365 protein-coding genes, 3 tRNA genes, 2 pseudogenes and 1 riboswitch are annotated in these 391,973 nt (G+C 71.9%); of the genes and pseudogenes, 217 read left to right on the top strand and 153 right to left on the bottom strand.

Annotation, left to right across the window (positions count from 1 at the left end):
• Nucleotides 1–100: 100 nt before the first annotated feature.
• The 3 genes from D9C15_RS19490 to D9C15_RS19480 all read right to left on the bottom strand — a co-directional run bounded on the left by D9C15_RS19490 (nt 101) and on the right by D9C15_RS19480 (nt 3,527).
• Nucleotides 101–991, bottom strand: a complete 891-nt coding sequence (locus tag D9C15_RS19490; RefSeq protein WP_128000116.1) for an EpsD family peptidyl-prolyl cis-trans isomerase — start codon at nt 989–991, stop codon at nt 101–103.
• 318 nt (nt 992–1,309) lie between these two features.
• Nucleotides 1,310–2,056 (bottom strand): lantibiotic dehydratase family protein, encoded by a 747-nt coding sequence (locus tag D9C15_RS19485; RefSeq protein WP_240668470.1) that lies wholly within the window; start codon nt 2,054–2,056, stop codon nt 1,310–1,312.
• Nucleotides 2,057–2,087: 31 nt separating this feature from the next.
• Nucleotides 2,088–3,527 (bottom strand): aminotransferase-like domain-containing protein, encoded by a 1,440-nt coding sequence (locus D9C15_RS19480; protein ID WP_128000140.1) that lies wholly within the window; start codon nt 3,525–3,527, stop codon nt 2,088–2,090.
• Between the two features lie 103 nt (nt 3,528–3,630).
• Here D9C15_RS19480 and D9C15_RS19475 point away from each other — a divergent pair, with 103 nt between their 5' ends.
• The 10 genes from D9C15_RS19475 to D9C15_RS19430 all read left to right on the top strand — a co-directional run bounded on the left by D9C15_RS19475 (nt 3,631) and on the right by D9C15_RS19430 (nt 14,062).
• Entirely contained in the window at nt 3,631–4,551 is a 921-nt protein-coding gene (locus D9C15_RS19475) for a DMT family transporter (RefSeq protein ID WP_128000115.1), read from the top strand.
• Nucleotides 4,548–5,714 (top strand): aminotransferase-like domain-containing protein, encoded by a 1,167-nt coding sequence (locus D9C15_RS19470; RefSeq protein WP_128000114.1) that lies wholly within the window; start codon nt 4,548–4,550, stop codon nt 5,712–5,714. The genes D9C15_RS19475 and D9C15_RS19470 overlap by 4 nt, the downstream gene beginning before the upstream one ends.
• The gene (locus D9C15_RS19465; RefSeq protein ID WP_128000113.1) at nt 5,711–6,547 is read left to right on the top strand and encodes a PhzF family protein; all 837 of its coding nucleotides are present in this window, start codon (nt 5,711–5,713) and stop codon (nt 6,545–6,547) included. Before D9C15_RS19470 ends, D9C15_RS19465 begins: the two co-directional genes overlap by 4 nt.
• Complete coding sequence (locus D9C15_RS19460; protein ID WP_128000112.1) at nt 6,547–7,194, top strand: VOC family protein; 648 nt, start codon at nt 6,547–6,549, stop codon at nt 7,192–7,194. The genes D9C15_RS19465 and D9C15_RS19460 overlap by 1 nt, the downstream gene beginning before the upstream one ends.
• Before the next feature lie 2 nt (nt 7,195–7,196).
• A complete protein-coding gene (locus tag D9C15_RS19455; RefSeq protein WP_205854844.1) occupies nt 7,197–8,150 on the top strand; it encodes a threonine dehydratase in 954 nt (317 codons plus the stop codon).
• 145 nt (nt 8,151–8,295) lie between these two features.
• The gene (locus tag D9C15_RS19450; RefSeq protein WP_128000110.1) at nt 8,296–8,805 is read left to right on the top strand and encodes a GNAT family N-acetyltransferase; all 510 of its coding nucleotides are present in this window, start codon (nt 8,296–8,298) and stop codon (nt 8,803–8,805) included.
• A gap of 13 nt (nt 8,806–8,818) precedes the next feature.
• A complete protein-coding gene (locus D9C15_RS19445; protein WP_128000109.1) occupies nt 8,819–9,625 on the top strand; it encodes an HpcH/HpaI aldolase family protein in 807 nt (268 codons plus the stop codon).
• On the top strand, nt 9,625–10,485 hold the full coding sequence (locus D9C15_RS19440; protein WP_128000108.1) for an aldose 1-epimerase: 861 nt from the start codon (nt 9,625–9,627) through the stop codon (nt 10,483–10,485). Before D9C15_RS19445 ends, D9C15_RS19440 begins: the two co-directional genes overlap by 1 nt.
• 2 nt (nt 10,486–10,487) lie before the next feature.
• Nucleotides 10,488–11,396 (top strand): SMP-30/gluconolactonase/LRE family protein, encoded by a 909-nt coding sequence (locus D9C15_RS19435; RefSeq protein ID WP_128000107.1) that lies wholly within the window; start codon nt 10,488–10,490, stop codon nt 11,394–11,396.
• A gap of 119 nt (nt 11,397–11,515) precedes the next feature.
• Nucleotides 11,516–14,062 carry a beta strand repeat-containing protein gene (locus D9C15_RS19430; RefSeq protein WP_128000106.1) on the top strand — a complete coding sequence of 849 codons (2,547 nt, stop codon included), beginning with the start codon at nt 11,516–11,518 and terminating at the stop codon, nt 14,060–14,062.
• Nucleotides 14,063–14,080: 18 nt separating this feature from the next.
• Here the strand turns inward: D9C15_RS19430 and D9C15_RS19425 are convergent, their stop codons facing one another.
• The gene (locus D9C15_RS19425; RefSeq protein ID WP_205854843.1) at nt 14,081–14,686 is read right to left on the bottom strand and encodes a redoxin domain-containing protein; all 606 of its coding nucleotides are present in this window, start codon (nt 14,684–14,686) and stop codon (nt 14,081–14,083) included.
• A gap of 33 nt (nt 14,687–14,719) precedes the next feature.
• The gene (locus tag D9C15_RS19420; protein WP_128000104.1) at nt 14,720–16,822 is read right to left on the bottom strand and encodes a protein-disulfide reductase DsbD family protein; all 2,103 of its coding nucleotides are present in this window, start codon (nt 16,820–16,822) and stop codon (nt 14,720–14,722) included.
• 184 nt (nt 16,823–17,006) lie between these two features.
• Between D9C15_RS19420 and D9C15_RS19415 the strand changes: the two genes are divergently transcribed.
• Genes D9C15_RS19415 through D9C15_RS19375 form a run of 9 tightly spaced genes read left to right on the top strand, consistent with a single transcriptional unit; the run spans nt 17,007 to nt 24,084 of the window.
• Nucleotides 17,007–17,498: an ATP synthase subunit I gene (locus D9C15_RS19415; RefSeq protein ID WP_128000103.1), complete on the top strand. Its 492-nt coding sequence runs from the start codon at nt 17,007–17,009 to the stop codon at nt 17,496–17,498.
• A gap of 24 nt (nt 17,499–17,522) precedes the next feature.
• Nucleotides 17,523–18,374, top strand: coding sequence for a F0F1 ATP synthase subunit A (gene atpB / locus D9C15_RS19410; RefSeq protein WP_128000102.1), 852 nt, complete (start codon nt 17,523–17,525; stop codon nt 18,372–18,374).
• 54 nt (nt 18,375–18,428) lie between these two features.
• A complete protein-coding gene (atpE, locus tag D9C15_RS19405) occupies nt 18,429–18,692 on the top strand; it encodes a F0F1 ATP synthase subunit C (RefSeq protein ID WP_112189215.1) in 264 nt (87 codons plus the stop codon).
• A 44-nt stretch (nt 18,693–18,736) separates the two neighbouring features.
• Nucleotides 18,737–19,207: a F0F1 ATP synthase subunit B gene (locus tag D9C15_RS19400; RefSeq protein WP_128000101.1), complete on the top strand. Its 471-nt coding sequence runs from the start codon at nt 18,737–18,739 to the stop codon at nt 19,205–19,207.
• A 2-nt stretch (nt 19,208–19,209) separates the two neighbouring features.
• Nucleotides 19,210–19,743: a F0F1 ATP synthase subunit delta gene (locus tag D9C15_RS19395; protein ID WP_128000100.1), complete on the top strand. Its 534-nt coding sequence runs from the start codon at nt 19,210–19,212 to the stop codon at nt 19,741–19,743.
• A gap of 27 nt (nt 19,744–19,770) precedes the next feature.
• Complete coding sequence (gene atpA, locus D9C15_RS19390; protein ID WP_128000099.1) at nt 19,771–21,324, top strand: F0F1 ATP synthase subunit alpha; 1,554 nt, start codon at nt 19,771–19,773, stop codon at nt 21,322–21,324.
• 12 nt (nt 21,325–21,336) lie between these two features.
• The gene (gene atpG / locus D9C15_RS19385) at nt 21,337–22,215 is read left to right on the top strand and encodes a F0F1 ATP synthase subunit gamma (RefSeq protein WP_128000098.1); all 879 of its coding nucleotides are present in this window, start codon (nt 21,337–21,339) and stop codon (nt 22,213–22,215) included.
• A 27-nt stretch (nt 22,216–22,242) separates the two neighbouring features.
• The gene (gene atpD / locus D9C15_RS19380; protein WP_128000097.1) at nt 22,243–23,658 is read left to right on the top strand and encodes a F0F1 ATP synthase subunit beta; all 1,416 of its coding nucleotides are present in this window, start codon (nt 22,243–22,245) and stop codon (nt 23,656–23,658) included.
• 9 nt (nt 23,659–23,667) lie between these two features.
• Nucleotides 23,668–24,084 (top strand): F0F1 ATP synthase subunit epsilon, encoded by a 417-nt coding sequence (locus tag D9C15_RS19375; protein WP_112189221.1) that lies wholly within the window; start codon nt 23,668–23,670, stop codon nt 24,082–24,084.
• A 15-nt stretch (nt 24,085–24,099) separates the two neighbouring features.
• On the opposite strand, the gene D9C15_RS19370 is transcribed toward D9C15_RS19375, so the two are convergent.
• Together D9C15_RS19370 and D9C15_RS19365 are read right to left on the bottom strand one after the other, a co-directional pair.
• Nucleotides 24,100–25,092: an AEC family transporter gene (locus D9C15_RS19370; protein WP_128000096.1), complete on the bottom strand. Its 993-nt coding sequence runs from the start codon at nt 25,090–25,092 to the stop codon at nt 24,100–24,102.
• Between the two features lie 43 nt (nt 25,093–25,135).
• Nucleotides 25,136–25,462 (bottom strand): hypothetical protein, encoded by a 327-nt coding sequence (locus D9C15_RS19365; protein WP_205854842.1) that lies wholly within the window; start codon nt 25,460–25,462, stop codon nt 25,136–25,138.
• A gap of 244 nt (nt 25,463–25,706) precedes the next feature.
• Here D9C15_RS19365 and D9C15_RS19360 point away from each other — a divergent pair, with 244 nt between their 5' ends.
• Entirely contained in the window at nt 25,707–27,752 is a 2,046-nt protein-coding gene (locus D9C15_RS19360; RefSeq protein ID WP_128000094.1) for an ATP-dependent helicase, read from the top strand.
• Here D9C15_RS19360 and D9C15_RS19355 read toward each other — a convergent pair.
• The 13 genes from D9C15_RS19355 to D9C15_RS19295 all read right to left on the bottom strand — a co-directional run bounded on the left by D9C15_RS19355 (nt 27,739) and on the right by D9C15_RS19295 (nt 42,681).
• Nucleotides 27,739–28,542, bottom strand: a complete 804-nt coding sequence (locus tag D9C15_RS19355; protein WP_128000093.1) for a LytR/AlgR family response regulator transcription factor — start codon at nt 28,540–28,542, stop codon at nt 27,739–27,741. The two genes, D9C15_RS19360 and D9C15_RS19355, sit on opposite strands and share 14 nt — an antisense overlap.
• Nucleotides 28,539–29,882, bottom strand: a complete 1,344-nt coding sequence (locus D9C15_RS19350; RefSeq protein ID WP_128000092.1) for a sensor histidine kinase — start codon at nt 29,880–29,882, stop codon at nt 28,539–28,541. The genes D9C15_RS19355 and D9C15_RS19350 overlap by 4 nt, the downstream gene beginning before the upstream one ends.
• 98 nt (nt 29,883–29,980) lie before the next feature.
• Nucleotides 29,981–31,429 (bottom strand): DUF1501 domain-containing protein, encoded by a 1,449-nt coding sequence (locus tag D9C15_RS19345; RefSeq protein ID WP_240668469.1) that lies wholly within the window; start codon nt 31,427–31,429, stop codon nt 29,981–29,983.
• A complete protein-coding gene (locus D9C15_RS19340) occupies nt 31,426–33,012 on the bottom strand; it encodes a DUF1800 domain-containing protein (protein ID WP_240668468.1) in 1,587 nt (528 codons plus the stop codon). The genes D9C15_RS19345 and D9C15_RS19340 overlap by 4 nt, the downstream gene beginning before the upstream one ends.
• Nucleotides 33,013–33,479: 467 nt before the next feature.
• Nucleotides 33,480–34,970 carry a VWA domain-containing protein gene (locus D9C15_RS19335; protein WP_128000091.1) on the bottom strand — a complete coding sequence of 497 codons (1,491 nt, stop codon included), beginning with the start codon at nt 34,968–34,970 and terminating at the stop codon, nt 33,480–33,482.
• Nucleotides 34,967–36,343, bottom strand: coding sequence for an AAA family ATPase (locus D9C15_RS19330; RefSeq protein ID WP_128000090.1), 1,377 nt, complete (start codon nt 36,341–36,343; stop codon nt 34,967–34,969). Before D9C15_RS19330 ends, D9C15_RS19335 begins: the two co-directional genes overlap by 4 nt.
• Before the next feature lie 34 nt (nt 36,344–36,377).
• The gene (locus D9C15_RS19325) at nt 36,378–38,378 is read right to left on the bottom strand and encodes a TRAP transporter large permease (protein WP_128000089.1); all 2,001 of its coding nucleotides are present in this window, start codon (nt 38,376–38,378) and stop codon (nt 36,378–36,380) included.
• Nucleotides 38,375–38,998, bottom strand: coding sequence for a TRAP transporter small permease subunit (locus tag D9C15_RS19320; RefSeq protein ID WP_128000088.1), 624 nt, complete (start codon nt 38,996–38,998; stop codon nt 38,375–38,377). Before D9C15_RS19320 ends, D9C15_RS19325 begins: the two co-directional genes overlap by 4 nt.
• A 79-nt stretch (nt 38,999–39,077) precedes the next feature.
• Nucleotides 39,078–40,184, bottom strand: coding sequence for a TRAP transporter substrate-binding protein (locus tag D9C15_RS19315; RefSeq protein ID WP_128000087.1), 1,107 nt, complete (start codon nt 40,182–40,184; stop codon nt 39,078–39,080).
• A 178-nt stretch (nt 40,185–40,362) separates the two neighbouring features.
• Nucleotides 40,363–40,926 carry a YceI family protein gene (locus tag D9C15_RS19310; RefSeq protein ID WP_128000086.1) on the bottom strand — a complete coding sequence of 188 codons (564 nt, stop codon included), beginning with the start codon at nt 40,924–40,926 and terminating at the stop codon, nt 40,363–40,365.
• 22 nt (nt 40,927–40,948) lie between these two features.
• Complete coding sequence (locus D9C15_RS19305) at nt 40,949–41,518, bottom strand: YceI family protein (protein WP_128000085.1); 570 nt, start codon at nt 41,516–41,518, stop codon at nt 40,949–40,951.
• 52 nt (nt 41,519–41,570) lie between these two features.
• Nucleotides 41,571–42,131, bottom strand: coding sequence for a YceI family protein (locus D9C15_RS19300; protein WP_128000084.1), 561 nt, complete (start codon nt 42,129–42,131; stop codon nt 41,571–41,573).
• Nucleotides 42,132–42,144: 13 nt separating this feature from the next.
• Nucleotides 42,145–42,681 (bottom strand): cytochrome b, encoded by a 537-nt coding sequence (locus D9C15_RS19295; RefSeq protein WP_128000083.1) that lies wholly within the window; start codon nt 42,679–42,681, stop codon nt 42,145–42,147.
• Nucleotides 42,682–42,882: 201 nt separating this feature from the next.
• On the opposite strand from D9C15_RS19295, the gene D9C15_RS19290 reads away from it, so the two are divergent.
• Nucleotides 42,883–43,839 (top strand): hypothetical protein, encoded by a 957-nt coding sequence (locus D9C15_RS19290; protein ID WP_128000082.1) that lies wholly within the window; start codon nt 42,883–42,885, stop codon nt 43,837–43,839.
• A gap of 15 nt (nt 43,840–43,854) precedes the next feature.
• Here the strand turns inward: D9C15_RS19290 and D9C15_RS19285 are convergent, their stop codons facing one another.
• Nucleotides 43,855–47,418, bottom strand: coding sequence for an indolepyruvate ferredoxin oxidoreductase family protein (locus D9C15_RS19285; RefSeq protein ID WP_128000081.1), 3,564 nt, complete (start codon nt 47,416–47,418; stop codon nt 43,855–43,857).
• 141 nt (nt 47,419–47,559) lie between these two features.
• On the opposite strand from D9C15_RS19285, the gene D9C15_RS19280 reads away from it, so the two are divergent.
• Nucleotides 47,560–48,099, top strand: a complete 540-nt coding sequence (locus D9C15_RS19280) for an Lrp/AsnC family transcriptional regulator (protein ID WP_128000080.1) — start codon at nt 47,560–47,562, stop codon at nt 48,097–48,099.
• Nucleotides 48,100–48,102: 3 nt separating this feature from the next.
• Here D9C15_RS19280 and D9C15_RS19275 read toward each other — a convergent pair whose 3' ends face one another.
• Together D9C15_RS19275 and mltA are read right to left on the bottom strand one after the other, a co-directional pair.
• Nucleotides 48,103–48,735, bottom strand: coding sequence for a DUF6515 family protein (locus tag D9C15_RS19275; protein ID WP_128000079.1), 633 nt, complete (start codon nt 48,733–48,735; stop codon nt 48,103–48,105).
• A gap of 75 nt (nt 48,736–48,810) precedes the next feature.
• Nucleotides 48,811–49,953 (bottom strand): murein transglycosylase A, encoded by a 1,143-nt coding sequence (gene mltA, locus D9C15_RS19270; protein WP_240668467.1) that lies wholly within the window; start codon nt 49,951–49,953, stop codon nt 48,811–48,813.
• Here mltA and D9C15_RS34370 point away from each other — a divergent pair.
• Complete coding sequence (locus tag D9C15_RS34370; RefSeq protein WP_259372609.1) at nt 49,952–50,077, top strand: hypothetical protein; 126 nt, start codon at nt 49,952–49,954, stop codon at nt 50,075–50,077. The two genes, mltA and D9C15_RS34370, sit on opposite strands and share 2 nt — an antisense overlap.
• On the opposite strand, the gene tlpB is transcribed toward D9C15_RS34370, so the two are convergent.
• Nucleotides 50,066–52,063 carry a transporter-like protein TlpB gene (gene tlpB / locus D9C15_RS19265; protein ID WP_128000077.1) on the bottom strand — a complete coding sequence of 666 codons (1,998 nt, stop codon included), beginning with the start codon at nt 52,061–52,063 and terminating at the stop codon, nt 50,066–50,068. The two genes, D9C15_RS34370 and tlpB, sit on opposite strands and share 12 nt — an antisense overlap.
• A 7-nt stretch (nt 52,064–52,070) precedes the next feature.
• The gene (gene apaG, locus D9C15_RS19260) at nt 52,071–52,445 is read right to left on the bottom strand and encodes a Co2+/Mg2+ efflux facilitator ApaG/CorD (RefSeq protein ID WP_128000076.1); all 375 of its coding nucleotides are present in this window, start codon (nt 52,443–52,445) and stop codon (nt 52,071–52,073) included.
• A gap of 26 nt (nt 52,446–52,471) precedes the next feature.
• Between apaG and rpe the strand changes: the two genes are divergently transcribed.
• Nucleotides 52,472–53,152 carry a ribulose-phosphate 3-epimerase gene (gene rpe / locus D9C15_RS19255; RefSeq protein ID WP_128000075.1) on the top strand — a complete coding sequence of 227 codons (681 nt, stop codon included), beginning with the start codon at nt 52,472–52,474 and terminating at the stop codon, nt 53,150–53,152.
• Here the strand turns inward: rpe and D9C15_RS19250 are convergent.
• Together D9C15_RS19250 and D9C15_RS19245 are read right to left on the bottom strand one after the other, a co-directional pair.
• A complete protein-coding gene (locus D9C15_RS19250) occupies nt 53,149–54,021 on the bottom strand; it encodes a DnaJ C-terminal domain-containing protein (protein WP_128000074.1) in 873 nt (290 codons plus the stop codon). The two genes, rpe and D9C15_RS19250, sit on opposite strands and share 4 nt — an antisense overlap.
• A 52-nt stretch (nt 54,022–54,073) precedes the next feature.
• Nucleotides 54,074–56,344: a tetratricopeptide repeat protein gene (locus D9C15_RS19245; RefSeq protein ID WP_128000073.1), complete on the bottom strand. Its 2,271-nt coding sequence runs from the start codon at nt 56,342–56,344 to the stop codon at nt 54,074–54,076.
• Between the two features lie 129 nt (nt 56,345–56,473).
• Here D9C15_RS19245 and D9C15_RS19240 point away from each other — a divergent pair, with 129 nt between their 5' ends.
• The 3 genes from D9C15_RS19240 (at nt 56,474) to D9C15_RS19230 (ending at nt 59,381) form a co-directional block, all read left to right on the top strand.
• Nucleotides 56,474–58,003 carry a hypothetical protein gene (locus D9C15_RS19240; protein WP_128000072.1) on the top strand — a complete coding sequence of 510 codons (1,530 nt, stop codon included), beginning with the start codon at nt 56,474–56,476 and terminating at the stop codon, nt 58,001–58,003.
• A gap of 175 nt (nt 58,004–58,178) precedes the next feature.
• Nucleotides 58,179–58,808 (top strand): hypothetical protein, encoded by a 630-nt coding sequence (locus tag D9C15_RS19235; RefSeq protein WP_128000071.1) that lies wholly within the window; start codon nt 58,179–58,181, stop codon nt 58,806–58,808.
• A 45-nt stretch (nt 58,809–58,853) separates the two neighbouring features.
• Nucleotides 58,854–59,381 (top strand): hypothetical protein, encoded by a 528-nt coding sequence (locus tag D9C15_RS19230; protein WP_128000070.1) that lies wholly within the window; start codon nt 58,854–58,856, stop codon nt 59,379–59,381.
• A 9-nt stretch (nt 59,382–59,390) separates the two neighbouring features.
• Here D9C15_RS19230 and D9C15_RS19225 read toward each other — a convergent pair whose 3' ends face one another.
• A complete protein-coding gene (locus tag D9C15_RS19225) occupies nt 59,391–60,875 on the bottom strand; it encodes an aminotransferase-like domain-containing protein (RefSeq protein ID WP_164886783.1) in 1,485 nt (494 codons plus the stop codon).
• A 175-nt stretch (nt 60,876–61,050) separates the two neighbouring features.
• On the opposite strand from D9C15_RS19225, the pseudogene D9C15_RS34590 reads away from it, so the two are divergent.
• Nucleotides 61,051–61,239: pseudogene (locus D9C15_RS34590) on the top strand (DUF2917 domain-containing protein); the annotation flags it as partial.
• Between the two features lie 51 nt (nt 61,240–61,290).
• Here D9C15_RS34590 and D9C15_RS19215 read toward each other — a convergent pair.
• Nucleotides 61,291–62,136: a lipase family protein gene (locus tag D9C15_RS19215; protein ID WP_128000067.1), complete on the bottom strand. Its 846-nt coding sequence runs from the start codon at nt 62,134–62,136 to the stop codon at nt 61,291–61,293.
• 123 nt (nt 62,137–62,259) lie between these two features.
• Between D9C15_RS19215 and D9C15_RS19210 the strand changes: the two genes are divergently transcribed.
• The 6 genes from D9C15_RS19210 to D9C15_RS19185 all read left to right on the top strand — a co-directional run bounded on the left by D9C15_RS19210 (nt 62,260) and on the right by D9C15_RS19185 (nt 69,611).
• Nucleotides 62,260–63,750, top strand: coding sequence for a metallophosphoesterase (locus D9C15_RS19210; protein WP_128000066.1), 1,491 nt, complete (start codon nt 62,260–62,262; stop codon nt 63,748–63,750).
• The gene (locus D9C15_RS19205) at nt 63,743–65,731 is read left to right on the top strand and encodes a CHAT domain-containing protein (RefSeq protein ID WP_205854841.1); all 1,989 of its coding nucleotides are present in this window, start codon (nt 63,743–63,745) and stop codon (nt 65,729–65,731) included. The genes D9C15_RS19210 and D9C15_RS19205 overlap by 8 nt, the downstream gene beginning before the upstream one ends.
• Nucleotides 65,732–65,797: 66 nt before the next feature.
• The gene (locus D9C15_RS19200) at nt 65,798–67,678 is read left to right on the top strand and encodes a type IV pili methyl-accepting chemotaxis transducer N-terminal domain-containing protein (protein ID WP_128000065.1); all 1,881 of its coding nucleotides are present in this window, start codon (nt 65,798–65,800) and stop codon (nt 67,676–67,678) included.
• Complete coding sequence (locus D9C15_RS19195; protein WP_375138808.1) at nt 67,675–68,316, top strand: response regulator; 642 nt, start codon at nt 67,675–67,677, stop codon at nt 68,314–68,316. The genes D9C15_RS19200 and D9C15_RS19195 overlap by 4 nt, the downstream gene beginning before the upstream one ends.
• 70 nt (nt 68,317–68,386) lie before the next feature.
• The gene (locus D9C15_RS19190; RefSeq protein WP_128000064.1) at nt 68,387–69,190 is read left to right on the top strand and encodes a hypothetical protein; all 804 of its coding nucleotides are present in this window, start codon (nt 68,387–68,389) and stop codon (nt 69,188–69,190) included.
• Nucleotides 69,183–69,611 (top strand): response regulator, encoded by a 429-nt coding sequence (locus tag D9C15_RS19185; RefSeq protein ID WP_128000063.1) that lies wholly within the window; start codon nt 69,183–69,185, stop codon nt 69,609–69,611. Before D9C15_RS19190 ends, D9C15_RS19185 begins: the two co-directional genes overlap by 8 nt.
• Before the next feature lie 14 nt (nt 69,612–69,625).
• Here D9C15_RS19185 and D9C15_RS19180 read toward each other — a convergent pair whose 3' ends face one another.
• Entirely contained in the window at nt 69,626–72,031 is a 2,406-nt protein-coding gene (locus D9C15_RS19180; protein ID WP_128000062.1) for a methyl-accepting chemotaxis protein, read from the bottom strand.
• 260 nt (nt 72,032–72,291) lie between these two features.
• Between D9C15_RS19180 and D9C15_RS34365 the strand changes: the two genes are divergently transcribed.
• The 8 genes from D9C15_RS34365 to D9C15_RS19140 are packed head-to-tail and all read left to right on the top strand — an operon-like array spanning nt 72,292 to nt 83,316.
• On the top strand, nt 72,292–73,542 hold the full coding sequence (locus D9C15_RS34365; RefSeq protein ID WP_128000061.1) for an MFS transporter: 1,251 nt from the start codon (nt 72,292–72,294) through the stop codon (nt 73,540–73,542).
• Between the two features lie 19 nt (nt 73,543–73,561).
• On the top strand, nt 73,562–75,214 hold the full coding sequence (locus D9C15_RS19170) for an MFS transporter (RefSeq protein WP_128000060.1): 1,653 nt from the start codon (nt 73,562–73,564) through the stop codon (nt 75,212–75,214).
• A 10-nt stretch (nt 75,215–75,224) separates the two neighbouring features.
• Entirely contained in the window at nt 75,225–78,995 is a 3,771-nt protein-coding gene (locus D9C15_RS19165) for a nitrate reductase subunit alpha (protein WP_128000059.1), read from the top strand.
• Entirely contained in the window at nt 78,992–80,515 is a 1,524-nt protein-coding gene (gene narH / locus D9C15_RS19160; RefSeq protein WP_128000058.1) for a nitrate reductase subunit beta, read from the top strand. Before D9C15_RS19165 ends, narH begins: the two co-directional genes overlap by 4 nt.
• A gap of 2 nt (nt 80,516–80,517) precedes the next feature.
• Nucleotides 80,518–81,219: a nitrate reductase molybdenum cofactor assembly chaperone gene (narJ, locus tag D9C15_RS19155; RefSeq protein WP_128000057.1), complete on the top strand. Its 702-nt coding sequence runs from the start codon at nt 80,518–80,520 to the stop codon at nt 81,217–81,219.
• Nucleotides 81,216–81,923, top strand: a complete 708-nt coding sequence (gene narI, locus D9C15_RS19150; RefSeq protein ID WP_128000056.1) for a respiratory nitrate reductase subunit gamma — start codon at nt 81,216–81,218, stop codon at nt 81,921–81,923. The genes narJ and narI overlap by 4 nt, the downstream gene beginning before the upstream one ends.
• Nucleotide 81,924: 1 nt before the next feature.
• Nucleotides 81,925–82,602 (top strand): peptidylprolyl isomerase, encoded by a 678-nt coding sequence (locus D9C15_RS19145; RefSeq protein WP_128000055.1) that lies wholly within the window; start codon nt 81,925–81,927, stop codon nt 82,600–82,602.
• 9 nt (nt 82,603–82,611) lie between these two features.
• Complete coding sequence (locus D9C15_RS19140; RefSeq protein WP_128000054.1) at nt 82,612–83,316, top strand: carbonic anhydrase; 705 nt, start codon at nt 82,612–82,614, stop codon at nt 83,314–83,316.
• On the opposite strand, the gene D9C15_RS19135 is transcribed toward D9C15_RS19140, so the two are convergent.
• Entirely contained in the window at nt 83,304–83,744 is a 441-nt protein-coding gene (locus D9C15_RS19135) for an Lrp/AsnC family transcriptional regulator (protein ID WP_128000053.1), read from the bottom strand. The genes D9C15_RS19140 and D9C15_RS19135 overlap by 13 nt on opposite strands.
• Nucleotides 83,745–83,848: 104 nt before the next feature.
• Here D9C15_RS19135 and D9C15_RS19130 point away from each other — a divergent pair, with 104 nt between their 5' ends.
• Nucleotides 83,849–84,460, top strand: coding sequence for a LysE family translocator (locus tag D9C15_RS19130; protein ID WP_128000052.1), 612 nt, complete (start codon nt 83,849–83,851; stop codon nt 84,458–84,460).
• Here D9C15_RS19130 and D9C15_RS19125 read toward each other — a convergent pair whose 3' ends face one another.
• Entirely contained in the window at nt 84,461–85,147 is a 687-nt protein-coding gene (locus D9C15_RS19125) for a hypothetical protein (protein WP_128000051.1), read from the bottom strand.
• A gap of 122 nt (nt 85,148–85,269) precedes the next feature.
• Here D9C15_RS19125 and D9C15_RS19120 point away from each other — a divergent pair, with 122 nt between their 5' ends.
• Both D9C15_RS19120 and D9C15_RS19115 read left to right on the top strand, forming a co-directional pair.
• On the top strand, nt 85,270–86,508 hold the full coding sequence (locus tag D9C15_RS19120) for an NAD(P)H-dependent flavin oxidoreductase (RefSeq protein WP_128000050.1): 1,239 nt from the start codon (nt 85,270–85,272) through the stop codon (nt 86,506–86,508).
• 26 nt (nt 86,509–86,534) lie between these two features.
• Nucleotides 86,535–87,527, top strand: coding sequence for a zinc-dependent alcohol dehydrogenase family protein (locus D9C15_RS19115; RefSeq protein ID WP_240668476.1), 993 nt, complete (start codon nt 86,535–86,537; stop codon nt 87,525–87,527).
• Here D9C15_RS19115 and D9C15_RS19110 read toward each other — a convergent pair.
• Nucleotides 87,484–88,587, bottom strand: coding sequence for a DUF8744 domain-containing protein (locus tag D9C15_RS19110; protein ID WP_128000048.1), 1,104 nt, complete (start codon nt 88,585–88,587; stop codon nt 87,484–87,486). The genes D9C15_RS19115 and D9C15_RS19110 overlap by 44 nt on opposite strands.
• Nucleotides 88,574–88,900 (bottom strand): metal-sulfur cluster assembly factor, encoded by a 327-nt coding sequence (locus D9C15_RS19105; RefSeq protein ID WP_164886781.1) that lies wholly within the window; start codon nt 88,898–88,900, stop codon nt 88,574–88,576. Before D9C15_RS19105 ends, D9C15_RS19110 begins: the two co-directional genes overlap by 14 nt.
• 83 nt (nt 88,901–88,983) lie before the next feature.
• Between D9C15_RS19105 and D9C15_RS19100 the strand changes: the two genes are divergently transcribed.
• The gene (locus D9C15_RS19100) at nt 88,984–90,297 is read left to right on the top strand and encodes an NnrS family protein (protein WP_128000046.1); all 1,314 of its coding nucleotides are present in this window, start codon (nt 88,984–88,986) and stop codon (nt 90,295–90,297) included.
• A gap of 187 nt (nt 90,298–90,484) precedes the next feature.
• Nucleotides 90,485–92,059 carry a methyl-accepting chemotaxis protein gene (locus tag D9C15_RS34505; protein WP_128000045.1) on the top strand — a complete coding sequence of 525 codons (1,575 nt, stop codon included), beginning with the start codon at nt 90,485–90,487 and terminating at the stop codon, nt 92,057–92,059.
• Between the two features lie 19 nt (nt 92,060–92,078).
• Here D9C15_RS34505 and D9C15_RS19090 read toward each other — a convergent pair whose 3' ends face one another.
• From D9C15_RS19090 to D9C15_RS19060, 7 genes are all read right to left on the bottom strand, one after another.
• A complete protein-coding gene (locus tag D9C15_RS19090) occupies nt 92,079–93,908 on the bottom strand; it encodes a bifunctional metallophosphatase/5'-nucleotidase (protein ID WP_128000044.1) in 1,830 nt (609 codons plus the stop codon).
• Nucleotides 93,909–93,943: 35 nt separating this feature from the next.
• Entirely contained in the window at nt 93,944–94,747 is an 804-nt protein-coding gene (locus tag D9C15_RS19085) for a GNAT family N-acetyltransferase (RefSeq protein ID WP_240668466.1), read from the bottom strand.
• A gap of 88 nt (nt 94,748–94,835) precedes the next feature.
• Nucleotides 94,836–95,144, bottom strand: coding sequence for a hypothetical protein (locus tag D9C15_RS19080; RefSeq protein WP_128000042.1), 309 nt, complete (start codon nt 95,142–95,144; stop codon nt 94,836–94,838).
• Between the two features lie 61 nt (nt 95,145–95,205).
• Complete coding sequence (locus D9C15_RS19075) at nt 95,206–95,595, bottom strand: ArsR/SmtB family transcription factor (protein ID WP_128000041.1); 390 nt, start codon at nt 95,593–95,595, stop codon at nt 95,206–95,208.
• Nucleotides 95,592–95,936 (bottom strand): hypothetical protein, encoded by a 345-nt coding sequence (locus tag D9C15_RS19070; protein ID WP_128000040.1) that lies wholly within the window; start codon nt 95,934–95,936, stop codon nt 95,592–95,594. Before D9C15_RS19070 ends, D9C15_RS19075 begins: the two co-directional genes overlap by 4 nt.
• The gene (locus D9C15_RS19065) at nt 95,933–96,415 is read right to left on the bottom strand and encodes a TlpA disulfide reductase family protein (RefSeq protein WP_128000039.1); all 483 of its coding nucleotides are present in this window, start codon (nt 96,413–96,415) and stop codon (nt 95,933–95,935) included. Before D9C15_RS19065 ends, D9C15_RS19070 begins: the two co-directional genes overlap by 4 nt.
• Nucleotides 96,415–97,245 carry an MBL fold metallo-hydrolase gene (locus D9C15_RS19060; RefSeq protein ID WP_240668475.1) on the bottom strand — a complete coding sequence of 277 codons (831 nt, stop codon included), beginning with the start codon at nt 97,243–97,245 and terminating at the stop codon, nt 96,415–96,417. Before D9C15_RS19060 ends, D9C15_RS19065 begins: the two co-directional genes overlap by 1 nt.
• Before the next feature lie 260 nt (nt 97,246–97,505).
• Between D9C15_RS19060 and D9C15_RS19055 the strand changes: the two genes are divergently transcribed.
• Nucleotides 97,506–97,817, top strand: a complete 312-nt coding sequence (locus tag D9C15_RS19055; protein ID WP_128000037.1) for a c-type cytochrome — start codon at nt 97,506–97,508, stop codon at nt 97,815–97,817.
• An 11-nt stretch (nt 97,818–97,828) separates the two neighbouring features.
• Nucleotides 97,829–99,112 (top strand): NAD(P)/FAD-dependent oxidoreductase, encoded by a 1,284-nt coding sequence (locus D9C15_RS19050; RefSeq protein ID WP_128000036.1) that lies wholly within the window; start codon nt 97,829–97,831, stop codon nt 99,110–99,112.
• 4 nt (nt 99,113–99,116) lie between these two features.
• Here D9C15_RS19050 and D9C15_RS19045 read toward each other — a convergent pair whose 3' ends face one another.
• The 10 genes from D9C15_RS19045 to soxC all read right to left on the bottom strand — a co-directional run bounded on the left by D9C15_RS19045 (nt 99,117) and on the right by soxC (nt 107,834).
• The gene (locus tag D9C15_RS19045; protein WP_240668465.1) at nt 99,117–99,719 is read right to left on the bottom strand and encodes a c-type cytochrome; all 603 of its coding nucleotides are present in this window, start codon (nt 99,717–99,719) and stop codon (nt 99,117–99,119) included.
• A gap of 11 nt (nt 99,720–99,730) precedes the next feature.
• On the bottom strand, nt 99,731–100,843 hold the full coding sequence (locus D9C15_RS19040; protein ID WP_128000034.1) for a YeeE/YedE family protein: 1,113 nt from the start codon (nt 100,841–100,843) through the stop codon (nt 99,731–99,733).
• A gap of 7 nt (nt 100,844–100,850) precedes the next feature.
• Complete coding sequence (locus D9C15_RS19035) at nt 100,851–101,261, bottom strand: DsrE family protein (protein WP_128000033.1); 411 nt, start codon at nt 101,259–101,261, stop codon at nt 100,851–100,853.
• A gap of 17 nt (nt 101,262–101,278) precedes the next feature.
• Nucleotides 101,279–103,006: a thiosulfohydrolase SoxB gene (gene soxB / locus D9C15_RS19030; RefSeq protein ID WP_128000032.1), complete on the bottom strand. Its 1,728-nt coding sequence runs from the start codon at nt 103,004–103,006 to the stop codon at nt 101,279–101,281.
• Nucleotides 103,007–103,063: 57 nt separating this feature from the next.
• The gene (soxX, locus tag D9C15_RS19025; protein WP_128000031.1) at nt 103,064–103,693 is read right to left on the bottom strand and encodes a sulfur oxidation c-type cytochrome SoxX; all 630 of its coding nucleotides are present in this window, start codon (nt 103,691–103,693) and stop codon (nt 103,064–103,066) included.
• Between the two features lie 16 nt (nt 103,694–103,709).
• Nucleotides 103,710–104,504, bottom strand: coding sequence for a sulfur oxidation c-type cytochrome SoxA (soxA, locus tag D9C15_RS19020; RefSeq protein WP_128000030.1), 795 nt, complete (start codon nt 104,502–104,504; stop codon nt 103,710–103,712).
• Nucleotides 104,505–104,508: 4 nt separating this feature from the next.
• Complete coding sequence (gene soxZ / locus D9C15_RS19015) at nt 104,509–104,820, bottom strand: thiosulfate oxidation carrier complex protein SoxZ (protein ID WP_128000029.1); 312 nt, start codon at nt 104,818–104,820, stop codon at nt 104,509–104,511.
• 34 nt (nt 104,821–104,854) lie between these two features.
• The gene (soxY, locus tag D9C15_RS19010) at nt 104,855–105,313 is read right to left on the bottom strand and encodes a thiosulfate oxidation carrier protein SoxY (RefSeq protein ID WP_128000028.1); all 459 of its coding nucleotides are present in this window, start codon (nt 105,311–105,313) and stop codon (nt 104,855–104,857) included.
• A 114-nt stretch (nt 105,314–105,427) separates the two neighbouring features.
• Nucleotides 105,428–106,474, bottom strand: coding sequence for a c-type cytochrome (locus D9C15_RS19005; RefSeq protein WP_128000027.1), 1,047 nt, complete (start codon nt 106,472–106,474; stop codon nt 105,428–105,430).
• Nucleotides 106,458–107,834 carry a sulfite dehydrogenase gene (gene soxC / locus D9C15_RS19000; RefSeq protein WP_128000026.1) on the bottom strand — a complete coding sequence of 459 codons (1,377 nt, stop codon included), beginning with the start codon at nt 107,832–107,834 and terminating at the stop codon, nt 106,458–106,460. The genes D9C15_RS19005 and soxC overlap by 17 nt, the downstream gene beginning before the upstream one ends.
• A gap of 224 nt (nt 107,835–108,058) precedes the next feature.
• Between soxC and yajC the strand changes: the two genes are divergently transcribed.
• The 4 genes from yajC (at nt 108,059) to D9C15_RS18980 (ending at nt 113,778) form a co-directional block, all read left to right on the top strand.
• Entirely contained in the window at nt 108,059–108,391 is a 333-nt protein-coding gene (gene yajC / locus D9C15_RS18995) for a preprotein translocase subunit YajC (protein ID WP_128000025.1), read from the top strand.
• An 88-nt stretch (nt 108,392–108,479) separates the two neighbouring features.
• Nucleotides 108,480–110,357 carry a protein translocase subunit SecD gene (gene secD, locus D9C15_RS18990; RefSeq protein WP_128000024.1) on the top strand — a complete coding sequence of 626 codons (1,878 nt, stop codon included), beginning with the start codon at nt 108,480–108,482 and terminating at the stop codon, nt 110,355–110,357.
• Between the two features lie 13 nt (nt 110,358–110,370).
• Nucleotides 110,371–111,402: a protein translocase subunit SecF gene (secF, locus tag D9C15_RS18985; RefSeq protein WP_128000023.1), complete on the top strand. Its 1,032-nt coding sequence runs from the start codon at nt 110,371–110,373 to the stop codon at nt 111,400–111,402.
• Between the two features lie 45 nt (nt 111,403–111,447).
• Nucleotides 111,448–113,778, top strand: a complete 2,331-nt coding sequence (locus D9C15_RS18980) for a DUF1631 family protein (RefSeq protein WP_128000022.1) — start codon at nt 111,448–111,450, stop codon at nt 113,776–113,778.
• 12 nt (nt 113,779–113,790) lie between these two features.
• Here D9C15_RS18980 and D9C15_RS18975 read toward each other — a convergent pair whose 3' ends face one another.
• Genes D9C15_RS18975 through D9C15_RS18965 form a run of 3 tightly spaced genes read right to left on the bottom strand, consistent with a single transcriptional unit; the run spans nt 113,791 to nt 116,576 of the window.
• Complete coding sequence (locus tag D9C15_RS18975; RefSeq protein ID WP_128000021.1) at nt 113,791–114,243, bottom strand: Smg family protein; 453 nt, start codon at nt 114,241–114,243, stop codon at nt 113,791–113,793.
• 46 nt (nt 114,244–114,289) lie between these two features.
• Complete coding sequence (dprA, locus tag D9C15_RS18970) at nt 114,290–115,405, bottom strand: DNA-processing protein DprA (RefSeq protein ID WP_128000020.1); 1,116 nt, start codon at nt 115,403–115,405, stop codon at nt 114,290–114,292.
• Between the two features lie 13 nt (nt 115,406–115,418).
• The gene (locus D9C15_RS18965; protein WP_128000019.1) at nt 115,419–116,576 is read right to left on the bottom strand and encodes a LysM peptidoglycan-binding domain-containing protein; all 1,158 of its coding nucleotides are present in this window, start codon (nt 116,574–116,576) and stop codon (nt 115,419–115,421) included.
• Nucleotides 116,577–116,814: 238 nt separating this feature from the next.
• On the opposite strand from D9C15_RS18965, the gene def reads away from it, so the two are divergent.
• From def to ppsA, 10 genes are all read left to right on the top strand, one after another.
• Nucleotides 116,815–117,330 (top strand): peptide deformylase, encoded by a 516-nt coding sequence (def, locus tag D9C15_RS18960; RefSeq protein WP_128000018.1) that lies wholly within the window; start codon nt 116,815–116,817, stop codon nt 117,328–117,330.
• Between the two features lie 5 nt (nt 117,331–117,335).
• On the top strand, nt 117,336–118,295 hold the full coding sequence (gene fmt / locus D9C15_RS18955; RefSeq protein ID WP_128000017.1) for a methionyl-tRNA formyltransferase: 960 nt from the start codon (nt 117,336–117,338) through the stop codon (nt 118,293–118,295).
• A gap of 55 nt (nt 118,296–118,350) precedes the next feature.
• On the top strand, nt 118,351–119,193 hold the full coding sequence (htpX, locus tag D9C15_RS18950) for a zinc metalloprotease HtpX (protein WP_128000016.1): 843 nt from the start codon (nt 118,351–118,353) through the stop codon (nt 119,191–119,193).
• 60 nt (nt 119,194–119,253) lie between these two features.
• The gene (locus D9C15_RS18945) at nt 119,254–119,640 is read left to right on the top strand and encodes a hypothetical protein (protein ID WP_240668464.1); all 387 of its coding nucleotides are present in this window, start codon (nt 119,254–119,256) and stop codon (nt 119,638–119,640) included.
• Nucleotides 119,641–119,676: 36 nt separating this feature from the next.
• A complete protein-coding gene (locus tag D9C15_RS18940; RefSeq protein ID WP_128000015.1) occupies nt 119,677–120,405 on the top strand; it encodes an AzlC family ABC transporter permease in 729 nt (242 codons plus the stop codon).
• Nucleotides 120,402–120,734: a branched-chain amino acid transport AzlD family protein gene (locus tag D9C15_RS18935; protein WP_128000014.1), complete on the top strand. Its 333-nt coding sequence runs from the start codon at nt 120,402–120,404 to the stop codon at nt 120,732–120,734. The genes D9C15_RS18940 and D9C15_RS18935 overlap by 4 nt, the downstream gene beginning before the upstream one ends.
• A 68-nt stretch (nt 120,735–120,802) precedes the next feature.
• On the top strand, nt 120,803–121,996 hold the full coding sequence (locus D9C15_RS18930; RefSeq protein WP_128000013.1) for a phosphoglycerate kinase: 1,194 nt from the start codon (nt 120,803–120,805) through the stop codon (nt 121,994–121,996).
• A gap of 58 nt (nt 121,997–122,054) precedes the next feature.
• Nucleotides 122,055–123,485 carry a pyruvate kinase gene (pyk, locus tag D9C15_RS18925; protein WP_128000012.1) on the top strand — a complete coding sequence of 477 codons (1,431 nt, stop codon included), beginning with the start codon at nt 122,055–122,057 and terminating at the stop codon, nt 123,483–123,485.
• Entirely contained in the window at nt 123,485–124,696 is a 1,212-nt protein-coding gene (locus tag D9C15_RS18920) for a threonine ammonia-lyase (protein ID WP_128000011.1), read from the top strand. Before pyk ends, D9C15_RS18920 begins: the two co-directional genes overlap by 1 nt.
• Nucleotides 124,697–124,760: 64 nt before the next feature.
• Complete coding sequence (gene ppsA / locus D9C15_RS18915) at nt 124,761–127,151, top strand: phosphoenolpyruvate synthase (protein WP_128000010.1); 2,391 nt, start codon at nt 124,761–124,763, stop codon at nt 127,149–127,151.
• Nucleotides 127,152–127,159: 8 nt separating this feature from the next.
• On the opposite strand, the gene D9C15_RS18910 is transcribed toward ppsA, so the two are convergent.
• Nucleotides 127,160–128,188, bottom strand: coding sequence for an STAS-like domain-containing protein (locus D9C15_RS18910; protein ID WP_128000009.1), 1,029 nt, complete (start codon nt 128,186–128,188; stop codon nt 127,160–127,162).
• A 175-nt stretch (nt 128,189–128,363) separates the two neighbouring features.
• Between D9C15_RS18910 and fba the strand changes: the two genes are divergently transcribed.
• The 7 genes from fba to D9C15_RS18875 all read left to right on the top strand — a co-directional run bounded on the left by fba (nt 128,364) and on the right by D9C15_RS18875 (nt 135,260).
• On the top strand, nt 128,364–129,428 hold the full coding sequence (fba, locus tag D9C15_RS18905) for a class II fructose-bisphosphate aldolase (RefSeq protein WP_128000008.1): 1,065 nt from the start codon (nt 128,364–128,366) through the stop codon (nt 129,426–129,428).
• A 117-nt stretch (nt 129,429–129,545) separates the two neighbouring features.
• Nucleotides 129,546–130,448, top strand: coding sequence for a phosphoribosylaminoimidazolesuccinocarboxamide synthase (locus tag D9C15_RS18900; RefSeq protein WP_128000007.1), 903 nt, complete (start codon nt 129,546–129,548; stop codon nt 130,446–130,448).
• The gene (locus tag D9C15_RS18895; RefSeq protein ID WP_128000006.1) at nt 130,439–131,545 is read left to right on the top strand and encodes a tetratricopeptide repeat protein; all 1,107 of its coding nucleotides are present in this window, start codon (nt 130,439–130,441) and stop codon (nt 131,543–131,545) included. Before D9C15_RS18900 ends, D9C15_RS18895 begins: the two co-directional genes overlap by 10 nt.
• A gap of 62 nt (nt 131,546–131,607) precedes the next feature.
• Nucleotides 131,608–132,090, top strand: coding sequence for a 5-(carboxyamino)imidazole ribonucleotide mutase (gene purE, locus D9C15_RS18890; RefSeq protein ID WP_128000135.1), 483 nt, complete (start codon nt 131,608–131,610; stop codon nt 132,088–132,090).
• Nucleotides 132,087–133,259, top strand: a complete 1,173-nt coding sequence (locus D9C15_RS18885) for a 5-(carboxyamino)imidazole ribonucleotide synthase (RefSeq protein WP_128000005.1) — start codon at nt 132,087–132,089, stop codon at nt 133,257–133,259. The genes purE and D9C15_RS18885 overlap by 4 nt, the downstream gene beginning before the upstream one ends.
• An 11-nt stretch (nt 133,260–133,270) precedes the next feature.
• Complete coding sequence (locus D9C15_RS18880; RefSeq protein ID WP_128000004.1) at nt 133,271–134,254, top strand: L-threonylcarbamoyladenylate synthase; 984 nt, start codon at nt 133,271–133,273, stop codon at nt 134,252–134,254.
• 49 nt (nt 134,255–134,303) lie between these two features.
• On the top strand, nt 134,304–135,260 hold the full coding sequence (locus D9C15_RS18875) for an SGNH/GDSL hydrolase family protein (RefSeq protein ID WP_205854840.1): 957 nt from the start codon (nt 134,304–134,306) through the stop codon (nt 135,258–135,260).
• 10 nt (nt 135,261–135,270) lie between these two features.
• On the opposite strand, the gene dacB is transcribed toward D9C15_RS18875, so the two are convergent.
• Nucleotides 135,271–136,707 (bottom strand): D-alanyl-D-alanine carboxypeptidase/D-alanyl-D-alanine endopeptidase, encoded by a 1,437-nt coding sequence (dacB, locus tag D9C15_RS18870; RefSeq protein WP_128000002.1) that lies wholly within the window; start codon nt 136,705–136,707, stop codon nt 135,271–135,273.
• A 42-nt stretch (nt 136,708–136,749) separates the two neighbouring features.
• Between dacB and tsaB the strand changes: the two genes are divergently transcribed.
• Genes tsaB through D9C15_RS18850 form a run of 4 tightly spaced genes read left to right on the top strand, consistent with a single transcriptional unit; the run spans nt 136,750 to nt 141,185 of the window.
• On the top strand, nt 136,750–137,439 hold the full coding sequence (gene tsaB, locus D9C15_RS18865; RefSeq protein ID WP_128000001.1) for a tRNA (adenosine(37)-N6)-threonylcarbamoyltransferase complex dimerization subunit type 1 TsaB: 690 nt from the start codon (nt 136,750–136,752) through the stop codon (nt 137,437–137,439).
• Between the two features lie 35 nt (nt 137,440–137,474).
• Entirely contained in the window at nt 137,475–137,933 is a 459-nt protein-coding gene (rimI, locus tag D9C15_RS18860) for a ribosomal protein S18-alanine N-acetyltransferase (RefSeq protein WP_128000134.1), read from the top strand.
• On the top strand, nt 137,920–138,753 hold the full coding sequence (locus D9C15_RS18855; protein WP_128000000.1) for a uracil-DNA glycosylase: 834 nt from the start codon (nt 137,920–137,922) through the stop codon (nt 138,751–138,753). Before rimI ends, D9C15_RS18855 begins: the two co-directional genes overlap by 14 nt.
• Nucleotides 138,750–141,185, top strand: coding sequence for a sensor domain-containing protein (locus D9C15_RS18850; protein ID WP_240668463.1), 2,436 nt, complete (start codon nt 138,750–138,752; stop codon nt 141,183–141,185). The genes D9C15_RS18855 and D9C15_RS18850 overlap by 4 nt, the downstream gene beginning before the upstream one ends.
• Nucleotides 141,186–141,205: 20 nt before the next feature.
• Here the strand turns inward: D9C15_RS18850 and glmU are convergent, their stop codons facing one another.
• Nucleotides 141,206–142,600 carry a bifunctional UDP-N-acetylglucosamine diphosphorylase/glucosamine-1-phosphate N-acetyltransferase GlmU gene (gene glmU, locus D9C15_RS18845; protein ID WP_127999999.1) on the bottom strand — a complete coding sequence of 465 codons (1,395 nt, stop codon included), beginning with the start codon at nt 142,598–142,600 and terminating at the stop codon, nt 141,206–141,208.
• Between the two features lie 31 nt (nt 142,601–142,631).
• On the opposite strand from glmU, the gene D9C15_RS18840 reads away from it, so the two are divergent.
• The gene (locus D9C15_RS18840; RefSeq protein ID WP_127999998.1) at nt 142,632–143,489 is read left to right on the top strand and encodes a DUF6279 family lipoprotein; all 858 of its coding nucleotides are present in this window, start codon (nt 142,632–142,634) and stop codon (nt 143,487–143,489) included.
• Between the two features lie 17 nt (nt 143,490–143,506).
• Here D9C15_RS18840 and D9C15_RS18835 read toward each other — a convergent pair whose 3' ends face one another.
• From D9C15_RS18835 to D9C15_RS18820, 4 genes are read right to left on the bottom strand one after another with little or no spacing between them, the layout of a single operon-like run.
• Nucleotides 143,507–144,133 carry a DUF4136 domain-containing protein gene (locus tag D9C15_RS18835; RefSeq protein ID WP_127999997.1) on the bottom strand — a complete coding sequence of 209 codons (627 nt, stop codon included), beginning with the start codon at nt 144,131–144,133 and terminating at the stop codon, nt 143,507–143,509.
• A gap of 31 nt (nt 144,134–144,164) precedes the next feature.
• Complete coding sequence (gene ttcA, locus D9C15_RS18830; RefSeq protein WP_127999996.1) at nt 144,165–145,058, bottom strand: tRNA 2-thiocytidine(32) synthetase TtcA; 894 nt, start codon at nt 145,056–145,058, stop codon at nt 144,165–144,167.
• The gene (locus D9C15_RS18825) at nt 145,055–145,450 is read right to left on the bottom strand and encodes a dihydroneopterin aldolase (protein ID WP_127999995.1); all 396 of its coding nucleotides are present in this window, start codon (nt 145,448–145,450) and stop codon (nt 145,055–145,057) included. The genes ttcA and D9C15_RS18825 overlap by 4 nt, the downstream gene beginning before the upstream one ends.
• Nucleotides 145,447–146,223 carry an SDR family oxidoreductase gene (locus D9C15_RS18820; protein ID WP_127999994.1) on the bottom strand — a complete coding sequence of 259 codons (777 nt, stop codon included), beginning with the start codon at nt 146,221–146,223 and terminating at the stop codon, nt 145,447–145,449. Before D9C15_RS18820 ends, D9C15_RS18825 begins: the two co-directional genes overlap by 4 nt.
• A gap of 18 nt (nt 146,224–146,241) precedes the next feature.
• Here D9C15_RS18820 and D9C15_RS18815 point away from each other — a divergent pair, with 18 nt between their 5' ends.
• The gene (locus tag D9C15_RS18815; RefSeq protein ID WP_127999993.1) at nt 146,242–147,342 is read left to right on the top strand and encodes a class I SAM-dependent methyltransferase; all 1,101 of its coding nucleotides are present in this window, start codon (nt 146,242–146,244) and stop codon (nt 147,340–147,342) included.
• 11 nt (nt 147,343–147,353) lie between these two features.
• Nucleotides 147,354–147,545: a DUF2905 family protein gene (locus D9C15_RS18810; protein ID WP_127999992.1), complete on the top strand. Its 192-nt coding sequence runs from the start codon at nt 147,354–147,356 to the stop codon at nt 147,543–147,545.
• A gap of 6 nt (nt 147,546–147,551) precedes the next feature.
• Here the strand turns inward: D9C15_RS18810 and D9C15_RS18805 are convergent, their stop codons facing one another.
• The 4 genes from D9C15_RS18805 to D9C15_RS18790 all read right to left on the bottom strand — a co-directional run bounded on the left by D9C15_RS18805 (nt 147,552) and on the right by D9C15_RS18790 (nt 152,548).
• A complete protein-coding gene (locus D9C15_RS18805; RefSeq protein WP_127999991.1) occupies nt 147,552–148,778 on the bottom strand; it encodes a multifunctional CCA addition/repair protein in 1,227 nt (408 codons plus the stop codon).
• Between the two features lie 32 nt (nt 148,779–148,810).
• Complete coding sequence (locus D9C15_RS18800) at nt 148,811–149,491, bottom strand: glutathione S-transferase family protein (RefSeq protein WP_127999990.1); 681 nt, start codon at nt 149,489–149,491, stop codon at nt 148,811–148,813.
• Between the two features lie 109 nt (nt 149,492–149,600).
• Nucleotides 149,601–150,557 carry a complex I NDUFA9 subunit family protein gene (locus tag D9C15_RS18795; RefSeq protein ID WP_128000132.1) on the bottom strand — a complete coding sequence of 319 codons (957 nt, stop codon included), beginning with the start codon at nt 150,555–150,557 and terminating at the stop codon, nt 149,601–149,603.
• On the bottom strand, nt 150,557–152,548 hold the full coding sequence (locus D9C15_RS18790) for a lytic transglycosylase domain-containing protein (protein ID WP_127999989.1): 1,992 nt from the start codon (nt 152,546–152,548) through the stop codon (nt 150,557–150,559). The genes D9C15_RS18795 and D9C15_RS18790 overlap by 1 nt, the downstream gene beginning before the upstream one ends.
• Before the next feature lie 70 nt (nt 152,549–152,618).
• Here D9C15_RS18790 and D9C15_RS18785 point away from each other — a divergent pair, with 70 nt between their 5' ends.
• The gene (locus tag D9C15_RS18785; protein WP_164886779.1) at nt 152,619–153,197 is read left to right on the top strand and encodes a 5-formyltetrahydrofolate cyclo-ligase; all 579 of its coding nucleotides are present in this window, start codon (nt 152,619–152,621) and stop codon (nt 153,195–153,197) included.
• 6 nt (nt 153,198–153,203) lie between these two features.
• Here the strand turns inward: D9C15_RS18785 and D9C15_RS18780 are convergent, their stop codons facing one another.
• Nucleotides 153,204–154,193 carry a LysR substrate-binding domain-containing protein gene (locus D9C15_RS18780; protein ID WP_127999987.1) on the bottom strand — a complete coding sequence of 330 codons (990 nt, stop codon included), beginning with the start codon at nt 154,191–154,193 and terminating at the stop codon, nt 153,204–153,206.
• Here D9C15_RS18780 and D9C15_RS34585 point away from each other — a divergent pair.
• Nucleotides 154,075–154,473: pseudogene (locus tag D9C15_RS34585) on the top strand (DUF2917 domain-containing protein); the annotation flags it as partial. The gene D9C15_RS18780 and the pseudogene D9C15_RS34585 sit on opposite strands and share 119 nt — an antisense overlap.
• Before the next feature lie 47 nt (nt 154,474–154,520).
• Here D9C15_RS34585 and D9C15_RS18770 read toward each other — a convergent pair.
• Nucleotides 154,521–154,907, bottom strand: a complete 387-nt coding sequence (locus D9C15_RS18770; RefSeq protein WP_127999985.1) for a TfoX/Sxy family protein — start codon at nt 154,905–154,907, stop codon at nt 154,521–154,523.
• Between the two features lie 25 nt (nt 154,908–154,932).
• On the opposite strand from D9C15_RS18770, the gene D9C15_RS18765 reads away from it, so the two are divergent.
• Complete coding sequence (locus D9C15_RS18765; protein ID WP_127999984.1) at nt 154,933–155,508, top strand: 5-formyltetrahydrofolate cyclo-ligase; 576 nt, start codon at nt 154,933–154,935, stop codon at nt 155,506–155,508.
• Here the strand turns inward: D9C15_RS18765 and D9C15_RS18760 are convergent, their stop codons facing one another.
• From D9C15_RS18760 to ahcY, 4 genes are all read right to left on the bottom strand, one after another.
• Nucleotides 155,509–156,126 carry an OmpW/AlkL family protein gene (locus D9C15_RS18760; protein WP_128000131.1) on the bottom strand — a complete coding sequence of 206 codons (618 nt, stop codon included), beginning with the start codon at nt 156,124–156,126 and terminating at the stop codon, nt 155,509–155,511.
• Nucleotides 156,127–156,275: 149 nt separating this feature from the next.
• Nucleotides 156,276–157,127, bottom strand: coding sequence for a methylenetetrahydrofolate reductase [NAD(P)H] (metF, locus tag D9C15_RS18755; RefSeq protein WP_127999983.1), 852 nt, complete (start codon nt 157,125–157,127; stop codon nt 156,276–156,278).
• Nucleotides 157,124–157,879 (bottom strand): TlyA family RNA methyltransferase, encoded by a 756-nt coding sequence (locus D9C15_RS18750; RefSeq protein WP_127999982.1) that lies wholly within the window; start codon nt 157,877–157,879, stop codon nt 157,124–157,126. The genes metF and D9C15_RS18750 overlap by 4 nt, the downstream gene beginning before the upstream one ends.
• Before the next feature lie 13 nt (nt 157,880–157,892).
• Entirely contained in the window at nt 157,893–159,326 is a 1,434-nt protein-coding gene (gene ahcY / locus D9C15_RS18745) for an adenosylhomocysteinase (protein ID WP_127999981.1), read from the bottom strand.
• Nucleotides 159,327–159,401: 75 nt separating this feature from the next.
• Nucleotides 159,402–159,475, bottom strand: a riboswitch (S-adenosyl-L-homocysteine riboswitch).
• A gap of 52 nt (nt 159,476–159,527) precedes the next feature.
• Here ahcY and D9C15_RS18740 point away from each other — a divergent pair.
• Nucleotides 159,528–160,298 carry a glucose 1-dehydrogenase gene (locus D9C15_RS18740; RefSeq protein ID WP_127999980.1) on the top strand — a complete coding sequence of 257 codons (771 nt, stop codon included), beginning with the start codon at nt 159,528–159,530 and terminating at the stop codon, nt 160,296–160,298.
• 58 nt (nt 160,299–160,356) lie between these two features.
• Nucleotides 160,357–161,241, top strand: a complete 885-nt coding sequence (locus tag D9C15_RS18735; RefSeq protein WP_127999979.1) for a DMT family transporter — start codon at nt 160,357–160,359, stop codon at nt 161,239–161,241.
• A gap of 13 nt (nt 161,242–161,254) precedes the next feature.
• Here the strand turns inward: D9C15_RS18735 and D9C15_RS18730 are convergent, their stop codons facing one another.
• The 12 genes from D9C15_RS18730 to D9C15_RS18675 form a co-directional block, all read right to left on the bottom strand.
• Nucleotides 161,255–163,291, bottom strand: coding sequence for a WD40/YVTN/BNR-like repeat-containing protein (locus D9C15_RS18730; protein ID WP_127999978.1), 2,037 nt, complete (start codon nt 163,289–163,291; stop codon nt 161,255–161,257).
• Nucleotides 163,292–163,387: 96 nt separating this feature from the next.
• Nucleotides 163,388–164,314 (bottom strand): SMP-30/gluconolactonase/LRE family protein, encoded by a 927-nt coding sequence (locus D9C15_RS18725; protein WP_127999977.1) that lies wholly within the window; start codon nt 164,312–164,314, stop codon nt 163,388–163,390.
• Nucleotides 164,315–164,335: 21 nt separating this feature from the next.
• Entirely contained in the window at nt 164,336–165,313 is a 978-nt protein-coding gene (locus tag D9C15_RS18720; protein WP_127999976.1) for an ABC transporter permease, read from the bottom strand.
• A complete protein-coding gene (locus D9C15_RS18715; protein WP_127999975.1) occupies nt 165,310–166,299 on the bottom strand; it encodes an ABC transporter permease in 990 nt (329 codons plus the stop codon). The genes D9C15_RS18720 and D9C15_RS18715 overlap by 4 nt, the downstream gene beginning before the upstream one ends.
• Nucleotides 166,299–167,831 (bottom strand): sugar ABC transporter ATP-binding protein, encoded by a 1,533-nt coding sequence (locus tag D9C15_RS18710; protein ID WP_127999974.1) that lies wholly within the window; start codon nt 167,829–167,831, stop codon nt 166,299–166,301. The genes D9C15_RS18715 and D9C15_RS18710 overlap by 1 nt, the downstream gene beginning before the upstream one ends.
• 140 nt (nt 167,832–167,971) lie before the next feature.
• On the bottom strand, nt 167,972–169,093 hold the full coding sequence (locus tag D9C15_RS18705) for a sugar ABC transporter substrate-binding protein (protein WP_127999973.1): 1,122 nt from the start codon (nt 169,091–169,093) through the stop codon (nt 167,972–167,974).
• Nucleotides 169,094–169,164: 71 nt separating this feature from the next.
• Nucleotides 169,165–170,898 carry an IlvD/Edd family dehydratase gene (locus D9C15_RS18700; protein WP_127999972.1) on the bottom strand — a complete coding sequence of 578 codons (1,734 nt, stop codon included), beginning with the start codon at nt 170,896–170,898 and terminating at the stop codon, nt 169,165–169,167.
• A complete protein-coding gene (locus D9C15_RS18695; RefSeq protein WP_127999971.1) occupies nt 170,895–171,821 on the bottom strand; it encodes an NAD(P)-dependent oxidoreductase in 927 nt (308 codons plus the stop codon). Before D9C15_RS18695 ends, D9C15_RS18700 begins: the two co-directional genes overlap by 4 nt.
• A gap of 4 nt (nt 171,822–171,825) precedes the next feature.
• Entirely contained in the window at nt 171,826–172,668 is an 843-nt protein-coding gene (locus D9C15_RS18690) for a carbohydrate ABC transporter permease (RefSeq protein ID WP_128000130.1), read from the bottom strand.
• A 26-nt stretch (nt 172,669–172,694) separates the two neighbouring features.
• Nucleotides 172,695–173,600: a carbohydrate ABC transporter permease gene (locus D9C15_RS18685; protein WP_127999970.1), complete on the bottom strand. Its 906-nt coding sequence runs from the start codon at nt 173,598–173,600 to the stop codon at nt 172,695–172,697.
• Between the two features lie 3 nt (nt 173,601–173,603).
• The gene (locus D9C15_RS18680; RefSeq protein ID WP_127999969.1) at nt 173,604–174,923 is read right to left on the bottom strand and encodes an ABC transporter substrate-binding protein; all 1,320 of its coding nucleotides are present in this window, start codon (nt 174,921–174,923) and stop codon (nt 173,604–173,606) included.
• A gap of 31 nt (nt 174,924–174,954) precedes the next feature.
• Nucleotides 174,955–176,040, bottom strand: a complete 1,086-nt coding sequence (locus D9C15_RS18675) for an ABC transporter ATP-binding protein (protein ID WP_127999968.1) — start codon at nt 176,038–176,040, stop codon at nt 174,955–174,957.
• Between the two features lie 49 nt (nt 176,041–176,089).
• On the opposite strand from D9C15_RS18675, the gene D9C15_RS18670 reads away from it, so the two are divergent.
• The 4 genes from D9C15_RS18670 to D9C15_RS18655 are packed head-to-tail and all read left to right on the top strand — an operon-like array spanning nt 176,090 to nt 179,401.
• Nucleotides 176,090–176,866: a FadR/GntR family transcriptional regulator gene (locus D9C15_RS18670; protein WP_240668461.1), complete on the top strand. Its 777-nt coding sequence runs from the start codon at nt 176,090–176,092 to the stop codon at nt 176,864–176,866.
• A complete protein-coding gene (otnI, locus tag D9C15_RS18665; protein ID WP_127999967.1) occupies nt 176,866–177,654 on the top strand; it encodes a 2-oxo-tetronate isomerase in 789 nt (262 codons plus the stop codon). The genes D9C15_RS18670 and otnI overlap by 1 nt, the downstream gene beginning before the upstream one ends.
• On the top strand, nt 177,651–178,652 hold the full coding sequence (denD, locus tag D9C15_RS18660) for a D-erythronate dehydrogenase (RefSeq protein WP_127999966.1): 1,002 nt from the start codon (nt 177,651–177,653) through the stop codon (nt 178,650–178,652). The genes otnI and denD overlap by 4 nt, the downstream gene beginning before the upstream one ends.
• Nucleotides 178,649–179,401, top strand: coding sequence for an SDR family NAD(P)-dependent oxidoreductase (locus D9C15_RS18655; protein WP_127999965.1), 753 nt, complete (start codon nt 178,649–178,651; stop codon nt 179,399–179,401). Before denD ends, D9C15_RS18655 begins: the two co-directional genes overlap by 4 nt.
• Nucleotides 179,402–179,444: 43 nt before the next feature.
• On the opposite strand, the gene D9C15_RS18650 is transcribed toward D9C15_RS18655, so the two are convergent.
• The 10 genes from D9C15_RS18650 to D9C15_RS18605 all read right to left on the bottom strand — a co-directional run bounded on the left by D9C15_RS18650 (nt 179,445) and on the right by D9C15_RS18605 (nt 190,562).
• The gene (locus D9C15_RS18650; RefSeq protein ID WP_127999964.1) at nt 179,445–179,963 is read right to left on the bottom strand and encodes a chemotaxis protein CheD; all 519 of its coding nucleotides are present in this window, start codon (nt 179,961–179,963) and stop codon (nt 179,445–179,447) included.
• Nucleotides 179,963–180,772 carry a CheR family methyltransferase gene (locus tag D9C15_RS18645; protein WP_127999963.1) on the bottom strand — a complete coding sequence of 270 codons (810 nt, stop codon included), beginning with the start codon at nt 180,770–180,772 and terminating at the stop codon, nt 179,963–179,965. Before D9C15_RS18645 ends, D9C15_RS18650 begins: the two co-directional genes overlap by 1 nt.
• An 8-nt stretch (nt 180,773–180,780) precedes the next feature.
• A complete protein-coding gene (locus tag D9C15_RS18640) occupies nt 180,781–181,272 on the bottom strand; it encodes a chemotaxis protein CheW (protein WP_127999962.1) in 492 nt (163 codons plus the stop codon).
• 12 nt (nt 181,273–181,284) lie between these two features.
• Nucleotides 181,285–183,294: a methyl-accepting chemotaxis protein gene (locus tag D9C15_RS18635; protein WP_127999961.1), complete on the bottom strand. Its 2,010-nt coding sequence runs from the start codon at nt 183,292–183,294 to the stop codon at nt 181,285–181,287.
• Complete coding sequence (locus D9C15_RS18630; RefSeq protein ID WP_205854839.1) at nt 183,291–185,285, bottom strand: chemotaxis protein CheA; 1,995 nt, start codon at nt 185,283–185,285, stop codon at nt 183,291–183,293. The genes D9C15_RS18635 and D9C15_RS18630 overlap by 4 nt, the downstream gene beginning before the upstream one ends.
• On the bottom strand, nt 185,282–185,575 hold the full coding sequence (locus D9C15_RS18625; protein WP_127999960.1) for an STAS domain-containing protein: 294 nt from the start codon (nt 185,573–185,575) through the stop codon (nt 185,282–185,284). Before D9C15_RS18625 ends, D9C15_RS18630 begins: the two co-directional genes overlap by 4 nt.
• Before the next feature lie 9 nt (nt 185,576–185,584).
• On the bottom strand, nt 185,585–185,956 hold the full coding sequence (locus D9C15_RS18620; protein WP_127999959.1) for a response regulator: 372 nt from the start codon (nt 185,954–185,956) through the stop codon (nt 185,585–185,587).
• A gap of 12 nt (nt 185,957–185,968) precedes the next feature.
• Complete coding sequence (locus tag D9C15_RS18615) at nt 185,969–187,009, bottom strand: methyl-accepting chemotaxis protein (protein WP_164886777.1); 1,041 nt, start codon at nt 187,007–187,009, stop codon at nt 185,969–185,971.
• Between the two features lie 143 nt (nt 187,010–187,152).
• A complete protein-coding gene (locus tag D9C15_RS18610; protein WP_127999957.1) occupies nt 187,153–189,960 on the bottom strand; it encodes a beta strand repeat-containing protein in 2,808 nt (935 codons plus the stop codon).
• A gap of 98 nt (nt 189,961–190,058) precedes the next feature.
• Nucleotides 190,059–190,562: an acyl-CoA thioesterase gene (locus tag D9C15_RS18605; RefSeq protein WP_127999956.1), complete on the bottom strand. Its 504-nt coding sequence runs from the start codon at nt 190,560–190,562 to the stop codon at nt 190,059–190,061.
• Nucleotides 190,563–190,612: 50 nt separating this feature from the next.
• Here D9C15_RS18605 and D9C15_RS18600 point away from each other — a divergent pair, with 50 nt between their 5' ends.
• The 3 genes from D9C15_RS18600 to D9C15_RS18590 all read left to right on the top strand — a co-directional run bounded on the left by D9C15_RS18600 (nt 190,613) and on the right by D9C15_RS18590 (nt 195,494).
• Nucleotides 190,613–191,410 carry an HAD-IIB family hydrolase gene (locus D9C15_RS18600; RefSeq protein ID WP_127999955.1) on the top strand — a complete coding sequence of 266 codons (798 nt, stop codon included), beginning with the start codon at nt 190,613–190,615 and terminating at the stop codon, nt 191,408–191,410.
• Nucleotides 191,407–192,585 (top strand): YbfB/YjiJ family MFS transporter, encoded by a 1,179-nt coding sequence (locus D9C15_RS18595; protein WP_127999954.1) that lies wholly within the window; start codon nt 191,407–191,409, stop codon nt 192,583–192,585. Before D9C15_RS18600 ends, D9C15_RS18595 begins: the two co-directional genes overlap by 4 nt.
• Nucleotides 192,586–192,680: 95 nt before the next feature.
• A complete protein-coding gene (locus tag D9C15_RS18590) occupies nt 192,681–195,494 on the top strand; it encodes a DUF3857 domain-containing protein (protein ID WP_127999953.1) in 2,814 nt (937 codons plus the stop codon).
• Nucleotides 195,495–195,515: 21 nt separating this feature from the next.
• Here D9C15_RS18590 and D9C15_RS18585 read toward each other — a convergent pair whose 3' ends face one another.
• From D9C15_RS18585 to D9C15_RS18575, 3 genes are read right to left on the bottom strand one after another with little or no spacing between them, the layout of a single operon-like run.
• Complete coding sequence (locus tag D9C15_RS18585) at nt 195,516–196,589, bottom strand: DNA glycosylase AlkZ-like family protein (RefSeq protein ID WP_127999952.1); 1,074 nt, start codon at nt 196,587–196,589, stop codon at nt 195,516–195,518.
• Nucleotides 196,589–197,413, bottom strand: a complete 825-nt coding sequence (locus D9C15_RS18580; protein WP_127999951.1) for a phosphate/phosphite/phosphonate ABC transporter substrate-binding protein — start codon at nt 197,411–197,413, stop codon at nt 196,589–196,591. Before D9C15_RS18580 ends, D9C15_RS18585 begins: the two co-directional genes overlap by 1 nt.
• Nucleotides 197,414–197,419: 6 nt before the next feature.
• On the bottom strand, nt 197,420–199,687 hold the full coding sequence (locus tag D9C15_RS18575; RefSeq protein ID WP_127999950.1) for an ATP-binding protein: 2,268 nt from the start codon (nt 199,685–199,687) through the stop codon (nt 197,420–197,422).
• A 167-nt stretch (nt 199,688–199,854) separates the two neighbouring features.
• Between D9C15_RS18575 and D9C15_RS18570 the strand changes: the two genes are divergently transcribed.
• Both D9C15_RS18570 and D9C15_RS33455 read left to right on the top strand, forming a co-directional pair.
• Nucleotides 199,855–203,145: an ATP-binding protein gene (locus D9C15_RS18570; protein WP_164886776.1), complete on the top strand. Its 3,291-nt coding sequence runs from the start codon at nt 199,855–199,857 to the stop codon at nt 203,143–203,145.
• 64 nt (nt 203,146–203,209) lie between these two features.
• Nucleotides 203,210–203,350: a hypothetical protein gene (locus D9C15_RS33455; protein WP_164886775.1), complete on the top strand. Its 141-nt coding sequence runs from the start codon at nt 203,210–203,212 to the stop codon at nt 203,348–203,350.
• 10 nt (nt 203,351–203,360) lie between these two features.
• Here D9C15_RS33455 and D9C15_RS18565 read toward each other — a convergent pair whose 3' ends face one another.
• Entirely contained in the window at nt 203,361–204,047 is a 687-nt protein-coding gene (locus D9C15_RS18565; RefSeq protein WP_127999948.1) for an OmpA family protein, read from the bottom strand.
• 173 nt (nt 204,048–204,220) lie between these two features.
• Nucleotides 204,221–205,402: a methionine adenosyltransferase gene (metK, locus tag D9C15_RS18560; RefSeq protein WP_127999947.1), complete on the bottom strand. Its 1,182-nt coding sequence runs from the start codon at nt 205,400–205,402 to the stop codon at nt 204,221–204,223.
• A 132-nt stretch (nt 205,403–205,534) separates the two neighbouring features.
• Between metK and D9C15_RS18555 the strand changes: the two genes are divergently transcribed.
• Genes D9C15_RS18555 through D9C15_RS18530 form a run of 6 tightly spaced genes read left to right on the top strand, consistent with a single transcriptional unit; the run spans nt 205,535 to nt 210,948 of the window.
• A complete protein-coding gene (locus tag D9C15_RS18555) occupies nt 205,535–206,395 on the top strand; it encodes a lysophospholipid acyltransferase family protein (protein WP_127999946.1) in 861 nt (286 codons plus the stop codon).
• Between the two features lie 59 nt (nt 206,396–206,454).
• Nucleotides 206,455–207,288 carry a lysophospholipid acyltransferase family protein gene (locus D9C15_RS18550; RefSeq protein ID WP_128000127.1) on the top strand — a complete coding sequence of 278 codons (834 nt, stop codon included), beginning with the start codon at nt 206,455–206,457 and terminating at the stop codon, nt 207,286–207,288.
• A 7-nt stretch (nt 207,289–207,295) separates the two neighbouring features.
• Nucleotides 207,296–208,150, top strand: coding sequence for a diaminopimelate epimerase (gene dapF, locus D9C15_RS18545; RefSeq protein ID WP_127999945.1), 855 nt, complete (start codon nt 207,296–207,298; stop codon nt 208,148–208,150).
• Nucleotides 208,147–208,830 (top strand): DUF484 family protein, encoded by a 684-nt coding sequence (locus tag D9C15_RS18540; RefSeq protein WP_127999944.1) that lies wholly within the window; start codon nt 208,147–208,149, stop codon nt 208,828–208,830. The genes dapF and D9C15_RS18540 overlap by 4 nt, the downstream gene beginning before the upstream one ends.
• An 8-nt stretch (nt 208,831–208,838) precedes the next feature.
• The gene (locus D9C15_RS18535) at nt 208,839–209,753 is read left to right on the top strand and encodes a tyrosine recombinase XerC (protein ID WP_240668460.1); all 915 of its coding nucleotides are present in this window, start codon (nt 208,839–208,841) and stop codon (nt 209,751–209,753) included.
• Between the two features lie 7 nt (nt 209,754–209,760).
• On the top strand, nt 209,761–210,948 hold the full coding sequence (locus tag D9C15_RS18530; RefSeq protein ID WP_127999943.1) for a class I SAM-dependent rRNA methyltransferase: 1,188 nt from the start codon (nt 209,761–209,763) through the stop codon (nt 210,946–210,948).
• Here D9C15_RS18530 and D9C15_RS18525 read toward each other — a convergent pair.
• Nucleotides 210,914–211,417 carry an Lrp/AsnC family transcriptional regulator gene (locus D9C15_RS18525; protein ID WP_127999942.1) on the bottom strand — a complete coding sequence of 168 codons (504 nt, stop codon included), beginning with the start codon at nt 211,415–211,417 and terminating at the stop codon, nt 210,914–210,916. The genes D9C15_RS18530 and D9C15_RS18525 overlap by 35 nt on opposite strands.
• Before the next feature lie 131 nt (nt 211,418–211,548).
• Here D9C15_RS18525 and glmS point away from each other — a divergent pair, with 131 nt between their 5' ends.
• Complete coding sequence (gene glmS / locus D9C15_RS18520; protein ID WP_127999941.1) at nt 211,549–213,417, top strand: glutamine--fructose-6-phosphate transaminase (isomerizing); 1,869 nt, start codon at nt 211,549–211,551, stop codon at nt 213,415–213,417.
• A gap of 270 nt (nt 213,418–213,687) precedes the next feature.
• Here the strand turns inward: glmS and D9C15_RS18515 are convergent, their stop codons facing one another.
• Nucleotides 213,688–213,918, bottom strand: coding sequence for a hypothetical protein (locus D9C15_RS18515; protein ID WP_127999940.1), 231 nt, complete (start codon nt 213,916–213,918; stop codon nt 213,688–213,690).
• Nucleotides 213,919–214,118: 200 nt separating this feature from the next.
• On the bottom strand, nt 214,119–215,399 hold the full coding sequence (locus tag D9C15_RS18510; protein ID WP_127999939.1) for a hypothetical protein: 1,281 nt from the start codon (nt 215,397–215,399) through the stop codon (nt 214,119–214,121).
• A gap of 171 nt (nt 215,400–215,570) precedes the next feature.
• On the opposite strand from D9C15_RS18510, the gene D9C15_RS18505 reads away from it, so the two are divergent.
• Nucleotides 215,571–216,341 carry a hypothetical protein gene (locus D9C15_RS18505; protein WP_240668459.1) on the top strand — a complete coding sequence of 257 codons (771 nt, stop codon included), beginning with the start codon at nt 215,571–215,573 and terminating at the stop codon, nt 216,339–216,341.
• 24 nt (nt 216,342–216,365) lie between these two features.
• Nucleotides 216,366–217,472, top strand: a complete 1,107-nt coding sequence (locus D9C15_RS18500) for a glycosyltransferase (protein WP_127999938.1) — start codon at nt 216,366–216,368, stop codon at nt 217,470–217,472.
• 78 nt (nt 217,473–217,550) lie between these two features.
• Here the strand turns inward: D9C15_RS18500 and D9C15_RS18495 are convergent, their stop codons facing one another.
• Nucleotides 217,551–219,254: an AMP-binding protein gene (locus D9C15_RS18495; RefSeq protein ID WP_127999937.1), complete on the bottom strand. Its 1,704-nt coding sequence runs from the start codon at nt 219,252–219,254 to the stop codon at nt 217,551–217,553.
• Nucleotides 219,255–219,599: 345 nt separating this feature from the next.
• Between D9C15_RS18495 and D9C15_RS18490 the strand changes: the two genes are divergently transcribed.
• Entirely contained in the window at nt 219,600–219,953 is a 354-nt protein-coding gene (locus D9C15_RS18490; protein WP_127999936.1) for a cytochrome-c oxidase, read from the top strand.
• Nucleotides 219,954–220,025: 72 nt separating this feature from the next.
• Here D9C15_RS18490 and D9C15_RS18485 read toward each other — a convergent pair whose 3' ends face one another.
• Nucleotides 220,026–220,982 carry a LysR family transcriptional regulator gene (locus D9C15_RS18485; RefSeq protein WP_127999935.1) on the bottom strand — a complete coding sequence of 319 codons (957 nt, stop codon included), beginning with the start codon at nt 220,980–220,982 and terminating at the stop codon, nt 220,026–220,028.
• A gap of 101 nt (nt 220,983–221,083) precedes the next feature.
• Here D9C15_RS18485 and D9C15_RS18480 point away from each other — a divergent pair, with 101 nt between their 5' ends.
• A complete protein-coding gene (locus tag D9C15_RS18480; RefSeq protein WP_127999934.1) occupies nt 221,084–221,644 on the top strand; it encodes a nuclear transport factor 2 family protein in 561 nt (186 codons plus the stop codon).
• 88 nt (nt 221,645–221,732) lie between these two features.
• On the top strand, nt 221,733–222,605 hold the full coding sequence (locus D9C15_RS18475) for a helix-turn-helix domain-containing protein (RefSeq protein ID WP_164886773.1): 873 nt from the start codon (nt 221,733–221,735) through the stop codon (nt 222,603–222,605).
• A gap of 178 nt (nt 222,606–222,783) precedes the next feature.
• Here the strand turns inward: D9C15_RS18475 and D9C15_RS18470 are convergent, their stop codons facing one another.
• Entirely contained in the window at nt 222,784–223,263 is a 480-nt protein-coding gene (locus D9C15_RS18470; RefSeq protein WP_127999932.1) for a DUF3574 domain-containing protein, read from the bottom strand.
• Nucleotides 223,260–223,562, bottom strand: a complete 303-nt coding sequence (locus tag D9C15_RS18465; RefSeq protein ID WP_127999931.1) for a hypothetical protein — start codon at nt 223,560–223,562, stop codon at nt 223,260–223,262. The genes D9C15_RS18470 and D9C15_RS18465 overlap by 4 nt, the downstream gene beginning before the upstream one ends.
• 218 nt (nt 223,563–223,780) lie before the next feature.
• On the opposite strand from D9C15_RS18465, the gene D9C15_RS18460 reads away from it, so the two are divergent.
• The 4 genes from D9C15_RS18460 (at nt 223,781) to D9C15_RS18445 (ending at nt 227,218) form a co-directional block, all read left to right on the top strand.
• A complete protein-coding gene (locus D9C15_RS18460) occupies nt 223,781–224,314 on the top strand; it encodes a hypothetical protein (RefSeq protein WP_127999930.1) in 534 nt (177 codons plus the stop codon).
• Between the two features lie 194 nt (nt 224,315–224,508).
• Nucleotides 224,509–225,060 (top strand): GNAT family N-acetyltransferase, encoded by a 552-nt coding sequence (locus D9C15_RS18455; protein ID WP_128000125.1) that lies wholly within the window; start codon nt 224,509–224,511, stop codon nt 225,058–225,060.
• Between the two features lie 9 nt (nt 225,061–225,069).
• On the top strand, nt 225,070–226,191 hold the full coding sequence (locus D9C15_RS18450) for a GNAT family N-acetyltransferase (protein WP_127999929.1): 1,122 nt from the start codon (nt 225,070–225,072) through the stop codon (nt 226,189–226,191).
• A 133-nt stretch (nt 226,192–226,324) separates the two neighbouring features.
• A complete protein-coding gene (locus D9C15_RS18445; protein ID WP_164886772.1) occupies nt 226,325–227,218 on the top strand; it encodes a helix-turn-helix domain-containing protein in 894 nt (297 codons plus the stop codon).
• Here D9C15_RS18445 and D9C15_RS34095 read toward each other — a convergent pair.
• Nucleotides 227,209–227,430 (bottom strand): response regulator transcription factor, encoded by a 222-nt coding sequence (locus tag D9C15_RS34095; RefSeq protein ID WP_240668474.1) that lies wholly within the window; start codon nt 227,428–227,430, stop codon nt 227,209–227,211. The two genes, D9C15_RS18445 and D9C15_RS34095, sit on opposite strands and share 10 nt — an antisense overlap.
• Between D9C15_RS34095 and D9C15_RS34580 the strand changes: the two genes are divergently transcribed.
• Nucleotides 227,362–227,793 (top strand): endonuclease/exonuclease/phosphatase family protein, encoded by a 432-nt coding sequence (locus D9C15_RS34580; protein ID WP_375138807.1) that lies wholly within the window; start codon nt 227,362–227,364, stop codon nt 227,791–227,793. The two genes, D9C15_RS34095 and D9C15_RS34580, sit on opposite strands and share 69 nt — an antisense overlap.
• Nucleotides 227,794–228,057: 264 nt before the next feature.
• Here D9C15_RS34580 and D9C15_RS18435 read toward each other — a convergent pair whose 3' ends face one another.
• The 3 genes from D9C15_RS18435 to D9C15_RS18425 form a co-directional block, all read right to left on the bottom strand.
• Nucleotides 228,058–228,312 carry a hypothetical protein gene (locus D9C15_RS18435; protein ID WP_205854838.1) on the bottom strand — a complete coding sequence of 85 codons (255 nt, stop codon included), beginning with the start codon at nt 228,310–228,312 and terminating at the stop codon, nt 228,058–228,060.
• A gap of 901 nt (nt 228,313–229,213) precedes the next feature.
• Entirely contained in the window at nt 229,214–230,260 is a 1,047-nt protein-coding gene (locus D9C15_RS18430; RefSeq protein WP_164886771.1) for a universal stress protein, read from the bottom strand.
• Nucleotides 230,261–230,404: 144 nt separating this feature from the next.
• A complete protein-coding gene (locus tag D9C15_RS18425) occupies nt 230,405–230,827 on the bottom strand; it encodes a GreA/GreB family elongation factor (RefSeq protein ID WP_127999925.1) in 423 nt (140 codons plus the stop codon).
• 669 nt (nt 230,828–231,496) lie between these two features.
• Between D9C15_RS18425 and D9C15_RS18420 the strand changes: the two genes are divergently transcribed.
• Together D9C15_RS18420 and D9C15_RS18415 are read left to right on the top strand one after the other, a co-directional pair.
• On the top strand, nt 231,497–232,513 hold the full coding sequence (locus D9C15_RS18420) for a CPBP family intramembrane glutamic endopeptidase (RefSeq protein WP_127999924.1): 1,017 nt from the start codon (nt 231,497–231,499) through the stop codon (nt 232,511–232,513).
• Between the two features lie 17 nt (nt 232,514–232,530).
• A complete protein-coding gene (locus tag D9C15_RS18415) occupies nt 232,531–233,676 on the top strand; it encodes an acyltransferase family protein (protein WP_127999923.1) in 1,146 nt (381 codons plus the stop codon).
• A 119-nt stretch (nt 233,677–233,795) separates the two neighbouring features.
• On the opposite strand, the gene D9C15_RS18410 is transcribed toward D9C15_RS18415, so the two are convergent.
• A complete protein-coding gene (locus D9C15_RS18410; protein ID WP_127999922.1) occupies nt 233,796–234,722 on the bottom strand; it encodes a LysR family transcriptional regulator in 927 nt (308 codons plus the stop codon).
• A 266-nt stretch (nt 234,723–234,988) separates the two neighbouring features.
• On the opposite strand from D9C15_RS18410, the gene D9C15_RS18405 reads away from it, so the two are divergent.
• The 16 genes from D9C15_RS18405 (at nt 234,989) to D9C15_RS18330 (ending at nt 253,169) form a co-directional block, all read left to right on the top strand.
• A complete protein-coding gene (locus tag D9C15_RS18405) occupies nt 234,989–236,110 on the top strand; it encodes an FAD-dependent oxidoreductase (RefSeq protein ID WP_127999921.1) in 1,122 nt (373 codons plus the stop codon).
• A 35-nt stretch (nt 236,111–236,145) separates the two neighbouring features.
• Nucleotides 236,146–237,867, top strand: coding sequence for a DUF1302 domain-containing protein (locus tag D9C15_RS18400; protein WP_164886769.1), 1,722 nt, complete (start codon nt 236,146–236,148; stop codon nt 237,865–237,867).
• 15 nt (nt 237,868–237,882) lie between these two features.
• A complete protein-coding gene (locus D9C15_RS18395; RefSeq protein ID WP_127999919.1) occupies nt 237,883–239,235 on the top strand; it encodes a DUF1329 domain-containing protein in 1,353 nt (450 codons plus the stop codon).
• A 17-nt stretch (nt 239,236–239,252) separates the two neighbouring features.
• Complete coding sequence (locus tag D9C15_RS18390; RefSeq protein ID WP_127999918.1) at nt 239,253–240,317, top strand: YCF48-related protein; 1,065 nt, start codon at nt 239,253–239,255, stop codon at nt 240,315–240,317.
• Nucleotides 240,317–242,734, top strand: coding sequence for an efflux RND transporter permease subunit (locus D9C15_RS18385; RefSeq protein WP_127999917.1), 2,418 nt, complete (start codon nt 240,317–240,319; stop codon nt 242,732–242,734). The genes D9C15_RS18390 and D9C15_RS18385 overlap by 1 nt, the downstream gene beginning before the upstream one ends.
• Nucleotides 242,735–242,749: 15 nt before the next feature.
• Nucleotides 242,750–243,784: a Rieske 2Fe-2S domain-containing protein gene (locus tag D9C15_RS18380; protein ID WP_127999916.1), complete on the top strand. Its 1,035-nt coding sequence runs from the start codon at nt 242,750–242,752 to the stop codon at nt 243,782–243,784.
• Nucleotides 243,785–243,818: 34 nt separating this feature from the next.
• On the top strand, nt 243,819–244,985 hold the full coding sequence (locus D9C15_RS18375) for an alpha/beta hydrolase family protein (RefSeq protein WP_127999915.1): 1,167 nt from the start codon (nt 243,819–243,821) through the stop codon (nt 244,983–244,985).
• On the top strand, nt 244,982–245,908 hold the full coding sequence (locus tag D9C15_RS18370; RefSeq protein ID WP_127999914.1) for a VOC family protein: 927 nt from the start codon (nt 244,982–244,984) through the stop codon (nt 245,906–245,908). Before D9C15_RS18375 ends, D9C15_RS18370 begins: the two co-directional genes overlap by 4 nt.
• A gap of 15 nt (nt 245,909–245,923) precedes the next feature.
• Entirely contained in the window at nt 245,924–246,274 is a 351-nt protein-coding gene (locus D9C15_RS18365) for a Rieske (2Fe-2S) protein (RefSeq protein ID WP_127999913.1), read from the top strand.
• A complete protein-coding gene (locus tag D9C15_RS18360; RefSeq protein ID WP_127999912.1) occupies nt 246,271–247,398 on the top strand; it encodes an FAD-dependent oxidoreductase in 1,128 nt (375 codons plus the stop codon). Before D9C15_RS18365 ends, D9C15_RS18360 begins: the two co-directional genes overlap by 4 nt.
• 24 nt (nt 247,399–247,422) lie before the next feature.
• Nucleotides 247,423–248,589: an MFS transporter gene (locus tag D9C15_RS18355; RefSeq protein WP_127999911.1), complete on the top strand. Its 1,167-nt coding sequence runs from the start codon at nt 247,423–247,425 to the stop codon at nt 248,587–248,589.
• Nucleotides 248,586–249,380: a cyclase family protein gene (locus D9C15_RS18350; RefSeq protein WP_127999910.1), complete on the top strand. Its 795-nt coding sequence runs from the start codon at nt 248,586–248,588 to the stop codon at nt 249,378–249,380. Before D9C15_RS18355 ends, D9C15_RS18350 begins: the two co-directional genes overlap by 4 nt.
• 2 nt (nt 249,381–249,382) lie before the next feature.
• Entirely contained in the window at nt 249,383–250,579 is a 1,197-nt protein-coding gene (locus tag D9C15_RS18345) for an ABC transporter substrate-binding protein (RefSeq protein ID WP_164886768.1), read from the top strand.
• A 63-nt stretch (nt 250,580–250,642) separates the two neighbouring features.
• Nucleotides 250,643–251,224 (top strand): cupin domain-containing protein, encoded by a 582-nt coding sequence (locus D9C15_RS18340; RefSeq protein ID WP_127999908.1) that lies wholly within the window; start codon nt 250,643–250,645, stop codon nt 251,222–251,224.
• Between the two features lie 10 nt (nt 251,225–251,234).
• On the top strand, nt 251,235–252,215 hold the full coding sequence (locus D9C15_RS18335; RefSeq protein ID WP_127999907.1) for a fumarylacetoacetate hydrolase family protein: 981 nt from the start codon (nt 251,235–251,237) through the stop codon (nt 252,213–252,215).
• 12 nt (nt 252,216–252,227) lie between these two features.
• Nucleotides 252,228–253,169: an NAD-dependent epimerase/dehydratase family protein gene (locus tag D9C15_RS18330; RefSeq protein ID WP_127999905.1), complete on the top strand. Its 942-nt coding sequence runs from the start codon at nt 252,228–252,230 to the stop codon at nt 253,167–253,169.
• Between the two features lie 66 nt (nt 253,170–253,235).
• Here the strand turns inward: D9C15_RS18330 and D9C15_RS18325 are convergent, their stop codons facing one another.
• From D9C15_RS18325 to D9C15_RS18265, 13 genes are all read right to left on the bottom strand, one after another.
• On the bottom strand, nt 253,236–254,006 hold the full coding sequence (locus D9C15_RS18325) for a sulfite exporter TauE/SafE family protein (RefSeq protein ID WP_127999903.1): 771 nt from the start codon (nt 254,004–254,006) through the stop codon (nt 253,236–253,238).
• A complete protein-coding gene (gene glpK / locus D9C15_RS18320) occupies nt 254,006–255,499 on the bottom strand; it encodes a glycerol kinase GlpK (protein ID WP_127999901.1) in 1,494 nt (497 codons plus the stop codon). Before glpK ends, D9C15_RS18325 begins: the two co-directional genes overlap by 1 nt.
• A 117-nt stretch (nt 255,500–255,616) precedes the next feature.
• On the bottom strand, nt 255,617–257,095 hold the full coding sequence (locus D9C15_RS18315) for an NAD-dependent succinate-semialdehyde dehydrogenase (RefSeq protein ID WP_127999899.1): 1,479 nt from the start codon (nt 257,093–257,095) through the stop codon (nt 255,617–255,619).
• A 22-nt stretch (nt 257,096–257,117) separates the two neighbouring features.
• Nucleotides 257,118–258,746 carry a glycerol-3-phosphate dehydrogenase/oxidase gene (locus tag D9C15_RS18310; protein ID WP_127999897.1) on the bottom strand — a complete coding sequence of 543 codons (1,629 nt, stop codon included), beginning with the start codon at nt 258,744–258,746 and terminating at the stop codon, nt 257,118–257,120.
• Nucleotides 258,747–258,763: 17 nt separating this feature from the next.
• The gene (locus D9C15_RS18305) at nt 258,764–259,549 is read right to left on the bottom strand and encodes an SDR family NAD(P)-dependent oxidoreductase (RefSeq protein WP_127999895.1); all 786 of its coding nucleotides are present in this window, start codon (nt 259,547–259,549) and stop codon (nt 258,764–258,766) included.
• Nucleotides 259,546–260,433, bottom strand: coding sequence for an SMP-30/gluconolactonase/LRE family protein (locus D9C15_RS18300; protein WP_127999894.1), 888 nt, complete (start codon nt 260,431–260,433; stop codon nt 259,546–259,548). The genes D9C15_RS18305 and D9C15_RS18300 overlap by 4 nt, the downstream gene beginning before the upstream one ends.
• Before the next feature lie 17 nt (nt 260,434–260,450).
• On the bottom strand, nt 260,451–261,569 hold the full coding sequence (locus D9C15_RS18295; RefSeq protein ID WP_127999892.1) for a Gfo/Idh/MocA family protein: 1,119 nt from the start codon (nt 261,567–261,569) through the stop codon (nt 260,451–260,453).
• Between the two features lie 28 nt (nt 261,570–261,597).
• Nucleotides 261,598–262,428, bottom strand: a complete 831-nt coding sequence (locus D9C15_RS18290; RefSeq protein ID WP_127999890.1) for a carbohydrate ABC transporter permease — start codon at nt 262,426–262,428, stop codon at nt 261,598–261,600.
• Nucleotides 262,425–263,315, bottom strand: a complete 891-nt coding sequence (locus D9C15_RS18285; RefSeq protein ID WP_127999888.1) for a carbohydrate ABC transporter permease — start codon at nt 263,313–263,315, stop codon at nt 262,425–262,427. The genes D9C15_RS18290 and D9C15_RS18285 overlap by 4 nt, the downstream gene beginning before the upstream one ends.
• A gap of 13 nt (nt 263,316–263,328) precedes the next feature.
• Nucleotides 263,329–264,594, bottom strand: coding sequence for an ABC transporter substrate-binding protein (locus D9C15_RS18280; RefSeq protein ID WP_127999887.1), 1,266 nt, complete (start codon nt 264,592–264,594; stop codon nt 263,329–263,331).
• A 34-nt stretch (nt 264,595–264,628) separates the two neighbouring features.
• Nucleotides 264,629–265,693 carry an ABC transporter ATP-binding protein gene (locus D9C15_RS18275; RefSeq protein WP_127999885.1) on the bottom strand — a complete coding sequence of 355 codons (1,065 nt, stop codon included), beginning with the start codon at nt 265,691–265,693 and terminating at the stop codon, nt 264,629–264,631.
• On the bottom strand, nt 265,693–266,490 hold the full coding sequence (locus D9C15_RS18270) for an HpcH/HpaI aldolase family protein (protein ID WP_127999883.1): 798 nt from the start codon (nt 266,488–266,490) through the stop codon (nt 265,693–265,695). The genes D9C15_RS18275 and D9C15_RS18270 overlap by 1 nt, the downstream gene beginning before the upstream one ends.
• 9 nt (nt 266,491–266,499) lie before the next feature.
• Nucleotides 266,500–268,236: an IlvD/Edd family dehydratase gene (locus D9C15_RS18265; RefSeq protein ID WP_127999881.1), complete on the bottom strand. Its 1,737-nt coding sequence runs from the start codon at nt 268,234–268,236 to the stop codon at nt 266,500–266,502.
• A 729-nt stretch (nt 268,237–268,965) separates the two neighbouring features.
• Here D9C15_RS18265 and D9C15_RS18260 point away from each other — a divergent pair.
• The 14 genes from D9C15_RS18260 (at nt 268,966) to D9C15_RS18195 (ending at nt 285,964) form a co-directional block, all read left to right on the top strand.
• Nucleotides 268,966–269,679: a helix-turn-helix transcriptional regulator gene (locus D9C15_RS18260; RefSeq protein ID WP_127999880.1), complete on the top strand. Its 714-nt coding sequence runs from the start codon at nt 268,966–268,968 to the stop codon at nt 269,677–269,679.
• Between the two features lie 29 nt (nt 269,680–269,708).
• The gene (locus D9C15_RS18255; RefSeq protein ID WP_127999878.1) at nt 269,709–270,674 is read left to right on the top strand and encodes a DMT family transporter; all 966 of its coding nucleotides are present in this window, start codon (nt 269,709–269,711) and stop codon (nt 270,672–270,674) included.
• A gap of 32 nt (nt 270,675–270,706) precedes the next feature.
• Nucleotides 270,707–271,126: an ester cyclase gene (locus tag D9C15_RS18250; RefSeq protein ID WP_127999876.1), complete on the top strand. Its 420-nt coding sequence runs from the start codon at nt 270,707–270,709 to the stop codon at nt 271,124–271,126.
• Between the two features lie 17 nt (nt 271,127–271,143).
• Nucleotides 271,144–273,105, top strand: coding sequence for a winged helix-turn-helix domain-containing protein (locus D9C15_RS18245; protein WP_127999874.1), 1,962 nt, complete (start codon nt 271,144–271,146; stop codon nt 273,103–273,105).
• Nucleotides 273,106–273,259: 154 nt separating this feature from the next.
• Entirely contained in the window at nt 273,260–274,093 is an 834-nt protein-coding gene (locus D9C15_RS18240) for an alpha/beta fold hydrolase (protein ID WP_127999872.1), read from the top strand.
• 53 nt (nt 274,094–274,146) lie between these two features.
• Entirely contained in the window at nt 274,147–275,487 is a 1,341-nt protein-coding gene (locus tag D9C15_RS18235; protein ID WP_127999870.1) for a vanadium-dependent haloperoxidase, read from the top strand.
• Nucleotides 275,488–275,636: 149 nt separating this feature from the next.
• Nucleotides 275,637–276,467: a class I SAM-dependent methyltransferase gene (locus tag D9C15_RS18230; protein WP_127999868.1), complete on the top strand. Its 831-nt coding sequence runs from the start codon at nt 275,637–275,639 to the stop codon at nt 276,465–276,467.
• A gap of 277 nt (nt 276,468–276,744) precedes the next feature.
• The gene (locus D9C15_RS18225) at nt 276,745–277,413 is read left to right on the top strand and encodes a response regulator (RefSeq protein WP_127999866.1); all 669 of its coding nucleotides are present in this window, start codon (nt 276,745–276,747) and stop codon (nt 277,411–277,413) included.
• Nucleotides 277,414–277,475: 62 nt separating this feature from the next.
• Complete coding sequence (locus tag D9C15_RS18220) at nt 277,476–278,813, top strand: sensor histidine kinase (RefSeq protein ID WP_128000124.1); 1,338 nt, start codon at nt 277,476–277,478, stop codon at nt 278,811–278,813.
• A gap of 131 nt (nt 278,814–278,944) precedes the next feature.
• Nucleotides 278,945–279,928 (top strand): tripartite tricarboxylate transporter substrate binding protein, encoded by a 984-nt coding sequence (locus tag D9C15_RS18215; protein ID WP_127999864.1) that lies wholly within the window; start codon nt 278,945–278,947, stop codon nt 279,926–279,928.
• A 49-nt stretch (nt 279,929–279,977) separates the two neighbouring features.
• The gene (locus tag D9C15_RS18210; RefSeq protein ID WP_127999862.1) at nt 279,978–280,427 is read left to right on the top strand and encodes a tripartite tricarboxylate transporter TctB family protein; all 450 of its coding nucleotides are present in this window, start codon (nt 279,978–279,980) and stop codon (nt 280,425–280,427) included.
• Nucleotides 280,424–281,938, top strand: a complete 1,515-nt coding sequence (locus tag D9C15_RS18205) for a tripartite tricarboxylate transporter permease (RefSeq protein WP_205854847.1) — start codon at nt 280,424–280,426, stop codon at nt 281,936–281,938. The genes D9C15_RS18210 and D9C15_RS18205 overlap by 4 nt, the downstream gene beginning before the upstream one ends.
• 19 nt (nt 281,939–281,957) lie before the next feature.
• Nucleotides 281,958–283,241: an ATP citrate lyase citrate-binding domain-containing protein gene (locus D9C15_RS18200; protein WP_127999857.1), complete on the top strand. Its 1,284-nt coding sequence runs from the start codon at nt 281,958–281,960 to the stop codon at nt 283,239–283,241.
• A gap of 11 nt (nt 283,242–283,252) precedes the next feature.
• A complete protein-coding gene (locus tag D9C15_RS18195; RefSeq protein ID WP_127999855.1) occupies nt 283,253–285,964 on the top strand; it encodes a CoA-binding protein in 2,712 nt (903 codons plus the stop codon).
• 356 nt (nt 285,965–286,320) lie between these two features.
• On the opposite strand, the gene D9C15_RS18190 is transcribed toward D9C15_RS18195, so the two are convergent.
• Nucleotides 286,321–288,954 carry an ATP-binding protein gene (locus D9C15_RS18190; RefSeq protein WP_127999853.1) on the bottom strand — a complete coding sequence of 878 codons (2,634 nt, stop codon included), beginning with the start codon at nt 288,952–288,954 and terminating at the stop codon, nt 286,321–286,323.
• Between the two features lie 156 nt (nt 288,955–289,110).
• On the opposite strand from D9C15_RS18190, the gene D9C15_RS18185 reads away from it, so the two are divergent.
• The 8 genes from D9C15_RS18185 (at nt 289,111) to D9C15_RS18150 (ending at nt 297,427) form a co-directional block, all read left to right on the top strand.
• Nucleotides 289,111–291,105, top strand: coding sequence for a hypothetical protein (locus D9C15_RS18185; protein ID WP_127999851.1), 1,995 nt, complete (start codon nt 289,111–289,113; stop codon nt 291,103–291,105).
• Nucleotides 291,105–291,752: a LysE/ArgO family amino acid transporter gene (locus tag D9C15_RS18180; protein ID WP_127999849.1), complete on the top strand. Its 648-nt coding sequence runs from the start codon at nt 291,105–291,107 to the stop codon at nt 291,750–291,752. The genes D9C15_RS18185 and D9C15_RS18180 overlap by 1 nt, the downstream gene beginning before the upstream one ends.
• Before the next feature lie 101 nt (nt 291,753–291,853).
• Nucleotides 291,854–292,432: a ferritin-like domain-containing protein gene (locus tag D9C15_RS18175; RefSeq protein WP_127999847.1), complete on the top strand. Its 579-nt coding sequence runs from the start codon at nt 291,854–291,856 to the stop codon at nt 292,430–292,432.
• 1 nt (nt 292,433) lies between these two features.
• Entirely contained in the window at nt 292,434–292,805 is a 372-nt protein-coding gene (locus D9C15_RS18170; protein WP_127999845.1) for a c-type cytochrome, read from the top strand.
• Between the two features lie 63 nt (nt 292,806–292,868).
• The gene (nikR, locus tag D9C15_RS18165; protein WP_127999843.1) at nt 292,869–293,363 is read left to right on the top strand and encodes a nickel-responsive transcriptional regulator NikR; all 495 of its coding nucleotides are present in this window, start codon (nt 292,869–292,871) and stop codon (nt 293,361–293,363) included.
• A gap of 175 nt (nt 293,364–293,538) precedes the next feature.
• Nucleotides 293,539–294,372 (top strand): HoxN/HupN/NixA family nickel/cobalt transporter, encoded by an 834-nt coding sequence (locus tag D9C15_RS18160; protein ID WP_127999841.1) that lies wholly within the window; start codon nt 293,539–293,541, stop codon nt 294,370–294,372.
• A 142-nt stretch (nt 294,373–294,514) separates the two neighbouring features.
• Nucleotides 294,515–296,572 (top strand): TonB-dependent receptor, encoded by a 2,058-nt coding sequence (locus D9C15_RS18155; RefSeq protein ID WP_310734486.1) that lies wholly within the window; start codon nt 294,515–294,517, stop codon nt 296,570–296,572.
• 60 nt (nt 296,573–296,632) lie between these two features.
• Nucleotides 296,633–297,427 (top strand): YihY family inner membrane protein, encoded by a 795-nt coding sequence (locus D9C15_RS18150; RefSeq protein ID WP_127999837.1) that lies wholly within the window; start codon nt 296,633–296,635, stop codon nt 297,425–297,427.
• Nucleotides 297,428–297,493: 66 nt separating this feature from the next.
• On the opposite strand, the gene D9C15_RS18145 is transcribed toward D9C15_RS18150, so the two are convergent.
• From D9C15_RS18145 to D9C15_RS18120, 6 genes are all read right to left on the bottom strand, one after another.
• On the bottom strand, nt 297,494–297,703 hold the full coding sequence (locus D9C15_RS18145; protein ID WP_127999835.1) for a cold-shock protein: 210 nt from the start codon (nt 297,701–297,703) through the stop codon (nt 297,494–297,496).
• A 107-nt stretch (nt 297,704–297,810) separates the two neighbouring features.
• Nucleotides 297,811–298,071 (bottom strand): translation initiation factor IF-1, encoded by a 261-nt coding sequence (gene infA, locus D9C15_RS18140; protein ID WP_127999833.1) that lies wholly within the window; start codon nt 298,069–298,071, stop codon nt 297,811–297,813.
• Between the two features lie 315 nt (nt 298,072–298,386).
• On the bottom strand, nt 298,387–298,695 hold the full coding sequence (locus tag D9C15_RS18135; protein ID WP_127999831.1) for an ATPase with chaperone activity: 309 nt from the start codon (nt 298,693–298,695) through the stop codon (nt 298,387–298,389).
• Between the two features lie 38 nt (nt 298,696–298,733).
• Nucleotides 298,734–299,525: an ADP-ribosylglycohydrolase family protein gene (locus D9C15_RS18130; RefSeq protein WP_127999829.1), complete on the bottom strand. Its 792-nt coding sequence runs from the start codon at nt 299,523–299,525 to the stop codon at nt 298,734–298,736.
• An 8-nt stretch (nt 299,526–299,533) separates the two neighbouring features.
• Nucleotides 299,534–301,000, bottom strand: coding sequence for a protein adenylyltransferase SelO (locus D9C15_RS18125; RefSeq protein WP_127999827.1), 1,467 nt, complete (start codon nt 300,998–301,000; stop codon nt 299,534–299,536).
• Between the two features lie 46 nt (nt 301,001–301,046).
• Nucleotides 301,047–301,487: an ACT domain-containing protein gene (locus D9C15_RS18120; RefSeq protein WP_127999825.1), complete on the bottom strand. Its 441-nt coding sequence runs from the start codon at nt 301,485–301,487 to the stop codon at nt 301,047–301,049.
• Between the two features lie 169 nt (nt 301,488–301,656).
• On the opposite strand from D9C15_RS18120, the gene D9C15_RS18115 reads away from it, so the two are divergent.
• Both D9C15_RS18115 and D9C15_RS18110 read left to right on the top strand, forming a co-directional pair.
• Nucleotides 301,657–302,601 (top strand): fatty acid desaturase family protein, encoded by a 945-nt coding sequence (locus D9C15_RS18115; protein ID WP_164886767.1) that lies wholly within the window; start codon nt 301,657–301,659, stop codon nt 302,599–302,601.
• A complete protein-coding gene (locus D9C15_RS18110; RefSeq protein WP_127999821.1) occupies nt 302,598–303,905 on the top strand; it encodes an SLC5/6 family protein in 1,308 nt (435 codons plus the stop codon). The genes D9C15_RS18115 and D9C15_RS18110 overlap by 4 nt, the downstream gene beginning before the upstream one ends.
• Here D9C15_RS18110 and D9C15_RS18105 read toward each other — a convergent pair.
• Entirely contained in the window at nt 303,844–304,749 is a 906-nt protein-coding gene (locus D9C15_RS18105; protein WP_127999819.1) for an HTH-type transcriptional regulator ArgP, read from the bottom strand. The two genes, D9C15_RS18110 and D9C15_RS18105, sit on opposite strands and share 62 nt — an antisense overlap.
• Before the next feature lie 145 nt (nt 304,750–304,894).
• On the opposite strand from D9C15_RS18105, the gene D9C15_RS18100 reads away from it, so the two are divergent.
• Nucleotides 304,895–305,647 carry a response regulator gene (locus tag D9C15_RS18100; protein ID WP_127999817.1) on the top strand — a complete coding sequence of 251 codons (753 nt, stop codon included), beginning with the start codon at nt 304,895–304,897 and terminating at the stop codon, nt 305,645–305,647.
• Nucleotides 305,634–306,326, top strand: a complete 693-nt coding sequence (locus D9C15_RS18095; RefSeq protein ID WP_127999815.1) for a sensor histidine kinase — start codon at nt 305,634–305,636, stop codon at nt 306,324–306,326. Before D9C15_RS18100 ends, D9C15_RS18095 begins: the two co-directional genes overlap by 14 nt.
• On the opposite strand, the gene D9C15_RS18090 is transcribed toward D9C15_RS18095, so the two are convergent.
• From D9C15_RS18090 to D9C15_RS18080, 3 genes are read right to left on the bottom strand one after another with little or no spacing between them, the layout of a single operon-like run.
• Nucleotides 306,302–307,393, bottom strand: a complete 1,092-nt coding sequence (locus D9C15_RS18090) for an alpha/beta hydrolase family protein (RefSeq protein WP_127999813.1) — start codon at nt 307,391–307,393, stop codon at nt 306,302–306,304. The two genes, D9C15_RS18095 and D9C15_RS18090, sit on opposite strands and share 25 nt — an antisense overlap.
• A 10-nt stretch (nt 307,394–307,403) precedes the next feature.
• Complete coding sequence (cysE, locus tag D9C15_RS18085; RefSeq protein ID WP_205854837.1) at nt 307,404–308,207, bottom strand: serine O-acetyltransferase; 804 nt, start codon at nt 308,205–308,207, stop codon at nt 307,404–307,406.
• A gap of 14 nt (nt 308,208–308,221) precedes the next feature.
• A complete protein-coding gene (locus tag D9C15_RS18080) occupies nt 308,222–308,647 on the bottom strand; it encodes a DsrE family protein (protein WP_205854836.1) in 426 nt (141 codons plus the stop codon).
• Between the two features lie 249 nt (nt 308,648–308,896).
• Here D9C15_RS18080 and D9C15_RS18075 point away from each other — a divergent pair, with 249 nt between their 5' ends.
• From D9C15_RS18075 to D9C15_RS17955, 25 genes are all read left to right on the top strand, one after another.
• Nucleotides 308,897–309,706 carry a c-type cytochrome gene (locus tag D9C15_RS18075; protein WP_127999809.1) on the top strand — a complete coding sequence of 270 codons (810 nt, stop codon included), beginning with the start codon at nt 308,897–308,899 and terminating at the stop codon, nt 309,704–309,706.
• Nucleotides 309,703–311,040, top strand: coding sequence for a SulP family inorganic anion transporter (locus D9C15_RS18070; RefSeq protein ID WP_127999807.1), 1,338 nt, complete (start codon nt 309,703–309,705; stop codon nt 311,038–311,040). The genes D9C15_RS18075 and D9C15_RS18070 overlap by 4 nt, the downstream gene beginning before the upstream one ends.
• Nucleotides 311,041–311,178: 138 nt before the next feature.
• Nucleotides 311,179–311,883 carry an ABC transporter ATP-binding protein gene (locus tag D9C15_RS18065; protein WP_127999805.1) on the top strand — a complete coding sequence of 235 codons (705 nt, stop codon included), beginning with the start codon at nt 311,179–311,181 and terminating at the stop codon, nt 311,881–311,883.
• Nucleotides 311,880–313,271 (top strand): ABC transporter permease, encoded by a 1,392-nt coding sequence (locus D9C15_RS18060; RefSeq protein ID WP_127999804.1) that lies wholly within the window; start codon nt 311,880–311,882, stop codon nt 313,269–313,271. The genes D9C15_RS18065 and D9C15_RS18060 overlap by 4 nt, the downstream gene beginning before the upstream one ends.
• On the top strand, nt 313,264–314,067 hold the full coding sequence (locus D9C15_RS18055; RefSeq protein WP_127999802.1) for an outer membrane lipoprotein-sorting protein: 804 nt from the start codon (nt 313,264–313,266) through the stop codon (nt 314,065–314,067). Before D9C15_RS18060 ends, D9C15_RS18055 begins: the two co-directional genes overlap by 8 nt.
• Nucleotides 314,057–315,424, top strand: a complete 1,368-nt coding sequence (locus tag D9C15_RS18050) for a hypothetical protein (protein ID WP_127999800.1) — start codon at nt 314,057–314,059, stop codon at nt 315,422–315,424. Before D9C15_RS18055 ends, D9C15_RS18050 begins: the two co-directional genes overlap by 11 nt.
• Nucleotides 315,425–315,453: 29 nt before the next feature.
• Entirely contained in the window at nt 315,454–316,191 is a 738-nt protein-coding gene (fabG, locus tag D9C15_RS18045; RefSeq protein ID WP_127999798.1) for a 3-oxoacyl-ACP reductase FabG, read from the top strand.
• A complete protein-coding gene (locus tag D9C15_RS18040) occupies nt 316,175–317,155 on the top strand; it encodes an ApeI family dehydratase (RefSeq protein ID WP_127999796.1) in 981 nt (326 codons plus the stop codon). Before fabG ends, D9C15_RS18040 begins: the two co-directional genes overlap by 17 nt.
• Nucleotides 317,145–317,396, top strand: coding sequence for an acyl carrier protein (locus D9C15_RS18035; protein WP_127999794.1), 252 nt, complete (start codon nt 317,145–317,147; stop codon nt 317,394–317,396). The genes D9C15_RS18040 and D9C15_RS18035 overlap by 11 nt, the downstream gene beginning before the upstream one ends.
• A gap of 1 nt (nt 317,397) precedes the next feature.
• Nucleotides 317,398–318,639, top strand: a complete 1,242-nt coding sequence (locus tag D9C15_RS18030) for a beta-ketoacyl-[acyl-carrier-protein] synthase family protein (protein ID WP_127999792.1) — start codon at nt 317,398–317,400, stop codon at nt 318,637–318,639.
• Nucleotides 318,636–319,802, top strand: coding sequence for a beta-ketoacyl synthase N-terminal-like domain-containing protein (locus D9C15_RS18025; protein ID WP_127999790.1), 1,167 nt, complete (start codon nt 318,636–318,638; stop codon nt 319,800–319,802). The genes D9C15_RS18030 and D9C15_RS18025 overlap by 4 nt, the downstream gene beginning before the upstream one ends.
• A 1-nt stretch (nt 319,803) precedes the next feature.
• Nucleotides 319,804–320,721, top strand: a complete 918-nt coding sequence (locus tag D9C15_RS18020) for an alpha/beta fold hydrolase (RefSeq protein ID WP_127999788.1) — start codon at nt 319,804–319,806, stop codon at nt 320,719–320,721.
• Complete coding sequence (locus D9C15_RS18015; RefSeq protein WP_127999787.1) at nt 320,718–321,392, top strand: DsbA family protein; 675 nt, start codon at nt 320,718–320,720, stop codon at nt 321,390–321,392. The genes D9C15_RS18020 and D9C15_RS18015 overlap by 4 nt, the downstream gene beginning before the upstream one ends.
• Nucleotides 321,389–322,312: a 3-oxoacyl-[acyl-carrier-protein] synthase III C-terminal domain-containing protein gene (locus D9C15_RS18010; RefSeq protein WP_164886766.1), complete on the top strand. Its 924-nt coding sequence runs from the start codon at nt 321,389–321,391 to the stop codon at nt 322,310–322,312. The genes D9C15_RS18015 and D9C15_RS18010 overlap by 4 nt, the downstream gene beginning before the upstream one ends.
• Nucleotides 322,309–322,959, top strand: coding sequence for a GNAT family N-acetyltransferase (locus tag D9C15_RS18005; RefSeq protein ID WP_127999783.1), 651 nt, complete (start codon nt 322,309–322,311; stop codon nt 322,957–322,959). The genes D9C15_RS18010 and D9C15_RS18005 overlap by 4 nt, the downstream gene beginning before the upstream one ends.
• Nucleotides 322,956–323,915, top strand: coding sequence for a beta-ketoacyl-[acyl-carrier-protein] synthase family protein (locus tag D9C15_RS18000; protein ID WP_127999781.1), 960 nt, complete (start codon nt 322,956–322,958; stop codon nt 323,913–323,915). Before D9C15_RS18005 ends, D9C15_RS18000 begins: the two co-directional genes overlap by 4 nt.
• Nucleotides 323,912–324,961, top strand: coding sequence for a hypothetical protein (locus D9C15_RS17995; protein WP_127999779.1), 1,050 nt, complete (start codon nt 323,912–323,914; stop codon nt 324,959–324,961). Before D9C15_RS18000 ends, D9C15_RS17995 begins: the two co-directional genes overlap by 4 nt.
• Complete coding sequence (locus D9C15_RS17990) at nt 324,958–326,178, top strand: ATP-grasp domain-containing protein (protein WP_127999777.1); 1,221 nt, start codon at nt 324,958–324,960, stop codon at nt 326,176–326,178. The genes D9C15_RS17995 and D9C15_RS17990 overlap by 4 nt, the downstream gene beginning before the upstream one ends.
• A gap of 24 nt (nt 326,179–326,202) precedes the next feature.
• Nucleotides 326,203–326,493: a phosphopantetheine-binding protein gene (locus tag D9C15_RS17985; protein ID WP_127999775.1), complete on the top strand. Its 291-nt coding sequence runs from the start codon at nt 326,203–326,205 to the stop codon at nt 326,491–326,493.
• On the top strand, nt 326,480–327,496 hold the full coding sequence (locus D9C15_RS33445; RefSeq protein WP_164886765.1) for a hypothetical protein: 1,017 nt from the start codon (nt 326,480–326,482) through the stop codon (nt 327,494–327,496). Before D9C15_RS17985 ends, D9C15_RS33445 begins: the two co-directional genes overlap by 14 nt.
• The gene (locus D9C15_RS17975; RefSeq protein WP_127999773.1) at nt 327,493–328,911 is read left to right on the top strand and encodes an MATE family efflux transporter; all 1,419 of its coding nucleotides are present in this window, start codon (nt 327,493–327,495) and stop codon (nt 328,909–328,911) included. The genes D9C15_RS33445 and D9C15_RS17975 overlap by 4 nt, the downstream gene beginning before the upstream one ends.
• The gene (locus tag D9C15_RS17970; protein WP_127999771.1) at nt 328,908–329,195 is read left to right on the top strand and encodes a pentapeptide repeat-containing protein; all 288 of its coding nucleotides are present in this window, start codon (nt 328,908–328,910) and stop codon (nt 329,193–329,195) included. The genes D9C15_RS17975 and D9C15_RS17970 overlap by 4 nt, the downstream gene beginning before the upstream one ends.
• A gap of 9 nt (nt 329,196–329,204) precedes the next feature.
• Nucleotides 329,205–330,401, top strand: coding sequence for an acyl-CoA dehydrogenase family protein (locus D9C15_RS17965; protein WP_127999769.1), 1,197 nt, complete (start codon nt 329,205–329,207; stop codon nt 330,399–330,401).
• 16 nt (nt 330,402–330,417) lie between these two features.
• Nucleotides 330,418–331,365, top strand: a complete 948-nt coding sequence (locus D9C15_RS17960; RefSeq protein ID WP_127999767.1) for an acyl-CoA dehydrogenase family protein — start codon at nt 330,418–330,420, stop codon at nt 331,363–331,365.
• 2 nt (nt 331,366–331,367) lie between these two features.
• Nucleotides 331,368–332,954, top strand: coding sequence for an acyl-CoA ligase (AMP-forming), exosortase A system-associated (locus D9C15_RS17955; protein WP_127999764.1), 1,587 nt, complete (start codon nt 331,368–331,370; stop codon nt 332,952–332,954).
• Nucleotides 332,955–332,969: 15 nt separating this feature from the next.
• Here the strand turns inward: D9C15_RS17955 and pap are convergent, their stop codons facing one another.
• Nucleotides 332,970–334,469 carry a polyphosphate:AMP phosphotransferase gene (gene pap / locus D9C15_RS17950; protein ID WP_127999762.1) on the bottom strand — a complete coding sequence of 500 codons (1,500 nt, stop codon included), beginning with the start codon at nt 334,467–334,469 and terminating at the stop codon, nt 332,970–332,972.
• An 84-nt stretch (nt 334,470–334,553) separates the two neighbouring features.
• On the opposite strand from pap, the gene D9C15_RS17945 reads away from it, so the two are divergent.
• The 3 genes from D9C15_RS17945 to D9C15_RS17935 all read left to right on the top strand — a co-directional run bounded on the left by D9C15_RS17945 (nt 334,554) and on the right by D9C15_RS17935 (nt 336,718).
• The gene (locus D9C15_RS17945) at nt 334,554–335,438 is read left to right on the top strand and encodes an adenylate/guanylate cyclase domain-containing protein (RefSeq protein ID WP_127999760.1); all 885 of its coding nucleotides are present in this window, start codon (nt 334,554–334,556) and stop codon (nt 335,436–335,438) included.
• Between the two features lie 41 nt (nt 335,439–335,479).
• Nucleotides 335,480–336,235, top strand: a complete 756-nt coding sequence (locus D9C15_RS17940) for a glucose 1-dehydrogenase (protein WP_127999758.1) — start codon at nt 335,480–335,482, stop codon at nt 336,233–336,235.
• A gap of 87 nt (nt 336,236–336,322) precedes the next feature.
• A complete protein-coding gene (locus D9C15_RS17935) occupies nt 336,323–336,718 on the top strand; it encodes a hypothetical protein (protein WP_127999756.1) in 396 nt (131 codons plus the stop codon).
• On the opposite strand, the gene D9C15_RS17930 is transcribed toward D9C15_RS17935, so the two are convergent.
• Nucleotides 336,719–337,435: a GntR family transcriptional regulator gene (locus D9C15_RS17930; RefSeq protein ID WP_128000122.1), complete on the bottom strand. Its 717-nt coding sequence runs from the start codon at nt 337,433–337,435 to the stop codon at nt 336,719–336,721. It lies immediately after the preceding gene.
• Between the two features lie 140 nt (nt 337,436–337,575).
• The gene (locus D9C15_RS17925; protein ID WP_127999754.1) at nt 337,576–338,304 is read right to left on the bottom strand and encodes a maleate cis-trans isomerase family protein; all 729 of its coding nucleotides are present in this window, start codon (nt 338,302–338,304) and stop codon (nt 337,576–337,578) included.
• Nucleotides 338,305–338,472: 168 nt separating this feature from the next.
• On the opposite strand from D9C15_RS17925, the gene hydA reads away from it, so the two are divergent.
• The 8 genes from hydA to D9C15_RS17885 all read left to right on the top strand — a co-directional run bounded on the left by hydA (nt 338,473) and on the right by D9C15_RS17885 (nt 349,308).
• The gene (hydA, locus tag D9C15_RS17920) at nt 338,473–339,891 is read left to right on the top strand and encodes a dihydropyrimidinase (RefSeq protein ID WP_127999752.1); all 1,419 of its coding nucleotides are present in this window, start codon (nt 338,473–338,475) and stop codon (nt 339,889–339,891) included.
• Nucleotides 339,892–339,895: 4 nt separating this feature from the next.
• Nucleotides 339,896–341,353 (top strand): amidase, encoded by a 1,458-nt coding sequence (locus D9C15_RS17915; RefSeq protein ID WP_127999750.1) that lies wholly within the window; start codon nt 339,896–339,898, stop codon nt 341,351–341,353.
• Entirely contained in the window at nt 341,350–342,675 is a 1,326-nt protein-coding gene (locus D9C15_RS17910; protein ID WP_127999748.1) for an MFS transporter, read from the top strand. The genes D9C15_RS17915 and D9C15_RS17910 overlap by 4 nt, the downstream gene beginning before the upstream one ends.
• Nucleotide 342,676: 1 nt before the next feature.
• On the top strand, nt 342,677–343,426 hold the full coding sequence (locus D9C15_RS17905; RefSeq protein WP_127999746.1) for an aspartate/glutamate racemase family protein: 750 nt from the start codon (nt 342,677–342,679) through the stop codon (nt 343,424–343,426).
• Between the two features lie 41 nt (nt 343,427–343,467).
• Nucleotides 343,468–344,781 carry an MFS transporter gene (locus tag D9C15_RS17900; protein WP_127999744.1) on the top strand — a complete coding sequence of 438 codons (1,314 nt, stop codon included), beginning with the start codon at nt 343,468–343,470 and terminating at the stop codon, nt 344,779–344,781.
• Nucleotides 344,782–344,809: 28 nt separating this feature from the next.
• Entirely contained in the window at nt 344,810–345,559 is a 750-nt protein-coding gene (locus D9C15_RS17895) for a fumarylacetoacetate hydrolase family protein (protein ID WP_127999742.1), read from the top strand.
• A 166-nt stretch (nt 345,560–345,725) separates the two neighbouring features.
• Nucleotides 345,726–348,617, top strand: coding sequence for an adenosylcobalamin-dependent ribonucleoside-diphosphate reductase (locus D9C15_RS17890; protein ID WP_127999740.1), 2,892 nt, complete (start codon nt 345,726–345,728; stop codon nt 348,615–348,617).
• Nucleotides 348,618–348,759: 142 nt separating this feature from the next.
• The gene (locus D9C15_RS17885; RefSeq protein WP_127999738.1) at nt 348,760–349,308 is read left to right on the top strand and encodes an FxDxF family PEP-CTERM protein; all 549 of its coding nucleotides are present in this window, start codon (nt 348,760–348,762) and stop codon (nt 349,306–349,308) included.
• A gap of 50 nt (nt 349,309–349,358) precedes the next feature.
• On the opposite strand, the gene D9C15_RS17880 is transcribed toward D9C15_RS17885, so the two are convergent.
• Nucleotides 349,359–352,022: a beta strand repeat-containing protein gene (locus D9C15_RS17880; RefSeq protein ID WP_164886764.1), complete on the bottom strand. Its 2,664-nt coding sequence runs from the start codon at nt 352,020–352,022 to the stop codon at nt 349,359–349,361.
• 121 nt (nt 352,023–352,143) lie between these two features.
• Here D9C15_RS17880 and D9C15_RS17875 point away from each other — a divergent pair, with 121 nt between their 5' ends.
• From D9C15_RS17875 to D9C15_RS17860, 4 genes are all read left to right on the top strand, one after another.
• Nucleotides 352,144–352,704, top strand: a complete 561-nt coding sequence (locus D9C15_RS17875) for a hemerythrin domain-containing protein (RefSeq protein ID WP_127999735.1) — start codon at nt 352,144–352,146, stop codon at nt 352,702–352,704.
• Between the two features lie 15 nt (nt 352,705–352,719).
• Complete coding sequence (locus D9C15_RS17870; protein ID WP_127999733.1) at nt 352,720–353,109, top strand: YbaN family protein; 390 nt, start codon at nt 352,720–352,722, stop codon at nt 353,107–353,109.
• Nucleotides 353,106–354,104, top strand: coding sequence for a cation diffusion facilitator family transporter (locus tag D9C15_RS17865; protein WP_127999731.1), 999 nt, complete (start codon nt 353,106–353,108; stop codon nt 354,102–354,104). Before D9C15_RS17870 ends, D9C15_RS17865 begins: the two co-directional genes overlap by 4 nt.
• A 74-nt stretch (nt 354,105–354,178) precedes the next feature.
• Nucleotides 354,179–354,403, top strand: a complete 225-nt coding sequence (locus D9C15_RS17860) for a hypothetical protein (RefSeq protein WP_127999729.1) — start codon at nt 354,179–354,181, stop codon at nt 354,401–354,403.
• A 7-nt stretch (nt 354,404–354,410) separates the two neighbouring features.
• Here the strand turns inward: D9C15_RS17860 and mdeB are convergent, their stop codons facing one another.
• Nucleotides 354,411–357,059, bottom strand: a complete 2,649-nt coding sequence (gene mdeB, locus D9C15_RS17855; protein ID WP_127999727.1) for an alpha-ketoglutarate dehydrogenase — start codon at nt 357,057–357,059, stop codon at nt 354,411–354,413.
• Between the two features lie 119 nt (nt 357,060–357,178).
• Here mdeB and D9C15_RS17850 point away from each other — a divergent pair, with 119 nt between their 5' ends.
• Complete coding sequence (locus D9C15_RS17850; protein ID WP_128000121.1) at nt 357,179–357,679, top strand: Lrp/AsnC family transcriptional regulator; 501 nt, start codon at nt 357,179–357,181, stop codon at nt 357,677–357,679.
• Here the strand turns inward: D9C15_RS17850 and D9C15_RS17845 are convergent.
• The 6 genes from D9C15_RS17845 to D9C15_RS17820 all read right to left on the bottom strand — a co-directional run bounded on the left by D9C15_RS17845 (nt 357,613) and on the right by D9C15_RS17820 (nt 363,553).
• Entirely contained in the window at nt 357,613–357,933 is a 321-nt protein-coding gene (locus tag D9C15_RS17845) for a cupin domain-containing protein (protein ID WP_127999725.1), read from the bottom strand. The two genes, D9C15_RS17850 and D9C15_RS17845, sit on opposite strands and share 67 nt — an antisense overlap.
• Nucleotides 357,930–359,621: an N-acyl-D-amino-acid deacylase family protein gene (locus tag D9C15_RS17840; RefSeq protein WP_127999723.1), complete on the bottom strand. Its 1,692-nt coding sequence runs from the start codon at nt 359,619–359,621 to the stop codon at nt 357,930–357,932. The genes D9C15_RS17845 and D9C15_RS17840 overlap by 4 nt, the downstream gene beginning before the upstream one ends.
• A gap of 16 nt (nt 359,622–359,637) precedes the next feature.
• The gene (locus D9C15_RS17835; RefSeq protein ID WP_127999721.1) at nt 359,638–360,993 is read right to left on the bottom strand and encodes an NAD(P)H-dependent oxidoreductase; all 1,356 of its coding nucleotides are present in this window, start codon (nt 360,991–360,993) and stop codon (nt 359,638–359,640) included.
• Nucleotides 360,990–361,871, bottom strand: a complete 882-nt coding sequence (locus D9C15_RS17830) for a phytanoyl-CoA dioxygenase family protein (protein WP_127999719.1) — start codon at nt 361,869–361,871, stop codon at nt 360,990–360,992. The genes D9C15_RS17835 and D9C15_RS17830 overlap by 4 nt, the downstream gene beginning before the upstream one ends.
• A complete protein-coding gene (locus tag D9C15_RS17825; protein WP_127999717.1) occupies nt 361,868–362,548 on the bottom strand; it encodes a GntR family transcriptional regulator in 681 nt (226 codons plus the stop codon). Before D9C15_RS17825 ends, D9C15_RS17830 begins: the two co-directional genes overlap by 4 nt.
• A gap of 69 nt (nt 362,549–362,617) precedes the next feature.
• On the bottom strand, nt 362,618–363,553 hold the full coding sequence (locus tag D9C15_RS17820; protein ID WP_127999715.1) for a LysR family transcriptional regulator: 936 nt from the start codon (nt 363,551–363,553) through the stop codon (nt 362,618–362,620).
• Between the two features lie 107 nt (nt 363,554–363,660).
• On the opposite strand from D9C15_RS17820, the gene D9C15_RS17815 reads away from it, so the two are divergent.
• Together D9C15_RS17815 and D9C15_RS17810 are read left to right on the top strand one after the other, a co-directional pair.
• Nucleotides 363,661–364,746: a tartrate dehydrogenase gene (locus D9C15_RS17815; protein WP_127999713.1), complete on the top strand. Its 1,086-nt coding sequence runs from the start codon at nt 363,661–363,663 to the stop codon at nt 364,744–364,746.
• Between the two features lie 2 nt (nt 364,747–364,748).
• Complete coding sequence (locus tag D9C15_RS17810; RefSeq protein ID WP_127999711.1) at nt 364,749–365,714, top strand: Bug family tripartite tricarboxylate transporter substrate binding protein; 966 nt, start codon at nt 364,749–364,751, stop codon at nt 365,712–365,714.
• Nucleotides 365,715–365,734: 20 nt separating this feature from the next.
• Here D9C15_RS17810 and D9C15_RS17805 read toward each other — a convergent pair whose 3' ends face one another.
• From D9C15_RS17805 to D9C15_RS17790, 4 genes are read right to left on the bottom strand one after another with little or no spacing between them, the layout of a single operon-like run.
• Nucleotides 365,735–366,886, bottom strand: coding sequence for a phytanoyl-CoA dioxygenase family protein (locus tag D9C15_RS17805; protein WP_127999710.1), 1,152 nt, complete (start codon nt 366,884–366,886; stop codon nt 365,735–365,737).
• Nucleotides 366,887–366,888: 2 nt separating this feature from the next.
• Complete coding sequence (locus D9C15_RS17800; RefSeq protein ID WP_127999708.1) at nt 366,889–367,899, bottom strand: Gfo/Idh/MocA family oxidoreductase; 1,011 nt, start codon at nt 367,897–367,899, stop codon at nt 366,889–366,891.
• Nucleotides 367,896–368,891 carry an inositol 2-dehydrogenase gene (gene iolG / locus D9C15_RS17795; RefSeq protein WP_127999706.1) on the bottom strand — a complete coding sequence of 332 codons (996 nt, stop codon included), beginning with the start codon at nt 368,889–368,891 and terminating at the stop codon, nt 367,896–367,898. Before iolG ends, D9C15_RS17800 begins: the two co-directional genes overlap by 4 nt.
• Nucleotides 368,888–369,769: a MurR/RpiR family transcriptional regulator gene (locus tag D9C15_RS17790; protein ID WP_127999704.1), complete on the bottom strand. Its 882-nt coding sequence runs from the start codon at nt 369,767–369,769 to the stop codon at nt 368,888–368,890. Before D9C15_RS17790 ends, iolG begins: the two co-directional genes overlap by 4 nt.
• Before the next feature lie 127 nt (nt 369,770–369,896).
• Between D9C15_RS17790 and D9C15_RS17785 the strand changes: the two genes are divergently transcribed.
• From D9C15_RS17785 to D9C15_RS17750, 8 genes are all read left to right on the top strand, one after another.
• Nucleotides 369,897–370,928 carry a sugar ABC transporter substrate-binding protein gene (locus tag D9C15_RS17785; RefSeq protein WP_127999702.1) on the top strand — a complete coding sequence of 344 codons (1,032 nt, stop codon included), beginning with the start codon at nt 369,897–369,899 and terminating at the stop codon, nt 370,926–370,928.
• Nucleotides 370,929–371,000: 72 nt separating this feature from the next.
• Nucleotides 371,001–372,152, top strand: a complete 1,152-nt coding sequence (locus D9C15_RS17780) for an ABC transporter permease (protein ID WP_127999700.1) — start codon at nt 371,001–371,003, stop codon at nt 372,150–372,152.
• Nucleotides 372,153–372,163: 11 nt separating this feature from the next.
• Complete coding sequence (locus D9C15_RS17775) at nt 372,164–372,955, top strand: ATP-binding cassette domain-containing protein (RefSeq protein ID WP_127999698.1); 792 nt, start codon at nt 372,164–372,166, stop codon at nt 372,953–372,955.
• On the top strand, nt 372,955–374,904 hold the full coding sequence (locus tag D9C15_RS17770; RefSeq protein ID WP_127999696.1) for a bifunctional 5-dehydro-2-deoxygluconokinase/5-dehydro-2-deoxyphosphogluconate aldolase: 1,950 nt from the start codon (nt 372,955–372,957) through the stop codon (nt 374,902–374,904). Before D9C15_RS17775 ends, D9C15_RS17770 begins: the two co-directional genes overlap by 1 nt.
• On the top strand, nt 374,901–376,751 hold the full coding sequence (gene iolD, locus D9C15_RS17765) for a 3D-(3,5/4)-trihydroxycyclohexane-1,2-dione acylhydrolase (decyclizing) (protein ID WP_127999694.1): 1,851 nt from the start codon (nt 374,901–374,903) through the stop codon (nt 376,749–376,751). The genes D9C15_RS17770 and iolD overlap by 4 nt, the downstream gene beginning before the upstream one ends.
• 6 nt (nt 376,752–376,757) lie before the next feature.
• The gene (gene iolE / locus D9C15_RS17760; RefSeq protein ID WP_127999692.1) at nt 376,758–377,660 is read left to right on the top strand and encodes a myo-inosose-2 dehydratase; all 903 of its coding nucleotides are present in this window, start codon (nt 376,758–376,760) and stop codon (nt 377,658–377,660) included.
• A complete protein-coding gene (gene iolB, locus D9C15_RS17755) occupies nt 377,657–378,490 on the top strand; it encodes a 5-deoxy-glucuronate isomerase (protein ID WP_127999690.1) in 834 nt (277 codons plus the stop codon). The genes iolE and iolB overlap by 4 nt, the downstream gene beginning before the upstream one ends.
• Before the next feature lie 5 nt (nt 378,491–378,495).
• On the top strand, nt 378,496–380,016 hold the full coding sequence (locus tag D9C15_RS17750; RefSeq protein WP_127999688.1) for a CoA-acylating methylmalonate-semialdehyde dehydrogenase: 1,521 nt from the start codon (nt 378,496–378,498) through the stop codon (nt 380,014–380,016).
• A gap of 1 nt (nt 380,017) precedes the next feature.
• Here D9C15_RS17750 and D9C15_RS17745 read toward each other — a convergent pair whose 3' ends face one another.
• Entirely contained in the window at nt 380,018–380,644 is a 627-nt protein-coding gene (locus D9C15_RS17745) for a cysteine hydrolase family protein (RefSeq protein ID WP_127999685.1), read from the bottom strand.
• 89 nt (nt 380,645–380,733) lie between these two features.
• Between D9C15_RS17745 and D9C15_RS17740 the strand changes: the two genes are divergently transcribed.
• Nucleotides 380,734–381,720 carry a GlxA family transcriptional regulator gene (locus D9C15_RS17740; protein WP_127999683.1) on the top strand — a complete coding sequence of 329 codons (987 nt, stop codon included), beginning with the start codon at nt 380,734–380,736 and terminating at the stop codon, nt 381,718–381,720.
• 7 nt (nt 381,721–381,727) lie between these two features.
• Nucleotides 381,728–382,078 carry a hypothetical protein gene (locus D9C15_RS17735; protein WP_127999681.1) on the top strand — a complete coding sequence of 117 codons (351 nt, stop codon included), beginning with the start codon at nt 381,728–381,730 and terminating at the stop codon, nt 382,076–382,078.
• 10 nt (nt 382,079–382,088) lie between these two features.
• Here D9C15_RS17735 and D9C15_RS17730 read toward each other — a convergent pair whose 3' ends face one another.
• Nucleotides 382,089–382,433: a hypothetical protein gene (locus tag D9C15_RS17730; protein ID WP_205854834.1), complete on the bottom strand. Its 345-nt coding sequence runs from the start codon at nt 382,431–382,433 to the stop codon at nt 382,089–382,091.
• Between the two features lie 20 nt (nt 382,434–382,453).
• Here D9C15_RS17730 and D9C15_RS17725 point away from each other — a divergent pair, with 20 nt between their 5' ends.
• Nucleotides 382,454–383,395 (top strand): aldo/keto reductase, encoded by a 942-nt coding sequence (locus tag D9C15_RS17725; RefSeq protein ID WP_240668454.1) that lies wholly within the window; start codon nt 382,454–382,456, stop codon nt 383,393–383,395.
• Nucleotides 383,396–383,409: 14 nt separating this feature from the next.
• Nucleotides 383,410–384,057, top strand: coding sequence for a DUF6064 family protein (locus D9C15_RS17720; protein WP_127999679.1), 648 nt, complete (start codon nt 383,410–383,412; stop codon nt 384,055–384,057).
• On the opposite strand, the gene D9C15_RS17715 is transcribed toward D9C15_RS17720, so the two are convergent.
• Complete coding sequence (locus D9C15_RS17715; RefSeq protein ID WP_240668453.1) at nt 384,029–384,646, bottom strand: chalcone isomerase family protein; 618 nt, start codon at nt 384,644–384,646, stop codon at nt 384,029–384,031. The genes D9C15_RS17720 and D9C15_RS17715 overlap by 29 nt on opposite strands.
• Nucleotides 384,647–385,031: 385 nt before the next feature.
• On the opposite strand from D9C15_RS17715, the gene trpE reads away from it, so the two are divergent.
• The 4 genes from trpE to ltaE are packed head-to-tail and all read left to right on the top strand — an operon-like array spanning nt 385,032 to nt 388,500.
• Nucleotides 385,032–386,516 carry an anthranilate synthase component I gene (gene trpE / locus D9C15_RS17710; RefSeq protein WP_127999677.1) on the top strand — a complete coding sequence of 495 codons (1,485 nt, stop codon included), beginning with the start codon at nt 385,032–385,034 and terminating at the stop codon, nt 386,514–386,516.
• A gap of 1 nt (nt 386,517) precedes the next feature.
• Nucleotides 386,518–386,898 carry a cupin domain-containing protein gene (locus D9C15_RS17705; RefSeq protein WP_127999675.1) on the top strand — a complete coding sequence of 127 codons (381 nt, stop codon included), beginning with the start codon at nt 386,518–386,520 and terminating at the stop codon, nt 386,896–386,898.
• Nucleotides 386,899–386,908: 10 nt separating this feature from the next.
• The gene (locus D9C15_RS17700; RefSeq protein ID WP_127999673.1) at nt 386,909–387,493 is read left to right on the top strand and encodes an anthranilate synthase component II; all 585 of its coding nucleotides are present in this window, start codon (nt 386,909–386,911) and stop codon (nt 387,491–387,493) included.
• The gene (gene ltaE / locus D9C15_RS17695) at nt 387,490–388,500 is read left to right on the top strand and encodes a low-specificity L-threonine aldolase (protein ID WP_259372608.1); all 1,011 of its coding nucleotides are present in this window, start codon (nt 387,490–387,492) and stop codon (nt 388,498–388,500) included. Before D9C15_RS17700 ends, ltaE begins: the two co-directional genes overlap by 4 nt.
• 5 nt (nt 388,501–388,505) lie before the next feature.
• Here the strand turns inward: ltaE and D9C15_RS17690 are convergent, their stop codons facing one another.
• Nucleotides 388,506–388,769, bottom strand: a complete 264-nt coding sequence (locus D9C15_RS17690; RefSeq protein WP_127999671.1) for a hypothetical protein — start codon at nt 388,767–388,769, stop codon at nt 388,506–388,508.
• A 161-nt stretch (nt 388,770–388,930) separates the two neighbouring features.
• On the opposite strand from D9C15_RS17690, the gene trpD reads away from it, so the two are divergent.
• From trpD to D9C15_RS17660, 6 genes are all read left to right on the top strand, one after another.
• Entirely contained in the window at nt 388,931–389,965 is a 1,035-nt protein-coding gene (trpD, locus tag D9C15_RS17685) for an anthranilate phosphoribosyltransferase (protein ID WP_127999669.1), read from the top strand.
• Between the two features lie 76 nt (nt 389,966–390,041).
• A complete protein-coding gene (gene trpC / locus D9C15_RS17680; RefSeq protein WP_127999667.1) occupies nt 390,042–390,830 on the top strand; it encodes an indole-3-glycerol phosphate synthase TrpC in 789 nt (262 codons plus the stop codon).
• On the top strand, nt 390,827–391,492 hold the full coding sequence (locus tag D9C15_RS17675) for a uracil-DNA glycosylase (RefSeq protein WP_127999665.1): 666 nt from the start codon (nt 390,827–390,829) through the stop codon (nt 391,490–391,492). Before trpC ends, D9C15_RS17675 begins: the two co-directional genes overlap by 4 nt.
• Nucleotides 391,493–391,529: 37 nt before the next feature.
• Nucleotides 391,530–391,615, top strand: a tRNA-Tyr gene (locus D9C15_RS17670).
• A gap of 51 nt (nt 391,616–391,666) precedes the next feature.
• Nucleotides 391,667–391,740: transfer RNA gene (locus D9C15_RS17665), tRNA-Gly, on the top strand.
• 61 nt (nt 391,741–391,801) lie between these two features.
• Nucleotides 391,802–391,876, top strand: a tRNA-Thr gene (locus tag D9C15_RS17660).
• The last annotated feature ends 97 nt before the right edge of the window (nt 391,877–391,973 follow it).

Raw genomic sequence — 391,973 nt, 5'->3', positions numbered from 1 at the left:
GCCGCGGCCGGCTCGGCCGGCGCGGCGGCGCGGGCGGCCGCGCCAGCGCCGAGCAGCAGCACGAGCGCGGCGCGGCGCGACGGGCGGCGCGCGGACAGGCTCATTTGGCGGCGCCGCCGACGGCCGGCGTGGCCTCGGCGAAGCTGCCGACGTAGTCGATGCGCGCGCCGTCGCGCAGGGCCTTGACCTCCTGCTCGGCGATGCGGCGGCGCCGGTCGTTGACGAGGTACTGCTCGATCGCCGGGCGCGCGGCCTCCTCGCTGAGCGGGTCGGTGCGCACGCCGGTGACCATCAGCACGCGCAGCCCGCCGGGCTGCGGCAGCAGCAGCGACTGGCCCTCGCGCAGTTCGGCCAGGCGCGGCAGCAGCTCCATCGGCAGCGCGCCGGCGCCCTGGGTCGACTGGCGTGCCGTGTAGGGCAGCGTGCTGGCCTGCAGGGCCGTGGCCAGCTCCTGCGGGCTGCGGGCGGCGGCCAGCCGGTCGCGCCAGGGCTCGATGGCGGCCGGCGGGGCTTCGAGCGCCACGTCGTGCAGCGTGAAGACGCGGCGCTGCGCGAACAGCGCCGGGTGCTCGCGGTAGTAGGCCTGCACCTCCTGCGGCGAAGGCCGGGCCGCGGCGTCGCCGACCTTCTGCAGGTAGGCCTGCACGATGATGTCGCGCCGCGCCGCCTCGAGCGCCTGCTGCACCACCGGATCGCGCTCGACCTTCAGCTCGCGCGCCTTCTGCAGCGCGAGCTCCTGGTCGATCAGCTGCTCGAGGATCGCGCGGCCCATGCCGGGCGCGTTGTCCGCCGTCACGCCGGGCCGGCGCTGCAGCAGGAAGTTGACCTGGTGGACCGAGATCTCCTCGCGGTTGACCTTGGCGGCGGTCTGCGTGGCGCGCTCGTCGCCGCCGCTGCAGGCCACGGCCAGCGGCAGGACCAGCAGCGTCAGCCAGGCGCGGGCACCGGGCGCGGCGGCGCGGGCGGGCGAGATGTCGGAGGGCAGGACCATCGGCAACGGCCTCGTGGCGGGACGGGACGCGGCCTGCGCCGCACCGACCCGTGGATCGACAACACCGGTGCCTCCTCCATGCCCTCCTGGCGTCACGCCTTCACCGGAACCAGCGCTGCGTCGACGGACCGTGGGGTGTTGTCTGCGACCCTTCTGCCGTGCGACGAGCGAGGTCGAGACTACAGGCGCGGCGTGAACGATTCACGCTACGACGGCGCACAAGGTGTTGTGTTGCGTAAGGGGAGGCAAGCGCGAACAAATCGTGGCGCGGTCCGGGCCGTGCACCGCGATGGCGCGCGTGGTCCGCTCAGGCGGCGCTCAGAACCAGGTGTCGCGCACCGCGTCCGGGTGCGAGCGGCTGACGATCAGGCCCGACTGCAGGTACAACGCATTGAGCAGCCGGGTGGCGCGTTCGCGGTCCAGGCCGGGCCAGTCGGCCAGGTCGCGCAGGGTGGCCGGCTGGCGCGCCAGGCGGGTGATGGCGGCCTGCAGCGCGCCGCTGATGGGGATGGAGCGCAGGTCCAGCCCCGGCGCGACGCGGTAGACCGCCGGGCCGGCGATCTCCGGCAGCAGCTCGCGGCGCAGCCCGCGCATCGCCAGCTCCCACAGCAGCGGCCCGAGCGGGTGGTGCATGTGCTCGGCGCCGACCAGCGCCTGGTCCGGGTCACCCGGCGGGCGCAGCAGTGCCGGCTCGACGTGCATCACGCGCAATTCGAGCAGGTGCTTGCCGGCCAGTTCGTCCATCGCCAGCGGGCAGTGCACCAGGCGCTCCTGCGCGAACACGGTCAGCGGCACGACACGCGCGCCGCACTGCAGGTGGATGGTGACGCGCTTGCCGTGGCGCACGCAGGCGGCCAGCACCTCGACCACCTCGGACTCGTCGCCGTCCTGGCCGAAGCGCAGCAGGTCGGCCTGCAGCGAAGGGCTCAACTGCGAGATGCGCGTGCTGATGCGGTTGCCCGCCGTGTCGGCCTTCATCTGATCGAGGTAGCGCTGGTACGCGCTCACCCGCATCAGTTCGGGCTCGCCGAACGGGATGGTGGGCTCGAACATCTCGCTGTGCATGGCGGGATGGATTTTGCGCTGTTACGGCTGGTCACGAAAGACCGGACATCGTAGCCCGGGCCCGGACCAGCGCGCGCCAGAAGCGCGCCTCCTGCGTGGTGGCGAAGTTGATGCGCATGAGCGTGGTCGGCCGGTGCGTGGCATGGAACAGCGCGCCGGGCGCGATCAGCCAGCCGTCGTCCAGCAGCAGCTGCGACAGCCGTTCGGTGTCGACGCCGACGTCGACCCAGCCGAACAGCCCGCGCGGCTCGGCGGCGAGGCGGCAGTCGTGCGCCTGCACCAGGCGCACCGCGCGGTTGCGTGCGTCGTCGAGCTGGCGCTGCACGCGCTCGGCATGGCGGCGCAGCAGGCCCTGCTCGAGGCAGTGCGCCAGCGCCAGCTCGGTCATCGACGGCGTGGTCAGCGTCGACAGCAGCTTGGCGTCGACCAGCCGGTCCACCAGCGCGGGCGGCGCGGCCAGGTAGCCGACACGCCAGCTCGGCGTGAGGATCTTCGAGAAGCCACCCACGTAGACGGTGCGCTCGAGCGCGTCCAGCGCCGCCAGGCGCGGCAGGTGCGGCGGCGCGAAATGCGCGTAGGTGTCGTCCTCGACGATCACCAGGTCGTGCGCCTGCGCCAGCTGCAGCACCCGGTGCGCCGACTGCAGCGAGAGCGACGCGCCGGTCGGGTTGTGCAGCACCGAGACGGTGACGTACAGGCGCGGCCGTGCCCCCGGCGGCTGGGCCTCGATCAGGCGCTGCATCACCGCCAGGTCGGGCCCCTCGGGCCCGCGCGGCACCGGCAGCACGCGCAGGCCGAGCGCGGCCAGGCGCGCGTACTCGACCGACCAGCCCGGCTCGTCGACCAGCACGCTGTCGCCCGGCTTGGCCAGCGTGCGCGTGACGATGTCCAGCGCATGGGTCGCGCCCACGCTGGTGACGATCTGCTCCGGCGCGGCGCGCACGCCCAGGTCGGCCAGCCGGGTGGCGAGCGCGCGGCGCAGGCGCGCCTCGCCGGCCGGCTCGCCGTACTGCAGCGCGCCACGCCCGAGCGCGGCGCTGACCTTGCGCAGCGCGCTGCCGATCAGGCCGGCGTCCAGCCAGTCCACCGGCAGCGTGCCCAGGCCCGGCATCGGCTGCGCGCCGGGCGGCTGGAACATGCCGCGGATCAGCATGGTCGCGCTGACCGGCAGCGGCGTGCGGTGCAGCGGTGCCGGGGCCGGCCCGGCCGCCGCGCCGCGCGGCTCGCCACCGTCCTCGCCTCTGGGCCCGCGCACGAAGAAGCCGCGCTGCCGGCGCGCCTCCACCAGCCCCTGCGCGAGCAGCTGGTCGTACGCCGCCACCACCGTGGTCGGGCTCACCGCATGGCGGCGCGCACATTCGCGCACGGAGGGCAGGCGCGCGCCGGGCGCCAGCAGGCGCTGGCGGATGCGCTCGGCGAAGCGGGTCGCGAGTTGGTCGGTCAGGCTGCGGTCGGCGCCGCGCGAGAGCAGGGGCTCGGTCATCTGTGCTGATGCGAAAGGCAGTACAGTTTGGCGAATCTGTACCGGCAGTGTACTGGTTCTGTGCTGGTGGCGCGCCTAGACTGCCCCGACCATGCCGCACCACCCCCGTTCCGTCGACGAGACCCGTGGCCTCTGGCTCGGGCTGCTGGGCGTCGCGATCTTCGCGCTGACGCTGCCGATGACGCGCCTGGCCGTCGGCCCGGCCGACGACCCGCAGCTGCCGCCGCTGTTCGTCACCGCCGGCCGCGCCGCGGTGGCCGGGCTGCTGGCGCTGCTGTACCTGCTCGCCACTCGCGCGCCGCGGCCGCGCGCCGGGCAGCTGCCGACCTTCTTCGCCTCGGCGCTCGGCACGGTGGTCGGCTTCCCGCTCTTCATCGGCCTGGCGCTGCGCCACGTGGATGCGATGCATGCCGCCGTGGTCACCGGGCTGATGCCGCTGGCCACCGCGGTGGCGGCGGCGCTGCACTTCCGCCAGCGCCCGTCGGCCGGTTTCTGGGCCTGCGCCGGCGCGGGCTGCGCGCTGGTGGTGGCCTTCGCGCTGCTGCAAAGCGGCGGTGCGCTGACCGCGGCCGATGCGCTGCTGCTCGGCGCGGTGGCCTGCACCGCGCTCGGTTATGTCTCGGGCGCGCGCCTGGCCACGCAGATGCCGGCCGAGCAGGTGATCTGCTGGGTGCTGGTGCTGAGCCTGCCGCTCACGCTGCCGGTGGCGCTGCACGCCTGGCCGGACGCGCCGGTGCGCGCCTCGGCCTGGGCCGGCTTCGCCTACGTGGCACTGTTCTCGATGTGGCTGGGCTTCTTCGCCTGGTACCGCGGCCTGGCGCTGGGCGGCGCGGTGCGCGTCAGCCAGGTGCAGTTGGTGCAGCCCTTTCTCTCGCTGCTGGCGGCGGTGCCGCTGCTGGGCGAGACGCTCGACCCGCTGACCGTCACCTTCGCGCTGGCCGTGGTGGCGACGGTGCTGGTGGGCAAGAAGATGCCGGTGGCGGTGCGGCCGGCGACAAGGACCATGCCATGAGCTTCACCCTCGCGCGCCGTGCGGCGCGCATGAACCCCTCGGTGATCCGCGAGATCCTCAAGGTCACCGAGCGCCCCGGCATCCTCTCGCTGGCCGGCGGCCTGCCGGCGCCGGAGAGCTTCCCGGTCGAGGCGATGCGCGCGGCCAGCGAGCGCGTGCTGCGCGACACGCCACGCGAGGCGCTGCAGTACGCCGCCAGCGAAGGCTATGCGCCGCTGCGCGAGTGGGTCGCGGCGCAGCTGAACGAACAGGGCCTGGCGGCCGCGCCCGGGCAGGTGCTGATCACCACCGGCTCGCAGCAGGGCCTGGACCTGGTGGCCAAGCTGCTGCTCGATGCGGGAAGCGGCGTGGCCGTCGAGGCGCCCACCTACCTCGGCGCACTGCAGGCCTTCGCGCCCTACGAGCCCGAGACGATCAGCCTGCCGTGCGACGACGACGGCCCGCGCGTCGACGCGCTGGCGCAGGCGCGCGGCGCGCGTTTCCTCTACCTGCTGCCGAACTTCCAGAACCCGAGCGGGCGCTGCATGAGCGCGGCGCGCCGCGTGGCGGTGGCCGACGCGGCCGCGGCGATGGGCCTGCCGATCGTCGAGGACAACCCCTACGGCGACCTGTGGTTCGACAGCCCGCCGCCCGCGCCGCTGGCGGCCCGGCATCCGCTCAACACGATCTACCTCGGCTCGTTCTCCAAGGTGCTGGCGCCGGGGCTGCGCCTGGGCTACGTGGTGGCGCCCACGGAGGTCTTCCCCAAGCTGCTGCAGGCCAAGCAGGCCGCCGACCTGCACACCCCCGGCTTCAACCAGCGCGTGGTGCACGAGGTGATCCGCGACGGCTTCCTGCGCGAGCATGTGCCGACCATCCGCGCGCGCTACCGCGCGCGGCGCGACGCGATGGCCGCGGCGCTGGCGCGCCACCTCCCGCCCGGCTGCCGCTGGCAGGCGCCGCGCGGCGGCATGTTCTTCTGGGTCGAGCTGCCCGAGGGCATCGACGCGGCGGCGCTGCTGCCGCACGCGGTCGAACGCGGCATGGCCTTCGTGCCGGGCGCGCCCTTCTTTGCCGAACGACCGCAGGCGAATACGCTGCGGCTGAGCTTCGTCACCGTGGCGCCGGAGCAGATCGAGCGCGGCGTCGAGCTGCTGGCGCAGGCGCTGAAGGAAACCACATGAGCCTTCATCGGTACCACGAAATCGACGTCTTCACCGCGACGCCGCTGAAGGGCAACCCGCTCGCGGTGGTGCACGAGGCCGACGGCCTGGACGACGCGACGCTGCAGGCCTTCGCGCGCTGGACCAACTTCAGCGAGACCACCTTCCTGCTGCCGCCCACCGAGCCGCAGGCCGACTACCGGGTGCGCATCTTCACGCCCGACCGCGAGCTGCCGTTCGCCGGCCACCCCACGCTCGGCAGCTGCCACGCCTGGCTGGCCGCGGGCGGCCGCCCGAAGTCGGCCGACGCGGTGGTGCAGCAATGCGGCGTGGGCCTGGTGCGGGTGCGGCGCGACGGCACGCGGCTCGCGTTCGCTGCGCCGAAGCTGCTGCGCGGCGGCGCCGTCGATGCGGCCACGCTGGCCTCGATCGCGCGCAGCCTGCGCATTCCGGCCGATGCGATCCGCGCCGCCCAGTGGGTCGACAACGGCCCGGGCTGGGTGGCGGTGCTGCTCGGCTCGCGCGACGAACTGCTCGCGCTGAAGCCGGACTTCGCGGCGCTCGAGCCGGCCGACATCGGCGTGGTCGCGCCCTGTCCGCCGGGGCACGACGCGCAGTTCGAGGTGCGCGCCTTTATCCGCGGCGTCGGGCCGACCGAGGACCCGGTCACCGGCAGCCTGAACGCGAGCCTGGGCCAGTGGCTGATCGGCGCCGGCCTGGCGCCCGAGCGCTACTTGGCCGCGCAGGGCACCGCGCTGGGCCGCGCCGGGCGGGTGCACGTCGAGCGCGTCGACGGTCAGGTCTGGGTTGGTGGCGACTGCGTCGAGGTCGTGGCCGGGCAGGTTGCCCTGTGATGCTAGGCCTCGACCACCTGGTGGTCGGTGCGGCCTCGCTCGCACAGGGCGTGGCGTGGTGCGAGGCGACGCTCGGCGTCACGCCCGCACCCGGCGGCGCGCACCCGCTGATGGGCACGCACAACCGCCTGCTGCGCATCGACGGGCACGGCTTCCCGCGCGCCTACCTCGAGATCATCGCCATCGACGCGGCCGCGCCACCACCCGGCCGGGTGCGCTGGTTCGACCTCGACGATGCCGCGCTGCAGGCGCGTCTGGCGCGCGGCCCGGCGCTGATCCACTGGGTGGCGCGGGTGGACGACCTCGACGCGGCCTGCGCCGCCTGGCGCGCCGGCGGCATCGACCGCGGCGAGATGCTGGCCGCCAGCCGCGGCACGCTGCGCTGGCGCATCGCGGTGCGGCCCGACGGCGCGCGCCTCGCGCAGGGCCAGTGGCCGACGCTGATCGAATGGGGCGACGCCCATCCCTGCGACAGCCTGCCGGCCAGCCCGGTGGTGCTGCGCGAGCTCACCGTCCGCGCGCTGCCGGCGCCGCTGCGCGAGGCGCTGCCCGACGGCATCGCCGTGGCGCCGGAGCCCGGCGCGCCGCTCGAGGCCGTGCTCGCCACGCCGCTCGGCGAATGCCGCCTGACCCTGCCCGGAGACTGACCATGTTCACCCGCGACGACCTCGAGGCCGCCCGCGCGCTGGTGCGCCCGCATGTGCCGCCGACGCCGCAGCACCGCTGGCCGCAGCTGGAGGCGCGCCTGGGTGCCCCCGTGTGGCTCAAGCACGAGAACCACGGCCCGGTCGGTGCCTTCAAGCTGCGTGGCGGCCTGGTCTACTTCGATGCGCTGCTGCGGCGCGAACCGGGGCTGCGCGAGGTGCTCAGCGCGACACGCGGCAATCACGGACAGTCGGTCGCCTTCGCCGCCGCGCGCCACGGCCTGCGCGCCACCATCGTCGTGCCGCACGGCAACTCGCTGGAGAAGAACGCGGCGATGCGCGCGCTCGGCGCCGAACTCGTCGAACACGGCGAGGACTTCCAGGCCGCGCGCGAACACGCGCAGGCGCTGGCCGCACAGCGCGGCGCGCACATGGTGCCCTCGTTCCACCCCGACCTCGTGCGCGGGGTCGCGACCTACTGGATGGAGTTCTTCGAGGCCGCGCAGCCCGAGGTGGTGTACGTGCCGATCGGCCTGGGCTCGGGCATCTGCGCCTGCGCCGCGGCGCGCGCGGCCACCGGCGCGGGCAGCCGCATCGTCGGCGTGGTGTCGGCGCATGCGCCGGCCTACCTGCATTCCTTCGAGGCCGGGCGGCCGGTGGAGGCGCCGGTGAGCACGGTGCTGGCCGACGGCATGGCCTGCCGCGTGCCCGAGCCGGCCGCGCTCGCGATCATCCGGCGCGAGGTCGACCAGATCGTCGCCGTGACCGACGACGAGGTGGCCGCGGCGATGCGGCTGCTGTTCGCCGCGACGCACAACGTCGCCGAGGGCGCCGGTGCCGCGGCGCTGGCCGCCGCGCTGCAGCAGCGCACGCGCCGCGCGGCGCGCAGCATCGGCCTGGCGCTGACCGGGGGCAACGTCGACAGCGAGGTGTTCGCGCGCGTGCTGGCGGGGGGCTGAGCCCGGACGCATGGGTGTCCCTGCGGACACCCGTGCGCCTGGCGAAGGACCGCGCGCATGCCGGCGCGCGGGCTGGGGCGAGCCCGGTTGGGGCCGGCTCGGGTTATCGTCGGGTTCCCGCCACCGCTCCCGACAAGCCGAGCGCATGATCGGCCCCGACATCCGCCTGGTGCGCCCCGAACAGCCCGCCGAACTCGACGCGGCGCGCGAGATCTTCCGCGAGTACGCTGCCTCGCTGGGCGTGGACCTGTGCTTCCAGAACTTCGAGGACGAGTTGCGCAGCCTGCCCGGCGACTATGCCGAGCCGCAGGGCTGCCTGCTGCTGGCGCTGGTGGACGGCGCGCTGGCCGGCTGCGGTGCGTTCCGCCCGCTGCCCGACGTGGACCATGCCAACGCCTGCGAGATGAAGCGCCTGTACGTGCGCCCGGCGTTCCGCCGCTTCGGCCTGGGCCGCCTGCTCGCGCAGACGCTGATGGACGAGGCGCGGCGCTGCGGCTACTCGGTGATCCTGCTCGACACGCTGGACGACATGGAGGCCGCGCGCGAACTCTACGCCTCGCTCGGCTTCGAGGAAACGGCGCCCTACTACTACAACCCGATCCCGGGCGCGCACTACCTGCTGGCCCGGCTGGACGACACGCCGAGCCGCTACTGATGGAGACACGACGATGAACCCGTTCAAGCAGATGCTCAAGGCCGCCGGCGCACACCCGCCGGTGGGGACCTGGATCTCCTCGGCCAGCCCGGTCGTCGCCGAGGCGGTGGGCCACGCCGGCTTCGACTGGGCCGTGGTCGACATGGAACATTCGCCCACCGACACGATGGAGGTGCTGCACATGCTGCAGGCGCTGTGCGCCACCAAGATGGTGCCGGCGGTGCGTGTGCCCTGGAACGACCCGGTGGTGGTCAAGCGCATCCTCGACGCCGGGGCGACGACGCTGATGGTCCCCTTCGTGCAGAACGCCGACGAGGCGGCCCGCGCGGTGGCCGCCACGCGGTACCCGCCCGAGGGCATCCGCGGCCTGGCCGGCGCGAGCCGCGCCTCGCGTTACGGCACGCAGGCCAACTACTTCGCGCAGGCCAACAAGCAGGTCGGCGTGATCGTGCAGCTCGAGACGGTCGCCGCGGTCGAGCGGCTGGAGCAGATCGCCGCCGTGCCCGGCGTCGATGCGCTGTTCGTCGGGCCGGCCGACCTGTCGGCCTCGCTCGGCGTGATCGGCCAGTTCACGCACCCGAAGGTGATGGAGCTGCTCGGCAGCGCGGCCGAGCGCGCCAAGGCCGCGGGCACGCCGATCGGCACCATCGGCGACAGCCCGGAGGTGGCGGCGCAGTACCGCGCCGCGGGCTTCGACTTCATCGCCATCGGCTCCGACGTGAGCCTGCTGATGCGCGCCGCACGTTCGGTGATCGGCGCGCTGCGCACGCCCGGCAGCGAACACGTGCACTCCATCTCCTCCGGCACCCAGGGCTATTGATGAGCGCCAGCACCCGCGACAGCTTCGAACTCCATGCCGGCGCGCTGCGACTGGCCCTGCGCCCGGGCCTGGGCGGCAGCATCGCCGGCCTGTGGCACCACGGCATGCCGGTGCTGCGCAGCGCGGAGCCGGCGGCGCTCGCCTCGCCGCGCGAGGGCGGCAGCTTCCCGCTGGTGCCCTACTCCAACCGGCTCGGCTACCGGCGTTTCCGCTGGAAGGGCAGGGACTACACCACCGAGCCCAACTTCGAGGGCAGCCCGCATTCGCTGCATGGCGTGGGCTGGCTGCGGCCGTGGGAGATCGTCTCCTCCAGCGCGCTCGAGGTGGTGCTCGCCCTGCGCCACGCGCCGGATGCCGACTGGCCCTTCGCCTTCGAGGCGCGCCAGTACCTGACGCTCGCGCCGCAGTCGCTGCATGTCGAGATGGTGGTGACGAACCTGGCCGAGGTCGTGGCGCCGGTCGGGCTGGGCTGGCACCCGTACTTCCCCAAGCGGGCGCGCAGCCGGCTGCACATCGAGGTCGACGGACGCTGGGACAAGGACGACGCGATGCTGCCGGTGCGCAAGGTGGCACAGCCGGGCATCGACGGCGACGTCGCCCACCTCGACTTCGACCACGCCTTCGACGGCTGGCGCGGCGCCGCGCGCATCCGCGACGAGCGCTTCTCGCTGCAGCTCACCTCCTCGCTCGACCGGCTGGTGGTCTACACGCCGCAGGACAAGGACTACTTCTGCGTCGAGCCGGTCAGCCATGTCAACAACGCCATCCACATGGCCGACCCGCTGGCGCATGGCCTGCGCGCGCTGGCGCCGGGCGAGAGCACGAGCGCCTGGATGCAGCTCGACGTGACGGTGATCTGACGATGCGAGACGCGGACCCGGACCTGTTCGTCGCCGTCGCGCACGCCTGCCTGCTGGGCGAATCGCCGTTCTGGCACCCGCGCGAGCGCGCGCTGTACTGGTGCGACATCCCGGGCCACCGGCTGCAGCGCTTCGAACCGGCCGGCGGCGCGCTGGCGCACTGGGACTTCGACACCGACGTGGCGAGCTGCGCACCGCAGCTCGACGGCCGGCTGCTGCTGGCGATGCGCGACGGGTTGTGGCGCTTCGATCCCGCCAGCGGCGAGCGCCGGCTGGCCGCGAAGCCGCCGTACGACCCGGCGAAGGAGCGCTTCAACGACGGCAAGTGCGACCCGCAGGGCCGCTTCTGGGTCGGCACGATCTACGAGCCGCGCGACGCGGCCGCCGCGACGCTGCACTGCCTGACGCGCGAGGGCCTGAAGCGCAAGGCCGGCGGCGTGACGGTGGCCAACGGCCTGGCCTGGAGCCCGGACGGCGCGACGATGTACTGGACCGACACCAAGGCCCACACCATCTACGCCTTCGACTTCGAGCCGCATGCCGGCGAGCTGAGCCGGCAGCGAGTGTTCGCGCAGTTTGCGCCGCGGGCCGAGGGCCAGCCGCTGGACGACTACGGCGGCCGGCCCGACGGCGCGGCGGTCGACACCGAGGGCTGCTACTGGGTCGCGATGTTCGAGGGCCAGCGCGTGTTGCGCCTGTCGCCGGCCGGCGAGGTGCTGCGCGAGGTGCTGCTGCCGGTGCGCTGCGCGACCATGCCCTGCTTCGGCGGCGACGACCTGAAGACGCTCTACATCACCACCGCGCGCGAGAAGCGCCCGGCCGCGGAGCTGGCCGCGCAGGCGCTGGCCGGCTGCGTGCTCGGCCTGCGCGTGGACGTGCCGGGGCTGCCGGTGAACGTCGTCCACGTCTAGCCCCTGCTCGCAGGGTGGGTGATGTGCCGAGCCGGCACCCGCGGCCGGGCCAGTAGAGTTCCGCCGCTTCCCACAACGATCGGCATGCCGGCCACGGCGGCCGGCACAAGAGGACCTGCATGCGCCGAAACCTGCTCGCCGCCAACGGCACCCCGGCGGCCGACTCGCTGCTGGGCAGTGCCGGCAACGACACCCTGAACGGCCTGGCCGGCGACGACACCTTGTCGGGTGGCTCCGGCGACGACTCGCTGGTCGGCGGCGCCGGCAACGATTCGCTGGTGGGCGGGAGCGGGGTGGACACCCTGGTCGGCGGCAGCGGCAACGATGTGTACGTGGTGCATTCGGCGGCCGACCTGATCGTCGAGACCAGCACCCTGACTACCGAGTTCGATTCGGTGATCAGCTTTGCGAGCCTCACGCTCGGTGCCAACCTCGAGCGGCTGGTGCTCGGCGGCAGCCAGGCGCTCGCCGGCACGGGCAATGCCCTGGCCAACCGGATCGACGGCAATGGCGCGGCCAACCTGCTGTCCGGCGCGGCGGGCAACGACACGCTGGCCGGCGGCGCCGGCAACGACACGCTGGTGGGTGGCTCCGGGGCCGATTCGATGGCGGGCGGCGCGGGCGATGACGTCTACGTCGTCACCGCCGCTGCCGACCTGGTGGTCGAGACCAGCAGCCTCGCCACCGAGATCGACCGCGTCGAGAGCCTCGTCAACCATGTGCTGGGATCCAACGTCGAGCAGCTCGTGCTGCTCGGCAATGCAGCGCTGCGCGGCACCGGCAACACGCTGGCCAACCTGATCACCGGCAACGCGGGTCCGAATCGCCTGGCCGGCGGGGCCGGCAACGACACCCTGCTGGGCGGTGCCGACAACGACGTCCTGAACGGCGGCAGCGGCAGCGACTCGCTGGTCGGTGGCGCCGGCTTCGACCTCTACCAGGTGAGCAGCCTCACGGACGTGATCGTCGAGACCGATGCCGATCCGCTGCAGATCGACACGATCGAGGCCTCCGTGAGCTGGGCCCTGGGCGCCAACCAGGAATGGCTGTTCCTGGTCGGGACGGCCGGCCTGTCCGGCACCGGCAACACGCTGGCCAACCAGATCCTGGGCAATACCGGGGCCAACCGCCTCGTGGGCGGCGCCGGCAACGACACGCTGGACGGCCATGTCGGCGCCGACACCCTGATCGGCGGCGCCGGCGACGACCGCTACGTGATCGACTCGACGCTCGACGTGGTGAGCGAGTCCGGCGGCTCGGGAGTCGACACGGTCGTGGTGGCCGGCGACGTGCGCAACTACCAGCTCGGCGCCGGCATCGAGAACCAGGAGTTCCGCATCACCGGGCTGGGCTTTCGGTTCAACGTCACCGGCAATGCGCTGGACAACCGGCTCCAGGGCGGCTGGCAGGGCGGCACGATCGATGGCGGGGCCGGCAGCGACACGTTGCTCGGAAGTGCGTACGACGACGTCTTCATCGTCGACGCCGCCGGCGACGTGGTGACCGATTCGAGCGCGGCCGACCGCGACCAGGTGCTGGCCTCGGTGTCCTGGACGCTGGCGGACAAGCTGGAGCGGCTGTCGCTGGGCGGTGCCGCGTCGCTGCAGGCCCTCGACGGCACCGGCAACGCGCAGGACAACCAGCTGATCGGCACCGGCGCGGCCAACCGGCTCTCGGGCCTCGACGGCAACGACTACCTGCAAGGCTGGGGCGGCGATGACAGCCTGCTCGGCGGCGCGGGCAATGACTCGCTGCAAGGCGACGCCGGCAGCGACACCCTGGTCGGCGGCGCAGGGGACGACTACTACGTGCTCGCGTCCCCCGGCGACCTGGTGGTCGAACTCGTCGGCGGGGGCGTCGACCAGATCCGCGTGGTCGAGAGCTACACCCTGCCGGACAACGTCGAGCAGGGGGTGCTGGGGGTCGAAGAGACGGATGCGTCGCTCACCGGCAACGCCCTCGACAACTGGCTGATCGGCGATCTCGGCGGCAACCTGCTGCTCGTGGGCCTGCTGGGCAACGACACGATCGAAGGTGGCTTCGGTAGCGACACCCTCGATGGTGGCGCGGGTGCCGACATGCTGGCCGGCGGCGACGGCAGCGACCGCCTCGCCGGCGGAAACGGCCACGACAGCCTGCGCGGCAGCTACGGCAACGACACGCTGGACGGCGGCGCCGGCGACGACTCGCTGCGGGGTGAAGAAGGCAGCAACACGCTGACCGGCGGTGCGGGCGCGGACCGGTTCCTGATCGGGCTGGGCGCAGCCAGCGTGACCGACTACCTGGCCGGCACCGATCGCCTGCTCGTGCAGGCGGCCTGGCCGGGATTGCAGATCGGCAACGACGACCTGCAGGTCGACGGAGCGGTCGACTGCGCCGGCTCCGGCGGCTGGACACAGGCGCACGAGATCGTCGTCTTCACCACCGACCTGGCGGCGCTGACCGCCGCCGCCGCCGCCGCGCTGGCCGGATCGCAGGCCGGCGGCGCTGCGATCCTGTCGAGCGGCCAGCTGTTCGCCTTCGACGACGGCAGCAGCACCGCCGTGTACGTGTTCCGTACCAACTTCGACGAACTGGTCGAAGCGAGCGAGCTGACGCTGGTCGCGACCCTGAACGGCGTCGCGTCGACCCAGGCCGCGATCGACTACGCCTTCGGCCTCGGTTGACGCCGGCCGCTCGGGATCTCAGTCGGCGTACTTGATCGAGCAGCCGTAGGCCTGCGAAGCGGGCTTGCTGACCGGCTTGCCCGCGGCGAGCTCGGTCAGCGTCTGAGTGACGTAGTTGGTCGCGGTCTTGATGTCGGCCGGGTTGGCGCTCGGCTTGCTGTCGATCGCGCCGGCGTAGACCAGCGTGCCCTTCGGGTCGATCACGTACAGGTGCGGCGTGGTGCGGGCGCCGTAGGCCCGCCCGAGCGTGCCCTCGGTGTCCATCAGCGTCGCGGTGGCGGCGGCACCCTTGTCCTTCATCCAGCCGCCCATCGCGGCCGGGGCGAGGTAGTCGCTCGCCCCGGCGTGGGTCGAGTTGACCGCCAGCCAGACCACGCCCTGTGCCGCAGCGGCCTTCTGCGTGGCCTGCATGTTGGCGCTGTCGTAGTGCTTGCGCACGTACGGACAGCCGGGGTTGACCCACTCGAGCACGACGGTCTTGCCCTTGAAGTCGCCCAGCGCGACGGTCTTGCCGGCGGTGTCGGTGGCACTGAAGCTTGGCGCGGGCTGACCGAGGGTGGCGGCCGCCGAGGCGGCGGCACTGAAGGCGATCAGGGCAGCGGAGGCGAGGGCACGGGGCAGCATGGACAACTCCTGCGTCGTGGGGGGGAGACGGTGTCAGAGGCCGGCGAGCGCGTCGCGCACCTCGCGCACGCTCAGGATCTCCGAGAGCAGCCGCGGCGCGCCGCCGCCGGGGGCATACAGGGCGTAGACCGGCACGCCGTTGCGACCGAAGCCGGCCAGCGCGGCGGTGATGGCGGCGTCGCGCCGGGTCCAGTCGGCGCGCAGCAGCAGCACTTCGCGCGCCTCGAAATCCTGCATCACCGCCGCGTCGGCCAGCGTGGTGCGCTTGTTGTACTGGCAGGTCACGCACCAGGCGGCGGTGAAGTCGACGAACACCGGCCGGCCGGCCGCTAGCGCCTGCACGACACGTTCCTCGCTCCAGGGCTGCCACGCACCCTGCGCGCTGCCGGCCTTGGGCGAGGCGCCGGCCTCGAAGCTCGGCAGCATCCAGCCCAGCGCGCCGGCCAGCGCGAGCGCACCCAGCGCGCCGAAGCCGGCACGCGCCACGCGGCCGATGCCCGGCGTGCCCAGCGCCCAGGCGATGAAGGCCAGGGCCAGCAGCACGGCGAGCAACGCCGCGGCGCCGTCGATGCCGGTCTGCTGGCCGATCACCCAGACCAGCCAGATCACCGTGGCGAACATCGGGAAGGCCATCAGCACCTTGAAGCGCGCCATCCACGCACCCGGCCGCGGCAGCAGCCGGGCCAGCCCCGGGAACAGGCTGGCCGCCAGGTAGGGCAGCGCCATGCCCAGGCCGAGTGCCGCGAACACCGCGAGCGCCTGGCCGGCTGGCAGGGTGACCGCCAGGCCGAGCGACGCGCCCATGAACGGCGCGGTGCAGGGCGAGGCCACCGCCACCGCGAGCACGCCGGTCAGCAGCGCGTCGACCAGCGGGTGGCGCAGCTGCAGCGCCGCCACCCGGCTCGGCAGCACGCTGCCGAACTCGAACACGCCGGCCAGGTTCAGGCCGATCAGCGTGAACAGCGCCGCCAGCAGCGCCACCACCGCGGGCGACTGCAGCTGGAAGCCCCAGCCGAGCTGCTCGCCGCCGGCGCGCAGCGCGAGCAGCGCGCCGGCCAGCGCCAGGAAGGACAGCACCACGCCGGCCGTGTAGGCCAGTCCGCCGAGCGCCAGCAGGCGCCGGTCCTGCGCATGCGTGGTGAAGCCCAGCACCTTGAGCGAGAGCACCGGGAACACGCAGGGCATCAGGTTCAGCAGCGCGCCGCCGACGAGCGCGAACAGCAGCGCGGCGGCCTGGCCGAGCGGCGCCGCCGCGGGCGCAGGCGGTGCGGTCGCCGCGGCGGGCACCTCGCCGGGCAGCGGCGCGAGCGCCGGCCAGGGGCCGGCCACCGCGAACTCGATGCGCCCGCCCGCCGCCAGGTCCGGCGGCACGAGCACGGCGGCCATGCGCGCCGGGCTCTCGCTGCGTTGCGCCGACAGCGGCACCTGCACGCTCCAGCGGCCGTCCTTCCAGGCGGCGGCGGGTCGGGCGGCGTTGTCGACCACGCCCGCGGTCTCGGGGAAGAACACCAGCGGCTGGCCCTGCCAGCCGGCCGGCAGGCCGGCCACCTCGATCTGCAGCGCGCCATCCTTCACCGCGGCCTGTGCCTGCACCGCGGGCAGGGCCTGCGGGCGCGCCTTGAACGCGGCCTCGAAGCGCGCCGCGTGGCCGGCGGTGGCCGAGTGGGCCGGCAGCTCGAGCGAGAACTCGCCCGATTCGGGAATGCAGACGTCCTTGCACACCAGCCAGTCGGCGCGCAGCTGCACCTTCAGCGCGTCGGCCTGGAAGTTGGCCGGCAGCGTCAGCGGTACCGGCAGCAGCAGCCGGCCGTCGTAGCCGTAGTTGACCAGCGGGCCGATCGGCAGGCGCTGCGGCGTCGGCCAGTCGATCTCGCCGGCCTCGACATTGGGCGGCAGCGTCCACTGCAAGGTGGTGGGCAGGCCGGAATCGCCCGGGTTCTTCCAGTAGGTGTGCCAGTGCGGGGCGTGGTCGATCGCGAGGCCGAGCCACATCGGCTTGCCCGGTGCGAGGCCCTCGGGCGCGTGCGCCACCAGCTCGGCGCGGACCTGCTCGGTGCTGACGACGGCGCCGGCGGCGTGTGCCGACGCACTCGTGACGACGAGGAGCGCGGCGGTCAGGGCGCGGAAGAGGCTCATGCGGGGAGGGCGTGCGGGCTGCTGTGGTCGGCCGACGCAGCAGCATACAGAGTCGCGCCACGCCGCGTTGGTTCCACGTCAGGGTCGCAGGCCAAACTCCGTCACGGCCTGGGGGGTCGACGGAACAGCACGGGTTTCCTCGTATACTTCCGCGGCTTTGCTCCTGCCGGATTTGTGACGCGTCATGACCGACACCCTCGACCATGGCGACGTACGCGGCGCACGGCGTGACCACGCGCCGTGGGGCAACGATGAGGAGGAGGGCTTCCGGCGACTGACGCACGACGAGGCGCAGCGCCTGAGGGCCGGCATCCCGCAGGTCTCGCCCTGGCGGGTCGTCGCGGCGCAAGCCGTGGCGGGGCTGGTGTGTTGGGCCGTCATCTGGCTTGTCACTCGGTCCGGCGGGGCGGCGTGGTCGGCGTTGTACGGCGCGGCCGCGGTGGTGCTGCCGAGCGCCTTGCTGGCGCGCGGCATGACGCGAGGGACGCGTTCCCCGGTGGCGGCAGCCGCGGGGTTCATGTTCTGGGAGATGCTGAAGATCGGAGTGGCCGTCGCCATGCTGGTGATCGCTGCGAGAGTGGTGCCGGGTTTGAGCTGGCCCGCCTTGCTGATCACGATGGTGGTGTGCATGAAGGTGAACTGGGTGGCGCTCGCGTGGCGCGCCCGCGGACGTTAGAACTGAGACGAGAAGAGCAAGCACATGGCAGCAGAAGGCACCGCACACGCCCCGACCGCCGGCGAATACATCGTCCACCACCTGCATCACCTGCAGTCCGGCCACCAGAAGGCGGTGGTCGACTTCTCGGTCATCAACCTCGATTCGCTGTTCTTCTCGGTGCTGCTGGGCGTGCTGGGCTGCTGGCTGCTGTGGTCGGCGGCGCGCAAGGCCACCTCGGGCGTGCCGGGCCGCTTCCAGGCCGCCGTCGAGGTGCTGGTCGAGATGGTCGAGTCGCAGGCCAAGGGCATCGTGCACAACGCGCAAAGCCGCAAGCTGGTGGCGCCGCTCGCGCTGACGGTGTTCGTCTGGATCTTCCTGATGAACGCGATGGACCTGCTGCCGGTCGACCTGCTGCCCTGGCTGTGGCAGACCGCGCAGGGCGACCACAACGCCTACCTGCGCGTGGTGCCCACCGCCGACCTCTCGATCACGATGGCGCTGTCGCTCGGCGTGCTGATCACCTGCCTGGTCTACAACGTCAAGATCAAGGGCGCGGGCGGCTGGGTGCACGAGCTGTTCACCGCCCCGTTCGGCAGCCACCCGCTGCTGTACCCGGTCAACTTCCTGATGCAGATCATCGAGTTCGTCGCCAAGACGGTCTCGCACGGCATGCGTCTGTTCGGCAACATGTACGCGGGAGAGCTGATCTTCATGCTGATCGCGCTGATGGGCGGCGCCTGGGCGCTTTCGGCCACCGGCATCTTCCTGTTCCTCGGCCACATCATCGCCGGCACGGTGTGGGCCATCTTCCACATCCTGATCATCACGCTGCAGGCCTTCGTGTTCATGATGCTGGCGCTGGTCTACATCGGCCAGGCGCACGACGCCCACTGATCCCGCTTTCCGTTCCCTTCCTTTTTCCCCTGACTGACACAACTAGGAGCCACCATGGAAGTCATTAGCTTTGTTGCCCTCGCCGCCGGCCTGATCATCGGTCTGGGTGCGATCGGTGCCTGCATCGGCATCGGCATCATGGGCAGCAAGTACCTCGAGTCGGCCGCCCGCCAGCCCGAGCTGATGAACGAGCTGCAGACCAAGATGTTCCTGCTGGCCGGCCTGATCGACGCCGCATTCATCATCGGCACCGGTATCGCCCTGTGGTTCGCCACCGCCAACCCGTTCCTGGGCCAGATCGCCAACCTGCCGAAGTAATCGGGCGCCCGCCGCCCTCCCACTGACGACTCAGGGGCAAGCACGTGAGCATCAACGCTACGCTGATTGCGCAGTTGATCGTCTTCCTGATCCTGGTCTGGTTCACGATGAAGTTCGTGTGGCCGCCGATCACGAAGGCGCTCGACGAGCGCGCTCAGAAGATCGCCGACGGCCTGTCGGCCGCCGACAAGGCGAAGGCAGACCTCGCCCAGGCCAACAAGCGCGTCGAGGAACAGCTCGCCGCCGCGCGCAACGACGCCGCGCAGCGCCTGGCCGATGCCGAGCGCCTGGCGCAGCAGATGGTCGAGGAGGCCAAGTCCCGCGCGAGCGAGGAAGGCGCCAAGATCATCGCCGCCGCCAAGGCCGAGGCCGAGCAGGAGTCCGTCAAGGCCCGCGAGGCGCTGCGCGAGCAGGTGGCCGCGCTGGCCGTCAAGGGCGCCGAACAGATCCTGCGCAAGGAAGTGAACGCGTCCGTTCACGCCGAGCTGCTGGGTCGCCTGAAGGCGGAACTCTGACCATGGCCGAGCTGGCAACCATCGCACGGCCCTACGCCGAAGCGCTGTTCAAGGCCATCGCGCCGGCCGATGCGGCCGCCGTGTCCGAGCAGGTGGCGGCGATCGCCGAGGTCGCGGGCCACGAGCAGGTGCGGCAGTTCGCCGACAACCCGAAGGTCGCGCCCGAGCAGGTGTTCGACCTGATCGCCTCGGTGATCAAGGGCTTCCTCGGCGACGGCGCGAAGAACCTGCTGCGCACCGTGATCGACAACGGCCGCCTCGCGGCGCTGCCGGAGATCGCGCGCCAGTTCCATGCGCTGGTCAATGCCCGCTCGGGTGTCTCGGACGCCACGATCGAAAGCGCCTTCCCGATCGACGCAGCGCAGCTCCCCGAGGTGGTGGCCTCGCTGGAGAAGCGCTTCGGCCGCAAGCTCAATCCGAGCGTGGTGGTCGATGCGTCGCTGATCGGCGGCATCCGCGTGGTCGTCGGCGACGAGGTGCTCGACACCTCGGTCAAGGCCCGTCTCGAACAGATGAAAGTGGCGTTGACCGCCTGAGGCGGCCCCGTCGTCACGGAGATAGCAATGAACCTGAATCCCGCAGAGATCTCGGAACTGATCAAGAGCCGCATCGAAGGCCTGGGCGCCTCGGCGGACATCAAGAACCAGGGCACCGTCGTGTCGGTGACCGACGGCATCTGCCGCGTGCACGGCCTGTCGGACGTGATGGCCGGCGAAATGCTCGAGTTCCCCGCGACCAAGGACGGCCAGCCGACCTTCGGCCTGGCGTTGAACCTCGAGCGCGACTCGGTCGGCGCGGTGATTCTGGGCGAGTACGAGCACATCTCCGAAGGCGACACGGTCAAGTGCACCGGTCGCATCCTGGAAGTGCCGGTCGGCCCCGAGCTGATCGGTCGCGTCGTCAACGCGCTCGGCCAGCCGATCGACGGCAAGGGCCCGATCAACGCCAAGATGACCGACGTGATCGAGAAGGTCGCCCCGGGCGTGATCGCGCGCCAGTCGGTGTCGCAGCCGGTGCAGACCGGCCTGAAGTCGATCGACACGATGGTGCCGATCGGACGCGGCCAGCGCGAGCTGATCATCGGCGACCGCCAGACCGGCAAGACCGCGGTGGCGATCGACACGATCATCAACCAGAAGGGTCAGAACATGACCTGCGTCTACGTCGCGATCGGGCAGAAGGCCAGCTCGATCAAGAACGTGGTGCGCGCGCTCGAGCAGCACGGCGCGATGGACTACACCATCGTGGTCGCCGCCTCGGCCTCCGAATCGGCCGCGATGCAGTACGTGTCGGCCTACTCCGGCTGCACGATGGGCGAGTACTTCCGCGACCGCGGCCAGGACGCCCTGATCATCTACGACGACCTGTCCAAGCAGGCGGTCGCCTATCGCCAGGTGTCGCTGCTGCTGCGCCGCCCGCCGGGCCGCGAAGCCTTCCCCGGCGACGTGTTCTATCTCCACAGCCGCCTGCTCGAGCGCGCCGCGCGCGTGAACGCCGACTACGTCGAGGCCTTCACGAAGGGCGAGGTGAAGGGCAAGACCGGTTCGCTGACCGCGCTGCCGGTCATCGAGACGCAGGCCGGTGACGTGTCCGCGTTCGTGCCGACCAACGTGATCTCGATCACCGACGGCCAGATCTTCCTCGAGACCTCGCTGTTCAACTCGGGCATCCGTCCCGCCATCAACGCCGGCATCTCGGTGTCGCGTGTCGGCGGCGCCGCGCAGACCAAGCTGATCAAGGGCCTGTCGGGCGGTATCCGTACCGACCTCGCGCAGTACCGCGAACTGGCGGCCTTCGCCCAGTTCGCCTCCGACCTGGACGCGGCGACCCGCAAGCAGCTCGACCGCGGTGCGCGCGTCACGGAACTGCTGAAGCAGGCGCAGTACTCGCCGCTGCCGATCTCGCTGATGGCCGCCTCGGTGTACGCCGTCAACAAGGGCTACATGGACGACATCGACGTCAAGAAGGTGCTGGCGTTCGAACACGGCCTGCACCAGCACCTGAAGTCCAGCCATGCCGGCCTGCTGGGCAAGCTCGAGAACGACAAGGCGATGGACAAGGACGCCGAGGCCGAGCTGAACAACGCCATTGCCGCGTTCAAGAAGTCCTTCGCCTAAGGAGTCCTGACCATGGCGGTCGGCAAGGAAATTCGCGGCAAGATCAAATCGGTGGAGAACACCAAGAAGATCACCAAGGCCATGGAAATGGTCGCCGCCTCCAAGATGCGCAAGGCGCAGGAGCGCATGCGCGCGGCGCGCCCGTACAGCGACAAGATCCGCAACATCACCGCGCACCTGTCGCAGGCGAACCCGGAGTACCGCTCGCCGTACATGCGCACCGGCGGCACGGCGAAGAAGGTCGGCTTCATCGTCGTCACGACCGACAAGGGTCTGTGCGGCGGCCTGAACACCAACGTGCTGCGCGCCGTCACGAACAAGTTCCGCGAGCTGCAGGGCGCGGGCGTGGCGATCGAGACGGTGGCCATCGGCAACAAGGGCTTCGGCTTCCTGAACCGCATCGGCGCCAAGGTGGTGTCGCACGCGGTCCAGCTCGGCGATGCGCCGCAGCTCGAGAAGCTGATCGGCCCGGTCAAGGTGATGCTCGACGCCTTTGTCGGCGGCCAGCTCGACTCGGTCTACCTCTGCTACACGCAGTTCATCAACACGATGAAGCAGGAGCCCCAGGTGCAGCAACTGCTGCCGCTGTCGGCCGGCGACCTGCAGCAGACCGAGGAAGAGAAGCGCCAGTACGGCTGGGACTACCTGTACGAGCCGGATGCCGCGACCGTGATCGACGAGCTGCTGACGCGCTACGTCGAGGCCCTGGTCTACCAGGCGGTGGCCGAGAACATGGCCTCCGAGCAGTCGGCCCGCATGGTGGCGATGAAGGCCGCGACGGACAACGCCGGCAACCTGATCGCCGAACTCAAGCTCGTCTACAACAAGACGCGCCAGGCCGCGATCACGAAGGAACTTTCCGAGATCGTCGGCGGTGCCGCAGCCGTCTGACCAAGAGATTCACAGAGGATTCCGAACATGCAAGCGAATCAACAAGCCCAGGGCAAGATCGTCCAGTGCATCGGCGCGGTCATCGACGTGGAGTTCCCGCGCGACCGGATGCCCAAGGTCTACGACGCGCTGAAGCTCGAAGGCTCGGCCCTGACGCTGGAAGTGCAGCAGCAGCTCGGTGACGGCGTCGTGCGCACCATCGCGCTGGGTTCCACCGACGGCCTGCGCCGTGGCCTGATGGTCACCAACACCGGTGACGGCATCAAGGTGCCGGTGGGCAAGGCGACGCTCGGCCGCATCATGGACGTGCTGGGCAACCCGATCGACGAGCGCGGCCCGGTCAACGCCGAGCTGTACAGCACCATCCACCGCCGTGCGCCGGCCTACGACGAGCTGTCTCCGTCGCAGGAGCTGCTCGAGACGGGCATCAAGGTGATCGACCTGATCTGCCCGTTCGCCAAGGGTGGCAAGGTCGGCCTGTTCGGCGGCGCCGGCGTCGGCAAGACCGTCAACATGATGGAGCTGATCAACAACATCGCCAAGGCGCACTCGGGCCTGTCGGTGTTCGCCGGCGTGGGCGAGCGCACCCGCGAGGGCAACGACTTCTATCACGAGATGAGCGACTCCAAGGTCGTCGTGCAGGAGAACCTGTCCGAGTCCAAGGTGTCGATGGTGTACGGCCAGATGAACGAGCCGCCGGGCAACCGCCTGCGTGTCGCGCTGACCGGCCTGACGATCGCCGAGTCGTTCCGCGACGAGGGCCGCGACGTGCTGTTCTTCGTCGACAACATCTACCGCTACACCCTGGCCGGCACGGAAGTGTCCGCGCTGCTGGGCCGCATGCCGTCGGCGGTGGGCTACCAGCCGACGCTCGCGGAAGAAATGGGCCGCCTGCAGGAGCGCATCACGTCGACCAAGGTCGGCTCGATCACCTCGATCCAGGCCGTGTACGTGCCGGCGGACGACCTGACCGACCCGTCGCCCGCGACCACCTTCGCCCACCTGGACTCGACCGTCGTGCTCTCGCGCGACATTGCCGCGCTCGGTATCTACCCCGCCGTGGACCCGCTGGATTCGACCAGCCGCCAGATCGACCCGAACGTCGTCGGCGAGGAGCACTACACGACGACCCGCGCCGTGCAGGCCACCCTGCAGCGCTACAAGGAACTGCGCGACATCATCGCGATCCTGGGCATGGACGAGCTGTCACCGGAAGACAAGCTGGCCGTGGCGCGCGCGCGCAAGATCCAGCGTTTCCTGTCCCAGCCCTTCCACGTTGCCGAGGTGTTCACCGGCACGGCAGGCAAGTACGTGCCGCTGAAGGAAACCATCCGCGGCTTCAAGATGATCGTCAACGGCGAGTGCGACGCGCTGCCCGAGCAGGCCTTCTACATGGTCGGCACGATCGACGAGGCCTTCGAGAAGGCCAAGAAGCTCCAGTAAGGACGCACCATGGCCACCATCCACGTCGATGTCGTCTCCGCCGAGGAGAGCATCTTCTCGGGCGAGGCGAAGTTCGTCGCGCTGCCGGGTGAATCCGGCGAGCTCGGCATCCTGCCGCGCCACACGCCGCTGATCACCCGCATCAAGCCGGGTGCGGTGCGCATCGAGCGGGCCGACAACGGCGAGGAGGAATTCGTCTTCGTCGCCGGCGGCATCCTCGAGGTGCAGCCCAACGTCGTGACCGTGCTGGCGGACACCGCCATCCGCGGCCACGACCTGGACGAGGCCAAGGCCGCCGAGGCCAAGAAGCTCGCCGAGGAGGCGATGCGCAACGCCAAGAGCGACATCGACCTGGCCAAGGCCCAGAGCGAGTTCGCCGCGATGGCGGCCCAGCTGGCGGCGATCGCCAAGCTGCGCAAGAAGTGACCAGCGCGGAGGCACTCAGCCTCTGCGCACCCCGAAGGCCCAGGCGATCGCCGAGAAGGTGACGAACGCCAGGGCGGTCGAGGCCATGATGATGCGCGTGATGCGGCCGTTGTCGGCCCCGTAGCGCTCGGCCAGGATGGCCACGTTGCTCGCACTGGGCAGCGCCGCGTTGAGCACCAGCACCAGCAGCGCGAAGGACGACACCTCCGCGCCCGCCGCGTTGGCGAGCACGCCACCGGCCAGCATCAGCAGCGGGTGGATCAGCAGCTTGACCAGCGCCACCGGCAGGTAGTCGCGCAGCGGCGTGCGGCTGTGGGCGTGCTGCTGGGCGCGCCACAGCACGGCGCCGATCGTGAACAGCGCCACCGGCGTGGCCGCATCGCCGAGCATGCGCACGATGTCCTTCACGGCCTGCGGCTGCGGCAGCCCGGTCGCGGCCACCAGCGCGCCCAGTGCGATGGCCCAGGGCAGCGGGTTGGAGAACGCACCGCGCATCGCCCGTGCGATGCTCGGCAGCAGCGCCTCGCGCGTGGCGGTCTCGCTGGCCGGCCGCAGCTGGGCCAGCGCCAGGCACAGCGAACTGGTGACCACCAGGTCGATCAGGATGCAGCCGATCAACGGGCCGGCCACGCGCTCGCCGAGCAGCCCGATCAGCAGCGGGAAGCCCATGAAGCCCGAGTTCGGGAAGGCCGCGACGAGCGCGCCGAAGGCGGCGTCCTTCATCGTCACGCCGGGGCCGTCGGGCCGCTGACGCAAGGTCAGCGCGATCGTGAACAGCACCATCAGGAGCGCGCCGCCGAGGTAGATCGCGATCAGCACCGGGTCCAGCAGCTGCGCCAGCGGCATGCTCGAACCGAAGCGGAACAGCATGCACGGCAGCGCGAAGAACAGGACGAATCCGTTCAGCCCGGGAATGGCCGATTCGGGGAGCATCCCGCGCTGAACGGCGACGTATCCCAGCAGGACCAGCGCGAAGAACGGAAAGGTGACAGCCAGGATCGCCTGCATGCCACCAGTATCGCAGCGCCCGGCACGCGGCGCGGCGCGGGCCTCAGCCTACCAGGGCCTCGTCCAGCCGGCGCAGGCGCTCGCGTGCGGTGCGTTCGCCGAGCTGGTGGGCGATCGCATCGAACAGCTGCGCGCGCAGGTGCTGGATGTCGCGCCGGTCGCGCGCATGCAGCAGGGTCACGCCGATCACGTGGCGCTGCGCGGCCGGCAGGTCGGCCACCAGTTCATGGCACAGGGAGCGCAGCCGTTCGAGATCGTCGACGCCGGCGGAACTCTGGAAATCGAGGCCCGGGCGGGCGAGCCGCAGGGCCTGGTCGAGGGTGCGCTTCCAGCGCGGGACAGACGGCGTGGGCATGGAGCGATGGATCATCAACATGTCGTGTGCCTCTCGTCGCATGTGTCGTGCACATGCTCGGGCTTGTGGGTCCGGACGACAGTGTGCGACGTGGGCTGCGCGCGCCAAAGCGCTTGGGCCAACGGAATCGGCACCAGGACCAAACATGACACTGTGATGGCCGTGCGTGTCGGCGCGGGCGCCACGCCCGCGTGAAATCTGCACAGCGCCCCGCCGCTATCATGGCCCGCCCCGCAGCCCGCCCCGACGCCCGCGCCCCGTGTCCGACAGCCCCGCATCGCTCAACCCGGCCCAGCTCGAGGCGGTGCACCACCTGAAGGGGCCCTGCCTGGTGCTGGCCGGCGCCGGCTCGGGCAAGACGCGCGTCATCACGCACAAGATCGCGCGGCTGCTGCAGGCCGGCCACGAGCCGGCGCGCATCGCGGCCATCACCTTCACCAACAAGGCCGCGGCCGAGATGCGCGAACGGGCCCGCGCGCTGGTCGGCCCGCGCGCGAGCAAGCCGCTGGTGATCAGCACCTTCCACTCGCTGGGCGTGCGCCTGCTGCGCGAGGAGGGCGCGCGGCTCGGCCTGAAGGAGCAGTTCAGCATCCTCGACAGCGACGACGTGCTCGCCACGCTGAAGGATGCCGGCGGCAGCAACGACAACACGCTCGCGCGCCGCTGGCAATGGACCATCAGCCTGTGGAAGAACGCCGGGCTCGCGAGCGGCCAGGTCGAGCCCGCGAACGACGACGAACGCGTCGCGCAGCGCGTGATGCAGCGCTACGAGGAGCGCCTGGCGGCCTACCAGGCGGTCGACTTCGACGACCTGATCCTGCTGCCGAAGAAGCTGCTCGAGCGCGACGCCGAGGCGCGCGCCAAGTGGCAGGACCGGCTGCGCTACCTGCTGGTCGACGAGTACCAGGACACCAACGCGATCCAGTACGAGCTGCTCAAGCTGCTGGCCGGAGAGGCGGCGAACTTCACCGCGGTGGGCGACGACGACCAGAGCATCTACGGCTGGCGCGGCGCGACGATCGACAACCTGCGCCGCCTGCCGAGCGACTACCCGGCGCTGAAGGTCATCCCGCTGGAGCAGAACTACCGCTCCACCGGCAGCATCCTGCGCGCCGCCAACGCGGTGATCGCGCACAACCCGAAGCTGTTCGAGAAGAAGCTCTGGAGCGCCTACGGCGACGGCGAGCCGGTGCGCGTGCTCGAGTGCGACGGCGAGGAGCACGAGGCCGAGCGCGCCGTGGCGATGATCCAGTCGCGCCGTGGCCAGGGCGGCAACGTGGCGTTCAGGGACTTCGCGGTGCTCTACCGCGCCAACCACCAGGCCAGGGTGTTCGAGAAGGCGCTGCGCAAGGCGAACATCCCCTACAAGGTGTCGGGCGGCCAGAGTTTCTTCGATCGCGCCGAGATCAAGGACCTGTGCGCCTGGCTGCGCCTGCTGGTCAACCACGACGACGATCCCGCCTTCCTGCGCGCCGTCACCACGCCCAAGCGCGGCATCGGCCACCAGACGCTGGCGAGCCTGGGCGAGTTCGCGTCGAAGTGGAAGACGAGCCTGTACGAGGCGCTGTTCGCCGAGAGCCTGGGCACCGCGATCAACAACCGCGCGATCGGCTCGCTGCACGAGTTCGGCCGCTTCGTGAACGACCTCGAGTACCGCGCCCGCCACACCGAGGGCGCCGAGGACGCCAAGGCGCTGCTGCTGGGCTGGCTCAAGGACATCGGCTACGAGCAGCACCTGCTCGAGGGCGAGGACAGCGAGAAGCTCGCCGCCGCGCGCTGGGGCAACGTGCTCGACTTCGTCGACTGGATCGCCAGGCGCTGCGGCGGCGAGATCGAGAACGACGGCGGCCTGACGGTCGAGAGCGAGAAGAAGAGCGTGCTCGAGGTGGCCCAGACCATTTCGGTGATCATCAGCCTGGCCGAGCGCGGCGACGAGCAGGACGTGGTCACGCTCTCGACCTTGCACGCCGCCAAGGGCCTGGAGTGGCCGCACGTGCTGCTGTCAGGCGTCAACGAGGGCCTGCTGCCCTTCCGCAGCGAGGACGAGGAGATGACGCCGCAGCGCCTGGAGGAGGAGCGGCGCCTGATGTACGTGGGCATCACGCGTGCGCGCGAGACGCTCTGCGTCAGCACGCTGCGGCGCCGCAAGCGCGGGCGCGACACGGTGCAAGGCGTCCCCAGCCGCTTCATCGCCGAGATGAAGCTGCACGAGGTGCAGCAGAAGGAAGACCCGCGCGCCAAGCTGAAGGCACTGCGCGAGGCGGCAGCCGCCCGCGCGGCGCAGGCCGCGCCTACATCCCCTTGAACAATCCCGCGAAGCTGCGCGAGACCTCGAGCTTCTGCGGGTGACCCTTCACGCTGACGATCTGCCGGCCGCGCAGGTCGCGCGTGACGCCGCCGATCGCCTTCACGTTGACCAGCGTCGAGCGGTGGATCTGCCAGAACAGTTCGGCGTCGAGCTCCTCCACCAGCTCCTTGATCGGCTTGCGGATCAGCGCCTCCACCGTCGCAGTCTGCACACGCGTGTACTTCTCGTCGGAGATGAAGAACAGCACCTCCTCGACCGGGATCATCTGGATCGCCGGGCCGACGCTGGCCTGGATCCACTTCAGCCGCGCCGGCGCCGCGGCGGGGCCCTGCGCGGCCAGCTGCTGCAGCAGCCGCTGCAAGTTCGGCGCCGGCGGCGCTTCCGGGCCGGCGTGCGCGGCAAGGCGGCGCTTCAGCCGCGCCACCGTCTGCGCCAGGCGCTCGCGTTCGGCCGGCTTGAGCACGTAGTCGGCCGCGCCCTGCTCGAAGGCCTGCACCGCGTACTCGTCGTAGGCGGTGATGAAGACGATCTCGCAGCCCGGCCAGCCCTGTGCCTCGTCGTCCACCGGCAGCTGCAGGATGTCGCGCGCGGCTTCGAGCCCCGTGCGACCGGGCATGCGGATGTCGAGGAACACGACGTCCGGTCGGTGCTGCTCGACCAGCTGCAGCGCCTCCAGGCCGTTCTTCGCCTCGGCCACGATCTCGAGTTCCGGCCAGGTCTCGGCCAGGCGCGCGCGCAGCTGCTCGCGCATCAGGCGTTCGTCGTCGGCGATCACGGCAGTGGTCATGAGGGAGGGACCTCGTTGGTGTGCGCCACATAGGGTACCGTGATCGTCACGCGCGTGCCGCAGGGCTGGTTCGCCGTCACCGTCAGCGCGGCCTTGCCACCGTACAGCAGCGCGAGGCGCTCGCGGATGTTGGTCAGCCCGATGCCGGTGCCGGCAGTCGCCGCCTGGCCGAAGCCGACGCCGGTGTCGGCCACCGTGACGGCCAGCTTGCCGTGCACGATCTCGGCCTTCACCGCCAGCGTGCCACCCTCGGGCTTGGGCTCGAGGCCGTGCTTGATCGCGTTCTCGACCAGGCTCTGGATCATCATCGGCGGGAACTCGGCCGAGCGCAGGCCCTCGGGCACGTCGATCGAGGTGGCGAGCCGGTCCTCCATGCGCACCTTCAGGATCTCCAGGTAGGGTGCGATCACCGCCATCTCGCGGCCGAGCTCGCGCACGCCGTTGCTCGCCGTCTCGCGCATGCTCGGCATGCTGGCGCGCAGCAGCGCGATCAGGTTCTTCTGCATCGCCGAGGCGCGCGGCGGGTCGGTCTCGATCAGGTGGTCGATCGAGGCCAGGGTGTTGAACAGGAAATGCGGCTCGACCTGCGCCTGCATCGCGGCCATGCGGGCCTCGACCACCTGGCGCTTGAGCTGCTCGGCCTCGGCCGTCTCGGTGGCCTGGGCGGCCTTCACCTCGGCCTGCATCCGGCCCTTGTAGGTGACCTTCAGGACCGCCGACATGAGGATCCACAGGAAGGCGAGTTCGGGCAGCGACTCGCCGAAGGTCGGGCGTGGCGGCGCGCGGCGCGGCGTGATCACGGTGGTGTCGCCCTCCTCGCGCATCTCGATGGCCGTCTCGCGCGCGTCCTCGATGGCGGCCTTGATGTCCTCGCGCGCCGCCTCGATGGCCTCGCGCACCTCCTGGGTGTCCGCGCCGGGCGGCACCTTGATCTGGATGCCGTCCGGGCCGATCTCCAGGCCGGCCGACGAAGCCGCGGCACCCGGTGCGGCGGGCTGGATGCGCACCCCGCTCTTGTCGATCGAGATCTCCACGCCGCCGTGCGCCGCGCTCGCGCTGCGCTGCGGGCGCGTCGCGCCGGCGGCCGGGGGAGCGGGCGGCGGCGGCACCACGACGACCGGCTCGGCGCGCATCCAGCCCGGCACCGGCCAGCTGAAGGGCGGGAAGTTCTGGGCGATCCCGCTGCCGACCAGCAGCAGCAGCGCCAGCAGCACGAACTGCCACCAGCTGATGCCCACCAGCCAGCTGCCGTAGGCGTGGAAGGCGCGCAGCCAGGTGGGCTGTCGGCCCGCCGGGGGCGCAGCGGGGGGCAGTGGCGGGGCAGGCGGGACGCTGGACATGGGCGCGACTGTACGGGCCCCACCGTGCCGCGGCGAGCAGGCTGCGACGCGCTGACCGGCGCGCCGGACAGGCTGCGCCGGCGCGCGACGAAGCGGCGCTACACGAAGCCGAGCGTGCGCGCGCTGCCGAAGTTGCGCAGGTTCGGCAGCACGCTGTCGAGCTGCGCGTCGCTGGCGCCGAACCAGGCGAGCAGGGTCGCCGCGTACTGGTCCACCGCCGTGGTCGGAATCCAGCGGCCCTGGCGCTCCCAGCTCTCGACGCCCACGTCGTCCGGCCCGCCGAGCGCGAGCGCCGGGTAGGTGCCGTAGGTCTGGCCGCCGCGCACCGCGCCGCCGAGCACCAGGTGGTGGTTGCCCCAGGCGTGGTCGGTGCCGTTGCTGTTGTTGGGTGCGAAGGTGCGGCCGAAGTCGCTCTGGGTGAACAGGGTCACCGCGTCGGACAGGCCGAGCGCCTTCATCGCGTTGTGGAAGGCCGCCAGCGAGTCGCCCACCGACTTCAGCAGCGCGGCATGCGTGCCTTCCAGCACGCTGGCGCCGATCTGGTTGCCGTGGGTGTCGAAGCCGCCGAGCTGGGCGAAGAAGATCTGCCGGTTGCCCTGCACCGTGGCATTGCCGTGGATCAGCTTGGCCACCTGGTAGAGCTGGCGCGCCAGGCCGGGCACGACGTTGCCGTTGGAGATCAGCGCGGCGAACGCCGTGTCGATCGCCGCCACCGAGCCGGCCTGGCCGGGCAGCACCTTGACCAGGGCGCCGAGCCGCTCGGAGACGGCGAAGGCGTCGCGCTGCATCGTGGCGTAGGCCTCGGCGATGTCGTTGTCCTGCGCCTGCTGGTAGATCGCGCGCAGCGCGGTGGCGCGCGCGACGATCGGGGCGTAGTTCAGCCGCCAGGCGTCGGTGCCGAGTTCGTAGGCGCCGAAGGTCGAGCCCGGGCCCGGCAGCACCAGCGGCGCGCTGCGCGTGGACAGGCCGAAGCGCCCGTTGCCGCCCACCGAGATCACCGGGTTGACGGTGGCCAGCGCCTCGGCCGCGCGCCCGCCCCAGCCGGTGCGCGTCAGTGCGTCGGTGCTGCCGGTCTCCCACAGGATCTGCTGGTCGCTGTGCGAGAACAGGCTGTCGGGGATGTCTTCCGAGCTCTGCGCGGCGTTGCGGTACTGGTCCTTCGTGAGCGGGCGGAACAGCGGGCCGACGTTGAACACCGGTGCCAGGCGGCCCTCGGCCCAGGCCGGTGCCAGCGCGGCGAGCGAGGGGTGCAGGCCGTAGCCGCTCGTGCCCAGGCCGACCAGGCTGCCCTGCGGCAGCGCGAGCGCGCCGCGCACCGCGGCGTACTCGCCCCAGCGCGTGGTGTCGGTCGGCACGATGGTGTTCAGGCCGTCGTTGCCGCCGTACAGGAACACGCACACCAGGGCCTTGTAGTCGGCCGCGCGCGCCGGGCGCGACGGGGCGAGCAGGTTGGCGAGCGTGCCGGCACCGAGCGTGGCACCGGCCAGGCCGGCGAGCTTGAGCCAATGGCGTCGTTGCATGGCGTTGCCCTCGATCGTGGGTTTCATCGCTGCACCTGGAAGGCAGGGGTGGCGAACACCAGGTAGACCGCCTGGCGCACGCGCTCGGTGCGCCAGGTGGCGCCGTTGTTGGCCTGCGTGAAGGCCTGCACCGCGGTGACGATCGCGTTGCGCGTGCCGGCCGGCAGCGCGGCGCCGGTGGCCAGCACCGAGAGCCGGTCGACCAGCTTGCCGGGGTCGTCGGCGTCGGCCTCGAAGGGCTGGGTGTTGATCGAGGTGCCGAAGGCGCCGGGCACGCCCGCCGTGGCCGTCGAGCCGCCCCACCACAGCAGGTAGGTCAGGAAGTTCAGCCGCTCGAGCGCCGAGTTGGCGTTGTGGATGCCGAAGCTCGGGCCCACCAGCGTGCTGCCCGGGATCGGGTAGTCGGGCGGGTAGAAGTTGAACACCGAGGGCGGCCGGAACACATGCTGGCGCAGCGTTTCGCCCCACCACCAGGCGAGCGCCTCGCCGTCGCTGCGGCCGTTCAGCGCGCGCAGCACGGCGGTGAAGGTCAGCACCGGCTCGCGCAGCTTGCCGGCGCGGCGTGCCGGCGTGTCGCCGCGTGCCTCGGCGTCCAGCAGCACCGCGGCCACGGTGGCGGCCAGGTCGCCGCGCTGGCCGCTGCCGAAGAGCTGGCCGCCGCTCGTGTAGCGGCCGGCGTTGAACACCGCCGCCACGCGCTGCACGTAGGCCGGGCTCGGGTTGCTCGACACCAGGTGCTGGATCAGCTGCTTGCCGACGAACGGGCCGATGTTGGGGTGCTGCATCAGGCTGTCGAGCACCTTCTCGAGCGCCTGCGGCGCCGTGTTGTTGGCCGGCACCGAGACGCCCGCCAGCAGCGTGCGCGCGGCGCTGTCGTGGTAGGCCGCCGCGGGCACCATGTCGCCGCCGTAGTACTGGCAGTTGGTGCCGCTGGGCCAGCAGCCCCAGGAGGTGGCGCCGCCGGCCGGATAGGTCCAGCCGGTCAGCGCATAGGCATAGGCGCGCACCGTGTCGTTGTTGTAGGTCGGCGCGCAGCGGCCGCCCTGCAGGCTGCCGTCGGCATTGAGCAGGCAGGTGCCGAGCGAGAACAGCTGCAGCAGCTCGCGCGCGAAGTTCTCGTTCGGCGCCGCCTTGTCGTTGTTGGCGTTGTTCAGGAAGTCGCCCATCACCGGCGACAGCGCCACCTTCTTCAGCACCTGGCGGTAGTTGCCGAACGCGTTGTCGAGGAAGGCGTTGTGGTAGTTGCGCAGGCCGTAGGTGCCCTCGACCTCGAGGTTGTTGACGACCAGGATCTGCTGCAGCGCGAAGGCCACGCGCTGGCGCAGCTGGTCGGCGTTCTGCGTGGCGTTGCGGTAGAAGTCCCACACCAGCGGCTGGCTCGAGTACCAGTCGCGCCAGCAGTTCGCGCCGGCGTAGGCCGGCAGGTCGCAGAAGCCGGTGGCCTGGGTGTTCTTGTGGATCGCATCGCCGTTGCCCAGCGTGTAGCGCGAGGCGGACAGGTTCATCTGACCGGCGATCCAGGGCGCGGCCCCCTGGGCGCGGATCTCGGCGATCAGCGGCTCGGTGGCCCCGAAGCTGGCCTGGTCCGCGAGGCGGTAGGCGTCGCGCACGCTCAGCGGGCCGGGCGCGGGGGCCGGCGCAGGAGCCGGGGCAGGTGCGGGCGCAGGTGCGGGCGCAGGAGCCGGTGCAGGCGCCGGCGCAGGCGCAGGCGCAGGCGCAGGCGCAGGCGCAGGCGCAGGTGCGGGTGCGGGTGCGGGTGCGGGTGCGGGTGCGGGTGCGGGTGCGGGTGCGGGTGCGGGTGCGGGTGCCGGCGCGGGTGCGGGCGCAGGTGCCGGGGGCCCGCCGGTGGGTGGCGAGGACGACTCTCCGCCGCCGCAGGCGGCGAGCAAGGTCGCCGAGCCGGCGGCCGCAAACAGCATCCGCAACGACATCGGGACGGGGTGGTTCTTCTGCCGCATGACTGCCTCCCTGTGCGGCGCCGTGCGCCGCAGCGGCACGAACGATGCCCGAGCGGCGTCACCCCGCGTGTCGAACTGTGTCGCCGCCGGCTGCGCGGCCCGGGCCGCGCAGCATCTGGTCACGGCTTGCCGGGGCGCCGGGCCGCGGTGGCGGCGGCGTGCGGGCGCAGCGCGTTCGGGAAGTACAGTGCCGTCAGGCTCGCGGTGTGCACCGGCACGAAGGCCTCGCGCTGCGGCACCGCATCGCCGTAGCGGCGCCAGTCGCGCAGCCAGAACACCTCGTCGCAGCTGTCGAGCAGGCCGAGCGTCTCGCGGTCGCCGACCAGGATGCCCTGCACGCGCAGGCCGAGCGTGCGGCGCGCGTCGTCCAGCGCGGCCAGCGTGGCCGGGGTGCAGCCGAACTCGCCGTCGCTGACGATCAGCAGGTCGGCGCTGCGCCAGCGTGCCTCGTGCACCCGCGCGACGGCACGCTCGATCGGCGCCTGCACGTCGGTGCCGCCGTCGAACGACTGCCCGAGCAGTTCGAACAGCGCGTCGAGCCCGGCCGCCGGGTCGCGCTCGTCGCGCAGCTCGCGCTCGACCAGCTCGCCCGGTCCGCCGAAGGCGATCAGCAGGCAGCCGCGCCGCTCGCGCTGCGCCACGCGCAAGGCCTGCAGCACCGCCGCCTTGGCGATGTTCTCCGGCGCGCCGCGCATCGAGCCCGAGGTGTCGACCGCCAGGATCATCGGGCCGCGCTGCAGCGGCTGCGCCTCGTCGCGCGCGGCGGCCGGCGTGCGCCCCGACGGGTCCGGCACCCGCTCCACCAGCAGCGCCTCGCTCTCGTAGGTGAGCAGCCGGCTCTCGGCCAGGCGCGCGCGCCACAGCTTGTGCAGCACCGGGTGACGGATCTGCATCGCCTCGCTGCCGAGCATGCGCTCGAGCCGGCCCGAGTGGCGGATGCCGCGCAGCTCGCCCGGCGCGTCGGGCAGCCGGGTCACGCGTTCGGCCAGCGGCACGCGCGGCGCCGCCGGGCTGGCGTGCGGCGCCTCGGCCGGCGGGGCGTCGGGCGCGTGTTCGCTGCGCCCGAGCCGCTCGATCAGCGCGGCCAGCGGCTGCAGGTGCTCGAGCAGCGCCGCCAGCCGGCGCGCCTCCTGCCACTCGCGGGCGGCGAGCCGGCCGCGCAGCTCGTCCCAGCGCAGCGTGGCCAGGTCGCCCAGGTCGCGCAGCAGCGCGAGCTGCTCCTCCCAGCCGCTGGTCTGCACCTGCCACTCGGCGTGGAACTCGCCGGCCGCGCGCGCGATGGCCTCGGCGCGCGAGAGCGCCGGCTGGTGGTCGACGATGCGGTCGAGGTGCCACAGCAGCGTGCGCAGCACCTGCTCGGCCAGTGCCGGCACACCGCGCGCCAGCGCGGGCAGGCCGAGCGCGCCGATGCATGCGCGCAGCGGCGCGAGCGCCTCGGGGTCGGCGAAGTCGAGCGCCGCCGCGGGCAGCTCGCCGCGCTCGAGCGCCTCGGCCCAGGGGCGCAGCTGCGCCAGCCGGGCCTCGCTGCGGCCTGCCGAGCAGACCAGCGCCGGCAGCCACAGCGTGCGCGGCAGCGCCTCGAGCCGGTCGTACGGCGCGTCGAGGTTCATGCCCCCAGCGCGACCGGCTCGGGCACCGTGGCCGGCAGCTGCTCATCCTGCGGCAGCGCCGCGAAGCCGGCGCGCACCGCGGCCAGGCGATCGAGCAGCGCCTCGAGCGTGGCCAGCGTGGCCTGTCGGTTGGCGCGCAGCTGCTGTGCCAGCTCGGGCGGCAGCCACAGGCGCTTCGCCAGCGCGGCCTCGAGCGCGGCGAGCGCTGCGCGCAGCCCGGGCAGCGGCGCGCCGGCACGCCCGATGAGTTCGTCGAGCTGCGCGAGCCGGGCCGCGATATGCACCGGGCTCCAGCGCCGCCGCAGCTGCTGCTCCAGCGTGGCCGAGACGATGCGCAGCAGCCCGCCCTCGGCGCTGCCGCCGACGGCGCGCGCCAGCGCGAGCTTGCCGGCCGCATCGTCGCCGTCGTCGGCCGGGAGCGTGGCCTCCAGCTCGAGCTGCTTCTCGAAGGCCTCGACGGCGCGCGTGAGCCAGGGCGCGTCCTGCGGCTCGGCCTGCGCCGGTTCGCGCACGAACCAGTCCTGCAGCGCAGGCACCTGCGCCGGCTGCGCCGCGATCACGTAGGGCACCAGCCACAGGTCCAGCGGCTCGACCTGCGTGCGGCCCTCCAGGAAGGCGGCGCTGCGCAGCAGCCCGACCAGCTGGCGCCAGCGCCGGTCCGACACGACGATGCCCTGGGCGGCCGCGGCCCGGCGCAGCGCGTGCAGCGCCTCGATGCTGTCCGGGCCCAGCACCACCGCCTCGCGCGCGGCCAGCCAGCCGCGCAGCTCCTGCGGCGAGACCGGCTCGACGGCCGGCGGTGCGGCCGGCGCGAGCGTCAGCAGCGCGCCGAAGCTCGCCTCGCCGACCCCCGAGACCGGCACACGCACCAGGAAGCGGTCGAAGAAGGCGAGCAGCGCCTCCTCGCCCGGCACCTCGTTGCTCGCGCCGACCACGCTGACCAGCGGGGTGCGCTCGCGTGTCGGGCCGTTGTCGAACTCGCGTTCGTTGAGCAGCGTCAGCAGGGCATTGAGGATCGCCGAGTTGGCCTTGAACACCTCGTCGAGGAAGGCGATGCCGGCGCGCGGCAGGTAGCCGTCGACCAGGCGCTCGTAGCGGTCGTCCTCCAGCGCCTTCAGCGACAGCGGGCCGAACAGTTCCTCGGGCGTGGTGAAGCGCGTGAGCAGCCGCTCGAAGAACGGGCTGCCCGCGAAGCAGCGGTGCAGGCGCCGCGCCAGCTCGCTCTTGGCGGTGCCCGGCGGGCCGATCAGCAGCACATGCTCGCCGGCCAGCGCCGCCAGCAGCACCAGCCGCGCCGCGGCGCTGCGTTCCAGCAGGCCGGCTTCGAGGCCGGCGATCAGCGCCGCGACCCGGGCGCGCGAGGGAGCGTTCATGGGCCCATTCTCGCGCGCCGTCCTTCTCAGCCGCTTACTTGTAGAGCACCTGCGGCAGCCACATCCCGATCTCCGGGAAGATGTAGAGCAGGAAGATCGCCAGCACCTGGATGCCCATGAAGGGCAGCATGCCGGCGAAGATCTGGTTCAGCGTCACGTGCGGCGGGCTCACGCCCTTGAGGTAGAACGCCGCCATCGCCACCGGCGGGCTGAGGAAGGCGGTCTGCAGGTTCAGCGCGACGAGCAGGCCGAAGAACAGCGGGTCGACGCCGAAGTTGTCCAGCAGCGGGATGAAGATCGGCATGAAGATGACGATGATCTCCGTCCACTCCAGCGGCCAGCCGAGGATGAAGATGATCACCTGGCTGAGCACGAGGAACTGGGTCTTCGTGAGGTTCATCGACATGACCCAGCGCTCGACCAGCTCCTGCCCGCCCAGCAGCGCGAAGGCGGCCGAGAAGATCGCACTGCCGACGAACAGCCAGCACACCATCGCGCTGGTCTTGGCGGTGAGGAACACCGATTCCTTGACCATCTGCAGGTTCAGCTGCCGGTAGGCCGCGGCGAGCACGAAGCCGCCGAACGCACCGACCGCCGCCGCCTCGGTCGGCGTGGCCAGGCCGAAGACGATCGAGCCGAGCACCGCCAGGATCAGGATGACGAGCGGGAAGAAGCTCGCCAGCAGCATCTTGAACACCTCGAGGCGCTGGAAGCTGAGCAGCGCGTACAGGCCGACCAGCGCAGCCAGGCCGACGCCGAAGCCGATCCAGAAGCCGCGGCTGGCCGGCTTGCGCTCGGCCGCCGGGGCCGCCTCGCTGGCGCCGGCCGCACCGGGCTCCTTCAGCCCGCCGGCGCCCGGTGGCTCCTGCACCGCGCCGGTGGCACCCGGCGGCTCGCTCAGCCCGCTGGACGCGCCTGGCGGCTCCTTCAGCCCGCCGGCCCCGGGCGGCTCCTGCACCCCACCCGCGCCCGGCGGCTCCTGCAGGCCGCCGGCCCCGGGCGGCTCCTGCAGGCCGCCGGTGCTCGGCGGCTCCTGGACCCCGCCGCCGGGCTCGGCCAGCGCGCCGCTCTGCCTGGCGGCCACCGCCTCGCTCGGGCTGGTCGCGGCGACATAGGACAGCGCCGCCACCGCCGCGAACACCAGCGCCGGCAGCAGCGCGATGCCGAGCTGGCGCAGGATGTAGCCGGCCGGCACGCCGGCGTTGCGCGAGCCCTTCAGTGCCAGCAGCAAGGCCGGCAGCGCGCGGTTGGACACCGTCTCCGAGATGCGCTGCGTCAGCGGCGGCAGCGGCACGAAGCGCGCCTCCTCCGACAGCGGCGGCGCCAGCGACGGCTTCAGCTTGGCCAGGATGATCACGTACAACACGTACAGGCCGGCCAGCATGATGCCGGGGAAGAACGCGCCGGCGTACAGCTGCACCACCGAGACGCCGGCGGTCGCGCCGTAGACGATCAGCAGCACCGAGGGCGGGATCAGGATGCCCAGGCAGCCACCGGCGGTGATCGCGCCGGCCGACAGCCGCACGTCGTAGCCGCCCTTGAGCATCTGCGGCAGCGCGAGCAGGCCCATCAGCGTGACCACCGCGCCGACGATGCCGGTGGCGGTGGCGAACACCGCGCAGGTGAAGAGCGTGGCCACCGCCAGCGAGCCCGGCACGCGCGCCAGCATCAGGTGCAGCGAGCGGAACAGCTTCTCGATCAGGTTCGCGCGCTCGACAAGGTAGCCCATGAACACGAACAGCGGGATCGAGATGAGCACGTCGTTGCTCATCACCTTGAAGGCCGACTGCACCATCAGGTCGAGCGTCTTGGTGGTGTCCTCCTCGTAGGCGATCCAGGTGAAGAGCATGCCCATGCCCATCAGCGTGAACGCGGTCGGGAAGCCCAGCATGATGGCCACCACCACCAGGGCCAGCATCATCAGGCCGATGTGGCCGTTGGTGATCTTGTCGGCCGACAGCAGCATCACCGCCGTGCCGGCGATGATCAGCCCCATGATGATGAAGCCGAACCAGAGTTCCTTGCGGATCTTCACGGCTTGCTCCCCGCTTCGTGGGTGACGTACTTGTCCAGCGCGGCGATGTCCTCGTCCTTGACGTGCACCATCTCCTTGAGCTTGTCGACGTCGACCTCCTCCACGTCCTGTTCGCGCGAGGGCCAGTCGCCGTCACGCAGGCAGGTCGCGCAGCGCACGATCTCGACGATGCCCTGCAGCAGCAGCATCGCGCCGGCGAACGGGATCACGAACTTGAACGGGTACAGCGGCAGCGGCGTGGCGGAGAAGGTCTTCTCGCGGATCGCGAGCGCCTCGTTCGCGTAGGTCCAGCCCGCGTAGGTGAGCGCGACGATGCCCGGCAGGAAGAACACGATGTACAGCAGCAGGTCGATCGTGGCCTGCGTGCGCGGCCGGAAGAAGCCGTACAGCACGTCGCCGCGCACATGGCCGTTCTTCGAGAGCGTGTAGGCGCCGGCCATCATGAACAGCGTGCCGTACAGCATGATCTGGACGTTCAGGTTCCAGTCGTGCGGCTCGTTGAGCACGTAGCGCGAGAACACCTCGTAGGTGATCAGGAAGGTGAGCGCCACGATCAGCCAGGCGAAGGCCTGGCCGATCCAGGTGGACAGGCGGTCGACCGCCAGCAGGAGTTTCTGCATACGCTTTCCCCGGGCCGTTCAAACGAAGAGGCCACCGGCCGCATTGTCGACCGGTGGCCCCGTGTTGGAGCGACGCCTCCTACTTCTTGCCGAAGTAGTGGTTGTAGGCCATCTTGAAGTCGACCATGTAGTCGTTCTGCCACGAGCCGGCGCGCTGCGCGAAGGCGCGCTGGCTGTCCAGCACCTTCTTGAACAGCGCGTTCTCGCCGCCCTTCTTCTCCATGATCTTGTCCCAGGCGGCGAGCTGGGCGCGCAGCACGGCGTCGGGCGTCTTGTAGAAGTTGACACCGGCCTTCTTCAGCTCGATGTAGTCCTGCGAGTTGCGCTGGATCGCCTTCCAGCTCATGTCGGCGCTGGCGGCCTGCACGGCGTAGTCGATCATCGCCTTGAGCTCGGCGGGCAGCGCGTCGTACTTGCCCTTGTTGAACAGGATCTCGAACTGCTCGCCGCTCTGGTGGAAGCTCTGCAGCATGCAGTTCTTCACCACGTCGGGGAAGCCGAGCAGGCGGTCGCTGGAGGCGTTGTTGAACTCGGCGCCGTCGATCAGGCCGCGGTCCAGCGCCGGCACGATCTCGCCGCCGGGCAGCGGGTTCACCGCCGCGCCCATGTCGGTGTACATGTCCACCGCCAGGCCGACGGTGCGGAACTTGGTGCCCTTCACGTCCTCGACGCGGGCGATCGGCTTCTTGAACCAGCCGAAGGGCTGGGTCGGCATCGGGCCGTACAGGAAGGACACCACGTCGACGTTGATCGACTTGTAGATCTCGTCCAGCAGCGCCTTGCCGCCGCCGTAGTAGTGCCACGCCAGCAGCATGTTCGGGTCCATGCCGAAGGCGGGGCCGGAACCCCACAGCGCCAGCGCCGAGTTCTTGCCGTAGTGGTAGGCCACCACGCCGTGGCCGCCGTCCAGCGTGCCCTTGGCCACGCCCTCGAGCAGCTGGAACGCCGGCACCACCGCGCCGGCGGGCAGCACCTCGATCTTCAGCCGGCCGCCGGCCATGTCGTTGACCTTCTTCGCGAAGTCGAGCGCGTACTCGTGGAAGATGTCCTTGGTCGGCCAGGTGCTCTGGAAGCGCAACGAAGTGGTCTGCGCCTGCGAGACCATCGGCGCGGCCAGCGCACCGCCGACGGCGGCGGTCTTGAGGAAGCGGCGGCGCGGGGCGGGCGTCGGGGTCTTCTTGCTCATGAGGCGTGTCTCCTGATGTCGGTGGATGGGGCCCGGCGGTGAGGCGCCAAGCCGAGCGCGAAAGACTATCGAATCAGGAACGCCGATTCACAAGTGGAGCTTTCCCCGGGGAACTTGTCGGACGATGCGACAAGTTGTCGGACCGCGGGTTTCCCCGCGGGCCGATGTGCACGGCGGATCAGGGTTCGCGCAGCGCCTCGACCTGCACCTGCAGGCGAACGCGGTCGGCCACCAGCGGCAGGCCGAAGGTCATGCCGAAGTCGCTGCGGCGCAGCTCGGCCTCGAAGTCGCCGCCGCAGCGCTCGCGGCCGGCCTCGGGGTCGGCGCGGCAGCCGAAGCGCAGCGCACGCAGCGCCACCACGCGCGCCTGCCCGCGCAGCGTGAGTTCGCCGCGCACCTCGCGCAGCGTGCCGCCGTCGAACACGAAGCGTTCGGCGACGAAATAGGCCTCCGGGTATGCGGCCGCGTCGAACAGGTCCGCCTCGCGCAGCCGCCGGTCGAGCGGCGGCCAGCCGGTCGACAGGCTGGCCAGCGGGATCGCCAGGCCGACCCGTCCGCGGCCGGCCGCGGCGTCCAGCGTCGCGCTGCCGACCAGCGGGCCCAGGCGACCGCGCAGCGACGAGGTGCCGAAGTGCAGCACCTCGAACTGGACGAAGCTGTGCGACGGGTCGAGCCGGTAGTCGGCCGCGACGGCGGCCGTCGCGGCGCAGGCCAGCAGGCCCAGCGCGGCGGCGCGGATCATGGCCGGTCGCCGCCCGTGCCGCTCACTGCTTGATCGCCTCGATCTGGATCAGCAGGCGGATGTTGTCGGGGATGCCCGGCAGGCCGTAGCTCATGCCCCACTGGCTGCGCGCGATGGTGGTCTCGAAGTCGCCGCCGCAGACCTCGCGCTTGAACATCGGGTTGTTGTAGCAGTTGAAGTTGTTGGCCTTCAGCGTGACCGGCGCGCTCTTGCCCAGCATCGTGAGGGTGCCGCCGATCTCGCTGACCTTGTCGCCATTGAAGGCGAACTTGTCGGCCACGAACTTCGCGCTGCCGTGTTCGGCGGCGTTGAAGAAGTCCTTGCTCTTCAGGTGGGTGTCCAGCGGCGCCACGCCGGTGCTGATGGAGCCGATGTCGATGGTGATCTCGGCCTTGCCGTTCTTGGCGGCACGGTCGAACGTGACCGAACCTTCCTTGCGGTCGAAGCGGCCGCGGATGGTCGAGGTGCCGAAGTGCAGCGCCTCGAAGGTCACGAAGGTGTGCGAGGGATCCACGCTGTAGGTGGCGCTCTCGGCACGGGCGAGGCCGGCGGCGGCGAACAGGGCCAGGGCGATCAGGGAAGGCTTCGTCATGGTGCGGTCGGTGGGTTGGGGAAGGGTTAAGGCGGGGTGGGTCGGGAAGCGGTCAGAGCGCGGCGACGCCGGTCAGCGCGAGCTTGAAGCGCACCTGCACGTCGTTGGCGACCATCGAGGTGTCCTTCCAGTCGCCGTCGCCGATGCGGTAGTCGAGCCGCTTGATCGTGAAGGCGCCGGTGGCGGTGGTGGCGGCGCCGGACTGGGCCAGCGCGACGGGCACCACCACGTTCTGGCTCGCGCCCTTGATGGTCAGCGTGCCGGCCACCTCGAACTTGCCCGGGCCGGCGGGCTTGACCGCGGTGCTCTGGAAGCGGGCCTGAGGAAACTTCTTGGTGTCGAACCAGTCCGGCTTGACCACCTCGGCCTCGACCTCGGCCGAGCCGAGCGTCACGCTGGCCAGGTCGATCGTGAAGGCGATGCGCGCCGCCTCGGGCTTCTTGGGGTCGAACGCCACCTGGGCGTCGAACTTGCGGAACTGGCCGTCCACCGGCACACCCATCTGCTTGCTGGTGAAGGCGATCTCGCTGCCCGCCGGCTGCACCTGCTGCGCTGCGGCGCTGCCGCTCCAGGCGGCGACGGCGAGGGTCGAAACGATGACGATGTTCTTCATGGGGATGGTTTCCTCAGGCGCGCCGCGGGCGCATGCGCTCGAGCAGGCCGTCGCGGTCGACGAACTGGTGTTTCAGGGCGGCGGCGATGTGCACGAGCACGAGTGCGCCGAGCGAGAAGGCCAGCACCTTGTGCGCCAGCTTGAAGACCTCGGACAGCGGCTTGTCCACCGGCACGAAGTCCGGCAGCGGCAGCACGCCGAACAGCACCACGGGGAAGCCGGCCGAGGAGGTGTAGGCCCAGCCCGCCAGCGGCACGGCGAAGAACAGCAGGTAGAGCAGGCGGTGCGTCCAGTGGGCGGCGGCGGCCTGCCAGGCCGGCATCGGCGGGTCGGCCGGCGGGCGGTGGGTCAGGCGCCACAGCAGGCGCAGCGCCGACAACGCCAGGATCGTGACCCCGGCCCACTTGTGCCAGTTGTAAAGCTTGAGCCGCTGGGGCGACATCGGGAGGTCGGCCATGTAGACGCCGACGCAGAAGCTGCCGAGGATCGCCAGGCCCAGCAGCCAGTGCAGCAGGATGGCGGTGGTGGTGTAGCGCGGGGTGCTGGCCATGTTCGAGGACGTTCTTGGAACCGATGCCCGACGTACGGGCCGCCGCGGCGGACGGACGCACTGTAGGCGGCTGTCAACCGCAGCCGCTTCACCGCCGTTGATGCGTGCGTTCAAAAATCTTGCCAGCACGCGATTGCGTCGCCGCAACGCGAGGCAACATGTCGGCGTTAGAGTGCGCTGGCTCACTCCGAGGAGATGTCCATGATCCGTCCGCCGCTGTCCAAGTTCCGTACCGCCGGTGCTGCCGTGCTCGCCGTGCTGCTCGCCGCCTGCGGTGGCGGCGGCGACGGGCCGCTGCCGGCCCCGGAGATCACCGTCAACATCAACCTGCAGAACCAGCAGCAGGTGGCGCGGGCCAGCTTCGGGAGTTCGGTGTCGGGTGCCGTCGGCGGCTTCACCGGGGCGGGCTCGGGCGGCGCCGTCTCGCCGCTGGTGGTCAAGCGCGCGCAGTCGGCGGCGCTGGCCACGCGCAAGCGCATCGCCGAGGACGTGTCGGCCGAACTCTGCCCGGGCGGCGGCGCGGCCGACGCGACGGCCACCGACACCGCGCCCCCCGGCGAGAGCGTCGGCGACTCGGCCCAGGTCACCTTCATCAACTGCGACGACGGTGCCGGCACCGTGGCCAGCGGCGTGCTGCGGCTGACGATCAGCTCGCTCGGTTCGTCGAGCATCGGCTTCGCCATCTCGACCTCGAACTTCTCGGTGCGCGACACGGCCACCGGCTACACCGCGTCGCTGGACGGCAGCTTCGGCCTGTCGCTGCAGGTCAGCCCGGGCGTGATCACGTCGCGCCTGAGCGTTGCCAACGAACTGGTGCTGGATGCCAGCGTCGGCGCGATCAGCGACACCGTCTCGCTGCTGCGCGGCTACGCGACCGAGGCCACCTACACCGTGTCCGACGCGACGACCCGCGCCGTCGCCGCCGGCCCGGTGGACTCGGTGGCCTCCGGCGGCACCTTCGACCTGTCGACCCCGCAGGCGCTGGTTCAGACCGACAACGAGGCCTACCCGCACGCCGGCCAGATCCTGGCCGTGGGCAAGACCGGCAAGCTGCGCGCCACCGTGCTGTCCAACACCCAGGTGCGACTCGAGGTCGACGAGGACGGCAACGGCACCTACGAGCGCAACACCGTCGTCAACTGGACCGACCTGCTCTGATCCGGCGGGGCCCGATCAGGCCGCCTGCCGCGCGCCGGCGCCCTCGCGCCAGCGCGCCTGCAGCGCGGCCCACTTCGGCCGCGCTGCGGCGAGGTGGCGCGCCTTCACGTGGCCATAGCCGCGGACCTCTTCCGGGATGCGCGCGATCTCCACGGCCAGCGGCAGGTTCTCGGCGTTCAGCCCGGCCAGCAGTTCCTCGATGGTGCTGCGGTACTCGCCGATCAGTGCGCGCTCGGTGCGGCGCTCGTCGGTGCGGCCGAAGAGGTCCAGCGCGCCTCCGCGCAGGCCCTTGAACCTGGCGAGCACGCCGAAGGCCTTGAGCATCCACGGGCCGTAGGGCTGCTTGACCAGTTCGCCGCGCTCGTTGATCTTCGCGATCAGCGGCGGAGCCAGGTGGTAGTGCAGCTTGTAGTCGCCCTCGAACTGCGCGGCGACCTTGTCGAGGAAGTGCCGGTCGGTGTGCAGGCGGGCGACCTCGTACTCGTCCTTGTAGGCCATCAGCTTGAACAGGTAGCGCGCCACCGCCTCGCTGAGCCGGGTGCTCGACAGGGGCGCCTCGGCCGCGCGCACCTTCTCGACGAAGGCGCGGTACTGCGCCGCGTAGGCGCTGTCCTGGTAGCCGGTCAGGAACTCGACGCGCGTGGCGATCATGTCCTCCAGCGAGGGCCGCTTGACGAACTCGATCACCTGCGCCGGTTTGAGCAGCAACTGCACCGCCGCCAGGTCATGCGCCGCACGCCGGCCCCATTCGAAGGCTGCCTTGTTGTTCTCCACCTGCACGCCGTTCAGCTCGATGGCGCGCAGCAGCGCGGCCTTGGACAGCGGCACGCGCCCCTTCTGCCAGGCGTAACCCAGCATCAGCGGGTTGGTGTAGATCGAGTCGCCCAGCAGGCCGGTGGCCAGCGCGTCGGCGTCGAACGCGCCGAGCCCGTCCGGGCCGACCGCGGCCGCCACCGCCGCCTCGCAGTTGCCGCCCGGGAACTGCCAGTTCGGGTTGTGCACGAACGAGGCCGTCGGCGTGCCGTGGGTGTTCATGGCCACGAAGGTGCGGCCGGCGCGCATCACGGCCAGCGTGGCCTTGTTGGCGGCGACGATCGCATCGCAGCCGATCACGAGGTGCGCCTCGGCGGTGCCGACCTTGGTGGTGTGGATCGCCTCGGCCCGGTTGGCGATCTGGATGTGGCTCCAGGTCGAGCCGCCCTTCTGCGCCAGGCCCGCGGCGTCCTGCGTGACGATGCCCTTGCCCTCGAGGTGCGCGGCCATGCCGAGCAGCTGGCCGATGGTGATCACGCCGGTGCCGCCGACGCCGGCGACGACGATGCCCCAGGCCGTCTCGGCCAGCGGCAGCGCGGGCTCGGGCAGTTCGGGCAGCGCGAACGGGTCGGGCCGCGCCGCCTTGTCCTTCTTCGCCGACTTCAGCTGCCCGCCCTGCACCGTGACGAAGCTCGGGCAGAAGCCCTTCACGCAGGAGAAGTCCTTGTTGCAGGTGTTCTGGTTGATGCGGCGCTTGCGGCCGAACTCGGTCTCGATGGGTTCGACCGACAGGCAGTTGGACTGCACCGAGCAGTCGCCGCAGCCCTCGCACACCAGCTCGTTGATGACCACGCGCTGGTCGGGTTCCGCCATCGTGCCGCGCTTGCGGCGGCGGCGCTTCTCGGTGGCGCAGGTCTGGTCGTAGATGATGACCGTGCAGCCTTCGACTTCGCGCAGCTCGCGCTGGATGCGGTCGAGCTCGTCGCGGTGGTGCACGGTGACGCCCGGGGCGAGCCGCACCGGCGTGCCGCTGTACTTCTGCGGCTCGTCGGTGACGACGACGATCTTCTTCGCGCCCTCGGCCTCGAGCTCGCGCGTCATCTGCGCCACGTCGAGTTGGCCGTCCACCGGCTGGCCACCGGTCATCGCCACCGCGCCGTTGAACAGGATCTTGTAGGTGATGTTCACGCCCGCGGCGATGCTCTGGCGCACCGCCAGCAGGCCGGAGTGGTAGTAGGTGCCGTCGCCGAGGTTGGAGAAGACATGCCGGTCGGTGGTGAACGGCGCCTGGCCGACCCACGACACGCCCTCGCCGCCCATCTGGCTGAAGGTGACGGTGCTGCGGTCCATCCACACCGCCATGTAGTGGCAGCCGATGCCGGCCACCGCACGCGAGCCCTCGGGCACCTTGGTGCTGGTGTTGTGAGGGCAGCCGCTGCAGAACCAGGGCGTGCGATCCGCGCCCCCCGTCTTGATCTCGGCGAGCGCGCGCTCCTTGGCCTCGATCAGCGCGACGCGCGCGTCCATGCGCGCCGCGGTGTCCGCATCGACGCCGAGCTTCTTCAGCCGCCTGGCGATGGCCTTGGCGATCAGCGCGGGCGTCAGGTCGGCCTGGGCGCGCAGCAGCCAGTTCTCGCTCGGGTTCGGGCGCGACCATTCGCCGCCGGAGGTGTCGCCCTCGGGCTCGTCGAACTTGCCCAGCACGTTGGGCCGCACGTCGGGCCGCCAGTTGTACAGCTCCTCCTTGAGCTGGTACTCGATGACCTGGCGCTTCTCCTCGACGACCAGGATCTCCTGCAGCCCGAGCGCGAAGCTGCGCGTGATCGTCGCCTCCAGCGGCCACACCACGTTGACCTTGTGCAGCCGGATGCCGAGCTGCCGGCAGGCCGCCTCGTCGAGGCCGAGGTCGAAGAGCGCCTGGCGGGTGTCGTTGTAGGCCTTGCCGCTGGCGATGAGGCCGAAGCGGTCGTTCGGGCCGCTGATCACGTCGTGGTTGAGCTTGTTGGCGCGCACGTAGGCGAGCGCCGCATACCACTTGTGGTCGAACAGGCGCGCCTCCTGCTCGAGCGGTGCATCGGGCCAGCGGATGTGCAGGCCGCCGGGGGGCACGGGGAAGTCCTCGGGCAGCAGGATGTTCACGCGGTCCGGGTCCACTGCGATGCTGGCCGAGGATTCGACGATCTCCTGGATCGTCTTCATCGAACTCCACACGCCGGCGAAGCGGCTCATCGCGAAGGCGTGCAGGCCCATGTCGAGGATGTCCTGCACGCTGGAGGGGAAGAACACCGGCAGGCCGCAGGCCTTGAAGATGTGGTCGCTCTGGTGCGCGGCGGTGCTGCTCTTGGCGATGTGGTCGTCGCCGGCGATCGCGATCACGCCGCCGTGCTTCGCGGTGCCGGCCATGTTGGCGTGCTTGAAGACGTCGGAGCAGCGGTCCACGCCCGGGCCCTTGCCGTACCAGAGGCCGAACACGCCGTCGAACTTCTTGCTCTGCGGGTACAGGTCGAGCTGCTGCGTGCCCCACACCGCAGTGGCCGCGAGCTCCTCGTTGACCCCGGGCTGGAACACGATGTTCTGCGCCGCGAGGTGCTTCTTGGCCTGCCAGAGCGCCTGGTCGTAGCCGCCCAGCGGCGAGCCGCGGTAGCCGCTGACGAAGCCGGCGGTGTTGAGCCCGGCCATCGCATCGCGCTGGCGCTGCAGCATCGGCAGCCGCACCAGCGCCTGCACGCCGCTCATGAAGGCGCGGCCGCTGCCCAGGCTGTACTTGTCGTCGAGGGTGACGCTCTCCAGGGCCTTGCGGATGGCCTCGGGAAGGGGTGCGTTCATGCGGTGGTCTCCAGCGGCGCGTGCGTGGCGGCAGTGTAGGCAAGGCCTTCGGGCAGGTGCTTTCCTTTGTTGCCTGAATCTGCAGTGCTCGAGCAACGATCTTGCTGAAGGTAGCCAGGATCGAACAGAATCACGCTCAACATGGCCATTCCCGGGAAAACCCCAGAGCCCGCGACGGAAGCCGCCGAGGCCCATGGCGCCGGGCTGGACCGCTACGACATCGCGATCCTGCGCGAGCTCCAGCAGGATGCGCGCCTGAGCAACGCGGAGCTGGCCTCGCGCATCGGCCTGTCGGCCGCGCCGACCTGGCGCCGCGTGCGCTGGCTCGAGGAGCAGGGCTACATCACCGGCTACAGGGCCGAGATCGACCGGCGCAAGATCGGCCTCGGCGTGCTGGCCTTCGTGCGCATCGACGCCGACCGCAACACCGTCGAGGCGACCCGCCTGCTCGAGGACGCCATCCGGCGCCTGCCCGAGGTGATCTCCTGCCACTACATCTCGGGCTCGGGCACCTTCGAGCTGCAGGTGATGGCCACCGACCTGGATGCGTTCTCGCGCTTCGCACTCGACGCGCTGATGGCGCTGCCGCACGTGAAGGACGTGCACACCAGCTTCTCGCTCGGCGAGGTCAAGTCCGGCGGCGCGCTGCCGCTGGCGCACCTGCGCGCGGCGGCGCGCTGAGGCTCAGCGCGACGAGTAGCCGCGCCCGTCCATGCAGGCGGCCAGCGCGCGCTCGAAGATGCTCGGGTCGCTCACCGCCCCCGGCTGCTGCGTGGCCCAGCGGTTGCACTCGCGCCGGTCGGTCTCCAGCTGCGCGGCGCTCTGGCCGCTGCGCGGGTAGTAGATCGGCTCGGGCAGCGGCCGCGGCGGCGGGGCCGGCGGCACCGGCGTCGCGCCGTCGGCGCCCGGCGGCGGCGCGACCACCGCATAACCGGCCGGCGCCGGCGCGTAGTACACGCCGTTGGCGTAGTAGTACGGCACACCGCCGATCCACAGCGTGACGTAGGACGGCGGCAGCAACGGCACCACGATGCCCAGCGGCGGCAGCACGACGCGGAAGCGCGTGCCGTAGGGCCGGTACCAGACCCCGCCGTGGAAGAAGAACTGCCCGTCGCCGAAGGTGACGCCGATGCTGCTGCCCGGCAGCACCGGAGCGACCCAGCCGGGCGCGGGGTAGTAGTGGTCGTGCCGGTGGCGACCGTCGAACACCGCCGGCGGCGGCGGAACGCGGCGGCTGGGCGGCGGACGGTGCCGCTCGTCGGCGGCCAGCGGCGCAGCCAGCAGGGCGGCGAGGGCGAGGGCGGCAATGCGCTTCATGGCGGCCTCCTTGGGGACGCGCCCATGCTCCGCGTTCGTCGCCGCGCCGCGATTGCGCCGACGCAAGCAAGCGTGTCAGCCCGACGGCCACTTCGGCCACAGCACCCACAGCCGCAGCGGCTGCTTCATGCGCCCGGCCTGCGCCTCGGCCTCCTCGCCCCAGCCCCAGAAGTAGTCGGCCCGCACCGCGCCGGTGATCGCACTGCCGGTGTCCTGCGCCATTACCAGCCGGCGCAGCGGCGTGCTCGACAAGGGCTCGGTGGCGTCCAGCCACACCGGCGTGCCGTAGGGAATGGACTGCGGGTCGACCGCGATCGAGCGGCCCGGCGTCAGCGGCACGGCCTGCGCGCCGCGCGGCCCGAGCGCCGGGTCGGGCAGCGGCTCCTCGCGGAAGAACACGTAGCGCGGGTTGCTCCACAGCAGCTCGTTGACCCGCTTCGGGTTGGCGCGTGCCCAGGCGCGGATCCCCGGCCAGGAGGCCTGCTCGGGCTTGAGCTCGCCCTGCTCGATCAGCCAGCGGCCGACCGACTTGTAGGGCTGGTCGTTGTGGCCCGCGTAGGCCAGCCGCACCAGGCGCCGCGTGCCGTTCGGCTCGGCCAGCAGCAGCCGGCCCGAGCCCTGCACCTGCAGCAGCAGCGCGTCCAGCGGGTCGGCCACCCAGGCCAGCTCGCGGCCGCGCAAGGCGGCCTGCGCGGCGGGCAGCGAGTCGATCTGCTGGCGCGTCCACCAGGGCTTGCGCGCGCCGAGGTCGTCCGGCGGCGCATGCAGCGGCACGCGGAAGCCGGCGCGCGGCAGGCGCTGCGCCTCGACCAGCGGCTCGAAGTAGCCGGTGATCAGGCCGTCGGCCGCGCCCTCGGGCGATTCGACGCGGTAGGGCTGCAGCCGCGCCTGCAGCCACTCGCGCGCCTGCGCATCGCTGGCCGGCACGAACCCGCGCGCGGCGGTGCACATGCCCTGCCAGCCCGGCGCCGGCCTGTCGCAGCCGCGCTGCAGCGCGGGCCAGAGCTCGCGTGTCGCATCCTGCTGCCAGCCCGGCAGCTCGGCCCAGTCCACCGGCACCCAGCGCGAACGTGCGCGCACGATGGCCGGCCCGGCCGGCGCGCTGGCCGAGGGGGCCGGGGCCGGGGGTGGGCCGTCGTCGACCAGGCTGCCGCAGCCGGCCAGGCTGCCTAGAATCGCGGCGCCCGTCACGAGCGCACGCCAGGAAACTTCGATCATGTGGCTGATTCTGCTGGAAGCCCTGCTGGCCCTCGCGATCCTGCTGGGCATCGTCTGGTGGACCATGTTCTCGGGTCGGCGGCGCGGCGAGCGCCACGACGCCGACGGCGACTCAGGCCGCTGACTCGCGCGGCGGCCACACGAACGACAGCGGCCGCGTCAGCAGCCGGCGCCGCCAGGCGCGGTAGATGCGGCTGCGGTCGGCCAGGCGGATGCCGCGCGAACGCAGCGCCACCTTGAAGGCGAGCACGAAGCTGACGGTCAGGTTCAGCACCCCGGTCAGCGCGATGCCGGCCGCGCACCACCAGAACGCACCCTCGCGCAGCAGCTCGGGGCCCAGCGCGCCCAGCGCCGCGGCGAGCTGGCCGGTGGACAGCGTCACGTGGCGCACCTCGACCGGCAGCGCGAAGAAACCCGCCACCGCCGGCACCAGGCCGAGCATCAGCCCGAGCGAGACGTTGGCCGTGAGCCCGGAGATGTTGGCGCGCCACCAGCGCGCCCAGCGCTTGGCCCGGGCATCGCCCAGCAGCGCGATGCTGCGCGGGTTCCAGGCGATCGCGCTGTCGAGCTTGTGCCAGACGAACCAGTTCTCGGCCCAGCCGGCGATCAGCGAGCTGGCGAACAGCAGCACGCCGGTGAAGGCCGCGTAAAGCGGCGTCGGCCCGAGCAGCGTCAGCGAGTGCAGCACGTACCCGGCCGTGGCCTCGCCCACCAGCGGCGCGCCGAACAGCGCCTGCCAGGCGAGCTGGCCGAGCAGCACCAGCGGGCCGGCCAGCATCAGGTTGCCGAAGATGCCGGCCGCCTGCGAGCGGATCAGGTGCGCCGCCTCGTCGACGAAGGCCTCGACCTTGGCGTCGTCGGAGACATCGGCCAGCTTGTCGGCCATCGCTGGCGCCGTCATCGCCGGCTGCTTGGTCGCCACCGTCCAGTGGCACAGGTGGATGAGCACGAAGCTCGCCGCGTAGTTGACGCCGGCCCAGAAGCCGGCCCAGAACGCCGCCAGCCCGAGCGCGCCGATCGCGAACTTGACGAAGGTGGTGCCCGCGATCACTGCGCCGCCGCCGCAGGCCGCGCGCAGCATGGCGCGGTACTCGGCGCGGTCGCGGGTGATGTAGTGCTCGCCGGTCTCGGCGTTGCGCTCGGCCACCTTGCGCGCCAGCAGCGAGTAGTGGCGCGCGAACAGCGCACGCAGGCCGCGGCGCTGCTCGGCCGCGCGCGCCAGCGTGGCGAGCAGGCGTACCAGCTCGTGCGCCGGGCGCTCGGCGAGCAGGCAGTCGAGCAGCGCCTCGATGCGGTCGCAGCGTCCGCGCAGCTGGTCGACCTCGAACACGATGCCCACCGAGACGCCGTGCTCCTCCAGGTGCTCGTGCACGCTGGCGGCGGCGCGCCGGCAGGCGGCCAGCAGCGCGCGCAGGTACTGCACCTGCTGCAGCAGCCGGCGGCTGTCGCCCGCCTGGGCCAGCTCGGCGGTGTGCTCGGCCACCGCGGCGAGCTGGCGGAACGGCCGGTCCACCAGCAGTTCGGGGCTCATGCGCTGGCGCAACGCGCCCGACAGCCCGGAGGCGCGCACCGCCGCGGCGAGGAACACGATGCCGTCCAGCAGCGGCGTGCGCCAGTCCTCGCCCTGCGCCAGCGCGGGGGCGAGCAGCGCGGCCAGGCGCGCCAGCGTCTCGTCGTCGATGGCTTCCAGCCAGGCGGCGTCGGCCTCGCGCGGGAACAGCAGCGCGAACAGCTCGCCGAGGTCGGTGGTCTCGGGCGTGTGCGGCAGCAGCCGCGTGTGCAGCCGCTGGCCCAGTTCGGCGAGGAAGTGCGTGCGCGGCGCGAAGCCGAAGTCGGCGAACAAGGCGGCGATGTCCACCTCGCGCCAGAACAGCGCGAGCAGCTCGCCGACGCGCGCGCGGTGCTCGGGGTGGCGCTCCAGCACGTTGAGCAGGTGCTTCAGGCGCAGCACCGGCGTGGGCCGCTGGCGCTCGCCCTCCAGCGGCGCGCTGCGCAGCCACTGCATCAGGCGAACCAGCCACAGGTGGCGTTCGGCCAGCGTCGCCCTCGGGTCGGCGGCGTTCAGCAGCGCGGTGAGATCCCAGGTCGAACGGCCGGACCGGGTCGCCATGCGCGGGTCAGTGCAGCGCCGAGGTCGTCGTCAGCCCGAACTCATGCACCGGCGAGTCGAACGGCCGGGCATCCTCGGTCATGCAGAAGAAGGTGCCGCGCATGGTGCCGTGCGGCGTGGCGATGCGCGTCCAGCTGGTGTACTCGAAGCGCTCGCCCGGCTTGAGCAGCGGCTGGTGGCCCACCACCGCGAGGCCGCGCACCTCCTCGACATGCCCCCCGGCATCGGTGATGACCCAGTGGCGCGCGATCAGCTGCGCCGTCACGTCGCCGGTGTTGTGGATCGTGATCGTGTAGGCGAAGGCATGCTGTCCGCTGTCCGGATCGGACTGCTCCGGCAGCGCGCGCACGACGACGGTGTTGGTGAACTCGGGCTTGGCCATGGGGGCGGATTCTAGAATCGCGGCCCATGCCGACCCCGCTGATCGCTCCATCCATCCTCTCGGCCGACTTCGCCCGCCTGGGCGAGGAGGTGCGCGACGTCATCGCCGCCGGCGCCGACTGGATCCACTTCGACGTGATGGACAACCATTACGTGCCCAACCTGACCATCGGCCCGATGGTGTGCGAGGCGATCCGGAAACACGCCGCGAAGCCCGACGGCACCAAGGTGCCGATCGACGTGCACCTGATGGTGCAGCCGGTCGATGCGCTCGCCACGGCGTTTGCCAAGGCGGGCGCGGACCTGATCAGCTTCCACCCGGATGCCAGCACGCATGTGGACCGCACGCTGCAGCTGATCAAGGCCGAGGGCTGCCGCGCCGGCCTGGTGTTCAACCCGGCCGCGCCGCTGGACGTGCTGGAGTGGGTGATCGACAAGGTCGACCTGGTGCTGATCATGAGCGTCAACCCCGGCTTCGGCGGGCAGGGCTTCATCCCCTCGGCGCTGCAGAAGATCGAGCGGGCGCGCAAGCTGATCGAGGCGAGCGGCCGCGACATCCGGCTCGAGGTCGACGGCGGCATCAAGGTCGACAACATCCGCGCAGTGGCCGACGCCGGCGCGGACACCTTCGTCGCCGGCAGCGCGATCTTCGGCCAGAAGGACTACCGCGCGGTGATCGCGGCGATGCGCGAGCGGCTGGCCGCCTAGGTTCTTCGCCGCTCCCAGGCGCGCAGCCGGCGCTGCCAGTCGGCGAGCGGCGCCGTCCCGGCTGCCGACAGGCGCTCGAGCAGCGCCTCCTGCTCCGCGCTCAGGCTGTCGGGGAACCGCGGCTCGATGGTCACCACACAATCGCCGCGCACGCCGCCGCGGTCCGGGAAGCCCTGGCCGCGCAGCCGGTAGCTGCGGTGCGCGCGGCGCAGGCGCATCTGCTGCAGCCCGGCGAGCGTCGGCACCTCGACCCAGCGCTCGGCCATCCAGGCGAAGCCGTCCACCGGCATCTCGCAGCGCAGCGTGCCGTCCGCGTCGAGCGTGAACAGCGGGTGCGGCGCGATCTCGACCTGCAGCTCCAGCGTGGCGCCGGCGGCGTGGGCCTGCAGCCGGTCGCCCGCCCGCGCGCCGGGCGGGATGCGTACCGTGTGCCGGTAGCCGCGGGCCAGCCGGCCGCGGCCGGCGCAGGCGCTGCACGGCGCCGTCGATGCCATCCAGCCGTACCAGCCGGGCCGGCGCAGCTCGCCCGCGCCATCGCAGCTCGTGCAGGCCTCGCTGCGCTGGCCGCGCACAGGCTTGACGCAGCCGGCGGCAGCCTCCTCCAGGCTGAGGCGAACGCGCCGGCGCAGCGGTCGGACGGCCGCCGCGGGGTCGGGGGCCGGCGCCGGCGATCCGGCGTCGTCCGGCCCGAGCCGGATCGTCTCGTAGGCCGTGTTGATGCGCTGCATGCGCGCCAGCGCACCGGGCGCGGCGTTGCGGTCCGGATGCCACTGCGCCACCAGGCGGCGCCAGGCCGCCTTCACCTGCGCCTCGCTCGCGCCGGGCGCCAAGCCCAGTTCGGCATAGGCGTGTTCGATCACCACGTGCATGTCCTCCTGCCGGCCATGCTAGCCGAGCAGGGCGACGCGGCACCTCGCCGCGTCACTCCGGCAGCGCGTAGCGGGTCATCGGTCCGCGCCCGCTCTGGCACAGCAGCCCGCGCTGGGCGAGCGCGGCGAGGTGCTTGGAGGCCGTGCCCGGACTCACGCCGCACAGCCGCGCATAGCTGCTCTTGCTGAGCGGGCCGGACTCGAGCAGGTGCTGCAGCACGGCGGCGATCAGTCCGGCATCGACCACGCCGACGGCCTCGCGGCCCCAGTCGTCGCGCAGCCGCCGGGCCCGGCTCAGGCCGCGGTCGAACTCGAGGCGAAGCTGCTGCACGCGCGTGTCGAACTCGGCCTGCAGCCCATGCGCCTCGATCAGCCCGAGCGCCGCGTCGCGCTCCTTCACCGCGACGGCGACGTAGGCGGCCGCGATCGCCAGGTGCGCATCGATGCGGGTGCCCGCACTCTGCGGCACCGCGAGGCGTTCGCGCAGCTGGCGCACCTCGTTCATCTCCTCGTAGTGCGCGGCCGTCTCGGCGGGCTGCAGGCGGTCGTAGACGCCGGCCTCGCGCTGGCCCAGCACCTCCTCCTTGAGGCGCCGGGTGGCGTCGGCGGCGGCCGGGTCGGCATCGGGCGGCAAGGCGTTCAGCGCAGCCGCGGTGTGCAGGTCGCCCAGGTGCTCGTCGGCCCGCCGGCCGTCCTGCAGGAAGCGCAGGTAGTAGGCCTCCGCCAGGTTGTAGTGCGCCCGCTCGGCCACCACGCGCAGCCGCGCGCCGCGGGCATGCTCGAGCGCGCGCAGGTAGTGCTCGATGCCTTCGTCGATCTTCTTCTGCCACACCAGCGCGAGGCCGAGGTTGACGTGCGTGGAGGCGACCGTCTCGGGGTCGACGGGCGACACCTCGGCCAGCTCGATGACGCGGCGCGAGTAGGCCATCGAGCGCTCCACTTGGCCCAGATGACCGTACAGCAGCGCCAGGTTGCCGTGGCAGCGCAGCACCTTGGCCTGGTTGCCGGTGCGCTCGTAGATCTGCAAGGCGCGTTGCATGGCCTCGAGCGCGCGGGTGAAGTCACCCGCGCGCCGCCAGTACTCGCCCCAGGCCTGCTCGAGCGTCGCGTGCGCGTCGTCGGGCGCGGCCTGCGCATCGTGCAGTTCGGCGGCGCGCTCGAGCACCGGCCGCGCGCGCGGGTCGTTGCGCAGGGTGTAGAGCCAGGCCAGCTGCACCAGGGTGGCCAGGTAGTGGGGGCGGGCCTCGAGCGCATCGTCGGCGCTGGCGCAGGCCCGCTCGAGGAACTCGGCGCTCTGCTGGAAACACGCAAACGCACGGTCCGCGTCGCGCGACTCGTGGAACTTGCCGAGCGCCGCGCAGGCGATGCCGGTCATCAGCCGGTCGTCGTCGGCCGAGGCCAGGCGCAGCGCCTGTTCGCACAGCCGCAGCTCCTGGTCGCCCGCACCACGCAGGCGCGCGAGGCCGGCGCGGGCGAGCAGCAGGCGCACGAAGGCACGCCCTTCGAGCGCGCCGGGCGGCAGCAGCTGCAGCAGGCGGTCCGTCAATGCATCCTGTGCCAGCGCGGGGCCGAAGCGCTGCAGCAGCTGGGCCAGCCCGGCGACATCGGCCACCTGCAGTCGGTGCCACAGCGCGGTGCGCGCCTGCCCGCGTTGCGCCGCCGAGTCGGCCAGGCGCGTGTGCCAGACCGCACGCGCCACCTCGTCGTGCAGGCCGAGCCGTTCGCAGGCCGCGGCCTGGGCTGCGCGGGCCAGCGCGATCAGCCGTTCCGAGGGCATCGGCTGGTCGAGCAACAGGTCGGCCAGCTGGCGGCGGCCCTTCTCGAGGTGGCGGTAGAAGCTGCTCGGGGCGATGTCCCACAGGCCGCACAGCCGGCTCGAGGCCGGCTCGTCCGCGCGCTCGTGGTAACGGTCGCGGAACGAGGCCATCGGCAGCATCTCGTAGTGGCAGGCGAGCGCGAGGAAGGGTCGCCAGGCCGGCGCGTCGAGCCAGGCCGTGCGCTCGATCGGCGCGCCGAAGCTCGCGCCGTCCGGGCGCAGCTGGCCCATCGCCCAGCGCAGCAGGAACTGCAGCGCGGCCAGCGGCGGCTCGTCGTCGCCGAACGCGTCGCCGGTGGCCCACAGCACCGGCGCGAGGAAACGCCGGACGCACCAGCGCGTGACCCGCGGCCGCCGCGCCAGGAGCTGCGGCAAGGCCTGCTGGCGCCATGCGCCCAGCAGCTGGTCGAGCACCAGCTCGCCGACGGCCACCGCCTGGCGCGGGCCCGGCAGGCCCGGGCGGCTCTCCTTCGAGCTAGGGGGCAGCGCGTCCGCGAGCGTCGACATGCGCGATCGATCGTCCGATCATTGTCTCGGCCGGGTGCCCGAGACGGTGCCCGGGCCCGGGTGGCGTTGGGAACGTCGGGCATGCAGGGTAGCGGTCCTCGAGCGACTGTCAATCACCAGGAGGGTTCGATGCCCAACCAGCCCGTGCCGCGGCCCTTCAGCGGGCCGTATACGTTCGTCGTGTACGCGCCCTTCGCCAGCGACGAAAACCTGAGCAACTACCACCACGGCGACGGAACGCTCGCCAAGCACCCGCTGTTCATGGCGTTGACGGCGGTGGCCCAGCAGGGCACCAACGTCTGCGCCTACATCGACCTGGTCGACGGCCCGACCTGGTACGTGCAGGGCGCCGCCCGGGCCCCGGGCTTGCTCGTGATGCCGGCAGGCAAGCAGGACATGGAGCGGCCGCAGTGCCTCGCCGACCTGCTGCAGCGCGCGCGCAGCGCCTTTCCGGGCACGCCGCTGGTGCTGTCGCTGGAAGGCCACGGCGCCGGCTGGCTGCCGCACCTGGACCGCAGCAAGGTCACGCTGGAGGCGGCGATGGACGGCGGCCCGCTCGGACCGCTGCGCTGGCGCGTGACGCCGGACGGCGGCTCGGCCGTGGGACGGGCCGACGGACGCCCCATCCTGGGCAAGGGTTCGCCCCTGCTGCCGGCCGGCTCGCCCTTCGTGGCCACCAACCACCGGCCGCTGTCGACGATGGGCCTGCGCCTGGCGCTGCAGATGGGGCTGGGTAACGTCCGCCTGGCGGTGCTGCACCTGAACAACTGCTTCAACCTGTCGTTCGAGCTGCTGGCCACCATCCAGCCCTTCGCCCAGTTCGCCACCAGCTACGCCAACTCCAACTTCTTCACCGCCGGCATGCGTTATCCGGACGTGCTGCGCCCGCTGCCGTCCCAGCCGAGCCCGCTGCAGCTGGCGCGCCGCTTCGCGGAACAGAACCGTGCCGTGCTGCCGGCGTCCGACCACCCGACCACCGGCGCGGCGATCGTGCTGTCCCGGCTGCCGGCCACCCAGCAGGCCTTCACCGGCCTGGCAAAGGCGCTGGTCGCCGCGCTGGATGCCGTCGCGACCCAGCCCGCAGCACGCAAGCTGCTGGTCGAGGCCATCCGCAAGGCCCTGGCCGGTGCGCGCCACTACGACACCTGGAACGACACCCGGCTGGACCGCCACGACGAACTGGTCGACCTGCCGAGCCTGTCCCGGGTGCTGCACACCTTCACGGCCGACGGGGGCGCGGTGGCGCGCGCGGCCAAGGTGCTGACGGCGACCTTCAAGCCGCTGACGGCGCTGCGCTACGGCGTCAAGGGCTGGCCGTGGCAGGTGCCGCACGAGGGCGTGACCCCGCCCGACCCGGCCCAGCCCACGGTGCTGTGGAACTTCGAGGGCGAGCCGTATTCGCTCAACCTGTTCTGCCCCGATCCGGACCTGGAAGGGCTGTGGGACTGGCGCTCCGCGTTCTACCTCCAGACGGACCCCTGCGCCGCGCAGCCGCTGCTGTGCCCGTTCATCACGACGACGGGCTGGCGCGACTTCATCGAGAAGTACCACACCCCGCCGGAGGTGGCGGTGCAGGAGTTCGTGTTCCGTCCCGCGCGGATCCCGGACTACCCGATCTGCAAGCGACCGCTGACGCAGAGCAACCCCGGCCAGCCCTGATCCACCGCTGACCCGCACGCGCCCCGCGCGGCCCGCCGGCCCCGCGGGGCGCGGCGCTTTCGCCGCGTCGTGCAGCGATCGTGCGATGCCGGCGTCGGTACACGGCGCCGCAGCGGGATGCACTGGGAAGCGCACGCGCATCGAATGCCTCCTCGCCAACGACGAGGAGCCTTCGATGAGCCGCCTGCACATCCTCTGCACCTGCGCCTTCGCGATCGCGGCCGCCGGCTGCGGCGGCGGCAGCAGCAGCGAAGAGGCGACGCCGCCCGCGCCCCGGGCCGTCGCCGCACCGGTCGCCGCACCGGTCGCCGTGCTGGCTGCGGCGCCCGCGCCACCGGTCACCCCCCCGCGCGACGCCGAAGCGCCGTCCGACCTGCGCCGCGAGCTCGCCCTGCTGCGCGCCGAGGTGGCCGAACTGCGCCGCCGCGTCGATGCCGGCACCTTCCCCGCCGCGCGGCCGGCCGAGCCGGAGCCGCCGCCCGTGGCGGAGGACGACCGCCTGCGCCTGGCCCGTGCCGAGGCCGGCTTCCAGCACGAGGTGCCGGATGCGCACTGGAGCCGCGCGGCCAGCCAGGACCTGCGCAGCGCCCTGGCGCAGGCCGGCGACGGAGTCGCCGCGGCCGTGCAGCAGATCGACTGCCGTGCGCGCACCTGCCGCATCGGCCTCGCGCCCGGTGCCGCCGCGTCGCTCGACGACCTGCTGCCGGTGCTGCTCGGCGCCACCGGCGGCGGCTTCACCAGCGCCGAAAGCATGCCGCGCGACCCCGGGGACAGCACGCCCGGCCTGCTCTACCTGACCCGCTGACCCCGTCGTCATCGCCCCTCTCGACCCTCTGCCTGGAGAACCACCATGAACCGACCCCTTCACCGCCTGCTGGCCGCGACCTCCCTGCTGCTGGGCTTCTTCGGCAGCGCCCAGGCCGGCCCCTGGACCACCACCGGCTCGACCTGCCTGCCCGACGACGACAGCCTCGGCACCGCGGTGCAGTCGCTGCAGTCGGTCTCGGTTGGCGGCGCGGTCTTTCCCAGGACCATCCGCGTGCGCTGCAACGTCACCGACACCTTCGACCGCAGGGGCATCGCCGGCCCGGTGGGCCTCGGGGTGCGCTTCGTCGACAGCGGTGCCGGTGCGCAGGTGTTCGTGCGCCTGTACGAGCACAACTTCGTCACCGGCGCGGTGGCGCTGCGCATGTCGCTCAACAGCGATGCCTCGCCGGCCTCGCCCGCGGCGCAGAGCGTCTGGAACTACGCCGGCTGCGGCGTCTCGCTGAACTTCAACCGCAGTGCGTACTGGATCGAGGCCACCGTCACGCGCGCCAACACGCAGGCGCAGGCGGCGCTGCACCAGGTGCGCATCGTCGACGACGTGCTCTGCTGAGCGCCGCGCTCAGGCCGGCGCCGGCGCACGGTTCGGCGCGCGCTCCGGCGCCGCCGGGCCGGCCTGCGCCAGCCGGGCCACGATCTGCCCGAGCTTCTTCAGCGCCGCCTCGGTGCGCGCGGTGAAGGGCTCGCCGTACTGCAGGCGGATGAAGTGGTCGAAGCGCCGCGTGGTGGAGAAGGCCGCACCGGGCGCGACGCCGATGTGCTCGAGCCGCGCCATCGCGAACACCTCGCGCGAATCGACGTGCTTCGGCAGCTCGATCCACAGCATCATGCCGCCCTGCGGCAGCGAGAGCCGGCAGCCCATCGGGAAGTGGCGCGCCACCGCGTCGGCCATCTGCAGCATCTGCGTCTTCAGCGCGGCGCGCAGGCGGCGCAGGTGGTGGTCGTAGCCGCCGTCGCGGATGAACTGCGCCAGCACCTCCTGCGTCACCATCGGGCAGGCCACCGAGGTGCGGAACTTGAGCGCCTGGGTCTTGAGGAAATGCCGCCCGGGCGCGACCCAGCCGATGCGGTAGCCCGGCGCGACGGTCTTGGTGAAGGCCGAGCACAGAATGATGTCGCCGTCCGGGTCGAAGTGCTTGAGCACCGGCGGGCGCTGCTCGCCGAAGTGGATCTCGCCGTAGATGTCGCTCTCGATGATCGTGATGCCGCGCTCGCCCATCATCTGCACCAGCGCGCGCTTGCGCTCCGGCGGCATCAGGCTGCCCATCGGGTTGGGGAAGTTCGGCAGCAGCACGCAGGCGCGCACCGCGCCGGGCTGCTGCGTCGCGAAGTCGAGCGCCTCGAGCGAGATGCCGTCCCTCGGATGCGTGGGGATCTCGAGCGCGCGCATGCCCAGGCTCTCGATCACCTGCAGCAGGTGGAAGTAGGTCGGCGACTCCAGCACGATGGTGTCGCCGGCCTGCGCCACCGAGCGCAGCGCGAGGTAGACCGCCTCCATCCCGCCGTTGGTGATGACGATCTCCTCGGGCCGCAGCTGCACGCCCGAGCTGACCGCACGGCGCGCGATCTCCTGGCGCAGCGCCGGGCTGCCTTCCATCTGGCAGCGCGACGCGTACTCCGGGTGGCGCCGGTTCACGCCGGCCATCAGGTGCTGCAGCTTGGCCTCGGGCAGCAGGGTGCGCGCCGGCTGGGCGTGGAACGAGGGCACCGCGAGCGGATCGTTGACGATCCACAGGAACTCCTGCAGCACCTGGTCCATGTTGACCAGCGAGGGCGGGGCCATGCGCAGGTCGAGCATCGGCTCGGGCAGCGTGGGCACGCGCGGGGCGACGAAGTAGCCCGACTTGGGGCGCGCCTGCACCAGGCCGCGGTTCTCCAGGCTGCGGTAGACCTGCAGCGCGGTGCTCATGCTCACGCCGTGCTGCTGGCTGAGCTGGCGCACCGAGGGCAGCCGCGTGCCGGCGCGCAGCGCACCGCTGGCGATGGCCGCCTCGAGCTGCCCGGCGATGCGCTGGTACAGGGGGCCGGGGGCGGATGCGGCGTCCATGCCGGGCATTGTGGACTGCGCGGCGGAGCCCGTACCAGTACAGAGGTGACCATAGGGCACCGGTACAGAGCGGCGCTGGCACCCTTCTGTGCTGGCGCAGTTCGGGCAGCGCTGGCGCTGTTGCGCCGGCGCGCCCGGCGGAACACTGGCGACCCAGCCACTCGAGGATGTCGCCATGCTCCGCTTCGAACCCCCCGTCGAGCTTCAGCTCGCCCCCGGACGCCTGCTGCGCTGGCAGCAGCACGAACCGGTGCGCCTGCGCGTGGCCGCCGGCCGCGTCTGGATCACCCGTTGCGGCGATCCCGACGACCACTTCCTCGATGCCGGCGAGCACATGCTGCTCGCGCCGCGGGCGCAGGTGCTGATCGGGGCCGAGCGCGCCGGCGCCCGCATCCTGATCGAGGCCGGCGCGGTGTCAGAAGAAGGCGCGCAGGTAGTTGACCGGCGCGTGGTCGGCGAAGCTGCGCAGCCCCACGTGGCCCGGCCACCAGGCCTGCTGCAGCAGGTACGCCAGCTTGGCGCGGCGGCCGTCGGCCTCCATCGCCGCCTCGGAGGGATCCTCGCGCAGGCGGCCCGCTGAATCGATGTAGCTCGGCGCGCGCACGTGCACGTAGTCGAGCGCCGGCGGCGGCACGCGGGTGACGATGTCGGTGCAGTTGACGTAGCGCGCACCCGGCACGCCATCCAGCGCCGCGGCGAAGCCGGCATTGCCGACCCGCGGCGAGCCGAGCGTGACGAGCAGCGAGGGCCGCAGCAGCGTTGCCGAAAGCGTGGCGATCGCCGCGCCCAGGCTGTGCCCGGTCAGCACCAGCGCCCCACTGCCGCTGCCGGCGCCACCCAGCCAGGCCTCGACCTCGGCGCGCAGGCCGCGGCAGGCGCGCGCAAACCCGGCGTGCACGCGGCCGCCGGTCTCGGGCCACTCGACGGGCGGGAAGTTCAGGTCGGTCAGCAGGTCGTCCAGGTCGTCGGGCTGCGTGCCGCGGAACGCGACCAGGCGCGTGCCGTCGCTGCTGCGCCGCGTGCCGTAGGCATAGCTGCCGCTGTCCGCGTGCACGAACAGCGTGACCGGGCCGAAGCCGACACGCCCCAGCGCCTCGTCGAGCCGCGCCCGCTCGGCCGGCAGGGTCTCGGCGCGCACGTAGGCGAGCCGGGCCGCCTCCATCGCGATCTGCGGCAGCGGCAGCACCGCACCGGCCACGAACAGCGTGGCGCGCCGTTCACTGCGGTATAGCGCCTCGCGGGTGGCGTCGTAGGGAAGCATGGGCGTCGATCATGCGCGTGCCGGCGCGTCCCGCGCAATGGGGATCGCGGATGAGCTGCGGCATTGACACGGCCGAGCGCCGGTGCCGATGATCCGCCACCGCCGCGAACCCGGAGCCGTGTGATGAGCCTCGTCGAACTGCCGCAACACGCCGCGATCCACGTGATCTCGGACATCCACATGGGCGGCCAGCCCGGCTTCCAGATCCTGCGCGAGGCCGGACGGCTGGCCAACTACGTGCGGCGGCTGGCCGCCGAGCGCCCCGGCGAGTCGGTCGCGCTGGTGCTCAACGGCGACGTGTTCGACACCCTGGCCGAAGACCTGGGCGGGGCCTACGTCGCCATCGAGCAGTCGCAGCAGGTGGTCGGCCGCATCATGGGCGACGAGTCGTTCGGGCCGATCTGGGACGCGCTGGCGCAGTTCGCGCGCACCCCCGGGCGTTGCCTGGTGTTCGTGATCGGCAACCACGACATCGAGGTCGCCTTCCCGGCGGTGCAGCGGCTGATCCTGGCGCGCCTGGCCGGCGACGACCTGGCCGCGCGTGCGCGCGTCGAGTTCTCCACCACCGGCGCCGGCTACACCTGCCGCGTCGGCGAGGCGCGCGTCTACTGCACGCACGGCAACGAGGTCGATGCGTGGAACTACAACCGCTACGAGGACCTGGCGCGTGTCGGGCGGCGGCTCAACGCCGACCAGCCGTTCGACGGCGCGCAGTGGCGCCCCAACGCCGGCACCAAGATGGTCAAGGAGGTCATGAACGCGGTGAAGCGGCGCTACGCGTGGATCGACCTGCTGAAGCCGGAGAACTCGGCGGCGGTCGGCACGCTGATGGTGATCGATCCGGGCCAGATGCAGAAGCTCGGCGAGCTGGTGGGCATCGTCGGCGAGCAGGTGCGCGGCCAGGGCCAGCTCGACCAGCGGCTGCCGGCCGACGGCTTCGCCGAACCGGCGGCCGCCGCCAGCGCCACGCCGGCCGCGCTCGAGCAGCTGCTCGGGCCGAACCTGCGCGCGGCGCAGCAGCCGCATCGCGCCGCCGACGACATGCTGCTGGCGGCGGAGGGCCAGCTGGCCGGTGCCCCGGCGGCGCCGCCGGGCGACGCCACGCTGGGCACCGGGCAGCTGATCTGGGACCGCCTGACCGGCTGGATCCGCGGCATCGACAAGCCGGAGGCCTTGCGCCGCGCGCTGCTCGACTGGCTCAAGGGCGACAAGACCTTCGACCCGGCCGACCCGGACGCGACCTGCGCCGACGTGATGAAGACCGTCGGCCCGGGCGTCGACATCGTGGTCACCGGCCACACCCACCTGGCCCGCGCGCTGCGCCTGGACGACGGCCGGCTCTACTTCAACAGCGGCACCTGGATCCGGCTGATGCGCTTCACCGAGGCGATGCTGCGCGACACGGCCGCGTTCAAGCCGGTCTACGACACGCTGATCGACGGCCGCATGGCGACGCTCGATGCCGCGCAGGTCGGCGGCCAGCCGCTGGTGCTGGACTGGACCACCGAGATCGAGATCGCGGCCGACGGCGCCGGCGTGCGCGGGCGGCTCAACCGCATCGAGGGCGACGGCAAGGCGGCGCCGACCGTGCTCGGCGAACTGCGCCGTGGCTGAGCGCAGCGTCATGCCGGACATCCGCTCCACCAAGATCGAGCTGCTGCGCGGCGGCCCGGCACACAACCAGCTGCTCTCGCCGCTGACGCCCTACATCGCGCTGGGCGGCGCGTCGGCGCCGCAGACGGTGTTCCTGCCCTGGGAGCACCGCCAGCTGCTGGCCCGGCTGGCGCGCCTGCGCTACGTGCAGGGCGGCGTGCCCGTGCCGCCGGCGCAGCGCGAGGCCGAACTGCGCGAGCTCGGCGAGGCGGTCGGCCGCGTGCTCGGACAGGTGCCGGGGCTGCAGAGCGCGCTGCACGGCCTCGGTCGCGACGGCAGCGCGCTGGCGCACCTGCGGCTGTCGATCTCCGCGCTGGAGCTCTCGATGGTGCCCTTCGAGGCTGCCATCGCGCCGGACCATTTCCCCGGCTCGGGCGCGCCGCTGCTGCTGCACACGCCGACCGTGATCACGCGCGAGATCCGCCGCAACGAGCCGGTCGAGGTGCCCTGGGACCGCAAGCCGCGCATCCTGTTCGCATTCGCCACGCCGCGCGGCCTGGCACCGGTGCCGGCGCAGGAGCACGTGAACGCGTTGCGGCGCGCGATCGAGCCCTACGTGGAGATCGGCGACGCCCCCGCCGACCGCCTGCCGAGCGTGCGCGGCCTGCTCACGGTGCTGCCCGAGGCGAGCCTGAAGGACATCGCCGACGAGTGCCGCCGCAACGACTACACCCATGTCCACCTGCTGGCCCATGGCGCCGAGACCAAGGAATCGGAGCAGGGCGTCTACGGCATCGCGCTGCGCGCCGGCGCCGGCTCCGACGAGCCGCAGGTGGTGGACGGCAAGACGCTCGCGATCGCGCTGTGCGGCGCCGGCGTCGACGGCGCGCGCAAGGGCCGGCCGGTGCTGGTGTCGCTGGCGACCTGCGATTCCGGCGCGGTCGACTCGGTGATCGTGCCCGGCGGCAGCATCGCGCACGCGCTGCACGAGGCCGGCATCCCGTGGGTCGTGGCCTCGCAGTTCCCGCTCTACATGAGCGGCTCGAACGTCGCGGTCGACACGCTGTACGGCCGGCTGCTCGCCGGCGAGGACCCGCGCCGCGTGCTGCACCTGCTGCGCCAGCGCCTGAGCACCGAGGTCACCCATGCACACGACTGGGCGAGCATCGTCGCCTATGCGGTGTCGCCGTGGGACTTCGAGGCCCGCGTCGAGGCCTTCCGCGACCGCCAGGTGCGCGCGCGCCTGGACGTGCGCTTCAAGCGCATGGATGCCCTGGCCGCACGCGACGCGCTCGGCGCGGCCCAGGCGGCGGAGTTCGACCAGCTGGCCGAGGCGATCCGCGCCGAGCACGAGAGCTGGATCGAGCGCAGCGCGCGACGTCTGGAGACGGCCGCGAAGGCCGAGCGGCTGCAGCAGGCGCGCGCCCATGCCGAGGCGCTGGGCATGCGCGGCGCGAGCGAGAAGCGCATCGCGATCGCCTGGGCCGGGCGGGCCCGCGGCGGCGCCGACCCGCAGGCCGCCGAATGCGCGCTGCAGGCCTACCGCGCCTCGCGCGACGCCTACCGGCAGGCGCTGGAGACCGACCCGACCAACCACTGGGCGGCCACGCAGTTCCTCTCGGTCTGCAGCACGCCCGCGCTGCTGCCCGAGGGCGGCGAGGCGGCGCTGCGCGAGCGCTACGGCGACTGGTGGCGGGCGGCGCGGCAGGTCGCCGAATGGCAGCTGCGCGGCAGCGCCGGGGAGGCGCGCGCCTGGGCGCTCGGCACGCTGGCCGAGCTCGACCTGCTGGGCAGCGTCTACCAGGGCCGCGGCTACAAGGCCGGCGAGGCGGCGCAGCGCGTGGCCGAGAGCTGCCGCCAGATCGTCGAGAGCGTCGGCCCGCAGGCCTTCGCGGTGTCCTCGACCCGGCGGCAGTTCCAGCGCTACCTGAAGAACTGGCCGCATGCCCGCTGGCAGCGGCTGGCCGAGGCGGCCGTGCAGGCCCTGACGCCCGAGCCTTGAGCGCTGGCCTGATCGCGATTGACCGAAGTCAAGGTTTCGGGCCCTCTGCCGCCTAGACTGCCTGCCATGCGCTCCGGCCGTTCGTGGACCCTCGGCACCAAGCTCGGCCTGGTGGCACTGCCCTTCCTGCTGCTGGCGCTGGCGACCATCGGCGCCACGCTGTGGGTCTCGTGGCAGCTCGACGGCGGGGCCGCGGCGGTCAACGAGGCTGGCCGGATGCGCATGCAGGCCTACCGCCTGGCGCTGTCGGCCGGCACCGGCGACCGCGCCGCCGTGCCCGCGCTGATCGGGGAGTTCGACCGCAGCGTCGCGCTGCTGCGCCACGGCGACCCCGAGCGTCCGCTGTTCCTGCCCTGGGACGAGGAGAGCAGCGCCCGCTTCGCGCAGGTCGAGGCCGACTGGCAGCGCTTCCGCGCACGCTGGGGCGCGGGCCCGGTCGACGACCCGCCCGCCTTGCGTGCCGAGGCGGCCGCGTTCACCGGCCACATCGACGCGCTGGTGCGGGCCATCGAGGGCCACCTGTCGCGCTGGACCGCGCTGATGCACCTGCTGCAGACCGCGATGATGGCGCTGGCGGTGGTCGGCGCGGCGGTGCTCGTGTACAGCGGCTACCGCTTCGTGCTCGAGCCGGTGGGCGAGCTCAAGCGCGCCATCGAGGGCATCCAGGCCGGCGACTTCGGTGCGCGCGTGGACCGGACCACGCGCGACGAGTTCGGCACCCTGGCCGACGGCTTCAACCAGATGGCCGAGCACCTGCAGCAGATGTACCGCCACCTCGAGGCCAAGGTGGCCGAGAAGACCGCCCAGCTGGAAGAGAAGCGCGAGCGGCTCGAGGCGCTGTACGACGTCACTGCGCTGGTGGCCGGCGCCACCGCGCTGGAGCCGCTGGCGCGCGGCTTCGCGCAGCGCATCCGCCGCGTGGCGCGGGCCGACGCGGCGGTGCTGCGCTGGGCCGACGAGGCGCGCGAGCGCTTCCTGCTGCTGGCCAGCGACGGGCTGCCGGCCACGATCGCCGACGGGGAGCATTGCGTGCGCGCCGGCCAGTGCCACTGCGGCAGCGCCGGCGACGCGGTGCGCGTGATCCCGATCCGCAGCGGCGCACCCGGCCTGGCGCACTGTGCCCAGGCCGGCTACCAGACCGTGGTGTCGGTGCCGATCCGCCACCACGAGCGCCTGATGGGCGAGGTCGACCTGCTGTTCGATGCCCAGGTCACGGTCGGCGAAGCCGAGCGCTCGCTGCTCGAGGCGCTGGCCGCGCACCTGGCCGGCGCGATGGAGAACCTGCGGCTGGTGGCGCTCGAGAAGGAAGCCGCCGTGGCGCAGGAGCGCAGCTTCATCGCGCGCGAGCTGCACGACTCGATCGCGCAGTCGCTCGCCTTCCTGAAGATCCAGGTGCAGCTGCTGCGCGACGCACTGGCCGCCGGCGACCAGGCGCGCCTCGCGCAGGTGGCCGGCGAGATCGACGCCGGCGTGCGCGAGAGCTACGGCGACGTGCGCGAGCTGCTGATGCACTTCCGCACCCGCACCAACGCCGAGGACATCGAGCCGGCGCTGCAGACCACGCTGCGCAAGTTCGAGCACCAGAGCGGCCTGGCGGCGCAGTACACGAGCCACGGCCAGGGCCTGCCGCTGCCGCCCGACCTGCAGGTGCAGGTGCTGCACATCGTGCAGGAGGCGCTGTCGAACGTGCGCAAGCACGCCCGGGCCAGCCGGGTCTGGCTCGACGTGCAGCAGCAGCCGCGCTGGCGCTTCGAGGTGCGCGACGACGGCGTCGGCTTCGACGCCGAGCACGGCGCGCCGGACGAGACGCATGTGGGCCTGCGCATCATGGCCGAACGCGCCGCGCGCCTGGGCGCGACGCTCGAGCTGTTCTCCACGCCCGGGCGCGGCAGCTCGGTGGTGCTGACGCTGCCGGCCGTGGCCGGCGCGCTGGCGGAGGCGGCGTGATCCGGATCCTGGTGGTCGACGACCACACGCTGTTCCGCCGCGGGCTGATGGCGCTGCTGGCGCGCGAGGCGGACTTCGAGATCGTCGGCGACGCGGGCGATGCCGGCGAGGCGCAGCGCCGCGCGCAGGCGCTGCAACCCGACCTGATCCTGCTCGACAACCACCTGCCCGGCGTGAACGGTGTCGACGCGCTGCCTGCGCTGCGCGACGCCGCGCCGGCCGCGCGCGTGCTGATGCTCACCGTCAGCGAGGACGAGCAGGACCTGGCCGCCGCGCTGCGCGCCGGCGCCTGCGGCTACCTGCTCAAGACCATGGACGGCGATGCGCTGGCCAACGCGATCCGGCGCGCGATGCGCGGCGAGAGCGTGATCGCCGACGAGATGTCGGGCAAGCTGCTGGCCGCCTTCCGGGCGCCGGCCGCGCCGGCCGCCCCGGCCTCGCCGCTGGCCAGCCTGTCGCCGCGCGAGCTCGACATCCTGCGCGGCATCGCGCGCGGCGAGAGCAACAAGCAGATCGCCCGCGCGCTCGGCATCGCCGAGACCACCGTGAAGATCCACGTGCAGCACGTGCTGCGCAAGCTCGACGTGGCCTCGCGCGTGCAGGCCGCCGTGCTGGCCAGCGGGCACGGGCTGGCCTGAGCCGCTTTCCCGCGCTGCCGGCAAGGACTAGCCGCGTGCCGGCCCGATCGCACCGGCAACATCGCAGCCGATGAGTGCCGCCACCGACCTGCCTGCCGAACTGAGCCCCGCCACCTGGGAGCGCCAGGCCGGCGTGCTCGCGAAGGCGAAGCCGGCCGGCGTGGCCGAGGCGCTGCGCGGGCTGCAGAAGGCGCACGAGGCGGTGCCCTGGGGGTTGCTCGCGCTCGACGGCCTGGCGGACGCGGCCGCCGCCGAGCTGCGCGTGGCCCAGCTGCGCAGCGAGGGCGAGCGGCGCCTGCGCCCGCTGCAGCAGCAGGCGCAGGCCGCGGCGCAGGCGGCCTCGAAATGGCTCGCCGCCGCGCGCAAGGAAGGCGCGGCGCCCAAACCCGCGCAGCAGGCGGCCGAGGCGATCGGCCGCGCCGCCGCGCCCTGGAGCGGCGCACTCGAGCGCGCCTGGCAGGCGGCGCTCGACGCCGCGCAGCGCCGCTTCGAGGAGCTGCAGGCGCAGGCGCAGCAGCAGGCCGCGGCCGAGCCCGAGGACACGCCCGAGCGGCGCCGCGTGCGCAACCGCGTGATCGAGCAGTTCCGCCTCGTCAAGAACCGGCCCGACGTCAAGGTGCAGTACCTGCTCTGCCTGGGCCACCGCCGCTGCGCGCCCTACCTCGGCCCGTCGGCCGGCGACACCTTCAAGCCGCTGCTGGCCAAGGTGCTCAAGGGCGACACCGGCCTGAAGTACTTCCACGGCGAGTGCATCTGGGAGGACGGCGGCTACACCTTCGTCGGCCCGCGCATGACCAGCACGATCGCGCGCCGCATCGAGCGCGGCCTGCTGGACCTGACCGGCACGCGCTGGCGCGTGCGCGCCCATGAATGAGCCTGTCCCGCTCGACGGCGACGCGCCCGAGGGCGTGCGCGGCACCGTGCTCGCGATCGAGGACGACCCGATCAGCCAGGCCCTGCTGGCCGGCCTGCTGGAGGGCCTGCCCGGCGTGCGGCTGCTGCAGGCTGGCGGCGCGGACGAGGGCATCCGGATGGCGCGCGAGCAGTCGCCCGACCTGGTGCTGCTGGACATGAAGCTCGGCCCGGCCAGCGGCCTGGACGTGGTGCGCGCGCTCAGCGAGCCGATCGCTTCCGGCCGCTTCGACGTCGTGCTGCTGACCGGCGACACGCTGTCGATGGAGGTGCTCAAGGCGATGAGCCTGGGCGCGCGCGAGTACTGGCCCAAGCCGGTGCGGCTGCCGCGCCTGCTCGCCGCGCTGGTGCGCGCGGCGGCGCGCCGCGACGCCCGGCCCTGAGCCGGCGCCGAGGCTCAGGCGGCGGCCGGGCGCAGGCGCTGCTCGGCGCGGGCCGGTGGCACGCGCAGCACCGGCGCCTGCACCGCCTGGTCGCGCGACTTGTACACGCCGCAGCCGATCACCAGGTCCGGCGTGACCGGCTCGACATACGAGGTCTTCAGGTCCACCGCGCCGGTGGCCGGGTTGCTGAAGTCGTAGTCGACCCAGCCGCCGCCGTGCGCTGCCCGGTCGAAGGCGTCGCGCACCAGCCGGTCGCCGTCCACGCCCGGCACGTCGCGCACCGAGCTCCCCACCTTCGCCGGGTTGCCGCCGAAGGCACGGTAGATGCCGCTGCGGTCGAAGGCAAAAACGTACATGTCGCGGTCCACCCAGCCGGCCGGCGCGTGGGTGATCTCCTGCAGCGCCGCCTCGCCGTGCCCTTGGTACAGCGTCACCGCCTTGCGCACCAGCGCCAGCGCCTCGTCGGCGCTGCCCTGGCGCAGCCGGAACGAGGCCACCGCGCGCGCCAGCCGCTCGGCGCGTTCGCTCAGCTGCGCCGAGCTGTGCATCGCCTGCTCGACCATCTGCGCGTTCTGCTGCGTCAGCTGGTCGATGTGCTGCACCGCCTGCGACACCTGCGCCAGGCCGGCGCTCTGCTCGCCGGCGCTGGCGCTGATGCCGCGCAGCTTGTCCGCCACCTCGCGCACGCCGCCGGCGATCTCGGCGAAGGTCTGGCTGGAGCGCCCGATCTCCTGCACGCCGGTGTCGACGTGCGCGACCGAGTCGCCGATCAGCGCCTTGATCTCCTTGGCCGAGGCGGCGCTGCGCTGCGCCAGCGTGCGCACCTCGGCGGCCACGACCGCGAAGCCGCGCCCCTGCTCGCCCGCGCGCGCCGCCTCGACGGCGGCGTTCAGCGCCAGGATGTTGGTCTGGAAGGCCAGGCCCTCGATCACGCCGATGATCTCCTGCACGCGGCGTGAGCTGGCCTGGATGTCGTTCATCGAGTCCACCGCGGCGCGTATCGCCTCGCCGCCGGCACCGGCGACGCCACTCAGGTGCCCGGCCAGCCGGTCGGCGTCCTGCGCGGCACGCGCCGTCTCCTCCACCGCGGTGGTCAGCTGGTGCACGCTGGCGGCGGTCTGCTCCAGGCTCGAGGCCTGCGCCTCGGTGCGCTCGGACAGTGCCCGGCTGTCCTCCGACAGCTTCAGGCCGGCCTGCGCCACCATCGACGAATTGCTGCGGATGTCCGACACCATCTGCGAGATGCGACCGGTCATGCCGTCCAGCGTGGTGCCGACCACCGCCAGCTCGTCGGTGCCGCGCAGCCGGATGCGCGCCGCGAAGTCGCCCGCCGCCAGCTGCGCCACCGAGGACTGCAGCACGCGCACCGCGCCGAACGAGGTGCGGAAGAACGCCACGCTCAGGTAGATCACGCCCAGCAGCGTGCCCAGGCCGGCGGCCAGCGCCAGCACGAACTCCTGCTGCAGGCGCGCCTCGCGCTGCGCCAGCAGCTCGGTGAGCCGCGTGATGGCGGCCTGGCCGGTGGCCACCACCTGCTCGATCGCCGCGCTGCCGGCATCGAAGAACGGTCCCGGCTCGGCCGTGGCGCCGGGCGCGAAGCTGGCCTCCAGCCGCTCGGCGAAGGCGCGCGAGTGCTGCACGGCGGCGTCGAAGCCGGCGGGCCGCGCCTCGCCGCGGCTGGCCAGCGCCTCGACCGACAGCGTTGCCGAGGCGATCTGATGGGTCAGCAGGTGCTGGTGCGAGAACACGCTGTGCAGCTCGGCCGGCTCGCGCACGCCCTGGCGCAGCAGCGCCGCCCCCTCGCCCCGCATGCGGCCCAGTGCCTCGCTCCAGGGCACCACCTGCTCGATCGCCAGGTGCATCAGGTGGAACGGCGTGGCGTCGGGTTCGAGCAGCAGCTGGCTGCGGTCCGCGCACTGCAGCAGCAGGCGCCGCTGCGCCTCGACCAGCTCGCTGTGCAGCTGGAAGCTGGCCCGCATGTCGCGCGGGTGCTCGCCGGCGACGAGGCGGCGCAGCTCGCGCGCCAGCGGGGCCCAGGCCGGCTCCAGGGCGAGCGCCGGCAGGGCCTGCAGGCGCTGCTGCGTGGCGTCGATCGCCGCGCCGAGGCGGTGGCGCGTCTGTCCGAGTGCGGCGTCGACCGAGGCATCGCCGGCCAGCGCGCGGTTCAGCAGGCCGCGGTGCTTCTGGGTCAGCACGATCAGGTCCAGCAGCGGCGCGGCCAGGCCGGCACCTTGTACCTCGCTGCGCGTGTCCTGCAGGCGCTGGTGGTGGTCACGCAGCGACTGCACCGTGAGCCAGCCCAGCGGCACCGTCAGCACCAGGCCCATCAAGACCATCTTGGCCGGGAAGTGCAGCCGGCGCATGAGGTTCATGCCGGGCTTCAGGATCAGGGTCAGGAGCGTGTCTCGGGCTGCGGCCATGGGGATGCGCCGGCGCGAAAGACGCGTCCGGCGGTCCGCTGCATTTCGGCAATCGGGCGCCCGCCTGTAGTGGGGAGATCTCGATTCCGCCTTGCGCCGTGTCAAGCCGCGGCGATCCAGGGGGCGGGGTCGTTCTTTGGAACGATGCGCCGGCGCGTCGCCCTCGTTCTTCCGCGCCGCGCCCGGGCGTACGCCCGACGGATGCCGCCCGCGACCCCGTATTCCTAGAGTGCCGGCATGGGAACGAGACGGGGAACCTCATGAGCAAGCAGGGCCAGGCGCTCTCGGTGCTGATCGTCAGCACCCTGGCGTTCACCGTGTGCTTCATGGTCTGGATGATGTTCGGCGTGATCGGCATCCCGATCAAGAAGGCGCTGAACCTGAACGCCACCGAGTTCGGTCTGCTGACCGCCACCCCGGTGCTGACCGGCTCGCTGATCCGCGTGCCGCTGGGCATCTGGACCGACAAGTACGGCGGCCGCATCGTGATGGCCGTGCTGATGGCCGCCACGGTGCCGGCGATCTTCCTGATGTCGTACGCCACCGCGTACTGGCATTTCCTCGTGATCGGCCTGTTCGTCGGCCTGGCCGGCGGTTCGTTCTCGGTGGGCACGCCCTACGTGGCGCGCTGGTTCCCGAAAAAGCGCCAGGGCTTCGCGATGGGCGTGTACGGCGCCGGCAACTCGGGCGCGGCGGTCAACAAGTTCGTGGCCCCGGCGCTCGTGGTCGCCTTCGGCTGGACCATGGTGCCGACCGTCTACGCCGCGATCATGCTCGGCACGGTGATCGTGTTCTGGCTCTTCAGCCACAGCGACCCGGCGCACCGGGTGCCCGCGCACACCAAGTTCACCGACCAGCTCAAGGCGCTGAAGGACCCCAAGGTCCTGAAGTACTGCCAGTACTACTCGATCGTGTTCGGCGGCTATGTCGCGCTGAGCCTGTGGATGGTGCAGTACTACGTGGGCGAGTACGGCCTGGACATCCGTGCCGCGGCGCTGCTGGCGGCGTGTTTCTCGCTGCCCGGCGGCGTGCTGCGCGCCATCGGCGGCTGGCTGTCCGACAAGTACGGTGCGCACAGCGTCACCTGGTGGGTGATGTGGGTGAGCTGGATCTGCCTGTTCCTGCTCTCCTACCCGCAGACCGACTTCACGATCCTCACCGTCAACGGCGCGAAGACCTTCCACATCGGGCTGAACGTCTACGCCTTCACCGCGCTGATGTTCGTGCTGGGCATCTGCTGGGCCTTCGGCAAGGCGAGTGTCTTCAAGTACATCAGCGACGACTACCCGGGGAACATCGGCGCGATCAGCGGCATCGTCGGCCTGGCCGGCGGCCTGGGCGGCTTCGTGCTGCCGATCATGTTCGGCGCGCTGATGGACCTGACCGGCATCCGCTCCAGCGCCTTCATGCTGATGTACGGCGTGGTCTGGGTCTCGCTGATCTGGATGTACTGGACCGAGGTGCGCAAGACCGAGGTCATCGGTCCGCGTTCCCAGGCGTTCGCACGCTGAGCTTCTTCGAGGAACCATCATGAACACCACCACCGTCACTGGCGCGTCCGCACGCGCGCCCAGTGGCCCCGACATCGCGGATTGGCGCCCGGAGGATGACGCCTTCTGGGAGAGCACAGGCAAGAAGATCGCCTACCGCAACCTCTGGATCTCGGTGCCCGCGCTGCTGTGCGGCTTCGCGGTCTGGGGCATGTGGGGAATCATCAGCGTGCAGATGCTCAACCTCGGCTTCCCGTTCACGCAGGCCGAGCTGTTCACGCTGACCGCGATCGCCGGCATCGCCGGCGCGACCATGCGCATCCCGGCCTCCTTCCTGGTGCGCCTGGCGGGCGGGCGCAACACCATCTTCCTGACCACCGCGATGCTGCTCGCGCCGGCCATCGGCACCGGCATCGCGCTGCAGCACAAGGACTGGCCGCTGTGGGTGTTCCAGCTGATGGCGCTGTGGTCGGGCGTGGGCGGCGGCAACTTCGCCAGCTCGATGTCCAACATCAGCACCTTCTTCCCGAAGCGGCTGCAGGGCACGGCGCTCGGGCTGAACGCCGGGCTGGGCAACTTCGGCGTCACGACGATGCAGGTCGTCATCCCTCTCGTCATGACGGTCGGCCTGTTCGGCGCCGTCGGCGGCGAACCGATGACGCTGCTGAAGGACAGCGGCTGGATCCTCGGCAAGATCGCCGCCGGCACGCCGACCTGGATCCAGAACGCCGGCTTCGCCTGGGTGCTCTCGCTGGTGCCGCTGGCGGTGCTGTGCTGGTTCGGCATGAACAACCTGAAGACGGTCTCGCCCGACACCGGCGCGCCCGTCGTCGCGTTCGCCAAGATCACCTGGCTCTACACGCTGGCCTTCATCCCCTCGATCCTCGGCCTGTACCTCTACCTGCCCAAGCCCACCGGGCTCGGCCTGATCAGCATGTGGGTGGCGATCCCGCTGGACATCGTCGCGGCGCTGCTGATCATGAAGCTCGCCGCCTTCGGCCCGATGAAGGAGAACATCGCGAAGCAGTTCGCGATCTTCCGCGACAAGCACACCTGGTCGATGACGGCGCTGTACATCGTCACCTTCGGCTCCTTCATCGGCTTCTCGATGGCGCTGCCGCTGTCCATCGCGGTGATCTTCGGCATCAGCCACGTGCCCGATGCGAACGGCGTGCTGCAGCACGCGCTGAAGAACCCGAACGCACCCTCGGCCTTCACCTACGCCTGGATCGGCCCCTTCGTCGGCGCCGCGGTGCGCCCGATCGGCGGCTGGATCAGCGACAAGCTCGGCGGCTCGATCGTCACGCAGGTGATCTCGGCGGTGATGGTGGTGGCCTCGGCCGCGGTGGGCTACGTGATGATGCAGGCCTACCAGTCGGCCACGCCGGAGCAGTATTTCCCGGCCTTCCTCGGCCTGTTCATCCTGCTGTTCGCCGCCAGCGGCATCGGCAACGGCTCGACCTTCCGCACCATCGGCGTGATCTTCGACCGCGCCCAGGCCGGCCCGGTGCTGGGCTGGACTTCGGCGGTGGCCGCCTACGGCGCCTTCGTCGCGCCGATCGTGATCGGCAACCAGATCAAGGCCGGCACGCCGCAGGCCGCGATGTACGGCTTCGCCGTGTTCTACGCCGTCTGCCTGGTGCTGAACTGGTGGTTCTACCTGCGCCGCAACGCCTACGTGAAGAACCCCTGAAGGAATTTCCATGAGCCACTTCCTCGATCGACTGACCTACTTCAAGCAGCCCAGGGAGGCCTTCTCCGGCGGCCACGGCGTCGCCACCGGCGAAGACCGCACCTGGGAGGACGCCTACCGCGACCGCTGGGCGCACGACAAGGTGGTGCGCTCCACCCACGGCGTGAACTGCACCGGTTCGTGCTCGTGGAAGATCCACGTCAAGGGCGGCATCGTCACCTGGGAGACGCAGCAGACCGACTACCCGCGCACGCGCTGGGACATGCCCAACCACGAGCCGCGCGGCTGCGCACGCGGCGCGAGCTACAGCTGGTACCTCTACAGCGCCAACCGCGTGAAGTACCCGCTGGTGCGCGGCCGGCTGCTGAAGGCCTGGCGCGAGGCGCGCCTGCAGCACGACCCGGTGACCGCCTGGGCCAGCCTGGTGGGCGACGAGGCGAAGCGGCGCGACTGGCAGCGCGTGCGCGGCCTGGGCGGCTTCGTGCGCTCGAGCTGGGACGAGGTCAACGAGATCATCGCCGCGGCCAACGTGCACACCATCAAGAAGCACGGGCCGGACCGCATCATCGGCTTCTCGCCGATCCCGGCGATGTCGATGGTCAGCTACGCCGCGGGCTCGCGCTACCTGTCGCTGATCGGCGGCGTGTGCATGAGCTTCTACGACTGGTACTGCGACCTGCCGCCCTCGAGCCCGCAGATCTGGGGCGAGCAGACCGACGTGCCCGAGTCGGCCGACTGGTACAACAGCACCTACCTGATCGCCTGGGGCAGCAACGTGCCGCAGACGCGCACGCCCGATGCGCACTTCTTCACCGAGGTGCGCTACAAGGGCGCGAAGACGGTCGCGGTGACCCCCGACTACGCCGAGATCAGCAAGCTCTGCGACCTCTGGCTGCACCCCAAGCAGGGCACCGATGCCGCGCTCGCGATGGCGATGGGCCACGTGATCCTGAAGGAGTTTTACGTCGACAGGCGGTCGGCCTACTTCGACGACTACGCGCGCCGCTACACCGACCTGCCGATGCTGGTGCTGCTGAAGGAGCAGCAGCTGCCCGACGGGCGCACGGCGCTGGTGCCCGACCGCTACGTGCGCGCGAGCGACTTCAACGGCAAGCTCGGCCAGGCCAACCACCCGGAATGGAAGACGGTGGCCTTCGACGCGGTCGGCAAGGTCGTGCTGCCGAACGGCGCGATCGGCTTCCGCTGGGGCCCGGACGGGCGCGCCGACGCCGGCCAGTGGAACCTCGAGGCCCGGGAGGCGCGCCACGGCCGGGACGTGACGCTCAAGCTCTCGGTGCTCGAGGGCGATCACCCGAGCGCGCAGACCGCGCAGGTGGCCTTCCCGTACTTCGCCGGCAGCGCGACCGAGCACTTCACCGCCAGCCCGCAGCGCGACGGCGAGGTGCTGGTGCGCACGGTGCCGGTGCAGCGCATCACGCTCGGCAAGGCCGGCGAGAAGCGCGAGGCCATCGTCGCCACGGTGTTCGACCTGCAGCTCGCCAACTACGGCGTCGCGCGCGGCCTGGACGGCGAGACCGCGGCCACCGGCTACGACGACGACACGCCCTACACGCCGGCCTGGCAGGAGCGCATCACCGGCGTGCCGCGGGCGCAGGTGATCAGCGTGGCGCGCGAGTTCGCCGACAACGCCGACAAGACACGCGGCAAGTCGATGGTGATCATCGGCGCCGCGATGAACCACTGGTACCACTGCGACATGAACTACCGCGGCATCATCAACATGCTGATGATGTGCGGCTGCATCGGCCAGAGCGGCGGCGGCTGGGCGCACTACGTGGGCCAGGAGAAGCTGCGCCCGCAGACCGGCTGGACCGCGCTCGCGTTCGCGCTGGACTGGATCCGCCCGCCGCGCCAGCAGAACAGCACCAGCTTCTTCTACGCCCACACCGACCAGTGGCGCTACGAGAAGCTCGGCGTCGAGGAGGTGCTCTCGCCCCTGGCCGACAAGGCGGCCTTCGGCGGCAGCATGATCGACTACAACGTGCGCGCCGAGCGCATGGGCTGGCTGCCCTCGGCGCCGCAGCTTCAGACCAACCCCATCCAGGTGGTGAAGGACGCCGCCGCGGCGGGCCAGGACGCCAAGGCCTACGCGAGCGCCGCGCTGAAGAGCGGCGCGCTGCGCATGAGCTGCGAGGACCCGGACGCGCCGGCCAACTGGCCGCGCAACATGTTCGTCTGGCGCTCCAACCTGCTCGGCTCCTCGGGCAAGGGCCACGAGTACTTCCTCAAGCACCTGCTGGGCACCACGCACGGCGTGCAGGGCAAGGACCTGGGCCCGGACGACGCCAAGCCCGAGGAGGTGGTCTGGCACGACCAGGCGCCCGAGGGCAAGCTCGACCTGCTGGTGACGCTCGACTTCCGCATGAGCACCACCTGCCTGTACTCGGACATCGTGCTGCCCACCGCGACCTGGTACGAGAAGAACGACCTCAACACCAGCGACATGCACCCGTTCATCCACCCGCTGTCGACGGCGGTGGACCCGGCCTGGCAGTCGCGCAGCGACTGGGACATCTACAAGGGCTTCGCGAAGAAGTTCAGCGAGGTCTGCGTCGGGCACCTGGGCGTGGAGAAGGAGCTGGTGCTGACCCCGCTGATGCACGACAGCCCGGCCGAGCTGGCCCAGCCCTTCGACGTGAAGGAGTGGAAGAAGGGCGAGTGCGAGCTCATTCCCGGCCTCACCGCGCCGCAGATGACGGTGGTCGAGCGCGACTACCCGAACGTCTACAAGCGCTTCACCGCGCTCGGGCCGCTGATGACCAAGGTGGGCAACGGCGGCAAGGGCATCGCCTGGAACACGCAGGACGAGGTGAAGCAGCTCGCCGAGCTCAACGGCGTGGTCACCGAGCCCGGCGCCACCTGCGGCATGCCGAGGATCGACAGCGACATCGATGCCTGCGAGGTGGTGCTGCAGCTCGCGCCCGAGACCAACGGCCACGTGGCGGTCAAGGCCTGGGAGGCCCTGTCCAAGGCCACCGGCCGCGAGCACGTGCACCTGGCACTGCACCGCGAGGACGAGAAGATCCGCTTCCGCGACATCCAGGCGCAGCCGCGCAAGATCATCAGCTCGCCCACCTGGAGCGGGCTGGAGAGCGAGAAGGTCTCGTACAACGCCGGCTACACCAACGTGCACGAGCTGATCCCCTGGCGCACGCTCACCGGGCGCCAGCAGTTCTACCAGGACCACCCCTGGATGCGCGCCTTCGGCGAGGGCTTCGTCAGCTACCGCCCGCCGGTGGACCTGAAGACGACCGCGGGCATCCACGGCATCAAGGGCAACGGCAACACCGAGATCCTGCTGAACTTCATCACGCCGCACCAGAAGTGGGGCATCCACAGCACCTACAGCGACAACCTGATGATGCTGACGCTGAACCGCGGCGGGCCGGTGATCTGGCTGTCGGAGGACGACGCGAAGCGCGCCGGCATCGCCGACAACGACTGGGTGGAGCTGTTCAACATCAACGGCGCGATCGCGGCACGCGCGGTGGTCAGCCAGCGCGTCAACCCGGGCATGGTGCTGATGTACCACGCGCAGGAAAAGATCATCAACACGCCGGGCTCGGAGATCACCGGCACGCGCGGCGGCATCCACAACTCGGTGACGCGCATCGTGCTCAAGCCCACGCACATGATCGGCGGCTACGCGCAGCTGAGCTACGGCTTCAACTACTACGGGACCATCGGCACCAACCGCGACGAGTTCGTCGTGGTGCGCAAGATGAACAAGGTCGACTGGCTTGACGGAGAAGTGGCATGAAGGTCCGCGCACAAATCGGCATGGTGCTGAACCTGGACAAGTGCATCGGCTGCCATACCTGTTCGGTCACCTGCAAGAACGTCTGGACCAGCCGCAAGGGCATGGAGTACGCCTGGTTCAACAACGTCGAGACCAAACCCGGCATCGGCTACCCGAAGGAGTGGGAGAACCAGGACAAGTGGAACGGCGGCTGGGTGCGCAACGCCGACGGCTCGATCGAGCCGCGCCAGGGCGCGAAGTGGAAGCTGCTGATGCGCATCTTCGCCAACCCGAACCTGCCGCAGATCGACGACTACTACGAGCCCTTCACCTTCGACTACGAGCACCTGCAGTCGGCGCCCGAGATGAAGGCCGCGCCGACCGCGCGCCCGCGTTCGCTCATCACCGGGCAGCGCATGGAGAAGATCGAGTGGGGCCCGAACTGGGAGGAGATCCTGGGCGGAGAGTTCTCCAAGCGCTCGAAGGACAAGAACTTCGACGAGGTGCAGAAGGACATCTACGGGCAGTTCGAGAACACCTTCATGATGTACCTGCCCCGGCTGTGCGAGCACTGCCTGAACCCGGCCTGCGTGGCGAGCTGCCCGAGCGGCAGCATCTACAAGCGCGAGGAGGATGGCATCGTCCTGATCGACCAGGACAAGTGCCGCGGCTGGCGCATGTGCGTGTCGGGCTGCCCGTACAAGAAGATCTACTACAACTGGAACACCGGCAAGGCCGAGAAGTGCATCTTCTGCTACCCGCGCATCGAGGCGGGCCAGCCGACGGTGTGTTCCGAGACCTGCGTGGGCCGCATCCGCTACCTCGGCGTGCTGCTGTACGACGCCGACCGCATCGAGCAGGCGGCGAGCGTCGCGCACGACCGCGAGCTCTACGAGGCGCAGCTAGGCATCTTCCTCGACCCGAACGACCCGGCCGTGATCGAGCAGGCGCGTGCCGACGGCATTCCCGACGCCTGGATGGAGGCGGCGCGCAGGAGCCCGGTCTACAAGATGGCGGTGGAGTGGAAGGTCGCGTTGCCGCTGCACCCGGAGTACCGCACGCTGCCGATGGTCTGGTACGTGCCGCCGCTGTCGCCCATCACCGCCGCGGCCAACGCCGGCCACGTGGGCGTGAACGGCCAGATCCCGGACGTGCAGCAGCTGCGCATCCCGATCAAGTACCTCGCCAACCTGCTGACCGCGGGCGACACCGTGCCGGTGGTGCGTGCGCTCGAGCGCATGCTGGCGATGCGCGCCTACCAGCGCGGCAAGCATGTCGACGGCACGCCGGACCTGGCGGCGCTGCAGCAGGTCGGGCTGACGGAGGCCGAGGTCGAGGCGATGTACCGCACGATGGCGATCGCCAACTACGAGGACCGCTTCGTCATCCCCAGCACGCACCGCGAGTACGCCGAGAACGCCTTCGACGTGCGCGGCGGCTGCGGCTTCTCGTTCGGCAACGGCTGCTCGGAAGGTTCGAGCGACGTCAGCCTGTTCGGCGGCGGCAAGCGCCGCACCATCCCGATCAAGGCGGAGGTCTGAGCATGGACTTCTTCGCTCCCCCCGACGCGCGGCTGAGCTTGCGCGTGCTTGCCAGGCTGCTCGCCTACCCGGATGCCGAGCTGCGTGCCCACCTGCCCGAGCTGCGCGAGGCGCTGCGCTCCGAGCGGGCGCTGGGCTTGTCGCGCCGCGCCGAACTCGAGACGCTGATGGACGGCCTGGCCGCCAGCGACCCGCTCGCGGCCGAGGCCGTCTACGTCGAGCTGTTCGACCGCGGCCGCAGCACCTCGCTGCACCTGTTCGAGCATGTGCACGGCGACTCGCGTGATCGCGGGCCGGCGATGATCGACCTGATCCGCACCTACGAGCAGGCGGGCCTGCTGTTCGGCCCCGACGAGCTGCCCGACCACCTGTGCGTGCTGCTCGAGTTCGCCTCCACGCTCGCGCCGCGCGCCGCGCGCGAGTTCCTGGCCGAGACGGCGCACCTGCTCGCCAAGGTGTTCAGCGCGCTGCTCGAGCGCGGCAGCCCGTACGCCAGCGTGCTCGGCGCGGTGATCGAGCTGGCCGGCGAGAAGGCGCAGGCCGTGCCGGTGGCGAGCGAGCCGGCGCTCGACGAGGCCTGGGAGGAGCCGGCCGCCTTCGACGGCTGCTCGACCCAGGGCCAGGCCCGCCCCGGCACGCCGCAGCCGGTGCAGATCGTCCGCAAGCCCCCCCAGACTCATCCGACCCAAGGAGCCCACGCATGAAGGCCTGGCTCGACACGCTGCTGTTCGGCGTCTACCCCTACCTCTGCCTCGCGGTGTTCCTGCTCGGCAGCCTGCTGCGCTTCGACCGCGACCAGTACACCTGGAAGAGCGACTCGTCGCAGCTGCTGCGCGCCGGCCAGCTCAAGTGGGGCAGCAACCTGTTCCACCTCGGCATCCTGTTCCTGCTGTTCGGCCACACGTTCGGCATGCTGACGCCGCACTTCGTCTACGAGCCCTTCCTCTCGGCCGGCGCCAAGCAGCTGCTGGCGATGGTCTCGGGCGGCATCTTCGGCGTGCTCGGCATCGTCGGGCTCACGCTGCTGCTGCACCGGCGCCTGGCCGACGCACGCATCCGCGCCACCAGCAGGACCAGCGACATCGTGCTGCTGGTGCTGCTGTGGCTGCAGTTCGCGCTCGGGCTGGCGACGGTGCCGCTGTCGGCCCAGCACCTGGACGGCAGCATGATGCTGGTGCTGGCCGAATGGGCGCAGCGCATCGCCACCTTCCGCGGCGGCGCGGCCGAACTGATGGCCGGCGTCGGCCCGGTGTTCCGCGCCCACATGGTGCTCGGCATGACGATCTTCCTGATCTTCCCGTTCACCCGCCTGGTGCACGTGTGGAGCGGCTTCGGCACGCTGGCCTACCTGGTGCGGCCCTACCAGGTGGTGCGGGCGCGGCGACTGAACCTGCCGACGGGGCGCTGACATGGACAAGCACGATTCGATCGACCACTGCACCGAGCTGTTGCGCCAGGAGGCGATCCGCGCCGGCCTGCTCGACGCGGCCGACCCGCCCGCCGCGGACGGCGTGATCAGCGCCGCGGCCACCCGGGCCATCGAGACCCTGATCGACCGCGCGGTGCAGGTGCCCGCGCCGAGCGAAGAGGCCTGCCGGCGCCACCATGCGGCGCACGCGGCGCGCTACAGCCGCGGCGAGCGGGTGCAGTTGCGCCACGTGCTGTTCGCGGTGACGCCGGGCGTGGACGTGGCCGCGCTGCGGCGCCGTGCCGAGGCCTGCCTGCTCGAGCTGCGCTGCCACGATGGGCAACCCGGCGAGGCCTTCGCGGCCGCGGCGCGCGAGCTGTCCAACTGCCCGAGCGGCGCGCAGGGCGGCGAGCTCGGCTGGCTCGTGGCCGACGACTGCGCGCCCGAGTTCGCGCGCGAGGTCTTCGGCCACGCCGAGGTCGGCGTGCTGCCGCGCCTGGTGCACAGCCGCTTCGGCCTGCATGTGGTCGAGGTGCTGCAGCGCGAGCCGGGCGAGGCGCTGCCTTTCGAGGCGGTGCGCGGCGCGGTCGAGGCGGCGCTGCGCCAGCAGGCCTTCGCCACCGCGCTGCACCAGTACCTGCAGGTGCTGGGCGGTGCCCAGACGCCGCTCGTCCAGTAGCCCCCGTCCATGCCCGACGAGTTGCTGCAGCGGCTGCGCCGCTTCACCGACCAGACCTTCCCCGGGGCGCGGCAGCAGTTCGAGGACCTGGTGCGCGAGGGCCAGCACCCGACCATCCTGTTCATCGGCTGCAGCGATTCGCGCCTGGTGCCCTACCTGCTGACGGGCACCGGGCCCGGCGACCTCTTCATCGTGCGCAACGTCGGGGCCTTCGTGCCGCCCCACGATGGCTCAGCGGGTTACCACGGCACCGCCGCCGCGATCGAGTTCGCGGTGCTGAACCTGAACGTCGCGCACATCGTGGTCTGCGGCCACAGCCATTGCGGCGGCATCCGCGCGCTGTACGAGGGCGTGCCGGCGCAGGCCACCAACCTGGCCGCTTGGCTCGAGCTCGGGCGCGAGGCGGTGCTGCCGGTGCAGGTGTCGCCCGAGGCGCTGCGCCGCACCGAGCAGCGCGCCGTCGTGCTGCAGCTCGAGCGCCTGATGGCCTACCCGATGGTGCGCGCCCAGGTCGACGCCGGCCGGCTCGCGCTGCATGGCTGGCACTACGTGATCGAGGACGGCGAGGTGCATGTGTTCGACGTGCGCCAGGGCGGCTTCGTGCCCGCCTCGCGTGCCGAGCACAGCGGCACCGGGCCGTACGCGGCGCCGGAGCCGGAGGCCCTGTTCAACGAGATCGACGCGAGCTTCGCGCCGGCGCCTCACGGCGCCTGAAGACCGCGCCGCGCGATCGGCGTCGACATCACGATCGCCGTGCGCGTCTCGCCCCAGCGGTTGATGTCGCCGAGGAAGGCCTCGAGCGCCGCCATGTCGGGCACCGCCACGGTCATCACGTAGGAGTCGGCGCCGGTCACGTGGTGGCACTCCAGCACCTCGGGCCGGGCGCGCAGGGCCTTCAGCAGCGCCTGCTTGTGCGGCTGCGCGGTGGTGATGCCGACGATGGCCTGCACCGGCCGGCCGGCGCGCGCCGGGTCCACGTCGGCGTGCATGCCGCGCACCACGCCGGCCTCCTGCAGGCGCTTGAGCCGCTCGGCGGTGGCGGCGATCGACAGGCCGGCCGCGGCGGCCAGCGACTTCAGCGGGGCCCGGCCGTCGGCCTGCAGCGCGGCGAGCAGTTTCCAGGCCTTGGCGTCGAGCTGCATGTTCCGGTGCGAGAGGGGTGGTGCCGGAAATTCTCCGGCCGTTCGCGATCATCGCCGCAATCGCGCACTGTGGCGCCGGCCGCAGCTCCCCTACAGTCCTTTTCATGGACCTGCTCGCCGTGTTCGCCTCCGCGCTGCTGATCGGCCTGTCGATCGCCGCGCCGGTCGGCCCGATCGGGCTGCTGACCATCCAGCGCAGCCTCGAGCATGGCCCGCGCGCCGGGCTGGCCACCGGGCTCGGCGCGGCCGCGGCCGATGCGGTGTACGGCGCCGTCGGCGCCTACGGCGTGAGCTGGCTGATCGGTGCGCTGGTCGCCGCGCGCGTGCCGCTGGCGCTGTTCGGCGCCGCGTTCCTGCTCTGGATGGCCTGGGGCCTGGTGCGTGCGCCGGCGGCCGAACGCGCCGCGCAGGCCGCGCCGGCGCGCAACGGCTGGCAGTACTTCGCCACCACCTTCGTGCTGACGCTCTCCAACCCGGCGACGATCTTCTCCTTCATCGCCGTGTTCGGCACGCTGGCCGGGCGCAGCACGGTCAGCGCGCCGGGCACGATGGTGCTCGGCGTGCTGCTCGGCTCGGCGCTGTGGTGGCTGTTCCTCTCCACCGCGGTGGGGCACCTGCGCGAGCGCTTCGACGCGCGCTGGCGCCGGCGTGTCAACCTCGCCAGCGCGACGGTGCTGGCCGGCTTCGCGCTGTGGCAGCTCGGCTCGCTGACCTGATCAGGGTGCGGCTTCCGGCCGCAGGCGGAAGCGTGTGCGCCACCAGCCCCAGGCAAGCGCCCCGAAGAAGGCCGTGAACAGCGCGCCGCCCCACCACTCGGTGACGTTCTCCAGCACGTCCTTGGCCGCCGGGTCGTGCCAGACCAGCGGCAGCAGCACATGCGCGAGACCGAGCAGCGGCAGCCCGGCGCAGGGCAGCAGCAGGGCGAGCGCGACGCCGTGCACCTGGGCCTGCCGCACCGCCTGCGCGAGCAGCAGCATGCCGATGCAGGTGAGCCCGAAGTACAGCGCGGTGCCGTAGCGGCGCATGAAGCGGTAGCCCTCGCCCTCGGTGCCGAGGAAGCTGCCGTACAGCACCAGGCAGATGCCCGCCGCCAGGCCGAGCCAGGGCAGCACGCGCGCCGTGCGCGTGGCACCGCGGCCCAGGGTGTGCAGCCAGGGCGTGCACAGCATCCAGCACAGCGCCTGCAGCACCGCGGCGGGCAGCAGCAGGGCGCGGAACAGGATGTTCGGCAGGCCGTGGCGCCCGGCGCGACTGATCGACACGCAGCCGTCGAGGAAGGGGTTGCAGTCCGGGATCAGGCCGAGCCGCACCGAGAGCACGAAGGCCAGCGCCGTGCCGGCCAGCGGCAGCAGCGCCGCCAGCAGCGCCAGCGGCCAGAGCGGCAGGGGAGCGGGGGGCTTCATGCTGCCGCGCATTGTGGTGTTCGTTTCGTCACGCGGCCGGTGAGCCCAAGCGGCTGCGGGTTGCGCGAGGTCAAGCGGCCGGCCGCCGCGGAGCCCGACAGTCGCAGGCTGGAGGATTGTCCATGCCACCCTTGCTGCCCGGCGTCGTCGACGCCATCGAACCGCGCCTGGCGGCGCTGCTGGAGCGCAGCGGTCTCGCGCCGCTGGTGCTGCGCGGGCGCCGCCTGCTGCCCATCGTGCAGGGCGGCATGGGCGTGGGCGTGTCGGCGCACAAGCTGGCCGGCAGCGTGGCCGCGCTCGGCGGCGTGGGCACGATCTCCTCGGTCGACCTGCGCCGCCACCACCCGGACCTGATGGAACGCACCCAGGGCCTGGCCACCGTGCCCGGCGGCGACGCGGTGGCCAAGGCGGCCATCGACGCGGCCAACCTCGAGGCCATCGGGCGCGAGATCGCGCTGGCGCGCGAGCGCTCGCAGGGCCGCGGCCTGCTGGCCATCAACGTGATGCGCGCGGTGGCCGAGTACGCCGCCTCGGTGAAGAAGGCGCTGGAGTGCGGCATCGACGCGGTGGTGGTCGGCGCCGGCCTGCCGCTGGACCTGCCGGACCTCGCGGCCGAGCACCCGCAGGCCATGCTGGTGCCCATCCTGTCGGACGCGCGCGGCGTGCAGCTGATCGTCAAGAAATGGGAGCGCAAGAAGCGCCTGCCCGACGCGATCGTGATCGAGCATCCGCGCCTGGCCGGCGGGCACCTGGGCGCGGCGAAGATCGCCGACCTGGGCGACCCGCGTTTCGACTTCGAGAACGTGATCCCGGCCTCGCGCGAGTTCCTCCGGAGCGCCGGCATCGAACGCGAGATCCCGCTGATCGCCGCCGGCGGCATCCGCACGCATGCGGACATCGCGCGGCTGCAGTCGCTCGGCGCGGCCGCGGTGCAGCTCGGCACGCCGTTCGCCGTCACCGAAGAAGGCGACGCGAGCGAGGCCTTCAAGCAGGTGCTGGCCGCGGCGAAGGACGAGGACATGGTCGAGTTCACCAGCGTCGCCGGCCTGCCGGCGCGTGCGGTGGCCACGCCCTGGCTGCGCGCCTACCTGAAGATCGAGGACAAGCTGCAGGCCGTGGTGCATGCCAAGTCGCGCTGCACCAAGGCCTTCGACTGCCTGGCGCAATGCGGCCTGCGCGACGGCCTCAAGGGCTGGGGCCAGTTCTGCATCGACAACCAGCTCGCCGCCGCGCTGCGCGGCGACGTGAAGAAGGGCCTGTTCTTCCGCGGCGCCGGGGCGCTGCCCTTCGGCGACCAGATCCGCAGCGTGCGCGAGCTGATGGAGCGGCTGCTGACGGTGAACGCGGCGGTGCCGGCCTGACGGGTTGTCGTGCCATGTGGGCATCGATGCAGCTCGATGCGCCGGGCCGGCCGCTGCAGCAGGTGCTGCACGAGCGGCTGCCCGAGCCGGCGCCGGGCCAGGTGCGCATCGCGGTGAGCTGCTGCGGCGTGTGCCGCACCGACCTGCACATCGTCGACGGCGAGCTCGCGTTTCCCGGCCACCCGGTGGTGCCGGGGCACGAGATCGTCGGCCGCGTCGCGGCGCTGGGCGAGGGCGTGACCGGCCTGGCGATCGGCGAGCGCGTCGGCGTGCCCTGGCTGGGCTGGACCTGCGGCGAGTGCGCGCCGTGCCGCGCCGGGCGCGAGAACCTGTGCGAGAACGCGCGCTTCACCGGCTGGCAGATCCGCGGCGGCTACGCGCAGCAGGTGGTGGCCGATGCCCGCTACGTGTTCCGCCTGCCCGAGCGCTACAGCGACGCCGAGGCCGCGCCGCTGCTGTGCGCCGGGCTGATCGGCTGGCGCGCCCATGCGATGGCGGGCGAGGCGCCGCGGCTGGGCCTGTACGGCTTCGGCGCGGCGGCGCACCTGATCGCGCAGGTGGCCGTGGCGCAGGGCCGCGAGCTGGCCGCCTTCACGCGCCCCGGCGACCATGCCGCGCAGCAGCTCGCGCGCGCGCTCGGCGTGGCCTGGGCCGGCGGCTCGGACGAGGCGGCGCCCTTCGTGCTCGATGCCGCACTGATCTTCGCGCCGGTCGGAGCGCTGGTGCCCCTGGCGCTGCGTGCCGTGCGGCCGGGTGGCACGGTGGTGTGCGCCGGCATCCACATGAGCGACATCCCGTCGTTCCCGTATTCGATCCTCTGGGGCGAGCGGCGCCTGGTCTCGGTGGCCAACCTGACACGCGCCGACGGCGAGGCCTTCCTGCGCGTCGCGGGCGAGATCCCGCTGCGGGTGCACGCGGTGCCGTACCCGCTGGCCGACGCGAACCGCGCACTCGCCGACCTGCGCGCCGGGCAGCTCAGCGGGGCGGCGGTGCTGGCGTGCGACGCTCCACCCGGCTGAGCATCAGCGCCGCGAAGGCCACGATCGCCAGCGCCTGCAGCGCCCCCGCCACGCTGCGCAGCGTGGCCTGCTGCAGCAGCTCGGCCAGGGCGCGCAGCGCCACCGCCGCACTCATCAGCAGCACCGGCGCGAACGGCCGGAAGCCCGGCGCCGCCAGGCGCAGGCGCAGCAGCGCCGGCAGCACGATCGGCGCATGGCCGAACACCATCGCGAACACGAAGCCGAGCAGCAGCATGTGCAGCGGCCCGCTGGCGCCGAAGGCCGCACCCCGCGCCAGGCCGGCCAGGCCCCAGAGCGCCGCCAGCACCAGCCAGGCGTAGCCCAGGCGCAGGCAGCGCGCGGTGTGCAGCGTCCAGCCGGTGCGCACGAGGCCGGGGCGCACCGCGAGGTCGAAGCGCCACAGCCAGGCCGCCAGCGCGAGCTGCGCCAGCCACCACAGCGCGCCGGCGCCCGGCACGCCCGCGGCGAGGCCCAGCAGCCCCAGGCCGTGCAGCGCCATCGCGGCCCCGTAGGCACGCCGTGCGAAGGCCGACAGCGGCACGAAGCGCGCCAGCTCGCGGCGCTCGCCGGCGATGGTCAGCACGAGGAAGGAGCACCACCAGGCCACCACGGTCTCGAACGGCCGGTCGGCCAGCCACAGCAGCGTGCCGCCGGCCCAGGCGAACGCGCCGGCGCCCTCGACGGCGGTGTGCAGCGCGCGTTCGCGCCACCAGACGCCGACGTAGGCCGCGCCCAGCACCAGCGCGGCAAGCAGCCACAGCACGGCCGCCAGCCCGGGCTGCAGCACCAGCGCGGCCAGGCTGCCGGCCGCGGCCAGCGCCGGGGCGGCCCAGACGATGCCGCGCCGCAGCGCCACCGCACGCTCGAGCGAGATCACCAGGCCGAAGAAGCCGCACACCAGCAGCGCGCCATGCAGCGCGAGCGGCGCGCTGGCCCGCTCGGGCAGCAGGTCCAGACCGAGCCGAGCCAGGCCGCCGGCCAGGCCGCTGACCAGCGTCAGTGCGGCCAGCAGGGCCGGCAGCAGCGCGGCGGCCGACGGCCCGCGTTCAGCCTTGGTCATCGTCCCAGCCCAGGCGCCGGCGCGCCGCGGCGCTGAGCCGTTCGGGGGTCCACATCACCTCGTCGGCCTCGTCGATGTCGATCTGGCGCCCCGGCAGCGCCTGGGCGAGCGCGCGCTGGGCGTCCTCGGCGATGGCGCCGCCCAGCGGGCAGGTGGGGCTGGTCAGCACCAGGCGCAGCACGATGCGCTGCGGATCGACGAGCAGGCGCTCGACCAGCCCGAGCTCGACGATGTTCTCGCCGATCTCCGGGTCGAGCACCGCGCTCAGGGCCTGCAGGGCGAGCGCGTGGTCGTCGGTACGGGGCGTGTCCATGTGCACATGGTCGCGGCCTGCGGGCGACAGGGGCTTGATGACTCTCAAAACCATGACCGCCGCGGGTGCCGAGCATGCCGCCCATGAAGACGATTGCGATCCGCCCGCTGCCGGCCCCGGCCCGGCCCACCCCTTCCGCCGCCGCGGCCGACGGTGAGCGCTGGCGCTGGCAACGCCTGTTCGACGCCCCGCACCGCCTCGGCTTCTTCGCCGGCGCGCTGATGCTGGCGCTGTCCGCGCTGTGGTGGGCCGCGGTGATGCTGGCCACGCACCTGCTGCACTGGCCCGTGCCCTGGGCGGTGTCGCGCGGGCTCGCGCATGCGCTGTGGTTCGCCTTCGGTTTCATGCCGCTGTTCTTCACCGGCTTCCTGTTCACGGCCGGGCCGAAGTGGCTCGGCCTGCCGCCGGTCGATGCGCGTGTGCTCGCGCCGGCGCTGCTCGCCTCGCTGGCCGGCTGGGGCGTGTTCCTGCTCGGCGTGCATGGCGCGGCGGCCCTGGCTGCCATCGGGCTGGCCGCGGTGGCCTGGGGCTGGGCCTCGTTCACGTGGCGCTTCGCGGGCCTAGTGCGCCGCAGCGTCGTGCCCGACCGGCTGCACGCGCTGGTCATCGCCGCGGCCTGCGTGGCCGGCGTGGCCGCGCTGGCCATCGCCGCGCTCGGCCTGCTGCTGCAGCGCGAGGACCTCGCGCGCGCCGCACTGCAGCTCGGGCTGTGGGGCTTCGTCGGCGTGGTCTACGTAACGGTGGCGCACCGCATGATCCCGTTCTTCACCGCCAGCGCGCTGCCCCTCGTCGCGGCCTGGCGGCCGACGCTGCTGCTCGGGCTGTTCGTGGTGCTGTTCGTGCTGCAGGTGCCGCTGGCCTGGGCCGACCTGTGGTGGTGGCCGATGCCCTCGGCGCCGGCCTGGGCGCGTGTCGTGCTCGAAGCCGCGGCGGCCCTCGGCCTGGCGGCACTCGCGCTGCGCTGGGGCCTGGTGCAGAGCCTGGCGATCCGGCTGCTGGCGATGCTGCACCTGGGCTTCGTCTGGCTCGCGGTGTCGTTCGCGCTGGCCGCCGCCTCGCACGCGCTGCTGCTGGCCAGCCACGGGCAGCTCGGCCTCGGCCTGGCGGCGCAGCATGCGCTGACGATGGGCTTCTTCGGCTCGCTGCTGCTGGCGATGGCCACCCGCGTGGCCTGCGGCCACGGCGGCCGCACGCTGGCGGCCGACGACCTGGCCTGGGCGCTGTTCTGGGCCCTGCAGGCGGCCACGCTGCTGCGCGTGGCGGCCGCGCTCTGGCCGGCCGCCGAGCCGGCGCTGCTGGCGGGCGCCGGCCTCGTCTGGGCGCTGGCCGTGGTGGCTTGGGCCCTGCGTTACGGCCGCTGGTTCGGCCGCCCGCGGGCCGACGGCAAGCCGGGTTGAACAGGGCCGGCGACCGGGATCCGGTGCCGCTTGCGGACAATTCCCCAAAATGGGGCGTGTCAGGCCATCAGTTTGATCAATCGAGAATAAATCTCTTCAGCGATTCTTTGTTGGGCCGATAAGGGCGTCGGTAGACGGCCGTCAGTGTCCGTCGGTTCTTGTCTCCTACCAACAAAGGGTCTTCGTGATGAGGTTCGACCGATTCAGTGTTCGTGCGCGCCTGCTGGGGGGCTTCGGCTTCCTGGCCGGCATCGTGCTGCTGCTGTCCGCCGCGGCCATCCAGGCGCTGTCGGGGGCACACGCCAACTATGCCGGCTACGTGAACGACGTGGCCGTCCGGCTCACCGTGGCCAACGACGTGCTCGACGCCACCAACGCACGCGCCATCGGCGCGCGCAACCTGGTGCTGGTGCACAGCCCGGCCGACCGGGAGCGCGAGAAGGCCGCCATCGAGGCGGCCCACCAGAAGGTCGGGCGCAGCATCGCCGAACTCAGGCGCCTGCTGGCCGAGACGCCGGGCGTGGGTGAACGCGAGCGCAGTCTGCTGGCGGAGGTGGAACGGGTGGAGGCCAGGTACGGCGCGGTCGCGCTGCGCATCGTCGGCCTGGCGACGAGCGGGAAGCACGAGGAGGCGATCACCGCGATGAACGCGGAATGCCGGCCGCTGCTGACCGCGCTGCTGAAGGCGACCGACGAGTACATCGCCGAGGGCACCGCCCAGGGGCGCGCGGAGGTGGCGCGCGCCGAGGCGGACTACACGCGCCAGCGCAACGGGCTGATCGCCGCCTGCGTGCTGGCGGTGCTGTTCGCGACGGCCCTGGCGCTGCTGATCACGCGCGGCATCACCCGCGCGCTCGGCGCCGAGCCGGCCGCGCTGGCCGCGGTGGCGCAGCGCGTGGCGCGGGGCGACCTGGCGCCGGTCGAGGGGGCCGGGCGCGCCCCGGGGAACAGCGTGCTGGCCTCGCTCGGCCAGATGCAGCAGGGGCTGTCGGCGGTGGTCACGCAGGTGCGCTCGGCGTCGGATTCGATCGCCACCGGCTCGACGCAGATCGCCACCGGCAACGCCGACCTGTCGCAGCGCACCGAGGAGCAGGCCAGCAACCTGCAGCAGACCGCGGCCTCGATGGAGCAGCTCAACTCGACGGTGAAGAACAACGCCGACACGGCGCGCCAGGCCAATCAGCTGGCCGGCAGCGCCAGCCAGGCGGCCGAGAAGGGCGGCGCGGCGATGTCGCAGGTGGTCGCCACGATGCGCGACATCAGCGAGAGCTCGAAGCGCATTGCCGACATCATCGGCGTGATCGACGGCATCGCGTTCCAGACCAACATCCTCGCGCTCAACGCGGCCGTCGAGGCGGCCCGCGCGGGCGAGCAGGGGCGCGGCTTTGCCGTGGTGGCCGGCGAGGTGCGCTCGCTGGCGCAACGCAGCGCCGAGGCGGCCAAGGAGATCAAGGCCCTGATCAGCGCCAGCGGCGACCGGGTGGACGCGGGTTCGCGCCTGGTGGGCGAAGCCGGCGCAACCATGTCCGACGTGGTCGGTCAGGTCCGGCGCGTGGCCGACCTGATCGGCGAGATCAGCGCGGCGACCACGCAGCAGGCCGGCGGCATCGGCCAGGTGAACGACGCGGTCACGCAGCTCGACCAGGTGACGCAGCAGAACGCCGCGCTGGTGGAGGAGGGCGCCGCCGCGGCCGAGAGCCTGCGCCACCAAGCCCAGAGCCTGGCCGATGCGGTGCGCGTCTTCAAGCTGGAAGCGGCCTGACCGCCGGCGCCGGGCGCGCTCAGGGATTGGTGTCGGCGCCGGTCGGGCAGGCCGTGCCGCCGCCGGCGCGCCGGATGCGCGGCCCGGCCGGGTTCTGCGCCCGCGGGTCGTAGGGCGGCTGCGGCGGCTGGAAACGTGCCAGGTGCTCGGCCAGCGCGTCGATGTCCTGCGCGCCGCCGAGCGCGTCGCGGCCCTCGGTGAGCACGCCGAAGCCGTCGCCGCCGCCGGCCAGGAAGCTGTTCACGGTCAGCCGCACGCGCCGCTGCGGATCGGTCACGCGGCCGTCGGCCACCAGCGGCTCGCCGCGCAGCCGCAGTTCGCGGATGCGCTCGCCGCAGGGGCGGGCGCCGTCCCAGGTGTAGTGCAGGCCGGCCGAGGGGATCAGCAGCCGCGTCGCGCCGGGCTGCTGGCCGCGGCAGCCGGCGAACTGCTGCTCGAGCAGCTCGCGCAGCTGGGCGGCGCTGAAGGTCTGCGTCACCAGGCTGTTGCCGAAGGGCTGCACGGTGAACAGCTCGCCCCAGGTGACACGACCGTCGCCCTCGCCCGCGGGGCTGCCGGCGTGCACGAAGCCCGGCTGGCGCACCCCGCCGCGGTTCATCAGCGCCGCCTCGGCACCGCCGAGCGACGGCGCCGCGGTGGCGGCGAGTTGCGCATCGGCGATCAGCTCGCCGGCGGGCATGTTGCACGCGGCATCGACCGCCTGCGCCGGCACGTCGGCGGCGATGCTGCCGACCACGCGCTGTGCCAGCGGCGCGGCGAGCGCCGCATAGGCCTCGACCAGCGTGCGCACCGGCGCGGCCGCCTGCAGGCCGTCGGCCGGGCGCTCGACCAGCTGGTTCTCCGCCTGCACCGCGCGCACGTCGCGCGTCAGCGGGTCGAGCTGCAGGTCGATGCGCGTCAGCACCCGGCCGAAGGCGCTCGCGCTGGTCACCGGCACGGGCCGGCCGGCCGCGTTCGGCAGCCGGCAGTTGTAGGCGGCGTGGGTGTGGCCGCTGATCACGAGGTCGACCGCGTCGTCGAGCCGGGCCACGATGCGCGCCAGCGGCGAGCCGGCCAGCAGGCCCTCGCAGGCATTGAGCGCAGCGCGCGCGCCGCTCTGCACGCCGCCCTCGTGCAGCAGCACGACGATCGCCTCGATGCCGCGCGCGCGCAGTGCCGGTACCAGCGCCGCCACGGTGTCGGCCTCGTCGCGGAACTCGAGCCCCGCCACGCCGCGCGGCGTGACGATGCTCGGCGTGGCCTGCAGCGTCATGCCGATGAAGGCCACCGGGACGCCGTCGAACGCCTTCACGCCGAAGGGCGGCAGCAGCGTCGCGCCGTCGGCGCGCTGCACCACGTTGGCGGCGAGCCACTGGAAGCGTGCGCCCTCGAAAGGCACCGGCGTGCCGGCGCTGGCGCCGCGGCAGCTGCTCGCGTCGCGCCCGTCGCCGAGCCGGCGGCAGCCGCCACGCTGCAGGCGCAGCAGCTCGGCGGCGCCGCGGTCGAACTCGTGGTTGCCCACCGCGCTGAACTCCAGCCCGATGCGGTTCAGCGCCTCGACGGCCGGCTCGTCGTGGAACAGCGCCGAGACCAGCGGCGAGGCACCGACCAGGTCGCCCGCTGCCACCACCGCGGTGTTCGACTGGCCCTGCTTGAGCTGCGCCACCTTGGCGGCCACTGCGTCCGCGCCGCCGACCAGCGGGCGCTGCTCGGCCGGCACCAGGTTGTCCACCCCGAAGCGGCCGGGCGGCTGCAGGTGGCCGTGGAAGTCGTTCAGCGCGATGAGGCGCACCGGCACCGGCCCCGGCGGCGCGGTGACATGGCTGCAGCCGGCCGCCAGCAGCGTGGCGGCGAGGAGGAGGAAGCGCATGCGGGCAGTGTACGGAGCACCGCCGGCGCGACGGATCAGGGGCCGAGGAAGCGGCGCCGGTAGGCCGGCGGCAGGTCGGCCAGGTCGAGCAGCAGCGGCAGGTCGGCGGTGCCGAAGTCCGGATCCCAGGCGGGGGCACCGAGCACCCGGGCGCCGCAGGCGAGGTAACCCTTGATCAGCGGTGGCGGCTCCACCGCGAGGTCGCCGCGCAGTTCGTCCACCGGCAGCGGCAGGCGCGGGTGCACGCGCTGCGCGAGCGGTGCGAGATGCTCGCGCTGCAGGCGCTGCCACAGGCTGGCTGCAGTGTGGCCGCCGTCGGCGATCGAGACGCTGGCGCAGCCGATCATGTGGCGCAGGCCGTTGCGCTGCATGAAGGCCGCCAGGCTGGACCACAACAGCAGGATCACCGCGCCGCTGCGCCAGGCCGGGTCCACGCAGGAGCGGCCCAGCTCGGCCAGCGAGCCGCGCAGCGCGCGCAGCCGGGTCAGGTCGAACTCGGTGTCGCTGTACAGGCCGCCGACCCGGCGCGCCGCATCGGGTGTCAGCACCCGGTAGGTGCCGACCACACGCGCCGGTTCGGTGTCGGTGGCGGCGCAGCGCACCAGCAGGTGCTCGCAGAAGGGGTCGAACAGGTCGGCGTCGTGGCCGACGGGCGTGCCGGGCGGCGGCCGCAGCCGCGCCCCCATCTCCTCGGCGAACACCTGCCAGCGCAGGCGCTGCGCGGCGCGCAGTTCGTCGACGTCATGCGCCCAGACGGCCTCCAGCCGTGCGGCGGCCGGTTCCCGCCGGGCGGCAGGCGGGGGCAGGGCGCCTGGGCGCCGGAGCTCGAGGATCTGCATGCCCGCATGCTGGCCGCGGCGCATGACGCCGGCGTGTCGTGCCGGCGACGGCAGCGTGACGAGGCGCTGCCGGGCGGCCTGCCAGGCACTACCAGGCAGATTGGCAGGCCGCCAGCCGCTCGCGCGGCGGCATCGAGAGCAGCCGGTTGACCTCGGCGTTGTAGGCGCCGCGGTAGGCCTCGCTGCGGCGGATCGCCGCCAGGTCGAGCCGGCGCTGCTCGACGGCGCGCTGCAGCAGGTCCTGACCCGGCTTGACGCTCTTGGCGTCGATCGGCTGGCACACGAAGATCACGCCGTCGATGCCGCCGACCACCTGCTCGGCCGGCGCGGCATGCGCGGCCAGGCCGGCGGCAGCGAGGCCGGCGGCGGCAAGGAGGTGGGCGGGGCGCAGGGGCATGGCCGGATCGGACGCAGCGCCGCGCATTCTGCCCGCCGCCGCGCCCCCGGGCTCCCCGCGATCAGGCGTTGGCGGGGCCGCGCCGGGCCGGCAGCAGGCGCTCGTCGTCGGGCAGGTCGGCCGCGCCGGCCATCTCCATCGCCATCTGCGTGCAGACGGCGCGGCACAGCGTGACGGCCTTCTGGTTGGCGATGCGGTAGTAGATCTGCGTGCCCTCGCGGCGCCGCGCCAGGATCTGGGCGCGGTACAGCGTGGCCAGGTGCTGCGACAGGTTGGGCTGCGTGGTGTCGATCTGCGCCAGCAGCTCGGAGACGTTGCGCTCGCCGTGGCACAGCGCCGAGAGCAGCTTCAGGCGGATCGGCGTCGACAACAGGCCGAACAGCTCGGCGGCGGACTCGAACACCTCGTCGGCCTCGTCGCGCGCGCCGCCGTTGGTCGGAAGGCCGCTCATCGTTTCGCCCCCCCGCCGGGCCGGCGCTCGAAGTGGTAGTGGTCGCGGTCGAGTGCCGCGGCGACCGCGTCGACGTCTTCCGGGAACAGCCCGAGGTTGAGCTCGGTGCTGCAGTAGTCGACCATGCCGCGCAGGCGCGCGGCGCTGTTGATGCGCCCGGCCGGGCGGTAGATGGCCGAGCCGTCGCCGCCGACGCGGCGTGCATGGCACTCGGCACAGCGGTGTTCCTTCAGCAGCCGCTCGCCGAGCGCGAGGTCGGCGCCGTCGAACAGGCGCTGCGGCGCCTGCGCCAGCGCCGCGCCGGCGAACAGCATGCCGGCCGCCAGCAGCAGCCGCTTCATGCGGCGCGCTCCATCAGTTCCATCACGTCCTCCTCGAACATCTCGCCGGGGATGGATTGCTTGAGCCGACCGCGCGCATCGACCACCACGGTCAGCGGCACCACGCGGCGCGCGCCGAGCGCCGCACCCAGGGCATCGCTGTCCAGCGTCACCGGGAAGGTCCAGCCGCGCTGCGCCATGTGGCGCCGCACCGCGGCCGCGTCGCGCTCGCGCACCACGCCCAGCACGCCCGGGCCGGGCTGGCTGTGCGCGGCGCGGTGCAGCTTCTCGACGTGCACGTTGTGGCGCTGGCAGAACGGGCAGGTGAGCGACCAGAACACCAGCACCAGCGGCTGGCCGGGCGTGGCCTGCCAGGGCGTGCCGTCGAGCAGCGTCACCGCCGGCCAGCGCACCGGCTCGCCGGGCGCCACCGGCGCGGCCCACGGCACGGCCGGCGCGGCCAGCGCGCCGGCGGCGATCAGCACCTGGCGGCGGCGCATCACTTCGACTCCTGTTCCATCAGCAGGTAGGTGTTGTACGCGTTGATCCGGTTCGCGGCCTTGAAGAGCGGCAGGCCCTCGAAGCGCGACCAGTCGGTGCGCGCATACGCCTCCTCGAAGGGCTCCATGTTACGCGCCGCCTCACCCATCGTGCGGCGCAGGTGCATCAGGTAGTCGCGTGTCAGTTCGAGGTCGGCACGCGCGCTGGTCGAGGCCGGCCCGTGGCCGGGCACCACCACGTCGACCGCGAAGCCGAGCAGGGTCTCGAGCGAGGCGATCCACTGACGGCTGTCGGCCAGGCCGACGAAGGGCACCCGGCCGCGGAACACCAGGTCGCCGGCGAACAGCACGCGCCGCGCCGGCACGTGCACCACCAGGTCCTCCGGCGTGTGCGCCGGGCCGACCGGCTGCAGCACGAACGCCACGCCGCCCAGCGTCAGCCGGGTCGGACCGTCGATCCAGCGGTCGGCTTCGACCAGGCGGGTCGTCTCGTCGACCCAGGGGAACAGCTCGTCGCGGCTGGCCACCAGGCGCCGCGCCGCGGTGTCGGAGTGCAGGTACTCGAGGGCGGCGCGGTGCGCGATCACCTGTGCACCGGCGGCCTTGAAGGCCTGCAGGCCGTAGATGTGGTCGGCGTGGTAGTGGGTCACGATCACGTGCGTCACCGGCTTGGGCGAGAGCGTGCGCAGCGCGGCCAGCAGCTCCTCGGCCAGGGTCGGCGAGCCGAGCGCGTCGATCACCACCAGCCCGTCGCTCGTCTCCACCACGCCGGCGTTGGAGATGAAGTTGCGGTTGGCGGCCGAGCCCAGCGCCGACTGGCCCTGCACCATCCACGCGCCGCCGGCCACCGGCACCGGCACGGGCCGCTCCTGCGCGTGGGCGCGGGTGGACAGTGCCGCCGCCAGCAGCCCGGCCGCGAGCGCTCGCCCCAGGGTTTGCACGCTGCTATCGGTTCGCATAAGAACACTACATTCGAATGTAGTGATATTTGAAGGCCGACTTTGCTTCCAACGCAAGCGCATCAACCCGCACACGCCGGCGGTCGCGCCTGAACCACAATCCGGCCCGGACCCAGACGAGGAGACCCCCCATGCCCCTTCGTTCCCTCGCGGCCGCGGCCGCACTCATGTGCGTCGCGCCCTGGAGCGCGGCCCAGGACGCGAACCTGGCGCGCAACCTCGCCGCCACCTGCGCCAACTGCCACGGCACCAACGGCAACGCGCGCGGCAATGACGTGAAGCCGCTGGCCGGCGTCGCGGCCGAGAAGATCCTGGCGCAGATCGCCGACTTCAAGAGCGGCGCCCAGCCCGCGACGATCATGCATCAGATCGCCAAGGGCTACACCGACGAGCAGCTCAAGCTGATCGCGGCCTATTACGCGGCCCAGAAGCCGGCGCAGTGAGGGAGCCCACCATGAACCACGCATCGTTCTCGCGCCGCCGCCTGCTCGGTGCCGGCGCCTCGCTGGCCGCAGTGTCGCTGGCCGGCTGCGCCACCACCTCGGGCGGCCCGTCGATCGGCCGCGTCGTCGTCGTCGGCGGCGGCTTCGGCGGCGCCACCGCCGCGCGTTACCTGAAGCTGTGGGGCGGCAACGTCGACGTCACGCTGGTCGAGCGCAACCCGAGCTTCGTCTCCTGCCCGATCAGCAACCTGGTGCTCGGCGGCTACAAACAGATCGCCGACGTCACGCGCGGCTACGACGGCCTGAAGGCCGCCGGCGTCAAGGTGGTGCAGGGCGAGGTGACGGCGATCGACGCCGCCGCCAGGAGCGTGCGCCTGGCCGACGGCAGCGCGCTGGCCTACGACCGGCTGGTGGTCTCGCCCGGCATCGACTTCATCGCCGAGGGCATCGGCGGCCTGGCCACGCCGGCCGCGCAGGAGAAGGTGCTGCACAGCTGGAAGGCCGGCCCGCAGACCGTGGCGCTGCGCCGCCAGATCGAGGCCATGAAGGACGGCGGCGTGTTCGTGCTGGCGATCCCGAAGGTGCCGTACCGCTGCCCGCCCGGGCCCTACGAGCGGGCCTGCGTGGTGGCCTCGTACCTGAAGGAGGCCAAGCCGAAGTCCAAGCTGCTGGTGATGGACGGGAACCCGGAGATCCAGTCGAAGAAGGCGCTGTTCGAGAAGGCCTTCAAGGACCGCTACGCCGGCCTGCTGGAGTACCGGCCGAACGCCGAGCTGAAGGAGGTCGACGCCGCGGGCGGCGTGGCCAAGTTCGAGTTCGAGGACATCCGGGCCGACGTGATCAACGCGATCCCGCCGCAGCGCGCCGCCGACATCGCGGTGAAGGCGGGGCTGGTGAACGTCAACAACCGCTGGGCCGGGGTGAACTGGCTGACGATGGAATCGACCGCCCTGCCCGGCGTGCACGTGCTCGGCGACGCGATCTTCCCGGCGCCGACCATGCCCAAGTCGGGCCACATGGCCAACCAGCATGCCAAGGTGGCGGCCGCGGCGATCATCCAGCTGCTCAAGGGCGAGCCGGTGAACCAGACCCCGGTGGTGATGAACACCTGCTACAGCTTCGTCAGCGCGCGCGAGGTGATCCACGTCGCCTCGGTGCACCAGTACAACGCCGAGCAGAAGGTGGTGCTGCCGGTGCAGGGCGCGGGTGGCGTCTCGGTCGCGGCCAACCAGGTCGAGGCACGCTACGCGCTGTCCTGGGCCGAGAACATCTGGACCGATTCGCTGGCGCTCTGAACGATCACTGCAGCCCGCTGACGTAGGCCGCCACCGCCTTCAGCTCCAGCTCCGTGAGCTTGGAGGCGATGGTGTGCATCACGGCGTTGTCGTTGGTGCGCTCGCGCTGCGAGAACTTCTTCAGCTGCGTCTCGACGTACTGCGCATGCTGCCCGCCCAGGCGCGGCAGCTTGTCGGTGCCGTGGCCGGCGGCGCCATGGCAGTCGGCGCAGGCGGCCACGCCGGAGTACGGGTTGCCGCGGTTGTAGACGAAGCGCCCCACCTGCGCGAGCTCGGGGTCGGCCACCGGGTGGGCGCGCGTGGGCTTGGACTCGAAGTACATGCCCAGCAGGCGGAAGTCCTCCGCGTTCAGGTCGCTGACCATGGACTGCATCGTGTCGTTCTTGCGCCGGCCGCTCTGGTAGTCGGCCAGCTGGCGCGCCACGTAGCTGGCATGCTGGCCGGCCAGGCGCGGAAACACCGGACTCGAGCTTTCGCCCTCGGCGCCGTGGCAGATGAAGCACTTGCCTTCGACGATCTCGACGGCGCGTGTCAGGTCGGCCGCCGGTGCGGGTGCGGCCAGCAGCAGTGCGGCCAGGGCGGCGAGCGGGCGCAGCGGCAGGAACACGGCAACACTCCTCAACGGTAGGCGCGACTGGCCGGCACCGGCTGGTCGCCCAGGTTCGCTCGCGCGGCCTCGAGGCCGCGCTGGTCGATCAGACGGTCGGTCAGCGCGGCGCCGAGCCACATCGCGCCGAGGGCGACCCACGAGGTGACGGTGAACACCGCCGCGCCGGACAGCCCGGCGCCGACGGCGCAGCCGCCGGCCGTCATGCCGCCGAAGCCCATCAGCACCGCGCCCACCAGGTAGCGCCGCATGCTGGCACCGCCCTCGAAACCTTCGAGCTTCAGCTCGCCGAACAGCGCGGCGGCGACGAAGGATCCGAGGAACACGCCGGGTACCAGTCCCATGTCGAAGCCGGGCGCCCGGTCGGGGGCGAACAGCACGCGCACCAGCAGCTCGGCCGAGGGGCCGGTGAAGGTCAGGCTCTGGATCGGCGCCGCGGCGGCCTCCATCGAGGTGGCGGCCACCGTGCCGGTGAACCACCAGGCCGCGGTGACGGCCAGGCCGACCATCACGGCGCCGGCCCAGCCCCAGGCCGGCACCTTCTGCCGGCGTGCCCAGACGATGGCCGCCACCAGCCAGATGGCGCCGAACAGCAGCGCGCCGCCGCGGCCCAGGCCGGTGATCACGGTCAGGTCGCGCGCGCTGCCGCCCTCGACCGTCCACCAGGTGCTGATGTGCTCGCGCCAGGGGGCGAGCGCGCCCTGCCAGGCGGCCTGCGCGCTGACGGCGAACACCAGGCCCGACAGCACTGCGCGCAGGTTGCCCTGCGCGGCCAGCACCAGCAGGCGGCTGGCACAGCCGCGCGCCAGCACCATGCCGATACCGAACAGCGCGCCGCCGACGGCCGCGCCCGACAGGCTGCCGCGCGCGGCCAGCTGCCGCGCGCTGCCGACGTCGAGCCACCCGAGCGCGATCAGCCCCTGCGTGGCCACCAGCGCGGTGGCGAAGGCGAACAGCCAGACCGTCAGCTTGCCGCCGAGCAGCCCGCGCGCGAACTCGATCACCGCCGCGCGCAGGCAGAAGCGCGAACGCTGCGCAAAGAAGCCGAACAGCATGCCGATGGCCAGCCCGCCGGCGGCCAGCACCGGGGCCTGGCCGAAGCGGTCGAGCGCGGCGTCGAGCATGCGGACCTCAGGGCTTGATGTAGGCGTAACCCTGGTGCTGAAGCTTGCTCAGGCGCACCACGCCCGAGGGCGTGAACTCCGCCTCCTGGAGGAACTGCTCCTTCTTGAGGCCGCGGTTCTTCAGCGTGATCTCGCAGACCTCGAACTTCACGCCGCGCGCGACGAGCGCCGCCACCGGCCCGGCGTACGGGCTGCCGTTGCGGTCCTTCGCGCCTTCCATCAGGAAGTCGACGCCGTTGGCATGCGTCACCACGAGGATCTGCGCCGAGGGGTCGGTGTCGAGGTGGTTCTTCACGTTGCGCAGGCCCTTGAGGGCCTGCTGCTCGGCGTCGTCCATGTGGTAGACGACCCTGTCCTGTGCCCAGGCGCCGAGCGTGGCCGTGGCCAGCAGCGCGGCGAGCAGCGTGCGTCGGATCATGCGCGTCTCCTTCGGTGTCAGGCGATGCCCGGATTGCCCTGCACGCCGATCAGGCGTGGCGTGTTCAGCGGCCGCGGCGCGACCTTGCCCTTGGCCTTGAGCCAGGGTTCGACCACCTCCCACACCGGCTTGTTGCCGGCGCTCCTGGCCTCCTCGGCCACCGGCGCCCAGCCGGCCACCTTGTAGCTCTTGCCCGCGTCGATCGGCTTGCCGTCCAGGCGCATGTCGTGGATGCGCGAGCCCATCTTCGCGCCCGGCTCGATGGCGTACGTGAGGCCGCCCACACGCACCATGTCGCCGCCTTGCTGGTAGTACGGGTCGGGGTTGAACAGGTTGTCGGCCACGTCCTCCAGCACCGTCTTGATGGTCTCGCCGGTCATCGGCGTCACCGTGGCGTAGGAGTAGGTCGTCGCCAGCTGGTCCATCAGCAGCTCGCGCGTGATCACCTCGCCGGGCAGCAGGCTGGTGCCCCAGCGGAAGCCGGGCGAGAAGGCGATCTGCGCCTGCTGCGCGTCGATCAGCGCGTCGCAGATCAGCTGGTCCCAGCTGCCGTTGAAGTTGCCGCGGCGGTACAGCAGCGCGTCGCTGACGGCCAGCTTCTCGGCCAGCTTCGCCTCGTAGGGCGCGCGCACACGCTGGATCAGCGCGGCCATCTCCGGGTCGGGCCGCAGCTGGTTGGAGAACACCGGCAGCAGCGTGTAGCGCAGGTCGGCCAGCTTGCCGTCCTTCACGTCGAGGTCGAGCACGCCGAGGAACTTGCCGTTGCTGCCGGCGTTGGTGACCAGCGTCGAGCCGCCCGCGTTCTTCACCCGCACCGGCACGGGCATGCCGTCGTGCGTGTGGCCGCCGAGGATGGCGTCGACGCCGCGCACGCGCGAGGCCATCTTCAGGTCCACGTCCATGCCGTTGTGCGACAGCACCACGACGATCTGCGCGCCCTTGCCGCGCGCCTCGTCCACCACCTTCTGCAGGTTGTCGTCCTGGATGCCGAAGCTCCAGTCGGCCACCATGTAGCGCGGGTTGGCGATCGGCGTGTACGGGAAGGCCTGGCCGACGATGGCGACCTGGACGCCGTTGATCGCCTTGATCACGTAGGGCGCGAAGACCGGGTCGCCGAAGTCGGTGGTCTTGACGTTCTGGGCGACGAAATCGATGCGGCCCTTGAGGTCCTTCTCGACGATCTCCTTCACCCGCTCCATGCCGTAGGTGAACTCCCAGTGCCCGGTCATCACGTCCACGCCGAGCAGCTTGCAGGCGTCGACCATGTCCTGCGCGTTGGTCCACAGCGAGGTGGCCGAACCCTGCCAGGTGTCGCCGCCGTCCAGCAGCAGCGCGCCCGGCCGGCTCGCCTTCAGGCGCTTGACCAGGGTGGCCAGCTCGGCGAAGCCGCCCACCTTGCCGTAGCGCTTCGAGGCGGTCTCGAAGTCGATGTAGGTGTAGGCATGGGCCTGCGGCGTGCCCGGCCGCAGGCCGGCCTTCTTCAGCAGCGCCTCGCCCACCAGGTGCGGCAGCTCGCCGGCCATCGCGCCGATGCCGAGGTTGACGTTCGGCTCGCGGAAGCGGATCGGCAGCAGCTGCGCATGGCAGTCGGTCATGTGCAGCAGGCAGACGTTGCCGAAGCGCGGCAGCTCGTACAGCGCGGCCTCGGCCTGCGCCGCATCGGCCTCGGCGTGGCGGGCCAGCGCGAGGCCCGCCACCGAGGCGCTGGCCAGCACCTGCAGGAACTCGCGTTTGCTCAGACTCATAAGTATTGACTGATGTTCAGGGCCCGCAAAAGCCCGCCGAAGCGGGCCGGAGGTGGCTCACTGGTTGACCGGTGACTTCGGATCCAGCAGCAGCGCCATCAGGTGGCGGATCTGCGTTTCGTTGAGCAGGCCGGCATGGCCGAAGCGCGGCATGTTGGAGCAGGCGGCGTAGGCCTTGCTGTTCCAGAGCTTGGTCCAGGTGTACTGCACGATCGCGGCCGTCGCGGGGTCGGCCGGGTCCTTCACGCCACGGATCTTGCCGTAGTTGTAGAGGCTCGGGCCGATGGTGCCGTACGAGATCTCCTGCTTGCTGATCTGGTGGCAGTTGTAGCAGTTGCCGCCGTTGGCGCCGGGCTCGGCGCTGGTGTCGGTCCAGGTCATGCCGCGGCCGTTCTGCGCCAGCTTCTCGCCCTCGCGCCAGTCGCCCAGGTACTGGCCGCCGGCGGGCCATTTCACCGAGGCGAGCGCCTCGGCCTCGATGCGCTTGGCCACGTCGTCCGCGGGCGGCGTGGGCGAGGAGCAGGCGGCCTGGCCGAGGTCCTGCTTCAGGCGGTCGACCTTGGCGATGCCCTGGTCGCGGAACGAGGTCTGGATGGTGGTGAGCGCGAGCCGGTCGAGTTCCTGCGGCGAGGGAGCGGTGGCGCAGCCGGCCACGAGGGTGACGGCGAGGAGGAGGGTGATTCGCATCGGATCGGGTTCCCGTTCAGCGCTTGATCGACGGCGCGATCGATTCCGCGCCCTTGGCGTTGACGCCCATGTAGACGCCCAGCGCAATCGTCACGTCCGAGGCATACCCCGGGTACGGGAAGCGCTGCTGGCGGAAGCAGTCGTTCAGCCGCCGCTGCATGCCCCAGAGCTCGCCGCTGGAGACGCGGTAGGCCGGCCAGGCGGCGAAGCCGATGCCATTGCCCGGGTTCTTGGTCAGGTCGGGCAGGTCCTGCAGGCGGATGCGCTTGCCGTCCTCGCCGTGGCACGAGGCGCAGGAGAAGTCGTGCGGCCCGCCGCGGAAGAAGAAGGCACGCTTGCCGACCTCGTACATGGTGCGTTCGGCGGCATGGCCCTGCGGCAGGTTCATCTTCATGCCGCGCGACTCGGCCGAGATCCAGGCCACCAGGCCTTCCATGTTCGCCTGCTCGCCGCGGCCGAACGGGGTCTTGGCGATCTCGGCCGGGTCCAGGCCCTGCAGCGTCTGCATGCAGGTCAGCAGGCGCGACTCCAGGTCCTGCACGCGCTGCGTGTCGGCGAAGTACCTCGGCAGCTCGACGAACGCGCCCTTCACAACGCCCGGGCCCTTGCCCAGGTCGCACTGCTCCAGCGAGGCGTTCTTCGGGCCGCGCTTCTTCTTCCACAGGTCCTCGCCCTTGGCCTCGAACAGCTCGGCCGGGTTGCCGTCGGCGAGCATCGCGCGGTATTCGGCGATGCCGTCGGCGGCGGACTTGGTCTGGGCCAGCGCCGGCCCGGCGGCCAGCGCGACGAGGGTGACGAGCAGCGTCCTCATCGGTTCAGCTCACGGTGGCTTCGTCGGTGCGGGTGTCGCCGCGGTTGTCCTTCCAGCTGATCGAGATCTTGTCGCCGGCCTTGGCGCCCTTGACGTTGAACTGGAGGAACGGGTTCTTCGCCACCGACGGGCCCCACTGGGCCGTCATCACCGTCTTGCCGTTGTGGGCCGCGGTGACTTCCTGGATGAACCAGGCGGGGATCGTCTTGCCGGCCGAATCCTTGCGCTGGCCGGTTTCCATCTCGTGGCTCATCAGCACGCGCACGGTGGCCTTGTCGCCGCTGGCCTGCGCGCGGATGCGCATCGGGTCTGCCATGTCTGTTCTCCTTGGGTTCGTGAGGGGTCCAGGCTCAGCCGCCGCAGCCGCCGAGCGTGACCTTGATCTCCTTCTGCGCGAAGAAGACCTTGTTGTCGGCCGTGATCGCCACCGCGATGACGTTGGACGACTGGCCCATCTTCACGCGCGTCGAGAGGTTGGGCTCGACGGCATCGCTCAGGTCGAAGGCCGCGGCCAGCATGGACGGGTTCTTCTCGACCAGCAGCAGCAGGCGCTTGGCGTTGGGCAGCGTGGTCGCGGCGCCGACCGGCACCACGGCGCCGTTCTCGGCGATGTCCGGGCCGGTGATGGTCACGTCCTTGCTCTCGGCCGGCATGGCCACGCCCAGGGCCTTGGTCAGGTCGGCCATGGTCTTGGCATCGAAGGCGGCCTGCGACCAGTCGGCCCGGGCGGCAGTGGGCAGCAGGCCCAGGCCGGCCAGTGCGGCGGCGACGGATGCGCTGCGCGCGAGCATTTCACGGCGGGTTGTCATTCGAACTCCTTTGTCACTCTCGATCGTAGTCAGGCCGCATGGGGCGGGCAGCGGTGCGAACCCTGCAAGGCACGGTGCGCGTATGTAGCACAGCGCGCTGGAACGTGCGCCGCGTCATCTCTTGGCTCCCTCGGCGAGCCAGCGGGCGATCGCCTGCGCGTCCGCCTCGGGCAGGGTCTGCGGCGGCATCGGGATCTCGCCCCACACGCCGGCACCGCCGCCGCGGATCTTGCCGGTGAGGTACTCGACCGCATCCGCGCGGCCGGCATGCCTGCGGGCGATGTCGCGCAGCGCCGGGCCGACCAGCTTGCTGTCCTGCGCGTGGCAGGCGCTGCAGCCGTTCTTGCCCAGAAGCCCGAGGGCGGCTGGCGCGGCAGCGGCGGTTGCCGGGGTGGCGGCGGGCGCGGGCGGCGTGCCGGCGGGCCGGGTCGTGTCCGCGCCATGCTGCGCACCGACCATCCGGTTCTGCTCGGCCAGGTTGCCGTGTGCGTTGCGGGCGAAGTCGGGCAGGAACGACGCGAGCTGCGGCTCGGCGGCGCAGTTGCTCATGCAGGCGCTGCCCTGGACATCCGGCTTGCGGCCCTTGGTGCCGGGCCACATCGCATGGTCGGTGGTCGTGCCGTTGCGGTTGGGCAGCAGGCCCTGTGCCTGCGCCATCGTGCGGTCGCTGAGCACGAAGTCGTCGGGCACGATGCCGCCCAGGTTGAGCATGAACGCGGTGACCGCGTACACCTCGTCGTGCGAGAGCGACTTGGGCGCGTTCCACGGCATCGCACGGTGTATGTAGTCCCACAGCGTCGAGACGGTGGACACCTTCATCAGCGTGGTGCGTCCGGGGAAGGCCGGGTCGGTCAGGCGCGCGACGCGGCCGGTCTTCACGTCGTCCTTGGTGGTGCCGCCCACCAGCGGCGAGAACACCGAGTTCGACTCGCCGAAGATGCCGTGGCACGAGGCGCACCTGGCCTCCCAGAGGTCCTGGCCCTGCGCGACGCTGCCCTGGCCCTTCGGCAGGCCCTTGAAGTCGGGCCGCACGTCGATGTCCCAGGCCGCGACCTCCTTCGGCGTGGCCGCGCGGCCGATGCCCGGGTAGCCCGCCTGTGCCATGGCCGCGCCGGCCAGACCCAGCAGCGCCGCGCCGATCAGCCTACGACAGCTGAACATTCTTCACCTCGCCGCTTTCCTGCACCAGCCAGGACTGGATCGCGTTGTTGTGGTAGATCGAGCGTGTGCCGCGCACCGCGCGCAGCTGGCGGTAGGTGGGCTGCACATGGCCGGTCTCGTCGGTGGCGCGGCTCTGCACGACGGCCGGCTTGCCGTCCCACACCCAGTCGAGGTTGAAGCGCGTCAGGCACTTGGGCAGCACCGGCCCCTCGAGCCGGGCCTGCCGCCAGTTGCGCCCGCCGTCGACCGACACGTCGACTCGCTTGATGCGGCCGCGGCCCGACCAGGCCAGGCCGGAGATGTTGTAGAAGCCCTTGTCCAGCAGCACCTGGCCGCCCGAGGGCGTGGTGACCACGCTCTTGACCTCCTGGATGCTGGTGTACTGGCGGTGCCGGCCGTCGGGCATCAGGTCGACGTAGTGGATCACCTCGTCCTTGGCGCCCCAGGGCTGGTCGCCCACCTCGAGGCGGCGCAGGTACTTGACCCAGCTGACGCCCTGCACGCCGGGCACCACCAGGCGCAGCGGGTAGCCGTTCTCGGGCCGCAGCATCTCGCCGTTCTGGCCGTAGGCCACCAGCACCTCGCCGGACTCGACCATCTCCATCGGGATCGTGCGTGTCATCGACGAGCCGTCGGCGCCCTCGGCGAGCACGTAGCGGGCACGCTTGTAGTCCACGCCGGCCAGGTCGAACAGCACGCGCAGCGGCACACCGGTGAACTCGCTGCACGACAGCATGCCGTGGGTGTACTGCACGGTCGGCACCGCGACGTTGCCCCATTCCATGCCGGTGTTCGCGCCGCACTCGATGAAGTGGAAGCGCGAGACCGAGGGCAGCCGCATGATCTCGTCCATCGCGAAGACCATCGGGCGCTTCAGCAGCGACGGGTCGGAGCCGTTGATCATCAGGCGGTGCTTGGACGGGTCGACGTCCCACCAGCCCTGGTGGTGGCGCTCGAAGTGCAGCCCGGCCGGCGTGACGATGCCGAACAGCGACTGCAGCGGCGCGAACGACACCGAGGCCTGCGCCGTCTGCGTCAGCCCCGGGCTCGGGCGGCGCTGCACGTTGACCTCGTACTTCGACGGCTTGCCGTAGCCCTCGGTGGCCACCGGCAGGCCCAGGCCCTTGCTGTGCTCGGGCAGCTGCAGGATGTTCGGGTCGCCGCCTTCGGCGGGCAGCGGATTGGCCTGGCCCAGCGCCGCGGGTGCGGCGGCACCGGCCGCGGCGGCGGCGAAGGCCGAGCGGATGAAGTCGCGCCGGCCCTGCCGGGCCTCCTGGAACACCGTGCGCACGCCGCCACGGTCGATGAAGCCTTCGGGGGCGCGCCGCAGGCGGCCGGCGGGGGAGTCGGAGGGGTTCACGCGGGCTCCGGGGTGGGCAGACGGATCTGTATATAAGCAGATTCGAATGTACAGATGTTCTGGGTCGAGCGTATCCGGGGAAACGCGGGGTCGGTGGTCGTCGAGGGGCCGCCGCGGGCGGCACGCGCCCGGGCCGGGGCGGGCGCCGAGGGGGAATGCCGCCCCCCCTACAATCCAGCGGTTTTGCCGGCGGTACGCTCCGCCCCTATCTGAGGACCCAGCCCGTGTTCATCTCCACTGCCTACGCGCAGGCGCCCGCCCCGGCCGCCACGTCCGATTCCTTCATGGGCAGCCTCGGCAGCATGCTGCCGCTGCTGCTGATGTTCGTCGTGCTCTACTTCGTGATGATCCGCCCGCAGATGAAGCGGCAGAAGGAGCACAAGGCGATGATCGACGCGCTGGCCAAGGGCGACGAGGTCATCACCGGCGGCGGGCTGCTCGGCCGCATCTCCAAGCTCGGCGACAGCTACCTGCACGTCGAGGTGGCCAACGGCGTCGAGATCCAGGTGCAGCGCACCGCCATCGTCCAGGTGCTGCCCAAGGGCACCCTCAAGTAGGTCCCGGGCCGATGCCCCGCCAAGCGCGGCCCGCCCCGGGCGGGCCGCTCGTTTTCGGCAGCCGGCGCCGCCCGGCAAGGATGTCCCGATGAACCGCTACCCGCTGTGGAAGTACACGATCCTCGCGATCGCGCTGCTGGTCGGCCTGGTCTACACGCTGCCGAACTTCTTCGGCGAGGCACCGGCGGTGCAGGTCAGCGCCGGCAAGGCCACGGTCAAGGTCGACGCCGCGCTGGTGCCGCGGGTCGAGCAGGCGCTGGCGGCTGCCGGCGTGAAGGCGGACTTCGTGCAGCTCGACGGCAACTCGGTGCGGGCGCGCTTCGCCGACACCGACACGCAGCTCAAGGCCAAGGACGCGATCGCCAAGGCGCTGATCCCCGACCCCTCCGACCCGGGCTACATCGTCGCGCTGAACCTGCTGTCGCGTTCGCCGCAGTGGCTGACCTCGCTGCACGCGCTGCCGATGTACCTGGGCCTGGACCTGCGCGGCGGCGTGCACTTCCTGATGCAGGTGGACATGAAGGCCGCGCTGACGAAGAAGGCCGAGGCGCTGACGGGTGACATCCGTACGCTGCTGCGCGACAAGAACCTGCGCCACGCCGGCATCTCGCGCGACGGCAACACGATCGACGTGCGCTTCCGCGACCGCGACACGCTGGCCGCCGCGCGCACGCTGCTGACCGACCAGCTGCCCGACCTGCAATGGGCCGAATTCCCGGACGGCAGCGACTTCCGCCTGTCCGGTGCGCTCAAGCCCGAGGCGGCGCGCAAGGTGCAGGAGACTGCGGTCAAGCAGAACATCACCACGCTGCACAACCGCGTCAACGAGCTCGGCGTGGCCGAGCCGGTGATCCAGCAGCAGGGCCAGGACCGCGTCGTCGTGCAACTGCCAGGCGTGCAGGACACGGCCAAGGCCAAGGACATCATCGGCCGCACCGCCACGCTCGAGGTGCGCCTGGTGGACGACAGCGCCGAGGCGGCGGCCGCGGCGGCCGGCACCGGGCCGGTGCCCTTCGGCACCGAACGCTACGTCGAGCGCGGCGGCGCGCCGCTGATCCTCAAGCGAACCGTGATCCTGACGGGCGAGAACCTGACCGACGCGCAGGCCGGCTTCGACAGCCAGACGCAGGAGCCGGCGGTGCACCTGACGCTGGACGCCAAGGGCGCGCGCATCTTCCGCGACATCACGCGCGACAACGTCGGCAAGCGCATGGCCATCCTGCTGTTCGAGAAGGGCAAGGGCGAGGTGGTGACCGCGCCGGTGATCCGCAGCGAGATCGGCGGCGGGCGCGTGCAGATCAGCGGCCGCATGACGACGGTGGAAGCCAACGACACCGCGCTGCTGCTGCGCTCGGGTTCGCTGGCCGCGCCGATGGAGATCATCGAGGAGCGCACCATCGGCCCGAGCCTGGGCGCCGAGAACATCGAGAAGGGCTTCAAGAGCGTGGTGTACGGCTTCGCGGCCATCGCGGCGTTCATGTGTGCGTACTACCTGCTGTTCGGCGTGTTCTCGACGCTCGCGCTGGCCTTCAACCTGCTGCTGCTGGTGGCGCTGCTGTCGATGCTGCAGGCCACGCTGACGCTGCCGGGCATCGCCGCCATCGCGCTGGCGCTGGGCATGGCGATCGACGCCAACGTGCTGATCAACGAACGGGTGCGCGAGGAACTGCGCGGCGGGGCCTCGCCGCAGATGGCCATCAGCGCCGGCTACGAACGTGCCTGGGCCACCATCCTCGACTCGAACGTGACCACGCTGATCGCCGGCGTCGCGCTGCTGGCCTTCGGCTCCGGCCCGGTGCGCGGCTTCGCGATCGTGCACTGCCTGGGCATCCTGACCTCGATGTTCTCGGCGGTGATGTTCTCGCGCGGCCTGGTCAACCTCTGGTACGGCCGGCAGAAGAAGCTCAAGAGCGTGTCGATCGGCCAGGTGTGGAAGCCCGATGCCGACGCCGCGGTGAAGGCCTGAAGGAGCACGAACCATGGAATTCTTCAGGATCCGCCGCGACATCCCGTTCATGCGCCACGCGCTGGTGCTGAACGTGGTCTCGGCCATCACCTTCCTCGCCGCGGTGTTCTTCATCGTCACCCGCGGGCTGCACCTGTCGATCGAATTCACCGGTGGCACGCTGGTCGAGGTGGCCTACCCGCAGGCCGCGCCGCTGGAGAAGGTGCGCGGCGCGGTCGAGTCGCTCGGGCTCGGCGAGGTGCAGGTGCAGAACTTCGGCACCTCGCGCGACGTGCTGATCCGCGTGCCGGTGCGCGGCGATGTCAAGCAGGGCGAGGTGGTCGGTCGGGTGTTCGACGCGCTGTGCCAGGCCGAGGGTGCCAAGGTCGCCTCGCGCCAGGTCACCACGGAGAAGGGCGAGTCGGTCAGCAAGGTCGTCTGCGGCGAGGACGGCGCCGAGCCGGTGCAGCTCAATCGCAGCGAATTCGTCGGGCCCTCGGTCGGCTCGGAACTGGCACGCGACGGTGCCTACGCGCTGCTGGCCACGGTGGCCGGCATCATGCTCTACCTCGCCTTCCGCTTCGAGTGGAAGTTCTCGGTGGCCGGCATCGTCGCCAACCTGCACGACGTGGTGATCATCGTCGGCTTCTTCGCGTTCTTCCAGTGGGAGTTCTCGCTCGCCGTGCTGGCGGCGGTGCTGGCGGTGCTGGGCTACTCGGTCAACGAGTCGGTGGTCATTTTCGACCGGGTGCGCGAGGCGTTCCGCAAGTTCCGCAAGCTCAACTCGCGCGAGGTGATCGACCACGCCATCACCAGCACCATCAGCCGCACCATCATCACCCACGGCAGCACGCTGATGATGGTGGTGTCGATGTACCTGTTCGGCGGGCCGACGCTGCACTACTTCGCGCTGGCGCTGATGATCGGCATCGTGTTCGGCATCTACTCGTCGGTGTTCGTCGCCGCGGCCATCGCGATGTGGCTGGGCGTCAAGCGTGAGGATCTGGTGCGCCAGGGCCCGGAGAAGGGCGACCCGAACGACCCGAACGCCGGGGCCGTGGTGTAGAGTCGATCACATCTGACGCCAGGACGCCAAGCCAAAGCCTCACCCATGGCGACCACGCCCGCGAACCAGACCGCGCTAGCCCAGCAGGCGCGGCGTGCCTACGTGGAGGGCGTGCTGCGCGGTCTGCCCGGCCTGGTGTCGGCGGTGGAGCGCGGCGCCAAGCTGCTGGCCACGCAGGTGGCCGAGCCGCCGGTGGCGGTCAAGCGCCGCGATGCGGCGACCGACTTCTCCAAGGCCGCGCCGTTCTGGCAGCAGGGCATGATCTCCATGGTGCGCGGGGCGCTGGGCGGCGGCATGGTGTCGGCCTCCTACCCTGGCGACCTGCCGCAGCCCGGCACGCGCGAGAAGAGCCTGAGCCTGGTCGACGACGACACGATCGAGACCGAGATCGTCAGCTCGCGGCTCGCGCTGGCGATGATGGACCGGGCCTCCTGGGAGTTCACCGACCTGCGCTCGCGCATCAACTCGCTCGAGAAGCGCGAGGAGCTCGACCCGAACGACGCCTTCCGGCCGCATGTGCTGGCGCGCGTGGCCACGGCCTCCTGGCGCAGCGCCGGCCTCGACATGGAGGTCTGGCGCGTGCTGCAGACCGTGCTGCACGAGGAGTTCGCGCAGTTCGTCGAGGAGGGCTACCACGAGATCAACAAGTGGCTGGTGCAGCGCCGCGTGCTGCCCGAGGTCGACCTGCGCCCCTACATCAGGCGCTCGGCCAATTCGGCCTGGGCGGCTTCGCTGGGCGGCGGGGGCGGCGCCGCGGGCACGTCGACGGGGCAGCCAGGCCCCGGCTTCGCCGCCTCCGGCGTGACCTCGGGCCACGGGCGCGCCGGCGTCGGCGACGAGACGCGCCTGATGACCCGCGCCGGCCCGCTGGCGCGCGGCATCGACCACGCCGAGGCGGTGCTCGGCCGGCTCAACAAACTGATCGCACGCCAGCTGCCCGAGTTCGTCGCGACGCGCCAGACCGCCGCGCCGCCGCCGCCGGCGTCGCCGGCGCTGCGCAGCGCCATCGCCGATGCGCAGCAGGGTATCGCGCGGCGCCTCGCACCTGGTGCGGGTGTGCAGACCGTGGCCGGTGCCGTCAGCACGCCGGCCATGCTGGAGGAACTGCACCAGCGCAAGCAGCAGCTCAAGCAGGCCGCGTCCACACCGGTGGAGCGCGCGACGATCGAGATCGTCGCCCTGCTGTTCCAGAGCATCCTGACCGAGGAGCGCATACCGGCCTCGGTGCGTGTCTGGTTCGCCCGGCTGCAGATGCCGGTGCTGCGCGTGGCGGTCAGCGAGCCCGACTTCTTCGCCACCGTCGACCACCCGGCGCGCAGGCTGATCGACCGCATGGGCGCCTGCGTGATGGGCTTCGACGCCACCGGGCGGGCCGTGGCCGAGCTGCTCGAGAAGGAGATCAAGCGGGTGGTGCAGGTGGTCGAGGCCTACCCGGACACCGGCCGGCGCGTCTTCCAGACCGTGCTGACCGAGTTCGAGAAGTTCCTCGAGCACTACTTCAAGAACGCCAACGAGGCTTCGCGCAAGGGCGTGTCGCTGGCGCAGCAGGTCGAGCAGCGCGAGACGCTGGCGATCCAGTACACCATCGAGCTGCGCAAGATGCTCAACGAGGTGCCGGTGCAGGAAGGCGTGCGCGAATTCCTGTTCCAGGTCTGGGCCGACGTGCTGGCGATGACGGCCGTGAAGGCCGGCGTGCAGAGCGAGCAGACCAAGGCGATGAAGCGCGCCGCCGCCGACCTGATCTGGTCGGCCAGCGCCAAGGTCTCGCGCGAGGAGCGCGCCGAGGTGATCCGGCGCCTGCCGCCGCTGCTGAAGACGCTGCGCGACGGCATGGAGCACGCCGGCCTGCCGCCGGCCAAGCAGGACGAGCACATCCAGAAGCTGAACAACTCGCTGGCCGCCGCGTTCACCGCCAAGGCGGCCGTGATCCCGCACGAGCGGCTCGAGGAGCTGATGGGCCGGCTCGAGACGCTCGAGGAACTGCTGCCCGACGCGGCCGACGTCGAGATCGACGAATCGATGGTGCTCGACCTGTCCGGCCACGAGAGCTCGGAGCTGGAGGTCGTCAGCGAGGGCGGCTCGATGCCGACGCCGGCGATGATCGCCTGGGCGCGCGAGCTGCAGGTGGGCAGCTGGTTCATGCTCGACTACCGCGGCCGCAACGAGCAGGTGCAGCTCGCCTGGCAGGGCCTGCGCAAGCAGCTCGCGCTGTTCGTCTCGCCTCAGGGCCGCGGCATCCTGTTCCAGCAGCATCGGCTGGCGGCCTTCCTGCAGGCCGGCCTGCTCGTGCCGGCGCAGGACGAGTCCCTCACCGTGCGCGCCACCCGCAGCGCGCTGGCCAAGCTGGACGTCGACCCCAGCCGGCTGCTGAACTGAGGCCCCGCCGGGTCAGTGGATCAGCCGGTCTTCCGGCGCGACGAACAGCTCGTCGAGGATCAGCGCGTCGGGCTCCTCGCCCAGGCTCCAGAACACCATCAGCACGATGATCTTCAGGTCCTCGAGGTCGACGGGGCCGCCAGGAGCGGCACTGGCGCGGTCGATGACCATCTCGCGCATCGGCGGCGGCAGCACGCCGGCGGATTCGAGGAAGGTGATGAAGGCGATGGAGTTTTCGCCCAGGTGCTCCTGCTCCTGCGGCGAGTAGACGCGCAGGCTGCCGGCCGACTGTTCACCGACGTAGGACTGGGAAGCGGTCGCCAGGCCGTCGAGCCAGGTCAGCGCTTCCTGGATCTCTTCGTTTTCGAAGCCGACCGAGGACAACTTGCGTGTGAGCTGCTCGTGGTCCGGACAGGCATCCGGCCGCCAGTAGTTCTCATACAGGTAGACCAGGACCTCGAACATGAATCCACTATACCCCAGGGCCCCGGCCGGCGGGGTGTGAACGTCTTCAGGCCCGGCCGAGGCGCTGGAAAAGTTGGCCCGGCAGGCGCGCCACCCGTCCGGACAGTTCCAGGTCGAGCAGCCGGGCATTCAGTTCGGCCGCCGGCAGGCCGGTGCGCAGCACCAGCTCGTCGAGGCCGACCGGGTCGAACCCGAGGGCCTGCACCACGGGGTCCTCCGCTGCCGCGGCCGGTGGCGGCGGTTCCGCCGGTGTCGGGGCAACGAAGGCCAGCTCGCTGAAGATGTCCTGTGCGGTCTCCACCAGCACGGCGCCCTGCCGGATCAGCGCGTGGCAGCCCCGGGCCTGCGGCGAATGGAGCGAGCCGGGCAGGGCGAAGACTTCGCGCCCGGCTTCGGCGGCCAGCCGGGCGGTGATCAGCGAGCCCGATTGCAGCGCGGCTTCGACCACCAGCGTGCCTCGGCTCAGACCGGCAATCAGCCGGTTGCGGACCGGAAAGTTCTCGCGCAGGGGCGGCGCCCCAAGCAAGTACTCGCTGACAACGAGGCCCTGCTGCGCAATGCGGTGTTGCAGGCCGGCATGGCGGCGTGGGTAGATCTGGTCGAGCCCGGTGCCGACCACCGCGACGGTGCTGCCGGCGCCCGCCAGTGCCCCCTCGTGCGCGGCGCCGTCGACCCCGAGCGCGAGCCCCGACACGATCGTCCAGCCTGCATTGCTCAGCTCGCGTCCGAAAGCAAGTGCATGCTCACGACCCTGCGGCGTCGGGTTGCGACTGCCGACGATGGCGATGGAGGGGGCCGTGGCCAGCTCGGCGCGGCCAGCCAGGTGCAGCAGCAAGGGGGGATCGGCGGTCTGCAGCAGCAGGGGCGGATAGCCGGGGTCACCCAGCGTGACGATGGCGTGCGGCTCGTCGCCATCGGCCAGCCAGGCCTCGGTGCGCCGGAGCAGGTCGTCGAAGCCTTCGGGCGGCGTGGCCAGCTGTTCGGCCAGCGCCGCGCCGGCGACGGCCCGCCGGTCGGCCACGGTGCAGCCGAGCACCGCCTCGGGCGAGCCGAAGGCACTCAACAGCTTGCGCGCCGATGCCCGGCCGAGCCCCGGGGTGGCGATCAGCCGCAGCCAGGCGGCCAGTTCCTCGCGGGTCCTGCGCGGCGCGGCGCCGGACATCGGGGCGCGCGAATCAGGGCTGCGTGAAGCGGTCGCCGGCCTGCACAGGCTCCTTGACCGACAGGATCAGCGCGTAGGAGACGCGGTCGAACACGCGGAACACGAACAGCATGCCGTGGCGCTCGTCGGGCAGCTTGATCGTCGGCCGCGACGTGTCGGTGCGGTCGATCACCTTGGCGCCGGAGCGCCACAGCGCGAGCACGTGGCCGCGCTCGACGCCATCGCGCGCGCCCTTGTTCAGGGCGACGATCTGGTTCTGGCCGGCGGTGATCGCATCGCCATACACCGAGACGATGTAACCATCCAGCGCGCCCTGCGGCGCGTGCGGCGCGTAATTGGTGTACTCGCGCGCCGGTGCCGGGGCGAGCCGGTCGCCGATGTTGGCTTCCTGCTTGACGCTGGTGACGCTGAAGGTTGCCGGGATGATCTCCGGCTTGCCGTCCGCTCCGTTGCGCGTCTCGCCCTGGCGAGCGTACTCGGCGGCGCCGACGTACTGGCCCTCGTAGCCGAGGATCTCGCCGGAGATCGGGTCCTTCAGCGGCTTGGCCTCGCGGAAGATGCGGAAGTCCTTCTGCATCGGGATCTCGCCGCGCACGTAGGCGCTGTCGCCGCGGCCGAGCAGCACGCGTCCCTCCTGGGTGGCGACGATTCGCGGCGCGGTGGCCAGCTCGTTGGCCTGGAACACCACCGCCTCGTTGAGGAAGGGCTCGATCAGGTGGAACGGGATCGAGGGGATCGAACCGTCGTCCGTCGACGACGCGCGCACGCGCGGCGACAGCTTGATCGTGCCATCGGCCAGTTGCTGGCCCACGCGCAGCCGCGCGCGGCCGCCGGACTTGTCGAGGTACAGCACCTGGCCCGGGTAGATCAGGTGCGGGTTGCGGACCTGGTCGAGGTTCATGCCCCACAGCTCGGGCCAGCGCCACGGGCTCTTCAGGAACATGCGGGAGATGTCCCACAGCGTGTCGCCGCGCTTGACGGTGTGGCTGTCCGGCGCGTTGGGCGCAAGCTCGGACAGCGGCACGCCGGCCTGGGCCACCTGCTGCGCCGTGCCGCGCTGCTGCGGCGTGACCGGATAGTTGACGGCCGACGCCGGGCCGGCGAGGCTGGCGGCAGCGAGCACAGCGGCACCCGCGATGACGGCGGTGGACAGGGGCGGGCGACGCTTCATGGGATCGGGTCTCCGGGGCGCACGGGCGGGGCGGTCGCGCGGTGGGGTTACTGAGCCAAGCCGTTCCGGAAGCCGGCACGGTTCGGCGAAAATCCTCATTCAGTTTCGTAGATTCTGCCGGTAAACCCTTGTCGTCGCAACGAAACTGGGCTCGCGCGGCCCATCGTGTGAGGCCTGTCACACACTGGCTCGTTGCGAACGCTCCACAAGCGGTTCGGGCAGAATCGAATGGATACACATGGCCCATCTGCCCATCCTCCGCTACCCCGATCCGCGCCTGCACACCGTCGCCAAGCCGGTGGCAGAGGTCGACGACCGGATCCGCCGCCTCGTCGACGACATGCTCGAGACGATGTATGCCGCCGACGGCGTCGGCCTGGCCGCGACCCAGGTCGACGTGCACGAGCGCGTGATCGTCATCGACACCTCGGAAGACCGCAACCAGCCGCGCGTGCTGATCAATCCCGAGCTGATCGCCCGCAGCGAGGAGATGAGCGTGGCCGACGAGGGCTGCCTCTCGGTGCCGCAGATCTACGACAAGGTGCAGCGCCACGCCCGCGTCACCGTGCGCGCGCTCGGGCGCGACGGCCGGCCGCACGAGTTCGAGGCCGAGGGGCTGCTCGCGGTGTGCGTGCAGCACGAGATGGACCATCTCATGGGAAAGGTGTTCGTCGAGTACCTCAGCCCGCTCAAGCGTGACCGCATCAAGACCAAGATGCTGAAGAAGACGCGCGAAGAAGCGGCGCGCGCCTGACCCGGATGCGCGTCGTCTTCGCCGGCACGCCCGAGTTCGCGCGGGTCGCACTGCAGCGCCTGCACGAGGCCGGCTTCACGGTCCCGCTGGTGCTGACCCAGCCCGACCGCCCGGCCGGCCGCGGCCTGAAGCTGCAGCCTTCACCGGTGAAGCAGTACGCCGTTGCGCACGGCATCCCCGTCGCCCAGCCGCGCAGCCTGCGCCTGGAGGGCAAGTTCCCGGAGGATGCCGCGGCCGCCCGCGCCGCCCTTCTGGAGGCCCGGCCCGAGGTGATGGTGGTGGCCGCCTACGGCCTGATCCTGCCGCCCTGGGTGCTCGAGCTGCCGCCGCGCGGCTGCCTGAACATCCACGGCTCGCTGCTGCCGCGCTGGCGCGGCGCGGCGCCGATCCAGCGCGCCATCGAGGCGGGCGACGAGCGCACCGGCATCACCATCATGCAGATGGACTCCGGGCTGGACACCGGCGACATGCTGCTCGTCGAACCGGTGGCGATCGCCCCCGAAGACAGCAGCGCGACCTTGCACGACAAGCTCGCCGCGCTCGGCGGCCGGCTGATCGTCGAGGCGCTGGAACTCGCCGCCTGCGGCGGCCTGGTGCGGACGCCCCAGCCGGCCGAAGGCGTGACCTACGCGCACAAGATCGACAAGGCGGAAGCCGCGATCGACTGGCGCGCCGACGCGGCGGTGATCGAGCGCCGCCTGCGTGCGTTCGACCCCTTCCCGGGCGCGGCCACCACGCTCGACGGCGAGCCGCTCAAGTGCTGGCGCGGCGCGGTCGCCACCGGGCAGGGCGCGCCGGGCGAGATCCTCGCGGCCGATGCGGCCGGCATCGAGGTGGCCTGCGGGCGCGGCTCGCTGCGGCTCACCGAACTGCAGCGTCCCGGCGGCAAGCGCCTGCCGGCGCGGTCCTTCCTGCAGGGGCTGCCGCTGGTGCCCGGCCGGGTCCTCGGCGACCGGGCCGATTGAACTCGCCGGCCCCGCCCGCATCTACGCCGGGTCTGACAACGGAGGTTCACGCCCCATGTTCAATCTGATGAAGACCGCCATCCTGATGGCGGCCATCACCGCCCTGTTCATGGCCATCGGCGCGATGCTCGGTGGGCGCGCCGGGATGATGCTCGCGCTCGTCGTCGCGCTCGGCATGAACTTCTTCAGCTACTGGTTCTCCGACAAGCTGGTGCTGCGCATGTACAACGCGCGCGAGGTCGACGCCTCCAGCGCGCCGCAGTTCCATGCGATGGTGCAGGAGCTGGCCCAGCGCGCCGGGCTGCCGATGCCGAAGGTCTACATCATCGACGAGCAGGCCCCGAACGCCTTCGCCACCGGCCGCAACCCGCAGCACGCCGCGGTGGCCGCCACCACCGGCATCATGCGCGTGCTCAGCGAGCGCGAACTGCGCGGCGTGATGGCCCACGAGCTGGCGCACGTGAAGCACCGCGACATCCTGATCAGCACCGTCAGCGCCACGATGGCCGGCGCGATCTCGATGCTGGCCAACTTCGCGATGTTCTTCGGCGGCCGCGACAGCGAGGGGCGCCCGGCCAACCCGATCGTCGGCCTGCTGGTCGCGCTGCTGGCGCCGATCGCCGCGAGCCTGATCCAGATGGCGATCAGCCGCGCACGGGAGTTCGAGGCCGACCGCGGCGGCGCCGAGATCTCCGGCGACCCGCGTGCGCTGGCCTCGGCGCTGGAGAAGATCCATGCCTATGCGCGTGGCATCCCGCTGCCGGCGGCCGAGCGCCACCCGGAGACGGCGCAGATGATGATCATGAACCCGCTGCGCGGCGGGGGCTTGAGCGGCCTGTTCTCGACCCACCCGTCCACCGAGGAGCGGGTCGCGCGCCTGCGGGCGATGGTCGCCTGAGGGCTGCAGGCGCCGGGCCGGGCTCAAGTCCGGCCCGCCCGGGCCGATAAGCCCGGGACCATGCGTCGATTCCTCTTCGTTCCCCTCGTGCTGGCCGCCCTGGCCGGCTGCGATGTGCTGGGCATCGACTCGCCGGAGAAGGTGGCCGCCGTGCGCGAGGCCGACGGCAAGGCGATCGGCGGCGCCTGCCGCCACGCCGGCCGCGCCATCGAGGACTGCTACGCGCTGAATAAGAAGGCCGACCGAGCCGCGGTGTTCGCCGGCTGGCGCGAGATGAACGACTACATGCGCGAGAACAAGATCGACGAGGTGCGCCCGCAGATCGCCGGGCAGGCCGCGTCGGCGCCGACCACCTCGGCCGCGGCGACCGAGGACGGCGATCCGCCGGAGAAGCCCAAGGGCCGGGCGGCTGACGCCAAGGCCAAGGCGAAGCACAAGGACGCCTGAGCACGGGATGCCGCGGGCAGCCGCCACAATCGGCGCATGCCCCGGCTGCGCGACCTGATCCACGACCCCCACGCCCGCCGCGGCGCGCGTGACCTGCTCGAGTTCGCCCCCGGCATCGCCGCCTGGGGCGTGGTGACCGGCGTGGCGATGGTCAAGAGCGGCCTGTCGGTGCCGCTGGCCATTCTGATGTCGCTGACGGTGTTTGCCGGCAGCGCCCAGCTCGCCTCGCTGCCGCTGCTGGCCGCCGGCGCGCCGATGTGGGTGATCTGGGCGGCGGCCACCTGCGTCAACCTGCGCTTCGTGATCTTCAGCGCCCAGTGGCGCCCGTTCCTCGGACACCTGCCGCGCGGCCGGCGCGTCGCCCTGGCCTACCTGCTGGCAGACCTGAACCTGATCGTGTTCCAGCGTGCCTGGCCGGGCGGCCGGCGCGAGCCGGGCCAGTTGCGCTACATCCTCGGTGGTGCGCTGCCGCTGTGGGCGGTGTGGCAGGGCGCCTCGATCGCCGGCATCCTGCTCTCGGGCGTGATCCCGACGGCCTGGGGCCTGGGTTTCGCCGGCACGCTGGCGATGCTGGGCCTGACCTACGGTCTGTTGACCGACCGCAGCACCTGGACGGCGGCGCTGGTGGCCTCCGCGGCGGCGGTCGCGGCCTACGCGCTGCCCTTGAAGCTGAACATCGTGGTGGCGATCGCGGCCGCCGTCGCCGCCGGAACGCTGATGGACCAGGCCGCGCGTGCCCACCGCCACCTCACCGGGCAGTCATGAGCCACGACCTGCACACTGCGCTCGCCATCCTTGGCCTGGCCGCGGTCAGCGTCATCACGCATGGCTTCTTTCTTTTTCCCGAGCGGGAGGTCAAGATCCCGGGCTGGCTACAGCGAGGCCTCAAGGTGGCGCCGCTGGCGGCACTGGCCGCCGTCGTGGCGCCCGAGATCGTGTTGACCCAAGGTCGGCTCATCGACACCTGGCAGGACGCCCGGCTTCCCGCCGTCGCCGCCGCGACCCTCTGGTACGCGTGGCGGCCCGGGGTGCTGGGCCCGCTGCTCGCCGGGCTGGCCGTCTTCCTGCCGCTGCGCCTCGCGCTCGGCTGGTGACGCGTCGCGCCGCCGGTTGATCCGACTATGTAACCAAGTTACCTTATCATCCACTACAGAGTTACGCCATGAACGTTCTCCGTTTCTCCGATCTCGTCGCCGCCGGCAAGGCGGCGGGCCAGCGGGTCTTCATCCGCGCCGACCTCAACGTGCCCCAGGACGACGCTGGCCGCATCACCGAGGACACGCGCATCCGCGCCTCGGTGCCCTGCGTCGAGATGGCGCTGAAGGCCGGCGCCGCCGTGATGGTCACCTCCCACCTCGGGCGCCCGACCGAGGGCGAGTTCAAGCCCGAGGATTCGCTCGCACCCGTCGCCGCCCGCATGGGCGAGCTGCTCGGCCGCGAGGTAAAGCTGGTCTCCAACTGGGTCGACGGCGTGCAGGTCGCGCCCGGCCAGGTGGTGATGCTCGAGAACTGCCGCCTCAACAAGGGCGAGAAGAAGAACAACGAGGAGCTTTCGAAGAAGATGGCCGCGCTGTGCGACATCTTCGTGCACGACGCCTTCGGCACCGCGCACCGCGCCGAGGCCTCGACCTACGGCATCGCGCAGTTCGCCAAGGTCGCCTGCGCCGGCCCGCTGCTGGCCGCGGAAATCGACGCCATCTCCAAGGCGCTGGCCAACCCGAAGCGCCCGCTGGTGGCCATCGTCGCCGGCTCGAAGGTCTCGACCAAGCTGACCATCCTGCAGAGCCTGGCGAAGAACGTCGACCAGCTGATCGTCGGCGGCGGCATCGCCAACACCTTCATGCTCGCGGCAGGGCTGCCGATCGGCAAGAGCCTGGCCGAGAAGGATCTGCTCGAGGACGCGAAGGCCGTGATCGCCGCGATGAAGGCGCGCGGCGCGGCGGTGCCGATCCCGGTGGACGTGGTGGTCGCCAAGGAGTTCAAGGCCGACGCGACGCCGACGGTGAAGGCCGCCACCGAGGTCGCCGACGACGACCTGATCCTCGACATCGGCCCGAAAACCGCCGCGCAGCTGGCCGACATGCTGAAGGCCGCCGGCACCATCGTCTGGAACGGCCCGGTCGGCGTGTTCGAGTTCGACAGCTTCGCCAAGGGCACCGAGGCGATCGCCCGCGCGATCGCCGCGAGCAGCGCCTTCAGCATCGCCGGCGGCGGCGACACGCTGGCAGCCATCGCCAAGTACGGCATCGAGAAGCAGGTGGGCTACATCTCCACCGGCGGCGGTGCCTTCCTCGAGGTGCTGGAGGGCAAGACGCTGCCGGCCTTCGAGATCCTGGCCCGGCGCGCACAGGCATAACTGTCATGCCGATGGCGCGGGCCGGACGAACCCACAATCCACGAACGAAGGAGACTCCATGACCCGCGCCACCAAGATCGTCGCCACCCTCGGCCCGGCCTCGAGCGCGCCCGACGTGCTCGAGCGCATGATGCGCGCCGGGGTCGACGTCGTGCGGCTGAACTTCTCGCACGGCAAGGCGCAGGACCACATCGACCGCGCCACCCTCGTGCGCGAGGTGGCGGCGCGGGCCGGCAAGGAGGTCGCCATCATGGCCGACCTGCAGGGCCCGAAGATCCGCGTCGGCAAGTTCGAGGGCGGCTCGACGATGCTGCAGGTCGGCCAGCATTTCATCCTCGATGCCGCGTACTCCGAGCTCGGCAACAACGAGCGTGTCGGCCTGGACTACAAGGACCTGCCGCGCGACGTGAAGCCGGGTGACACGCTGCTGCTAAACGACGGCCTGCTCAAGCTGACCGTGGAATCGGTGCGCGGCGAGGAGGTGCACACCAGCGTGGCGCTGGGCGGCGAGCTGTCCAACAACAAGGGCATCAACAAGGCCGGTGGCGGCCTGACGGCGCCGGCGCTGACCGCCAAGGACATGGAGGACATCCGCACCGCGATGAGCTTCCAGTGCGAGTACCTCGCGGTCAGCTTCCCGAAGAATGCCACCGACATGGAGATGGCACGCCAGCTGGCCAACGTGGCCGGCGAGCCGTGGCGCCACAAGCCGGCGATGATCGCCAAGATCGAGCGCAGCGAGGCGATCCCCGTGCTCGACCAGATCCTGAAGGCGAGCGACGGCATCATGGTCGCGCGAGGCGACCTGGCGGTGGAGGTCGGCAACGCCGCGGTGCCGGCGCTGCAGAAGAAGATGATCCGCATGGCGCGCGAGATGGACAAGGTCGTCATCACCGCCACGCAGATGATGGAGTCGATGATCGTCAACCCGGTGCCCACGCGCGCCGAGGTCAGCGACGTGGCCAACGCGGTGCTCGACGGCACCGACGCGGTGATGCTCAGCGCCGAGACCGCCGCCGGCAAGTTCCCGGTCGAGACGATCACGCAGATGGCCGCGATCGCACTCGAGGCCGAGGCCGCCGAGGACGTGTCGATCGAGACCGACTTCACCAACAAGCGCTTCGGCCGCATCGACCAGTCGATCGCGATGGGGGCGCTGTTCACCGCGCACCACCTGGGCTGCAAGGCGATCGTCGCGCTGACGGAGTCGGGCTCGACCGCGCTGTGGATGAGCCGCCACAACATCAAGGTGCCGATCTACGCGCTGACCACGCAGCTGGTCTCGCAGCGCAAGATGACGCTGTACCGCAACGTGCGCCCGCTGCTGATGCCCAGCCACAGCGACCGCGACACCGCGCTGGTGGCCGCCGAGAAGCTGCTGGTCGAGCGCGGCGTGCTGCGCCCGGGCGACACCTACGCGATCACCTGCGGCGAGCCGATGGGCTACCCGGGCGGCACCAACATGCTGAAGGTCTGCCGCGTCGGCTGATGACCGGCACCCTGACGCTCGAGGACGTTCGCGCCGCCGCGCAGCGGCTGCGCGGCGAGGTGGTCGACACGCCCTGCCTGCACTCGCGCACGCTGTCCGCGCTGGCCGGCTGCGAGGTCTACCTCAAGTTCGAGAACCACCAGTTCACGGCCTCGTTCAAGGAACGCGGCGCGCTGAACAAGATGGCACAGCTCAGCGCCGCGGAGCGCGCCGCCGGCGTGCTGGCCGTCTCGGCCGGCAACCATGCGCAGGGTGTCGCCTATCACGCGCAGCGCATGGGCGTCCCGGCCACCATCGTGATGCCGCGCTTCGCGCCGGCGGTGAAGGTGGAGAACACGCGCCGCTTCGGCGCCACCGTGGTGCTCGAGGGCGACACCTTCGACGACGCCCGCGCCCACGGCCTGGCACTCGCGAAGGAGCGCGGCTTCACCGTCGTGCACCCGTACGACGACCTCGCCGTCGCGGCCGGGCAGGGCACGATCGCGCTGGAGATGCTGGCGCAGCAGCCGCAGCTCGACACCCTGGTCGTGGCGGTCGGCGGCGGCGGACTGATTGCCGGCATGGCCACCGCGGCGCGTGCGATCAAGCCCGACCTGCAGGTGTTCGGCGTGCAGACCGAGCGCTTCCCGGCCGCCTGGGCCGCAGTGCACGGCGTGGTGCGCGAGAGCGCCCAGGCCACCATCGCCGACGGCATCGCGGTGCGTGTGCCCGGCACGCTGACGCTGCCGATCATCCGCGAGCGCGTGCACGACATGCTGCTGGTCGCCGAGGAGGACATCGAGCAATCGATCCTGCTGCTGCTGGAGATCGAGAAGACGGTGGTCGAGGGCGCCGGCGCGGTGGGCCTGGCGGCGCTGATGAAGCACCGCGAGCGCTTCGCCGGCCGGCGCGTCGGCCTGGTGCTGTGCGGCGGCAACATCGAGCCGCTGGTGCTGGCCGAGATCATCGAGCGCGGCATGGTGCGATCCGGCCGCCTGGCCCGGCTGCGCCTGGACATCCGCGACGTGCCCGGCGCGCTGGCCGAGGTGGCCACCGCGCTCGGCAGGCTCGGCGCCAACATCGACGAGGTGCAGCACCAGCGGGCCTTCACCTCGCTGTCGGTCGAGCGGGCGCAGATCGAGGTGGTGGTGCAGACGCGCGGCGTGGCCCACATCGAGCAGATCCTTGCGTCCCTGCGCGAGCAGGGCTACCGGCCCGAACGCATCGGTTGACGCGGCTCAAGCGCCGCGGGTGCGCGGCGCCGGACCATGGCGGCTTCCGCCACAGGAGGCCGACATGAGCGCACCGACGAGCTGCATCCGCTGGTTCAATGAACTGACGCTGGCCGACCTGCCGCTGGTGGGCGGCAAGAACGCCTCGCTGGGCGAGATGCACAAGCACCTCGCGCCGCTGGGCGTGCGCATCCCGGGCGGCTTCGCCGTCACCGCCGAGGCGTATCGCGAGGCGCTGGACGAATCCGACCTGTGGGTCGAACTGCACCGTGCGCTCGACGGGCTGGACAAGCGCGACGTCGCCGCGCTGGCGCGTGCCGGGCGGCGCTGCCGCGAGATCGTCTACGGCGCGCGCATGCCGCGCCATGTCGAGACCACGATCCGCGAGGCCTGGCGCGAGATGAAGGGCCGGCTCGGCGAGGACCTGAGCGTCGCGGTGCGCAGCTCGGCCACCGCCGAGGACCTGCCGACCGCCAGCTTCGCCGGCCAGCACGACACCTACCTCAACATCCACGGCGAGGAGCAGCTGCTCGACGCGGTGAAGCGCTGCCAGGCGTCCCTCTTCACCGACCGCGCGATCTCGTACCGCATCGACAACGGCTTCGACCACTTCAAGGTGTTCCTGTCCGTCGCGGTGATGCAGATGGTGCGCAGCGACCTGGCGTCGAGCGGGGTGATGTTCAGCATCGACACCGAGTCGGGCCACCCGGACGTGGTGTTCATCACCGGCGCCTGGGGCCTGGGCGAGAACGTGGTGCAGGGCGCCGTGGACCCCGACGAGTTCTATGTGCACAAGCCGACCTACCTGAAGGGCTTCCGCAGCGTGCTGCGCCGCACCCTGGGCGACAAGCAGGTGCAGATGGTGTATGCGAGCGGCCGCACGCGCGAGCCGGTGATCAACCGGCCCACGCCCAAGGCCGACCGGGCGCGCTTCTGCCTGAGCGACGCCGACGTGCTGGAGCTGGCCGGCGCGGCGATCCAGATCGAGCAGCACTACGGCCGGCCGATGGACATCGAGTGGGCCAAGGACGGCCCGAACGGCGCGCTCTACATCGTGCAGGCGCGGCCCGAGACCAGCGTCTCGCAGCGCAATGCCGCGCAGATCGAGGAGTTCGTGCTCGACGGCCAGGGCACGCCGACGGTGCGTGGCCGGGCGGTCGGCGCACGCATCGCGGTCGGACCGGTGCGGCGCGTGGCCGATGCACGCCAGCTCGCCGCCTTCAAGCCCGGCGAGGTGCTGGTGGCCGACACCACCACGCCCGACTGGGAGCCGGTGATGAAGACCGCCGCGGCCATCGTCACCAACCGGGGCGGGCGCACCTGCCATGCGGCGATCGTCGCGCGCGAGCTGGGCATCCCGGCGGTGGTGGGCGCCGAGCATGCCACCGAGCTGCTGGCCGACGGTGCGGCCGTCACCGTGTCTTGCGCCGAAGGTGCGGTCGGCAAGGTCTACCCGGGCGAGCTGCCGTTCCACAAGGAGGTGAGCGATCTCTCCGGGCTGAAGAAGCCGCGCACCGAGATCATGGTCAACCTCGGCAACCCCGAGCTGGCGTTCCAGACCAGCCTGCTGCCCTGTGACGGCGTGGGCCTGGCGCGCATGGAGTTCATCGTCAACGAACACATCAAGGTGCACCCGATGGCGGTGCTGCACCCCGAGCGCATCGCCGACGCCGCCGAGCGCGCGGCGGTGGAGAAGCTCTGGGCCGGCCACCCCGACGGCGCGAGCTACTTCGTCGAGCGCCTGGCCGAGGGCGTGGGAACGATTGCCGCGGCCTTCTACCCGCGCCCGGTGATCGTGCGGCTGTCGGACTTCAAGAGCAATGAGTACGCCGCGCTGATGGGCGGCCGCGCCTTCGAGCCGCACGAGGAGAACCCGATGATCGGCTTCCGGGGCGCGGCGCGCTACGTGCACCCGGCCTATGCGGAAGGTTTCGCGCTCGAATGTCGCGCGCTCAAGCGGGTGCGCGACGAGATGGGCCTCGTGAACCTGAAGCTGATGGTGCCGTTCTGCCGCCGGCTCGACGAGGCGCGTCGCGTGCTGGCGGCAATGGCGTCGCAGGGCCTGGAGCGCGGACGCAACGGGCTCGAGGTCTACGTGATGTGCGAGATTCCGAACAACGTGCTGCTGATCGACGAGTTCTCCGAGCTGTTCGACGGCTTCTCGATCGGCTCCAACGACCTGACCCAGCTCACGCTCGGGGTGGACCGCGACAGCGCCATCGTCGCCGAATCCTTCGACGAGCGCGACCCGGGCATGCTGAAGATGCTCAAGCTGGCCGTCGAGGGCGCCCGGCGCAACGGCCGCCACAGCGGCATCTGCGGCCAGGCGCCGAGCGACCACCCGGAGATCGCGAAGTACCTGGTCGGCCTGGGCATCGACAGCATCAGCCTGACGCCGGACACGGTGCTGCGCACGATGCGCATGCTGTCCGACATCGAGGCCGCGCGCGGCTGAGCAGGCGCTCAGGCGGCGTCGCGCCGCACCGCGTCGATCATGGCCTCGACACGCGGCGCGGCACGCACCGGCACGAGCGTGGTGTCGGGGTGGGCCCGGGCGAACACGCGAAACAGCTCGTCGGCAAAGCCGTGGCCGACCGCGTCGATCCCGTCGAAATCGAGTTCGGCCCGCGCGAAGCGTGCCAGGCGCTCGGCCGCGAGGCGCGCCTGGGCGCGTGACTCGAGTCCGGTCTGCGTGCCGATCAGCAGCTGCAGCGGCACACGCGTGCATTCGAAGGCATAGCCGTCACCCCGCAGGCTGTGGCTGCGAAGAACCTCGTCGACGCGCCGCGGCGTGTCCAGCGCGATGCCGACGAACACCGAGGTGCCGCGATCGGCGGCGGCACGTGTGGCGTGCCAGCGCCCGCCGTCCCAGGTGCGGCGCTGGAAGGCATGGCGGTTGGCATGCAGGTCCAGCACGTCGGCCAGGCGGGCCACGAAGTACAGGCCGCGGCCGCTGTGGCGCTCGGGCTGGCTGCTCAGCTTGCCCTTGGCCAGCTCGAGCGTCGCGCGCGTCGGGTCTTCGATGCCGAAGCACTGCCCGATGCGCACGTACAGGCCGCAACCGTCGTCCGAGACGAGCAGCTGAAGATGGCTCGCCGTCTGGCGCATCGACACGACGACTTGCGTGCCGCCGCTGTGGTCGATCGCGTTGTTGACCAGCTCGGTGAAGGCATGCTGCGCGATGCGCGCCAGCTCGGGTGGCAGCGCGACGCAGGGCGCGAAGTCGCGCGCCCAGGCGGTGTGTTCGTCCACCCCGGCCAGCGGGTAGCGGCGCACGACCTCGCGCAGCAGCCCAGGCGCGTGGCGCGGCCGGCGCGGCGTGCCGGTGGACACCAGCCACTGGGCGTCGACCAGTTCGTCCAGCCGGCGCCGGGCCGTGCGGCGGCCGACCTGCAGACGTTCGGCCAGGCGCTCGGCGAGCGTCTCCGGGTGGCGCAAGGCCTCCTCGGTGATCCAGGGCGTGACGGCGGACAAGGTCGGTCGGCGGGGCATGGCGGACAGTTCTCCCGCGCCGAGTGTTGCGCCGGCGTCGTGCCGGCCAACGCTCGAACAGGCGGGCTTTGGCACCTCATTCGCCGCGACCCGCTGGCTAGAATGAACCCAATGCGCCGGGGCGGACCACCCGGTCACCGCCGGCCAGCACGCCCATTCACTCCCGGAGACTCGTATGCCTCTCGTCTCGATGCGCCAACTGCTGGACCATGCCGCGGAAAACGGTTACGGTATCCCGGCTTTCAACGTCAACAACCTCGAGCAGGTTCAGGCGGTGATGACCGCAGCCGCCGAGGTGGGCGCGCCGGTGATCCTGCAGGCCAGCGCCGGCGCCCGCAAGTACGCTGGCGAGCCCTTCATCAAGCACCTGATCCTGGCCGCGACCGAGCAGTGGCCGAACGTGCCGCTGGTGATGCACCAGGACCATGGCCAGAGCCCGGACGTCTGCAAGGGCGCCATCGGCCTGGGGTTCAGCTCGGTGATGATGGACGGTTCGCTGCAGGCCGACGGCAAGACCATCGCGAGCTACGACTACAACGTCGACGTCACCAAGAAGGTGGTCGACATGGCGCATGCACTGGGCGTCACGGTCGAGGGCGAACTCGGCTGCCTGGGCTCGCTCGAGACCATGCGCGGCGACAAGGAGGACGGCCACGGCACCGACGCGACGATGACGCGCGAGCAGTTGCTGACCGACCCCGAGCAGGCGGCCGACTTCGTCAAGCGCACCCAGCTCGACGCGCTGGCCATCGCGATCGGCACCAGCCACGGCGCCTACAAGTTCACCCGCAAGCCCACCGGCGACATCTTGGCGATCGACCGCATCAAGGAGATCCACCGCCGCATCCCGAACACGCACCTGGTGATGCACGGGTCCTCCTCGGTGCCGCAGGACCTGCTGGCCGAGATCCGCCAGTACGGCGGCAACATGAAGGAGACCTACGGCGTGCCGGTGGAGGAGATCCAGGAGGCCATCAAGCACGGCGTGCGCAAGATCAACATCGACACCGACATCCGCCTGGCGATGACCGGCGCGGTGCGCAAGTTCCTGCACGAGCACCCGGAGAAGTTCGACGCCCGCGAGTGGCTCAAGCCGGCGCGCGAGGCAGCCTACAAGGTGTGCAAGCAGCGCTACCTGGAGTTCGGCTGCGAGGGCCAGGCCGGCAAGATCAGGCCGCAGACGCTGGCCGACGTGGCGCGGCGCTACGCGAGCGGCGAACTGGCGCAGATGGTGGTCTGAGCCGAGCCGGCACCTGCCCGGGACCCGGCCGCGGCCGGGTCTTTTCATTGCGGGTCCGTAGAATCCTGAGCCCGCTCCGACGTCCCTCCGTCCGTGTCCGAGCGTGCAGGAGTCCCCATGACCGACGCTCTCTACGACATCCACCTCACGTCGCTGCCGCTGCTCTCCAAGGGCAAGGTGCGCAACAACTACGCGGTCGGCGAGGACCGGATCCTGATGGTGGCCAGCGACCGCATCAGTGCCTTCGACGTGATCATGAACGAGCCGATCCCGGGCAAGGGCAAGTTGCTGACGCAGATGGCGCTGTTCTGGTTCGACAAGCTCAAGCACGTCGTTCCGAATCACCTGACCGGCGAGGACCCGGAGAGTGTGGTCGCTCCGGAGGAACGTGAGCAGGTGCGCGGTCGCTCGATGCTTGTCAAGCGGCTCAAGCCGTTGCCGATCGAGGCGGTGGTGCGCGGATACCTGGCGGGCAGCGGCTGGAAGGAGTATCAGCAAAGCGGTTCGGTCTGCGGCGTGAGACTGCCCCCCGGGCTCACGCTGGGCAGCAAGCTGCCCGAGCCGATCTTCACCCCCGCCACCAAGGCGGAGATGGGGCAACACGACGAGAACATCGACTTCCAGCGGGCCTGCGCCATCGTCGGTACGGACCTGGCCGAGAAGGTGCGCGAGATTTCGATCCGCCTGTACAGGGAAGCAGCCGCCTACGCTCTGGGCAAGGGAATCATCATCGCCGACACGAAGTTCGAGTTCGGGCTGGATGCCGCCGGCACCCTGACGCTGATGGACGAGGTACTGACCCCGGATTCATCGAGGTTCTGGCGGGTAAGTGAGTATATGGAAGGGGTCGCCCCGGTGGGGCTTGATAAGCAGGTACTGAGGGATTGGCTGGAGTCAGCGCATGTCGATGGACGCGTTTGGAACAAGTCAACCCCCCCTCCGAAGCTCATCGAAGAAGTGACGAAAGCTACAGCTGCATCGTACAGTGAAGTTGGTGCGGCACTTGGAGCGTGGAAGTGACCTCTCGAATACTGAGCGACCTCGAGAGAAGTATCCGAGCATCAAGTGACGAGCGAGAGATCGCATTGCTTCGAGCTGAGCGGGCTCTGCATCTTGCCCGCCGTGGTGGCGAGTCACAAAGCAATGCTAGGCAAGAAATAGATGTGCTCCGGAAGAAAAATCTCTCCTGGGGCAGTCCTGAACTGAGTGCCTGGTGTCACCTTGCGGAAGGCATGCTGCAGTTGACCGTTGGAAACTATGCGCGTGCTGCGGATAGCATAGAACGTGCTCGGGCCGTCGCGGCGTCGGTATCTGATCGAAGAAGTCAATCTTGGGCGGTCACATTGCAGGCATTCCTCTCGTATGTTCGTGGCGATATTGACGACGTAAACGAGAAGGTGAGGTGCGTGTTCGATTGGATAGTCGATGCTGACCCCTTGGCTGTTGCGCGAGCCAAAATGCTAGTTGGTCAGATACTTCACTATGCCGGAAGGTATGAGTCAGCTCGCCAATGGTATGCGGAGTCCCGAAGTCTTGCCATGTCGAGAGGGGATGATGGATTCGCAAGTGCCCTGCTTTTCAACGTCGCGTCGCATCATGTCTGTTCGCTCCGTCATCAGTACTTTCGCGGGGCGAATATACATGAGTTCGCGAGACTGGTGTCGCTTGCAGTAGATTCGGTAAAGAACTATGACGACCATGCTCGAATCTCTAGCCAAAGTGCGTTCTCATCAACTCTGCAAGCTTCCATTTATATCTTCATGCAAAAGTTTGAGGAGGCGGAGGTGCTCCTGCGTAGCTCTGAAGATAAAGCTGATGAAGGGGGGCTATCAAAAATGAGATCGATATATCTTGTCGATCTCGCATACTGTCGCCTCAAGATGGGAATGATTGAGGATGCCGTCGCCGTGGCAACTCCCGCAGAAAATGCCATTTCGGACGTCGAGCATCCAGAGAATGCTGCATATACAAGGGATAGATTGGCGGAGTTCTACTTAGATTTAGGTTATAATGAGCGGTCGATTGCGCTGCATGATGTCGCAACGTCAGATTGGCGACGATATGAGCATGAGCAAGGTCTCGCTGTAGATAGTCTGAGAAGGTGGAGAATAATTTAGATGAACTCCTTTCTTCCGGTTCAGTCTTCAAACGGGGAGTTTCTGCCTTGATTGCAGTTGTAATGGGGTCTTCGTCCGATTGGGACGTTATGCGACATGCTGCGTTTATCGTGGGCAAGTTCGCAGTTGAGTGCGAGAGACTGGTCCTCTCCGCCCACCGCATGCCCGACGACATGTTCGCCTTCGCAGAACAGGCGGCATCCCGTGGCGTGAAGGCCATCATTGCGGGCGCGGGCGGGGCGGCGCATCTGCCCGGCATGCTGGCGGCCAAGACGACGGTGCCGGTGCTGGGGGTGCCGATACCCAGCAAGCATCTGCAGGGCGTGGATTCGCTCTACTCCATCGTGCAAATGCCCAAGGGGATTCCGGTGGCCACCTTTGCCATCGGGGCTGCCGGGGCGGCGAATGCGGCTCTGTTTGCGATCGCGATGCTCGCCAACGAGGATCCAGCGCTGCGCGCCAAGCTCGAGGCCTATCGGGCGGAGCAGACCGCCCTGGCGCGTGCCATGACGGCCGAGTTGCAGAAGGACCTGCCCAGCCCATGAGCGCCTCGGCCCCTTTCATCGGTCCCGGTGCCACGCTCGGCGTGATGGGCGGCGGGCAGCTCGGTCGCATGTTCGTGCACGCCGCACAGCGCCTCGGCTACCTGACCGCGGTGCTCGACGAGGACCCGGCCAGCCCCGCCGGCCGGGTGGCGCACTACCACGTGCAGGCCGGCTACCTCGACGAAGCCGGCCTGGCCCAGCTGATGCAGCGCAGCGCCGCCATCACCACCGAGTTCGAGAACGTGCCGGCCGCCGCCTTGCGCACGCTGGCCGCGCACCGCCCGGTGGCCCCGGGCCCGGAGGCGGTGGCGGTGTGCCAGGATCGGGCTGCCGAGAAGGCGCATTTCGTCCGCAGCGGCGTCGCCTGCGCGCCGCATGCGCTGATCGAGACGCCCGAGCAGCTCGCCGCGGTCGACGCCCGCCTGTTGCCCGGCATCCTCAAGACGTCCAGCCTCGGCTACGACGGGAAGGGCCAGGTCCGGGTCGACGACCGGGTGGCGCTGGCCGCCGCCTGGGACGCGCTCAAGCGTGTGCCCTGCGTGCTCGAGCAGCGCCTCGACCTGGCCTTCGAGATCAGCGTGATCGTCGCGCGTGCCGCCTCCGGGGCGCTGGTGCACTTTCCTCCGCAGCACAACCTGCACCGCGACGGCATCCTCGCGGTCACCACGGTGCCGGCGCCCGGGCTGGACGTCGCGCTGGCCGAGCGGGCCGTCGGCGCGGCGGGGCGCATTGCCGCCGAACTCGGTTACGCGGGCGTGCTGTGTGTCGAGTTCTTCGTGCTGCGTGATGGAACGCTGCTGGCCAACGAGATGGCGCCGCGGCCGCACAACTCCGGCCACTACAGCATCGATGCCTGCGACCTGTCGCAGTTCGACCTGCAGGTGCGCGCGCTGACCGGCGCGCCGCTGGTCGCGCCGCGCCTGCACTCGAGCGCGGTGATGCTCAACCTGCTCGGCGAGCTCTGGTTCCGCGACGGCTCGGCCGAGCCGCGCGAGCCCGACTGGGCTGCCGTGCTGGCCCTGCCGGGCGTCCATCTGCACCTGTACGGCAAGCTGCAGGCCCGCGCGGGCCGCAAGATGGGGCACCTGACCTGCACCGCGGCCACCCCCGAGCAGGCCCGCGCCACGGCGCTCGAGGCCGCGGCCGTGCTCGGCATCGCGCCGTTCTGACCCGCACCGCGATGCTGCTGGCCGGGGAGGACCCCATCGCGGTCGAACGCGCCGCGCAGGTGCTGGCCGAGGGCGGCTTGGTCGGCCTGCCGACCGAAACCGTCTACGGGCTCGGCGCGCGTGCCGACCGCGACGAGGCCGTGGCGGCCATCTTCACCCTCAAGGGGCGGCCGAGCGATCACCCACTGATCGTGCATCTGGCCGAGCCGGGGGATGCGGCAGGCTTCGCGGCCGACTGGCCGCCGGTTGCGCAGCGCCTGGCGGAGGCGTTCTGGCCCGGGCCGCTGACGCTGATCGTGCCGCGCCGCCCCGAGCGGGCCGCGGCGGCGGCGGCCGGGCAGGGCTCGATCGGCCTGCGCTGCCCGGCGCACCCGGTGGCCCGGGCGCTGCTGCGCGCCGCGCGCGAGCGCGGCGTGCCGGGCGTCGCGGCGCCCAGCGCGAACCGTTTCGGCCGCATCAGCCCGACCCGTGCCGAGCATGTGGTCGAGGAGTTCGGTGACACCTTGCTGGTGCTCGACGGCGGGGCCTGCCCGGTCGGCATCGAATCCGCGATCGTCGATTGCACGCGCGGCCACCCGGTGCTGCTGCGGCCCGGGCAGCTCGGCCGCGAGCGCCTCGAGGCCGCCGCCGGCGAGGCGCTGCGCGAGCCCGACGACGAGGCACCGCGTGCCTCGGGCACGCTCGAGGCGCACTACGCGCCGCGCGCCCGGCTGCGCCTGATGCCCGCGCCGATGCTGAACACGGCGTTGCAGGTGCTCGGGCCGGGCGAGGTGAAGCTGGCGCTATATTCCCGCACGGTCCGCCTGCCGCCCGGCTCGCGGTTGCGGCACAAGCCGATGCCCCTGCAGGCGGACGCGGCGGCGCACGATCTGTTCGCCGACCTGCGCGAGATCGACGCGCTGGGCGTCGACCTGATCTGGGTCGAGGAGCCGCCACCCGACCCGGCCTGGGATGGCGTGCGCGACCGCCTGCGGCGAGCTGCCGCCGCCTCCTGACCCCCGTCGCCCCGCACCACTGACCATCAGCCTCACCATGAATCTCCCGATGCGATTGCTGCGCCGCGGCGCAGGCGCGCTGTCCCTGGCGGCCACGTTGCTGCTGGCGTCCTGCGGCGGCGGCGACCCGGTGGTCGCCTTCAACCCCCAGCGGCTGATCGCCTTCGGCGACGAGGACAGCCTGATCACCGACGAGGGCCGCAAGTACACCGTCAACGCGCTGGCCTCCAACGGCACGAACGGTGAGCTCGACTGCGCGGTCAACCTGGTCTGGGTGCAGCGCCTCGGCGCGGACTTCGGGCTGGTGTTCCCGCAGTGCAACCCGAACAACCTCGAGAACCTCGGCAGCCTGATGTACGCCACGCCCGGCGCCAAGGTGGCCGACCTGGCCGAGCAGGTCACCCAGCACCTCGCGCTGGACACCTTCGTGCCGCGCGACCTGGTCACGCTGATGGCCGGCCGCAACGACGTGCTCGACCTGTACCGCCAGTACCCCGCCTCCGGCGCGGCCGAGCTGCTGCAGGCTGCCGGCGACGCGGGCCGCCTGCTGGCGGCGCAGGTCAGCCGCGTCGCGCGGGCCGGCGGCAAGGTGCTGGTGTCCACCGTGCCCGACCTCGGCTACTCGCCGTTTGCGATCAAGGAGAACAACGACACCGGCGATGCCACCCGCGCGGCGTTCATCTCTCAGCTGGTGGCCGCCTTCAACGAGGGCTTGCGCCTGGGCATCCAGGACGAGACCGGCGACCGCGTGGCGCTGATGCTGACCGACGAGCTGGTGCAGAGCATGGCCAAGTTCCCGGCCAGCTACGGCAACATGCGCGACGTGACGACGGCCGTCTGCGATCCCGCCAAGGCGCCGACCGTCTCGCTGTGCACCACCGACACGCTGGTGACCGACGGGAACGCGTTCCTCTGGATGTGGGCCGACGACACGCACCTGAGCCCGAACGGCCACGCCTACATCGGCGCGCTGGCCAGCTCCCGGGTGCGCACCAACCCGTTCTGACCCGTTCCGCTCAGTTCTGGCTGTCCAGCGGCGCGCCCGAGGCGAGCGGTTCGGTGATGGCCCATTGCACCAGCGCGTCGAGCGCCGGCCGGGCCGCGCCGGCGTTGGCGTGGTTGACCACCGCCACCAGCACGTAGCGCCGCCCCGAGGCGGAGAGCACGAAGCCGGCCACGCCGGCCACGTCGCGCAGCGAACCGGTCTTCAGGTGGGCACGGCCGGCCGGTGCGCGCGAGCGCAGCAGCGTGCCGTCGGTGCCCGAGACCGGCAGCGAGGCGAGCAGCTCGGGCATCACCGGGCTGGCCCAGGCCGACTGCAGCAGCCGGGCGAGCTGCTGCGCCGACAGCCGCGTCTCGCGTGACAGCCCGGAGCCGTTGTCCAGCACCGCTCCCTCGGCCGCGCGGGCACCCAGGCGCTCGGCCAGCCAGCGCCGCAGCACCTCGCGCGAAGCCTCGGGCGTGCCGCCAGCACCGCGCACCAGGCCGAGCGTGAGGAACAGCTGCTGCGCCATCACGTTGTTGCTGAACTTGTTGATCTCGCGCACCACCTCGGCCAGCGGCGGCGAGACCAGCGTGAAGCTCGGGGCCGTCGCGGGCGCGGGGCCGTCGCGCACCGTGCCGGCGAGGCGTCCACCCAGCTCGCGCCACAGGCCGGTCAGCAGCCGTTCGTCGTAGCGCCGCGGGTCGGCATAGGCGAGCGGCCACTGCTTCTCGCCGCAGGCGAGCGGGAAGCTGCCGCCCAGGCGCACCCGCTGCGCGTCGCCGAAGTCGGCCCTCAGGTCGCCGCGCCAATCCGCGCACGGGCCACCGGACAGCGGCACGCTCGCCGGGGCGGCCACGCCAGCGAGCGTCGGCTCCACGCCCACCAGCGCCAGGCCGCGTGCCGCGTCGGGCGTGAAGCTCAGGATCACCGAACGGTAGGCGAGCAGCAACGCGTCGGCGCGCACGTTGTACGGCCGCAGCGGCTCGCCGTCGAAGTCGCCCGGCGCCTGCTCCGGCACGCCGAAGGCGCTGCGGTCGAGCACGATGTCGCCCTGGATCTCGCGCACGCCCAGCGCCTGCACGCGGCGCAGCAGCAGCCAGAGCCGCTCGGGCACCAGCTTCGGGTCGCCCTGGCCCTTGATCACCAGGTCGCCGCGCAGCACGCCGTCGGCCACGCTGCCGTGCAGCCAGACCGGGGTGCTCCAGGTCCAGCCCGGGCCGAGCAGGTCGAGCGCGGCGTAGGTGGTCCACAGCTTGGTCAGCGAGGCCGGGTTCTGCGCCTGCTCGGCCTGCCAGGCCAGCCGCGTGCGGCTGCTGCCGGCCTCCTGCACCACCACCGAGAGCGCCTCGGGCGGCACCCGGGCCCGCTCCAGCGCGGCCAGCACCTCGGGCGGCAGGCGGGCCACCGCCACGGTGCAGAACGCGGCACCGAACACGGCCAGCACGCGACGGATCCAGGGCAGTCCCATGCGTGGATGATCGCATGGCCCCCGTGACCTACACTCGCCCGCATGACCCGGTTGCTCGCCTTCGACACCTCGACCGAGGTCATGAGCATCGCGCTCGTGCACGAGGGCGGCACGCTGCAGGTCGAGGCGGCCGGCGGCGCTCAGGCCTCGTCGCGGCTGATCCCGGAGATCCTCGCGCTGCTGGCGCGCGCCGGCTGCCGCCTGGCGGCGCTCGACGCCATCGCCTTCGGCGCCGGCCCGGGGGCCTTCACCGGGCTGCGCACCGCCTGCTCGGTGGCGCAGGGCCTGGCGCTGGGGGCGGGCAAGCCGGTGCTGCCGATCGATTCGCTGCGCATCGTCGCGCAGGACGCCGCCGGCACGGCCGGCTTCGACGGCTGGGTGGCGATGGACGCACGCATGGACGAGGTCTATGCCGCCCGCTACCGGCGCGACGAGAGCGGCTGGCAGGTGCTCGACGCGCCCGCGCTGTGGACCTTGCCGGCGTTGAACGCCCGCTGGGCGGCCGAGCCGCCGCGCCGCGTCGCCGGCAGCGCACTCGCTGCCTTCGGCGCGCGCCTGGCCACGGGTGACGCGGTCTGCCACCCGCAGACGTCCTCGCGGGCCGGCGCACTGGCCGTGCTGGCGCGCGAGGCCTGGCAGGCCGGCGCCGCGCTGGACGCGGCGCGTGCCCTGCCGGTGTACCTGCGCGACAAGGTCGCGCTCACCACCGCCGAACGCGAGGCGGCCCGTTGAGCGCGGTGCCCGACGATGGCCGCCTGCTGCTGCCGATGGGCATCGGTCAGCTCGACGCGGTCATGACCGTCGAGACCGCGGCCTACGAGTTCCCGTGGTCGCGCGGCAACTTCATCGATTCGATCGCCGCCGGCTACGCGGCGCAGGTCCTGTACGGCGCGGGCGGCGAGCTGCTGGGCTACTTCGTGGCGATGGGCGGCGTCGACGAGATGCACCTGCTCAACATCACCACGGCACCGCCTCACCAGCACTGCGGCCATGCCCGTTTCATGCTGGACGCGCTGGTGGCGCTGTGCCGCCGCCGCGGTGCGCGGCGCCTGTGGCTCGAGGTGCGGCGCAGCAACCTGCGCGCCCAGTCGATCTATCGGCGGCGCGGCTTCGCCGAGGTCGGCGCGCGGCGCGGCTACTACCCCGCGCCGCAAGGCCAGCGCGAGGACGCGCTGGTGATGAGCCTGGACATCGGTGCCGGCGGAGAACGCGATGCGCTGGACTGAACGCCAGCGCGCACTGCTCGAGGCCATGGGCCTGCGCCTGTGGCTGCCGGCCGCTGCGCCGCAGCCCGAGCCGGTGCTCGAGTCGGTTCACGAGTCGGTTCACGAGTCGGCCACGGCGCCGGACGCACGGGCCTTCAACACACCGGCGTTCGACGCGCCGCCCGCGGCCCCCGTACCGATCGCCCCGGCGCCGACTGCCCCGGCCGCGGCCCGCCGCCCCGCCGGCGTGGCCACGATGGACTGGGCCGCGCTGCGCGAGGCGGTGGCGGGCTGCACCGCCTGCAAGCTGTGCCAGGGCCGGCGCCAGACCGTCTTCGGCGTCGGCAACGAACAGGCCCGGTGGATGATCGTCGGCGAGGCGCCCGGCGAGCAGGAAGACCGCCAGGGCGAACCCTTCGTCGGCAAGAGCGGCCAGCTGCTCGACAACATGCTGCGCGCGATCGGCCTGACCCGCAGCCCCGACGAGCCCTCGCGCCAAGTCTACATCGCCAACACGCTGAAGTGCCGTCCGCCCGGCAACCGCAACCCGGAGCCCGAGGAGCTGGCGCAGTGCGAGCCCTTCCTGATCCGCCAGATCGAGCTGATCCGCCCGCGCATCATCCTCGCGATGGGCCGCTTCGCGGTGCAGAGCCTGCTGCGCAGCCACGAGCCGATCGGCCGACTGCGCGGGCGCGTGCACCGCTACCAGGGCGTGCCGCTGATCGTCACCTACCACCCCGCCTACCTGCTGCGCAACCTGGAGGACAAGGCACGCGCGTGGGACGACCTGTGCCTGGCGCGCGAGACCTTCGCCGCCCTGCCGGCCGAGGGCCACGCGTGAAGACCGGCGCCGGCGAGCCGGCCCTGGTCGACGAAGCCGCCTGGGACGCCCTGCCGGGCATGCTGCTGATGCTCGATCGCACCGGCGCGCTGCTGCATGCCAACGCCGACGCGGTGCGCTTCGCCGGCCGGCCGCTGGCGGCGCTGCAGGGCCGGCACTGGCAGGACCTGCTCGCGCCGCCGGCGCTGCAGCAGCTGCTGGCCGCGCTGCACGGCACGGGCGATTTCGAACTCGAGCTGCCGATGCAGCCGGCCGGCGCGGCCGCCGACACGCCGGCCTGGGTGCGCTGGGCCGGACGCTGGCAGGCGGCCGGGCAGCACTGGCTGTGCCTGCTGCACGACGCCGCCGCGGCGCGCCGCTCCGAGGCCGAGGCGCGGGCCCAGGCGGCGCTGTTCCGCCTGCTGGCCGACAACGTGCCGGTGCTGATCGCCTACTACCGGGCGAGCGACTTCCAGTGCCGCTTCGCCAACAAGGCCTACGCCCACACCTTCGGCACCGACGAACGCGCCATCGTCGGCCGCACCTTCGCCGAGGTGATCGGTGCGGAGGCCGCGGCGCAGATCCAGCCCAGCGTCGACATGGTGCTGCGGCGCCAGCAGGCCGCCTCGTACGAACGCGAGCTGGTGCGCGCCGACGGCAGTCCGCGCTGGATCGACGTCAACCTGCTGCCGCATGTCGCGGAGGACGGCGAGACGACCGGCTGCTTTGTGCTGATCTCCGACATCACGCGCCACCGCCTGGCCGAGCGCGCGGTGCGGGCCTCGGAGGAGCGCCTGGCCAAGTTCATGCAGGCCAGCGCCGAGGGCATCGTGTTCCACCACGACGGCGTGATCACCGACGCCAACCCGGCCCTGTGCGCGCTGATCGGCTACCGGCTCGACGAGCTCCTGGGCCGGCGCACGCTGGACTTCGTCGCCCCCGACCAGCACGTCACCGTGATGGCGATGGTCTCCAGCGCCGCCGAGACGCCCTACGAGAGCGTGCTGCTCGACAAGTCCGGCCAGCGCATCGCGGTGGAGTTCATCGGCCGCACGCTGCAGCACCAGGGCCAGGCGATGCGCATGTCGATCGTGCGCGACATCCGCGACCGCCAGGCCGCGCAGGCGCGCATCCACCACCTGGCGCACCACGATGCGCTGACCGGCCTGCCCAACCGCATGGCCTTCATGGAGCAGCTGCAGCTCGGGATGGCCGCGGCCGATGCGAACGGCAGCCGACTCGCGCTGCTGTTCGTCGACCTGGACCACTTCAAGCGCGTCAACGACTCGCTCGGCCACCTGGCCGGCGACGCGCTGCTGCGCATCGTGGCCGAGCGCATCCTCGGCTGCCTGCGCGCCACCGACCGCGTGGCGCGCTTCGGCGGCGACGAGTTCATGGTGCTGCTGCAGGGCATCGGCTCGCCTGAGCAGCAGCGCGACGACGTCGACCAGGTGGCGCGCAAGCTGCTGGCGGTGATCGCCGCGCCGCTGATCGCCGAGGGCGGGCCGATCTCGGTGGCGCCGTCCATCGGCGTGGCCTTCTACCCGGGCGACGCGCGCAGCGCCGACGAACTGGTGCAGCACGCCGACAACGCGATGTACCAGGCCAAGGCGCGCGGCCGCGCCCAGCACTGCTTCTTCGACCCCGGCATGGCCGACACTGCCTACGCCGCGCTGGTGCTCGAGGGCCAGCTCGCACACGCGCTCGAGCGCGGCGAGTTCGAGCTGTACTTCCAGCCGCAGCAGCGCGCGCGCGATGGCGCGCTGGCCGGCGCCGAGGCGCTGCTGCGCTGGAACCACCCCGAGCGCGGACTGCTGACGCCGGACCAGTTCATCCCGGTGGCCGAACGCCAGCGCCTGATGCTGCCGATCGGCCAGTGGGCGCTGCGCGAGGCGGCGCGCTGGGCCGCCGCCTGGCATGCGCAGGGACTGGCCGTCGCGCCGGTGGCGGTCAACCTGTCGACGGTGCAGTTCCAGTCGGTCGGCTTCGTCGAGGCGGTCGCGCAGGTGCTCAAGGAGGAGGGCAGCCCGGCGCTGGTGGCCGGCCTGCTCGAGCTCGAGCTGACCGAGCGCATGCTGATGGACGACCTCGGCGAGGTGAAGCACCGCCTGCAGCGCCTGAAGGCGATGGGGCTGGGCATCGCGGTGGACGACTTCGGCACCGGCTACTCGTCGCTCAGCCACCTGAAGGAGCTGCCGATCGACAAGGTCAAGATCGACCGCTCGTTCGTGCACGACCTGCCCGGCAACCTCGACTCCGCGGCGATCACGCGCGCCATCATCGAGATGGCGCGCAGCCTCGGGATCACCTCGATCGCCGAGGGTGTCGAGACCGAGGCGCAGCGCGACTTCCTGGTGGCCCGCGGCTGCGACGAACTGCAGGGCGAGCTGATCGGCCGCCCGATGCCGGCCGCTGCCCTGCAGCAATGGGTGCAGGCGCGCTGGCCGGCCTGACCGGGCGCGGCTGAGCGCGGTCAGCCCGCCTTCGGCGCCTTCACCGGCCGCGTCCAGCCCGGCAGCGACACCGGCTTGGCGCGCGCCACGGTCAGCTGCCCGGCCGGTGCGTCCTTCGAGAGCGTCGAACCGGCTCCGATGGTGGCGCCGGGCCCGATCGTCAGCGGCGCCACCAGCACGCAGTTGCTCCCCACGTGCACGTTCGCGCCGATCACCGTGCGGTGCTTGTACGCGCCGTCGTAGTTGGCGGTGATGCTGCCGGCGCCGTAGTTGACCTTCTCGCCGACCGTCGCGTCGCCCAGGTAGGCGAGGTGGTTGGCCTTGGCGCCGCGGGCCAGCGACGAGTTCTTCACCTCGACGAAGTTGCCGATGTGCACGTCCTCGCCCAGGTCCGCACCCGGGCGCAGGCGGGCGAAGGGCCCGACCAGAGCCCGCGGCCCGATGCGCACGCCGGACGCCTCGCCGTCCATGTGGGTGAAGGGATGGATCACGGCGCCGGCCTCGATGCGGGCATTGCGGATCACGCAGTGGGACGAGATGCGCACGCCGTCGCCCAGCTCGACCCGGCCCTCGAACACGCAGTTGACGTCGATCTCGACGTCCTGCCCGCAGAGCAGCTCGCCGCGGACGTCCAGGCGCGCCGGGTCGGCCAGGCGCACGCCGGCCTCCATCAGGCGCTCGGCCAGGCGGCGCTGGTAGCGGCGCTCCAGGTCGGCCAGCTGCAGCGGGCTGTTGACCCCCAGCACCTCGGCCTCGTCGTGGGCGTGCGTGGCCACCACGCCGACATGCTCGCGCACCGCCATCGCCACCACGTCGGTCAGGTAGTACTCGCCGGCCGCGTTGTCGTTCGTCAGCGCCGCCAGCCAGCGCTTCAGCGCGGCCGTCGGCGCGGCCATCACGCCGGTGTAGACCTCCTTGATGCGGCGCTGCGCCGGCGTGGCGTCCTTGTGCTCGACGATGCCCTCGATCGTGCCGCCCACCGGGTCGCCGCTGCGCACCACGCGGCCGTAGCCGGTCGGGTCGGGCAGCACGATGGTCAGCAGCGCCAGGTGACGGCCGGCGCAGGCGTCCACCAGCGCACGCATCGTGTCGGGCTCGATCAGCGGCACGTCGCCGTTGAGGATCAGCGTGACACCTTCGTCGTGCAGCAGCGGCGCCGCCTGCTGCACGGCGTGGCCGGTGCCGAGCTGGGGTGACTGGCGCACGAACTGCAGGTTGGGCGCCGAGACGGCCGCCTCCACCTGCTCGGCGCCATGTCCGGTGACCGCGACGATGCGCTGGGCATGCAGCGTGCTTGCCGAGTGCAGCACGTGCTCCAGTAGACTGAGGCCGGCAAGGCGGTGCAGAACTTTCGGCAGGGCCGACTTCATGCGGGTGCCCTTGCCGGCCGCCATGATCACGATGTCCAGGGCCATGTCGTCGGTTCTTTCGCGAGGTGGGGTCCCAATGCTGTGCCGCATTATCGTGGCGCTGCTACTGCTCGCCCTGGGGGGGTGCAGCGCGGTGCGCCTGGGCTACAACCAGGCACCGGAACTGGCCTACTGGTGGCTCGACGGCTATGTCGACTTCGACGAGGTGCAGACGCTGCGCACCCGCGAAGGCCTGCGACGCTGGTTCGACTGGCACCGCCGCACCCAGCTGCCCGACTACGCCCAGCTGCTGGCGCGTGCGCAGGTCGAGGTGCTGGGCGACGCCACGCCGGACCAGGCCTGCCGCTGGTGGGACCGGCTGCGCGAACGCGCCGATCTGGCCCTGGGCGAGGCGATGCCCCACGCGGCCGAGGTGCTGCCGCTGCTGGGCACCGCGCAGATCCGCCACGTGGAGCGCCGCCAGGCCAAGAGCAACGACGAGTTCCGCCGCGAGTACCTCGACGACGACCCGGCGCGGCGCCTGCAGGCCAACGTCGACCGCGCGGTGGACCGTGCCGAGCTGCTCTACGGCCGGCTCGACGACGCGCAGCGCGAGCGGGTCGCCCGGCTGGTGGCCGGCTCGCCCTTCGACGCCGAGCTCTGGCAGGGCGAACGCCGCGCCCGCCAGCAGGAGGCCCTGATGCTGCTGCGCCGGGTGATCACCGAGAAGCCCGGCCGCGACGCCACGATCGCGATGCTGCGCGTCTACGCCGACCACCTGACGCGCTCGCCGCGCGAGGAGTACCGGCGCTACCAGCACAAGCTCACCCAGTACAACTGCGCCTTCGCCGCCACCCTGCACAACATGACGACGCCGGCCCAGCGGCTGACGCTGGTCGGCAAGCTCAAGGGCTGGGAGGGCGATCTGCGCGTGCTGGCCAGCGACGCGCCCTGAGCGTCTGAGCGTCCCGCTTACGACGACGGCTTGTTCGGGTCGATCGGCGTGGTCACGCGGCGCGGGTTGACGCCGCCGGTCGGGAAGTCCTTCAGCGCCGCCTCGAACATGGCCGGCAGCAGCGAGCGGATCGCCGGGGACGAGCCGTCGTTGACGGCGCGTGCCTCGAACAGCGGCTGGGCGCTCTGGCGGTCGCGGATCAGCAGTGCCACCTCGCGCTCGTAGTTCGTCGTCGCGGTGGCGAAGCCGAAGCCGAACCCCGGGCCGGGACGCCAGTACGGCCGGCCCCAGCGGCTGTAGTACAGCCCGCCGCGCCACCAGAACGGATCGTCGTAGTAGAGGTACTGGTCGGTCGCATCGACCCGCGCGCCGAGCTGCACGACGTACTCCGCGCTGCGGGCATCGGCGGCCGGCGTGAAGCCGGCGAGCTCGAGCGCGCGGCGGGCGGAGTCCTCCAGCAGCTGCTGCTGGTCCGGGCGCGCCTGCTGCGAGGGCAGGCGTTCGAAGGTGTAGCTGCCGGGCTTGCGGTCGGCCGGCCACTGGCTGAAGCTCGAGACCTCGCTGGTCAGCTGGTTCAGCGAAGCGCAGCCGGCCAGCAGCAGCGCGAGGCCGGCGGCGAGCAGGAAGGACAAGGTGCGTGACATGGCGGGCTCCCGCGTGCCCCGGGGGGCGTGATCAGTCGTCGCGGTGGATGCGGATCGGCGCCTCGGCCGGGCCGCAATCCTCCTCCTCGTCGAACGCGCGGTCGCCCGCCGGGTTGACGACGCCCGTGGTTTGGAGCGTCGTGAACGGATAGAGGTTCCGGTCCATCATGTGCGAGGGCACGATGTTGCCCATCGCGGTGAAGATGTTGTCCAGCCGGCCGGGGAACTGGCGCTCCCACTCGCGCAGCATCTTCTTCATCTGCACGCGCTGCAGGTTCTCCTGGTTGCCGCACAGGCTGCACGGGATGATCGGGAAGGCGCGGTGCACTGCCCAGCGCTCCAGGTCGGTCTCGGCCACGTAGGCGAGCGGGCGGATCACGATGTTCTTCCCGTCGTCGCTCACCAGCTTGGGCGGCATGCCCTTCATGCGGCTGCCGAAGAACATGTTCATGAACAGCGTCTGCAACATGTCGTCGCGGTGGTGGCCGAGCGCGATCTTGGTCGCCCCGAGCTCGCCGGCCACGCGGTACAGGATGCCGCGGCGCAGCCGCGAGCACAGGCTGCACATGGTCTGGCCCTCGGGGATCAGGCGCTTGACGATCGAGTAGGTGTCCTGGTTCTCGATGTGGAAGGGCACGCCGCGGCTGGCCAGGTACTCGGGCAGCACGTGCTCGGGAAAGCCCGGCTGCTTCTGGTCGAGGTTGACGGCCACCAGCTCGAAGGCCACCGGCGCGCGTTGGCGCAGGTTGATCAGGATGTCCAGCAGCGCGTAGCTGTCCTTGCCGCCGGAGACGCAGACCATCACCTTGTCGCCCGGCTCGATCATGTTGAAGTCGGCGATCGCCTGGCCCACCTGTCGGTGCAGGCGCTTGGACAGCTTGTTGATCTCGCGCGTGTGCTTCGCGTCCTCGAGCACGGCACTCATCGTTCTTCCTTCACGGCAAACACCTCGCAGCCGACCGCGGCGCAGTCGGGGTACACGTCGGGCTTCTCGGTGGACACGCGCACCGCGCGCACGCCCGGGTGCGACAGCAACTCGGCGAGCAGGTCGTCGCACAGCGTCTCCTGCAGCTCCACGTGGCCGCGGGCGATGCGCCGGGCCACCGCCTCGCGCACGAAGTCGTAGTCGACCACCTCGTGCAGCTTGTCGCTGGCCGGCGTGGAGTGGGCCAGCGGCACGAACAGGTCGACGTTGATGACCACGCGCTGCGCCCCGGTCTTCTCGAAATCGTGCGCGCCGATGTGCATCTGCACCACGTGATCGCGCAGGAACAGGCGGCGGCAGCCGGCCAGGCGCGGGTCATCGGTCCAGCTCATCGTGCCGCCTCGCGCACCAGGTGCACCACGTCGCGCGCCTGCGGCGCGAGGTGCTGGCCGCCGTCGACCAGCAGCGTGGTGCCGGTCACCGCGCGCGCCTCGAGCAGGTAGGCCACCGCCCGGGCCACGTCCTCGGGGGTGGACGAGCGGCCCAGCGGCGTGAGCCGGTGCGCGGCCGCGAACTCGGCTTCGCTCATGTCGCCCGAAGGCAGGGTCACGCCCGGCGCGACGCCGCACACACGCACGCGCGGCGCGAGCGCCTGCGCCAGCACCACCGTGGCCTCGCGCAGGGCCGCCTTCGAGAGCGTGTAGGAGAGGAAGTCCGGGTTCGGGTTCCAGAGCTTCTGGTCGAGCAGGTTGACGACGCAGCCCTCGCCGCCGCGGTCGGCCAGGTGCGCATGCAGCGCCTGGGCGAGCAGGATCGGCGCCGCCGTGTTGCAGCGCCAGTGGGCCTCCATCGCCGCATGGCCGAAGCTCGCGGCAGCGTCGGGTTCGAACAGCGAGGCGTTGTTGACCACGGCGTCGACGCGCCCGAGGCGCCGCACCACGGCCGGCAGCAGCGCGCGGGTGGCGGCCTCGTCGGCCAGGTCGGCGGCGAAGTCCTCGGCGCGGGCGCCGGCCTCGCGCAGCGCGGCCAGCGTCGCCTGCGCATCGTCGGCGTGGCCGCGGTGGTGCAGCGCGATGTCGTGCCCGCGCGCGGCCAGTTCGAGCGCGATGGCGCGGCCGAGCCGGCGCGCGGCGCCGGTGACCAGCACGACGGGACGAGGGTCCATGGTTCCTACAATGCCGCGATGCAAAACGACGAGCCCGATAGTGTATCGGCCGCCCTGCGCCGGCGACTCCACGGGGCCATCGCCGAGGCCGGCGGCTGGCTGGGCTTCGACCGCTTCATGGAACTGGCCCTGTACGCCCCCGGGCTGGGCTACTACAGCCGCGCGGCGCGCCAGTTCGGCCACGGGCCGGGCTCGGGCAGCGATTTCGTCACGGCGCCGGAGCTCTCGCCGCTGTTCGGCCGCGCGCTGGCGCGCCAGCTGCGGCAGGCGCTCGAGGTCGCTCGGGCCACGGAGCTGGTCGAGTTCGGCGCCGGCTCGGGTGCGCTCGCGGCACAGCTGCTCGAGGCGCTGGGCGATGCCGTCACGCGCTACACCATCGTCGACCTGTCGGGCACGCTGCGCGAACGCCAGCGCGAGCGCCTCGCGGCGCATGCCGGCAAGGTTCGCTGGCTCGACCGCTGGCCCGAGGCGATCGAGGGCGTGGTGGTCGGCAACGAGGTGCTCGACGCGATGCCGGTGCAGCTGCTGCACTTCGACGGCGAGGAATGGGCCGAGCGCGGCGTGGCCGTCGACGGGGAGCGCTTCGTGTTCGCCGACCGTCCCACGCCGCTGCGCCCGCCGGTGGCCGGTTTCGCGGTGCCGGGCACGGTGACCGAGATCCATCGCCAGGCCGAGGCCTTCGTCGCGACGCTGGCCCGGCACCTGGTGCGCGGCGCCGTCTTCCTGATCGACTACGGCTTCCCCGAGGCCGAGTACTACCACCCGCAGCGCCACGGCGGCACGCTGATGTGCCACCGCGCGCACCGGGCCGACGCGGACCCGCTCGCCGACGTGGGCGACAAGGACATCACCGCGCATGTCAACTTCACCGGCATCGCACTGGCCGGCCAGCAGGCCGGGCTCGACGTGCTGGGCTACACCACGCAGGCGCATTTCCTGATCAACTGCGGCCTGCTCGAGCTGCTGCAGGGCGCCGATGCGCGCACCGTGGCCAATGCGCAGAAGCTGCTGACCGAGCACGAGATGGGCGAGCTGTTCAAGGTGATCGGCTTCGGCCGCGGCATCGAGCTGCCGGAGCCGCTCGGCTTCGCGCGCGGCGACCGAACGCACACCCTGTAGCCGGAGCCCCCATGCGCTGGCTGCTGATCTTCCTGCTCTCGTTCCTGGTGTTCCAGGGCCTGGCCGGCTGGCTGCGCCGCATCGGCCTGGGGAGGCTGCCGGGCGACTTCAGCTTCCGCTGGCGCGGCCGCGAGTGGCACGTGCCGCTGGCCAGCAGCCTGCTGCTGAGCATGCTGGCGATGCTGGTGGGGGCGCTGGTCTAGACCCGCTCAGGCGGCCAGCCCGCCGGCGATGGCCCGGGTGCGGGCCAGGTGGATCCGCTCCCCGATCTCGGGCCCGCCCGCGCCACGCGCGGCGGCCTCGCGCGCCACCGCGGCGGTGTCGACGCCGCGGGCCAGCTGCAGCGCGGCGCGCAGGCGCTCGCGCTGCGGATAGGCCTCTTCGGAATGTCCGCTGCGGCCGCGCGCGTCGCACTCGCAGGCCAGCAGCAGCTCCTCGAAGCGCTCGGGCCGGCGCAGCGCGTCGCAGCGTTCCAGCAGGCGCAGCACGGCAGCGGCATCGAGCGTGCCGCTGCGGTGCACGTTGCCATGCTCGCGCGCCACCACCTCGGCCAGCTCGCGGCAGGCCGCCGGCACGCGCCAGCGCTCGGCCACGTCGTGCAGCAGCGCCACGCTGCGCTCCTCGTGGCCGCGGTGGCGCGGCAGCTCGTCGGGCGGCGTCGTGCCCTTGCCGAGGTCGTGGCACAGGCAGGCGAACCGCACCGTGAGCGGCGCCTCGAGGCGCGCGGCCATGTCGAGCACCAGCATCAGGTGCACGCCGGTGTCGACCTCCGGGTGGTGCTCGGCGGGCTGTGGCACGCCCCAGAGCCGGTCCACCTCGGGCAGCAGGCGTGCCAGCGCGCCGCCCTCGCGCAGCAGCTCGAACAGGCGGCTCGGGCGGCGCTCCATCAGCCCGCGCGCGAGTTCCTGCCAGACCCGCTCGGGCACCAGCGCGTCCACCTCGCCGGCCGCGACCATGCGCCGCACCAGGGCCATCGTCTCCGGGGCGACCGTGAACTCGGGCCAGCGCGCCGCGAAGCGCGCCAGCCGCAGGATGCGCACCGGGTCCTCGGCGAAGGCGTCGGACACGTGGCGCAGCACCCGCCGCGACAGGTCGCGTGCACCGCCGAACGGATCGACCAGCGTGCCGTCCTCGTGCTGCGCGATCGCGTTGATGGTCAGGTCGCGGCGCGCCAGGTCCTGCTCGAGCGTCACCTCCGGCGCGGCATGGAACACGAAGCCGTGGTAGCCCGGCGCCGTCTTGCGCTCGGTGCGCGCGAGCGCATGTTCCTCGCGGGTCTCGGGGTGCAGGAACACCGGGAAGTCGCGCCCCACCGGCGCGAAGCCCATCTCGAGCATCTCGGCCGGCGTCGCGCCGACCACGACCCAGTCGCGATCGCCCTCCGGTTGACCGAGCAGCCGGTCGCGCACGGCACCGCCGACGAGGTATCGCTGCATGCGGCGCAGTGTAGGCGCCGCGCCCGGGCGCTTCAGCGCCGCGTGCGGTAGGGCTCCTCGAAGTCGAGGAAATCCTGCTCGGCCAGCGCGTCGTCGACCCAGGCCGCCACGCCGGGCAGCGCGCGCACCCGCTCCACGTAGGCGGTGATGCGCGGCGGCAGCGGCACGCCGTAGGTGACGAAGCGCATCACCACCGGCGCGAAGTAGGCGTCGGCGATGGTGAAGGCGCCGAACAGCAGCGGGCCGCCGGAGGCCTCGAGCAGCCCGCTCCACATCTGCACGAGGCGCTCGCGGTCGGCACGCACCGCGGCCTGCTCGGCCAGCACGCGCTCGCCGACCTCGGGCAGCCGCGCCTCGATGTTCATCGGGAAGGCGCTGCGCAGGGCGCCGAAGCCCGAGTGCATCTCGGCGCACACGCTGCGCGCGCGGGCCCGGGCCGCCACGTCCGCCGGCCACAGCTGCAGCGCGGGCAAGCGCTCGGCCAGGTACTCGGCGATCGCCAGCGTGTCCCACACCGCCAGCTCGCCGTCCAGCAGCACCGGCACGCGCCCGGCCGGGCTGATGCGCGCCAGCCGGGTCTTGAACTCGGAGTCGGGCGTGAAGGCGTCGAAGCGCAGCTTCACTTCCTCGAACGCGATGCCGGCCTGCCTCATCAGCACCCAGGGGCGCATCGACCAGGACGAGTAGTTCTTGTTGCCGATCACGAGCTGCATGCACGTCCTCCTTGACGAGCCGGCATGCTAGCCAGCCCGCCGCCCCGGCGGGATGACGGTTTTGCATCGCCGCGATGCGCGGCGCGCATGCCGGTCGCTGCGCGCCGGCTCAGGTGCGCCTGGCGCGTGCACGCCAGGGGTCCAGCCGCGCCGGCCCCTGGCCGGGGGCGAGGTACTGCGGCACGACGGCGTCCAGCGCCGCGGGCCGGATGCCGAGCCGGTCCAGCCCGGGCAGCGTGCCGCTGGCGATGTTGGGCACGCGCATCGAGTCGATGTTGTCGCGCGACATCAGCGGCTCGCCCGGCAGCAGCTCCATCAGCATGGCCTGCAGCCGCGCGAGCGCCTCCGGCAGCGGGAACACCGGCCGCGGGTGGCCGGCCCAGCGGCCGGCGGCCTCGACGATCTGGCGCAGCGTGTAGGTGTCGGGCCCCGCGCATTCGATCACCTGGCCGATGGTCGTCGGGTCGTCCAGGCAGCGCAGCACCGCGGCGGCCACGTCCTCGACCCAGACCGGCTGGTAGCGCGAGTCGGCGCCCGCCAGCGGCAGCAGGGGCGCGAGCGCCTGCAACTGCGCGAACAGGTTCAGCAGCCGGTCGTGCGCGCCGAAGATCACCGAGGGGCGCAGCACGGTCACGTCCAGCCCCGAACTGCGCCAGACGGTCTCGCCGGCCGACTTGGAGCGCAGGTAGCGGCTCGGCGCGTCGGCGGCGACGCCCAGGGCGCTGACATGCACCACGCGCCGCACGCCGGCCTGGGCGCAGGCCGCAGCCAGGCGCTGCGGCAGCTCGACATGCACCTGGCGGAAGCGCTCCTCGCTGCCGTGCAGCACGGCCACCAGGTGCACCAGCGCGTCGGCACCCTGGAGCAGGCGTGCCAACGCGGCCGGGTCGGACAGGTCGGTCTCCACCGGCTGCACGGTCGGCAGCATCTGGATGTGGCGGGCGTGTGCGATGCGCCGGGTCGGCACCACGATGCGGCCGCTGGCGCCGCCGCTGCGCTCGACCAGCTTCGCGCAGACGCTGCGGCCGACGAACCCGGTGCCGCCGGTGACGACGATGTTCGAGATCATGGGAGTTCCTTGTCGATCGCCGGGGCCGGGCCCTCGCGCGGTCCGATCGAGCGGCCCAGGCGCGCCTTCAGCGACGGGGCCGGCTCGCTGCCCAGCAGCGCCGCATAGATCGCGGCGTTGCTCAGCACCTTCTTCACGTAGTCGCGTGTCTCGTTGAACGGGATGTTCTCGGCCCAGGCGGCCGGTTCGAGCACCGGCCCCTCGCGCCAGCGGCGCGGCCGGCTCGGGCCGGCGTTGTAGGCGGCCGCGGCCATCGCCTGCGAGCCCTCGAAATCGTCCAGCACCAGCTTCAGGTAGCTGGTGCCCAGGCGCAGGTTGGTGTCGCGGTCGGTGATCTGCTCGGCGGTGAAGTCCATGCCGATCTTGCGGGCCGTCCAGCGCGCCGTGGCCGGCATGATCTGCATCAGCCCCGAGGCGCCGACGCTGGAGCGTGCGTCCATCACGAAGCGCGATTCCTGGCGGATCAGCCCGTACACGTAGGCCGGGTCGAGGCCGATCTCGCGGGCATGCGACTGCACGTCGCGCCGGAACGGCGTCGGGAAGCGCTGCTCGAGGTCGATCTCGCCGCGGGTGCGGTCGCTGGTGTTGATGCAGCGGTCCCACACCTCGCGGTCGCACGCGCGTTGCGCGGCGGCGAGCAGCTCGCGGTCGCCCATGCCGCGCAGCGAGTAGTTCCACTCGCGCACGCCCTCGCTGCGCAGGCCCAGCGCGATCAGCTGCAGCGCGCGTGTCAGGCCCGGGTGCTGCTCGGCGGCCGCGACCTCGGCCTCCGTCAGCGCTGCGGGCTTGGGCGGCAGCACCAGCGGGTCACCGATCTCCTCGGCCGCCAGCTTGGCGTAGAAGCTCAACGGGCCGGAGATGCCGGCCAGCATGTCCTGCGCCAGCGCGGCCATGCCTTCGCCGTCCTGCGAGCTGGCGGCCAGCGCCTTCAGGCCGCGGGCCTTCCAGTAGACCCAGGCCAGGTCACGCTGCTCGGCCGCGCTCATCGCGTTGATCGCCTTCACCACCTGCTGCCAGCGCGGCCGGCCGCCGTCGGCACGCAGCGCGGCGCGCACCTTCCAGGCGAGCATCTCGTCGGGCCAGTCGGGCTCGGCATCGCCGCGGCCGGCGCGCAGTTCGGCGCGGCGGAAATGGTCCGATGCATCGGGCAGCAGCTTCAGGGCCGCCTGCTTGCCGACGCCGGCCCAGGCCCAGGCCGCCAGGTCGGGGGGCAGGGCGCGCTCCCAGCGTTCGTTGAGCTGCGCGGCGGCGGCATCCGGGTCGTTGGCGGCCATGCGCAGCAGCGCCAGCGTGGTCAGCTCGGCGGCGGTGCGCTGGGCGGCCGAGGCGCTCTTGGCGAGGTAACGCGCCGGGTTGTCGGTGATCTCGCCCAGCGAGGTCGCCAGTCCGGGCGAGAGCAGGGCGACGGCCTGGCGCACCGCACGCGGCCGGCCCGCGTCCATCGCCACGCGGGCCTTGCGCCAGACCTCGAGGGCACCGAACCGGCGCGCCTCCACCAGCGTCTGCGCCAGCAGGCCGCAGCCCTCGTCGGCATCGCGCTGGGCCAGCCAGGCGGACAGCGCGGCCTCGCGCACGTCCTTGCCGGCCTGGTGCTGGATCAGCAGCGCGTAGCAGCTGACCTCGCGGTCGTCGTTCATGCGAAAGCGCGGCTGGTCGACGGCGAAGTTGGCCCAGTCGCGCCGCCGGCCGAGCTCGAGCAGCCAGTCGTTGCGCAGCCGGTCCTCGACGTAGGTGCCGCTCCAGCGTGCGTAGAACGCGTTCAGCTCGTCCTGCTGGGCCTGCGCGAGGCGGTTGTTCAGCTCCCAGTAGTCGACCCACATCGCCAGCGGGTGGCGCAGCGCGTTGGCGGCGCTGCGCAAGGTGGCGAGCTTGGGGCCGTCCTTGCGGCGCCAGGCCTCGCGCGCGTCGACGATCAGGTTGTCGCCGTCGGCCGCGCGCGCCGCCGGCAGGGTGACCAGCACCAGGGCCGCCAGCAATCCTGCGCCCATGCGACGCCAGCGGTGCCGCCCATATACTGCCTTCGCCATCGCTCGAAAAGTCAACGTCGTTCCGTTCGTCTTGTCTGCCGCACTGCCCGCTTCCGACCGCCCGCTGCTGCGCCAGCGCCTGCGTGCCGAGCGCGAGCGGTTCGCGCAAGGTGCCGACTTCGCCGCTGCGCATGCGGCGCTGGCGGCCCGGCTGTGCAGCGTGCTGCACCAGCTCGAGCCGGCCTGCCTCGGCCTCTACTGGCCCATACGATCCGAATTTAACGCAGTGGTTGCGCTGCGCGACGACCCGAATTGCTCACGGATTGACTGGGCCCTGCCCTACACGCGGCGCGAACCGCGCGAGATGCAGTTCCGGCACTGGGACCGGCAGGCGCCGCGCCTCGTGGACGACTGCCGCATCCCGGCCAGCGACGGGGCACCGGTGGTGCCCGATGTCGTGCTGGTGCCCTGCGTCGGCTTCACCCGCGAGGGCTACCGGCTCGGTTACGGCGGCGGCTACTTCGACCGCTTCCTGGCCGCCCACCCGCAGGTCACCGCGGTCGGCGTGGCCTGGGCGGCCGCGCAGATCCCGCTCGAGGCGCTCGCCCCGGCCGCACACGACCTGCCGCTGATGCTGGTGGTCACCGAACAGGGCGTGGTCGGCGGCTGAGGGGCGTCAGTCGGCCTCGCCCGGGCCCGCCTCGTCGGCGCCGGTCTCGCCGATGGCCTCGCGCGTCAGCACCGCCTGCGCCTCGACCCAGGCGCAGAACTGCTGCACCTCGGTGCGCGAGCGGCCGCCCGGGCCGGCAATCAGCCAGTAGGCGTAGGGGCTGGTGATGCGCCCCGCCGCGCCGAAGGGCTCGACCAGCTCGCCGCGCGCCAGCGCGTCGAACACCAGGGCCAGGCGCGCCAGCGCCACGCCGTGGCCGGCCAGCGCCGCCTGCACCTGCTGGTAGGTGAAGTTCAGGTAGAGCCAGCGGCGCGGCTGCAGGGCGGGTTCGCCATGCGCCGTCAGCCAGTGGCGCCAGCTCAGGTACTCGCTGCTCGGGCGGTTGTCGTCCTCCTCGGCGAGCGTGTGCTGCGCCAGGTCGGCCGCGCCGGCGAGCGGCGGCGCGGCGCCGGCCCGGATCTGCTCGAGCAGCTGGCGGCTGACCACCGGCGTCAGCACCTCGCCGAACAGGCGCTGCGCGCCGGCCGGGGCCTGGGCCGGGCTGCAATAGCGCAGCGCCAGGTCGAGCTCGGGGTCGTCCAGGTCGGACAGCGAGTCGTGCGCCGAGACGCGGATGTCGATGTCCGGGTGCTGGCGCTGGAAGGCCTCGATGCGCGGCAGCAGCCACAGCGACGCGAACGAGGCGAAGGTCGACACGTTGACGCGGCGCCGGCTGCGGTGCTCGCGGATCTGCCGCACGCTCGCATCCAGCCGCGCGAGGAAGGGCTCGACGCTGCGCAGCAGCAGCGTGCCCTCCTGCGTCAGCTCCACGTGGCGCGTGCCGCGCACGAACAGCGGCGCGCCCAGCTCGTCCTCCAGCCCCTTGATCTGGCGGCTGATGGCCGACTGCGTGACGAACAGCTCCTCGGCCGCCTCGCTGAAGCTGAGCCGGCGCGAGACCGCCTCGAAGGCGCGCAGGTTGCCCAGCGAGAGCGGGCGGCGGCGGGGTGTATTCATGAGCGCATCGCATCAATCGGGCGGTCCGATTTCATTGGATCATAGAGGGAACAGCGCCGATGATTGCGCCATCCGAACCAGGAGATTGATGATGAACGCGCAACAGCACCTGTCTTGCACCTGGCACCTCGACGCGGGGCGGGCCGAGCGCCTGGCCAGCGCGCCGGGCGAGCTGACCGTGCTCAGAGGCCGTGTCTGGGTGACCGGCCAGGGCGACGGCGAGGACCGGGTGCTGTCGCGCGGCGAGCGGCTGCGCATCGGCGCGGGCAGCGACGTGGTGGTCGAACCGTGGGACCGCACGCACGGGGCCGTGCTGCACTGGGCGCCTCAGCGCCGCGGCGCACGCGCCTTCGGGCTGCGCGCCTGGGCCGCCGGTGTCTTCGCGGCCCTGGCACGCAGGGCGGCCTCGAGCGCGAGCCGGGCCCAGGGCCGCATCAGGGCCGGCGACTCCATCGCCTCCTCCGGGGCGGTGTAGTAGCCCAGCGTCACGCTGCGCCCCTTGCCGTCGTAGACGAAGGGGCTGCAGCCGGCAGCCTCGAACTGCGGCCGGGTCTGCTCGTCGGCCTTCAGGTACAGGCGTTCGAAGGCGATCAGCGCGACGAACAGCTCGTCGACGTACAGGCCGTGGCCGCCGAACATGCGCCGCGAGCGCGCGACGCCGAGCGGCGCGAGCAGTTCGAGGCAGTGGGTGACGAAGCCGTCGGCGGGGGACATGCGCCCAGTCTTGCACAATCCCCGCATGGACCTCACCGACCGCGAGGCGCTGCGCCGGCGCCTGATCGCTTCCCGCCAGGCCTTGCCCGACCGGCTCGAGCGCGCCGTGCAGCTGCAGAGCGTGCTTCGTGTCTGGCTGGTGGGGCGGCGCGAGAACTCGATCGGCGCCTACCAGCCGATCAAGGGCGAGTTCGATCCGTTGCCGGCGCTCTACCGCTGGACCGAGGGCGCACCCGAAGGCGTGTCACGGCGCATCGGGCTGCCGGTGGCCGATCGCGAGACCGGCTCGCTGCGCTTCCACGTGTGGTACCCGGGTTGCCCGATGGAACTCGATGCCTTCGACATTCCCAAGCCCAAGGACACCGAAGAGTTCCATCCGGAACTGCTGGTCGTGCCCTGTCTCGGCTATGGCCCGGCCGGCGTGCGGCTGGGTTACGGGGGCGGCTTCTTCGACCGCACCCTGCGCTCGCTGCAGCCCCGCCCGGTGACGGTCGGGGTGTGCTACACGCACGGCTTCCTGCCGCTGCTGCTGCCCAGCGAGCAGGACGTCCAGCTGGACGTCATGCTCACCGAGGACGGCGTGATGTGGGAACGCCCCTGATCAGAAGCGCATGCCGACGCCGACGCCCACCAGCAGCGGATCGACCCGGAACTCGCCGGCCTTGACGCCGTTGGACTTCACGTCGGTGCGGATCTGCACCTTCTTGACGTCCAGGTTCAGGTAGATGTTGTTCGCCACCTCGACGTCGAAGCCCACGCCGACGGCCGCGCCGACACTGCTCTTCTCGATCGAGGGCCCGAGCGAGGCGACCACCGGGTCGAAGTTGACGCTCGAGAAGCGCGTGTAGTTCAGGCCGCCGCCCACATAGGGCTTGAACGCGCCGAGGCCGGTGAAGTGGTACTGCACCGACAGCGTGGGCGGCAGATGCTTCAGGGTGCCGATCTTGGTGCCGTTGGAGCGGATGTCGTGCTTCTGCGGATAGGTCAGCACCAGCTCGGCGGCCAGGTTGGGCGTGAAGAAGTAGGAGATGTCGAACTCGGGGAACACCTTGTTGTTCACCGAGAGGCCGAGGCCGGTCGAGTCCTTGTTGGCGCTGTCCAGGCTCAGCGCGTGCACGCGCACCATCCACGGGCCGGACTGGGCCTGCGCGGCGAACGGGGCGACGAAGCCGGCGGCCAGCGCGGCGGCGACGGCGGCACGGCGGATGTTCTTGCTCATCATGGTCTGAATTCCTGTCTGTGGTGACGAGGGTTGGTCCTCGACGGGAATTCCATGCCCACGACCGGGAATTGATGTTGCGGTGCGTCAAGCACGCCGAGACGACGCGGCATGCACGCCACGCCGCGCCGCCGCGGCGCTGACCCAGGTCAAACCGGCCGCGTACCGAGGCGCCGGCAGATCTCCAGCGCCAATGCGGACTGGTTCAACGTGTAGAAGTGCAGCCCCGGCGCACCGCCGTCGATCAGGCGCTCGCACAGCCGCGTCACCACGTCCAGCCCGAAGGCGCGGATCGACGCGGTGTCGTCCATGAAGCCCTCCATCTTCAACGCCACCCAGCGCGGGATGTCGATGCCGTCGCGCGCCGCGAACTGCGCGATGCGCGCGTAGTTGTGGAAGGGCATGATGCCCGGCACGATCGGCACCTCGACACCGAGCGCGCGCACCTCGTCGACGAAGTGGAAGTAGGCCTCGGGGTTGAAGAAGAACTGCGTGATGGCCGCGTCGGCCCCGGCCTTCACCTTGTCGGCGAAATGCTGCAGGTCGCGCTTCGCATAACGCTGCTGAGGGTGGTATTCGGGGTAGGCGGCCACCTCGATGCGCCAGTCGCTGCCCTGCGTCTCGCGGATGAAGGCGATCAGCTCGGCCGCGTAGCGGAACTCGCCCGCGGTGGCGGTGCCGCTGGGCAGGTCGCCGCGCAGCGCGACCAGGCGCCGGATGTCCTGCGCTCGGTAGGTGTCCAGGATCTCGCTGATGCCCGCGCGCGTCGAGCCGATGCACGACAGGTGCGGCGCGGCCTCGTGGCCCATCGCCGCGATCGTGGCCACCGTGGCCAGCGTCTTCTCGCGCGTGGCGCCGCCGGCGCCGTAGGTGACGCTGAAGAACTCCGGCTGCACCGCCGCCAGCTCTTCCACCACGCCCTTCAGCTTCTCGGCCCCTACCGGCGTGTTGGGCGGGAAGAACTCGAAGCTCACCGGCACGCCCGGCTTGTTCTCGGTCATGTCCTTGTCTCCTCGGGCCGGGCCCGGATGAAGAATTCGCGGTTGCCGTCGCCGCCGGCGATGGCACTCTCGAACCAGTCGGTCACCTGCAGGCCGCCGGCCGCGCAGGCCTCGCGCAGGCGCTGTTCGACGCGGGCGTAGGCCGCCGGATCCCTGACGATGCCACCCTTGCCGATGTCGGCCGGCTGCAGCTCGAACTGCGGCTTGACGAGCAGCAGCAGCTCGCCGTCGGGGCCGAGCCGCGGCGCGAGTGCCGGCAGCACCAGCGTGAGCGAGATGAACGACAGGTCGCCGACGATCAGGTCGTAGCGCGGCCGGGGCAGCTGCGCGGCCTGCAGTGTGCGCGCGTTGAGGCCCTCGAGCACCGTGACACGCGGGTCGTCGCGCAGCCGCGCATGCAGCTGCCCATGCCCGACGTCGACGCCGGTCACGCTGGCCGCGCCGCGCGCCAGCAGCACGTCGGTGAAGCCGCCGGTGCTCTGACCGACATCGAGGCAGTGCCGGCCCTCGACCACGAGCCCGGTGTGCGCCAGCGCCCCCTCGAGCTTGAGCCCGCCGCGCGACACCCAGCGCAGCTCGGCATCGTCGGCGATCTCCAGCTCGCAGGCCTCGGGCAGCTCGTCGCCGGCCTTGCGCGGCGTGGCCCAGCCCGCCGGCGCGCGCCAGCGCACCGCGCCCTGCGCGATCAGCCGCTGCGCAGCCGAACGCGAGGGCGCGAGGCCGCGCTGCACGAGCAGCTGGTCGGCCCGCATCGCCAGCCTGCGCTCAGTAGCGGTACGAATCGGGCTTGTACGGGCCCTGCTTGGGCACGCCGATGTACTCGGCCTGCTCGTCGGAGAGTTCGGTCAGCTGCGCGTTCAGCGTCTTCAGCTGCAGGCGCGCCACCTTCTCGTCCAGGTGCTTGGGCAGCACGTAGACCTTGCCGATGTCGTAGGCGTCGCTGTGGGTGAACAGCTCGATCTGGGCGATGGTCTGGTTGGCGAAGCTCGAGCTCATCACGTAGCTCGGGTGACCCGTGGCGCAGCCCAGGTTCACGAGGCGCCCCTTGGCCAGCATGATGATGCGCTTGCCGTCCGGGAACACGATGTGGTCGACCTGCGGCTTGATCTCTTCCCAGGGGTACTTCTCGACCGAGGCGATGTCGATCTCGTTGTCGAAGTGGCCGATGTTGCAGACGATCGCGTTGTGCTTCATCGCCAGCATGTGCTCGTGCGTGATGACGCGCTTGTTGCCGGTGGCGGTGACGAAGATGTCGGCCTTGTCGGCGGCCCAGTCCATCGTCACGACGCGGAAGCCCTCCATCGCCGCCTGCAGCGCGTTGATCGGGTCGATCTCGGTCACCCACACCTGGGCCGAGAGCGCACGCAGCGCCTGTGCCGAGCCCTTGCCCACGTCGCCGTAGCCGGCCACCACGGCGATCTTGCCGGCCACCATCACGTCGGTGGCGCGCTTGATGCCGTCCACCAGGCTCTCGCGGCAGCCGTACAGGTTGTCGAACTTGCTCTTGGTCACCGAGTCGTTCACGTTGATGGCGCGGAACAGCAGCGTGCCCTTCGCGCTCATCTCCTTCAGGCGGTGCACGCCGGTGGTGGTTTCCTCGGTCACGCCGATGATCTGGGCGCCCTTGCGCGAGTACCAGCTCGCATCGACCGCCAGCTTGGCCTTGATCGCGGCGAACAGCTCGCGCTCCTCCTCGCTGCCGGGGTTGGCGATCACCGAGGCGTCTTTCTCGGCCTTCCTGCCCAGGTGCATCAGCAGCGTCGCGTCGCCGCCGTCGTCCAGGATCATGTTCGGGCCTTCGCCGTCCGTGCCCTTGGCGCCGAACTCGAAGATGCGGTGCGTGTAGTCCCAGTAGTCCTTCAGCGATTCACCCTTGTAGGCGAACACCGGCGTGCCGGCGGCCACCAGCGCGGCGGCGGCGTGGTCCTGCGTGCTGAAGATGTTGCACGAGGCCCAGCGCACCTGCGCGCCGAGCGCCTGCAGCGTCTCGACCAGCACCGCGGTCTGGATCGTCATGTGCAGCGAGCCGGTGACCCGAGCGCCCTTCAGGGGCTGGCTGGCGGCGTATTCCTCGCGGATCGCCATCAGTGCCGGCATCTCGGTCTCGGCGATGCGGATCTCCTTGCGGCCCCAGTCGGCGAGCGACAGGTCGGCAATGGCGTACTGGTCGGTGTGCAAAGGCTTGAGAACAGCGTTCATGAAAGGCTCCGTCGAACTGGGAACCCGCACGCTGCGCCTGGGGGGAACTTGCATGCTCACCCACGAGGCCTCTCGTGCGGGTGAGCGCCGTTGCAGAAGGGCTTCCGAGCCTGGGGTCCTGGGCGGACCTTGCAACGCTCCTCGGAACGGGGCGCATTCTAGCGCGCGCCCCGGCGCCGTGCCGCGTGCAGAATCCCCATCATGAGCGTGCTCGATCGTTTCCGGATCGACGGCCGGATTGCGTTGGTGACCGGCTCCTCGGCCGGCATCGGCCAGACCTTCGCGCGCGCGCTGGCGCAGGCCGGTGCGACGGTGGTGCTCAACGGCCGCGACGCCGCGCGCCTGCAGCAGGCCGCCGCCGAGCTGCGCGCCGAGGGGCATGTCGTGCACGAACGTGCCTTCGACGTGACGCGGCGCGAGGCGGTCGACGCCGCCGTCGAGGCCATCGAGGCCGAGGTGGGGCCGATCGACATCCTGGTCAACAACGCCGGCATGCAGCGCCGCGCGCCGTTCCAGGACTTCGCCGCCGCCGACTGGGACGCGATCATGCGCACCAACCTCGACAGCGTGTTCCACGTCGGCCAGGCGGTGGCGCGCCGCATGATCCCGCGCGGCCGCGGCCGCATCGTCAACACCTGCTCGGTGATGAGCGAGATCGGCCGCCCCGGCATCGCGCCCTACACCGCCAGCAAGGGCGCGCTGAAGATGCTCACCAAGGGCATGGCCATCGACCTCGGCCCGCTGGGCATCACCGTCAACGGCATCGGCCCGGGCTACTTCCGCACCGAGCTGAACCAGGCGCTGGTGGACGACCCCGCCTTCAGCGCCTGGCTGGTGGGGCGCACGCCGAGCCGGCGCTGGGGCGAGCTCGACGACCTGGCCGGCGCGGTGGTGTTCCTCGCCAGCGACGCAGCGCGTTTCGTCAACGGGCACATCCTCTACGTCGACGGCGGCGTCACCGCGACCCTGTGAGCGCGCCGGGCCGTCCCCAAGCGCGAACACCGGAGCGCTGTGCGCGGAGGTTCGTTCAGTGAGCCGCGCCGCCTTCGCGACGTTGCTGCTGATCGCGCTCGTGATGGGCGCGAACCATGTCGCCGCGCGCGTGGCCTTCGACCATGGCGCGGATGTCGCCACCGCGGTGGTGTTCCGCAGCGGCCTGACGGCGCTGGTGGTGGCCGCGCTGCTGTGGCCGCAGCGCCGCCAGATCCGCTTCGGTGCGCGGCACCGCTGGGCCCTGCCGGCCATCGGCGCGCTGATCGCGGTGCAGAGCCTGTGCCTGTATTCGGCCGTCGCGCGGCTGCCGGTGGCGCTGGCGCTGCTGGCGTTCAACACGCATCCGCTGTCCACCGCGCTGTGGGCACGACTGGTCTACGGCCAGCACGCCGAGCGCCGGCTCTGGCTGGCGATGCCGGTGATGCTGGCCGGACTCGCGCTGGCGCTGGACGTGGCCGGCGCGGCCTCCGGCCTGGGCGCGGCGGCGCAGTGGAGCCGCATCGGCGCCGGCGTGGCCTTCGCGCTGGCGGCGTCCGCCGCCTTCGGTCTCGCGCTGGTGCTCACCCAGCACGAGGCCGGCACGCTCGACGGCCGGCTGCGCACCGCCGCCACCATGGCCCAGGTGGCGCTGCTCGCGCTGCTGGGCGTGGCCTGGAACGGCGGCTTCCAGCTGCCCACCGCAGCGGCCGGCTGGTGGGGCCTGGCCGCGCTGACCCTGCTCTACGGCAGCGGCTTCACGCTGATGTTCACCGTGCTGCCGCGCCTGGGCGTGGTGGGCAACTCGGCGATCATGAACGCCGAGCCGGTATTCGCGCTGGCGCTCGCCTGGGTCGTGCTCGGCCAGGCGATCGCACCCTCGCAGGTGGCGGGCAGCCTGGTCGTGGTGGGCACGGTCATGTGGCTCGGGCTGCGGCCGCGCTGACGTTCACGGCCGGTCAGCGCCAGGGGGCGTGCGGCCGCAGCACCGCGACGCCGTCCATGAAGGTGGCCAGGAACAGGTGGCCGGGCCGCGTCGGGTCGAGCGAGAGCGACTGGGCCGAGGTGGTCGGCACGTCCAGCCCGCGGTTCAGCGCGGTCCAGCTGCGCCCGGCGTCGGTGGAGCGGAACACGCCGGCATCGTAGGTGGCCGCGTACAGCGTGCCCGGGACGTTCGGCTCGATCGCCAGCGCGGCGACGACGCTCCCGGCGCCGGCCCCCGCGGCGACCCAGCTCGCGCCGCCGTCCACGCTCTTGAACACGCCGGCGCCGTGCGTGCCGGCGTAGACCGTGGTGCCGTCCAGCGGATCGACCGCCAGCGTGCGCACCAGCAGGTTGCCCAGCCCCTGGCTGGCCGGCAGCCAGTTCGCGCCGCCGTCCGTGCTCTTGAAGACGCCGTGCCCGACGCGTGTGTCCGGTGGTCCCTCGAACCCGTCATACAGGCTCGCGTAGACGGTGCCCGGATGCTGCGGGTCGACGGCGATCGCGTACACGTGGCTGCCGACCAGGCCGCTGCCGGACCAGACCCAGGTGCGCGCATCCGTCGTCTTGAACACGGTGCCCCACAGCGTGCCGGCGTAAAGCGTGGCCGGCGCGTTCGGGTCGACGGCCAGTGCCTGCACGGTCGGTCGCCAGTCGAGTTGACCGTCGTTGCGCGGTGTCCAGGTCTCGCCGCCGTCGTTGCTGCCGAACACGCCGCAGCAGCTGCCGACGTAGACCGTGGCCGCGTCGCGTGGGTCCACCGCCAGCGACTGGAGCTCGACCTCGTAGCCCCAGTCGGAGAAGCCCAGGCCGCGGTTGATTGGCGTCCAGCTGCGCCCGCCGTCCCGGCTGCGGAACGGCCCCGAGTTGTAGGACGCGGCGTACACGACCGACGGCGCGCTCGGCGCCACCGCGACGCGGGCCACCACGCCGCTCATGCGGCGCCCGGACGCCTGCCAGGTCTGGCCGCTGTCGTCGCTGGCCAGCAGGCCGCTGAGCGCCGTGGTCGCGTAGAGGCGCGACGGCTGCCGTGGGTCGACGGCGATGGACTTCATCCACTGGTTGTCGGCCAGCGTCGGGCCGACCGCCTGCCAGGTGCCGCCGCCGTCGGCGCTGCGCTGCACGGTCCAGCGCCCGGCGGCGAAGTCGAACAGGCGCGCGTACACGATCGCCGGGCTGTGCGCGCTCGGGTCGACGGCCACCTGGTCGGCCCACCCCGCCGGTAGCCCGAAGCTGCCTGCCGGGGACCAGCTGGCGCCTCGGTCACTGCTGAGCCAGACCGCACCGTCGATGGTGGCGAACACCGTCGTGGCATGGCGCGTCGCGTGCAGGGCGACCGAGGAGCTGTAGCCGGAGCCGGGCACGTCCAATCGCGCCCAGTGGCGACCGCCGTCGGACGAGCGGTACACGCCCGCGCTGCCGGCCGCGAATGCCAACCCGGGCCGTGCGCCGTGCAGCGCGAGGCTCGCGATGTACTCGCCCGCGGGCAGGCCGTCGGTCGGCGCCCAGGTCGCACCGCGGTCGGTGCTCCGGAAGACGCCACCGACGCCGCCGACCAGCACCGAGGACGGCCGCGCCGGATCGACCTTGACCACGTTGTAGTACGCAAACGGCAGCCCGGCCTCCGGCAGCTGCCAGGAGTTCCCGCCGTCGCTGCTGCGCAGGAAACCGGTGCCGCGCGCCAGCGAATTGCCGGCAACGTAGAGCCGCGCCGGGTGCACGGGATCGGTGGCCACCGAAGCCGCCCAGATCACCGCGCCGAGCGAACGCCAGGGCAGCTTGCCACCGCAGCCGGCCCACACGCCGCTGTCCACCGCGGCGAGCAGCAGCGAGGTCGGGCCACCCGCGCCGGGGCAGATCGCCGGCCCGAAGGCCAGGCCCTGCATCGAGCCGAAGAAGGGGCCGTTGTCATGGTCCCAGACCTCGCCGCCGGCGCCTGCCGGCAAGGTCGCGGCCAGCGCCGCAGCGGCGGCCAGCGCCCGGCCGGCCCGCCCGAACATCGTGCTCAGGTTCATCGCGTGCTCCCACCACCGGCCCGCGCCGGCGGGAGCGTCATGCTCCTCTTCCGCGTGCGGCCCGCGTTGAGCCGACGCAACGGCCCGGCGCGTCGTTCAGCCGCGCGGCCGCGCCCCTCGTGTGTTCAGGTAGACCGCGTACAGCGAGGTCGTGCCGCAGATGAACAGGCGGTTCAGCTTGGCGCCGCCGAAACAGACGTTGGCCACCGTCTCGGGGATGCGGATCTTGCCCAGCAGCGTGCCGTCCGGGGCATGGCAATGCACGCCGTCGCCGGCCGACAGCCACAGGTTGCCCTTCACGTCGATGCGCAAGCCGTCGTACAGGCCCGCGCCGCAGGTGGCGAACACCTCGCCGCCGGACAGCGTGCCGTCGGCGTTGACGCCGAACCTGCGCACGTGGTGCGGGCCGTTCGGCACGTGCGTGGCGCCGGTGTCGACGATGTAGAGCAGCGACTCGTCGGGCGAGAACGCCAGCCCGTTGGGCTGCACGAAGTCGCTTGCCACCGCGCGCAGCGCGCCGCTGGCCGGGTCGAGGCGGTAGACGCGCTGCGCGCCCTGCTCGTTGGGCGCGGCATCGCCCTCGTACTCGCTGTCGATCCCGTAGCTCGGGTCGCTGAACCAGATCGTGCCGTCGCTCTTGACCACCACGTCGTTGGGCGAGTTCAGCCGCTTGCCCTCGAAGTGCGAGACGAGCACGCTGCGCGAGCCGTCGTGCTCGGTGCGCGAGACGCAGCGCCCGCGGTGCTCGCAGCTGACGAGCCGGCCCTGCAGGTCCACCGTGTGGCCGTTGGTGTTCATGGCCGGCTGGCGGAACACCGAGACCGAGCCGTCGGTCTCGTCCCAGCGCAGCATGCGGTCGTTCGGGATGTCGCTCCACACCAGGTAGCGCCCGGCCGCGAACCAGGCCGGCCCCTCGGCCCAGCGGCAGCCGGTCCAGAGCTTCTCGACGTGCACGTTGCCGAAGATCAGCTTCTCGAAGCGTGCGTCCCACACCTCGAAGCTCGCGCTCAGTCCGATGCCCATGCTCCGCCCCTTCCGTCGCGATCAGTCCGAATGGCGCCGCCCGCGCCCGTAGACCAGCAGCATCGCGATGATCACGACGCCGTAGATCACCTGCCGGCCCATCTCCGGGATCTGCATCACCGACAGGATGGACTGCAGCAGCGTGATCAGGATCACCCCCACCACCGTGCCCAGGTACGAGCCGCTGCCGCCCAGGATGTTGGTGCCGCCCAGCACCACCGCGGCGATGGCCGGCAGCAGGTAGGCGTCGCCCATCGCCTGGTAGGCCTTGGTCGAGTAGCCGGTCAGCAGCACGCCGGCGGCGGCCGAGCAGGCGCCGGCGATCGTGAAGCACAGCAGCGTGACGCGCCGCGCATCCACGCCCGAGAGATAGGCCGCGCGTTCGCGGTTGCCCACCGCGTAGACCGAGCGGCCGAAGCTCGTCCGGTGCAGCACGAACATGGTCGCCGCGCCGATCACGGCCCACACCAGCAGCGCGTTGGGCAGGCCCAGCAGGCTGCGGCCGGTGGCCAGCAGGTGCATGGTCGGCGTGGCGCGGTCCTGCGGCGCGAAGCCGCCGGTCTGCACCACGATCAGCCCCTGCGCGACGGCGTTGACGCCGAGCGTGAAGATCATCGAGGGCACGCGCAGGTAGGCCACGCCGATGCCGTTGGCCAGCCCGAGCAGCGCGCCGCAGCCGATGCCGAAGGGGATGGCGATGGCTGCGCCGGTCGGCCCCCACCAGCCGGCGGCGGCAGCCGACATGATGCCGCCCACCGTCACCACCCAGGGCACCGAGAGGTCGATGCCGCCGAGCAGGATCACCAACATCGCGCCGGTGGCGATGATGCCGAGGAAGGAGGCGATCTGCAGCTGCAGCAGCAGGTAGTCGGCCGAGAGGAAGTTGCTCGAGTACAGGCTGCCCACCAGCAGCAGCACCACGGTGCACGCGGCCGCGGCCAGCACCGGCAGCTGGCCGGAGGCGCGCAGCCGCATCGCGAGAGACGAGGTGGTGCTCATCGGTAGATGTCCAGCCGGTTGCTCATGCGCAGCAGCTGCAGCGAGCCGAAGCTCACCGCCAGCAGCAGGATCACGCCCTGGAACAGCGGCTGCCACAGCGGCTCCATGTCGAACACGAACAGCAGGTCGCCGATGGTGCGCAGCACCAGCGCGCCGAACACCGAGCCGATCGCGCTGCCCGCACCGCCCATCAGCGAGGTGCCGCCGATCACCACCGCGGCGATCGAGTTGAGCGTGTAGACCCCGCCGATGGTGGCCGAGGCCTCGCCGGAGTACGTCACGCAGGTCAGCAGCAGCCCGCCGACGGCTGCCAGCAGGCCCGACAGCGTGTAGGCCAGCAGCTTGGCGCGTGCGATCGGCACGCCGGACATGTAGGCCGCTCCCTCGGCCGAGCCGATCGCCAGCGCGGCGCGGCCCAGCGTGCTGCGCCGGTACGGCAGCCACACCAGCAGCACCACCGCCAGCAGCACCAGCAGCATCGCCGGCACCGTGCCGCCGACCGTGCCGGTCACGGCCTCGGCGAAGCCGGCATGCACGTCGCCGCCGGGCACCGGCCGCAGGCCGAGCGCGAGACCGAAGTAGATCGTGCCGGTGGCCAGCGTCGTGATGATGGGCTGCAGCCGGCCGTAGACGATGATCGCCCCGTTGATGAAGCCGCACAGCGTGCCGATGGCCAGCACCGCCACCGCACCGAGCCCGGCCTGCAGGCCCGAGCCCACCACCAGGTGCGAGGCCAGGCAGTTGGCCAGCACGAACACCATGCCCACCGAGAGGTCGATGCCGGCGGTCAGCACCGGCAGGGTCTGGGCCATCGCGACGATGGCCAGCAGCACGCCCTTGTTGGCCGCGGTGGTGACCACCGGCACGGTCAAGCCGGCCTGGTGCTTGCCGATGTAGAGCGCGAAGATGGCGACGAACATCGCCGCGGCCAGCCAGGCGCCGCGGCTGGCCTGGAAACGGTAGTGCCAGTCGGGCGTCGGCTTCATCAGTGCACCGCCTTGTTCGCGGCGTCGCCGCCGAGGTTGAGTGCGCTGGCCACCAGCGCATGTTCGGTCAGCGCGTCGCCGGCCAGCCAGCGCACGATGCGTCCGTCGTAGAACACCGCGACGCGGTCGCAGCAGCCGATCAGCTCGGCATAGTCGGTGGAGTACAGCAGCACCGCCGCACCGTCGTCGGCCAGGCGGCGCAGCAGCAGGTAGATCTCCTGCTTGGTGCCGACGTCGATGCCGCGCGTCGGGTCGCTCAGCAGGATGACACGCGGCGCGTTCATCAGCCACTTCGCGATCACCACCTTCTGCTGGTTGCCGCCCGAGAGCGTGCCCACCGCGTTGGAGAGCACCGGGGCCTTGATCGAGAGCTTCTTCACCATCGCGGCGTTGGCCTCGCTCTCGGCCGCCGTCATCACGATGCCGGCGCGGCTGAGCCGGTCGAGCGCGGCGAAGCTGAGGTTGTCGCTGACCGACATCGGCAGCATCAGGCCGTCGGTCTTGCGGTCCTCGGGCACCAGCGCGAGGCCGATGTCGGGCCGCTTGGCCTGGCGCGGGCTCGACAGCTGCACCGGCCGGCCGCCGACCACGACCTCGCCGCGCACGCCGCGCAGCACGCCGAACAGGGCGAGGAAGAACTCGCGCTGGCCCTGGCCGTCGAGCCCGCCGAGGCCGACGATCTCGCCCGGGCGGGCCTCCAGCGAGACCTCGTGCAGCCGGTCCTCCCAGCTCAGGTTATTCACCGCCAGCGCGGGGGCGGCGGTCGGCGCGGCGTCGCGCACCGGCTTGGGCGGGAAGGCATGTTCGATGTCGCGCCCGATCATCATCTCGACGATCTGCGCGTCGGTCTTGCTGCCGTGCTCGAAGGTCGCCACGTACTGGCCGTTGCGGAACACCGAGCAGTCGTCGGCCAGCTCGGCGATCTCGTTCATGCGGTGCGAGATGTAGACGATCGCCAGGCCCTCGTCGCGCAGGCGCTTGAGCAGCGCGAACACACGCTCGACGTCGGCCGCGGTGAGCGCCGAGGTGGCCTCGTCGAGGATCAGGATCTTCGGCTCGCGCGCCAGCGCCTTGGCGATCTCCACCATCTGCCGGCGCGACAGCGACAGGCTGCGCACCGGCGCGAGCGGGTGGATGTCGTGCGCGCCGGCACGCGCCAGCGCGGCCTCGGCGAGGCGGCGCTGCGCCTTCTGGTCCACCAGCCCGAACCTGCGCGGCGGGTTGGTGATGCAGATGTTGTCGGCCACGCTGAGGTCGGGCATCAGCGACAGCTCCTGGAAGATGCAGGCCACGCCGGCGCGCACCGCCTCCTGCGGGTGGGCGAAGCGGCGCTCCTGGCCTTCCAGAACGATGCGGCCCTCGTCGGGCTGCACCACGCCGGTCATCACCTTGATCAGGGTCGACTTGCCCGCGCCGTTCTCCCCCAGCAGCGCGTGGATGCGCCCCGGCGCGCAGGCGAAGCGTGCGTGCTCGAGCGCACGCACGCCGCCGTAGCGCTTGGAGATGTCGTGCAACTGAAGAATCGGCTCCATCTGGACCTGTTCCTTCGCCCCGCATCGGCGGCCGCGAAGCGGCTCGCCGTCATCAAGCGACCGCCGCGGATCCGGCTTTGCCGGTCCGCCGGCGGTGCCCCCTCGAGGGGGGAGCGCCGCGAGGCGCTCCGGGGGTGGGCCTAGTTGTTCTTCTCGTCCTTCGACATGATCTCCTCGGCCTTCAGGTTCACGCCGCAGGCGGGGAACTGGTTGGTGGTGAAGAAGTTGTCGGTCAGGTCCGGGAAGTAGTCGACGCCGGGCTTGATGTCCGGGTGCATCGCGGTCGGGATCGGCACCGAGATCAGCTGCGGCATCACCTTGCCCTGCAGCGCGGCGACCGCGGCCTTCATCGAGATCGCCACCAGGCCGGGCGACTGGCCCAGCGACAGGCACAGCAGGCCGTCCTTGGCACGCGCGGCGCACAGCTTGCGGAAGCCGTTCTCCGATTCGCCCGCCACCGGGATCATCTTGTGCTTGGCGTCGATCAGCGCGCGCACCGCGCCGGTCGAGCCGCCCTGAACGAACATGCCGTCGAAGTTCTTGTGCACGGCCACCGCGTCGGCCACCACCTTCTGCGCGGTGCCGTCGTCCCAGTTGCCGACCACCTCGACGACCTCGAACTTGTTGCCCGCCGCCTCGACCACCTTGCGGAAGCCCAGGTGCCGGTCGCGGTCGACCGAGTTGCCGGGCAGCCCGCGCACCTCGAGCAGCTTGCCGGTCTTGCTCGGGATGTTCTTGACCAGCCACTGGCCGGACTGCTCGCCCATCGCCAGCTGGTCCTCGTTGACCATCATGACTTCTTCGCTGTCGAGCACGTTGTCGAACGGCACCAGCACCACGCCGGCCGCGTTGGCGCGCTTGATCACCGGCGCGAAGGCGGTCGGGTTGACCGCGATCGTGACGATCGCGTCGTAGCCCGAGTTGATGAAGTTGTCGATCGCCGCGATCTGCGCCGCCACGTCGGTGCCGGTGGAGACGATCTTGAACTCCTTCAGCTGCTCCTTCATCTCCGGTGTGGCCGCGTAGGCCTTGGCCATCTTGATCATCTGGATGCGCCAGGTGTTGCCGACGAAGCCGTTGGCCAGCGCGATGCGGTACGGGCCCTTCTTGGCCGGCCACTGGAAGTGCTTGGTCTGGGGCGTCCAGGGCTTGAAGCAGGCCTGGTTTTCGCCCGGGCCGGGCACGACCTTGGGCGGCGCGGCCAGCGCCAGCGACGAAAGCGCCAGCGCGGCGGCGAAGGCGATGCGGTTGCGGATCTTCATGAAGGTCTCCTCGTTGGTTTGGAAGCGTCGTGCGGATCCGCCCCGACGCATGGGCGTGGGAACTCCGTGGCTCAGTGGTTGTCGCGCGGCACGAAATCGCCGCGCTTGCCGACCAGGAAATCGAGATCGGCGCCCTCGTCGGCCTGCAGCACATGGTCGACGTAGAGCTTCCAGTAGCCGCTGGGCAGCGGCGGTGCAGGCGGGCTCCAGGCGGCCCGGCGGCGCTCGAGTTCGGCGTCGTCCACGTGCAGGTGCAGGCGGCGCGCCTTCACGTCCAGCGTGATCAGGTCGCCGTTGCGCACCAGCGCGAGCGGCCCGCCGGCGGCCGCCTCGGGCGCGGTGTGCAGCACCACGGTGCCGTAGGCCGTGCCGCTCATGCGCGCGTCGCTGATGCGCACCATGTCGGTGATGCCCTTGCGCAGCACCTTGGGCGGCAGCGGCATGTTGCCCACCTCGGCCATGCCGGGATAGCCCTTGGGGCCGCAGTTCTTCAGCACCAGCACGCAGGTCTCGTCGACGTCGAGGTTCTCGTCGTCGATGCGTGCGTGGAAGTCCTCGATGGTCTCGAACACCACTGCGCGCCCGGTGTGCGTCATCAGCGCCGGCGTGGCGGCGCTGGGCTTGATCACCGCGCCGCGCGGTGCGAGGTTGCCGCGCAGCACCGCGATGCCGGCCTTGTCCTTGAACGGCTCGGCGCGTGTCTTGATGACGGCCGGGTTCCAGTTCTGCGCCGGGGCCACGTTCTCGGCCACCGTCTTGCCGCTGGCGGTGACGTGGCCGGCGTGCAGCAGCGGCAGGATTTCCTTCATCACCGCCGGCAGCCCGCCGGCGTAGCAGAAGTCCTCCATCAGGAACTGTCCGGAGGGCTGCAGGTTGACGAGGCAGGGCAGCTCGCTGCCGAGCCGGTCGAAATCGTCGATCGCGAGCGGCACGCCGACGCGCCGCGCGATCGCGATCAGGTGGATCACCGCATTGGTCGAGCCGCCGATCGCCGCCAGCGTGCGGATCGCGTTCTCGAAGGCCTCGCGCGTCAGGATGCGCGAGAGCTTCTGGTCCTCGTGCACCATCTGCACGATGCGCCGGCCCGCCTCGCGCGCCAGCACGTTGCGCCGCCCGTCCACCGCCGGGTAGGCGGCATTGCCGGGCAGGCCGACGCCGAGCGCCTCCACCATCGAGGCCATGGTCGAGGCGGTGCCCATGGTCATGCAGTGGCCGTGGCTGCGGTGCATGCAGCTCTCGGCCTCGAAGAAGTCCTGCAGCTTGAGCGTGCCGGCGCGCACCTGCTCGCTCATGCTCCACACGCCGGTGCCCGAGCCGAGCTGCTGGTCGCGCCAGCGGCCGTTGAGCATCGGACCGCCGGAGACGCCGATGGTCGGCAGGTCGACGCTGGCCGCGCCCATGATCAGGCTGGGTGTGGTCTTGTCGCAGCCCATCAGCAGCACCGCGCCGTCGACCGGGTTGCCGCGCAGGCTCTCCTCCACGTCCATGCTGGCGAGGTTGCGGTAGAGCATCGCGGTGGGCCGCAGCAGCGTCTCGCCCAGCGACATGACCGGGAACTCGAGCGGGAAGCCGCCCGCCTCGTAGACGCCGATCTTCACCTGCTCGGCCAGGGTGCGGAAATGCGAGTTGCAGGGCGTCAGCTCGCTGAAGGTGTTGCAGATGCCGATCACCGGGCGGCCGTCGAACTGGTCGTGCGGCACGCCCTTGCCCTTGACCCAGCTGCGGTAGTTGAAGCCGTCGCGGTCCTGGCGTCCGAACCACTGCTGGCTGCGCAGCTCGCCCGGCGCCTTCTTCCTGCTGCTCATGCGGAGCTCCTCGATTCCTGCGCCGCCGGCGGCAGGGCGTTGAGCGCGGCGACGAAGTCGGCCAGCATCGGCACGAAGCGCTCGCCCTGGCCGGCCGCCTCCATCGCGGCGAAGCTGTTCTTCACCTGCGCCTGCAGCGTGTTCACCACGCCCAGTTCGTTGGCCATGGCGGCCAGGTAGCGCATGTCCTTGTGCGCGTTGCTGATCGTGAAGCGGTGCGCGTTCTCGTCGCCCGCCAGCGACCATTGCATGAAGGTGTCGTAGAACGGGCTGCGCATGCGGCCCGAGCCGATCACCGCGTGGAACTGCGCGATCGACAGCCCGGCCTTGCGCGCGATCGCCAGCGCCTCGGCGAACAGCGCCGCATAGCCCATCGCGACGAAGTTGTTGATCAGCTTCATCTTGTGGCCGAGGCCGACGGGGCCGAGATGGACGATGTGGCCGGCCCAGCAGCGCAGCACCGGCTCGATGCGCGCGAACACCTCGGGCGCGGCGCCGACCATGGTGTCCAGCGTGCCGGCCTCGGCCTCCTTGGGGGTGCGCGACAGCGGCGCGTCGACGAAGTGCACGCCGCGCGCGGCGGCCTCGTCGGCCAGCGCGAGCGTGGACACCGGGTTGGAGCTGGAGCAGTCGACGATCACCAGGCCCGGCCTGGCACCGGCCAGCAGGCCGTCGGGCCCGCGCACCAGCGATTCGACCTGCGGCGAGCCGGTCACGCACAGGTGCACGATGTCGCAGGCCTGCGCCAGCTCGCGCGCCGTGCCGGCCTCGCGCGCCCCTTGCGCCGTGAGCTGCTCGACCGCCTCGCGCCGGCGGTGCGCCAGGACCACCAGCGGCCAGCCCTTGGCGAGGATGTTCCTCGCCATGCCGCGGCCCATCAGGCCGAGGCCGGCGAAGCCGATCGTCGCGCGCTGGTCGCTCATCGGGTCATTCCTTCACCGAACCCGTCATGCCCGACACGTAGTGCTCGACGAAGAACGAGTACACGAAGGCCACCGGCAGCGAGCCGAGCAGCGCGCCGGCCATCAGGGACCCCCAGTGGTACACGTCGCCCTCGACCAGCTCGGTCACCACGCCGACCGGCACCGTCTTCACCTCGGAGGAGGAGACGAAGGTCAGCGCGTAGATGAACTCGTTCCACGAGAGCGTGAAGGCGAAGATGCCGGCCGAGATCAGCCCCGGCACGGCCAGCGGCAGCACGATCTTGATGAGGATCTGCCAGCGGCTCGCGCCGTCGATCAGCGCGCACTCCTCCAGCTCGAACGGGATCGAGCGGAAGTAGCCCATCAGCAGCCAGGTGCAGAACGGGATCAGGAAGGTCGGGTACGACAGGATCAGCGCGAAGCGGGTGTCGAACAGCCCGAGCTGGAAGATGATCGCCGCCAGCGGGATGAACAGGATCGACGGCGGCACCAGGTAGGCCAGGAAGATCGCCACGCCGGCCGGCTTGGCGCCGGTGAAGCGCAGCCGCTCGATCGCGTAGGCGGCCAGCACCGAGGCGGCCAGCGAGATCGCGGTGGCCACCACCGAGACGAGCACGGTGTTCCACATCCATTCCGGGTAGGCGGTGTCGAACACCAGCTTCTTGAAGTGCGCCAGCGTCGGGCTGACCACCCAGAAGGGGTTGCCCTCGCGCGAGAGCAGTTCCTCGTTCGGCTTGAACGAGGTGACGGTCATCCAGTAGAAGGGGAACAGCAGGATGAAGACGAAGGCACCGAGCGGCAGGTAGGTCGTGACCCAGCGCCGCGGCACCGACTGCAGGTAGTCCATCCCGACGATGTCGTCCTGGGCCGCACTCACTTGTCACCGCCTTGCTGCCAGGCCCGGCGCTGCAGGCCGAAGTAGCTGAACATGATGGCTGCCAGCAGGAAGGGCACCATCAGCGTGGCCAGCGCCGCGCCCTCGCCGAGCGCGCCGCCCGGCACCGCGCGCTGGAAGGCCAGCGTGGCCATCAGGTGCGTGGCGTTCAGCGGGCCGCCGCGCGTGAGCACGTAGATGAGCTGGAAGTCGGTGAAGGTGAACAGCACCGAGAAGGTCATCACCACTGCGATGATCGGCGAGAGCAGCGGCAGCGTGACGTGGCGGAACTGCTGCCAGGGCGTGGCGCCGTCGATCGCCGAGGCCTCGTAGTACGAGGGCGAGATGGTCTGCAGCCCGGCCAGCAGCGAGATCGCCACGAACGGCACGCCGCGCCACACGTTGGCGGCGATGGTCGACAGGCGTGCGTTCCACGGGTCGCCCAGGAAGTCGATGTAGCGGTCGATCCAGCCCAGCTGCGTGAGCACCCAGCTGATCACCGAGAACTGCGCGTCGTAGATCCACCAGAAGGCGATGGCCGACAGCGCGGTCGGCACGATCCACGGCAGCAGCACGATGGCGCGGAAGAAGCTCTTGAACGGCAGGTTGCGGTTCAGCAGCAGCGCCAGCCACAGCCCGAGGCCGAACTTCAGCACGCTGGCCACCACCGTGTAGAACAGCGTGTTGAACAACGCCAGCTGCGTGACCGAGTCGCCCACCAGGAAGGCGAAGTTCTCCAGCCCGATCCACTGCCCGCCGCGGCCCACCTTGGCGTCGGTGAAGCCGAGCCAGGTGCCCAGGCCGAGCGGGTAGGTGAGGAACAGCAGCAACAGCACCGCCGCCGGCAGCATGAACGCCAGGCCGAGTGCGTTGCGGCTGTTCTGCAGCCGGCGAACGAGGCTCATCGCTCAGACTTTGTAGTAGCGCTCCGCCCGCTTCTGCGCGCGCTCGGCCGCTTCCTTCGGCGTCTTCGCGCCGCTGGCTGCCTCGGCCACCATGTTGACGACGATGAAGTCCGCGCCGGCGCCGGCGGAGGCGTAGCCGAGCCGGCCCGCGTAACCGGCCGGCCGCATGTTCTTCACGCAGTCGCGGTAGGGCGTGTGCTTCGGGTCCACCGTCCACACCGCGCTCTTGGAGTAGGCGTCCAGCGGGTGGGCGATGTAGCCGCCGGCCGCCTGCAGCCAGGGGTCGAACTGCTCCTGCTCCATCATGAAGCGCAGGAACTCCTTGGCCGCCTGCGGGTACTTGGTGTACTTCATGATCATCTGGTTGAAGAACAGGTGCGACTCCGTCGGCACCCCCACCGGCCCGACCGGGTAGTTGGCGTGGTGGATGTCCTCCTTCATCGCCGCGATCTTCTCGTCCTTGGAGTTCTTGGCGGCGTAGTAGATCGAGATGCCGTTGTTGGTCAGGCTCACCTGGCCGTCGAGGAAGGCCTTGTTGTTGTTCGGGTCGAGCCAGGACAGCGTGCCCGGCGCGAAGGTCGCGTACATCTCCTTGGCGTACTCGAGCGCCTTGAGCGTCTCGGGGCTGTCGATGACGACCTTGTTGTCCTTGTCCACCAGCATGGCCCCGTGCGACCAGATCAGCCAGTTGCACCACAGGCCGTCGCCGGTCGCGTTGCCCAGCGCCATGCCGGCGGGCGTGCCCTTGGCCTTCAGGCCCTGCAGCAGCTTCAGGAAGCCGGCGGTGTCCTTCGGGAAGCTGTCGAAGCCGGCCGCCTTCACGTGGCTCTGGCGGTAGACCAGCATCGCGCCGGCGGCGCCGAGCGCGACGCCAATCCAGTTCTTGCCGTCCGGGCGCAGGTAGGCCTCGCAGGCCGGGTACCAGCCGCCGTACTTGCGGCCGAGGTACTCGCACAGGTCGGTGACGTCGAGCAGCTTCTCCGGGTAGAGGTTCGCGTCGTCGTTGGTCGACAGGATGATGTCCGGGCCGGCGCCGGTGTTGGCGGCCACCGCGGCCTTCGGGCGCACGTCCTCCCAGCCCTCGTTGTCGACGCGCACCTCGACGCCGGTCTTGGCCGTGAAGGCGGCGACGTTCTTCATGTACTGGTCGATGTCGCCCTGCACGAAGCGGCTCCAGCGCAGCACGCGCAGCTTGGCGCCCGCCTCGGGCTTGTAGGCGGGGGCGGACTGCGCGTGCACCGCGGGCGCCCAGATCGTGCCGGCGCCGAGCGCCGCGGTGGCGGTGGCACCTTCCAGGAAGCGGCGGCGGTTGAAGTTGTCCATGGGCGTGTCTCCTGTCGTGGGCAGAGGGGGGTCAGGCGGCAAGGCGCCGGCCGTCGCCGGCATCGAAGAGGTGGGCGCGCTGCAGGTCCGGCCGCAGGCGGATGGTGCTGCCGGGCTCGAACTGGTGGCGCTCGCGGAACACCACCGACAGCTCGGTGCCGTGGTGGCGGCAGGCGACGAAGGTGTCGGCGCCGGTCGGCTCGACGGTCACGACCTGGGTCGCGATGCCGCCGTCGCCGCCGCTGCCGTCCAGCGCCAGGTGCTCGGGCCGGGTGCCGAAGATCACCGGCTGGCCGTCGACGCCCGCGGCATTCGCCGGCGCGGGCAGCCGGGTGCCGTCGGCGAGTTCCACCGCGGCCGGTGCACCGGCGGCGCGGCGCAGCGTGCCGGGCAGGAAGTTCATCGCCGGCGAGCCGATGAAGCCGGCCACGAACAGGTTGGCCGGCGCGTCGTACAGCTCGAGCGGGTTGCCGGTCTGCTCGATGCGGCCGTCCTTCATGACGACGATCTGGTCGCCCATGGTCATGGCCTCGATCTGGTCGTGCGTCACGTAGACCGAGGTCGTCTTCAGGCGCTGGTGCAGCTCCTTCAGCTCGGTGCGCATCGCCACGCGCAGCTTGGCGTCGAGATTGGACAGCGGCTCGTCGTAGAGGAAGACCTGCGGGTCGCGCACGATCGCCCGACCCATCGCCACGCGCTGGCGCTGGCCGCCCGAGAGCTGGCGCGGGTAGCGGCCGAGCAGGGCGCTGAGTCCGAGGATCTCGGCCGCGCGACCGACCTTCTGGTCGATGGTGGCCGCGTCGCGCTTGGCCAGCATCAGCGCGAAGGCCATGTTGTCGCGCACCGTCATGTGCGGGTAGAGCGCGTAGTTCTGGAACACCATGGCGATGTCACGCTCCTTCGGCGGCACGTCGTTGACGCGCTTGTCGCCGATGCGGATCTCGCCGCCGCTGATGTGCTCCAGCCCCGCGATCATGCGCAGCAGCGTGCTCTTGCCGCAGCCCGAGGGGCCGACCAGCACCGTGAACGAGCCGTCCGGTATGGCGATGTCGACGCCGTGCAGGATCTCGACCGGGCCGAAGCTCTTCCTGACCGACTGGATCGACACGCTCGCCATCGTTGCCCGTGAAAGCCGTTGTGGAGAGCCAAACTTGTATGATAACCTGATGACCATGTCAATCGGCCTCGTCCCGCAGCCGCCGCGCCGGGCCGCCGCGCCGCCCGGGCGGCTGGTGGCCGAGCGCCTGTCGGACCGGCTCGCCGCGCTGCTGGCCGCGCAGGTCGAGGGCGGGGCGCTGCGCCCGGGCGACCGGCTGCCCACCGAGGCCCAGCTCGCCGCCGCGCACGGCGTCTCGCGCACCGTGGTGCGCGAGGCCGTGCACCAGCTCAAGTCGCGCGGCATGCTGCAGTCGCGCCAGGGTTCGGGCGTGTTCGTCGTCGAGCCCGACGAGAACCAGCCGCTCGCCTTCGATCCTTCCGTGCTCGAGTCGGTCGAGGCGGTGGTGCACGTGGTCGAGGTGCGCCGCGTGCTGGAGGGCGAGATCGCCGCGCTGGCCGCGCAGCGCGCCACGCGCACGCAGGTGGCCGGGCTGAAGCGCGCGCTCACCGCGATCGACCGCGCGGTGGCCGAGGGCCGCGACGGCGTGGCCGAGGACCTGGCCTTCCACCGTGCCATCGGCGAGGCCACCGGCAACCCGCAGTTCAGCCGCCTGCTCGGCTTCCTCGAGCAGTACCTGCGCGAGGGCATGCGCATCACGCGCGGCAACGAGGCCCGCCGGCGCGACTTCATGGAGCAGGTGCGGCGCGAGCACCGCGCGATCGTCGAGGCGATCGCGGCGCACGACGTGGCCGCCGCGCGCCGCAACGCCACCGAGCACATCCTGCACGGCGAGCGCCGCCTCGAGGAAGGCGGCGTGATCACCCGCAAGGCGCGGAGGCGCTGATGCCGCGGTTCGCCGCCAACCTGTCGATGATGTACGGGGAGCACGCCTTCCTCGAGCGTTTCGCCGCCGCGGCGGCGGACGGCTTCGAGGCCGTCGAGTACCTGTTCCCCTACGAGCACCCGGCCGTCGAGCTGGCCGCGCGGCTGGCCGGGCACGGGCTGCGGCAGGTGCTGTTCAACGCGCCGCCGGGCGACTGGGCCGCCGGCGAGCGCGGCCTGGCCTGCCTGCCCGGGCGGGAAGACGAGTTCCGCCGCGGCATCGCGCAGGCGATCGAGTACGCGCAGGCGCTCGGCTGCCCGCGGGTGCACGTGATGGCCGGGCTCGCGCCGGCCGGCGCCGACCGCGCCGCGCTGCGCGCCACCTACGTGCAGCGCCTCGCCTGGGCCGCGGCGCAGGCGGGCGCGCTGCAGTTCCTGATCGAGCCGATCAACAGCCGCGACATCCCCGGCTTCTTCCTGAACCGGCAGGACGAGGCGCATGCGGTGGTGGCCGAGGTCGGCGCGCCGAACCTGAAGGTGCAGATGGACCTGTACCACTGCCAGATCGTCGAGGGCGACCTGGCCATGAAGCTGAGGCAGTACCTGCCCGGCGGGCGTGTCGGCCACCTGCAGATCGCCGGCGTGCCCGAGCGCCACGAACCCGACCGCGGCGAGGTCCACTACCCGTACCTGTTCGCGCTGATCGACGAACTCGGCTACGACGGATTCATCGGCGCCGAGTACCGGCCGCGCGCGGGCACCTCCGCCGGGCTCGGCTGGTTCCAACCCTGGAAACGCAAGACCCCATGAAGCTCCTGATCACCGGCGGCGCCGGTTTCGTCGGCGCGCGCCTGGCGCGCACCCTGCTCGCACGCGGCACGCTGGCCGGCCGAGCGCTCGAGCGTGTCGTGCTGGCCGACCAGTTCGCGCCGCCGCCAGACCTGCTGGCCGATGCGCGTGTCCAGGCGCGTACCGGCGCGCTGCTCGAGCAGGCCGCGGGCCTGGGCGGCGAGGGCTTCGGCGGCGTGTTCCACCTCGCCTCGGCGGTGTCGGGCGAATGCGAGCTGGACTTCGATCTGGGCCTGCGCTCCAACCTCGATTCGACCCGTGCGCTGCTCGACGGCTTCCGCCGCGCCGGCCAGGTGCCAAGGGTCGTGTTCAGCAGCTCGGTGGCGGTGTTCGGGCCCGACCCGGCGGTGCCGCTGCCGGCCATCGTCACCGACACCACGCTGCCGGCGCCGCAGACCAGCTACGGCACGCACAAGCTGATCTGCGAGCACCTGGTGGCCGACTACACCCGCAAGGGGTATCTCGACGGCCGCAGCGCGCGGCTGATGACGGTCACCGTGCGCCCCGGGCGGCCGAACGGCGCGGCCTCGTCCTTCTTCAGCGGCATCATCCGCGAACCGCTCGCGGGCGAGACGGCGGTCTGCCCGGTCTCGGCCGACGTGTCGCACCCGGTCTCCTCGCCGGCGCGCACGGTCGAGGCGCTGATCGCCGTCTACGAGGCCAGCCGCGAGGCCTACGGCGGCCGCACCGCGCTGAACCTGCCGGCGCTGAACGTGCGCGTGGGCGAGATGCTCGATGCGCTCGAGCAGGTGGCCGGCCCGGCGGTGCGTGCGCGCGTGCGTTTCGAGCGCGACGAGCGCATCGCGGGCATCGTGGCCAACTGGCCCAAGGGTGCAAGCGCGCAGCGCGCCGCTGCGCTCGGGCTGAGGCCCGACGAGAGCTTTGCCGACATCGTGCGGCAGTACATCGCCGACTGCGAGAAAGCCGGCAACACCGCCGCGCTGGCCGGGCTGAGGTGAATAGCATCGACCTGAGCGGCCGCGTCGCCGTCGTCACCGGCGGCGCGCAGGGCATCGGCTATGCCGTGGCCGAGCGCATGCTGCTCTCGGGTGCCAGCGTCGTGCTGTGGGATGTCGATGCGCCGCTGCTGCAGCAGGCACGCGACGCGCTCGCGGCGCTCGGCAGCGTGGACGCGCACACCGTCGAGCTGACCGACGAGCTCGCCGTCGAGGCCGCCACCGGCGCGGCGCTGCGCGCGCACGGCCACATCGACATCCTGGTCAACAACGCCGGCATCACCGGTGGCAACGGCAGCACCTGGGAGCTGGCGCCCGAGGTCTGGCGCCGCGTGCTGGAGGTCAACCTCGTCGCACCCTACCTGACCTGCCGCGCGGTGGTGCCGCACATGCTGCAGCGCGGCTGGGGCCGCATCGTCAACATCGCGTCGATCGCCGGCAAGGAAGGCAACCCGAACGCCTCGCACTACAGCGCGAGCAAGGCCGGGCTGATCGCGCTGACCAAGTCGCTCGCCAAGGAGACGGCCACGCGCGGCGTGCTGGTCAACGCCGTCACGCCGGCGGCGGCGAAGACGGCGATCTTCGACCAGATGTCCGAGCAGCACATCGGCTTCATGCTGTCGAAGATCCCGATGGGCCGCTTCCTGCAGGTGCACGAGGCCGCGGCGCTGATCGCCTGGTTGGCCTCGGACGACTGCTCGTTCTCCACCGGCGCGGTGTTCGACATCTCGGGTGGTCGGGCCACCTACTGACCGCCCCCAGGGCCGGCCGAGCCCGGCCCGCCCCCCGCGGGGGTCAAGGAAACTTGGGGCGGCCCGGCGTTTCCTCGAGAACCAGTTCGACGCTCGTGACCTCGGGCGGCAGCGGGCCCACCGTCCAGCGCAGCCGCCGGTAGGCGGGGCCGCCCACGTCGTGCTGCAGCACCTGCACGCCGGCGGCCTGCAGGCGCTGCAGCACCTGCTCGACGTTGCGCTCGCCGATGGCCACGCCGGGGTAGAGGTCGGGGAACATGTTGCCGCCGCCGTACACCCAGGCCTCGCAGCGGGCCGGCTGCAGGCCGTGCCGGCGCAGCTGCGCGAACAGCGCCGCCAGGGCTGGCTCGGCGTAGGCGGTGTCGCCGGTGCGCGCCGCCGGTGCGCGCAGCGAATGCACGATGTGGCACAGCGCGCCGACGGTGCGCCGCGGGTCGGTCATCACCACCGCCACGCACGAGCCGAGCAGCGTCTCGAACCGGTCGCCGCGCAGGCCGCAGGCCACGTCGCCCGGATGCAGCACCTGCGGCGCCGCGCCGCTGTGCCCGGCGGTCGCCGACATCAGCCGGCCTTGCGGAACACGCCGGGCCCGAGCGGCTCCAGCGGCGTGGCGCACGGCACGCGGCCCTCGGCGGTGCCGATGAAGAACAGCCCGCCGGGGCGCAGCCGCGAGAGCACGCGGTCGACCACGGCCGACTTGGTGGGCGCATCGAAATAGATCAGCACGTTGCGCAGGAACACCGCGTCGAACGGGCCGATGCCCTCGATCGGCAGGCACAGGTTGAGCTGGCCGAAGCGCACGCGCTCGCGCAGCTGCGGGTGGATGAGGCTGAGTCCCTCGGCCTCGCCCTCGCCGCGCAGGCAGTAGCGCTTCAGCCGCTCGGCCCCGACGTGGCGCAGGCGCTCGTTGGGGTAGATCGCCTGGGTGGCGCTGCGCAGCACCCGGTCGCTGATGTCGGTGCCGAGCACGCCCCAGGCCTCGCCCAGGCGGCCCTGGCGCTGCAGGTCGGCCAGCAGCATCGCGATGCTGTAGGCCTCGTCGCCGAAGGAGCTGGCCGCGCTCCACACCTGCAGCCCGGCCGGGCGCCGCTGCGCGACCTCCTGGGCCAGGCACTCGAAATGCGCCGGCTCGCGGAAGAAGTAGGTCTCGTTGGTGGTCAGCAGGTCCACCGCCACCTGGAACTCGCCCTGGTCGTCGTCGCCGGCGATCAGCGCGTGGTAGGCCTCGAAGTCGGGCAGGCCCAGGCGCTGCACCCGCGGCGCCAGGCGCGAGGCCACCAGGGCCTTCTTGTGCGGCGCGAACGACAGCCCGACGGCCGCGTGCATCAGCCCGGTGATCGCGCGGAAGGTGTGGTCGTGCAGGGTGTCCATCGCGCTGCTCAGGCCGGCACGGCCTCCTGGCTGCGGGCGCACAGCTGCGCCATCTCGTCCACGTCGAAGGCGCGGTCCGGCTCGAGCAGGATCACGAAGCGCTCCGCGCGCTTGCCGATGGCGCGGATGAAGTCGCGCCGCACCGCCGCGCCGAAGCTCGGCGGCGGCTCCAGCGCGTCGGCGGCGATGTCCACCACCTCGCTGACCGCGTCCACCACCAGGCCGAGCTCGGTGCGCTCGCCGTCGCGCAGCGAGTCGAAGATGACGATGCAGGTCTTCTTGCCCACCGGCGCGCTCGGCCGGCCGAAACGCGCGTGCAGGTCGATCACCGGCACCACCGCGCCGCGCAGGTTGATGACGCCGCGCACGAAGGCGGGCATTAGCGGCACCGCGGTCATCGGAACGTACTGGATGATCTCGCGCACGCTGCGGATGTCGAGCGCGAACACCTCCTCGCCGAGCAGGAAGGTGAGGTACTGGTCGCTGTGGTCGCCGGCCATGCCCGCCTCCGCTCAGTAGGGACGGAAGTTGCCGTGCGTGCCGGTGGCCAGGCGCATCGGCGTGCCCGGCACCGCACGCGGGGCGGCCGCGCGCATCGGCGAGTTGGGCGCGCGGCGCTCCACCGGCGGCTCGGTCGCGGCCAGCCCCACGCCGCTGAAGAAGGCCACCGACTGCTGCAGCTGCTCGGCCTGGCCGGACAGCTCCTCGGCCGTGGCGGCCAGCTCCTCCGAGGCCGAGGCGTTCTGCTGCGTGGCGCGCGAGAGCTGGCCCATCGCCCCGCCGATCTGGGTCACCGAGTCGCTCTGCTCGGTCGATGCCGCGGCGATCTCCTGCACCAGGTCGCTGGTCTTCTGGATCGAGGGCACGATCTCGTCGAGCAGCTTGCCGGCGCGCTCGGCGGTCGAGACGCTGCTGGTGGCCAGATCGCCGATCTCCTTGGCCGCCTCCTGGCTGCGCTCGGCGAGCTTGCGCACCTCGGCGGCCACCACGGCGAAGCCCTTGCCGTGCTCGCCGGCGCGGGCCGCCTCGATGGCGGCGTTCAGCGCCAGCAGGTTGGTCTGGTAGGCGATGTCGTCGACGATGCTGATCTTCGCCGCGATCTGCTTCATCGCGACGACGGTCTGGGCCACCGCCGAGCCGCCCTCGGTGGCCTCCTTGCTGGCCTTCGTCGCCATGCCGTCGGTGACCTTGGCGTTGTCGCTGTTCTGCGCGATGGAGTTGGACATCTGGTCGATCTGCGCCGTGGTCTCCTCCACCGACGAGGCCTGCTCGCTGGCCGCCTGCGAGAGCGACTGCGCCGTGGCGCTGACCTGCGTGGCCGCGCCGGTGAGCGCGTCGGCCGCGGTGCGCACCTCGCCGATGATGGCGGCGAGTTTCTCGCAGCCCGCGTTGGCGTCGCGCTTGAGCTGCTCGTACACGCCGCTGACCTCGCGGGTGAAGCGCTGGTTCAGGTCGCCCGAGGCGAGGCCGCCGAAGATGCGGCCCATGTCGTCGAACACCGCCGAGGTGTTGTCCAGCAGCGCGTTGACGCCGGTGCACAGCTCGGCGATCGGACCGGTCTTGCCTTCCATCGGGATGCGCTGCGAGAGATCACCCTCGCGTGCCGCGGCCGTGACCTCCTGCGCCTGCTCCACGGCGTCGCGCAGCATGCGGGTGGCCTGCACCTCGGCCGTCACGTCGGTGGCGTACTTCACCACCTTGAAGGGCTTGCCGTCGAGGCCGTAGATCGGGTTGTACGAGGCCTGGATCCACACCTGTCGCCCGTCGCGGCCCAGACGCATGTAGCGGCCGGCGTCGTACTCGCCGCGCCCGAGCTTCTCCCAGAACAGCCGGTACTCCGCGCTGCTGCGGTGCTCCGGTTCGACGAACATGCTGTGGTGCTGGCCCTTCACCTCGGCCAGGCTGTAGCCCAGCGTGGCCAGGAAGTTGTCGTTGGCGTGCAGCACGCGGCCGTCGAGCGTGAACTCGATGACGGCCTGCGCCTTGCCGACGGCCTGGATCTGACCTTCGTAGTCGGCCGCCTGCAGGCGCGCCCGGGTCACGTCGGTGGCGATCTTGACGACCTTGCGCACCACGCCCGCGGCGTCGCGCACCGGCGCGTAGACGGCCTGGATCCAGACCTCCTGCCCGCCCTTGGTGATGCGCTTGAACACCTCGTTCTTGTTGCGGCCGGCGTTCAGGTCGGCCCAGAAGTGGGCGTAGGCCGGCGTGGCCGCCTCGACCGGATCGACGAAGGTGCGGTGGTGGCGCCCGACGATCTCCTCCAGCGTGTAGTTCATCAGCGCGAGGAAGTTGCGGTTGGCGGCGAGCACCTGGCCGCCGAGGTCGAACTCGATGGTGGCGTAGGCCTCGTCGACGGCGGCCAGCACGCCGCGGCCGTTCTGGCGCTCGGCCTCGGCGGCGTCGAGCTGACGCCGCGTCTCGGCGAGCGTGGCTTCGGCCTCGAGCCGGGCGCGGTGTTCGCGCAGCTTGCCCGGCGCGAAGAGACGGTCGAGGAGGGATTCGTTCGATTGCGCGTTCATGACGGGATGCCTTCGGTGGAGATTGCGGGTTCTGCGGCGAGCTGGCTGAGCGACGCCACGTCGAAGATCAGGGCCACCTCGCCGTTGCCGAGGATGGTCGAGCCGGACATGCCGCGCAGCGAGCGGAACATGCGGCCCAGGGGCTTGATGACGGTCTGGTGCTGGCCGAGCAGCACGTCGACGAGCACGCCGAAGCGCTGCGCGCCGTTGCGGATCACGACCACGCTGCAACGCGGCGGCGCCGCGTCGTCGAGGCCGTAGAGCCGGCGCAGGCTGAGCACCGGCAGCACGCGGCCGCGCAGCTCGATCACGCTGCGGCCGCGCGCGTCCATCGTGGCGGCGGTGGCGCGGTTCTCGATCACCTCGACCACCGTCTCCAGCGGGAACACGAACTTGCTCGTGCCCACGCCGACCAGGAAGCCGTCGATGATCGCGAGCGTCAGCGGCAGGCGGATCTCGATGGTGCTGCCCTGGCCCTCGGTGCTGTGCATCTCGACGCTGCCGCGCAGCGCCTCGATGTTGCTGCGCACGACGTCCATGCCGACGCCGCGCCCGCTCAGGCTAGTCACCTGCTCGGCGGTGGAGAAGCCCGGCGCGAAGATCAGCTGCACGATCTGCGCGTCCGGCGGCACGCTGCCGGGCTCGAGCAGGCCGCGTTCCCAGGCGCGTTCGAGCACGCGCCGGCGGTTCACGCCCCGGCCGTCGTCGCGGATGCGGATCACGATGCTGCCGCTCTCGTGGCAGGCCGCAAGCGTCAGCCGGCCCTGGGCCGGCTTGCCGGCGGCCAGGCGCTGCGCCGGCGTCTCGAGGCCGTGGTCGAGCGCGTTGCGCACCAGGTGCATCAGCGGGTCGGCGATGCGCTCGACCACCGACTTGTCCAGCTCGGTGTCGCCGCCGACGATCTCCAGCGCGACCTCCTTGCCCAGCTCGGCCGCGGTGTCGCGCACCACGCGGCGGAAGCGCGAGAAGCTCTCGCCGATCGGCACCATGCGCAGCTGCAGCGTCCCGTTGCGGATGTCCTCGACCAGGCGGCCGATCTGCTCGTTGGCCTCCAGCAGCGCGCCCTGGCGCGTCTGGCGGGCCATCAGCGTGGCGCCGGCGCTGGCGATGACGAGCTCGCCCAGCAGATTGATCACCGCGTCGAGCCGGTCGGCCTGCACACGGATGTAGCGCACGCCTTCCGCGGCCGGGGTCTCGCTGCGACGCGCGGCGGGCGGGGCCTCGGCCTCGGCCGGCGCCTCGGCGGCCGGGGCGCCGTCGGACAGCGCCGTGATCTCGACGGCGGCGTCGTCGCTGACGAAGCTGAAGGCGTCCTCCACGGCCGCGCGGCCGCGCTCGGTCTCGATCTCGAAGTCGAACGCGAGGTGGCAGGTCTCCGGCTCCAGCGTGTCCAGCGGCGGCACCTGCGCGGCGCGGCAGGCGAGGGCCTCGATGCGCCCCTGCTGTGCCGCATAGCCCAGGATGGCCAGCGGGTCCATGCCGTTGCGGAAGGTGTCCGCCCCGAACACCACCGCCACACGCCAGCGCGTGCGGCCGGACGGCGGCAGCGGGGCGGCGGCGGCCGGCGCGGCGGCCGGGCTGCGGCCGGCCCCCAGTGCGGCGAGCTGCGCCACCAGCGCCTCGCGCGCGGCGGCAGCCTCGGCGTCCTCGGCCTGGCCGGCCTCGTCCACGAGATGGCGGATCTGGTCGTTGCAGCGCAGCAGCAGGGTCGAGAGCTCGGGCGTCAGCGCCAGCTCGCCCTCGCGCAGGTGGTCCAGCAGCGTCTCGACGTGGTGCGTGAAGCCGACCACCGCGTCCAGGCCGAACAGCCCGGCCGAGCCCTTGACGGTGTGGGCGCAGCGGAACAGCGCGTCCAGCAGCGCCCGGTCGCCCGGCGCGCCCTCGAGCTGCAGCAGCAGCTGCTCGACCGCGGCGATCTGCTCGTGCGCTTCGCTGACGAAGGCCGGCATCGCCTCGGCGATGAAGCCGGCGTCGTAGTCGGCCGCGTTCATGCGTCGCCCTCCGTCACGAGCAGGTGGTCCAGGCCGAGTCGGCTGCAGGCCGCGCGCAGCGGTGCGGCCGGCTCGGCCAGCGCGAGCCGGCGCTGGCGTCCGGCCAGCGCCTGCGACAGCGACAGCAGCAGCTGCACGCCCGCGCCGTCGACGTCGGACACGGCCGAGGCGTCGATCACGAGGTCGGCGTCGCCCGCCGCGTCGGCCTGCAGCGCGGCGAGCAGGCGCTCGCGGGTCTCGGCGACGGTGTAGATGGTGAGTTCGGCGCCCAGTGCGCAACGTGTCTGCATGTCGGCACCTCAGGCGAGCACCAGCTTGGACACGGCGTCCAGCAGCTGCGGCGGGTTGAAGGGCTTGATGATCCAGGCCTTGGCGCCGGCGGCGCGGCCCTCCTCCTTCTTCGTGTCCTGCCCTTCGGTGGTGAGCATCACCACCGGGGCGAAGCGGTGGCGCGGGTGCTGCTTGAGCTGGCGCACGAAGCTGATGCCGTCCATGCGCGGCATGTTCACGTCGCTGACGATCAGGTGCACCTTGGCCAGCGCGTCGAGCTTCTGCAGGGCGTCCTGCCCGTCGGCAGCCTCCTGCACCTCGTACCCGGCGCGCTGCAGGGCGAGCTTGACGACGGTGCGCAACGAGCTCGAGTCGTCGACGATGAGGATGGTCTTGGCCATGGTCGTGGGGGGTCAGAAGAAGGTGGTTTCGCTGTGGGTGGGGCCGGCGGGCGCAGCCGCAGCGCTGCCGGCGCTGCGCTGTTCCTCGGTGGTGTAGCCGGCGCGCAGCAGCTCCTGCCAGTGCGCCGGGTCCGGCAGCCGGCCCGCCGCGGCCGATTCGCGCAGGTGCTGCGCCGCCACCGTGATGGAGTCGCCGACCTGCGCGAGGATCTGGCTCACGCGGTCCTGGAACTGGAAGGCCACCAGCATCCGCTCGACCTGCGCCTTCACCGCCTCGCCGCGCCGGCGCAGCTGCGCCGCCTCGTCGTTCAGGTGGGTCACCGTGCCGTCGACATCGTCGATCACGGCGCGGATCGAGGCCTCGCAGCGCTGCAGCTGCGCGGCATCGTCGCGGGTACCCTGGCCGGCCTCGTCCAGCGCATGGCGCACGCGGTCGCCGAAGCCGCGCACGCGCTCGCCGATCGCCTGACCGGTGGCGCCCGATTCGGCCGACAGCCGCCGCACTTCCGACGCGACCACCGCGAAACCGCGACCCTGCGGGCCGGCGCGGGCCGCCTCGATGGCGGCGTTGATGGACAGCAGGTGGGTCTGGCGCGCCAGCTTGCCGACGTCCTCGACCATCTCGCCGAGCACGGTCGAGGCCTGCGACAGCTCGCGCACCGAGTCCAGCATCCGGTCGCGCGACCGCAGCGACTGCTCCAGCGACTGCAGCAGCGCGCGCAGGCGCGTCTCGCAGCCGGCCAGGACCCCGGCGCGCTCACCCTGCTCACCCGGCCGCGCGGCCGGATCCGGGGCGACGATGCGGTCGAGATCGACGAGCAGGGCGGAGAAGCCGTGCAGCAACTCGTCGGCCGCCTCGCGGGTCTGGGCCTGCGCGGTGTCGATGTGCGCGGTCCACAGTCGCGCGGCCTCGTCCAGGCGTGCCGCGAGTTCCTCGGCCGACGCGCCGCTCGGCGGACCCGGCCGCACCGCGGCGCCGACGGAGCGCAGCCGGGACCACAGCGCGCGCCAGAGGCTGGGCGCGGAAGGCTCGACGGCAAGGGCAGGGGGCATGGCGAAGGTCCAGCGGATCGGTGTTCGTTGGAGCGCCATTCTGGGCCCGAACCCGCATAAGTGAACCTATCGCACCGAACTCATTCGATAAAAATGATAAAATAGTCCCAATCTTGACCTGACCTTGGGGCCGCTGCCGGCGCTCAGATGATCACGAAGTCGGCCGCCGTCACCGCGGTACCGGCGGTCAGGGTCGCGAACAGCACCTGCGCCCCGGCGCCGTTGCCGTCGGCATCGAAGAACAGCTGGCCCGTCGCGCTGTTGTAGATGATGCGGTCGCTCGCGTCGCCGGCCACCGCGCCGGCGCGGAAGGCACCTGTGGCCAGCGTGCCGACCGCGCCGATGCCGGCGAACACGGCGTCGTCGAGCTGGAAGCGGTCGTCGGCCGCGACGAAGTCGGACACGCGGTCGACGTTGGCCGTGGCCGACAGCGCGGTGTTGAAGCGGAAGCTGTCCAGCCCCGCGCCGCCGCTCAGGCTGTCGTTGCCCGATCCGCCGATCAGCACGTCGTTGCCGGCGCCGCCGCCGAGGGTGTCGTTGCGCGAGCCGCCGGACAGCACGTTGGCGGCCGCGTTGCCCGTCAGCACGTTGGCCAGCCCGTTGCCGGTGCCGTTGATCACGCTGCTGCCGGTCAGCGTCAGGCGCTCCAGGTTCGCGCCCAGTGTCCAGGTCACGCTGCTGCGCACCTGGTCGGCCGTGCTGGTGACGGTTCCGGTCTCGCTGACCGTGTCGCCGGCGGCGACCACGTAGATGTCGTTGCCGTTGCCGCCCTCCAGGGTGTCGCTGCCGCTGCCGCCCACCAGCGAGTCGTTGCCGTCGCCGCCGACCAGGGTGTCGTTGCCCGACCCGCCGGAGAGCGTGTCGTTGCCGCCCATGCCGTCGAGGATGTTGCTGGTGCTGCTGCCGGTCAGGCGGTCGTTGTAGAACTCCGAGCCGCGCACGTTCTCGATGCTGATCAGCGTGTCGGTGCCGTCGGCCCCGCTGCTGGTGTTGGTCACGAGGCTGACGGTCACCGCGCCGGCGGCCGAGCGGTAGTCGGCGCGGTCGAAGCCGCCGCGGCCGTCCAGCGTGTCGTTGCCCAGGCGCCCGCGCAGCGAGTTGTCGCCCGCATCGCCGCGCAGGATGTCGTTGAAGGCCGAGCCGAACGCGCTTTCGAACCCGCTCAGCACATCGGTACCGTCCGGCGCGATGCCGGTGCCGGCCTGCAGGTCGACGGTCACCGCGGCGCTGGCGGTGGAGTAGTCGACGATGTCGGTGCCGCCGGCGCCGTTCAGCGTGTCGGCGCCGCCGTTGCCGCGCAGGTAGTTGTTGCTCGCGTTGCCGGTCAGCGCCTCGGCGAAGGCGCTGCCGAACACGCCCTCGATGCCGTTCAGCGCGTCCGTGCCCTCAGTGCTGCTGCTGGCCGTGCCGGTGCCGAGGTTGACCGTCACCGCGCTGCCGGCGCCGGCGTAGCTGACGTAGTCGAAGGTCAGCTGCGTGCCGCCGACCAGGCTGTCGTTGCCGGCCCCGCCCGTGAGGGTGTCGTCGCCTTCGCCGCCGCTCAAGGTGTCATTGCCGGCGCGGCCGTCCAGTGCGTTGTCGCCGGCATTGCCGGTCAGCGTGTCGTTGAAGGCCGAGCCGCGCAGGTTCTCGATGTTGAGCAGCGTGTCGACGCCGTCGCCGCCGCTCGCGCTGCCGGTCAGCAGGCTGGCGTTCACCGCCGCGGCGGCGTTGTCGTAGCGCGCCTGGTCGATGCCGCCGCGGCCGTCGATCAGGTCGTTGCCGGTGCGCCCCTCGAAGCTTTCGTTGTACGCGGTGGCGTTCGAGCCGCGCAGGGTGTCGTTGAAGTTCGAGCCGCGCACGAAGTTGATGTTGCTGAAGGTGTCGACCGTGCCGTAGCCGTCCTGCGCCGTGCCGGCCGCCAGGTCGACGTTCACCGCCGCCGGCGAGCTGTTGTAGTTGATGCGCGCGCTGCCCTGCGACAGGTCGCCGCCGTTGAAGCGGTCGGCGCCGCCCAGGCCGGTGAAGGCCTCGAACAGTGCGCCGTCGCTCCCGGTCATGGTGTCGTTGAACCCGGTGCCGATCACGAAGTCGATGTTGACCAGCGTGTCGGTGCCGCCCTGGCCGTCGCTGGCCTTGCCGGTCTTCAGGTTGACGTTGACGCCGGTGGTGGCCGTCGGCCAGTACTCGACCTGGTTGCCGTCGGTGTAGTTGACGGTGTCGCTGATCACGCCGCCGTTGATGGTGTCGTTGCCGGCGCCGCCGGAGAACAGCTCGAAGATGCCGTTGCCGCTGGCGCCGCTCAGCGTGTCGGCGAAGGCGCTGCCGAGCACGCCCTCGATGCTGACCAGCGTGTCGGTGCCGGCGCCCACGGTGTTCTGCGCGCCCGCCGCCCCCAGCACCACGCGCACCGCGGCGCCGGCATCGCGGTACACGGCCCAGTCGTTGCCGGTGCCGCCGTTCAGCCGGTCGTTGCCGGCGCCGCCCTGCAGCAGGTCGTTGCCGCCATTGCCGTTGAGCGTGTCGTTGCCGGCATAACCGTCGACCGTGTCGTTCTCGTTGGACAGGTTGAAGGTGTCGGCCCCGGCGAAGATCGACGCGATCAGCGTCCGGTCGTCGGCCGTGCCGGTGCTGTTCAGCGCCGCCGACACCAGCGTGGCGGCGACGCTGAAGCCCTCGATCGAGAACTCGGTGACCCAGTTCCCGCCCACCAGGTTCTGGCCGAAGATGCCGCTGATCGTGCCGGCCGTCAGCGTGTGGTTGCCCGCGTTCCAGGCCAGCCCGGTGCCGGCCCACACGGTGCGGTAGTTGTCGGTGGTGAACAGCGACTGCGCGTAATCCTGGTAGACCGTGCCCGAGGGGGCGGCGAAGTTGGCGTTGTCGAAGAAGCCCGGCACGACGCCGGGATTCACCCACTCGCTGATCTCGACGTCGACGTTGCTGAAGTTCGCGCTGGCGGTGACGGTGGCCATGGGAATCTCTCCTGTCCGGCGTCACGGCGCCGGTACAGGGAGGAGGGTGGACCGACCGGGCCGATGCCGGCCCCGGGCAAACCCTGGGGGGTAGGGAACTAGGGGTGGGCCGGGGCGGGGGGCGGTACCGCGTGGAGCGCCTCGTAGCGCTGATTCAGCTCCTGGCGCAGCTGGCGCCGAGCCTGCGCCGCGGCGTGGCGGCGCTTCTCGTCGGGCGTGAACGGGCGCAGCGGCGGCACCGGCACCGGCTTGCGATCGTCGTCGACCGCCACCATCGTGAAGAAGCAGCTGTTGACGTGGCGCACGACCTGGGTGCGGATGTCCTCGGCGATCACCTTGATGCCGATCTCCATCGACGAGGTGCCGGTGTGGTTGACGCTGGCCAGGAAGGTGACCAGCTCGCCGACGTGCACCGGCTGGCGGAACATCACCTGGTCGACCGACAGCGTCACCACGTAGCGCCCGGCGTAGCGGCTGGCGCAGGCGTAGGCCACCTGGTCGAGCAGCTTCAGGATCGTGCCGCCGTGCACGTTGCCGGCGAAGTTGGCCGTGTCGGGTGTCATCAGCACCGTCATCGTCAGCTGGTGGGCGGGCAGGTCCATCGTGTTTCCTCCGGGGCTGGCGCATTGTGAGCGCATGCGAGACTCGCACGATGCCCGCCCGCCCGCTTGCCGACTGTCCCCGCGCCGTGCTGGCCGGCCTCGCCGGCGTGCTGACCGACATCGACGACACGCTGACACGCGACGCAGTGATCGAGCCGGCCGCGCTCGCCGCGCTCGAGGCGCTGCACGCGGCCGGCCTGCCGGTGATCGCCGTCACCGGCCGCCCGATGGGCTGGAGCGTGCCGTTCGCGCAGGCCTGGCCGGTGCGCGCCATCGTGGCCGAGAACGGGGCGGTGGCGCTGTTCCGCGATGCGCAGGGCGCGCTGCAGACCGAGTACCTGCAGGACGAGGCCACGCGCACGCACAACGCGCGCCGCCTCGCCGCGGTGGCGCAACGTGTGCTCGCCGAGGTGCCCGGCGCGACGCTGGCGCGCGACAGCGCCGGGCGCGTCACCGACATCGCGGTCGACCACGCCGAGTTCGCCGCGCTCGACGCGGCGCGCATCGCGGCGGTGGTCGCGCTGATGCGCGCCGAGGGCATGAACGCGACGGTCAGCTCGATCCACGTCAACGGCTGGTTCGGCTCGCACGACAAGCTGGCCGGGGCGCGCTGGATCGTCCGGCGGCTGCTCGGCCGAACGCTCGACGACGAGGCGGCGCGCTGGGCCTATGTGGGCGACTCGACCAACGACCAGGTCATGTTCGCGCACTTCACCTGCTCGGTCGGCGTGGCCAACCTGCGCGACTTCGCGGCGCAGCTGCAGGTCTGGCCGGCCTGGATCACCGCGGGTGCGCGCGGTGCCGGCTTCGCCGAGTTCGCTGCCGCGCTGCTCGACGCGCGCCGATGAGCGACCCGCGCGCCCGGCACACGCTGCAGGCCGCGCTGGCGCTCGCGCTCGGCGCCGCGGTCTCGCTCGGGCTGGCGCGCTTCGCCTACGCGCTGCTGCTGCCGCCGATGCGCGCCGACCTGGGCTGGAGCTACTTCACCGCTGGCGCGATGAACACCGTCAACGCGGCCGGCTACCTGGCCGGCGCGCTGCTCGCGCCGCGCGCACTGGCGCGCTGGGATGCGCGCGCACTGCTGCTGGCCGGCGGCTGGGGCAGCGCGCTGCTGCTGGCCGCGCACGGCCTGGTGCGCGGCGACCCGGCGCTCTACGCCCTGCGCGGCCTGACCGGCCTGGCGAGCGCGGCCACCTTCGTCTCCGGCGGCCTGCTGGCGGCGCGGCTCGGGCAGGGCGGCGGGCTGCGGCCGGCGCTGGTGCTCGGGCTGTACTACGGTGGCACCGGCGCCGGCATCATCGCCTCGGCGCTGATCGTGCCGCCGCTGACCTGGCCCGCGGCCTGGCAGGCGCTGGCGGCGCTGGCGCTGCTGGCCACGCTGGCGATGGCCGCGGGCACACGCGGCGTGGACAGCGCGCCGGCCGGCGCCGCCGCGGCGGCGCTGGGCTGGCGGCGGCGCGACTTCGGCTTCGGCCTGGCCGGCTACGGCTGCTTCGGGCTCGGCTACATCGGCTACATGACCTTCATCGTCACGCTGCTGCGCGAGCAGGGCCTGGGCAGCGCCGTGATCAGCGCGTTCTACATGCTGCTCGGCGCCGGCGTGATCGCCTCGTCGTGGCTGTGGGCCGGGCTGCTGCAGCGCCAACGCGGCGGCGTGCCGATGGCGCTGCTGAACGGGCTGCTCGCACTGGCCACGCTGCTGCCGGTGCTGAGCACGCAGCCGCTGGTGGTGGCGCTGTCGGGGGCGCTGTTCGGCGCGGTGTTCCTGTCGGTGGTGGCGGCCTCCACCGCGCTGGTGCGGCACAACCTGCCGCCGGCCGCCTGGCCGGGGGGCATCGCGGCCTTCACGATCGTGTTCGCGGCCGGCCAGATCGTCGGCCCCGGCCTGGTCGGCCGCGTGGCCGACGGCGCGGGCGGGCTGCAGCGCGGCTTCGTGCTCTCGGCGGCCCTGCTGGCGCTGGGCGCGCTGCTGGCGGCGCGGCAGCGGCCGCTGGCCCGGACGACGGTCTCCTCGGGGGGGTAGGTCGCCGCATCGCTCGCTGCGGCGCGTGGGCGTTGAGGGCTGTCAACGGCCGGCCAGCGTCGTGCACGCATCATGGGCCGAGGGCGGGCAAGAACATGAACATCGTTTCGTCACTGGCCCGGCTGGGCTGTGCAGTCGTGTGCGTGGGCGCGGGCCTGCTGGGCGCGGCGGGGGCCGGCGCCGCCGAGCCGGCGGGCGGCGCCCCGCCGATGCGCGAGATCCGGGAGGTCGCAGGCTCGTTCGTGCGCGGTGCGGCGTTGCCGGCCTGGGTCGAGCGCCAGGCACCACCGCCCACGCAGCGCAAGGATCCGGTGGTCCTGCGTCTGCGCGACACGCAGGTCCGCGTCGGCGACTCCGTCGAGACCTTCGTGGAGCGGGCCATCCAGGTCAACGACAGTGCGGCGCTCGGGGAGATCGGCCAGCACTCGCTGGAGTACGTGCCGCAGTACCAGCGCATGAACCTGCACTCGGTCCGCCTGCTGCGGGGCGATGCCGTGCTCGACCTCACCGCCAAGGTCGACGTGCGCTTTCTCGAGCGCGAAACAGGTTTCGAGCGCGGCGTCTACAGCGGCACCATCACCGTCGCGCTCGTGATTCCGGATGTGCGCGTCGGCGACACGCTCGACGTCGCCTACCTGCTCGAGGGCAGCAACCCGGTGTTCGGCGGCCGCTACTTCGACGACTTCGGGTGGGACGCCCCGCTGGCGACCGAATGGCGCCGCGTCGTGGTGTCGCATCCCGTGCAGCGTGCCGTCGCCTGGCGCATGCTCGGGGACTACCGCAGCGGTGGCGTCGAGCCCCGGGTCGAGACCGCCGGGGGGGTGCGCACGCTGCGCTTCGAGCAACGTGCGATCGAGGCCTTGCCCGACGAGCCGCTGGTTCCCAGCGACTACTTCAAGTGGCGCATGCTGCAGGTCAGCGAGTTCTCCGACTGGAACGAGGTCGCGCGCTGGGCGGCCGCGCTCTTTCCACCCGTCGCGGCGGTGCCCGACGAACTGGAGGCGCTGCTGGCGAAGCTGGCGAAGCTGCCCACGGAGTCGGCGCGTGTCGCCGCCGCCCTGCGCTGGGTGCAGGGCGAGATCCGCAACTTCTCGGTGTCGATCGGCGAAAGCTCGCACCGCCCCCACCCGCCCGACTTCGTGCTCGCCAGGCGCTACGGCGACTGCAAGGACAAGACCTACCTGCTGTTGACGCTGCTGCGCCGGCTGGGCGTCGAGGCGACGCCGATGCTGGTCGCCTTGCAGGGGCCGCGCGCCCCCGCCAAGGTGCTGCCGTCGCCGTGGCCCTTCGACCACGTCGTCGTCAAGGCCAGGGTCGACGGCACGACGGTCTATCTGGAGCCCACGTCGTCGCTGCAGACGGCCGACCTGGCGGTGATCGCGCAGCCGCCGCCCTGGATGCAGGGCCTGCTGGCCACTGCGCAGACCACCGGCCCGGTCGAGGTGGCCGACAGCGTGACCCGCGAGCCCGGCATGCTGGACATCGAGGAGCGGGTCACCTTCGCCCAGCTCGGCGCCGAGGCCACGCTGGAGGTGCGCGCGACCCTGACCCAGGGTGGCGCCGAAGTGCTGCGCACCCTCTGGCCGCTGATGCAGCCCGAACAGCGGCGCCAGCTGGCGCTCGAAGCGTACGAGAAGCGCCTGGCGGGCATCGAGCTGCTGGGTGAACCGGTGCCGACCGACGACCTGGCGCGCAACCGCTTCGGCTGGAGCGCCCGATACAGGGTGCCGAAGCTGGCGCGGCCGCTGCAGGGCGGCTGGATCATGTCGTACGCGGTGCCGTCGCTGCGCGGCCTGGTCAACCTGCCCCCGAGCCTGCAGCGCAAGTTTCCGCTGCGGGCGACCGACTTCCCGATGGAACGGCGCTATGCGCTCACCGTGCATTGGCCGGCGCAGGTCAGCGCGCACGAGGACCCGTCGTCGCAGACGATGGACGGCAAAGTCTTTCGCGCCGAGTCGCACACCTCGTTCCGCGGGTCGCGGTACGAATTCCGTCTGCGCGTGAGCAGCAAGTCTGCCGACCTGGCCGCCGCCGACATGCAGCTGCTGCTCCAGGATCTCAAGCGCCTGGAAGGGTTGATCGTCGGGGTCGTGGTGGTCGAGAAGCGCATGATCGTCGACCCGGCCACGCCCGAGGCCGCCTCGGCGGCGGCGACCATGCGACGCGGGATGCAGGAACGCATCGACCTCGCCGGCGGCGCGATCCGCTCCGGGCTGAACCAGGGCGACGACCTGGCACGCATCCATTGCCAACGCGCGAAGGCGCTGGCGAACCTCGAGCGCATCGCCGAGGCGCTGGCCGATTCGGCCGAGGCGCTGCGCATCGCACCCGAACTGGCCGCGGCCTGGGGCTGCCGCGGCGAAGTGCTTCTCGTCCAGGGTCAGTTCGCAGACGCCGACACGACGCTGACGCGAGCCCTGGCCCTGAGCAAGAGCGACGCCCAGGGCATCCACTACGTACGCGGCATGGCGCGCTACTTCCTCGATCGGCTGAGCGAGGCCGCGGCCGACTTCGCGCTGGCGGCGGCACCGGACGAGGACGGCAGCACCGAGCTGTATCCGCGCCTGTGGCAGGCCTGGACGCTGCAGCGTGCGCGCTCGCCCTTGCCCGCCGACCTTCTGGCCCTGGCGCGGCAGGATCCTCGGGGCGCGTGGCCGCGGCCGGCGCTGGCCATGCTGGTGGGCGATCTGACGCCGCAAGCGCTGCTGGCCGAGGTCGACAAGCTGCAGGGCGAGGAACGCACGCTGGCGCTGACGGAGGCCTGGTTCTACGTCGGCCAGCGGCACCTCGTCCAGGGACGAATCGACGCGGCCCGCGAGGCGTTCGAGAAATGCCGGGCCCAGGGCATCACGAGCTACTACGAACACATCGCCGCCGGGTTCGAGCTGGCGCGGCTGGGCAAGCCCTGAAGGGCCGGGCCCCGCGGTGCATCAACCCTGCAGGAACACCCTCAACCGCTCCAGCTCGGCCTCCAGCTCGCGCCGGAACGCCGCGTCGCGCGGCGCGTGCCCGGCCACGTAGCCGAGGCGCGCATCCAGGCCCTTCGGCGTGGTGGCGACGTTGCCCCAGCCGATCACCTGCTCGCGCCACAGCAGCGGCAGCGCGTAGTAGCCGAGCTGGCGCTTCGGCGCCGGCACGTAGGCCTCGAAGCGGTAGGCCCAGCCCCAGAACAGCTCGAAGCGGCGTCGGTCCCACACCACCGGGTCGAAGGGCGCGAGCAGGCGCACCGTGTCGTCGCCGGCGCGGCGCACGAAGCGCTCGCCCGGCGGCCAGTACCAGCGCACGCCGTCCAGCGTCGTGCCGGCCAGGCGGCGCTGCGCCCGCGCCAGCGCCGCGGCCCGCTCGCCGCGCCACTGCGGCGCGCCCACGCACAGCCCGCTGAGCAGCCAGCCGAGCGTGGCGGCCGGCAGCGGGGCGTACTTCTGCACCGCGGCGTCGACCAGCGCGTCGAACGCGGCCGCCGGATCGGCCGGCGCCGGCGTGCCGTCGCGTGCCGCGTAGAGCCGGATGCCGCCCTCGCGCCGCGCCACGCGCAGCAGTCCGCGGTAGTGCATGCCGTCCAGCAACTGCGTGCTGGCGTTGGAGGTGCCGCCGAACCAGTTGCGGGTCTTGCCGTGTGCGAACTCGGCATCCACCTCGCGCGGGTGCACCACGCCGCGCGCACGCACGAACTCGAGCACCGCCTGGGCCTGCGCGCGACGCTTGCGGTCCCACGCATGGCGCGGCTCGCGCGGGTGCATCAGCGCCTGCAGCCCGCGCGGCACGAAGCCGTAGTTGACGAAGAAGTCCTCCTCGATCGCGAGCCGCGGGTAGCGTCGCTCCAGCTCGCCGGCGCGGTAGTCGCGCACGCGGTGGCGCAGCGTCAGGTCCTGCGCGCGCGCCGGTGCGCGGATCGGGTCGGCCTGCACGAAGCGCAGTCGCTCGATGGCCCGCGGCAGCGTGGTCGGCGCGAACAGGCTGCGGCCGATCGCGTGGCGGCGCAGCGCCGCCAGGTCGACGCGCATCAGCGCAACTCGCCCAGCGCGCGCCGGGCGATCTCGACGTACGGGTCGAGCGCTGCCAGCGCCGCCGCGTCGAGCAGGCGCGGCGCGCTGTTCGCCGCGCTCGGCTGCAGCGTGGTGTCGGGCTCGAACGAGAGCATCGCCGCGCGCAGCGCCGCCAGGTCGGCGGCCGGCAGCCCCGGGCGCGCCACGTACACCGGGCCGGGAATGTCGCGCACCGTCGCCAGCACGCGCTCGCGGCGCGGCGTGGTGGCCGGCAGGTTGTGCAGCTGCGTGCGCCCGGCCACGATCATCGCCACCTCGCCGCGCTCCAGCGCATACAGCGCGCTGTTGATCGAGGGCTGGTCGACCACCGTCACCCGGTCAGCCAGGTCCTGCGCCGCGAGCCACTGGCGCCCGACGGTGGCCGTGAGCGATAGCGCGTCCAGCATGCCGACGCGCTGGCCGCGCAGGTCGGCCGGGCTGTGCACCGGACCGTCGTCCTTGACCAGCACCAGCACGTCCAGCGTCTGCACGGTGCCGGCCAGCTGCACGTAGCCCCAGTCGAGCATCGCCAGCCGGGCCAGGTGGGCCGGCAGCATCACCGCGTCGTGCTCGTGCCGGCGCGTCGCCTCCAGGAGTGCGCGGAAGTCCTTCGCCGTGACCATCTCGACCGGGCGCTGCAGCCTGCGCTCCAGGTGCTCGCGCAGCGGTCGGTGCGCCTGCAGCAGCGCGGTCGGCGAGAGAAAGGGGGAGAGCGCGATGCGCAGCGGCGTGGCCGCACGCAGCCGCCCGGCCAGGGCGGCCAGCAGCCACAGGGCGGCGCGGCGGGAGAGTCGCAGGGCCATCGGTACTCAGGATAGCGCTGCGTCCGCCGGCGGCGCGGCGAGCAGCTGGTCGACCGCAGCCAGCAGCTGCGCCACGTCCACCGGCTTGGTCAGGTAGAGCGCGAAGCCGGCCGCACGGGCCCGTTCGATGTCCTCGCGCATCGCGTTGGCCGACAGGGCGACCAGCGGCAGCGCGCGCGTGGCCGGCTCGGCGCGCAGGCGCCGGCACAGCTCGATGCCGTCCAGCCCCGGCAGGCCGATGTCGACGATGGCGAGGTCGAAGCGCTCCTGCTGCGCGAGCGCCAGCCCCTGCAGGCCGTCCGTGGCCACCTGAACCGCGATGGCCGGGCGCAGCGCCAGCGCCTGGCGCAGCAGCTCCACGTTGGACGGGTTGTCCTCGACGTACAGCAGGCGGGCCGGCCGCGGCGTCGCCGGCGGCGCGCCGGCCGCCTCGGGCAGCGGGCGCACCTGCGGCGGCTCGGTGCGCGGCAGCGCGACGCGGAAGGTCGCGCCCGCACCGGGTGCCGAGTCGACCGTGATGCGCCCGCCCATCAGCTCGACCAGCCGGCGCGTGATGACCAGCCCGATGCCCGTGCCCTCGATCGCCTCGCCGGGCTGCTCGAAGCGCTGGAACGGCTGGTAGAGCTGCTGCAGCTGCGCCGGCGTGAAGCCGCGCCCGGTGTCGCGCACCGCGAGCACGACGTCGCCGCCCGCGTCGTGGCCGTCCGCCTCGACGCTCACCTCCACCTGCCCGCCCGGGCGGTTGTACTTGACGGCGTTGGACAGCAGATTGGCCAGCACTTGGCGCAGGCGCTTGCGGTCCGCCAGCACCCAGGCCGGCTGCGCGGGCGACGGCGCGGACAGCGTGATGCCGCGCTCGGCGGCCTGTGCCTGCACCAGCGGCAGGCAGCCGGCGACCAGCTCGCCGAGCTCGACCGGCTCGGCCGAGGTGCTCATCGCGCCGGCCTCGATGCGCGACAGGTCGAGCACGTCGTTGATCAGCTCGAGCAGGTGCCAGCCGGCCGACTCGATCTGGCGCACCTTCTTCAGCTCGCCCTCGTTCGCCCGCTGCGAGATCGCCAGCAGCTGCGCGAAGCCGAGGATCGCGTTCAGCGGCGTGCGCAGCTCGTGGCTCATGCGCGAGAGGAAGTCGCTCTTGGCGTGGCTCGCCTGCTCGGCCTGCTCCTTGGCCTGCTGCAGCTGGGCGGTGCGCTCGCGCACGCGGCGCTCGAGCGCCTCGTTGCTGTCGCGCAGCAGCTGCTCGGCCTCGACGTGGCGGGTCACGTCGGTCAGCGTGGCCACCACGGCATAGGGGCGCTGCTGGCCCGGCCGGTACAGCGGCGTGGCGTTGGCGCTCACCCACAGTTCGCTGCCGTCGGGCCGTCGCACCCGGCCCAGCGCGTCGCGCTGCACCTCGCCGGTGGCCAGCGCGTGGGCGGGCGGGCGGTCCTCGGGCCGCATCGGCTCGCCGGTGGGGTCGCGCCAATCGACGCGGCGCGCCGGATCGGCGGCGAGGAACTGCTCGCGCGTCTGGCCCAGCAGGCGCAGCAGGCTCTCGTTGCAGTCCAGCACGCGCAGGTCGGGCGCCATCACGGCCAGGCCCTCGGACAGGGTGTCGATCACCAGGCGCAGGTAGCGCTCGTTGTCGGCGCGCTGCGCGAGCTGGCCCTGCACCGCCTCGGCCATGCGGTTGAAGGCGGCCGACACCTCGTCGAGCTCGCGCACGCCGCTGGGCGGCAGGCGGGTCGAGAAGTCGCCGTCGGCGACGCGCCGGCTGGCCTGCGACAGGCGGCGGAAGCCCGCCGTCAGCCAGGTGGTGGCCAGCGCCAGCAGCAGGGCGCCGGCGGCCAGCACCGCCACGCCGATCGCCAGGCTGTTGCGCCACAGCCGGGCCCGGCTGTCGACCAGGGCGTCGGTGGTGATGCCGAAACGCAGCTCGCCGAGCCGCTGGCCGGCCAGCAGCACCGGCTGGACCGCGCTGCGCAGGCCCGCGCGGGCCGGATCGCCGGCCGTGGCGACACGCTGCCCGCGTGCATCGGCCACCTCGACGAAGGCCAGGTGGCCCTCGGCCGTGTTGCCGGCCACCAGCTCGGCGATGGTCGCGTAGTCGCGTGCGGCCAGCAGCGGGCCGATGGCCGCGCCCAGCAGCGGCCCGTAGGCGGCACGCTCGGCCTCGAAGCGCTCGTCGATGGCCTGCTGCATCAGGCTCTGCGCGTTCCACAGCAGCAGCCCGAGCATCGCCAGCAGCACGGCGAAGCTGCCGAGGAAGTACCGGCTGCGCAGGGTCTGGGGCACGTGGCGAGGGGAGCGTGGGCGACGGCATGGTACGGCATGCCCGTGCGCGGCCCGACCTCGCGCCGGCCGGGCGCCCGCCGGCCGGCCGCGTAACGCGCGCCTAACGCGGTGCGGCGTAGAACCGGGCCTGGCGCCGTACCATGCGGCGCGCCGCCACCCCCCGCCCCATGCTGCTGCGACTGCGCCGATCACCCGAAGCCGTGGATGCCCACGGCGCCGCCCGGCCGCTGGCCGCGCGCGACGCGGCGCTGCTGGCCTGGCTCGCGCTGCAGGGGCCCACCGCACGCAACCGCCTGGCCGCGCTGCTGTGGCCCGACAGCGACGCCGAGGCGGCACGCAACGCGCTGCGCCAGCGGCTCTTCCAGCTCAAGCGCCAGTGCGGCCGCTCGCTGGTGGAAGGCAGCGCCACGCTGGCGCTGGCCGCGGGCGTGACACACGACCTGGACGAGGCCGAGGAACTGCTCGCCGGCCTGCCCGACCCGCCCGAGGGCGAGTTCGCCGACTGGCTGCGCCGCCTGCGCGCCGAGCGCCAGGCGCGCCAGGCGCATGCGCTGGCGCAGCGCGCCGACGCGGCCCAGCAGGCGGGCGACCACGAGGCCGCGCTGGCCGCGGCGCGCGCGCTGCTGGCGCGCGAGCCGCTGTCGGAGGAGGCGCACCGCCGCGTGATGCGTCTGCACTACCTGGCCGGCGACCGCGCCGCAGCACTGCAGGCCTTCGAGCAGTGCGCGCGGCGGCTGCGCGACGAACTGGGCACGACGCCCGGGCCGGACACCCAGGCCCTGCGCGCGACCATCGAGCGTGCCGGCAGCGCGCTCGCCGCGCCGCCGGCGCCGCGCGGCGTGCCGGCGGCGGTGCTGCGCCCACCGCGGCTGGTGGGCCGCGAGCGCGAGCATGCGGCGCTGCACCAGGCCTGGGACCAGGGCCGCAGCGTCGTGCTGACCGGCGACGGCGGCCTGGGCAAGACGCGCCTGGCGAGCGACTTCGCCGCCGAGCGTGGTGCGGTGCTGGTGTCCGGCGCGCGGCCGGGGGATGCCGGCGTGGTCTATGCGAGCTGCTCGCGCCTGCTGCGCCAGCTGCCGCGCGGGGCCTTCGACGGCCTGGCCGCGCCGCTGCGTGCCGAGCTCGGCCGGCTGCTGCCCGAACTCGGCGAACCGGCGCCGCTGCGCGCGCCCGCGGACCGCACGCGCTTCTTCAACGCCGTGGCCGCGGCGCTCGACCTGCGCCGGCTCGGCCTGCAGGGCATCGTGGTCGACGACCTGCACCTGGCCGATGCCGCCAGCATCGAGTTGCTGCAGTACGTGTACGGCGCCGCGCCGGCCTGCTGGCTGCTGTGTGCACGTGCCGCCGAGCTGGGCGCGACGGCGCGCGCCTGGGTCGACACGCTGGCCGCCGGCGGCGAGGCGCTGCTGCTGGCGCTGCAGCCGCTCACGCAGGCCGAGATCGCGCAGCTGCTCGCCGCGCTGGCCATCGAGGGTCTGCAGGGCGAGGCCGCGGCCGCCGCGCTGCTGCGCCGCAGCGGCGGCAACCCGCTCTACCTGCTCGAGGCCGTCAAGGCCTGGCTGCAGCAGGGCGCGCCGGAGGACGGCCTGGCGCGGCTGCCGGCCGGCAGCGGCGTGGCCGGCCTGATCGCGCGGCGCATCGGCCAGCTCTCCGAGCGCGCCGTGCAGCTGGCCCGCTGCGCGGCGCTGGCGGTGCCGGACTTCTCGATCGAGCTGGCGGCCCATGTGCTGGGGCTGCGCACGCTCGAGCTGGCCGACCCCTGGGCCGAGCTGGAGGCCGCCCAGGTGCTGCGCGACGGGGCCTTCGCACACGACCTGATCCACGAGGCCGCGCTCGCCTCGGTGCCGCAGGCGGTGGCGCGCCGGCTGCATGCCGAGATCGCGGAGTTCCTGGCCGGGCGCGGCGGCGAGCCGGCGCGGCTGGCGCGCCACTGGGCCGAAGCCGGGCAGCATGCCGCCGCCGCTCGCGCCTGGCTGGAGGCGGCGGCGCGCTCGCGCGCGGCCGGCCGGGGCGCCGAGCAGGCCGAGCTGCTCGCCGAGGCGGCCGCGTGCTTCGAGCGCGCCGGCGAGGCGCCGGCCCGCTTCGACGCGCTGCTGCAGCGCGCCGCCGTGCTGGCCGGCAACGACAGTGGCGCCCCGGCGCAGGCGGCCGCCGCCGAGCTGACGCGCATCGCGCAGGGGCCGCTGCAGCAGCTGAACGCGCTGGGCGTGCGGCTCGAGCTGGCGATCACCCGCTTCGAGATCGATGCGGCGCTGCAGCTCGCGCCGCAGGCCGTGGAGGCGGCGCGTGCGCTCGGCCGCCTCGACCTCGAGCTGGGCTTCGCGATCGCCTGGTCGGGCGCGCTGGGCGACGCACGCCGCACCGCCGAGGGCGTGGCCGTGCTCGAGCCCTACCGCGAGCCGGCCGAGCGCGAGGTCAAGCTCGAGCAGCGCTGGGAGTACGCGCAGGCCTGGGCGCACGCACTCGACTACGACAACCGCCTGCGCGCCGCGGCGGAGGGCTGGCAGGCCTGCCGGGCGCTCGCGCGCGAGGCCGGCCGGCCCGACTGGCTGTGGCGCGCGTTGTCCAACGCCGCCGCCACGCTGGCCAAGACCGGGCGGGTGCGCGAGGCGGTCGAGCTGTCGCGGCAGGCGCGCCAGGTGGCCTTGTCCACCGGGGAGGTTGGCCGGGTTCGGCTGCTGCAGATGCAGGCCCCGCACGCGCACCGCCTGCGCGACATCGGCCACTACGACGAGGCCCTGCCGCTGCTCGAGGAGGTGCTCGCGGGTTACCGCGAGCAGGCCTCGGCGAGCGACCTGACGATGGCCGAGCAGCGCCTCGCGCTGCTGTTCATGCAGCTCGGCCAGCCGGCCCGCGCGGTGCCGCTGCTGGCCAACGAGCGGGCCGGCGTGCCGCCCGGCGTGGCGATGTTCCACCAGGTGCTGCGCGCCGAGCTCGCGCGCCAGCTCGGGCAGGAGGCGCTGGCGACCATGCGCGCGGCGCTGTCCATGCTGCCGAACCCCGACGACGTGTACCACCGCATCGCGACGCTGTTCGCCACGGCCGTCGTGCCGCCCGACGAGGCCGAGGCGCTGGCCGTCAGCCTGGCCGCCTGGGCCGGCCTGAAGGAGCGTTTCGGGCTCGCGCTGTCGGGCCATGTGCGCGCCGCCGCGGCCGCGCTGCGCCAGGGTGCGGCGGCCCGTGCGCTGCCGCATGCCGAGGCCGCGCTCGCCCTGGCGCGCGAGCACCAGCCGGAGAGCTTCTACCTCGGCGAGCTGTGGCTGGTGGCGGCCCGGGTGCAGGCCGCGCTCGGCCACGACGCGCTGTCGCGCCAGCTCGCCGCCGACGGCCGGGCCTGGGTGATGGGCCTGCACGATGCCCATGTGCCGCCGGCCTTCCGGCACAGCTTCCTGCACCGCAACGCGGTCAACCGCGAGCTGCTCGCGCTGGCGGCCGGCGCTGCGGTAACGGTGGCGTAACGGGGTGGCGCCTACAAAGGCGCCAGGGCCTGCACCGCGGGCCGACCCTCTGCCGGAGCCGACCATGAACACCCCACGTCACCGCTCAGCCCCCTCCCGCGGCGACGCCGACCTGCGCTTCCTGCGCCGCCTGCTGGCGGCGGTGGCGGCCGGCGCGCTGCTGCTGCTCGCGTGGAACCAGCAGCGGCCGCTGGGCGGGCTGTGAGGAGCGCGGGTCAGGGCGCCGGCGGGCGGATGAAGATCTCGACGCGCCGGTTCTGCGCCCGGCCGGATTCGGTGCTGTTGTCGGCCACCGGCTCGTTCGGGCCGCGGCCGTCCTGCGTCAGGCGCGTGGGGTCGACGCCCTTGCTCGACAGGTAGCTGGCCGCGGCGCGGGCGCGGTCCATCGACAGGCGCTGGTTCAGCGCGGCCGAGCCGGTGTTGTCGGTGTGGCCGATGATGTTGCCGGTCACGCCGCAGTACTCGGTGATGGTCTTGGCCACCGAATCCAGCGTGCTGGCGAAGTCCGGCGTGATCTCGGCGCTGCCGGTCCTGAACATGATCGAGCCCGGGATGTTGAGCTTGACCGAGCCGTCCTGCTGCTCCGTCATGCCCATCATGGAGTTGTACTTGGAGCCGGCCAGCGCGCCGGCCAGCGCGCCGATCAGGATGCCGTTGCGCGCGCCCACCGATGACTTCTTCGCCGCGGCGCTGCCAATCAGCCCGCCGGCCACCGCGCCGATGCCGGCGCCGATGGCGGCGTTCTTGGTGTTCGAGTTGGCCGGCGCGTTGCCGCCCAGCGGCTTGCAGCCGGCCTGGCCGGCGGTGGAGATCTGCTGCGGCTGCTGCTGCTGCGGCATCGTCTGGCAGGCGGCCAGGGCGACGGCGGACAGGCTGACGAGGGCGATGCGGCGGACGGACATGGAAACCTCCCTGGGACGGTGCGGCCGGACACGGGCCTGGATCGACGCTCGCACGAGTATAGGCAGCGCGTCGTGAAGGTCTGACGTGCGACCCTGCGCCGGGTCAGGATGCGTGCAATTTGCGGCGCCGGGGAGCAGTCGCCGGCACGACGACCTCTCTCCCCGCGACGGTCTTAGAGGCCGGCTGCGGCGCGCAGCGCAGCCGCCTTGTCGGTCTTCTCCCACGAGAACTCGGGTTCTTCGCGGCCGAAGTGCCCGTAGGCCGCGGTCTTCTCGTAGATCGGGCGCAGCAGGTCAAGCATCTGGATGATGCCGCGCGGCCGCAGGTCGAAGTGTTCGTTCACCAGCGCGGCGATCTTGTCGTCCGGGAGCACGCCGGTGCCCTCGGTGTAGACCGTCACGTTCATCGGCTTGGCCACGCCGATCGCATACGCCACCTGGATCTGGCACTGGCGCGCCAGGCCGGCGGCGACGATGTTCTTGGCCACGTAGCGCGCCGCGTAGGCGGCCGAGCGGTCGACCTTGGTCGGGTCCTTGCCCGAGAACGCGCCGCCGCCGTGCGGGCAGGCGCCGCCGTAGGTGTCGACGATGATCTTCCGTCCGGTCAGGCCGCAGTCGCCCTGCGGGCCGCCGATCACGAAGCGACCGGTCGGGTTGATCAGGTAGCGGGTGCCGTTCAGCCACTCCTTGGGCAGCACCGGCTTGATGATCTCCTCGACCACCGCCTCGACGAACGAGGCCTTCATCTTCTTCGGCGTCTCGCTCTGGTCGGGGCTGTGCTGCGTCGACAGCACCACGGTGTCGATCGAATGCGGCTTGCCGTCGACGTAGCGCATCGTCACCTGGCTCTTCGCGTCCGGGCGCAGGAAGGGAAGGCGGCCGTCCTTGCGCAGCTGGGCCTGGCGCTCGACCAGGCGGTGCGCGTAGTAGATCGGCGCGGGCATCAGCTCGGGCGTCTCGTCGCAGGCGTAGCCGAACATCAGGCCCTGGTCGCCGGCGCCGGTGTTCAGGTAGTCGTCGCTGGCGTGGTCCACGCCCTGCGCGATGTCGTTGCTCTGCTTGTCGTAGGCCACCAGCACCGCGCAGCCCTTGTAGTCGATGCCGTACTCGGTGTTGTCGTAGCCGATGCGCTTGATGGTGTCGCGCGCGACCTGGATGTAGTCGACGTGCGCGTTGGTCGTGATCTCGCCGGCCAGCACCACGAGGCCGGTGTTGGTCAGCGTCTCGGCGGCGACCCGGCTCTTCGGGTCCTGCTTGAAGATCGCGTCGAGGATCGCGTCCGAGATCTGGTCGGCCACCTTGTCGGGATGGCCTTCGGAGACGGATTCGGAAGTGAAAAGGAAGTCGTTCGCCACTCGTAAACTCCAGACAGGTTGCAGACGCGTTGCCGGCCTGTGACTTTGGGGAGGAGCGGCGAACGCTTTAGCGGATTTTGTGAGTCGCCCCGCAAGTAGTTCAGTAACTCGGCGACGCCCGGATTTTAGTCGATGCTTTCCTTGTTTCGCTGGCTCTCGCGCCGCCCGTTGTGGCTTCTTCACGCCCTGGGATGGGGGGTCGGCTGGCTCACCTGGGCGCTCTCGCCCACCTACCGCCGGCGCCTCGCCGCGCTGGCGGCACAGGCCGGCATCGCGCCGGGGGCGCGCCGCGCCGCGGTGGGCGAGGCGGGCCGCATGGCCCTGGAGCTGCCGTTCCTGTGGCTGCGGCCGGCCGAGCAGCCGCTCGGGCCGCTGCTGCGGGTCGAGGGGGCGGAGCTGGTGGACGCCGCGCACGCGGGCGGCCGCGGCCTGGTGCTGCTGACGCCGCACCTGGGCTGCTTCGAGATGTGCGCGCAGGCCTATGCCGAACACTTCGCGGCGCGCTACGGCCCGATCACGGTGCTGTACCGGCCGGCGCGCAAGGCCTGGCTGCGCGAGGTGACCGAGGCCTCGCGCGCGCGGCCCGGGGTGGCCACGGCGCCGGCCTCGCTGGCCGGCGTGCGGCAGATGATCCGCGCGCTGCGGCGTGGCGAGGCGGTGGGTCTGCTGCCCGACCAGGTGCCGCCCGAGGGGCAGGGTGTGTGGGCCCCGTTCTTCGGGCGCGAGGCCTACACCATGACGCTGGCCGCGCGCCTGGTGCAGCAGACCGGTGCGACGCTGCTGCTGGTGTGGGGCGAGCGGCTGCGCCACGGGGCGGGCTACGTGGTGCGCTTCCAGCCGATGAACGAGGCGCTGCCGGCCGACCCGGCCGCTCAGGCAGAATCCGCCGCCGTCGTGAACCGCGCGATGGAAGCGCTGATCCGGCAGTGCCCGCAGCAGTACCTGTGGGGCTACCACCGCTACAAGGCGCCGCGCGCGCAACCCGCCGAATAGAACCAGGGGACCTGTTGGGAACACGCCTGCTGCTGGGCCTGCTGTGGCTGCTGCACGGGATGCCGCTGGCAGCCCAGGCGGCCGTCGGCCGCGCGCTCGGGTGGTTGCTCTACCGGCTCGCGCGCTCGCGCCGCAAGGTGGCGCTGCGCAACCTCGAACTCTGTCTGCCCGAGCTCGACGCGGCCGCGCGCGAGCGCCTGGCGCGCGAACATTTCGCCTGGCTCGGGCGCAGCCTGCTCGAGCGCGGGCTGCTGTGGTGGGCGCCGCGCGAGCGGCTGAAGCGGCTGATCCACGTCGAGGGCGAGGTCGACCTGGCCGAGCGCAGCGAGCGGCCGGTGATGTGGCTGGTGCCGCACTTCCTGGCGCTCGACGTGGCCGGCGCCGCGGTGCTGCTGTTCCAGAAGCGCCGCGGCGCCTCGATCTACCAGCAGCAGAGCAACCCGGTGATGGACGAGGTGATGCGCCGCGGCCGGCTGCGCCTGGGCAACGCGGTGATCTTCCCGCGCAGCGACTCGGCCAAGCCGCTGATCAAGGAGATCCGCCAGGGCACCGGCTTCTTCAACCTGCCGGACATGGATTTCGGCGCGAAGGACGCCGCCTTCGTGCCCTTCTTCGGCGTGCCGGCGGCCACGCTGCTTGCGCCCAGCCGCATGGCGAAGCTGCTCGACATGGTGGTGCAGCCGGTGATCGCGGAAATGCTGCCCGGCGGTCAGGGCTACCGCGTGCGCTTCCTGCCGCCGCTGGAAGGCTTCCCGAGCGAGGACGCGCTGGCCGACACCGCGCGCCTGAACCGCTGGATCGAGGAGCAGATCCGCGCCAACCCGGCGCAGTACCTGTGGGTGCACAAGCGTTTCAAGACGCGGCCCGAGGGCGAGGCCTCCTTGTACGGATAATGTCCGCATGCGAGTGCGCTTCACCAAGATGCAGGGCGCGGGCAACGACTTCGTCGTGCTCGACGCCACGCGCGCGCCGCTCGAGCTGACGCCCGAGCAGCACCGCCGCCTGGGTGACCGGCGCTTCGGCGTCGGCGCCGACCAGATCCTCGTGGTCGAGAAGAGCGCGACGCCCGGCGTCGACTTCCGCTACCGCATCTTCAACGGCGGCAGCGGCGACGAGGTCGAGCAATGCGGCAACGGCGCGCGCTGTTTCGTGCGTTTCGTGCTCGACAAGGGCCTGACCGACAAGCGCACGGTGCGCGTGGAGACCATGAACACGCTGCTCGAGCTGCGTGCGCAGGACGACGGTCGTGTCACGGTGGACATGAACGCGCCGGTGTTCGACCTGCCCGCCGTGCCGTTCGAGCCCCATGGCCTGCACCCGCGCGAGCACAACGGCTTCGCGCTCTGGCCGGTGCCCGTGGGCGGCCGTATCGTCGAGCTGGCGGTGCTGTCGATGGGCAACCCGCACGCGGTGCAACTGGTCGGCGACGTCGACACCGCGCCGGTCGAGGCGCAGGGTCTGCTGATCGAGCGCGACGTGCACTTCCCGCGCCACGTCAACGCCGGCTTCCTGCAGGTGGTCGACCGGTCGCACGTGCGGCTGCGCGTCTACGAGCGCGGCGCCGGCGAGACGCTCGCCTGCGGCACCGGCGCCTGCGCGGCGGTGGTGGCCGGCATCCGGCTCGGGCTGCTCGACCGGCGCGTCGAGGTCGAGGCGCGCGGCGGTCGGCTCACCATCGAGTGGGCGGGCGGCGATTCCCATGTGTACATGACCGGTCCGGCACAGACCGTCTTCGAAGGAGAGATCGAGCTGTGAGCGGACGCATCGACGGGATCACCGAGCAGGACATCGCCGAGTACCTGGCCAACAACCCGGCCTTCTTCGAGCGCCACGCCGAGCTGCTGGGCAGCGTGCAGCTGACCAGCCCCTACGGCCAGCGCACCGTCTCGCTGCAGGAGCGGCAGATGGAAATGCTGCGCGACAAGATCAAGGGCCTGGAGGGCAAGATCATCGAGATGATCCGCCACGGGCAGGAGAATGTCGCCATCGCCGACAAGCTGCACCGCTGGACGCGCACGCTGATGCTGACCGCCAACGCGGGCGACCTGCCCGACGTGCTGGTGGGCGAGCTGAAGCACCAGTTCCTGATCCCGCAGGCCGGCATCCGCATCTGGGGCGCGGCCGACGCGTTCGCCGGGCTGCCGTTCACGCGCGAGGTCAGCGCCGACATCAGGAGCCTGGCCGGCAGCCTGACGCTGCCCTACTGCGGGGTGAACTCCGGCTTCGAGGCCGCACAGTGGCTGGACGACCCGGCCACGGCGATGTCGCTGGCGATGATCCCGCTGCGCCACGGCGCGACGATCGACGCCTTCGGCATGCTGGTGCTGGCCTCGCCCGACCCGACGCGCTATACGGCCGACATGGGCACCGAATTCCTGCAGCGCATCGGCGAGCTGGCGAGCGCGTGCCTGTCGCGGCTGCTGCCGGTCCGCTGAGGCACGTCGTGGACGACGACATCGTCCGGCACCTGCAGTACCTGGAAGTCGAGCGCCGCCTGGCAGCACGCACGCTCGCAATGTACGGCGAGGCCTTCGAGCGGCTGCGCGGCTTTGCCGCGAAGCAGCCGGTCGAGCTGCGCGCCGTGCAGGTGCACCACGTGCACCGCTGGGCCGCGCAGCTGCATTCGCAGGGCCTGGCGCCGCGCAGCATCGCGATCCAGCTGTCGGCCTGGCGCGGGCTGTACCGCTGGCTGGGCCGCAGCGGGCTGGTGGCGCTGAACCCGGTCGACGGTGTGCGCGCGCCCAAGGCCGGCAAGCCGCTGCCCAAGGCGCTGGCGGTGGACCAGGCGGTGGCGCTGGCCGATCACCGCGCGGCCGAGGCCAACCCGCTGCTCGACGCGCGCGACCACTGCATCGTCGAGCTGCTGTACGGCTGCGGGCTGCGCGTGGGCGAGCTGGTCGGGCTCGATGCCGCGCCGGGCCCGCAGGCGGCCGGCTGGCTCGATCTGGCCGATGCCAGCGCGCACGTGCTCGGCAAGGGCAGCAAGCGGCGCACGGTGCCGGTCGGCCAGGCGGCGATCGCGGCGGCGCGGCACTGGCTCGAACTGCGGGCGCAACTCGCGCGGCCGGACGAGCCCGCGCTTTTCGTCAGCACCCGCGGCACGCGGCTCACGCCCAGCCAGGTGCGCTCGCGGCTGAAGTCACGCGCGCTGCAGGCCGGGCTGCCGACCCATGTGCACCCGCACATGCTGCGCCACTCGTTCGCCACGCACCTGCTGCAGTCCAGCGGCGACCTGCGCGCGGTGCAGGAGCTGCTGGGCCACGCCAACATCACCACCACGCAGGTCTACACCCGGCTGGACTTCGGCCACCTCTCCAAGGTCTACGACGCGGCCCATCCCCGCGCCCGACGCAAGTAGTGCGGACATGAAGACGATCACGCTGCGCGAGGGCAAGGAGCGTTCCCTGCTGCGCCGCCACCCCTGGGTGTTCCAGGGCAGCGTCGCCAAGGGCAAGGCCGACCCGGGCGAGACGGTGCGTGTGGAGGCGAGCGACGGGCGTTTCCTCGCCTGGGCCGCGTACAGCCCGAGCTCGATGATCCGTGTGCGCGTCTGGAGCTTCGACGAGGCCGAGCGCATCGATGCCGCCTTCTTCGAGCGCCGCATCGCGGCCGCGCTGGCGCTGCGCGCGCGGCTGCCGATCGCCAGCGACGGCGTGCGCCTGGTGCACGGCGAGGCCGACGGCCTGCCGGGGCTGATCGTCGACCGGTACGCCGGCGTGCTGTCGGCGCAGTTCCTCTCCGCCGGCACCGAGCGCTGGAAGGCGGTGATCGCCGATGCGCTGCTGGCCGCCACCGGGCTCACGCGGCTGTACGAGCGCAGCGATTCCGGCGTGCGCCAGCTCGAGGGCCTGGCCCCGGCCAGCGGCTGGCTGCGCGGCGACGGCGACACCGCGGTGACGATCGCCGAACACGGCTGGCGGCTCACGCTCGACGTGGCCGAAGGCCACAAGACCGGCTTCTACCTCGACCAGCGCGACAACCGGAAGCTGTTCGCCGACACCGTGCGGCACTTCGGCTTCGCCCGCGTGCTGAACTGCTACTGCTACACGGGCGGCTTCAGCGTCGCGGCGCTGGCCGGCGGCGCGCAGGAGGTGGTGAGCGTGGACTCGTCGGCGCCGGCGCTCGAGCGCGCGAGCGCGCACGTGGCGCTGAACGGCTTCGACGCGGCGCGCCACCAGGCGCTCGACGCCGACGTCAACCACACGCTGCGCGAGATGCTCAAGCAGGGGCGCAGCTTCGAGGCCATCGTGCTCGACCCGCCCAAGTTCGCGCCCACCGCCGCACATGCCGAACGGGCCGCGCGGGCCTACAAGGACATCAACCGCCTGGCCTTCAAGCTGCTCGCGCCGGGCGGGGCGCTGTTCACCTTCTCCTGCTCGGGCGGCGTGGGGCCGGAGCTGTTCCACAAGATCGTGGCCGGCGCCGGGCTCGACGCCGGCGTGGACGGCATCGTCTACGCCCGCCTGGCCGCCGCGCCCGACCACCCGCAGACCATCACCTTCCCCGAAGGCGAGTACCTCAAGGGCCTGGTGGTGCTGAAGTCGGCAGGCTGAGGCGCGGCGCGAACTTCGCGCGAAACACGCTGAAGAAGGCCTTCAGGTTGCGCACGTTCGCGTCCTGCGTGAACAGCTGCTGCACCAGCGCGTGGTAGGCCGGCATGTCGGCCACCTGCAGCACGAGCACGAAATCCGGCCCCGGCGAGACGCGGTAGACCTGCTGCACCGAGGGCTCGGCCACCGCGCGCGCCTCGAACGCGGCCAGGTGCTCGGCGCCCTGCCGGTCGAGCGTGACCTCGACGATGGCCGTCAGCCCGGCGCCCAGCCGCTCGGGCGAGAGCAGGGCCACCAGCGACTCGATCACTCCCGACTCGCGCAGCCGCTTCACGCGCCGCAGGCAGGTGGCCGGCGAGGTGTGCACCGCGGCCGCCAAGGCCTGGTTGGTCAGCGAGGCGTCGGCCTGAAGCATGTCCAGGATGCGCAGGTCGGTGGCGTCGAGCGTGATTTTTTCGGCAATCTCAGCCATATCCTGTGAAAGGAATGTTCACCGCGATCAGGGGGTGGCTGAATATTCCATGGAAGCGCCTAATTTGCAATCACCAGTCGTCGGAGGCTGCCTAGCATCCGAGCCCAGTCGAACCAGCGAGGAACCTGCCCATGTGTGGAATCGTCGGCGCCGTCAGCACGCGCAACATCGTCCCGGTCCTGATCGAGGGCCTGCGGCGGCTCGAGTACCGTGGCTACGACTCCTGCGGCGTGGCCGTGCATCAGGCCGGCGCGCTGCGCCGCGCCCGCAGCACCTCGCGCGTGGCCGAGCTGGAGGCCAACGTCAAGACCGAGGAGGTGCAGGGCGGCACCGGCATCGCCCACACCCGCTGGGCCACGCACGGTGCGCCGGCAGTGCACAACGCGCACCCGCACTTCTCGCACGGCGCACGCGCGGCCGCCGGGGCGCCGGGGCGCATTGCGCTGGTGCACAACGGCATCATCGAGAACCACGACGAACTGCGTGCCGAGCTCAAGGCCAAGGGCTATGTGTTCGACAGCCAGACCGACACCGAGGTCATCGCCCACCTGGTCGACCATCTGTACGAGGGTGACCTGCTCGACGCCGTGCAGCGCGCCGTGGTGCAGCTGCGCGGGGCCTACGCGATCGCGGTGTTCTGCCGCGACGAGCCGCACCGCGTGATCGGCGCGCGCGAGGGCTCGCCGCTGGTGCTGGGCATCGGCACCGGCGAGCGCGCCGGCGAGAGCTTCCTGGCCAGCGACGCGATGGCCCTGGCCGGCGTGACCGACCAGATCGTCTACCTCGAGGAAGGCGACGTGGTCGACCTGCAGCTGGGCAAGCACTGGATCACCCGGCGCGGCGAGAGCGGCCGCTTCGAGGCCGTGCAGCGCGAGGCGCGCACCGTGCATGCGCACACCGGCGCGGCCGAGCTGGGGCCATACCGGCACTACATGCAGAAGGAGATCTTCGAGCAGCCCCGCGCCATCGCCGATACGCTGGATGCGGTCGAGGGCATCACGCCGGAGCTGTTCGGCGACGGTGCGTACAAGGCCTTCAAGGAGATCGACAGCGTCCTGATCCTCGCCTGCGGCACCAGCTACTACAGCGGCTCCACCGCCAAGTACTGGCTCGAGAGCATCGCGAAGATCCCCACCAGCGTGGAGATCGCGAGCGAGTACCGCTACCGCGACAGCGTGCCGAACCCGAAGACGCTGGTGGTGACCATCACGCAGAGCGGCGAGACCGCCGACACGCTGGCCGCGCTGAAGCATGCGCGCTCGCTGGGCATGAAGCACACGCTGACCGTGTGCAACGTGGCGACGAGCGCGATGGTGCGCGAGTGCGAGTTCGCCTACATCACGCGCGCCGGCGCCGAGATCGGCGTGGCCTCGACCAAGGCCTTCACGACGCAGCTGGTCGGCCTGTTCCTGCTCACGCTGGCGCTGGCGCAGGTGCGCGGCCGCCTGAGCGACGCGCAGGAGGCCGAGCACCTGAAGGCGCTGCGCCACCTGCCGGTGGCGGTGCAGGCGGTGCTGGCGCTGGAGCCGCAGGTCGTGGCCTGGAGCGAGGCCTTCGCGCGCAAGGAGAACGCGCTCTTCCTCGGCCGCGGGCTGCACTACCCGATCGCGCTCGAGGGCGCGCTCAAGCTCAAGGAGATCAGCTACATCCACGCCGAGGCCTACCCGGCCGGCGAACTGAAGCACGGCCCGCTGGCGCTGGTGACCAGCGCGATGCCGGTGGTGACCGTGGCGCCGAACGACGCGCTGCTCGAGAAGCTGAAGAGCAACATGCAGGAGGTGCGCGCGCGCGGCGGCGAACTGTTCGTGTTCGCCGACGGCGACACCCGCATCGAGAACAGCGAGGGCGTGCACGTGATCCGCATGCCCGAGCACTACGGCGCGCTCTCGCCCATCCTGCACGTGGTGCCGCTGCAGCTGCTGGCCTACCACACCGCCTGCGCACGCGGCACCGATGTCGACAAGCCGCGCAATCTGGCGAAGAGCGTGACGGTGGAGTGAGCGCGGTGGGTGCTGTGGCCAGGTTGAAGTCATGGAGATCGAGCGCATCGAGATCCGCCTGATTCGGGCGCCCTTTGACATGGCTGCTTCGGTCAGGCTTCGGGTTGACGCGGAAGCCGTTCGTACGTCCAGTGGCAGATCAGCATGGCCGATGCATCGCCGGGAAATCAGTGGAGCACGGCGGCGCCGTGGGGGGCGTTGGCCGCCACTGTAGAGTCGGCGGTGTTCGATCTTCGAGCCGCCAACAAGTCCAGCATGCCAGGCACCGTCCTAGAAAAGCGGCACGCGGCCGCGGCGTTGAGCGTCGTCGTTCCACGCCCGCATCCGGTACTCCAGGTCGACATGGTTTGCCGCTTCGGAAAAATAGGCGGTCATCTCGTCGATCCACAAGTGCTGCCACCAGCGCTGCAAGGCCCGGAGCAGGCGCATCGCCGCGCGCCGTGGTGCCGCCGGCGGGGCGACGCCGTACTGCGGCACGGCAGCATGGGAGTTCAGGTTCACGTGCTTGGCTGATCTCTGTTGGTCAGACGCGAAATCGGTTGCGCTTCGCGATTCCGGGGATGCGGACATGGCCCGGGCGGGGTATGGGCGCGCTCCGGATGCATTCGCTGCAGCAGGTTGGACCGATGCAGCCAGGCTGAGGCCGTGTGCCCCCCGGATCTTGTGCGCCAGGTCCGAACGGCGGGGCTCCTGCGGCAAGCTCATCGCAGCAGCCTCATGTAGGCCACCATGTCCTGCTGATCCTGCTCGGTCAGCTCGATCGGCGAGATGGCCCGGAAGAAGCGCGCGTAGTGCCGCGCGACGTCGTCGAGTGTCGCGGCCGAGTTGTCGTGGAAGTACGGTGCGGTGCGCGCCGCGGCCCACAGCGACGGGATCTTGAACGCGTTGCGGCTCTGCGCGTCGCTGGCATCGCCCGTGATCAGGGCGCGCCCCGGGTCGGCACTGGCGAACTCGGTCACCGTGCCGTCGGCGTTCCTGAAGCGCCATTGCCGTACCGGGTTGCCGGCATCGTTGAACTCGGAGACCGCCACGCTCTGGAAGCGCCCGCCGCGCCGGAACGGCGGCGCCGGGATGAACTCGTTGGTCTCGTTGAGCATCGGGCCGCTGTGGCAGCCGGCGCATAAGCCGGTCTTCAGATCGCCGCTGGGCGCCGCATCGACGAAGAAGCGGCGGCCGCGCTTCTCGGCCGCGCTGCGCCCGATCGGCAACTGGGGCTTCGCGCCGGTGTAGGCGAACTTCAGCATCGCGAACGAGCTGAAGAACTGCGGCGTGTGCTGGAAGGCCGCGATCTGCTTGAGTTCGTCGAGGCGCGGCTCCGTCTTGGCTTGCGCATGGTCGGCGATCGCGCCGCGCGCCTGCGCCACGAGGTCGGTGTGGCGGCCGTCGAACATCAGCGTGTCGTCCAGCGCGGGCGTGTTCAACGTCGACGGGACGCCGCGGCGCAGCACCACGCTGCGTGCCTCCGGTTCGTCGACCAGGCTCACGTTGTCGGGCAGCGGGATGCGTACCAGCACGGTCGCGTCCTTGAGCATGCGGGTGGCGCCGTTGCCCTGGCCGTCGTCGCTGCCGTCGGCGAGGAACAGCGGGTCGCGCGGGTCGGCGGCGAAACGTTGCTGCGCATCCTGCGGCGACACGGTGCCGGTGTCGCGGCCGTGGCAGGTGAGGCAGGTGCGGCCGTTGCCGTCGAAGGTCTCGCGCTCGAACAGGCGCTTGCCCTTCAGTACGTCGAGCAGGCCGAACTCGGGCCGCCGACCCGCGACCAGCGCGGGCAGTCCTTGAGCGAGCAGCGCCTCCTGCTGCTTCATCTCGTGGGCACGCTGCGCCTGCGCGTCGTGGTCCTCAGGGTTCGCTGGATCGCCGAGGGCCGGCGCGGCGTCCAGGGGCGGCGTGGGGTCGTCGCCGCCACCGCCGCCGCAGCCGATCAAGGCCACGGTCGCAGCCAGCGCGCCCACGCGGGCAATCAAGACTGTCGGGGAGAACATCTGCAAGGCTCCTGCCAGAACGAACAAGGCGGTGGACTTTGCGCGTCGGCCGCCTGCGGGTCTTGAACGAATGCGACAGGCGTTCAGGCGCCACCCACATGTCGCAGGCGTTCAATACGACGCGCCGCCGATTCGGAAGACTGGCGCCGGAACCCACCCCGACCACCACCCATGAAAGCAGTCCTTCAACACATCCTCCGGCGCAAGCGCGACTACGCGAACCTGCCCTTCTTCGAGCACCTGCGCGATGACGCACTGCCTGCCGCGCAGCGGCTGTCGTTCTTCCCGTGCATGGCGCCGTTCATCCTCGGCTTCGGCGACCTGAACCGCCATGTGCTGCGCGTCGAGCCGACCGACGACCCGCATCAGGCGATGATCAATGCCCACACGTACGAGGACGACCATCACTGGCCCTGGTATCTGGAGGACTTCGCCAAGCTCGGACATGACCAGGAGGGTTGCCGGCCCACCGACACCATGCGGCGCCTGTGGAGCGATGCGAGCGCGCAGAGCCGGCTGCTCTCGCACCGTCTCGCGCACCTGATCTGGGGCGCCACGCCGGTCGTGCGGCTCGCGATCGTCGAGGCGATCGAGGAGACCGGAAACGTGCTGTTCGGGCTGACCTCGAGGCTCGCCGCGGCGGTGCAGCACGAGACGGGTGTGGAGCTTCGCTACTGCGGCGACTTCCACTTCCGGCTGGAGTCGGGTCATGCGATGAACAACGATCATGCGCAGCTGGCTCGCATCGACCTCGATGTCCCGACGCGCGCCGATGCGATCGAGCGCGTCGACCAGGTGTTCACCTGGTTCGCCGACTGGACGCACGAGTTGCTGCGCTACGCCCGCGAGTCGCAGGCGAGGAGCCCCGCGCTTGCGGGCAACGCGAGCCGAACCAGCGCACCCCGGGCGGATCGGCAGCCGCGGATCCTCCCGACCTCATGACAACCCACTCGAGGGTCGACCTCCATGCGCATTCTCTTCATCAGTGGCGCCCTGTTCGGCCACGTCAACCCCATGTTGCCGCTCGCACTTGCGGCCCGCACCGCCGGTCACGAGGTGATCTTCGCCACCGGGCCGGAGTTCGTGCCGTCGCTCGAACGTCGCGGGCTGTCCTGCTGGGCGGTCGGACTCACGCACGCGCAGGCCGGCGGGAGTCGGCAGGACTCGTGGCTCGCCTACTTCGAGGCGACGGCCGGCCGGCGTGCAGCCGACCTCCTGCCACGCGCGACCGCGTGGCACCCCGACGTCGTGATTCACGAGGAGACGGAGTTGGCGGGGCCCACCGTGGCCGCCGCGACGGGCGCGCGTCACGTGGTCCACGGCCTGGGCGGGATGCCGCCGAAGCGCATCTGGCCGGCGTTCGCCCAGGCCATCGAGCGGATCGGCGAACGCTGGGGGCATCCCGAGGTGGCGGGCACCTTGTCCGATGCCACCTACCTCCACCTGTGCCCGCCCGCGCTGGAGCGGCGGGGCGAGGCTCCGATCTGGCGGCGCGTGCAGCCGCTGCGGCCGGGCCCGGGATTGTCGATCCCTGGTGATCGCCTGCCCGAGAGCCTCGACACGCTGCCGGCCCGGCTGACCATCCACTTGACGCTCGGTACCGTCTACAACGGCAATGTCGACGTGCTGCGGCGGGCCATCGAGGGCCTGCGGGAGCTGAAAGCCAACATCATCGTGACCGTCGGGCAGGATGCCGACCCGGCGGTGCTCGGCCTTCAGCCTGCGCACGTGCGCGTCGAGCGGTATGTGCCGCACGCGCTGCTGCTGCCTCGTTGCGGCCTGGTCGTGTCGCAAGGCGGGTCCGGCACGCTGCTCGGTGCACTCTGCCACGGCCTGACCCACCTGATGCTGCCCCAGGGCGCCGATCAGTTCCTGAACGCCGAGGCCGCGGTCGCGAGCGGAGCCGCGCTGGCGCTGACAGGCGAGGACGTCACGGCCGAAGCGATCCGGGACAGCGTGCGCCGGCTGCTCGACGAGCCCGGCTTTGCAGTCGCCGCGAGGCGCGTGCAGGCGGAGATCGCAGCGATGCCGTCGGCGGCGCAGGTGCTGGAGCAGATCGTCGATCGTCGATGATCACGTCCTGGAAGCCGGCGATTCGCGGAGGTTGATGAGGGCTCGGTCTCACGCCCGCGTCGGGCCGCCGGCCCCGGATCAGGCGGACTCCCAGACGATGGCAGCCGTGCTTTCGGACCACTTCCGGAGCTGTTGCCGGTAGAGCTCCTCCAACCGATGGCGCCTGATCTTCAAGGTCGGCGTCAGCAGGCCGCTCTCCACCGTCCACGGCGTGCTCACCACGATGAGCTGGTCCAGGCGTTCGTGCGGATCCAGTGGCGCGTTCAGCGCGGCGAGGTGTTCGTGCAGCGACGCCGTGATCCGCCGCCTGATCGCCGGATCGTTGGCCGCGGCCCATGCGGCATCGTCCAGGCGCACCAGACCGACAGGCTGCGGCAGGTCGGCGCCGACCACCACGCATGCATCGATGCCGGCATGCATCACGAGCCGGTTCTCGATGGGCGCCGGCGCCACGTACTTGCCCTTGCTGGTCTTGAACAGCTCCTTGACGCGTCCGACGATCTGGAGTGCGCCGTCGTCTGCGTCAATCACGCCCTTGTCGCCGGTGCGCAGCCAGCCGTCGGCCGTGAACGACTCGCGCGTCAGCTCCGGGGCCTTGAAGTAGCCCTTCATGAGCGCGCCGCTGCGCACCTGGATCTCGCCGCTGTCCGGATCGAGCCGGGATTGGACGCCTTCAAAAGGCCAGCCCACGGTGCCGATCCTCTGGCGCAGCGGCAGGGTCGAATGCGACAGGGCACCGTTCTCCGTCATGCCGTAGACGTCCGCAATGGGCAGGCGCAGGTCCGTGTACCAGCGCAGGAGCTCGGGGGGCATGGGCGCAGCACCGCCGATCGCGAACTTGCAGGCGTCCAGGCCCAGGGTCTTCAGGATCTTCCTTCGAACGAGCACCCGGATGCCCGGGATGCTCAGAAGAACCTTCAGCTTGCGGCGTGGAATCCTCTCCAGGATGTTCTGCTGGAACTTCAGCCACAGACGCGGCACGGAGAAGAACACCGTCGGCCGAGCACGCTGCAGGTCCGCGACGAACGTGTCCAGCGATTCCGCGAAGTACACCTGCGCGCCCGTGGCCAATTGGCCATGCTCCACCATCGTTCGCTCCGCCACATGGGCCAGCGGCAGGTAGCTCAGCATGCGGCCATCGTGCTCAAGCGGCACGCGGCGGATGCCGCACTGGGCCGCCCACGCCAAGGTTCCGAAAGTGTGCATGGCGCCCTTGGAGACGCCGGTCGTGCCCGAGGTGTAGACGATGGTCGCCAAGTCGTCGGCGGGCCTGATCGGGTTGCCCTGCAACGCGGGGGTCGTCGCGACGATGAAGTCCCAAGGCAGATGGGGGTTCGGTGGGGCCAGCGGCAGGCTGATGCCTGCCATGCCGGCCGGGATGCCGGACTTCAGGGTGTCCTCATCGTCGAGTTTGCCGATGAAGACCAGCCTCGCCTCGCTGTGGCCGAGGATCTGCTGCACCGTCTGGGGCGCGAGCGTCGGGTAGATGGGCACCGAAACGTGCCCTGCCATCCAGATGGCGTAGTCGGCGAGCAGCCAGTGAGCGCAGTTCTTCGACAGGATCGCGATCTTGCTGCCCGCAGGCAGGCCCATGCGGCGCAAGTGCTCGGCCGCGCGGCGGCTCTGATCGAGTGCGTCGCGCCAGGTGATCTCGCGCACCTCCCCGCCGTGGGAAGCTCCCATCGGCTGGATGAAGGCCACCCTGTCGGATTCGCTGCGCTCGAAGTGATAGAGCCGTTGCAGTGCCAGGCAGTCGTCGGCGACCGGCACGTCGTGCTTCATGAGCCTGGGAGCTTGCGCGTGATCAGAGACGGGTGAACGGCGACAAATGGGCTGCCGCTGCGTGGTGAAAGGAGTGTCGAGAAGGTGGGGCGGCATGGGTGTTTGAATCAGAGAGCGCATCAGGCCGACTCTGACCACACGCGGCGCGCGGGTCTTGTCGATTTGCGGCATCGGCCGGCCGCGATCGCTGCGCGCCGGCGAGGTGTCTCGATCCAAGGTGGCGCGTGTCGGGATGTCGCAGATCTACAAGATCGACGTGCTCCGATGACGCAGGATGAGCGGTTTCAGCGCCTGCGATGCAGTGGAGTCCGCGACATGCTCTCTCACCGATTGATTCGAACCGCCGTGGCCTTCTTCGTCCTGGGCGTCGGCCTGGGCATCTACATGGGAGCCAACCAGGACTTCCGGCTGATGCACGTTCATGCCCACCTCAATCTGCTCGGGTGGGTCGCGCTCGCCCTGATCGGATTGCTGTACGCGACACACCCGCACCTGCAGGAAGGCTGGCTGCCGCGGGCGCACTACTGGCTTCACACGGTCGGACTGGTCGCCTTCATGGGCGGCTTCGCCTGGAGCCGGGTGAGCGGAACCTTCCTGTTGCTGCCGGTAGCCCTCGGCTCCTCGATGGTGGCGCTCGGCGTGCTGCTGTTCGCCGTGAACGTGTTCCGGCGTCTCACGCAGCGGACGTCGGTCGATTAGCGTCGATCGTCGTCTCGGTGTTCCTGGCCGCCGGCCGGGCCCGGCAGGACATGCGCCTGCACGAACGCTGCATCACTGCGCGGCGGCCGGCCGACCGACCTGCTCGAGCAACGCGACCAGCCATGCCACTCCGGCGTCCATCAGGGCGACTTCGGGCAACACCAGGTTGATCGTGGACCGCCCGAGTGGCATCAGCGGCTCCACCGCCACCAGGCCGAAGCGGGCGGCATGCGCAGCGGCGAAGTGCCTCGGCACGGCACAGATCAAATCGGTCTCGGCGGCCACGGCCAGCGCGAACATGAAATTCGGAACGGTCAACGCGACACGTCGCACTCGCCCTTGCCGTGCCAGTGCCTCGTCTACGAAGCCACGGGGATCACCCCCGAGCGAGACGACCAGATGTTGCGCCTCGCAATAGCGGTCCCAGCTGGGCTCGCTCGCGTACGGATGACCGGCGCGCATCGCCAGCACGAAGTCCTCCACGTAGAGAGACCGTCTCGTGAAGCGCAGAGGGATGTCATCGGTGGGCACGACCGCGAGGTCCATCACGCGCCCGTCGAGGTCCGCCCAGGCGGAACGCCAGGCGCGCTCGGGCGCCGATTCGCCGGGGACCGGCAGCAGCTGCCGCACGCCGATGTCGATGCCTGCCGCCGACCGGCGCAGCGCGGCGAGCAGGGGCGGCAGGAAGACGGCCGACGCGCCATCGGGCGCACCGATCGTGAAACGGCGTGTCGATCGTGCAGGGTCGAACGGCTCGACGGTGGCGATCACCGCGCGTACGCGGGCCAACACCTCGGCGAGCGGTCCGGCCAGTTGTACGGCGCGCGCGGTCGGCACCACACCCTTGGGCGCCTTCAGGAACAACGGATCGTTGAGCAGGCGACGCAGCCGGCCGACCCCGTGGCTCACGGCCGATGCGGTCACGTGCAGCCGTTCGGCGGCGCGCCCGATGTGACGCTCCTCGTACACCGTTTCGAACAGCACCAGCAGGTTCAGATCGGCTCTGGAGAGATCAATCTCATTCAGCATGTCAATGAAATCATATCTCTTGATTCACTGCGGCGACGCGACGATCCTTGCAATACCGAGGCCCCGGCCTCCTGCGAAGACATCCTGAAGGAGCACCCCACATGCCCCCCACACGCCGTTCGATCCTGGGCGCCGCCGGACCGGCCCTCGCCTCCGCCGCCGGGTGGGCCGTACCGCCCGCGCTCGCGGCCGATCCTCCCGACAGCGGCGCCTCCGATGGCGTCGTCGCCGAACTGGTCTCGCTCGCCTCGCAGGCGCATGTGGCGCTGATGAAGGGCGACGTGAAGGGCTACCGCAGCCAGATCCGGCCCGGCGCCGACTTCACGCTGATGGCGCCGTTCGGCGGCCCGCCGACGCGCCCTGTCGACCTGTCGGACGAGCGTTGGGAGTCCATTTCACGCTTCTTCAGGAACGGCAGGGATTCATCGCTCGAACTGATCCAGGCCTATCGTTCGGCCGACCTCGTGGTGCTCGCCGCGATCGAACGCACGCATGCCGAAGTGGGCGGGCTGCCGGGGCAACCCTGGTCCCTGCGTGTCACGCTGGTCTTCCGCCGCGAGGGCGAGCAATGGCTGCTCGCGCACCGCCATGCCGACCCGCTGGCCGAAGGAATCAGCCTGCAACAGGCCGCCGCGCTGGCCCAGGGACGGTCGGCGTCATAGCCGCAGGAGCACCTGAATGCCTTGTGCGTTCGAGGTCGCGGGCTCGCGTGCGCGAGTTGCCGACCCATGTCATCCGGGGAGCGACACGATGGGCGAGGGCAGCCTCTTGCCGACGTCGAACGGCATTCACACGCACCTGCTCCCCGTCGAAGGCGCGCTGCGCGAGCACGTGCGCGCACTCGTCGCCGTCGAGGTCGAGCGGGGCGGGCCGATCCCGCTGGCCATCGCGCCGCACGACTCGGTGATGCTCAGCGTGCAGTTCGGCCGCGGTGCCGACTGCATCGAGAACAAGTCGGAGCATGGCCAGAACACGCATGTCACGGGCATCCGCCGTTGGACCGGCTCGTTCGCCGGCGCGGGCGACTGCGTGTCGCTGTTCGCGGCGCTGACCCCGCTGGGAGCCATGCACCTGCTGGACAGCCAGCCGCTGGAGACCGTGCCGCGCATCCGCGCCCGCATGGCCGACCTGCTCGATCGTCGGCTGACGCGCGAACTCGAATCCGAGGTCGCGCTCGCCGACGGACTCGACGCGAAGCTGCGCGCGTTGGCGAAGTGGCTCGAGGAGCGGGCCTGCCTGCAGCGGTGCCAGGCGCCGGCGGCGCTGCGCGCGGGACGGGCTGCGATGCAGCTGTGTGCCGAACCGAACGTGCCGATCGAGGCGCTGGCGCAGCGCCAGCACGTCGGCCGCCGACAGCTCGAGCGCGACTTCGCACGCTACGTCGGCACGTCACCGCGCCACCTCGCGCAGGTCGCACGGCTGCAAGGGGTTGCGCGCAAGGGGCAGCGCGGAGCGGCGCTGGCGGACATCGCGGCCGATCTCGGCTACGCCGACCAGGCGCACATGTCGCGCACGGTTCGCCAGATGACCGGGTTGACGCCGCTCCAATTCGTGCGGACCCAGCGCACACCGATCGCCGCGGCCTTTCGCGCGGCCACCGGTGGCGGTGCGGTGTACCTGTAGGTCGCCTGCGCAGTGCGCCGGCGCCAGGCCATGTCGGCGACCCTGTCGCCGCACGCGTGGCTGCATCCGGTGCAGGTGCCGGGCAACCGAGCGGCTGTAGACCTCGATGAAGCGATCGAGATCGTCGGTAACGATCGCGACGTGCCCGAGTGCGCTGACAAGCGGCCTGGTGCGGCTCCTAGAACGAAACGCACGACGCGTCGTCGCTGCGCAGCACCGACTGCTGCTGGAACGCGCGCTTGTAGTCGGTGCGGATCTGCTCGATCTTGCTGTCGGCGTCGCGATCGCTTCGCGGGTACAGCAGGATCAGGAGTTTCGAGCCTTCGACGATGGTCGTGCCGCTGGCATCGCGGAACTGGCCGACGCCGCTGAGCAGCGTCAGTCCGTCCGGGAAGCGCGGCGTGACGTAGGCATCGAGGAAGCCCTTGAAGTCCTGCTCCGTAACGACCCCGCCCGGCCGCGAGAGGCCGAAGAACAGCTCGGTGCGGACGAAGGCCTCGGCATCGGACAGGCCGCGGCAATGCAGGCGCTCGTGCCCGTTGGCGACAGGTGCGGCGATACGCGCCTGCAAGTCGGGCTCGACGTGTTGCGCGCGGGCCGCCGGCGCGGCGGTGATCGCGAGCCCCAGCAACGCCGCGGTGATCGCTGCGCGCCTCATGGCTGGCTCCCGACGTCGGCCGCGACGGCCGTCAACACGCTGTGCAGTTCCTGCACCGAGCGCTTGGGGCGCACGCCCGGTGGCAGGTTCGGCGCGATGTGCCGGGCGAAGAAGCGGTTCGCCTCGGCCTGCGAGTGCCAGACCTCGAAACTGCGCCAGCCCCCGCCGCCGGCTACCGGATGCGCCGCGTGGAAGACGAAGCCCGGCGCGCGGCGGATCGCGTTGCCCAGAACGGCCAGCATGCCGTCGTAACCCTGTTCCGTTTGGCCGCGGACTTCCGCGGTGATCAAGACTGCCATTTGACTCTCCTGCGGTGGACCGCCGCAGCAAGCCCGTGCGGCGGGAACGCGCACTGTCGTCGTGTGCGTGGTGCGGGTCTTGAAGCTTTGCGACAGCCTGCTCATGTCGCGCCTGTTCAAGACGCCGCTTGCGTGTTCCTCGACGATCGGCCCGCGCACCGTCGTGAGAGCGCGGCCGCGTTCTGATTCGCGCACCTTTTCAACAGGAGTCCATTGCAGTGAACACCAGGTCTTGGTTTGTCGCCGCGGCGTTGATCGCTTCTCTCGGCGCACCGTCCGCGGCACATTCGCGTGAGGTGCGCGTGCACGCTTTCGCTTGCCAGACATTCGGCGGCCGGGCCATCGATCTCGGCTTCGCGCTGCAGAACGACTCGAGCACCGAAACGATGAGCGTGGTGTGCGCAATCCCGGACAACAGCACCTTCCCCAAGGCATCGATCAGGACGCTGAACGTGCACGGCTTCGACAACGGCGCGAGCGTCGGTGACGTGATTCCAGGCGTGCGTGCGCAGCTTTGCACTTCCGTCTGGCACACGACCGGTGGAGGCTGTACGAGCTTCCGGTACGCCGGTGGTCTGGTGGGCGACTACGGCCTGGGCCTGTTGCCGCTGCCCGCGTCGTCCGCCCATCGTGGCTGGACGTCGACGAACCTGGGTGACTTTGGCTATCTGCGCGTGCTGCTGCCGCCGAAGGCGGCCACTGGTCGCGCCACCTTCCGCGGCTACTTCATTTCCGATCAGCCGCCGTTCTGAGTGCCCCGGGGCTCGACCCAGCCCGGCCAAGGGCGCGAACGCTGGCAGCGAGCCAGTCGCCCCTTCTATGATTGCCTCTTGCTTGGCACGACGAGTCAATCCATCCGTTGGCCTGACCCGTCGAACTGTCGAGGACGGCCAAGGCCCGACTCCCGAAAGCCCTGATTCGAGCGCTCGACGAGGACTCCGTGACCATGGTTACTCTCCATACAAGGCGCATGCGGTTGGAGCCCTTCGCAGAGAGGCATCTCGATGGCCTGTACGCGATGAACCAGAAGCCGGAAGTCATGCGCTACATCAGCGGCGCGCCCGAAAGCCGTGAGCAGACCGCGGCCGCGATCGCACGCGTTCAGCGTGCCTGGGCAGCCCTTGGGACGAGTTGGTGGTCCTTCATCGACACACAGAGCGGCCGCATAGCGGGTGCTGGCTGCATCCAGCACTCCCGCAAGGAGGCCGACCTCCCTTCTGACCTCGAGGCCCTGCGGAGCAACCCGCTCGAGATCGGCTGGCGCCTGCACCCTGACTACTGGCGCCGGGGCCTGGCAACCGAAGCCGCGTTGTGCATGGCTTCCTTTGCGTTCGACACCCTCGCGGCGCCGGAGCTCATCGCAGTGCGCCACCCTGAAAACGCCGCCTCTGCAGGTGTGATGGATCGCCTGCGCATGCGATATCGAGGCATTGAGAGATGGTACGGAACCGACCTGGCCACCCATGTGATCACGCGGGAGGAGTGGCCTCCGGCGTGAGTGTCAGGCATGGCGCGCGAGCATGGTCCGCATGCCAACAAGCGCGCCGGGGCGCAACATGTCGCGTTCGTGCAAGACCCGCCCCGGAGCGCGCACGAGACTGGGGAACCGACGCCACGAGTTCCCCTCGACATGCCATCGCCATCATCTACACCGCTCATCGACTCCCTCAATCACGCCGCCATCCTGACGCTCGATCTGGGCCGCTTCCTCGACTTCTATTGCGGCGTGCTCGGGCTCGAGCATGTGTTCAGCGAGGAGACGCCGAGCCTGCGCCATGCCATCGTGCGTTGCGGTTCCCTGTCGTGGCTGCATCCTGTCGAAGTGGCTGCGCCAGCCCGCGTCCCGGCCGCCGAGCGAGCCTTGGAGCGCGGTCGTCTCGATCACATCGCCCTGACGGTTGCGACGGCGCAGGCCTTTGCAGACCTGCGCCGCCGACTGATGGCGTGCGGCGCCAGCGACGGACGCATCGACGATCTCGGTGCCTTCCAGACGATGTCGTTCTCTGATCCTGACGGGATGCGCGTCGAGCTGACGCTCGTTGTCGACCCGTCGCTGCGCCATGTGCACGCGCCGACTCCGCACGTTCCTTCGCTTGCATCGGTCGTGTCCATAGAGCGCCTGTCCGATCGAGAACGCTGGCCGGTGATCGACTCGCTGCTGCGCGAGTACGTGCCGTGGGCGGTGGAACGTCTGGAGGCGGAACACGGCATCCGCTTCGACGACGTCGATGCCGAGATGGAAAGGCATCATGCGTCCTTCGCGGCCGACGCGGATGCGATGCTCGCGGGCCGCGGACGTCTGCTGCTGGCGCATCTGCATGCCCGCCCTGCCGGGCTGGTGGCGCTGAAGCCGGTTGACGATGACGTGGCGGAGGTCAAGCGGCTGTTCGTGCGCCAGTCCGCGCGCGGGCACTCGATCGGCAGGGCTCTGCTGTATCGCCTGATCGCGGCAGCGCGCGCCGAGGGGTTCCGGACGCTTCGACTCGAGACGACGACGTTCATGCGCGAAGCCCGTGCGATCTACGCAGCGTTCGGATTCCGCGACGTGCCCGCGTTCGCCCAGGCGCGGGCGGCAATGCCGGGGCTGACGGACGTGGTGCGCTTCATGGAACTGCCGCTTCGCCACTGAAGTGTCGATGCGCCGGGCGGGACGTTTGTCCCGCCGGGCAGTACCTTCCTTCCTCGCCCGGACGGTCGGCGGGACACCGGTCCCTTGTGAACTCCGCGCAGGCGGAAACAATGCGGGCCGTGGAGCCGCCCCCGTGCGGATCGCAGCCCGCAAGGACATGGCCATGGATGGACTGAGCGACACAGGCACCAAGGTCCGGGCGCTGCCCGTCAGTGGCGCCCTGCGACCCTACGTCCGTGCGCTGATGGCCACCGAGATTGCCTGCTCCGGTCCGCTGCCGATGGCCGTGGCACCACACGAGTCCATCATGCTCAGCGTGAACCTCGGCCGCGCGGCCGCCAGCATCGAGCAGAAGGGCGCGCATGGACACAACACCAGTCTGACCGGCATCCGCGAATGGACCGGGGCCTTCAACGGGGCAGGCAACTGCGTCACGCTGTTCGCGCTGCTCACGCCGCTCGGCGTGGTGCAACTGCTCGACAGCCAGCCGCTGGACCGTGTGCCGCGCATCCGCGCGCCGGTGGCCGGCCTGCTCGACCAGCGTGTGACGCGCAGACTCGAGTCCGGCATCGCGCTCGCGCCGACACTCGAAGCTCGGCTGCTGACCTTCGCATCCTGGCTGGAGGAACGGGCCACCGCCGCGCGGAAGTTGGACCGCACCGCGTTGCGCGCCGGCCGGGCGGCGATGCGCTTGTGCCAGCAGCCGAGGCTGCCGATCGAGACCTTGGCCGACGAGCAGGCTGTCTCCCGCCGCCAGCTCGAACGCGACTTTGGCCGCTGGATCGGCACCTCGCCCCGCCACCTGGCGCAGGTGGCGCGGTTGCAGGCGGTGTCGCGCCGCGCCCAGGCGCACGGCGCGTCGCTGGCTGACATCGCCGCCGACGTCGGCTTCGCCGACCAGTCGCACATGTCGCGTGTCGTGCGCCAACTCACCGGCCTGACGCCGCAGCGATTCGTGCGGGCGCGCCAATCGCCTCTGGCGCAGACATTTCGCCAGGCGACCGGCGGCGGTACGGTCTATCTCTGAGAGCCGTTCGGCTGGTGCGCGCTCCCGCCGAACGGCGCTACGCCGAGCTTGGCGTACCGGGCGCTGGTCTGATGGCGCACTGTCTTCTCGCTCGACGACAGGGTCGCTGCGATCTGCGCATCATCACGTCCCTGTGCCAGCAGGTGGAGCAGTTCCCGTTGGCGCGCCGTCAGCCCGGTTCGGCCAACCTGGCCATCGTTCCGCGTCGTCACGCGGTTGTTGCGTATCACTGCGCACCAGGCAGCCACGCGCGTAGCCGCATCGGGTGCTCGCGCCGAGCGACGACCAGTTCGGACTCGGCATTCTTTCGAAGTACCCGATCGCGTCTGCCGAAGTTTCACGGCATTCTCCTCGGCGACATGAACGACACCCCCTGGTCGACGGGCCTGCGAGCAACGGCGCCACTCCAACGTGCCAACGGGCTCCAGCCTACCTGGCCGAATGCTTGGGGGTGGCTTTCGATACTCCCGCTCGACCACGTCCTCGTCACGCCGAGTATCAAGCTGGAGGACTCCTCGCTCGGGCCAGACCTGGGCAGCGACCATCGACCCGTTCGCGTTCGCCTCAGCCTTTAGCGGGGGTTTTCCAACGGCCGCTCCTGACCGGGACTACCGACGACGAACGTCAGCTCCGGAGCATCCCCAAAATGGTTGACGGGTTCCGGGCGGCGAACCCGCCGGCCTGGCCGTCAAGGCGCGACCCGCTCCTGTCGTTCAGCCGGTGACGCTTCGTCCCAAGAACCAGACGTTCACGACAAGTTGGGCAGCGCAAACCTCCTCCAGGCTGCGGCAGGCACATGCGAATAGTCACTGATTGAACGAAGCTGAGCCCGAGGTTCGTCAGGCTGCCTTCGGGCGTGTCTGACTTCGCAGTGCCTCGACGGCGACGTTGATGGCCTCGACATCCGGCGCCTGCTTGCCCCACTCCTTCCAGAAGTCCCGCGTCGCGCTATCGGGGGTGATGACCGGCTTGTCAAGGCGAATCCTAGAAGGGAGAAGAACGGCGTCACCGAGCATCAAGGCCTCGCCAGTATCCAGCAGTGGGAGGATGCTGGTAAGGCCAGCCAAGGAATCCGGCATGAGGCGTTTGATCACAGCCTGGTCCGTGTCGTTTGTCAGTCGGAGTGAAAGGAAGTTGTTGCACTGGCTCAGGATGGTCTTGCTGACATCCGATGCCTTTTGATTTCGTCCAGCGTCATGAGCAGAGCGCTACACCTTGATCATGCTCATGATCCTAACGTCCAAAGGACTGTTCAGGCACGCCAATAGCGGTCGCTCCGTGTCGACCGCTTGTGGCCGGGTCCCGGTGGCCGCGAGTGACTGCTTCGTGGATGCAGAACGATTGAGGCCGAGGCCAGGCCGTCACGCAGCGTTGGAGCGCCGCGTAGGGCAGCTGAGGGTCGATCCCGAGTGACTGCTTGATGTCGCTTGGCGTGAGTTGGGTCCTCGTGCACGAGTGACCGAGAATGCTGCAACGGACCACCGTCGTCGTAGACGGTTACCCAGTCGTCCTAAGTCAGCAGCTGAGGGGCTGCTGGTCTCGCAAATCCGCCACCAGCATCCCTCAAGTCAATGCGGACCTAACAGCCAAGCACTGACTTCGACCGCGGTCAGAGGTCTTGGAACGTTTCCGAAACCATTGTTGGTCTAGGCCAGGTTGCCCCGTGCGCAGGATCGCTTTGCCCCAAGGTGCGGTTGAAAGGCCCTGCACAGGGGCGTTTGACTCTGAGGCGGAGATCGGTGTTCAGACGTTTCGGACCGAGCAATCTCGTGGATCAAGACCTGTCGCTGGACCGGCGGGAGACTGATTGCGAGACGCTCCGAGTGGGCCTGCGCTGACTCGCCGAAGACCCGATCACCTGCATCCACCAGTTCGTACAGGAGTTCACGTTGAGGAGATGTTCGCGTTCGATCCATCCATAGATGAACCAGGCGAGCTGATAGCACCTGTGCGGCTCCATCGGGGCCAGGGCGACCCACGGCATTCCAGTCGTGATCATGATGTTCTCCGCGGCATGAAGCGTGCCGTGTTGTGGATCCAATGGCCGTGGTTCGACGCACCGGCATGCGCTGCCTCGCTCTGGGCGCGGGCTGCGTTGTCCGGGTGGGCCTCCGGGTCGAGTCGAGGCATGACGGTCGTCGCAGCGTGGAGCGGAGAACTGTCCCGAGGCCGCGGCACGATGAGCATGTCGCAGGCCGACTCGGCCAGCACGCCGCTGCTGACGCTGCCGAGAAGGAAGCCACCCACCGTCGAGCGACCCTGCTTCCCGGCCACGATGAGGTCGGCTCCCAGCTGCCGAGCGTGACGCACGGTTGATTCCACAGCCGACCCGTACGCCAGCGCAAAGTCCATGGGCGAGCAGTCCAAGCCAAGGCCAGCGACCTGGCGACGCATGCGTGCGTTGGTTCCTGCTTCCTCCAACAGGCGTGTTTCCCTGATGATGCGCTCCGGCACATCGGCGTCGCGCAGCACGGCGTCGCGCCGGGAGTTGATGGCGTGAAAGACCTGCATCCTGGCCTCTTGCCGCATGTGCGCAGCGACTCGGATAGCCGCATCCGACGACGCCGTGAAGTCGATCGGCACCAACAGCTGCCGGTACGACTGTTCGACGGGCCTGCGGACGACGAGCACGGGACGTCGGCACGTCCTCAGCAGGCGTTCGGTCGTTCTGCCGACCAGCAAGCGGCCAAGGCGGCTGCGGCCGCACCGACCCATCACGACCAGGTCCGCGCGTTCCGATACGCGCAGCAGAGTCTCGAGTGGGTCGCCGACCAGGACTTCGATCGTGGGAACAACGTCGTAGGCGGCGGTGATCTCGACCGCCACACGCTGCAATGCGCCACGGGCTTGCGCCGTTCTCAGGTCGAGATCGAGAGTGGGTGAATACCAGTCGCGCAGCAGCCTGCAGCCAGCCGCTTTGACAACGTGCAGGATGTGCAGGCGTGTGCCGTGCTCGTGTGCCAGCAGCGCGGCGCGGCGCACCGCGTTGTTCCCGTCGACCGAGAAGTCGGTCGCCACCAGAAGGGATTCGAACGATGTCACTTGTGTGGTCCTCTTGAGAACGCGAGTTCCGAGAGGCGTCAGACGAGCGCGTGCCCGCGGTGCGATGTGCATCGCTCCGAGGGTGTAATGCAGGCCCGTTGACGCCGCCCGCGTGATGTGCAGCTCGGTGGCTGCACGTGGGGGCTACATCGCGTAGTCGCCGCTCGACTCGGGCTGGAAGAGGATGGCCAGCACTTCCGCCGCCTTCTCGTCGCCGGACGGGGTGCGCCAGCGCGCAAGGCTTCCAACCTGCAGCCCGAGCACGGCGCTGCCGACCGGTGACAGGACCGATACGAAACCCGCCGCGGGCTCGGCATCCGCGGGATAGCACAGCGTCAGCGTATTGCGCTCGCCGGTCTGGCTGTCCTGCAGAAGGATCTGCGAGTACATCGTCACGACGTCGGGCGCCACCTCACGGGAGGGCACGACGGCAGAGGCGTCGAGCACGTCCTCGATGGCCCGCAAGTGTGCGGCGGAGCCGTCCCCCTGCGCGTCTCGACGCAGCAGGTTCAGGAGGCGGACATGGTCCAGTTCAGTGAGCGTACGCTCGAGTGTCACGACTTCCACGAGGCATTCCTTCAGAGCAAGACTGGGTGCCTCCGGGTCGGAGACACGCATCTACGCGCGAGCCAGGAGCCCGGCGATCTGAGGTTTGCGCAAATGGAGTGGAAGTGATCGCCGGGCCTAGGGATGTGCGGCCGGCTGACAGGTGTGAGTCCCCATCCTGGCACGCGGCTGCGCAGTGCATGGCGACACAGCAGCACGACATGCCGCCTCGCTGAATGCACCGCCGAACGCGGGTTTGGAATCGATGGAACTCATGCGGGCAGTCTATCGCCGCTGCCCTGTCGGAGCAATTCTGGCAGGGGAAGTCGCACTGGGACGTAGGCGTATTGCATTGGCAAGTCGCGGTGCTCCATCGACCCGTCGACCGTGCCGCGAGAACCGTCCATCGAAGCGGCTCCGTGGCCCGGCAGCTCGCGGCGATGAAGAGCGCCATGACTCGCCTGGCGCGTGCGGCGGCCTGGCTGCTTTGCGTGGCGGCCGCCCAGCCATGCCGCATGGCCGGCGCACTGGACCGATTTGAGCCCGGGGAGGACGAGCGCGGCTGCGCGCGCGCCCTCGTAGCGACTTGCGGCAAACTGGACCGAGGATGCGGTACCTGCATGCGACATCATCTCGACAGCGACGACTGGTTTCATCCGGCGTGCCACCGCCGCCGATGTCGAGCGGCGGGTGCCTCTTTTCGAAGACTGTCGCCGGCTCTATGGCCAGGACAGGGACACCGACCTCGCGTGCGAGTTCCTTGCCGCGCGCCGGGCCGGCTCCGAGTGCCATGTCCTCCTTGCGACTGGCCGGGCAGACCGGCATGCGCAGCCACTCGGCTTCGCGCAGCTCTGCCCGGTGTATTCCTCGGTCCACTGTCAGCGCACGTTGGTGCTGCATGAAATCCACCCGCACGCGATCGAAAGCAGGACGGCCATGAATCCGGCGAGCGGTTTTGCCCGGCGCTTCCTGCCGGTTTGGAGCATCGGCCTGCTGGGTGTCGCGTCGCTGTTGATGCAGGAACCCCCGACTGCGCTGTTCGAGCGCGTTCCATCGTTGCGCGAGTTGCCGGCCCCGGTGGTGCGGCTGATGCTGCTGTTGAACCCCTTGATCCTGGTCACCGTCATGGCCGCCGTCGGCGCCGCCGCCGCAAAGCGCGCCGGTCTTCGCAGCGTGCTGGCAGGCAGCACCGGTGCACGCCTGGACGCGCCTGTCGCAGCCGTCGTCGGGCTGGTCCTCGCCCTGATCCTGATGGTGATCGACGCGGCAGTCGCGGAACGACTCGGCCCCGGCTGGTCACAGGCTCGCTCTCAGGCCGACTCGTCGCCGTGGCTGCCGACGATGCTTCTGGGCGTGCTCTACGGCGGTCTGGCCGAAGAGGTGATCATGCGCTGGGGGGTGATGAGCCTTGTCGTCTGGTGCGTGTTGCGCCTGCAAGGGCTCGCAGCCGACAGTGGCCGACAGCCGTCGATCGTCTCGGCCTGGGTCGGCATCGTCGTCGCAGCCGCCATCTTCGCCATCGGCCATCTCCCGGCCCTGGCGCAGAGCGTGGCGTTGAGCGGGCCGATCGTTGCAAGAACCGTGGGCCTGAACCTCTTGGCCGGCCTGGCCTATGGTTGGCTATTCTGGCGCCGAAGCCTCGAGAGCGCGATGTTGGCCCACGCCACCACCCACATCGGGTTCGCGCTTGGACGCTGGCTCGCTTGAGGTATCGAGACGACGCCATGAACCACATCGAAGCCAGCGTCGCGCCACCGCGCACCGACTTCATCGACCGGCTGCGTGTCGTGCTGACGGTGCTGGTCATCGTGCATCACACGGCCATCACCTACGGCGCGAGCGGCGGGTGGTTCTATCGCGAAGTCGCCGATGGCGGTGCACCGAGCAGCCTCCTGCTCACGCTGCTGACTGCAGTGAACCAGGCCTTCTTCATGGGCATGTTCTTCCTGATCGCCGGCTACTTCACGCCGGCCTCGTGGCGCAAGAAGGGGACGGCCCGCTACATCGGCGAACGGCTCCTCCGCCTGGGTGTTCCGTTGCTGGTGTTCGGCTTCGTGCTCGGCCCCCTGAGCGTGGCGCTCGCCGGAGTGCCGGCCGGCAAGCCCGTGCTCGAACGCTGGACGGAGATGATCGCCCGGGGCAGCTTCGTCATCGGGCCGCTGTGGTTCGCGCTGGCGCTGCTGCTGTTTGCGCTGGCTTGGGTGGCCTGGTCGAAGGCGCGAGGTGCTCGTGCCGCAGCGCCCGTCGTGTCCGACGACGGAGTGCCGTCGTGGCGGGCCTGGCTGCTTGGCGCACTGGGCGTCGGCGCCGCAGCGTTACTGATCCGACAAGCGGTGCCGGTCGGCGAGTCGGTACTTGGCCTCCAGCTCGGCTACTTCGCCTCCTACGTGTTTCTCTTCGCCGTGGGTTGCCGCGCTGCGGCGGGCCGGTGGCTCGAACGCGTGACTGCCGAGCAGGCGAAGGGTTGGGGCGTCGTGTCGCTGCTCACCGTGCCATGGCTTTTCGTCGCCGCCGCGTTGGCCGGCGCACTCGAAGGCAAGCCGGTGAACTTCAGCGGTGGCCTGTCGCTGCCGGCAATCGTGTACGCCTTCTGGGAGCCGCTGGTCGCCTGGGGGGTCATTGCCGGGCTGCTGTACGTGTTCCGCACACACTTCAACCGTGCGAGCGAGCAATGGAGTCGCTGGAGCAACAGCGCCTACGGCGCCTTCATCGTGCATGCGCCCGTCCTGGTGGGCCTGTCGGTGCTCGCCGCAGGGTGGCACGGCCCGGCTCTGCTGAAGTTCGCGGTGATCGGCGCGGCCTCGACGGTGGTTTCGTTCTGGATGGCCGGTTGGTTGCGCAGAGCACCTGGCGCTACGCGCATCCTTTGATCCTGCCGAACAGGCGGTTCGCAGAGAGGCATCTCTGTCCTGCGCCGCGTGCGCAACGAGCCGCGCATGCGACGGCTGCCGGTCGTCGTGGTCCGGGAGCTGTGGCGCCCGGCCCGGGCTCAGGCCCGAGCGCCGCTGTCCGGCAGCGCCCGCGCAGCGTCCTTCATCACCTCGCGCAGCCACAGCAGCCCCGGGTCCAGTGAGCGGTGCCGGTGCCACTGCATCGCCTGCTCGAAGGGCGGCATCGGCAGCGGCAGCGGCAGCAGCTTGACCGGCAGCGCGGGCTCGACGGCGCGGGCGAGCATCGAATGCACCGTCGCGACCCGTTCGGTGCCGACCACGAGGAAGGGCAGCGCGGCGAAGCTGTAGGTGGTCAGCTCGATGCGGCGCGAGAGACCGAAGCGCTGCACGAACCAGCTCTCGAACGCCGGCTTGTCGGTGTCCACCGGCTGCATCACGACATGGCCGGCGCTCGCGTAGTCCTCGAAGCTCAGGCCGCGGCGCGCGTGGCTGCTCTCGCGCCAGACGGTGCAGACGAACTCGTCGTTGAACAGCAGCTCGGTCGGATGGTCGGGCGAGACGTAGGCCTTCGGGATCACCAGCAGGTCGGCCTCGCCGCGCTCGAGCGCACGTGCCGGGTACGCCACCTGCGGCTGCAGGCGAAAGCGCACCGTGCTGCGCCGGCGCGCGGCGATCTCGAGCACGCGCGGCAGCAGCACCTCCATCGAATAGTCAGAGATGCACAGGCGGAACTCGCGGTCCGAGCTCGTGCAATCGAACTGCGGCTGTGCAGCGATCGAGGTGTCGATGCGCACCAGCACGTCGCGCACGGCCTCGCGCAGCATCTCGGCGCGCGGCGTCGGCTCGAGCCGGCGACCCACCTGCACCAGCAGCTCGTCCTCGAAGTAGTCGCGCAGCCGGCCGAGCGCGTTGCTCATCGCCGATTGCGACAGGTGCACGCGTTCCGCGGCGCGCGTGATGCTGCATTCGGTCAGCAGCGCATCGAGCGCCACGAGCAGGTTCAGGTCGAGCTTGTTGAAGCGCATCGCGTCAAGGGTTAACCCGAAAAGTATTCATCGCGTCCATGCGCCTCATCCGCGCAAACCATTTTGCTGAATGGGCGCGGCTTTGTAATCTCTCGTCAACCCGATTCCCAAGGACGCGCCGGGCCGCCCCAAGCGGCCTTGCCCCCCGCGGGGGCGGGTCGGGCGCAGCCCGGCCCTGGGGGCACTGACACCACGACACGGAGACAACGAATGGCTCACGGCCATGCGGAGGGCGAACTCACGCCTGCGATGCACGAGGTGCTGCGATGACGCAGCGCCTGGTGCGCGTCTGCGTGATCGGCGCCGGGCTCGCGGGCCTGTGCTGCGCGCTCGCCGCAGCGAGCCGCGGGCTGCGCGTGCAGCTGCTCGATCAGGCCGCCGAGCCGCGTGCGCTGGCCGCGCACATCGAGGTCGTGCCGAACATGCTGCGCGACCTCGTGGCCCTGGGCGTCGGCGACGACTGCGTGCGCGCCGGCTTCCCGTACCGCGGCATCGACGTGATCGACCGGCATGGCCGGCACCTGCACGAGCTGCCGACCGAGCGGCTCGCCGGCCCGCGCTTTCCCGCCGCGCTCGGCATCCGCCACGACGAGCTGCATCGCCTGCTCGAACGTGCGGCGCTGGCGCGTGGCGTCGACCTGCGGCGCGCCGCGCGGGTGCAGGCGGTGCACGACCACGCGGGCGAAGCGCGGGTAGTGGTCGAGCGCGGCGAGCCGGTCGAGGCGGACCTCGTCGTGCTCGCGGCCGGTGCCGGCAGCGCGCTGCCGCAGGCCCTGTTTCCGCACGCGCTGCCGGCGTCCGAACTCCCGCAGTCGTGGTGGTACGCGCTGCTGCCGCGGCCGGTCGACCTCGACCGCCCGCTGATCGCCCACGGCGACGCGGGCCGGCGCGCGGTGCTGGTGCCGGTGCGCCACGACCAGGCGGGGCTGGCGCTGACCGAGCCGAGCGTGGCGCCCGCAGGCAGCACGCCGGCCGAGCACCTGCGCCGGGCGCTGGCGACCTTTGCACCGCGCCTGCGCGCGCTGGCGCCGCGGCTCGACGAGACCACGCCGATCACGCGGCGCCCCGCGCGCGCCGCGCTGCTCGAGGTGCCCTGGCACCGCGGTGCCGTGCTGGCGGTGGGCGATTGCGCGCACGCGCTGCCGCCGCACTTCGGCCAGGCCGCCGCGCAGGCCGTCGAGGACGCGCGTGTGCTGGCCGACCTGCTCGACGCCGACACCGGCCGCGAGCCGCTGTTCGAGGCCTTCGAGCGCCGGCGCGCCGAGCGCGTGCGGCGCGTGCACGAGATCACCACCACCGCGGCGCGCTGGGACCTGCAGCCCGACAGCGGCGCGGACCTGAGCCTGCTGATGGCGAAGCTGGCGCAGACCGTCGCGCAACCGGCATGACCGCAAGCACTTCCACCGAGACCAGGAGACACCCGATGACCACCCTTCACGCGCTGCGACCGACGGCGCTCGCCGCCGCGGCGGCGCTGGCCTGCAGCGCCCAGGCCTTCGAGATCGAGACCGGCCACCCCGACTGGTCGCTGCGCTGGGACAACAGCGTGCGCCTGAGCACGAAGTTCCGCACCGAGGCTGCCGACCCGGCGCTGAAGGACTCGTTCCGCCAGGTGCCCACCGGCGCGCCGCCGCCGGCGCCGGCCTCGTTCGCGTTCCCGCAGGCGCTGAACTTCAACGCCGGCGACCAGAACTTCCAGAAGCGCGGCCTGGTGTCGGCGCGGGCCGACCTGCTGTCCGAGTTCGATGCCGTCTGGAAGCGCGACTTCGGCCTGCGCCTGAGCGCGGCCGCCTGGTACGACGACCAGTTGCACCGCAAGACGCAGGCCGACAACGACCCGACGATCGGCCAGACGCCGTTCGACGAATTCCCGGAGCGCACGAAGAAGATCGCCGGCGAGAAGGCCGAGCTGCTCGACGCCTTCGTGTTCGGCGGCTGGCGCCTGGGCAACGGCATGAAGCTGACGGCGCGCCTGGGCCGCCACGCGCTGCAGTACGGCGAGAGCCTGTTCTTCGGTGACAGCGGCATCGCGCGCGCGCAGGGCCCGGTCGACATCGACAAGCTGCTCGCCTCGCCGAACGCGCAGTTCAAGGAGATCATCCGCCCGGTGCCGCAGCTGTCGGCGCAGCTGCAGATCAGCCCCGAGGTCTCGCTCGGCGGCTACGTGCAGTTCCGCTGGGAGGAAGACCGTCTGGCGCCCGCGGGCAGCTACTTCTCGACGGCCAACGTGCCCTGGGGCTCGCAGCAGCCGGAGTTCGTCAGCATCCCGGCCGGTACGCCGATCTCGGGCAACTACGTGCTGACCCCCGGCGCGCACCAGAAGCCGAAGGACTCGGGCCAGTTCGGCCTGCAGCTGAAGTGGCGCCTCGGCGAGACCGACCTCGGTGCCTATGCCGCGCGCTTCCACGACAAGTCGGGCCAGCTCTACGGCAACCTGAATCCGGCCGCGCCGCCGAGCCCGTTCGGCACCTTGCCGGGCACGTGGTTCTACAAGTTCCCGGCGGACGTCAAGACGGTCGGCGTGAGCGCCTCGCATTCGTTCGGCGACTTCAACGTCGCCGGCGAGGCCTCGGTGCGCGACGACATGCCGCTGCGCAGCACGAACATGATCTACCCGGGCGGCGTCGGCGCGCCGCAGCCGCAGCCGGCGCTCGGGCGCACCGCGCACCTGAACCTGTCGACGCTCGCGACCTTCGGGCCGAGCTTCATCGCGCGTGAATCGGTCCTCGTCGCCGAGATCGCCTGGAACCGTGTGCTGTCCAAGGACGACCCGAACGGCGAGCTCGACAAGGCCGCCACGCGCGACGCGACCGCGCTGCAGTTCATCTACACGCCGAGCTATCGCCAGGCCCTGCCGGGGCTGGACCTGAGCGTGCCGGTCGGCCTGCGCTACGTGCTCGACGGCAACTCCTCGGTCACCGGCGCCGGTTGGGGCGCCCGGGGCACGGGCACCGCGACGCTCGGCCTCGAGGGCAGCTACCTCGGCGTCTGGCAGTTCGCGATGAGCTACACGCACTACATCGGCAAGGCCGTGCCGTTCGTCGACTTCTCGCCGATCCTGGCCGGCGGCACGCCGGTCTTCGGCGACGGCAACCCGCTGGCCGACCGCAACCACCTGGCGCTGTCGCTGCGCCGCACGTTCTGATCACAGGAGCCCCGCATGACGCTCACCCGCATCACCCTGGCCGCGTGCATCGCGCTGGCCTTCGGGCCCGCGCTCGCCGCCGTGTCGGCCGAGGAGGCCGCGAAGCTGAAGACCGAGCTGACGCCCTTCGGCGCCGAGAAGGCCGGCAACAAGGACGGCAGCATTCCCGCGTGGACCGGCGGCCACACCACGCCGATCGCCGGCGACAAGCCGGGCGGCCGGCGCGGCGATCCGTTCAAGGACGAGAAGCCGCTGTTCTCGATCAACGCGAAGAACGCCGACCAGTACGCCGACAAGCTCAGCGACGGGCAGAAGGCGCTGCTGAAGAAGTACCCCGACAGCTACCGCATCGACGTCTACAAGACCCATCGCACCGCGGCCGCGCCGCAGTGGGTCTACGACAACACGCTGAAGAACGCGACCCGCGCGAAGCTCAACGGCGACGTGGTCGAGGGCGCCTACGGCGGCATCCCGTTCCCGATCGCGAAGACCGGCGCGGAGGTGATCTGGAACCACCTGCTGCGCTGGCGCGGGACGTCGTGGGAGTTCAACATCAACCAGTACCAGCTGACCGCCGACGGCAAGGCCGTGCTGACGACCGACGGCCGCGCCGAGCAGCAGATGCCGTACTACTTCGAGGGCGGCAGCCCCGAGGCCTTCGCGAAGAGCAACGACTTCTGGCTGATCCGGCTCGTCAACGCCGGCCCGCCGATCCGCGCGGGCGAGGCCGTGCTCGGCCGCGAGAACCTGGACGGCAGCAAGAGCCAGGGCTGGGTCTACCTGACCGGCCAGCGGCGCGTGCGCAAGCTGCCCAATCCGTGCTGCGACACGCCGACGCCGGCGGCCGCCGGCGTGATGAGCTTCGACGAGATCGAGGTCTGGACCGGCCGGCTCGACCGCTTCGACTGGAAGCTGGTCGGCAAGCAGGAGATGTTCATCCCCTACAACGCGAACCGCTTCCTGCAGCCCAAGACCGACGCCGAGGTCATCGCGAAGAACCACTTCAACCCCGACCACATGCGCTGGGAACTGCACCGCGTGTGGGTGGTCGAGGCGAACCTGCGCCAGGGCCAGCGCCATCAGGCGCCCAAGAGCCGCTACTACTGCGACGAGGACACCTGGATCTGCGTGCTCGGCGACCGCTGGGACGCCAAGGGCCAGCTGTGGAAGACGCTGTGGGCGCAGACCTTCGTCGCGCCCGACCTGCCGGGCAACCCGATCGGCTCGTTCGGCTTCAACGACCTGATCTCGGGCCAGGGCTTCATCGGCAACCTCTACAACGCGAAGGCCTCGCAGTACCCGCTGAAGCCGCGTTTCGACGACGGCGTGTTCTCGCCCGACGCGCTTGCCGGCGAAGGCGTGCGCTGAAGAAGGAGCAGACGGCGATGCGGCTGCTGTCCACCCTCGCGCTGCGCCGGCTCCTGCCGTGCGTGCTGGCGGCGCTGCCCGCGCTGTGCGGCGCGGCACCCGTCGGCGCGGCGCTGGAGCGCGCGGCGGTCGCCGTGCGGGCGCCGGAGCGTGCGGTGCTGGTCGGCGCGGCCCTGGCCGGCGAGCGCATCGTGGCGGTCGGCGAGCGCGGCATCGTCGCGCTGTCGGACGACGGCGGGCGAGCGTGGCGGCAGGCGAGCGTGCCCATCAGCGTCACGCTGACGGCCGTGCGCTTTGCCGATGCGAGACAGGGCTGGGCGGTGGGCCACGGCGGCACCGTGCTCGCGAGCGAGGACGGCGGCGAACGCTGGACCCGCCGGCTCGACGGCCGTCAGGCTGCCCAGCTCGTTCTCGACGCCGCCCGCGCCGGCGGCGATGCGCGGGCCGTGCAGGAGGCCGAGCGGCTCGTCGCCGACGGGCCGGACAAGCCGCTGCTGGACCTGCTGCTGCTCGGCGGGCCGCGGCTGCTCGTCGTCGGCGCCTACGGCCTCGCGCTCGCGAGCGAGGACGGCGGCACGAGCTGGCAGTCGTGGATGCCGCGCCTGCCGAACCCGAAGGGCCTGCACCTCTACGCGGCGCGCCAGCGCGGGCAGACGCTGCTCCTGGCCGGCGAGCAGGGCCTGGTGCTGCTGTCGAGCGACGCCGGGCGCAGCTTCCGCCGCGTCGAGACGCCGTACAAGGGCAGCTTCTTCAGCGCCGAGCTGCTCGGCGATCAGGACATCGTGCTCGCCGGCCTGCGCGGCACGACGCTGCGCTCGACCGACGGCGGGGCGACGTGGAACTCGGTCGCCGTGCCGATGCCGGCGTCGATCACCGCGACCGCGCTGGCCGCCGACGGCCGCCTGCTCGCCGCCAACCAGGCCGGCTTCGTGATGGCCCTGCAGGGCGAGCGCCTCGTGCCGCTGAACCCCTCGCCGCTGCCGCCGCTCAACGGCCTGCTGCCGCGCGCCGGTGCGCCGCTGCTCGCCTTGACCGTGCAAGGCGCGCAGCGCGCCGAGATCGAACCAGGACCTGCGAAGTGATGGCCCCGACCGACGCCGCCCCCGCCCTCGGCGGCTCCGCCTTCGACCCGCGCTCCGGCTCGCTGATCGAGCGGGCGCTGTTCAACCACCGCGCGATCGTCGTGCTGCTGTGCGCGCTCGTCACCGCGCTGCTCGGCTGGCAGGCGACGCGGCTGCAGCTGAACGCGAGCTTCGAGAAGACGATCCCCGCCGAGCACCGCTACATCCGCAACTTCCTCGCCCACCAGGCCGAGCTGAGCGGGCTGGGCAACGCAGTGCGCATCGCGGTCGCGAACCCGCAGGGCAGCCTCTACGACGCGGCCTACCTCGAGACGCTGCGCCAGCTCTCCGACGAGGTCTTCCTCGTGCCCGGCGTCGCGCGCAACCAGATGAAGTCGCTGTGGACGCCGACGACACGCTGGGTCGGCGTCACCGAGGAGGGGCTCGAAGGCGGCCCGGTGATTCCCGACGGCTACGACGGTTCGCCCAAGAGCCTCGAGCAGCTGCGCGCCAACATCGCGCGCTCGGGCGAGATCGGCCAGCTCGTCGCGCTCGACGCGAAGTCGAGCGTGATCTACGTGCCGCTGCTGGCGCGCGACGCCGACGGCCACGCGCTCGACTACGCGGCCTTCGCGCAGCGCATCGAGGCGCTGCGCACGAAGTACGAACAGCAGGGCGTGCGCATCCACGTCACCGGCTTCGCCAAGATCGTCGGCGACCTGATCGCCGGCGTGCGCGCGGTGCTCGGCTTCTTCGCGCTCGCGGTCGCGATCGCCACCGCGATGGTGTTCGCCTACACACGTTGCGTGCGTTCGACGCTGCTCGTCGTCGCGGCGTCGCTGGTCGCGGTGGTCTGGCAGCTCGGGCTGCTGCCGGCGCTGGGCTACGCGCTCGACCCGTACTCGATCCTCGTGCCCTTCCTCGTTTTCGCGATCGGCATGAGCCACGGCGCGCAGAAGATGAACGGCATCATGCAGGACATCGGCCGCGGCCTGCCCCGGCTGGTCGCCGCGCGCTACACGTTCCGGCGCCTGTTCCTGGCCGGGCTGACCGCGCTGCTCGCCGATGCGGTCGGCTTCGCGGTGCTGCTGGTGATCGACATCCAGGTGATCCGCGAGCTGGCGATCGCGGCGTCGATCGGCGTCGCGGTGCTGATCTTCACCAACCTGATCCTGCTGCCGATCCTGCTGAGCTACACCGGTGTCAGCGCCAGGGCCGCGCAGCGCAGCCTGCGCGCCGAGGCCGCCGATGCGGCCGGCGCCGGCAAGCAGCCGCTGTGGGCCTTCCTCGACCGCTACACGCAGCGGCGCCACGCGACGCTCGCGATCGTGGTCGCGGGGCTGCTGGGCGCGCTCGGCTTCGCGGCGAGCACGCAGCTGAAGATCGGCGACCTCGACCCCGGCGCGCCCGAGCTGCGCGCCGACTCGCGCTACAACCGCGACGTCGCCTTCGTCAACGCGGCCTACGGCGCCTCCAGCGATGTGCTCGCGGTGATGGTCACCACGCCCGAGGGCCGCTGCTCGCAGGTCGAGACGCTGAACAAGATCGACGCGCTCGAATGGCAGCTGCGCCAGCTCGACGGTGTCGAGAGCACGAACTCGCTCGCGCTGCTGAACCGCCGCGTGCTCGCCGGGCTGAACGAAGGCAACCCGAAGTGGTACGAGTTCCTGCCCAACCAGGACATGCTGAACACGGTGACGGCCGGCGCGCCGCGCGGCCTGTACAACGACGCGTGTTCGCTGCTGACGCTCTCGGTCTACCTGCGTGACCACAAGGCCGAGACGCTGACGCGCGTGGTCGATCACGTCGAGGCCTTCGCGGCCGCGAACGACACCGACGACACGAAGTTCCTGCTCGCCGCCGGTTCTGCCGGCATCGAGGCGGCGACCAACATCGTCGTGAAGGACGCCTGGCGCACGATGCTCGCGCTGGTCTACGCCGCGGTCGCGCTGCTCGCGTTCGTGACCTTCCGCTCGTGGCGCGCGGTGGTCGTCGCGATCCTGCCGCTGATGCTGACCTCGGTGCTCGCCGAGGCGCTGATGGTCATGCTCGGCATGGGCGTGAAGGTCGCGACGCTGCCGGTGATCGCGCTCGGCGTCGGCATCGGCGTCGACTACGCGCTCTACATCCTGAGCGTCACGCTGGCGCAGCTGCGCGAGGGGCGCAGCCTGTCGGAGAGCTACTACCGCGCGCTGCTGTTCACCGGCAAGGTGGTGATGCTGACCGGCGTGACGCTCGCGATCGGCGTGATCACCTGGGTCGCGAGCCCGATCAAGTTCCAGGCCGACATGGGGCTGCTGCTGGCCTTCATGTTCCTCTGGAACATGCTCGGCGCGCTGGTGCTGCTGCCGGCGCTCGCGCACTTCCTGCTGAAGCGCTCGCCCCGGGCCAACCAGGACTCGGCCGCGTTCTACGGTGCGCTGAAGGCGCGCTCCTGATCGAGGACAGACACCATGCCTTACCTCCGCAATGCCTGGACCGTGGCCGCCTGGGCGACCGAACTGTCGCCCGGCCAGCTGCTCGCCCGCACGTTGCTCGACGAACCGCTGGTCTTCTTCCGCGACCCGCAGGGCGCGCCGCAGGCGCTGCACGACCGCTGCCCGCACCGCTTCGCGCCGCTGTCGATGGGCCGTCTCTGCGAAGGCGGCGCCGCGGTGCAGTGCCCGTACCACGGCCTGCGCTTCGACGGTTCCGGCGCCTGCGTGCACAACCCGCACGGCAACGGCCACATCCCCGCTGCGGCGAAGCTGCGCCGCTACCCGGTCGTCGAGCGCCACAGCGCGCTGTGGATCTGGATGGGCGACGAGACGCTCGCCGACCCGACGCTGATCCCGGACTTCGGCTTCAACGACCCGGAGCACTGGGCGGTGGGCACCGGCACGATGGTCGTCGACGCGCCGTACGAGCTCGAGATCGACAACATCCTCGACCTCTCGCACATCGAGTTCATGCACCCGCTGTTCGCCAGCGAGGCGGTGCGCCGTGCCGAGGTGAAGTGCGAAGCCGAGGGCGGCACCGTCTGGTGCAAGCGCTTCATCGCCAACGACCGGGAGGTGCCGAATTTCCTGCGCCAGGCCTTCCAGGTGCCCGAAGGCCCGATCGACCGCTGGCTGCACGTGCGCTGGTGTGCGCCGGCCGTGATGGCGCTGTGGGCCGGCGGCGTGGCGCACGGCCGGCCCCCGGAGCAGGGCATCGTCTCGCAGCAGGCGCACTGCTTCACGCCGGTCTCGCCGTCACAGACCCTGTACTTCTATTCGATCTCCTTCCCGCGTGAGATGGGGCCGATGGCGCAGGCGCTGGCCGACGAGAGCGTGCAGGCGCTGCGTGCGCCCTTCGAGCGGGAGGACAAGCCGATCGTCGAGGCCGTCGCGCGGCGCATGGCCGGTGCGTCGCTGTTCGACCTCAAGCCGGTGCTGCTGGCCGGCGATGCCGCCGCGGTGCGCGCGCGGCGCACGCTGCAGGCCGCGATCGAGCGCGAGAACGCCTGAGCGCCGTCCCGCCATTCCCCATCGAGAACCTCCCATGTTCAAGTACTTCCCCACCAACTACGTCTGGAATCTCTCGGTCAACCTCGCGATCGAGATGGGCGCGCGCATCGGCGAGATCGAGACGATGTGCGCGCCGCTGCAGGAGGCCGCGAAGGCGCCCGATGCCGCCGGCACGCAGGCCTTTCGCGAGACCTGGGTGACGATGGCCGACACGCTGTGCGAACTCGCCGCCGAGGACGAGGCGCGCGGCCGCCTGCGCTCGGCCGGCGAGAAATACCGGCGCGCGTCGGCCTACCTCACCACCGCCGAGCGGCTGCAGGCGCACGGCTCGGCGGGCCGCATGGCCATCTACCGGCGCGAGCTGGCGCTGTTCCAGACGGGCATGCGCCTGCTCGGCGACCCGGTGCAGCGCGTCGAGATCCCGTACGAAGGCAGGCACCTGTCGGCCCTCTACCGCCCCGCGGACGGCCTGCGCCCCGGCCAGCGCGCGCCGCTGCTCGTGCAGCTCAACGGCCTGGACTCGACCAAGGAGATGAAGTACCTGGTCGGCCTGCCCGCCTGGCTCGCGGCTCGCGGCGTCTCGTCGCTGATCGTCGACCAGCCGGGCACCGGCGAGGCGCTGCGCCTGCAGGGCCTCACCGCGCGCCACGACGCCGAGCACTGGGCCAGCCGCGTGGTCGACTGGCTCGAGTTGCGCGACGACGTCGATGCCAGGCGCATCGGCTGTGAGGGCGTCTCGCTCGGCGGCTACTACTGCCCGCGTGCCGTCGCGATGGAGCCGCGCTTCGCCTGCGGCGTGGCCTGGGGCGCGAACCACGACTGGCGCGACGTGCAGAAGCGCCGCCTCGAGAAGGAGGGCGACTTCCCGGTGCCGCACTACTGGGCGCATGTCTGCTGGGTCTGGGGCGCGAAGGACATCGACGACTTCATGCGCATCGCCGAGGACGTGCACCTCGACGGCGTGGTCGAGAAGATCCGCGTGCCCTTCCTCGTGACGCACGGCGAGCGCGATTCGCAGATTCCGCTGAAGTGGGCGCACCGCACCTACGAGCAGCTGGTCAACAGCCCGAAGCGCGAGCTGAAGATCTTCACCGACCGCGAAGGCGGCGTGCAGCACGCCAGCTTCGACAACAGCATCAACGCCGGCCAGTACATCGCCGACTGGGTGGCAGAAACCCTTGGAGCAAGGACCTCAGCATGAACATCATCGGACCCGACGCGCTCGTCTTCGGCGTCGACGACCTCGCCGCCTGCGGCCGCTACCTGATCGACTACGGGCTGAAGGACGCCGGCGCCGGCCGCTTCGAGGCGCTCGACGGCACCGCAGTCATCCTGCGGGCGAAGGACGACCCGGCGCTGCCGCCGGCGATGGGCACCGCGAGCCTGCTGCGCGAGACCGTCTACGGCGTGGCCGACACCGCGACGCTCGATGCGATCGAAGCCGAACTGCGCCGCGACCGCGAACTGACCCGCCGCGACGGCGTGCTGCGCTGCCTCGACGACATGGGCTTCCCGCTCGCGTTCCAGGTCACGGTGAGGCGGCCCCTCGCGCTGCCCGCAGAAACCGTCAACGCGCCCGGCGCCACGCCGCAGCGCGGGCCCAACGCGATCGGTGTGACGCCCGACATGGCGGCGCTGCCGCGCACGCTGTCGCACGTCGTCTACTTCGTGCCCGACGTCGCGAAGGCCGAGGCCTTCTACACGCGGCTCGGCTTCGTCTGCACCGACCGCTTCACCGGCGTCGGCCCGTTCCTGCGCCCGGCCGGCACGCTGGACCACCACACGCTGTTCATGATCGAGACGCCTCCGTTCATGCAGGGCTGCGAGCACTTCACCTTCCACATGGGCGGGCCGACCGAGGTGCTGCTCGCCGGCACGCGCTTCGTCGAGAAGGGCTACGAGAGCTTCTGGGGCCCGGGCCGGCACCTGTACGGCAGCAACTGGTTCTGGTACTTCAACTCGCCGCTGGGCTGCCACGTCGAGTACGACGCCGACATGGACCTGCACGACGACCGCTGGACCGCGCGCGAGACTGGCATGGGCGCCGATGCGTCGCAGGCCTTCCTGTTCCAGTACCGGCAGAAGTGGGCGCCTTCGGGTCCGCCGCCGGGGGGCAAGCACTGAGACTGGGCACACAGCATGCGCCTGTGCCACCTCGACGACCTGCCCGACGGCGATTCGCGCGGCTTCGATCCGCACGCGAGCGGCCGCGACACGGTGGTGGTCGTGCGCCAGGGGTCCGCGCTGCACGCCTGGGTCAACGCCTGCCCGCACCACGGCACGCCGATGGCGTGGCGCAAGAACGCCTTCCTGAACGCCGCGCGCGACCGCATCGTCTGCGGCGCGCACGGCGCACAGTTCGAGATTGATACCGGCCGCTGCACGCTCGGGCCCTGCCTGGGCGAGTCGCTGACGCCGGTGCCATTGCGCATCCACGACGACGGCGAAGTCCACCTCGCCGCGCCTCTGCACGAGGAGACATCCCCATGACACTCGCAGCCACACGCATCCTGATCATCGGCGGCGGCTTCTCCGGCATGGCCGCCGCCATCGAACTGCGCAAGCTTGGCGCCGAGGTCGACATCGCCGAGATCGACCCGGGCTGGCGCAACTACGGCGCCGGCATCAGCCTCGGCGGCGCCACGCTGCGCGCGTTCCGCCAGCTCGGCATCCTCGAGACCTTCCTGCGCGAGGGCAACGCGGCCGACGGCGTGAAGCTCTTCGCGCCGCACGGCCCGCAGGTCGCCGAGCTGCCGACGCCGCGCATCGCCGGCCCCGACGTGCCCGGCGGCGGCGGGATCATGCGGCCGGTGCTTGCGCGCATCCTCGCCGACGCGACGCGGGCCTCGGGCGCCAACGTCATGCTCGGCTGCACCTTCACCGCGATTGCACAGGACGCCGAGGGTGTCGACGTCACGCTGACCGACGGGCAGACGCGCCGCTACGACCTCGTGATCGGCGCCGACGGCCTCTACTCGAAGACGCGCGAGGCGCTGTTCCCCGAAGCGCCGAAGCCGCACTACAGCGGCCAGGCCGTCTGGCGCGCGGTGCTGCCGCGGCCGCCGGAGGTGACGACGGCGATGATGTGGCTGGGCCGCGTGAAGCCCGGCCTGAACCCGGTCTCGAAGGAGCAGATGTACCTGTTCGTCACCGAGCACCGGCCGGCCAACGAGCGCGTCGACCCGGTGGACTTCGTGCCGCTGCTGCGCGGCCTGCTCGAGGAGTTCCCGGCGCCGCTGCTGCAGCAGGTGCGCACGCAGATCGACGGAAACGCCCAGATCGTCTTCCGCCCGCTGGAAGGGCTGCTGATGCCGCGCCCCTGGTTCCGCGGCCGCGTCGTGCTGATTGGTGACACGGTGCATGCGACCACGCCGCACCTGGCCAGCGGCGCCTGCATCGGCATCGAGGACGCGCTGGTGCTGGCCGAGGAACTGGCGCGCGGCGCCGACGTGCCGGCCGCACTGCAGGCCTTTCAGGAGCGCCGCTGGGAGCGCTGCCGCATGGTCGTCGAGAACTCCTTCCGGCTCGGCCGGATCGAGATGGAAGGCGGCAGCAAGGACGAGCACGCGCAGATCATGCGCGACTCGCTGATGGCGCTCGCGCAGCCGATCTGAGCGCGGCCACGAGGAGACAAGCCAATGATCACGACGTCTTCCTGGCCGGGCCGCGCCGCGCTGATGGTGGCGCACTGTGCCGGCATGGTGGACCTGGTGGCGCTGCCGCTGTGGGTCGGCACGCTGATCGGGCAGTACGGCTTCGACCCGCAGCAGGCCGGCGGCCTGGCGACGCTGTTCCTCGCCGCGGCGGTGCTCGCGAGCGTGACGCTCGCGCCGCGCTTCGGCCGGTTGCCGCGGCGCGCGGTCGTCGCGGTCGGGTTCGCCGTCGCGGGGCTGGCGTTCTTCGGTGCCTCGCTGCGGCAGGACTTCGCGGCGCTGGCGCTGCTGCATGCGCTGGCCGGTCTTGCCGCCGGTGCCGCGCTGAGCGTCACGCACGGCACGATCGCGCGCAGCGCGAACCCGCACCGGTTGTTCGCGGTCGTCGGCATCGCGCTCGGCGTGTTCGCGATCGCCTTCTTCGCGGTCGTGCCGCCGCTGCTCGCAGCGGTCGGCGGCGTGGCGCTGTTCCGCGTCTTCGCGGCGGTGATGGCGGTCGCCGCGTTCGTGGCGCTGTTCGCCTTCCCGCAGGCCGACGCGGCGCCGGCGGGCGATTCGACAGCGCCGGCGCCAGCCGCCGCCGCGCCGATGCCACGCGCCGTCTGGTTCGGCATTGTCGGCATCGCCTGCATGGGCCTGGTGCAGGCGATGACCTTCGCCTTCCTCGAGCGCGTCGGCAGCGACCGCGGCTTCGGGCCCGCGGCGGTCGCCGGCGTGCTGGTCGCGCTGAGCCTCGTCAACCTGCTGCCGGCCGCGCTCGCCGCGCTGCTCGAGAAGCGCTGGTCGGCGCGTGCGGTGCTGCTCAGCGGGCCGGTGCTGCAGGCCCTGCTCGTCGCGCTGATCATGCAGTCGACCGTGTTCGCGCCGTACGCGGCGGCCGCCTCGGTGTTCGCCGCGGTGATGATCTTCACCCACACCTTCGGCTTCGGGCTGCTCGCGCGGCTGGATGCGAGCGGCCGCGCCCTCGCCGCGACCCCGGCGATGCTGATGACCGGCGCGGCGATCGGCCCCATCCTCGGCGGCACGCTGGTCAAGGCCTTCGGCTACGGCAGCCTCGCCGTCGCCGCCGCGGCGATTGCCGCGCTCGCCGTCGCCTGTTTCTCGCGGCTGCCCGCGCCGGCAGGTGCCCCCGCGCGGAGCGTCCTCGCATGAAACCCTGCCGCCGTTTCGTCGACCTCTCGATCTACCTCGAGAACGACGTGCTGTCCGACCCGCCGCCGCTGGCGCCGAAGATCACCTACCAGAAACACGCCGACACGCTGCCCGAGTTCATGGCGATGCTGCCGGGCACGCGCCCCGAGGACTACCCCGACGGCGAGGCCGCCGCGGCCGAGTGGGTGACGCTGACCACGCACAACGGCACGCACCTCGACGCGCCCTGGCACTTCCATTCGACGCAGGACGCCAAGCTCGGCGGCGCGCGCCCGTCGATCACGATCGACCAGGTGCCGCTCGAGTGGTGCTTCCAGCCCGGCGTCAAGCTCGACTTCCGCCACCTCCCCGACGGCTACGTCGCGACCGCGGCCGATGTCGAGGCCGAACTGGAACGCATCGGCCACACGCTGCAGCCGCTGGACATCGTCGTCGTCAACACACGCGCCGGCTCGCGCTACGGCAACCCGGACTACCTCGGCGCCGGCTGCGGCATGGGCTACGAGGCGACGATGTACTTGCTCGAACGCGGCGTGCGACTGACCGGCACCGACGCCTGGAGCTGGGACGCGCCGTTCTCCTACACCGCTCAGCGCGTGGCCGAGACCGGCAACAAGGCGCTGATCTGGGAAGGCCACAAGGCCGGCCGCGACATCGGCTACTGCCACCTGGAGAAGCTGCACAACCTGGAGGCGTTGCCCGCCCACGGCTTCACCATCAGCTGCTTCCCGCACAAGATCCGCGGCGCCAGTGCCGGCTGGACGCGCGCGGTAGCGATCTTCGAGGACTGAGGGTGCACCGCCCGCTCGTCGTGCTGCGCGGCCGGCCGCTGGGCGGGGGCTCGCTGGTCGCGCTGCTGCTGACGCTGGCCGCTGCGGCAGCGGGCGCGCAAGCCCAGCCGCTGGCCATCGGCCTGACGGCGCCGCTGACCGGTCCTGATGCAGCCTACGGCCTGGGGCTGCGCCATGGTGCGCAGCTGGCCGTGGCGCGCGCCAACGCGGGCGGCGGCGTGGCCGGCCGGCCGCTGGAACTGCTGGCGCTGGACGATGGCGGCGACCCGCATCGCGCCGCGGCCAATGCACGGCTGCTGCTGGCGCGTGGCGCGGTGGCCCTCACGGGGGTGCGCGGGGCGCGCGCCACCGCCGCGGTGGCGGAGGTGCTGGCTCCGGCCGCGGGCGAGGCCCCACGCGCCGCACTGGTGGGGCCGGCCACGGGCGCGGAGCCGCTGCGCGATCCGCCGCGCCCCGGCGTCTTCCACCTGCGCGCCGGCGCGGCCGAAGAGGCCAGCGCGGCGCTGCTGCACCTGGACACGCTGGGCGTGAGCCGCTACGCACTGATCGCGCAGGCCGATGCGCAGGGCGAGTCCGGCGGCGAGCGCGTGCTGTTCGAGCTGACACGCATCGCGATCCGGCCGGTGGCCAGCGAACGCCTGGCCGAACGCGCCACGCCCGCCGACGTGCGACGCGTGGTCGACCAGGTCTGCGCGCAGCGGCCCGAGGCCGTCATCCTGGCCCTCGATGCTTTGCAGGCCGGGGCCGCGCTGGCCGCCGCACGCGCCCAGCCCTGCGCCACGCACTACCTCGTGTTCAGCGAGGCCGGGGCCGCGCTGGCCGCGCGGCCGCCGGGCAGCCGCGGGCCGCATCCGCTGGCGGGCCTGCTGGTGACGCAGGTGGTGCCGCATCCGGGCAACGTGCTGCATCCGCTGGTGGCCGAGTACCAGCGTGCGCTGACGGCACAGGAGGCGCCCGGGGCGCACGTGGCCATGCCGGGCGGCCATCCCTCGCTGGAAGCCTATGCGGCCACGCGCGTCATCCACGAGGCCCTGCGCGCCTGCGGCCGCGAGGCCGGGCGTGCCTGCCTGCTGCAGTCGCTGGCCACGCGCGCGTTCGAGCTGCCGGGGCTGAAGGTGCAGTTCGGCCCGGCGCAGCGCCAGCCGCGGCCCTTCGTCGAGATCACCCTGCTCGACGGCGAAGGGCGCTTGCGGCGCTGAGCGGCCGCTTCGCCGCTTCCCGCGCACATCAAGCAGACCCCACCATCCACCGGAGATCCCCCCGTGTCCTTTCCCCCCATCCACCGCGTCGTCACCGGCCACGATGCCGATGGCCGCGCGATCGTCGCCAGCGACGGGCCGCTGCCCACCGTCGTCGAGATCCAGGCCATCCCGGGCACCATGTTCCACGAGGTGTGGGAGACACGCGCGACGCCGGCGCCGGTGGACAACGGCGCCGATCCCACCGTCGGCCCGTTGAAGCTGCCGCCGCCGAAGCAGGGCACGCGCATCCGCTTCGTCGACATCCCGCCGGACACCGAGGACTTCCTCGCCCATGGCGCGGCCCGCATGCAGGACGCCTTCACCCAGGCCGGCGATGCCGCGGCCTCGACGGTGCGGCGCGACTCGCCGCATCCGCTGATGCACCGCACCGAGTCGATCGACTACGGCATCGTCATCGACGGCGAGATGACGCTGGTGCTGGACGCCGGCGAGGCCCTGCTGCGGCCCGGCAGCGTGGTCGTGCAGCGCGGCACCAACCACGCCTGGGCGAACCGATCGGGCCGGCCGTGCCGGATGCTGTTCGTGCTGGTCGACGGCCGGTACGACCCCGAGATCGCCGCGGCGCTCGCGCGGCGCGCCTGAGGGAGCCGCCATGCGCTTCGCCACCCTCAAGGACGGCTCGCTCGACGGCCGCCTCGTCGTCGTCTCGCACGACGGCACCCGCGCGGCCGCCGTGCCGCACATCGCGCCCTGCCTGCTCGATGCACTGCAGCGCTGGGACGCGGTGCAGCCCGCGCTGCAGGAGGTGCAGGACGCGCTCGATGCCGGCAGCGCCGCCGGTGCGATCGGATTCGACCCGCAGGCCTGCGCCGCGCCGCTGCCGCGCAGCCCGCAGTGGCTCGACGGCTCGGCCTTCCTGAACCACGGCCGGCTGATGGAGCAGGCCTTCAACACGCCGCCGATCCCGGACTTCGACACCGTGCCGGTGATGTACCAGGGCGCGAGCGACGACTTCCTCGGCCCGCACGACGACGTGCCGCTGCCCGACGAGGCACACGGCATCGACTTCGAGGGCGAGTACGGCGTCGTCTGCGGCGCGGTGCCCATGGGCGTGTCGCCCGAGGCCGCGCTCGGCTGCGTCCGCCTCGTCGTGCAGCTGAACGACTGGAGCCTGCGCGCGCTGGGGCCTCACGAGATGAAGACCGGCTTCGGCTTCCTGCAGGCCAAGCCCTCGACCGCGTTCGCGCCGGTCGCGGTGACGCCCGACGAACTGGGCGATGCCTGGCAGCACGGCCTCGTCGCGATGCCGCTGCACGTGCAGTGGAACGGCGAACGTTTCGGCGAACCGGACGGGCGCGAGATGAACTTCCACTTCGGCCAGCTCGTCGCGCATGCGGCGCGCACGCGGCGGCTGTCGGCGGGCACGATCGTCGGCTCGGGCACGGTGTCGAACGTCGCGCGCGCCGCCGGCTCGGCGTGCATTGCCGAACGCCGCGTGATCGAGAAGATCGACGAGGGCGCGGTTCGCACCGGCTTCATGCGCTTTGCCGATCGCGTGCGCATGCAGGCGATGTTCCCCGACGGACGCGAGGGTCCGTTCGGCGCGATCGAGCAGCGCGTCGTGCGCGGCTGACGGGGGCTCGGCATGCAGGTGCTCGTCACCGGGGCCGGCGGCTTCATCGGCCGCGTGCTCGTCGCGCGGCTGCTCGACACGGGGCTCGACGGCCGGCGCGTCGATCGGCTGGTCGCGCTCGACCTCGCGCTGGACGATCTGCCCGAGGACTCGCGGCTGCGGTCGGTGTCCGGGTCGATCGCCGATGCCGAAGTCCTCGAGCAGGCGCTGCGCGAACCGGTGGACCGGGTGTTCCACCTCGCCAGCGTGCCCGGCGGCGCCGCCGAAGCGGCGCCCGACCTCGGCCGGCGTGTCAACCTCGATGCGACCGCGCGTCTGCTCGCCTTGCTGCGCGAGCAGGGCGGCTGCCCGCGCCTGGTGTTCACGAGCACCGTCGCGGTCTATGGCGATCCGCTGCCGGCGATCGTCGACGAGCAGACGCCGCCGCGGCCGGCGATGAGCTACGGTGCGCACAAGCTCGCCGCCGAGGTGCTCGTCGCCGACGCGGCACGGCGCGGCTGGGTCGATGCCTGCTCGCTGCGGCTGCCCGGCGTCGTCGCGCGGCCCGGCGACGGCGCGGGGCTGGTCTCGGCCTTCATGAGCCAGCTGTTCTGGAAGCTCGCGGCCGGGGAGGCCATCGTGCTGCCGGTCAGCGCGGATGGCACGGCCTGGTGGATCTCGGTGGCGGCCTGCGTCGACAACCTGCTGCACGCCGCCGCGATCGACACGGCCCGGCTCGATGCGCGTCGCGTCGTGCAGATGCCGGCGCTGCACCTGTCGATCGGCGCGGTGGTGGATGCGCTGGCCCGCCGCCACGGCGAGACGCGCCGCGCGTTCGTGCGCTACGAACCACGGCAGCAGGTGCAACGCCTGTTCGCGACCTTCCCGCCGCTGCAAACGCCGCAGGCCGAGGCGCTCGGCTTCTGCCACGACGGCACCGTCGACATGCTGGTCCGCCGCGCAACGGCGCACTGACGCGCCGCTTTACCGTGCAGGCCTGCGTCGCGACGAGGGCGCTCGCCAATGGCAAGCGGGACCACGCTACGCGCCGGTCCGTAGCCACAGCGACGCGACCATCGAGCCGCCCGCCAGCATCAGCAACCCCGCGGTGGCGCGGCGGATCGTGGCCGCGCTGATCTGCGGCGGGTGCCGGTGCTGCCACCAGGTCACCGCGTAGACGACCGGGAAGGCCGACAGGCCGAGCACGATGGAGTGGGTCGTGAAGCGCCCGGCGGCCAGGATCAGCACGAGACGCAGCAGCTGGTTGATGCCGAACATCAGCACCAGGCACTGCTGCACCACGTCGCGCGGCAGCGGCTGTCGGTACAGGTGGAACACCAGCGGCGGCCCGGCGCTGGAGAACAGCCCGCCCATCAGGCCCGACAACGCGCCGATCGCCCGGAAACTGGCGCGGCTCGACAGCTGTGCGCGAGGCGTCGCGCTGACCAGCAGCAGCAGCGCGCAGGCGACGATCGCGACGCCGAGCAGGCCGCGCAGCGCCAGTGCCGCGTTGCTGCTCAGCCAGGCGAGCAGCGCGACGCCGGCGGCCACCCCGAGCAGGCTCGGCACGATCGCCGGCGTGACGACGCGCCACTGCGGCTGCAGCGGGTGCAACCGCAGGTAGGACACGGTGTTGGCCAGCGTCAGCAGCGTCGCCGCGTTGGCGGCGTCGGGCACCGACGCGAGGCGCAGCACGCTGACCAGGCCGAGCAGGATCAGCCCGAACGCGAAGCCGGTCAGGTTCTGCACGTAGGTGGCCACCGCGACGCAGCCGACGAACGCGAACTGCAGTTCCCAGGCGGACAGTTCCATCACGCCGCCACGGTCTGGCGCACCGCGTGGTCCCAGCGCGCCATCAGCTCGGCGGCGCGCTCGCGCGGCAGTGTCGGCTCGAAGCGCCGGCCGGCGCGCCACAAGGCGCTCAGCTCGTCCAGACTGCGGTAGACACCCGCGGCGAGGCCGGCCAGGTAGGCCGCGCCGAGCGCGGTGGTCTCGATCATCTCGGGCCGCACCACCGGGATGCCCAGCAGGTCGGCCTGGAACTGCATCAGCAGCGGGTTGACTGACGCGCCGCCGTCCACGCGCAGCTCGGCCAGCGGGGCGCCGCCGGCGGCGCGCACGTCGTGTGCCATCGCGTCGAGCAGCGCAGCGCTCTGGAAGGCGACGCTCTCGAGCGCGGCCCGGGCGATGTGGGCCACCGTGCTGCCGCGGCTCAGGCCGACGATGCTGCCGCGCGCCTGCGCATTCCAGTAGGGGGCGCCGAGTCCGGTGAAGGCCGGCACCAGCACCACGCCGCCGCTGTCGGGCACGCTCTCGGCCAGCGCCTGCACCTCGGTGCTCGAACGGATCGCGCCGAGCCCGTCGCGCAGCCACTGCACCACCGCGCCGCCGACGAACACGCTGCCTTCGAGCGCGTAGCCGGCGCGCTCGTCCGGTTGTGCCGCGCAGCTGGTCAGCAGGCCGGTGCCCGAGCGCAACGCCTGCGCACCGGTGTGCATCAGCAGGAAGCAGCCCGTGCCGTAGGTGTTCTTGGCCAGGCCGGGCGCGAAGCAGGCCTGGCCGAACAGCGCGCTCTGCTGGTCGCCGGCGACGCCGCCGATGGCGATCGGGCGGCCGAACAGCGCCGCGTCGGTCTCGCCGTAGAGGTGACTGGATGGCCGCACGGCCGGCAGCACGGAGGCCGGGATGCCGAGCGCGGCGAGCAGTTCGTCGTCCCAGCAGCGGCGGTGGATGTCGAACAGCATCGTGCGCGATGCGTTGCTGACGTCGGTGGCATGCACGCGGCCGCCGGTCAGCTGCCACAGCAGCCAGCTGTCGACCGTGCCGAACGCCAGCTCGCCGCGCTCGGCCGCGGCCCGTGCACCCGGCACCTGCTCGAGCAGCCAGGCCAGCTTGGGGCCCGAGAAGTAGGCATCGACCACCAGCCCGGTGCTCGACTGCACCCGCGGCGCGAGGCCCCGGGCGCGCAGCGCGGCGCAGACCGGCTCCGCGCGCCGGTCCTGCCAGACGATCGCGTGGTGCAGCGGCTCGCCGCTGCGCCGGTCCCACAGCAGCGTGGTCTCGCGCTGGTTGGTGATGCCGATCGCGGCGACCTCGCGTGCCGTCGCGCCGGCCTGGGCGAGCGCCTCACGCGCCGTCGCGAGCTGGTCGGCCCAGATGCGGTGCGGGTCGTGTTCGACCCAGCCGGGCTGCGGGAAACGCTGCGGCAGCTCGCGCTGCGCCATCGCGACGACACGGCCGTCGCGGTCGAACAGCACGCTGCGCGAGCTCGAGGTGCCCTGGTCCAGGGCCAGCAGGTAGGTCATGACAGCCCCTCGTCCGACGGGTACGCCGGACGATCCCCCGAGGGGATGCGGGCCGGCTTGGGAGCGGCCCGGCGCCCGGCCCGCGCAGCGCTGGTTGGCAAGAGGTGCCACATCGCGTCAGCCGGCGATGCCGCCCAGGCACAGGTACTTGGTCTCGACGTACTCCTCGATGCCGTGGCGCGAGCCCTCGCGGCCCAGGCCCGACTGCTTGACGCCGCCGAAGGGCACCTCGGCGGTCGAGATCAGGCCGGTGTTGACGCCGACCATGCCGTACTCGAGCGCCTCGCCGACGCGGAAGATGCGGCCGACGTCGCGGCTGTAGAAGTAGCTCGCCAGGCCGAACTCGGTCGCATTGGCCAGCGCGATCGCCTCCGCCTCGGTCTCGAAGCGGAACACCGGCGCCACCGGGCCGAAGGTCTCCTCGCGCGCGCACAGCATGTGGCTCGTCGCGTCGGCCAGCACGGTGGGTGCGTAGCTGCGCTCGCCGACACGCCGCCCGCCGGTCACGAGGCGCGCGCCGTGGGCCAGCGCGTCGGCCACATGCGCCTCGACCTTGTGCAGCGCCTCCGCGTCGATCAGCGGCCCCTGCTGCACGCCGGGCTCGAAGCCGTTGCCGACGCGGATCGCGCCGGCCCGCTCCGCGAGCCTGGCGACGAAACGCTCGTAGACGCCGTTCTGCACGTAGAGCCGGTTCGCGCACACGCAGGTCTGGCCGGCGTTGCGGTACTTGCTGACCAGGGCGCCCTCGACGGCGGCGTCGAGGTCGGCATCGTCGAACACGATGAAGGGGGCGTTGCCGCCGAGCTCGAGGCCGAGCTTCTTGATCGTCGGGGCGCATTGCCGCATCAGGATGCGCCCGACCTCGGTGCTGCCGGTGAAGGACAGGTGGCGCACGATGTCGCTCTCGCACAGCGCGCGGCCGATCTCGACCGAACCGGCGCGGTCGCCGGTGACGATGTTCAGCACGCCTGGCGGCAGGCCCGCGCGGCGCGCGAGCTCGCCGAGCGCGAGTGCGCTGAGCGGCGTCTGCTCGGCCGGCTTGACCACCACGGTGCAGCCGGCGGCGAGCGCCGGAGCGACCTTGCGCGTGATCATCGCGATCGGGAAGTTCCACGGCGTGATCGCGGCGCAGACACCGACCGGCTGGCGCAGCACGAGGTAGCGCTTGTCGTTGTCGGTGGTCGGGATGGTCTCGCCGTAGACGCGGCGCGCCTCCTCGGCGAACCACTCGACGAAGCTGGCGCCGAAGCCGACCTCGGCGCGCGCTTCGGCGAGCGGCTTGCCCTGCTCGGCCGTCATGATCACGGCCAGGTCCTCGGCGTGGGCATGGATCAGCGCCGTCCAGCGCTTCAGCAGTTCGGCGCGCGCCTTCGCGGGCGTGGCACGCCACGCGGCACCGGCAGCCTCGGCAGCAGCGATCGCGGCGTGTGTGGATTCCGCGCCATGCCGCGCGACGGCGGCGAGGGTCAGCCCGGTGGCCGGGTCGGCGACGCCGAAGCGCTCGGCGCTGCCGACCCAGTCGGCACCGATCAGCGCGTCGACGCGCAGCAGGCCCGGGTCGGCCAGGCGGGCCAGGGGGGAGTCGGGTGAAGTCATCGTGAGAAGTCCGTCAGCAGGTTCAGGGCAGCGTGCGGTAACGCTGCGCGAGGTCGCGGAAGGCGGCGAGTTCGCGCGCGTCGATCGGCCGGCCCAGTTCCTCGGCGAGGATCGCGGCGACCGGCTCGGCCAGCGCCTCGGCGCGTGCCGCGTCGAGGAAGAGCAGCCGGCTGCGCCGCGCCAGCACGTCCTCGAGGCCGCGCGCCATCTCGTGGCGCACCGCGAAGCGCACCATCGCCTCGCTGAGCCCGTGCGGCGCGTCGCCGGCGGTGTCGGCGCGCCACAGCCAGCGCTCGGCCCCGGGCAGGCTGCGCAGCAGCGTGGCATCGTCGCCGTACAGGTGCTCGCCGGGCGCCTGCGACAGCGCGACGCTGCCTTGCGCCGGCGCGCCGGCCAACGGCAGTCGGGTCGTGACGCCGGCCGGCCGCGCCGTCAGCAGGCCGGCCTCGCTGCAGCGCGCCAGCACGTCCTCGGCCATCGAGCGGTAGGTGGTCCACTTGCCACCGGTCACGGTGACCAGCTTCGAGTGGCCGATGCGCACCGCGTGCTCGCGCGAGATCGCCTGCGTCGACGGCGTGTCGCTGTCGGGCCGCACCAGCGGGCGCAAGCCGACCCAGACCGAACGCACGTCCTCGCGCCGCGGCGCCTTCGTCAGGTAGCGCCCGGCCTCGCCGAGGATGAAGGCCACCTCCTCGGCGAACGGCGTGGGCTCGCTCGCCAGGTCGCCACGCGGCGTGTCGGTGGTGCCCAGCACGGTCATGCCGAGCCAGGGCACGGCGAACAGCACGCGTCCGTCCGCGGTCTTCGGAACCAGCAGCGCATGGTCGCCGCCGAGGAACGAGCGGTCGACCACCAGGTGCACGCCCTGGCTGGGCGACACCATCGGCCGCACCGGCGGCTCGCCGGCCGCGGCGTGGTCCATGTCGCGCACCGCGTCGACCCAGACGCCGGTCGCGTTGACGATGCAGTCGGCGCGCAGCTCGAAGCTCTCGCCGCTCTCGGCGTCGCGCGCACGCACGCCGCAGACCCGCTCGGCCTCGTCGTCGCGCCGGTGCAGCAGCGCGGTGACCGGGCAATGGTTCAGCACCGCGGCACCCTGCAGCCACGCCGTGCGGGCCAGCGTGACGGCCAGGCGCGCGTCGTCGAACTGCGCGTCCCAGTAGCGCACGCCGCCGTGCAGGCCGCTCGCGCGCACGCCGGGCAGACGGTCGCGCACCTCGGCGCTCGACAGCAGCTGCGTCGCGCCCAGCCCGCGCGACCCGGCCAGCGCGTCGTACATCTTCAGGCCCAGGCCGTACCAGGGGCGCTCCCAGAACCGGTAGCCCGGCATCACGAAGGGCAGCGGGCGCGCCAGGTGCGGTGCGTTGGCGAGCAGGGTCGCGCGTTCGTGCAGGGCCTCGCGGACCAGTCCCAGCTTGCCCTGCGCGAGGTAGCGCACGCCGCCGTGGACCAGCTTGGTGCTGCGCGACGAGGTGCCCTTGGCGAAATCCTGCGCCTCGAGCAGCGCGACACGGTGGCCGCGCGCCGCGGCGTCGAGCGCGACGCCCAGCCCGGTGGCACCGCCGCCGATCACGATCAGGTCGTAGCGGTCCGTCGAACGCAGTCGCTGCAGCAGCGTGGGCCGGTCCATCGGCAGGGCGGCGGCGGGCATCGGCAGTTCCTCGCGCTTCACGAGATCACCGACTGCTGCGCGATGCCCGCGTCGACCAGCACATGCTGGCCGGTGATGCCGTCGGCATCGTCGCTGGCGAGGAACAGCGTCGGCCGCGCGACGTGAGCCGGGGCTAGCCGGATCTTCAGGCACTGCGCGTCGAGGAAGGCCTGGTCGGCCGCCGGGTCGCGGTGCAGCGCGGTCTGGCGCTCGGTGACGATCGCGCCGGGCACGATCGCGTTGACGCGGATGTTGCGTGCGCCGAGTTCGCGCGCCAGCGTGCGCGTCAGGCCGAGGATGCCGGCCTTCGCGGTGGTGTAGCCCACCAGGTTGGGCCGCCCGCGCATCCAGCTCACCGAGCCCATGTTGACGATGCTGCCCCCGCCGGCCGCGGCCATGCCCGGCGCGACGGCCTGGATCGCGAAGAAGTAGTGCTTCAGGTTGAGCGCGAGGCGCTCGTCCCAGAACTCGGAGGTGACCTCCTCCATCGTGTGGCGGTCGTCGCGCCCGGCGTTGTTGACCAGCACGCGGACCGGGCCGAGGCGCGCGGCGACCTCGCCGAGCAGCGCCTGGTAGGCGGCCACGTCGCGTACGTCGCAGGGGGCGAAGAAGGGCGTCGGGTGGCCGGCCGCGGCGACCTGCTCGACGAGGGCCTGGCCGCCGTCGGAGCGCAGGCCGCAGAACGCGACCCGGGCGCCCTGCGCGGCGAACGCGCGCACGAGTTCGGCGCCGATGCCCGAGCTGCCGCCGGAAACGAAGACGACACGGTCCTTCAACGAGGGATAGAGGGTGGTGGTGCTCATGCGGATCTCGCGAGGGTGGCCGGCAGTCCCGGCACGTCGACGCGCAGCTGCAGCACGCGGCCGGACCACGGCAGCGCCGCGAGTTCCTCGGCCGGGCGCTTGTCGCGCGCGCTGGTGATGTAGAGGGTGCGCCGGTCCGCCCCGCCGAAGCAGGGCATGGTCGGGCAGCGCACCGGCAGGAGTAGGGTCTGCAGCAGCTCGCCGGCCGGCGAGTAGCGCAGCACGCGGCCGCCTTCGAACATCGCGACCCAGTAGCAGCCCTCGGCGTCGACCGCTGCGCCGTCGGGCCGGCCGAGGTACTCGGTGCCGGGCGCGGGCGGTTCGAACTGGACGAACAGGCGCGGGTTCGACGGCAGGCCACGCTCGAGGTCGTAGTCCCAGGCGGTGACGCGGTGGGCCTTGGTGTCGGCCCAGTACATCGTGCGCCCGTCGGGGCTCCAGGCCAGGCCGTTGCTGGTCGTGATGTCGCCGGCGATGCGCACCAGCGTGCCGCCGTCGAGGCGGTACAGCGCGGCGTGCGCGGCGTCGCGTGGCTCGTGGATCGTGCCGACCCAGAAGCGCCCGCGCGGGTCGGTGCGGCCGTCGTTGCAGCGTGCGACGCGCGTGTCGTAGGGCGCGGCGGCGAGCGGCGCGCTCGTGCCGGTCTGCGGGTCGAACAGGCGCACGCCGTCGCGCTGTGCAACCAGCAGCCGGCCGTCGTCGCGCGCCGCGCAGCAGCCGAGGTCCTGCTCGAAGGCCCAGGCGCGGTGCGCGCCGTCGGCCGGATCGAAGCGGTGCAGCGTGCGGCCGGGGATGTCGCACCAGTAGAGCCGCTGCTCGAGCGGATGCCACAACGGCGACTCGCCGAGCAGCGACGGCTCGCCGGGAAGGGGCTGGATGTCCACGGAATCGGGTCCGTTGCTCACCAGAGCGCCGGCAGCACGTCGCGCAGCGCGACCGGCAGCCCGGTCTCGATGCTGCGGTGCGCGGCCAGGCCCGTGGCCACCGCACGCAAGCCTTCCTCGAGCGGGATCTCGGCCGGCAGGCCTTCGCGCACCGCCTGGGCGAACTTCTGGTGTTCGACGTAGCTGGCGCCGAAGTGCTGGCCCAGGTACTTGATGTTGGTGTCGCGGATCTGGCGCACCGCGACGCCCTTGGCCGTGCCCGAGGGCTGGCCCCAGACCTCGCGGCGGCCCCAGTCCTCGCGCCGGCCGTAGCGCAGCACGCCCGAAGGCAGCAGCGACTCGAGCTTGCCTTCGGCGCCGACGATCACGACATGTTCGTTGTCGAGCGAGTTCTCGGCGAACATGCACAGGTCGAGGCTGGCGCGCGCGCCGGACGGGTACTCGACGATCACGTAGGCGCTGTCGAGGATGTCCGGGCGCTTGCCGCCGTAGGACTCGTCGAGATGGTTGACACGCTGGCCGCCCGAGGCGAACACGCGCAGCGGCTGCTCCTTCAGGATGAAGTCCATCAGGTTGAAGTAGTGGCAGCACTTCTCGACCAGCGTGCCGCCGGTGTTGGCGTTGAAGCGGTTCCAGTCGCCCACCTTGGGATAGAAGGGCTCGCGGTGCTCGCGGATCGCCACCTGGTGCAGCGTGCCCACCGCGCCCTGGTGCGCCAGGCGGATCATCTCGGCCACCGGCGGCATGTAGCGGTACTCCTGCGCCACCCAGACGATGCCCTGGCGGCCCCTGGCGCGCTCGAGCATCTCGACGCCGTCTTCGACCCGCGTGACCAGCGGCTTCTCGCACAGGATCGGCAGGTCGGTGGCGAGCGCGTCGCGCATCACCTCGATGTGGGTGAAGTTCGGGCTCGCGATGACCAGCGCGTCGCACAGGCCGCTGGCGAGCAGCTCGCGGTGATCCTCGAACAGGCGCACGCGACCGTCGAGCAGCGCCGCGGCCTGCGCGCGGCTGTCGGCGCTCGGGTCGGCGACCGCGGTGACCTCCGCGCCGCCCATCGCGCGCAGGTTCTCGATGTGCTCGCGGCCCATGCTGCCGCAACCGATGATGCCGTAACGAAGGATCTTGGATGTCATGTGTGCTCCGAGAGATTCAGTGAATGGCTCAGCCCTTCAGGCCGCCCTGGGTCAGCCCGCCGACCACACGCTCCTGGAAGGCGGCAATCAGCACCGCGATCGGGACGATCGCGACGACGAGCGCGGCCGAGATCACCGGCCACGGGAAGGTGAATTCGCCCTGGTACAGCGAGATGCCGACCGGCAGCGTGCGCATGCTGGCGCTGGCGTTCAGGCTCAGCGCGAGCAGGAACTCGTCCCAGGCGTTGACGAAGGCCAGGATGCCGGCGGTGAACACGCCCGGCGCGGCCAGCGGCACGACGACCTTCCACAGCGCGCCCATCCGGGTGCAGCCGTCGATCATCGCGGCGTTCTCCAGGTCCTTCGGGATGCCCTGGAAGAAGCTCACCAGCACCAGCGTGCACACCGGCAGGCTCAGCACCGTGTAGGGCAGCACCAGCGCGGTGTAGGTGTTGAGCAGGTCGAGCTTGCGCATGGTCTCGAAGATCGGCACCAGCAGCGTGACCAGCGGGAACATGCTGGAGGCGACGATGCAGGTCAGGATCGTCTGGCGGTGCCTCAGGTTGAGCCGGGCGATCGCGTAGGCCGCGAAGGCCGCAACCACCAGCGAGACGGCCGTCGAGATCGCGGCCACCACCAGGCTGTTGCCCAGGTACTTGAGCAGCGGCTGGTCGGTGAAGGCCTGCACGTAGTTGCTCAGCACCAGTTCGTGCGGCAGGTAGGTGATGGGCTTGCTCACCAGCTCGGCCTCGGTCTTCAGCGAGGTCAGCAGGATCCACACGGCCGGGAAGAAGCCGTTGATCACGACGATCGCGGCGGCGATGAGGCGCAGCGAGCGCCCTTCGAAGAGCTTGTTCATGCGTTCTTTCCGATGCGCTTCAGGTAGAAGCCGGTGACGAACAGCGACAGCACGAACATGAACACCGCCAGCGTCGAGCCGTAGCCGACGTCGAGGTAGTCGATCGTGGTCTTGTGGATCAGCATCGCGAGCGTCTCGGTCGCGTTGCCCGGGCCGCCCTTGGTCATCGTGTAGGGGATGTCGAAGGTCTGCAGCGCGGTGATGGTGCGGGAGATCAGCGCGACGATGATCGGGGGCATCAGCATCGGGATCGTGATCTGCCAGAACTGCTGCCAGCGGCTCGCGCCGTCGACCTCGGCCGCCTCGTAGAGCGACTTCGGGATCATCTGCAGGCCAGCGAGCAGGATCAGCGCCATGAACGAGCTGGTCTTCCAGATGATCGTGACGCAGATCGCCGCGAAGGCCCAGTTCGGGCGCAGCAGCCACATCGTCGCCTCCTGATCGCCGAAGCGCCGCAGCACGTCGTTGACGACGCCGTACTCGGAGTGGAAGAACCACGCGAAAATCAGGCCGGCGAAGGCCAGCGGCAGCGCCCAGGGCAGCAGCAGCGCCAGGCGCACCGGCCATTGCCGCTTGAACGGCAGGTTGGCCAGCATCGCCAGGCCGAGCCCGACCACCAGCGCGCCGGGCACGGTGATCAGCGTGATCAGCACGGTGTTCTTGGTCGCGTTCCAGAAGTCGCGGTCCTCCAGCACGAGCAGGTAGTTCTCGAAGCCGATGAATCGGGCCGCGCCGCCGCCGGACAGGCGCAGGTCGAAGAAGCTGTTCCAGATCAGCCGGCCGATCGGGTAGACCACGATCAGCGCGAGCAGCAGGAAGGCCGGCGCCAGCAGCATGGCGGCCAGCGCCTTGTCGCTGGGGTCGCGGAATCGCTCGAGGGCTTTCATCGCGGGCCCCGCTTCAGCGCATCACGCGACGCAGGCGCGACTCGATCTCGGCGACGCCCTCGTCGGCCTTCTTGGTGCGCGCCAGCACCGCGCTGGTGGTGGTGCGGATCACGTCGCTGACCTGGCCGTAGTCGCGCGACTGCGGTCGGCTGCGCCCCGCGCCGACCACCGCGGCGGCGTCCTTGAACCAGGGCACGGCCTTGAGCACCTCCGGGTCGGCGTAGACCGCCGCCGAGGTCGGCAGCAGCGATCCTTCGACGGCCAGCAGCTTGCTCGCCTCCGGGCTCGCGAGGAACTGCACCAGCTTCGCGGCCTCGGCCTTGTTCTTCGAAAAGGCGCTGACGGCCCATTGCCAGCCGCCGATGCAGGTGGCGCTCTTGCCGCCGGCCACCGCGGGCAGCGGCATCACGCCGACCTTGCCGACCACCTTGCTGTCCTTGTCCTCGCTGAAGCGGTCCCAGGCGAAGCCCCAGTTGATGGCGAACACCACCTGGCCGGCCTTGAACTCGTTGACCGTGTCCGGGGTCTTCACCTCGGCGACGTTCTTCTTGATCACGCCCTGGTCGACCATCGCGAGCCATTGCTCGAGGCCCTTGACCGCGGCGCCCTTGTCGAGCGTCAGGCGGCCGCCGGCGTCGTTGAACTCCTTGCCCTGGCTCCAGTACGGCAGCAGGAAGGTGCAGACGGCGCCCTCGATCGGCGCGCCCTGGATCGACAGGCCCTGCAGGTTCGGATTCCCGGCAGCGGATTCGGCGGTCTGGATCTTCTTCGCCGCGGCGGCCAGTTCGTCCCAGGTCTTGGGCTCGGCGATCTTGTGCTTCTCGAGCAGGTCCTTGCGGTAGTACATGAACATCGCGTCGGCGAAGGCCGGCAGCGCGGCCACCTTGCCGTCGATCACGTTCGCCGCGGCGTAGGCCGGCAGGTAGGACTTCATCGCCGCGGCCGGCTCGCCGACGTAGGCGTTCAGCGGCTCGAGCCAGCCGGCGCCGGCGTACTGCGCCGGGTTGACGATGTCGACCATGTAGATGTCGAGCGTCGAGTCTTTCGCGTTCAGCACCGTCGAGAGGTACTGGCGCTGCAGCTCGGAGGTGGCACCGCCGGTCTCCGATTCGATCGTGACGCCGGGGTGTTTCGCCTGGTACTGGTCGAACAGCTTGCGCATCAGGTCGGGCCGCTGGCCCGAGCCGCCGACGAAGACACGCAGCTTGGTGTCAGCCAGTGCAGGGCCGCTGAGCAGTGCGGTCGCGACGAGCGCGCCGAGAAGGGAGGTGAGACGCATGGTGAGGATTCCTTGTGGAGTCGGCCTTGTGGGTTCAGGCCAGGGAGACGCCGCTTTGCGGGTCGAACAGATGCAGGTGGGCCGGGTTCAGGTGCAGCGTGACGCGGCTGCCCGGGGCTTCGCGGAACTGCGCCGGCAGCCGCGCCACCATCTCGGCGTTGCCGACCTTCACGGTGGCGAGCGTCTCGGCGCCGAGCGGCTCGAGCAGCGCGACGCTGGCCGGCAGCGCGACGTCGCCGTCCTGCGGCGCGAGGCGCAGGTTCTCGGGGCGCACGCCGAGCTTGCAGGCCCCGCCGCGCGCGGCCAGCGGGCGTGGCAGCGGCAGGCGCAGGCCGCCCAGGTCGGCCTGGCCGTCGTGCACGGCGACGTCGACCAGGTTCATCGGCGGCGCGCCGGTGAAGCCGGCGACGAACAACGCAGCCGGGCGGTTGTAGATCGTGTCCGGCGTGTCGTACTGCATCTTGCGGCCGGCGCTCAGCACCGCGATGCGGTCGGCCAGCGTCATCGCCTCGACCTGGTCGTGCGTCACGTAGATCATCGTGGCGCCCAGGCGCTGGTGCAGGCGCTTGATCTCGCTGCGCATCTCGCCGCGCAGCTGCGCGTCGAGGTTGGACAGCGGCTCGTCGAACAGGAACACCTCGGGCTGGCGCACGATCGCGCGGCCGATTGCCACGCGCTGGCGCTGGCCGCCCGACAGGGCCGCCGGGCGCCGCTCGAGCATGTGATCGATGCGCAGCAGCTTCGCCGCGTCCATCACGCGGCGCTTGATCTCGTCTTCGGGCGTCTTGCGCAGCCGCAGGCCGAAGGCCATGTTGTCGTACAGCGTCTTGTGCGGATACAGCGCGTAGTCCTGGAAGACCATCGCGATGTCGCGCGAGCGCGGCGGCTTGTCGTTGACCACCTGGCCGCCGATGCGCACCTCGCCGCCGCTGATGGTCTCCAGCCCGGCGATCATGCGCAGCAGCGTGCTCTTGCCGCAGCCCGAGGGCCCGACGAAGACGCAGAACTCGCCCTGGCGGATCTCCAGGTCGATGCCGTGGATGACGTTGGATTTGCCGTCATACGACTTGACGACCTGGCGGAGTTCGACGGCGGCCATCAGTAGGCTCCAGTGGAAGCGGCCGGCGCGGGCGCGGCCTGGGGTTGAACGGCGGCGAGCGTGGCCTGGGCGCTGCGCATCAGCAGGCCGAGGTCGGAGGCGATCGCGAGGAAGGTGAAGCCCATCTCGCGGTAGCGCGCGACGACCTCCGGCGTGCCGCCGACCGTGCCGATGGGCTTGCCCACGGCGCGGGCCCGCCGCACGGCATCGGCCGTGAGGGCGAGCACCTCGGGATGCATCAGCTGGCCGACATGGCCCATCGTGGCGGAGAGGTCGCCCGGGCCGATGAAGAGTGCGTCGACGCCCTCGACCGCGGCGATCTCCTCCAGCCGCGCGACGGCCTCCGGCGTCTCCAGCTGGACGATCACGCCGATGCGGGTGTTCTCGGTGGCGGCGAAGTCGGGCACGGTGCCGAAGCGCGAGGCGCGGCCCATCGCGGCCAGGCCGCGCACGCCCTGCGGCGGGTAGCGCGTCGCGGCGACGGCGGCGCGTGCCTCGTCGGCGTCCTGCACGAACGGGATCAGCAGCGTCTTCGCGCCGGCGTCGAGCACACGCTTGATCGTGACGGTGTCGTTCCAGGGCACGCGCACCACCGGCTCGAGCCGCGTGCCGGCGACGGCCTGCAGCAGGTGCACCAGGCCCATCAGGTCGATCGGCGTGTGCTCCATGTCGAGCACGCCCCAGCGGAAACCGGCATGGCCGATCGCCTCGGCGACGATCGGGCTGGCCGACATGATCCAGGTGCCCATCGGCGCTGTCGCGCCGGTCTCGTTCAGCAGTTGCTTGAAGCTGTTCATGTCTCGTGATCAGTAGATGGAGGGTTCGGCCGTCGTCGGCGGGCCTTGCAGGAAGTCGAAGTCGCAGCCCTCGTGGGCCTGCGTGACGTGGTCTTGGTAGAGCTTGGTGTAGCCGCGCGTGGCGGCGCGCTCGGGGGCGCGCCAGGCGGCGCGGCGCGCGGCGAGTTCGGCCTCGTCCACGTGCAGCTGCAGCGTGCGTGCCTCGAGGTCGAGCGAGATCTCGTCGCCGCTGCGCACCAGCGCGAGCGGCCCGCCCACTGCCGCCTCCGGGCTGACGTGCAGGATGCAGCTGCCGTAGTGGGTGCCGCTCATGCGCGCGTCGGAGATGCGCACCATGTCGCGCACGCCCTGCAGCAGCAGCTTCTTCGGGATCGGCAGACCGCCCCATTCCGGCATGCCCGGCGCGCCCACCGGGCCGGCGTGGCGCAGCACCAGCACGGTGTTCTCGTCGACGTCGAGCTCGAGGTCGGCGCAGCGGGCGTTCATCTCGGCGGGCGAGTCGAACACCAGCGCGCGGCCGCGGTGGCGGAAGAACTTCGGGCTCGCCGCGCTGGCCTTGATCACCGCGCCCTGCGGCGCGAGGTTGCCCTTGAGCACCGCCAGCGCGCCCGAGGCGCTGACCGGGCGCTCGAGCGGGCGGATCACCTCGTCGTCCAGGCTGTCGCGGCCAGCGATGTTCTCGCCCAGCGTGCGGCCGGTGACGGTCAGCGCGTCGAGGCAGAGATGCGGCCGGATGCGGTTCAGCAGCGCGGGCATGCCGCCGGCGTAGTGGAAGTCCTCCATCAGCCGGTCGCCGCTCGGGAACAGGTTCGCCAGGACCGGCACCTCGCGGCCCGCGCGGTCCAGGTCGTCGAGCGTCAGCGCGACGCCGGCGCGGCGCGCCAGCGCGATCAGGTGCACCGCGGCATTCGTCGAGCCGCCGAGCGCCATCTGCGCCGCCACCGCGTTGCGGAACGAGCCGGCCGTCAGCAGGCGCGAGGGCTTCAGGTCGTCCCAGATCATCTGCACGATGCGCTCGCCGGCGTCGGCCGCGAGCCGGGTGTGGCCGGCATCCATCGCCGGCACCGAGGTCGAGCCGGGCAGCGCGAGGCCGAGCGCCTCGACCATCGAGGTCAGCGTGCTGGCCGTGCCCATCACGTTGCAGGTGCCCGGCGCGCGGGTCATCTTCGCTTCCAGCCGCACCCATTCGTCGGGCTCGATGCGGCCGGCCTGGTACTCGTCCCAGAACATGCGCGTGTGCGTGCCGGCGCCGATCGTGCGGGCCGGCTCGCCGCGGCGCAGCAGCCGGTCGCTCAGCATGGGGCCGGCGGCGAAGAACAGCGTCGGCAGGTCGGCGCTGATCGCGCCCATCACGGTGCCGGGTGTGGTCTTGTCGCAGCCGGCCAGCAGCACCACGCCGTCGATCGGCAGCGAACGCAGCAGTTCCTCGACCTCCATGGCGAGGAAGTTGCGGTACAGCATCGTGGTCGGCTTGACCATCACCTCGCCCAGGCTCATGGCCGGCAGCTCGAACGGCATGCCGCCGGCCAGCAGCACGCCGCGCTTGACGCTCTCGGCCCGCTCGCGCAGGTGGGCATGGCAGGGCGACAGGTCGCTCCAGGTGTTGACGATGGCGACGATCGGGCGCTCGAGCACGTCCTCGCGGCGCAGCCCCATCTGCTGCATGCGCTGGCGGTGCGCGAAGCCGCGCATGCCGGCATCGGCGAACCAGCGGCGGCTGCGCAAATCGGCGAGTGGTCTGCTCATGAATTCGTTCGTTTGTTTGCGTGTTACCGGTAACATCATAGTCAAACGAACACAAACGATCATGGGTAGATACCCTTGCGTCCTTCGCGGGAGCGTCGGAAGGTCTCCTTCTCCGCACCGGCCGTTGCTGCCATCGGGTGCGCCGATGTGCCGCCTGTCGATGCACACCTGACACTCCGGGCGGGGTGCGGGCAGACCTCCTGTGGGCGAGCCCCGCTCCACTCGGTGTGCCGGCGCTTGCCGGCATGGCCGCGCCGGATCACATGACACGGGTCTGCCCAACGCGCAGGGTCCGCTGGGCACTGCGGCACAGCTCGCAACCGATGCGCGGATGGCAACGCAAGGATGAACTGAGACGTTCGGCTTCCCTTGCCGAATGCCGGTGGCGTCGTGGAACTGCCCGCGGCAAGCCCGGCGCTCGAATGGCCGGTGCCGCCGACGGCGGCCCGTCATCCTCCTTTGCGGCTTGGCGGGCAGCTCGAACTGCCGAGCCGACTTCGGGGGTGCCGACCCGAGCGCTTCTCTCCAGTGCGTCGCGACCGGTCGACTCCCGATGCCGGCCGCCCCCTCTCGGCGCAAACAGGTTCACCGCGGCGCGGCTGCGGATCGATGCACCGCCCGTGATGTCACACCGGGACCGACTTGACGGTCGACCATGGACCGCTTCGCCGCGCTCCGACCCATGGCAGGTACTCGAATCGCGGGCAATGGCACAGAATGCCGGCAATCATGGCCTCAGCCAGCTTGTCCTTCTCCGACCCAGCGATGTCGGTGCGCGGCTACCTCGGCGCGTACGAGCCGCACAGCCACGCGCACGCCCAAGTGCTGCTGGGCATCCAGGGCAGCCTGCAGCTCGAGGTGGACGGTCGACCTGCGTTTGTCGATCCGTCATGCGGCCTCGTGGTTCCTGCCGGGTCTCGTCACGGCTACCTCGCGGATTCGCCCGCGAAGGTGCTGGTGGTGGACTGCGATGCAACGCGTGGCACCGAGCGCCTGCGGCGGTTCGCGCTTCCCTCGGCATGGCGAGCCGAGCCGCGTGCCTGCAACGCCGACGTGCTGCTGTCCGACGTCATCGGTGCCCCGACCCTGCAAACGCGCCGGCGGCTCGACCTTGCTCATCTTGCGACGGCGGTCGATGCCGAGCTGCATCGCGGCTGGTCGGTCGCCGAGCTGGCGAGCCTGTGCCGCTTCAGCCCTCAGCGATTCCGCGCCCGCTTTGCGGAACTGACCGGGCTGTCACCCCTGGCTTGGGTCCGGCAACGCCGGCTCGATGCAGCCGAGCGCCTGCTCCGCGCGGGTTTGCCGCTGGAGGCGGCTGCGCTGCAGGTGGGCTACGCGAGGGCCAGCGCGTTGTGCTTTGCGCTGCGCCGCGAGCGCGGTATCGGCGCGCGGGGGGTACGAGCCGCGGCGGCGGACCCAGTTCGAGCGTCTCTCGACATTTGATCGGGGCGGCAGGATCGACGATCCTGCCGATGAATCCGAATCCGTTCCTTGGGGTACTGCTCGTCCTCGGCGCCGCCACGCTGTGGGGCACCACCGGCACGGCGCAATCCTTGGCGGGCGGCTCGCTCTCCGCCTGTTGGTTCGGTGCGTTGCGATTGGCCACGGCCAGTGCCTTCTTCGCTCTGTGTGCGCTCGCGTCCCGCCCGTCGGCCGGTGCACCGTTCAGAGGCCGCCTGTCGGCGCGCGACGTGTTCGGTGCCGGCATGTGCATGGCGGTCTACAACCTGGCCTTCTTCGCGGGCATCGGCATCATCGGCGTGGCGCTGGGCACCGCCATCGCGCTCGGCAGCGGCCCCCTCTGGGCCGGCCTGCTCCAGGCGATGCTGCACAGGCACAGGCCATCTGCCGCATGGTGGCTGGGCACGCTGGTGGCCGTTGCCGGCGGTGTACTGATGACGCTGGGCGGCACAAGTCCAGTGGATGGCAGTGGCGCCAGCGGCATCCTGCTGTGTCTGCTGTCCGGCTTCTCCTACGCAGCGTACACGCTGCTCAACCAGCGCATGGCCCATGCCGCACCGGCGTCGACGATCACTTTCAGGGCCTTCGGGGTGGCCGCTGCCATCGCGGTGCCGACGGCGTGGATGACCGGCGGCGCACCCGCATTCACCGGCCCCGACCTGGCCGCCGTGGCGTACACCGGCATCGTCACCGCGGGCGTGCCGTACTTGCTCTTCAGCGTTGCTCTGCGCCACATCACGCCGGCCACGGGCGTGACCCTCGCCTTGTGCGAACCGGTGGTTGCCTTCGCGCTGTCGGTGGGCGTGCTTGGGCAGAGGCCTGAAGGTCCCGCGTACCTGGGGCTGTTGCTGGTGGTCTGCGGCGTGCTGTGCGTCGTGAGACAGGAGTTGGCAGACTATCGTCCGAGAGCCCACTCGGTCGACGATCGCGACCGCGCGCCCGCCGCGAAACCCGCCGGCGCCTCACCGACCGTGTAGGCCCTGCCACCGTCCAACCCGCCCAGTTCTCCATGTCCGAGACCAACAAGGCACTCGTCCGCAGCTTCGTGGAGGCCATCAACGCCCAGGACTGGCCTCGGTTGCACACGCTGGTCGCCGATGGTTTCACGCGCCACAGCACGGCTGGCGGAGAACCCGGAATCCGGTCACGCGACGACCTGATCGACTTCCTCAAAGGCGAGTACGCCACCTTCCCGGATGCCACCGAGGCGATCGACGACCTCGTCGCCGAAGGCGACCGGGTGGCCGCGCGCCACCGCTTCCGCGGCACGCAGACCGGACCACTCGGCCCGCATGCCGCGTCCGGCCGCGTGCTGGCGGCGACGTACCTGGCGATCTACCGGGTGGAGAACGGGCGTATCGCCGAGGCCTGGGCCGAGTGGGACAACCTCTCGGGGTTGAAGCAACTGGGGCACTACCCGGAGTCCTGAAGTCGGGGAACCATGGGATGACGCCGACCATTCGAGACCTCCTCGTGGCGCGTGAGCGCGAGCGCTGCATCGGCCGCGATGGCGTGCTCGCCTCGCTGCATGTGCTGCTGAGCGATGGGCGCCCGCTCGTCTTCGCCTTGCACGGCCTCGGTGGCGTGGGCAAGACCTGTCTGGCTCGTGAATTCGCCGAACGTGCCAGGGCCGAAGGTGCCCGTGTCCTGTGGCTCGACGGCCAGGTGATCGAGCCGTCCCCGCGAGGCTTCGTCGATGGCCTGGCGCGCCAGCTCGGCATCGCATCCTGCAGCGTTGCGGAGTTGGTGGCACGGCTCAACAGCGCGACCGCGCGCACGCTGATCGTGCTCGACACCTACGAGCGCTGCCGCCTGATCGATGCCTGGCTTCGACAGGAGTTCGTGCCTCGGCTTGGACTCCACCTGCGGCTGCTGCTGGTCGGGCGCGATCCGCCCGTCGGCCCCTGGCGCCTGGCGCCGGGCTGGCAAGGCTTGTTCGCATCGCAGGAGATCGGCCCCCTGCCGGGCGAGGATGCGCTGGCACTGCTGCGCGCCGAAGGCCTGGCGCCGCAGCAGGCCATGCAGGCGCAGCGCTTCGCGCATGGCCACCCGCTGGCGCTGAAGCTGGCCAGCGGCGTGCTTCGTGCCCACCCCGGACAGCTGCTGGAGCCGTCCGACCTGGCCGGTGTCGTCGAGACGCTGGTCGGCCTGTACCTCGCGGATGTCGTCGACCCCCCCTTGAGGCAGGCACTGCAGCGGGCCTCTGTGGTGCGCCGCATCACCGTGTCGTTGCTGCAGGCGCTGTTGCCGCAGGCCGATGCGGCGGCGACCTTCGAGCGCCTTGCCGCGCTGTCGATCACCACGCTCGCCGCCGACGGGCTGCTGCTGCACGACGTGGTGCGCGAGGCAATCGCGGCGCACTACGGCTCGGCCGACCCGGCCGGCTGCCTGGAGGCGCGCCGCGCCGCATGGCGCCAGTTGCAGCAGGAGAGCCGCGACGCCCCGCCCGCCGCGTTGTGGCGCTACACCGCCGACATGCTCTTCATGGTGCAGGCACCGGCGGTGCGCGAGGTGTTCTTTCCGGCCGGCAGCCGCCCGATGGCGGTGGAATCGGCGAGTGCGAGCGACCTGCCGGACATCGTCGCCATCGCCCGCCAGCACGACGGCGATGCGGGCGCGCAGCGCATCGCGGCCTGGTGGTCGCATCTGCCGGGCGCCTTCCGCGTGACCCGGAATGCGCAGAACCAGGTCAACGGCTTCTACTGCCTGGCCGAGGCCGCCGACGTCCCGAAGGCGCTCGAGCGTCTCGACCCGGTGGTGGCCCGCTGGCGCCAGCATGTGCGTGGCGCCGAGCTGGCGCCGGGCGACCGGGTGTTGTTCATGCGCCGGGTGCTGGCGGATGCCGAGTCGCCGCAGCCGCTGGAGATCGAGGCCGCGTTGATGCTCGACATCAAGCGCGCCTACCTCGAGCTGCGCCCGAACCTGCGGCGCCTGTACACCTACCTGCGGCAGGTGTCCGAACTCGACCCGTTCCTTCGGCAGGCCGGCTTCGAGTTCGCGCCCGAGATCGATGTCGAGCTGGAAGGCGTGCGCCACGTGGGCCTGATCCTCGACTTCGGGCCGCAGTCGGTGGATGGGTGGCTGTCGCGGCTGGTCGCGACCACGCTCGGCGTGACGGTGGAGGCCCCGGCCGCGCTGCGGATCGACGAGGCGGCACGCGAAGTGCTCGTCGACGGCCGGCGCGTCGCGCTGTCGGCACGCGAGTTCGAACTGCTCGCCTACCTGATGCAGCGCGAAGGCCAGGCCGTCAAGCGCGGCGACCTGCTCGACGACATCTGGGGCCCCCGCTACGAAGGCGGCAGCAACGTGATCGACGCGCTGGTGCTCGGCCTGCGCAGGAAGCTCGGCGCGCGTGCCGGTGCCATCGAGACCGTGGTTCGGTTCGGCTACCGGTTCCGCCAGCCTTGAACTGAGCCCGCGGGCGCGCGGACCGCGGCCGCGCTCATCGTCTTCTCATCCCTGGCTCATCGCGCGCTCATGACGCGCAGGGCCGGCTCGCGAAAACTTCCGTCCATGCCAGCTGCACCCGCGGCCGGCGCGCACCAGAGACGGAGTCAACGAGATGATGAGCAGGAGCGCAGCGGCCGACGCGGTCGATGCCCGCACACCGGACCACGGCGTGCCGCACGTCACCCTGGTCCACGGCAGCGCGGCCGGCGTGACGCAGTGGGACGCGTTGATCGCCCACCTGCCCGGTGCGTGGCACGTGCAAACACCGCGCCTCGCGGGCTACGACGATCCGCAGTTCGACTTCGAAGCCCCCTACGACGTGCAGGTCGAAGTGGCGCGCATCGCGCCGCCGCCGCACGGCACCGGCCCGCGCGTGCTGATGGGGCACTCGATGGGCGGGCTGGTCTCGGCCGCCGCCTGCCTGGCGCATCCGAAGCGCTACTCGGCACTGGTGCTGATCGAGCCGGTGCTCTTCGGTCTGCTGTCGCAGCCGGGCTTCGCTGCCGTGCACCACGACGTGCGCAGCCACATGCGCTACTTCACGTCGCTGCAGGACCCGACACGGCAGCTCGACGCGGCGCGCGCGATGTTCCATTTCTGGAAGCTCTACGACGCCTGGGAGGCGCAGTCGCCGGCCCGTCGCGAGCAAGCCGCGAGCTGCATGCACAAGGTGCGCCTGGAGTGCCGCCTGTTCGACGACCCTGCGGTGCATGCAGACCGGCTGAGCGCGCTCGACGGCCTGCCGGTGCTCTGGGTCACCGGCAGCGAATCGCCGTCGCACATCCGAAGCGTGCAGCGCATCTTCTGCGAGCGCGTGCCCCACACCGAAGTGATCGAGATCCCGGGTGGCGGCCACCTCTGCCACCTGTCCCATCCCGGTGAACTGGCCGCGCTGCTTGCGGGGCTGGTGAGCCGGCTCCAGAACAAGCAGCCGGCACCAGCCTGACGCGTGTTCCTTCCTTTCCTTTCTTCTTCATCAGGCTTCAACGGAGAACCCCCGTGTCAACCTCGAATCGCAACCGCCGCCAACCGCGCAGACTGCGGCGCCGACTCCTCGCCGTCGCGCTGGCCTCGGCCTTCACGCTGACCTCGGCCTTCGCCAAGGACGACTCCCCCTGGTGCGGCGACCGCTGCGACCAGGTCGTGCTCGACTGGAACCAGGCCGCGCACCAGGTCATCAAGGCCGCCGACGGTTATGCCAACCCACTCACCGCTTCGCGCTCGCTGGCGATGACGCATCTGGCGATGCACGATGCCGTGAACTCGGTGAAGCGACGCTATGCGACGTACGCGGTCGGCGAGCAGACGGCTCAGCGTCGGGGCGGCGCACGCGGCTCGGACGAAGCCGCGGCCGCCGTCGCGGCCAGCGCTGCGGCCCATGACCTGCTGCTCGCGCTCTACCCGACGCAGAAGGACCTGCTGCGCGCGTTCCTGGACCAGACCTTGCACGACGCCGGCATCGGCGCCGAGGTGGCCGACGCCGTCGCCACCGGCAAGCGCGCTGCCGCGGCGGTGCTCGCCAAGCGGGCCGCCGATGGCAGCCAGGGCGCCGAGGCCTACCGCGAGGGCAGCGCGCCCGGCAACTACCGCTTCGTGCCGGGGACGAACTTCATCCTGATGCCGCACTGGCGCAAGGTGCAGCCCTTCGCGTTGCGCTCGCCGGACCAGTTCCGCGTGGCGCCGCCGCCCGCACTCGGCAGCGCCGAGTACACCGAGGCTTTCGAGGAGGTGAAGGCCGGCGGCAGCGACGCCGCAAACGCGGCGCGGACACCCGACCAGGCGCACTACGCCGCGTTCTGGTACGAGTTCTCCGACGCCGGCTGGAACCGCGTGGCGCGTGTCGTCGCCCGCGACCACAAGCAGGACCTGTGGGAGCGCGCACGCACCTTTGCGCTGCTCAACGTCGCGATGGCCGACAGCTACATCGCCGGCTGGGACTCGAAGCTGCACCACGACTTCTGGCGTCCGGTGACGGCGATCCGCGAAGCGGCGACGGACGGCAACCCCGCCACGCTGCCGGACGCCGGCTGGAACTCGTTCCTGCCCACGCCGCCGATCCAGGACCACCCGTCCACCCACAGCGCGCTCGGCGCCGCCGCGGCCACCGTGCTGGCGCATGCGTTCCACCGTGACGCGCTGAAGTTCAGCGTCACCTCGCCCACGGCGGCGGCTGCGAACCCGCAGCGCTCGTTCACGAGCTTCAGCCAGGCGGCGCGCGAGAACGCCGACTCGCGCGTGCGCGCGGGCCTGCACTTCCGCTTTGCCACGACGCAGGGCCTGGTGCTTGGGCAGCGTGTGGGCGGGCATGCGCTTGGCACGCTGCTGACGCCTCGGTACTGAAGCGCAGCGGGCCCATGGAGCCGGGGTGGTGGATCCGATCGAGCGCTGGGCAATCGTGTCCTGCACGTTCCTGGCGGCGCTGACGCCAGGTCCGACGACCCCGATGGTGGCGGTGTCCGGCGCTCGCTTCGGTTGACGGACCCGATCAGATGAACGTGTTCGATCACAACCGAAGGGCCTGGGAGCTCGAGTCACGCGGCGGCTCGCGCTGGTGCGTCCCCGTGGACTCGGAGACCATCGCGCGCGCCCGGCGCGGTGACTGGCACGTCGTGCTGACTCCCAACAAGCCCGTGCCTCGAAGCTGGTTCGCAGACCCGGCGGGTCTGCGGGTTCTCTGCCTCGCCTCGGGCGGCGGGCAACAGGCACCCGTGCTGGCCGCTGCAGGCGCTGTTGTGACGAGCCTGGACGCGTCCGCCGAGCAGCTCGCCAAGGACCACCTGGTGGCCAATCGTGAGGGGCTGGACCTGCGATGCGTCGTGGGCGACATGTGCGACCTTTCGGTGTTCGCCGACGCCGCGTTCGACCTGATCTTCCATCCTTGCTCGAACCTGTTCGTGGCCGATGTGATGCCGGTGTGGCGCGAGTGCGCCCGGGTGCTTCGACCAGGCGGCGCATTGCTGGCGGGCTTCATGAACCCGGCCTACTTTCTCTTCGATCACGACGACGCGCTGCGGTCTGGCGAGTTGCGGGTCGTGTACCCGCAGCCGTTCAGCGACCTCGTTCACGCGGGCGAAGGGCGCGTGCGCGACAGGATCACTCGAGACGAAGCCCTCGTCTTCGGCCACACCCTCGAGCAACAGATCGGTGGCCAGCTGCGCGCCGGCTTCGCCTTGGAAGATCTGTACGAAGACGGGTGGAGCGTCGAGGCAACGCCCCTCGATCGGTACACCACCACCTCGATCGCCACGCGGGCCGTCAGGCGCGCGCGCATGCTGGCCACGACGAGCTCATCCGAATCGATGGGATGGAACGAACCATGATGCGCCTTCGACGCCCTCTGGTTGCCGCGTCTGTTCGGGTGCGGGCCGTCATGCGGGCGACTGCCGCCGCTCGGCTCCGCCCTTCCACAGGCCTTGACCGGCCGCGAGCAGTCGCCGGCGTCGGGCGGTTTCCGATCCTCGTGGTCGTCCTGGCACGGTCGCCCTGTCGACAAGATGTGCATTGATGGAGCCCGCCGGTCACGGGTACAAATCCGCTGCTGCGGCATCGGCGGCTGTTGAATACTGCGCACGCGCACGAGCTTGCAGCGGGTACGACATGCGAATCCTCCTGGCCGAAGACGAACGCGAACTGGCGACCTGGCTGGTGCGTGCGCTCGCTCAGAGCGACTTCCAGGTCGACTGGGTGGACGACGGCCGGATGGTCCGGCGCAGCCTCAAGGCCACGCGCTACGACGCACTGATCCTCGACCTCGGCCTGCCCGGGCTCGGCGGCCACGACGTGCTGGCCGACCTGCGCGAGGCCGACCAGCGGCTGCCGGTGCTGATCCTCACGGCGCGCGACTCGCTGATCGAGCGCGTCAGCACGCTGCACGAGGGCGCGGACGACTTCCTCGCCAAGCCCTTCGACATCGCCGAACTCGAGGCCCGCCTGGTGGCCCTGGTGCGCCGCGCGCGCGGCAGCGACCACCCGCGCTTCGCCTGCGGCCCGCTCGTCTACGATGCCGGCACCAAGCAGTTCACCCTGGCCAACGAGCCGCTCGGCCTGACGCCGCGCGAGCACGCGGTGCTTCGCGCGCTGGTCCAGCGTAGCGGCGAGCCGCTGTCCAAGCAGGAGATCCTGGAGCGCGTGTTCTCCGACGAGCAGGACGTGCAGCCCGATGTCATCGAGGTGCTGGTCCACCGCCTGCGCAAGCGCCTGCAGAACAGCCCGGTCGGCATCCGGACGGTTCGTGGTCTCGGCTACGTGCTCGAGAGCGCCGGGTGAACTGGGACGCCTGGCACCGCCTGAGCCTGCGCCGGACGCTGCTGGCCGTGCTGCTGCCGGGCATGCTGGCGGTGGTCGGCCTCGAGCTCTGGTTCACCTGGCGCACGGCGGTCGACGCCGCGAACGCCGCCTACGACCGCTCGCTGCTCGGCGCCATCAAGTCGATCGACGCGAACATCTCCACCGAGAGCGGCGGCCTCGCGGTGGAACTGCCCTACCGCATGCTCGAGTTCTTCGAGCTCACCGCCAGCGGGGCGGTGTACTACCGCGTGGCGACGGAAGAAGGCCTGGTCGAGATCGGCAACGCAGACCTGCCGCCGCCGCTGCTCCCGCTCGAGACCGGGCGGCCCCAGTTCCACGACGCGGCCTATTTCGGCGAGCCGGTCCGCGTGGGCAGCTATGCGCGCCGGCTGCCGCGTCCGCTGGCGGGGCACGAGGAGGCGCAGCGGGTCGTCATCCAGGTTGCCGAAACACTCAGGTCGCGCGAACAGTTCACGCGCAACCTGGTGTTGCAGGCCCTGGCGCGCGACCTGATGCTGGTGCTGGTCGCCGGCGGGCTGCTGGTGCTGGCGATCGGCTGGGCCTTGCGCCCGCTGGCACGGCTGCGCCAGGAGGTCGGCGGGCGGTCGCCGCAGGACCTGACGCCGATCGCCTCCGCGGGCATCCCGCTGGACGTGCAGCCGCTGGTGGAGGCGATCAACCAGCACGTCGAGCGCACCCGCCGGCTCACCGAGGCCCGCCGGCGTTTCGTCGACGACGCGTCGCACCAGCTGCGCACGCCGCTGGCGACGCTGTCGACGCAGGTGGGCTACGCGCTGCGCGAGCCCGATCCCGCGCGCCTGCACGACGCGCTGCGGGCGGTCAAGGCGCAGCTCGAGGAAACGGTGCGCCAGACCAACCAGATGCTCGCGCTGGCGCGCACCGACAGCGCCGAGCTGGTCTCGGAGCCGCTCGACCTGCGGACCCTGGCCGAGCAGGGCACACGCGCCTGGTGGTCCGAGGCGCAGGCCCGGCGGATCGACCTCGGCCTGGACGTGCCGGAGGCGCCGGTACCGGTGCAGGCCCATGCCGGGCTGCTCAAGGAGGCGCTGTCGAACCTGCTGCACAACGCCCTGCGCTACACGCCCGCCGGCGGACAGGTGACCGTGCGCGTGGCCGCAGAGGGCGGCGCGGCGCGGCTGGTGGTGCTCGACAACGGGCCGGGCATCCCGGCGGCGGAGCGCGCGCGGGCCGGCGAGCGCTTCTTCCGCGCCAGCAACGCGAGCCAGCCGGGCTCGGGGCTCGGCCTCGCCATCGTGCGCTCGATCGCCGAGCGCCACGGCGGCCGCTTCGAGGTGGAGCCGGGCCCCGACGGGCAGGGCCTGTCGGCGGCACTGGTCCTGCCGCTGCACGCCGCCTGAATCGGGCCGAGGGTTAACCCGCAGCGTTTGGCGATTTGGCTGAAAGCGCGCTGAAAGTCGCGCTTCCCTATCGTGCCTCCATGCCTCGACGACCTCCCTGTTCGAGGCGATCCACCCCGGAAGGAGACGACATGAAACTGATCCACACGACCCTTGCCGCCGCGCTCGGCCTGGCCGCCTTCGCCGCCGGCGCCGGCCCGCTGGACAAGACCGAGTGCATCGCCCCGGCCAAGCCGGGCGGCGGCTTCGACCTGACCTGCAAGCTCGCCCAGTCGGGCCTGGCCGACGCCAAGCTGATCGCCGATCCGATGCGCGTGACCTACATGCCCGGCGGCATCGGGGCGGTCGCCTACAACGCGATCGTCGCGCAGCGGCCCGACGCGGCCAACACCATCGTCGCGTTCTCCGGCGGTTCGCTGCTGAACATCGCGCAGGGCAAGTTCGGCCGCTACGACGAGAACGACGTGCGCTGGATCGCCGGCATCGGCACCGACTACGGTGCCCTCGTGGTGGCGGAGACCTCGCCGTTCAAGTCGATGAAGGACGTGCTGGCGGCGCTGAAGGCCGACCCGACCAAGGTCGTCTTCGGCGCCGGCGGCACGGTCGGCAGCCAGGACTGGATGAAGGCGGCCCTCGTGGCCCGAGCGGCCGGGGTGGACCCGAAGGGCATGCGCTTCGTCGCCTTCGAAGGCGGCGGCGAGGCCATGACGGCGCTGCAGGGCGGCCACATCCACGTGTTCACGGGCGACGCCGCCGAGACCTCGCAGCAGATCAAGGCGGGCAGCAAGGTGCGGGTGCTCGCGGTGATGGCCGACAAGCGCCTGCCCGGCGACCTGGCCCAGGTCCCCACGGCGAAGGAGCTGGGTTTCGACATCGAGTGGCCGATCCTGCGAGGCTTCTACGTCGGGCCGAAGGTCTCGGACGCCGACGCGAAGCTCTGGTCCGACACCTTCGCGAAGCTGCTCGCCAGCCCCGGCTTCGACAAGCTGCGCGCCGAGCGCGGCCTGTACCCGATGGCGCTGACCGGCGCCGAGGCCGACGCGTACGTCAAGAAGCAGGTCGCCAACTACCGCAAGCTGGCCCAGGACTTCGGTCTGGCCACCACCGCGAAGTAGTCCGCGCTTGCCTGGGCCGCGGGTGACGCGGCCCCTTCAGGAGATCCCCATGAGTGACCGCATCCTCGGTGCGGCGTGCATCGTCGCGTCCGCCGGCATGGCCTGGTCGGCGCAGGGCTACGCCGCCGCCATCTCGTACGAACCCGTCGGCCCGCGGGCCTTCCCGATGCTGCTCGCCGGGCTGCTGGCGATCGGTGGCCTGTGGCTGTTCGCCCGGCCGGCGCTGCGCGGCGCATCGCCCTACCGCGCGGTGCCGCTGCGCGCCACGCTGCTGGCAGGCGCCGCCATCGCCGTCTACGCCGCGCTGTTCGAGCTGCTCGGCTTCACGCTGGCGACCGCCGCGATGGCCGTGCCGCTCGGCCTGGTGTTCGGCGGGAGCCTGAAGCAGGCGCTGGCCGCCGGTGCCGGGCTCGGCGTGACGCTGTACTTCCTGTTCGACAAGGCGCTGGACGTGGTGCTGCCAACCGGCGTGCTGTCGTTCCTGCTGGGAGGCCGCTGATGGACGTGCTGCAACACCTGCTGGCCGGCTTCGGCGTCGCGCTCGCGCCGACCAACCTGGCCATCGCCGCGATCGGCGCGTTGATCGGCACGGTGGTCGGCCTGCTGCCGGGGCTCGGGCCGATCAACGGCGTCGCGATCCTGATGCCGCTCGCCTTCGCGATGAAGCTGCCGCCGGAAGCGTCGCTGATCCTGCTCGCCGCGGTCTACATCGGCTGCGAGTACGGCGGGCGCATCTCGTCGATCCTGCTCAACGTGCCGGGGGATGCCGGCGCGATCATGACGGCGCTGGACGGCTACCCGATGGCACGCCAGGGGCTGGGCGGCGTGGCGTTGTCGATCTCGGCCTGGAGTTCCTTCGTCGGCTCGCTGATCGCGACCATCGGCATCGTGCTGTTCGCGCCCTTGCTGGCGAGCTGGGCCCTCTCGTTCGGGCCGGCCGAGTACTTCGCGCTGATGTGCTTCGCCTTCGCCTGCATCGCCGGGCTGATGGGCGAGGCGCCGATGAAGGCCGGCATCGCCGCGGTGATCGGGCTCTCGCTGTCCTGCGTGGGGCTGGATTCCAACTCCGGCGTCTACCGCTTCACCGGCGGCGACGTGCACCTGTCCGACGGCATCCAGTTCGTCGTGGTCGTGATCGGCGTGTTCTCGATCAGCGAGATCCTGCTGATGCTGGAGCAGCACCACAGCAGCGACGGCATGATCACCGAGACCGGCCGCAAGCTCTTCAACCTGCGCGAGATGGCCCGCACCTGGTGGGGCACGGTGCGCTCCAGCGTGGTCGGCTTCGTCGTCGGCGTGCTGCCCGGGGCGGGCGCGACGATCGCCAGCGCGATGACCTACTCGATGGAGAAGCGCCTGACCGACACCGAAGGCAGCTTCGGCAAGGGCGACATCCGCGGCGTGGCCGCGCCCGAAGCGGCGAACAACTCGGCCGCCACCGGCTCCTTCGTGCCGATGCTGACGCTGGGCGTGCCGGGCTCGGGCACCACCGCCGTGATGGTGGGCGCGCTCGCGCTCTACAACATCACGCCCGGACCGGCGCTGTTCACGCAGCAGCCCACGCTGGTGTGGGGCCTGATCGCGTCGCTGTTCGTGGCCAACCTGATCCTGCTGTTCATCAACATCCCGATGGTCGGGCTGTTCACGAAGGTGCTGCGCGTGCCGAACTGGCTGCTGGTGCCGGGCATCCTGGCGGTCAGTGCGGTGGGCGTCTACGCGGTGCACGCGACCACCTTCGACCTGCTGCTGATGACCGCGCTGGGCGTGGCCGGCTGGCTGCTGCGCAAGCAGGGCGTGCCGATGGCGCCGCTGATCCTGGGCTTCGTGCTCGGCGACATGATGGAGCAGAACCTGCGCCGCGCGCTGTCGATCACCAACGGCGACGCGTCCATCCTCGTCGAGAGCCCGATCTCGGTCGGACTGTGGCTGGGCGCGCTGGCGATGGTCCTCGTGCCGCCGCTGCTGCGCCTGATGCAGCGCCGCCGCACGCCGCCGCCCGTTGCGGCCTGAACCCGAAGGAGACCCCACCATGCAACTGACCGGTCTGCTGCACGGCGCGCCGCTGCTGCGCCATGTCGACTTTCCCACCGCCGAGGTGCTCGGCCCCGACGCCGGCGAGGACGAGATCGCCGCGCTGATCAAGCGCCACGGCCAGGTCTTCGTGAAGCCGCTGTTCCGCGGCGCGATCGGCAAGAAGGGCAAGGCCGGCCTGATCGGCCGTGCCCGGGACCTGCGCACCGCGCTCGCCGAGAAGGAGCGCCTGTACTTCGCCGAGCACCGGCACGGCAACGTGGTCGCCAAGGCCAACGGCGTGAGCTTCGAGGGCGGCGTGCCCGCCGAGCACGAGATCTACTTCTCGATCACCGACGACACGCGCTTCCGCGCCCCGACGATCACGATCACGCACCGGGGCGGCGTCGACATCGAGGAACTCGGCAAGGGCGAGATCGCGACGATCCCGTTCGATGCGCTGACCGGCCTGAAGGCCTTCGTGATCGCCAACGCGCTGGCCGACATCGGCGCGCCGAAGGAGGTGATCTCGCCGCTCGTGCAGCACCTGCCCAAGCTGTGGGAGCTGATGCACCACTACGGCATGACGACGCTGGAGCTGAACCCGATCCGCATGCGGCCGGGCAAGGACGGCCGGCTGACGCCGGTGGCCTGCGACTTCAAGTGCGGCTTCGACCGCGACGACCCGCGTGTCGCGCGGCTCAAGCTGCCGGCGCACCTGTTCGCCGCCGACGTCGGCGCGTTCGAGCAGGAGGTCAACGAGCTGCGCACCCACCAGGGCCAGAGCGACGTGTTCGTGATCAACGAGCGCGGCACCATCCTCGCGCCGACCTTCGGCGGCGGCGCGAACAGCCTGGTCACCGAGGTGCTCGGCGAGGCCGCGAGCATCAGCTCCGACTTCGGCGGCAACCCGCCCTACGAGAAGATGAAGGCGGTGGCGCGCATCTGCTACCGGCACTTCCTCGCTCAGAGCAACGTGCTGTTCATCATCGGCGGCAAGTCGAACAACACCGACATCCACGAGACGCTGCGCGCGATGGGCGATGCGCTGCGCGAGCATTTCTCGACGCATGGCCCGACGCCGCTGTACGTCGTCGTCGGCCGCGGCGGGCCGAACCTGGTGCGCGGCTTCGGCGCGCTGGCCGACACCTGCGAGGCGCTCGGCCTGCCGTACCGCTTCTTCGGCTTCGACAGCGCGATCTCCGAGGTCGTGAACTACGCCAAGAAGATCGACGAATGGATGAAGGCCGGCGGGCGCGAGCGGATCGCGCGCCACCTGCACATCGGCAGCGCCGCGGCCTGAAGGAGCACCCCATGCATGCACGAGGCATTCCCGACCTGCCCTACTACCTGGGCACCGGCTCGCTGGCCGACCTGGCCACCCGCGGCAACCGCGTCTGCGTCCTGAACATCCTGGGCGGCGAGTCGCGCCAGGTCACGCCGACCAGCCATGTCTTCTCCGGCGGCAACGTCGTGTTCGGCACCTCGCCGGGCCGCGGCGGGCAGGTGCTGCCCACCGCGATCGGCGACATCCCGGTGTTCAACAGCGTGCGCGAGGGACTGAACGCCGGCCACGCGTTCGACACCGGCGTCGTCTACCTGCCGCCCTCGGGCGTGCGCGACGGCGTCGCGGAACTCATCCGCGTCAACCCGGGCCTGCGCAAGATCGTCATCGTGACCGAGAAGATCGCGGTGCACGACGCACGCGAGATCCGCGCGATGGCGCAGGGCGCCGGCGTCGACGTGATCGGCGGCAATTGCCTGGGCGTGGCCGATTCGTGGAACCGCACGCGCATCGGCGGCGCGCTCGGCGGCGACCATCCGGAGGAGACGCTGCTGCAAGGAACGGTCGCGATCTTCTCGAACTCGGGCGGCTTCACGACGACGATCGCGCAATACCTCGCCACCGAAGGCTGGGGAACGACGACGCTGGTCTCCTCGGGCAAGGACGTCTACATCCACTACGCCGCGCGCGACTTCGCCCACGCCTTGCGCCACGACGGCCGCTCGCGCGCCGCGGTGCTCTACGCCGAGCCCGGCGGCTACTACGAACACGCGGTCGACTGGGGCAAGCCGGTGGTCGCGTGTGTCGTCGGGCGCTGGAAGTCCAAGCTCACGCGCGCGGTCGGCCATGCCGGCGCGATGGCCGGCTCGGGCGACAGCGCGGCCGACAAGGAACGCTGGTTCATGGACGCGTTCGGCGTCGACGCGGTGTTCACGCCCGAGCACCCGGTGGTCTCGAAGAAGGGCGCGGTGGTCACGAACATCGCGCACATCCCGGCCGCGCTCACCGCGGTGATGGCGCTGTCGGGCGCGAAGCCCGACTTCGCGCCGCGCGGCAGCCTGACGCTCAAGCCGTGGATGGCCAACGACCAGGGGCTGGACCTGCCGGCCGCGCTCGCGCTGGCGCCGGTGATCGCGCCCGAGCCCTATGCCGCGCAGATCGCCGAGCTGAAGCGCCAGGTCGGCGCGGTGATCGCACGCCAGAACATGAAGGACAAGTCGGGCGCGTCGGTGATGGATCCGAAGTCGCAGGTCACCTCGGTGCACGGCCATTCGGTGCTCGAGCTCGCGCTGCAGCCGCTGCAGGCCAACTTCGCGCTGCCGCTGGTGCACGAGGGCGCCGGGCCGAACGACCGCGCGCTGCTCGACATCGCGGTGGCCGCCGAGGTCAACCTGGTCGGCACGCCGATGCTCGCCGCCGCCGAGGCCGCGCGCGAGGGCGGCAACTCGCCGAACACCGTGATGGCCGCCGCCGTCACGATCGTCGGGCCCAGGCGCGTCGAGCGTGCACTCGCCTGCAGCCGCGCGCTGATCGACCTGTTCATCGGCACCACGCTGAAGGAAGGCCACCATGTCGACTTCGACCTGTCGACGGTGAAGCTCGACGCTCCGACGCGCGCGCTGTTCCTGGCCCGCGACGACGAGGCAGGCGACTCGCACCCCGAGGCGATGCTGCAGGCGGTGCGTGAGCGCGGTGCGAAGTCGGTCTTCCTCGACCTGCTGCTCAGGCAGGGCGGTCGGCTGTCGCGCGACGCGATCCTCGCCGCGATCGCGACCACCATCGCCTGGGGTCCGCTGGTGCGCAAGCGCATCAGCCGGCTGACCGCCGAGACGCTGCCCTGGTACCTGCGCCTGTACGGCACGATGGTCGGCGCGTCGATCCCGGCGCCGCTGCATCAGTGGGGGTCGCTCGCCGGCATCTCGCAGGCCGAACGCTATGGCTCGTGGACCATGGCCGATCTCTGTTTCCTGGCGATCACCGGCAAGAAGCCCACGCCCGAGCAGGCGCTGCCGCTGCAGATCCTGATCGGCCTGCTGATCAGCAACGGGCCGGGCTCCATCACCGCGCAGGGCGCGAAGGGGGCGGTCGCCGCCGACGGCCCGCAGACGCCCGGCCGCGTGCAGATCAACAAGGCGATGGCCGGCTTCCTGACGCACAGCGGCTACAGCCATGGCGGCAACGGCTACGAGGGCATGGCCTTCCTGCTCGCGCAGTTCCGCAGCGCCGACCTGCGCGACCCGAACGACCCGCAGCACGGCATCGACCTGAAGGCGATGGCGAGCGCCTTCGCGAAGGCCTACAAGGCCGAGAAGGGCGCGGCCAAGGAGCTCGGCCAGGAGCTGCGGGCGCTGCCCGGCGTGCACCACCCGGTGTTCAAGGGCAAGCCGGTGAACCACGACCCGCGCGAGCGCTTCATCGCGAAGTTCCTCGCCGAGCGCGGCCAGTACAACGTGTTCCACGCCTTCTACGTCGAGCTGGTGCAGGCGCTCTACGACGAGGGCGCGACGCCGTACGTGTTCTGCGTCAACGTCGATGCGGTGATCGCCGCGCTGCTGCTCGGCGTGCTGTGGCCCGACTACCGCAGCGGCGCCCTCGGCGAGCGCGAGCTCGAGACGGCGGCGTTCAACGTCTTCCTCTACGGCCGCATGATCGGCGCCGCCGCCGAGATCGACGACCACCTGAACCGCGGCCGGAACATGGACACGCGCACACCGGAGGCGAACTGCGCGCATGTCCTGTGACGGTTGCCCGGCCTGGGGGAACGGAGAAGCGCGTGCCACGGCCGGCCCACCCGCTCATGACGACGGTGCCGATGCACGTCGGCGAACGGGCCACCGTTCCGGCGGTCGTCGATGGAGGTCGGCATCAAGGGCGTCGCGGAGAACATCGGCACACAGGTCGTGCGCCACGTGTCGGACGGCATCGCCCGTGCCGCCTGCTGCAGCAGGCCGCGCAGCCGCCGACTCGTCGATGCGCAGCAGCACCTCGCGCACCGCCTCGGCCGGCTGGATACGCGCGGTGGCCCTCTTCGAGGACGCCGGCGCCTGACGACCGTGCTTCGTCGTGCCGTGCCTGCGCGGGCCGCGTCCGAGCCCGTTCAGCCCGGCGCGGTGCCGCGCACCACCCGCTGCAGGTCGGTCTCCTGCCAGGCCGCGCCCTCGGCACGGCGCTCGGCGAGCACCGCGTCGCCGAGGCTCGCCCGCAGCGCAGCCACGTCCTCCTCGTGCAGCTTGCGCGGCAGCACGCCACGCGGTGCGCTGGCCCGCGCGGCCATCGCATCGGCGAGGCCGACCAGGCGCGCGGCGTTGTCCTGGTCGCCGCGCAGTCGCAGCAGCGCCGGCCAGTGGTCGATCGTCCAGGCGAGCGAGCCGTCGACCGTCTGCAACGCGAGCAGTTCGCGCATCGCCGCCTCGGCCTCGGCGCGCTCGCCGAGGCGGATCGCCGCCACGCCCTGCATGTTCAGCGCGCCCCAGGCGGTGCGCAGCCGGCCGTGCTCGCGCGCCTGCGCGACCACCTCGCGCGAGACGGCCAGTGCCTCGGCCGGCGCATCGAGCACGATCAGCGCATGCGCCAGGTTGGCCCCGGCGATCCACGCGGTGCGCAGGTCGCCGAGGCGGCGCGCGAGCTCGTATTCCGCGCGGAAGCGGTCGCGGCACTCGGGCCAGCGGTTCGCATACATCTCGTCGAGCGCGAGGGCGAAGCGCAGCAGCCGGCCGCGCAGCGGCGGCCAGTCGGGCGCCTCGAGCGCGCGCATCTGAGCCAGCGCGCCGGCCTTGTCGAACTGCGGATCGGCCCACTGGGCGGTGGCGATGCGGTGGCTGAGTGCCCAGTACATGGCGGTCGTGTCGCCGAGCGCGCGGGCCGCCTCGAGCGCCTGGCCGGCGGCGGCATGGCCGCGGTCCGCCGGCACCAGCATCGCGGTGCCGAGCTGCGCGATCGCGAGCCAGTAGCGTGCGCGTGTCGCCGCCTCGACGCCGGGGTCGTCGATGTGCGGGGCCACCGCGTCGACCGCCGCCACCGCCTCGCGCGTGGCGTCGCCGGCCAGCCACAGGGAGACGCCCCAGGCCGCCAGCGCCAGCGCGAGCGGCGCGCGTGCCGCCTCGGCGCGGGCGAACGCGAAGGCGCTGCGCAGGTTGCCGAGGTCGGGCAGCACCTGCTGCTGCCACTCGAGCGTCGGTGTGTCGAGCCAGCGGCTGCTCATGTGCTGCAGCAGGCCGAGCAGCGCGCGTGCATGCCGCTCGCGCAGCCGCGCTTCCTCGCCGGCGGCCTGCAGCTGCGCGAGCGCGAAGGCGCGCGGGCTCTCGAGCAGGCGGTAGCGCAGCGGCAGCCGCGGCGTAGCGCCGGGCAGGGTCTGCAGCAGCGCATGGTCGACCAGCGTGTCGAGCGCATCGAGCACCGCCCATTCGTCGATCGTGTCGTCGGCGGCGACCTGCTGCGCCGCCTCGAGCGTGAAGCTGCCGGTGAACACGCCGAGCCGGCGCCAGACCACCTGGCGCAGCGGGTCGAGCAGCTCGAAGGTCCACTGCAGCGCGTTCTCCAGCGTCTGCTGCCGCGCCGGAGCGCTGCGGGCGCCGCGGGTCAGCAGCTGCAGCCGGTGGTCCAGCCGCTCGCGCACGCCGGCCACGCCGAGCAGCGGCACGCGCGCGGCGGCGAGTTCGAGCGCCAGCGGGATGCCGTCGAGCCGGCGGCAGAGGTCGTGCACGGCGGGGAGGTCGCTCTCGGCGAGCGACCAGCCGGGCAGCAGCGCCTGCACCCGCTCGACGAACAGCGAGACGGCGTTGCTGGCGCCTGCGGGCGCCATGCTGCCGGGCACCGGCACCGGGGCGCGCGGCGTGCGTCGGCGGTCGTTTGCCGCCGGGGGGGGCGGCACCGGCAGGCCGTGCAGCCGGTAGAGCGTCTCGCCGCTGCCGCGCACCGGCGTCTGGCTGGTCACCAGCAGCCGCAATGACGGCGCGTGCGCCAGCAGCGTGACGGCCAGCGGCGCCACGGCCGCGGCGATCTGTTCGGCGTTGTCGAGCACCAGCAGCAGCTCGAGCGAGGACAGCGCCCGGCCGAGCGCTTCGGCCGAGGCCTGCGCCGCCTTGCCGGGCAGCCCGAGCACGTGGGCGATCGTGCCGGGCAGTGCGGCGCCGTCGGCGAGCGCGGCGAGTTCGACCAGGAACACGCCGTCGCGGAACTGGCCGCGCAGCTGCTGGCCGACGGCCTGGGCGAGCCGGGTCTTGCCCATGCCGCCGGGCCCGGTGATCGTGACCCAGCGCTGCGCCTCGAGCTGTCGGCAGATCGCCGCGATGTCGCCGATGCGGCCATGCAGCGGCGGCAGCGCGGGCGGCAGGTTGCCGCCGGCCGGCGCGGGGGGCACGGGCGCCAGCGAAGGAGCCGTCGCCGCGGCCGATGCCAGCACCCGCGGCACGGCGACGAAGCGGTAGCCGCGCCGCGGTGCCGTCTCGATGTAGGCCGGGTGCTTGGGATCGTCGCCGAGCACCGCGCGCAGCCGGCTGACCACCGTCTTCAGCACCGACTCGGTGACGTGGCGGTGGCCCCAGACCGCGTCGAGCAGTTCGTCCTTGGTCACCAGCCGGCCGGCGCGGCCGGCGAGGAAGCACAGCACCGCGAAGTCGCGCGGCGGCAGCTCCAGCGGGCTGCCGTCGTCGCGGCGCAGCCGACCGGCGGCCTCGTCGAGCACGTAGGGGCCGAAGGCGAGGGCGGTGGAGGCGGGCGGGGCGATCGTCATGGCGCGCTGGCGTCGCGGCGACTGTAACGAATGCCGTCGCAGCGGCCGAGACGGTTTCGAGACCGTGCCGAGACGACTTCCGGCGGCCGTGCACCGACAGTGCCGGCTCGCTGCGGCGCACCGCGCGCCGTGGCCCCGAACCCCTGGAGAGACGTCGTGACGACACTTCACCTTGCCCTGCAGCGCCTCGCCGCTGCGGCCGCCCGCCAGGCGGCGCGCGCTGCCGCGCTGGCCGCGCTGCTCGTGCTGTCCGCCTGCGGCGGTGGCGGCAACGGGACCCCTGCGCCCGCCCAGCCGGCGCCGAGCTCCGCGCTCGAGTGCGAGCGCCTCGCCTATCCCTGCGACTGGTCGCAGGTCGACGCCGCCATCGTCGCCGAGAGCAACCGCCTCGGCGGCGACGTCGCGGCCCGCCTCGACGCCGGCGGCGACACCGATGCCGCCGTCGCCTGGCTGAAGACCCAGGCCACGCTGGCCGAGGTCCAGCACGACGAACGCTCGATCCGTTTCCGCCTGCCCGGCGGCCGCGGCGTCTGGGTGCTGGCCGACGAAGGCCGGCCGCTCGCCCCGGCCGGCGCTGCCGCGCCCCTCGCCGCGCCGCGCAAGCAGGCCCAGGGCGTGATCCGCGCCGGCGCGACGCAGCGCAAGGCGCTGGTGCTGTCGCCGTTCCGCTGGCAGCACGAGACCTTCGCGGTCGACCATGTCGTCGCGCGCCTGGCGGCGATCGACGGCTACGACATCACGCTGCGCCAGAACAGCAGCGAGGACGAGCGCACCGTCTGGATCGACGACTACGCGAGCTTCGCCGACTACGACGTCGTGCACCTGTCCACGCACGGTGCCGAGCTGTGCCGCGACCGCGCCACCGGCCAGCGCATCGACCCCTGCCGCATCGGCATCGACGTCGGCGTCACGGTGCAGCCGGCCGACGACATCGCGGCCGCCGGCCACCCCGGCGTCGAGCTGTTCGTCACGCGCAAGGGGCACCGGCACCTCGCGGTGACGCCGGACTTCTTCCGCGCCGTCTACCCGCAGGGGCTGGACCGGAGGCTCGTCTTCATCGACGCCTGCCTCGGCGGCGACCCGACGCTGATGGCCTCGCTGGGCGGCAGCAGCGGCGTGACGCTCGGCTTCTCGAACGTCGTGTATGCCGAGTTCGCGCAGGGCGTGGGCGATGCACTGTACGAGCTGCTCGGCCGCGGCCTCTCGGTGCAGGAGGCGATGGCGCGCCTGGGTGATTCGCTCGCGCAGGAAGACGGCACGCGGCTCGTCTCGAACCAGCGCGACATCCGCCTGCGCGACCTGCTCGGCGTGCGAGACCTGACCGGCGGCGAGCTGCTCGCCGATGGCGGCGCGGTCGATGCCCTCTCGCGCCCCGGCGACGGCCAGCCCGACCGGCTGCGTCTGGCGCTGCAGGTCGACGGCCTGACGCCGGATCGGCTCGACGGTGTGGCGCTGCGCGTCTCGCGCGACGGCAGCACGCTCGTGCAGCTGCCGCTGGCCGGCAGCGCGGTCGCGGACGGCGAGGACCGCCTGCGCTTCGAGTTCGAGCTGCCGCTGGGCACCGACACGCAGCCGGGCGAGACGCTGGCGCTGCGCTTCGCGCTCTCGCTGCCCGAGGGCGGCTTCACGGTGCTCGACGTCGCGCCCAAGGTGCAGGACCCGTCCGCGCTGCCGCGCGAGTGGCAGATGACGAGCACCACCATCGCCTACGGCGTCGGCTCGACGACGACGAAGATCGCCAACCTCGTCTGGGAGCTCGAGCCCGACGACGACCCGACACGCCGCTACCGCTACTACCGCGTCAAGGGCGGCACGCTGAGCGTCGCCTTCGATGGCGACCTCAACAACTGCCGCACGCAGTGGCAGGCGACGCTGACCATCCCGACCGGCGCCAGCAACCACTCGCTGAAGTTCGACACCGTGGCCGGCCTGTTCGACGGCTTCGCGAACGCCGCGGGCCAGGCGGTGCAGGCCACCGGCGTCTGCGCCGACGGCAGCACGCTGCCGATGACGACGAGCGCCGGCGGCGTCTACCTGATGGCCGACGACGTGCCGATCGCCGGCGGCGGCACGAGCGGCTTCAGCGGCGCCTACAACAGCGGCGCGCAGCTGCCGACCCTCATCGAGTACAGCTTCACGCCGCTGCGCTGATGGAGGCCGCCGCCACCTTCCTGCAGGGCCTGGCGCTCTCGCTCGCGACCATCGCCGCGCTGGGCCCGCAGAACCTGCACGTGCTGCGCACCGGGCTCGCGCGGCGCCATGTGGGCGCCACCGTCGCGCTGTGCATCGCGGGCGACGCGCTGCTGGTCGGCGGCGCGCTGGCCGGCGCGGCCGATGCGCTGGGGCGCATCGACGCGCTCGCGCCCTCGCTCGCCGGCATCGCCGCGCTGGTGCTGGCGGGTTTCGCGTGGCGGGCCTTCGGCGATGCGCGCCGGCCGCCGGCGTTGACGGACGCGCCGGGCCCGGCCCGCGGGCCGGCGCTGCGCCGCTCGCTGGCCGAGACCGCGGCGGTGACCTTCGGCAACCCGGCGGTCTGGATCGACACGCTGCTGCTCGTCGGCGCCACCGGGGCGGCATTGCCGGCCGAGCTGCGCCCGGCCTTCGGCGCCGGCGCGCTGGCCGGCTCGGGGCTGTGGTTCTGCGGCCTGGCCTATGGCGCGCGGCTCGCGTCGGCCTGGCTCGCGCGGCCGGCGGCCTGGCGCGTGATCTCGCTCGCGAGTGCGGCCGTGATGGCGGCCATGTCGCTCGGCTGGGCGGTCGAGTTCCAGTCCGCCATGGTGACGGCCACCGGCGGGTGACGAGGGTGTCGGGATGCCTGGCACGCCCGGGTCTGCTGCATCCGATCCGCGGGGATCGGCGTAGTGCTGCCTGTCATCCACCCGACCCGCAGGAGTCCCGCATGTTCACCCCCGACCTCGCCGCGCGCCGCGGCTTCCTCACCCGTTCCAGCCGGCTCACGCTCTCGGCGGCAGCCGTCGGCCTGCTGGCGGGCACACGCGCTGCCCACGCGCAGGCCTCGATGTCGACGGAGGCCGATGTCGGCATCCTCAACGTGGCGCTGGGCCTGGAGCACGAGGCCATCAACGCCTACCAGCTCGGCGCCGGCAGCGGCCTGCTGCAGAAGCCGGTGCTCGAGGTGGCCGTGGCCTTCCAGTCGCACCACAAGGCACACCGCGACGCGCTGATCGCCACCATCCGCACGCTGGGCGGCCAGCCGGTGGCCGAGAAGCCGCTCGACGAGTACGCCAAGGCCTTGAACGCGGCCACGCTGAAGAGCCAGGCCGACGTGCTGATGCTCGCCGCGAAGCTCGAGCTCGGTGCGACCAACGCCTACCTCGGCGTGATCCCCTCGTTCAAGGACAACAAGCTCGGCCAGGTTGCCGCGCGGCTGGCCGCCGACGAGACGATGCACTGGACCGCGCTGTCGCAGGCGTTGGGCAAGATGCTGCCGGCCGGCGCGTTGAGCTTCGGGGCCTGACATGCGCGCCGTGCTGCCGGCGGCCGCGCTGGTGGCGGCCTTGCTCGCCGACACCGCCCGGGCCGGCGCCGACGCGCAGCGCGGCCAGCAGGCCTACGAGGCCCGCTGCGCCGGCTGCCACTCGGTGGACGCCGACCGCATCGGCCCGCGGCACGCCGGCCTCCTCGGCCGCCCGGCGGGCAGCGTCGCCGGCTTCGACTACAGCGACGCGCTGCGCCGCAGCGGCATCACCTGGGATGCCGCGCTGCTCGAGCGCTGGCTCGCCGACCCGGAGGCCCTGGTGCCGGGGCAGCGCATGGGCTACCGGCTCGGCGATGCGCAGGCCCGGGCGGACATCGTGGCTTACCTGGTGTCGCTGTCGCCGGGCCGCTGAGCAGGCCGCGGGCCGGGCGACAATCGTGTCGGGTCCACCCACCCGACCCCGGGGTCCGTGCCGATGAAGCGCTTGACGATGTCTCTCGACGACGAACTGGCCGACGCGTTCGAGGCGCTGGTCCGGGCACGCGGCTACGAGAACCGGTCCGAGGCATTCCGCGACCTGCTGCGGCAGGACCTGGGCAACGTCAGGCTGCGCGACCGGCCCGACGAGCCCTGCGTGGCGACGCTGAGCTACGTCTACAACCACCACCAGCGCCAGCTGGCCCTGCGGCTGACCGACCTGCAGCACGATCACCACGAGCTGACGGTGTCGACCACCCACGCCCACCTCGACCACGACCACTGCATCGAGACCGTGATCCTGCGCGGCAGGACGGCCCAGGTGCGTGCCTTCGCCGAGTCGGTCATCGCCCAGCCGGGCGTGAGCCACGGCAACCTGCACCTGGTGCCCATGGCCGTGCGGCACGCCCACGGACATGCACACCTCGCGCCGGCGACGGCCCGTCCGGCCGAGCCCGCCGGGCGCGCCGGCAGGCGGCCGCCGCGCGCCTGACGCCGGCGCACTGCGGCCAGTGCGCTTGCCATTCGGCCACCCGGCCGGCAGCGGCCCTTGCAGGGGTTGACCCGGCACCGCATGCGATCTCCCGGCTGCTTGAGCCAGCGCAGCGGCCGGCATGCTTCTTGTATGAAACTTTCAGATCCATTCATACACGCTGCCGCGCCCGACCATGCACGACCTGCCTGCCGACTGGGGTGCCTTGTGTGCCCTGGTGTTCCTCCTGGGCCTGCGCCATGGTCTGGACGCCGATCACCTGGCGGCGATCGACGGGCTCACCCGGCTCGGCGGCCGTCGCGGGCAGTGGCACACGCGTTACTGCGGGGCCCTGTTCTCGCTCGGCCATGGCGTGGTGGTGCTGTCGATCGCGCTGCTGGCCGGCGCGCTCGGCGCCAGAGGGGTGCCGCCGGCCTGGTTCGAAGCGCTCGGCGGCGGCATCTCGATCGGCTTCCTGCTGCTCCTCGGCGCGGTCAACCTGCACGCCGTGCTGCGGGCGCCGCCGCACGCAGCCGTGCCGCTCGTCGGCGTGCGCGGTCGGCTGGTCGAGCGCCTGCTGGGGCGCGCGGAGAAGTCCACCGGCCCGCTGGCCGTGATGGGCATCGGCTCGCTGTTCGCGCTCTCCTTCGACACGCTCAGCCAGTCGGCCCTGTTCGCCGTGATGGCCGTGCAGTTCGGTGGTGCCGCCCACGCGCTGGCGCTCGGCCTGCTCTTCGTGCTCGGCATGCTGGTGAGCGACGGCGCCAACGGCTGGTGGATCTCGCGCCTGATCAGCCGCACCGACCGCCTGGCCGTGGTGGCCTCGCGGACGATGACACTGGCCGTGGCCTGCGTGAGCCTGCTGGTCGCCGCGATCGGCATCGGCCGCATGGCCTCGGCGTGGATCGACGGCCTGCTCGACGGCCGTGAACTGGCCATCGGCCTGTCGGTGGTCGCGCTGATCGGGTCGAGCTACCTCGTGGCGTGCCGCGCCGGGTTGGCGCGGGCGGCCGCGGCCGCGCAGTCCTGATCGGGCCGCATCCGAGACCGCGGCGGCCGCGTAAGCGGATCCACGCCACCTTCACACCGATCCGCCGCTGGGAGGCCGCATGCGATCCACGCCGATTCACGTCCGGTGCCGATACCGTCCGATCGCCCTCGCGGCGGTCCTGTTGCTCGCCGGCCATGCCGCCTCGGGGCAGGCGCCCGGCACCGGCCCGGGCGCCGCGCCGCCGACCACCGTCGCGGCCATCCAGCAGCTCGATCGCGTCGAGGTTGCCGGGCGCCACTACGACAACGCGGTCGGCAGCACCGATGCCGCGTCGCAGGGCACGATCCGCGCCGAGCTGTTGAAGAGCCGACCGGCGCTGCGGCCCGGCGAGGTGCTGGAGTTCGTGCCGGGGGTCATCGTCACGCAGCACTCGGGCGACGGCAAGGCCAATCAGTACTTCCTGCGCGGCTTCAACCTCGACCACGGCACCGACTTCGCGACCTTCGTCAACGGCCTGCCGGTCAACCTGCCCACGCACGGCCACGGCCAGGGCTACTCGGACCTGAACTTCCTGATTCCCGAACTGGTCGACCGCATCGAGTACCGCAAGGGCCCGTACTTCGCGCAGACGGGCGACTTCTCGGCCGCGGGCTCGGCCGACATCCTCTACCGCACCACGCTGGACGAGCCGCTCGCCGCGCTCACGCTCGGGCAGCGGAAGTACCAGCGCCTGGTCGGCGCAGGATCGAGCGAGCTCGGCCAGGGGCTGAAGCTGCTGGGCGCCGTCGAGCTGCTGCACAACGACGGGCCCTGGACCGTTCCCGAGCAGCTGCGCAAGGCCAACGCGGTGCTCACGCTCAGCGACGGTTCGCGCGCGGAGGGCTGGAGCACCAGCCTGATGGCCTACGACGCGACGTGGACCTCGACCGACCAGATCCCCCAACGCGCCATCGAGGCCGGCTTCGATCGCTTCGGGTCGCTGGACCCGACCGACGGGGGCAACACGCGGCGCAGCAGCCTGTCCGGCGAATGGCACCGCCGCACCGACACCGGCGCCACCAAGGTGGCGGCCTACGCGATCGACTACCGGCTCAGGCTGTTCTCCAACTTCACCTATGCGCTGGAGCGCCCGGCCACCGGCGACCAGTTCTCGCAGCAGGACGAGCGCACCGTGTTCGGCCTCGGTGCCAGCCACGCGGTCGACCACACCCTCGGCGGCCTGCCGGCACGCAGCGAGGTCGGCCTGCAGCTGCGGCACGACCGCATCCGCGTCGGCCTGTTCGACACCCAGGCACGCCAGACCATCGGCACGACACGCGACGACAAGGTGCGGCAGACGCTGCTGGGCGTCTACGGCCAGACCGCGGTCGAACTGGCGCCGTGGCTGCGCGGCATCGTCGGGCTGCGTGCCGACCAGGCGCGCTTCAAGGTGAACAGCCTCGCCGACAGCGCGAACTCCGGCGCGTCCTCCGACCACCTGCTGTCGCCCAAGCTGTCGCTGATCCTCGGGCCCTGGGACAAGACCGAGTGGTTCGTCAACGCCGGCCGCGGCTTCCACAGCAACGATGCACGCGGCACGACGGCGACGGTGGACCCGAAGACCGGCGACCCGGTCGACAAGGTCGCGGGCCTGGTGGCGGCACGCGGCATGGAGCTGGGGATGCGCACCGAGTGGTTCACCGGCCTGCAGAGCTCGCTCGCGCTGTGGAAGCTCGACGTCGACTCCGAGCTCGTCTACGTCGGCGATGCCGGCGCGACCGAGGCGAACCGCCCCAGCACGCGCCGAGGCGTCGAGTGGAACAACCGCTACGTGCCGCGGCCGTGGCTGCTGGTGGACGCCGACCTGGCGTGGACGCGCGCCCGCTTCGCGGATGCGAGCCCGGCCGGCAACCGCATCCCGAACGCGGTGGACAGGGTGGCCTCGGTCGCGGTCACGGCGCGTGAGCTCGGCCCCTGGTCGGCCTGCATCCAGTGGCGCTACCTGGGCTCGGGTGCGCTGATCGAGGACAACAGCGTGCGTTCGTCCTCCTCGCTCACGACCAACCTGCGCCTCGGCCGCCGGCTCACGCCCAAGGCCGAGCTGACGCTCGATGTCTTCAACCTCTTCGACCGCCGGGTCAACGACATCGAGTACTTCTACGAGTCGCAGTTGCCGGGCGAGGCGGCGCCGGTGGCCGACAAGCACGTGCACCCGGCCGAGCCGCGCACGATCCGGCTGATGCTGCAACTCGGCTTCTAGGGCGTCCGCGGCGCGCAGTCACAATCGGCCCCGTCCCTGGTCCCGCCCCGACCGCCGCGCATGTTCACCCTGATCCGCCTGACCGTGCGCCGTGCCCGGCAGGAGCGGCTGCCACAGGTGGCCGGCAGCCTCACCTTCACCACGCTGCTGGCGGCGGTGCCGCTGGTGGCGGTGGGGTTCGCGCTGTTCACGCGCTTCCCGGCCTTCGAGCGCTTCGCCGCGGCACTGGAGAAGCACCTGCTCGGCAGCCTGCTCCCACCCGACATCGCACGCACCGTGCTGGTCCACCTGCACCGCTTCGCCGCCAACGCGGCCGAACTCACCTGGCTGGGCTCGCTGTTCCTGCTCGGCACCGCGCTCGCGATGCTGCTGACGATCGAGAACGCGCTCAACCAGATCTGGGCCGTGCGGCGCCCGCGCCCGTGGCTGCGGCGCGTCGGCCTGTACCTGCTGGTGCTGCTGGCGGCGCCGCCGCTGCTGGGCGTGATGCTGTGGGCCAGCTCCTACCTGCTCGGCGTCTCGATGGGCTGGCTCGGGCCGCTGCCGCCGTCGGCGCGTTTCGTGCTGGACCTGGGGCCGGCGCTGATCACCTTCGCCGGGCTGTCGGCGCTGTTTCGCTACGTGCCGAACACCCGCGTGCGCTGGCGCGACGCGCTGCTCGGGGCGCTGCTGGCCAGCGCGGCGCTCGAGCTCGGCAAGCGCGGCTTCGCGGCCTACCTGCTCAGGCTGCCGACCTACCGGGCCGTGTACGGCGCCTTCGCGGTGATCCCGCTGTTCCTGCTGTGGGCCTACTTCTCCTGGCTGGTCACGCTCGGGGCGGCGCTGATCACCGCCAACCTGCCGCGCCAGGGCTGACACGCCGGCACAAAGAAAAAGGCCCGGCGCCTGCGCGCCGGGCCTTCAGGGTCGTCTCGGACCGCGTCAGATCGCGCGGATGCGCGAGGCCTGCGGGCCCTTCAGGCCCTGGGTCACCTCGAACTCCACGCGCTGGTTCTCGGCCAGGGTCTTGAAGCCCGTGCCCTGGATTTCCTTGAAGTGGGCGAACAGGTCCTTGCCGCCGTTGTCGGGGGCGATGAAGCCGAAGCCCTTGCCTTCGTTGAACCACTTCACGGTACCGGTTTCGATCGTCATGTTGTCTATCCTTGCTGGATGCGTTGAAAATATGCCCCAGCTGTCGCCGGTGCGGTTCAGCAGCCTCCTGACGTGGAGGCCGATGAATGGGTTGGACGCTGCGCTGTTCAACGGCGCGGCGTGCGGGTGGTCGGTGCGGGGCCGCGGCGCTCGAGGTGGCGGAACGTGATGCGGCCCTTGCTCAGGTCGTAGGGCGACATCTCCAGCGACACGTTGTCGCCGGCGAGGATGCGGATGTGGTGCTTGCGCATCTTGCCGCCGGTGTAGGCGATCAGCTTGTGCCCGTTCTCCAGCGTCACGCGGAAGCGTGAGTCCGGCAGGATCTCGTTGACGACGCCGTTCATCTCGATCAGTTCTTCCTTGGCCATGCGGTTTGATTCCTTCGGCGTGGTTGGGGGGCAACGACCGGCCTGCTCGCTGCGCCGGGCAGCAGCAACGTCGGCGATCACGCCGTGGGCCGTTCGGGTGGAGGGGCGCGCAGCCAGGGCGCGCAACGTTGGATGAACTCTGTCCGGCGGCTGGCCGGCAGGGTCGTTCGCCGCGGGCCAGGGGCAGCCAGATCGAGCGGACCGCCGGGGCGATCAGGGTGTCTGGCAGGGGATGGAGATCAACATCGGATCTCGGCGCCGCTGGGACTGCCTTCGACAAGCTTCGACAGGGCCGGCGAGCGCCAATGCGGCATTCTAACATCGCCCCGCGTTCCAGCCGAGCAGCTCGCGCAGCCGCGTCAGCACCCACCCGGCCTCCGCCTCGGACAGCAGCGAACCCGGCGCCTGCAGCCCGCGGCCGATGCGCTCGAGCACATCGTCCTCGTGCGCGCCGAGTTCGAAGCGCTTCGTGGTGGCCGTTTCCACCAGCATCTGCGCGAAGTCCTCGCACAGCTCGTAGCGCTCGGCGATGTGCGCGCGCGGCTCGGTCGGCCGCAGCCGGCCGGGCGGCACGAACAGGGCGATGAACGAGGGCGGGATGAGGATCTGGTTGTCGTCCGGCATGGCGCGGCAGGATAGCCGCGCCGCTGCCCCGGAGCCTCTCAGCGCGGCAGCGCCGTCGGCACGCGGTGCGTGCGGCAGAAGCGCGCCGTCACCTCGCGCTGCGCGTCGTCCAGCGCCTGCCATGCCGGTCCGGCCAGGTGCGCCGGCACGCCGCCGTAGAACGCCTCGGCCACGGCGCCGGCGATGCAGGCCAGGGTGTCCGAGTCGCCGCCGATCGAGATCGCGTTGCGCAGCGCATCCTCGACGTCGGTCGATTCGAGGAAGGCGCGGATCGCGTGCGGCACCGAGCCGGCGCAGGACAGGTCGAAGGCGTAGTCCGGGCGCACCCGGTCCAGCGGCACCGACAGGTCGTAGCCGAAGGCCGCCTCGACATGCGCCGCGATCGCGGCCTTCGTCGCACCGTGCCGGGCCAGGAACACCGCGCTGGCGGTGGCCTGCGCGCCGGCCACGGCGTCGGGGTGGTCGTGGGTCAGCACGGTGCAGTCGTGCGCGGCGCGCAGCACGTCGTCGAGCCGCTCGAAGGCCCAGCCGACCGGGGCGATGCGCATCGCCGCACCGTTGCTCGCGCTGCGCGGCGCCGGGCTGCCGGGCGGGGCGTTCACCCAGGCGAGGAAGGTCGGGCCAAAACCGGCCTGCGGGTAGCGGCGGTGGTGCGCGCGCAGCGTGGCCGCCAGGTCGGCCCCGCTCAGCAGCGCCTCGGCCAGCGCGATGGTGAGCACGCTGTCGTCGGTGCAGCGGCTGCCCGGCGCGAACAGCGCGAAGGCCTTGGTCTTCACGTTGGCCCGCTCGTAGACCGAGCCGAGCACGTCGCCTGCGATGGCGCCGAGCATGGCCTGATTCAGGTTCCGCAGAAGGTCTGGTAGCCCGCGGTGACGGCAGCCGGGGCCGGCTCGGCGTAACGCGCCAGCGCCGCCTCCTCGTCCCAGGGGCGGCGCAACGCGTCGAGCAGTTGCTCGAAGGGCGCCAGGTCGTCGTCGTTCGTCGCCGCGGCCAGCGCTTCCTCGACGCGGTGGTTGCGCGGGATGATCCACGGGCTGGCGCGCCGCATCGCTGTCGCGTCGTGCGGGCCGCGGGCGCGCCAGCGGGCAAGCCAGGGCTCGAGCGCGGCGGGCTCGGCGAACAGCGCGCGCAGCGGCGCGTCGTTGCCGTCGGCGGCGTCGGCCAGGCGGCGCCAGCCGAGCGTGAAGTCGACCGCCTGCGTGTGCAGCAGCGCGAGCCAGTCCTGCGCCAGCGCGGCGTCGGCCGCGTCGGCGCCGGCCAGGCCGAGCTTGCGGCGCTGGCCGTCCAGCAGCGCCGCCTCGAACCAGCCGGGGAAGGCGTCGATCACCTCGGTGGCCTGTGCCACGGCGTGCTGCATCGCCGCCTCGTCCTCCGAGTCGGCCAGCAGCGGCAGCAGCGTCTCGGCCAGGCGCGCCAGGTTCCAGCGCGCGATGCCGGGCTGGTTGCCGTAGGCATAGCGGCCGCCATGGTCGATGCTGCTGAACACCGCGGCCGGGTCGTAGGCCTCGATGAAGGCGCAGGGGCCGTAGTCGATCGTCTCGCCCGAGAGGGTCATGTTGTCGGTGTTCATCACGCCGTGGATGAAGCCGACGTTCAGCCACTGCGCGATCAGCACCGCCTGGCGCCGCGCCACCGCACGCAGCAGCGCGAGGTAGCGCTGCGGCGTGCCCGCGAGCCCGGGGTCGTGGCGCGCGATCGTGTAGTCGGCCAGGCGGCGCAGGCGCTCCAGGTCGCCGCGCGACGCGAAGTACTGGAAGGTGCCCACGCGCAGGTGGCTCGCGGCCACGCGGGTCAGCACCGCACCGGGCAGCGGCCGCTCGCGGTAGACCGGCTCGCCGGTGCCGGCCACCGCGAGCGCGCGCGTGGTCGGGATGCCGAGTGCGTGCATGGCCTCGCCGACCAGCACCTCGCGCAGCATCGGCCCGACGGCGGCCTTGCCGTCGCCGCCGCGCGAGAAGGGCGTGCGGCCCGAGCCCTTGAAGGCGATGTCGCGGCGCTGTCCGTGCCGGTCGATCAGCTCGCCGAGCAGCAGCGCGCGGCCGTCGCCGAGCTGCGGCGAGAAGCCGCCGAACTGGTGCCCGGCATAGGCCTGCGCGATCGGCTCGGCGCCCTCGGGCACGGCATTGCCGGCGAACAGCGCGGCGCCCTCCGGGCCGCGCAGCGCGGCCGCGTCCAGGCCCAGTTCGTCGGCCAGGGGCTCGTTCAGGTACAGCAGGCGCGGCGCCGGCGCCGGGGTCGGTTTCCACGGCACGTAGGCGCCGGGCAGCTCGCGTGCGTAGCTGTTGTCGAAGGCAAACGGAGGCATGCCGGCAGTGTGCCGGCAAATCGATCCCCCCGGCCGGCGCGCCGGATCAGGCGGCGACGCGCATCAGTCGCTCGAGCGCCGACATCGCGTCGGCGACGCGCTCGGACGGCACGAACAGGTGGTCGTGGTGGTATGCCGAGACGACGTTGACGGCGATGCCCTCGCCCGACAGCGCCGCGGTGATGCGCGCCAGGAAGCCCACCGCCTCGAGCGCAGAGTGGGCGGCCAGCGTGATCAGGCCCCACTCGGGCTGCAGGCGCAGGCCCTGCGCGGCGGCCCGCTCGCGCGGCACGATCGCGGTCAGGCCCTCGGTCTCGCGGAAGATGCAGATCGGCTCGAGCGCCGGCGGCACCGGTCCGTCGGTCACGCAGCAATAGACGTAGGTCTGCGCATCGAGCCGCGGCCCCGCCCGCCGCAGCAGCTCGCGCAGGTCGTGTTCGCCGCCTGCCGGCTGGTGCGGCAGCCCCAACGTGTCTGCTTGTGTCATCGGCCCATCATAGGCGCCGGCTCGCCGCCGGCGCGGCGCCGTGGCGGTCTGGCAGCAAAGCTAACCCAGGCCCAGATTCGCTAAAGCGAACCCTCCGAAGGTTGGAATGCGCGGGTCCGCCGCCCAGAATGGGTCGCACCACGGCAGTGGCCGGCGGAGGAGGCGCAAGATGCGAAAGGATTGCAGCTCGGCGGTGGCGCATGACCTGGCGCTGCTTCGGACCCAACTGGCCGGCATGCCGACCGGACCCGAGGACCTGGAGCGACGCGGCCGCTGGCGTCCGCTGCTGGACATCGCGCTGGACTGGAGCATCGTGCTGCTGGCCTGCCTGGCCGTGCTCGAGCTTGGCGCGTGGGCCGTGCCCGTGGCCCTGCTAGTGATCGGCTGGCGCCAGCGTGCGCTGGGGAACCTGCTGCACGAAGCCGGGCATGGCAACCTGCACCCGTCGCGCCGCGTCAACGACTGGCTCGCCCGCCTGGCCCTGGCCTGGCCCGGCTGCACCGACCTGAGCCGCTATCGGGTCGACCACTACGAGCACCACCGTCAGCTCGGCGACCGCCAGCGCGACCCTGACCTGCTGCCGCGCCGCGGCCAGCACGGTTGGCTGGCCCACCTGGCCGAATTCACGCTCGACCTGCGGCTGTGGTGGTCTGCGGCCAGCGGCGACCTGTTCGCGCGCCGCACCGGCCAGCGCGCCCGGGTGGCGATCCTGGCATGGTGGGCCGGCGCCGCGGGACTGGCGACGCTCAGCGTCGGCGAGGGCTTCGCGGCCGCGTTCGTCGCGCTCTGGTTCGCGGCACGGGCGACCACCTTCCACGTGCTGACGATGTTCCGCGAGATGTGCGACCACTTCGCCATGGAGCCCGACAGCATCGTGGGCTTCACGCGCGAATGCGTCGGCCGCGGGCCGCTCGCCTGGCTGATCCATCCGCACAACAACGGCTACCACCTGACCCACCACCTGCTGCCCTCGGTGCCGTACTACAACCTGCCGCGCGCACAGCACCTGCTGGCGCAACTCCCGATGTACCGGCACCACGGCCACGTCTACTCCACCTACCTGTTCGGCCGCGACTCGATCGTCGCGAGCATGGGTGCAGGAGCACGGGCATGAGCGCCCCGGGCACGGGCCGGCGCCTCGGGGCGCTGCAGGTGGCCGGGCTGCTGGTGTCGGCGAGCTACGGCATCGGCTTCCTGTTCGGCTCCGGCGAGATGGCGGTCGGGCAGGGCATGGCGGGCAGCCTCTACGGGCTGGCCACCGCCGCCGGCATGGCCCTTCTGGCCCTGCTGGCGCCGCGCCTGTGGGCCGGCGGCGAGCCGATCTGGGACCTGTTCGGACGCCGCTACGGCGCCCTGCTGAGCGACGCCGTGGCGCTGCTGTCGGTGGTGTGGATGGCCGGCGTGCTGGCCGCGCAGATCCATGGCGGCGTGGTGGTGATGAAGCTGCTGGGACTGCCCGCGTGGTCGGCGTTCGCGCTCGTGCTGGCGGCGATCTACGCGGCCTCGCGGCTCGCGCTGCACACCGCGTCGCGCGTGCTGCCGCTGTTCCTGGTGGCCGGCGGGCTGATCCTGGTGTGGACCCTCGTCGCCGACGGCGGTGCGCAGGTCTACGTGCAGGCGCCGGTGCGCCTGGTGGCCGATGCCGCGCCGCTCGGACCGGTGGCGCTCGGGGCGCTGGTGCTGGGCGTCGCCGCGCTGGTCGTGACCGGTGCCGACTACCACCAGTTCGTGCTGGCCGCCGCTCGGCCGCGCACCGCCGTGCTCGGCTGCCTGGGCGCCGCGCTGTTCCTCGCGCTGCTGGGCCCGCTGCCGGCGGCGGTGGTGGTCGCGCTGTCCGAGGCCGGGCAGCTCGCCGGCATCGACGACGCCAAGCAGGTGATCCCGCAGGCGCTCGCCGCGGCCACCGCCCGGCTGCTGCCGGGCCTGGACCGGCTGATGCTGCTGGTGCTGTCGTTCGCGGCGCTGGGCTCCGGCGCGGCGATCCTGCGCGCGATGACCAGCGCGCTGGGCGCTGCGACGGCGCGGCGCTTCGAGGTCGGCCCCGGGCCGCTCGCACTCGTCGCGCTGGGGGCCGGCAGCCTGCTCGCGCTGCGCGACCAGGGGATCGTGCAGACCATGGTGTCGATCAACCTCGTCTACATCGGCAGCGTGTCGGTGCTGTTCGCCGCCACACTGCTCGGCCGCGCGGCCGCACCGCGCCGCGCGCTGCTGTCGGTCACGCTGGGCTTCGCCGCCTCGTTTGCGGCCTACCTGGCGGCATGGCGCTGGCAGGCCGGTCCGGCCGGGGAGCTGTGGGTGCTCGGCGCCGGCCTGCTGGCCTCGGGGCTGGCGTGGCGGATCGATCTGCCCGCGTGCTTCAGCCCGCGTGCGCGGCTGCGCCGAGGTGCCGGTGCGCCGCCGCGCCGATGCGCGCCGTGATCTCGCGCGACAGGGGCGGCTCGTCCTCCCAGTGGTGCCAGTACAACGGTACCTGCACCTCGCGCTGCGGCGCCAGTGCGACCAGCTCAGCGCCGTCCTGGCCGGCCAGCTGCAGCACCGGCACCAGCCCGTAGCCGGCCCCGGTCCGCACCGCTTCGAGCAGGACGGCCGGCGAGGGCACGTAGTGGCGCGGGTAGCGCGCGATCCGGAAGCCGAACACCGACTCGAGGAAGGTGTCGTGCAGCGAGTCCTTGCGGTTGAACAGCAGGGCCGGTGCACCGAGCACGCTGGCGGTCGTGAAGCCGGCGGCGAAATGCTGGTCCGCGAAGGCGCGGCTGGCCACGCAGCGATAGGCCATGGTGCCCAGCGGATCGGCGACGAACCCGGTGGCCGGCCGCGCCTCGGACGTGATGCAGCCGATCACCTCGCCGCGCGCGAGGCGCTCCAGCGTGTGGTCCTGGTCGTCGGTGATCAGCTCGAGCGCCAGGCGCGGGTCGTGCAGCAGCGGCCACAGCGCCTCCGGGAACCAGGTCGCCAGCGAGTCCGCGTTCACCGAGATCGCCAGGCTGGCGCGGTTGCGCCCGTGTTCGTCGGGCACGAGCTCGCCGAGCACCGCCGCCTCGAGCAGCCGCAGCGCCTTCACGTGGCGCAGCAGCACCTCGCCGGCGGGCGTGGGCACCACGGGCCGGTCGCGCACCAGCAGCACCGACGAGACGGATTCCTCCAGCGCCTTGATGCGCTGCGACACCGCGCCGCGGGTCACGTTGAGCACGAGCGCCGCCCGCTCGAAGCTGCCGACGTCGACCACCGTCGCGAAGGTTTCCAGTTGCTCGCGGTTGAGCACGCGTGCTCCTCGTTCAGTGCGGTTGTCGCAGGGTCAAACAAGCTGCACGAGCGCCCCGCGGCGCACGGCGGCCCGTAGCATAGCCGTCAGCAGGGACCGGATCGCGAGGCGCGGAGTCCTGGGCAGTCAGGCAGAAGGAGCGACCATGAGTGAATCGATCCTGGTGGTGGACGACGATGCCGAGGTGCGCCAGCTGGTCAGCAGCTACCTGCGCCAGAACGGGCTGCGCGTGCAGGCCGTGCACGACGGCAGCGAGATGCGCCGCGTGCTCGAGAAGGAGCGCTGCGACCTGGTCGTGATGGACCTGATGCTGCCCGGCGAGGACGGCATCACGCTCAGCCGGCGGCTGCGCGAGAGCGCCGATCCGCCGCTGCCCGTGCTGATGCTCTCGGGTCGCTGCGACGAGGTCGATCGCGTGATCGGCCTGGAGGTTGGCGCCGACGACTACATGACCAAGCCCTTCGCGCCGCGCGAGCTGCTGGCGCGCATCCGGGCCGTGCTGCGGCGCAGTGCCGCGACCGCGAGCGCTCCGCGCGCGGCCGCCGGCGGCGGCAGCAGCGGCGGCGGAGCGATCGGACGCTACGTGGCCTTCGGCGACTGGCGGCTCGACCGCATCGAGCGCTGCCTGGTCGCGCGCGACGGCACGGTTTCGCAGATGACCGGGGCGGAGTACAGCCTGCTGTCCTACTTCGTCGAGCACCCGGGGCGCGTGCTGTCGCGCGACCAGCTGATGAACCGGCTGGTGGGCACCGGCCGGGCGTTGCTCGACCGCTCGATCGACCTGCGCATCAGCCGGCTGCGCCGCCTGCTCGGCGAGACGGCGCAGTCGCACTACATCAAGACCATCCGCAACGAGGGCTACGTGTTCTCGCGTGCGGTCGAGCATGCGCCGGCCTGAGGCAGTGCCGGCCGATGCCGGCGCCGCGCGCCGCCGGCCGGTGCACGAGGCGGTGGCGCTGGCGGCCGCGATCTCGCACGACCTGCAGGCGCCGATCACGCGGCTGCGCCTGCGTGCCGACCTGATCGCCGACCGCGGCCTGCGCGAGCACATCGTGGCCGATCTCGAGCGGGTCGCCGCGATGCTGCAGGAGCAGCTCGACTACGTGCGCAGCGGCCACCTGCGCGAGGCGCCGGTGCCGCTGGACCTGGCCGCGCTGGTGGAATCGGTGGCCGAGGGCCTGCTCGACCTCGGCCACCGTGTCGAGGTGCAGGGCTCGCTGCGCGGCCGCTACCGCGGCGCGCTGCGGGCGCTCGAGCGCGTGCTGCAGAACCTCGCGGTCAACGCCGTGGTGCACGGCGGCGGGGCCGCGGTGATGCGCATGAGCGAGGACGACGCGGCCGCCTGCATCCTCGTGCTCGACGAGGGCCCGGGCATCCCGCCGGCGATGCTGGAGCAGGTGTTCGAGCCGTTCTACCGCCTCGAGGAGGCGCGCAGCGGCGGCGGCTCCGGCCTCGGGCTGGCGATCGCGCGCAACCTGGCGCGTGCCCACGGCGGCGAGATCCGCCTGTCGAACCGGCCCGGCGGCGGGCTGCAGGCGCGCCTGACCGTGCCTCAGTCGCGCGGGCGCAGCGCCTGATCGAAGAAGTCCGCCATGTCGGCGGCCACCGTCGCGTGCACCTGCTCGCGGTCCAGCCCCCACGGGTCGCTGCAGAGTGAGCGTGCCACCAGCTTGCCCCAGGGCGAACAGGACGACAGGAACACGTAGTGCGTGCCACCGGGCACGCGCAGCAGGCCGGCCCCGCGCACCGCGCCGGCCACCGCCGCGGCGTTGTGCGCCGGCGGCGCCTGGTCATCGCGTTCGCCGACGGCCAGGCGCAGCGGCACGTCGATCGCCGCCAGGCTGGCCGGATCGAGCGCCGCCACCAGCGCCGGCGCCAGCGCATAGACGGCACGCACGCGCGCGTCGCGCCGGCTCTCGCCGGAGCGCTCCAGCGAGCGCCGCGCGGCCGGGTCGGCCTCCAGCGTGCGCGTCAGTTCGTCGAGCGTGAAGGGCGCCTCGGGCGGCGGGCGGCAGGCGGGGTCGTCCGGCCGGCCGGCGCAGAAGGCCTGCCAGCGCGGCCGGTCGGTGCGCGCGCCGGCCAGCAGCAGCGCGGTGTAGCCGCCCAGGGAAAAGCCCGCCGCACCGATGCGCGCGGGGTCGATGCGAGCGCCCAGCAGCGGATGGCCGGCGACGCGGTCCAGCACCAGCGACAGGTCGGCCGCACGCTCCCACCACAGCACGAAGCCCTGCGGCCGGTAGGACGACTCGGCGCCGGTGTTGCCATGGTGGTTCACCGCCGCGACCACGTAGCCGCGCGCCGCCAGCGCATGGGCCAGCCAGCCCAGCGACACGGCGCTGCCGCCGGTGCCGTGCGACAGCAGCACCAGCGGAAAGCGGCGCGGGCTGGCGGGCAGCGGCGCGTCGAAGGCGCTCTGGCCGGTGCGGAAGAACGCGACGCGCCATTCCTCCTGGCGCGTGCCGGGGGCGGCCGGGTACCAGAACGTCACCTCCACCGGGCGCTGTCCGGGGCTGCCCCAGGCCGGGCGTTGCGGGTCGGCGTACGAGCCGAAGGCGACGCCCACGGGCGCCGTGCTGCCGGCCGGGCCGCAGCCGGCCAGCGCGGCCAGCGCGAGCATTGGGGCGACGAGTCGGGTCAGCGTCATTCGGGCATTGTCAGGCCGGCGCGCCGCAGGTGTCGCCGAGCCTGTGTCCGGCCGCACGTGCGCGTTCGACCAGGCGCGCCGGCACGCCCACCGCGGTGGCGTGTTCCGGCACGTCGCGCAGCACCACACTGCCGGCGCCGACGCGGGCGCCGGCGCCGATGCGCACGTTGCCCAGTACCTTCGCGCCGGCGCACAGCAGCACGCCGGCGCCGATCTTCGGGTGCCGGTCGCCCGATTCCTTGCCGGTGCCGCCGAGCGTCACGTCCTGCAGCATCGAGACATCCTCGCCGATCACGCAGGTCTCGCCGATCACGACGCCAGTGGCGTGGTCGATGAACAGGCCGGCGCCGATGCGCGCTGCCGGGTGGATGTCCACCGCCCAGACCTGCGACACGCGGCTCTGCAGCCGGCGCGCGAGCGCGTGGCGCCCGTCGACCCACAGGCGGTGGGCGATGCGGTGCGCCTGCAACGCCTGGAAGCCCTTGTGGTTCAGGAACGGGTCGACCAGCTCGTCGGTCGCCGGGTCGCGCTCGAGCGCCGCGTGCAGGTCGCGCCAGGCGTGGGCGACCAGTTCGGGCGCAGCGGCCAGCACTTCGTCGAACAGTCCGTGCAGCGCGGCAGCGGCCAGGCCCTGGCCGGCCAGCGGCGGTGCCAGCAACTGCGCGAGCGCCGGGCCGAGCGAGCGGTGGCGCAGCACGGTCGCCTCCAGCAGCGGGCGCAGCAGCGGCTCGCGGGCGGCGCTGCGCTCGGCCTCCGCCCGCATCCGCAGCCACGGCACGGCCGCCGGGCAGGCGGTCTCGGCGAGTGCGGGCAATCCCCGTGCGCCACTCATGGACGCAGGTAGACAAAACCCTCCTGCGCCTGCAGCCGGGCCGCCTCCGCGACGCCCGAGGGCACCAGCGTGGCGCGCGGCGAGAGCTTCTCGCGCGCGATCTTGCGCAGCGTCAGCGTGTTGGTGCAGACGAGGAAGCGCACGCCGCGCCGGCCCAGCTCGTCGACGCTCGGGGCGAACGGCGATCCGTCGGCGGTCTCGGCGCCCTCGAGCAGGAAGTCGACGCCGGTGCCGTTGGCGACCACGGCGATCTCGGCCAGCGGGTCGGCCTCGAGGTGGTTGCGGATGTTGACCAGCGCGCGCTGCGCCTGCGGGCGGCCGTCGTTCAGGTGGTAGATCGCCTTGACGACGTCGCCCGCCAGCGCGGGCAGCGCGGCGGCACTCAGCAGCACCGCGAGCAGCAGCGGTTTGGGCAGGGTCATGGAACTCTCCTTCGGGCGGGTGCGGCGTCCGCACGCCGCAGGCGGCCCACCGGCGGCGGGCTGGGACCATTGCAGCAGCGCCACGTGTCGTGCTTGCGGCCCTGAACGGCGTCTACGCGTCGATTCTTGTCGCAAGCCGCGCCGATGTATCAGTCGCTCTCCGCGGTGGCCCGCGCGGGGGGCGCTTCCTAGAATGAATCGCGCGGCCCGGGGCAGCGTCGTCCACGGGCGGTCCCGACGGGAGGCCCGATGAGACGTTCCGAACCCCGTGGCCCGGCCGCGGCCCTGCTGGCCGCGCTCGGCCTGGCTGCCGCCCTTGCGCAGGCGGCGCCGTCCGAGGGCGACCCGGCCGGGCGCCTCGCCCGCCTCGGGCACGACAAGCATGCCGAGCTGGTGCGCCGCGGCCACGCGATCTTCACCGACACGCCGCGCCATGCGCGGCGCTACAGCGGCAACCGGCTGAGCTGCGGCAACTGCCACCTCGGCGCCGGCACGCGGCCGCAGGCCGCCCCGATGTGGGCCGCCTGGGGCGAGTACCCGGCGTTCAGCGCCAAGAACGACCGCGTCGTCAGCTTCGAGGAGCGCGTGCAGGACTGCTTCCGCTACAGCCTGAACGGCTTCGCGCCGCCGCTGGACAGCGAGGAGCTGCGCGCGCTGGTCGCCTACGCCCAATGGCTGGCGCGCGGCGTGACGGTCGGCGCCAACCCGCCCGGGCGCGGCTTCCCGACCATCGCACGCACCGGCGCCGACCCGAACCCGCTGCGCGGGCGCGACCTGTACACGCAGCGCTGCGCCGCCTGCCATGGTGCGCAGGGCGACGGGCGCGTGACCGACGAGCCGGCCGCGCGCGTGCCGCCGCTGTGGGGCCTGCACAGCTTCAACCGCGGGGCCGGGCTGCAGCGGCTGGACCTGATGGCCGGCTTCCTGAAGGCCAACATGCCGCTCGGCAACCCGGACCTGTCGGACCAGGACGCGCTGGACATCGCCGCCTGGATCGGCCTGCAGGAGCGCTGGCCGGATCCACGCAAGGGCCTGCTGCGCGGCCTGGTAGAGCCATGAAGCGGCTGCGCGCGGCCTGGCACGACCCGGCCCGGCGCGCCGACGCGCAGGCCGCCTGGGCCTCCGCGCTGATCATGCTGCCGCAGGCCGTCGTGCTGGCCGCGCTGGCCGGCCTGCCGCCCGAGGCCGGCATCTACGCCTCGGTGTTCGCGGTGGCGGCCTGCTCGCTGACCGGGCGCTGCGCGGGCGTGCTGTCGGGCCCGAACACCGCGGTGGCGGTGCTGGTCGCCGCCACGCTGGTGCCGCTGGCGGCGCCGCAGAGCACGGACTACCAGCGCCTCGCGCTCCTGCTGGCGCTGCTGGCCGGGCTGATGCAGCTCGGCTTCGCGGCCCTGCGCCTCGGGCGCGTGCTGCAGCTGATGCCGCCGTTCGTCGTGCACGGCGTCACCGGCGGGGTCGGCCTGATCCTCGTCACCAGCCAGTGCGGCGCGCTGCTCGGCGTGCTCGGTGTGGCCGGCGAGGCGCCGTGGGTTGCGCTGTGGCGGCTACCCGAGGCGCTGACCCGCGCCAGCGGCTGGGCCGCACTGGTGGGCACGGCCACGCTGGCCGGCGGGCTGCTCGCGCCGCACCTGGCCGCGCTGCGCCGCGTGCCCGCGCTGGTGGTGGCCCTGCTGGCCGGCTGCCTGTGCAGCGCGGCGCTCGACCTGCTGGTGGGCAGCGCACGCGCCGACGTCGAGCGCGTCGGCCACCTGTCGCTGCACTGGCTGCCGCTGTCGTGGCCTGGCCTCGCCGCCGGCGAGCTGTACCTGCTGCGGCCGCTGCTGCTCGGCGCGCTGGGCATCGCCTTCGTCGGCGTGATGCAGACGCTGATCATCGTGCAGGCGGCGCCGCCGGACGGCACGCAGCCCTCGCCCGACCGCGAGATCGTCGCGCAGGCAGCCGGCAACCTGGTGGCCGCCTTCACGAGTGCGATGCCCGGGTCGGGCTCGTTCAACCGTAGTGCCGCGCACGTGGCCGCCGGGGCGCGCAGCCGCGGCGCCGGTGCCGGCTCGGCGCTGGTGCTGCTGGTGCTGGGCTTCGCCGCCGCGCCGCTGGCCGCACGCATCCCGGTGGCGGCGCTGGCCGGCACGCTGATGCTCATCGGCGTGGACATGCTGCGCTCGGTGTGGCGGCGCCAGATCGCCGGCCGCAGTCTGCGCGCCTGGTGGAGCGTCGCGGCGGTGGCGCTGGCGGCGCTGGCCGGCGGACTGCAGACCGCACTCGTGTCCGGGCTGCTGCTCGCCGGCGCGCTCGCGCTGCGGCGGCGTGCGCAGCTGCGCAGCGCCGCGCAGCTGGTCGCGCTGCGCAGCGCGCCGCGCTCGCCGCGTGCGGCCGACACCGCGCGCGCGGCCTGATTCGATACAGCCGCGCAGGCTTCGACACAAAACAGCTCCCTTTCTGCCGGACTGCCGGCGAAGGACGACGAACTCGGCTGCTGTACTGCTCCCCATGGACGCGGCCCGCACGGGCCGACCGACGACGAGGAGCAAGGCATGAGCGAAGACACCGGGGGCGCCGCGCGGCTGCGCGGCGTGGTCAAGGACTACGGCCGCGGCGCGGCCGCCGTGCAGGCGCTGCGCGGCATCGACCTGGACATCGAGCCGGGCTCGTTCACCGTCGTGCGCGGCCGCTCGGGCAGCGGCAAGAGCACGCTGCTGAACCTGCTGGGCTGCATCGACACCGCCAGTGCGGGCACGGTGCGCATCCTCGGCGAGGACACCGCGGCGCTGGACGACGCGCAGCGCACGCGGCTGCGCGCCACCCGCATCGGCTTCGTGTTCCAGTCCTTCAGCCTGGTGCCGGTGCTCAGCGCGCTGGAGAACGTCGAGTACCCGCTGCAGCTGTGCGAGCCCGACGCCCGCATGCGCCGCGAGCGCGCCCGCGCGGCGCTCGCCGCCGTCGGCCTGGCCGACCAGGCGCAGCGCCGGCCCGGCGAGCTCTCCGGCGGGCAGCGCCAGCGCGTCGCGGTCGCGCGTGCGCTGGTCAAGCAGCCCGCCCTGGTGCTGGCCGACGAGCCGACCGCCAACCTCGACAGCGGCACCGGCGCCGCGTTGATCGCACTGATGCGGCGCATGCAGCGCGACAGCGGGACGACCTTCGTGCTCTCGTCGCACGACCCGCAGCTGATCGCCGATGCCGACCGCTGCGTCGACCTCGCCGACGGATGCCTGCAGCACGCCGCCGGAGGCCGCGCATGAACACCCTGGTGCTCGCCTGGCGCAACGTGCGCCGCAACGGCCGGCGATCGTTGCTGACGCTGATCGCGCTGCTGGCCGGCAGCCTGGGCGTGCTGCTGTTCGGCGGCTACGTCAACGACACGATCCACGGCCTGCAGACCTCCACCGTGCGCACGCACGGCCACCTGCAGGTGGTGGCGCGCGGCTACCTCGAGTTCGGCCGCGGCAACCCCGGGCGCTATTCGATCCGCGACCCGCAGGCGCTGATCGAGCGCATCCGCGGCGACGCGGTGCTTGCGCCGATGGTGCGCCTGGCCACGCCGGTGCTGGATGTCGAAGGCGTGGCCGGCCACTACGCGGCGCATGCGTCGGCCAACTTCGTCGGCCAGGGCGTGGTGCCGGCCGAGCGGCGCGAGCAGCTCGCCTGGGACGGCTTCGGGATCGGCATCCCGCCCAGCCCGACGGCGTTGAGCGACCACGAGCCGGCGGCCGGCACGATCGGCGTCGGCCTCGCGCAGCTGCTCTCGCTGTGCGACGCGCTGGCGCTGCGCGACTGCCGCCGTCAGGCGCTGCCGGTCACGCTGGCCTCGGCCGAGCGCGTGCCCGACGACGTGGCCTCGCTGGCCGAGCTCGCGGCGGGCGGCGCGCCGGCCGCTCCGGCCGAGGCGGCCGCGGTCGAGCTGCTCGCGGCCTCGCCGGCCGGGCTGCCGAACGTGGTGCGCATGAAGGTGCTGCAGGCCGAGCGCCAGGGCATCCGGCAGGTCGACAGCATGTACGTCGCGATGCCGCTGGAGCTGTCGCAGCGCCTGGTGTTCGGGCCCGGCGCCAAGGCGGTCTCGGCGATCGTCGTGCAGCTGCAGCACACCGACCAGCTCGACGCCGCTCGCGAACGGCTGCGGCAGCTCGCCGGCACCGGCGCGCAGGCGCTCGAGGTGCTGGACTTCCACGAGCTCAGCCCGGTGTACGACCAGATCATCGCCAACTACGCGACGATCTTCCAGTTCATCGCGATGCTGATGGCGGTGGTCACGCTGGCGGCGGTGGCCGGCGCGGTCAACATGGCGGTCAGTGAGCGCACCGCCGAGATCGGCACGCTGCGATCGCTGGGCTTCCAGCGCGGCACGATCCGTCAGGTCTTCCTGCTCGAGGGCACGCTGCTCGGCCTGGGCGGCACGCTGGCCGGCACGCTGCTGGCGTTCGCGGCCTCGGTGGCGATCAACGTCTCGGGCCTGAGCTGGACGCCGCCCGGGCGCTCGGAGCCGATCCCGATCTTCGTCGACATCGCATCGGCCCCGTTGCTGGTGCTGGCCACCGTGCTCGGACTGACGCTGATCGCCGCGCTGTCGGCCTGGCGGCCGGCGCAGCGCGCCGCCCGCATGGAAGTCGCGGAGGCGCTGCGCCATGCGTGACGACCAACCGATCCGCGGCCGCTGCGCGGCCGCTGCGCTGGCCCTGGCCCTGCTGGCCACCGCCGGGGCCTCCCGCGCCGCCGACGATGCCGCGGCCGTGCTGGCCGAGGCCGACGCCGTGCGCAACCCGCGCGGCAGCTTCTCGGTCAACGTGCGGCTGACCGAGTACCGCAACGGCGAGCTCAACGACAGCTCGTCGCTGACGATCTACTCGCGCCCGGCCGCGCTGGCCGGGCAGTACGCCAACCTGGCCCGCTACACGCGGCCCGCCACCGAGGCCGGCAAGCTGCTGCTGCGCAACGGCGCCGACCTGTGGTTCTTCGATCCGGAGAGCAAGGCCAGCGTGCGCATCTCGGCGCAGGCACGCCTGCTCGGCCAGGCCTCCAACGGCGACGTGCTGAGCACCAACCTGGGCTCGGACTTCGTGCCCGAGCTGGTGGGCCGCGAGCCGGTCGAGGACGACACCCGCACGCCGCGCGACGCGCTGCGCCTGCGCCTGGCCGGGCGCCACGAGCAGGCCGGCTACGCGGCGATCGACTTCTGGGTCGATGCGCGCAACCGGCGGCCCATCAAGGCGCAGTTCCGCTCCGCCGAGGGCCGCCTGCTGAAGACGGCCTTCTACCGCCGCTACCAGGAAGAACTCGGCGCGCAGCGCCCGACCGAGACGGTGATCGTCGATGGCCTGGACACGAGCTGGATCACCGTCATCCGCATGGACGGCTACCAGGCGCGCGAGGTGCCGCAGGCCTGGCTGCAGCGCGACTACCTGCCCCGCTTCACCGGCGATGAACGCTGAGCTGCACCGCCAACTGCGCCGCGTGCCGCGCCTGGCCGCCGGCGCGTTGCTGGCCGGCGCCGCCGCGCTGGCCGTGGCGGCGCCGCAGGATCCGCCGCTGCCCGACCTGCCGCCGGTCGAGGAGACCGCGCCGGACGACGACGCACCCGCCGCGCCGGCCGCGCCGCGCGGCATCGAATGGCAGCTGTGGTGGCAGCATCTGGCCGACCGCGTGTTCGTGCCCGGATTGCCCGCCAGCGCCGGCACCGACCTCGCCCGGGCCGCGCTCGACCTGCGCCTGCAGTGGGACCTCGCGCCCGACTGGCGCGCCGCGTGGTCGAGCCGGCTCGAACTGGTGCACGCGTGGCGGGAAGACCCGGGCGCGGTGGACCGCGAGCAGGACCTGCACAGCCTGCGCGAGGCCTGGCTGAGCTGGCGGCGCGACCGCGCTGAGCGCTCGACCTTCGTCGACCTCGGGCGCATCAACGTGCGGCTCGGCTCGGCCAGCGGCTTCAACCCGACCGACGTGTTCAAGACCGGCGCGGCGCGGGCGGTCAGCAATGCCGATCCGCGCGCGCTGCGGCTGGACCGGCTCGGCGTGGTGATGCTGCGGCTGCAGCGGGTCGCCCCGTCGGGCAGCCTGACGCTGGCGCTGGCGCCGCGGCTGTCGCGCCGCGAGGGCATCGACGAGCGGGTCTTCGCGCTCGCGCTGGAACGCACCAACGGCAGCGCCGCGGCGCTGCTGAAGTGGTCGCCGCAGTGGAGCGAGTCGGTGTCGGTGGACGGCACGCTGTTCCAGCGCGAGGGCGGCGAGCCGCAGCTCGGGCTGAGCGGCAGCTGGCTGGCCAGCCGCTCGGTGGTGCTGTATGCCGAGTGGGCCGGCGGGCGCCGCGTCGGCCTGGTCGGGCCGGACGAGGCCACGCCGGCGCCGTCCTGGCGGCACCGGCTGACGGCCGGCGGCACCTACACCGCGCCGGCCGGCTGGGAGCTCGGCGCCGAGCTGCAGCACGCCGGAGACGCGCTCTCGCGCGACGCCTGGCAGCGCTGGCGCGAGGCCGGCACCGGCGCGGACGCGCTGCGCCTGGCGCAGCTCGCACAGCAACGTGCCTACGAGCGCGAGCCGCTCGTGCGCACGGGGCTGTTCGTGCGCGCCGCCTGGCGCCGCGCCTTCGACCTGCCGTCGCTGAACCTGGGCGGCTACCTGCAGGCCAACGGCTACGACCGCAGCCGGCTCTGGCAGCTGCGCGCCGACTGGCGGCTCGACCGCCGCTGGACGCTCACCGGCCTGGTCGGCGCCGCCGACGGCGCGGCCGGCACCGAGTTCGGCACCTACAACCCGCGCCGCCACCTGTCGGTGGTGCTGGCGTACCTCCACTGACAAGCGCACGCGACGAGGAGCACCGGCCCATGTCCACCCCCCTTGCACTGGTCAGCGGCGGCTCGCGCGGCATCGGCCGCGCGGTGGCCGTCGAGCTGGCGCGGCGCGGCTACGACGTCGCGATCGGCCACCGCGAGCAGTCCGCCGCGGCGCGCCAGACCGTCGAACAGATCGAGTCGCTCGGCCGCCGCGCCCACCTGCACGCCTGCGACGTGGGCGACGCGGCGGCGGTGGCCGAGTGGCTCGGCCTGGTCGAGCGCCACTGCGGCGTGCCCGACGCGCTGGTCAACTGCGCCGGCATCACGCGCGACGCGCCGGCGGTCGCGATGGCCCCGGCCGACTGGGACGAGGTGCTGCGCATCAACCTCGGCGGCGTGTTCCACCTGTGCCGCCGGGTCGCCTTCGGCATGCTCAAGCGCCGGCGCGGCGCGATCGTCAACCTGTCCTCGGTGTCGGGCCGCTACGGCAACGTCGGCCAGGCCAACTACGCCGCCTCCAAGGCCGGCATCGAGGCCTTCTCGAAGACGCTGGCCAAGGAGATGGCGCGCCACGGCGTGCGCGTCAACGTGGTCGCGCCCGGGCTGATCGACACCGACATGGCCGCCGCCCTGGCCGCCGAGCCGCGCGAGCGCATCACCGCGCGCATCCCGCTGGCGCGCGTCGGCCGGCCGGAGGAGGTGGCGCGCACCGTCGCCTTCCTGGTGTCGGACGACGCCAGCTACATCACCGGGCAGGTGCTGGGAGTCGACGGTGGCCTGGTCATCTGAGGCGCAGCGCCGTCCGGCCGCCGTGCAGCTGGTGCGCGCGGTCGACCTGCCGCCCGGCGATGCCGGCACGTGGCGCAGCCTGCACGCCAGCTTCACGCTCGCCGCGCACCACCCGATCGCGCTCGGCCACTACCCGGGCCACCCGATCGTGCCCGGCACCTGCCTGCTCGAGGCCGCGCTGCAGGCCGTCGAGCACGCGCTGCCGCCGGGCGAGCACACCGCCCATGCGCTGTGCGGCATCGAGGCGCTGCAGCTCGAGCGGCCGGCACACCCGGGCGAGGCGGTCGAGCTCGAGGTGCAGGCCGCCGGCCTGGCGCCGGACGGGCTGCACCGCTGGCGCGTCGCCTTCGAGAGCGGCGGCCGGCGGCTGGCACGCGCGACGCTGGTCACCGGCGAGCGCGGCGCAGGGGCGGCCGCCGACACGCCGGCCTGGCGCTGCGGGCCCGACTGGGCGCTGCTCGCACCCGCGGACGTCGCGGCGCGCCTGCCGCACCGCGCGCCGATGCTGCTGGTCGACCGGGCCGCGCGCGCGCCGGACGGGCTGCGCCTGGTCGCCGAGCGCACCATCACGCTGGCCGACTGCTGCTATGCCGAGGCCGGGCACCGGCCGGCCAGCGCCGAGCTGGCCTTCCCGCCGCTGCTGGTGCTCGAGTCGATGGCGCAGGCCGCCGGCCTGCTGCTGCTCGACCGTCCACCCGGCGCCGGCGCGGTGCTGCTGCTGGGCGGCGCACGCCGCTTCGAGGTGCTCGGCAGCGCCGCGCCGGCCGAGCCGCTGCGCCACGAGCTGGTGCTGCGGCGCCGCTTCGGCGCGGCCGCTCTGGTCGGCGGCACCTGCTACGCCGCCGGGCGCCCGATCGCCCGCCTGCACGACCTGCTCGTCGTCGCTCAGCTGCCCGAGCCGGGCGACGCCCCGTTCACCGTCCCGACCCCACCACGCACAGGAGCCATCCGACATGCAAGCTGAACTGAACGTCGACACCATCCGCCAGATCGTCGCCGAGGTCCTCGAGACCGGGCCGGAGCTGGTGCTGGGGGCCACGCACTTCATCCACGACCTCGGCGCGGACTCGCTGCGCATCATCGAGATCCTGGCCCGGCTGGAGGCCGAGTTCGGAATCGTGATCGACCAGTCCGCACTGGCCAGCATGGTCTCGCTGGACGCGGTCTGCGACGTCGTGCGCGGCGCCGGCTGCGTCGGGGCCTGACGTGGCGCCGGCCGCAGGCGCCGCACGGGCCCGGGTGGTCGTGACCGGGCTGGGCGTGATCAGCAGCATCGGCACCGACCGGCAGGCCTTCGCGCGCTCGCTGCGCGAGGGGCGCTGCACGGTCGCGCCGATCCTCAGCTTCCCGACCGAGGGGTATCCGTATGCCCATGCCACCGAGGTGCAGGACCTGGGGGTGCTGCAGGACGACTACGACCTCCTGACGCCGCGGCTCGGGCGCGCCAGTGCCTTCGCGGTGCTGGCCGCGCGCCAGGCGGTGGCCGACGCCGGGCTGGACCGTGCCGCGCTCGAGCGCGCACAGGCCGGCGTGGTGCTGGGCTCGACCAACGGCGAGTCGCAGCAGATCGACAGCGTCGTGCGCCGCGCGATGTTCGACGGAGCGCAGGCCGTGCCCCCGGGCGACTGGGCGGGTGCGTCGGCCGGCCGCATCGCCGGCGCGGTGGCCGCCGAGCTCGGCCTGCCCGGCGGCGGCATGGTGCTGGCCACCGCCTGCGCCGGCAGCAACTACGCGATCGGCGCGGCGCTGGATGCGATCCGCGACGGCGAGGCCGAGGTGATGCTGTGCGGCGGCGTCGACGCGGTGTGCCGCTGGACCTACTCGGCCTTCTTCCGCATCGGCGCGGTGACGCCCGACGTGCCGCGTCCGTTCGACCGCGACCGCCGCGGCCTGCTGACCGGCGAGGGCGCCGGCGTGCTGGTGCTCGAGTCGCGCGAGCACGCGCTGGCGCGCGGCGCGCGCATCTGGGCCGAGGTGCTCGGCTATGCGACCAACTGCGACGCGCGCCACATGGTCGCGCCGGACCGCGACAGCGTCGCGCGCTGCATGCGCCTGGCCCAGGCCGACGCCGGCATCGCGCCGCAGGAGGTGGACTATGTCAGCGCGCACGGCACCGGCACGCGCGCCAACGACGTGACCGAGTCGGGTGCGATCCGCGACGTGTTCGGCGCGCACGCGCCGCCGGTCAGCTCGATCAAGTCGATGATGGGCCACACGATGGGCGCGGCCAACGTGATGGGCGCGCTGGCCTGCCTGGTCGGCATGGACGAGGACTTCTTGCCGCCGACCATCGGCTTCCGCACGCCGGACCCGGAGTGCGACATCGACTGCGTGCCGAACCAGGCGCGCCCCGCGCACATCCGCGTGGCGCAGAACAACGGCTTCGGCTTCGGCGGCAACAACGCCATCGTCGTGCTGGCGCGCCACGCACAGGAGGCTTGCGCATGAGGCACCACGAATCCACGGCCTCGCTGCCGCAGCGCGGCACTGCCGGGGTCACCGAGGCGGCGCGCCGCGCCCCGCGAGCGCCGCTGGCCCTGCTCGGCTTCGGCGTGGTCTCGCCGTTCGGCATCGGCGTGCGCGCGTTCGCTGCCCAGCTGCGCGCCGGCCGCTTCGCCGCGCCGGCGCAGCCGCCGGCCGAACCCGGCCGCTGGCCGGAGGCCGCGGCGTACTGGCTGCGCGACTTCGACGCCCCGGCGCTGCTCGGCGGCAAGGGCGTCGCGACGATGAATCGCATGACGCACCTGGCGCTGCTCGCCTGCGGCGAGGCGCTGGCTCTGCGCACACCGCGCGACGACACGCAGCGACGCCGCAGCGGCGTCGTGCTCGGCTCGCGCGGCGGCAGCATGCAGAGCATCGCCGACTTCGTGCGCAGCACCTACGTCGGGCTGCCGCACATGGTCAGCCCGATGCAGTTCCCGAACGCGACGATGAACGGGCCGGCCGGCCACTGCGCGATCTGGCATGGGCTGGAGGGCCTCAACGCCAGCGTCTGCGCGGACGAGCTGAGCGGCCTGGCGGCACTGCACTACGCCGCGCGCATGCTGCGACAGGGGCGCGCGGACCACCTGCTGGCCGGCGCGGTGGAGGAGTTCGCGCCCTACAACGCCTGGGCCCACGAGGCCGGGCGCGCCGCCGACGGCCGGCCCTACGCCGAGGCGGCGGTGATGTTCGCGCTCGCCACCGAGGCCGACGACGCTCCCGCGCAGCTGCTGGCCACGCGGCTGCGCCACCTGCCCGCGGGCCCGGACGGCAGCACCGACCTCGCGGCCGGCCTGCAGCGCGAGATCGAGGCCTTGCTCGAGGACGCCGGCTGCCGGCCCGCCGACCTGGCCTGGGCGCTGGGCGGCGCCTGGTCCGGCACCGCGGCACTCCCGGCACAGCAGGCCGCCTTCGAGGCCGTGCAGCCGGGGCTGGCGGGGGCCGCACGCCGTCTCACCGCGCAGTCGCCCGGTGCGTTCTGCCATGCCCACGGCGCCGCCACGGCGCTCGACCTGGCGACCGCACTGCTGGCTGCGCCGTCCGGGCTGGGCGTGCTGACCGCGGTGGGCGAGGGCGGCCAGGTCGGCGCGGTGCTGGTGCGCAAGCTGCGCCACGTCGAGGACGTCTGAGATGTCGCGCCGCCTCGCCCCCGCCCAGCGCATCGAGCGCACCGTGGCCGGCCAGCTGCTGGTGGTGGAACGCCACGACCCGCCCGAGCCCGAGCCGTCGCCGCAGCATGTCTTCCTCGTGCACGGCATGGCCGACACCGCGGCCACCTGGCTGCCGCTGCGCGAGCACGCGCCGAGGGCGGTCTGGTGGACCTTCGAGATGCCCTGGTCCGGTCGCGGCGGCAATGACTGGCCGCATCGCCTGACGGCCACCGACTGGTGGCGTGCCGCGCTGGCATGCTGCCCCGCCGAGCCGGACCTGTGCGTCGGCCATTCGTTCGGCGCGATGGTGCTGCTGGACTGGCTGTGCGGCAACGGGCCGCGGCTCGCGCCGTGCCGCCTGATGCTGGTCGCGCCGTACTTCCACGGCGGCGCGCGCGACGTGAGGTGGACCGACCTGGACCACTTCGCCGGCGCCGTGCCGCAGCGCATGGCCGCCGCGCTGCAGGCCCAGCTCGAGCCCGGCGACGCGCCGCTGCCGCGCGTGCAGGAGGCCATGGTGCGGCTGCTGTCGCGCCGCATCCTGCCCGACGGGCTGCTCGAGTTCTTCCGCCTCTACCTGGGCAGCCGGCTGTGGGACCTGCGGCGCCTGGGCTGTGCCGCCGACGTGCTGGTCGGCTGCGACGACGAGGCGCTGGTGCACGACAGCGCGGTCGCGCTGCAGCGCGCGCTGCCGGCCGGCCGGCTCCACCAGGTCGCCGCCTGCGGCCACTATCCGATGCACGAGCAGCCCGAGGCGCTTGCGCGCGCGCTCGCCGTCGCGCTCGATCCGCCGGCCACGCTGCCGGCCGCGCTGCCGGCGCCGGCCTTGCCGCCGGCGCCGCTGCACTGGCTTGCCCCGGAGCGCCGCGCCGCGCTCGCCGCCGGAGCGTTGCGATGAGCTCGCTGCCCGTGGCGCAGCCGGCCGGCGCACCGCCGCGGCTGGTGTTCCATTTCGGTCTGCGCAGCCCGTACTCGTGGCTGGCCGAGCGGCTGCTGGAGCGCTTCGTTGCGCCGCACGACCGACCGCGCATCGAGGTGGTGCCGTACTGGGACCCGCGGCCCGACACGCTGGCGGCGCTGCAAGCGCGCCGCGCCACGGTGCTGTACCGCGCGATGTCGCGCGAGCGCCACCTGTACATCCTGGGCGACGTCAAGGCCGCGGCGCGGCGGCTCGGTTTGCCGCTGCGCTGGCCGGTCGACGGGCCGCAGCCCGACTGGGAGCTGCCGCACCGTGCCTGCCTCGCGGCCGGTCCGGATGCGGCCGGCGACACGCTGCGCCGCTCGCTGTTTGCCGCGCGCTTCGAACAGGGGCGCGACATCTGGCAGGCCGACACGGTGCAGGCCGTGCTGCGCGACTGCGGCGTGCCGGCCGCCGAAGCGCCGGTCGACGCGGAGCCGGCGGTCGACGCGCTCGAGCGCGGCTACCGGAACGGCGTGTTCGGGGTGCCGTTCTTCGTCGTCGGGCGCGAACGCTTCTGGGGCGTGGACCGGCTGCCGTTCGCGCTGCGCGCGGCCGGGCTGCCATGGCGCCCGCTGGCCGAGGCCTGGCTCGGGGAGGGCGCGAGATGATCGGCATCCGCGACGCGGCCTACACGCTCGGGCCGCAGGTCGACACCGTCGAGGCCTGGTGCGCGGCGCAGGGCCGGCCCGGCGAGGCCGCCGCCGCGCTGCGGCGCAGCGGCGTCGAGCGCTTCCACCGCGCCACGCCGCAGGCCCAGCACGAGCTCGCCCGCAGCGCGCTCGAGCGCGTGCTCGAGCGTGCCGGCGTGGCGCCGTCGCAGGTGGACGCGCTCGTCACCTGCCACACCTCGCCGCTGAACACGCTGCCGGCGCCGCTGTCCTTCGCCGGCGAGCTGCGCCGTGCCGGCGGACTGCGCCGCGCCCTGGCCTTCGCGGTCGGCCAGCAGCAGTGCGTCTCGGCGCTGCATGCGCTGCGCCTGCTCGACTGGCTGTTCGAGCGGCAGCCGGGCTGGCGGCATGCCGTGGTGCTGTGCGCCGACACCGTGCTGGTGGAGGCGCTGCGCCCGCTCGGCGAGGCCGGCATGCACTCCGACGGCGCGGCCGCGCTGTTGGTGCAGCGCGATGCGCGCAGCCGGCTGCGCGGCCTGCACACGTACAACCACCCGCGCCCGTCGCGCGGCATCCTCGAGGACGGGCGCTACGAGGCCGACCCTCACTACCTGTGGGCGCTGATCTCGCTGGTGCGCCAGGTGGCGCGTGCCGCCGGCCTGCAGCCGGGCGACTTCGCCAGCGTGCTGCCGCACAACGTCAACCTGCCGGCCTGGCGGCAGGCGATGGATGCGCTGCGCCTGCCGCGCGAGCGGCTGTTCGAGCGCAACTTCTCCCGCATCGGCCACACCTTCGGCTCCGACGCGGCGATCAACCTGGCCGACTCCGGCGCGCTCGTGCAGCCGGGGCATCACCTGGTGGTCGCCAGCGGCATCGGCGGCACCTTCGGCGGCTTCGCCCTCAGCACCGACCCCGCATGAACACACCTATCGCCACCTGCGCGCCGGCGCTGATCCCCGGCACCGACCTCCCGATGATCGAGCTGCTGCCGCTGCAGGCGACCCATGCGCGCATGGTCTCCGGCTGGCTGGCCGACCCGCGGGCGCGCTGCTGGCTCGACCTCGACAGCGGCCGCCAGGAGATGGACGAACGCTCGCTGTTCCTGATGCTGACCGGACGGCGCTGCCATGCGCGACTGACCCGCGTGCCCGGCAGCGACGCACCCTACGGCCTGGTGTGCCTGAACGACTGCGCCAACGAGATGGGCAGCGCCGGCATCTGGGGTGTGCGCGGCCACTACGGTGCATCGCTGCCGAACGCGGCGGTGGCGGCGTTCCTGCTGCAGCTGGCCAATGGCTTCCTCGAGCTCGGTCGCGAGGTGATCGGCTCCTGGGTGGTCGAGGGCAACCAGTTCTCGGTGGCGATGCACGAGCGACTCGGCCTGCGCCTGACCGGCCGGCAGCGTGCCCGCCACCGCATGAACGGCCGGCTGCACGACCGGCTGCTGTTCGACATCACGCGCGCCGAGTTCGCCCAGCGCTACCCCCGGGTGCCGTCGGAAACCGGCCGCACCTTCGCGGCGCTGGCCGCTGCCGAGCCGGCGCCCTCGGCCGGAGCCCGCGCGTGAGCGGCAGCGACATCGGCATCGTCGCCGCGGCCTTCGAGCTGCCGGGCGCGCCGCGCGACGTCGAGGCCTGGGCGCAGGCCGAGGGTGTGTCGCCGCGCCTCGTCGACAGCCTGCTGGCGCACGGCTGCCGCCAGTTCCACGAGCTCGACGGCGGCAGCGATGCCGACTTCATCGACGCCGCGCTCGCGCGGCTCGACGCGCCACCCGGCTGGGCGCGCGACGTGCGCTACCTGGTGCACGCCCACACCCAGGCCTTCAGCATGCCGGCGCCGCCGAGCTCGTTGCTGGCCGAGCTGGCGCAGCGCCACGGGCTGCGGCCGGCGCTCGCCTTCTCGGTGGGGCAGCTGGCCTGCGCGTCGGCGATCGTCGCGGTCGACCTGGCGGCGCGGCTGCTGCGCGAAGACCCGCAGGCGCGCTACGCGCTGGTGGTCACGTCCGACCGCGTGTTCGGCGACGCGCGCTACCGCATCCAGGGGCGCACCAGCGTGCAGAGCGACGGCGCCTCGGCCCTGCTGCTCGGGCGCGAGGGGTTGCGCTGCCGGCTCGGCGCGGCGAGCGTGCGCCAGTTCGCCGCGCTGCACGCCGGGCCGTGCACGCCTGCGCTGGCGCTGGCGATGGCGCGCCAGCTGTGGCGCCACACTGCTGCGCTGCTGCGCGAGCACGAGGCGGCCGGCGGGGTGCCGCTGGCGGCCTACCGCGAGATCCTGCCGGCCAACGCCGACCGGGCCGACTGGCTCAAGGTGCAGGATGAGCTGAACCTGGCGCCCGGGCAGGTGTTCCTCGACAACGTCGGGCGGCGCGGCCACGCCTGCTGCGCCGACCTGGCCGTCAACCTGGTGGACCGCGGCTTCGCGCTGCTGGCCGGGCAGCCGGCGCCGCTGCTCGCCTTCGGGCAGTCCAACGTCGGCGCCTTCTCGGCCCTCACGCTCTGGCCGGCCGGGGAGCTGCAGGCATGACGCTGCTGACGCTGCACTCGCTGGCCACCTGGCAGCCGCCGCTGCGCGCGCAGGACAGCCTGCTCGGCAGCGCGTTGCCGGGCACCTACTTCCACCTGTTCGACGCTGCCGGCGCCGCGTCGCGGCCGCCGACCGTGCGACGCGGGCTCAGCACGCTCGCCTGCCCGCCCTACGAGGTGCCGGTGGCCGACCCCGCCGGCAACGTGGCCCAGCTCGCCTGCGGCGCGGTCGATGCGCTGCTGACCGGGCAGGCCGCGCTGAAGCCGCGCATCGGCCTCGCGCTGCACGCGCAGTGCACGCTGAACCAGCAGATCCTCGGCTCGAGCTGCCTGCGCGTGGTGCACGAGCACCTGCCGCAGGTGGCGCGCAGCTTCAGCGTCGGCCAGCTCGGCACGGCCGGGCTGCCGGTCGCGCTACGGCTGGCGGCACTGCAGCTGGCCGACGGTGCACCCGCCGGGCTGGCCTGCCTGAGCGCGTCCGACAAGTGGATCGCGCCGTTCTTCCGCCGCACGCCGGGCGTCGTGACCTTCGGCGACGCCGCCGCGGCCTGCCTCGTGGGGCGCGGCGACGGGCCGGGCGTGGCCCGCATCGAGGGCCTGGCCTGCGTCTTCGAGCCACCGGCCGCCGACCCCTGGACCGCCACGCCGGAGACGGCGCGCGAGCAGCTCGTGCGGCTGGCCACGCAGGCGGTGCAGGGCCTCGCGCTGCCGCCCGGCGCCGCGCCGTGGCTGGCCGGCGACCGCTGCGACGCGGCGGTGTGCCGTGCGGTGGCGCAACGCACCGGCCTCGCGCCGCTGGACGAGCCCGATGCCGGCCCGGCCTGGCACGCCGGCTCGGCCGAGCCTCTGTTTGCGATCGCCCGCGGCGTGGCCGCCGCAGCGCGCAGCGGCCGGCCGGTGGAACTGGTCGTCTGGACCGCCTCGTCCGCCGGCGCGGCCGGCGCGCTGCACGTGCGCTGCGACCCTGCCGCGCAGGCCGGCGGCGGCGCCTGGCGCCCGGCCGCGCCGCCGACCTCCCCCGCCCCGTCAACCAGGAGCCCTTCATGAGCAGACTGCTGTTCCTCGCCGCCGGCGACGGCCACGGCTACACCGACCTGCACGACCGCTTCATCCTCGACGACCTGCCCGCGCGTGTCACGGTGCTGGCCAACAGCGCCACGGCGCGCTGGTTCGAGGGCCGCGCCGTCGAGCTCGAGCGGGTGCGCTGGCACGACGTGGAGGCGATCCGCCGCCGCGTGCTCACGCTGCACGCCGAGCAGCCCTTCACCGCGCTGGTCACGATCGACGAACGCATGATGGAGCTGGCCGCGGCGCTGCGCGACGAGCTCGGCCTGCCCGGACTGCGCGGCGCCGACGTGCCGCGCTTCCGCGACAAGCCGACGATGAAGCGCGTGCTCGGCGCGGCCGGCGTGCGCGTGCCCGAGTTCGCGCACGCCGACGACCGTGCCGGCGTCGAGGCACTGCTGACGCGCCACGAGCGCATCGTCATCAAGCCGGTCGACGGCATGGGTTCGGCCGGCGTGGAGTTCGCCGACACGGTGCAGGACGTCGCGCGCTGGTACGCGGCCCATCCGGGCGAGCGGGCCGCCTACGAGGCCGAGGAGTTCATCGCCGGGCCGATGTACCACGTCAACGCGGTGGTGCGCGGCGGCCGGCCGCTGCTGACGCTGGCGGCGCCCTACCTGCCCGGCATGGCGCCGGTGGACTTCGGCGTCGGCGCGCCGCTGGCCAGCGTGCTGCTGGACGACTCGCCGCTGCAGCGCCGCCTGATGGACTTCTCCGACCGGGTGATCGAGGTGCTCGGCCTGGTCGACGGCGTGACCCACCTCGAGTGCTTCGTGACGCCGGGCGACGAGATCGTGTTCTGCGAGATCGCCGCGCGGCCGGCGGCCGGCGGCATCGTGCGCATGATGGAGGCGCGCTCGGGCGTCAACTACGGCCGCGCCGCGGTGCTGCTGGCGCTCGGCCTGGGCGGGCGCATCGTGCCCGGGCACGCCCCCGGCGAGACGGTGGGCATGCTCGGCTTCCGCATCCCGTCGGCGCAGCTGGTGCGGCGCATCGCCTCGGCCGACGAGTTCGGCGACCCCTGGATCCGCTACCGCCGCATCGACGGCGAGGCCGGCACGCTGGTGGCCGGCGCCTCGCACTGCACCGACTTCGTCGGCCTGTTCGTCTTCAGCGCCGCCGACCGGCCGGGCTTCGAGCGCCGCCTGGCCGAACTGCGCACCCGCTTCGACCAGCGCCTCGAGCTGGCCCCGATCTAGCTCCCACCCACGCAAGGACTCGCCATGAACACCGTCACCCCGCAGGAAATCCTCGCCCTCGGCGGCGCCGACGTGAGCGCCACGCTGCACGCGCTGCTGGCCGACGTGCTGAAGCTGCCGCCCACCACCGTGCTGCAGGCCGACAGCAACCTCTACGAGCTCGGCCTGGAGTCGCTCAACGTCGTGGACGTGCTCACCGGCATCGAGACGCGCTGCGATATCGTGATCGACGTCGAGGACCTGAACACCGAACTGTTCACGCGCTTCGGCAACCTCGTGCAGTTCGTGCAGGCGCAGGTCGATGCGTCCCGTTGAGCCGGTCCTGACGGTGGTCAGCGCCGCGCGCGTGGTGCCGCCGGCCTGCGGCCTGGCGGACTGGCGCCGCGAGGCGCTGGCCTGCTGGGACGACCCCGCGCCGCAGGCCTACCGCGACCTGTGCCGCATCGCCTTCGACGGCACCGGGCTCGACCCGCGCGGGCTGTGCGCGCAAGCGCCGGCCGACGGTGCCGACAGCCCGCGTGCGGCCGATTCGAGCCAGCTCGAGCTGGCGCGCAGCGCGGTGCAGACGCTGCAGCCGCCCTGGAGCGCCGGCACGCAGACGCGGCTGCTGCTGTACGCGACCAGCGGCGTCGACGAGGACATCTTCCACTCCACCGCCAGCTGCCTGGCCGCCGAGCTCGGCGCATCGGCGGTGCCGCACCCGGGGCTGGGCCAGCTGCAGGGCGCCTCGCTCGATCTGGCCGCCGCGCTGCTGGACCAGGCGCTGCCCGCGCCGGGCGCGGCCGGGCTGTTCGTCGCGGTGGAGCGCTGGCCGCTGCCCTACCCGCGCCTGTGGGGCGGCAGCGTGCTCGCCGACGGCGCCGCCGCGCTGGGCTTCGTGCGCGGCCACGCGGTCGGCCTGCAGTACCTCGGTGGTGTGCAGCACGGGCACGACCCGTTCGTCGTGGTCGACGGCGCGCGGCAGGCCGGGATCCGGCGCGACGCGCTGGAGCAGGCGGCGGGGCAGGCGATCGTCGCGCTGCAGCGCGCGCACCCGGACGTCGCCGTCGACGGCTGGCTCGGCTGCGCGCTCGACGTCGCACTCGACGACCGGCTGCGCGGGCGACATGCCCCGGCCGCCCGCCACGTGCTGGCCGCCCCGCCGGACGCCGGGCAGCTCGGCACCATCACCGCCGCCGGCGCGCTGGCCGAGCTGCACGCACGCTGCGCCGCCGGGCTGGTGCCGCACGGCTGCGTGCTGCTGGCCTGGAACGCCAGCCTGGGCGGCACCGTCTGCGCCTCGCTGTGGCGCGTCAACCGCATCGGGGAGGACGCATGAACGGGGCCCTCTCCGACCGCGCGCTGCCGGTCGCGCCGGCGGCCGAGCCGGTGCTCGCGCCGCTCGCGGCGCTGGCCGCCAAGCTCAGCCTGGCGATGCTCGCGCCGCTGCTGGCAAGCCTGTACGTCGCACGCCTGGTCGCCGCGCAGGGCGAGGTGGTGTTCTCCGGCTACTCGATCGTCTCGGCCACCCACACCGCGCTGTTCATCGTCGGCTCGAGCTTCCTGCAGGTGCTGTACTTCCTCGGCGGGCGCGCGCTCGGCGCCGGCGACGCGCTGGCCTACCGGCACGGCATGCGCGCCGGGCGCCGCTACGCGATCGTGTTCGGCCTGGCGACCAGCGCCATCTGCGCGCTGGCCGGCGTGGCGCTGCAACTGCTCGGCTATGCGCGCGAGCTGGTCGCGGTGGTTGCCTGGCAGGGCCCGGTCGCGGCGCTGGCCGCGTTGCCGGCCTTCCTGCTGGTGGTCGGCCGGGTGCATGCCTCGCTGCACGGGCGGGCCGGCTTCGTCACCGCGGTGGCCGCGGTCGGCGCCGGCGCGGCCGCGCTGGCCGCCACCGCGGTGGTGAGTGTCGGTGCGCCCGGCCCGCAGGAGGCCGCGCTGCGCGTGCTGGCCGCGCTGGCGGCGGTGCAGTGGCTGATGCTGCTGGTGGTGCAACGCGGCCTGCGCTCGCTGCCGCTGCAGGCCTCCGGCGACGCCGCGGCCGATCCTGTCGGGCGCCGGCTGCGCCAGGCCGGCCGCGACATGTGGTCCTACGGCTGGCCGATCGGTGCGGTCGTGCTGATGGACAACGCGCTGACGCTGTCGAGCACGCTGGCCGTCGGGCGCTGGTGGATCGATGCGCTGCCGGCGCACTCGGTGGTGGTGCTGTGGGTCGCGCTCGGGCTGATCGTGCCGTTGGGCATCGCGCAGGCGGGCGTGCAGCACGTGGCCATCGCCCATGCACGCGGCGAGCTCGCGACGCGCAACCGCGCCGCGGTCGCCGCGCTGCTGCTGGCCGGGGCCTACGGCGTGGCGGCGGCGCTGCTGCTGCGCACCTTCGCCGTGCCGGCCGGCGAGCTGCTGCTGCCGCCGGCGGCCGGCGGCGGCGAGCAGCACGCCTTCTGGCGCAGCTTCATGCCGCTGGGCGGTGTGGTGCTGGCGGCCGAGGGCGTGATCGTGGTCGCCGCGGCCCTGCTGCGCGGCATGGGCCTGACCCGCGCGCCGCTGCTGCAGGCCCTGGTGGGCTACGCGCTCTTCGGCACCGGCGGGCAGCTGCTGTGCGCCCGCGTGCTCGGCCTCGGGCCGGTCGGCATCTGGTGGGGCCTGGTGATCGGCTTCGGTGTCACCGCGCTGGTCGTCACGCTCCACTGCCTGCATTCGCTCGGCCTGCTGGGCCGTTCCACTTCCTCCCCGCCAAGAAAGGCATCCACATGAAGACGCTCAAGCTCACCGACTGCCACCAGGTCCTCGAGGCCTTCGACGCCAACCTCTCGGCCAGCAAGTTCCGCGAGGTCTCGCTGGCGGAGACGCAGGTCGAGTTCGCCACCATGGAGCGCGCGCGCTTCCACAACGTGCACTTCGCGGGCGCGCAGTTCGACGAGTGCTCGTTCAACGGCGTGGCGCTGCGCGGCGGCAACTACGCCGGCATGACGATCGACGGCCTGGACGTCGAGGCCATGCTGGCCGCCCAGCGCGGCCAGGCCGCCGTGGCGCGCTGAGGGCCGCCGATGCGCACCGAGCTGCAGGCGCTGGCACGGCGCGTGCGCCACGAGGACCCGCAGGGCTGGCAGGCGGTCGAGGCGCTGGTGGCCGAGCTGCCGGAGATCGCGCGGCGCGGCGATGCGCGCGGCGACCTCGACGCCGACCTCTGGGACCGCGTGCCGGCCGGCGTCTTCAACCGCATCAACATGCCGCCGGCCTACGGCGGCGCGGCGCTGACCGCGACCGCGCTGCGTCGCGCGATGGTGTTCGAGCATGTCGGCCGGGTCTGCCCGGCGGTGCCGATCGGCCTGCCCGGGCCGGGGCTGTCGACACCGCCGGTCGACGCGCTCGGCACCCCGGCGCAGAAGCAGGCCTACTTCGACGCCTTCATCGCCAGCCCGGGGCCGCGCTGGGGCGCTTTCGCGATCACCGAGCCGCAGGGCGGCTCGGACGCGACCGCGATGCGCACCGTGGCGCGCCGCAGCCCGGACGGCGACTACGTGCTGGACGGCCAGAAGTGCTTCATCAGCAGTGGCGCGCGCGCCGACGCGGTGGTGGTGTTCGCGACGCTGGACCCGGCCAAGGGCCGCTTCGGCGTGCGCGCCTTCTGGGTCGACAAGGGCACGCCGGGCTTCCATGTCGACCGCTGCGAGGACATGCTGGGCCTGCGCGCCAGCCAGCTCGCGGCGCTCTCGTTCACCGGCTGCCGCGTGCCGGCCGAGCGCATGCTCGGCCACACCGGTGCGCGCGGCCCGCTGATCGACGCCTTCGCCGGCGCGCAGAGCGCCTGGGACTACATGCGCCCGGCGCTGGCCGCCGGCATCAACGGCGCCTGCCTGGGCCTGCTCGAACATGCAGGCGATCTGCTCGCGCAGGGCGAGGCCGGGACCGACCCGCGCCGGCTTGCCGCGATCCGTGCCGGCCTCGACGAGTTCGGCGCGCGTGTCGAGGCGGCGCGTCTGCTCGCGCTGCGCGCGGCCTGGCGCTTCGACCGCGGCGAGCGCATCTCGCCCGATGCCTCGATGGCCAAGGCGCACTCGTCGACGCTGGCGATGGCACTGGCGCTGCGCCTGGCGGCGTGGTTCCCGGAGCGCGCCGCACGTCGTGGCGAGCGCATCGAGCGCTTCTGCCGCGACGCGAAGGGCTTCGACATCCTCGAGGGCACCGGCGACATGCAGCGCCTGATGCTGGCCCGCGCCGCCGAGGCGCGCACCGCCCACTGACCTTGCGAACCGAGCCATGACACGACCCATCGCCTCACCTGCTGCGGACGACACCGACCTGGTCGATTTCGGCGTGCCCGAGGACCTGCAGCCTTACCTCGACGCGGCCGCCGACGTCGCGCGTGCCCCGGCGGCGCGGCGCGCCGAGGCGGTGCGCACGCTCGGCCTGGCCGAGGTGCTGCCCGAACTCGCGCCGGCCGCCGCCTGCAGCCTGCTGTTCCATGCCGCGCGCGTGCTGGCGCAGGCCGACCCGGCGGCCGCCTGGGCCGGTCTGCACGCGGCGCCGGCCGTGTGGCTCGCCGGGCCGCACGGCGCGCCGGTGGCCCTGCCCGCCGTGCCCGCCGGCGGCTGGTGCGCCTGGCTGGCGCGGCCGGAGGAGGGCGCGGGCGTGCTTCTGCTCGACCCCGCGGCGCGGCGCTGGCGGCGCGGCACCGCCGCGCCGGACTGGGACGGCGGCGCACCGCTGACCGGGCTGGGCGGCGCGCGCCTCGTGCGGCTGCCCGAGCCCGACGGCGACACCGCCTGGCAGGCGGCAGGCGACGCCGCCTGGCAGGCCCATGCCGACGCGCAGCTCGCGCTGCACGGCGGGCTGATCGCCGGTACCGGCGCCCGCCTGCTCGACGAGGCCTTCGAATACGCCGCGCTGCGCCCCTCGGCCGGCAAGCCGCTGCTGCAGCACCAGGCCGTGGCACTGCGGCTGGCCGACGCCACGATGGCCCAGGCGTCGCTCGGCCTGTACCTGCAGGCCCTGGCCTGCGGCGGCACGGCCGGCCAGGCGCCGGCGGCCGGCTATGTGGCCGAGGTCGCCTGCGGCATTGCGCGCGACGCGCTGCAGACCGCCGCCGGGCACGGCTATGTCGACGGCCTGCCCTTCCTGCGCCTGTTCGAGGCGATGCAGGCGCTGTGCGCAAGGTTCGGGGCGCTGGCGCTGCCGCTGTGCGCCCCGGTCACCGAGGAGGCCTGAGCATGCCCACGCTGCTGCACCACCTGATCGACCAGCACCTGCCGGCCCGTGCCGGCGCCGCGGCGCTCGTGCACCGCGACCGCACGTTCGACTACGCAGCGCTGGCCGCGCTGCAGGACGGCTTCGCCGGCGCGCTGCGGCGGCGCGGCATCGCCGCCGGCGAGCGCGTCGCGGTGTTCCTGTCCAAGTGCCCGGAGGCGGTGGCCGTGGCCTTCGGCAGCAGCAAGGCCGGGGCCTGCTTCGTGCCGGTCAACCCGCTGCTCAAGCCGGCCCAGCTGGCACACGTGCTGCGCGACTGCGCGGTGCGCTGGCTGGTGACCTCGCCGGAGCGCCTGGCGGCGCTCGCGCCGCTGCTGCCGGGCTGCCCGGCGCTGGAGCGCATCGTGCTGGTGGGCGCCGGCGCGGTGGACGCGCCGGCGGCGCTGCCCTGCGAGCGCTGGGACGAGGTGCTCGACGCTGCAGCGGCGCCGCGCGTGGACGCGGTGCTGGACGGCGACCCGTGCGCCATCCTCTACACCTCCGGCAGCACCGGGCTGCCCAAGGGCGTGGTGGTGAGCCACCGCAACTTCGTCAGCGGCGCAGCGAGCGTGGCCGCCTACCTCGGCAACCGGGCCGACGACCGGCTGCTCGCCGCGCTGCCGCTGTCCTTCGACGCCGGCTTCTCGCAGCTGACCACGGCCTTCACGGTCGGCGCCTGCGCCGTGCTGCTGGAGTACCTCACCGCGGCCGAGGTGCTGCGCACGCTGGCGCGCGAGCGCATCACCGGGCTGACCGGCGTGCCGCCGCTGTGGATCCAGCTCGCGCAGGCTGCCTGGCCGCCGGAGGCGGCGCGCCACCTGCGCTACTTCGCCAACACCGGCGGCAAGCTGCCGCGCGCCACGCTGCAGCGCCTGCGCGAGCAGGCGCCAGGGGCGCTGCCGTTCCTGATGTACGGCCTCACCGAGGCCTTCCGATCGACCTACCTGCCGCCCGAGGAGGTGGACCGCCGCCCCGATTCGATCGGCCGCGCGATCCCGAACCAGGAGGTGATGGTGCTGCGGCCCGACGGCAGCCGCTGCGGCCCGCGCGAGCCCGGCGAGCTGGTCCACCGCGGCTCGACCGTGACGCTGGGCTACTGGGGCGATGCGGTGCGCACCGCCGAGCGCTTCAGGCCCTGGCGCAGCCCGCACGGCGGCGTTCTGCGCGACGAGTGGGTCGTGCACTCGGGCGACACGGTCGAGATGGACGAGGACGGCTTCCTCTACTTCATCGGCCGGCGCGACGAGATGATCAAGAGTTCAGGCTACCGCATCAGCCCGGTGGAGATCGAGGAGGCGGCCTACACCAGCGGACTGGTGGCCGAGGCGGCGGCGTTCGGCGTGCACGACGAGCGGCTCGGGCAGGCGGTCGTGCTGGCCGTGCACGCGCCGCAGGCCGGGGGCTGCGACGCGGCCGTGCTGCGCGCCGCGCTGCAACGCGCCTTGCCGACGTACATGGTGCCCGGGCGCATCGTCGCGTTCGAGGCGCCGCTGCCGCGCAATGCGAACGGCAAGATCGACCGCGCCGGGCTGTCGCAGCAGCTCGCCCGGCCGCTGACGGCGGGTGCCTGAGCGGGGGTGTGCGCCTCAGCGCCGGCCGATGCGTTCCAGCGCCGCCTCCACCGCCTTGCACAGCGTCTTCAGCACCTTGATGCGGGCGAAGTACTTGTTGTTGGCCTCCACCAGCGTCCAGGGCGCCTCGGCGGTGGAGCAGCGTTCGACCATGTCGCACACGGCGGCCTCGTAGGCGTCCCACTTCTCGCGGTTGCGCCAGTCCTCCGGCGTGATCTTGAAGCGCTTGAACTCGACCGTCTCGCGCTGCTTGAAGCGCCGGTACTGCTCGTCCTTGTCGATGGCGAGCCAGAACTTCACGAGCACGCTGCCGTGCCGCACCAGCGCCTGCTCGAAGTGGCCGATCTCGCCGTAGGCGCGCGCCCAGTCGGCCTCGGCGCACAAGCCCTCGACGCGTTCGACCAGCACCCGGCCGTACCAGCTGCGGTCGAACAGCGCGAAGCGGCCGCGCCGCGGCAGGTGGCGCCAGAAGCGCCACAGATAGGGCTGGGCACGCTCTTCCTCGGTGGGCGCGGCCACCGGGATGCTGTCGACCTGCGTGGCTTCCAGCGCACCGGTGACGCGCCGGATCGCGCCGCCCTTGCCGGCACCGTCGTTGCCCTCGAACACCACCACCACCGAGAGCTGCGCGAAGCGCGGGTCGCGCGCCGCCAGCGCGAGGCGGCCCTGCCACTTCTCGAGCGCGCGTTCGTACTCCGCGCGGGTCATCGGCTGCTCGAGCTGCAGCGCGCTGATCACGTTGACGCGGTCGGCCGGCGCGGGCAGCGGCGGCGTTCGGTCGGGCGCGGCGGCCGCGCCGCGCCTGTCGTCGAGCCGCTCGCGCAGCGCCGCCAGCAGGTGGCGGCCGACCGTCAGCGCGCGGTAGGCCGGGTCGGCCGCAGGCACCACGATCCACGGCGCCCGGGCGGTGGAGGTCTGGCGCACGAAGGGCTCGCAGACCTCGACGAAGCGGTCGTAGCGCTTGAAGTAGGACCACTCCTTGGCGCCGACGCGCCAGCGCGTGCGCGGGTCCTTCTCGAGCGCCGCCAGCCGCTTGCGCTGCTGCGGCTTGGAGAGGTGGAACCAGTACTTGAGCAGCAGCACGCCCTCGTCGCACAGCATCGTCTCGAGGCGCTGGATGTCGTCGGTGGCCTGCGCGAACGCGCCGCCGCCGAGCCGGCCCAGCACGCGCTGCACGATCGGCTCGGTGTGCCAGGCGCCGAAGAAGATGCCGATGCGCCCGCGCGGCGGCAGCGCGCGCCAGAAGCGCCAGTGCGGCGGACGCTCGGCCTCCTCGTCCGAGGGCGGGCCGAACGCGGTGTTGCGGATGTGGCGCGGGTCCATCCACTCGTTGAGCAGGTGCACCGTCTCGCGCTTGCCGGCGCCCTCGACGCCGGCGATCAGCACCAGCACCGCGAAGCGGCCGTCCAGGTGCAGGTCGTACTGCGCGTTGAGCAGCGCGGCGCGCAACAGCGCGGCCTCGCGCTCGTAGGCCTCCTTCGGGACCTCGTGCTTCAGGCTGGCGGCTTCGAACATGGGCGCCATCTTGCACGCCGCCGCGCCGGGCGCAACTTGCCGCGCCTCAAGCGCACGCGCCGGGCCGGCGGCAGAATCGGCCGCATGGAGCGCAGCGTCCTGTTCGCCGACGTGGCCGGCAGCACCGCCTTGTACGAGGTGCTGGGCGACGAGCGTGCGTTCGCCCTCGTCGAGCGCTGTCTGGCGCTGATGGGCGAATGCACCGCGGCCGCCGGCGGACGCGTGGTCAAGACCATCGGCGACGCGGTGATGGCCGTGTTCGACACGCCCGACGCCGCGGCCGACGCCGCGGTGGCGATGCAGCGCCGCGTCGAGGCGCTCGGCCCGGAGCTCGGCGTGCGGCTGCACCTGCGCATCGGCTTCCATGCGGGGCCGGTGGTCGAGCGCGGCGGCGACCTGTTCGGCGACAGCGTCAACCTCGCCTCGCGCTTGTGCGACCTGGCCTCCAAGGGCCAGGTGGTGGTCGATGCCGACACCGCGCAGGCCCTCTCGGCCGCGCGCGCGGTGCAGCTGCACCCGCTGTACCGCGTGCCGGTCAAGGGCAAGCAGGAGGAGATCGCCCTGGTCGAGCTCGGCTGGCAGGCGCCCACGCCGGAGCAGACCGTGATCGCCAGCGTGCCGCCGCCGAGTACCGCCCACGCCCGGCTGGTGCTGGCCTTCGACGAGCTGGCGCTCGAGATGGGCCCGGAGCGGCGCAAGGTCACCATCGGCCGCGACCACGAGGCCGACCTCACCGTGCGCGACCGCAGCGCCTCGCGCGCCCACGCGATGATCGAGCGCCGGCGCGACCGCTTCGTGCTGGTGGACCACAGCTCGAACGGCAGCTTCGTCACCTTCGAGGGCCGGCCCGAGGTGGTGGTGCACCACGAGGAGCTGCCGCTGGTCGGCCGCGGCTGGGTGGCCTTCGGCCAGCCGCTGGCCGAGGCCGGGCAGCGGCTCGAGTTCCGCTGCGTCGACACGCCAGGGTGATCCCGCTACAACCACGCCACGCACACGAGGAGGAACGAGCCATGGGTCAGCTGGGCGGCAAGGTCGCGATCGTCACCGGCGCCGCGGGCGGCTTCGGCGAGGGCATCGCCGCGGCCTACGTGGCCGAGGGCGCCCGCGTGGTGCTGGCGGACCTGGACGGCGCGCGGGCGCGCCAGGTCGCGGCGCGGCTGGGCGAGGCGGCTTCGGCCTGCGCCTGCGACGTGTCGGTTCGGGCCGAGGTCGAGGCGCTGGTGGCGCACACCGAGGCCACCTTCGGCGTGCCGGACATCGTGGTCAACAACGCCGGCACGACGCACCGCAACCAGCCGATGCTCGGCGTCGACGAGGCGACCTTCGACCGCGTGTTCGCGGTCAACGTCAAGTCGATCTTCCACATGACGCATGCGCTGCTGCCGCGCCTGCGCCGGCGCGGCACCGGCGGCGTGATCCTGAACATCGGCTCGACCGCCGGCATCCGCCCGCGCCCCGGCCTGAGCTGGTACAACGCCTCGAAAGGCGCGGTGAACGTGCTGTCCAAGTCGATGGCGGTGGAGCTGGCGCCGGAGAACATCCGCGTCAACGCGATCTGCCCGGTGATGGGCGTCACCGGGCTGTTCGAGCAGTTCATGGGGCTGCCGGACACGCCGGAGAACCGCGCGAAGTTCGTCGCCACCATCCCGCTCGGGCGTTTCTCGCAGCCCTCGGACATCGCCGCCGCGGCGGTGTTCCTGGCCAGCGACGCGGCCGCCTTCATCACCGGCGTCGAGCTGCCGGTGGACGGCGGGCGCACGGTCTGAGCCGCACCCGAGGCGGAACTCCGGGCCTGTGCGCCGGTCTGAGCGCGGCGCGCCGCGGCCTCGCGGCGATCGAAGGGGATACCGAACGTGAAGCTGCTGATCTGGATCGTCGCCGCCGTGCTGGGGCTGTTCTGGACCCTCGGCGCCTGGGCCGTGGCCGCCGTGCTGGGCTGGGCCGCCGGCCTGCCGACGCCGGGTGATCCGGCCGAGCTGGCCCGCATCGTCACCGCCTGGCCGATGCCGGCCTGGCTGACGGTCTGGATCGACCCGGCCACCCTGCATGCGCTGCTGGCCGGCGTCGCCTGGTCGCTCGAGCAGGTGCAGCAGGCCTGGCCCTGGCTGCGCGAGGCGCTCGGCTGGCTGGTGCCGCTGACCTGGGTGGTGTGGGGCGTCGGGCTGGCCGGGCTGCTGCTGCTGGCGCTGCTCGCGCAGTGGGCCGTGGGCCGGTTCCGCCGCCCGGTGCCCGCGCCGCGGCCGGCCTGATCAGGGGTTGCCGAACACCGCGGCCAGGTCGACTTCCTCGGCCGCCTGGTCGAGCTTCATGCCGCTTTCGATGTGCTCGAGGTGCTCGAGCATCAGCTTCTCGGCGCGCGGCGCATCGCGCCGGGCGATCGCGTCGACGATCTGCGAATGCTCGTCGGCGCGGCAGCTGGTGGCCGTCGGGGCGTCGTAGAGGAAGATCATCAGGCAGGTCAGCACCGAGAGTTCGCGCATGCTGCGCGCGAGCGCCGAGTTGCCGGCCAGTTCGGCGGCCAGCGAGTGGAACTCGCCCGACAGGCGGATCACCGCGCGCTTGTCGTCGCGACGGCGCGCGTCCATCTCCAGTTCCTGGTGGGCGCGCAGCCGCGCCAGCTTGTCGGGCGTCAGCGTGTCGATCAGGCGGCGGATCACGGCCGGCTCGATCAGCCGGCGCGCCTCGAACACGTCCAGCGCCTGCTCGATCGAGGGCTTGGCGACGTAGGCGCCGCGCTGCGGGTAGAGCTCGACGATCTGCTCGTGCGCCAGGCGCGCCAGCACCTCGCGGATGCGCGCGCGGCTGACGCCGAAGATCTCCGCCATGCGTTCCTCGCCCAGCTTGGTGCCCGGGTGCAAGCGGTGCTCGAGGATGGCGACGTAGACCTTCTCGTAGATCTCGTCGTTGGTGTTCTCGCGCTCGAGGCGGGCGGGGCTGGCGGACTTGCGCACGCTGCGGGTCGGCATGGCGGGGCGGGGCAGGACGGTCGGGCGCCGGTGCGCTGCGTGGCCGCAGCCGGCGGAGCTGCGCATTGTAGGGACGGGCCCGGCCAGCGCTTCGAGCGCGTCGAGGGCGTGTGCTTCGTCGCTCATCGCCGGGCCCGGCCTCAGCGCCAGCCGAAGCAGCGGCCCCAGCCGCGCACCGCGCCCGGGTCGGCGCCGGCGGCACGCAGCAGGCCCCACACGGTGGTGGCCACGGTGTCCAGCAGCGGCACATCGGTCGCGCGCTCCAGCGCCTCGGCCAGCGGCGCCGCGCGCAGGTTGGTGCAGAAGGTGGTGACGGCCTGCGGGCGCGCCCCGACCACCTCGTGCATCAGGTCCATCAGCCGCGCCGGCTCGACCTGGGCGAAGTCGTGGTTCACGCGGATGCCCAGGTGCCGCTCGGCCACCACCTCGATGCCGAGCGCCGCGTAGTTCGCGACGATGCGCTGCTGCACGTCGGCGGTGTAGGGCGTCACGAGGCCGAGCCGGGTGATGCCGCGCAGGGCCAGCATCTCGTTGAGCGCCAGTACGGCGGTGGTGGCCGGGATGCCGGTGCGTTCGCCGATGCGTGCGCACAGCCGCCGGTCGGCCTCGAAGCCGAGCCAGCCGGAGGAGGTGCCGCTCCAGCCGATCGCATCGACCCTCGCGTCGGCCAGCAGCTCGGCGGCGGCCAGGATCTTGCTGTCGTCGAACTGGCCGAGCGCCTGCTCCGACAACGAGATCTCGGTCACCTTGAAACGAGCGAAATGCGCGCTGCAGCCGGGCAGCGTCGCGACGATCGCGCTGGTCAGCGGCTCGAGCGCCGTGTTGGAGGAGGGCGTCAGCACGCCCAGGCGGAGCGGTCGGGAGGTCATGCCGGCATGATGCCAGTTGTCGACTTGATTGTCGACATTAGTGCAAACACTGAGTGATCGATCAACCTTTGTCGACGATAGTGTCGACAACTCGGTTCTGTCGAGACTTCCATAGCGAGTGACTCCCATGATCTTGTCGACACAAGTGCCAGCAACAGGAGTGCGACCATGAGCCGCGCCGGCTTCGATCTGGTGCTGCGCAACGCCCGCGTCGCCACCGCCAGCGACACCTTCGAGGCCGACATCGGCATCGCCGGCGGCCGGGTCGTGCAGCTCGGCAGCGGCCTCGCCGACGGGGCGCGCGAGATCGATGCGGCCGGCCGCGTCGTCACGCCCGGCGGCGTCGACGCGCACTGCCACCTCGACCAGCCGATGGCCCCGCCGGTGCGCATGGCCGACGACTTCCACACCGGCACGCGTGCCGCGGCCTGCGGCGGCACGACCACGGTGATCCCGTTCGCGGCGCAGGAGAAGGGCCAGTCGCTGCGCGCCGCGGTGACCGACTACCACCACCGCGCCGAAGGCAAGGCGCATGTGGACTACGCCTTCCACCTGATCGTCAGCGACCCGACGCCCCAGGTCCTGGAAGAGGAGCTGCCCGCGCTGATCCGCGAGGGCTACACCTCGTTCAAGATCTACATGACCTACGACGACCTGAAGCTCGACGACGGCCAGATCCTGGACGTGCTCTCGGTCGCCCGCACGCACGGCGCGATGGCCATGGTGCACGCCGAGAACGCCGACTGCATCGAGTGGCTGACGAAGAAGCTCGAGGCCGCCGGCCGCACCGCGCCGCGCTTCCATGCGCATGCGCGGCCGATGCTGGTGGAGCGCGAGGCGACGCACCGCGCGATCGCGCTGGCCGAGCTGGTCGACGTGCCCATCCTGATCGTCCACGTCTCGGGCCGCGAGGCGGTCGAGCAGATCCGCTGGGCGCGCGCGCATGGCCTGAAGGTGTTTGCCGAGACCTGCCCGCAGTACCTGTTCCTGACCGCGGCCGACCTCGGGATCGACGACAGCTACCACGGCGCCAAGTGCGTCTGCAGCCCGCCGCCGCGCGACAAGCAGAACCAGGACGTGATCTGGGACGGACTGAACGACGGCCTGTTCACCGTGTTCAGCTCCGACCATGCGCCCTTCAGGTTCGACGCGCCCGAAGGCAAGAAGCCCGGCGGCGAGGAGGTGGCGTTCCGCCACATCCCGAACGGCATCCCGGGAATCGAGACGCGCCTGCCGCTGCTCTACAGCGAGGGTGTGCTGGCCGGCCGCATGACGCTGAACCGCTTCGTCGAGCTGACCTCCACGGGCCCGGCCAAGGCCTACGGCCTGCATCCGCGCAAGGGCACGATCGCGGTGGGCAGCGATGCCGACCTGGTGGTGTGGGACGAGCGCGAGTTCGTGCTCTCCAACGACATGCTGCACCACGCGGTCGACTACACGCCCTATGCCGGGCAGACGCTGCGCGCCTGGCCGGGCCTGACGATCGCGCGCGGCGAGGTCGTCTGGGACGGGCGCGACTTCCATCCGCGTGCCGGCCGGGGCCGCCTCCTGCGCTGCGACGCCCCGTCGCTGCTGCCGAGGCGCTGACACCATGGGCACCGATACCCGCCTCGCGAGCGCCGACGCGTGCACGCTCGCCCGCTGGATCCGCCAGGGCGAGACCAGCGCGGTCGAGGCCTTCGACGCCCTCGCGGCGCGCATCGAGGCGCTGAACCCGGCGCTGAACGCGCTGATCCGCTTCGACCCGGACACCGGCCGCGCCCAGGCCCGCGAGGCCGACCGTCGCCTGCGTGCAGGCGACCCCGCCGCGCTGCTCGGCGTGCCGTTCACGGTGAAGGACAACCTGTGGGTCGCCGGCCAGCGCGTCAGCCAGGGCTCGCGGCGCTTCGCCGACTTCGTGGCCCCGCAGGATGCGTTCGCGGTGGCGCGGCTGCGCGACGCCGGCGCGGTGTTCGCCGGCATCACCAACTGCTCCGAGTTCGCCTGCAAGGGCGTCACCGTCAACCGGCTGTTCGGCGCGACGAAGAACCCGTACGACCTGGCGCTGACCCCCGGCGGTTCTTCCGGCGGCGCGGCCGCGGCGGTGGCCGCCGGCCTGGGGCCGCTGGCGCTGACCACCGACGGCGGCGGCTCGACGCGCCGCCCCGCGGCGCACACCGGCGTGGTCGGCATGAAGCCGAGCGCCGGGCTGGTACCGCACCCGGCGGGCTTCGCCGAGCCGGTGTTCGGCAACGCGGTGGTCGGGCAGATGGCGCGCCGCGTGGCCGACGTGGTGGCGCTGCTCGATGCGATCGCGGTGCCCTCGCTGGCCGACCCGCAGGGCCTGCCGCGTCCGGTGTGGTCGCGCGACGAAGCCGACCCGGCGCGCCTGCCGCGCGGGCTGCGCATCGCGTTCAGCCCGACGCTCGGCCTGGACGTGCCGGTCGATCCGGACGTGGCCGCGGCGCTCGAGGCCGCCGCCATGCAGCTCGAGCGCGCGGGCTTTGTCGTCGAGCGGGCCGACCCGGCCTGGCCGGCCGGCACCGGCGAATCCGCGCTGATGCCGCTGCAGCTGGCCGGCCTCGCCGCGCTGTACGGCGACGCCCTGAAGCGCGGCGAGTGGGACGCCGACCCCGACATCGCCGCGCAGATCGAGGCCGGCCTGAAACTCTCCGGCGCGGAGGTCGCGAACGCGCTGTTCGCGCGCGACACCTTCTACCGGTCCTTCGACGCCTTCTTCACGCAGCACGACCTGCTGCTGACGCCGACCACGCCCTGCACCGCGTGGCCGTTCACCCAGGCCGGACCCGCCGCGATCGCCGGCGTGCCGGTCGGCCCACGAGGCCATGCGGTGTTCACGCCGCTCGTCAACCACTGCTTCCTGCCCGGCTGTTCCGTGCCGGTCGGCCTGGACCGTCGTGGCCTGCCGATCGGTGCGCAGGTGATCGGCCCCCGTTTAGCCGACGCGCGCGTGCTTGCGCTCGCCGGCCGCATCGAGGCCTTCCAGACCCACGACTTCGCACGCCCGGTCACGCCGGCGGCCACCCCCCAACGAGGAGACACCCCATGAGCACCCTGACTGCCGCCGCGCCCGTCGCGCCGGCCGACGGCGCGAAGCCCGCGCCGTCGATGAAGCGCGTGGCCGGCGCCAGCCTGGCCGGCACCACGCTCGAGTTCTACGACCACTTCATCTACGGCTCGGCCGCCGCGCTGGTGTTCCCGAAGCTGTTCTTCGCCCAGGCCAGCCCGCTGACCGCCACGCTGCTCTCGCTGGCCAGCTACGGCGTGGCCTTCGTCGCGCGGCCCTTCGGCGCCGCGCTGTTCGGCCACTTCGGCGACAAGCTCGGGCGCAAGTGGGTGCTCGTCGTCACGCTGATGATGATGGGCCTGTCGACCTTCGCGATCGGCCTGCTGCCGACCGCCGCGAGCGTGGGCCTGCTCGCGCCGCTGCTGCTGGTGGTGCTGCGCATCGCGCAGGGCCTGGCGCTGGGCGGCGAGTGGGGCGGTGCCGCGCTGATGGTCAACGAGTTCGATCCCTCGGGCAAGCGTCGCGGCTTCTACGGCAGCCTGGTGCAGATCGCCGCGCCCATCGGCCTGCTGCTGGCCAACGGCATGTTCGCCGGCGTCACCTGGTGGCTCGACGAGGCGGCCTTCCTCGAGTGGGGCTGGCGCATCCCCTTCCTCTCCAGCGCGCTGCTGATCGCGGTGGGACTGTACATCCGCATGGGCCTGACCGAGTCGCCGCTGTTCGAGAAGATGGAGAAGGAGGAGAAGCAGGGCCACGCGCCGCTGATGGAGGTGCTGCGCCACCACAAGAAGGCGGTCGGCCTGGCGCTGGGCAGCCGCATCGGCAGCGACATCGCGTTCTACGTCTTCACGCTGTTCCTGCTCGTCTACCTTCCGCAGCAGCTGCACCTGCCCAAGAGCATCGGCCTGCAGGCGGTGCTGGTCGGCGCGATCGCGCAGATCATCGGCATCCCGCTGTTCGGCCACCTGTCGGACAAGTTCGGCCGCCGGCCGATCCTGCTCGGCGGCGCACTGGCCGGCATGGTCTGGGCCTTCGTGTTCTTCATGCTGGTGAACACCGGCTCGACGCCGCTGATCCTGCTGGCCGCGTTCGTCGCGATGTTCATCGTCGCCGCGATGTTCTCGCCGCTTGCCTCCTACATCCCGGAGATGTTCCCGACCAAGGTGCGCTGCACGGGCTCGTCGATCGGCTTCCAGCTCGCCGGCATCTTCGGCGGCGCGCCGGCCCCGCTGATCGCGGTGCCGCTGGTGGCGGCCTTCGGCTCCAGCCTGCCGGTGTCGATCTACCTCGCCGCGACGCTCGCGCTGATCGTGTTCTGCGTGCTCAAGGCGCCGGAGACCGCCCACAAGAACCTGGACCAATGAGATGACCCGCATTCTGCTCATCAACCCGAACATCTCCGACAGCGTCTCCGAGCTGATCCGCGCCGAGGCGCAGCGCAGCGCCGCGCCGGGCACCGAGGTCGAGGTGCTGACCGCGCCCTTCGGCGTGGCCTACATCGAGACGCGCTTCGAGGCGCTGATCGGTGCCTACGCGGCGGCGCAGCTCGCGGCCGAGCACCATGCGCGCTTCGACGCGGTGGTTGTGGCCGCCTTCGGCGACCCCGGACTGCCGGGCCTGCGCGAGGCGCTGCCGTGCCCGGTGACCGGCCTAACCGAGGCCGCGCTCGCCAGCGCCTGCCTGCTCGGCCACCGCTTCTCGATCGTCGCGATCTCGCAGCGCATCCGCGCCTGGTACCGCGAGACGGTGCAGTCCTACGGCCTCGACGGCCGCCTGGCCAGCATCCGCGGCCTGGACGAGCCGCTGGCCGACATCGGCCGCGTGCAGGGCGACCAGGGCGAGCGGCTCGTCGCGCTGGCCGAGCGCTGCGTCGCCGAGGACGGAGCCGACGTGATCGTGCTGGCCGGCGCGCCGCTGGCCGGCCTGGCACGCAGCCTCAAGGGCCGCCTGCCGGTGCCCTCGGTCGACGGCGTCTCGAGCGCCGTGAAACACGCCGAGACGCTCGCGGCGCTGCAGCCCGGCAAGGCACGCCAGGGCAGCTTCGCGCCGCCGCCCGTCAAGCCGAACAAGGGGCTCTCGCCTGCGATCCAGGCGCTGCTCGGCGGCGCACGCTGATTTCCTTCCCCACGACAACAACGACGACAAGTCCCTCTCCGATGCAACCCGCGATCCCCCTGACTGCCGCCGCCGCGAGCGGCACCACGGCGCCCACCAAGGTGCGCTGGAAGATCTTCCTGATGATGCTGTTGCTCATCGCGATCAACTACATCGACCGCGCCTCGCTGTCGGTCGCGATGCCGCTGATCGCCGAGGAATTCGACATCGGCCCGGCGACGCAGGGCCTGCTGCTGTCGGCCTTCTTCTGGACCTACGCCTTCATGCAGATCCCCGGCGGCATGCTGGCCGACAAGTACGGCCCGCGCGCCGTGATCGCCGGCGCCACGCTCGGCTGGGGCTTCTTCCAGGCCATCGCCGCGGCCTGCACGGGCTGGGTGAGCCTGCTCGTCACGCGCCTGGGCCTGGGCGCCGCCGAGGCGCCGATCTACCCGGCCGGGGGCAAGCTCAACGGCATCTGGATGACGCGCAACGAACGCGGCCGCGGCGCCACGCTGCTGGACGGCGGGGCGCCGCTCGGCGCGGCGCTGGGCGCGATCCTGATCTCGGGCCTGATCGCGCTGCTCGGCTCCTGGCGGCTGGCCTTCGTGATCGCCGGCCTGGGCACGGTGGCGGCGGGGTTGTGGGCCTGGGCCTACATCCGCAACCACCCGCGCGAGCACCCCGACGTCAACGACGCCGAGGCGCGCTTCATCGAGGCCGCGCACGCGCAGGACGCCGCCGACGCGCCGGTGGGCGCGAGCGGCCGCGTGCTCGACTTCTTCCGCTTCCGCTCGGTGTGGGGCATGTTCTTCGGCTGGATGTGCTTCAACGCGCTGTTCTACGGCCTGCTGACCTGGATGCCGAACTACCTCTCCAAGGTGCACGGCTTCGACATCAAGCAGATGGGCGGCGCGGTGTTCATCATGTTCTTCAGCGGCTTCGTCGGCGAGCTGGTCGGCGGCTGGATCGCCGACACCTGGCGCGCGCGTGGCGGGGCGCAGAACACCGTGTTCCGCACGCTGTTCGGCATCGCCTCGATCATCGCCACCGCGGCCATCTACGGCGTCTCGCAGATCACCGACCCGGTGCTCGTGGTCGTGCTGCTGTCGGTCACGCTGTTCTTCCTGCGCTGGTGCGGGCTGTTCTGGGTCATCCCCTCGCTGCTGGGCACGCGTGACCGCGTCGGCTTCCTCGGCGGCACGATGAACCTGGGCGGCAACGTGGCCGGCATCGGCGTGCCCATCGTCGTCGGCCTCATCGTCCAGGCCACCGGCTCGTACTTCCTCGCGCTGATGCTGTTCGCCGCGGCCGGCGCCGGGCTGTTCGTCTGCTCGACGCTGCTGATCGACTACGGCCGCAAGCTGCCGGTCTGAAGGCGCGGCAGTCGCCTACGATGCGCGGATGAGCTCGATCGAAGAGACCGTCCGCGCCCTCGTGCAGGCGCACCGCAGCGGCGCCACCGTGAGCGCCGTCACGCCGCCCGACGCCGAGGCGGCGTACGCCGTGCAGGAGCGCGTGGCACGCGAACTCGGCTGGTTCGGCGATGCGCCGGCCCGGCACTGGAAGTCCGGCGGCCCGGCGCGCCACCTGCCGCTGACGCATGCGCCCCTGCCGCCGCGGGGCGTGTGGCCGAGCGGGCACGACGCGCGCGCCTGGCCGTTCCACTGGCGCGGCATCGAGGCCGAGATCGCGCTGCGGCTCGGGCGCGAGGTCGACGCGGCGCTGGCGCAGCGGCTCGAGCCGGCGACGGCCACGGCGCTGGTCGATGCACTGTGCGTCTCGATCGAGGTGGTCGATTCGCGCTGGACCGAGGCGCGCGAGGCGAGTGCGCTGGCGCGCCTGGCCGACCTGCAGTCGCACGGCGCGCTGGTGCTGGGCGCATGGCAACCGTTCGCGCCGCACGACTGGGCCGCACAGGTCTGCCAGGTGCGCATCGGCGCCGCCGAACACCGCTTCGTCGGCACGCATTCGCTGGCCGACCCGGCCTTCGTGCTGCCCGACTGGCTGCGCCACGCCACGCGCGACGGCCGTACGCTGCCGGCCGGCAGCGTGGTGACCACCGGCACCTGGTGCGGTCTGCTGTTCGCGAACGCGGGCGATGCGGTGCACGTCGGGTTCGACGGCATCGGCCACGCCGACCTGCAGCTCTGAGCCACCCCGGGGGCCCGCCGCAAGGGCCTGTCGGGGGGAGGGCTTTGCACGAGGTCAAGCACGCGCGAAGATGGCGCGTGTTGCAGTGGCCTCTGCCCCAGGTCAAGCAGGGCACGCGGGCCGGCCCGTACCGTGCCGGCCTCGCACCTCACCAGGAGACCTCCCGATGCACGACACCCCAGCGCGCCAGACGTCCGTCGCCGGCCTGCCCGCCCAGCCCATCAGCGAGGAGGTGCTGCTCGAGAAGTACGCCAAGGACGGCGAGCGCAGCATCGCCGCGGTGCACGCGCGCGTGGCACGTGCGCTGGCGCAGGTCGAGCCGGCAGAGCAGCGCAAGGCCTGGGAGGAGCGCTTCGCGCAGGCGCTGGCGCAGGGCTTCGTGCCGGCCGGGCGCATCCAGTCGGCGGCCGGCACGGACCTCTCCGCCACGTTGATCAACTGCTTCGTGCAGCCGGTGGGCGACTCGATCGCGCAGGACGACGAGGGCCACCCCGGCATCTACACCGCGCTCACCGAGGCCGCCGAGACCATGCGCCGCGGCGGCGGCGTGGGCTACGACTTCTCGCGCATCCGCCCGCGCGGCGCGTGGGTGGGCAGCACACGCAGCAACGCCTCCGGGCCGGTGAGCTACATGCGGGTGTTCGACCGTTCCTGCGAGACGGTCGAGAGTGCCGGCGCACGCCGCGGCGCACAGATGGGCGTGCTGCGCTGCGACCACCCGGACATCGAGGAGTTCATCCACGCCAAGGACGACGGTGACCTGAAGAACTTCAACATCTCCGTGGGCGTGACCGATGCCTTCATGGAGGCGGTGCAGGCAGACGGCGAGATCGAGCTCGTCCACAAGGCCGAGCCCGGCCCGGGGCAGAAGGCGGCCGGAGCCTACCAGCGCAGCGACAAGTCCGGCCCCGGGGCCTGGGTGTACCGCAAGCTGCGCGCGCGCGAGCTGTGGGACCAGATCATGCGGTCCACCTACGACCACGCCGAGCCCGGCGTGCTGTTCCTCGACCAGATCAACCGCGACAACAACCTCGCCTATTGCGAGACCATCGCCAGCACGAATCCGTGCGGCGAGCAGCCGCTGCCCTCGTACGGCTGCTGCTGCCTCGGCTCGATCGACCTGACGCGCTTCGTGCGCGATCCGTTCGAGTCGAACGCGGGCTTCGACGAGGCCGGCTTCGCCCGGGTCGCGAAGGTGGCCGTGCGCATGCTCGACAACGTGCTGGACGTGACCGTGTGGCCGCTGCCGCAGCAGCACCAGGAGGCGCGCAACAAGCGCCGCATCGGCCTGGGCTTCACCGGCCTGGGCGACGCGCTGGTGATGCTCGGCCTGCGCTACGACACGCCCGAGGCGCGCGCGATGGCGCGCCGCATCGCCGAGCTGCTGCGCGACGCCGCCTACGAGGCCTCCAGCGATCTGGCCAGGGAGCGCGGCGCCTTCCCGCTCTTCAACGCCGACCTGTACCTCTCCGGCGGCACCTTCGCCTCGCGCCTGCCGGCGCCGCTGCGCGAGAAGATCCGCAGCCAGGGCCTGCGCAATTCGCACCTGCTGTCGATCGCGCCGACCGGCACCATCAGCCTCGCATTCGCCGACAACGCCAGCAACGGCATCGAGCCACCGTTCAGCTGGAGCTACGTGCGCAAGAAGCGCATGCCCGACGGCAGCTTCAAGGAGTACGCGGTCGAGGACCACGCCTGGCGGCTGTACCGCCACCTGAAGGGCGCCGACGCACCGCTGACGAACGCCTTCGTGACCGCGCTCGAGATGAGCGCGAGTGCGCACCAGGCGATGGTCGCGGCGGTCGCACCCTGCGTCGACACGGCGATCAGCAAGACCGTCAACGTGCCGGCCGACTATCCGTACGAGGATTTCCAGCACCTCTACCTCGAGGCCTGGCAGTCGGGCCTGAAGGGCCTGGCGACCTACCGGCCCAACGCGGTGCTCGGCTCGGTGCTGTCGACCACGCCGGCCGCCGCGCCGCTGCAGATCGACGACAAGAACCGCCGCCTCGCGCTCGACCGCCTGCCCGCGCCGGTGTTGGCCTCGCTGCGCTGGCCGGGCCGGCCCGAACTGCCGGCCGGCAACCCGGCCTGGACCTTCATGATCGAGCACCCGTTCGGCAGCTTCGCCCTGTTCGTCGGCGAACTGGCCGCCGAGGGGGGCGGGGCGCCGCAGGTGTTCGAGGTCTGGGTCAACGGGGCCGAGCAGCCGCGCGGCCTCGGTGCGCTGGCCAAGACGCTGTCGATGGACCTGCGCGCCAACGACCCGGCCTGGCTGCAGCTCAAGCTCGACGCACTGGCCACGGTGGCCGAGGAGCGGCCGTTCGAGATGCCTTTCCCGCCGCACGGCGAGAAGCGCCTGTTCCCGGGCGTGGTGGCGGCCACCGCGGCGGTGGTGCGCTGGCGCTGCGAGCAGCTCAAGGCGCTGCCGCGCCTGGGCCAGAAGGTCGCCACGCCGGTGATCGACGCGATGTTCAGCCGTGACGAGCCGCGCACCGGACCCTCCGGTACGCTGGCCTGGGCGGTGGACGTGGACAACCCGGCCACCGGCGAGTCGTTCACGCTGACGCTCAAGGAGGTCACGCTTCCGGCGCCCGACGGCAGCACGGTGACGCGGCCCTGCGCGGTCGGCTTCAGCGGCAACTACCCGCGTGCGCTCGACGGCCTGGCACGCCTGCTGTCGCTGGACATGCGCGTGATCGACCCGGCCTGGATCGGCATGAAGCTGCGCAAGCTGCTGAACTACGCCGAGCCGCTCGGGCACTTCATGGCCTTCGTGCCCGGCCTGCCGCACGGCGAACGGCGCCAGCAGACCTGGCCGTCGACCGTCGCCTACCTGGCGCGGCTGATCATCCACCGCTACGCCATGCTGGGGGTGCTCGACGAGCGCGGCTTCCCGCTGCGCGAGATGGGCGTGCTCGAGACGCCCAAGGGCGGGAGCGCGGTGCCGGTGCTGCAGGCCGGCGCGGTGTGCCCGGAGTGCGGCAACCCGACGATGATCCACAAGGACGGCTGTGACTTCTGCACCGCCTGCGGCTACGTGGGGACCTGCGGCTAGTACCTGCCACGGCCACATAGGGGACAGTTCCGGCCATCGCTACCGCCACCCCCCTGATGGCGGGGGGTTAACGTCTGGTAACGGGGCCCCGGGGCTGAGACCATTCGCCGGGCGATATTGCCGGCTGGAGAAGGGAGTAGACATGAAGCTCAAACCGCTGGCGGCTGCGCTGGCGTTTGCAGCGGCCGGACCCGCGATGGCGGGCCTGTGTGCGCAGCCGTCCTCGACCGTGTGGGACCTCGGTCCGCCCGGGCAGGTGACGTTCTGCAATTCGTTCTCGTCGTCGGGCAAGTTCAGCGACTCGTACCTCTTCTCGGTGGATTCACAGGCCAGCCAGACTGGCTGGACGACCACCTGGGACTGGTCGTGGACGAAAGACATCAGCCTGACCCGGGTGTCACTGACCAACACCAGCACTGGCGCGGTGCTGTACGACACGTCGCCGTCGGACATTTCGTTCGGCAGCCTGGCCGCGGGCGTCTACCGCCTCGGGGTGCAGGGGTCGGTGTCGGGGTGGGGGGGCGTGTGGACAGGTCCCGTCGGGTACGAGGCGACCGTGCGCACCGCGGCCGTGGCCAGCCCCGCGCCCGAGCCCGAAGCCCTCGCCATGATGGCGCTGGGTCTGGGCTTCGTCGGCTGGCAGGCCCGTCGCCGCAAGGCGCAGATCCGGGCCCAGGCCGTACCGGCCTAGTGCTGGGAGGTAGTTTGCAGAGGGCGGCCTAGGCCGCCCTCTCTTTTTTCTCAACCGACGAAGAAGTCGCCCAGCGTGATGTTCGTGCCGGCCGCGACGGTGGCGAACAGTACTGCCGCGCCGGCGCCGTTGCCGTCGGCGTCATAGAACAGCTGGCCGGTGGCGGCGTTGTAGACCACGCGGTCGCTCGCGTCGGCCGCCGCCGCGCCGGCGCGGTAGGCCGCGGCGGCCAGCGCGCCGACCGGGCCGATGCCGGCGAACACCGCGTCGTCGAGCACGATGCGGTCGTCCGCGCTGACGAAGTCGGACAGGCGGTCTGCGTTGGCCGCGGCCGGGGCGGTGCTGAATCGGAAGGTGTCCAGGCCCGTGCCGCCGGTCAGCACGTCGAGCCCGGCCTTGCCGTCCAGCGTGTCGTTGCCGGCGCCACCGGCCAGCCGGTTCGCGCCGGTGTTGCCGGTCAGCCCGTTGGCGGCCGAGTTGCCGGTGCCGTTGATCGCCGCACTGCCGGTCAACGTCAGGTTTTCGAGCCGGGCCCCGAGCGTCCAGGCGACGCTGCTCTGGACCGTGTCGACATCGCTTACACCGCCCTCGTTGATGCGGTCGCCGGCGGCGTTCACGACATAGGTGTCGTTGCCCAGGCCGCCCACCAGCGTGTCGTTGCCGGTGCCGCCGTTAAGCACGTTGTTGCCCGCATTGCCGACCAGGAGGTTGGCCAGGCCATTGCCGGTGCCGCTGGTCGAGGCGGTGCCGGTCAGCGTCAGGCGCTCGAGGTTGGCGCCCAGTGTCCAGTTCACGGCGCTGCGCACTGTGTCGGCGGTGCTCCCCACGGTGCCTGTCTCGGTCACGATGTCGGTCGTGGCCGTGACGACGTAGGTGTCGTTGCCGTCGCCGCCGATCATCGTGTCGGCGCCCCCCGCCCCCTCGAGCCAGTCGTTGCCGGCCTGGCCGTTGAGCCAGTTGGCGCCGCCGTCGCCGATCACCGTGTCGTCGCCGAGGCTGGCATTGATGTTCTCGATGCTGACGAGCGTGTCGGTCTGCGTGCCGTCGGTCGCGTAGCCGGCGGCGCCCAGCACGAACAGGAAGCCGGCGTCGGCCGGGACGGTCCAGTAGTACGCCGTGTCGTTGCCGTCGCCGCCGTCGATCAGGTCGTTGCCCGCCTGGCCACCCAGCACGTCGTTGCCACCCAGGCCGGTCAGGGTGTCGTTGCCGGCGTTGCCGACGAAGATGTTGGCGGCGTTGTTGCCGGTCAGTCGGTCGTTGAACGAGCCGCCAATCAGGTTCTCGATACCGATGAAGACATCGATGCCATTGGCCGCGCTGCTGCCGCGGCTGGTGAGCAGGCTCGCGGTCACGCCGTCGGTCGAGTTGGTGTAGTCGGCGTAGTCGCCGTCGGTGCCGTCGGCACCGCCGTTGAGCGTGTCGTCGCCGGCCTGGCCTTCGAGGATGTCGTCGCCGCCGCGGCCTTCGAGCAGGTCGTTGCCGCCGCGTCCTGCGAAGTACTCACCTGTCGCCCCGCCGCGCAGCGTGTCGGCAAACAGGTCGGTGCCGATCGCGCCCTGCATGTTCAGCAGCGTGTCGGTCTCGCTGCCCATCACCGCCGTGCCGAGCTGCAGGTCCACCAGCACCGGACCGGCGGCCGCGTAGTCGTTGTAGCCGGCCAGGTCGCGGAAGTAGCTGTCGGTGGTGTTGCCGCCGCCATCCAGCGTGTCGTTGCCGACCTCGCCGCGCATGTAGTCGCCGCCGTTGCCGCCGCGGATGATGTCGTTGCCGGTCCCGCCGCCGAAGGCTTGGTTGCCGGTCCCGCCGATCATCGAGTCGTTGCCGTCGCCGCCGTAGAGCCAGCGGTCGTTGCCGTTACCGCTCTCGATGGTGTCGTTGCCGCCGTTGCCGAAGATCATGTTGAAGCCGGCATCGCCGACGATTCGGTCGGCGAAGTCGGTGCCGTTCACGTTCTCGACGCCGAGCAGCAGGTCGGTGAAGCCGCCGCCCGTGACCTCGCCCGTGCGCAGATCGGCGACGATGCCGCCCGCCTGTGCGGTGTAGAAGTAGTCGGCCCAGTCGTTGTCGCCCGCGCCGCCGTCGAGGGTGTCGTTGCCGTCGCCGCCGGTGATGTAGTCGTTGCCTTCGTTGCCGGCGATCAGGTCGTGGCCGGAGTCGCCGCGCAGCTGGTCGTCGCCTGCGCCGCCAACCAGCACGTCACCGCCCCCGCCGCCGGACAGCGAATCGTTGCCGTCCTGCCCGCGCAGCAGGTCGGCGCCGCCGTTGCCGTTCAGGCTGTCGTTGCCCAGCCAGCCGGCGAGCTGGTCGCTGCCCTGGCTGCCGAGCAAGGTGTCGTTCAGCACGCTGCCGATCACGGCCACGTACTCGATGCCCGACAAGGTGTCGGTGCCGCCCGTTCCGTCGGCCAGCGTCGCAACGGCACCGGGCAGCAGCGACCCCGCGTCGAACAGGATGCCGCTGACCGGGCCGGGCGCCAGCGTGTCGAAGCGGTAGTCCGCCGCGTCGTCGCCGGCGCCGCCGACGAGCGAGTCGCTGCCGGCGCCGCCGCGCAGCAGGTCATCGCCATCGCCGCCTTGCAGCGTGTCGTTGCTGGCCAGCCCGTCGAGCACGTCGTCGCCGGCCGTGCCGGCGAGCGAATCGTTCCCGCCGGTGCCCGGGATCAGGTCGAACGTACCGATGCCGGCGAGCGCGCCGGCGAACTTGCGCGGGGCCATCTCGGTCTCCTCCCCTGAGGTCTTGTTGATTCTGCACACTACTCCTCGGCAGACGACTCCGGCGACGCATGCGTACACTGCATTGCGGATGCCGGTATCCGGCGTCGATACCCTGACCGACATGTCTGCTGCCCCGAACCATCCGAACGCTCCGCTGCCCGGCTTCGACGCGCCCGCGGTCGGTTTCGAGCAGCCCTTCGAGATGCTCGAGGCCTGCCACGACCGTGTGCGGCGCAGCCTCGCGCTGCTCGGGCGCCTGGTCGAGCACATCGATGCACGCGGGCATGACGAACAGAGCCGCGGCGCGGCGCGCGACGTGCTGCGCTACTTCGACCTGGCGGCACCGCACCACCACGAGGACGAGGAGCGCCACGTCTTCCCGCGCCTGCTCGCCACCGGCGATGCGGGGCTGGCGGCCGACGTGCTGCGCCTGCGCGCCGACCACGAGCGCATGGGCGCGCTGTGGGGTGCGCTGCGCGGGGCGCTGCAGCGCTGGGCCGGGCCGGATGCGGCCGGCGCGATCGATGCCGCAACGCGGTCGGCGGTCGTGGACTTCCGTGCAGCCTACGACGGCCACATCGACCTCGAGGAAGGGCGTGTCTTTCCCGCGGCGCGTGCGCTCGTCGACGCGGATGCGCTGGCTGCCATGGGCACCGAGATGGCCGCCCGGCGCCGTGCCTGAGGCGACAATGCCCGCGTGGACAGCCCGCTGCATCGACCGCTGTGGCAACGCGCCGCCTGGGCCGGCGCGGGCGGGGTTGCCCTCGGCCTCGGTGTGGCCGGCATCTTCCTGCCGCTGCTGCCCACCACGCCGTTCGTGCTGCTGGCAGCCTTCTGCTTCTCGCGCGGCAGCGCGCGGGTCGAGCGCTGGCTGATCGAACACCCACGTTTCGGCCCGATGGTGCGCGACTGGCGCACCCGCCACGCGGTACCGCGCCGCGCGAAGCAACTCGCCACCGTGATGATGCTGGCCGGCAGTGCCTGGGCCTGGTGGGTGATGCCCGGCCCCTGGCGCTGGCTGCCGGCGCTGTGCTGTGCCGCGGTCGCCACCTGGCTGTGGCGACTGCCCGACGCCGATCCCCGATGAGCCACGACCACGCGCACCACGACCATGCCCATGGTCATCACGACCACGCGCATGACCACGCTCGAGACCATGGGCACGATCACGGGCAGGATCACCATGGTCACCACCACCACGCCCCGGCCAGCTTCGACCGGGCGTTCGCGATCGGCATCGCGCTGAACCTCGGGTTCGTGGCGGTCGAGGCCTACTACGGATGGCGGGTCGATTCGCTCGCGCTGCTGGCCGACGCGGGCCACAACCTGAGCGACGTGGCCGGCCTGGTGCTCGCCTGGGCCGGCGCGCTGGCCGGCCGGGTGCGGCCGGACCTGCGCCATACCTACGGCTTCAAGCGCGCCAGCATCCTGGCCGCGTTCGCCAACGCGCTGCTGCTGCTGGTGGCGATGGGCTCGCTCGCCTGGGAGGCCGTCGGCCGCTTGCAGGCGCCGCACGAGACGCACGGCGTCACGATCATCGTCGTCGCCGCGATCGGCATCGTGGTGAACGGCGCGACGGCCCTGCTGTTCCTGCGCGGCCAGGACGACCTGAACCTGCGCGGCGCCTACCTGCACATGGCCGGCGACGCGCTGGTCTCGGCCGGCGTGGTGGTGGCCGGCGCCCTGACGCTGTGGCTGGGCTGGACCTGGATCGACCCGGTGGCGAGCCTGCTGATCGCCGCGGTCATCGTGATCGGCACCTGGGGCCTGTTCCGCCAGTCGCTGCACCTGCTGTTCGACGGCGTGCCAGCGCACGTCGACCTGCGCGCGGTGCACGACTGCCTGCGCGCGCTGCCCGGCGTGACCGAGGTGCACGACTTGCATGTCTGGGCGATGGGCACCGCGGAGGTGGCGCTGACCGCGCATCTGGTGATGCCCGCCGGCCCCGCGGACGATGCCTTCCTGCGCAGCGCCGCCGACGAGCTGCACCGGCGCTTCCGCATCGGGCACGTGACGCTGCAATGCGTGCGCGCACCGGTCATGCAGGCCTGCGGCACTGTGGGTGGCGCGCGACAGGCTTGAACCGGCCCCCTCCTGGGGGGATGGCGGGGCGCCTGCGGCTGCGGATACTTCCGGAAACGATTCGAGGCGCCACCATGAACCGCTTCAGCCACGCACCGCAATCCGCCGTCGCCCTGCACCTCGCGCTGCCGCCGCAGCGCCGCCTGCGCGCGCCGTCGAAGCTGCCGACGCTGGCCGGGCCCGGCTGGTGGCAACGCCTGGTGGCCCTGTTCGAGCCGGCCGCGGCGCGCCTGCGCCGCGAGGCACGGGCCCAGCGCCGCAGCGCCCAGGTGCTGGCGCTGCCGAGCCGCTTCCGCTAGGCGCGCGTCAAACTGTCCACGGCGGCGGCGCGTCCGCCGCGATGCCGTAGCGCCCGATCGCCTCGGCCGCACCGGCATGGCCGAGCGCGTGCAGCGCGGCCAGCACCACCTGGAATCGGTCCACCTCGAAGAAGCGGCGCAGCGCGGCGCGGGTGTCGCTGCGGCCGAAGCCATCGGTGCCGAGTGCCGTCATGCGCGCCTCCAGGTAAGGCGCCACCGACAGCGGCCAGGCGCGCAGCCAGTCGCTCGCTGCCACCACCGGCGCGTGGCCGGGCAGGCAATGCGCCAGGTGCGCCACCCGCGGCGGCTGGCCCGGGTGCAGCCGGTTCCAGCGCTGCACCGCGCGTGCCTCGCGTTCGAGCTCGGCGTAGCTGGTGGCGCTCCAGACCTCGGCGTCCACGCCCCAGTCGGTGCGCAGCAGTTCGGCCGCCGCCAGCACCTCGCGCAGGATGGTGCCCGAGCCGAGCAGGCGCAGCGCCGGCGTGGCCGCTGCCTGCACGCGCCACAGGCCGCGCACCACGTCCGCGTGCGCCGCAGCGGGCAGCGAGGCCTGGGCCTGGTTCTCGTTGCCCACCGTCACGTAGTAGAAGACGTCGCGCTGCTGCTCGAGCATCTCGTGCATGCCGTGGGCCAGGATCACCGCCACCTCACCGGCGCTGGCCGGCTCGTAGACGCGGCAGTTCGGCACCGCGGCGGCGGCCAGCACGCTCGAGCCGTCCTGGTGCTGCAGGCCCTCGCCGCCGAGCGTCGTGCGCCCGGCGGTCGCGCCGAGCAGGAAGCCGCGCGCGCGCTGGTCGGCCGCGGCCCAGATCAGGTCGCCGACGCGCTGGAAGCCGAACATCGAGTAGTAGATGTAGAAGGGCAGCATGGCGACGCCGTGCACCGAGTAGCTCGTCGCGGCGGCCGTCCACGAGCTCAGCGCGCCGGCCTCGCTGATGCCCTCCTCGAGGATCTGGCCGTCCTGCGCCTCGCGGTAGCTGAGCACCGAGCCGATGTCCTCGGGCTCGTAGCGCTGGCCCACGTTGCTGTAGATGCCGACCTGCTTGAACAGGTTCGCCATGCCGAAGGTGCGTGCCTCGTCGGCCACGATGGGCACCAGGCGCGGGCCGAGCGCCGGGTCCTTCAGCAGCGCGCCGAGCATGCGCACCACGGCCATCGTGGTGCTCATCTCCTTGCCCTCGGCGTTCAGCGCGAAGCCGCCCCAGCCCTCCACCCCCGGTACCGGCACCGGCGCCGCCGCGCTGCGCCGCACCGGCACGAAGCCGCCGAGCGCGGCGCGGCGCTCGCGCAGGTAGCGCAGTTCGGGGGCGTCGTCGGCCGGCTTGAAGAAGGCGAGGCTCTTCGCCTGCTCGTCGGAGAGCGGCAGGTTGAAGCGGTTGCGGAAGGCGATCAGGTCCTCGTCGCCGAGCTTCTTCTGCTGGTGCGTGGTCATGCGGCCCTGACCGGCCTCGCCCATGCCGTAGCCCTTCTTGGTCTGCGCCAGCACCACCACCGGCCGGCCGGCGGTGCGCAGCGCCTCGGCGTAGGCGGCGTGGATCTTCACCAGGTCGTGCCCGCCGCGCTTCAGGCGGTCGATCTGCTCGTCGGTCAGGCCCTGCGCGAGCGCGGCGAGCGCCGGATCCTGGCCGAAGAAATGCTCGCGGTTGTAGCGCCCGTCCTTGGCCGCGAAGGTCTGGAACTGGCCGTCCACCGTGTTGGCGAAGGCGCGCAGCAGCGCACCGCCCGCATCGCGCGCGAACAGGCCGTCCCAGTCCGAGCCCCACACGAGCTTGATGACGCGCCAGCCGGCACCCGAGAACAGCGCCTCGAGCTCGTCGACGATGCGGCCGTTGCCGCGCACCGGGCCGTCGAGCCGCTGCAGGTTGCAGTTGACCACCCAGACCAGGTTGTCGAGTCCCTCGCGTGCCGCCAGCGTCAGCGCGCTCATGCTCTCGGGCTCGTCCATCTCGCCGTCGCCGAACACGCCCCAGACGCGCCGCCCCTGCGTGTCGAGCAGGCCGCGGTGCTGCAGGTAGCGCATGAAGCGCGCCTGGTAGATCGAGCTGATCGGACCGAGCCCCATCGAGCCGGTCGGGAACTGCCAGAACGTGGGCATCAGCCAGGGGTGCGGGTAGCTCGACAGCCCGGTGGCGCCCTGGGCCGCCGCGCTCAGCTCCTGGCGGTAGTGCGCCAGGTCGTTCTCCGACAGCCGCCCTTCGAGGTAGGCGCGTGCGTAGACCCCCGGCGCCGAATGCGGCTGGTAGAACACCAGGTCGCGCGCGTGGAAGAAGTGGTTGAAGCCGACCTCGAACAGGTCCGCCGCACTGGCGTAGCTGGCGATGTGGCCGCCCAGCTCGCCATGCGCCTGGTTGGCGCGTACCACCATCGCGAGCGCGTTCCAGCGCATGATCGACGCGAGCCGCTCCTCGATCGCAAGGTCGCCCGGGAAACGCCCCTGGCGCTCGACCGGGATGCTGTTGACGTAGGGCGTGCCGCGCGGCGGCTCCCAGCCGATGGCCGGCGTGCGCGCGAGCCGCGCCAGCTCGTCGAGCAGGAAGCGGGCGCGCGCCGGGCCCTCGTGGGCCAGCACCGCGGCGAAGGCGGCGCGCCACTCGGCCGTCTCCTGCGGGTCGGCATCGTGCGGGTGCAGGTGCGGCTGGATCGAATCGTCGCTCATCCGGGCTCCTCGGGCGATGCTTCACTGTAGGCGCGATGCCCCGGGATTTCTCGCCGTCCTGGCTGCTGTGGCGCCGCCTGGCGGCATAACATGCTGCCAGAACCACCGAAAGCGGCATGATGGAGCTGGACACGATCGACCTGCGCATCCTGCGCGAACTGCAGGAGGACGCCTCGCTGTCCAACGTGGAGCTGGCGCGCCGGGTGCATCTCTCGCCCTCGCCCTGCCTGGCGCGCGTGAAGGCGATGCGCGAGGCCGGGCTGATCCGCCGCAGCGTGGCGCTGCTGGACGCCAAGCAGCTCGGCCTGCACCTGAACGTGTTCATCTCGATCAGCCTGAAGCAGCAGAGCCGCGCCGCGCTCGAGGCCTTCGAGGCCAAGGTGTGCGCGCGCGACGAGGTGATGGAGTGCTACCTGATGACCGGCGACGCCGACTACCTGATCCGCGTCGCGGTGCCGGACATCGCCGCGCTGGAGCGCTTCATCCTCGAGCAGCTCTCGCCGATCAAGGAGGTGGAGAAGATCCGCTCGAGCTTCGCGCTCAAGCAGGTGCGCTACAAGACCGCGCTGCCGCTGGCGCTGCCGCCGGTGTCGGCTCGGCGCCGCCGCGCGACCCAGTAGGTGGCACCGTCGGGCCCGTAGCGTTCGGCGTGCGGTACGTTCGCGTCGAGCACGAAGGGGTCGCCGGTGCGCAGGTGCTGCGTGGCCTCGCCCACCGTCAGCCACATCTCGCCGCGCACGACCAGCGCGCGCACGCCGAAGTCATGCGTGTGGGTGTCGAGCACGGTGCCGGGCGCCCAGGTGCGCTCGATCACCTCGTCGAAGCCGTCGGCGCGGGCCGCGGCGGCGAAGCGGTCGAAGGTCGGTGGGGTCATGCCCGGTGCTCGAAGCGGGTGACCAGCTCGCCGGCCAGGGCCGCGGTCTCGATCAGCCCGGTGCCGTCGGCCACCTGCACGCCGTTGACCCACACGCCGTGCAGGCCGATGGCGTCGGTGTGCAGGCGCGGCGCGCCGCCGGGCAGGTCGAACACGCGGCGGGCGGCACTGCGGCCGACGCTGGCCGGGTCGAACAGCAGCAGGTCGGCCGCGTAGCCCTCGCGCAGCAGCCCGCGGCCGGGCAGGCCGAACAGCGCGGCGCTCTGGTGCGTCAGGCGCCGCACGGCCTCGGCCAGGCTCATCACGCCGCGCTCGCGCGCCCAGTGGCCCATCAGGTGCAGGCCGAAGCCGGCATCGTTGAAGAAGGTCAGGTGCGCACCCGCGTCGGACAGCGACACCACGCTGTGCGGATGCGTCAGCAGCCGGGCCACCGCCTCCTCGTCGCTGTTGAGCAGCTGCGCGGTGAAGATGGTCTGCAGGTCCTCGTCGAGCGCGAGATCGAGCATCAGGTCCAGCGGGTCCTTGCCGGCGCGCCGGGCCAGCTCGGCGATGCTCTTCTGCTCCAGCGCGCGGTGGCGCTCCTGCGCCACCTGCACCACCTGCACCTTGTCCCACTCGCCGTTGAAGAGGCGGAAGGTCGAGGGCTGCGCCAGCTCGGCGCGCACGCGCTGGCGGAACAGCGGGTCGGCCAGCACCGCCTCGAGCGCCGCGCCCTCCTTGCCAAGCGCCGCCTGCCAGCTGGCCAGGCCCTCGACGGGGTAGGGCGAGGCGAGCGTGTACTCCATCGTCAGCGGGCAGCACGACACCTGGCCGAGCAGGCGCCGGCCGCGTTCGTTCGCGGCGCTGATCGCGTCGAGGTCGGCGAACACCGCGCCGGGGTTGGTGCCGTTGTGCAGCAGCGCGGCGATCATCACCGGCCGTCCCGAGCGCGCGCTCATCTGCTCGAGCAGCGCCACCGGCATCTGCGCGCCCTTGGTGACCATGTAGACGCCGCGCCGGCCGCCGGCGCCCATCGCCTCGATGAGCGCCAGGTGCTCGGCGTCGGCGGCCAGTCGCGAGGGCATCGGCGCGCCGCCGGCACCGTTGTGCGCCGGGCTGGTGGAGCTCGCCAGGCCGACCGCGCCGGCGCGCATCGCCTCGTCCACCAGTGCGGCCATTGCCGCGATCTCCGTCGGCGTGGCCTCGCGCCGGTTGGCGTCGGCGCCCATCACCCAGGTGCGCAGCGACGAGTGGCCGACGTAGGCCGCCAGGTTGACCGCGCTGCCGCGCCGGCGCAGGAAGGCCAGGTACTCGGCGAAGGTCTCGAACGCCCAGACGATGCCGCGCTGCAGCACCTCGAAGGACATGCCCTCCACCTGCGTCAGGTTGCGCATCGTCTGCTCGCGGTCGGCCGGGCGGCAGGGCGCGATCGTGAAGCCGCAGTTGCCGATCACCGCCGTGGTGACGCCGAGCGCCGGCGAGGGCCGCACGAACGGATCCCAGGTGAGCTGGGCATCGAAGTGGGTGTGGCTGTCGACGATGCCGGGCATCAGCGCCAGGCCATCGGCATCGACCACGCGCTGCGCGTCGACGGACAGGTCGGCACCGATCGCGCGGATGCGGCCGGAGCGCACCGCCAGGTCGGCGCGGCGTGGTTCGGCGCCGCTGCCGTCGTACAGCATCGCGCCGCGGATCAGCAGGTCGTCCATCGTGACTCGGTCCCGATCAGGCGGCGCGGCGCTGCGGCGCGAACAGGTCTTCCATCGCACGCCGGGTGCGGTAGGCGTGCGTGGTGGTGTCCATCGCGACGTCGGCCCAGCTCAGGCTCTGGCCCTTCTTCACCGGCCGCACCACCTTGACGCCATGCGCCAGGCCGAGCGGCAGGCCGCCCATCGCGACCGAGGTCGTCGCCGGCAGCAGCTTGCCCCACACCGTGTAGCCACCTTCGCCGTCGAGCAGCTCGCCGGGCTGCAGGTCGCGCTTGGCGGTGGCCACCACGTCGGCGTTCCAGCCGGTGGCCACGCCGGTGGGCTCGCCGCGCAGCGCGACGCTGGCCACCGACACGCCGACCTCCAGCCCGATCAGGTGCCAGCGCTTGTAGAGCGTGAAGTAGCGCCCGCTCGGGTCGGTGTGGGCGTTGTACTCCTCGAAGCAGTTCTTGATGTAGTCCGTCTCCGCCTCGACCGTGACCCACACGCCCATGCGGATGTCGTAGGGGATCCTGCGCCCGTCGGGCTCGAGCGAGGAGATCACCTCGACCATGCCCTTCTTCTCGAGCACGCCGCCTTCGCTCCGCGGCCGGGTCACGTAGGGGATGTCTTCCACGCTCGCCGGCGGGTAGAGCAGGCCGTTGCCCGGCACCGCCAGGCCGGTGGCGTTGGAGACCGCCGTCGATTCGATCGAGGGCTTGGAGCCGTCGAGGAAGCTGTTGAACATCTTCGGGTTCAGCCCGCCGCGCCGCGCCTGCTCGGGCGTCAGGCCGTAGTGGCCCCACACCGTCTCGGGCGTCGACTCGCAGAAGTGCGGCAGCCACTTGTGGCCGCGCCCGGCCGCGACGACCGGAAAGCCGCAGGTGCGCGCCCAGTCGACCAGGTCGCAGATCAGCGCCGGCTGGTCGCCGAAGGCGAGCGAGTACACCACGCCGGCCTCGGCCGCCTTCTTCGCCAGCAGCGGGCCGCAGAAGGCGTCCGCCTCGACGGTCACGTTGACGACGTGCTTGCCCTGCGCGAAGGCCTCCAGGCAGTGGTCCACCGCCGCGATCGGGTGGCCCGTGCATTCGACGATCACGTCGATCGCCGGATGCTGCGCGAGCACGCGCCAGTCGTCGCCGAGGTGGGTCGTGCCGTTCTTCAGCGCCTCGTCGAGCGAAGCGGCCTGGGCGCGCTGCGGCTCCCAGCCGACCCGTTCGAGGTTGGCGCGTGCCGCGGCCGGCGCGAGATCGGCGATGCCGGCCAGGTGCACACCCGGCGTGCGCGGCACCTGGGCAAGGTACATCGAGCCGAACTTGCCGGCACCGATCAGGCCGATGCGGATCGGCTTGCCTTCGGCCTGGCGCTTCAAGAGCCTGGCGTGGAGATTCATGCGGCCACCTCGTGCCGGTCGATCGGTTCGAGGGAAGTCACCAATGCACTGCCCGGCATGCCGTTCTTCCACGGCAGCTCGACCGGGTAGTCCTTCAGCAGGCAGTCGTCGGGCAGGCACTCGATCGGGTCGAACACGCGGTGCGCGATGTACTCCGGCCGCTTGAAGCGGCGAATGTGGTTGCTGACCGCGCACAGCGACAGGTAGACGCTGACGCGGTTCCAGGGCGAGAGGTTGCTGCTCGACGCGTGCACCAGGCAGGAGTGGAACAGGATCATCGAGCCGGCCGGGCCCTGGGGCGAGACGATGCCCCCCTGCTTGCCGCCGGCACGCTCGACGAGCTGCGCGATGAGCGCATGGTCGACCGTCCAGAGCGGGTAGCTGGTGGTGGTCAGGTCGTGCTTCGCGTCGACCACGCCCTTGCGGTGGCTGCCCGGGATGAACATCAGCGGGCCGTTGAACGGGTTCACGTCGTCCAGGAAGATCGCGACGTTCATCGCGCGCTCGGTGGGCATCAGGTCGTCGTTGCGCCAGGTGCCGTAGTCCTGGTGCCACTGCCAGACGTCGCCCTCGAAGGCCATCTTGCCGTTGATCTTGAACTGGTGCATGTACAGCTTCTCGCCGAACAGGTCCTCGACCGGCTGCACCATGCGCGGATGCCGCGCCAGCCGTGCGAACGGCTCGCTGTACAGGTGCGCGGCGAAGTTCGTGCGCACCGCGTCGCTGCCCTTCTCGCGCACGTTGTAGGCCTCGCGGCGGGCATACAGGTCCGGCACCGCGTCGGTCAGCCTCCTGGTCTCCTCGGGGCTGAACAGGCCGGGGAAGAACAGGTAGCCGTCGCGCTCGAACTGCGCGATCTGCTCGGGGGTCAGTCTCATCGTCTCTCTCCAGAGGCAAGCGGCACGTCCGCAAGGCGGCGCACCAGGTGGTCGGCGGCATGCCGGCAGTGCGCGCGCATCAGCTGCTCGGCCCGCTCCGCATCGCCGGCGGCGATCGCGGCGGCGATCGCCTCGTGCTCGTCCCACACGGTTTCGCGCAGCGTCGAGCGCTGCAGCGTCGCGCCCATCGCGCGGCGCGCGTGGCTCCAGTGCAGCTGGGCGCTGCGCTCGATCAGCGGGTTGCCCGCAGCGGCGTAGATGGCGCGGTGGAAGGCGTGGTCGGCGTCGATCATCGCGGCCACGCTGCGGCCCGCGGCGGCCTTGCGACCGCGTTCGATCAGCTTCGTGTCCAGCGCCGCGCCGCGCTCGGCCGCCAGCCGCGCGGCCAGCGCGTCGAGTGCGCCGCGCACCTGGTACACCTGCTCCAGCGAGGCCGCGTCGAGCGCCGCCACCTGCAGGCCGCGGCCGGGCGCGTCCTCCAGCAGCCCGTCCTGCTTGAGCAGGCGCAGCGCCTGCAGCACGGGCTGGCGCGAGACGGCGAAGCGCTGCGCCAGCTCCTCCTGCACGATGCGTTCGCCCGGCGCCAGCAGGCCGGCGCTGATCGCGTCATGCAGCGAGCGGTAGACCTGGTCGACCAGATCGGGCGCGGTCTCGAGCTTGAGCAGGCGGGGCGGCATCGTCGGGCTTCGTACTCTGTATACAGAGTACATCGGCGCGGCGCCGCCGGCAGCGGGGTTTGTCCGGGGTCAGGCCGCGCTCGCCGGGGCGAACGAGGCGGCCAGGAAGTCGACGAAGGCGCGCACCCGCGCCGAGAGCTGGTGGCGCTGCGGGTAGACGGCGTAGAGGTCCGCATCGGGCGTCGTGTACTGCGGCAGCACCTGCACCAGCCGGCCGCTCTTCAGGTAGCGCCCGATGTCCCACTCGGCGCGCATCAGGATGCCGTGGCCGTCCAGCGCCCACTGCACCGCGATGCCGCCGTCGTTGGTGGTCAGGTTGCCGCGCACCTTGACGACCTGGCTGGCCGCGCTGCGGCCGCGCCCGCTCGCCAGCCGCCAGGTGCCGTGGGCTTCCTCGCCCTGGCGGATGCCGATGCAGTTGTGCCGCGCCAGGTCGTGCGGCACCTTGGGCACGCCGTGCCGCGCCAGGTAGGCGGGCGCGGCGCACAGCAGGCGGCGGTTCGGCGCCAGGTTGCGTGCGATGACACGCGTGTCCGGCGGAGCGCCGAAGCGGATGCAGACGTCGAACAGGTCTTCGGTCAGCGCCGGCGGGTTGACCGAGAGCTGCAGCTGCACCTCCACCGACGGGTGCCGGCGCACGAAGGCCGAGATCAGCGGCGCGACGTGGCTGCGCCCGAAGCCGAGCGTCGCGTTGACGCGCAGCAGCCCCTGCGGCATCGCCCGGGACACGCCGAGCTGCTGGCCCAGATCGTCGATGCTGGCCAGGATGCGGCGCGCCTGCTCGAGGTACAGCTCGCCCTCGGGCGTGAGGCTCATGCGGCGCGTCGTGCGGTTCACCAGCGCGACGCCGAGCCGCGCCTCCATCTGCGCCAGGTGCTTGCTGACCGCCGGTGTCGAGATGCCGAGTTCGCGCCCGGCCGCGCTCAGGCTGCCGGCGCGTGCCAGCACCGAGAAGAAGCCGAGGTCGGCCGGCTGGACGGCCGCCGCCGAGGTCGCGGAGGGCATGGTCGATTGTTAGCCACAGGTTAACGACGCCTTCACTGTAGGCCCGCTGCGGGGGGGGGTCCAGTTCCTACAGTCTCCTCACCGCTTCATCCCTCAGGAGACAACCCGTGAAGACCTATTCGATCGCCACCATCCCCGGCGACGGCATCGGCAAGGAAGTCGTGCCCGCCGGCCAGCAGGTGCTCGAGGCACTGGCCTCGACCAGCAGCTTCCGCTTCGAGTTCGAGAACTTCGGCTGGGGCGGCGACTGGTTCCGCGCCCACGGCGAGATGATGCCGGCCGACGGCCTGGAGGCGCTGAAGGGCAAGGACGCGATCCTGTTCGGCTCGGCCGGCGACCCGCACATTCCCGACCACATCACGCTGTGGGGCCTGCGCCTGAAGATCTGCCAGGGCTTCGACCAGTACGCCAACGTGCGGCCGACGCGCATCCTGCCCGGCATCGACGCGCCGCTGAAGCGCTGCAGGCCGGAGGACCTGAACTGGGTCATCGTGCGCGAGAACTCGGAAGGTGAGTACTCGGGCGTCGGCGGGCGCGTGCACCAGGGCCACCCGATCGAGGCCGCCACCGACGTGACGATGATGACGCGCGCCGGCGTCGAGCGCATCCTGCGCTACGCCTTCAGGCTGGCGCAGAGCCGGCCGCGCAAGCAGCTCACCGTCGTCACCAAGAGCAACGCACAGCGCCACGCGATGGTGATGTGGGACCAGATCGCCGGCGAGGTGGCGCGCGAGTACCCGGACGTGCGCTGGGACAAGGAACTGGTCGACGCGATGACCGCGCGCATGGTTAACAAGCCGGCCACGCTGGACACCATCGTCGCGACCAACCTGCATGCCGACATCCTGTCCGACCTGGCCGCCGCGCTGGCCGGCAGCTTGGGGCTGGCGCCGACGGGCAACATCGACCCGGAGCGCCGCTACCCGTCGATGTTCGAGCCGATCCACGGGTCCGCCTTCGACATCATGGGACAGGGCCTCGCGAATCCGGTGGGCACCTTCTGGTCGGTCGTCATGCTGCTCGAGCACCTCGGCGAGGCCGAGGCCGCGCAGCGCGTGATGCAGGCGATCGAGCAGGTGACGGCCAACCCGGCGCTTCACACGCGCGACCTGGGGGGCACGGCGAAGACTGCCGACGTCACCAACGCGGTCTGCGGACTGCTCAAGGCGCAAGCTCAGCGCAAGGCGGCCTGAGCATGAAGCACAAGCTTCAAGCCCTGGCGCTCGCTGCCGCCACGTTCAGCACCGCGAGCGCCTTCGCGCAGGCCTGGCCGAACAAGCCGATCAGCCTCGTCGTGCCCTTCCCGGCCGGCGGCACCACCGACGTGCTGGCCCGTGCCCTGGCCGACAAGCTGCAGCACGGCCTCGGCCAGCCGGTGATCGTCGAGAGCAAGCCGGGTGCCGGCGCGACGCTGGGTGCCGACCACGTGGCGAAGGCCAAGCCCGACGGCCACACGCTGCTGGTCGGCGCGGTGCACCACACCATCGCCTCGAGCGTCTACAAGAAGCTGCCCTACGACTTCCAGAAGGACTTCGCGCCGGTCACCACCATCGCGCTGGTGCCCAACGTGCTGACGGTCAACGCCGGCAACCCGGCGAAGACGGTGGCCGAACTGGTTGCGCAGGCGAAGGCGCAGCCGGGCCGGCTGAACTACGGCAGCAACGGCAACGGCACCGCGCAGCACCTGATCGGCACGCAGTTCGAGAACCTGACCGGCACCGAGATCGCGCACATCCCCTACAAGGGCAGCGGCCCGCTGGTGACCGACCTGCTCGGCAACCAGGTGACGATGTCCTTCGACACCGTGACGCCGGTGCTGCAGCACATCCGAAGCGGCAAGCTGCGCGCACTCGCCGTCACCACCGGCAAACGCGCGGCGGCGCTGCCCGAGGTGCCGACGCTCGAGGAGGCCGGCGTCAAGGGCATCGACATCGGCACCTGGTTCGGCGTGCTCGCGCCGGCGGCCACGCCGAAGGAGATCGTCGCCAAGCTGAACGCCGAGATGGTGAAGGTCATCCAGTCGGCCGAGTTCAGGAAGCGCATGGACGAGATCGGCGCCGAGCCGATCGGCAGCAGCAGCGAGCAGATGGCCGCGCAGATCAGGAGCGAGACCGACAAGTTCGCCAAGCTGGTCAAGGACGCGAAGGTGACGATCGACTGACGCGCCAGCGGCGCGCTGCGTCACGCGCGGCGCCGTGCCGCCTGGGCCTGCAGCGCCGCGCCGAAGCGCGCCGCGTCCCAGCCCTCGCCCAGGGCGCGGCGCATCAGCGCGGCCGGGGCGGGCGGCGCCAGGCCGTCGCGTGGCGGATCGGTGTCGAGGTTGGTCGGGAAGGCGTAGCCCTCGGCGCAGGCGGCGACCGCGGCGTCGGCCCGCGCGGCGTCGAGCCGGCCGTCCGCGAGCAGCCGGCGCAGCACCGGGTAGACGGCGAGGCTCAGCGACGTGCGGTCCACGCTCTCCATCGCCCGGCCCATGGCCGAGGACACCTGCAGCAGGTTCGCCATGCGCCGCACGTCCGGCGTGCGGTTGTGGCCGGCCGCATGCAACAGCGCCGGGTTGAAGAACACCGCGTCGCCCCGGCGCAGCGGCAACTGCACGTGGTGCGCGTCGAAGTAGTCGCGGAAGACGGGCAGGCCGCAGGCGAGGTAGCCCGGCGCGTAGCGCTGCGAGCCGGGCAGGTAGAGCGTCGGCCCGGTCTCCGCCGGCATGTCCACGTGCGCCACCGCGCCCTGCAGCGTCAGCGCCGGCGAGAGCGCATGCACATGGGCCGGAAAGGCCTCGGCCTGGGCCGCCGTCATGAATCCGAGGTGGTAGTCGCGGTGCGGCGACTGGGCCGCGCCGCCCGGATTGACCACGTTGACCTGCGCCGTCATCTGCCAGCCCGGTCCGAGCCAGGCCTCGCAGACAGCGGCCAGCAGCGGGTTGCCGTAGTAGCGCACGAAGCCCTCGGGGTCGCGCAGGCCGTGTTTCTGCAGTGCGTTCCAGATCCGGTCGTTCGCGCCGGCGGCGGCAAAGTGGTCGGCCGCCGCCGCGCCGGCGGCGTGCTGCTCGGCAATGAGCGCGCGGAACAGCGCGCTGGCCGCATCGAGCGCCGCGAGGTCATCGACCAGGCGCTCGATGACGACGATGCCGGCGCCATGCATCAGCACCGCCGCCCACTCGGCCATCAGCGCCTCGCGGTCGTGGGCGAGTGCGGCGCGAAGCGCGTCGCCGTCGTACACCGGCACGCCCTGGCTCACCCGCACCGCCCGTTCGGCCGCCGGGCCGGGCTGCGCCAGCACGGCCATGAAGTCTTCGAGCCGGCAGTCCGCGGCGCGCCAGCCGAAATGCGGCATGCTCAGACCGCCTCGACCTGCCCGCTCTTCAGCGAGCGCGTGATGGCCGCACCGATGCGCGTGGCCTCGGTCGCGTCGGCCAGGGTCAAGGGTGCGATGCCGCTGCGGCAGGCCTCGACGAAGGCGCCCATCTCGCGCTGGAAGGCCTCGCCGAAGCGCTCGAAGAAGTCCGCCACCGGGCGGTGCCGCACGCCCTGCGCGTCGCGCGTGACGACGCGGTCGCGCTGCGCGCCGATGCCCACGCTCAGCATGCCGGCAGTGCCGATCACCTCGGTGGTCGTCTCGTGCCCGTGCGCCATCGTGCGGCTGGCGTAGAACACCGCACGAGCGCCGCCCTCGAACTCGACGATGGCCAGGCCGTTGTCCACGTCGCCGCACTCGGCCAGCCCCGGGTGCAGCGCGATGGTGCCGCTGGCGAACGCGCGCGTGGCGCGCGGGTTGCCGAGCATCCAGCGCGCGAGGTCGATGTCGTGCACGCTGCAGTCCATGAAGATCCCGCCGGAGGCGGGCGCGTAGCGCACGAAGAACCCCTCGGGGTCGTTCAGGTCGCAGGTCTGCGAGCGCACCAGGAAGGGCCGGCCGATCGCGCCGGCGTCGACGTCCGCCTTGGCCTGCGCGTAGCTCGGGTCGAAGCGCCGCACGAAGCCGACCATCGCGATGCGGTCCGGGTGGCGTGCGGCCACGGCCTGCACCTGCTCGCAGTCGGCCAGCTCGAGCGAGAGCGGCTTTTCGACGAACACATGCTTGCCGGCCTCGAGCGCCGCGACCGTCTGGCGCGCGTGCAGCGTGGTCGGCGTGACCAGCACGACGGCATCGAGCGCCGGGTCGGCGACGAAGGCCTCGAAGGATTCGTGCAGCGTGGTGACCCCGAGCGCCTCGCGCGCCCAGTGGAGCTCGGCCGCCACCGGGCTGCAGGCGGCGACCAGCTGCGCCCCGGGCGTGAAGCGCGCGAGCTGTTCGGCATGCCGCTTGCCGAGCCGGCCCAGGCCGGCGATGCCGACCTTCAGCGTCACAGCGTCACCACCTTGCCGCTCTCGAGCGACTGCGCCGCCGCGTCGGCCAGCTTCTGCGCCGCGACGCCGTCCTCGATGGTCGTGCGGAAGGGCTGGCCGGTCTGCAGGCACTCGAAGAAGTGCGTCACCTCCAGGCGGTAGGCCTCGCGGTAGCGCTGCAGGAAGAAGTGCTCCGGCTTGTCGGCGCGCACGCCGTGCGCATCCGACTGCACCACCTCGCTGGGCCGGTGGTTGCCGCACTGGAGCATGCCGGCCGAGCCCAGCACCTCGAAGCGCTGGTCGTAGCCGTAGGCGGCGCGCCGGCTGGTGTTGATCTGGGCGAGCCGGCCGCGCCGAGTGCGGATCGTCACCACGCTGCAGTCGATGTCCGGCACCTTGGCGATCTCCGGGTCGATCAGCACCGAGCCGGTGGCGTACAGCGTCGCGGCTTCGTCGCCGTCGCCGCACAGGATCCAGCGGAAGATGTCGAAGTCGTGGATCAGCATGTCGCGGAAGATGCCGCCCGAGCCCTTGAGGTAATGCGCCGGCGGCGCGCCCGGGTCGCGGCTGGTGACGACCAGCATCTCCGGTGCGCCGATCTCGCCGCGCGCCAGGCGCTCCTTCGCTTCGTTGAAGGTCGGGTCGAAGCGGCGCTGGAAGCCGATCATGCAGGCGATGCCCGCGTCCTTGACGGCCCGGGCGCAGGCCTCGGCGCGCGGCACCGAGAGGTCGATCGGCTTCTCGCAGAAGATGTGCTTCTTCGCGGCGGCCGCGCGGGCGATCAGGTCGCTGTGGGTGTCGGTGGGCGAGCCGACCGCCACCACGTCGACCTGCGGGTCGGCGAACACCTGCTCGGGCGTGGCGACCTGAGCGCCGAGCTGTGCGGCCAGCTGGGCCGCCGCGTCGCCGACGGGATCGCAGACGTACTTCAGGCTCACGCCGGGCAGCGCGGCGATGTTGCTGCCATGAATGCGGCCGATGCGGCCGGCGCCGAACAGCGCCACATGTCTCATGTCTTCTCCTCGGGGGGGTGGGCGGCTGCGGACTGGTCTTCCAGTTCGAGCCGGTAGGCCAGGGCGATGAACAGGCTCTGGGCCAGGGCCATCGCGTTGGTCAGGGCGCGGAAGCCGAAGGTGCTGCTTTCCTGCACCAGCAGCGCGGCGTCGGCATCGGCGGCCAGCGGGCTCATGCGGCTGTCGGTGATGGCGATCAGCGGCGCACCGCGCTCGGCGGCCACCTGCGCGGCGCGCACCGTCTCCTCGGCGTAGGGGGCGAAGCTCACCGCGATCATCACGTCGTGCTCGCGCAGCGCGCGCAGCTGGCCGTCCTGCATCGCGCCGACGCCGGTGAGCAGCTGCACCGGCTTGTCGGTGTGCTGCAGCGCGTAGCCGAGGTAGGCCGCCACCGGGAACGAACGCCGTGCCCCGGCCACCCACACCGCCGGGGCGTGCGCCAGCAGCTCCACGGCGTCGCCGAGCGTGGAGCCGTGCAGGTCGCGCTGCAGCTCCTGCATGCCGGCGATTGCGCCGCCGATGAATTCGTAGGCGATGTCGGCGCTGGACAGCCGTCCCTCGGCCTGCGACATCACCTCGCGGATGCGGGCCTGGTAGTTGCGCGCCGGCGCGATCTGGCGCGACAGGCCGTCGCGGAACACCTTCTGCAGCTCGCTGTAGCCCGAGAAGCCGAAGTGCTTGGCAAAGCGCACCACGGCCGAGGGGTGCACGCCGCAGCGCTGCGCCACGTCCTGGATCTTCTCCAGGCCGAGGTGGTCGCGGTGCTGCTCCACATGCCGGGCGATCAGCTTGAGCTGGCGGCTCAGCCCGCCGAACTCGGCGCCGATGCGCGCCAGCAGCGCATCGACGGCAGGGGTGGGAGGGGCGCGCCGGTCCATGCCGGAATGGTAGTGCGGGACCTGGAAAAACGGAAAAAACTTTCTAAGTGTTTACACGAGCGGAAAATCAGTTCCGCGCCACCTAGACTTGGCTTCGCTCCCACCCATGACAACCTAGGAGGCATCGATGACCCAGTTCACCCGCCGCCACGCGGCCCTCGGCACCCTGGCGCTCGCCGCATTGCTGGCCACCGGCGCGGCACAGGCCGCCGGCAAGTACGTGCTGATCAGCCACGCGCCGGATTCCGACTCGTGGTGGAACACGATCAAGAACGCCGTCAAGCAGGCCGGCGAGGATTACGGCGTCACCGTCGACTACCGCAACCCGCCCAACGGCGACCTGGCCGACATGGCGCGCCTGATCGAGCAGGCCGCCGCGCAGGGCTACGACGGCGTGATCACGACCATCGCCGACTTCAACGTGCTGCAGGGCGCCTTGAAGAAGGTGACCGACAAGAAGATCCCGCTCATCACGATCAACTCCGGCACGCCGGAGCAGAGCGAGAAACTCGGCGCGATCATGCACGTCGGCCAGCCCGAGTTCGCGGCCGGCAAGGGCGCCGGCGAGCGCGCCAAGGCGGCGGGCGTCAAGAGCTTCCTGTGCGTCAACCACTACGCGACGAACCCGGCCTCGTTCGAGCGCTGCCGCGGCTTCGCCGAGGCGATCGGCGCGGACTTCAAGAAGAGCACCGTCGACGCCGGTGACGACCCGACCGGCATCGAGTCCAAGGTCTCGGCCTACCTGCGCCAGAACGCCGGCACCCAGGCCGTGCTGACGCTCGGCCCCACCTCCGCGCACCCGACGCTCAAGGCGCTGGAGAAGTCGGGCCAGAAGGGCAAGCTGTGGTTCGCCACCTTCGACCTGTCCGACGAGATCGGCCGCGGCATCAAGGACGGTGCGATCCAGTTCGGCATCGACCAGCAGCCCTACCTGCAGGGCTACATCCCGGTGGCGGTGATGGCCACGATGAAGGAGATGAAGTCCGCCGACCTGAAGAAGGTGGCCGACGCGGTGAAGGCCAACGCCAAGACCAAGGCGCGCTTCGACGAGTACGGCCTCGCGCCGGCCTATGGCGCGCGCCACATCGGCTCGGGCCCGGGCTTCGTCACCAAGGAGACGCTGCCCAAGGTCGAGAAGTACGCGGGCCAGTACCGCTGAGTTCCCGGCGGGCCGGGCTCCCCGCCCCGGCCCGGCCGGTCGTCCTCCCACTGCCTCGCCGGAGTCCCGCCGATGAGTGCCACGCTGCCCCAATCCCACCCCCCGACCGTGACTCCCGCCCCCGACGAGCGGCTGCGCCGCATCAGCCCGCTGCGCAAGCTGCTCGCGCGGCCCGAGTTCGGCGCGCTGTCCGGCGCCATCCTGGTGTTCGTGCTGTTCGGCTTCGGCGCCGGCGGCTCGGGCATGTTCAGCGCCGAGGGCGTGATCAACTGGGGCACGGTGGCCGCCTTCCTCGGCATCCTGGCCGTCGGTGCCGCGCTGCTGATGATCGCCGGCGAGTTCGACCTGTCGATCGGCTCGATGATCGGCTTCGCCGGCATGATGCTGGCCATTCCCGCGCTCTACTGGGGCTGGCCGGTGTGGCTGTCGGTGCTGTTCGCCTTCGGCTGCGCCATGGCGCTGGGCTGGGTGAACGGCTGGCTGGTCGTCAAGACCGGGCTGCCGAGCTTCATCGTCACGCTGGCCTTCTACTTCGTGCTGCGCGGCCTGAGCCTCGCGCTGTCGGTCATCCTGACCGGCAAGACCATCCTCTCGACCAACGGCGACGCGGTGCTGCGCGACCTGATCGTCGCCGACCCGGTCGTGCAGGCGCTGTTCCACGGCCATGTGCTGACCGGGCTGTTCGACGCGCTGGCCGGCGCCGGCTGGATGGCCGCGCGCGACGACGGCCGTGCGCTCGCCATCGGCGTGCCCAAGGTGATCGTCTGGTGGTTCGCACTGACCGCGGCGGGCGCCTTCGTGCTGGCACGCACCCGCGTGGGCAACTGGATCCTCGCGGTCGGCGGCGATCCGGTAGCGGCCAAGAACGTCGGCATCCCGGTGGCCCGGGTCAAGGTGGCGCTGTTCGTGCTGATGGCCTTCTGCGCCACGCTGTTCGCCGTGCTGCAGGTGGCCGACGCCGGCTCCGCCGCGGCCGACCGCGGCCTGCAGAAGGAGTTCGAGGCCATCATCGCCGCGGTGATCGGCGGCTGCCTGCTGACCGGCGGCTACGGTTCGGTGGTCGGTGCCGCGCTCGGCGCGCTCATCTTCGGCGTGGTGCAGATCGGCATCGGCTACACCAGCATCGACAACAACTGGTACCGCGTGTTCCTCGGCGGCATGCTGCTCGCGGCCGTGCTGTTCAACAACTACATCCGCCGGCGCGTCGCGCTGGGCCGGGTGTGAAGGGGGTGGTCATGGCCGAGCCCGACTACATCCTGCAGCTGGAGAACATCAGCAAGTTCTTCGGCCCGGTGATCGCGCTGAACGGCGTGACGCTGCGCCTGCGCCGCGGCGAGGTGCACTGCCTGCTGGGCGACAACGGCGCGGGCAAGAGCACGCTGATCAAGACGCTCTCCGGCGTGTTCGCGCCGGAGCAGGGGCAGTACCTGGTCGACGGCAAGCCGGTGCACTTCAAGTCGCCGCGCGACGCGCTGGACGCCGGCATCGCCACCGTCTACCAGGACTTGGCGCTGGTGCCGCTGATGAGCGTGACGCGCAACTTCTTCATGGGCCGCGAACCGGTGAAGAAGCTGTTCGGCCTGCTGCCGGTGATGGACCACGCCGGCGCGGCGGCCATCGCGATGGCCAAGCTCGCCGAGATGGGCATCCGCGTGCGCGACGCCGACCAGATGATCGGCAACATGTCGGGCGGCGAGAAGCAGTGCCTGGCGATCGCCCGCGCGATCCACTTCGGCGCGCGCGTGCTGATCCTCGACGAGCCGACCGCGGCGCTGGGCGTCAAGCAGAGCGTCAACGTGCTCAAGCTGATCCACAAGGCGCGCGCGCGCGGCATCTCGGTGATCTTCATCACCCACAACGTGAACCACGCCTACCCGGTGGGCGACAGCTTCACGCTGCTGAACCGCGGCCAGTCGATGGGCACCTTCGCGAAGGCCGCCGTGAGCAAGGAGGCGGTGCTCGACATGATGGCCGGCGGCGCCGAGATGAAGACGATGATGGCCGACCTGGAGGGAGTGACGATCTGATGGGCCCGCTGAACTTCCCCGACGGCCGCCGCTTCGACCTGGCCTGCCTCGGCCGGCTCGCCGTGGACCTCTATGCGCAGCAGGTCGGCTGCCCGCTGGAAGACGCGACGAGCTTCGCCAAGTACCTGGGCGGCAGCTCGGCCAACATCGCCTTCGGCGCCGCGCGCCTGGGCCTGCGGGCGGCCATGCTCTCGCGCGTGGGCGACGAGCAGATGGGCCGCTTCCTGGTGCAGACCCTGCAGAAGGAGGGCTGCGACACCTCGCAGGTGCAGGTCGACCCGCAGCGCCTGACGGCGCTGGTGCTGCTCGGGCTCAAGGACCGCGACACCTTCCCGCTGCTGTTCTACCGGGAGAACTGCGCGGACATGGCGCTGGACCCGGCGCTGATCCGCGAGGACTTCATCGCCTCCTGCCGTGCGCTGCTGATCACCGGCACGCACCTCTCGCAGCCGACCGTGCGCGCGGCATCCGGTGCGGCGCTGGGCTACGCGGGCCGGCACGGCGTGGTGCGCGTGCTCGACATCGACTACCGCCCGGTGCTGTGGGGCCTGACGAAGCGCGGCGAGGGCGAGAACCGCTTCGTCGCCGACGCGCGAGTCACCGCCAGCCTGCAGGCGATGCTGCCGCAGTTCGAGCTGCTGATCGGCACCGAGGAGGAATTCCTGATCGCCGGCGGCGTGCCGGGCGACCTGATCGCCTCGCTGCAGCGCGTGCGGGCGGTGACGCAGGCGGCGATGGTGGTCAAGCGCGGCGCGCTCGGCTGCGCCTTCGTGCCCGGCGACGTGCCGGCGCGCGTCGAGGACGCGCTCACCGTGCAGGGCGAGCGGGTCGAGGTGCTGAACGTGCTCGGCGCGGGCGATGCCTTCGCGGCCGGGCTGATGACCGGCCTGCTCAACGGGCAGCCGTTCGAGGAGGCGGCGCGGCTGGCGAATGCCTGCGGCGCGATCGTGGTCTCGCGCCATGCCTGCGCGCCGGCGATGCCGACGCCGGCCGAGCTGAAGCACTGGTTCTCCGGTAACCGCCACCCGAAGGTGGATGCGGATCGTGTGCTCGCGCACCTGCACCGCAGCACCGCGCCGCGCCCGGCCTGGGACGAGCTGAACGTCATGGCCTTCGACCACCGCAGCCAGTTCCTCGAGCTGGCGCGCGAGGCCGGCGCCGCCGCCACGCGGCTGCCGGCGCTGAAGAAGCTGCTGCTGCGCGCCGCCGAGCAGGTGGAGCGCAGCCGCGCGCTGGCCGGCAAGGTGGGCGTGCTGATCGACGGGCAGCTCGGCGAGGACGCGCTGCACGCCGCCACCGGCCGCGGCTGGTGGGTCGGCCGGCCGGTCGAGCTGCCCGGCTCGCGGCCGCTGCGCTTCGACGGCACGCTCTCGCTCGGCTCGCAGCTGCCGCACTGGCCGCGCGAGCAGGTCATCAAGTGCCTGGTGCACTACCACCCGGACGATGCGGTGGACCTGCGCCTCGAGCAGGAGGCGCGCCTGGCCGAGCTGTGGGAGGCCACGCGCGAGAGCGGGCACGAGCTGCTGCTCGAGATCATCCCGCCGCGCGAGGTCACCGCGCCGGGCACGGCCGATGCGGCGCTGCTGCGTTCGATCAAGCGGCTCTACAACCTCGGCTTCAAGCCGGAATGGTGGAAGCTCGCGCCCATGGCGCCCGAGGGCTGGGCCGCGCTGGCGGCGCTGATCGGCGAGCGCGACCCGCATTGCCGCGGCGTCGTGATCCTGGGCTTGAACCAGCCGCTGGAGGTGCTCGCCGCCGGCTTCGCGCAGGCCGCCCACCCGATCGTCAAGGGCTTCATGGTCGGGCGTACCCTCTGGGCCGGGCCGAGCCTGCGCTGGCTGAAGGGCGAGATCGACGACGCGACGCTGGTGGACGAGACCGCGCGCAATTTCGCGACCCTGGTGGATGCCTGGCGCGCGAGCCGGAAGAGCATGAAGGTGGCGGCATGAAGACAACCCGCTTGACGATGACCCAGGCGCTGGTGCGCCACCTGGCCGCGCTGCGCGTCGAGCTCGACGACGGCTCGCTCGTGCCCTGGTGCGGCGGCACCTGGGCGATCTTCGGCCACGGCAACGTGGCGGGCCTGGGCGAGGCGCTGTGGGAGCAGCGCGCCGCGCTGCCGACCTTCCGCGCCCACAACGAGCAGGCCATGGCCCATGCCGCGGTGGCCTACGCAAAGGCGAACTTCCGCCGGCGCATCATGGCCGTGACCACCTCGATCGGCCCGGGGGCGACCAACCTCGTCACCGCCGCCGCGATGGCGCATGTCAACCGCCTGCCGGTGCTGCTGCTGCCGGGCGACGTGTTCGCCTCGCGTGCGCCCGATCCGGTGCTGCAGCAGCTGGAAGACTTCGCGGCCGGCGATGTCTCGGCCAACGACGTGTTCCGCCCGGTCACGCGCTACTTCGACCGGATCATGCGGCCCGAGCAGATCCTCGTCGCGCTGCCGCGCGCGGTGCAGGTGATGACCGACCCGGCGAACTGCGGCCCGGTCTGCCTCGCGCTGCCGCAGGACGTGCAGGCGCAGGCCTTCGACTGCCCGGAGACCTTCCTGCAACCCGAGCCGATCCGCCTGCGCCGCCCCGAGCCGGACGCACGCGAGCTCGAGCGTGCGCTCGCCACGCTGCGCGGCGCGAAGCGCCCGCTGATCGTCGCCGGCGGCGGCGTGCTGTACAGCGGCGCCTCGCAGGCCCTGGCGGACTTCGCCTCCAAGGCCGGCGTGCCGGTGGCCGAATCGCACGGCGGCAAGAGCAGCCTGGCCTGGGACCACCCGCTGAACCTCGGCGCGATCGGCGTCACCGGCTCGCCGGCGGCCAATGCGCTGGCGCGCGATGCCGACCTGATCCTCGCCGTCGGCACGCGGCTGCAGGACTTCACCACCGGCTCGCACACCCTGTTCGGCCATGCGACGCTGCTGTCCGTCAACGTGCAGCCCTTCGATGCGCACAAGTGGAGCGGCCAGTCGCTGGTGTGCGACGCCCGGGTCGGCCTGCAGCGCCTCGCAGCGATCGACTGGCGGGCCGAGCCGGCCTGGACCGAGCGAGCCCGCAGTGCGGCCGCGGCGTGGAACCAGCGCGTCACCGAACTGACGACCCAGGTGCCGCGCGACACGCTGCCCTACGACGCCGAGGTGATCGGCGCAGTGCGCGAGTCGGTCGCCGATTCGCCCACGCGTGACATCGCCGTCTGCGCCTCCGGCACGCTGCCCGCGGAACTGCACAAGCTCTGGCGCGCCGGCCGGCCCGGCGGCTACCACATGGAGTACGGCTACTCGACCATGGGCTACGAGATCGCCGGTGGGCTGGGCGTGAAGATGGCCTGCCCGGAGGCCGAGGTCATCGTGATGCTCGGCGACGGCTCGTATCTGATGATGAACTCCGAGATCGCCACCTCGGTGATGCTGGGCCGCAAGCTGATCGTCGTGGTGCTCGACAACCGCGGCTTCGGCTGCATCCAGCGCCTGCAGCTGGCCAGCGGCTCGCCGCGCTTCAACAACCTGCTGACCGATTGCGTGCCCGAGGGCGGGGTGGACCTGACGATCGACTTCGCCGCGCATGCCCGTGCGCTCGGGGCCGAGGCCGTGCACGTCGCCGACGTCGCCGAGCTGAAGAGCGCGATGCAGAAGGCGCGCGCCGCGACGCGCACGCAAGTCATCGTGATCGACACGACGCACACCCGCACCACCGACGACGGCGGCTGCTGGTGGGAGGTCAGCATCCCCGAAATCTCGCAACGCCCCGAGGTCGACGCCGCGCACCGGCGCTATCTCGACGGCAAGTCCACCCAACGACTCTGACTCGCCATGACCTGGAACGTACGCATCGGCATCAACCCGATTTCCTGGAGTAACGACGACCTGCCCGCGCTCGGCGGCGAGACGCCGCTGGAGACCGCGCTGAGCGAAGGCGCGCAGATCGGCTACCAGGGTTTCGAGCTTGGCAACAAGTTCCCGAAGGACGGCCCGGCATTGAAGGCCAAGCTGGCCGAGTACGGCGTGGTGTGCGTCAGCGGCTGGTACTCCGGGCAGCTCGCCGAGGGCCCGCTCGATTCCGAGATCGACGCCTGCGCGGCGCACATGCGCAAGCTGCAGCACAACGGCTGCAAGGTGGTGGTCTACGGCGAGGTGGCCGGCTCGATCCAGGGCCAGATCGACACGCCGCTGGCGCGCCGCCCGCGTTTCTCGACCGACGCGCAGTGGCAGGCCTACGCGAAGCGGCTGAACGCCTTCGGCGAACACCTGCAGGCGGCCTACGGCATCACGCTCGCCTACCACCACCACATGGGTGCCTACGTCGAGGCGCCGGCCGACATCGACCGGCTGATGGCCGAGACCGATCCGGCCAAGGTCGGCCTGCTGTTCGACACCGGCCACGCCTTCTACGGCGGCGCGAGCGATCCAGTGGCGCTGCTGAAGAAGCACCTCGCCCGCGTGGTGCACGTGCACTGCAAGGACGTGCGGCCGCAGGTGATCGCCCAGGCGCGCAACGACGGCTGGAGCTTCCTGACCGGCGTGATCAACGGCACCTTCACTGTGCCGGGCGACGGCGTGATCGACTTCGACGCGGTGCTCACCACCCTGCGCCAGGGCGGCTACGAAGGCTGGCTGGTGGTCGAGGCCGAGCAGGACCCGGCGGTCGCACCGAGCTACGTCTACGCGAAGAAGGGCTACGAGACGCTGAAGCGGATCGTCGATCGGCTGTCATGACCAGCCCGCTGCTCGCCAAGGCGGCCAGGGCAGGCCGCGAGATCGTCGACGTGACGCCGGAGCGCGCAGGCTGGACGCATGTCGGCTTCCGTGCGATCCGGCTGCAGCCGGGCGAGCGCGAGGCCGTCGACACCGGCGCGCGCGAGCTGTGCGCCGTGGTGCTGACCGGCACGGTCGACATGGACGTCGACGGCGTGCACTACGAATCGCTCGGCAGCCGCGCCAGCGTGTTCGAGCCGGTCTCGCCGGCGGCGCTGTACGTGCCGCCCGGCCGCCGCGTGACGATCCGCGCCCGCACGCCGGCCGAGGTGGCGCTGTGCAGCGCCCCCGGCGGCGACCGCGCGCGCGACGTGCGGCTGATCGACCCGGCCTCGATGCGCCGCAGCGTGCGCGGCCAGGGCACCAACACGCGCTTCATCTGCGACATCCTGCCGCACGACGACCCGACCGCGGCGCACCTGCTGGTGGTGGAGGTGCTCACCCCGGCGAGCCACTCGTCGAGCTACCCGCCGCACAAGCACGACGTGGAGGCGCCGCCGGTCGAGACCCAGCTCGAGGAAACCTATTACCACCGCCTGAACCCGCCGCAGGGCTTCGCCTTCCAGCGGGTCTACACCGACGACCGCAGCCTGGACGAGGCCTGCGCCGTGGAGGACCATGACGTCGTGATGGTCCCCCGGGGGTATCACCCCGTGGTCGCGCCGCACGGCTACGATCTCTACTATCTCAACGTGATGGCCGGCCCGAACCGCTTCTGGGTCTTCAAGAACGACCCGGCGCATGAATGGATGCTGAAGGCGCCGGCCGCCGCCACCCCTGCACGGAGCTGATTCTCATGGGCGCCCCCGAAGCCTTCACCGCCACCACCGAGGTGGGCCACTTCATCGCCGGCCGCGTCGTGCCGAGCACCAGCGGACGGCACCAGCCGGTCTGGAACCCCGCCACCGGCCAGGTGGCGCGCCAGGTCGCGCTGGCCAGCGCCGACGAGGTGAACGCCGCCGTCGCGGCGGCGGTGGCCGCCCAGCCGGCCTGGGGCGACACGCCGCCGATCCGCCGCGCGCGCGTGCTGAACAAGTTCCTCGAGCTGATGAACCAGCACCGCGACACCCTGGCCGCGATGATCACCGCCGAACACGGCAAGGTGTTCACCGACGCGCAGGGCGAGGTCACGCGCGGCATCGACATCGTCGAGTTCGCCTGCGGCATCCCGCAGCTGCTCAAGGGCGACTTCACCGACCAGGTCTCCACCGGCATCGACAACTGGACGCTGCGCCAGCCGCTCGGCGTGGTGGCCGGCATCACGCCGTTCAACTTCCCCTGCATGGTGCCGTGCTGGATGTTCCCGGTGGCGCTGGCCTGCGGCAACGCCTTCATCCTGAAGCCGAGCGAGCGCGACCCGTCACCCTCGCTCTTCATGGCCGAGCTGCTCAAGCAGGCCGGCCTGCCCGACGGCGTGTTCAACGTCGTGCAGGGCGACAAGCTGGCGGTGGACACGCTGCTCAACCACCCGGACGTCAAGGCGCTCTCGTTCGTCGGCTCCACGCCGATCGCGCAGTACATCTACGAGACCGGCGCGCACCACGGCAAGCGCGTGCAGGCGCTGGGCGGCGCGAAGAACCACATGGTGGTGATGCCCGACGCCGACATCGAGCAGGCAGTCGACGGCCTGATCGGCGCGGCCTACGGCTCGGCCGGCGAGCGCTGCATGGCCATCAGCGTGGCGGTGCTGGTGGGCGACGTGGGCGACAAGATCATCCCGAAGCTGGCCGAGCGCGCCAAGGCGCTGAAGATCAGGAACGGCATGGAGCTCGATGCCGAGATGGGCCCGATCGTCACGAAGCAGGCGCTCGAGCGCATCGAGGGCTACATCGAGACCGGCGTCAAGGAAGGCGCGCAGCTCGTCGTCGACGGCCGCGGCTTCAAGGTCAAGGGCCACGAGCAGGGCTTCTTCACCGGCGGCACGCTGTTCGACCACGTGACGCCCTCGATGCGCATCTACAAGGAAGAGATCTTCGGCCCGGTGCTCTCCTGCGTGCGCGCGAAGGACTTCGCCGAGGCGGTGCAGCTCGTCAACGAGCACGAGTTCGGCAACGGCGTGGCCTGCTACACCGGCGACGGCAACGTGGCACGCGAGTTCGCGCGGCGCATCCAGGTGGGCATGGTCGGCATTAACGTGCCGATCCCGGTGCCGATGGCCTGGCACGGCTTCGGCGGCTGGAAGAAGAGCCTGTTCGGCGACATGCACGCCTACGGCGAGGAAGGCGTGCGCTTCTACACCAAGCAGAAGAGCGTGATGCAGCGCTGGGCCAGCTCGATCGGCAAGGGCGCCGAGTTCGCGATGCCCACCGCGAAGTAGTTCAGGCCAGGCCGCGGGCGCGCTGGTTCGACGCGAAGATCGAATCGCGCCGCAGCGGCGCGCCTCCCTGCACGGCGGCGATCCACTGCGGCGTCGTCGTCACCGCGGCGAAGCGCGAGTGGAACACCACCGCGAACACGCGGTGCATCTCCTCGGCGCTCACGGCGCCGGCGGCGTTCGCATAGGGCAGGGCGCCGCTCGCGTCGGACAGCCATTCCACCGTCAGCCCGGCATGCGCAGCCTGCAGGATGGTCGACGCATCGCAGTTGTGCGTCATGAAGCCGCACACCGTGAGCGTGTCGATGCCGCGCGCGGCGAGCCATTCGGCCAGGTCGGTGCCGGCGAAGGCGCTGGGCAGCAGCTTGCGGATGTGGTGGTCCCGCGGCCGGCTCGCCACCACCTCGTGCAGCTGCCAGCCGGGCGAGCCGGTGGCGAAGATCGGCGAACCCTCGGGCGCATCCTGCTGCACCACCACCACGGGGATGCCGGCGGCGCGGGCCGCATCCATCGCCGCGCCGATGGCCGGCAGCGATGTGGCGAGCGGCGGGTGCTCGATCGGCAGCTTGCCGGTGACGTACTCGTTCTGCACGTCGATCACGACGAGCGCGCGGCGGGGTGCGGTGGGCATGGGGTTCTCCGTGGCTGAGGGCACCATTGTTCGTCGGCGGGGTCCCGGGCGACAGCGGCCCGAAAGCCATTGTTCGATAAAGTCGGGCCATGTCCGTGCCCGAGCGCATCGCCGTCCTCGCCTTCGACGGCATCAGCCCCTTCCACCTGTCGGTGCCCTGCCTGGTGTTCGGCGAGAACCGGGCCGAGCTCGGCGTGCCGGGCTGGCCGCTCGCGGTCTGCAGCGAGCGGCGCGGCCCGCTGCGCAGCTCGGCCGGCTTCAGCCTGCAGCCCACCCACGGCCTGCGCACGCTGGAGGCCGCGGGCCTCGTGATCGTGCCCTCGTGGCGCGACACCACCGAGCGTCCGCCCGAGGCCGTGCTGCGTGCGCTGCGCCGGGCGCACGAACGCGGCGCGCGGCTGGTCGGCCTGTGCCTGGGCGCCTTCGTGCTGGCCGAGGCCGGGCTGCTCGACGGCCGGCCGGCCACCACGCATTGGGCCTGGGCCGAGGCGTTTGCCCGCCGCTACCCGCGCGTGCGGCTGCAGCCCGAGGTGCTGTATGTCGACGACGGCGACATCGTCACCTCCGCCGGCACGGCCGCGAGCCTGGACTGCTGCCTGCACCTGCTGCGCCAGTGGGTCGGTGCTGCGGCGGCCAACCGGGTCGCGCGGCGGCTGGTGGTGGCGCCGCACCGCGCCGGCGGCCAGGCGCAGTTCGTCGACGCGCCGCTGCCGGCCTCGCGCCGCGGCGGGCGCATGGCGGCGCTGCTCGAGTGGATCGAGGCGCACCTGGCCGAGCCGATCGACCTGGACACGCTCGCGGCACGCGCCGCGATGAGCCGGCGCCACTTCACGCGGCGCTTCCGCGAGGCCACCGGCACGACGGTGTGGCAGTGGGTGCTGCAGCGCCGCGTGGCGCGGGCCCGCGCGCTGCTCGAGGCGAGCGAGCTGGGCATCGAGGGCGTCGCCGCCGAGGCGGGTTTCGGGTCGGCGGTGGCGCTGCGCAAGGCCTTCGTCGCCAGCGTGGGCCAGCCGCCGGCCGGCTACCGCGCCGCCTTCCGGGGCCGCGTTGACAGTGCGGTGACGCGGCGGGAATGATCCGGCCATGAAAACCGCCGTCGTCGCCTCGCTCGCCGTGCTCGCCGTTGCCGCTGCCGCCGCGGCCGAGGTCTGGACCGTCGCCGGCCGGCAGGGGCTGGTGCAGCTCGTGATCGTGCCCACCGGCCAGGCTCCCGAGCGCCATGCGTACGACGCGCAGATCGCCCGCCTGTGCGAGCCCGACCGCACCTGCTTCCTGAACTTCTACACCAACAGCACCGGTGCGCCCGTCGAGCTGCCGCTGCCCGACGCCATCGCCCAGGAGGCCACCGCCATCTTCCGGCGCTCGTCCAAGCAGCAGGCCGAACTGTTCCGCTGGAGCTGCCGGCTGCAGGTGGCGCGCGACGAATGCTTCTAGACGCCTGCGCTCAGTCGAGGAACACGGCGCGCGCCAGGCGCCACTCCTGCGCGCCGGCCAGGTTGCGCGAGCAGCCCAGCGGCTCGGGCGGCGCGCCGGGGGCGAGGTCGGAGCGCGAGCGGTCGCCGGTGCCCACGCCGGCCTGGTAGCGGTCGAGCCAGACCCGCAGGCGCCGTGTCGGGTGCTCGTTCTTCACCAGGATCTGCATGCCGTTGCGGTTGACGCAGTCGCCGGCGGGTTCCTCGACGAAGCGCACGTAGCGCTGTGGGTCTTCCTGGGCCGGCGCGGGCAGCGCCGCGAGCAGGGCCGGCATCAGCAGCAGCGACCAGGGGCCTGGGCGGGTGTGTTTCACCATGGCGCCGATGATGCCCTAGCATGCCGCCGAGCGAGGTCTGCATGGGCATCACCAATCGACCGTCCCGATGGCGCCGTGCACTGCTCGGGGCCGCGGCGTGGCCGTGGCTGCCGAGCAGCGGCGCCACCGCGCCCGCGCTGCGGACCCGAGCGCTGCCGCGCGGCGGCGAGGCGCTGCCGCTGGTCGGCCTGGGCAGCTGGATCACCTTCAACGTCGGCGACGACCCGGCCGCCCGCCGTGCCTGCACCGAGGTGATGCGGGCCTTCTTCGCCGGCGGCGGCCGGATGATCGATTCGTCGCCGATGTACGGCTCGTCGCAGGCGGTGATCGGCGACGGCCTGGCGGCGCTGGGTGGCCAGGCGCCGGTGTTCGCGGCCGACAAGGTGTGGATCGGCTCGGGCGCGCGCGGGCCGGCGCAGATCGAGCAGTCGCGCCGCCTGTGGGGCGTGCCGCGTTTCGACCTGCTGCAGGTGCACAACCTGCTGGCCTGGGAGGAGCACCTGGCCACGCTGCTCGAGATGAAGGCGCAGGGCCGGCTGCGCTACGTCGGCATCACCACCTCCGAGGGGCGCCGGCACCGCGAGTTCGAGCAGATCATGCAGACGCAGCCGCTCGACTTCGTGCAGTTCAGCTACAACCTGCTCGACCGCGAGGCCGAGCAGCGCCTGCTGCCGCTGGCGCAGGAGCGCGGCATCGCCGTGATCGTCAACCGGCCGTTCCGCGAGGGCGCGCTGCTGCGCGCACTGGCGCGCCACCCGCTGCCCGGCTGGGCGGCCGAACTCGGCTGCGACGGCTGGGCGCAAGTGGCGCTGAAGTTCATCGTCTCGCACCCCGCGGTGACCTGCGCGATCCCGGCGACCAGCCGTGTCGACCATGTGCGCCAGAACCTCGGTGCCGCACGCGGACCGCTGCCCGACGCGGCGCTGCGCGCGCGCATGGCGGCGCACGTGGCCGCACTCTGATCGCACGGCACGCCATGTCCGAGTGGTGGACCTACCGCCTGTCCGACTTCCTGCTGTTCGCGCCGCGCACCTACTGGCGCCAGTTCGAGCTGATGAACCTGCAGTGGTGGCCGCTGCAGCCGCTGCTGCTGGCCGCCGGCGGGCTGATCGCGCTGGCGCTGTGGCGCGGTTCGGTGCGGGCGCGCCGGCTGGCCGGCCTCGGCCTGGCGCTGGCCTGGGCGCTGCCGGCCTGGGCCTTCCTGTGGCAGCGTTATGCGGGCATCCACTGGCTGGCGCCGTGGTTCGCGGCGGCCTTCGTGCTGCAGGCGCTGCTGCTCGCGGCGCTGGCCTGGCGCGCCGTGCCGGCACCGTCGCGCCTGGCCGCGCTGTGGGTGCTGGGCGCCGTGCTGCTCTATCCGGGGCTCGGCCGGCTCGCCGGGCGGCCGTGGGCGCAGGCCGAGGTGTTCGCGCTGGCGCCCGATCCGAGCGCCATCGCCGGCTTCGCGTTGCTGCTCGGGCAGCGCACGTGGCGGGCGCTGCCGGCCTGGCCCATCCCGCTGGCGTGGTGCGCGCTCAGCGGCGCCACGCTGTGGACGATGGAGGAGGCCCTGGCGGTCGTGCCGCCGCTCGCGGCGCTCGCGGCGCTGGCGACGCTCAGTTCTGGAAGGGGTCGCGCGCGCTAGGCGCCTTGCCCAGCAGCGCCTCCTTGAGCATCGCGTCGGCCGGGTTCTTGCCGAGCCAGATCTTCATCAGGGCGCTGAAGAACTCCGGCTCCTTGATCGGCTGCTCGAACTGCGGCTTGCCGTTGATCAGCACGTTGGTGCCCTGGCCGGGCACGAAGTCGACCGAGAAGTTCTCGCCCGCGAGCAGCTTCTTCTTGGCCGAGAACAGGTCGCTCAGGCGCAGCGTGCCGGCGATCGACTTGGAGAACTCCTCGCGCGGCGCGTTGTCCTCCATGCCGCGGGTGAAGAGCTTGCCGAGTTCGTTGGCGTCGATGTCGCGCAGCATCACGATGTGCATGCGCTTGGGGCCCGGGGCTGCGAGCACGGCATCGGTCGTCGCTGCCTTGCCGCCCAGGTAGAGGCCGGCCGTGTAGACCTTGAAGATCGCCTTGTAGCGGATGCCGGCGCCGTTGAGCACGAGCTTGCTCCCGCCGACGGTGGCCGCGGGTTCGTACTTGACCCCGGCGAGGTCGGTGGTCTGGGCGGCGGCCGGCAGCGCGGCGGCCAGCGGCAGCGCGGCTGCCAGGGCGATGATGGTGCGACGGATCACGACGCTTCTCCACGAGGATCGAACCGGGCCGGTGAGCCCGCGAAGCCGCGCAGTTTGGCAAAGCAGGCGTCGGCCGACAATGGACTTTGTCACGAGTAGACGGGGCTCCCCAGGCGCCGTGCATGCACTGCTACACTCCGGCGCCATGTTTACGGCGCGCAAGCATTGGACGAGGTCGCACGACCGGGGAGCCTGGCCCTGGCGTCGCTGGACCGTTTCGCTCGGGCATTGACCCGAAGCGCCTGCTTGCCGCACCCCGGCGCGCCATGACCTGCGGCGCCTGCCCCGCGGCTCCGACGGCCCGGCCCCAGCCGGCCCGCCACCGACGATCGAACCGCAGTGCGGACGTCCACGACGTCCGCCGGGCCATGGAGGGCCCCACGCCGTGATCACCGAACTCGAATTCAAGAGCCTGGCCGCCCAGGGCTACAACCGCATCCCGCTGCTCACCGAGGCCTTCGCCGACCTCGAGACGCCGCTGTCGCTCTACCTCAAGCTGGCCTACGCCAATGGCGGCGGCAAGCACAGCTTCCTGCTCGAATCCGTGGTCGGCGGCGAGCGCTTCGGGCGCTACTCCTTCATCGGCCTGCCGGCGCGCACCTTGCTGCGCGCGAGCGGCTTCAAGACCGAGGTCGTGACCGACGGCGCGGTGGTCGAGAAGCACGAGGGCAACCCGCTCGATTTCATCGACGCCTACCAGAAGCGCTTCAAGGTCGCGCTGCGACCCGGGCTGCCGCGCTTCTGCGGCGGGCTGGCGGGGTATTTCGGCTACGACGCAGTGCGCTACATCGAGCCCAAGCTCGCCAGGACCTGGAAGGACGGCGGCATCGACACGCCGGACATCCTGCTGCTGCAGTGCGAGGAACTGGCGGTGATCGACAACCTGTCGGGCCGCCTCTACCTGATCGTCTACGCCAACCCGGCCGAGCCCGAGGCCTACTTCAAGGCCAAGCGGCGCCTGGCCGAACTCGGCGACAAGCTGAAGTACAGCGTCACCGCGCCGGCCGTCAAGCGCGGCGCCTCGCACGGCGTGGAGCGCGAGTTCCGCAAGGAGGACTACCTCGCCGCGGTGCACCGCAGCAAGGAGTACATCGCCGCGGGCGACATGATGCAGGTGCAGATCGGCCAGCGGCTGCGCAAGCGCTACACCGAAAGCCCGCTGTCGCTGTACCGCGCGCTGCGTTCGCTGAACCCCTCGCCCTACATGTTCTTCTACGACATGGGCGAGTTCCAGATCGTCAGCGCGAGCCCGGAGATCCTGGTGCGCCACGAGCACGTGCCCGAAGGCGAGAAGGTGACGATCCGCCCGCTGGCCGGCACGCGCCCGCGCGGCGCGACGCCCGAGCAGGACAAGGCGCTCGAGGCCGAACTGCTGGCCGACCCGAAGGAGCGCGCCGAGCACCTGATGCTGATCGACCTGGCGCGCAACGACATCGGCCGCATCGCCGAGACCGGCAGCGTGAAGGTCAGCGAGGCCTTCGTGATCGAGCGCTACTCGCACGTGATGCACATCGTCAGCAACGTCGAGGGCCTGCTCAAGCCCGGCATGACCAACATCGACGTGCTCAAGGCCACGTTCCCGGCCGGCACCTTGACCGGCGCGCCGAAGATCCGCGCGATGGAGATCATCGACGAGCTCGAGCCGAGCAAGCGCGGCATCTACGGCGGCGCCTGCGGCTACCTCAGTTTCGCCGGCGACATGGACGTGGCCATCGCGATCCGCACCGGCATCGTCAAGGACCAGACCCTGTACGTGCAGGCCGCCGCCGGCGTGGTGGCCGATTCGGTGCCCGAGCTGGAGTGGAAGGAGACCGAGGCCAAGGCGCGTGCGCTGATCCGCGCGGCCGAGCTGGTCGAGGAGGGCTTCTGAGATGGCCGCGGGACTCCTGAAGCTCCAGGCGGCGATGCCCGGAACACCCGAGATCGATCACCCCAAGCCCGAGCGCCTGCTGCGCGGCAACCCGAAGCGCGAGACCTGGAACGTGGCCGAGGGCCCGGTGCGCGGCACGCTCTACACCGGGGTGTGGCGCTGCGAGCCCGGCCACTGGCGCATCGCCTTCGGCCCGGCCGAGCACGAGCTGTTCACCGTGCTGCAGGGCCGCTGCCGCGTGCATGCCGACGACGGCACCTTCCAGGAAGCCGGCCCCGGCGAGGCGCTCGCCATCGCGCCCGGGTTCACCGGTTCCTTCGAGGTGCTGGAGACGCTGACCAAGACCTACGCGATCGTCGACGGCGATTCGCCGTCCGCGTGAGGAGCCGACCATGCTGCTGATGATCGACAACTACGATTCGTTCACCTACAACCTGGTGCAGTACTTCGGCGAACTGGGGCAGGACGTGCGCGTGTTCCGCAACGACGAGATCACGCTCGAGGGCATCGCCGAACTCAAGCCCGACCACCTGGTGCTCTCGCCCGGGCCCTGCTCGCCGGCCGAGGCGGGCATCTGCGTCGACACGATCAAGGCCTACGCCGGCAAGCTTCCGATCCTCGGCGTGTGCCTGGGCCACCAGGCGATCGGTGCCGCGCTCGGCGGCCGCATCGTGCGCGCCAAGGTGCAGATGCACGGCAAGGCCGACCGCGTGCATCACGACGGCCGTGGCGTCTACACCGGGCTGCCGCAGGACTTCCGCGTGATCCGCTACCACTCGCTGGTGATCGAGCAGGCCACGCGGCCGGCCGAGCTGGAGGTGACATCGACCTCGGACGACGGCGAGATCATGGGCGTGCGCCACACCGCGCTGGCCGGCACGAAGACGCCGCTGGAAGGCGTGCAGTTCCACCCCGAGTCCATCCTCACCGAGCATGGGCACGCGATGCTGAGGAACTTCCTGGAGCTGAAGGGGTGAGCGGCGTCGTCGACCTGCGCAGCGACACGGTCACGCGGCCGACGCCGGGCATGCGCGCGGCCATCGCCGCGGCCGTGGTCGGCGACGACGTGTTCGGCGACGACCCGACCGTCAACGCGCTGCAGGAGCGTGTGGCGGCGCTGCTGGGCAAGGAGGATGCGCTCTTCGTCACCAGCGGCACGCAGGGCAACCAGTGTGCGTTGATGAGCCACTGCGCGCGCGGCGAGGAGGCGATCGTCGGCGCGCTGTCGCACATGAACCGCTACGAGGGCGGCGCCGGCGCGGTGCTGGGCGGCGTGCCGTTCCACGTCATCGCCAACCGGGCGGACGGCACGCTGCCGCTGACCGAGATCGAGGCGGCGATCAAGCCCGACGACCAGCACTTTCCCGTCACCCGGCTGCTCTGCCTGGAGGACACCTGGAACGGCCGCGTGCTGCCGCAGGACTACCTCGACGCGGCCGCCGCGCTCGCACACCGCCACGGCCTGGCCACGCACCTGGACGGCGCCCGGCTGTTCAACGCGGTGGTGGCCTCGGGCGTGGCGCCGGCGCGGCTGGTGCAGGGCTTCGACAGCGTCTCGGTGTGCTTCAGCAAGGGCCTGGGCGCGCCGGTCGGCTCGGTGCTCGTGGGTCCGCGGGACTTCATTGCCCGCGCGCGCCGGGTGCGCAAGATGCTCGGCGGCGGCCTGCGCCAGGCCGGCGTGCTGGCTGCCGCGGCGCTGTATGCGCTGGACCATCACGTCGACCGGCTCGCCGAGGACCATGCCCACGCGCGCCTGCTGGCCGAGGGCCTGCAGGGGCTGCCCGGCGTGACGGTCGAGCCGGCGCACACCAACATGGTGTTCCTCGACGTCGAGCACGAGCGTGCGGCGGGCCTGGTCGCGCAGCTCGGGCAGCGCGGGCTGCTGTGCACCGGGCTCTACCGCCTGCGCCTGGTGACGCACCTGGACCTTGGGCGCGACGACATCGAGCGAGCCGTCGCCGTGCTGCGCGAGGTGCTCGGCTGAGGTGCTCAGAAGGTCGGCGGCAGTTCCTCGGGCAGTGCGTCGTCCAGGTGCGCCGGCACGGTGAGCGTCGGCACGGTGGCCGCGTCGGTCGCCGGCGCGGGGGCGGCCTGCGGCGCCGCGGCGTGCAGCATCGGCGCCTCGTTGTCGCCGCCGGACAGCAGCGCCAAGCCGGCAACCACGGTCAGCACGACGGTGACCCAGACGATGGTGGCGGCCACGGGCATCGGCAGACGGCCGGACGGGGCGCGCAGGTGGGGCAAGGAATGCATGGTGTTCTCCGCGAGGTCGGGCGCCCGCGCGGGGCGCCGGGGGGCGGACATCGCCCCTTGCCCTCCAATACGAGAACACCCCCCGCCGACCGGACAGGCGCTTTAGGGGGGCGCGGAGCGGCGACAATGCCGGCCGGGCCGGACGCCCCTGCAGGACCGACATGCCGATCACCAACACCGAGGCGCTCACGCGCACCATCGAACACCGCGAGATCTTCCATGACGAGATGCTGGCGCTGATGCGGCGCATCATGGGCGGCGAGATGTCGCCGGTGATGATGGCCGCGCTGCTGGTGGGCCTGCGCGTCAAGAAGGAGACCATCGGCGAGATCACCGCCGCCGCGCAGGTGATGCGCGAGTTCTCGACCAAGGTGGAGGTGGCCGACCGCACGCACCTGGTCGACATCGTCGGCACCGGCGGCGACGGTTCGCACACCTTCAACATCTCAACCTGCAGCATGTTCGTCGCCGCGGCCTGCGGCGCGCGCGTCAGCAAGCACGGCAACCGCGGGGTGTCGAGCAAGTCCGGCAGCGCCGACGTGCTGGAGGCGCTGGGGGTGAGCCTGTCGCTGCCGCCGGCGGCGATCGCGAAATGCATCGCCGACACCGGCATCGGCTTCATGTTCGCGCCCAACCACCACCCGGCGATGAAGAACGTCGCCCCGGTGCGCAAGGAGCTGGGCGTGCGCACGATCTTCAACATCCTCGGGCCGCTCACCAACCCGGCCGACGCGCCCAACATCCTGATGGGCGTGTTCCACCCGGACCTGGTCGGCATCCAGGTGCGCGCGCTGCAGCGCCTGGGCGCCGAACATGCGCTGGTGGTCTACGGCCGCGACGGCATGGACGAGGTGTCGCTCGGCGCCGCCACCATGGTGGGCGAGTACAAGGACGGCGGCATTCAGGAGTACGAGATCCACCCGGAAGACTTCGGCCTGACGATGGCGAGCAACCGCACGCTGAAGGTCGAGACGCCGCAGCAGAGCATGGCGCTGCTGCGCTCGGTGCTCGACAACGAGCCCGGCCCGGCGCGCGACATCGTCATCCTCAACACCGGCGTGGCGCTGTATGCGGCCAACGTGGCCGGCAGCATCGCCGAGGGGGTGGCGCTGGCGCGCGAGGGCATCGCCTCGGGCAAGGCGCTGGCGAAGATGCACCAGTTCGTCGCGCGCACCAAGGAGCTTGCGGCGGCATGAGCCCGGCGCCGAGCCGCCTCAAGCCGGGCGAACGCCCCCTCGGGGGGCAGGGAGTGGAGCGACCGTGGGGGCACTAATGAGCGACATCCTCGAGAAGATCGTCGCGGTCAAGCGCGAGGAGATCGCCGCCGGCCAGGCCCGACGCGACCGCGCCTCGCTGCGCCGCGAGGCCGAATCGCTCGGCGGCGTGCGCGACTTCGTCGGCGCGCTGCGCGCGCAGATCGCCGCCGGCCGCGCCGGCGTGATCGCCGAGGTGAAGAAGGCGAGCCCGAGCAAGGGCGTGCTGCGCGAGCACTTCGTGCCGGCCGAGATCGCCGCCTCGTACGAGCGCGGCGGCGCGGCCTGCCTCAGCGTGCTGACCGACGAACGTTTCTTCCAGGGCGCACCGGCCTACCTGCAGCAGGCGCGGGGCGCCTGCGCGCTGCCGGTGCTGCGCAAGGACTTCATGGTGGACCCGTGGCAGGTGGACGAGGCGCGTGCGATGGGCGCCGACTGCATCCTGCTGATCGCGGCCTGCCTGGACGACGCGGCGATGGCCGACCTGGAGGCCCAGGCCCATGCGCTGGGCATGGCGGTGCTGGTCGAGGTGCACGACGGCGCCGAACTCGAGCGCGCGCTGCGCCTGAAGACGCCGCTGCTGGGCATCAACAACCGCAATCTGCGGACCTTCGAGGTCACGCTCGACACCACGCTGGGCCTGCTGCCGCAGGTGCCGGCGGACCGGCTGCTGGTCACCGAAAGCGGCATCCTGGCGCGTGCCGACGTGCAGCGCATGCGGGCGGCCGGCGTGCACGCCTTCCTGGTCGGCGAGGCCTTCATGCGCGCGGCCGACCCCGGCGCGGCGCTGGCGGACCTGTTCGCGTGACCGCGGACGACCTGGGCGTGGCGTTCGCCTCGCTGCCGCCGGCCTGGCGCGCGGCGCTGCCGGGCTGGACGCCGGGTCGGCAGGCCGATGTGATCCAGCGTGTGCGCGCTGTCTCGGCGCAACGCGAGATCGGCCCGCCGGACCCGTTCCGGGCGCTGCGCTTCGGCGCGCCCGAGGCGGTCAAGGTGGTGGTGTTCGGCCAGGACCCCTACCCGAAGCCCGGGCATGCCGACGGACTGGCCTTCTCGGCAGGGCACGGCAAGCCGGCGTCGCTGCGCCGCATCTTCCAGGTGCTGGCCGAGGACCGCCCGGGGTGGAAGCCGCCGCCTGTGTGGAAGCTCGACGGCTGGGCACGCCAGGGGGTGTTGCTGCTTAATCCGACGCTGACCATCGAGATCGGCCGCATCGGCAGCCATCTGAACTGCGGTTGGCAAGCACTTACAAGCGATATTGTCCGCCTGCTGTGTGAGCGCGACGATGCGCCGGTGTTCATGCTCTGGGGCGACAAGGCGCGCAGCTTCTTCGAGGCGGCCTGCCCGGCCGGGCGCGCGCCGCGGGTGCTGGCCACGCGCCACCCGTCGAACGACTTCCAGCGCCGCTTCATGGCCGAGGGCCGGCATTTCCTGGAGACGTCCGACCGCGTCGATTGGTGGTCCCTCTAGGCGCGGGGCAGCTGTGTTATAGTCGCGGGCTCTGCGTGGAGGGGTGCCCGAGTGGCTAAAGGGGGCAGACTGTAAATCTGTTGGCTTACGCCTACGCTGGTTCGAATCCAGCCTCCTCCACCACCCAGAGTTCGGTCAGCAGAGAGAAGTCAGCGTAGTCAGTCGGTCTCCCGAGCGGGAGTAGTTCAATGGTAGAACCCCAGCCTTCCAAGCTGATGACGCGGGTTCGATTCCCGTCTCCCGCTCCACGTCGCCAGAGGCTTGGGCCTGCGTGCACTCCCAAGCCTGTGTCGACGGTCTCGTCGGTCGGCCCATGTGGCTCAGTGGTAGAGCACTCCCTTGGTAAGGGAGAGGTCGCGCGTTCGATCCGCGCCATGGGCACCAGGTTTTAGTCTTCACTCTCGTCGTCGAGGAGCGAACAAATGTCAAAAGGCAAATTCGAGCGGACCAAGCCGCACGTGAACGTGGGGACGATTGGTCA

The organism is Piscinibacter defluvii, assembly GCF_004011805.1.
Classification (GTDB): domain Bacteria; phylum Pseudomonadota; class Gammaproteobacteria; order Burkholderiales; family Burkholderiaceae_C; genus Piscinibacter; species Piscinibacter defluvii.
Note: the sequence above shows the minus strand (reverse complement) of the source record. Positions and strands in the feature narration are given on the sequence as shown.

What these genes read in the sequence shown, in the direction of transcription:
- D9C15_RS19490 (WP_128000116.1), bottom strand. Translation starts at nt 991, where the DNA reads ATGGTCCTGCCCTCCGACATCTCGCCCGCCCGCGCCGCCGCGCCCGGT.
- D9C15_RS19485 (WP_240668470.1), bottom strand. Translation starts at nt 2,056, where the DNA reads ATGCACAGCGAGATGTTCGAGCCCACCATCCCGTTCGGCGAGCCCGAA.
- D9C15_RS19475 (WP_128000115.1), top strand. Translation starts at nt 3,631, where the DNA reads ATGCCGCACCACCCCCGTTCCGTCGACGAGACCCGTGGCCTCTGGCTC.
- D9C15_RS19470 (WP_128000114.1), top strand. Translation starts at nt 4,548, where the DNA reads ATGAGCTTCACCCTCGCGCGCCGTGCGGCGCGCATGAACCCCTCGGTG.
- D9C15_RS19465 (WP_128000113.1), top strand. Translation starts at nt 5,711, where the DNA reads ATGAGCCTTCATCGGTACCACGAAATCGACGTCTTCACCGCGACGCCG.
- D9C15_RS19460 (WP_128000112.1), top strand. Translation starts at nt 6,547, where the DNA reads ATGCTAGGCCTCGACCACCTGGTGGTCGGTGCGGCCTCGCTCGCACAG.
- D9C15_RS19455 (WP_205854844.1), top strand. Translation starts at nt 7,197, where the DNA reads ATGTTCACCCGCGACGACCTCGAGGCCGCCCGCGCGCTGGTGCGCCCG.
- D9C15_RS19450 (WP_128000110.1), top strand. Translation starts at nt 8,296, where the DNA reads ATGATCGGCCCCGACATCCGCCTGGTGCGCCCCGAACAGCCCGCCGAA.
- D9C15_RS19445 (WP_128000109.1), top strand. Translation starts at nt 8,819, where the DNA reads ATGAACCCGTTCAAGCAGATGCTCAAGGCCGCCGGCGCACACCCGCCG.
- D9C15_RS19440 (WP_128000108.1), top strand. Translation starts at nt 9,625, where the DNA reads ATGAGCGCCAGCACCCGCGACAGCTTCGAACTCCATGCCGGCGCGCTG.
- D9C15_RS19435 (WP_128000107.1), top strand. Translation starts at nt 10,488, where the DNA reads ATGCGAGACGCGGACCCGGACCTGTTCGTCGCCGTCGCGCACGCCTGC.
- D9C15_RS19430 (WP_128000106.1), top strand. Translation starts at nt 11,516, where the DNA reads ATGCGCCGAAACCTGCTCGCCGCCAACGGCACCCCGGCGGCCGACTCG.
- D9C15_RS19425 (WP_205854843.1), bottom strand. Translation starts at nt 14,686, where the DNA reads ATGCTGCCCCGTGCCCTCGCCTCCGCTGCCCTGATCGCCTTCAGTGCC.
- D9C15_RS19420 (WP_128000104.1), bottom strand. Translation starts at nt 16,822, where the DNA reads ATGAGCCTCTTCCGCGCCCTGACCGCCGCGCTCCTCGTCGTCACGAGT.
- D9C15_RS19415 (WP_128000103.1), top strand. Translation starts at nt 17,007, where the DNA reads ATGACCGACACCCTCGACCATGGCGACGTACGCGGCGCACGGCGTGAC.
- atpB (WP_128000102.1), top strand. Translation starts at nt 17,523, where the DNA reads ATGGCAGCAGAAGGCACCGCACACGCCCCGACCGCCGGCGAATACATC.
- atpE (WP_112189215.1), top strand. Translation starts at nt 18,429, where the DNA reads ATGGAAGTCATTAGCTTTGTTGCCCTCGCCGCCGGCCTGATCATCGGT.
- D9C15_RS19395 (WP_128000100.1), top strand. Translation starts at nt 19,210, where the DNA reads ATGGCCGAGCTGGCAACCATCGCACGGCCCTACGCCGAAGCGCTGTTC.
- atpA (WP_128000099.1), top strand. Translation starts at nt 19,771, where the DNA reads ATGAACCTGAATCCCGCAGAGATCTCGGAACTGATCAAGAGCCGCATC.
- atpG (WP_128000098.1), top strand. Translation starts at nt 21,337, where the DNA reads ATGGCGGTCGGCAAGGAAATTCGCGGCAAGATCAAATCGGTGGAGAAC.
- atpD (WP_128000097.1), top strand. Translation starts at nt 22,243, where the DNA reads ATGCAAGCGAATCAACAAGCCCAGGGCAAGATCGTCCAGTGCATCGGC.
- D9C15_RS19375 (WP_112189221.1), top strand. Translation starts at nt 23,668, where the DNA reads ATGGCCACCATCCACGTCGATGTCGTCTCCGCCGAGGAGAGCATCTTC.
- D9C15_RS19370 (WP_128000096.1), bottom strand. Translation starts at nt 25,092, where the DNA reads ATGCAGGCGATCCTGGCTGTCACCTTTCCGTTCTTCGCGCTGGTCCTG.
- D9C15_RS19365 (WP_205854842.1), bottom strand. Translation starts at nt 25,462, where the DNA reads ATGATCCATCGCTCCATGCCCACGCCGTCTGTCCCGCGCTGGAAGCGC.
- D9C15_RS19355 (WP_128000093.1), bottom strand. Translation starts at nt 28,542, where the DNA reads ATGACCACTGCCGTGATCGCCGACGACGAACGCCTGATGCGCGAGCAG.
- D9C15_RS19350 (WP_128000092.1), bottom strand. Translation starts at nt 29,882, where the DNA reads ATGTCCAGCGTCCCGCCTGCCCCGCCACTGCCCCCCGCTGCGCCCCCG.
- D9C15_RS19345 (WP_240668469.1), bottom strand. Translation starts at nt 31,429, where the DNA reads ATGAAACCCACGATCGAGGGCAACGCCATGCAACGACGCCATTGGCTC.
- D9C15_RS19335 (WP_128000091.1), bottom strand. Translation starts at nt 34,970, where the DNA reads ATGAACCTCGACGCGCCGTACGACCGGCTCGAGGCGCTGCCGCGCACG.
- D9C15_RS19330 (WP_128000090.1), bottom strand. Translation starts at nt 36,343, where the DNA reads ATGAACGCTCCCTCGCGCGCCCGGGTCGCGGCGCTGATCGCCGGCCTC.
- D9C15_RS19320 (WP_128000088.1), bottom strand. Translation starts at nt 38,998, where the DNA reads ATGCAGAAACTCCTGCTGGCGGTCGACCGCCTGTCCACCTGGATCGGC.
- D9C15_RS19315 (WP_128000087.1), bottom strand. Translation starts at nt 40,184, where the DNA reads ATGAGCAAGAAGACCCCGACGCCCGCCCCGCGCCGCCGCTTCCTCAAG.
- D9C15_RS19310 (WP_128000086.1), bottom strand. Translation starts at nt 40,926, where the DNA reads ATGATCCGCGCCGCCGCGCTGGGCCTGCTGGCCTGCGCCGCGACGGCC.
- D9C15_RS19305 (WP_128000085.1), bottom strand. Translation starts at nt 41,518, where the DNA reads ATGACGAAGCCTTCCCTGATCGCCCTGGCCCTGTTCGCCGCCGCCGGC.
- D9C15_RS19300 (WP_128000084.1), bottom strand. Translation starts at nt 42,131, where the DNA reads ATGAAGAACATCGTCATCGTTTCGACCCTCGCCGTCGCCGCCTGGAGC.
- D9C15_RS19295 (WP_128000083.1), bottom strand. Translation starts at nt 42,681, where the DNA reads ATGGCCAGCACCCCGCGCTACACCACCACCGCCATCCTGCTGCACTGG.
- D9C15_RS19290 (WP_128000082.1), top strand. Translation starts at nt 42,883, where the DNA reads ATGATCCGTCCGCCGCTGTCCAAGTTCCGTACCGCCGGTGCTGCCGTG.
- D9C15_RS19285 (WP_128000081.1), bottom strand. Translation starts at nt 47,418, where the DNA reads ATGAACGCACCCCTTCCCGAGGCCATCCGCAAGGCCCTGGAGAGCGTC.
- D9C15_RS19280 (WP_128000080.1), top strand. Translation starts at nt 47,560, where the DNA reads ATGGCCATTCCCGGGAAAACCCCAGAGCCCGCGACGGAAGCCGCCGAG.
- D9C15_RS19275 (WP_128000079.1), bottom strand. Translation starts at nt 48,735, where the DNA reads ATGAAGCGCATTGCCGCCCTCGCCCTCGCCGCCCTGCTGGCTGCGCCG.
- D9C15_RS34370 (WP_259372609.1), top strand. Translation starts at nt 49,952, where the DNA reads ATGTGGCTGATTCTGCTGGAAGCCCTGCTGGCCCTCGCGATCCTGCTG.
- mltA (WP_240668467.1), bottom strand. Translation starts at nt 49,953, where the DNA reads ATGATCGAAGTTTCCTGGCGTGCGCTCGTGACGGGCGCCGCGATTCTA.
- tlpB (WP_128000077.1), bottom strand. Translation starts at nt 52,063, where the DNA reads ATGGCGACCCGGTCCGGCCGTTCGACCTGGGATCTCACCGCGCTGCTG.
- apaG (WP_128000076.1), bottom strand. Translation starts at nt 52,445, where the DNA reads ATGGCCAAGCCCGAGTTCACCAACACCGTCGTCGTGCGCGCGCTGCCG.
- rpe (WP_128000075.1), top strand. Translation starts at nt 52,472, where the DNA reads ATGCCGACCCCGCTGATCGCTCCATCCATCCTCTCGGCCGACTTCGCC.
- D9C15_RS19250 (WP_128000074.1), bottom strand. Translation starts at nt 54,021, where the DNA reads ATGCACGTGGTGATCGAACACGCCTATGCCGAACTGGGCTTGGCGCCC.
- D9C15_RS19245 (WP_128000073.1), bottom strand. Translation starts at nt 56,344, where the DNA reads ATGTCGACGCTCGCGGACGCGCTGCCCCCTAGCTCGAAGGAGAGCCGC.
- D9C15_RS19240 (WP_128000072.1), top strand. Translation starts at nt 56,474, where the DNA reads ATGCCCAACCAGCCCGTGCCGCGGCCCTTCAGCGGGCCGTATACGTTC.
- D9C15_RS19235 (WP_128000071.1), top strand. Translation starts at nt 58,179, where the DNA reads ATGAGCCGCCTGCACATCCTCTGCACCTGCGCCTTCGCGATCGCGGCC.
- D9C15_RS19230 (WP_128000070.1), top strand. Translation starts at nt 58,854, where the DNA reads ATGAACCGACCCCTTCACCGCCTGCTGGCCGCGACCTCCCTGCTGCTG.
- D9C15_RS19225 (WP_164886783.1), bottom strand. Translation starts at nt 60,875, where the DNA reads ATGGACGCCGCATCCGCCCCCGGCCCCCTGTACCAGCGCATCGCCGGG.
- D9C15_RS19215 (WP_128000067.1), bottom strand. Translation starts at nt 62,136, where the DNA reads ATGCTTCCCTACGACGCCACCCGCGAGGCGCTATACCGCAGTGAACGG.
- D9C15_RS19210 (WP_128000066.1), top strand. Translation starts at nt 62,260, where the DNA reads ATGAGCCTCGTCGAACTGCCGCAACACGCCGCGATCCACGTGATCTCG.
- D9C15_RS19200 (WP_128000065.1), top strand. Translation starts at nt 65,798, where the DNA reads ATGCGCTCCGGCCGTTCGTGGACCCTCGGCACCAAGCTCGGCCTGGTG.
- D9C15_RS19190 (WP_128000064.1), top strand. Translation starts at nt 68,387, where the DNA reads ATGAGTGCCGCCACCGACCTGCCTGCCGAACTGAGCCCCGCCACCTGG.
- D9C15_RS19185 (WP_128000063.1), top strand. Translation starts at nt 69,183, where the DNA reads ATGAATGAGCCTGTCCCGCTCGACGGCGACGCGCCCGAGGGCGTGCGC.
- D9C15_RS19180 (WP_128000062.1), bottom strand. Translation starts at nt 72,031, where the DNA reads ATGGCCGCAGCCCGAGACACGCTCCTGACCCTGATCCTGAAGCCCGGC.
- D9C15_RS34365 (WP_128000061.1), top strand. Translation starts at nt 72,292, where the DNA reads ATGAGCAAGCAGGGCCAGGCGCTCTCGGTGCTGATCGTCAGCACCCTG.
- D9C15_RS19170 (WP_128000060.1), top strand. Translation starts at nt 73,562, where the DNA reads ATGAACACCACCACCGTCACTGGCGCGTCCGCACGCGCGCCCAGTGGC.
- D9C15_RS19165 (WP_128000059.1), top strand. Translation starts at nt 75,225, where the DNA reads ATGAGCCACTTCCTCGATCGACTGACCTACTTCAAGCAGCCCAGGGAG.
- narH (WP_128000058.1), top strand. Translation starts at nt 78,992, where the DNA reads ATGAAGGTCCGCGCACAAATCGGCATGGTGCTGAACCTGGACAAGTGC.
- narJ (WP_128000057.1), top strand. Translation starts at nt 80,518, where the DNA reads ATGGACTTCTTCGCTCCCCCCGACGCGCGGCTGAGCTTGCGCGTGCTT.
- narI (WP_128000056.1), top strand. Translation starts at nt 81,216, where the DNA reads ATGAAGGCCTGGCTCGACACGCTGCTGTTCGGCGTCTACCCCTACCTC.
- D9C15_RS19145 (WP_128000055.1), top strand. Translation starts at nt 81,925, where the DNA reads ATGGACAAGCACGATTCGATCGACCACTGCACCGAGCTGTTGCGCCAG.
- D9C15_RS19140 (WP_128000054.1), top strand. Translation starts at nt 82,612, where the DNA reads ATGCCCGACGAGTTGCTGCAGCGGCTGCGCCGCTTCACCGACCAGACC.
- D9C15_RS19135 (WP_128000053.1), bottom strand. Translation starts at nt 83,744, where the DNA reads ATGCAGCTCGACGCCAAGGCCTGGAAACTGCTCGCCGCGCTGCAGGCC.
- D9C15_RS19130 (WP_128000052.1), top strand. Translation starts at nt 83,849, where the DNA reads ATGGACCTGCTCGCCGTGTTCGCCTCCGCGCTGCTGATCGGCCTGTCG.
- D9C15_RS19125 (WP_128000051.1), bottom strand. Translation starts at nt 85,147, where the DNA reads ATGAAGCCCCCCGCTCCCCTGCCGCTCTGGCCGCTGGCGCTGCTGGCG.
- D9C15_RS19120 (WP_128000050.1), top strand. Translation starts at nt 85,270, where the DNA reads ATGCCACCCTTGCTGCCCGGCGTCGTCGACGCCATCGAACCGCGCCTG.
- D9C15_RS19115 (WP_240668476.1), top strand. Translation starts at nt 86,535, where the DNA reads ATGCAGCTCGATGCGCCGGGCCGGCCGCTGCAGCAGGTGCTGCACGAG.
- D9C15_RS19110 (WP_128000048.1), bottom strand. Translation starts at nt 88,587, where the DNA reads ATGACCAAGGCTGAACGCGGGCCGTCGGCCGCCGCGCTGCTGCCGGCC.
- D9C15_RS19105 (WP_164886781.1), bottom strand. Translation starts at nt 88,900, where the DNA reads ATGGACACGCCCCGTACCGACGACCACGCGCTCGCCCTGCAGGCCCTG.
- D9C15_RS19100 (WP_128000046.1), top strand. Translation starts at nt 88,984, where the DNA reads ATGAAGACGATTGCGATCCGCCCGCTGCCGGCCCCGGCCCGGCCCACC.
- D9C15_RS34505 (WP_128000045.1), top strand. Translation starts at nt 90,485, where the DNA reads ATGAGGTTCGACCGATTCAGTGTTCGTGCGCGCCTGCTGGGGGGCTTC.
- D9C15_RS19090 (WP_128000044.1), bottom strand. Translation starts at nt 93,908, where the DNA reads ATGCGCTTCCTCCTCCTCGCCGCCACGCTGCTGGCGGCCGGCTGCAGC.
- D9C15_RS19085 (WP_240668466.1), bottom strand. Translation starts at nt 94,747, where the DNA reads ATGCAGATCCTCGAGCTCCGGCGCCCAGGCGCCCTGCCCCCGCCTGCC.
- D9C15_RS19080 (WP_128000042.1), bottom strand. Translation starts at nt 95,144, where the DNA reads ATGCCCCTGCGCCCCGCCCACCTCCTTGCCGCCGCCGGCCTCGCTGCC.
- D9C15_RS19075 (WP_128000041.1), bottom strand. Translation starts at nt 95,595, where the DNA reads ATGAGCGGCCTTCCGACCAACGGCGGCGCGCGCGACGAGGCCGACGAG.
- D9C15_RS19070 (WP_128000040.1), bottom strand. Translation starts at nt 95,936, where the DNA reads ATGAAGCGGCTGCTGCTGGCGGCCGGCATGCTGTTCGCCGGCGCGGCG.
- D9C15_RS19065 (WP_128000039.1), bottom strand. Translation starts at nt 96,415, where the DNA reads ATGCGCCGCCGCCAGGTGCTGATCGCCGCCGGCGCGCTGGCCGCGCCG.
- D9C15_RS19060 (WP_240668475.1), bottom strand. Translation starts at nt 97,245, where the DNA reads ATGGTGCAGGGCCAGTCGGCGCTGGGCTCGGCCGCCAACCGCAACTTC.
- D9C15_RS19055 (WP_128000037.1), top strand. Translation starts at nt 97,506, where the DNA reads ATGCCCCTTCGTTCCCTCGCGGCCGCGGCCGCACTCATGTGCGTCGCG.
- D9C15_RS19050 (WP_128000036.1), top strand. Translation starts at nt 97,829, where the DNA reads ATGAACCACGCATCGTTCTCGCGCCGCCGCCTGCTCGGTGCCGGCGCC.
- D9C15_RS19040 (WP_128000034.1), bottom strand. Translation starts at nt 100,843, where the DNA reads ATGCTCGACGCCGCGCTCGACCGCTTCGGCCAGGCCCCGGTGCTGGCC.
- D9C15_RS19035 (WP_128000033.1), bottom strand. Translation starts at nt 101,261, where the DNA reads ATGATCCGACGCACGCTGCTCGCCGCGCTGCTGGCCACGGCCACGCTC.
- soxB (WP_128000032.1), bottom strand. Translation starts at nt 103,006, where the DNA reads ATGAGTCTGAGCAAACGCGAGTTCCTGCAGGTGCTGGCCAGCGCCTCG.
- soxX (WP_128000031.1), bottom strand. Translation starts at nt 103,693, where the DNA reads ATGCGAATCACCCTCCTCCTCGCCGTCACCCTCGTGGCCGGCTGCGCC.
- soxA (WP_128000030.1), bottom strand. Translation starts at nt 104,504, where the DNA reads ATGAGGACGCTGCTCGTCACCCTCGTCGCGCTGGCCGCCGGGCCGGCG.
- soxZ (WP_128000029.1), bottom strand. Translation starts at nt 104,820, where the DNA reads ATGGCAGACCCGATGCGCATCCGCGCGCAGGCCAGCGGCGACAAGGCC.
- soxY (WP_128000028.1), bottom strand. Translation starts at nt 105,313, where the DNA reads ATGACAACCCGCCGTGAAATGCTCGCGCGCAGCGCATCCGTCGCCGCC.
- D9C15_RS19005 (WP_128000027.1), bottom strand. Translation starts at nt 106,474, where the DNA reads ATGTTCAGCTGTCGTAGGCTGATCGGCGCGGCGCTGCTGGGTCTGGCC.
- secD (WP_128000024.1), top strand. Translation starts at nt 108,480, where the DNA reads ATGAACCGCTACCCGCTGTGGAAGTACACGATCCTCGCGATCGCGCTG.
- secF (WP_128000023.1), top strand. Translation starts at nt 110,371, where the DNA reads ATGGAATTCTTCAGGATCCGCCGCGACATCCCGTTCATGCGCCACGCG.
- D9C15_RS18980 (WP_128000022.1), top strand. Translation starts at nt 111,448, where the DNA reads ATGGCGACCACGCCCGCGAACCAGACCGCGCTAGCCCAGCAGGCGCGG.
- D9C15_RS18975 (WP_128000021.1), bottom strand. Translation starts at nt 114,243, where the DNA reads ATGTTCGAGGTCCTGGTCTACCTGTATGAGAACTACTGGCGGCCGGAT.
- dprA (WP_128000020.1), bottom strand. Translation starts at nt 115,405, where the DNA reads ATGTCCGGCGCCGCGCCGCGCAGGACCCGCGAGGAACTGGCCGCCTGG.
- D9C15_RS18965 (WP_128000019.1), bottom strand. Translation starts at nt 116,576, where the DNA reads ATGAAGCGTCGCCCGCCCCTGTCCACCGCCGTCATCGCGGGTGCCGCT.
- def (WP_128000018.1), top strand. Translation starts at nt 116,815, where the DNA reads ATGGCCCATCTGCCCATCCTCCGCTACCCCGATCCGCGCCTGCACACC.
- fmt (WP_128000017.1), top strand. Translation starts at nt 117,336, where the DNA reads ATGCGCGTCGTCTTCGCCGGCACGCCCGAGTTCGCGCGGGTCGCACTG.
- htpX (WP_128000016.1), top strand. Translation starts at nt 118,351, where the DNA reads ATGTTCAATCTGATGAAGACCGCCATCCTGATGGCGGCCATCACCGCC.
- D9C15_RS18945 (WP_240668464.1), top strand. Translation starts at nt 119,254, where the DNA reads ATGCGTCGATTCCTCTTCGTTCCCCTCGTGCTGGCCGCCCTGGCCGGC.
- D9C15_RS18940 (WP_128000015.1), top strand. Translation starts at nt 119,677, where the DNA reads ATGCCCCGGCTGCGCGACCTGATCCACGACCCCCACGCCCGCCGCGGC.
- D9C15_RS18935 (WP_128000014.1), top strand. Translation starts at nt 120,402, where the DNA reads ATGAGCCACGACCTGCACACTGCGCTCGCCATCCTTGGCCTGGCCGCG.
- D9C15_RS18930 (WP_128000013.1), top strand. Translation starts at nt 120,803, where the DNA reads ATGAACGTTCTCCGTTTCTCCGATCTCGTCGCCGCCGGCAAGGCGGCG.
- pyk (WP_128000012.1), top strand. Translation starts at nt 122,055, where the DNA reads ATGACCCGCGCCACCAAGATCGTCGCCACCCTCGGCCCGGCCTCGAGC.
- D9C15_RS18920 (WP_128000011.1), top strand. Translation starts at nt 123,485, where the DNA reads ATGACCGGCACCCTGACGCTCGAGGACGTTCGCGCCGCCGCGCAGCGG.
- ppsA (WP_128000010.1), top strand. Translation starts at nt 124,761, where the DNA reads ATGAGCGCACCGACGAGCTGCATCCGCTGGTTCAATGAACTGACGCTG.
- D9C15_RS18910 (WP_128000009.1), bottom strand. Translation starts at nt 128,188, where the DNA reads ATGCCCCGCCGACCGACCTTGTCCGCCGTCACGCCCTGGATCACCGAG.
- fba (WP_128000008.1), top strand. Translation starts at nt 128,364, where the DNA reads ATGCCTCTCGTCTCGATGCGCCAACTGCTGGACCATGCCGCGGAAAAC.
- D9C15_RS18900 (WP_128000007.1), top strand. Translation starts at nt 129,546, where the DNA reads ATGACCGACGCTCTCTACGACATCCACCTCACGTCGCTGCCGCTGCTC.
- purE (WP_128000135.1), top strand. Translation starts at nt 131,608, where the DNA reads ATGGGGTCTTCGTCCGATTGGGACGTTATGCGACATGCTGCGTTTATC.
- D9C15_RS18885 (WP_128000005.1), top strand. Translation starts at nt 132,087, where the DNA reads ATGAGCGCCTCGGCCCCTTTCATCGGTCCCGGTGCCACGCTCGGCGTG.
- D9C15_RS18880 (WP_128000004.1), top strand. Translation starts at nt 133,271, where the DNA reads ATGCTGCTGGCCGGGGAGGACCCCATCGCGGTCGAACGCGCCGCGCAG.
- D9C15_RS18875 (WP_205854840.1), top strand. Translation starts at nt 134,304, where the DNA reads ATGCGATTGCTGCGCCGCGGCGCAGGCGCGCTGTCCCTGGCGGCCACG.
- dacB (WP_128000002.1), bottom strand. Translation starts at nt 136,707, where the DNA reads ATGGGACTGCCCTGGATCCGTCGCGTGCTGGCCGTGTTCGGTGCCGCG.
- tsaB (WP_128000001.1), top strand. Translation starts at nt 136,750, where the DNA reads ATGACCCGGTTGCTCGCCTTCGACACCTCGACCGAGGTCATGAGCATC.
- rimI (WP_128000134.1), top strand. Translation starts at nt 137,475, where the DNA reads ATGGGCATCGGTCAGCTCGACGCGGTCATGACCGTCGAGACCGCGGCC.
- D9C15_RS18855 (WP_128000000.1), top strand. Translation starts at nt 137,920, where the DNA reads ATGCGCTGGACTGAACGCCAGCGCGCACTGCTCGAGGCCATGGGCCTG.
- glmU (WP_127999999.1), bottom strand. Translation starts at nt 142,600, where the DNA reads ATGGCCCTGGACATCGTGATCATGGCGGCCGGCAAGGGCACCCGCATG.
- D9C15_RS18840 (WP_127999998.1), top strand. Translation starts at nt 142,632, where the DNA reads ATGCTGTGCCGCATTATCGTGGCGCTGCTACTGCTCGCCCTGGGGGGG.
- D9C15_RS18835 (WP_127999997.1), bottom strand. Translation starts at nt 144,133, where the DNA reads ATGTCACGCACCTTGTCCTTCCTGCTCGCCGCCGGCCTCGCGCTGCTG.
- ttcA (WP_127999996.1), bottom strand. Translation starts at nt 145,058, where the DNA reads ATGAGTGCCGTGCTCGAGGACGCGAAGCACACGCGCGAGATCAACAAG.
- D9C15_RS18825 (WP_127999995.1), bottom strand. Translation starts at nt 145,450, where the DNA reads ATGAGCTGGACCGATGACCCGCGCCTGGCCGGCTGCCGCCGCCTGTTC.
- D9C15_RS18820 (WP_127999994.1), bottom strand. Translation starts at nt 146,223, where the DNA reads ATGGACCCTCGTCCCGTCGTGCTGGTCACCGGCGCCGCGCGCCGGCTC.
- D9C15_RS18815 (WP_127999993.1), top strand. Translation starts at nt 146,242, where the DNA reads ATGCAAAACGACGAGCCCGATAGTGTATCGGCCGCCCTGCGCCGGCGA.
- D9C15_RS18810 (WP_127999992.1), top strand. Translation starts at nt 147,354, where the DNA reads ATGCGCTGGCTGCTGATCTTCCTGCTCTCGTTCCTGGTGTTCCAGGGC.
- D9C15_RS18805 (WP_127999991.1), bottom strand. Translation starts at nt 148,778, where the DNA reads ATGCAGCGATACCTCGTCGGCGGTGCCGTGCGCGACCGGCTGCTCGGT.
- D9C15_RS18800 (WP_127999990.1), bottom strand. Translation starts at nt 149,491, where the DNA reads ATGCAGCTCGTGATCGGCAACAAGAACTACTCGTCCTGGTCGATGCGC.
- D9C15_RS18790 (WP_127999989.1), bottom strand. Translation starts at nt 152,548, where the DNA reads ATGGGCGCAGGATTGCTGGCGGCCCTGGTGCTGGTCACCCTGCCGGCG.
- D9C15_RS18780 (WP_127999987.1), bottom strand. Translation starts at nt 154,193, where the DNA reads ATGAATACACCCCGCCGCCGCCCGCTCTCGCTGGGCAACCTGCGCGCC.
- D9C15_RS18770 (WP_127999985.1), bottom strand. Translation starts at nt 154,907, where the DNA reads ATGTCCCCCGCCGACGGCTTCGTCACCCACTGCCTCGAACTGCTCGCG.
- D9C15_RS18765 (WP_127999984.1), top strand. Translation starts at nt 154,933, where the DNA reads ATGGACCTCACCGACCGCGAGGCGCTGCGCCGGCGCCTGATCGCTTCC.
- D9C15_RS18760 (WP_128000131.1), bottom strand. Translation starts at nt 156,126, where the DNA reads ATGAGCAAGAACATCCGCCGTGCCGCCGTCGCCGCCGCGCTGGCCGCC.
- metF (WP_127999983.1), bottom strand. Translation starts at nt 157,127, where the DNA reads ATGACCGAGAACAAGCCGGGCGTGCCGGTGAGCTTCGAGTTCTTCCCG.
- D9C15_RS18750 (WP_127999982.1), bottom strand. Translation starts at nt 157,879, where the DNA reads ATGCGGGCCGACCAGCTGCTCGTGCAGCGCGGCCTCGCGCCCTCGCGT.
- ahcY (WP_127999981.1), bottom strand. Translation starts at nt 159,326, where the DNA reads ATGAACGCTGTTCTCAAGCCTTTGCACACCGACCAGTACGCCATTGCC.
- D9C15_RS18740 (WP_127999980.1), top strand. Translation starts at nt 159,528, where the DNA reads ATGAGCGTGCTCGATCGTTTCCGGATCGACGGCCGGATTGCGTTGGTG.
- D9C15_RS18730 (WP_127999978.1), bottom strand. Translation starts at nt 163,291, where the DNA reads ATGAACCTGAGCACGATGTTCGGGCGGGCCGGCCGGGCGCTGGCCGCC.
- D9C15_RS18725 (WP_127999977.1), bottom strand. Translation starts at nt 164,314, where the DNA reads ATGGGCATCGGACTGAGCGCGAGCTTCGAGGTGTGGGACGCACGCTTC.
- D9C15_RS18720 (WP_127999976.1), bottom strand. Translation starts at nt 165,313, where the DNA reads ATGAGCACCACCTCGTCTCTCGCGATGCGGCTGCGCGCCTCCGGCCAG.
- D9C15_RS18715 (WP_127999975.1), bottom strand. Translation starts at nt 166,299, where the DNA reads ATGAAGCCGACGCCCGACTGGCACTACCGTTTCCAGGCCAGCCGCGGC.
- D9C15_RS18710 (WP_127999974.1), bottom strand. Translation starts at nt 167,831, where the DNA reads ATGGAGCCGATTCTTCAGTTGCACGACATCTCCAAGCGCTACGGCGGC.
- D9C15_RS18705 (WP_127999973.1), bottom strand. Translation starts at nt 169,093, where the DNA reads ATGAAGATCCGCAACCGCATCGCCTTCGCCGCCGCGCTGGCGCTTTCG.
- D9C15_RS18700 (WP_127999972.1), bottom strand. Translation starts at nt 170,898, where the DNA reads ATGAGCAGCAGGAAGAAGGCGCCGGGCGAGCTGCGCAGCCAGCAGTGG.
- D9C15_RS18695 (WP_127999971.1), bottom strand. Translation starts at nt 171,821, where the DNA reads ATGAGCGACCAGCGCGCGACGATCGGCTTCGCCGGCCTCGGCCTGATG.
- D9C15_RS18690 (WP_128000130.1), bottom strand. Translation starts at nt 172,668, where the DNA reads ATGGACTACCTGCAGTCGGTGCCGCGGCGCTGGGTCACGACCTACCTG.
- D9C15_RS18685 (WP_127999970.1), bottom strand. Translation starts at nt 173,600, where the DNA reads ATGAGCCTCGTTCGCCGGCTGCAGAACAGCCGCAACGCACTCGGCCTG.
- D9C15_RS18680 (WP_127999969.1), bottom strand. Translation starts at nt 174,923, where the DNA reads ATGGACAACTTCAACCGCCGCCGCTTCCTGGAAGGTGCCACCGCCACC.
- D9C15_RS18675 (WP_127999968.1), bottom strand. Translation starts at nt 176,040, where the DNA reads ATGGCGAGCGTGTCGATCCAGTCGGTCAGGAAGAGCTTCGGCCCGGTC.
- D9C15_RS18670 (WP_240668461.1), top strand. Translation starts at nt 176,090, where the DNA reads ATGACCATGTCAATCGGCCTCGTCCCGCAGCCGCCGCGCCGGGCCGCC.
- otnI (WP_127999967.1), top strand. Translation starts at nt 176,866, where the DNA reads ATGCCGCGGTTCGCCGCCAACCTGTCGATGATGTACGGGGAGCACGCC.
- denD (WP_127999966.1), top strand. Translation starts at nt 177,651, where the DNA reads ATGAAGCTCCTGATCACCGGCGGCGCCGGTTTCGTCGGCGCGCGCCTG.
- D9C15_RS18650 (WP_127999964.1), bottom strand. Translation starts at nt 179,963, where the DNA reads ATGTCGGCGACCGCCGGGCACAGCGGCGCGGCGCCGCAGGTGCTGCAT.
- D9C15_RS18645 (WP_127999963.1), bottom strand. Translation starts at nt 180,772, where the DNA reads ATGGACACCCTGCACGACCACACCTTCCGCGCGATCACCGGGCTGATG.
- D9C15_RS18640 (WP_127999962.1), bottom strand. Translation starts at nt 181,272, where the DNA reads ATGGCCGGCGACCACAGCGACCAGTACCTCACCTTCCTGCTCGGCGAG.
- D9C15_RS18635 (WP_127999961.1), bottom strand. Translation starts at nt 183,294, where the DNA reads ATGAACGCGCAATCGAACGAATCCCTCCTCGACCGTCTCTTCGCGCCG.
- D9C15_RS18630 (WP_205854839.1), bottom strand. Translation starts at nt 185,285, where the DNA reads ATGAACGCGGCCGACTACGACGCCGGCTTCATCGCCGAGGCGATGCCG.
- D9C15_RS18625 (WP_127999960.1), bottom strand. Translation starts at nt 185,575, where the DNA reads ATGCAGACACGTTGCGCACTGGGCGCCGAACTCACCATCTACACCGTC.
- D9C15_RS18620 (WP_127999959.1), bottom strand. Translation starts at nt 185,956, where the DNA reads ATGGCCAAGACCATCCTCATCGTCGACGACTCGAGCTCGTTGCGCACC.
- D9C15_RS18615 (WP_164886777.1), bottom strand. Translation starts at nt 187,009, where the DNA reads ATGCCCCCTGCCCTTGCCGTCGAGCCTTCCGCGCCCAGCCTCTGGCGC.
- D9C15_RS18610 (WP_127999957.1), bottom strand. Translation starts at nt 189,960, where the DNA reads ATGGCCACCGTCACCGCCAGCGCGAACTTCAGCAACGTCGACGTCGAG.
- D9C15_RS18605 (WP_127999956.1), bottom strand. Translation starts at nt 190,562, where the DNA reads ATGGACCTGCCCGCCCACCAGCTGACGATGACGGTGCTGATGACACCC.
- D9C15_RS18600 (WP_127999955.1), top strand. Translation starts at nt 190,613, where the DNA reads ATGCCCGCCCGCCCGCTTGCCGACTGTCCCCGCGCCGTGCTGGCCGGC.
- D9C15_RS18595 (WP_127999954.1), top strand. Translation starts at nt 191,407, where the DNA reads ATGAGCGACCCGCGCGCCCGGCACACGCTGCAGGCCGCGCTGGCGCTC.
- D9C15_RS18590 (WP_127999953.1), top strand. Translation starts at nt 192,681, where the DNA reads ATGAACATCGTTTCGTCACTGGCCCGGCTGGGCTGTGCAGTCGTGTGC.
- D9C15_RS18585 (WP_127999952.1), bottom strand. Translation starts at nt 196,589, where the DNA reads ATGCGCGTCGACCTGGCGGCGCTGCGCCGCCACGCGATCGGCCGCAGC.
- D9C15_RS18580 (WP_127999951.1), bottom strand. Translation starts at nt 197,413, where the DNA reads ATGGCCCTGCGACTCTCCCGCCGCGCCGCCCTGTGGCTGCTGGCCGCC.
- D9C15_RS18570 (WP_164886776.1), top strand. Translation starts at nt 199,855, where the DNA reads ATGCTGCTGCGACTGCGCCGATCACCCGAAGCCGTGGATGCCCACGGC.
- D9C15_RS33455 (WP_164886775.1), top strand. Translation starts at nt 203,210, where the DNA reads ATGAACACCCCACGTCACCGCTCAGCCCCCTCCCGCGGCGACGCCGAC.
- D9C15_RS18565 (WP_127999948.1), bottom strand. Translation starts at nt 204,047, where the DNA reads ATGTCCGTCCGCCGCATCGCCCTCGTCAGCCTGTCCGCCGTCGCCCTG.
- D9C15_RS18555 (WP_127999946.1), top strand. Translation starts at nt 205,535, where the DNA reads ATGCTTTCCTTGTTTCGCTGGCTCTCGCGCCGCCCGTTGTGGCTTCTT.
- D9C15_RS18550 (WP_128000127.1), top strand. Translation starts at nt 206,455, where the DNA reads ATGCCGCTGGCAGCCCAGGCGGCCGTCGGCCGCGCGCTCGGGTGGTTG.
- dapF (WP_127999945.1), top strand. Translation starts at nt 207,296, where the DNA reads ATGCGAGTGCGCTTCACCAAGATGCAGGGCGCGGGCAACGACTTCGTC.
- D9C15_RS18530 (WP_127999943.1), top strand. Translation starts at nt 209,761, where the DNA reads ATGAAGACGATCACGCTGCGCGAGGGCAAGGAGCGTTCCCTGCTGCGC.
- D9C15_RS18525 (WP_127999942.1), bottom strand. Translation starts at nt 211,417, where the DNA reads ATGGCTGAGATTGCCGAAAAAATCACGCTCGACGCCACCGACCTGCGC.
- glmS (WP_127999941.1), top strand. Translation starts at nt 211,549, where the DNA reads ATGTGTGGAATCGTCGGCGCCGTCAGCACGCGCAACATCGTCCCGGTC.
- D9C15_RS18510 (WP_127999939.1), bottom strand. Translation starts at nt 215,399, where the DNA reads ATGTTCTCCCCGACAGTCTTGATTGCCCGCGTGGGCGCGCTGGCTGCG.
- D9C15_RS18505 (WP_240668459.1), top strand. Translation starts at nt 215,571, where the DNA reads ATGAAAGCAGTCCTTCAACACATCCTCCGGCGCAAGCGCGACTACGCG.
- D9C15_RS18500 (WP_127999938.1), top strand. Translation starts at nt 216,366, where the DNA reads ATGCGCATTCTCTTCATCAGTGGCGCCCTGTTCGGCCACGTCAACCCC.
- D9C15_RS18495 (WP_127999937.1), bottom strand. Translation starts at nt 219,254, where the DNA reads ATGAAGCACGACGTGCCGGTCGCCGACGACTGCCTGGCACTGCAACGG.
- D9C15_RS18485 (WP_127999935.1), bottom strand. Translation starts at nt 220,982, where the DNA reads ATGCTGAATGAGATTGATCTCTCCAGAGCCGATCTGAACCTGCTGGTG.
- D9C15_RS18480 (WP_127999934.1), top strand. Translation starts at nt 221,084, where the DNA reads ATGCCCCCCACACGCCGTTCGATCCTGGGCGCCGCCGGACCGGCCCTC.
- D9C15_RS18475 (WP_164886773.1), top strand. Translation starts at nt 221,733, where the DNA reads ATGGGCGAGGGCAGCCTCTTGCCGACGTCGAACGGCATTCACACGCAC.
- D9C15_RS18470 (WP_127999932.1), bottom strand. Translation starts at nt 223,263, where the DNA reads ATGAGGCGCGCAGCGATCACCGCGGCGTTGCTGGGGCTCGCGATCACC.
- D9C15_RS18465 (WP_127999931.1), bottom strand. Translation starts at nt 223,562, where the DNA reads ATGGCAGTCTTGATCACCGCGGAAGTCCGCGGCCAAACGGAACAGGGT.
- D9C15_RS18455 (WP_128000125.1), top strand. Translation starts at nt 224,509, where the DNA reads ATGGTTACTCTCCATACAAGGCGCATGCGGTTGGAGCCCTTCGCAGAG.
- D9C15_RS18450 (WP_127999929.1), top strand. Translation starts at nt 225,070, where the DNA reads ATGGCGCGCGAGCATGGTCCGCATGCCAACAAGCGCGCCGGGGCGCAA.
- D9C15_RS18415 (WP_127999923.1), top strand. Translation starts at nt 232,531, where the DNA reads ATGAACCACATCGAAGCCAGCGTCGCGCCACCGCGCACCGACTTCATC.
- D9C15_RS18410 (WP_127999922.1), bottom strand. Translation starts at nt 234,722, where the DNA reads ATGCGCTTCAACAAGCTCGACCTGAACCTGCTCGTGGCGCTCGATGCG.
- D9C15_RS18405 (WP_127999921.1), top strand. Translation starts at nt 234,989, where the DNA reads ATGACGCAGCGCCTGGTGCGCGTCTGCGTGATCGGCGCCGGGCTCGCG.
- D9C15_RS18400 (WP_164886769.1), top strand. Translation starts at nt 236,146, where the DNA reads ATGACCACCCTTCACGCGCTGCGACCGACGGCGCTCGCCGCCGCGGCG.
- D9C15_RS18395 (WP_127999919.1), top strand. Translation starts at nt 237,883, where the DNA reads ATGACGCTCACCCGCATCACCCTGGCCGCGTGCATCGCGCTGGCCTTC.
- D9C15_RS18390 (WP_127999918.1), top strand. Translation starts at nt 239,253, where the DNA reads ATGCGGCTGCTGTCCACCCTCGCGCTGCGCCGGCTCCTGCCGTGCGTG.
- D9C15_RS18385 (WP_127999917.1), top strand. Translation starts at nt 240,317, where the DNA reads ATGGCCCCGACCGACGCCGCCCCCGCCCTCGGCGGCTCCGCCTTCGAC.
- D9C15_RS18380 (WP_127999916.1), top strand. Translation starts at nt 242,750, where the DNA reads ATGCCTTACCTCCGCAATGCCTGGACCGTGGCCGCCTGGGCGACCGAA.
- D9C15_RS18375 (WP_127999915.1), top strand. Translation starts at nt 243,819, where the DNA reads ATGTTCAAGTACTTCCCCACCAACTACGTCTGGAATCTCTCGGTCAAC.
- D9C15_RS18370 (WP_127999914.1), top strand. Translation starts at nt 244,982, where the DNA reads ATGAACATCATCGGACCCGACGCGCTCGTCTTCGGCGTCGACGACCTC.
- D9C15_RS18365 (WP_127999913.1), top strand. Translation starts at nt 245,924, where the DNA reads ATGCGCCTGTGCCACCTCGACGACCTGCCCGACGGCGATTCGCGCGGC.
- D9C15_RS18360 (WP_127999912.1), top strand. Translation starts at nt 246,271, where the DNA reads ATGACACTCGCAGCCACACGCATCCTGATCATCGGCGGCGGCTTCTCC.
- D9C15_RS18355 (WP_127999911.1), top strand. Translation starts at nt 247,423, where the DNA reads ATGATCACGACGTCTTCCTGGCCGGGCCGCGCCGCGCTGATGGTGGCG.
- D9C15_RS18350 (WP_127999910.1), top strand. Translation starts at nt 248,586, where the DNA reads ATGAAACCCTGCCGCCGTTTCGTCGACCTCTCGATCTACCTCGAGAAC.
- D9C15_RS18335 (WP_127999907.1), top strand. Translation starts at nt 251,235, where the DNA reads ATGCGCTTCGCCACCCTCAAGGACGGCTCGCTCGACGGCCGCCTCGTC.
- D9C15_RS18330 (WP_127999905.1), top strand. Translation starts at nt 252,228, where the DNA reads ATGCAGGTGCTCGTCACCGGGGCCGGCGGCTTCATCGGCCGCGTGCTC.
- D9C15_RS18325 (WP_127999903.1), bottom strand. Translation starts at nt 254,006, where the DNA reads ATGGAACTGTCCGCCTGGGAACTGCAGTTCGCGTTCGTCGGCTGCGTC.
- glpK (WP_127999901.1), bottom strand. Translation starts at nt 255,499, where the DNA reads ATGACCTACCTGCTGGCCCTGGACCAGGGCACCTCGAGCTCGCGCAGC.
- D9C15_RS18315 (WP_127999899.1), bottom strand. Translation starts at nt 257,095, where the DNA reads ATGACTTCACCCGACTCCCCCCTGGCCCGCCTGGCCGACCCGGGCCTG.
- D9C15_RS18310 (WP_127999897.1), bottom strand. Translation starts at nt 258,746, where the DNA reads ATGCCCGCCGCCGCCCTGCCGATGGACCGGCCCACGCTGCTGCAGCGA.
- D9C15_RS18305 (WP_127999895.1), bottom strand. Translation starts at nt 259,549, where the DNA reads ATGAGCACCACCACCCTCTATCCCTCGTTGAAGGACCGTGTCGTCTTC.
- D9C15_RS18295 (WP_127999892.1), bottom strand. Translation starts at nt 261,569, where the DNA reads ATGACATCCAAGATCCTTCGTTACGGCATCATCGGTTGCGGCAGCATG.
- D9C15_RS18290 (WP_127999890.1), bottom strand. Translation starts at nt 262,428, where the DNA reads ATGAACAAGCTCTTCGAAGGGCGCTCGCTGCGCCTCATCGCCGCCGCG.
- D9C15_RS18285 (WP_127999888.1), bottom strand. Translation starts at nt 263,315, where the DNA reads ATGAAAGCCCTCGAGCGATTCCGCGACCCCAGCGACAAGGCGCTGGCC.
- D9C15_RS18280 (WP_127999887.1), bottom strand. Translation starts at nt 264,594, where the DNA reads ATGCGTCTCACCTCCCTTCTCGGCGCGCTCGTCGCGACCGCACTGCTC.
- D9C15_RS18275 (WP_127999885.1), bottom strand. Translation starts at nt 265,693, where the DNA reads ATGGCCGCCGTCGAACTCCGCCAGGTCGTCAAGTCGTATGACGGCAAA.
- D9C15_RS18270 (WP_127999883.1), bottom strand. Translation starts at nt 266,490, where the DNA reads ATGAACAGCTTCAAGCAACTGCTGAACGAGACCGGCGCGACAGCGCCG.
- D9C15_RS18265 (WP_127999881.1), bottom strand. Translation starts at nt 268,236, where the DNA reads ATGAGCAGACCACTCGCCGATTTGCGCAGCCGCCGCTGGTTCGCCGAT.
- D9C15_RS18260 (WP_127999880.1), top strand. Translation starts at nt 268,966, where the DNA reads ATGGCCTCAGCCAGCTTGTCCTTCTCCGACCCAGCGATGTCGGTGCGC.
- D9C15_RS18255 (WP_127999878.1), top strand. Translation starts at nt 269,709, where the DNA reads ATGAATCCGAATCCGTTCCTTGGGGTACTGCTCGTCCTCGGCGCCGCC.
- D9C15_RS18250 (WP_127999876.1), top strand. Translation starts at nt 270,707, where the DNA reads ATGTCCGAGACCAACAAGGCACTCGTCCGCAGCTTCGTGGAGGCCATC.
- D9C15_RS18245 (WP_127999874.1), top strand. Translation starts at nt 271,144, where the DNA reads ATGACGCCGACCATTCGAGACCTCCTCGTGGCGCGTGAGCGCGAGCGC.
- D9C15_RS18240 (WP_127999872.1), top strand. Translation starts at nt 273,260, where the DNA reads ATGATGAGCAGGAGCGCAGCGGCCGACGCGGTCGATGCCCGCACACCG.
- D9C15_RS18230 (WP_127999868.1), top strand. Translation starts at nt 275,637, where the DNA reads ATGAACGTGTTCGATCACAACCGAAGGGCCTGGGAGCTCGAGTCACGC.
- D9C15_RS18225 (WP_127999866.1), top strand. Translation starts at nt 276,745, where the DNA reads ATGCGAATCCTCCTGGCCGAAGACGAACGCGAACTGGCGACCTGGCTG.
- D9C15_RS18220 (WP_128000124.1), top strand. Translation starts at nt 277,476, where the DNA reads ATGCTGGCGGTGGTCGGCCTCGAGCTCTGGTTCACCTGGCGCACGGCG.
- D9C15_RS18215 (WP_127999864.1), top strand. Translation starts at nt 278,945, where the DNA reads ATGAAACTGATCCACACGACCCTTGCCGCCGCGCTCGGCCTGGCCGCC.
- D9C15_RS18210 (WP_127999862.1), top strand. Translation starts at nt 279,978, where the DNA reads ATGAGTGACCGCATCCTCGGTGCGGCGTGCATCGTCGCGTCCGCCGGC.
- D9C15_RS18200 (WP_127999857.1), top strand. Translation starts at nt 281,958, where the DNA reads ATGCAACTGACCGGTCTGCTGCACGGCGCGCCGCTGCTGCGCCATGTC.
- D9C15_RS18195 (WP_127999855.1), top strand. Translation starts at nt 283,253, where the DNA reads ATGCATGCACGAGGCATTCCCGACCTGCCCTACTACCTGGGCACCGGC.
- D9C15_RS18190 (WP_127999853.1), bottom strand. Translation starts at nt 288,954, where the DNA reads ATGACGATCGCCCCGCCCGCCTCCACCGCCCTCGCCTTCGGCCCCTAC.
- D9C15_RS18180 (WP_127999849.1), top strand. Translation starts at nt 291,105, where the DNA reads ATGGAGGCCGCCGCCACCTTCCTGCAGGGCCTGGCGCTCTCGCTCGCG.
- D9C15_RS18175 (WP_127999847.1), top strand. Translation starts at nt 291,854, where the DNA reads ATGTTCACCCCCGACCTCGCCGCGCGCCGCGGCTTCCTCACCCGTTCC.
- D9C15_RS18170 (WP_127999845.1), top strand. Translation starts at nt 292,434, where the DNA reads ATGCGCGCCGTGCTGCCGGCGGCCGCGCTGGTGGCGGCCTTGCTCGCC.
- nikR (WP_127999843.1), top strand. Translation starts at nt 292,869, where the DNA reads ATGAAGCGCTTGACGATGTCTCTCGACGACGAACTGGCCGACGCGTTC.
- D9C15_RS18160 (WP_127999841.1), top strand. Translation starts at nt 293,539, where the DNA reads ATGCACGACCTGCCTGCCGACTGGGGTGCCTTGTGTGCCCTGGTGTTC.
- D9C15_RS18150 (WP_127999837.1), top strand. Translation starts at nt 296,633, where the DNA reads ATGTTCACCCTGATCCGCCTGACCGTGCGCCGTGCCCGGCAGGAGCGG.
- D9C15_RS18145 (WP_127999835.1), bottom strand. Translation starts at nt 297,703, where the DNA reads ATGACGATCGAAACCGGTACCGTGAAGTGGTTCAACGAAGGCAAGGGC.
- infA (WP_127999833.1), bottom strand. Translation starts at nt 298,071, where the DNA reads ATGGCCAAGGAAGAACTGATCGAGATGAACGGCGTCGTCAACGAGATC.
- D9C15_RS18135 (WP_127999831.1), bottom strand. Translation starts at nt 298,695, where the DNA reads ATGCCGGACGACAACCAGATCCTCATCCCGCCCTCGTTCATCGCCCTG.
- D9C15_RS18130 (WP_127999829.1), bottom strand. Translation starts at nt 299,525, where the DNA reads ATGCTCGGCGCCATCGCAGGCGACGTGCTCGGCTCGGTCTACGAGCGG.
- D9C15_RS18125 (WP_127999827.1), bottom strand. Translation starts at nt 301,000, where the DNA reads ATGCCTCCGTTTGCCTTCGACAACAGCTACGCACGCGAGCTGCCCGGC.
- D9C15_RS18120 (WP_127999825.1), bottom strand. Translation starts at nt 301,487, where the DNA reads ATGACACAAGCAGACACGTTGGGGCTGCCGCACCAGCCGGCAGGCGGC.
- D9C15_RS18115 (WP_164886767.1), top strand. Translation starts at nt 301,657, where the DNA reads ATGCGAAAGGATTGCAGCTCGGCGGTGGCGCATGACCTGGCGCTGCTT.
- D9C15_RS18110 (WP_127999821.1), top strand. Translation starts at nt 302,598, where the DNA reads ATGAGCGCCCCGGGCACGGGCCGGCGCCTCGGGGCGCTGCAGGTGGCC.
- D9C15_RS18100 (WP_127999817.1), top strand. Translation starts at nt 304,895, where the DNA reads ATGAGTGAATCGATCCTGGTGGTGGACGACGATGCCGAGGTGCGCCAG.
- D9C15_RS18095 (WP_127999815.1), top strand. Translation starts at nt 305,634, where the DNA reads ATGCGCCGGCCTGAGGCAGTGCCGGCCGATGCCGGCGCCGCGCGCCGC.
- D9C15_RS18090 (WP_127999813.1), bottom strand. Translation starts at nt 307,393, where the DNA reads ATGACGCTGACCCGACTCGTCGCCCCAATGCTCGCGCTGGCCGCGCTG.
- D9C15_RS18080 (WP_205854836.1), bottom strand. Translation starts at nt 308,647, where the DNA reads ATGACCCTGCCCAAACCGCTGCTGCTCGCGGTGCTGCTGAGTGCCGCC.
- D9C15_RS18075 (WP_127999809.1), top strand. Translation starts at nt 308,897, where the DNA reads ATGAGACGTTCCGAACCCCGTGGCCCGGCCGCGGCCCTGCTGGCCGCG.
- D9C15_RS18070 (WP_127999807.1), top strand. Translation starts at nt 309,703, where the DNA reads ATGAAGCGGCTGCGCGCGGCCTGGCACGACCCGGCCCGGCGCGCCGAC.
- D9C15_RS18065 (WP_127999805.1), top strand. Translation starts at nt 311,179, where the DNA reads ATGAGCGAAGACACCGGGGGCGCCGCGCGGCTGCGCGGCGTGGTCAAG.
- D9C15_RS18060 (WP_127999804.1), top strand. Translation starts at nt 311,880, where the DNA reads ATGAACACCCTGGTGCTCGCCTGGCGCAACGTGCGCCGCAACGGCCGG.
- D9C15_RS18055 (WP_127999802.1), top strand. Translation starts at nt 313,264, where the DNA reads ATGCGTGACGACCAACCGATCCGCGGCCGCTGCGCGGCCGCTGCGCTG.
- D9C15_RS18050 (WP_127999800.1), top strand. Translation starts at nt 314,057, where the DNA reads ATGAACGCTGAGCTGCACCGCCAACTGCGCCGCGTGCCGCGCCTGGCC.
- fabG (WP_127999798.1), top strand. Translation starts at nt 315,454, where the DNA reads ATGTCCACCCCCCTTGCACTGGTCAGCGGCGGCTCGCGCGGCATCGGC.
- D9C15_RS18035 (WP_127999794.1), top strand. Translation starts at nt 317,145, where the DNA reads ATGCAAGCTGAACTGAACGTCGACACCATCCGCCAGATCGTCGCCGAG.
- D9C15_RS18025 (WP_127999790.1), top strand. Translation starts at nt 318,636, where the DNA reads ATGAGGCACCACGAATCCACGGCCTCGCTGCCGCAGCGCGGCACTGCC.
- D9C15_RS18020 (WP_127999788.1), top strand. Translation starts at nt 319,804, where the DNA reads ATGTCGCGCCGCCTCGCCCCCGCCCAGCGCATCGAGCGCACCGTGGCC.
- D9C15_RS18015 (WP_127999787.1), top strand. Translation starts at nt 320,718, where the DNA reads ATGAGCTCGCTGCCCGTGGCGCAGCCGGCCGGCGCACCGCCGCGGCTG.
- D9C15_RS18010 (WP_164886766.1), top strand. Translation starts at nt 321,389, where the DNA reads ATGATCGGCATCCGCGACGCGGCCTACACGCTCGGGCCGCAGGTCGAC.
- D9C15_RS18005 (WP_127999783.1), top strand. Translation starts at nt 322,309, where the DNA reads ATGAACACACCTATCGCCACCTGCGCGCCGGCGCTGATCCCCGGCACC.
- D9C15_RS17995 (WP_127999779.1), top strand. Translation starts at nt 323,912, where the DNA reads ATGACGCTGCTGACGCTGCACTCGCTGGCCACCTGGCAGCCGCCGCTG.
- D9C15_RS17990 (WP_127999777.1), top strand. Translation starts at nt 324,958, where the DNA reads ATGAGCAGACTGCTGTTCCTCGCCGCCGGCGACGGCCACGGCTACACC.
- D9C15_RS17985 (WP_127999775.1), top strand. Translation starts at nt 326,203, where the DNA reads ATGAACACCGTCACCCCGCAGGAAATCCTCGCCCTCGGCGGCGCCGAC.
- D9C15_RS33445 (WP_164886765.1), top strand. Translation starts at nt 326,480, where the DNA reads ATGCGTCCCGTTGAGCCGGTCCTGACGGTGGTCAGCGCCGCGCGCGTG.
- D9C15_RS17975 (WP_127999773.1), top strand. Translation starts at nt 327,493, where the DNA reads ATGAACGGGGCCCTCTCCGACCGCGCGCTGCCGGTCGCGCCGGCGGCC.
- D9C15_RS17970 (WP_127999771.1), top strand. Translation starts at nt 328,908, where the DNA reads ATGAAGACGCTCAAGCTCACCGACTGCCACCAGGTCCTCGAGGCCTTC.
- D9C15_RS17965 (WP_127999769.1), top strand. Translation starts at nt 329,205, where the DNA reads ATGCGCACCGAGCTGCAGGCGCTGGCACGGCGCGTGCGCCACGAGGAC.
- D9C15_RS17960 (WP_127999767.1), top strand. Translation starts at nt 330,418, where the DNA reads ATGACACGACCCATCGCCTCACCTGCTGCGGACGACACCGACCTGGTC.
- D9C15_RS17955 (WP_127999764.1), top strand. Translation starts at nt 331,368, where the DNA reads ATGCCCACGCTGCTGCACCACCTGATCGACCAGCACCTGCCGGCCCGT.
- pap (WP_127999762.1), bottom strand. Translation starts at nt 334,469, where the DNA reads ATGTTCGAAGCCGCCAGCCTGAAGCACGAGGTCCCGAAGGAGGCCTAC.
- D9C15_RS17945 (WP_127999760.1), top strand. Translation starts at nt 334,554, where the DNA reads ATGGAGCGCAGCGTCCTGTTCGCCGACGTGGCCGGCAGCACCGCCTTG.
- D9C15_RS17940 (WP_127999758.1), top strand. Translation starts at nt 335,480, where the DNA reads ATGGGTCAGCTGGGCGGCAAGGTCGCGATCGTCACCGGCGCCGCGGGC.
- D9C15_RS17930 (WP_128000122.1), bottom strand. Translation starts at nt 337,435, where the DNA reads ATGCCGACCCGCAGCGTGCGCAAGTCCGCCAGCCCCGCCCGCCTCGAG.
- D9C15_RS17925 (WP_127999754.1), bottom strand. Translation starts at nt 338,304, where the DNA reads ATGACCTCCCGACCGCTCCGCCTGGGCGTGCTGACGCCCTCCTCCAAC.
- hydA (WP_127999752.1), top strand. Translation starts at nt 338,473, where the DNA reads ATGAGCCGCGCCGGCTTCGATCTGGTGCTGCGCAACGCCCGCGTCGCC.
- D9C15_RS17915 (WP_127999750.1), top strand. Translation starts at nt 339,896, where the DNA reads ATGGGCACCGATACCCGCCTCGCGAGCGCCGACGCGTGCACGCTCGCC.
- D9C15_RS17910 (WP_127999748.1), top strand. Translation starts at nt 341,350, where the DNA reads ATGAGCACCCTGACTGCCGCCGCGCCCGTCGCGCCGGCCGACGGCGCG.
- D9C15_RS17905 (WP_127999746.1), top strand. Translation starts at nt 342,677, where the DNA reads ATGACCCGCATTCTGCTCATCAACCCGAACATCTCCGACAGCGTCTCC.
- D9C15_RS17900 (WP_127999744.1), top strand. Translation starts at nt 343,468, where the DNA reads ATGCAACCCGCGATCCCCCTGACTGCCGCCGCCGCGAGCGGCACCACG.
- D9C15_RS17895 (WP_127999742.1), top strand. Translation starts at nt 344,810, where the DNA reads ATGAGCTCGATCGAAGAGACCGTCCGCGCCCTCGTGCAGGCGCACCGC.
- D9C15_RS17890 (WP_127999740.1), top strand. Translation starts at nt 345,726, where the DNA reads ATGCACGACACCCCAGCGCGCCAGACGTCCGTCGCCGGCCTGCCCGCC.
- D9C15_RS17885 (WP_127999738.1), top strand. Translation starts at nt 348,760, where the DNA reads ATGAAGCTCAAACCGCTGGCGGCTGCGCTGGCGTTTGCAGCGGCCGGA.
- D9C15_RS17880 (WP_164886764.1), bottom strand. Translation starts at nt 352,022, where the DNA reads ATGGCCCCGCGCAAGTTCGCCGGCGCGCTCGCCGGCATCGGTACGTTC.
- D9C15_RS17875 (WP_127999735.1), top strand. Translation starts at nt 352,144, where the DNA reads ATGTCTGCTGCCCCGAACCATCCGAACGCTCCGCTGCCCGGCTTCGAC.
- D9C15_RS17865 (WP_127999731.1), top strand. Translation starts at nt 353,106, where the DNA reads ATGAGCCACGACCACGCGCACCACGACCATGCCCATGGTCATCACGAC.
- D9C15_RS17860 (WP_127999729.1), top strand. Translation starts at nt 354,179, where the DNA reads ATGAACCGCTTCAGCCACGCACCGCAATCCGCCGTCGCCCTGCACCTC.
- mdeB (WP_127999727.1), bottom strand. Translation starts at nt 357,059, where the DNA reads ATGAGCGACGATTCGATCCAGCCGCACCTGCACCCGCACGATGCCGAC.
- D9C15_RS17850 (WP_128000121.1), top strand. Translation starts at nt 357,179, where the DNA reads ATGGAGCTGGACACGATCGACCTGCGCATCCTGCGCGAACTGCAGGAG.
- D9C15_RS17845 (WP_127999725.1), bottom strand. Translation starts at nt 357,933, where the DNA reads ATGACCCCACCGACCTTCGACCGCTTCGCCGCCGCGGCCCGCGCCGAC.
- D9C15_RS17840 (WP_127999723.1), bottom strand. Translation starts at nt 359,621, where the DNA reads ATGGACGACCTGCTGATCCGCGGCGCGATGCTGTACGACGGCAGCGGC.
- D9C15_RS17835 (WP_127999721.1), bottom strand. Translation starts at nt 360,993, where the DNA reads ATGAATCTCCACGCCAGGCTCTTGAAGCGCCAGGCCGAAGGCAAGCCG.
- D9C15_RS17830 (WP_127999719.1), bottom strand. Translation starts at nt 361,871, where the DNA reads ATGAGACTGACCCCCGAGCAGATCGCGCAGTTCGAGCGCGACGGCTAC.
- D9C15_RS17825 (WP_127999717.1), bottom strand. Translation starts at nt 362,548, where the DNA reads ATGCCGCCCCGCCTGCTCAAGCTCGAGACCGCGCCCGATCTGGTCGAC.
- D9C15_RS17820 (WP_127999715.1), bottom strand. Translation starts at nt 363,553, where the DNA reads ATGCCCTCCGCGACCTCGGCGGCGGCCGTCCAGCCGGCCGACCTCGGC.
- D9C15_RS17810 (WP_127999711.1), top strand. Translation starts at nt 364,749, where the DNA reads ATGAAGCACAAGCTTCAAGCCCTGGCGCTCGCTGCCGCCACGTTCAGC.
- D9C15_RS17805 (WP_127999710.1), bottom strand. Translation starts at nt 366,886, where the DNA reads ATGCCGCATTTCGGCTGGCGCGCCGCGGACTGCCGGCTCGAAGACTTC.
- iolG (WP_127999706.1), bottom strand. Translation starts at nt 368,891, where the DNA reads ATGAGACATGTGGCGCTGTTCGGCGCCGGCCGCATCGGCCGCATTCAT.
- D9C15_RS17790 (WP_127999704.1), bottom strand. Translation starts at nt 369,769, where the DNA reads ATGGACCGGCGCGCCCCTCCCACCCCTGCCGTCGATGCGCTGCTGGCG.
- D9C15_RS17785 (WP_127999702.1), top strand. Translation starts at nt 369,897, where the DNA reads ATGACCCAGTTCACCCGCCGCCACGCGGCCCTCGGCACCCTGGCGCTC.
- D9C15_RS17780 (WP_127999700.1), top strand. Translation starts at nt 371,001, where the DNA reads ATGAGTGCCACGCTGCCCCAATCCCACCCCCCGACCGTGACTCCCGCC.
- D9C15_RS17775 (WP_127999698.1), top strand. Translation starts at nt 372,164, where the DNA reads ATGGCCGAGCCCGACTACATCCTGCAGCTGGAGAACATCAGCAAGTTC.
- D9C15_RS17770 (WP_127999696.1), top strand. Translation starts at nt 372,955, where the DNA reads ATGGGCCCGCTGAACTTCCCCGACGGCCGCCGCTTCGACCTGGCCTGC.
- iolD (WP_127999694.1), top strand. Translation starts at nt 374,901, where the DNA reads ATGAAGACAACCCGCTTGACGATGACCCAGGCGCTGGTGCGCCACCTG.
- iolE (WP_127999692.1), top strand. Translation starts at nt 376,758, where the DNA reads ATGACCTGGAACGTACGCATCGGCATCAACCCGATTTCCTGGAGTAAC.
- iolB (WP_127999690.1), top strand. Translation starts at nt 377,657, where the DNA reads ATGACCAGCCCGCTGCTCGCCAAGGCGGCCAGGGCAGGCCGCGAGATC.
- D9C15_RS17750 (WP_127999688.1), top strand. Translation starts at nt 378,496, where the DNA reads ATGGGCGCCCCCGAAGCCTTCACCGCCACCACCGAGGTGGGCCACTTC.
- D9C15_RS17745 (WP_127999685.1), bottom strand. Translation starts at nt 380,644, where the DNA reads ATGCCCACCGCACCCCGCCGCGCGCTCGTCGTGATCGACGTGCAGAAC.
- D9C15_RS17740 (WP_127999683.1), top strand. Translation starts at nt 380,734, where the DNA reads ATGTCCGTGCCCGAGCGCATCGCCGTCCTCGCCTTCGACGGCATCAGC.
- D9C15_RS17735 (WP_127999681.1), top strand. Translation starts at nt 381,728, where the DNA reads ATGAAAACCGCCGTCGTCGCCTCGCTCGCCGTGCTCGCCGTTGCCGCT.
- D9C15_RS17730 (WP_205854834.1), bottom strand. Translation starts at nt 382,433, where the DNA reads ATGGTGAAACACACCCGCCCAGGCCCCTGGTCGCTGCTGCTGATGCCG.
- D9C15_RS17725 (WP_240668454.1), top strand. Translation starts at nt 382,454, where the DNA reads ATGCCGCCGAGCGAGGTCTGCATGGGCATCACCAATCGACCGTCCCGA.
- D9C15_RS17720 (WP_127999679.1), top strand. Translation starts at nt 383,410, where the DNA reads ATGTCCGAGTGGTGGACCTACCGCCTGTCCGACTTCCTGCTGTTCGCG.
- D9C15_RS17705 (WP_127999675.1), top strand. Translation starts at nt 386,518, where the DNA reads ATGGCCGCGGGACTCCTGAAGCTCCAGGCGGCGATGCCCGGAACACCC.
- D9C15_RS17700 (WP_127999673.1), top strand. Translation starts at nt 386,909, where the DNA reads ATGCTGCTGATGATCGACAACTACGATTCGTTCACCTACAACCTGGTG.
- D9C15_RS17690 (WP_127999671.1), bottom strand. Translation starts at nt 388,769, where the DNA reads ATGCATTCCTTGCCCCACCTGCGCGCCCCGTCCGGCCGTCTGCCGATG.
- trpD (WP_127999669.1), top strand. Translation starts at nt 388,931, where the DNA reads ATGCCGATCACCAACACCGAGGCGCTCACGCGCACCATCGAACACCGC.
- trpC (WP_127999667.1), top strand. Translation starts at nt 390,042, where the DNA reads ATGAGCGACATCCTCGAGAAGATCGTCGCGGTCAAGCGCGAGGAGATC.